Origin of the sequence: Microbispora sp. CA-135349, assembly GCF_050947365.1 — a bacterium.
In the GTDB taxonomy this organism is placed as follows: domain Bacteria; phylum Actinomycetota; class Actinomycetes; order Streptosporangiales; family Streptosporangiaceae; genus Microbispora.
Genome location: NZ_CP192001.1, coordinates 6,164,632 through 6,610,000, shown reverse-complemented (window position 1 = coordinate 6,610,000; position 445,369 = coordinate 6,164,632). Strand labels below are relative to the sequence as shown.

The 445,369-nt window shown below is 71.2% G+C and carries 399 protein-coding genes, 4 tRNA genes, 2 rRNA genes, 8 pseudogenes and 1 riboswitch (2 of these 414 running past the window's edge); of the genes and pseudogenes, 210 read left to right on the top strand and 203 right to left on the bottom strand.

Annotated elements, in window-relative coordinates; all coding sequences use genetic code 11:
- The 23 genes from ACQPZZ_RS30330 to ACQPZZ_RS30220 all read left to right on the top strand — a co-directional run.
- A 23S ribosomal RNA gene (locus ACQPZZ_RS30330) occupies positions 1-534 on the top strand; it begins 2,570 nt to the left of the window's first position.
- Between the two features lie 76 nt (positions 535-610).
- Positions 611-727 (top strand): 5S ribosomal RNA (gene rrf / locus ACQPZZ_RS30325).
- A 167-nt stretch (positions 728-894) separates the two neighbouring features.
- The gene (locus tag ACQPZZ_RS30320) at positions 895-2,178 is read left to right on the top strand and encodes a bifunctional folylpolyglutamate synthase/dihydrofolate synthase (RefSeq protein ID WP_432934604.1); all 1,284 of its coding nucleotides are present in this window, start codon (positions 895-897) and stop codon (positions 2,176-2,178) included.
- Positions 2,175-2,525 (top strand): DUF4233 domain-containing protein, encoded by a 351-nt coding sequence (locus ACQPZZ_RS30315; RefSeq protein WP_363643385.1) that lies wholly within the window; start codon positions 2,175-2,177, stop codon positions 2,523-2,525. The genes ACQPZZ_RS30320 and ACQPZZ_RS30315 overlap by 4 nt, the downstream gene beginning before the upstream one ends.
- Positions 2,526-2,536: 11 nt before the next feature.
- On the top strand, positions 2,537-4,048 hold the full coding sequence (locus ACQPZZ_RS30310) for a hypothetical protein (protein ID WP_432924675.1): 1,512 nt from the start codon (positions 2,537-2,539) through the stop codon (positions 4,046-4,048).
- Between the two features lie 297 nt (positions 4,049-4,345).
- Positions 4,346-4,756: a nucleoside-diphosphate kinase gene (ndk, locus tag ACQPZZ_RS30305; RefSeq protein WP_030505860.1), complete on the top strand. Its 411-nt coding sequence runs from the start codon at positions 4,346-4,348 to the stop codon at positions 4,754-4,756.
- A gap of 219 nt (positions 4,757-4,975) precedes the next feature.
- Positions 4,976-6,007 (top strand): rod shape-determining protein, encoded by a 1,032-nt coding sequence (locus ACQPZZ_RS30300; protein WP_076434349.1) that lies wholly within the window; start codon positions 4,976-4,978, stop codon positions 6,005-6,007.
- A gap of 8 nt (positions 6,008-6,015) precedes the next feature.
- A complete protein-coding gene (locus ACQPZZ_RS30295) occupies positions 6,016-7,284 on the top strand; it encodes a rod shape-determining protein MreC (protein ID WP_363643379.1) in 1,269 nt (422 codons plus the stop codon).
- Between the two features lie 3 nt (positions 7,285-7,287).
- On the top strand, positions 7,288-7,806 hold the full coding sequence (gene mreD, locus ACQPZZ_RS30290; RefSeq protein WP_363643377.1) for a rod shape-determining protein MreD: 519 nt from the start codon (positions 7,288-7,290) through the stop codon (positions 7,804-7,806).
- Positions 7,803-9,860, top strand: a complete 2,058-nt coding sequence (gene mrdA, locus ACQPZZ_RS30285; protein ID WP_432924672.1) for a penicillin-binding protein 2 — start codon at positions 7,803-7,805, stop codon at positions 9,858-9,860. Before mreD ends, mrdA begins: the two co-directional genes overlap by 4 nt.
- Before the next feature lie 12 nt (positions 9,861-9,872).
- On the top strand, positions 9,873-11,045 hold the full coding sequence (gene rodA, locus ACQPZZ_RS30280; RefSeq protein ID WP_363643373.1) for a rod shape-determining protein RodA: 1,173 nt from the start codon (positions 9,873-9,875) through the stop codon (positions 11,043-11,045).
- 126 nt (positions 11,046-11,171) lie between these two features.
- Positions 11,172-11,420 (top strand): hypothetical protein, encoded by a 249-nt coding sequence (locus ACQPZZ_RS30275; RefSeq protein WP_432924670.1) that lies wholly within the window; start codon positions 11,172-11,174, stop codon positions 11,418-11,420.
- A 54-nt stretch (positions 11,421-11,474) separates the two neighbouring features.
- Positions 11,475-12,935, top strand: a complete 1,461-nt coding sequence (locus ACQPZZ_RS30270; RefSeq protein WP_432924668.1) for a hypothetical protein — start codon at positions 11,475-11,477, stop codon at positions 12,933-12,935.
- Complete coding sequence (locus tag ACQPZZ_RS30265; RefSeq protein WP_432924666.1) at positions 12,932-13,813, top strand: phosphotransferase enzyme family protein; 882 nt, start codon at positions 12,932-12,934, stop codon at positions 13,811-13,813. Before ACQPZZ_RS30270 ends, ACQPZZ_RS30265 begins: the two co-directional genes overlap by 4 nt.
- A gap of 49 nt (positions 13,814-13,862) precedes the next feature.
- A complete protein-coding gene (locus ACQPZZ_RS30260) occupies positions 13,863-15,785 on the top strand; it encodes a TIGR03960 family B12-binding radical SAM protein (protein WP_432924664.1) in 1,923 nt (640 codons plus the stop codon).
- A 95-nt stretch (positions 15,786-15,880) separates the two neighbouring features.
- Positions 15,881-16,612 (top strand): TIGR03936 family radical SAM-associated protein, encoded by a 732-nt coding sequence (locus ACQPZZ_RS30255; protein ID WP_432924662.1) that lies wholly within the window; start codon positions 15,881-15,883, stop codon positions 16,610-16,612.
- Between the two features lie 808 nt (positions 16,613-17,420).
- The gene (locus ACQPZZ_RS30250) at positions 17,421-19,685 is read left to right on the top strand and encodes an Rne/Rng family ribonuclease (RefSeq protein ID WP_432934602.1); all 2,265 of its coding nucleotides are present in this window, start codon (positions 17,421-17,423) and stop codon (positions 19,683-19,685) included.
- A gap of 188 nt (positions 19,686-19,873) precedes the next feature.
- Positions 19,874-20,188, top strand: coding sequence for a 50S ribosomal protein L21 (gene rplU, locus ACQPZZ_RS30245; protein ID WP_030505848.1), 315 nt, complete (start codon positions 19,874-19,876; stop codon positions 20,186-20,188).
- A 45-nt stretch (positions 20,189-20,233) separates the two neighbouring features.
- Complete coding sequence (rpmA, locus tag ACQPZZ_RS30240; RefSeq protein ID WP_030505847.1) at positions 20,234-20,491, top strand: 50S ribosomal protein L27; 258 nt, start codon at positions 20,234-20,236, stop codon at positions 20,489-20,491.
- 94 nt (positions 20,492-20,585) lie between these two features.
- Entirely contained in the window at positions 20,586-21,935 is a 1,350-nt protein-coding gene (gene obgE, locus ACQPZZ_RS30235; RefSeq protein ID WP_432924660.1) for a GTPase ObgE, read from the top strand.
- Between the two features lie 25 nt (positions 21,936-21,960).
- Positions 21,961-23,109: a glutamate 5-kinase gene (gene proB / locus ACQPZZ_RS30230; RefSeq protein ID WP_432924658.1), complete on the top strand. Its 1,149-nt coding sequence runs from the start codon at positions 21,961-21,963 to the stop codon at positions 23,107-23,109.
- Positions 23,102-24,358, top strand: coding sequence for a glutamate-5-semialdehyde dehydrogenase (locus ACQPZZ_RS30225; RefSeq protein WP_432924656.1), 1,257 nt, complete (start codon positions 23,102-23,104; stop codon positions 24,356-24,358). The genes proB and ACQPZZ_RS30225 overlap by 8 nt, the downstream gene beginning before the upstream one ends.
- 148 nt (positions 24,359-24,506) lie before the next feature.
- Positions 24,507-26,087: a serine/threonine-protein kinase gene (locus ACQPZZ_RS30220; protein ID WP_432924654.1), complete on the top strand. Its 1,581-nt coding sequence runs from the start codon at positions 24,507-24,509 to the stop codon at positions 26,085-26,087.
- A 112-nt stretch (positions 26,088-26,199) separates the two neighbouring features.
- Here ACQPZZ_RS30220 and ACQPZZ_RS30215 read toward each other — a convergent pair whose 3' ends face one another.
- Positions 26,200-27,210 (bottom strand): M48 family metallopeptidase, encoded by a 1,011-nt coding sequence (locus ACQPZZ_RS30215; protein ID WP_432924652.1) that lies wholly within the window; start codon positions 27,208-27,210, stop codon positions 26,200-26,202.
- 113 nt (positions 27,211-27,323) lie between these two features.
- On the opposite strand from ACQPZZ_RS30215, the gene nadD reads away from it, so the two are divergent.
- Positions 27,324-27,935: a nicotinate-nucleotide adenylyltransferase gene (gene nadD / locus ACQPZZ_RS30210; protein ID WP_432924650.1), complete on the top strand. Its 612-nt coding sequence runs from the start codon at positions 27,324-27,326 to the stop codon at positions 27,933-27,935.
- Here the strand turns inward: nadD and ACQPZZ_RS30205 are convergent.
- The gene (locus tag ACQPZZ_RS30205; RefSeq protein WP_432924648.1) at positions 27,898-29,115 is read right to left on the bottom strand and encodes an MFS transporter; all 1,218 of its coding nucleotides are present in this window, start codon (positions 29,113-29,115) and stop codon (positions 27,898-27,900) included. The two genes, nadD and ACQPZZ_RS30205, sit on opposite strands and share 38 nt — an antisense overlap.
- Before the next feature lie 71 nt (positions 29,116-29,186).
- On the opposite strand from ACQPZZ_RS30205, the gene ACQPZZ_RS30200 reads away from it, so the two are divergent.
- From ACQPZZ_RS30200 to ACQPZZ_RS30185, 4 genes are all read left to right on the top strand, one after another.
- The gene (locus tag ACQPZZ_RS30200) at positions 29,187-29,708 is read left to right on the top strand and encodes an ArsR/SmtB family transcription factor (RefSeq protein WP_363643346.1); all 522 of its coding nucleotides are present in this window, start codon (positions 29,187-29,189) and stop codon (positions 29,706-29,708) included.
- 131 nt (positions 29,709-29,839) lie between these two features.
- Entirely contained in the window at positions 29,840-30,244 is a 405-nt protein-coding gene (gene rsfS / locus ACQPZZ_RS30195) for a ribosome silencing factor (protein ID WP_432924645.1), read from the top strand.
- Between the two features lie 25 nt (positions 30,245-30,269).
- Positions 30,270-30,905 carry a histidine phosphatase family protein gene (locus ACQPZZ_RS30190; protein ID WP_357221380.1) on the top strand — a complete coding sequence of 212 codons (636 nt, stop codon included), beginning with the start codon at positions 30,270-30,272 and terminating at the stop codon, positions 30,903-30,905.
- Positions 30,906-30,995: 90 nt separating this feature from the next.
- A tRNA-Ala gene (locus tag ACQPZZ_RS30185) sits at positions 30,996-31,068 on the top strand.
- Positions 31,069-31,439: 371 nt separating this feature from the next.
- Here the strand turns inward: ACQPZZ_RS30185 and ACQPZZ_RS30180 are convergent.
- Positions 31,440-32,825 (bottom strand): Dyp-type peroxidase, encoded by a 1,386-nt coding sequence (locus tag ACQPZZ_RS30180; protein ID WP_432924643.1) that lies wholly within the window; start codon positions 32,823-32,825, stop codon positions 31,440-31,442.
- A gap of 184 nt (positions 32,826-33,009) precedes the next feature.
- On the opposite strand from ACQPZZ_RS30180, the gene ACQPZZ_RS30175 reads away from it, so the two are divergent.
- The 6 genes from ACQPZZ_RS30175 (at position 33,010) to ACQPZZ_RS30150 (ending at position 38,178) form a co-directional block, all read left to right on the top strand.
- Positions 33,010-34,104, top strand: a complete 1,095-nt coding sequence (locus ACQPZZ_RS30175; RefSeq protein WP_432924641.1) for a carboxylate-amine ligase — start codon at positions 33,010-33,012, stop codon at positions 34,102-34,104.
- Positions 34,105-34,201: 97 nt separating this feature from the next.
- Positions 34,202-34,555, top strand: a complete 354-nt coding sequence (locus ACQPZZ_RS30170) for a hypothetical protein (protein ID WP_432924639.1) — start codon at positions 34,202-34,204, stop codon at positions 34,553-34,555.
- Positions 34,552-34,938, top strand: a complete 387-nt coding sequence (locus ACQPZZ_RS30165) for a hypothetical protein (RefSeq protein WP_432924637.1) — start codon at positions 34,552-34,554, stop codon at positions 34,936-34,938. Before ACQPZZ_RS30170 ends, ACQPZZ_RS30165 begins: the two co-directional genes overlap by 4 nt.
- A gap of 170 nt (positions 34,939-35,108) precedes the next feature.
- Positions 35,109-36,491, top strand: a complete 1,383-nt coding sequence (locus ACQPZZ_RS30160; protein WP_432924635.1) for a CynX/NimT family MFS transporter — start codon at positions 35,109-35,111, stop codon at positions 36,489-36,491.
- 73 nt (positions 36,492-36,564) lie between these two features.
- Positions 36,565-37,227: an SRPBCC family protein gene (locus tag ACQPZZ_RS30155; protein WP_432924633.1), complete on the top strand. Its 663-nt coding sequence runs from the start codon at positions 36,565-36,567 to the stop codon at positions 37,225-37,227.
- Positions 37,228-37,377: 150 nt separating this feature from the next.
- Positions 37,378-38,178, top strand: a complete 801-nt coding sequence (locus tag ACQPZZ_RS30150) for a dienelactone hydrolase family protein (protein WP_432934600.1) — start codon at positions 37,378-37,380, stop codon at positions 38,176-38,178.
- A 669-nt stretch (positions 38,179-38,847) separates the two neighbouring features.
- Here the strand turns inward: ACQPZZ_RS30150 and ACQPZZ_RS30145 are convergent.
- Positions 38,848-39,555: pseudogene (locus tag ACQPZZ_RS30145) on the bottom strand (LamG domain-containing protein); the annotation flags it as partial.
- A 572-nt stretch (positions 39,556-40,127) separates the two neighbouring features.
- On the opposite strand from ACQPZZ_RS30145, the pseudogene ACQPZZ_RS30140 reads away from it, so the two are divergent.
- The 18 genes and pseudogenes from ACQPZZ_RS30140 to ACQPZZ_RS30055 form a co-directional block, all read left to right on the top strand.
- A pseudogene (locus tag ACQPZZ_RS30140) lies at positions 40,128-40,784 on the top strand (AfsR/SARP family transcriptional regulator); the annotation flags it as partial.
- A 42-nt stretch (positions 40,785-40,826) separates the two neighbouring features.
- On the top strand, positions 40,827-42,926 hold the full coding sequence (locus ACQPZZ_RS30135; protein WP_432934598.1) for a tetratricopeptide repeat protein: 2,100 nt from the start codon (positions 40,827-40,829) through the stop codon (positions 42,924-42,926).
- 96 nt (positions 42,927-43,022) lie between these two features.
- Positions 43,023-43,166 (top strand): hypothetical protein, encoded by a 144-nt coding sequence (locus ACQPZZ_RS30130; protein ID WP_432924631.1) that lies wholly within the window; start codon positions 43,023-43,025, stop codon positions 43,164-43,166.
- Positions 43,167-43,323: 157 nt separating this feature from the next.
- A complete protein-coding gene (locus tag ACQPZZ_RS30125; protein ID WP_432924629.1) occupies positions 43,324-44,214 on the top strand; it encodes a DMT family transporter in 891 nt (296 codons plus the stop codon).
- 152 nt (positions 44,215-44,366) lie between these two features.
- Positions 44,367-45,401: a LacI family DNA-binding transcriptional regulator gene (locus tag ACQPZZ_RS30120; RefSeq protein ID WP_432924627.1), complete on the top strand. Its 1,035-nt coding sequence runs from the start codon at positions 44,367-44,369 to the stop codon at positions 45,399-45,401.
- Positions 45,402-45,748: 347 nt separating this feature from the next.
- On the top strand, positions 45,749-46,738 hold the full coding sequence (locus tag ACQPZZ_RS30115) for a LacI family DNA-binding transcriptional regulator (protein ID WP_363643398.1): 990 nt from the start codon (positions 45,749-45,751) through the stop codon (positions 46,736-46,738).
- A 76-nt stretch (positions 46,739-46,814) separates the two neighbouring features.
- Positions 46,815-47,807 (top strand): ABC transporter substrate-binding protein, encoded by a 993-nt coding sequence (locus tag ACQPZZ_RS30110; RefSeq protein WP_432924625.1) that lies wholly within the window; start codon positions 46,815-46,817, stop codon positions 47,805-47,807.
- Positions 47,808-48,058: 251 nt separating this feature from the next.
- Positions 48,059-49,570, top strand: coding sequence for a sugar ABC transporter ATP-binding protein (locus ACQPZZ_RS30105; RefSeq protein WP_432924623.1), 1,512 nt, complete (start codon positions 48,059-48,061; stop codon positions 49,568-49,570).
- Positions 49,567-50,619 carry an ABC transporter permease gene (locus ACQPZZ_RS30100; protein ID WP_432924621.1) on the top strand — a complete coding sequence of 351 codons (1,053 nt, stop codon included), beginning with the start codon at positions 49,567-49,569 and terminating at the stop codon, positions 50,617-50,619. The genes ACQPZZ_RS30105 and ACQPZZ_RS30100 overlap by 4 nt, the downstream gene beginning before the upstream one ends.
- On the top strand, positions 50,616-51,617 hold the full coding sequence (gene yjfF / locus ACQPZZ_RS30095) for a galactofuranose ABC transporter, permease protein YjfF (protein ID WP_432924619.1): 1,002 nt from the start codon (positions 50,616-50,618) through the stop codon (positions 51,615-51,617). Before ACQPZZ_RS30100 ends, yjfF begins: the two co-directional genes overlap by 4 nt.
- A 79-nt stretch (positions 51,618-51,696) precedes the next feature.
- Positions 51,697-52,815, top strand: a complete 1,119-nt coding sequence (chvE, locus tag ACQPZZ_RS30090; protein WP_432924617.1) for a multiple monosaccharide ABC transporter substrate-binding protein — start codon at positions 51,697-51,699, stop codon at positions 52,813-52,815.
- 50 nt (positions 52,816-52,865) lie between these two features.
- A complete protein-coding gene (gene mmsA, locus ACQPZZ_RS30085) occupies positions 52,866-54,395 on the top strand; it encodes a multiple monosaccharide ABC transporter ATP-binding protein (RefSeq protein WP_432924616.1) in 1,530 nt (509 codons plus the stop codon).
- A gap of 5 nt (positions 54,396-54,400) precedes the next feature.
- Complete coding sequence (mmsB, locus tag ACQPZZ_RS30080; RefSeq protein WP_432924614.1) at positions 54,401-55,660, top strand: multiple monosaccharide ABC transporter permease; 1,260 nt, start codon at positions 54,401-54,403, stop codon at positions 55,658-55,660.
- Between the two features lie 106 nt (positions 55,661-55,766).
- On the top strand, positions 55,767-57,416 hold the full coding sequence (araB, locus tag ACQPZZ_RS30075; RefSeq protein ID WP_432924612.1) for a ribulokinase: 1,650 nt from the start codon (positions 55,767-55,769) through the stop codon (positions 57,414-57,416).
- Positions 57,413-58,072 carry an L-ribulose-5-phosphate 4-epimerase gene (locus ACQPZZ_RS30070; RefSeq protein ID WP_432924610.1) on the top strand — a complete coding sequence of 220 codons (660 nt, stop codon included), beginning with the start codon at positions 57,413-57,415 and terminating at the stop codon, positions 58,070-58,072. Before araB ends, ACQPZZ_RS30070 begins: the two co-directional genes overlap by 4 nt.
- The gene (gene araA, locus ACQPZZ_RS30065) at positions 58,069-59,550 is read left to right on the top strand and encodes an L-arabinose isomerase (RefSeq protein ID WP_363643308.1); all 1,482 of its coding nucleotides are present in this window, start codon (positions 58,069-58,071) and stop codon (positions 59,548-59,550) included. Before ACQPZZ_RS30070 ends, araA begins: the two co-directional genes overlap by 4 nt.
- 17 nt (positions 59,551-59,567) lie before the next feature.
- Entirely contained in the window at positions 59,568-59,720 is a 153-nt protein-coding gene (locus tag ACQPZZ_RS30060) for a hypothetical protein (protein ID WP_363643306.1), read from the top strand.
- A gap of 58 nt (positions 59,721-59,778) precedes the next feature.
- Positions 59,779-59,851, top strand: a tRNA-Ala gene (locus tag ACQPZZ_RS30055).
- Positions 59,852-59,914: 63 nt separating this feature from the next.
- Here the strand turns inward: ACQPZZ_RS30055 and ACQPZZ_RS30050 are convergent.
- The gene (locus ACQPZZ_RS30050) at positions 59,915-60,226 is read right to left on the bottom strand and encodes an AzlD domain-containing protein (protein WP_432924608.1); all 312 of its coding nucleotides are present in this window, start codon (positions 60,224-60,226) and stop codon (positions 59,915-59,917) included.
- On the bottom strand, positions 60,223-60,930 hold the full coding sequence (locus ACQPZZ_RS30045; RefSeq protein ID WP_432924606.1) for an AzlC family ABC transporter permease: 708 nt from the start codon (positions 60,928-60,930) through the stop codon (positions 60,223-60,225). The genes ACQPZZ_RS30050 and ACQPZZ_RS30045 overlap by 4 nt, the downstream gene beginning before the upstream one ends.
- Positions 60,931-60,998: 68 nt before the next feature.
- On the opposite strand from ACQPZZ_RS30045, the gene ACQPZZ_RS30040 reads away from it, so the two are divergent.
- From ACQPZZ_RS30040 to ACQPZZ_RS30020, 5 genes are all read left to right on the top strand, one after another.
- A complete protein-coding gene (locus ACQPZZ_RS30040; protein WP_432924604.1) occupies positions 60,999-61,562 on the top strand; it encodes a helix-turn-helix domain-containing protein in 564 nt (187 codons plus the stop codon).
- A gap of 160 nt (positions 61,563-61,722) precedes the next feature.
- Positions 61,723-62,388 carry a class I SAM-dependent methyltransferase gene (locus tag ACQPZZ_RS30035; protein ID WP_432924602.1) on the top strand — a complete coding sequence of 222 codons (666 nt, stop codon included), beginning with the start codon at positions 61,723-61,725 and terminating at the stop codon, positions 62,386-62,388.
- Between the two features lie 42 nt (positions 62,389-62,430).
- Positions 62,431-63,867 (top strand): SpoIIE family protein phosphatase, encoded by a 1,437-nt coding sequence (locus tag ACQPZZ_RS30030; RefSeq protein ID WP_432924600.1) that lies wholly within the window; start codon positions 62,431-62,433, stop codon positions 63,865-63,867.
- A gap of 117 nt (positions 63,868-63,984) precedes the next feature.
- Positions 63,985-64,060, top strand: a tRNA-Ala gene (locus ACQPZZ_RS30025).
- A 56-nt stretch (positions 64,061-64,116) separates the two neighbouring features.
- Positions 64,117-64,644, top strand: a complete 528-nt coding sequence (locus ACQPZZ_RS30020; protein WP_432924598.1) for a nucleotidyltransferase domain-containing protein — start codon at positions 64,117-64,119, stop codon at positions 64,642-64,644.
- On the opposite strand, the gene ACQPZZ_RS30015 is transcribed toward ACQPZZ_RS30020, so the two are convergent.
- Positions 64,606-65,307 carry an HAD family hydrolase gene (locus tag ACQPZZ_RS30015; RefSeq protein WP_432924596.1) on the bottom strand — a complete coding sequence of 234 codons (702 nt, stop codon included), beginning with the start codon at positions 65,305-65,307 and terminating at the stop codon, positions 64,606-64,608. The two genes, ACQPZZ_RS30020 and ACQPZZ_RS30015, sit on opposite strands and share 39 nt — an antisense overlap.
- A 51-nt stretch (positions 65,308-65,358) precedes the next feature.
- On the opposite strand from ACQPZZ_RS30015, the gene ACQPZZ_RS30010 reads away from it, so the two are divergent.
- Positions 65,359-65,565: a DUF6203 family protein gene (locus ACQPZZ_RS30010; protein ID WP_363643290.1), complete on the top strand. Its 207-nt coding sequence runs from the start codon at positions 65,359-65,361 to the stop codon at positions 65,563-65,565.
- A 23-nt stretch (positions 65,566-65,588) separates the two neighbouring features.
- Here ACQPZZ_RS30010 and ACQPZZ_RS30005 read toward each other — a convergent pair whose 3' ends face one another.
- Positions 65,589-66,563 (bottom strand): GlxA family transcriptional regulator, encoded by a 975-nt coding sequence (locus ACQPZZ_RS30005; RefSeq protein ID WP_432924593.1) that lies wholly within the window; start codon positions 66,561-66,563, stop codon positions 65,589-65,591.
- Positions 66,564-66,634: 71 nt separating this feature from the next.
- Here ACQPZZ_RS30005 and ACQPZZ_RS30000 point away from each other — a divergent pair, with 71 nt between their 5' ends.
- From ACQPZZ_RS30000 to ACQPZZ_RS29990, 3 genes are read left to right on the top strand one after another with little or no spacing between them, the layout of a single operon-like run.
- A complete protein-coding gene (locus ACQPZZ_RS30000; protein WP_432924591.1) occupies positions 66,635-67,894 on the top strand; it encodes an MFS transporter in 1,260 nt (419 codons plus the stop codon).
- On the top strand, positions 67,891-68,550 hold the full coding sequence (locus ACQPZZ_RS29995; protein ID WP_432924589.1) for a peptidyl-tRNA hydrolase: 660 nt from the start codon (positions 67,891-67,893) through the stop codon (positions 68,548-68,550). Before ACQPZZ_RS30000 ends, ACQPZZ_RS29995 begins: the two co-directional genes overlap by 4 nt.
- Positions 68,551-68,596: 46 nt before the next feature.
- The gene (locus ACQPZZ_RS29990) at positions 68,597-69,586 is read left to right on the top strand and encodes a hypothetical protein (RefSeq protein WP_432924587.1); all 990 of its coding nucleotides are present in this window, start codon (positions 68,597-68,599) and stop codon (positions 69,584-69,586) included.
- Here the strand turns inward: ACQPZZ_RS29990 and ACQPZZ_RS29985 are convergent.
- Entirely contained in the window at positions 69,583-70,479 is an 897-nt protein-coding gene (locus tag ACQPZZ_RS29985) for a CPBP family intramembrane glutamic endopeptidase (RefSeq protein ID WP_432924585.1), read from the bottom strand. The genes ACQPZZ_RS29990 and ACQPZZ_RS29985 overlap by 4 nt on opposite strands.
- Positions 70,480-70,624: 145 nt before the next feature.
- Here ACQPZZ_RS29985 and ACQPZZ_RS29980 point away from each other — a divergent pair, with 145 nt between their 5' ends.
- On the top strand, positions 70,625-72,598 hold the full coding sequence (locus ACQPZZ_RS29980; protein WP_432924583.1) for a sensor histidine kinase: 1,974 nt from the start codon (positions 70,625-70,627) through the stop codon (positions 72,596-72,598).
- A 41-nt stretch (positions 72,599-72,639) separates the two neighbouring features.
- Complete coding sequence (locus tag ACQPZZ_RS29975; protein ID WP_432934596.1) at positions 72,640-73,299, top strand: response regulator; 660 nt, start codon at positions 72,640-72,642, stop codon at positions 73,297-73,299.
- Between the two features lie 20 nt (positions 73,300-73,319).
- Here ACQPZZ_RS29975 and ACQPZZ_RS29970 read toward each other — a convergent pair whose 3' ends face one another.
- Positions 73,320-75,158, bottom strand: coding sequence for a CASTOR/POLLUX-related putative ion channel (locus tag ACQPZZ_RS29970; protein ID WP_432934594.1), 1,839 nt, complete (start codon positions 75,156-75,158; stop codon positions 73,320-73,322).
- Positions 75,159-75,251: 93 nt separating this feature from the next.
- Between ACQPZZ_RS29970 and ACQPZZ_RS29965 the strand changes: the two genes are divergently transcribed.
- Together ACQPZZ_RS29965 and ACQPZZ_RS29960 are read left to right on the top strand one after the other, a co-directional pair.
- On the top strand, positions 75,252-75,842 hold the full coding sequence (locus ACQPZZ_RS29965) for a Maf family protein (RefSeq protein ID WP_432924581.1): 591 nt from the start codon (positions 75,252-75,254) through the stop codon (positions 75,840-75,842).
- A 10-nt stretch (positions 75,843-75,852) separates the two neighbouring features.
- Positions 75,853-76,677 carry an EI24 domain-containing protein gene (locus tag ACQPZZ_RS29960; RefSeq protein ID WP_432924579.1) on the top strand — a complete coding sequence of 275 codons (825 nt, stop codon included), beginning with the start codon at positions 75,853-75,855 and terminating at the stop codon, positions 76,675-76,677.
- Here the strand turns inward: ACQPZZ_RS29960 and ACQPZZ_RS29955 are convergent.
- Complete coding sequence (locus ACQPZZ_RS29955) at positions 76,650-78,242, bottom strand: ABC-F family ATP-binding cassette domain-containing protein (protein WP_432924577.1); 1,593 nt, start codon at positions 78,240-78,242, stop codon at positions 76,650-76,652. The two genes, ACQPZZ_RS29960 and ACQPZZ_RS29955, sit on opposite strands and share 28 nt — an antisense overlap.
- 235 nt (positions 78,243-78,477) lie before the next feature.
- On the opposite strand from ACQPZZ_RS29955, the gene ACQPZZ_RS29950 reads away from it, so the two are divergent.
- Positions 78,478-79,695 carry a DUF4192 domain-containing protein gene (locus ACQPZZ_RS29950; protein ID WP_432924575.1) on the top strand — a complete coding sequence of 406 codons (1,218 nt, stop codon included), beginning with the start codon at positions 78,478-78,480 and terminating at the stop codon, positions 79,693-79,695.
- On the opposite strand, the gene ACQPZZ_RS29945 is transcribed toward ACQPZZ_RS29950, so the two are convergent.
- Positions 79,674-80,024 (bottom strand): hypothetical protein, encoded by a 351-nt coding sequence (locus tag ACQPZZ_RS29945; RefSeq protein WP_432924573.1) that lies wholly within the window; start codon positions 80,022-80,024, stop codon positions 79,674-79,676. The genes ACQPZZ_RS29950 and ACQPZZ_RS29945 overlap by 22 nt on opposite strands.
- A gap of 200 nt (positions 80,025-80,224) precedes the next feature.
- Here ACQPZZ_RS29945 and ACQPZZ_RS29940 point away from each other — a divergent pair, with 200 nt between their 5' ends.
- The gene (locus ACQPZZ_RS29940; RefSeq protein WP_432924571.1) at positions 80,225-80,767 is read left to right on the top strand and encodes a DUF1707 and DUF4870 domain-containing protein; all 543 of its coding nucleotides are present in this window, start codon (positions 80,225-80,227) and stop codon (positions 80,765-80,767) included.
- A 111-nt stretch (positions 80,768-80,878) separates the two neighbouring features.
- Here the strand turns inward: ACQPZZ_RS29940 and ACQPZZ_RS29935 are convergent, their stop codons facing one another.
- The 5 genes from ACQPZZ_RS29935 to ACQPZZ_RS29915 all read right to left on the bottom strand — a co-directional run bounded on the left by ACQPZZ_RS29935 (position 80,879) and on the right by ACQPZZ_RS29915 (position 87,010).
- A complete protein-coding gene (locus ACQPZZ_RS29935; RefSeq protein ID WP_432924569.1) occupies positions 80,879-82,405 on the bottom strand; it encodes an ATP-dependent DNA ligase in 1,527 nt (508 codons plus the stop codon).
- A 49-nt stretch (positions 82,406-82,454) separates the two neighbouring features.
- Complete coding sequence (locus ACQPZZ_RS29930) at positions 82,455-83,945, bottom strand: glycosyltransferase family 39 protein (protein ID WP_432924567.1); 1,491 nt, start codon at positions 83,943-83,945, stop codon at positions 82,455-82,457.
- Between the two features lie 177 nt (positions 83,946-84,122).
- Positions 84,123-84,497, bottom strand: coding sequence for an FKBP-type peptidyl-prolyl cis-trans isomerase (locus tag ACQPZZ_RS29925; protein WP_363643263.1), 375 nt, complete (start codon positions 84,495-84,497; stop codon positions 84,123-84,125).
- A 246-nt stretch (positions 84,498-84,743) separates the two neighbouring features.
- A complete protein-coding gene (locus tag ACQPZZ_RS29920; protein WP_432924565.1) occupies positions 84,744-85,520 on the bottom strand; it encodes a general stress protein in 777 nt (258 codons plus the stop codon).
- A 50-nt stretch (positions 85,521-85,570) separates the two neighbouring features.
- Complete coding sequence (locus ACQPZZ_RS29915) at positions 85,571-87,010, bottom strand: GuaB1 family IMP dehydrogenase-related protein (protein WP_432924563.1); 1,440 nt, start codon at positions 87,008-87,010, stop codon at positions 85,571-85,573.
- A gap of 103 nt (positions 87,011-87,113) precedes the next feature.
- On the opposite strand from ACQPZZ_RS29915, the gene ACQPZZ_RS29910 reads away from it, so the two are divergent.
- Positions 87,114-87,623, top strand: coding sequence for a GyrI-like domain-containing protein (locus ACQPZZ_RS29910; RefSeq protein WP_432924561.1), 510 nt, complete (start codon positions 87,114-87,116; stop codon positions 87,621-87,623).
- Here ACQPZZ_RS29910 and ACQPZZ_RS29905 read toward each other — a convergent pair.
- The 6 genes from ACQPZZ_RS29905 to ACQPZZ_RS29880 form a co-directional block, all read right to left on the bottom strand.
- Positions 87,605-88,186, bottom strand: coding sequence for a hypothetical protein (locus ACQPZZ_RS29905; protein ID WP_432924560.1), 582 nt, complete (start codon positions 88,184-88,186; stop codon positions 87,605-87,607). The genes ACQPZZ_RS29910 and ACQPZZ_RS29905 overlap by 19 nt on opposite strands.
- Positions 88,183-88,416: a helix-turn-helix transcriptional regulator gene (locus tag ACQPZZ_RS29900; protein ID WP_432924558.1), complete on the bottom strand. Its 234-nt coding sequence runs from the start codon at positions 88,414-88,416 to the stop codon at positions 88,183-88,185. Before ACQPZZ_RS29900 ends, ACQPZZ_RS29905 begins: the two co-directional genes overlap by 4 nt.
- Positions 88,417-88,467: 51 nt before the next feature.
- Positions 88,468-89,259: an ABC transporter permease gene (locus tag ACQPZZ_RS29895; RefSeq protein WP_432924556.1), complete on the bottom strand. Its 792-nt coding sequence runs from the start codon at positions 89,257-89,259 to the stop codon at positions 88,468-88,470.
- The gene (locus tag ACQPZZ_RS29890) at positions 89,256-90,116 is read right to left on the bottom strand and encodes an ABC transporter ATP-binding protein (RefSeq protein ID WP_432924554.1); all 861 of its coding nucleotides are present in this window, start codon (positions 90,114-90,116) and stop codon (positions 89,256-89,258) included. Before ACQPZZ_RS29890 ends, ACQPZZ_RS29895 begins: the two co-directional genes overlap by 4 nt.
- A gap of 96 nt (positions 90,117-90,212) precedes the next feature.
- Positions 90,213-90,860: a nitroreductase family protein gene (locus tag ACQPZZ_RS29885; RefSeq protein WP_432924552.1), complete on the bottom strand. Its 648-nt coding sequence runs from the start codon at positions 90,858-90,860 to the stop codon at positions 90,213-90,215.
- Positions 90,861-90,933: 73 nt separating this feature from the next.
- Positions 90,934-92,052 carry a CaiB/BaiF CoA transferase family protein gene (locus ACQPZZ_RS29880; RefSeq protein WP_432924550.1) on the bottom strand — a complete coding sequence of 373 codons (1,119 nt, stop codon included), beginning with the start codon at positions 92,050-92,052 and terminating at the stop codon, positions 90,934-90,936.
- Positions 92,053-92,190: 138 nt separating this feature from the next.
- On the opposite strand from ACQPZZ_RS29880, the gene ACQPZZ_RS29875 reads away from it, so the two are divergent.
- The 4 genes from ACQPZZ_RS29875 (at position 92,191) to ACQPZZ_RS29860 (ending at position 96,563) form a co-directional block, all read left to right on the top strand.
- Complete coding sequence (locus ACQPZZ_RS29875) at positions 92,191-93,036, top strand: metalloregulator ArsR/SmtB family transcription factor (RefSeq protein ID WP_432924548.1); 846 nt, start codon at positions 92,191-92,193, stop codon at positions 93,034-93,036.
- Positions 93,033-93,632 carry a dihydrofolate reductase family protein gene (locus ACQPZZ_RS29870; protein WP_432924546.1) on the top strand — a complete coding sequence of 200 codons (600 nt, stop codon included), beginning with the start codon at positions 93,033-93,035 and terminating at the stop codon, positions 93,630-93,632. Before ACQPZZ_RS29875 ends, ACQPZZ_RS29870 begins: the two co-directional genes overlap by 4 nt.
- 278 nt (positions 93,633-93,910) lie before the next feature.
- The gene (locus tag ACQPZZ_RS29865) at positions 93,911-95,281 is read left to right on the top strand and encodes an FAD-binding oxidoreductase (RefSeq protein WP_432924544.1); all 1,371 of its coding nucleotides are present in this window, start codon (positions 93,911-93,913) and stop codon (positions 95,279-95,281) included.
- A gap of 25 nt (positions 95,282-95,306) precedes the next feature.
- On the top strand, positions 95,307-96,563 hold the full coding sequence (locus ACQPZZ_RS29860; RefSeq protein WP_363643239.1) for a class I SAM-dependent methyltransferase: 1,257 nt from the start codon (positions 95,307-95,309) through the stop codon (positions 96,561-96,563).
- Between the two features lie 6 nt (positions 96,564-96,569).
- On the opposite strand, the gene ACQPZZ_RS29855 is transcribed toward ACQPZZ_RS29860, so the two are convergent.
- Positions 96,570-98,096 (bottom strand): long-chain-fatty-acid--CoA ligase, encoded by a 1,527-nt coding sequence (locus ACQPZZ_RS29855; protein ID WP_432924542.1) that lies wholly within the window; start codon positions 98,094-98,096, stop codon positions 96,570-96,572.
- A 150-nt stretch (positions 98,097-98,246) separates the two neighbouring features.
- Here ACQPZZ_RS29855 and ACQPZZ_RS29850 point away from each other — a divergent pair, with 150 nt between their 5' ends.
- The 3 genes from ACQPZZ_RS29850 to ACQPZZ_RS29840 all read left to right on the top strand — a co-directional run bounded on the left by ACQPZZ_RS29850 (position 98,247) and on the right by ACQPZZ_RS29840 (position 101,609).
- Positions 98,247-99,566 carry a cytochrome P450 gene (locus tag ACQPZZ_RS29850; protein ID WP_432924540.1) on the top strand — a complete coding sequence of 440 codons (1,320 nt, stop codon included), beginning with the start codon at positions 98,247-98,249 and terminating at the stop codon, positions 99,564-99,566.
- Positions 99,567-99,641: 75 nt separating this feature from the next.
- The gene (locus ACQPZZ_RS29845; RefSeq protein ID WP_432924538.1) at positions 99,642-100,298 is read left to right on the top strand and encodes an RNA-guided endonuclease InsQ/TnpB family protein; all 657 of its coding nucleotides are present in this window, start codon (positions 99,642-99,644) and stop codon (positions 100,296-100,298) included.
- A 24-nt stretch (positions 100,299-100,322) separates the two neighbouring features.
- On the top strand, positions 100,323-101,609 hold the full coding sequence (locus ACQPZZ_RS29840) for a cytochrome P450 (protein ID WP_432924536.1): 1,287 nt from the start codon (positions 100,323-100,325) through the stop codon (positions 101,607-101,609).
- Positions 101,610-101,619: 10 nt separating this feature from the next.
- Here ACQPZZ_RS29840 and ACQPZZ_RS29835 read toward each other — a convergent pair whose 3' ends face one another.
- A complete protein-coding gene (locus ACQPZZ_RS29835; protein WP_432924534.1) occupies positions 101,620-102,246 on the bottom strand; it encodes a helix-turn-helix transcriptional regulator in 627 nt (208 codons plus the stop codon).
- A gap of 187 nt (positions 102,247-102,433) precedes the next feature.
- Between ACQPZZ_RS29835 and ACQPZZ_RS29830 the strand changes: the two genes are divergently transcribed.
- Positions 102,434-103,102, top strand: coding sequence for a hypothetical protein (locus ACQPZZ_RS29830; RefSeq protein ID WP_432924532.1), 669 nt, complete (start codon positions 102,434-102,436; stop codon positions 103,100-103,102).
- A 73-nt stretch (positions 103,103-103,175) separates the two neighbouring features.
- On the opposite strand, the gene ACQPZZ_RS29825 is transcribed toward ACQPZZ_RS29830, so the two are convergent.
- A complete protein-coding gene (locus ACQPZZ_RS29825; protein ID WP_432924530.1) occupies positions 103,176-104,858 on the bottom strand; it encodes a hypothetical protein in 1,683 nt (560 codons plus the stop codon).
- 311 nt (positions 104,859-105,169) lie between these two features.
- Here ACQPZZ_RS29825 and leuS point away from each other — a divergent pair, with 311 nt between their 5' ends.
- The 3 genes from leuS (at position 105,170) to ACQPZZ_RS29810 (ending at position 112,686) form a co-directional block, all read left to right on the top strand.
- On the top strand, positions 105,170-107,632 hold the full coding sequence (gene leuS, locus ACQPZZ_RS29820; protein ID WP_363643223.1) for a leucine--tRNA ligase: 2,463 nt from the start codon (positions 105,170-105,172) through the stop codon (positions 107,630-107,632).
- 43 nt (positions 107,633-107,675) lie between these two features.
- Positions 107,676-110,846: a S41 family peptidase gene (locus ACQPZZ_RS29815; RefSeq protein ID WP_432924527.1), complete on the top strand. Its 3,171-nt coding sequence runs from the start codon at positions 107,676-107,678 to the stop codon at positions 110,844-110,846.
- A 184-nt stretch (positions 110,847-111,030) separates the two neighbouring features.
- Complete coding sequence (locus ACQPZZ_RS29810; RefSeq protein ID WP_432924525.1) at positions 111,031-112,686, top strand: cellulase family glycosylhydrolase; 1,656 nt, start codon at positions 111,031-111,033, stop codon at positions 112,684-112,686.
- A gap of 33 nt (positions 112,687-112,719) precedes the next feature.
- Here the strand turns inward: ACQPZZ_RS29810 and ACQPZZ_RS29805 are convergent, their stop codons facing one another.
- Together ACQPZZ_RS29805 and lexA are read right to left on the bottom strand one after the other, a co-directional pair.
- Entirely contained in the window at positions 112,720-113,829 is a 1,110-nt protein-coding gene (locus ACQPZZ_RS29805) for a MalY/PatB family protein (RefSeq protein WP_432924523.1), read from the bottom strand.
- Between the two features lie 86 nt (positions 113,830-113,915).
- Positions 113,916-114,632, bottom strand: coding sequence for a transcriptional repressor LexA (gene lexA, locus ACQPZZ_RS29800; protein WP_363643396.1), 717 nt, complete (start codon positions 114,630-114,632; stop codon positions 113,916-113,918).
- A gap of 431 nt (positions 114,633-115,063) precedes the next feature.
- Here lexA and nrdR point away from each other — a divergent pair, with 431 nt between their 5' ends.
- The 3 genes from nrdR (at position 115,064) to ACQPZZ_RS29785 (ending at position 119,679) form a co-directional block, all read left to right on the top strand.
- Positions 115,064-115,528 carry a transcriptional regulator NrdR gene (nrdR, locus tag ACQPZZ_RS29795; RefSeq protein WP_363643215.1) on the top strand — a complete coding sequence of 155 codons (465 nt, stop codon included), beginning with the start codon at positions 115,064-115,066 and terminating at the stop codon, positions 115,526-115,528.
- A 120-nt stretch (positions 115,529-115,648) separates the two neighbouring features.
- Positions 115,649-118,585 carry a vitamin B12-dependent ribonucleotide reductase gene (locus ACQPZZ_RS29790; protein ID WP_432924521.1) on the top strand — a complete coding sequence of 979 codons (2,937 nt, stop codon included), beginning with the start codon at positions 115,649-115,651 and terminating at the stop codon, positions 118,583-118,585.
- A 323-nt stretch (positions 118,586-118,908) separates the two neighbouring features.
- The gene (locus tag ACQPZZ_RS29785) at positions 118,909-119,679 is read left to right on the top strand and encodes an SDR family NAD(P)-dependent oxidoreductase (protein WP_432924519.1); all 771 of its coding nucleotides are present in this window, start codon (positions 118,909-118,911) and stop codon (positions 119,677-119,679) included.
- A gap of 182 nt (positions 119,680-119,861) precedes the next feature.
- Here the strand turns inward: ACQPZZ_RS29785 and ACQPZZ_RS29780 are convergent, their stop codons facing one another.
- Entirely contained in the window at positions 119,862-120,668 is an 807-nt protein-coding gene (locus tag ACQPZZ_RS29780; RefSeq protein WP_432924517.1) for an alpha/beta fold hydrolase, read from the bottom strand.
- Between the two features lie 11 nt (positions 120,669-120,679).
- Positions 120,680-122,191, bottom strand: a complete 1,512-nt coding sequence (locus ACQPZZ_RS29775; RefSeq protein ID WP_432924515.1) for an MFS transporter — start codon at positions 122,189-122,191, stop codon at positions 120,680-120,682.
- Positions 122,192-122,317: 126 nt separating this feature from the next.
- Here ACQPZZ_RS29775 and ACQPZZ_RS29770 point away from each other — a divergent pair, with 126 nt between their 5' ends.
- From ACQPZZ_RS29770 to ACQPZZ_RS29760, 3 genes are all read left to right on the top strand, one after another.
- Positions 122,318-122,779: a MarR family winged helix-turn-helix transcriptional regulator gene (locus tag ACQPZZ_RS29770; protein ID WP_432924513.1), complete on the top strand. Its 462-nt coding sequence runs from the start codon at positions 122,318-122,320 to the stop codon at positions 122,777-122,779.
- 28 nt (positions 122,780-122,807) lie between these two features.
- Entirely contained in the window at positions 122,808-123,434 is a 627-nt protein-coding gene (locus ACQPZZ_RS29765) for an NADPH-dependent F420 reductase (protein ID WP_432924511.1), read from the top strand.
- A gap of 154 nt (positions 123,435-123,588) precedes the next feature.
- Positions 123,589-125,028, top strand: coding sequence for a DUF3352 domain-containing protein (locus tag ACQPZZ_RS29760; protein ID WP_432924509.1), 1,440 nt, complete (start codon positions 123,589-123,591; stop codon positions 125,026-125,028).
- A gap of 39 nt (positions 125,029-125,067) precedes the next feature.
- Here ACQPZZ_RS29760 and ACQPZZ_RS29755 read toward each other — a convergent pair whose 3' ends face one another.
- Together ACQPZZ_RS29755 and ACQPZZ_RS29750 are read right to left on the bottom strand one after the other, a co-directional pair.
- Positions 125,068-125,502, bottom strand: a complete 435-nt coding sequence (locus ACQPZZ_RS29755; RefSeq protein WP_363643199.1) for a YbjN domain-containing protein — start codon at positions 125,500-125,502, stop codon at positions 125,068-125,070.
- 152 nt (positions 125,503-125,654) lie between these two features.
- On the bottom strand, positions 125,655-126,221 hold the full coding sequence (locus ACQPZZ_RS29750; RefSeq protein ID WP_432924507.1) for a TetR/AcrR family transcriptional regulator: 567 nt from the start codon (positions 126,219-126,221) through the stop codon (positions 125,655-125,657).
- A 74-nt stretch (positions 126,222-126,295) separates the two neighbouring features.
- Here ACQPZZ_RS29750 and ACQPZZ_RS29745 point away from each other — a divergent pair, with 74 nt between their 5' ends.
- The gene (locus ACQPZZ_RS29745) at positions 126,296-127,015 is read left to right on the top strand and encodes an SDR family oxidoreductase (protein ID WP_432924505.1); all 720 of its coding nucleotides are present in this window, start codon (positions 126,296-126,298) and stop codon (positions 127,013-127,015) included.
- A gap of 149 nt (positions 127,016-127,164) precedes the next feature.
- On the opposite strand, the gene ACQPZZ_RS29740 is transcribed toward ACQPZZ_RS29745, so the two are convergent.
- The 5 genes from ACQPZZ_RS29740 to ACQPZZ_RS29720 form a co-directional block, all read right to left on the bottom strand.
- Complete coding sequence (locus tag ACQPZZ_RS29740; protein ID WP_432924503.1) at positions 127,165-127,803, bottom strand: pyridoxamine 5'-phosphate oxidase family protein; 639 nt, start codon at positions 127,801-127,803, stop codon at positions 127,165-127,167.
- Positions 127,804-127,884: 81 nt separating this feature from the next.
- Positions 127,885-128,070, bottom strand: coding sequence for a hypothetical protein (locus tag ACQPZZ_RS29735; RefSeq protein WP_432924502.1), 186 nt, complete (start codon positions 128,068-128,070; stop codon positions 127,885-127,887).
- Positions 128,071-128,341: 271 nt separating this feature from the next.
- Positions 128,342-128,791, bottom strand: coding sequence for a carboxymuconolactone decarboxylase family protein (locus tag ACQPZZ_RS29730; protein ID WP_363643189.1), 450 nt, complete (start codon positions 128,789-128,791; stop codon positions 128,342-128,344).
- Complete coding sequence (gene sigJ / locus ACQPZZ_RS29725; protein WP_432924500.1) at positions 128,788-129,777, bottom strand: RNA polymerase sigma factor SigJ; 990 nt, start codon at positions 129,775-129,777, stop codon at positions 128,788-128,790. Before sigJ ends, ACQPZZ_RS29730 begins: the two co-directional genes overlap by 4 nt.
- Before the next feature lie 4 nt (positions 129,778-129,781).
- Positions 129,782-131,251, bottom strand: a complete 1,470-nt coding sequence (locus tag ACQPZZ_RS29720; protein WP_432924498.1) for an MFS transporter — start codon at positions 131,249-131,251, stop codon at positions 129,782-129,784.
- Between the two features lie 106 nt (positions 131,252-131,357).
- Here ACQPZZ_RS29720 and ACQPZZ_RS29715 point away from each other — a divergent pair, with 106 nt between their 5' ends.
- Positions 131,358-131,852, top strand: coding sequence for a winged helix-turn-helix transcriptional regulator (locus ACQPZZ_RS29715; protein ID WP_432924496.1), 495 nt, complete (start codon positions 131,358-131,360; stop codon positions 131,850-131,852).
- A gap of 60 nt (positions 131,853-131,912) precedes the next feature.
- Here the strand turns inward: ACQPZZ_RS29715 and ACQPZZ_RS29710 are convergent, their stop codons facing one another.
- Genes ACQPZZ_RS29710 through ACQPZZ_RS29695 form a run of 4 tightly spaced genes read right to left on the bottom strand, consistent with a single transcriptional unit; the run spans position 131,913 to position 136,074 of the window.
- On the bottom strand, positions 131,913-132,914 hold the full coding sequence (locus ACQPZZ_RS29710; RefSeq protein ID WP_432924494.1) for a LacI family DNA-binding transcriptional regulator: 1,002 nt from the start codon (positions 132,912-132,914) through the stop codon (positions 131,913-131,915).
- A gap of 44 nt (positions 132,915-132,958) precedes the next feature.
- On the bottom strand, positions 132,959-133,840 hold the full coding sequence (locus ACQPZZ_RS29705; protein ID WP_432924492.1) for a carbohydrate ABC transporter permease: 882 nt from the start codon (positions 133,838-133,840) through the stop codon (positions 132,959-132,961).
- Positions 133,840-134,727: a carbohydrate ABC transporter permease gene (locus ACQPZZ_RS29700; RefSeq protein WP_432934591.1), complete on the bottom strand. Its 888-nt coding sequence runs from the start codon at positions 134,725-134,727 to the stop codon at positions 133,840-133,842. Before ACQPZZ_RS29700 ends, ACQPZZ_RS29705 begins: the two co-directional genes overlap by 1 nt.
- A gap of 30 nt (positions 134,728-134,757) precedes the next feature.
- Entirely contained in the window at positions 134,758-136,074 is a 1,317-nt protein-coding gene (locus ACQPZZ_RS29695; RefSeq protein WP_432924491.1) for an ABC transporter substrate-binding protein, read from the bottom strand.
- A 206-nt stretch (positions 136,075-136,280) separates the two neighbouring features.
- Here ACQPZZ_RS29695 and ACQPZZ_RS29690 point away from each other — a divergent pair, with 206 nt between their 5' ends.
- The gene (locus ACQPZZ_RS29690) at positions 136,281-138,296 is read left to right on the top strand and encodes a beta-galactosidase (protein ID WP_432924489.1); all 2,016 of its coding nucleotides are present in this window, start codon (positions 136,281-136,283) and stop codon (positions 138,294-138,296) included.
- Positions 138,297-138,405: 109 nt separating this feature from the next.
- On the top strand, positions 138,406-139,497 hold the full coding sequence (locus ACQPZZ_RS29685; RefSeq protein WP_432924487.1) for a glycoside hydrolase family 53 protein: 1,092 nt from the start codon (positions 138,406-138,408) through the stop codon (positions 139,495-139,497).
- A 208-nt stretch (positions 139,498-139,705) separates the two neighbouring features.
- On the opposite strand, the gene ACQPZZ_RS29680 is transcribed toward ACQPZZ_RS29685, so the two are convergent.
- From ACQPZZ_RS29680 to ACQPZZ_RS29670, 3 genes are all read right to left on the bottom strand, one after another.
- On the bottom strand, positions 139,706-139,945 hold the full coding sequence (locus ACQPZZ_RS29680) for a hypothetical protein (protein ID WP_432924485.1): 240 nt from the start codon (positions 139,943-139,945) through the stop codon (positions 139,706-139,708).
- 4 nt (positions 139,946-139,949) lie between these two features.
- On the bottom strand, positions 139,950-140,804 hold the full coding sequence (locus ACQPZZ_RS29675; protein WP_432924483.1) for a hypothetical protein: 855 nt from the start codon (positions 140,802-140,804) through the stop codon (positions 139,950-139,952).
- Positions 140,805-140,883: 79 nt separating this feature from the next.
- Positions 140,884-141,120 (bottom strand): hypothetical protein, encoded by a 237-nt coding sequence (locus ACQPZZ_RS29670; RefSeq protein ID WP_432924482.1) that lies wholly within the window; start codon positions 141,118-141,120, stop codon positions 140,884-140,886.
- Positions 141,121-141,296: 176 nt separating this feature from the next.
- Between ACQPZZ_RS29670 and ACQPZZ_RS29665 the strand changes: the two genes are divergently transcribed.
- The 5 genes from ACQPZZ_RS29665 (at position 141,297) to ACQPZZ_RS29645 (ending at position 149,685) form a co-directional block, all read left to right on the top strand.
- A complete protein-coding gene (locus ACQPZZ_RS29665) occupies positions 141,297-143,561 on the top strand; it encodes a TIM-barrel domain-containing protein (protein ID WP_363643165.1) in 2,265 nt (754 codons plus the stop codon).
- Positions 143,562-143,584: 23 nt separating this feature from the next.
- Positions 143,585-144,904, top strand: a complete 1,320-nt coding sequence (locus ACQPZZ_RS29660; RefSeq protein WP_432924481.1) for an ABC transporter substrate-binding protein — start codon at positions 143,585-143,587, stop codon at positions 144,902-144,904.
- Positions 144,905-144,974: 70 nt separating this feature from the next.
- Positions 144,975-145,877, top strand: a complete 903-nt coding sequence (locus tag ACQPZZ_RS29655) for a carbohydrate ABC transporter permease (protein WP_432924479.1) — start codon at positions 144,975-144,977, stop codon at positions 145,875-145,877.
- The gene (locus ACQPZZ_RS29650; RefSeq protein ID WP_432924477.1) at positions 145,874-146,713 is read left to right on the top strand and encodes a carbohydrate ABC transporter permease; all 840 of its coding nucleotides are present in this window, start codon (positions 145,874-145,876) and stop codon (positions 146,711-146,713) included. Before ACQPZZ_RS29655 ends, ACQPZZ_RS29650 begins: the two co-directional genes overlap by 4 nt.
- A 41-nt stretch (positions 146,714-146,754) precedes the next feature.
- Positions 146,755-149,685, top strand: coding sequence for a glycoside hydrolase family 3 C-terminal domain-containing protein (locus ACQPZZ_RS29645; protein ID WP_432924475.1), 2,931 nt, complete (start codon positions 146,755-146,757; stop codon positions 149,683-149,685).
- Between the two features lie 84 nt (positions 149,686-149,769).
- Here ACQPZZ_RS29645 and ACQPZZ_RS29640 read toward each other — a convergent pair whose 3' ends face one another.
- Entirely contained in the window at positions 149,770-153,399 is a 3,630-nt protein-coding gene (locus ACQPZZ_RS29640) for a hypothetical protein (protein WP_432924473.1), read from the bottom strand.
- A gap of 306 nt (positions 153,400-153,705) precedes the next feature.
- On the opposite strand from ACQPZZ_RS29640, the gene ACQPZZ_RS29635 reads away from it, so the two are divergent.
- Together ACQPZZ_RS29635 and ACQPZZ_RS29630 are read left to right on the top strand one after the other, a co-directional pair.
- Positions 153,706-154,023: a hypothetical protein gene (locus ACQPZZ_RS29635; RefSeq protein WP_432924471.1), complete on the top strand. Its 318-nt coding sequence runs from the start codon at positions 153,706-153,708 to the stop codon at positions 154,021-154,023.
- Between the two features lie 310 nt (positions 154,024-154,333).
- Positions 154,334-154,621 (top strand): carbohydrate-binding protein, encoded by a 288-nt coding sequence (locus ACQPZZ_RS29630; RefSeq protein WP_432924469.1) that lies wholly within the window; start codon positions 154,334-154,336, stop codon positions 154,619-154,621.
- 60 nt (positions 154,622-154,681) lie between these two features.
- Here the strand turns inward: ACQPZZ_RS29630 and ACQPZZ_RS29625 are convergent, their stop codons facing one another.
- A complete protein-coding gene (locus ACQPZZ_RS29625; RefSeq protein WP_432924467.1) occupies positions 154,682-155,005 on the bottom strand; it encodes a DUF1330 domain-containing protein in 324 nt (107 codons plus the stop codon).
- 289 nt (positions 155,006-155,294) lie between these two features.
- On the opposite strand from ACQPZZ_RS29625, the gene ACQPZZ_RS29620 reads away from it, so the two are divergent.
- The 9 genes from ACQPZZ_RS29620 to ACQPZZ_RS29580 all read left to right on the top strand — a co-directional run bounded on the left by ACQPZZ_RS29620 (position 155,295) and on the right by ACQPZZ_RS29580 (position 168,973).
- Positions 155,295-156,806: a serine/threonine-protein kinase gene (locus ACQPZZ_RS29620; RefSeq protein WP_432924465.1), complete on the top strand. Its 1,512-nt coding sequence runs from the start codon at positions 155,295-155,297 to the stop codon at positions 156,804-156,806.
- Positions 156,807-156,808: 2 nt separating this feature from the next.
- Positions 156,809-158,191 (top strand): serine/threonine-protein kinase, encoded by a 1,383-nt coding sequence (locus ACQPZZ_RS29615; protein WP_432924463.1) that lies wholly within the window; start codon positions 156,809-156,811, stop codon positions 158,189-158,191.
- Between the two features lie 658 nt (positions 158,192-158,849).
- The gene (locus ACQPZZ_RS29610) at positions 158,850-160,412 is read left to right on the top strand and encodes a hypothetical protein (RefSeq protein WP_432924462.1); all 1,563 of its coding nucleotides are present in this window, start codon (positions 158,850-158,852) and stop codon (positions 160,410-160,412) included.
- Positions 160,413-160,477: 65 nt separating this feature from the next.
- Positions 160,478-160,732, top strand: a complete 255-nt coding sequence (locus ACQPZZ_RS29605) for a hypothetical protein (RefSeq protein WP_363643141.1) — start codon at positions 160,478-160,480, stop codon at positions 160,730-160,732.
- A gap of 482 nt (positions 160,733-161,214) precedes the next feature.
- Positions 161,215-162,426, top strand: a complete 1,212-nt coding sequence (locus ACQPZZ_RS29600; protein ID WP_432924460.1) for an ROK family protein — start codon at positions 161,215-161,217, stop codon at positions 162,424-162,426.
- Between the two features lie 196 nt (positions 162,427-162,622).
- Positions 162,623-163,549 (top strand): TolB family protein, encoded by a 927-nt coding sequence (locus ACQPZZ_RS29595; protein WP_432924458.1) that lies wholly within the window; start codon positions 162,623-162,625, stop codon positions 163,547-163,549.
- 314 nt (positions 163,550-163,863) lie between these two features.
- Positions 163,864-166,695, top strand: a complete 2,832-nt coding sequence (locus ACQPZZ_RS29590; RefSeq protein WP_432924456.1) for a glycoside hydrolase family 3 C-terminal domain-containing protein — start codon at positions 163,864-163,866, stop codon at positions 166,693-166,695.
- Positions 166,692-167,693: a LacI family DNA-binding transcriptional regulator gene (locus ACQPZZ_RS29585; RefSeq protein ID WP_432924454.1), complete on the top strand. Its 1,002-nt coding sequence runs from the start codon at positions 166,692-166,694 to the stop codon at positions 167,691-167,693. Before ACQPZZ_RS29590 ends, ACQPZZ_RS29585 begins: the two co-directional genes overlap by 4 nt.
- On the top strand, positions 167,690-168,973 hold the full coding sequence (locus tag ACQPZZ_RS29580) for a GH1 family beta-glucosidase (protein ID WP_432924452.1): 1,284 nt from the start codon (positions 167,690-167,692) through the stop codon (positions 168,971-168,973). The genes ACQPZZ_RS29585 and ACQPZZ_RS29580 overlap by 4 nt, the downstream gene beginning before the upstream one ends.
- 264 nt (positions 168,974-169,237) lie before the next feature.
- Here the strand turns inward: ACQPZZ_RS29580 and ACQPZZ_RS29575 are convergent, their stop codons facing one another.
- Positions 169,238-170,236, bottom strand: coding sequence for an isopenicillin N synthase family dioxygenase (locus ACQPZZ_RS29575; protein ID WP_432924450.1), 999 nt, complete (start codon positions 170,234-170,236; stop codon positions 169,238-169,240).
- Positions 170,237-170,418: 182 nt separating this feature from the next.
- Between ACQPZZ_RS29575 and ACQPZZ_RS29570 the strand changes: the two genes are divergently transcribed.
- Positions 170,419-171,843 (top strand): sensor histidine kinase, encoded by a 1,425-nt coding sequence (locus ACQPZZ_RS29570; RefSeq protein WP_432924448.1) that lies wholly within the window; start codon positions 170,419-170,421, stop codon positions 171,841-171,843.
- 36 nt (positions 171,844-171,879) lie between these two features.
- On the opposite strand, the gene ACQPZZ_RS29565 is transcribed toward ACQPZZ_RS29570, so the two are convergent.
- Complete coding sequence (locus tag ACQPZZ_RS29565; RefSeq protein ID WP_432924446.1) at positions 171,880-172,698, bottom strand: DoxX family membrane protein; 819 nt, start codon at positions 172,696-172,698, stop codon at positions 171,880-171,882.
- A 77-nt stretch (positions 172,699-172,775) separates the two neighbouring features.
- Positions 172,776-174,365, bottom strand: coding sequence for an MFS transporter (locus ACQPZZ_RS29560; protein ID WP_432924444.1), 1,590 nt, complete (start codon positions 174,363-174,365; stop codon positions 172,776-172,778).
- Positions 174,366-174,602: 237 nt separating this feature from the next.
- Here ACQPZZ_RS29560 and ACQPZZ_RS29555 point away from each other — a divergent pair, with 237 nt between their 5' ends.
- Both ACQPZZ_RS29555 and ACQPZZ_RS29550 read left to right on the top strand, forming a co-directional pair.
- Positions 174,603-176,951, top strand: coding sequence for an AAA family ATPase (locus ACQPZZ_RS29555; protein ID WP_432924442.1), 2,349 nt, complete (start codon positions 174,603-174,605; stop codon positions 176,949-176,951).
- 100 nt (positions 176,952-177,051) lie between these two features.
- Positions 177,052-178,755 carry an ABC transporter family substrate-binding protein gene (locus tag ACQPZZ_RS29550; RefSeq protein ID WP_432924440.1) on the top strand — a complete coding sequence of 568 codons (1,704 nt, stop codon included), beginning with the start codon at positions 177,052-177,054 and terminating at the stop codon, positions 178,753-178,755.
- A 15-nt stretch (positions 178,756-178,770) separates the two neighbouring features.
- On the opposite strand, the gene ACQPZZ_RS29545 is transcribed toward ACQPZZ_RS29550, so the two are convergent.
- A complete protein-coding gene (locus ACQPZZ_RS29545; RefSeq protein WP_432934589.1) occupies positions 178,771-180,273 on the bottom strand; it encodes a hypothetical protein in 1,503 nt (500 codons plus the stop codon).
- Between the two features lie 202 nt (positions 180,274-180,475).
- The gene (locus ACQPZZ_RS29540; RefSeq protein WP_363643118.1) at positions 180,476-180,730 is read right to left on the bottom strand and encodes a hypothetical protein; all 255 of its coding nucleotides are present in this window, start codon (positions 180,728-180,730) and stop codon (positions 180,476-180,478) included.
- Between the two features lie 133 nt (positions 180,731-180,863).
- Between ACQPZZ_RS29540 and ACQPZZ_RS29535 the strand changes: the two genes are divergently transcribed.
- From ACQPZZ_RS29535 to ACQPZZ_RS29520, 4 genes are all read left to right on the top strand, one after another.
- The gene (locus ACQPZZ_RS29535) at positions 180,864-181,430 is read left to right on the top strand and encodes an HhH-GPD-type base excision DNA repair protein (RefSeq protein WP_432924438.1); all 567 of its coding nucleotides are present in this window, start codon (positions 180,864-180,866) and stop codon (positions 181,428-181,430) included.
- Positions 181,431-181,607: 177 nt separating this feature from the next.
- Positions 181,608-183,689, top strand: coding sequence for a SpoIIE family protein phosphatase (locus ACQPZZ_RS29530; RefSeq protein WP_363643115.1), 2,082 nt, complete (start codon positions 181,608-181,610; stop codon positions 183,687-183,689).
- Between the two features lie 218 nt (positions 183,690-183,907).
- Entirely contained in the window at positions 183,908-185,581 is a 1,674-nt protein-coding gene (locus tag ACQPZZ_RS29525) for an RNA polymerase sigma factor (protein ID WP_432924436.1), read from the top strand.
- Between the two features lie 116 nt (positions 185,582-185,697).
- Positions 185,698-186,663 carry a hypothetical protein gene (locus ACQPZZ_RS29520; protein ID WP_432924434.1) on the top strand — a complete coding sequence of 322 codons (966 nt, stop codon included), beginning with the start codon at positions 185,698-185,700 and terminating at the stop codon, positions 186,661-186,663.
- A gap of 66 nt (positions 186,664-186,729) precedes the next feature.
- Here ACQPZZ_RS29520 and ACQPZZ_RS29515 read toward each other — a convergent pair whose 3' ends face one another.
- Both ACQPZZ_RS29515 and aceE (ACQPZZ_RS29510) read right to left on the bottom strand, forming a co-directional pair.
- A complete protein-coding gene (locus tag ACQPZZ_RS29515; RefSeq protein ID WP_432924432.1) occupies positions 186,730-187,479 on the bottom strand; it encodes a YaaA family protein in 750 nt (249 codons plus the stop codon).
- 79 nt (positions 187,480-187,558) lie between these two features.
- A complete protein-coding gene (gene aceE / locus ACQPZZ_RS29510; RefSeq protein WP_432924430.1) occupies positions 187,559-190,015 on the bottom strand; it encodes a pyruvate dehydrogenase (acetyl-transferring), homodimeric type in 2,457 nt (818 codons plus the stop codon).
- Between the two features lie 64 nt (positions 190,016-190,079).
- On the opposite strand from aceE (ACQPZZ_RS29510), the gene ACQPZZ_RS29505 reads away from it, so the two are divergent.
- Positions 190,080-190,721, top strand: coding sequence for a GntR family transcriptional regulator (locus ACQPZZ_RS29505; protein WP_432924428.1), 642 nt, complete (start codon positions 190,080-190,082; stop codon positions 190,719-190,721).
- Here the strand turns inward: ACQPZZ_RS29505 and ACQPZZ_RS29500 are convergent.
- From ACQPZZ_RS29500 to ACQPZZ_RS29490, 3 genes are read right to left on the bottom strand one after another with little or no spacing between them, the layout of a single operon-like run.
- Positions 190,718-191,638 carry a carbohydrate ABC transporter permease gene (locus ACQPZZ_RS29500; RefSeq protein ID WP_432924426.1) on the bottom strand — a complete coding sequence of 307 codons (921 nt, stop codon included), beginning with the start codon at positions 191,636-191,638 and terminating at the stop codon, positions 190,718-190,720. The two genes, ACQPZZ_RS29505 and ACQPZZ_RS29500, sit on opposite strands and share 4 nt — an antisense overlap.
- Positions 191,635-192,567 carry a carbohydrate ABC transporter permease gene (locus ACQPZZ_RS29495; RefSeq protein WP_432924424.1) on the bottom strand — a complete coding sequence of 311 codons (933 nt, stop codon included), beginning with the start codon at positions 192,565-192,567 and terminating at the stop codon, positions 191,635-191,637. The genes ACQPZZ_RS29500 and ACQPZZ_RS29495 overlap by 4 nt, the downstream gene beginning before the upstream one ends.
- Before the next feature lies 1 nt (position 192,568).
- Complete coding sequence (locus tag ACQPZZ_RS29490; protein ID WP_432924422.1) at positions 192,569-193,432, bottom strand: extracellular solute-binding protein; 864 nt, start codon at positions 193,430-193,432, stop codon at positions 192,569-192,571.
- 97 nt (positions 193,433-193,529) lie between these two features.
- Between ACQPZZ_RS29490 and ACQPZZ_RS29485 the strand changes: the two genes are divergently transcribed.
- Positions 193,530-194,261 (top strand): GNAT family N-acetyltransferase, encoded by a 732-nt coding sequence (locus ACQPZZ_RS29485; protein ID WP_432924420.1) that lies wholly within the window; start codon positions 193,530-193,532, stop codon positions 194,259-194,261.
- Positions 194,262-194,365: 104 nt separating this feature from the next.
- Here ACQPZZ_RS29485 and ACQPZZ_RS29480 read toward each other — a convergent pair whose 3' ends face one another.
- Positions 194,366-194,596, bottom strand: a complete 231-nt coding sequence (locus ACQPZZ_RS29480) for a DUF7455 domain-containing protein (RefSeq protein ID WP_432924418.1) — start codon at positions 194,594-194,596, stop codon at positions 194,366-194,368.
- A 246-nt stretch (positions 194,597-194,842) separates the two neighbouring features.
- Between ACQPZZ_RS29480 and ACQPZZ_RS29475 the strand changes: the two genes are divergently transcribed.
- On the top strand, positions 194,843-196,915 hold the full coding sequence (locus ACQPZZ_RS29475; RefSeq protein WP_363643095.1) for a DNA gyrase/topoisomerase IV subunit B: 2,073 nt from the start codon (positions 194,843-194,845) through the stop codon (positions 196,913-196,915).
- A 38-nt stretch (positions 196,916-196,953) separates the two neighbouring features.
- On the opposite strand, the gene ACQPZZ_RS29470 is transcribed toward ACQPZZ_RS29475, so the two are convergent.
- The 5 genes and pseudogenes from ACQPZZ_RS29470 to ACQPZZ_RS29450 form a co-directional block, all read right to left on the bottom strand.
- Positions 196,954-197,250, bottom strand: a complete 297-nt coding sequence (locus tag ACQPZZ_RS29470; protein WP_432924416.1) for a hypothetical protein — start codon at positions 197,248-197,250, stop codon at positions 196,954-196,956.
- 210 nt (positions 197,251-197,460) lie between these two features.
- The gene (locus ACQPZZ_RS29465; RefSeq protein WP_432924414.1) at positions 197,461-197,955 is read right to left on the bottom strand and encodes a beta-class carbonic anhydrase; all 495 of its coding nucleotides are present in this window, start codon (positions 197,953-197,955) and stop codon (positions 197,461-197,463) included.
- Between the two features lie 113 nt (positions 197,956-198,068).
- Complete coding sequence (locus ACQPZZ_RS29460; RefSeq protein WP_432924412.1) at positions 198,069-198,389, bottom strand: hypothetical protein; 321 nt, start codon at positions 198,387-198,389, stop codon at positions 198,069-198,071.
- A 16-nt stretch (positions 198,390-198,405) separates the two neighbouring features.
- The gene (locus ACQPZZ_RS29455) at positions 198,406-199,416 is read right to left on the bottom strand and encodes an SPFH domain-containing protein (protein WP_432924410.1); all 1,011 of its coding nucleotides are present in this window, start codon (positions 199,414-199,416) and stop codon (positions 198,406-198,408) included.
- A 173-nt stretch (positions 199,417-199,589) separates the two neighbouring features.
- Positions 199,590-199,967 (bottom strand): annotated as a pseudogene (locus ACQPZZ_RS29450) (SDR family NAD(P)-dependent oxidoreductase); the annotation flags it as partial.
- Here ACQPZZ_RS29450 and ACQPZZ_RS29445 point away from each other — a divergent pair.
- Positions 199,966-200,478 (top strand): TetR/AcrR family transcriptional regulator, encoded by a 513-nt coding sequence (locus ACQPZZ_RS29445; protein ID WP_432924408.1) that lies wholly within the window; start codon positions 199,966-199,968, stop codon positions 200,476-200,478. The pseudogene ACQPZZ_RS29450 and the gene ACQPZZ_RS29445 sit on opposite strands and share 2 nt — an antisense overlap.
- A gap of 181 nt (positions 200,479-200,659) precedes the next feature.
- On the opposite strand, the gene ACQPZZ_RS29440 is transcribed toward ACQPZZ_RS29445, so the two are convergent.
- Positions 200,660-201,160: a beta-class carbonic anhydrase gene (locus ACQPZZ_RS29440; RefSeq protein WP_363643086.1), complete on the bottom strand. Its 501-nt coding sequence runs from the start codon at positions 201,158-201,160 to the stop codon at positions 200,660-200,662.
- Positions 201,161-201,297: 137 nt separating this feature from the next.
- Here ACQPZZ_RS29440 and ACQPZZ_RS29435 point away from each other — a divergent pair, with 137 nt between their 5' ends.
- Positions 201,298-201,672 carry a VOC family protein gene (locus ACQPZZ_RS29435; protein ID WP_363643084.1) on the top strand — a complete coding sequence of 125 codons (375 nt, stop codon included), beginning with the start codon at positions 201,298-201,300 and terminating at the stop codon, positions 201,670-201,672.
- A gap of 4 nt (positions 201,673-201,676) precedes the next feature.
- Here ACQPZZ_RS29435 and ACQPZZ_RS29430 read toward each other — a convergent pair whose 3' ends face one another.
- Positions 201,677-201,958, bottom strand: coding sequence for a hypothetical protein (locus ACQPZZ_RS29430; protein ID WP_432924406.1), 282 nt, complete (start codon positions 201,956-201,958; stop codon positions 201,677-201,679).
- A gap of 2 nt (positions 201,959-201,960) precedes the next feature.
- Complete coding sequence (locus ACQPZZ_RS29425) at positions 201,961-202,521, bottom strand: hypothetical protein (RefSeq protein WP_432924404.1); 561 nt, start codon at positions 202,519-202,521, stop codon at positions 201,961-201,963.
- A gap of 273 nt (positions 202,522-202,794) precedes the next feature.
- On the opposite strand from ACQPZZ_RS29425, the gene ACQPZZ_RS29420 reads away from it, so the two are divergent.
- Complete coding sequence (locus ACQPZZ_RS29420) at positions 202,795-203,763, top strand: GlxA family transcriptional regulator (RefSeq protein WP_432924402.1); 969 nt, start codon at positions 202,795-202,797, stop codon at positions 203,761-203,763.
- Between the two features lie 51 nt (positions 203,764-203,814).
- Here ACQPZZ_RS29420 and ACQPZZ_RS29415 read toward each other — a convergent pair whose 3' ends face one another.
- Positions 203,815-206,343, bottom strand: coding sequence for a DNA gyrase/topoisomerase IV subunit A (locus ACQPZZ_RS29415; RefSeq protein ID WP_432924400.1), 2,529 nt, complete (start codon positions 206,341-206,343; stop codon positions 203,815-203,817).
- A 225-nt stretch (positions 206,344-206,568) separates the two neighbouring features.
- Positions 206,569-207,153 carry a GNAT family N-acetyltransferase gene (locus ACQPZZ_RS29410; RefSeq protein ID WP_432924398.1) on the bottom strand — a complete coding sequence of 195 codons (585 nt, stop codon included), beginning with the start codon at positions 207,151-207,153 and terminating at the stop codon, positions 206,569-206,571.
- Positions 207,154-207,316: 163 nt separating this feature from the next.
- On the opposite strand from ACQPZZ_RS29410, the gene ACQPZZ_RS29405 reads away from it, so the two are divergent.
- Positions 207,317-209,929 (top strand): Hsp70 family protein, encoded by a 2,613-nt coding sequence (locus ACQPZZ_RS29405; protein ID WP_432924396.1) that lies wholly within the window; start codon positions 207,317-207,319, stop codon positions 209,927-209,929.
- On the opposite strand, the gene ACQPZZ_RS29400 is transcribed toward ACQPZZ_RS29405, so the two are convergent.
- From ACQPZZ_RS29400 to ACQPZZ_RS29390, 3 genes are read right to left on the bottom strand one after another with little or no spacing between them, the layout of a single operon-like run.
- The gene (locus ACQPZZ_RS29400; RefSeq protein ID WP_432924394.1) at positions 209,913-211,781 is read right to left on the bottom strand and encodes a dynamin family protein; all 1,869 of its coding nucleotides are present in this window, start codon (positions 211,779-211,781) and stop codon (positions 209,913-209,915) included. The two genes, ACQPZZ_RS29405 and ACQPZZ_RS29400, sit on opposite strands and share 17 nt — an antisense overlap.
- Positions 211,765-213,612: a dynamin family protein gene (locus tag ACQPZZ_RS29395; protein ID WP_432924392.1), complete on the bottom strand. Its 1,848-nt coding sequence runs from the start codon at positions 213,610-213,612 to the stop codon at positions 211,765-211,767. Before ACQPZZ_RS29395 ends, ACQPZZ_RS29400 begins: the two co-directional genes overlap by 17 nt.
- Positions 213,609-213,974 (bottom strand): hypothetical protein, encoded by a 366-nt coding sequence (locus ACQPZZ_RS29390; RefSeq protein ID WP_432924390.1) that lies wholly within the window; start codon positions 213,972-213,974, stop codon positions 213,609-213,611. Before ACQPZZ_RS29390 ends, ACQPZZ_RS29395 begins: the two co-directional genes overlap by 4 nt.
- 81 nt (positions 213,975-214,055) lie before the next feature.
- Here ACQPZZ_RS29390 and ACQPZZ_RS29385 point away from each other — a divergent pair, with 81 nt between their 5' ends.
- Positions 214,056-214,610, top strand: coding sequence for an RNA polymerase sigma factor (locus tag ACQPZZ_RS29385; RefSeq protein WP_432924388.1), 555 nt, complete (start codon positions 214,056-214,058; stop codon positions 214,608-214,610).
- A gap of 7 nt (positions 214,611-214,617) precedes the next feature.
- On the opposite strand, the gene grpE is transcribed toward ACQPZZ_RS29385, so the two are convergent.
- On the bottom strand, positions 214,618-215,613 hold the full coding sequence (gene grpE / locus ACQPZZ_RS29380) for a nucleotide exchange factor GrpE (RefSeq protein ID WP_432924386.1): 996 nt from the start codon (positions 215,611-215,613) through the stop codon (positions 214,618-214,620).
- A 195-nt stretch (positions 215,614-215,808) separates the two neighbouring features.
- Positions 215,809-216,129 carry a hypothetical protein gene (locus ACQPZZ_RS29375; protein ID WP_432924384.1) on the bottom strand — a complete coding sequence of 107 codons (321 nt, stop codon included), beginning with the start codon at positions 216,127-216,129 and terminating at the stop codon, positions 215,809-215,811.
- 290 nt (positions 216,130-216,419) lie between these two features.
- On the opposite strand from ACQPZZ_RS29375, the gene ACQPZZ_RS29370 reads away from it, so the two are divergent.
- Together ACQPZZ_RS29370 and ACQPZZ_RS29365 are read left to right on the top strand one after the other, a co-directional pair.
- Complete coding sequence (locus ACQPZZ_RS29370; protein WP_432924382.1) at positions 216,420-218,531, top strand: RecQ family ATP-dependent DNA helicase; 2,112 nt, start codon at positions 216,420-216,422, stop codon at positions 218,529-218,531.
- Positions 218,532-218,712: 181 nt separating this feature from the next.
- Positions 218,713-219,291 (top strand): hypothetical protein, encoded by a 579-nt coding sequence (locus ACQPZZ_RS29365; RefSeq protein WP_432924380.1) that lies wholly within the window; start codon positions 218,713-218,715, stop codon positions 219,289-219,291.
- Between the two features lie 73 nt (positions 219,292-219,364).
- Here ACQPZZ_RS29365 and ACQPZZ_RS29360 read toward each other — a convergent pair whose 3' ends face one another.
- Positions 219,365-220,258, bottom strand: coding sequence for a carbohydrate kinase family protein (locus tag ACQPZZ_RS29360; protein WP_432924378.1), 894 nt, complete (start codon positions 220,256-220,258; stop codon positions 219,365-219,367).
- 278 nt (positions 220,259-220,536) lie between these two features.
- On the opposite strand from ACQPZZ_RS29360, the gene ACQPZZ_RS29355 reads away from it, so the two are divergent.
- The 7 genes from ACQPZZ_RS29355 to ACQPZZ_RS29325 all read left to right on the top strand — a co-directional run bounded on the left by ACQPZZ_RS29355 (position 220,537) and on the right by ACQPZZ_RS29325 (position 228,632).
- A complete protein-coding gene (locus ACQPZZ_RS29355) occupies positions 220,537-223,161 on the top strand; it encodes a GNAT family N-acetyltransferase (protein ID WP_432924376.1) in 2,625 nt (874 codons plus the stop codon).
- A 138-nt stretch (positions 223,162-223,299) separates the two neighbouring features.
- Complete coding sequence (locus ACQPZZ_RS29350; protein WP_432924374.1) at positions 223,300-223,890, top strand: DUF5998 family protein; 591 nt, start codon at positions 223,300-223,302, stop codon at positions 223,888-223,890.
- Between the two features lie 82 nt (positions 223,891-223,972).
- The gene (locus ACQPZZ_RS29345) at positions 223,973-225,157 is read left to right on the top strand and encodes an alkaline phosphatase family protein (RefSeq protein ID WP_432924372.1); all 1,185 of its coding nucleotides are present in this window, start codon (positions 223,973-223,975) and stop codon (positions 225,155-225,157) included.
- A 112-nt stretch (positions 225,158-225,269) separates the two neighbouring features.
- A complete protein-coding gene (locus ACQPZZ_RS29340; protein WP_432924370.1) occupies positions 225,270-225,710 on the top strand; it encodes a MarR family winged helix-turn-helix transcriptional regulator in 441 nt (146 codons plus the stop codon).
- A 13-nt stretch (positions 225,711-225,723) separates the two neighbouring features.
- The gene (locus tag ACQPZZ_RS29335; protein WP_432924368.1) at positions 225,724-227,118 is read left to right on the top strand and encodes an MFS transporter; all 1,395 of its coding nucleotides are present in this window, start codon (positions 225,724-225,726) and stop codon (positions 227,116-227,118) included.
- A 40-nt stretch (positions 227,119-227,158) separates the two neighbouring features.
- Positions 227,159-227,746, top strand: coding sequence for a hydrolase (locus tag ACQPZZ_RS29330; RefSeq protein ID WP_432924366.1), 588 nt, complete (start codon positions 227,159-227,161; stop codon positions 227,744-227,746).
- A 73-nt stretch (positions 227,747-227,819) separates the two neighbouring features.
- The gene (locus tag ACQPZZ_RS29325) at positions 227,820-228,632 is read left to right on the top strand and encodes a sulfurtransferase (protein WP_432924364.1); all 813 of its coding nucleotides are present in this window, start codon (positions 227,820-227,822) and stop codon (positions 228,630-228,632) included.
- Between the two features lie 29 nt (positions 228,633-228,661).
- Here ACQPZZ_RS29325 and ACQPZZ_RS29320 read toward each other — a convergent pair whose 3' ends face one another.
- The 4 genes from ACQPZZ_RS29320 to ACQPZZ_RS29305 form a co-directional block, all read right to left on the bottom strand.
- Positions 228,662-231,475, bottom strand: coding sequence for a CHAT domain-containing protein (locus tag ACQPZZ_RS29320; RefSeq protein ID WP_432924362.1), 2,814 nt, complete (start codon positions 231,473-231,475; stop codon positions 228,662-228,664).
- 107 nt (positions 231,476-231,582) lie between these two features.
- Positions 231,583-232,041, bottom strand: coding sequence for a hypothetical protein (locus ACQPZZ_RS29315; protein WP_432924360.1), 459 nt, complete (start codon positions 232,039-232,041; stop codon positions 231,583-231,585).
- A complete protein-coding gene (locus ACQPZZ_RS29310; protein ID WP_432924358.1) occupies positions 232,038-232,562 on the bottom strand; it encodes an RNA polymerase sigma factor in 525 nt (174 codons plus the stop codon). Before ACQPZZ_RS29310 ends, ACQPZZ_RS29315 begins: the two co-directional genes overlap by 4 nt.
- 45 nt (positions 232,563-232,607) lie before the next feature.
- Positions 232,608-233,627, bottom strand: coding sequence for a S8 family peptidase (locus ACQPZZ_RS29305; protein ID WP_432924356.1), 1,020 nt, complete (start codon positions 233,625-233,627; stop codon positions 232,608-232,610).
- A gap of 192 nt (positions 233,628-233,819) precedes the next feature.
- On the opposite strand from ACQPZZ_RS29305, the gene ACQPZZ_RS29300 reads away from it, so the two are divergent.
- Entirely contained in the window at positions 233,820-234,317 is a 498-nt protein-coding gene (locus ACQPZZ_RS29300; protein ID WP_179155579.1) for a DUF3145 domain-containing protein, read from the top strand.
- A 39-nt stretch (positions 234,318-234,356) separates the two neighbouring features.
- Here ACQPZZ_RS29300 and ACQPZZ_RS29295 read toward each other — a convergent pair whose 3' ends face one another.
- The 12 genes from ACQPZZ_RS29295 to ACQPZZ_RS29240 form a co-directional block, all read right to left on the bottom strand.
- Positions 234,357-235,310 (bottom strand): oxidoreductase, encoded by a 954-nt coding sequence (locus ACQPZZ_RS29295; RefSeq protein WP_432924354.1) that lies wholly within the window; start codon positions 235,308-235,310, stop codon positions 234,357-234,359.
- The gene (locus ACQPZZ_RS29290) at positions 235,307-235,804 is read right to left on the bottom strand and encodes a hypothetical protein (protein WP_432924352.1); all 498 of its coding nucleotides are present in this window, start codon (positions 235,802-235,804) and stop codon (positions 235,307-235,309) included. The genes ACQPZZ_RS29295 and ACQPZZ_RS29290 overlap by 4 nt, the downstream gene beginning before the upstream one ends.
- A 130-nt stretch (positions 235,805-235,934) precedes the next feature.
- On the bottom strand, positions 235,935-237,356 hold the full coding sequence (locus ACQPZZ_RS29285) for an acyl-CoA carboxylase subunit beta (protein ID WP_363643032.1): 1,422 nt from the start codon (positions 237,354-237,356) through the stop codon (positions 235,935-235,937).
- Positions 237,357-237,370: 14 nt separating this feature from the next.
- Positions 237,371-238,603 (bottom strand): beta-ketoacyl-ACP synthase II, encoded by a 1,233-nt coding sequence (gene fabF / locus ACQPZZ_RS29280; RefSeq protein ID WP_432924350.1) that lies wholly within the window; start codon positions 238,601-238,603, stop codon positions 237,371-237,373.
- A gap of 106 nt (positions 238,604-238,709) precedes the next feature.
- Positions 238,710-238,949, bottom strand: coding sequence for an acyl carrier protein (locus ACQPZZ_RS29275; RefSeq protein ID WP_363643028.1), 240 nt, complete (start codon positions 238,947-238,949; stop codon positions 238,710-238,712).
- Positions 238,950-239,028: 79 nt separating this feature from the next.
- Positions 239,029-239,985 (bottom strand): beta-ketoacyl-ACP synthase III, encoded by a 957-nt coding sequence (locus ACQPZZ_RS29270; RefSeq protein ID WP_432924347.1) that lies wholly within the window; start codon positions 239,983-239,985, stop codon positions 239,029-239,031.
- On the bottom strand, positions 239,982-240,878 hold the full coding sequence (locus ACQPZZ_RS29265) for an ACP S-malonyltransferase (protein ID WP_432924345.1): 897 nt from the start codon (positions 240,876-240,878) through the stop codon (positions 239,982-239,984). The genes ACQPZZ_RS29270 and ACQPZZ_RS29265 overlap by 4 nt, the downstream gene beginning before the upstream one ends.
- Before the next feature lie 117 nt (positions 240,879-240,995).
- Entirely contained in the window at positions 240,996-242,216 is a 1,221-nt protein-coding gene (locus ACQPZZ_RS29260; protein ID WP_432934587.1) for a PucR family transcriptional regulator, read from the bottom strand.
- A gap of 178 nt (positions 242,217-242,394) precedes the next feature.
- Complete coding sequence (locus ACQPZZ_RS29255; protein ID WP_432924343.1) at positions 242,395-243,999, bottom strand: DUF2079 domain-containing protein; 1,605 nt, start codon at positions 243,997-243,999, stop codon at positions 242,395-242,397.
- A 154-nt stretch (positions 244,000-244,153) separates the two neighbouring features.
- Positions 244,154-244,627, bottom strand: a complete 474-nt coding sequence (locus tag ACQPZZ_RS29250) for a DUF350 domain-containing protein (protein ID WP_363643021.1) — start codon at positions 244,625-244,627, stop codon at positions 244,154-244,156.
- A gap of 11 nt (positions 244,628-244,638) precedes the next feature.
- Entirely contained in the window at positions 244,639-245,802 is a 1,164-nt protein-coding gene (locus ACQPZZ_RS29245; RefSeq protein WP_432924340.1) for a glutathionylspermidine synthase family protein, read from the bottom strand.
- Between the two features lie 13 nt (positions 245,803-245,815).
- Positions 245,816-246,181: a hypothetical protein gene (locus ACQPZZ_RS29240; RefSeq protein WP_432924338.1), complete on the bottom strand. Its 366-nt coding sequence runs from the start codon at positions 246,179-246,181 to the stop codon at positions 245,816-245,818.
- 228 nt (positions 246,182-246,409) lie between these two features.
- Here ACQPZZ_RS29240 and ACQPZZ_RS29235 point away from each other — a divergent pair, with 228 nt between their 5' ends.
- The 4 genes from ACQPZZ_RS29235 (at position 246,410) to ACQPZZ_RS29220 (ending at position 249,511) form a co-directional block, all read left to right on the top strand.
- On the top strand, positions 246,410-247,435 hold the full coding sequence (locus tag ACQPZZ_RS29235) for a PHP domain-containing protein (protein WP_432924336.1): 1,026 nt from the start codon (positions 246,410-246,412) through the stop codon (positions 247,433-247,435).
- A 69-nt stretch (positions 247,436-247,504) separates the two neighbouring features.
- Positions 247,505-247,963: a helix-turn-helix transcriptional regulator gene (locus tag ACQPZZ_RS29230; RefSeq protein ID WP_432924334.1), complete on the top strand. Its 459-nt coding sequence runs from the start codon at positions 247,505-247,507 to the stop codon at positions 247,961-247,963.
- A gap of 166 nt (positions 247,964-248,129) precedes the next feature.
- Positions 248,130-248,843, top strand: coding sequence for a helix-turn-helix transcriptional regulator (locus ACQPZZ_RS29225; protein ID WP_432924332.1), 714 nt, complete (start codon positions 248,130-248,132; stop codon positions 248,841-248,843).
- A 272-nt stretch (positions 248,844-249,115) separates the two neighbouring features.
- Positions 249,116-249,511, top strand: a complete 396-nt coding sequence (locus ACQPZZ_RS29220) for a VOC family protein (protein ID WP_432924330.1) — start codon at positions 249,116-249,118, stop codon at positions 249,509-249,511.
- A gap of 353 nt (positions 249,512-249,864) precedes the next feature.
- Here the strand turns inward: ACQPZZ_RS29220 and ACQPZZ_RS29215 are convergent, their stop codons facing one another.
- From ACQPZZ_RS29215 to ACQPZZ_RS29190, 6 genes are all read right to left on the bottom strand, one after another.
- Positions 249,865-250,437 carry a hypothetical protein gene (locus ACQPZZ_RS29215; RefSeq protein WP_432924328.1) on the bottom strand — a complete coding sequence of 191 codons (573 nt, stop codon included), beginning with the start codon at positions 250,435-250,437 and terminating at the stop codon, positions 249,865-249,867.
- Positions 250,434-251,117, bottom strand: coding sequence for a hypothetical protein (locus ACQPZZ_RS29210; protein ID WP_432924326.1), 684 nt, complete (start codon positions 251,115-251,117; stop codon positions 250,434-250,436). The genes ACQPZZ_RS29215 and ACQPZZ_RS29210 overlap by 4 nt, the downstream gene beginning before the upstream one ends.
- 93 nt (positions 251,118-251,210) lie before the next feature.
- Positions 251,211-252,239: a COG1470 family protein gene (locus tag ACQPZZ_RS29205; protein ID WP_432924324.1), complete on the bottom strand. Its 1,029-nt coding sequence runs from the start codon at positions 252,237-252,239 to the stop codon at positions 251,211-251,213.
- A gap of 98 nt (positions 252,240-252,337) precedes the next feature.
- Positions 252,338-252,973: a hypothetical protein gene (locus ACQPZZ_RS29200; RefSeq protein ID WP_432924322.1), complete on the bottom strand. Its 636-nt coding sequence runs from the start codon at positions 252,971-252,973 to the stop codon at positions 252,338-252,340.
- A gap of 144 nt (positions 252,974-253,117) precedes the next feature.
- Positions 253,118-258,340, bottom strand: coding sequence for a ThuA domain-containing protein (locus ACQPZZ_RS29195; RefSeq protein ID WP_432924320.1), 5,223 nt, complete (start codon positions 258,338-258,340; stop codon positions 253,118-253,120).
- Positions 258,341-258,548: 208 nt separating this feature from the next.
- Positions 258,549-259,829, bottom strand: coding sequence for an ROK family transcriptional regulator (locus ACQPZZ_RS29190; protein ID WP_363648182.1), 1,281 nt, complete (start codon positions 259,827-259,829; stop codon positions 258,549-258,551).
- A 242-nt stretch (positions 259,830-260,071) separates the two neighbouring features.
- On the opposite strand from ACQPZZ_RS29190, the gene ACQPZZ_RS29185 reads away from it, so the two are divergent.
- From ACQPZZ_RS29185 to ACQPZZ_RS29160, 6 genes are all read left to right on the top strand, one after another.
- Entirely contained in the window at positions 260,072-261,373 is a 1,302-nt protein-coding gene (locus ACQPZZ_RS29185) for an ROK family protein (protein ID WP_432924318.1), read from the top strand.
- Positions 261,374-261,790: 417 nt separating this feature from the next.
- Positions 261,791-263,335, top strand: coding sequence for a sugar ABC transporter ATP-binding protein (locus ACQPZZ_RS29180; protein ID WP_432924316.1), 1,545 nt, complete (start codon positions 261,791-261,793; stop codon positions 263,333-263,335).
- Positions 263,328-264,347, top strand: a complete 1,020-nt coding sequence (locus ACQPZZ_RS29175) for an ABC transporter permease (protein WP_432924314.1) — start codon at positions 263,328-263,330, stop codon at positions 264,345-264,347. The genes ACQPZZ_RS29180 and ACQPZZ_RS29175 overlap by 8 nt, the downstream gene beginning before the upstream one ends.
- 40 nt (positions 264,348-264,387) lie before the next feature.
- A complete protein-coding gene (locus ACQPZZ_RS29170; protein ID WP_432924312.1) occupies positions 264,388-265,449 on the top strand; it encodes an ABC transporter substrate-binding protein in 1,062 nt (353 codons plus the stop codon).
- Positions 265,446-266,618 (top strand): Gfo/Idh/MocA family protein, encoded by a 1,173-nt coding sequence (locus ACQPZZ_RS29165; RefSeq protein ID WP_432924310.1) that lies wholly within the window; start codon positions 265,446-265,448, stop codon positions 266,616-266,618. Before ACQPZZ_RS29170 ends, ACQPZZ_RS29165 begins: the two co-directional genes overlap by 4 nt.
- The gene (locus ACQPZZ_RS29160; RefSeq protein WP_432924308.1) at positions 266,615-267,625 is read left to right on the top strand and encodes a sugar phosphate isomerase/epimerase family protein; all 1,011 of its coding nucleotides are present in this window, start codon (positions 266,615-266,617) and stop codon (positions 267,623-267,625) included. Before ACQPZZ_RS29165 ends, ACQPZZ_RS29160 begins: the two co-directional genes overlap by 4 nt.
- Positions 267,626-267,837: 212 nt before the next feature.
- On the opposite strand, the gene ACQPZZ_RS29155 is transcribed toward ACQPZZ_RS29160, so the two are convergent.
- Both ACQPZZ_RS29155 and aceE (ACQPZZ_RS29150) read right to left on the bottom strand, forming a co-directional pair.
- A complete protein-coding gene (locus tag ACQPZZ_RS29155) occupies positions 267,838-269,694 on the bottom strand; it encodes a trypsin-like peptidase domain-containing protein (protein ID WP_432924306.1) in 1,857 nt (618 codons plus the stop codon).
- Between the two features lie 220 nt (positions 269,695-269,914).
- On the bottom strand, positions 269,915-272,668 hold the full coding sequence (gene aceE / locus ACQPZZ_RS29150; RefSeq protein WP_432924305.1) for a pyruvate dehydrogenase (acetyl-transferring), homodimeric type: 2,754 nt from the start codon (positions 272,666-272,668) through the stop codon (positions 269,915-269,917).
- A 585-nt stretch (positions 272,669-273,253) separates the two neighbouring features.
- Here aceE (ACQPZZ_RS29150) and ACQPZZ_RS29145 point away from each other — a divergent pair.
- The 7 genes from ACQPZZ_RS29145 to ACQPZZ_RS29115 all read left to right on the top strand — a co-directional run bounded on the left by ACQPZZ_RS29145 (position 273,254) and on the right by ACQPZZ_RS29115 (position 276,403).
- Positions 273,254-273,448 carry a DUF1918 domain-containing protein gene (locus tag ACQPZZ_RS29145; RefSeq protein WP_432924303.1) on the top strand — a complete coding sequence of 65 codons (195 nt, stop codon included), beginning with the start codon at positions 273,254-273,256 and terminating at the stop codon, positions 273,446-273,448.
- Positions 273,449-273,512: 64 nt separating this feature from the next.
- Positions 273,513-273,866 carry a YjbQ family protein gene (locus ACQPZZ_RS29140; protein WP_432934585.1) on the top strand — a complete coding sequence of 118 codons (354 nt, stop codon included), beginning with the start codon at positions 273,513-273,515 and terminating at the stop codon, positions 273,864-273,866.
- A gap of 141 nt (positions 273,867-274,007) precedes the next feature.
- Positions 274,008-274,436 (top strand): DUF3052 domain-containing protein, encoded by a 429-nt coding sequence (locus ACQPZZ_RS29135; RefSeq protein ID WP_030505660.1) that lies wholly within the window; start codon positions 274,008-274,010, stop codon positions 274,434-274,436.
- Between the two features lie 73 nt (positions 274,437-274,509).
- Positions 274,510-274,965, top strand: a complete 456-nt coding sequence (locus ACQPZZ_RS29130; protein ID WP_432924301.1) for a peroxiredoxin — start codon at positions 274,510-274,512, stop codon at positions 274,963-274,965.
- 140 nt (positions 274,966-275,105) lie between these two features.
- Positions 275,106-275,363 carry a hypothetical protein gene (locus ACQPZZ_RS29125; protein ID WP_432924299.1) on the top strand — a complete coding sequence of 86 codons (258 nt, stop codon included), beginning with the start codon at positions 275,106-275,108 and terminating at the stop codon, positions 275,361-275,363.
- Positions 275,360-276,316 (top strand): ROK family protein, encoded by a 957-nt coding sequence (locus ACQPZZ_RS29120; RefSeq protein ID WP_432924297.1) that lies wholly within the window; start codon positions 275,360-275,362, stop codon positions 276,314-276,316. The genes ACQPZZ_RS29125 and ACQPZZ_RS29120 overlap by 4 nt, the downstream gene beginning before the upstream one ends.
- 15 nt (positions 276,317-276,331) lie before the next feature.
- Positions 276,332-276,403, top strand: a tRNA-Val gene (locus ACQPZZ_RS29115).
- 59 nt (positions 276,404-276,462) lie between these two features.
- Here the strand turns inward: ACQPZZ_RS29115 and ACQPZZ_RS29110 are convergent.
- The 16 genes from ACQPZZ_RS29110 to ACQPZZ_RS29035 form a co-directional block, all read right to left on the bottom strand.
- The gene (locus ACQPZZ_RS29110) at positions 276,463-277,632 is read right to left on the bottom strand and encodes a tyrosine-type recombinase/integrase (RefSeq protein ID WP_432924295.1); all 1,170 of its coding nucleotides are present in this window, start codon (positions 277,630-277,632) and stop codon (positions 276,463-276,465) included.
- A gap of 173 nt (positions 277,633-277,805) precedes the next feature.
- A complete protein-coding gene (locus tag ACQPZZ_RS29105; protein WP_432924293.1) occupies positions 277,806-279,656 on the bottom strand; it encodes an ATP-binding protein in 1,851 nt (616 codons plus the stop codon).
- Positions 279,653-280,546 carry a bifunctional DNA primase/polymerase gene (locus ACQPZZ_RS29100; RefSeq protein ID WP_432924291.1) on the bottom strand — a complete coding sequence of 298 codons (894 nt, stop codon included), beginning with the start codon at positions 280,544-280,546 and terminating at the stop codon, positions 279,653-279,655. The genes ACQPZZ_RS29105 and ACQPZZ_RS29100 overlap by 4 nt, the downstream gene beginning before the upstream one ends.
- 117 nt (positions 280,547-280,663) lie before the next feature.
- Positions 280,664-281,053, bottom strand: a complete 390-nt coding sequence (locus ACQPZZ_RS29095; RefSeq protein ID WP_432924289.1) for a RapZ C-terminal domain-containing protein — start codon at positions 281,051-281,053, stop codon at positions 280,664-280,666.
- A 218-nt stretch (positions 281,054-281,271) separates the two neighbouring features.
- Entirely contained in the window at positions 281,272-282,957 is a 1,686-nt protein-coding gene (locus ACQPZZ_RS29090; protein ID WP_432924287.1) for a hypothetical protein, read from the bottom strand.
- Between the two features lie 15 nt (positions 282,958-282,972).
- Positions 282,973-283,431 (bottom strand): hypothetical protein, encoded by a 459-nt coding sequence (locus ACQPZZ_RS29085; protein WP_432924285.1) that lies wholly within the window; start codon positions 283,429-283,431, stop codon positions 282,973-282,975.
- Between the two features lie 117 nt (positions 283,432-283,548).
- Positions 283,549-285,300 (bottom strand): hypothetical protein, encoded by a 1,752-nt coding sequence (locus ACQPZZ_RS29080; RefSeq protein WP_432924284.1) that lies wholly within the window; start codon positions 285,298-285,300, stop codon positions 283,549-283,551.
- A 6-nt stretch (positions 285,301-285,306) separates the two neighbouring features.
- Positions 285,307-285,528 (bottom strand): hypothetical protein, encoded by a 222-nt coding sequence (locus tag ACQPZZ_RS29075; protein ID WP_432924282.1) that lies wholly within the window; start codon positions 285,526-285,528, stop codon positions 285,307-285,309.
- Entirely contained in the window at positions 285,525-285,839 is a 315-nt protein-coding gene (locus ACQPZZ_RS29070) for a hypothetical protein (protein ID WP_432924280.1), read from the bottom strand. Before ACQPZZ_RS29070 ends, ACQPZZ_RS29075 begins: the two co-directional genes overlap by 4 nt.
- A 1-nt stretch (position 285,840) precedes the next feature.
- Entirely contained in the window at positions 285,841-286,836 is a 996-nt protein-coding gene (locus ACQPZZ_RS29065) for a hypothetical protein (protein WP_432924278.1), read from the bottom strand.
- Entirely contained in the window at positions 286,836-287,087 is a 252-nt protein-coding gene (locus ACQPZZ_RS29060; RefSeq protein ID WP_432924276.1) for a hypothetical protein, read from the bottom strand. Before ACQPZZ_RS29060 ends, ACQPZZ_RS29065 begins: the two co-directional genes overlap by 1 nt.
- Positions 287,084-287,548 (bottom strand): hypothetical protein, encoded by a 465-nt coding sequence (locus ACQPZZ_RS29055; protein WP_432924275.1) that lies wholly within the window; start codon positions 287,546-287,548, stop codon positions 287,084-287,086. The genes ACQPZZ_RS29060 and ACQPZZ_RS29055 overlap by 4 nt, the downstream gene beginning before the upstream one ends.
- Positions 287,545-287,769 (bottom strand): helix-turn-helix domain-containing protein, encoded by a 225-nt coding sequence (locus ACQPZZ_RS29050; RefSeq protein ID WP_208800279.1) that lies wholly within the window; start codon positions 287,767-287,769, stop codon positions 287,545-287,547. The genes ACQPZZ_RS29055 and ACQPZZ_RS29050 overlap by 4 nt, the downstream gene beginning before the upstream one ends.
- A 159-nt stretch (positions 287,770-287,928) precedes the next feature.
- Positions 287,929-288,066, bottom strand: a complete 138-nt coding sequence (locus ACQPZZ_RS29045) for a hypothetical protein (RefSeq protein WP_432924273.1) — start codon at positions 288,064-288,066, stop codon at positions 287,929-287,931.
- A complete protein-coding gene (locus tag ACQPZZ_RS29040; protein ID WP_432924271.1) occupies positions 288,063-288,218 on the bottom strand; it encodes a hypothetical protein in 156 nt (51 codons plus the stop codon). Before ACQPZZ_RS29040 ends, ACQPZZ_RS29045 begins: the two co-directional genes overlap by 4 nt.
- Positions 288,215-288,379, bottom strand: coding sequence for a hypothetical protein (locus tag ACQPZZ_RS29035; protein WP_432924269.1), 165 nt, complete (start codon positions 288,377-288,379; stop codon positions 288,215-288,217). The genes ACQPZZ_RS29040 and ACQPZZ_RS29035 overlap by 4 nt, the downstream gene beginning before the upstream one ends.
- Positions 288,380-288,663: 284 nt before the next feature.
- Here ACQPZZ_RS29035 and ACQPZZ_RS29030 point away from each other — a divergent pair, with 284 nt between their 5' ends.
- Positions 288,664-289,203 (top strand): GntR family transcriptional regulator, encoded by a 540-nt coding sequence (locus ACQPZZ_RS29030; protein ID WP_432924267.1) that lies wholly within the window; start codon positions 288,664-288,666, stop codon positions 289,201-289,203.
- Between the two features lie 19 nt (positions 289,204-289,222).
- Positions 289,223-289,942 carry a GntR family transcriptional regulator gene (locus tag ACQPZZ_RS29025; RefSeq protein ID WP_432924265.1) on the top strand — a complete coding sequence of 240 codons (720 nt, stop codon included), beginning with the start codon at positions 289,223-289,225 and terminating at the stop codon, positions 289,940-289,942.
- Between the two features lie 281 nt (positions 289,943-290,223).
- Here ACQPZZ_RS29025 and ACQPZZ_RS29020 read toward each other — a convergent pair whose 3' ends face one another.
- The 3 genes from ACQPZZ_RS29020 to ACQPZZ_RS29010 all read right to left on the bottom strand — a co-directional run bounded on the left by ACQPZZ_RS29020 (position 290,224) and on the right by ACQPZZ_RS29010 (position 292,040).
- Positions 290,224-290,739, bottom strand: coding sequence for a hypothetical protein (locus ACQPZZ_RS29020; protein WP_432924264.1), 516 nt, complete (start codon positions 290,737-290,739; stop codon positions 290,224-290,226).
- A gap of 946 nt (positions 290,740-291,685) precedes the next feature.
- Complete coding sequence (locus ACQPZZ_RS29015; protein WP_432924263.1) at positions 291,686-291,916, bottom strand: IS66 family transposase zinc-finger binding domain-containing protein; 231 nt, start codon at positions 291,914-291,916, stop codon at positions 291,686-291,688.
- Complete coding sequence (locus ACQPZZ_RS29010) at positions 291,855-292,040, bottom strand: DUF6444 domain-containing protein (protein WP_432924262.1); 186 nt, start codon at positions 292,038-292,040, stop codon at positions 291,855-291,857. Before ACQPZZ_RS29010 ends, ACQPZZ_RS29015 begins: the two co-directional genes overlap by 62 nt.
- Before the next feature lie 153 nt (positions 292,041-292,193).
- On the opposite strand from ACQPZZ_RS29010, the gene ACQPZZ_RS29005 reads away from it, so the two are divergent.
- The gene (locus ACQPZZ_RS29005) at positions 292,194-292,406 is read left to right on the top strand and encodes a hypothetical protein (RefSeq protein WP_432924260.1); all 213 of its coding nucleotides are present in this window, start codon (positions 292,194-292,196) and stop codon (positions 292,404-292,406) included.
- Here ACQPZZ_RS29005 and ACQPZZ_RS29000 read toward each other — a convergent pair.
- Positions 292,392-293,045, bottom strand: coding sequence for a DUF6082 family protein (locus ACQPZZ_RS29000; protein WP_432924258.1), 654 nt, complete (start codon positions 293,043-293,045; stop codon positions 292,392-292,394). The genes ACQPZZ_RS29005 and ACQPZZ_RS29000 overlap by 15 nt on opposite strands.
- Before the next feature lie 440 nt (positions 293,046-293,485).
- Here ACQPZZ_RS29000 and ACQPZZ_RS28995 point away from each other — a divergent pair, with 440 nt between their 5' ends.
- Together ACQPZZ_RS28995 and ACQPZZ_RS28990 are read left to right on the top strand one after the other, a co-directional pair.
- Entirely contained in the window at positions 293,486-293,689 is a 204-nt protein-coding gene (locus tag ACQPZZ_RS28995) for a hypothetical protein (RefSeq protein WP_169979876.1), read from the top strand.
- A gap of 1 nt (position 293,690) precedes the next feature.
- The gene (locus ACQPZZ_RS28990; RefSeq protein WP_432924256.1) at positions 293,691-294,104 is read left to right on the top strand and encodes a type II toxin-antitoxin system VapC family toxin; all 414 of its coding nucleotides are present in this window, start codon (positions 293,691-293,693) and stop codon (positions 294,102-294,104) included.
- A 315-nt stretch (positions 294,105-294,419) separates the two neighbouring features.
- Here the strand turns inward: ACQPZZ_RS28990 and ACQPZZ_RS28985 are convergent, their stop codons facing one another.
- The 5 genes and pseudogenes from ACQPZZ_RS28985 to ACQPZZ_RS28965 all read right to left on the bottom strand — a co-directional run bounded on the left by ACQPZZ_RS28985 (position 294,420) and on the right by ACQPZZ_RS28965 (position 297,590).
- On the bottom strand, positions 294,420-294,749 hold the full coding sequence (locus ACQPZZ_RS28985) for a helix-turn-helix domain-containing protein (protein ID WP_142618018.1): 330 nt from the start codon (positions 294,747-294,749) through the stop codon (positions 294,420-294,422).
- A pseudogene (locus ACQPZZ_RS28980) lies at positions 294,733-294,939 on the bottom strand (type II toxin-antitoxin system RelE/ParE family toxin); the annotation flags it as partial. The pseudogene ACQPZZ_RS28980 and the gene ACQPZZ_RS28985, both read right to left, overlap by 17 nt.
- Positions 294,845-295,264, bottom strand: coding sequence for a helix-turn-helix domain-containing protein (locus ACQPZZ_RS28975; RefSeq protein ID WP_432924254.1), 420 nt, complete (start codon positions 295,262-295,264; stop codon positions 294,845-294,847). The pseudogene ACQPZZ_RS28980 and the gene ACQPZZ_RS28975, both read right to left, overlap by 95 nt.
- Before the next feature lie 103 nt (positions 295,265-295,367).
- Positions 295,368-296,819 carry a hypothetical protein gene (locus tag ACQPZZ_RS28970; RefSeq protein ID WP_432924252.1) on the bottom strand — a complete coding sequence of 484 codons (1,452 nt, stop codon included), beginning with the start codon at positions 296,817-296,819 and terminating at the stop codon, positions 295,368-295,370.
- A 414-nt stretch (positions 296,820-297,233) separates the two neighbouring features.
- Positions 297,234-297,590, bottom strand: a complete 357-nt coding sequence (locus tag ACQPZZ_RS28965) for a tyrosine-type recombinase/integrase (protein WP_432924250.1) — start codon at positions 297,588-297,590, stop codon at positions 297,234-297,236.
- 1,138 nt (positions 297,591-298,728) lie between these two features.
- Here ACQPZZ_RS28965 and ACQPZZ_RS28960 point away from each other — a divergent pair.
- Positions 298,729-299,073: a DUF6247 family protein gene (locus ACQPZZ_RS28960; protein WP_432924248.1), complete on the top strand. Its 345-nt coding sequence runs from the start codon at positions 298,729-298,731 to the stop codon at positions 299,071-299,073.
- 382 nt (positions 299,074-299,455) lie between these two features.
- On the opposite strand, the gene ACQPZZ_RS28955 is transcribed toward ACQPZZ_RS28960, so the two are convergent.
- Entirely contained in the window at positions 299,456-300,127 is a 672-nt protein-coding gene (locus tag ACQPZZ_RS28955; RefSeq protein ID WP_432924246.1) for a response regulator, read from the bottom strand.
- Complete coding sequence (locus tag ACQPZZ_RS28950; RefSeq protein WP_432924244.1) at positions 300,124-301,299, bottom strand: sensor histidine kinase; 1,176 nt, start codon at positions 301,297-301,299, stop codon at positions 300,124-300,126. Before ACQPZZ_RS28950 ends, ACQPZZ_RS28955 begins: the two co-directional genes overlap by 4 nt.
- 187 nt (positions 301,300-301,486) lie before the next feature.
- Between ACQPZZ_RS28950 and ACQPZZ_RS28945 the strand changes: the two genes are divergently transcribed.
- From ACQPZZ_RS28945 to ACQPZZ_RS28935, 3 genes are all read left to right on the top strand, one after another.
- The gene (locus ACQPZZ_RS28945; protein ID WP_432924242.1) at positions 301,487-303,043 is read left to right on the top strand and encodes an alpha/beta hydrolase; all 1,557 of its coding nucleotides are present in this window, start codon (positions 301,487-301,489) and stop codon (positions 303,041-303,043) included.
- A 390-nt stretch (positions 303,044-303,433) separates the two neighbouring features.
- Positions 303,434-304,378 carry an RNA polymerase sigma-70 factor gene (locus ACQPZZ_RS28940; protein WP_432924240.1) on the top strand — a complete coding sequence of 315 codons (945 nt, stop codon included), beginning with the start codon at positions 303,434-303,436 and terminating at the stop codon, positions 304,376-304,378.
- Positions 304,379-304,458: 80 nt separating this feature from the next.
- A complete protein-coding gene (locus ACQPZZ_RS28935; protein WP_432924238.1) occupies positions 304,459-305,640 on the top strand; it encodes an NAD(P)/FAD-dependent oxidoreductase in 1,182 nt (393 codons plus the stop codon).
- A gap of 104 nt (positions 305,641-305,744) precedes the next feature.
- Here the strand turns inward: ACQPZZ_RS28935 and ACQPZZ_RS28930 are convergent, their stop codons facing one another.
- The 3 genes from ACQPZZ_RS28930 to ACQPZZ_RS28920 all read right to left on the bottom strand — a co-directional run bounded on the left by ACQPZZ_RS28930 (position 305,745) and on the right by ACQPZZ_RS28920 (position 308,443).
- Positions 305,745-306,671 carry a TolB family protein gene (locus ACQPZZ_RS28930; protein WP_432924236.1) on the bottom strand — a complete coding sequence of 309 codons (927 nt, stop codon included), beginning with the start codon at positions 306,669-306,671 and terminating at the stop codon, positions 305,745-305,747.
- 528 nt (positions 306,672-307,199) lie between these two features.
- The gene (locus tag ACQPZZ_RS28925) at positions 307,200-307,562 is read right to left on the bottom strand and encodes a hypothetical protein (protein ID WP_432924234.1); all 363 of its coding nucleotides are present in this window, start codon (positions 307,560-307,562) and stop codon (positions 307,200-307,202) included.
- 152 nt (positions 307,563-307,714) lie between these two features.
- Positions 307,715-308,443: a LysR family substrate-binding domain-containing protein gene (locus tag ACQPZZ_RS28920; RefSeq protein WP_432924232.1), complete on the bottom strand. Its 729-nt coding sequence runs from the start codon at positions 308,441-308,443 to the stop codon at positions 307,715-307,717.
- 55 nt (positions 308,444-308,498) lie between these two features.
- Between ACQPZZ_RS28920 and ACQPZZ_RS28915 the strand changes: the two genes are divergently transcribed.
- A complete protein-coding gene (locus ACQPZZ_RS28915) occupies positions 308,499-308,879 on the top strand; it encodes a DUF5997 family protein (RefSeq protein ID WP_432924230.1) in 381 nt (126 codons plus the stop codon).
- A 28-nt stretch (positions 308,880-308,907) separates the two neighbouring features.
- Here the strand turns inward: ACQPZZ_RS28915 and ACQPZZ_RS28910 are convergent, their stop codons facing one another.
- Positions 308,908-309,567 carry a response regulator gene (locus ACQPZZ_RS28910; protein ID WP_432924228.1) on the bottom strand — a complete coding sequence of 220 codons (660 nt, stop codon included), beginning with the start codon at positions 309,565-309,567 and terminating at the stop codon, positions 308,908-308,910.
- A complete protein-coding gene (locus ACQPZZ_RS28905; RefSeq protein WP_432934583.1) occupies positions 309,564-310,787 on the bottom strand; it encodes a sensor histidine kinase in 1,224 nt (407 codons plus the stop codon). The genes ACQPZZ_RS28910 and ACQPZZ_RS28905 overlap by 4 nt, the downstream gene beginning before the upstream one ends.
- A gap of 201 nt (positions 310,788-310,988) precedes the next feature.
- Here ACQPZZ_RS28905 and ACQPZZ_RS28900 point away from each other — a divergent pair, with 201 nt between their 5' ends.
- Positions 310,989-311,633 carry a hypothetical protein gene (locus ACQPZZ_RS28900; RefSeq protein ID WP_432924226.1) on the top strand — a complete coding sequence of 215 codons (645 nt, stop codon included), beginning with the start codon at positions 310,989-310,991 and terminating at the stop codon, positions 311,631-311,633.
- On the opposite strand, the gene rph is transcribed toward ACQPZZ_RS28900, so the two are convergent.
- From rph to ACQPZZ_RS28875, 5 genes are all read right to left on the bottom strand, one after another.
- Positions 311,597-314,203 (bottom strand): rifamycin-inactivating phosphotransferase, encoded by a 2,607-nt coding sequence (gene rph / locus ACQPZZ_RS28895; RefSeq protein ID WP_432934581.1) that lies wholly within the window; start codon positions 314,201-314,203, stop codon positions 311,597-311,599. The two genes, ACQPZZ_RS28900 and rph, sit on opposite strands and share 37 nt — an antisense overlap.
- Before the next feature lie 190 nt (positions 314,204-314,393).
- A complete protein-coding gene (locus ACQPZZ_RS28890) occupies positions 314,394-315,722 on the bottom strand; it encodes an FAS1-like dehydratase domain-containing protein (protein WP_432924224.1) in 1,329 nt (442 codons plus the stop codon).
- The gene (locus tag ACQPZZ_RS28885) at positions 315,722-316,945 is read right to left on the bottom strand and encodes an FAS1-like dehydratase domain-containing protein (protein ID WP_432924222.1); all 1,224 of its coding nucleotides are present in this window, start codon (positions 316,943-316,945) and stop codon (positions 315,722-315,724) included. The genes ACQPZZ_RS28890 and ACQPZZ_RS28885 overlap by 1 nt, the downstream gene beginning before the upstream one ends.
- Positions 316,938-318,293, bottom strand: a complete 1,356-nt coding sequence (locus ACQPZZ_RS28880) for an AMP-binding protein (protein WP_432924220.1) — start codon at positions 318,291-318,293, stop codon at positions 316,938-316,940. The genes ACQPZZ_RS28885 and ACQPZZ_RS28880 overlap by 8 nt, the downstream gene beginning before the upstream one ends.
- Positions 318,290-318,562: an acyl carrier protein gene (locus ACQPZZ_RS28875; protein WP_363646686.1), complete on the bottom strand. Its 273-nt coding sequence runs from the start codon at positions 318,560-318,562 to the stop codon at positions 318,290-318,292. The genes ACQPZZ_RS28880 and ACQPZZ_RS28875 overlap by 4 nt, the downstream gene beginning before the upstream one ends.
- Positions 318,563-318,999: 437 nt before the next feature.
- Between ACQPZZ_RS28875 and ACQPZZ_RS28870 the strand changes: the two genes are divergently transcribed.
- Complete coding sequence (locus tag ACQPZZ_RS28870; RefSeq protein WP_432924218.1) at positions 319,000-320,268, top strand: MFS transporter; 1,269 nt, start codon at positions 319,000-319,002, stop codon at positions 320,266-320,268.
- A 52-nt stretch (positions 320,269-320,320) separates the two neighbouring features.
- Here ACQPZZ_RS28870 and ACQPZZ_RS28865 read toward each other — a convergent pair whose 3' ends face one another.
- From ACQPZZ_RS28865 to ACQPZZ_RS28855, 3 genes are all read right to left on the bottom strand, one after another.
- Positions 320,321-321,187 (bottom strand): hypothetical protein, encoded by an 867-nt coding sequence (locus ACQPZZ_RS28865; RefSeq protein WP_432924216.1) that lies wholly within the window; start codon positions 321,185-321,187, stop codon positions 320,321-320,323.
- 154 nt (positions 321,188-321,341) lie between these two features.
- Positions 321,342-322,100, bottom strand: a complete 759-nt coding sequence (locus tag ACQPZZ_RS28860) for an SDR family NAD(P)-dependent oxidoreductase (RefSeq protein WP_432924214.1) — start codon at positions 322,098-322,100, stop codon at positions 321,342-321,344.
- Entirely contained in the window at positions 322,090-322,506 is a 417-nt protein-coding gene (locus tag ACQPZZ_RS28855) for an ester cyclase (RefSeq protein ID WP_432924212.1), read from the bottom strand. The genes ACQPZZ_RS28860 and ACQPZZ_RS28855 overlap by 11 nt, the downstream gene beginning before the upstream one ends.
- Positions 322,507-322,577: 71 nt before the next feature.
- On the opposite strand from ACQPZZ_RS28855, the gene ACQPZZ_RS28850 reads away from it, so the two are divergent.
- Positions 322,578-323,489, top strand: a complete 912-nt coding sequence (locus ACQPZZ_RS28850; protein ID WP_432924210.1) for a LysR family transcriptional regulator — start codon at positions 322,578-322,580, stop codon at positions 323,487-323,489.
- Positions 323,490-323,509: 20 nt separating this feature from the next.
- On the opposite strand, the gene ACQPZZ_RS28845 is transcribed toward ACQPZZ_RS28850, so the two are convergent.
- The 3 genes from ACQPZZ_RS28845 to ACQPZZ_RS28835 are packed head-to-tail and all read right to left on the bottom strand — an operon-like array spanning position 323,510 to position 325,176.
- Positions 323,510-323,881 carry a hypothetical protein gene (locus tag ACQPZZ_RS28845; RefSeq protein ID WP_432924208.1) on the bottom strand — a complete coding sequence of 124 codons (372 nt, stop codon included), beginning with the start codon at positions 323,879-323,881 and terminating at the stop codon, positions 323,510-323,512.
- Complete coding sequence (locus ACQPZZ_RS28840; protein ID WP_432924206.1) at positions 323,878-324,186, bottom strand: hypothetical protein; 309 nt, start codon at positions 324,184-324,186, stop codon at positions 323,878-323,880. The genes ACQPZZ_RS28845 and ACQPZZ_RS28840 overlap by 4 nt, the downstream gene beginning before the upstream one ends.
- Before the next feature lie 33 nt (positions 324,187-324,219).
- Positions 324,220-325,176 (bottom strand): TIGR03885 family FMN-dependent LLM class oxidoreductase, encoded by a 957-nt coding sequence (locus tag ACQPZZ_RS28835; RefSeq protein WP_432924204.1) that lies wholly within the window; start codon positions 325,174-325,176, stop codon positions 324,220-324,222.
- A 280-nt stretch (positions 325,177-325,456) separates the two neighbouring features.
- Here ACQPZZ_RS28835 and ACQPZZ_RS28830 point away from each other — a divergent pair, with 280 nt between their 5' ends.
- From ACQPZZ_RS28830 to ACQPZZ_RS28820, 3 genes are all read left to right on the top strand, one after another.
- Positions 325,457-325,729 carry a hypothetical protein gene (locus tag ACQPZZ_RS28830; RefSeq protein ID WP_432924202.1) on the top strand — a complete coding sequence of 91 codons (273 nt, stop codon included), beginning with the start codon at positions 325,457-325,459 and terminating at the stop codon, positions 325,727-325,729.
- 195 nt (positions 325,730-325,924) lie between these two features.
- On the top strand, positions 325,925-327,004 hold the full coding sequence (locus ACQPZZ_RS28825; RefSeq protein ID WP_432924200.1) for a tetratricopeptide repeat protein: 1,080 nt from the start codon (positions 325,925-325,927) through the stop codon (positions 327,002-327,004).
- Positions 327,005-327,037: 33 nt separating this feature from the next.
- Positions 327,038-328,204, top strand: coding sequence for a SagB family peptide dehydrogenase (locus tag ACQPZZ_RS28820; RefSeq protein ID WP_432924198.1), 1,167 nt, complete (start codon positions 327,038-327,040; stop codon positions 328,202-328,204).
- A gap of 19 nt (positions 328,205-328,223) precedes the next feature.
- Here ACQPZZ_RS28820 and pntB read toward each other — a convergent pair whose 3' ends face one another.
- Entirely contained in the window at positions 328,224-329,630 is a 1,407-nt protein-coding gene (gene pntB, locus ACQPZZ_RS28815; protein WP_432924196.1) for a Re/Si-specific NAD(P)(+) transhydrogenase subunit beta, read from the bottom strand.
- A gap of 2 nt (positions 329,631-329,632) precedes the next feature.
- A complete protein-coding gene (locus tag ACQPZZ_RS28810; RefSeq protein WP_432924194.1) occupies positions 329,633-331,186 on the bottom strand; it encodes a Re/Si-specific NAD(P)(+) transhydrogenase subunit alpha in 1,554 nt (517 codons plus the stop codon).
- Positions 331,187-331,945: 759 nt separating this feature from the next.
- Here ACQPZZ_RS28810 and ACQPZZ_RS28805 point away from each other — a divergent pair.
- The gene (locus ACQPZZ_RS28805; RefSeq protein WP_432924192.1) at positions 331,946-333,169 is read left to right on the top strand and encodes a mannosyltransferase family protein; all 1,224 of its coding nucleotides are present in this window, start codon (positions 331,946-331,948) and stop codon (positions 333,167-333,169) included.
- Positions 333,170-333,262: 93 nt separating this feature from the next.
- Positions 333,263-333,991: an SAM-dependent methyltransferase gene (locus tag ACQPZZ_RS28800; RefSeq protein ID WP_432924190.1), complete on the top strand. Its 729-nt coding sequence runs from the start codon at positions 333,263-333,265 to the stop codon at positions 333,989-333,991.
- Between the two features lie 58 nt (positions 333,992-334,049).
- On the opposite strand, the gene ACQPZZ_RS28795 is transcribed toward ACQPZZ_RS28800, so the two are convergent.
- Genes ACQPZZ_RS28795 through ACQPZZ_RS28785 form a run of 3 tightly spaced genes read right to left on the bottom strand, consistent with a single transcriptional unit; the run spans position 334,050 to position 336,491 of the window.
- Positions 334,050-335,615 carry a serine/threonine-protein kinase gene (locus ACQPZZ_RS28795; RefSeq protein ID WP_432924189.1) on the bottom strand — a complete coding sequence of 522 codons (1,566 nt, stop codon included), beginning with the start codon at positions 335,613-335,615 and terminating at the stop codon, positions 334,050-334,052.
- 55 nt (positions 335,616-335,670) lie between these two features.
- Positions 335,671-336,015: a hypothetical protein gene (locus tag ACQPZZ_RS28790; RefSeq protein ID WP_432924187.1), complete on the bottom strand. Its 345-nt coding sequence runs from the start codon at positions 336,013-336,015 to the stop codon at positions 335,671-335,673.
- Positions 336,016-336,020: 5 nt separating this feature from the next.
- Positions 336,021-336,491 (bottom strand): hypothetical protein, encoded by a 471-nt coding sequence (locus ACQPZZ_RS28785; RefSeq protein WP_432924185.1) that lies wholly within the window; start codon positions 336,489-336,491, stop codon positions 336,021-336,023.
- A 287-nt stretch (positions 336,492-336,778) separates the two neighbouring features.
- A riboswitch (SAM riboswitch) is annotated at positions 336,779-336,896 on the bottom strand.
- A gap of 109 nt (positions 336,897-337,005) precedes the next feature.
- Here ACQPZZ_RS28785 and ACQPZZ_RS28780 point away from each other — a divergent pair.
- Both ACQPZZ_RS28780 and ACQPZZ_RS28775 read left to right on the top strand, forming a co-directional pair.
- Positions 337,006-337,617, top strand: a complete 612-nt coding sequence (locus ACQPZZ_RS28780) for an FMN-binding negative transcriptional regulator (protein WP_432924183.1) — start codon at positions 337,006-337,008, stop codon at positions 337,615-337,617.
- Positions 337,618-337,721: 104 nt separating this feature from the next.
- Positions 337,722-338,816: a winged helix DNA-binding domain-containing protein gene (locus tag ACQPZZ_RS28775; RefSeq protein WP_432924181.1), complete on the top strand. Its 1,095-nt coding sequence runs from the start codon at positions 337,722-337,724 to the stop codon at positions 338,814-338,816.
- 56 nt (positions 338,817-338,872) lie between these two features.
- Here the strand turns inward: ACQPZZ_RS28775 and ACQPZZ_RS28770 are convergent, their stop codons facing one another.
- On the bottom strand, positions 338,873-339,730 hold the full coding sequence (locus ACQPZZ_RS28770; RefSeq protein WP_432924179.1) for an ABC transporter permease: 858 nt from the start codon (positions 339,728-339,730) through the stop codon (positions 338,873-338,875).
- A complete protein-coding gene (locus ACQPZZ_RS28765; RefSeq protein WP_432924177.1) occupies positions 339,727-340,497 on the bottom strand; it encodes an ABC transporter ATP-binding protein in 771 nt (256 codons plus the stop codon). The genes ACQPZZ_RS28770 and ACQPZZ_RS28765 overlap by 4 nt, the downstream gene beginning before the upstream one ends.
- 163 nt (positions 340,498-340,660) lie before the next feature.
- On the opposite strand from ACQPZZ_RS28765, the gene ACQPZZ_RS28760 reads away from it, so the two are divergent.
- Positions 340,661-341,839 carry a sensor histidine kinase gene (locus ACQPZZ_RS28760; protein ID WP_432924175.1) on the top strand — a complete coding sequence of 393 codons (1,179 nt, stop codon included), beginning with the start codon at positions 340,661-340,663 and terminating at the stop codon, positions 341,837-341,839.
- Positions 341,814-342,461, top strand: coding sequence for a response regulator (locus ACQPZZ_RS28755; protein WP_432924173.1), 648 nt, complete (start codon positions 341,814-341,816; stop codon positions 342,459-342,461). Before ACQPZZ_RS28760 ends, ACQPZZ_RS28755 begins: the two co-directional genes overlap by 26 nt.
- Before the next feature lie 68 nt (positions 342,462-342,529).
- On the opposite strand, the gene ACQPZZ_RS28750 is transcribed toward ACQPZZ_RS28755, so the two are convergent.
- The 3 genes from ACQPZZ_RS28750 to ACQPZZ_RS28740 all read right to left on the bottom strand — a co-directional run bounded on the left by ACQPZZ_RS28750 (position 342,530) and on the right by ACQPZZ_RS28740 (position 345,492).
- Complete coding sequence (locus ACQPZZ_RS28750) at positions 342,530-343,513, bottom strand: aldo/keto reductase (protein ID WP_432924171.1); 984 nt, start codon at positions 343,511-343,513, stop codon at positions 342,530-342,532.
- Positions 343,514-343,538: 25 nt separating this feature from the next.
- On the bottom strand, positions 343,539-344,567 hold the full coding sequence (locus ACQPZZ_RS28745) for an NAD-dependent epimerase/dehydratase family protein (RefSeq protein WP_432924169.1): 1,029 nt from the start codon (positions 344,565-344,567) through the stop codon (positions 343,539-343,541).
- Positions 344,568-344,649: 82 nt separating this feature from the next.
- Positions 344,650-345,492 (bottom strand): alpha/beta fold hydrolase, encoded by an 843-nt coding sequence (locus ACQPZZ_RS28740; RefSeq protein WP_432924167.1) that lies wholly within the window; start codon positions 345,490-345,492, stop codon positions 344,650-344,652.
- A gap of 82 nt (positions 345,493-345,574) precedes the next feature.
- Between ACQPZZ_RS28740 and ACQPZZ_RS28735 the strand changes: the two genes are divergently transcribed.
- The gene (locus ACQPZZ_RS28735; RefSeq protein ID WP_432924165.1) at positions 345,575-346,036 is read left to right on the top strand and encodes a MarR family transcriptional regulator; all 462 of its coding nucleotides are present in this window, start codon (positions 345,575-345,577) and stop codon (positions 346,034-346,036) included.
- Positions 346,037-346,068: 32 nt separating this feature from the next.
- On the opposite strand, the gene ACQPZZ_RS28730 is transcribed toward ACQPZZ_RS28735, so the two are convergent.
- The 7 genes from ACQPZZ_RS28730 to ACQPZZ_RS28700 form a co-directional block, all read right to left on the bottom strand.
- A complete protein-coding gene (locus ACQPZZ_RS28730) occupies positions 346,069-346,584 on the bottom strand; it encodes a LysE family translocator (RefSeq protein ID WP_432924163.1) in 516 nt (171 codons plus the stop codon).
- A 56-nt stretch (positions 346,585-346,640) separates the two neighbouring features.
- Complete coding sequence (locus tag ACQPZZ_RS28725; protein ID WP_432924161.1) at positions 346,641-347,891, bottom strand: RNA polymerase sigma factor; 1,251 nt, start codon at positions 347,889-347,891, stop codon at positions 346,641-346,643.
- Positions 347,888-348,286, bottom strand: coding sequence for a YciI family protein (locus ACQPZZ_RS28720; protein WP_432924159.1), 399 nt, complete (start codon positions 348,284-348,286; stop codon positions 347,888-347,890). The genes ACQPZZ_RS28725 and ACQPZZ_RS28720 overlap by 4 nt, the downstream gene beginning before the upstream one ends.
- 134 nt (positions 348,287-348,420) lie before the next feature.
- Positions 348,421-349,704, bottom strand: a complete 1,284-nt coding sequence (locus ACQPZZ_RS28715) for an endo-1,4-beta-xylanase (RefSeq protein WP_432924157.1) — start codon at positions 349,702-349,704, stop codon at positions 348,421-348,423.
- A 159-nt stretch (positions 349,705-349,863) separates the two neighbouring features.
- On the bottom strand, positions 349,864-350,496 hold the full coding sequence (locus ACQPZZ_RS28710) for a maleylpyruvate isomerase family mycothiol-dependent enzyme (RefSeq protein WP_432924155.1): 633 nt from the start codon (positions 350,494-350,496) through the stop codon (positions 349,864-349,866).
- Positions 350,497-350,567: 71 nt separating this feature from the next.
- Entirely contained in the window at positions 350,568-351,815 is a 1,248-nt protein-coding gene (locus ACQPZZ_RS28705; RefSeq protein ID WP_432924154.1) for an RNA polymerase sigma factor, read from the bottom strand.
- Positions 351,812-352,135 carry a YciI family protein gene (locus tag ACQPZZ_RS28700; RefSeq protein WP_432924152.1) on the bottom strand — a complete coding sequence of 108 codons (324 nt, stop codon included), beginning with the start codon at positions 352,133-352,135 and terminating at the stop codon, positions 351,812-351,814. The genes ACQPZZ_RS28705 and ACQPZZ_RS28700 overlap by 4 nt, the downstream gene beginning before the upstream one ends.
- Positions 352,136-352,274: 139 nt before the next feature.
- Between ACQPZZ_RS28700 and ACQPZZ_RS28695 the strand changes: the two genes are divergently transcribed.
- Positions 352,275-353,045, top strand: a complete 771-nt coding sequence (locus ACQPZZ_RS28695; protein ID WP_432924150.1) for a sporulation protein — start codon at positions 352,275-352,277, stop codon at positions 353,043-353,045.
- Positions 353,046-353,126: 81 nt separating this feature from the next.
- Positions 353,127-354,686: an ABC transporter substrate-binding protein gene (locus tag ACQPZZ_RS28690; protein ID WP_432924148.1), complete on the top strand. Its 1,560-nt coding sequence runs from the start codon at positions 353,127-353,129 to the stop codon at positions 354,684-354,686.
- A gap of 44 nt (positions 354,687-354,730) precedes the next feature.
- On the opposite strand, the gene ACQPZZ_RS28685 is transcribed toward ACQPZZ_RS28690, so the two are convergent.
- On the bottom strand, positions 354,731-355,738 hold the full coding sequence (locus ACQPZZ_RS28685) for a cation diffusion facilitator family transporter (protein ID WP_432924146.1): 1,008 nt from the start codon (positions 355,736-355,738) through the stop codon (positions 354,731-354,733).
- A gap of 36 nt (positions 355,739-355,774) precedes the next feature.
- Between ACQPZZ_RS28685 and ACQPZZ_RS28680 the strand changes: the two genes are divergently transcribed.
- Positions 355,775-355,936, top strand: a complete 162-nt coding sequence (locus tag ACQPZZ_RS28680; protein ID WP_432924144.1) for a hypothetical protein — start codon at positions 355,775-355,777, stop codon at positions 355,934-355,936.
- Positions 355,937-355,964: 28 nt separating this feature from the next.
- On the opposite strand, the gene ACQPZZ_RS28675 is transcribed toward ACQPZZ_RS28680, so the two are convergent.
- Together ACQPZZ_RS28675 and ACQPZZ_RS28670 are read right to left on the bottom strand one after the other, a co-directional pair.
- Positions 355,965-359,624 carry an ATP-binding protein gene (locus ACQPZZ_RS28675; protein WP_432924142.1) on the bottom strand — a complete coding sequence of 1,220 codons (3,660 nt, stop codon included), beginning with the start codon at positions 359,622-359,624 and terminating at the stop codon, positions 355,965-355,967.
- On the bottom strand, positions 359,624-360,334 hold the full coding sequence (locus ACQPZZ_RS28670; protein WP_432924140.1) for a GNAT family N-acetyltransferase: 711 nt from the start codon (positions 360,332-360,334) through the stop codon (positions 359,624-359,626). Before ACQPZZ_RS28670 ends, ACQPZZ_RS28675 begins: the two co-directional genes overlap by 1 nt.
- A 168-nt stretch (positions 360,335-360,502) precedes the next feature.
- Here ACQPZZ_RS28670 and ACQPZZ_RS28665 point away from each other — a divergent pair, with 168 nt between their 5' ends.
- A complete protein-coding gene (locus ACQPZZ_RS28665; RefSeq protein ID WP_432924138.1) occupies positions 360,503-361,879 on the top strand; it encodes an FAD-binding oxidoreductase in 1,377 nt (458 codons plus the stop codon).
- Between the two features lie 10 nt (positions 361,880-361,889).
- Positions 361,890-362,621: a DUF429 domain-containing protein gene (locus tag ACQPZZ_RS28660; protein WP_363646728.1), complete on the top strand. Its 732-nt coding sequence runs from the start codon at positions 361,890-361,892 to the stop codon at positions 362,619-362,621.
- A gap of 61 nt (positions 362,622-362,682) precedes the next feature.
- On the opposite strand, the gene ACQPZZ_RS28655 is transcribed toward ACQPZZ_RS28660, so the two are convergent.
- From ACQPZZ_RS28655 to ACQPZZ_RS28645, 3 genes are read right to left on the bottom strand one after another with little or no spacing between them, the layout of a single operon-like run.
- Positions 362,683-363,138, bottom strand: coding sequence for an SRPBCC family protein (locus tag ACQPZZ_RS28655; RefSeq protein ID WP_432924136.1), 456 nt, complete (start codon positions 363,136-363,138; stop codon positions 362,683-362,685).
- Between the two features lie 45 nt (positions 363,139-363,183).
- Positions 363,184-363,939 (bottom strand): SRPBCC family protein, encoded by a 756-nt coding sequence (locus ACQPZZ_RS28650; protein WP_432924134.1) that lies wholly within the window; start codon positions 363,937-363,939, stop codon positions 363,184-363,186.
- Complete coding sequence (locus ACQPZZ_RS28645) at positions 363,939-364,550, bottom strand: ArsR/SmtB family transcription factor (RefSeq protein ID WP_363646731.1); 612 nt, start codon at positions 364,548-364,550, stop codon at positions 363,939-363,941. Before ACQPZZ_RS28645 ends, ACQPZZ_RS28650 begins: the two co-directional genes overlap by 1 nt.
- Before the next feature lie 217 nt (positions 364,551-364,767).
- Between ACQPZZ_RS28645 and ACQPZZ_RS28640 the strand changes: the two genes are divergently transcribed.
- Complete coding sequence (locus tag ACQPZZ_RS28640) at positions 364,768-365,409, top strand: hypothetical protein (protein WP_432924131.1); 642 nt, start codon at positions 364,768-364,770, stop codon at positions 365,407-365,409.
- Between the two features lie 22 nt (positions 365,410-365,431).
- Complete coding sequence (locus tag ACQPZZ_RS28635) at positions 365,432-365,716, top strand: hypothetical protein (RefSeq protein WP_363646733.1); 285 nt, start codon at positions 365,432-365,434, stop codon at positions 365,714-365,716.
- A 175-nt stretch (positions 365,717-365,891) separates the two neighbouring features.
- Here ACQPZZ_RS28635 and ACQPZZ_RS28630 read toward each other — a convergent pair whose 3' ends face one another.
- Positions 365,892-367,094 (bottom strand): RNA-guided endonuclease InsQ/TnpB family protein, encoded by a 1,203-nt coding sequence (locus ACQPZZ_RS28630; RefSeq protein ID WP_432924129.1) that lies wholly within the window; start codon positions 367,092-367,094, stop codon positions 365,892-365,894.
- A 155-nt stretch (positions 367,095-367,249) separates the two neighbouring features.
- Between ACQPZZ_RS28630 and ACQPZZ_RS28625 the strand changes: the two genes are divergently transcribed.
- Entirely contained in the window at positions 367,250-369,397 is a 2,148-nt protein-coding gene (locus ACQPZZ_RS28625) for a S8 family serine peptidase (protein ID WP_432924127.1), read from the top strand.
- A gap of 110 nt (positions 369,398-369,507) precedes the next feature.
- Here the strand turns inward: ACQPZZ_RS28625 and ACQPZZ_RS28620 are convergent, their stop codons facing one another.
- On the bottom strand, positions 369,508-369,777 hold the full coding sequence (locus ACQPZZ_RS28620; protein WP_139580661.1) for a DUF1876 domain-containing protein: 270 nt from the start codon (positions 369,775-369,777) through the stop codon (positions 369,508-369,510).
- Positions 369,778-369,917: 140 nt separating this feature from the next.
- Between ACQPZZ_RS28620 and ACQPZZ_RS28615 the strand changes: the two genes are divergently transcribed.
- The gene (locus ACQPZZ_RS28615; RefSeq protein ID WP_432924125.1) at positions 369,918-370,778 is read left to right on the top strand and encodes a universal stress protein; all 861 of its coding nucleotides are present in this window, start codon (positions 369,918-369,920) and stop codon (positions 370,776-370,778) included.
- 55 nt (positions 370,779-370,833) lie between these two features.
- On the opposite strand, the gene ACQPZZ_RS28610 is transcribed toward ACQPZZ_RS28615, so the two are convergent.
- Complete coding sequence (locus ACQPZZ_RS28610; RefSeq protein WP_432924123.1) at positions 370,834-371,268, bottom strand: Hsp20/alpha crystallin family protein; 435 nt, start codon at positions 371,266-371,268, stop codon at positions 370,834-370,836.
- Positions 371,269-371,377: 109 nt separating this feature from the next.
- Here ACQPZZ_RS28610 and ACQPZZ_RS28605 point away from each other — a divergent pair, with 109 nt between their 5' ends.
- The 4 genes from ACQPZZ_RS28605 to ACQPZZ_RS28590 all read left to right on the top strand — a co-directional run bounded on the left by ACQPZZ_RS28605 (position 371,378) and on the right by ACQPZZ_RS28590 (position 372,980).
- The gene (locus tag ACQPZZ_RS28605; RefSeq protein ID WP_432924121.1) at positions 371,378-371,548 is read left to right on the top strand and encodes a hypothetical protein; all 171 of its coding nucleotides are present in this window, start codon (positions 371,378-371,380) and stop codon (positions 371,546-371,548) included.
- The gene (locus ACQPZZ_RS28600) at positions 371,545-371,745 is read left to right on the top strand and encodes a hypothetical protein (RefSeq protein ID WP_432924119.1); all 201 of its coding nucleotides are present in this window, start codon (positions 371,545-371,547) and stop codon (positions 371,743-371,745) included. The genes ACQPZZ_RS28605 and ACQPZZ_RS28600 overlap by 4 nt, the downstream gene beginning before the upstream one ends.
- A gap of 31 nt (positions 371,746-371,776) precedes the next feature.
- Entirely contained in the window at positions 371,777-372,175 is a 399-nt protein-coding gene (locus tag ACQPZZ_RS28595; protein ID WP_432924117.1) for a cupin domain-containing protein, read from the top strand.
- 103 nt (positions 372,176-372,278) lie between these two features.
- Positions 372,279-372,980: an HAD family hydrolase gene (locus ACQPZZ_RS28590; protein ID WP_432924115.1), complete on the top strand. Its 702-nt coding sequence runs from the start codon at positions 372,279-372,281 to the stop codon at positions 372,978-372,980.
- A 6-nt stretch (positions 372,981-372,986) separates the two neighbouring features.
- On the opposite strand, the gene ACQPZZ_RS28585 is transcribed toward ACQPZZ_RS28590, so the two are convergent.
- Positions 372,987-373,529, bottom strand: coding sequence for a hypothetical protein (locus ACQPZZ_RS28585; RefSeq protein ID WP_432924113.1), 543 nt, complete (start codon positions 373,527-373,529; stop codon positions 372,987-372,989).
- Between the two features lie 11 nt (positions 373,530-373,540).
- A complete protein-coding gene (locus ACQPZZ_RS28580; RefSeq protein ID WP_432924111.1) occupies positions 373,541-374,107 on the bottom strand; it encodes a TetR/AcrR family transcriptional regulator in 567 nt (188 codons plus the stop codon).
- A gap of 103 nt (positions 374,108-374,210) precedes the next feature.
- Here ACQPZZ_RS28580 and ACQPZZ_RS28575 point away from each other — a divergent pair, with 103 nt between their 5' ends.
- Positions 374,211-375,137: an NmrA family NAD(P)-binding protein gene (locus tag ACQPZZ_RS28575; protein ID WP_432924109.1), complete on the top strand. Its 927-nt coding sequence runs from the start codon at positions 374,211-374,213 to the stop codon at positions 375,135-375,137.
- A gap of 92 nt (positions 375,138-375,229) precedes the next feature.
- Here ACQPZZ_RS28575 and ACQPZZ_RS28570 read toward each other — a convergent pair whose 3' ends face one another.
- Positions 375,230-375,520, bottom strand: coding sequence for a hypothetical protein (locus ACQPZZ_RS28570; RefSeq protein ID WP_363646743.1), 291 nt, complete (start codon positions 375,518-375,520; stop codon positions 375,230-375,232).
- Positions 375,521-375,673: 153 nt separating this feature from the next.
- On the opposite strand from ACQPZZ_RS28570, the gene ppgK reads away from it, so the two are divergent.
- The 3 genes from ppgK to hrpA all read left to right on the top strand — a co-directional run bounded on the left by ppgK (position 375,674) and on the right by hrpA (position 381,106).
- The gene (gene ppgK / locus ACQPZZ_RS28565; protein WP_432924106.1) at positions 375,674-376,408 is read left to right on the top strand and encodes a polyphosphate--glucose phosphotransferase; all 735 of its coding nucleotides are present in this window, start codon (positions 375,674-375,676) and stop codon (positions 376,406-376,408) included.
- Between the two features lie 180 nt (positions 376,409-376,588).
- On the top strand, positions 376,589-377,095 hold the full coding sequence (locus ACQPZZ_RS28560) for a winged helix-turn-helix domain-containing protein (protein ID WP_363646745.1): 507 nt from the start codon (positions 376,589-376,591) through the stop codon (positions 377,093-377,095).
- Positions 377,096-377,179: 84 nt separating this feature from the next.
- Positions 377,180-381,106 carry an ATP-dependent RNA helicase HrpA gene (hrpA, locus tag ACQPZZ_RS28555; RefSeq protein WP_432924104.1) on the top strand — a complete coding sequence of 1,309 codons (3,927 nt, stop codon included), beginning with the start codon at positions 377,180-377,182 and terminating at the stop codon, positions 381,104-381,106.
- Positions 381,107-381,137: 31 nt separating this feature from the next.
- Here the strand turns inward: hrpA and ACQPZZ_RS28550 are convergent, their stop codons facing one another.
- A complete protein-coding gene (locus tag ACQPZZ_RS28550; protein ID WP_432924102.1) occupies positions 381,138-382,670 on the bottom strand; it encodes a gamma-glutamyltransferase family protein in 1,533 nt (510 codons plus the stop codon).
- 65 nt (positions 382,671-382,735) lie between these two features.
- Here ACQPZZ_RS28550 and ACQPZZ_RS28545 point away from each other — a divergent pair.
- The 3 genes and pseudogenes from ACQPZZ_RS28545 to ACQPZZ_RS28535 all read left to right on the top strand — a co-directional run.
- Positions 382,736-383,365, top strand: a pseudogene (locus ACQPZZ_RS28545) (HAD family hydrolase); the annotation flags it as partial.
- A pseudogene (locus ACQPZZ_RS28540) lies at positions 383,290-383,491 on the top strand (hypothetical protein); the annotation flags it as partial. The pseudogenes ACQPZZ_RS28545 and ACQPZZ_RS28540, both read left to right, overlap by 76 nt.
- 129 nt (positions 383,492-383,620) lie before the next feature.
- A complete protein-coding gene (locus tag ACQPZZ_RS28535) occupies positions 383,621-384,205 on the top strand; it encodes a hypothetical protein (protein WP_432924100.1) in 585 nt (194 codons plus the stop codon).
- On the opposite strand, the gene ACQPZZ_RS28530 is transcribed toward ACQPZZ_RS28535, so the two are convergent.
- Entirely contained in the window at positions 384,096-384,440 is a 345-nt protein-coding gene (locus ACQPZZ_RS28530) for a hypothetical protein (protein WP_432924099.1), read from the bottom strand. The two genes, ACQPZZ_RS28535 and ACQPZZ_RS28530, sit on opposite strands and share 110 nt — an antisense overlap.
- A 164-nt stretch (positions 384,441-384,604) precedes the next feature.
- On the opposite strand from ACQPZZ_RS28530, the gene ACQPZZ_RS28525 reads away from it, so the two are divergent.
- A complete protein-coding gene (locus tag ACQPZZ_RS28525; RefSeq protein ID WP_432924097.1) occupies positions 384,605-385,573 on the top strand; it encodes a hypothetical protein in 969 nt (322 codons plus the stop codon).
- Here the strand turns inward: ACQPZZ_RS28525 and ACQPZZ_RS28520 are convergent.
- Both ACQPZZ_RS28520 and ACQPZZ_RS28515 read right to left on the bottom strand, forming a co-directional pair.
- Positions 385,555-385,767, bottom strand: coding sequence for a hypothetical protein (locus tag ACQPZZ_RS28520; RefSeq protein ID WP_432924095.1), 213 nt, complete (start codon positions 385,765-385,767; stop codon positions 385,555-385,557). The two genes, ACQPZZ_RS28525 and ACQPZZ_RS28520, sit on opposite strands and share 19 nt — an antisense overlap.
- A gap of 628 nt (positions 385,768-386,395) precedes the next feature.
- The gene (locus ACQPZZ_RS28515; RefSeq protein WP_432924093.1) at positions 386,396-386,851 is read right to left on the bottom strand and encodes a MarR family winged helix-turn-helix transcriptional regulator; all 456 of its coding nucleotides are present in this window, start codon (positions 386,849-386,851) and stop codon (positions 386,396-386,398) included.
- Positions 386,852-386,900: 49 nt separating this feature from the next.
- Between ACQPZZ_RS28515 and ACQPZZ_RS28510 the strand changes: the two genes are divergently transcribed.
- On the top strand, positions 386,901-388,016 hold the full coding sequence (locus ACQPZZ_RS28510; RefSeq protein WP_432924091.1) for a serine hydrolase domain-containing protein: 1,116 nt from the start codon (positions 386,901-386,903) through the stop codon (positions 388,014-388,016).
- Between the two features lie 90 nt (positions 388,017-388,106).
- Here ACQPZZ_RS28510 and ACQPZZ_RS28505 read toward each other — a convergent pair whose 3' ends face one another.
- The 3 genes from ACQPZZ_RS28505 to ACQPZZ_RS28495 all read right to left on the bottom strand — a co-directional run bounded on the left by ACQPZZ_RS28505 (position 388,107) and on the right by ACQPZZ_RS28495 (position 391,531).
- Entirely contained in the window at positions 388,107-388,679 is a 573-nt protein-coding gene (locus ACQPZZ_RS28505; protein WP_363646754.1) for a hemerythrin domain-containing protein, read from the bottom strand.
- Between the two features lie 72 nt (positions 388,680-388,751).
- The gene (locus ACQPZZ_RS28500; RefSeq protein ID WP_432924088.1) at positions 388,752-390,191 is read right to left on the bottom strand and encodes a serine/threonine-protein kinase; all 1,440 of its coding nucleotides are present in this window, start codon (positions 390,189-390,191) and stop codon (positions 388,752-388,754) included.
- Positions 390,192-390,226: 35 nt separating this feature from the next.
- Positions 390,227-391,531 (bottom strand): SGNH/GDSL hydrolase family protein, encoded by a 1,305-nt coding sequence (locus tag ACQPZZ_RS28495; protein WP_432924086.1) that lies wholly within the window; start codon positions 391,529-391,531, stop codon positions 390,227-390,229.
- A gap of 191 nt (positions 391,532-391,722) precedes the next feature.
- On the opposite strand from ACQPZZ_RS28495, the gene ACQPZZ_RS28490 reads away from it, so the two are divergent.
- Positions 391,723-392,520 carry a tyrosine-protein phosphatase gene (locus ACQPZZ_RS28490; RefSeq protein WP_432924084.1) on the top strand — a complete coding sequence of 266 codons (798 nt, stop codon included), beginning with the start codon at positions 391,723-391,725 and terminating at the stop codon, positions 392,518-392,520.
- Positions 392,521-392,645: 125 nt separating this feature from the next.
- Here the strand turns inward: ACQPZZ_RS28490 and ACQPZZ_RS28485 are convergent.
- Positions 392,646-393,347: pseudogene (locus tag ACQPZZ_RS28485) on the bottom strand (SDR family NAD(P)-dependent oxidoreductase); the annotation flags it as partial.
- Here ACQPZZ_RS28485 and ACQPZZ_RS28480 point away from each other — a divergent pair.
- Complete coding sequence (locus ACQPZZ_RS28480; protein WP_432924082.1) at positions 393,346-393,876, top strand: TetR/AcrR family transcriptional regulator; 531 nt, start codon at positions 393,346-393,348, stop codon at positions 393,874-393,876. The pseudogene ACQPZZ_RS28485 and the gene ACQPZZ_RS28480 sit on opposite strands and share 2 nt — an antisense overlap.
- A gap of 2 nt (positions 393,877-393,878) precedes the next feature.
- Here the strand turns inward: ACQPZZ_RS28480 and ACQPZZ_RS28475 are convergent, their stop codons facing one another.
- Positions 393,879-394,943: a Gfo/Idh/MocA family oxidoreductase gene (locus ACQPZZ_RS28475; RefSeq protein ID WP_432924080.1), complete on the bottom strand. Its 1,065-nt coding sequence runs from the start codon at positions 394,941-394,943 to the stop codon at positions 393,879-393,881.
- A 22-nt stretch (positions 394,944-394,965) separates the two neighbouring features.
- Positions 394,966-395,871: a proteasome assembly chaperone family protein gene (locus ACQPZZ_RS28470; protein ID WP_432924078.1), complete on the bottom strand. Its 906-nt coding sequence runs from the start codon at positions 395,869-395,871 to the stop codon at positions 394,966-394,968.
- 105 nt (positions 395,872-395,976) lie between these two features.
- On the opposite strand from ACQPZZ_RS28470, the gene ACQPZZ_RS28465 reads away from it, so the two are divergent.
- Together ACQPZZ_RS28465 and ACQPZZ_RS28460 are read left to right on the top strand one after the other, a co-directional pair.
- Complete coding sequence (locus ACQPZZ_RS28465; RefSeq protein ID WP_432924076.1) at positions 395,977-396,369, top strand: ankyrin repeat domain-containing protein; 393 nt, start codon at positions 395,977-395,979, stop codon at positions 396,367-396,369.
- 84 nt (positions 396,370-396,453) lie between these two features.
- A complete protein-coding gene (locus tag ACQPZZ_RS28460) occupies positions 396,454-397,419 on the top strand; it encodes a 4-epi-cubebol synthase (protein WP_432924074.1) in 966 nt (321 codons plus the stop codon).
- Between the two features lie 10 nt (positions 397,420-397,429).
- On the opposite strand, the gene ACQPZZ_RS28455 is transcribed toward ACQPZZ_RS28460, so the two are convergent.
- Entirely contained in the window at positions 397,430-399,538 is a 2,109-nt protein-coding gene (locus tag ACQPZZ_RS28455) for an ATP-binding protein (RefSeq protein ID WP_432924072.1), read from the bottom strand.
- Between the two features lie 157 nt (positions 399,539-399,695).
- On the opposite strand from ACQPZZ_RS28455, the gene ACQPZZ_RS28450 reads away from it, so the two are divergent.
- A complete protein-coding gene (locus ACQPZZ_RS28450; RefSeq protein ID WP_357049574.1) occupies positions 399,696-399,863 on the top strand; it encodes a hypothetical protein in 168 nt (55 codons plus the stop codon).
- Here the strand turns inward: ACQPZZ_RS28450 and ACQPZZ_RS28445 are convergent.
- Genes ACQPZZ_RS28445 through ACQPZZ_RS28435 form a run of 3 tightly spaced genes read right to left on the bottom strand, consistent with a single transcriptional unit; the run spans position 399,860 to position 401,587 of the window.
- On the bottom strand, positions 399,860-400,345 hold the full coding sequence (locus ACQPZZ_RS28445; protein ID WP_432924070.1) for an ATP-binding protein: 486 nt from the start codon (positions 400,343-400,345) through the stop codon (positions 399,860-399,862). The genes ACQPZZ_RS28450 and ACQPZZ_RS28445 overlap by 4 nt on opposite strands.
- 4 nt (positions 400,346-400,349) lie before the next feature.
- The gene (locus ACQPZZ_RS28440; RefSeq protein ID WP_432924068.1) at positions 400,350-400,532 is read right to left on the bottom strand and encodes a DUF5999 family protein; all 183 of its coding nucleotides are present in this window, start codon (positions 400,530-400,532) and stop codon (positions 400,350-400,352) included.
- Between the two features lie 20 nt (positions 400,533-400,552).
- Positions 400,553-401,587: an alpha/beta fold hydrolase gene (locus ACQPZZ_RS28435; protein WP_432924066.1), complete on the bottom strand. Its 1,035-nt coding sequence runs from the start codon at positions 401,585-401,587 to the stop codon at positions 400,553-400,555.
- Between the two features lie 187 nt (positions 401,588-401,774).
- Here ACQPZZ_RS28435 and ACQPZZ_RS28430 point away from each other — a divergent pair, with 187 nt between their 5' ends.
- Complete coding sequence (locus tag ACQPZZ_RS28430) at positions 401,775-402,146, top strand: response regulator transcription factor (RefSeq protein WP_432924064.1); 372 nt, start codon at positions 401,775-401,777, stop codon at positions 402,144-402,146.
- A 31-nt stretch (positions 402,147-402,177) separates the two neighbouring features.
- On the opposite strand, the gene ACQPZZ_RS28425 is transcribed toward ACQPZZ_RS28430, so the two are convergent.
- Positions 402,178-402,837, bottom strand: a complete 660-nt coding sequence (locus tag ACQPZZ_RS28425) for a response regulator transcription factor (protein WP_432924062.1) — start codon at positions 402,835-402,837, stop codon at positions 402,178-402,180.
- Positions 402,838-402,973: 136 nt separating this feature from the next.
- Between ACQPZZ_RS28425 and ACQPZZ_RS28420 the strand changes: the two genes are divergently transcribed.
- Positions 402,974-404,860 carry a GAF domain-containing sensor histidine kinase gene (locus ACQPZZ_RS28420; protein ID WP_432924060.1) on the top strand — a complete coding sequence of 629 codons (1,887 nt, stop codon included), beginning with the start codon at positions 402,974-402,976 and terminating at the stop codon, positions 404,858-404,860.
- A gap of 18 nt (positions 404,861-404,878) precedes the next feature.
- Here the strand turns inward: ACQPZZ_RS28420 and ACQPZZ_RS28415 are convergent, their stop codons facing one another.
- From ACQPZZ_RS28415 to ACQPZZ_RS28400, 4 genes and pseudogenes are all read right to left on the bottom strand, one after another.
- Positions 404,879-405,367: a sensor histidine kinase gene (locus tag ACQPZZ_RS28415; RefSeq protein ID WP_432934579.1), complete on the bottom strand. Its 489-nt coding sequence runs from the start codon at positions 405,365-405,367 to the stop codon at positions 404,879-404,881.
- Positions 405,368-405,700 (bottom strand): annotated as a pseudogene (locus ACQPZZ_RS28410) (sensor histidine kinase); the annotation flags it as partial.
- Positions 405,701-406,202: 502 nt separating this feature from the next.
- The gene (locus ACQPZZ_RS28405; protein WP_432924058.1) at positions 406,203-407,096 is read right to left on the bottom strand and encodes an ABC transporter permease; all 894 of its coding nucleotides are present in this window, start codon (positions 407,094-407,096) and stop codon (positions 406,203-406,205) included.
- Positions 407,093-409,699 carry an alpha/beta fold hydrolase gene (locus ACQPZZ_RS28400; RefSeq protein WP_432924056.1) on the bottom strand — a complete coding sequence of 869 codons (2,607 nt, stop codon included), beginning with the start codon at positions 409,697-409,699 and terminating at the stop codon, positions 407,093-407,095. Before ACQPZZ_RS28400 ends, ACQPZZ_RS28405 begins: the two co-directional genes overlap by 4 nt.
- Positions 409,700-409,863: 164 nt before the next feature.
- On the opposite strand from ACQPZZ_RS28400, the gene ACQPZZ_RS28395 reads away from it, so the two are divergent.
- Positions 409,864-411,144 carry a hypothetical protein gene (locus tag ACQPZZ_RS28395; RefSeq protein ID WP_432924054.1) on the top strand — a complete coding sequence of 427 codons (1,281 nt, stop codon included), beginning with the start codon at positions 409,864-409,866 and terminating at the stop codon, positions 411,142-411,144.
- Between the two features lie 122 nt (positions 411,145-411,266).
- On the opposite strand, the gene ACQPZZ_RS28390 is transcribed toward ACQPZZ_RS28395, so the two are convergent.
- The 3 genes from ACQPZZ_RS28390 to ACQPZZ_RS28380 all read right to left on the bottom strand — a co-directional run bounded on the left by ACQPZZ_RS28390 (position 411,267) and on the right by ACQPZZ_RS28380 (position 415,719).
- Complete coding sequence (locus ACQPZZ_RS28390) at positions 411,267-412,313, bottom strand: copper resistance D family protein (RefSeq protein ID WP_432924052.1); 1,047 nt, start codon at positions 412,311-412,313, stop codon at positions 411,267-411,269.
- A complete protein-coding gene (locus ACQPZZ_RS28385; RefSeq protein WP_432924050.1) occupies positions 412,310-413,125 on the bottom strand; it encodes a copper resistance CopC family protein in 816 nt (271 codons plus the stop codon). The genes ACQPZZ_RS28390 and ACQPZZ_RS28385 overlap by 4 nt, the downstream gene beginning before the upstream one ends.
- 143 nt (positions 413,126-413,268) lie before the next feature.
- Entirely contained in the window at positions 413,269-415,719 is a 2,451-nt protein-coding gene (locus tag ACQPZZ_RS28380; RefSeq protein WP_432924048.1) for a DUF222 domain-containing protein, read from the bottom strand.
- Between the two features lie 614 nt (positions 415,720-416,333).
- On the opposite strand from ACQPZZ_RS28380, the gene ACQPZZ_RS28375 reads away from it, so the two are divergent.
- Positions 416,334-417,560 (top strand): MFS transporter, encoded by a 1,227-nt coding sequence (locus ACQPZZ_RS28375; RefSeq protein WP_432924046.1) that lies wholly within the window; start codon positions 416,334-416,336, stop codon positions 417,558-417,560.
- A 199-nt stretch (positions 417,561-417,759) separates the two neighbouring features.
- Here ACQPZZ_RS28375 and ACQPZZ_RS28370 read toward each other — a convergent pair whose 3' ends face one another.
- Both ACQPZZ_RS28370 and ACQPZZ_RS28365 read right to left on the bottom strand, forming a co-directional pair.
- The gene (locus ACQPZZ_RS28370) at positions 417,760-419,736 is read right to left on the bottom strand and encodes an alpha/beta fold hydrolase (protein WP_432924044.1); all 1,977 of its coding nucleotides are present in this window, start codon (positions 419,734-419,736) and stop codon (positions 417,760-417,762) included.
- A 254-nt stretch (positions 419,737-419,990) separates the two neighbouring features.
- Positions 419,991-421,001: a LacI family DNA-binding transcriptional regulator gene (locus tag ACQPZZ_RS28365; RefSeq protein WP_363638414.1), complete on the bottom strand. Its 1,011-nt coding sequence runs from the start codon at positions 420,999-421,001 to the stop codon at positions 419,991-419,993.
- 248 nt (positions 421,002-421,249) lie between these two features.
- Between ACQPZZ_RS28365 and ACQPZZ_RS28360 the strand changes: the two genes are divergently transcribed.
- The 3 genes from ACQPZZ_RS28360 (at position 421,250) to ACQPZZ_RS28350 (ending at position 427,432) form a co-directional block, all read left to right on the top strand.
- Complete coding sequence (locus ACQPZZ_RS28360) at positions 421,250-422,638, top strand: glycoside hydrolase family 5 protein (protein ID WP_432924042.1); 1,389 nt, start codon at positions 421,250-421,252, stop codon at positions 422,636-422,638.
- A 21-nt stretch (positions 422,639-422,659) separates the two neighbouring features.
- A complete protein-coding gene (locus ACQPZZ_RS28355) occupies positions 422,660-425,692 on the top strand; it encodes an endo-1,4-beta-xylanase (protein WP_432924040.1) in 3,033 nt (1,010 codons plus the stop codon).
- Positions 425,693-425,863: 171 nt separating this feature from the next.
- Entirely contained in the window at positions 425,864-427,432 is a 1,569-nt protein-coding gene (locus tag ACQPZZ_RS28350) for a glycoside hydrolase family 43 protein (protein ID WP_432924038.1), read from the top strand.
- Between the two features lie 24 nt (positions 427,433-427,456).
- Here ACQPZZ_RS28350 and ACQPZZ_RS28345 read toward each other — a convergent pair whose 3' ends face one another.
- On the bottom strand, positions 427,457-428,248 hold the full coding sequence (locus ACQPZZ_RS28345) for an SDR family NAD(P)-dependent oxidoreductase (protein ID WP_432924035.1): 792 nt from the start codon (positions 428,246-428,248) through the stop codon (positions 427,457-427,459).
- Positions 428,249-428,514: 266 nt separating this feature from the next.
- On the opposite strand from ACQPZZ_RS28345, the gene ACQPZZ_RS28340 reads away from it, so the two are divergent.
- Positions 428,515-429,729, top strand: coding sequence for an NAD(P)/FAD-dependent oxidoreductase (locus ACQPZZ_RS28340; protein ID WP_432924033.1), 1,215 nt, complete (start codon positions 428,515-428,517; stop codon positions 429,727-429,729).
- On the opposite strand, the gene ACQPZZ_RS28335 is transcribed toward ACQPZZ_RS28340, so the two are convergent.
- From ACQPZZ_RS28335 to ACQPZZ_RS28315, 5 genes are read right to left on the bottom strand one after another with little or no spacing between them, the layout of a single operon-like run.
- Positions 429,692-430,672 carry a hypothetical protein gene (locus ACQPZZ_RS28335; RefSeq protein ID WP_432924031.1) on the bottom strand — a complete coding sequence of 327 codons (981 nt, stop codon included), beginning with the start codon at positions 430,670-430,672 and terminating at the stop codon, positions 429,692-429,694. The two genes, ACQPZZ_RS28340 and ACQPZZ_RS28335, sit on opposite strands and share 38 nt — an antisense overlap.
- Before the next feature lie 2 nt (positions 430,673-430,674).
- The gene (locus ACQPZZ_RS28330; protein WP_432924029.1) at positions 430,675-431,601 is read right to left on the bottom strand and encodes an SCO2521 family protein; all 927 of its coding nucleotides are present in this window, start codon (positions 431,599-431,601) and stop codon (positions 430,675-430,677) included.
- Between the two features lie 26 nt (positions 431,602-431,627).
- Positions 431,628-432,584, bottom strand: a complete 957-nt coding sequence (locus tag ACQPZZ_RS28325) for an SCO2522 family protein (RefSeq protein ID WP_363638430.1) — start codon at positions 432,582-432,584, stop codon at positions 431,628-431,630.
- Complete coding sequence (locus ACQPZZ_RS28320) at positions 432,581-433,495, bottom strand: SCO2523 family variant P-loop protein (RefSeq protein WP_432924027.1); 915 nt, start codon at positions 433,493-433,495, stop codon at positions 432,581-432,583. The genes ACQPZZ_RS28325 and ACQPZZ_RS28320 overlap by 4 nt, the downstream gene beginning before the upstream one ends.
- A gap of 1 nt (position 433,496) precedes the next feature.
- On the bottom strand, positions 433,497-435,332 hold the full coding sequence (locus tag ACQPZZ_RS28315) for an SCO2524 family protein (protein WP_432924025.1): 1,836 nt from the start codon (positions 435,330-435,332) through the stop codon (positions 433,497-433,499).
- A gap of 302 nt (positions 435,333-435,634) precedes the next feature.
- Here ACQPZZ_RS28315 and ACQPZZ_RS28310 point away from each other — a divergent pair, with 302 nt between their 5' ends.
- Both ACQPZZ_RS28310 and ACQPZZ_RS28305 read left to right on the top strand, forming a co-directional pair.
- Positions 435,635-436,687 (top strand): 2-hydroxyacid dehydrogenase, encoded by a 1,053-nt coding sequence (locus tag ACQPZZ_RS28310; RefSeq protein ID WP_432924023.1) that lies wholly within the window; start codon positions 435,635-435,637, stop codon positions 436,685-436,687.
- A 105-nt stretch (positions 436,688-436,792) separates the two neighbouring features.
- Positions 436,793-438,448 (top strand): 5-guanidino-2-oxopentanoate decarboxylase, encoded by a 1,656-nt coding sequence (locus ACQPZZ_RS28305; protein ID WP_432924021.1) that lies wholly within the window; start codon positions 436,793-436,795, stop codon positions 438,446-438,448.
- An 8-nt stretch (positions 438,449-438,456) separates the two neighbouring features.
- Here the strand turns inward: ACQPZZ_RS28305 and ACQPZZ_RS28300 are convergent, their stop codons facing one another.
- The 4 genes from ACQPZZ_RS28300 to ACQPZZ_RS28285 form a co-directional block, all read right to left on the bottom strand.
- Complete coding sequence (locus ACQPZZ_RS28300) at positions 438,457-439,782, bottom strand: HAMP domain-containing sensor histidine kinase (protein ID WP_432924019.1); 1,326 nt, start codon at positions 439,780-439,782, stop codon at positions 438,457-438,459.
- A 132-nt stretch (positions 439,783-439,914) separates the two neighbouring features.
- Positions 439,915-440,754: a GNAT family N-acetyltransferase gene (locus ACQPZZ_RS28295; RefSeq protein ID WP_432924017.1), complete on the bottom strand. Its 840-nt coding sequence runs from the start codon at positions 440,752-440,754 to the stop codon at positions 439,915-439,917.
- A complete protein-coding gene (locus ACQPZZ_RS28290) occupies positions 440,751-441,941 on the bottom strand; it encodes a M20/M25/M40 family metallo-hydrolase (protein ID WP_432924015.1) in 1,191 nt (396 codons plus the stop codon). The genes ACQPZZ_RS28295 and ACQPZZ_RS28290 overlap by 4 nt, the downstream gene beginning before the upstream one ends.
- A gap of 2 nt (positions 441,942-441,943) precedes the next feature.
- Entirely contained in the window at positions 441,944-443,002 is a 1,059-nt protein-coding gene (locus tag ACQPZZ_RS28285) for a dipeptidase (RefSeq protein ID WP_432924013.1), read from the bottom strand.
- An 85-nt stretch (positions 443,003-443,087) separates the two neighbouring features.
- Between ACQPZZ_RS28285 and ACQPZZ_RS28280 the strand changes: the two genes are divergently transcribed.
- The 3 genes in view from ACQPZZ_RS28280 to ACQPZZ_RS28270 are tightly spaced (at most 10 nt apart) and all read left to right on the top strand, a layout consistent with a single transcriptional unit that may run on beyond the window.
- Positions 443,088-443,939 carry a Nif3-like dinuclear metal center hexameric protein gene (locus tag ACQPZZ_RS28280; RefSeq protein WP_432924011.1) on the top strand — a complete coding sequence of 284 codons (852 nt, stop codon included), beginning with the start codon at positions 443,088-443,090 and terminating at the stop codon, positions 443,937-443,939.
- A gap of 10 nt (positions 443,940-443,949) precedes the next feature.
- Positions 443,950-444,690: a zinc ribbon domain-containing protein gene (locus ACQPZZ_RS28275; protein ID WP_432924009.1), complete on the top strand. Its 741-nt coding sequence runs from the start codon at positions 443,950-443,952 to the stop codon at positions 444,688-444,690.
- A protein-coding gene (locus ACQPZZ_RS28270) for a bifunctional RNase H/acid phosphatase (RefSeq protein ID WP_432924007.1) crosses the window boundary here: on the top strand, positions 444,687-445,369 show its 5' portion. 607 nt of this gene lie beyond the right edge of the window; the window shows 683 of its 1,290 coding nt (coding positions 1-683); its start codon is at positions 444,687-444,689; the stop codon falls past the right edge of the window. The genes ACQPZZ_RS28275 and ACQPZZ_RS28270 overlap by 4 nt, the downstream gene beginning before the upstream one ends.

The window sequence follows — 445,369 nt, the reverse complement described above, 5'->3', positions numbered from 1 at the left end:
AGCAGGAGCGAAAGCTGGGACTAGTGATCCGGCATCGGCGTGTGGAAGCGGTGTCGCTCAACGGCTAAAAGGTACCCCGGGGATAACAGGCTGATCTTCCCCAAGAGTCCATATCGACGGGATGGTTTGGCACCTCGATGTCGGCTCGTCGCATCCTGGGGCTGGAGTAGGTCCCAAGGGTTGGGCTGTTCGCCCATTAAAGCGGTACGCGAGCTGGGTTTAGAACGTCGCGAGACAGTTCGGTCCCTATCCGCTGCGCGCGCAGGAGACTTGCGAGGGGCTGTCCCTAGTACGAGAGGACCGGGACGGACGAACCTCTGGTGTGCCAGTTGTTCCGCCAGGAGCACGGCTGGTTGGCTACGTTCGGTAGGGATAACCGCTGAAAGCATCTAAGCGGGAAGCTCGCCTCAAGATGAGGTCTCCCACCACGAGAGTGGGTAAGGCCCCCTAGAGATGATGGGGTTGATAGGCCGGAAGTGGAAGCGCAGTAATGTGTGGAGCTGACCGGTACTAATAGGCCGAGGACTTGACCATATTATGCTCGCGTTCACTATGTGATCTCAGAGACAGCAGCCGCTTGTAGTTGAGTTGGTTGTGTGTTTCATGGGGTTACGGCGGTTATAGCGGCAGGGAAACACCCGGTTACATTCCGAACCCGGAAGTTAAGCCTGTCAGCGCCGATGGTACTGCACCGGGGACGGTGTGGGAGAGTAGGACGCCGCCGGACAATTTTGTGGAAGGGCCATCCCGTTTGGGATGGCCCTTCTTTTTTTCCCTCACCCGCCCGCCGCTCTTGTGGTTATCTCGCGGTTTGGGCCACCGCCTCGTGAGGGGGTGGGCATGGGGTCCCGTACGCTGAGGGTCGTGGAATATCGAGCCGTCGAGCAAGCGATCATGGCGCGAGGAGTGGAGTGGGATTTCAGCCCCACCCTTGACCGGATCACCGCGCTGATGGAGATCCTCGGCGATCCCCAGAACTCGTACAAGGTCGTTCATATCGCGGGCACCAACGGGAAGACGAGCACCGCGCGGATGGTCGAGGCTTTGCTGCGCGAGCGCAACCTGCGGGTGGGCCGGTACACGAGCCCGCATCTGCAGTCGATGCGCGAGCGTATCTCGATCGACGGCGAGCCCTTGTCGGAGGAGCGGTTCGCCGAGGTGTACCAGGACATCGCGCCCTACCTCGAGATGATCGACGCCAAGACCGGCAAGCTGAGCTTCTTCGAGGTGCTGACGGCGATGGCGTTCGCCGCGTTCGCCGACGCTCCGGTGGACGTCGCCGTGGTCGAGACCGGTATGGGCGGCACCTGGGACGCGACGAACGTCGCCGATGGGACGGTCGCTGTCATCACGCCCATCTCGCTCGATCACACGGACTATCTCGGTCCGGACATCGCGACGATCGCCGGAGAGAAGGCCGGCATCATCAAGCCGAAGGCGACGGTCATGCTGGCGCAGCAGGCGCTGCCCGCAGCAGAGGTGCTGATGCGGCGGGCGGCCGAGGTCGGTGCGGTGGTCGCCCGTGAGGGACTGGAGTTCGGCGTGCTGCATCGCGAGCTCGCCATGGGCGGCCAGGTGCTCCAACTCAGGGGCTTGAAAGGCGTTTACGAGGACGTGTTCCTGCCGTTGTACGGTGCGCACCAGGCGGGCAACGCCGCGGGCGCCCTGGCCGCCGTCGAGGCGCTCACGGCCGGCGACGACCCGCTGGCGGAGGAGGTCGTTCGGCAGGCGTTCGCCCAGGTGACGAGCCCGGGACGGCTGGAGATAGTGCGGCGCGGCCCGACCGTTCTGGTCGACGCGGCCCATAATCCCGCGGGCATGGAGGCGACGGTCGAGGCTCTGACCGAGGCGTTCGGGTTCACCCGGCTCGTCGCCGTGGTGGCCGTGATGGCGGACAAGGACGTGGACACGATCTTGGACCTGCTGGAACCGGTGGCCGAGGAGATCGTCGTCACCCGCAACTCCTCCGCGCGTTCGCTGAGCCCGGACGACCTCGCGGCCCGAGCGGAAGCCGTCTTCGGCCCGGAACGCGTCCACGTCGAAGACCGGCTCGACGACGCCATCGACACGGGCGTGGCGCTGGCCGATCAGGGCGACGAGTTCGGCTCCGGCGTCCTCATCACCGGTTCGGTCGTGACCGCGGGCGACGCGCGCGTTCTCCTCAAGGCCGCACGATGAGCAGCGGCGTGTTCGAGGTGACCCCCGGCATGCGCCGGCTCTGCGCGACCGTTCTCGGGATGCAGGCGATCGTCGTCGCGCTCATCATCCCGGTCGCGATCACCATCAACAACGTGTCCACGCCGCTCGCGCTGACCGTCGGGCTCGGGCTGGCCGTCCTGTGCGTGGTGGTCGCCGGCATGCTGAAACGCCCGTCCGCGTACATCGCGGGCACGGTTCTTGAAGTGCTGACAATCGCCACAGGCTTCCTGGTTCCGGTCATGTTCTTCCTCGGGGTGATCTTCGCTGCCCTGTGGATAACAGCCATCTTCGTCGCTCGCCGTGTCGAAGGGACGACGAAGCGCTAAAGTCGGCAACCATGGCCGTCCCTCCCGTACCGCAGGCTCGGGCCGCCGTGCCGGTCCGTGCCGTGCGCGTCCCTCTGCTGGTCGACGTCGTCATCGGGCTGCTCACCCTGGTGGCCCTTCCTCTGGCGCTCGTCGCCATCCCGAACACGATCTCCGTCGTGGCGGCGCTGCTGCCGCCGGGCGTGTCGCAGGTCGACATGATCCGCGCGCACGGCCTGGCGCTGCCCGCCATGCTGGTGACCGTGCCGCTCGCCGCGGTCGCGGTACGCAGGTTCCGCGCCGCGCCGATCCTCGTTGCGGGGCTCACGCTGCTCGCGCTCGCCGACGTCGCCGGAGGGTACACCGACACCGTCGCGCTCGTCGGCGTGCTGCGCGTGCTCCACGGGATCGGCGCCGGCATGCTCGTGCCGGCCACGCTGGTCGCGGCCGCGGAGCGTCCCCGGCACCGGGTGCTGCTGCCCATCTGGGCGGGTGCGCTCGCCGCCTCGCTGCTGTCGGCCCAGGCACTCGCCCTGTGGGCGATCCGTGACGTGACCTCCTGGCAGGTCACCCTCCAGCCGTACCCGCTGCTCACGGGGGTGGCGCTGGCCCTCGCCGCGGCGTATCTGGTGCTCTGGATGGTCGCCGGCGACGGCGGGGCGCGGGCGGACGGGGAGATCCTGCCCGCGGGCCGGCCGACATCCGCCGAGCGCGGGCGGCTCGCGCTGGCCATCTTGCCCGCCGCCGCCATCGCGGTGCTGGGCGTCGGGATCACCTTCGACTGGCCGCCGCCCCTGGTCGTCATCGCCGCGGCTGCCGTGGTGGTGGCGATGCTGGCCCTCGCGGCGCTCGGCACGTTCGAGGGGCCTGGCGGCCGCACACTCGCCTTCGTCAACGTCGCGGTCGGGCTGGTGGTGCTGCCGACGGCCGCGCAGATGACCTACATCGAACTCGGCGGCCCGCTGGGCGGTCCCGGTCTGAAGGGCCTGTGGGTGCCGTTCCTGATCGCGGCGCTGGCCGCCCTCGTGGGCGCCGTACTCGCCGGACGGACGCCCGAGACGTTCGCGGCCCGGATGACGGCCCTAGGTCTCGCGGCCGTCGTGGCCGGGCTGGCCGCGATCAGGCTGCTGGTTCCCGCCCCGTCCGGCACGCCGCTGGTGGTGCCGTTCGTCCTGCTGGCCGCGGGGGCGGCGGTGGCGCTGGTCGGCGCCTTCCGTACGGCGGGCCTCGGGTCGGCGATGCTGGGCCTGTCGCTGTGCTTCCCCTCGGTTCTCGCGGGCTTCCTGCTCGGCACCGGCATTCAGGTGAACCGGCTGCGCGATGCCGCCGAGACCGCGCGTGGCAACGGGAACGCCCTGGTCGAGGGGTTCATCGACGCTCTTCACACGTGGGCGCTGATCGGTGGTTTCGTCGTGGTGGGTGTGATCGTGCTCTCCTCCGTCCTGGCCCGGCGGGCCGCCGCGTCGGTCGACGCTCAGGTGGTGATCCCCGCGCCGACGCCGTCGCCGGAGGAGGACGACGGCGTCCCCGGCGGCGTGGGCTGACATAATCCCGCGAGCGTCCCGCGACACCGCCCCTGCGGGCATGCCGTGGGCATTCCGCCGACTTTCCGCGACACCGTCGCCAAGGCCGTCCACCGGCACCGTCCGCCGGCACCGTCCCGCGGCTTCGGACTCGTCCGATCGGAGCGGCGTTCCCGGACCGGTAAGCTGCCGTTGCGTACGGAGCTTCCCCGCCGAAGCTCCCCAGATGCTCGACGGGTGCGCCCGCGACCTGCCGGGGCACCATACGGCGAGCACGACGCCACGTGAGCCTCATCAACGACCTTAGGAGAAGAGACCGTGTCCGAGCGTACGCTTGTCCTGATCAAGCCCGACGGGGTCCGTCGCGGCCTCATCGGGGACGTCATCGGCCGCATCGAGCGCAAGGGCCTCAAGATCGTGGCGATGGACCTGCGCACGCTCGACGCCGAGACGGCCAAGGCCCACTACGCCGAGCACTCCGAGCGCCCGTTCTTCGGCGAGCTGGTGGAGTTCATCACCGGCGGCCCGCTGGTCGCGATGGTGCTCGAGGGCCCCCGGGCCGTCGAGGCGTTCCGCGCCCTGGCCGGTCTGACCGACCCGGTGAAGTCCGCGCCCGGCACCATCCGCGGCGACCACGCGCTGGAGATCGGCGAGAACGTGGTCCACGGCTCCGATTCGCCGGAGTCCGCCGCCCGGGAAATCAAGATTTTCTTTCCGGACCGTTTCTAGCCTTTGCCACACGAGAGGCCCCGGTTTAAACCGGGGCCTCTCGTGTTTTTCCAGGTGGTGACCGAGCTTAGGCAGGGGAAGGGCGGTTTTTCCGGGGGCTTGAGAGCTCGATGTGCCCAGTGATGAGCACCGACCGTTACGATTCCAATGCAATGCGTCATCCCGCACACCCGCTGAACCCGGTAACCGCTAACCACCTGAAGGAAGGCTTCCTTCCGCATGGGCAGCAAGCTGACATTCCTGGGCCGTGACATGGCTGTCGACCTTGGCACGGCGAACACTCTCGTCTACGTCCGAGGGCGCGGCATCGTCCTGAACGAGCCGTCCGTCGTCGCCATCAACGTCACGACAGGAAAGATCGTGGCAGTTGGGATAGAAGCGAAGCGGATGATCGGGCGGACGCCCGGAAACATCGTCGCGATCCGTCCTCTGAGGGACGGTGTCATCGCGGATTTCGATGTGACCGAGCGAATGCTGCGGTACTTCATCCAGAAGATCCACAAACGCCGGCACTTCGTGCGTCCGCGCATCATCGTGGCCGTGCCCAGTGGCATCACCGCGGTGGAGCAACGCGCGGTGAAGGAGGCGGGCTACCAGGCCGGGGCCCGCCGTGTGTACATCATCGAGGAACCGATGGCGGCGGCGATCGGAGCCGGCCTTCCGGTTCACGAGCCGACCGGGAACATGGTCGTCGACATCGGCGGCGGCACCACCGAGGTGGCCATCATCTCGATGGGCGGCATCGTGACCAGCCAGTCGATTCGCGTCGGGGGAGACGAACTCGACCAGGCGGTCATCGCCTTCGCCAAGAAGGAGTACTCCCTGATGCTGGGCGAGCGCACCGCGGAGGAGGTGAAGATCGCCGTCGGGTCCGCCTGCGTCACCGGTGAGGACTTCCACGCCGAGGTGCGCGGCCGCGACCTGGTCAGCGGCCTCCCGAAGACGGTCGTCATCAGCGCCGAGGAGATCCGCCGGTCCATCGCCGAGCCGGTCAACGCGATCGTGGACGCGGTGAAGTCGACGCTGGACAAGTGCCCGCCCGAGCTCTCGGGTGACCTCATGGACCGGGGTATCGCCGTGACCGGTGGCGGCGCCCTGTTGCGCGGCATGGTCGACCGGCTCCGCGAGGAGACCGGCATGCCGGTCCACCTGGCCGAGAACGCGCTCGACTCGGTCGCGCTCGGCTCCGGGCGGTGCGTGGAGGACTTTGAAGCCCTCCAGCAGGTGCTCGTGCCGGAGCCCCGCAACTAAGGAGCGTCATGAGAGACACCCGCCGCGCCCGTCTCATACTCGGACTTCTCCTCGCCGTGGCCTTGATCCTCATCACCGTGGATCGCCGGGCCGGGAACGACCACGTCCTCGGCCCGGTGCGCGACTTCGCGGGCGCCGTGTTCGGGAGGGTCGAGCGCGTCGGCGCCGCCGTCACCCGTCCGATCACCGGATTCGTCGGCATGCTGCGCGATGCGCCCTCCGCTCAGCGTGCCGTCGCGGACCTGCGCAAGGAGAACGCGCGGCTGCGGGACGAGGTGTCGGCGCAGCGGCTCGACAAGGCGCGGGCCGAGAAGCTGGACCGCATGCTCGGGCTGGCGGGGCTCGGCCGCTACCGCGTCGTCCCGGCCCAGGTGGTCGCGCGGCGTACGGTGGCCGGTTTCGAGGACACGGTCGAGATCGACGCCGGCACCGGCGACGGGCTCAGGCCCGACATGACGGTGCTGAGCGACGCGGGGCTGGTCGGCCGCATCGTCCAGGCCGGTCCGGACAGCTCGACGGTGGCGCTGCTGACCGACCCGGCTCTTTCGGCGGGGGCCAGGCTGGAGGGCGGCAACGAGCTCGGCGTCGTGAGCGGCCTGGGCGAGGCGGGCGGGGGCGGCAACCTCGTCAGGTTCCGCCTGCTCGACTCCACCGTACCGATCGGCGTGGGCCGCCGGATCGTCTCGTTCGGTTCGCAGCGGAGCAAGCCGTACGTGCCGGGTGTCCCGATCGGTGTGGTCGAGCGGGTGGACAACACCCCGGGCGATGTGACCAGGACGGCCTACGCGCGGCCCTTCACCGACTTCTCCTCGCTGGACGTCGTCGGCGTGGTGGTCGCGGCGCCGAAGCGCGATCCGCGTGACGCGGTGCTGCCGCCGGTGCCGAAGCCGCCGAAGCCGCGACCCGAGGAGCCGCGGCGCGGCGACGGGAGCCGTGGGCAGGCGGGCGCCTCGCTGGAGGCCGAGTGGGGGCTCGGCGACCGGGGCCACGACGATCGGGGCCACGGCGCGGGCGACGAGTCGAGGGCCGCGACCGAACGGCAGGCGCGCGAGGGCCGGCCCGAGGCCGCTCGGGAGCGGCGCGGCCGGCACGGCACACAGGCCGTGGACGGAGAGCAGCGCGCCCACGAGCGGTACGCCCAGGAGCCCGAGCGGTACGCCCAAGAGCCCGAGCGGTACGCCCAGGAGCAGGAGCAGTACGCCGCAGACGAGCCGCGCGATGCGCCTCGGCAGCACGACGGCGCCGCGGCGGACGATGGCCGCGGCGGGAGGAACTGAACGATGGCCCGCAACCTCATCGCCGCGCTGCTGCTCTTCGTCGCTCTGGTGCTCCAGGTCAGCGTGGTAAATCGGCTGCTGTTCTCCTGGGCGCCCGACCTGGTGCTCCTGACGGTCGCCGCGCTCGCGACCAGGCGCGGGCCCGTGCCCGGCGCGGTGATCGGTTTCTGCGGGGGGCTGGCCTACGACCTGCTGCCGCCCTCCAACCACACGCTGGGCCAGTACGCACTGGTCCTGTGCGCGCTCGGCTACGCGGCCGGACGCGTGGGAGAGCGCGTGCCGCTGCCCGCGGTGGCGGCGTGCGCGGTGGTCGCGCCCGGCATGCTGGCCGGTCTGGGCGCGCTGATCGGCGCTCCGGGGATCACCTGGCCGGTGCTGGCCACGGCATGGCCCCGGGCCGCGATCTGCAATCTCGTGGCCGCTCCGCTCGTGCTCCGGGCGGTCAAGGTCGTGCACGGCGGCCACCGGAGGAGCACGGGCCGTGGCGAGCTCGTGCCGAACTGGAGACGGGGGACGGCATGACACGTTTGCGCGGGCGCCTGCTCGTCCTGCAGGTGCTGGTCATCGCCATGATCGTGGTGCTCGTCGTCCGGCTGTGGCAGGTCCAGGTGGTGCAGGGGTCGCGGTTCGTCACGGTCGCGACGGAGACGCGCACCCGAGAAGTGCGGGTCCCCGCTCTGCGGGGGGCGATCCTCGACTCCTCCGGCCGCCCGCTCGTGCGCAACCGCACGACGCTGGTGGTCTCGGTGGACCGCGGCCGTTTGGAGCGGATGCCGGACGGCGGCGACGCGGTCCTGCGCCGGCTGTCCGCCGTGCTGAAAGTGCCGCTGTCGAAGCTGAAGCAGGAGATCCGGGCATGCGGTCCCGGCATCAGCCGCCCGTGCTGGCCCGGCTCGCCGTACACGCCGATCCCGGTCGCCACCAACGTCAACCCGCGCGCGGCGCTGCAGATCCTGGAACGCCAGGAGGACTTCCCCGGCGTCACGGCCGACATCCAGGCGATCCGCGACTATCCCAGCGGCAAGGACGCCGCGCAGCTGCTCGGTTATCTGCAGCCGGTGACGCAGAGCGAGCTGGAGAAGCGGGAGGGGCTCAAGGCCAACTACTCGGGCGTCGACCTCACCGGCCGCGACGGCCTGGAGCGGACCTACGACTCCGCACTGCGCGGCACGCCCGGCCTGCGCAACGTCCAGGTGGACCGGATGGGCAAGGTGATCACGGTCAACCAGCAGTCCGACCCGGTGCCCGGCGACATCCTGGTGACCAGCATCGACGCCAACGTGCAGCGCGTCGTCGAGAAGTCGCTCGACCAGGCCATGCAGGAGGTGCCCAACTCCGACGGCGCCGCCGGCGTGGTGCTCGACGTGAAGACCGGCCGCGTGATCGCGATGGCCAGTCGGCCGACGTACGACCCCAGAGTCTGGACGGGCGGCATCGCCGAGAAGGACTACCGCCGACTGCTGTCGGACAAGTCGGGCAAGCCGCTGGTGTCGCGGGCGATCGCCGGCGAGTACGCCCCGGGTTCGACCTTCAAGATCAGCTCAGCGTCCGCGATGGTCGCCGACGGCGAGCCCCTGCACGGCACCTATCAGTGCCCGAGTTCCTACAACGTGGAAGGCCGGTCCTACCCGAACGCGGGCGGCATGAGCCTGGGCGCGATCTCGCTCCACGAGGCGCTGGTGAAGTCGTGCGACACCGTGTTCTACAAGGCCGGATACGAGGAGTGGCTGCGCGACGGCGGCAAGACGCCCAAGGCCAAGGTCAAGGAGCCGATGCCGAACATGGCCAAGGCGTACGGCTTCGGCAAGCGCACCGGCATCGACCTGCCGGGCGAGTCCGCGGGCCGCATTCCGACCCGGGCGTGGAAGCTCGACCTGTACAACTCCACCAAGTCGGAGATGTGCAAGCGGGCCAAGATCGGCTACCCGGAGATGAAGGACCAGAGCCGGGCCGCGTTCGCCAAGCGGCTGGCCAACGAGAACTGCCTGGAGGGCATGATCTTCCACGCCTACGAGGCGGTCAACCTCTCCATCGGCCAGGGAGACGTCCTGGTCACGCCCCTCCAGCTCGCCCGGGCGTACGCGGCGCTGCTCGGCGACGGCAACGTGCGCAGCCCGCGTGTCGGCTGGGCGCTGATGCGCCCGGACGGCACCCTTAAGCAGGAGATCCCGGTCCCGATCGTGGGGCACCTGCCGGTCAACGACGAGACCCGCACCTACATCCGTAAGGCGCTCAGCGAGGTGCCCTCGGACGGCACGGCGGCGGGCGCGTTCCGCGGGTTCCCGCTGAACATCGTCAAGATCGGCGGCAAGACCGGTACGGCGGAGGTCTACGGCAAGGAGGACACGTCGTGGTTCGCGTCCTTCGCGCCCGCGGACAATCCGCGGCTGGTCACCGTGGTCATGGTGGCGCAGGGCGGCTTCGGCGCCTCGACCGCCGCGCCCGCCGTGCGGCGCATCTGGGAAGGGATCTTCGGGCTCGGCAAGGGGGACAACGGCAAGCCGATCAAGCCGGCGCTTCCGGACGGCAAACCGGTGACGCGGCTGCCGGCCATCAGCCGCGACAACACGCAGTGAGGCGGGCCTGCCATGACTGAGGCCATCGGGGTACGGCGGAGGTCGTTCGCGAGCCGCGTCGTCGGCCGGGGATCGGTCTTCTGGCGGATGGACTGGCTGCTGTTCGGAGCGGTTGCCGCGCTCAGCGTGATCGGCACGCTGCTGGTGTGGTCGGCCACCCGGACGTGGTCGTCGATCGAGCCGACGGGCATGGCCAAGAAGCATGTGCTCAACCTGCTCATCGGCCTGGCCCTCTACAGCGCGGTCGCGGTGACCGACTATCGCTGGCTGCGTACGTACGCACCGGTCCTGTACGGCATCGCCGTCGTCGGGCTGATCCTGGTGATCAGCCCGATGGGCTCGACGGTCAACGGCCACCACTCGTGGATTCTGCTGGGCGGGGGCTTCGCCCTGCAGCCCGCCGAGCTGATGAAACCGGCGCTGGTGGTCATGCTGGCCCGGCTGCTGGTCCCGACGTCGGAGAAGGGGAAGGTCAAGGACCGCCCGAGGGCCGCCGGTCTCGCGCTGTCCCTCGCGGCGGCGGGCGGCGCGGCGGCGCTGGTCATGCTGGAACCCGACCTCGGCACCACGATGGTGCTGATGGCGACGACCGGCGCCGTCGTCGTCCTCGCCGGGATACGCAAGCGCTGGGTCGTGGCAGGGGTGCTGCTCGCGGCCCTCGTGGCGGTGGCGGTGTGGTCGCTGGGCCTGCTCAAGCCGTACCAGGTGGCCCGGTTCACCGCGCTCATCGACCCGTCGAGCGACCCTCGCGGCGTGGGCTACAACAGCACGCAGGCGCTGGTGGCGATCGGATCGGGCGAGGTGTTCGGCAAGGGCCTGTTCCACGGCGGCCAGACCACGGGACGGTTCGTGCCCGAGCAGCACACCGACTTCATCTTCACCGTCGCGGGCGAGGAGCTCGGCTTCGTCGGAACGGTCACCGTGGTGGCCCTGCTCGGCGTGGTGCTGCTGCGCGGTGCGCGAATCGCCCGGATGTGCGGCGACCGGTTCAGTGCGCTCGTCTCCGGCGGCATCGTCGCGTGGCTGGCCTTCCAGACACTCGTCAACGTCGGCATGACCATCGGCATCATGCCGATCACCGGAGTGCCGCTGCCGTTCGTCTCCTACGGCGGCACCGCGACGTTCGCGAACATGACGGCGGTGGCCATTCTGCAGGCGATCCATCTCAGGTCACGGCCCGTGTGACCCGGTGCCCTATGAGAGCCGTCCGCAGGGTGGCGGCTCGCGGCTCTCACTGGCATCCGCACCGTGCGTCGAACACCATGGGAACGAAACAGGTTCGGGGGTTGAACGAACCATTACGGAGGAGCGGTGACTCCGGACGACGAGACGCGGGAGCGCCAGCGCGCCCTTGACCTGCTGCGCAGGGCCTTCCCCGACTACCGGATCGTGTACGGCGGCGGACGATGGGCCGCCGCGGCCGCGGGCGACCCGCCGACGGTGTGGTTCGCCGAGACGCCGGCCAGCCTGTGCGGGCAGCTCTTCACGGCCCAGTTGCGCCGTGGCGGGACGGTCGTTCCTCTCCGGCCGGAGGAGAGTGACTCCCAGTGTTCGAGGTGACCGATTCGTGACATGGACGACGTTAGCGTGCGGGTGTCACCACTGGGAGAGCCGATGACGACACCCTCACGCGGGGGGGATCGATCCCCCATCCAGATCGCCGGCGGCATCCGCGAGCGCACTCTCGCCGCTCTCGGGGAGCCGCCGACGACCGCGGTCTTCCATCAGATCGCCGAGGAGATCCATCTCTGTTGCCCGCGGCTGACCCGTTTCAAGTGCCTGCGCCTGGCGTACGGGTGGACGGTCGAGGAGGCGATCGAGCGCTTCCACGCGATGTGCGACCGCGAGCAGGTCAAGCGCAGAGGCCTGAGCGAGAGGTCGTGGCGGGAGTGGGAGGCCGGGGCCCGGCCCGACCGGGACTACACCGACCTGCTGTGCCGCCTGTTCGAGACGGGCCCGGTGCAGCTCGGGTTCGCCCGGGACTACACGCCCCCGGAGATGCGCCGCCCCGAGGCGTGGCGGCGCCCCTCCACGCCCGACCTCATCAGCACCGCCGCGCAGGAGGCGAGCGAGCACGCCGAGCGGGTCGAGGCGAGCGAGATCGGCGACAGCACGCTGGAGCGGCTGCGCACGCAGGTGATCTGGCTGTCCCGGCGGTACGTCTGGGAGGCGCCGCTGCCGCTGTTCGTCGAGATGCGGGCGCTGCAGGAGCAGACCCGCCGGGCCCTGGAGCGGCGCGTCCACCCGGGCCAGGCCGGTGAGCTGTACTTCCTGGCGGGGACGCTGTGCGGGCTGATGGCCAACGCGAGCATGGACATGGGCCGGCGCGTGCCCGCCGACACCCTCGCCCGCGCGGCGTGGACGTACGGCAGGATCGCCGGCCACCGGTCGCTCATGGGCTGGGCCCGCGGCATGCAGGCGTCGGTCGCGCTGTGGGACCGCCGGTACGAGGACGCGGCGGGCTATGCCGAGGACGGCCTCACCCAACTGCCGCGGGGTCAGGGCGGCGCGCGGCTGCACATGCTGCGCGCGCGGGCGGGGGCGATGCTCGGCTGGACCCGCGAGGCCGAGGACGACCTGCTCAAGGCGGCGGACGCCCGGGAGTCGGGCGCGGGCGACGAACTGCACGACGGCTTCGCCGGGGAGTTCTCCTTCCGGCCCGCCAAGCACGCCTACTACACGGCGGTCACGCACCTGCACCTCGGCCAGCCCGTCCGGGCGATCGAGCAGGCCCGCACCGCGCTCGGCCTGTACGAGCGGGAGGACCGGCAGAACCGGTCGTACGGCTGCGAGGCGATGGCCGGCGCCCACCTCGCGGTCGCGCACCTGATGGAGGACGATCCCGGCGGGGCCGAGCAGGCACTGACCCCACTGCTCGCCCTGCCGCCCGAGCGCAGGATCGACAGCCTCGCCGAGACCCTCCAGTCCACCCGGGCCATGGTGCGGGGGGAGCTCGCCGAGCGGCTCGAGTCGTTCTGCGCGACCGGCCTGCCCCAGTCGGCCGCCCGGGCGCTGCCCGAGACCCTGCCGGGGACACCGTCCGAGGCGCCGCGCAGCGAGGGAGGGACGCGATGAGTGTCTCCACCGTCGCCGGCACCCCGCCCGCGCTCGCCGAGGCGTGCCGCCAGGCGGGGCTCAGCGCCGACGGCGCCCGGCTGCTGCGCAGTTTCGCCAACACGGTGTACCACCTGCCGGGGGAGGGGGTCGTCGTCCGCCTCGCGGAGGCGGGCACTCCCGGCAAGTACGACCGCCTTGTCACCTCGCTCAAGGTCACCCGCTGGCTGCACGAGCAGGGTTTTCCCGTCACGCTGCCGCTCGACGTGCGCCAGCCGCTGGCCGTCGAGGGCTGCCTGGCGACCTTCTGGCACTACGAGGACGGCGCGGACGACGGCGATCCGGTCCCGCTCGGCCTGCTGCTGCGGTGGCTGCACTCCCTGCCGCCGGTTCCGTTCGCGCTGCCGACCTACGATCCCTTCGGTCGCGTGCGGCGGGCCGTACGTGCCAGTCTCGTGCTGGACGGCGAGGAGCGGGAGTGGCTGCTGGGCCGGTGCGCGGCGCTGGAGGAGGCGTACTACGAGCGGGTCGAGTTCGCCCTGCCGTACGGGCTGATCCACGGGGACGCGCACCGGGGCAACCTGATCCGCACCGCGGACCGGATCCTGCTGTGCGACTGGGACTCGGCCGGCGCCGGGCCGCGCGAGATCGACCTGGTGCCCACTTTGCAGGGCGCCAGGTTCGGCCTGGCGGACGCGCAGCGCGACGGCTTCGCCCAGGCGTACGGGTGCGACATAAGGGACTGGCCGGGCTACCCGGTGCTGCGCGACATCAGGGAGCTGCAGACGCTGACGGCCGTGCTGCGCATCGGGCACCGGGACACCGTGGCGCACGCCGAACTGCGCCATCGCCTGGCCTCGCTGCGCGCGGGCGACGACCGGATCTGGCGCCCCTTCTGACGCCGGGAGATCCGCAGGGGACACTCGCGGGAGCCGATACCCTGGAAGCATGTCTGTCGAGTCGTTGTTTCCCCGCCTGGAGCCGCTGCTGCCCAAGGTGCAGAAGCCGATCCAGTACGTCGGGGGCGAGCTGAACTCGACGGTCAAGGACTGGGACGAGGCGACCGTCCGGTGGGCTCTGATGTACCCGGACGCCTACGAGGTCGGCCTGCCCAACCAGGGGGTGCAGATCCTCTACGAGATCCTCAACGAGCTGCCCGAGACGCTGGCGGAGCGCACCTACGCGGTGTGGCCCGATCTCGAGGCGCTCATGCGGTCCGAGGGCGTCCCGCAGTTCACCGTGGACGGCCACCGGCCGGTTCGCGCGTTCGACGTCCTCGGGGTGTCGTTCGCCACCGAACTCGGCTACACGAACCTCCTCACCGCGCTCGACCTGGCGGGGATCCCGCTGGAGGCGGCGGACCGCACCGAAGAGGACCCGATCGTGCTGGCGGGCGGTCACGCCGCGTTCAACCCGGAGCCGATCGCCGACTTCCTCGACGCCGCGGTGCTCGGCGACGGCGAGCAGATCGCCATCGCGATTTCCGAGGTGCTGCGCGAGTGGAAGGCCGAGGGGTCGCCCGGCGGCCGCGACGAGCTGCTGATGCGTCTCGCCTCCACCGGCGGGGTGTACGTCCCGAAGTTCTATGACGTCGAGTACCACCCGGACGGCCGCATCATGCGCGTCGTCCCCAACCGCGACGGCGTGCCGACGCGCGTGTTCAAGCACACGGTCATGGACCTCGACGAGTGGCCGTATCCGAAGAAACCGCTGGTCCCGCTCGCCGAGACCGTGCACGAGCGGTTCAGCGTCGAGATCTTCCGGGGCTGCACCCGGGGCTGCCGCTTCTGCCAGGCGGGGATGATCACCCGTCCGGTCCGGGAGCGGTCGATCACCACGATCGGCGACATGGTCGAGGCGGGGATCAAGGAGTCCGGCTTCAACGAGGTCGGGCTGCTCTCGCTGTCCAGCGCGGACCACTCCGAGATCGCCGATGTGACCAGGGGTCTCGCCGACCGCTACGAGGGCAGCCAGGTCGGCCTGTCCCTGCCGTCCACCAGGGTCGACGCGTTCAACATCGACCTGGCGAACGAGTTGTCCCGCAACGGCCGTCGTTCCGGGCTCACGTTCGCGCCGGAGGGCGGATCCGAGCGGATGCGCAAGGTGATCAACAAGATGGTCACCGAGGAGGACCTGATCCGCACGGTCACCACCGCCTACTCCAACGGCTGGCGGCAGGTGAAGCTCTACTTCATGTGCGGGCTGCCGACGGAGGAGGACGAGGACGTCCTCGGCATCGCCGACCTGGCCAAGAAGGTCATCAAGGCGGGCCGTGACGCGACGGGTTCGCGTGACATCCGCTGCACGGTCTCCATCGGCGGGTTCGTGCCCAAGCCGCACACCCCGTTCCAGTGGGCCGCCCAGTGCGACCACGAGACGGTGGACCGCCGGCTGCGCGCGCTGCGCGACGCCCTGCGCTCCGACAAGGAGTACGGCAGGGCGATCGGCTACCGCTACCACGACGGCAAGCCGTCGATCGTGGAGGGGCTGCTGTCGCGTGGCGACCGCCGGGTGGGCCGGGTCATCCGCGCCGTCTGGGAGGACGGCGGCCGGTTCGACGGCTGGAGCGAGCACTTCTCGTTCGAGCGGTGGATGGCGGCGGCGGACCGCGCCCTGGCCGGCGAGCCGGTGGACGTGGACTGGTACACGACCCGTGAGCGGGACGAGCACGAGGTGCTCCCCTGGGACCACCTCGACGCCGGTCTCGACCGCGAGTGGCTGTGGCAGGACTGGCAGGACGCGCTCAACACGGTCGAGGTCGAGGACTGCCGCTGGACGCCCTGCTACGACTGCGGTGTCTGCCCCACGATGGGGACGGAGATCCAGATCGGCCCCACGGGCAGGAAACTTCTGCCACTCACCGTGATCTGACGCTCACGGCCTATCCTGAGACAACGATCGACCGACACCGGAAGGACGACGGAACTCTGAAACCCGTTCCCGACGGGCCCGCGCCCGAACCGACGGTGCAGCGCCTGCGTGTGCGCTACGCCAAGCGGGGCCGCCTGCGTTTCACCAGCCACCGTGACATCTCCCGCGCCGTCGAACGGGCGGTGCGGCGAGCCGGCATCCCGGTGGCCTACAGCGCCGGCTTCAGCCCCCACCCGAAGATCTCCTATGCCGGCGCCGCCCCCACCGGAGTGGCGAGCGAGGCCGAGTACCTCGAGATCGGGGTGAACCGGCCATGTGACCCGCGGCGGGTTCGCGACGACCTCGACGCCTCGTTGCCGCCGGGACTGGACGTGCTCGATGTGGTGGAGGCGCGGGACGGGAACCTGGCCGACCGGCTGGAGGGCTCGTCGTGGGAGCTGCGGCTCCCCGGGGCCGATCCGGGCGAGGCGGAGCGGGCGGTGAAGGAGTTCCTGGCGGCCGACCAGGTGGAGGTCGAACGCCTGACCAAGAAGGGAATGCGGCGGTTCGACGCCCGCCAGGCGGTGCGTTCGCTCGCCGTGCTCGACGGTCCGGGAATTACGGCAGGTCAGGAGACCGTTCAACCGTGTGTCATACTTCGTATGGTTGTTCGGCACGAAACACCTGCCGTCCGGCCCGATGACGTGCTCATGGGTTTGCGTCTCGTGGCAGGCTTCGCGCCGCCGTCACCCCCAGCGGTGACCAGGCTGGCGCAGGGGCCGCTCGACGCGATGACCGGTGAGCCCGCCGACCCGTTCGCTTTCGACCGGGCAGGCGGAGACCGATAAGACTTGCCGCCGAGGCGCCGACAGGAAGCCCGGCGGACCGCGAGAGACGAGAGCCTCCGCGCGGCGCGGAGACGTGCCCGGAGGCTGACGGGAGAGCGCCCGCATGCTCGACAACGAGCCCACTGACGGGGCTGTGAGCCTTGACGGTGATACGACAACGGAAGAACGCGGCCAGGCCGGGGGAGACGCTGCTTCCTCCGGTCCCTCCGGCGTGCGCAAGACGCCGCGCCGCCGGGCGGCGAGCCGCCCGGCCGGGCCTCCGCCCGAGCCGGACGACCTGCCGCCGCCGGTGACCACGGTGGCCGCGGCCAGCATGCCGAAGGTTGCCGAAGGCACTGCGCCGAAGGTCGCCGAAAGCACGGCGCCGCAGGCCGCGGAGACCACCGCGCCGGAGGTGGCCGAGGCCACGGCGTCGGCCGCGCCGCCCGCGCAGGCCGAGCCGGTGACACAGGAGGAGCCGGTCGCGAAGGAACGGCCCAAGCGGGTCACCCGCCGCCGTACCAAGACCGCCGAGCCGGCCGTCCTCGAGACGCCGGCCGTCCTCGAGACGCCGGCCGTTCCCGAGACGTCGGCCGTTCCCGAGACAGCGCCGGCGGAGGCCGCCCTCGTGGAGACGGCGACGACCGGGGACGACGAGCCGGCCGCGCCCACCCGGCGACGCCGCACCCGCAAGAGGACCGACGAGAGCGAGCCGTCGCCCCAGCAGCCTGAGCAGGCAGAGGAGGCGGTGCAGGCCGAGGAGTCCCCGGCCCCCCGGCGCCGTCGCCGGGCCCGCGCGGAAGAGCCGGCGCCGGAACGATCCAGGGCGATGAGCGCCGCGGAGGCCGAGGTCGCCGCCGCGCTGCGCCTCAACCTCCCCGATGAGGAGCCGCTCGACGACGAGCCGCTCGACATCGAGGACATCGACATCGAAGACGACGACGCCGAGGAGGACGGCGGGCGGCCGGACGTGGTGGCCGATCCCTTCGGGCTGTCGGCTCGGCCGGCGTCCGTGCCCTCGGTGACCTTCCAGGCGCCGTCGGCGTTGTTCCAGCCGCTCTTCCAGGCCCCCGACCCGTTCGCGGTGCCCGCGCCGCGGCCCGCGTCAACGGCCGAGCCGGTGTCCGCCGACGAGGAGGAGCCGGAGGAGCCCGGGGAGACGACCGAGTCCGGCGAGGACGAGTCCGAGGCGGATGGCGGCGGCCGCAGGCGGCGGCGCCGCCGCGGCGGGCGCGGACGCGGCGCCCGTGCCAGGGACACCGAGGACGGCGAGGACGGCGAGGAGCCCGAAGGCGAGGGCGAGGAGCCGCAGTCCGCGTCGGCCGAGGAGGAGGACCGCGAGCAGGCGGAAGACGACGCCGAGGGCCAGACCGGCACCCGGCGCCGCCGGCGCCGTCGCCGCCGGGGCACCGAGGAGGCCGAGCTGGCCCCCGACGACCCGCCGAACACCGTCGTCCGCATCCGGGCGCCCCGCGCCACCAGGTCCACCTCGGTGGACGAGGTCCAGGGCGTACGGGGATCGACCCGGCTGGAGGCGAAGAAGCAGCGCCGCCGCGAGGGCCGCGAGCTGGGCCGCCGCCGTCCCCCGATCATCACGGAGTCGGAGTTCCTGGCCCGGCGCGAGTCGGTCGAGCGGATCATGGTGGTGCGCCGCCAGGGCGGCCGCACCCAGATCGCGGTGCTCGAGGACGGTATCCTCGTCGAGCACTACGTCGACAGGGAGTCCAGCCAGTCGTACGTCGGCAACGTCTATCTCGGCAAGGTCCAGAACGTGCTGCCCTCGATGGAGGCGGCGTTCGTGGACATCGGCAAGGGTCGCAACGCCGTGCTGTACGCCGGCGAGGTGAACTTCGACACCGCGGGGCTGGAGGGCCAGCCCAAGCGGATCGAGGCGGCGCTGAAGTCCGGGCAGTCGGTGCTCGTCCAGGTCACCAAGGACCCGATCGGCCACAAGGGCGCCAGGCTGACCTCCCAGATCAGCCTCCCCGGCCGCTACCTGGTCTATGTGCCGGACGGCTCGATGACCGGCATCAGCCGCAAGCTCCCCGACAAGGAGCGGGCGCGCCTGAAGCAGATTCTGCGCAAGGTCATGCCGGAGAACGCGGGCGTCATCGTGCGCACGGCCGCGGAGGGCGCCTCGGAGGAGGAGCTCAGCCGCGACGTCGCCCGGCTGTCGGCGCAGTGGGAGAACATCCAGCGCAAGGCCAAGTCGGCCAGCCCGCCGGAACTGCTGTCAGGCGAGCCCGACCTGACCGTCCGGGTGGTCCGCGACGTCTTCAACGAGGACTTCAGCTCCCTGGTCGTCGAGGGCGACGAGGCGTGGACGACCGTGGACGAGTACGTCCGCTACGTCGCCCCGCACCTCGCCGAGCGGCTGACGAAGTGGGAGGAGGAGACCGACGCCTTCTCCGCCTACCGCATCGACGAGCAGATCGCCAAGGCGATGGAGCGCAAGGTGTGGCTGCCGTCCGGCGGCTCCCTGGTGATCGACCGGACCGAGGCGATGACGGTCGTCGACGTCAACACCGGCAAGTTCACCGGGCAGGGCGGCAACCTCGAGGAGACCGTCACCCGCAACAACCTGGAGGCGGCCGAGGAGATCGTCCGCCAGCTCAGGCTGCGGGACATCGGCGGCATCATCGTGATCGACTTCATCGACATGGTTCTGGAGAGCAACCGCGACCTGGTGCTCCGGCGGCTGCTGGAGTGCCTGGCGCGGGACCGGACCAAGCACCAGGTGGCGGAGGTCACCTCGCTGGGTCTGGTGCAGATGACCCGTAAGCGGGTCGGCCAGGGCCTCCTGGAGGCGTTCTCCACGCCGTGTGACTGCTGTCACGGGCGCGGGATCATCGTCTCGACCGAGCCGGTCGAGGCGAAGCCCGAGCCGCGTGGCACGCAGGGCAAGATGGCCATCGAGAAGTCGGTGGCCGAGAAGCTGGCGGCGAGCGAGAGCTCGGTCGCCGCAGCGTCGGGTTCGGCGCGCGAGAGCGTCACGGACGCCATCGACGCCGATCCCAACGGCTCCGACGAGGGCGAGAGCTCCGCGTCGTCTTCCCGGGGACGGCGACGTTCCCGCAGGAAGACGGCGGAGTAACGACTTCGTCATCCGGCGGTCCGCTCGGTTCGACCTGGGTACCGGATATCCGGTACCCTAGGCAATCGGTGCGCCCGGTGTCGGCGTGCCTGGCTTCGCGCGCCTGCCCGGATCGCCGGTCGTGTTATCGACAGCAGCTGGATGCGGGGCGCGGCATCTCAGCATTTAGCCAGTAGAAGGGTTCCGCGGTGTACGCGATCGTTCGTTGCGGCGGCAGGCAGCAGAAGGTCTCCGTCGGGGACGTCCTCGAGGTGGACAAGGTCGCCGGCGAGGTTGGCTCCTCGGTGTCGCTGCCGGCGGTGCTCGTCGTCAACGACGGCGATGTCACCACCGACGCAGCCACGCTTTCCCGGTTCCAGGTGACCGCCGAGATCCTCGGCGAGACCAAGGGCCCGAAGATCCGGATTCTGAAGTACAAGAACAAGACCGGATACAAGAAGCGCCAGGGTCACCGTCAGCGGTACACCCAGGTCAAGGTCACCGGCATCAACCCCGGACAGTAGTTTCCCGGGGGACGACCCCCGCTTACCCCCGAAAGGGAGTGAACCATGGCACACAAGAAGGGCGCCTCGTCCACCCGGAACGGCCGTGACTCGAACGCTCAGCGCCTCGGTGTGAAGCGTTTCGGCGGTCAGCTGGTGAACGCGGGCGAGATCATCGTCCGTCAGCGCGGCACGCACTTCCACCCCGGCGACAACGTCGGCCGTGGTGGCGACGACACGCTGTTCGCCCTGGCCACGGGCCGGGTGCAGTTCGGCACCAAGCGCGGTCGCCGCGCGGTGAGCATCGTCCCGGCCGCGGAGTAGATCCGCCCCGGACATTCACAAGCAGCGCGATGAGGCGGATCGAGCATTCGGTCCGCCTCATCGCTTTTTCCATAGCAGTAAGGGGGAGCGGCTGATGGCCGACTTCGTGGACCACGTCGTCCTGCACATCAAGGCGGGTGACGGGGGCAACGGCTGCGCCTCCATCCACCGGGAGAAGTTCAAGCCGCTCGGCGGGCCCGACGGCGGCAACGGCGGACGCGGCGGCGACGTCATCCTGGAGGTGGATCCCAACACCGCCACCCTGCTGGAGTACCACCACCGGCCGCACCGCCGGGCGGGCAACGGCAAGCAGGGCATGGGCTCGAACCGGGACGGCGCCAACGGCGAGGACATCGTCCTTCCGGTGCCCAACGGCACGGTCGTGAAGGACGCCGGGACCGGCGAGGTGCTGGTCGACCTGGTCGGCGCCGGCACCCGGTACGTCGCCGCGCAGGGCGGCTTCGGCGGCCTCGGCAACGCCGCGCTCGCCAACGCCAAGCGCAAGGCCCCGGGGTTCGCGCTGCTGGGCGAGCCGGGCGACGAGGCCGAGATCGTGCTCGAACTCAAGACCGTCGCCGACGTGGCGCTGGTCGGGTTCCCCAACGCGGGCAAGTCGTCGCTGATCGCGGCGCTGTCCGCGGCCCGGCCCAAGATCGCCGACTATCCGTTCACGACGCTCATTCCGAACCTCGGCGTGGTCACGGCGGGCGAGACGGTCTTCACGGTCGCCGACGTGCCGGGGCTCATCCCGGGGGCGTCCGAGGGCCGGGGTCTCGGTCACGAGTTCCTGCGGCACGTCGAGCGCTGCTCGACGATCGTGCACGTGCTCGACTGCGCGACGATCGAACCGGGGCGCGACCCGATGACCGACTTCGAGGTGATCGAGGCCGAGCTGGCGGCGTACGGCTCGCTGCAGGACCGGCCGCGGCTGGTCGCGCTGAACAAGGTGGACGTCCCGGACGGCCGGGACCTGGCCGACATCGTCACGCCCATGCTGGAGGAGCGCGGCCTGCGCGTCTTCGAGATCTCCGCCGCCAGCCACGAGGGCCTCAAGCCGCTGGCGTACGCGATGGCGGAGATGGTGGCGGCGGCCCGGGCGCAGGCCCCGGTCGAGGAGCCCACGCGGCTGGTCATCCGGCCCAGGCAACTCGGCGAGACCGGGTTCGCGGTGCGGCGCCTCGACGAGAACCGCTTCCAGGTGACCGGTGAGAAGCCCGAGCGGTGGATCCGCCAGACCGACTTCTCCAACGACGAGGCCGTCGGCTATCTGGCCGACCGCCTCGAACGGCTCGGCGTCGAGGGAGAGCTGATCAAGGCCGGTGCGACGGCCGGCGCCGAGGTGATCATCGGTCCGATGGAGGGCGGCTACGTCTTCGACTGGCAGCCGTCGCAGGCCACGGAGGCGACCATGGGCCCGCGTGGCACCGACGCGAGGCTCGGCTGATCGGAGGGCCGGAGTGGGAGATGGCGTGACGGGCAGGGAGCGGATCCGAGAGGCCGCGAAGCTGGTGGTCAAGGTGGGGTCGTCGTCGCTGACCACCCCCCAGGGCATGATCGACGTCGACCGGGTGGACGCGCTGGTGGACGTGCTGGCCGCCCGGCGCAGGGCGGGCACGCAGATCGTGCTCGTGTCGTCCGGCGCCATCGCCGCGGGGCTCGGCCCGCTCGGGCTGCGCGCCCGGCCCAAGGACCTGGCCACCCAGCAGGCGGCCGCCTCGGTGGGGCAGGGGGTGCTGATAGCGCGGTACACCTCGTCGTTCGCCAGGTACGGCCTGCGCGTGGGACAGGTGCTGCTGACGGCCGACGACATGATGCGCCGGTCGCACCACCGCAATGCCCGGCGGGCGCTGGCCCGCCTGCTGGAGCTCGGCATCATGCCCGTCGTCAACGAGAACGACACCGTGGCCACCGACGAGATCCGCTTCGGTGACAACGACAGACTGGCGGCGTTGGTGGCCCACCTGATCCACGCCGACGGGCTGGTGCTCCTGTCGGACGTCGACGCGTTGTACGACGGCGATCCCCGCAAGGACGGCGCCACCCGCATCGCCGAGGTCCGCGGGCCGGAGGACCTGGATGACGTCGAGCTGGGCACCTCGGGACGCGTGGGCACCGGCGGCATGATCACCAAGGTGGAGGCGGCCCGCATCGCGACCGGAGCGGGCGTCCCGGTGGTGCTCACGGCGGCGGCCCACGCGGCCCAGGCACTCGCCGGGGCCGACATCGGCACCTGCTTCCACCCGGGCGGCCGCCACCCCGGCACCCGCCTGCTGTGGCTCGCCCACGCGACGACCGGCAGGGGCCGCCTCTATCTGGACGCGGGCGCCGTCGAGGCCGTCGTACGGCGGCGCAAGTCGCTGCTTCCCGCGGGCGTGGTGAAGGTCGAGGGCGACTTCGCGGCGGGCGACCCGGTGGACGTGTGCGCGCCGACCGGCGACAGGATCGCCCGCGGCCTGGTGAACTACGACGCGGGAGAGATTCCCGAGCTGCTCGGCCGCTCCACCCGGGAGCTGGCGAGAACACTCGGCCCGGAGTATCGGCGTGAGCTGATCCACCGGGACGACATGGTCATACTGGAGCCCACCACCACACGTGACGGAGCACGAGGCAATGTCTGAGGCAGAGGAATTCCTGAAGGTCGCCCACGCCGCGAGGGACGCCGCGACGGTGCTCGCGCCGATGCCGCGCGCGCCGAAGGACGCGGCGCTGCGGGCCGTGGCCGGCGCCCTGGAGGAGGCCGCGGACGAGATCGTCGCGGCCAACGCGGTGGACGTGGAGCGCGCCAGGGAGAACGGCACCTCCGAGGCGATGATCGACCGGCTGCGGCTCGACGCCGGCCGGATCGCCACGATCGCGGAGGCGGTCCGCCAGGTGGCCGACCTGCCCGACCCGGTCGGCGAGGTCGTGCGCGGCGGCACGCTGCCCAACGGCCTGGAGCTGCGTCAGGTGCGGGTGCCTCTCGGCGTCATCGGCATCATCTACGAGGGCAGGCCCAACGTCACCGTGGACGCGGCCGCGCTGTGCCTCAAGAGCGGCAACGGCGTGCTGTTGCGCGGGTCGTCCAGCGCGTACTCCTCCAACACGGCGCTGGTGCGGATCATGCAGCGGGCGCTGGCGGCGACCGAGGTGCCGGCGGACGCCGTGCAGCTCGTGCCCGGCCAGACCCGCGAGTCGGTCAAGCACCTGATGCGTGCCCGGGGCCTGGTCGACGTGCTGATCCCGCGCGGCGGCGCCTCGCTCATTAACAGCGTGGTCGAGGAGTCGACCGTGCCGGTCATCGAGACCGGGGTGGGCAACTGCCACGTGTACGTGGACGCCGACGCCGACATCGACACCGCTCTGAAGATCCTGGTGAACGCCAAGGCGCAGCGGCCCTCGGTGTGCAACGCGGCCGAGACGGTCCTCGTGCACGCCGCCATCGCCGGCGAGTTCGTCCCGAAGGCGCTGACGGCGCTGAAGGACGCGGGCGTGACCGTCCACGGGGACGAGCGGGTGCGGGCCTACGGCGCCGACGTCGTGCCCGCCACCGAGGAGGACTTCACGAGCGAGTACCTCTCGCTCGACATCGCCGCCGCGGTGGTCGACTCGCTGGACGACGCGGTCGCGCACATCCGCAGGTACGGCTCGGCCCATACCGACGCCATCGTGACCCGTTCCCAGCAGGCCGCCCGCAGGTTCGTGGCGACGGTGGACTCGGCGGCGGTCGCGGTGAACGCCTCGACCCGCTTCACCGACGGCGGGGAGTTCGGCTTCGGGGCGGAGATCGGCATTTCCACCCAGAAGCTGCACGCCCGCGGCCCGATGGGGCTGCCGGAGCTGACCTCCACCAAGTGGATCTACACGGGCGAGGGGCACGTACGAGGGTGACCGTCGGACGCGGGTGAGCACGGGGGTGAGGACGGGACGCGGGCCGAGGCCCGCGTCCACCCGACTCGTATGCGCTCCGACTTGTTCGCGGTCCGAACGGCGCGCCTCCACCGATTCCGGCGGCGGGACCGCTATGGTTGGCGCTCCTATGGCTGGACGTCTCGGGCGGGTCGGCCCCTACGCGCTGATGGAGCGGCTGGGCCGGGGTGGCATGGGTGAGGTGTACCTCGCCGTCGGCCGCCGGGGCGACCGCGTCGCCGTGAAGATGCTGCGCGACCCCATCGAGAACGACGCCGACGCCCGATTACGGCTCGAACGCGAGGTCCGGGCGCTGCGCCGGGTCGAGAATCCCTACGTGGCCCAGGTGCTCGACGCCGACCTGTCCGGCGACCGGCCGTACCTCGTGATGGAGTACGTCGAGGGGGAGAACCTCCTCGACGCCGTACGGCGCGGCGGGCCGCTGCCGGAGCATCGGCTCATCGCGCTGGCGCACGGCCTCGCGGCGGCGCTGGCGATCATCCACGCGGGCGGGATCGTGCACCGCGACGTCAAGCCGGCCAACGTCCTGCTGGGCGCGGACGGGCCGGTGCTGATCGACTTCGGTATCGCCCAGGTGCTCGACGCGACGCGGGTCACGATGACCGGCGCGTTCCTCGGCACGCCGGGCTACTGCGCCCCGGAGGTGTTCTCGGACGAGACGGTGGGAGAGCCGGCCGACGTCCACGGCTGGGCCGCCACCGTGGCGTTCGCCGCCACCGGACGGCCGACCTTCGGGCGAGGTACGGCGGAGTCGCAGATGTACGCCGTGCTGAACGGCAAGGCCGATCTCGTGGGAGTCCCCGCGGCCCTGCTGCCGCTGGTGCGGGCGGCGCTGCACCGCGACCCGGCCCGCCGTCCCACCGCCGCCGTGCTGGCCGACCGTCTGTCCCGGCTCGCCCGGGTCAGCGAGACGTCCACGACCGACCGCGGCGCTGATCGGGCCGGAGCGGAGCCGGCCGCCCGCGGCCGCGCCGCCGAGGCGGTCGCGCGGGTCCGCGCGCAGGCGCCCGCGCGTACGGCGACGGGGAGGACCGGGGAGCCGGCGATGAAGGAACAGGCCCGGCCCACCGGTGGCCGTGCCAACCGCCGCACCCGGACGGGCGAGAGCCGTACGGCGCCGGCGGCCCTCGCGGCGGCGGGAGGCGGCACGCACGCGCCCGAGGGGGCGCTCGGCATCCCCACCGGGAACGCCGCCCTGGTCCTGGTCGCGCTGCTGGCCGTCCCGTGCGTGGTGACGTCGGTGGTCTACCCGCTCGCGACCTTCGCGATCACGGCGGCCTTCGCCGTGGTCACCAGGGCCGTGTGGACCAGCCACTGGCTGGTGCGAGGCCGCAAACCCGGCCGTGCCCGCGCCTTCCTGCGCGCGCTGATGTTCCCCCTCACGCTGGCGGGTTCGCTGTTGTCGGCCGTCGCGTGGCCGGGGCTGCCCGCCGCGGCGGCGGCGTTCGCGGCCCTGTGGGTGGGCTCAGGGGCGCGGCTGGAGCCGGAGTGGTGGTCTCAGGCGGTGCCCGTCACCATCGCCGGCGTCGCGTTCGGCGTGGTCAGCGGCGCGATCATCGGCCGGGAGATCGAACGCGCGGGCGCGGCCATTCCCGGCCTGCGTCGGGAGGGACTGCGCGCGCTCGCCGTCCTGGGCGGCTTCGTCGCGCTCTGCGCGGCGGCCGTGCGCGCCGTGGCCTTCTTCTTCTGACGATCGTCGCTGGTCGTGACCTCGTCCGACGGTCGCGGGCAGCCCGCCGCGGCGCACGTGTGCATCGTCCGGACGGGCCCACCCCTGCCTGCTGTGCCCCGATGCCCCGAGGTCAGTTCTCGCGGCGGGCGAAGCGGTTGAAGATGCGCTCGCCGGCGTTGACCGCGCCCTCGGCGACATCGCGCAGCACGCCGATGAACGGATCCTGCGACTGGGCCCACGACTCGCGGTAGGAGTTGGCCGCCGCCTTGATCTCGTCGGTGATCTTCGCGTTGGCGTCGTCCTCCCGCCGCGGGTAGTCGCCGGCGATGATCCGGTCGTACTCTCCGCCGCGGCGCCACCGGTCGAGTTCGGCGACCCGGGTCACCGCGAACGGGTGGGTCGTGCCGAGCAGGTTGAGGACCTTCAGCAGGCCGTCCCGCACGTCGCCCGCCGTGTCGTACTCCCTGGCCTGGTCGAGGAACGCCTCGATGTTCATCTCGTGCAGGCGTGAGCCTCCGGCGAGCTTCATGAGCGCCCGCAGCGCGGCGTCGGGGTCCTGCCCGGCGAGCAGACCGCCGCGGTCGGCGGACATCTCCGCCTTGCGCTGCCATTCCTCCAGCGCGGCGACGATGACCCGCAGGCCGATGTAGCCGAGCGGGATCCAGGCCACCCGGGTGGCCAGGCGGGTCAGGATCTCGAGCATCGTGCCGTAGACCGCGTGGCCCGACAGGATGTGCGAGGTCTCGTGGCCGATGACGAAGCGCAGCTCCTCGTCGTCCATCAGGTCGAGCAGTCCCGTCGAGACGATGATGAACGGCTCGTCGAAACCGATCGCCATCGCGTACGCCTTCGGGTCCTGCTGCACGTAGATCTCCGGGATCCGGTGCAGGTCGAGGATGTAGGCGGTGTCGCGGCCCATGTCGTGCAGGGCGCGGAACTGGGTGTCGGTCGTGCGCACCGCGGAGGCGAGGAACATCAGCCGGAGCCGGCGCTCGCTGAACAGGCCGGACGTGCGCTTGAGCACCGCGTCGAATCCGGAGAGCGAACGCATCGCGACCAGTGCGGAACGGTCGGCGGGGTGTTCGTAGGCTCGCGAGCTGATGCCGGGCAGCTGCACGCGATTGCGATCGGGAGTGGTCATGTTCCGCATGCTATGTCTCACGGGCCGGACGCGCGCGGGACGCGGTGAGGAGCCAGGGCCGTCCGCAGGGGCCGGTTTCCGGTGTGGTCCGATAGGCGCGTTATCGTCCGTCCATGCGAAACGGGACGGCTATCCGGCGTTTGGGAGTGATGGGCGGGACCTTCGACCCGATCCACCACGGCCACCTGGTGGCGGCCAGCGAGGTGGCCCATCACTTCGATCTGGACGAGGTGGTGTTCGTCCCCACCGGCCGGCCCTGGCAGAAGGCGGAGCAGACCGTGTCCTCGACCGAGGACCGGTATTTGATGACGGTGATCGCCACCGCCTCGAATCCCCGCTTCTCGGTCAGCCGGGTGGACATCGACCGGCCCGGCCCGACGTACACCATCGACACGCTGCGGGACATCGCCTCGACGTACGGCCCGGAGGTGGAGCTGTACTTCATCACCGGCGCCGACGCGCTCGCGCAGATCCTGAGCTGGCGTGACGCCGACGAGCTGTTCACCATCGCGCACTTCGTCGGCTGCACCCGGCCCGGCCACACGCTCAAGGACCCCGGCCTGCCCGCGGGCAAGGTCAGCCTGGTCGAGATCCCCGCCCTGGCGATCTCGTCGTCGGAGTGCCGCGACCGGGTGGCCGCCGGGGAGCCCATCTGGTACCTGGTCCCCGACGGCATCGTGCAGTACATCAACAAGCGCCACCTGTACCGCGATCCGGAGTCCTGACGGCCCGTCGCCGGTCCCGCAGGCCGTACGCCGCGGCGAGCGCGCCGGCGAGCGCCGCCGCGTACAGCACCGGACGGTGGGAGGTCAGGGCGAGGAGTCCCGCGCCGAGGGCCATCCCGACGGCCGTCGGCACGAACAGCAGGCTGTTGGTGGTCGCGGACACCGTGGCGAGCAGGTCGCGGGGTGTGATCCGCTGTACGGCGGTGAATGCGGCGACCAGCACCCAGGGCAGGCCAAGCCCCGACAGCAGGCTCGCCGCCGCCACGACGGGCTCCGAGGGGGTGGCGCGCAGGGCCACTGAGACGGCGAACAGGAGCCCTCCGGCGGCGGGCAGCCGCGACTCCCCGGCCCGGCGCAGCACCGGCCCCGCGATCAGGCCGCCGAGGACCGTGCCGCCGCCCTGGATCGCGGACAGCACACCGGTGAAGCCCGGCTCCCGGTGCAGACCGTGGTCGACCACGGCGAAGACGGCCGCGCCGTTGACGCCGGAGACCAGCATCAGCACCGCGCCGGACGGCACGAGGCGGCGCAGGAACGGGTCGCCGAACAGGAAGCGCGCCCCGTCCGCCGTCCGGGCCGCCCACCCGCGCGCCGCGGAGGCGCGCGACCCGGCCGTGCGCGGCAGGCGCAGTGAAGCGAGCAGCCAGGCGCAGGCCGCGAAGGTGGCCGCGTCGAGCGCGACCACCGCGTCGCCGCCCGCGACGGTGAACAACCCGGCGCCGAGCAGGGGCGCGGCGAGACGCGTGCCCTCCGACGCGCTCATGCGCAGGCCGTTGACCTCGGCCAGCAACGCCTCCGGGACGGCCGCGGGCAGGACGGCCGCCTCGGCCGCGTCGAGCAGGACGAAGCTCACGCCGTAGAGCACCAGCACCGCGAACAGCAGCCAGACTTGCGCGGGGGAGCGGACCAGGAAGAGCAGGCACAGCACCGCGCCCATCACGACGTTGGTCCAGATGAGCACGGGCCTGGCGCCGAGGACGTCGACCAGCGCGCCGAGCGCGGGCCCGGCCGCCGTCGGCGCCCAGAAGCAGAACGCGGTGAGACCGGCGAGGCTGTCCGACCCGGTCAGCGACTTCATCCAGATGCCCGCGACCAGGGACATGGCCATGGTGCCGAAACCGGAGACGACGACGGCGCTCAGATAACGGCGGGCGTTGCGGTCGGCGAGAGCGGCTTTCACGACGATCGATGATCGCCGCCAGCAACCCCCAAGTCAATGCTTGGGGGTTGCGATGGTGTTTACTTTCCGCCATGGCGGAGTCGGATCCCAGGCTCAGGGCGCTCGCGCATCCGGTGCGGCTGCGCATGCTCTCGCTTATGTGGGGCGAGCCCATGTCGGCAGCCGAGTTGTCCCGCGAGCTGGGCATCTCGCACGCCCTCGCGAGCCACCACCTGCGCTGCCTGGACGACGCGGGGCTGGCCGAACTCGCCGACGTACGGGTCCGGCGCGGCGGCCGGGAGCGCCGCTACCGGGCGGCGGGAGGCACCCCGCTGACCGAACAGCGGGACGATTTCCCGCTGCTCGCCGAGGCGCTGGCGGGGTCGCTGCGCGAGCGGGCCGGGCGGCGGCGCGCGGGTGAGGAGGGGGTGACGGCCGACGCGGAGCTGTGGGTCGAGCCCGAGCTGTGGCACGACGTCCGCCGCAGGATCCTCGCCGCGGTCGTCGACCTGCACGACGGTGCGGCGGCCCCGCACACGCCGGGCACCATCCGGGTCGGCGCCACCGTCGCGGCCTTTCCTCTGATGGAATCGACGGGCCCCGGAGGACGTTGAATCCCTGATCCCGGGCATAACTCCGGTATCGCCGAGGTGTGCCGGTAGGGTCTCTGCGGGAAAGCCGGTTGTACGGGGGACCCGGACTGTGCACCCTGGAAGAGCCCGTCAACGGAGGACAGAACCGAATCGTGACAGCATCCGAGAGATCGATCCAGCTCGTGCGGGTGGCGGCCGAGGCCGCCGCCGAGAAGCTGGCCGACGACATCATCGCCTACGACGTGAGCGACCAGCTCGTCATCACCGACGCCTTCCTTCTCTGCTCCGCGTCCAACGACCGGCAGGTCCGCGCGGTCGTCGACGAGATCGAGGAGCGCCTGCGCGTCGAAGCCGACGCGAAGCCCGTACGCCGTGAGGGTGAGCGGGAGGGCCGCTGGGTCCTGCTCGACTACCTCGACATCGTCGTGCACGTGCAGCACGAGGAGGACCGCAACTTCTACGCGCTGGAGCGCCTGTGGAAGGACTGCCCGTCCATCGAGCTGCCGGAGAGCGTCAAACAGGCAGCCGCGCAGCGCGGGCACGGAGCGGCCCGGTGACGAACGCCATCATCGGGGCGGCGCGATGAGCCGTCGCGTCGTCTGCCTGCGGCACGGGCAGACACTGTGGAACGTCGAGAAGCGCTTCCAGGGGCACACCGACATCGCATTGGACGAGACCGGCATCGCGCAGGCGGCCCGGGCGGCCTCCCTGCTCGCGGCGCTGCGACCGACCATGCTCGTCTCCTCGGACCTGCGGCGTGCGTACGACACCGCCTCGGCCCTCGGCCGGCTCACCGGGCTCGACGTCGCCGTGGACAAGGACCTGCGCGAGCGCGGCGGCGGCGAGTGGGAGGGCCTGACCCGCGACGAGATCAGGGCGGGCTGGCCGGTCGAGTACGAGGCGTGGGAGGCTCCGGGCGGCGAGGACGTGGCGCACGTCGCCGACCGCGTGGCCGACGCGGTCGGGCGCTGGGCATCGCGCCTCGACGAGGGCGGCCTGCTGGTCGTCGCCTCGCACGGCGCGGCGCTGCGGCTCGGTATCTGCAGGCTGCTGGGGCTGCCGCAGGAGCTGTGGTCGGCGCTCGGCAGCCTGGGCAACTGCTCATGGTCGGTGCTGGAGGAGGGCCGCCGCGGCTGGCGCCTGCTGGAGCACAACGCGGGCACGCTGCCTGAGCCGATCAGCAGCGACGACAGCCCGGCCGCCACCGCCGACGGCTGAGCGCCTGCGGCCGGTGACGATTAGGTAAACGGATGGGCATACCTATATGCTCTCCGAGCGCCGCGCCGGGAGCACCCGGAGCGGTGGCAAGGGGCTATAGCGCAGCTGGTAGCGCACCTCCATGGCATGGAGGGGGTCTGGGGTTCGAGTCCCCATAGCTCCACCCATCACAGAGCGCCACGGACGTGGACATCCTCCACCACCTCGGCCGCTCCCGCGCCTGACGGCTCGCGCGACTCCCGGCAGACCATCGAGGTGAGCTGGGCCGGCCGCCGATGGCAACCCGCTGTTGCCGACCTCCCGACAACTGTGCCGGGCGATGTCCCTCCCGCCTCGCCGGCCCGACCCGGTGCAGCAGCTCGCGCACCGGATCGGGCCGCAGCCGGGCCGGCCTGCTGGGCGGGATGACGTTCTGCCAGGCGGTCAGCGACGGCACGAGTTGAACGCCTGGAAGTCGCCATAGGTCCTGGACACCTCTTCGAGGACGACGGCATGATCGCTCATGGTTCCGAATCTGCCTCGCCCACGGCGGGGTCAGAGGTTCTTGAGGTAGGCGAGCGACGGCATGAAGAAGTATTCGCCGCCCTTCATCGTCACCGTCTGGGGGACCTGGCGCTGCGGCGCGCTGAGTTTCGTGCTGCCCCACGCCTTCGGATAGCGCACCTTGACATCCCGCTTGCCCTGGCCGATCACCGGGTCGTGGCCGGTGCCGTCGGCGGGGAAGCCGGCGTTGTCGGCCCAGCTCTGCTGGGTGAACTCGAACTGGCTCTGCAGGCTGGAGTTGAACGCCATGAACAGCAGGCCCACCCCGCCGGTCGGCCGGGTGCGCGGGGGAGCGTCGTCCCACGGCCGGTCGGTGCGGGCGCCGTACGTCTGGCCGCGACGGGCCATCATGACGCCGAGCGTGCGCTCCAGCCCGCCGTCACGTGAGTCGCGCGGGTTGGCCTTACGGATGTGCGCGCTCACCGGGCACTTGGACCCGGGGTCGTCGCGATAGCTGAAGTCGTTCTGCACCGGGTGGCCCTCGGAGCTCGGCTTGCCGTGCAGCCGCAGCGGGGTGCCGTTGCGGAACCGGCCCACCAGCATCGCGCCCGCGAGCGGCCGGTCGTCTCCCTCGAGGCCGAGCGCGTCGGCGAGGGCCTCCTCGGCCTCGCGGAACGCGCGGACGTTCTGCTCCAGCTTGCGCAGGACGAGGTAGCTGCCGAAGTGCCGGCTCGGGTGCGGGGCGAGCGGGTCGGCGACGAGCACGTGACCGAGCGGGAAGAACGGGTTCCAGTTGGTGCCGGACTCGGCGGCCACCTGGTCGGCGAGGAACAGCGGCTGGCTGCGGCCGTCCACGTAGCCGAAGTGCTCGATGCCCCGCCCCTGGGCGTCGCGCAGGCCCTCGCCCTTCTCCTCACCGACGATCTTCGCGGTCTTCGGCAGCAACGCGAGGACGCGCTTGCGGGTGGTGGCGACCGGCTCGGGTGTGGCGTCCCCGATCAGCACGATCGCGTGGATCTCCTCCTGGTAGTGCTTCTCCCAGGCGTCGACCGCCGGGTCGCTGAGCGTGTCCTTACGCCGCCTCATCCCGGATTTGAACGCGTTGTCGGTGAATTTCGTTGTGGATTCGCCTAATTTGAGATAGCCGAATTTGCTGATGCCGACGCCGACGTACGGCGTGCCCGGCTTCTTCGTGCGGGTGAAGTCACGGACCTCCTCCAGGTGCTTCCTGGCCGATTTCACGAGCGGCGCGAGGGAGCGCAGGAAGCGCCTGCCGTCCGGGCCGTCGCCGAAGTGCACGAGCAGCAGGGACATGCTTTCCCGCACGTGTGCCTGCAGGATGTTCGGCTGCAGATTGTCGAGCATGGCCTTGGTGTCGGCGTCGAGTTTCGTCGAATCCCACGCGAGCGGTTTGGTGTTGGACAGGTTGACCGGCATGTCGATTTCCTTCCCCGTAGTGGAAATATCGGGCCCCCACCGATGAGAGTCATCATCCACGGAAAAGGTTCGGATGTACCGGGAACTCGGCGGCGTCTCCTGCCCCGACGCCGCCCTCCGGCACCGATCCATGCGTGATCGGCCAGGTCAGGCCTAATTCTCACTACCGGGGTAGTGATCGGTCATGACGAAGAGACGGCCTGTCGGCGTTGAAGAGGAGTTCCTTGTCGTCGATCTCGAGACCCGGCGGCTGACGCCGCTGGCGGAGTCGATGCTGGAGCGGCTGCCGGACGAGGGGTTCGCGGCCGAGCTGCAGCGGTCGGTGGTGGAGACCAACAGCACCCCGATGGAGGACCTGGGCGACGTGCGGGCCGAGATCGTGCGGCTGCGCCAGGCGCTCGTGTCGGCCGGCGAGCCGCTGGGGGTCGGGGTGATCGCCTCCGGCACGACCCCGATCACCGGCATCGAGGGCTACACGTTCACGCCGGGGGAGCGCTACGAGTACCTGTCGGAGTCCTACCGGTTCCTCGCACAGGAGCAGCTCATCTGCGGGGCGCAGGTGCACGTGGAGATCGACGACAGGGATGTGGCGGTGCTCGCCGCCCAGCGCGTGGAGGCCTGGCTTCCCCCGCTGCTCGCGCTCAGCGCCAGCTCGCCGTACTGGATGGACGAGGACAGCGGGTACGCCAGCAGCCGGGCGCTGACCTGGCAGCGGTGGCCGACGGCCGGGCCGCTCGGCCCGTTCGCCGACGCGGCCGAGTACGACAGGACGGCCGATGACCTGGTGGCCTCCGGCGTCATCGAGGACCGGGGCATGGTCTATTTCGACCTGCGGCTCAGCGCCCACGTGCCGACGGTGGAGATGCGCATCTGCGACTCCTGCCCGCTCGCGGACGACGTGGTGCTGCTCGCCGGGCTCTTCCGCGCCCTCATGACGAGGGAGATGGAGGCCGTGGAGCGGGGCGAGCCGCCGACCGGCGAGCAGCGCCTGGCGCTGCTGCGGGCGGCCAACTGGCGGGCGGCCCGTGACGGGCTGGAGGGCGACCTGCTGTCACCGGTGACAAGCCGGCCCGAATCGGCTCCGCGGCTCATCACCCGGATGCTGGAGGAGCTGCGGCCGACCCTGGAGGAGCTCGGCGACTGGGAGATCGTCTCGGAGCTCGCCGACGCGGCGCTGCGCCGGGGCAGCTCCGCCTCCCGTCAGCGGGGGGCGCACGCGGTCAACGGGAAGCCGGAGGACGCTGTCGACCTGCTGCTCGCCGAGACCCGGCAGCGCTAGAAGCGGGCTGGAAGTGAGCTGGCAGGGCGTGCGACGGGGCGGGCACGTGGGCCGATAGCCTACTGGCCATGTCTGCGATCCCCGCCCCGAGCGCGGCATGAACGGCGCGTACTCCGGCTGGCTGATCGGCGCCGCCCTGCTGCTGGCACTGGCCGCTGTCGTCACCGCCGTGCGGGACCGGCCGATGGGGCCGGTGCTGCTGGCCGGGCTGGGACTGCTGGAGCTCGCGGTGCTCGCGCAGGCGGGGTTCGCGCTCGCCGGGCTCGGCCACGTGGTGGAGAAGGCGACCTTCATCGGCTATCTGGCGGGCACCGCGGTGATCCCGCCCGCCGCCATGTGGTGGGGCCGGGCGGAGCGTACGCGCTGGGGCCCGGGGGTCATCGCCGTGGCCGCCTTCACCGTGGCCGTCATGACCGGGCGGCTGCTGCAGATCTGGAACGCGGGCGCATGAGCGCCCCTTCCGCCACCGGGCCGGGACGCGTGCTCGTGGCCGTGTACGGCGTCTTCGCGCTGGCCGCGACCTCCCGCGCCGCCGTGCAGATCGCCACGAAATTCGCCGAGGCGCCGTTGGCGTACGCGCTGTCGGCGTTCGCCGCAGTGGTCTACATCGTGCTCACGGTGGCGCTGGCCCGGGGCGCACGGCGTGTCGCGGTCGCCGCCTGCCTGGTCGAGCTGGCCGGGGTGCTGGTCGTCGGCACGCTGAGCCTGGCCGACCCCGCCGCGTTCCCGCACGCAACCGTGTGGTCGGGGTACGGCAGCGGATACGGCTACGTGCCGCTCGTGCTGCCCGTCGTCGGCCTGCTGTGGCTTCTGCGCGGCGTCCGCCGTTCGTAAGGGCTTCTCGAGAAGCGAGGGAACAAATGAGAGCAGAGAGGGCTTTGGTATGGTGCCAATCGTAGGATGACTGGATGAGAGGAGATGTTGCGGCGATGAGTGCCGTCGTGACGCGGAGGGGCGTGCTGCGAGCGCGGTGGACAGCGCGGTGGACAGCACAGGGCGGATCGATGGCGTGGTTGATCGCCGGGGGCATCGCCCTCACCGCGTTGAACCTGCGCACCGCGGTGACCAGTGTGGGAACCGTCCTCGACCAGGTGAGCTCGGGCCTCGGCATGTCGGGGGCCATGACGGGGCTCCTCACCACGTTGCCGGTGATGAGCTTCGCCCTGTTCGGCGCGCTGACGCCGGCCATGTCCCGCAGGATGGGGGAGCACAGGCTGCTGCTGGCCGCGATCGTCCTGCTGGCGGCCGGACAGGCCGTGCGCTCCCTCGTCGGCTCGGCCGTGCCGTTCATGGCGGCCAGCACGGTCGCACTGGCGGGCGGCGCGGTCGGCAACGTCGTCATCCCCGCACTGATCAAGAGGCACTTCCCGCGGCGTGCGGGTGCGATGACCACCGTCTATTCGACGGCCCTCGCGGCCGGGACGATGGTCGCCGCCGCCGCGACCGTTCCCGTGCAGCAGGCCGCAGGAGGGAACTGGCACGTGGCACTCGGGGTGTGGGCGGCTCTGGCCGCCGTGGCCGCGATTCCGTGGCTCGCGCTCAGGCGCGGTGAGCCGGAGCGGCGCAGCACTCCCGCGAGGCCCCGTACCGACGGCCTCCTGCGTAGCCGGCTCGCGTGGGCCGTGGCCGGATACTTCGGCTCGCAGTCCCTCATCGCCTACGTGATGTTCGGCTGGCTGCCACTGCTGCTGCGGGACAACGGCTACACCGCCGGCCAGGCCGGCCTCGTCCTCGCCGTGTTCACCGGGCTCGGCATCCCCGTCTCCATGGCGGTGCCCGCGCTCGCCACCCGGCCGTCCGGTCAGCGCCCGCTGGTGGTCGCCTTCGCCGTCCTGTACGCGGCCGGCTTCGCGGGCCTGCTCACCGGACAGGCGCTGTGGGCGTGGTCGATCCTCGTGGCCGTCGGCGGGGGCACGTTCCCGCTCGCACTGGCGATGCTGGCCATGCGGACCCGCACGGCGGCGGGAACCGCCGCGCTGTCCGCCTTCGGGCAGAGCGCCGGATACCTCATCGCGGGCGCGGGACCGATCACGTTCGGCCTGCTCCACCAGGTGAGCGGCGGATGGGTGCTGCCGTTCGGCCTGTTGTTCGCCGCGCTCGCCGTGCAGGTGGCCACCGGCTGGTACGCCGCGGCCGACCGGACCCTGGAGGACGAGACTCCGAAGGACGCGGACGCCGCGGCGTCCGCACCCGGCGGGCGGCGCGACGACCACGTCTCGCGGGGTGTGCGCGACCTCGTGGTGGGACGGGTGCGCCGGTCGGCCGAGAAGGCCCGGCGTGCGCGGTCGGGCGACGGCACCACCGCGGCCCGGCCGCGCCTGGCCCGCCCGGCCGGCCGGCGCGGTGCGAGCCGGGGGGACGAGCGCCGCAGGCCGGCCTCCCGCTGACGTCGCGCGCCCGGGTTTACCTCCCCCTCTCAGGGCAGGCGTAGTGCAGGAACCCACGAGAGAAGGAGGAGGCATGAGCTCGATCGAACAGTCCGTCGACGTGAATGTCCCGATCCGCACCGCCTACAACCAGTGGACGCAGTTCGAGAGCTTCCCTGAGTTCATGGAGGGCGTGGAGTCGGTCAAGCAGATCGGCGACACGCGCACCGACTGGGTCGTCGAGATCGCGGGCGTCCGCCGTGAGTTCGAGGCGGAGATCACCGAGCAGCACCCGGACGAGCGGGTGGCCTGGCGCTCGGTGGACACGCCGCGGCAGGCGGGCGTCGTGACCTTCCACCGGATCGACGACAACACGACTCGCGTCACCCTGCAGATGGAGTACGACCCCGAGGGCTTCCTGGAGAAGGCGGCGGACGCCCTGCAGATCGTCCGCATGCGGGTAAAGGGCGACCTGGAGCGTTTCAAAACGTTCATCGAGTCGCGGGGCGGCGAGACCGGCGCCTGGCGCGGTGAGGTTCCCGGCCCGCACCAGCAGGGCGGCACGGGGACCGGCGGGTCCGGCACGGGGTATGACATCGGCGAGCCGATGCCGCCCCAGACCGTGAACCCCGGGTATCCGCGCGAGACGCCGCTGCCGCCGCCCGGCACCGGCCCGATCCCGCCCGCTCCCGGCACGGGTCCCGTCCCCGGCACCGGCCCGCTGCCGCCGCGTGACACGCCCGGCCCGGTCATCTGACCCGAAGTGGCGCCCGAGCGAACCCGTCTCCCGATTGTCTGGGAGACGGGTTTGTTATATTTGTGAGATCGGAAATTTATTTTGCCCTGATATGATGGGAAAACCGTATTGTAGCCTCACGGGCGTACCCGATTGAATTCCGCGAAAGGGATGTCGCCCGTGTGTTACGAGCCCGATTCCGTGCCGCCCGTCCACGGTTCTCCGATCACGACCGTCACGTCGGAACGCCTCGTGCTGACCTCGGCGGACGGGGCGAACTTCGCCGCTCACCTGTCCCGCCCCGGCCGGGCGTCCGGTCCTGCGGTGCTCGTCCTGCCGGACAACCGGGGACTGTCGGGTTTCTATGAGCGCCTCACCGAACGGCTCGCCGAGCAGGGGTACACCGCACTCGCCATCGACTATTTCGGGCGTACGGCCGGGACCGATCCACGGCCCGACGACTTCCCCTTCATGGAGCACCTGGGCAGGGCGCACAAGGACGGGCTGTTCGCCGACATCGCCGCCGGCGCCGCACATCTGCGAGGCGAGGGATGCGAGGAGATCGTCTCGCTCGGCTTCTGCTTCGGCGGCAGGCTGGCCTTCATGGCGGCCAGGCCCGGCTTCGGGCTCGCCGGCACCATCGGCCTGTACGGATACCCGGACGTGCTGTTCGGCAACCCCGGCCCTACCCAGATGGCGGGCGAACTGTGCGGGCCGATCCTGGGACTGTTCGGCGGCGCGGACGAGGGCATCTCCCCCGAGGTGGTGAGTGCGTTCGGCGAGGCGCTGGAAGGCGCGGGAGTGGCGCACGAGTTCGTCACCTATCCGGGAGCGCCGCACAGCTTCTTCGAGCTGGGCCGCCCGGAACTGGCCGAGGCCTGCGCCGACGCCTGGGTGCGCATCCTCGCCTTCTTGAGGCGGACAGCCCGAGGCGACCTGACCTCGCCTCGGGCTGTCACGATCCAAGACTAAGCCTTCCGGCTCCGGCGGTGCGCACCGGCACCCCCGAAAGTGCCTGAATGGTGATGCGGTGAGCGGCCGGGGGACTCTGCGGCGCCCTCCGATGAGCCGGGCACGGCGGCGTGAGGCGGACGGTGGCGAGGGCCACAGCCCGGCGGGCTGGGTGTGGGGGGTGGGACTGGGTGTGGGTGTGGGGGTGGGCGTGGGCGTCGGGCCGGGGTCCTGCGGGCCGGTGGCGCAGGCCGTCATCTGCCACTTGTAGGTCGTGCCGGGCCGCACGGTGTCACGCGGGATCTGCAGGGACGCGCGTTCTCCGCCGTTCACGGTGCGCGCGCCGAGCGGCGACGTGCCGACCGGGGCGCCCGCCTGATCGTAGAGGTAGTACTTCGCCGTCACCTCCCATCCGGATGGCCGGTTAACCAGGCCGGACAGAATCGGCTGAGCGGGGTCGGCCATGCCGGTCTCCGTGCCGGTGGGCGACATCGGGGCATCGGAGGTGATGCGGTAGGCCGGGCTCTCGTTGCAGGAGGGCGGGGTGACACCGCTCCGGCATGCCTTGACCACGAACTTGAAGCTGGCCGGGTTCTCCAGCGCGAACACCTTGTCCAGCGCGTGGCCGGAGGGGATGGCGTTGTGGGTGGTGGTGCCGGGCACGCCGACGAGGGCCCGGATGTCCTCGGCGCTCAGGGCCCGCTGGTAGACGTGCACATCGTCCACCGCGCCGTCGAGCCTGCCCGCCAGGGCGCGCGCCCGGCCGATCTCGAAGGCGCCCCGCGCGTTCCAGGTGGGGGTGTGGTCGCGTTCGCCGGCCAGCACCCCGTCGACGTACAGCCGGATCTTGCCGGCTGACTGGTCGTACTGGACGGTCAGATGCGTCCATTCATTGATCTTCGCGAGGTCCTTGGACTGCACGACGGTCTCGTAGATGCGGTCCGCACGATCCTCCTGGATCATGGAGAGCAGCCGGCGCTGGTCGTACTCGGGTGCCGAGGAGATCTGGTACGACAGCGTGAAACCGGGCTGGTTGACCCCCATCTGCGACAGAACCGTCTGCGCGGTGGCGCTGTTGTCAAGTCGCACCCAGGCCGCGGCGGTGAAGCTCTGGTTGGTGTTGACGACCGGCCGGGATGTGGTGGCGTACGCGCCGCCGGAGAACTTGACCGCCTGGCCGAGCTGGCCCTGGATCCGGGCGTAGGGCCCGGTCAGCGTGGCGGCTTCGACGGCTACCGGCTTCTTCTGCTTCCTCGCCTCCTCGATCGCGGCGCGCAGCGACGCGTCCGGGTCCTCGGGGCGCGGGAAGGCGGTCGTGGAGGGAGCCGCCGGTGGGGGAGCCGGGTCGGGCTCGGCCCGGGCGGGAAGGTCGTACGCGGCCAGGAGTGACGCCGTCACGGTCAGCGTCGTGACGAAAGCGACTGGGCCGTGCCTGCGCCTTCCGCGGGCCACCGAATTCGATGCGTTCACTGATCACCTTCATTCGTGTTCGAAGTGGAAGAACCGCATGGCGATATGGCGAAGACGATCTGGAGAGGCAGGGGAGCGGAAACTGCGTATACGGCCTGGTCGACGGGCCGCGGGGTGGCCTCGGTCGTGGGCGGTACCTTGCGGCCCATATTCCGGTGATTTAAAACGTGCGCATTACTGCGAGTATTATGAACAAGCTTTCGATGCCGACAAGCCCATTTTCTTGCGAACCACCTTGAATCGCAGATAGGAGCCATTTCCTGGGCGGAAGCGGTTCACGCGCGTGCGGCACGGATCCGGCCTGCGGTCACGCATCGTGCCGACCGGTTCGTGTCACACGCGGGCGGCGCCGCTCGGTTGGTCGAACGGAACGGTCAGGTGCCGGGGAAGTCCGGCCTCTCGGCGGGGACCCGACGGCCTCGGGCATCACCTATTGCGCGACCCCTTGAATCGGCACCTCGGGTCCGTTAAACAGGTAAACCGGCTGACGGGGGTGGGTCATGTCGGTGGAGTTCCGGCTTCTGGGTCACTTCGAGGTTCTTCTCGACGGTCGGCATGTCGAAATCGGGCACGCGCGTCAGCGTTGTGTGCTCGCGACACTTCTGGTCGAGGCCGGGAGATGCGTAGCCGTGGACGAGTTGCTGGACCGCGTGTGGGCAGGAAGTCCGCCCCTTCGCGGTCGTGAGACGCTCTACAGCTATCTGTCCCGGCTGCGAAAGGCTCTGCCTGCCGCGGCCGGAGCCCGGATCGCGCGTCATGCCGGGGGATATGCCCTCGAGGTCGATCCACTGACGGTTGACGCGCACCGCTTTCGGCAATGGGTGGAGCGAGCACGAACAGCGGACGACGCGGCGGCTCAGAAATTGCTCGAGAAAGCGCTCGGCCTGTGGCGGGGAGCTGCCTTCGCCGGTCTCGACACGCCCTGGCTGAACGCTCAGCGGGAACGGCTGGAGCGGCAGCGGCAGACCGCCGAATCGGATCTCTTCGACCTGTGGTTGCGCGCGGGCCGGCATATCGAACTGGTCGAGACCCTGACGGCGCGTACGACTCGGCACCCTCTCGACGAGCGCCTGGCCGGCCAGTTGATGCTCGCCCTGTACCGCAGCGGACGTCAGGCGGATGCTCTCCGGTGTTACCGGCGGATCCGGCGACGTCTGGTCGAGGAACTCGGCACGGAACCGGGCCCGACGTTGCAGGCGTTGCATCGGCAGATACTCGCCGGGGATGAGGTGGTCGCCGCACCGCCTCCTGCCGCCCGCCCGGGCGGCGATGCGGCGCCCCCCGTTCCACGCCAGCTTCCGCCGCCTCCCCCGCGTTTCACCGGTCGTACGGCGGAGCTCGCGCGGCTCACCGCGGCGGCCGAGGCGGAAACCGGCATGGCGGTGTTCACGATCGGCGGGTACGGCGGCGTAGGCAAGACGTCGCTGGCTCTGCACTGGGCGCACGAGAACATCGACCGCTATCCCGACGGGCAGCTGTTCGTGAACATGCGGGGTTTTGATCCCGTCCAACCACCGCTCTCGCCGCTCGTCGCCGTGACCGGCTTTCTGGAGGCCCTCGGCGTCGCGGCGGAACACATGCCGGTGGACGCCGGCGCGCGGGTCGGGCTGTACCGCAGCCTGGTGGCCGGCCGGCGGATGCTGATCGTCCTCGACAACGTGCGCGACGTCTCCCAGGCCGATCCCCTGCTCCCGGGAAGCCGCACCTGCGCCGTGGTCCTGACCAGCCGCCGGCATCTGGTGGGCATCGCGGCCAATCACGGTGCCGTCCCCGTCAATCTCGACGCTCTGGACGAAGCCGACGCGCGTCGGTTGCTGACCCGTCATCTGGGTGCCGGCCGGCTGGAGGCCGAGCCCGAGGCGGTCGCCGACATGCTGGCCCACTGCGCGGGCATGCCCCTGGCCCTGGCCATCCTCGCTGCCCGCGCCGCCCTCGCCCCGCAGTTGCCGCTCGCCGCGCTGGCCGCCGAACTCGAGGACGCCACGGCCCGGCTGGAGATGCTGGACACCGAGGATGGGACCGCGAGCGTGCGCGGAGCGTTCGCCACCTCCTTCCAGGCCCTCACCGCCGAGGCCGCCGAGATGCTCGCGCTGACGGCCCTGGCGCCCGGACCCGACTTCGGTGTCGAGGCCGCCGCCGCCCTGACCGCGCTGCCCGTGGCCCAGGCCCGCGGCCTCCTCAGGAGGCTGGAGGAGTCGTTCCTGATCCACCGGCACGTCGCGGGCCGCTGGCGGATGCACGACCTGGTCCGTCTCCACGTCGCCGAGCACGCGCGAGCGGAGATCCCCGTATCCGAGCGGGAAGCCGCGCTGCGGCGACTGGTGGGCTTCTACCTGCGCCGCGCCTACGACGGCGAGCGGTGCCTGGCCCCGCACCGTCCCCCGATCGAGTCCGTCTCTCCGGCGTGGGACGGCGCACAGGTCCCCGCGCTCGACCACGACTCGGCGTGGCGGTGGTTCGGCGAGGAGCACCCCTGCCTGCTCGCCGCTCAGCATCTCGCGGCCGAGCGAGGCTGGGACGACCTGGTGTGGCAGATGGCGTGGAGCCTGGACACCTTCCACTTCCGACGTGGCGGCCTCTATCATCAGGTCGCCGTCTGGACGGCGGGACTGGAGGCCGCCCGCCGGCTCGGCGACTCCGCGGCGCAGATGATGGCCCACCGCATTCTGGGGCACGCGTACGGCCGGATGGATCGGCCGGACGACGCCCTGGAGCACTTCCATCAGGCGCTCGCCCTCGCCGAGAAGGCCCGCGACCTGGATGCCCAGGCGTACGTTCACCAGGGCCTGGCGTTGCTCTGGGCAGGGCAGGAGAAGCATCGCAGGGCCCTGGAGCACGCCACCCACGCGTTACGTCACTACGAGGTGCTCGGCGATCCGCTGAAGACAGCCGACGCGCTGAACGACGTGGGCTGGTACGCGGCCCATGACGGGCGGTTCGACGAGGCGCGCGCCCATTGTGAGGCCGCCCTGGCGATCTTCGGTCTGCACGAGCACCATGACGGCGTGGCCAACACCCTCGACAGCCTTGGCTACATCGCCCATCGGACCGGCGAGCACGGCAAGGCCCTGCACTACTACGAGCAGGCACTCGCGATCGTCCGTCGGAACCGCAACGTTCTCGACGAGGCCGGCATGTTGGAGCACCTGGGCGACGCCCATGCGGCCCTCGGCGACCGGCGGCAGGCCATGATTGCGTGGAGCCAGGCATATGAGGGCTATCGAACCCAGAAGCGATACCAGGACGCCGAGCGCCTCCGGCAGCGGCTGGCACCGCCGGCCGCCCGCCACGGTGGGTGACGCCAGGACGCAACCGCGCCGGAATGCATCGCCAGCCTGCCCGCGCTCAACCCCAGGTGGATCACCAGGGGGATCGACCGTCTGCGGTCCCAGTCGGTGGACGGCAGGGAGGTTCCCGAGCCGCTGGTCGGCGACTGGACCGCCCACTCCGGCTACGAGATCGGCAAGCGGCTCGCCCGCGAGCCCGACGTGACGGTGATCTTCGTGGCCGACGACCACATCGCAACGGTGATGCGGTGAGCCGCTGGGCGCGTTACGGTGCCTGCGTGACATTGATCGTCTCTCCGCCGCCCGCCCGCTAGCGGGCGGCGTCCTCCGGTGAGCCGGGCCCGGGCGGCCCGGCCGGTGGTTCCTGCCCGCGTACGGGAATCGGGCCCACCTCACTGGAGAGACGTCGATGAATCACGCTCCAGCCCTGTCCGTACGGCAGGGCCTTGTCTACGTGTCCACCGCCGCGGTCGCCTGGGGAACCGGGGGACCGGCGGGGGCGATGCTGCACGGCGCGGGACAGCTGAGTCCCGTCGCCGTGTCGTTCTGGCGCTTCGCCTGCGGCGCGGTCCTCCTGCTCGCCGTCGCCCGCAGCCGCCCCTCCTGGCGGGCGGTGTTGCTCGTCGGCCCCGCGATGGCGGTCTGCCAGGCCGCCTACTTCGCGGCGATCGCCCAGGCCGGGGTCGCGGTCGCCACGATGATCACGATGGGCGCGACCCCGCTCCTGGTGGCGGCCGGTGGCCGGGTCTTCCTGGGCGAACCGCTGCGCCGCACCGGCCTCGGGTGCGCCGCGCTCGCCGTCTGCGGCCTCGCCATGCTCGTGGGAGGGGCGGACGCGGTCACCCCGGCCGGCGCCGGCTACTCGCTGCTGTCGGCGGCGGCCTACTCCCTCGTCACCCTCACGACCCGCCGGATGCCCGCCGAGGGCGTAGCCGTGTGGGGGTTCGCCGGGGGCGCGGCCTGTCTGCTCCCGCTCGCGGCCGCCGGAGGGCTCCTGCCCGCCGGGCACGCCGTGACCAACGTGCTGCTGCTCGGCTACCTGGCGGCCGTGCCGACGGCCCTCGCGTACGGGCTGTTCTTCGCGGGGCTGCGCGTCGTGGGCGGCACCACCGCGTCGGTCCTGTCCCTGATCGAACCGCTCGTCGCCGCCGTCATCGGCGTCGTGCTGCTCGGGGAGCGCGTGTCCGCCGTACAGGCTGGTGGCGCGGTCGTGCTCTTGTGCGCCCTCGCCTGGCTCGCCCGCGGTGAGCTGCGCGGCGAACCGGCGGGAGCGTCACAGCAGGGCGAAGCGAGCTGTTAGCGATACCATCTTCAGGGCGGTGGGCATACGCGATCACCAGGCGGAACGTTCCCCTCACGGCTCGTGACGCACGGGTGATCACGTCGGTATTGACAGTGCTCGCTGTTATCGCAATCACTCAGGCACCTGACGAACGAGCGGGGACGCGGCGGATGACTAAGGTCCGGCCTGGAGAGAGCCCGGCCGAACGCCCCAGGGCGGCGGTCATGGAGGACGTCGCGGAGCTGGCAGGAGTGTCGGCGATGACGGTGTCGAGAGTGCTGAACGCTCCGGAGAAGGTGCGCCCGGAGACCCGGGCGCGCGTGCTCGCGGCGGTTCGCGAGCTCGACTACCGGCCCAATTCCGCGGCGCGGGTCCTGGTGACCGGCCGCTCGGGTGTGCTGGGGGTCGTCTGCTTCGACACCACCCTGTACGGCCCGGCCTCCACGTTGTTCGGCATCGAGCAGGCGGCCAGGGACAGCGACTACCTGGTCAGCATCGCCAGTCTGCCCGCGCTCAACCGCAGCTGGATCACCAGGGGAATCGACCGTCTGCGGTCCCAGTCGGTGGACGGCGTCATCGTCGTCGCGCCGCACGAGTCGGCCGCCGAGGGGCTGCGGAACCTTCCCCCGGGCCTCCCGGTGGTCGACGTCGGCGGGGGATCGGACCTGCCGGTGCCGGTGGCGGCGGTGGACCAGTACGCCGGCGCCGCCCGCGCCACCCGTCACCTGCTCAGTCTCGGCCACCGCACCGTCTGGCACCTGTCGGGCCCGCCCAACTGGATCGACTCGAGCGGCCGGGTGGCCGGCTGGCGGTCGGTGCTGGAGGCGGAGGGCAGGCAGGTGCCCGAGCCGCTGGTCGGCGACTGGACCGCCCACTCCGGCTACGAGATCGGCAAGCGGCTCGCCCGCGAGTCCGAGGTGACGGCGGTCTTCGTGGCCAACGACCACATGGCGATGGGTGTGCTGCGGGCCCTGCGGGAGGCGGGCCGGCGGGTTCCCGAGGACGTGAGCGTCGTCGGGTTCGACGACGTCCCGGAGGCGGCCTACTTCTGGCCGCCCCTGACCACCGTGCGGCAGAACTTCGGCGAGGTCGGCCGTCAGGCGTTCCAGCTCCTGCTGGACCGCATCGCCGGAGTGGAAGGCGAGGGCAGGCGCATGGTGGAGCCCGAACTCGTGGTGAGGGAGAGCACCGGCGTCAGCCGCTGAAAGGCTTCCGCCCGGCCCGCGCGAGCCGGGCGGAAAACCGTGCCGCTCAACAGGGCTGCCTGCAGGCCGGTGACCAGTCCGTTCTGCCCCATAGCGGGCGCTCCTCCGGATTCCGATGAAGCCGACGTCGCCGGGTGATCACAAAGTGAGCGTTAACAAGCTGGATTCGGCCACCAGTTAAAGACTCCATGGCATGTCCGTCAATAGGACGTTACCGCGATGTTTCGGCGTAACCGGACCGTGACCGGTCACCACCTTGACGGGAGGTCGTGTTAACGCTCACAGTCTTTCCCAAGCACTTGAGAGGAGCGCCAGTGGGACCCAACGTCGACCGCCGCCCGCCCGTCATGGCCGACGTGGCCAGGCTGGCCGGGGTGTCGCATCAGACGGTCTCGCGGGTGCTCAACGACCATCCGAACGTCCGCGCAGAGACCCGCACCCGGGTCATGCGGGCCATCGACCAGCTCGGTTACCGCCGCAACCTCGTCGCCCGGGCCCTGGTCACCAAGCACTCGCGCACGCTGGGCGTGGTCAGCTTCGACACGACGCTGTACGGCCCGGCGAGCACGGTATACGGAATCGAGCAGGCCGCGAGGGACGCGGGCTACTTCGTGAGCATCGTGAGCCTGCGAACCATCGACAGAGCCGGCGTGAACGACGCGATCGGCTACCTCGCCGAGCAGGGTGTCGACGGCATCGTCGTCGTCGCCCCGCAGCGCTCGGCGGCCCGGGCGCTCGACGATCTGCCGGCGGGCATGCCCGCGGTGGCCGTCGAGGGCTGGCATCAGGGCGAGGTCTCCGTGGTGAGCGTCGATCAGGTCGAAGGCGCCAGGATGGCGACGTCGCACCTGCTCGACCTCGGGCACGAGACCGTCTGGCATGTCAGTGGCCCGGCGGACTGGCTGGAAGCCGAGGGCCGGATCGAGGGCTGGCGTGAGGTGCTGACCGCCGCGGGGCGGCCCGTGCCCGGCGCGCTGACCGGTGATTGGAGCCCGCGATCGGGTTATCAGGCCGGCAAGCAGCTCGCGGCCATGATCGGTGACGTCACCGCGGTGTTCGTCGCCAACGACCAGATGGCGCTCGGCCTCCTGCGCGCGTTCACGGAGGAGGGGGTGAAAGTCCCCGAGCAGATCAGCATCGTGGGCTTCGATGACATCCCTGAGTCGGAGTTCTTCTCCCCGCCGCTCACCACAATCAGACAGGACTTCGGGGCCGTCGGCAGGCGCAGCATCGACGTGCTGCTTCGGCAGATCGAGTCGGGCGAGGCGTTGCCCCATGAGCGTCTCGTCGTGCCTCCCCGGTTCGTACTCCGGGGAAGCACAGCCGCCGCGCGCTAGCCGCACGGAGTTAACAAATAATCAGCGCGGCGCCAAATTGGGTGTTAGCGCTAACAGCAATGAAAGGATCCCCACAGTGTTGAAGAGGATCTCGGCACTGGTCCTGGCCGGCGCCACGGCCCTGACGATGGCCGGTTGCAGCAGCAGCGACGACACTTCGGCGTCGGCCGGAGGCTCGTCCGGTGGCGACGACAAGATCGTGATGGGCTTCGCCCAGGTCGGCGCGGAAAGTGGCTGGCGCACCGCCAACACCAAGGACATCCAGGAGTCGGCCAAGACGGCCGGCATCGAGCTCAAGTTCTCCGACGCCCAGCAGAAGCAGGAGAACCAGATCAAGGCCATCCGGTCCTACATCCAGCAGAAGGTCGACGTGATCGCCTTCTCGCCGGTGGTGGAGTCGGGCTGGGACACCGTCCTCAAGGAGGCCCAGAACGCGAAGATCCCGGTCATCCTCACCGACCGGGCCGTGGACTCCAAGGACACCAGCCTGTACAAGACCTTCCTCGGCTCGGACTTCGTCGAGGAGGGCAAGAAGGCCGGCCAGTGGCTGGTCGACCAGTACAAGGACAGCAAGGACGAGGTGAACATCGTCCAGCTGGAGGGCACCACCGGCTCCGCGCCCGCCAACGACCGCAAGTCCGGTTTCCAGGAGGTCATCTCCGCGGATCCGAAGTTCAAGGTCATCGCTTCGCAGAGCGGCGACTTCACCCGTGCCAAGGGCAAGGAGGTCATGGAGGCCTTCCTGAAGTCCAACCCCAAGATCGACGTGCTGTACGCGCACAACGACGACATGGGCCTCGGCGCCATCGAGGCGATCGAGGGCGCGGGCAAGGTGCCCGGCAAGGACATCAAGATCATCACGGTCGACGCCGTGCACGACGGCATGCAGGCCCTCGCGGACGGCAAGATCAACTACATCGTCGAGTGCTCTCCGCTGCTCGGCACCCAGTTGATGGACCTCGCCAAGAAGGTCGTCAAGGGTGAGCAGGTGCCCCAGCGCGTGGTGACCGAGGAGACCACCTTCACCCAGGAGCAGGCCAAGGAGGCCCTGCCCAACCGCAAGTACTGATCGGTTCCGGGCCGCTCCCCGCGCGGGGAGCGGCCCGCCCCGATGGTGAGCGGGAAACACCGAGTGAGCCTGAGGGGCGCGCCGCCGGTCTGGACAGTCTGATCGAGCGGCCCGATGGTGAGCGGGAAACACCGAGTGAGCCTGAGGGGCGCGCCGCCGGTCTGGACAGTCCGATCGAGCGGCCCGATGGTGAGCGGGAAACACTGAGCGCTCCGATGACGAGCGGGAAACACGGATGGAAGGGGCGCCGCATGGCCGCACCCGCGCCGATCCTGCGGATGAGCGGGATCGGCAAGCAGTTCCCCGGCGTGAAGGCACTGGACGGCGTCGACTTCCGGTTGCTTCCGGGCGAGGTCCACGCGCTGATGGGCGAGAACGGCGCCGGCAAGTCCACCTTGATCAAGGTGCTGACCGGTGTCTACGACATCGACGCCGGCGAGATCGAGTTGGAGGGCCGGCAGGTCGCCTTCTCCAGCCCCCTCGCCGCACAGCAGGCGGGAATCAGCACCGTCTACCAGGAGGTCAACCTCTGCGCGAACCTGTCGGTAGCGGAGAACATCTTCATCGGCCGTGAGCCCCGCCGGTTCGGCCGCATCCAGTGGAAGGCGATGCGCCGCCGGGCGGCGGAGATCCTCGCCAGGCTCGACCTCGACCTCGACGTGTCGGCGCCCCTGTCGTCGTACTCGCTGGCCATCCAGCAGATGGTCGCGATCGCGCGGGCCGTCGACATCGACGCGAAGGTGCTCATCCTCGACGAGCCCACCTCCAGCCTCGACGCGGGCGAGGTCGCGCAGCTTTTCCGGGTGATGCGCAGGCTCAAGGAGCAGGGCATCGCGATCCTGTTCGTCTCGCACTTCCTGGACCAGATCTATGAGATCTCCGACCGGATGACGGTCCTGCGCAACGGCACGCTCGTGGGGGAGTACCTCACCAGCGAGCTGAGCCAGGTCGAGCTGATCGGCAAGATGATCGGCCGGGAGCTGGCCGACCTGGAGAAGCTGGAAGAGCGCCCGCCCGCCCGCGAGGGCGCCCCGCTGGTGGAGGCCGAGCAACTGGGCCGCACCGGAGCCATCCAGCCGTTCACGCTCACCATCCACGAGGGCGAGGTCGTCGGCCTGGCCGGGCTGCTCGGCTCGGGCCGCACGGAGATCGCCCGGCTGCTGTTCGGAGCCGACCACGCCGGCACCGGTTCGCTGAAGATCGATGGCGAGCAGGTCAACCTGCGCACGCCCCGCGCCGCGGTCTCCCGGAAGCTGGCCTTCTGCTCGGAGAACCGGCGGGCGGAGGGACTGATCCCCGACCTGACGGTCCGGGAGAACCTCATCCTCGCCCTGCAGGCCACCCGCGGCTGGACCCGGCCGATCCCGCGACGCAAGCAGGACGAGCTGGTCGACAAGTACATCGCCGCGCTGAACATCCGCCCGGCCAACCCCGACCAGCTGATCAGAAACCTCAGCGGCGGCAACCAGCAGAAGGTGCTGCTGGCCCGCTGGCTCATCTTGGAGCCCCGTCTGCTCATCCTCGACGAGCCCACCCGCGGCATCGACGTCGGCGCCAAGGCCGAGATCCAGCGCCTCGTCGCCGAGCTGTCGGACGGCGGGATGGCTGTGCTGTTCATCTCCGCCGAGCTGGAGGAGGTGCTGCGGCTCAGCCACAAGGTCGGCGTGCTGCGCGACCGCCAGCTGGTCGCCGAGCTGGACAACGACGAGGGCCTGACCACCGACGCTTTGACGGAGACGATCGCGAGCGGAGCCCGATCATGAGCAGGATCCTGAAGCACCGCCTGTTCTGGCCCCTGGTCATCCTGGTCGCGCTCCTGGCGCTGAACCTCTTCTTCACGGACAACTTCTTCAGGATCCAGATGAAGGAGGGGCACCTCTACGGCAGCCTCATCGACATCGTCCGGTTCGGCGCGCCGCTGATCCTGGTGTCGCTCGGCATGACGCTGGTCATCGCCACCAGTGGCATCGACCTGTCGGTCGGCTCGGTCGTGGCGATCGCCGGCGCGCTGGCCTGCCTGCGCATCAGCGAGCTCGACCTGGACGACCAGAACTCCGTAAGCGGCGTCCTCGGGGCCGTGGGCCTCGCGCTCGTGCTGTCGGTGATTCTCGGCGCGTGGAACGGCTTCCTGGTCGCCGGCATCGGCATCCAGCCGATCATCGCGACGCTCATCCTGATGGTCGCCGGGCGTGGCCTGGCCCAGCTCATCACCGACGGCCAGATCACCACGGTGAACAGCTCGCCGTACAAGCTGATCGGCGGCGGCTACTGGCTGACGTTGCCGTTCGGGATCATCATCGTGGCGGTCGTGCTCGCGCTCACCGCGTTCCTCACCCGGCGCCTGGCGCTCGGCCTGCTCATCGAGTCGGTCGGCGGCAACGCCGAGGCGAGCCGCCTGGCCGGCATCAGCGCCCGCGGCGTGCTCATCATGGTGTACGCGTTCTGCGGGCTGTGCGCCGGCATCGCCGGGCTGATGATCAGCTCGAACGTCTCCAGCGCCGACGGCAACAACGCCGGTCTGTGGATCGAGCTGGACGCGATCCTCGCCGTCGTCATCGGAGGCACCCCGCTGTCCGGCGGCCGGTTCTCCCTGAGCGGCACCGTGCTCGGCGCCCTGATCATCCAGACGCTGACCACCACGATCTACTCGATCGGCGTCCCGCCGGAGACCACGCTGCTGTTCAAGGCGCTCGTGGTGACCATCGTCTGCCTGATCCAGTCCCCGGCCTTCCGCGCGAAGGTCTTCCACCGCCGCAGGCGCCCGATCGAGGCGCGTCCGGCGACTGAAGAGAAGGTGAGGGTCTCGGCATGACGAGCATCACCGGCCTGCGGGGCCTGAGCCGTCGTACGGTCCCACCGAAGTACATTCCGGTCCTGGTGACCGCGGGCCTGTTCGTGGCGATGTTCGTGGCGGGCGGCATCCGCTACGAGAACTTCGCGACCGGGCAGATCATCCTCAACGTCTTCATCGACAACGCCTTCCTGCTGGTCGTCGCGGTCGGCATGACGTTCGTGATCCTCACCGGCGGCATCGACCTGTCGGTCGGTTCGGTGGTCGCGCTCGCCACGATGCTGAGCGCCAGCCTGCTGAGGGACGGCTGGCCGGCGTACGCCGTCATGGTCCTGGTGCTGGTGATCGGCGCGGTGCTGGGCCTGGCCATGGGCGCCATCATCCACTACTTCGAGATCCAGCCGTTCATCGTCACGCTGGCCGGGATGTTCCTCGCCCGCGGCCTGTGCTACACCATCAGCACCGAGTCGATCCCGATCGACAACCCGACGTTCACCGACATCGCCCAGTCGCGGATCAGCCTCGGCGGAGACCTGTCGGTCTCCCCGAGCGCGGTGATCGCGGTGGTGGTCGTGCTGATCGCGGCGTACGTGCTGCACTACACCCGGCTCGGCCGCAACGTCTACGCGACCGGCGGAAGCGAGCAGTCGGCCCTGCTCATGGGTCTGCCGGTGGCCCGTACGAAGATCGCGGTCTATACGATCAGCGGGTTCTGCTCGGCCCTCGGCGGTCTGCTGTTCGCCTTCTACTCGCTGTCGGGCTATGGGCTGAGCGCCGTGGGCATGGAGCTGGACGCGATTGCCGCGGTCGTCATCGGCGGTACGCTGCTGACCGGCGGGAGCGGCTTCCTGTTCGGCACCGTGCTCGGCGTGCTCGTTCTGGGGCTGATCCAAACGATCATCAGCTTCGAGGGCACGCTCAGTTCGTGGTGGACCAGGATCTTCATTGGTCTGCTGCTCTTCGTCTTTATCCTCCTCCAGCGCGTGTTCTCGAGTGGATCACGTCGCCGAACTCCTTGATCTGAGGAAAAATCCCCATCCCTTCTACCGTCCGTGGGCGCGTCCAGCTCTGCGGCGAGCCCCAACCAAGGAGATGCACATGAGGTTGGTACGAATCGGAGGCGTGGTGTCCGTCATCGCGCTCGCCGCGACCATGACGGCCTGCGGCTCCAGCGAGAAGACGGTGGACACCGAGGCGTCCGCGTCCTCAGCGGCGGGGAACGCCGGAGCCCTGATCGGCGTCACCATGCCCACCAAGTCGTCGGAGCGCTGGATCCACGACGGCGACAACGTCAAGCAGCAGCTCGAGGCCCTCGGCTACAAGGTGGACCTCCAGTACGCCGAGAACGACATCCCCACCCAGGTCAACCAGATCGAGAACCAGATCACCAAGGGCGCCAAGCTCCTGATCATCGCCTCGATCGACGGCACCGCGCTCACCTCGCAGCTGCAGGAGGCCGCGGACAACAAGATCCCGGTCATCGCCTACGACCGGCTCATCCGCAACAGCCCGAACGTCGACTACTACGCCACCTTCGACAACGCCAAGGTCGGTGTGCAGCAGGCGACCTCGCTGCTGAAGGGCCTCGGCGTCGACAGCGGCAAGAAGGGCCCGTTCAACGTCGAGCTGTTCGGCGGCTCGCCCGACGACAACAACGCCACCTTCTTCTGGAACGGCGCGATGTCGGTGCTCCAGCCGAAGATCGACGATGGCACGCTGAAGGTCAAGAGCGGCCAGACCGACTTCAAGCAGGCCGCCATCCTGCGGTGGGACCCCGCCACGGCGCAAAAGCGCATGGAGGACATCCTCACCAAGACCTACACCGGTGACGCCAAGGTCGACGGCGTGCTCTCGCCGTACGACGGGCTGTCCATCGGCATCCTGTCGGCGCTCAAGAGCTCCGGCTACGGCACCAGCGGTCAGCCGTACCCGGTCGTGACCGGGCAGGACGCCGAGCTGGCGTCGGTCAAGTCGATCATCGCGGGCGAGCAGTATTCCACGATCTTCAAGGACACCCGCAACCTCGCGCAGCAGACCGTGAAGATGGCCGACGCGGTGCTGAAGGGCCAGAAGCCCGAAGTGAACAACACCACGGACTACAACAACGGCAACAAGGTCGTTCCGTCGTACCTGCTGGACCCGGTGATCGTCGACAAGGACAACTACAAGGACGTCCTGATCGGCAGCAACTACTACACCGAGGACCAGCTCAAGTAGGGATCAGGGCCCGGGGAGAGGTCCCCGGGCCCTCCCTGAGCGGGGGGCACATGACCGAGCACATCTTGCGGATGAGCGGGATCACCAAGACATTCCCCGGAGTGAAGGCGCTGCAGGACGTCAACCTGGCGGTCCGGCGGGGTGAGATCCACGCGATCTGCGGCGAGAACGGCGCCGGCAAGTCGACGCTGATGAAGGTGCTGTCCGGGGTCTATCCCCATGGCCAGTACGACGGCGAAATCACTTTCGAGGGCAGGCGCTGCGAGTTCGGCGGCATCCGCGACAGCGAGCGCGCGGGGATCGTCATCATCCACCAGGAGCTGGCGCTGTGCCCGCAGTTGTCGATCGCCGAGAACATCTACCTCGGCAACGAGCGGGCCACACGCGGCGTCATCGACTGGAACCGCACCAACTACGAAGCCGGCGAGCTGCTGAAGCGGGTCGGCCTGCGGGAGAACCCGACGACCACGGTCTCGGACATCGGCGTGGGCAAGCAGCAGCTCGTGGAGATCGCCAAGGCGCTGTCGAAGGAGGTCAAGCTCCTCATCCTCGACGAGCCGACCGCGGCGCTCAACGACGAGGACTCGTCCCACCTGCTCGACCTGCTGCGCGGGCTCAGGGACGAGGGCATCACCTGCGTGATCATCTCACACAAGCTCAACGAGGTGACCGCGATCGCCGACTCCGTCACGATCCTGCGTGACGGGCGCACGATCGAGACGCTGGACATGGCCTCCGACAGCGTGACCGAGGACCGCATCATCTCCGGGATGGTCGGCCGCGCCCTCGACAACCGCTTCCCGCCGCGTACTCCGGCGATCGGGGAGGAGGCGTTCCGCATCGAGGACTGGACGGTCTACAGCCCCAGCCAGCCCGGCAGGAAGGTGGTCGACGGGGCCTCGCTCATGCTGCGCCGTGGTGAGATCGTGGGCCTGGCCGGGCTGATGGGCGCCGGCCGCACCGAGCTGGCGATGAGCGTGTTCGGGCGGACGTACGGGGTGCACATCTCCGGAAGGATCTTCAAGGGCGGCGAGCAGATCGAGATCCGCACCGTGCAGGACGCGATCAGGCACGGCGTCGCCTACGCCACCGAGGACCGCAAGAGGTACGGCCTCAACCTCATCGAGGACATCAAGCGCAACATCAGCGCGGCCTGGCTCAAGGGACTGTCCAGGCGCGGCTGGGTGAACGAGTACGAGGAATACCGCGTCGCCCAGCAGTTCCGCGGGAGCATGAACATCAAGGCACCCGGCGTGGACAGCGTCGTCGGCAAACTGAGCGGCGGCAACCAGCAGAAGGTCGTGCTCTCCAAGTGGATCCTCACCGAGCCGGACGTGCTGATCCTCGACGAGCCGACCCGGGGCATCGACGTCGGCGCCAAGTACGAGATATACGTGATCATCAACCGCCTGGCGGAGCAGGGCAAGGCCGTGCTGGTGATCTCGTCCGAGCTGCCCGAGTTGCTTGGCCTCTGCGACCGCATCTACACGCTCTCGGAGGGGCGCGTCACCGGTGAGGTGCCGCGCGAGGAGGCCACGCAGGAACGCCTCATGTATCTCATGACCAAGGGACAGGAGTAGCTCGCATGAGCAGCATCACGCCCGCCGACGTGGAGGTCGGCGCCAAGGGCGGCGGGGGAGCGCCGGGGCGGCCGGGCCGGGTGTCGCTCGGCGGGCTGTCGCTCAACCTGCGCTCCAGCGGCATCTACATCGCCTTCGCACTGATCATCGTGTTGTTCTCGGTGCTGACCGACGGCGCACTGCTGCAGCCGCAGAACATCTCCAACATCATCGTCCAGAATTCCTACATCCTGATCCTCGCGATCGGGATGATCCTCGTCATCATCGCGGGGCACATCGACCTGTCGGTCGGCTCGGTGGTCGCGGTCACCGGCGCGCTGGCCGCGGTGCTCATGGTGAACATGGGCGTGCCCTGGCCGGCCGCCCTGCTGATCACGATCGTGGCCGGCGCGGTGATCGGGGCCTGGCAGGGGTACTGGATCGCGTACTTCGGCATCCCCGCGTTCATCGTCACGCTGGCCGGCATGCTGCTGTTCCGGGCGCTGACCCTCACCGTCCTGGGCAACCAGGGCATCGGCCCGTTCCCCGACCAGGTCCGCACGCTGGCCAACGGCTTCACCGACGGCTGGCTGGGCAACGTCGGCCTCGGCCCGCTCGGGGGCGCCGACCTGTTCAGCCTGCTGATCGGAATCGTCGCGATCGCCGGCATGGTCCTCGCGCAGTGGCGCACCCGGAGCGCCCGCAAGGGCTACGGCCAGGCGGTCGACCCGCTGGCGATGTTCGCGCTGAAGATGGCGGCCGGAGCCGCGCTGATCCTCTTCCTCGTCGTGCAGCTCGCCCGCTTCAAGAACCTGCCGTGGGTGCTCGTGCTGCTGGCGGTGCTCGTGCTGGCGTACTCGCTGATGGCCAACCGCACGGTGTTCGGGCGGCAGATCTACGCGATCGGCGGAAACCTGCACGCGGCCGTGATGTCGGGCGTCAAGGTCAAGTCGGTGGTCTTCTGGATCTTCGTCAACATGGGGGTGCTGTCCGCGATCGCCGGCGTCATCTTCGCCGGCCGGCTCAACCAGGCGGGCCCCACCGCGGGCAACAGCTTCGAGCTGGACGCGATCGCCGCGGCCTTCATCGGCGGCGCGGCCGTGCAGGGCGGCGTGGGCAAGGTGGTCGGCGCGATCACCGGTGGCCTGATCATGGCGGTGATCAACAACGGCATGTCGCTGATCGGCTCGCCCAGCGAGCGGGTCATGCTCGTCAAGGGTGCGGTGCTGCTCGCCGCGGTGGCGTTCGACGTGTGGACCAAGCGCAGGGCCGGCACCGCGCGCTGATGGCCGCAGACATCGACAGGAAACCGCTTTCGGGCTGCCGGCCGTGTCGCCGGCCGGCGGCCCCCACCCCGGGCGTGGCCGGCGCCGAAGCCTCAGGAGGTTGAGTGTGAACGTTAACAGTGACCGTTACGTGGTCGGTGTGGATTACGGCACGTTGTCCGGCCGCGCGGTGGTGGTGCGCGTGAGCGACGGCGCGGAGCTGGCCAGCGCTGTGCACGAGTACGCCCACCGGGTGATCGAGGACGCGCTGCCGGGCTCCGGCGTCCGCCTCGGACCGGACTGGGCCCTGCAGTCGCCGGCGGACTGGATCGACGTGCTGCGGCACGCGGTGCCCAAGGCGCTGGCCGCCGCGCAGGTCCCGGCCGAGCAGGTGATCGGCATCGGCACGGACTTCACGGCCTGCACGATCCTGCCCGCCACCGCCGACGGCCACCCGCTGTGCGAGGAGTTCCCCGAGCGGCCGCACGCCTGGCCGAAGCTCTGGAAACACCACGCGGCCCAGCCGCACGCCGACCGCATCAACGCGCTGGCCGCCGAGCGCGGCGAGGCGTGGCTGCCGCGGTACGGCGGCAAGATCTCCTCCGAGTGGGCCTTCGCGAAGGGCCTGCAGCTGCTGGAGGAGGACCCGGAGATGTACGACCGGGCCGACCGCTGGATCGAGGCCGCCGACTGGATCATCTGGCAGCTCACCGGTGTGGAGACCCGCAACGTCTGCACCGCCGGGTACAAGGCCGTTTACCAGGACGGCGCCTATCCGTCCGAGGACTTCCTGGCCGCGCTCAACCCCGCCTTCTCCGGTTTCACCCGGAAACTCGGCCAGGAGCTCGCTCCGCTCGGCGGCCTCGCCGGCCGGCTGACCGCGCGGGCCGCCGAGTGGACGGGGCTGCCCGAGGGCATCGCGGTCGCGGTCGGCAACGTCGACGCGCACGTCACCGCGGCGGCGGCCGACGCCGTGCGGCCGGGCCAGATGGTCGCCATCATGGGCACCTCCACCTGCCACGTCATGTGCTCCGACCAGCTCGCCGAGGTCCCCGGCATGTGCGGCGTCGTGCGCGACGGCATCGTGCCCGGACTGTGGGGCTACGAGGCGGGCCAGTCCGCCGTCGGCGACATCTTCGGCTGGTTCGTGGACAACGCCGTGCCCGCCTCCTACGCCGAGCGGGCGGCGGAGCAGGGCGTCGGGCTGCACGAGTACCTCACCTCGCTCGCCGCCGGGCAGAAGGTCGGGCAGCACGGGCTGGTCGCCCTCGACTGGCACGGCGGCAACCGCTCGGTCCTGGTCGACCACACCCTGTCCGGCGTGATCGTCGGGCAGACGCTCGCCACCCGGCCCGAGGACGTCTACCGGGCGCTCATCGAGGCCACCGCGTTCGGCGCCAGGACGATCGTGGAGACGTTCGAGGCGGCCGGCGTGCCGGTGGAGGAGTTCGTGGTCGCCGGCGGCCTGCTCAAGAACAACTTCCTCATGCAGATCTACGCCGACGTGCTGCGCCGCCCGCTGTCGGTGATCGGCTCCGACCAGGGGCCGGCCCTCGGCTCGGCGATCCACGCGGCCGTCGCCGCGGGCGCCTACCCCGACATCACCGCCGCCGCGGCGGCCATGGGCAAGCGCGACGCCGCCGCCTACGTGCCCGACGCCGAGCGGGCCGACGCCTACGACCGGCTGTACGCCGAGTATCGCAAGCTGCACGACCACTTCGCGGACGGCGGGATGCTCCACCGGCTCCGCGCGATCAGGAACGAGGCCAGCGCATGATCGAGGAACTTCGCAGGGAAGTCTGCCGGCTCCATGCCGAACTGGTGCGATACAACCTCGTCGCCTGGACGGCCGGCAACGTGTCGGGCCGGGTGCCGGGCGAGGACCTGTTCGTCATCAAGCCCAGCGGGGTGTCGTACGACGACCTGACCCCCGAATCGATCGTGGTCTGCGACCTCGACGGCAACCTGGTCGAGGGCGACCTGTCCCCGTCCAGCGACACGGCCGCGCACGCCTACGTCTACCGCCACATGCCGGAGGTCAACGGGGTCGTGCACACCCATTCCACGTACGCCTCGGCGTGGGCGGCCCGCGGTGAGGCGATCCCGTGCGTGCTCACCGCGATGGCCGACGAGTTCGGCGGTGAGATCCCCCTCGGGCCGTTCGCGCTCATCGGCAACGACGACATCGGCAAGGGGATCGTCGCGACCTTGACGGGACACCGTTCTCGTGCGGTGCTGATGCAGAACCACGGAGTGTTCACGATCGGCGAGTCCCCCAAAGCGGCGGTGAAAGCCGCCGTGATGTGTGAGGACGTCGCCCGCACCGTGCACGTCTCCCGGCAGCTCGGTGAGCCCCTGCCGATCGCGCAGGGCGACATCGACCGCTTGTACGACCGCTACCAGAACGTCTATGGACAGAGGAGTCACCTGTGAAGCTATGGTTCCTGACCGGAAGCCAGGGTCTGTACGGCGAGGACACGCTGAGGCAGGTGGCCGAGCAGTCCCAGCGCATCGCCGAGCAGCTGGGCGAGGCGCTGCCGTTCGAGCTCGAGTGGCGGCCCGTGCTCACCGACGCGGCGGCCATCCGCCGCGTGTGCCTGGAGGCCAACGGTGACGACGAGTGCATCGGCCTGATCGCGTGGATGCACACGTTCTCCCCGGCCAAGATGTGGATCGCCGGGCTGGACGCGCTGCGCAAGCCGTTGCTGCACCTGCACACGCAGGCCAACGTGGAGCTGCCGTGGAGCTCCATCGACATGGACTTCATGAACCTCAACCAGGCCGCCCACGGCGACCGTGAGTTCGGCTACATCCAGACGCGCCTCGGCGTGCCGCGCAAGACCGTCGCCGGGCACGTGAGCGACCCGGCGGTGGCGGGGCGTATCGCCACCTGGGCGCGGGCGGCGGCGGGCCGGGCGGAGGTCGGCTCGCTGCGCCTGGCCCGTTTCGGCGACAACATGCGCGACGTCGCGGTGACCGAGGGCGACAAGGTCGAGGCGCAGCTCCGGTTCGGGGTGTCGGTGAACACCTACGGCGTCAACGAGCTGGCCGAGGCCGTGGACGCCGCCTCCGACGCGGACGTGTCCGCGCTCGTCAAGGAGTACGACGACCTCTACCGGATGGCCCCCGAGCTGCGCGTCGGCGGCGAGCGGCACGAGTCGCTGCGTTACTCGGCCCGCATCGAGCTGGGCCTGCGGCACTTCCTGGAGGGCGGGGGCTTCAAGGCGTTCACCACCAACTTCGAGGACCTGGGCGGGCTGCGCCAGCTTCCCGGCCTGGCCGTGCAGCGGCTGATGGCCGACGGCTACGGCTTCGGCGGCGAGGGCGACTGGAAGACCTCGGTGCTGCTGCGCACGCTCAAGGTCATGGCGTCGGGCCTGCCCGGCGGCACCTCGTTCATGGAGGACTACACCTACCACCTCACCCCGGGCGAGGAGCTCATCCTCGGCGCGCACATGCTGGAGGTCTGCCCGACGATCGCGTCGGACACCCCGTCGTGCGAGATCCACCCGCTGAGCATCGGCGGGCGGGAGGACCCGGTGCGGCTGGTGTTCGACGCCGCCCCCGGCCCCGCCGTGGTGGTCGGCCTGTCGGACATGGGCGAGCGGTTCCGCCTGGTGGCCAACGAGATCGACGTGGTCTCGCCGCCCGAGCCGCTGCCCGCCCTGCCGGTCGCCCGGGCCGTGTGGCGCCCCCGGCCCGACCTGCGTACCTCGGCCGAGTCGTGGATCACGGCGGGCGCCCCGCACCACACCGTGCTCTCCTCGGCCGTCGGGTCCGAGGAACTGGCCGACTTCGCCGACATGCTCGGCGTCGAGCTGGTCGTCATCGACGAGGCCACCACCTCCCGTCAGTTCGCCAAGGAGCTGCGGTGGAACCAGGCCTACTATCGGCTCGCGCAGGGATTTTGACGGTAAGGACGTTCGTGATGGGCGGCCTGGCCGCCCTCACGCCCGGAGCGGAGGCACTCGTCCCGTCCGCCGCCTCGGCGGCCGGCGAGGGCCTCGCGCTCCGGTCCAAGCTCGATGGGACCTCAGGCGGGATCGCCGCCCGGATCCGCGATCACCCCGCCGTTGTGTGACATCGGCTCGTCCGGTTACCGTCCCCGCGCGGACTCCTATACACTGACTGCGTCGCAAGGGGCTATAGCGCAGCTGGTAGCGCACTTCCATGGCATGGAAGGGGTCTGGGGTTCGAGTCCCCATAGCTCCACAACACCTTCAGGGCGGTCGATCGACCGCCCTGCTTCATTTTCAGGGGCGGCATCTCCGCTGGTCAGGGCAGGCCGAGGAGGCGGAGGACCGCCGTGGTGGCGGCGGCCAGGACGACGATCAAGGGGAACGGCGCTTTCCGCAGCGTGAGGATCCCGGCGACGAGCACCCCGGCGGGCCTGGCCCATCCGGCGAAGCCGTGCCCCTCGGTGAGGGCCGAGGTGGCCACCAAGGCGACGAGCAGCACGGTCGCCGCGACGGACAGCAGGTGGCGCAGGCGGCCGGGCAGCCTGAGCCGGTGGCGCAGCGCCGGCCCGGCCAGCCTGAAGGCGTAGGTTCCCGCGGCCAGCGCGAGTACGGCGATCAGGGGCATCATGAGACCCCCGGCCCGGCCGCCGCGGGCGTCCGTGCGGCGAGCACGAGACCGGTCAGGGCGAGCAGCACCGGCAGGCCGGCGGGCAGGAACGGCGTGGCCGTCACCGCGACGGCCGCCCCGGCGACGGAAGCCCGGCGCAGGGCGGCGTTCCGGAGGTTCCGTACGGTGAGCGAGGGCAGCACGAGGGCGAGCAGCACCGCGGGGAAGGCCGCGTCCAGCCCGAGGGCGGCGGTGTCGCCGATGCCGCGCCCGGCCAGCGCGCCGAGCACGACGGCCGCGTTCCAGCTGACGAACAGACCGAGCCCGCAGGCCCAGAACGCGGCGTGACGGCGGCGGGGATCGCCGTCGCGCAGCACGAAGGCCACCGCCTCGTCCGTCATCAGATGCGCGCCGGTGAGGCGGGTCCGCCACCGGTCGCCGAGGACGTCGCCGACCGCGAAGCCGAACGGCAGCAGGCGCGCGTTCAGCACCAGACCGGCCGCGACGGCGGCGATCGGGGCGCCACCGGACAGCACCACGCCGATCGCGGCGAACTGAGCGCCTCCGGCGAACACCAGCAGGGACATGACGACCGGCACCCACGCGGGCAGGCCGCCGGACACGGCGATCGCGCCGAACGCGGCGCCCACCATGGCGTCGGCGAGGCAGACCAGGGTGATGTCGCGGAGCGTGCCGCGATCGAGTGTTCGCCATAGCGAATGCATGTCCAGTAGAGTGAACAACAGAATTGGTGTTCGTCAAGTCGAACAATCGGAAGTCTGGAGCGAACCACGTGGCTGAGAGGCCGTCCTTCGACCTGATCGCGCTGATCGCCGCGTCGATCCGCAGGGAGCGCGAGCGCGCCGGCCTGTCGCTGACCGAGCTGGCCAGGCGCGCGGGCATCGCCAAGTCCACGCTCTCCCAGCTGGAGTCGGGCGCCGGCAATCCGAGCGTGGAGACCCTGTGGGCGCTCGGGGCGGCGCTCGGCGTGCCGTTCAGTCACCTGGTGGACCCTCCGCGGCCGGCCGTACGGGTGATCAGGGCGGGGGAGGGGCCCGTGACCTACTCCGAGCAGGCCGACTACGGCGTCACGCTGCTCGCCTCCTGCCCGCCGGGCGCCCGGCGGGACGTCTATCGCATTTCGGCCCAGCCGGGCCCGCCACGCAGCTCGGACCCGCACCGGGCCGGGACGACGGAGCACCTCGTGATCGGAACCGGGCGGGCGCTGGCCGGGCCCGCGGAGGGGCCCGTCGAGCTCGGGCCGGGCGACTACATCGCCTATCCCGGCGACGCCCCCCACGTCTTCGAGGCCCTCGAGCCCGACACCACCGCGGTCATCGTCATGGAGCACATCTAGACCTCGGCCTAATGGGGGACCGGCGCATCTAGTTGACAACGATCTTTGACACTATTTTCGGGCCAAAATCCCAATTGGCGGGGCAACGTCTTGACTTGTTCCGGCGCTGCCCCCTATCTAGAAGGAGGCAAAGACGGCTGATCACCAACGGCGGCAAATCATGACAATCGAATCAGGACCGGACAATCCGCGTCAGGAGTACCGCGCCATCCAGGCTGAGGCGTTCAACCGCATCGGCGGTCGGTACGACGAGGCCTTCCCGCACAAGGAAGGCCAGCTGGCCGCAGGTGAATGGCTGATCAAACAACTCAAGCCGGGCGCGCGTGTGCTCGACGTCGGCTGTGGCACCGGTGCTCCCACGGCCCAGCAGTTCGCCGAGGCGGGCTGCGAGGTGACCGGCATCGACATCTCCCCGGTCATGCTCGACCTGGCGAGGAAGAACGTGCCGACCGGGACGTTCCTCGAACGCGACGTGCTCGACCTCGACGACTCGCTCGGCGTGTTCGACGCCGTGACCGCGTTCTTCAGCCTGCTCATGTTGCCGCGGGCCGAGATCGAGCGGGCGCTCCGCAGGATTCACGCGGTGCTCGCCCCCGGCGGCCTGTTCTCGCTGAGCATGGTGGAAATCGACCTCGACGACGTGCCTTTCCAGTTTCTCGGCGCACCGGTTCGCGTTACCGGATATCTGCGCGACGAGTTGCGGGAGATCATCGAAGCCGCCGGTTTCGGTGTGCTGTCGGAAAATCACCTTTCGTACGCGCCGGCGACCACCCAGGCGCCACCGGAAATCCAGCTCTTCGTCAACTGCCGGCGTGACCAATTCTGAGCGGCCACACCCGTGTCGGGAGACGGGGAACCGTCCTGCGTGTTGAGCCACGTCAGTGGAATCGTCCGGGCCATCGGCGAGAGCCGGAGCCCGGAGGAGGCGACGAGGCTCCTCTGCGAGGCGCTGGTGCCGAGGCTGGCCGACGCCGCCGCGGTCTACGTGGATGGCGCCGCCTGGCATCGGGTCGATCCCCACGGGCGGCTGCCACCGTGCTGGGCCGGCGACGGGATCCGTGAGGCGGCCCTGCTCGACGGGCGCCTGCTCGCCGTGCCCCTGCGGGCGTACGGCAAGGCCGTCGGCTGCGCGCTGCTGGCGCGCGGCCCCGGGCGGTCGCCCTTCGGCGAGGCCCATGTGCTCGCCGCGGGGCAGTTCGCGGTGCCCGCCGCGCTCACGCTCTTCCACGGGCGGCGGGACCGCCGGCAGGACGAGACCCTGGAGACCCTCCAGCGTGGGATGCGGCCGGGAGACCCGCCCGAGTTGCCCGGGCTGGAGATCGCCTACCGCTACGAACCCGTGGCCGAGCGGGTGGGCGGCGACTGGTACGACGTCATCCCGTTGCCGGGCAGCAGGGTGGCTCTGGTCGTCGGCGACGTGATGGGACACGGGCTGGCCGCCGCGGCCGTGATGGGCCAGCTCCGCACGGCCGTGCAGACCCTCGCCTCGCTCGACCTGCCGGCCGAGCAGGTGCTCCACTCGCTCGACGAGATGGCCCAGCGGCTGGCCGCGCAGACGCTCACCACCTGCGTCTACTGCGTGTACGACCCGGTGCTGCGCAGGTGCACGATCGCGAGCGCCGGCCACCTGCCGCCGATCCTGCTGGGAGCGGACGGGAAGGCGGAGCTGCTGTCGCCGCCCCGATGCCCGCCGATCGGGCTGGGCCGCACGCCGTTCGAGACGATGGAGATCGCGGCGGAGGACGGCAGCATGCTCGTCCTCTACACCGACGGGCTCGTGGAGGAGCGCGGGCAGGACATCGGGCAGAGCGTGGAGTCGCTGCGCCTCGGGCTCGCGAACGGAGCCTCGATCGAGGAGCTGAGCGACGACGTGCTGTCCGCCACCCGGGACGACGACGTCACCGTGCTCGCCATCCGGTTCCGCGGCATCCCCAGCGAGCACGTCGCCCAGTGGCTGCTGGAGCCCCAGCCGACGACGCCGGGGCGCGTACGCGGCCTGGTCCGCCGGACGCTCGACTCGTGGGGACTCACGTCGATGATCCCGGTCGCCGAGCTGCTCGCCGGGGAGCTCGTCACCAACGCCGTGCGGCACACCCAGCGGCCCATCACCATCAGGCTGCTGCGCACCGACCACCTGCTCTGCGAGGTCAGCGACGACGACCACCGGCTGCCGGTGGTGCGCGAGCCCGGACCGCTCGACGAGGACGGCAGAGGGCTCTACCTGGTCAGCCAGCTCGCCGAGCACTGGGGGACCAGCCGGGTCGCCGGAGGCAAGACCGTCTGGTTCTCGCTGGCGATCCCCTGACGCCCGAACGCCCTGCGGTGTGCCGACGGGGGTTGTGATCTCCTCCGCTTCTGTCGGTTACGCCCACGCCGCCGAAGTCCTATACACTGGCTGAGCATCGCCCAGGCGGTGTGGCAAGGGGCTATAGCGCAGCTGGTAGCGCACTTCCATGGCATGGAAGGGGTCTGGGGTTCGAATCCCCATAGCTCCACCATGGTTGGATCATCCAAAGAGCCGTCCTCCGTCCGGAGGGCGGCTCTCGGCGTTCCGATGGACGCGGCAACGGTCTCCGGCATCTACCGTCATCTCGCCGGCAACGGCGTGAGAATCTGGATCGACGGCGGCTGGTGCGTCGACGCCCTCCTCGGCGAGCAGACGAGAGAGCACCCGGACCTCGACGTGGCGCTCGACCGCAAGGACGAAGAGCGGTTCATCGAACACATGAAGGGTCTCGGATACACGAAGAGACGCGACGACAACGACAGCGCCTGGAACTACGTCGTGACCGATGAACGGGGCCGCGGTATCGACGTGCACGTCTTCGAATACGACGAGTCGGGCAGGAACGTCTACGGGATCGTGTATCCCTACGGCTCACTCACCGGCCACGGCATGATCGACGGCCATGCCGTGGACTGCGTCGCCCCGGAGTGGATGTTCGCCTTCAAAACGGCGTACCCCCCTGCCGAGAAGGACCTCGAAGACGTCCACGCGCTGAGTGAGACCTTCGGTTTCGCGATACCGCCGACCCACCGGCGGTCAGCGGGCCGCGGCGAGTCGCAGGACGAGCCCACGTAGGTCCGCCACAGCCACGGGCGGCTCTTCCTCGTGCGTCCATTCCAGGTGGTCGCGATTGATCCAGACGGTGTCCAATCCGGCCCTGCGAGCGGCGATCACGTCCTCGATGGGATCGTCGCCCACGTGCAGGACGTCGCGGGCGTCGAGCCGCATCCGATCCAGCATGAAGCGGTAGATCGTCGGGTCCGGTTTGTGAAGTCCGCACTCGGCGGCGACCACCACCGTCTCGAAGACGCCGTCCAGGCCCACGCGGTGGGGGTGGGTGTTGCCGTTGGTGACGAGCGCGAGGCGATAGCGCGATTTCAGATCATTCAGACTGTCCAGTGCGTCGTCGTAGGCGCGCAACCGCTCCCACCGGGCGCGCATGTAGACGTCGTACACATCGCGGGCCAGCGCGGGATCGGCGTGTCCGCAGTGCGTCAGGGCCGCCTCGAAGGACGCCAGCCGGATCTTCTCCATGCTCCGACCGCGATAGGCGTCGAGGCGGGCGATCGAGTCACGCACCTCACGCAGCCAGTTCGCGGTTATCGGCCCCTCGGGCCCGCTGACTCCAGACGCGCGGAGAAGCCGAGCTGCATCCTCGAGTGCGCGGCTCATCGCGGCCTCGAAGTTCCACAACGTTCCGTCCCCGTCGAAGGACAGAGCCTGATAGGTCCTGTTCACCGAAGCCTCCGGGACACATGGCCGCACTCGCGCCGGGTAGGGGCGAGTGTCATGAAGAGGATCCTGCAACTCGTCGTCACCCGCTGGCTGGCGCGCACGCCGATCGGGATGGTCCTGCTCGGTATCGGCTGGTTCTTCATGCGCAAGCGGCGGGCCCGCAAACAGCAGCCCGTGAACACACCGGCGCTCCGCGAGCCCGGACGCCGGTCGGGCAACCCGTACGCCTGGCGCGGCCCTTCCGCCGGCAACCGCCGCTGACTCCGGCCAGTGGTCGGCACCGATCAGCCGAGCGCGGCGGGAGTGCGGAACGTCTGCCGGTAGGCCAGGGGAGAGACCCCGACGGCGGCGTGGAGGTGCTGGCGGAGTGAGACCGCGCTGCCGAACCCGGCCTTCCCGGCGATCGCGTCGACCGGTAGGTCGGTGGTCTCCAGCAGGTGCCGGGCGTGCGCGATCCGCTGCGCGGCGAGCCACCTCGCCGGGCTGAGGCCGGTCTCCTCGCGGAACCTGCGGGTGAACGTCCGCACGCTCATGCGGGCGTGCGCGGCCAGGGCGGCCAGGTTGACCGGCTCCTCCAGGTGCTCGAGCATCCACGCCCGGGTGGGCGCTGTGGTCGTCCCGGCGGGGTCGGGCAGCGGCCGCTCGATGAACTGGGCCTGGCCGCCCTCGCGGAACGGCGGGGTGACGCATCGGCGGGCGGTGCGGTTGGCCACCTCGCTGCCGTGGTCGCGCCGGATGACGTGCAGGCACAGGTCGATGCCCGCCGCCACCCCCGCCGAGGTCAGCACGTCGCCGTCGTCGATGAACAGCACGTCGGGATCGAGCCGTACGCGGGGGAACAGCCTGCGGAACTCGGCGGCGTTGCGCCAGTGGGTCGTGGCGGGACGCCCGTCCAGCAGGCCGGCGGCGGCCAGCACGAAGGCTCCGGTGCAGATCGAGATGAGCCGGGCACGCCCGGCGGCGTCCCACAGGGCCGCGCGCACCTCGTCGTCGAGCGTGCCGTCCTCCAGCGGCGGACCGCTGTGGATGCCCGGCACCACCACCGTGTCCGCCGTCGCGAGCACGCTCAGATCGTGGTCGGGGACCACGCCGTAGCCCGCACGGCTCCGCACCGGGCGGCCCCCTGGGGTGCAGGTGACCACTTCGTACAGCGGGCCGCGGTCGCGGGCGGCCCAGAACACCTGACCCGGGATACCCAGGTCGAGGGTGGCGAAGTCGTCCAGGGCCAGGACGGCGACGCGGTGCACGGCGGAATCCATGGCCCGATTCTTTCACATGTTGACCTCCCGGCCACTGTCTCCGAAGGCGGACCAATGGGAGGATGCTCGCCATGAAGTCGCTGCATCGTGCGTGGATCGTCGCCGCCGTCGCCTTGGTCGCGATCATCGGGGCGGCCGGGTTCCGCGCCACGCCGGGCGTGATGATCACGCCGCTGGAGGACGAGTTCGGCTGGACGAGGGGCACCATCTCGCTCGCGGTCTCGGTGAACCTCATGCTCTACGGGCTGTGCGCGCCGTTCGCGGCGGCGCTCATGGACCGGTTCGGCATGCGCCGCGTCGTCGCCTGCGCCCTGCTGCTGGTGGCGGTGGGCAGCGGCCTCACCGTGTACATGACCGCGAGCTGGCAGCTCGTCGCGCTCTGGGGCGTCCTGGTCGGGCTCGGCACCGGCTCGATGGCGCTCGTCTTCGCCGCCACGCTGACCGACCGCTGGTTCGTACGGCACCGCGGCCTGGTCACCGGTGTGCTGACGGCGGGCGGCGCGACGGGACAGCTCGTCTTCCTGCCGGTGCTCGCGCACCTGGCCGAGACACAGGGCTGGCGGTGGGCCTCGGTCACGGTGGCGGCGGCCGCGCTCGCCGTCGTCCCGCTCGTGTGGTTCCTGATTCGCGACACCCCCGAGGAGATCGGCCTGACCGCGCTGGGCGCGACCGAGCCGGTCGTGCGCACGCCGGCCAGGGGCGCCGCCGCGCGGGCCGTCCGCGTGCTGCGGGACGCCGCCCGGACCCGGCGCTTCTGGTATCTCGCGGTCGGCTTCGCCATCTGCGGCGCGAGCACGAACGGCCTGGTCGGCACCCACTTCATCCCGGCCGCCCACGACCACGGCATGCCGGAGACCACGGCCGCCTCGCTGCTCGCCGTGATCGGGGTCTTCGACATCGCCGGCACCGTCTTTTCCGGCTGGCTGAGCGACCGGGTGGACTCGCGGATCCTGCTCGTCGTCTACTACGCGCTGCGCGGGCTGTCGCTGCTGATCCTGCCGCGGCTGTTCGCCGCCACGGCCGAGCCGAGCATGCTCGTCTTCATCGTCTTCTACGGCCTCGACTGGGTGGCCACCGTGCCGCCGACCGTCGCGTTGTGCCGCAAGATCTTCGGTGCTGACGGCTCGGTGGTGTTCGGGTGGGTCTTCGCCTCTCACCAGGTCGGCGCGGCAGTCGTCGCCACCGTGGCCGGGGTCACCCGCGACCACCTGGGAAACTACAACTTGGCGTGGTACGGCGCGGGCGCGCTGTGCCTGCTGGCAGCGGTCATGTCGTCCCGTATCGTCACGCGTGTCCGGGACCGCCGGGAAGCTGGGATCCTTGTCGGGTGACCGAACGCGTTCTTCCCCTGGTCGTGCGCATCGAGCGGGCCGCGCCGCCGCGACGCACCGACGCGCTGGAGGCGGCCGCGACGGCCGTGGTGCGCCTGCTCGACAGCGCGGAGAACGGTGAGTGGCCGCAGGAGGTCGCGGAGTGGCAGGACGGCCGGATCAGGAAGGTCGTCAGGCGGGCCCGCGGCGCGGAGTGGCGGCGGGCGCTCGCCCTGCCCGGCATCACCGTCACGGTGGGTACGGCCGAGGTGCGGGTGCATCCTCCCGTGCCGCTCGACGACTGGCCGCGCGACCTCGCCCGGTTGCAGGTGTCGGGCACGGAGCTGTCCGATGACGTGACCCCGCCGGAGGCGGGTCCCGGTGACGTGGTGCTCTGGATCAACCCCCGTCTGCAGATGACGGCGGGCAAGGCGATGGCCCAGGCGGGCCACGGCGCCCAGTTCGCCTGGTGGGGCGCGGGCGAGGCGGACCGGGCGGCCTGGCGCGAGAGCGGCTTCGCCGTACGGGTCAGGACGGCCGGCCCGGCTCGGTGGGAGGCACTGGGCGCGAGCGGGCTTCCGGTGGTCAGGGACGCGGGGTTCACCGAGATCGAACCGGGCTCCGCGACGGTCGTGGCCGACGCGCCCTGGCTGCGGGCGGGCGTTCCCGAAGTGTGATGGGGAAGGCACCCGAAATACCGGGATATGCCGTACGCTCCCGATCGTGTCACGTGGGGACTATGGGACGAAGGCCGTCCCCTCTTACATAGCGGCCGAGGCCGAGACCACTCCGCTCCCGAAGATCACGGTCCCTGAGCCGGCGCCGCCGGCGAGCTCTCCCAAGAGGCTCGGGGACCTGCCGATGCGGGTGGTCTACCGGGTGCTCGCGGTCGCGGCGGGGGTCGTCGTCCTGGGGGCGGGCGCGACCGCCGTGCTGGTGAGCCGGGACGGCTCCGCCGGCACGATCACCGCGCCACGTCACACCACCGCGGCCGGCCTGCCCTCGGCCGTGACGGCCTCGTCCGTGTCGAGCGCCGCCGCGCCGGCCGCGGGCGCCGCGGCCACGCCCGGTCTCAGCCCCCTGTCCAGTCCCGCCGCGAGTCCGGAGGCCAGTTCGACGGCCGGTTCGACGGCCGGCCCGGACACCGTGGATCCCGCGCTGGCGGCGGCCCTGAACGATCCCCGCGTGCCCGCCCTGCCCAAGGGAGACCGGCGGCTTCGCCGCCTGCCCGGCCGGGCGGCGAAGCCCCACGGCCTGATCAAGGACCGCCGATCCGGGGTCGCCCTGCCCCGCTTCAAGGCGTGGGCGCTCGCCACGCCCGCGCCGTTCGCCTCCCGCCAGCTGCTGCCCAAGGTGAAGGGCGCGTCGTACCGGGGGATGCTGGTCTCCTGCCCCGTGCCGACTCCGGAGCAGGAGACGCTGCGCGACACCGCGTTGCTGGCCGCCCGGTGGACCCTGAACCACCACCCCTCGGGGGCGACGATCACCTGGACGGCGTCCCAGCCCATCAAGGCGGGCAAGCGGAAGGGCTGGCTGCTGGGCTACACCGTGCATTACACGCTCAAGGGCAGGAAGCGGGTCTCCGCGGCGGCGCTGGCCCTCGTGGACGTGCCGGAGAAGAAGCCCGCCGTCGTGTTCGTCACGATCCCCGACGGCCAGAAGAAGCGCTGGCGCGACATCAACACGGTGATGTCGTCCGTCAAGGCGCTCTAGCAGGAGCGCGGGCGCCGCCACAGGCGGTTGGTCAGGAGCACGGCCACCGCCAGCCCGGCGGTGGTGAGGGCGCCGCCCTCGCCGACCATCCAGGCCGACCTGTCGTGCGCCGACGTCATCGCCTCGGCCACGAAGTACAGCGACGCGTTCATCGTGGCGTGGAGCACCAGGACCGGCCAGATGCTCCGCGTGCGCAGGCGCAGCCACACGAGCGGGAAGGCCAGCGTGACCGTCTGGAGCGTGAACATCAGCAGCGCGTACGGCACCGGCACGCCCTCCTCCACCGCCCCCGGCACGAACAGCATCAGGGGATAGTGGAACGAGGCCCAGGCCAGGCCGAGGATCACCGCCGTCGCGGCCGGGCTCCTGCGCGCGCCGAGCCTCGTGACGAGCAGGGAACTCCAGCCGAGCTGCTCGCCGAGCGCCAGGACGACGAACGGCGCCACACCGGGAACGAGGCCGAGGACCACGCCGAGCGCCGGATTCAGCCCGATGGACGCGGCGAGGTTGCCCGGATCGAAGCGGGCGGCGCCGGTCAGCCAGGCGGTGCCGTACGCGAGGCCGGTGCCGAGGACGGGCACGGCCCACGCGGCGGCGATCGTGCGCCAGGGCACCCGGTGGAAACCCCAGTCCACGGCGTGGACACCGCCACCGGCCAGGCACGCGACGAGCGCGGCGAGCGCGGGCATGAACGCCTGGCTGTAGACGGCGATCTGGGTGCCGATCGGGGCGTCGCCGATCCGGTTGAGATCGGCGCCCTGTGAGACGGCGAGGGCCACGACGGGCAGCACGAGGGCGGCCAGGGTGACGCCGTATACGGCGAGCCGCGGCCTGCGGACGGTAGCGGGTGTGGTGGCCTCGATGGGGATGGCGGTTGACGTGTTCGTTCGCATGGGCCGATTCCAGCGCCCCGGCGGTCCCGTCCGCCTGAGGGCCGGGTCCCGTTCCCGTCCCGACACCGAGGCCCAAGGGGGTCCCGGATGGGACGGGACCCTGGTCCCATTCCCGTCGAGGTGAGGAATGTCCAATGATGTCCTGATGCGAAGTGGTGCGAGGCCCCGATGGCTCTGGGCAATCCCCGTCCTGTGCGGGACGGCCGTCGTCGCCGGCATCGCGCTCACCACGGCCGTGCCCGTGCCCGACAGCACCTATCTGGTGCTCGACGCGGTCGTCGGCATGACCTACCCCGCGGTCGGCGTGCTGATCCTGTCGCGATGGCCGCGGCACCCCATCGGGTGGCTGTTCTGCCTGAGTGGCGCGGGGCTCGCACTCCAGGCGCTGTCCGGGGGATACGCCGCGTACGCCCAGTCGTACAGGCTGCCGGGCGCCCTGCTCGCCGCATGGGTGACCAACTGGGTGTTCTTCACCGGTTTCGGGCCGCTCCTGCTGCTGCCGCTACTGCTTCCCGACGGACGGCTGCCGTCGCCACGATGGCGGCCGGTGCTGGCCACGGCCGTCGCCGCGATGGCGGTGCTCCAGGTCATGCTCATGCTCCGCGATCGCGTCTGGGTCTGGGGACACGACGTGCCCAGCTCTTTCGGGTTCGTTCCCACGGATCCCGTCGCGGAGGCCGCCTTCGGCGTGGTGGTGACCGGGCTGGCCATGTCGGGGGTCGCGGCGCTGGCCACCCGGGTCACGCGCTCGGACAACAGGCGCCGCCTCCTGCCGGTGTTCGCGGCCGTCGTCGCGGTGGGGCTCTCGGTCGTCGCCGACAACCTGCTGCCGCCCGACCCGCCGGTGGGGGTGTGGCTGCAGGCCGCGGCACTGCCGCTGTTCCTCGCGGCCACGGCGGTCTCGATCTTCCGCTACCGGTTGTTCGAGATCGAGGTGCTGATCCGGCGCACCGTCGTGTACGCGCTGGTCACGGTCGTGCTGCTGGGGGCCTACCTGGTCACCGTGGCCACGATCGGCACGCTTCTGCGAACCGGGAGCGGACTGCTCGAACCGCTCGCCGCCACCGCCGTCGTCGCGGTGGCGTTCGCGCCCGCACGCGACGCCGCGCAGCGGGCCGTCGGCCGTCTGCTGTTCGGCAACCGGGGCGACCCGGCCGCCGCGCTGTCCCTGCTCGGCCAGCGCCTGGAGTCGTCGGCCGACCCGACGCGGCTGCTCGACCGCGCGGCGGAGACTGTGGCGCACACGCTGCGGCTGCCCGCGGTCGCCGTGCTCGCCGCCGACGGCACACCGGTCTGCGTCGAGGGCGGTGTCCCCGTCGACGGCGTACGGCTCGCGCTCGTGGTGGGCGGACACGTGGAGGGGGAACTGCGCGCGGCCCCCCGTTCGCCGGGTGAGGCCCTGTCGGCTGCCGACCTGGCCGTGCTCGACGACCTCGCCCGCCAGCTCGCGGTCGCCCTTGCCGCCGTGCGTCTCGCCAGGGAGGTGCAGACGTCGCGGGAGCGGCTGGTCATCGCCAGGGAGGAGGAACGGCGCAGGCTCCGCCGTGACCTCCACGACGGTCTCGGGCCCGGCCTGGCCGCCATCGGCGTACGGCTCGAAGTGATAGAGGCCACCGCCGCGGACATGTCGCCGGCCATGCGGTCGTCGCTGTCGGAGGTTGGGCAGCTCGTCCAGGGCCTCGTCGGCGACGTGCGGAGGATCGTCCACGACCTGCGTCCGCCGGCGCTGGACGAGCTCGGGCTGGCCGGCGCCCTGGAGGACCTGGCCCTGGACACGGAGGAGGCGGTGGAGGCCGGCCCGGTCGTCACGGTCCGGGTGCCGGAGCCGCTGCCCGAGCTGCCCGCCGCGGTCGAGGTGGCGGCCTACCGCATCGCTCAGGAGGCCCTGGCCAACGCCCTGCGTCACGCGCGGGCCCGGACCATCGAGATCGTCGCCAGAATCGAGCGGGACGGACTGGTCCTGCGCGTCCGCGACGACGGCCGGGGACTGCCCGACCCGCTCGTCGAGGGCGTGGGATCGGGCAGCATGAGAGAGCGCGCCGCGGAACTCGGCGGCGTGTTGCGCAGGACGTCCGCCTCCGGGGCGGGCACGACGGTGGAGGCGGTGCTGCCGCTGTGATCGACCCCACGGCCGACGCCCAGGCCGACCACACGGCCGACCTGACGGCCGATTCCGAGGCGGCCGCGCCGGTGCGAGTCCTGCTGGTGGACGACCACCCGCTGCTGCGGCACGGCCTGCGGGCGCTGCTCGAACAGGTCGGCGGCGCCCAGGTGGTGGGCGAGGCGGGAGACGGCGACGAGGCCGTCGCCCTCGCCCTGTCGCTGCGGCCCGACGTGGTCGTGATGGACCTGGTGATGCCGGGCACCTCGGGGATCGAGGCCACCCGCCGGCTGATCGACCGCGATCCCGCTCTCGGCGTGCTCGTGCTGACGATGAGCGAGGACGACGCGTCGGTGTTCGCCGCGCTGCGGGCGGGCGCGCGGGGCTACGTCCTCAAGGGCACGGGCGGGGCGGAGTTCATCGCCGCCGTCCGGGCCGTCGCCCGGGGCGAGGCCGTGTACGGCCCCGCGGTGGCCCGGCGCATCCGCAGGTTCCTGGCGCCGGGCCCGGACGTCACGCCGTTCCCCGAGCTGACCGCCAGGGAGCGGGAGATCCTCGACCTGCTCGCGTCCGGCAAGTCGAACGCGGAGATCGCCCGCGCCCTGTTTCTCAGCCAGAAGACCGTGAAGAACCACCTGACGTCCGTCTTCGCCAAGCTCCAGGTGGCCGACCGGGCGCAGGCGGTGGTGCGCGCCCGCCGCGCCGGCCTCGGCGAGTGAGCGGTGGGGACGACCCGGGCTCAGCGTTCGGCCAGGACGATCACGGAATCGCCGGGAGCGAACGTCAGCGGCCGTGACCGGTCCGGGTTGAGCACGACGCCGTAGTGGGGCGGCTCCCCGACCTCGGCCGCCACGCGATATCCGATCGCGGTCTCGCCCCGGCGCAGGGCCGACTCCACGATCGTCTGGAAGGCGACGGGCCCGCCCGTCGTCACGTAGTTCTCCATCGGCCGCGGGTAGGCCTCCGCGCCGGCGGAGTCGAACAGCTGCCCGAAGACCTCGGCGAGGTGCGCGTTCTCGGCGAGCTGCGCGAGCAGCAGGCCGATGACGGTGTCGCTGATCACGATGTCGTCGGCCTCGGTGACCTCGGCGAGCGAGCGGTTGTTCTCGTCGTGCATCTCGCTCACGATCGAGTACGTCTCACCGAGGGTCGCCTGCATGTCCCGCAGTTGCAGCAGCGTCATCAGCGTGCGGGTGTCGGCGTGGCGCGGGTCGAACCGGTCGTCGGAGAGCACGATGACGTGCTGGTAGACGCCGACGCCGAGGGACTCCAGGGCGTGCCTGTCGGTGCCGTCGCAATCCTTTACGTTCACCGTCAGGTTGCGCAGGTCCGTCAGGCCGCGGCCGGCGCCGGGGTGGTCGCCCGCGACGTCGAGGACCGACCCGGGGGTCACGTATCCGTCCAGGTGACGGATGATCCGCGCGGCCCGGTCGTTCCAGCCGAGCATGAGCGTCCGCTCGGGAGCCGGCTCGCGGACGGGCGTGCTGACGATGTGCCGTTCGTCGGCGGGCGCCGTGCCGCTCGCCGCCCGGATGAGCGAGTCGTCCTGGGCGAGCACGACGAGCTCGTCGGGCGCCCCGATCACCGTGTCCGGCGGCGGGTTGAGCGTCACGCCCTTGGGCGTGCGCAGGCCGAGAACGGCCGCGGTCGCGTACGCGCCGAGGGCCTCGGCGTACGACCTGCCGGCGAGGGCGGGGTCGCGGCGCAGGTAGATCTCGTTGCCGTCGAAGTTCAGCAGGTCCATGCAGATGACGGACATGCCGGACTGGCGGGACGACTGCACGATCAGCCGGGCGGCGATGTCGTCGCTGTCGACCAGGTGGACGCCGGGCCCGCCGGCCAGCCGGGCCGCCGGCATGGTGCGCGAGGACGCGATGGCGGCGACCACGGGAGGATGGTCGCCGGGCCGCTTCGCCAGCGCGAGCAGGGTCTTGATGACCTGCGCGTCCGGGTCGTCCTGCTCGGGGGACAGCACCACCACCGTGCGCGCCGTGTTCAGGCTCATCAGGGCGAGATCGGCCGGCTCGGTGGGGCTGCCGGTGCGGCACACCAGGCGCGTTCCGCCGGTGTCGCCGACCCGGGCCCGGATGGCGTCCTCCATGGCCGGTTTGTCCCTGTCGGCCAGGATGGCGATGACCGACCCGCGCTGGCTGGCCTGCGCCTTCACCAGTTCGGAGACGATGGTGAAGAGCTGCTCCGACCAGCCGAGTATGACGGTGTGGCCGCTCTCGATGACGCGTGAACGGCCCTTGCGCAGCTCCTCGATCTTGCTGCGCAGCCCGGTGGAGAGCACACCCACGAGGATGCTGACGATGAAGATGCCGCCGAGGGACGCGCCCAGCATGATGGCGAGGAAGGGCGCGGTTCCGGCGTCCCCGGAGATCTTGCCGGGGCTGAGCGCGTGCATGAGCGACAGCCACAGGACCCCCGGCCAGCCGTCGTGCCTGAGCGCCTCACCGGGGGTGAGCCAGATGGTGAGGACGCTCACCACCACGACCAGGGCCAGGGACACCAGGGCCAGCCAGCCGATCAGGGCGGTCGTGCCCTTGGCCATGGTGTTGTCGAACCAGTAGCTCATCCGCTCCTTGACGCTGTGATTTGACACATATGTCCTCTCGTTGCAAAGTCTTGACGACGAAGAGGCATCGTAGAAGCGACTAGGCTTCGATGTGTGACGGATCTGATACTCGCCTCCGCCTCATCCGCTCGGCTCGGAGTGCTGAGATCGGCCGGGCTCGATCCGAAGGTGATCGTCAGCGGCGTCGACGAGGACGCGATAACGGCCGGCACCCCCGAGGAGCTCTGCCTGAAACTGGCGGTGGCCAAGGCCGTCGCGGTGTCGCGGACGCTCGGCAACGGCATCGTCATCGGCTGCGACTCGGTGCTCGAACTCGACGGCGTCGCGTACGGCAAGCCCGGGACGCCAGAGGAGGCGGTGCGCCGCTGGCACATGATGCGGGGCAGGACCGGCCGGCTGCTGACCGGGCACTGCGTCAAGGACGTGGCCGGGAGCGGCATGGAGTCCGAGGTCGCCGCCACCGTGGTGCGGTTCGGCACGCCGACGGACGAGGAGATCGAGGCGTACGCCGCCAGCGGCGAGCCGCTGCACGTGGCGGGGGCGTTCACGCTCGACGGCCTGGGCGGCTGGTTCGTGGAGGGCATCGAGGGCGACCACGGCAACGTGCTCGGCATCTCGCTGCCCCTGCTTCGCCGCCTTTTCACTCGGCTGGGCATGGTGTCGGTGACGCGGCTTTGGCGCTAGCCTGCCCGCCATGAGTGGCATCGGACGGCCCGCCGGACGGCGCGGCGTCGGCGGTTTCGCCGAGGGAGTCGGGTTCTGTTTCCGGGGTCTCGGGTGGGTCGCCCGCAATCCCCGCTGGTGGTTGTTCGGGCTGATTCCGGCCCTGATCGCGCTGGTCCTCTACGCCGTGGCGCTGGTCTGGCTGGGCACGCACGCGACGGACGTGGCGGCCTGGGCGACGCCGTTCGCGGACGACTGGGGCTGGCGCGACGCGTTCCGCACGCTGGTCGGCGTGATGATCTTCGTGGTGGGTCTCGCGCTCTCCGTGCTGACGTTCACCGCCGTCACGCTCGTGATCGGCGACCCGTTCTACGAGAAGCTGTCGGAGAAGGTCGAGGAGGACCTCGGCGGGTTCCCCCGCGGCGGTGACCTGCCTTTCTGGGGGTCTCTGCTCCGGTCGATCCGCGACAGTCTCGTCACGCTCTGGTATGTCCTGCTGTTCACGATTCCGCTGTTCGTGCTCGGCTTCGTGCCGGTCGTCGGGCAGACCGTGGTGCCGGTGGTGGGGGCGCTCGTCTCCGGGTTCTTCCTCACGGTCGAACTGACCGCCCTGGCGATGGAACGCCGGGGCCTGCGGCGAAAGGAGCGCTTCGCCCTGCTCCGATCGAACATGTCCGTCTCGCTCGGGTTCGGCGTGCCGCTCTTCCTCGCGTTCGCGGTGCCGCTCGTCAGCGTCGTCGTGATGCCCGGCGCGGTCGCCGGCGCCGCCATGCTCGTCCGCATGCGTCTGGCGCCGGCGACCGTCCCGGGCAATCAGGCACCGGAAGGTCAGGCCAGGGACACGAGACCGGCGTAACCGGGGTTCCACATGTCCTCGACGCCGTCCGGCAGCAGCAGGACGCGGTCGGGGCGCAGGGCCTCCACTGCCTTCTCGTCGTGGGTGACCATCACGACGGCGCCCTGGTAGGAGGCGACCGCCGCCAGCACCTCGTCCCGTGACGCCGGGTCGAGGTTGTTGGTGGGCTCGTCCAGCAGCAGCACGTTGGCCTGCGAGCTGACCAGGGTGGCCAGGGCCAGGCGGGTCTTCTCGCCGCCCGACAGCACGCCCGCGGGCTTGCCCGCGTCGTCGCCGCCGAACAGGAACGATCCGAGGATCCGGCGCACCTCGCCGTCGCCCAGCTGCGGCGCGGCGGCGGCGAGGTTCTGGGCGACGGTGCGCGCGGGGTCGAGCGTGTCGTGCTCCTGCGCGAAGTAGCCCAGCCGCAGGCCGGGCCCGTGCACCACGCGGCCCGAGTCGGGGCGTTCCCGCCCGGCCAGGATCCGCAGCAGCGTGGTCTTGCCCGCGCCGTTCAGCCCGAGCACGACGAGCCGGCTGCCCCGGTCCACGGCCAGGTCCACGCCGGTGAGCACACGCAGGTCGCCGTACGCCTTGGTCAGGCTGATCGCGCCGAGCGGGTTGCGGCCGCAGGGGGCGGGCTCGGGCAGCCGGATGCGGGCGACCTTCTCGGCGCGGCGGGCCGGCTCCACCGCGGCCAGCATGCGGTCGGCCCTGCGCGCCATCTCCTTGGCCCGTACGGCGGTCGACTTGCCGGCGCGCATCCTGTCGGCCTGGGCGTGCAGCGCCGCGGCCTTGCGTTCGGCGACCGCCCGCTGCCGGGCGCGCCCTCGCTCGACGGCGTCGCGGTCGGACAGATAGGTGCGCCAGCCGGTGTTGTGCACCTCCAGCGCGGCGCGGTCGGCGTCGAGGTGCCAGATCCGGTTCACGGTGTCGTCGAGCAGCGTGGTGTCGTGGCTGATCAGGACCAGCCCGCCGCCGCGGCTCGCGAGGAACGAGCGGAGCCAGGCGATCGAGTCGGCGTCCAGATGGTTGGTGGGTTCGTCGAGCAGCAGCGTGCCCTGCCCGGCGAACAGGATGCGGGCGAGCTCCACCCGGCGGCGCTGCCCGCCGGACAGCGTGCCGACCGCCTGGGTCATGACCCGGTCGGGCATGCCGAGCCCGGCGGCGATGCGGGCGGCCTCGGCCTGTGCCGCGTACCCGCCGCGGGCCTCGAAGTCGGCCTCGGCCCGGACGTACCGCCGCATCGCCCGCTCCTGCAGGGCGGGGTCGGCCATGGCCGCCTCGGCGGCGCGCAGCGCGCGCTCGGCCTCGTCCAGGCCCCGGGCCGACAGTATGCGGCCGGCGACGGTGAGGGACGGATCGGCGGCCGCGGGATCCTGCGGGAGATAGCCGACCGGGCCGGTCCGGGTGATGGTGCCCGCGGCCGGTGGCAGTTCGCCGGCCAGGGTCTTCAACAGGGTCGTCTTGCCCGCGCCGTTGCGGCCGACCAGGCCGACTCGGTCGCCGGGGGCGACGTGGGCGGTGACGTCCGACAGCAGGAGACGGGCGCCGACGCGCACGTCGACACCGCGAAGGGTGATCATTGGTTTACGCTCCGGAGAAGCTCAAGGACACACGGGTGGCGCGAAGGCGGGTGTCCGAGCTAGGAAATCCGGGGCAGAGACATGGCGCCGAGTGTAGGCCGCGGGCCCTGTCCGGTGCCAGCGGTTTTCCGGCTGCCGGGCTGTCCGGGCGTGCGCGTTGTCCACAGGGGGACGGCTGTCCCCAGAACGCGCTTCGGCCGTCGTGGGGCGCGGCCGTCCGGCGAGGCTTGCGGCCATGACGATCCCGAAGCTCGTGCTCTCCTCGCCGGCGGACATCCTCGCCGCCGTGCCCTACCTCGTCGGGTTCCACCCCTCTGACAGCCTCGTCGTGACCGGCTTCGCCGGCCCGCAGGTGCGGCTGACGACGCGCTGGGACCTGCCGGCCGCCTCCGGGGACCTCGACCGGCTGGTCCCGCTGATGCGCCGCGAGTCGGTGACCGCCGTCTTCGTCGTGGGGTACGGTTCCGGCGCCGTGGTGACCCCCGCCGTGGACACGGTGACCCGGCTGCTGCGTGCCGCGGGCATCAGGGTGACCGAGAGCCTGCGGGCCGAAGGCGGCCGCTACTGGTCCTACTCCTGCGACAGCGCGACCTGCTGTCCCGCGGAGGGCACGCCGTACGACACCGAGCGCAGCCACGTCTCCGCCGAGGCCGTGATGCACGGGCTGGTCGCCCTGCCCGACAGGGGCAGCCTGCGGCGCTCGGTCCAGCGCTGCGACGGGGCGGCGATGCGGCAGGTCACCCTCCGTGTCATGGCGGGCCTGCGGGCGGTGCACGAGCCCGGGGGACCGGTCACCGATGAACTGGCCGCCGATGAATTGGCCGCCGACGAACCGGCCACCGAACCGGCCGCCGACGAACTGGCCGCGCGGTTCGTGGCCGAGGGGCTGGCGCGGGTGCGCGGAGCCATCGGGCTGTACGACTCGGGAGGCCGGCTGGACGACGACGCGGCGGCCCGGCTCGGGCTCGACCTCGCCGTGGTCAGGGTGCGGGACGAGGCGTGGGCGTTGATCGACGATCGTGACGCGCACGTCGCGCTGTGGCGCGACCTCACCCGCCGGCTGGAGCCGGGACACGTCGCGCCCGCGGCCTCGCTGCTCGCGGCCGCGGCCTGGCACCGGGGGGAGTGCGCGCTCGCGGGGATGGCGCTGGAGCGGGCGCTCGCCTCCGACCCCGGTTATTCGATGGCGCTCCTTCTCCGGCAGGCCCTGGCGCACATGATGTCCCCCGCCATGCTCCGCGACCGCATGCCGACACCCGAGGAGCTCGACGACGAGATGGGTCCTCCCCGTGCGGCGTGGCTCGCGCCGCTGCGCGCGCTGCTGGCCCGGGACCTGACCGGCCCGGCATCGGCGCCGACCGGGACCCGGATCGCGCGCGCGAAGCCGGAGGCGGTGCCGCGCGGGCGGGGAGGATCAGGCGTGGGCGGCCGTCAGACCGGGCCGCCGTCCTGAGCCTGACGGCGGCGCTCGTTGTAGGCCCGCATCCGGGCGGGGTACCCGGTGAGCTGCACGTCGTACACGGGAAGGGCGAGATCCCTGGCGACCTTGGCGATCACGGCGGGAGATCCGACGCGGCGGCGGGTCCACTCTCCGTCGTGAGCCACGGCCACCGCGGTGGTGTCGGTCGCGAAGGTCTCGGGCTCGACGTAGAACTCGACTCCACGCCGGGTCTTGGCGAACTCGATGAGGGCCTCGACGTCGGCGTCGGTCGCCTCGCGGTCGAACTTGGCCACGCGGGCACCCCGGCGCCGCCGGAGCCCATAGCGATCTCGCCATCTCATAGTGCTTGTATACATCGCCGTGGATCACGATGGAGTTAAGGGATTGGTCTCGGGGCGATGTCGGGGATGTCCCTGATGCCGTCGGGTGCGTACGCGGCACAAGATGGAGGCAGACTCGAAGAGAGCCGAGCAGTCGATCGACGGAAGGCGATGCTGTGATGCCCGCAGCGGTGACACCACAGTGGCAGGGCCGGGCCCCGATGCCACACCCCAATTTGCGCGTCACCAATCAGGACCGTGAACAGGTTGTCGAGCACGTCAAAGCGGCCTACGCCGAGGGCAGGCTCGACAAGCACGAGATGGACGAGCGGCTGCACCTGGCGATGACCGCGCGCACCCACGCCGATCTCGTGCCCATCATGAACGACCTGTACGGGACCCGCCCGGCGTACGTCCCCCGGCCACCCTCGTCGTACCGCTCCGCGGCCCCGGACGGGGGAGACCGGGTCGGAGGTGCGGCCTCGCACCTGTTCGCACTGCTGGGGTTGTTCATCATCGGCCCGCTGCTGATGATGGTCACCGCGGGACGGACGTCCCCCTACATAAGGAAGCACGCGGTGGAGTCGCTCAACTTCCACCTCACGATGCTGGGGGCGACGGTGCTCCTGCCGTTCACCGTCGTCGGGGTCGTCCTGCTGCCGGTCATCTGGGTCGTCGGACTGGTCCTGTGCGTCGTCGGCGGGGTGTCGGCGCTCGCCGGCACCGAGTTCCGCTACCCGCTGACCATCCGCCTCGTGAAGTGACGGCGTGTGACGTGATTCCGGCGGCCCGGAAAGTGGCCGGATGGCGACCGGAGGCGGCGGGGCGAACGGGGCGTCTGGCGGCGTGAGAGCGGATCAGGGCATGGAGGCGGGTCAGGGCATGAGGGCGCGGACCGCGGCCACCGTGTCGGCCTCCTCGGGACGCTTGTCGGGCCGGTAGCGCAGAACCCGGGCGAACCGCAGTGCCATGCCGCCGGGATAACGACTCGACCGCTGCACGCCGTCGAAGGCGATCTCCACGACCAGCGCGGGCTTGAGCGTGACGACGTAGTCGTCCGCCGGCCCCTCCGCAAGCCGCAGGAACTGCTCGGTCTGCCAGGTCAGCAGTTCGTCGGTGAGGCCCTTGAACGTCTTGCCGAGCATCACGAAACCGCCGGTCTCGGGGTCGTAGGCGCCGAGATGCAGGTTGGACAGCCAGCCCCGGCGCCGTCCGCTGCCCCACTCGGCGGCCAGCACGACCAGGTCGAGCGTGTGCCGCGGCTTCACCTTGATCCAGCCCGCTCCCCGCCGGCCCGCCGCGTACGGCGTGCGCAGCGACTTCACCACGACGCCCTCGTGGCCCCGCCGTACGGCGTCGCCGAAGAAGGCCTCGGCCTCCTCGGCATCCGCCGTGACGAGCCGCGGCGTGATCAGCTCGGCCGGGACGGCGGCCTCCAGCGCGGCATGCCGCTCCTCGTCGGTGAGGTCGAGCAGGTCGGCGCCGCCGACGCGCAGGGCGTCGAAGAAGAAGGCGGTCAGCGGCACGGTCGCGCGCAGCGACGCGACGTCGGTCCTGCTGGCCACCCGGCCCGAGGTGACCTGGAACGGCTCGGGGCGGCCGTCCGGACGCAGCGCGATGACCTCGCCGTCGAGCACGAGATCGGTCCCCGGCAGGCCGAGCACGACCTCGACCAGCTCGGGGACCTGCGCGGTGATGTCGTCGAGTGTCCGCGTGAAGACGGCGACCCGGTCGCCCGACCGGTGGGCCTGGACCCGTACGCCGTCGAGTTTCCACTCCACGGCCGCGGGGGCGCCGGCCTTCTCCAGAGCGGCGGTCACGCTGGGCGCGCTCTGCGCGAGCATCGGCGCCACCGCCCGCCCGACCTCCAGATGGAACGCCTTCAGCTCCGCGACGCCGCCGCGCAGCGCGGCCGCGCCGACGGCGGGCAGCGAACCGCGCAGGGTCAGGGCCCGGCGCACCTCGGCCGCGGGCACGTCCGCGGCCATGGCGATCGCCTCGATCATCACGCCGTTGAGCGCCCCCTGGCGCAGCTCGCCCGTCAGCAGCCGGTGCAGGAACGACTGCTCCTGCCGAGTGAGGGCGCCGAACAGCTCGCCGAGCAGCTCACGGCGCGCGGCCTGCGATCCGGTGCCGGATCGGGACTTGATGCGTTCGAGCAGCGCATCGACCTGGGTCAGGGTCGCCGTGGCGACCTGGCGCGGATCGGGGAGGTCGGACAGGCTCCGCCAGCCCACCCCGATCTGGCGCTGCGGCAGCTCACCGGACAGGTACGCGACGGCGATCTCGGCCTCGTCCGGTCCCACCCTGCCGAGCGACTCGGCGAGATGTCTGATCTTGGCGAGCCGCGCCGAGTCCGCGGCGACCGCCGCGGACGTCCTGGCAAGGTCGATCAGCAACACACCGTAATCCTGCCTCACCACAGCGGCAGGTGCCCAGGCCGGGGGTCGGCTAGCTGTAGTGGCGGGCGCTCGGCCACAGCTCGCGCCAGGGCCGGACGGGGTCGCGGCAGACCGTGATCGGCACGCCCTGTTCCTCACCCGGCATCCCGCTCAGCCTGCCCGCCGGGGTGCAGCGGGCGAAGACGGTGCGGAGGCCGGCGGGCGGGTAGCCGACGGCCACGACCACCCGCGTCCCCTCCGGGGGCGGTCCCCACCACCACAGCTCGTTGTGGCCGCTGTAGACCGCGGGCAGCCCGAACTCGCCCGCCCAGCGGCGCAGCGCGCCGGCCTCGCCGTAGTTCCCCGCGAGCAGCACCGCACCGGCGCGCTCGCCGGCGGGCAGGCCGTCCACCACCCGGGCCGTCTGCGCCGCCACGTCGCGCATGCCCACCGACTCACGGGCCACCTCGTTGATCGCGGCGACCGGCGTTCCCGCGAGCGACGCGGCCGGGACGACCGGCAGTGCCACGACCACCGCGACCACGGCGTCGATCGCCAGCGCCGCGACGAGCGTCTTCCGCCACCGCCATCCGGCCGCCGTGACACAGCCGGCCGCGAACAGGTAGAGCAGGAACGCGCCGGTGTAGTCGGGGCGGCCCCCCGCGTACAGAATCAGGGCGCAGGCGACGGGATAGGCGACGGCGAGGGAGCGGACCCGCCGGTTCCGCCACAGCCGCAGCCAGCCGGCCACGCACAGCACCGCCTGCGCGGGCCCGAGCAGCACGATCTGCAGCGGGACGAAGGCGGCCCGGTTGTCCGCGCCCTCGTCGATCCGCAACGCCTCGGCCATCTGGAACTGCGGCCAGTCGTGCGTGGCCTGATAGATCAGGTTGGGCGAGGCGACGGCCAGGGCCAGGAGGACGCCGGCCCACAGTCGCCCGTCCCGCAGGACCTCGCGCGGACCGGCCACGAGAACGCCCAGGCCGACGCCGCCCAGCAGCACCACGATCAGATCCCGGTTGTACGCGGCGATCCCGCACAGCGCGCCCGCCCAGAGCCAGTAGCGCCCGTCCCCTCGCAGCAGCACCCGGAGCAGGCACAGCGTGACCGCGCTCCACAGCACGAGGTCGGGGGTGAGGGTCAGCAGAGCGTGCCCGGCCAGGAGAGGCAGCACGGAGGTCGCGGTCCCGGCCGCGGCGAGGATCTGGGCCGTACGGCCGCCGCCCAGCTCGCGGGCCAGCAGGGCGACGAGCACGACCAGGACCCCGGTGCACAGGGCGGGGACGATCCGCAGGGCGACGACCGTGTCTCCGAAGATCGTCGTGGACAACCGGGCGATCATCGGCGTCAGCGGCGGCGTGTCGAAGTATCCGAGCCGCGGCCGTTCGCCCAGCATGCGGAAGTACAGCTCGTCGCGGTGGTACCCGTACCACGGGCTGACCGCGAGCAGCACGGCCACGGTGGCGACCGCGACCGCGAGCACGGCCCGGGGCGGTCCGGTGAGCGGTGTTCCGGCCCGGACCGCCGGACCGCCGGTGGCTGTGACGTCGGCTCCGGTCACGCCGGCCTCCCGGAAGCCGGCGTTCGCAAGGGGCCGTCCTGCGGACGGCCATGCGTGAGGCGGCCGTGCGTGAGGCCGCGGTTCGGGGGGGTATCGTCCACGCGGCCATCATCCTCAACGCGCCCCGGCTCCACTATCCCCTGTGCGGAGCACGGCGGGCGCCTCACCGGTGCCCGGTCAGCCCACCCCAAGCAGGTCGACGACGAAGATGAGGGTCTCGCCGGGCTTGATGAGGGGGCCCGCGCCGCGGTTGCCGTACCCGAGGTGCGGGGGGATCGTCAGACGGCGCCGTCCGCCGACCTTCATGCCGGCCACGCCGCGGTCCCAGCCGGCGATGACCCGGCCACCGCCGAGCGGGAACTGGAACGGCTGGCCGCGGTTCCAGGAGGCGTCGAACTCCTCACCCGTGGAGAACGTCACCCCCACGTAGTGGACGGTCACGTTCTGCCCGGGCTTGGCCTCCGGCCCGTCCCCCTCGATGAGATCGACGATCTCCAGGTCCGCGGGCGGCGCGCCTTCGGGAAAGTCGATCTCGGGCTTCTCCAGTGCCACGTGGGCCTCCTGCTCGTACGTGCCGATGCTCTGCTCGCCGAAATGCTCTGTGCCGGCTTGGCTCTCCGTGCCGGAGCGGCGTTCGCATGCTGCGCGTCTCCTGCGTGCGGCGCGTTTCCCGCGTGCCCAGAGTTTCGGGAGTGCCGGAAGTTCCGGCCGGCTGACGACTCTACCGGTGACGGCCGACACGACGACGCCTTCCCCGCGCGGCGGGGAAGGCGTCGGAACTCCTGTGGCCGACGAGGATTACCCGCGACGGCCCCTCGACAGGCCCGCCCGGTCGTCGTCGCGCGCCTCCTCGGCGCGCTCCCGCGCGAGCCGTGCCTCCTCCGCGCGGGCTTCCTCCGCACGGACCTCCTCCGCACGGACCTCCTCCGCACGGACCTCCTCCGCGAGGGACCCGGTCTCCGGGAAAGCGGGGGCCTGCGGCGCGGTGTCACCCGCCGTGACCGGCGCCGTCGTGACGGGACCGGCCGACGGCGGACGCGTCACGACGACGGTGTCGGCCGGCTGCACGCCGCCCTGCAGCAGCGCCTGGGCCTGGTCGAGCATGGGAGAGGCCACCAGCACGTCGTAGCGTCCGGCGACGATCGAGCTCCTGGACGAGAAGTCGCGCGTCCCGCCGGTGAAGGCGTGGCTGGTGAAGCCGAAGGCGGCGCCGGCGATGGCGCCCCAGAGGATCGACCACAGCACCAGTCCGAAGAACGGGGTCGTGGCCGAGGTGAACAGCCCGAGGAACAGGCCGACGATGAGCCCGAACACCGCGCCGGTGACAAGGCCGGACAGCGCCGCCCTGCCGTTGGTGAGCCGTCCGGTGACGGTCTCCTCGAGACGCAGGTCGCTGCCGACGATCGCGGTGTTCTCCACCGGGAACCCTGCGTCGGACAGGGTGTCGACGGCGCGCTGCGCCGCCGTGTAGTTGTCGTAACTGACCAGCAGCCGTCTGTCGGCCGCCGGACTGACCGGCTCTCCGGCCGGGGAGTACTGCATGATCGCCTCCGCGGGGTAGTGCGGTCGGTACACGAACGCACTACCCCGACGGAGCCCGATATTCCTGCACGGAATAGAAGGAGTCACCAGCTCTGGTGCAGTGGCATGCCCTCGCTGTAGCCGGAGGAGCTCTGCACGCCGATCACGGCCCGCTCGTGGAACTCCTCCAGCGTCGCGGCGCCGGCGTACGTGCAGGAGGAACGGAGACCGGCCACGATGGCGTCGATCTGGTCCTCGACGCTGGGCCGCGCCGGGTCGAGGTACATCCGCGAGGTCGAGATGCCCTCCTCGAACAGCGCCTTACGGGCCCGCTCGAAGGGCGAGTCCTCGGCGGTGCGCAGCCGTACGGCACGGGCCGAGGCCATGCCGAAGTTCTCCTTGTACTTGCGCCCGTCGGCGGCCGTGCGGGTGTCGCCCGGCGACTCGTACGTGCCGGCGAACCACGAGCCGATCATGACGTTCGAGGCGCCCGCGGCGAGCGCCAGCGCGACGTCGCGGGGATGGCGCACGCCGCCGTCGGCCCACACGTGCCGGCCGAGGCGGCGGGCCTCGGCCGCGCACTCCAGCACGGCGGAGAACTGCGGCCGTCCCACGCCGGTCATCATGCGGGTCGTGCACATGGCGCCCGGGCCCACGCCGACCTTCACGATGTCGGCGCCGGCCTCGACGAGGTCGCGTACGCCCTCCGCGGTGACGACGTTGCCCGCCGCGACCGGCACGGAGGGCCCCAGGGCGCGTACGGCACGCAGCGCCGAGATCATCTTCTCCTGGTGGCCGTGGGCCGTGTCGACGACGAGCACGTCGACCCCGGCGTCGAGCAGTTCCTTGGACTTGGCGGCCACGTCGCCGTTCACCCCGACCGCCGCCGCGACGCGCAGCCGGTTCCGGGCGTCGACGGCGGGCTGGTAGAGGGTGGAGCGCAGGGCGCCGGTGCGGGTGAGGATGCCGACCAGACGGCCGTCCCCGTCCACCACGGGGGCCAGCCGGTGGCGGCCCTCGTGCAGCGCCTCGAACGCGGCCTGCGGATCGACGCCCTGCGGCAGCGTCTGCGGCGAGGCGGTCATGACCTGGGAGAGCTGCGTGAACATGTCGACGCCGTGGCAGTCGGCCTCGGTCACCACCCCGACCGGGCGGTTGTCCCAGTCCACGACGATGACCGCGCCGTGCGCCCGCTTGGGCAGCAGGGTGAGCGCCTCGCCCACGGTGTCGTGGGGGGTGAGGGTGATGGGCGTGTCGTGGACGAGGTCGCGGTTCTTCACCCACTCGACGACCTCGGTGACCACGTCGATCGGGATGTCCTGGGGAATGACGGCGATGCCGCCGCGCCGGGCGACGGTCTCGGCCATGCGACGGCCCGCGACGGCCGTCATGTTGGCGACGACGACGGGGATCGTGGTGCCGGTGCCGTCCACGGCGGACAGGTCCACGGCGAGGCGCGAACCGACCGAGGAACGAGACGGCACCATGAAGACATCGCTGTACGTGAGATCGTAGGGCGGCAGTACATCATTGAGGAATCGCACGTTTGTCCAGCCTATGTTGTGAGGGGTCGTCTCCGGCATTCCCGGCCGCCGCCGGAGCAGGCCCGCGCACGGGATACATTGACCTCGCCTGGAAGGAGAGCATGTGATCATCGTTGACCGTCCGGAGACGCTCGTCGTCGGTTACGCCGTACGGACGACCAACGCGGCGGAGGCGGACCCGGCCCGCGCCCAGTTGCGGGGTCTGTGGGCCCGCGCCGGAGCGCCGGGAGCCTTCGCGCACGTGCCCGGCCGGATCGACGAGAATCTGTACGCCGTGCTGACCGACTACGAGAGCGACCACAACGGCGCCTACACCCAGATCGTCGGCGTGGCCGTGCGCACGGCGGCGCGGCTGCCCGAGGGCATGGTCGCCGTACGGGTGCCGGGCGTGCCCGCTCTGCTGTTCGAGGCGCGGGGACCGATGCCGGGAGCGCTCCTCGACACCTGGCAGCAGGTGTGGAGGCACACCGAGTCGGGCGCCACCCCGGCCCGTGCCTTCACCACCGACCTGGAGATCCACCATCCCGGGGGCGTCGACCTCTTCGTGGCCACGCTGCCGTCGTTCGGCGAGCCCTCCGGGCCGCCGGTGCAGGCTCAGGCGACGCCGGCCTGACCGTCGCTCTGCTCGCCGTCCTCGTCGTCGTCCTGGTCGTCGTCCGGCGGCGGGTCGGGCAGCCGCCATCCGGCGACCAGCAGCGGCAGCAGGAAGTGCGTCCACAACAGCGCGAAGACGCCGAGGAACACGGCCGCGCCGGGGATCTGGGGCTTCTCCCCCTCGTCCCAGGTCGCGACCACGACGAACACCGCCAGGGCGCCCAGGACGAGCCGCATCACCCTGTTCGCGTACGTGTGCGCGCGGAACCTCTCGGCGGCCTGCCGCTCGTCGAGGCGGCTTTCCGGCAGCGAGGCGAGCCCGCGGGTGGCGCTGTTCAGCGCGGTCACGACCGGGATGTAGATCGCCGCCATGACCACCAGCAGCACGAGGTTGACCCGGACGGCGGTGTCGCTCGGGGCGATCGCCCACGAGACCGCGGCGTCCGCCCACAGCAGCAGCACGCTGGCCGCGCCCGCCACCACCAGCAGGCGGCGCCGCCGCCGGGTGCGGTGCAGCGCCACGAGGCGTTCCTCTTCCATCGCCCGGGCGATGTGGCCGTCCAGGCGTTCGCGCAGGCTCATGACGCGCTCCCCAGCTTGGGGAACGGCTTGAGGGAGAAGACGACCTCCACCGGCACCTCGAAGAACTCGGCGATCCGCAGGGCCAGGTGGAGGCTGGGGCTGTACTCGCCGCGCTCCAGGTAGCCCACCGTCTGGTAGTGCACCCCGAGCGCGGTGGCCAGATCCCGGCGCGAGACGCCGCGGTCGGCCCTCAGCACCGCGATGCGGTTGAACACCGGCTCCTCGGCCACGTCTCACCTCCGCCGGCTCTTCGCCGACCGTCACCAGCCCCGCGAGTCCGCTCATCTTCCGCGGACCCGGCGCAGCAACCAGGGGGCTAGAACCATACCGCCGACGGCCCACGCCCCCAGAACGGCCGCCGCCCGGCCGAGCGGCCAGCTGTGCCCGATCTCGGCCGCGAGGACGGAGTCGGGCAGGAACGCCGCGCGCAGTCCGACGCCCTGCCAGTAGAGCGGGAAGACCTGGGCGATGCCGCGCACCAGGCCGGGCATCATCTCCAGCGGGAACATCACCCCGGAGACGAGCATCAGGAGCATCGCCGGCAGGCCGAGCATGGCCGCGGCCGCCTTCGGCCCGGACACCAGGCTGCCGATGACCGCGCCCAGCGGCACGACGGCCAGCGTGCCGAGCACCAGGACCCAGGCGAGAGTGAACCACCGCCCGGGCGTCGACGGCACGGAAACCCCGGCGAGCGGCACGGCCACCAGCAGGACGAGCGCGGCGTTGAGCGCGATCGTCAGCAGCGTCGTGACGGCCCGCCCGGTCAGGTAGACCCGGATGCCTCCCGGCAGCGTCCGGGCCCGCATCAGCGTGCCCTCCTCGCGGTCCGCGGCGATCAGCATGGGCAGCCCCATCAGCCCGGTCGAGAACACCGCGAACGCCAGGAACCCCGGCGTCATGAACGCCGCCATGGACACGGGCGTGCCGGACACGTTGTTGCCGCCGATGAACAGGACGAGCACCACGTAGGTGCCGACGGTCCCGATGAGGGCGTTCAGCAGCTCCTTGCGGTCGCTCCAGAGGTTGAGCTGCTCGGTCCAGCCCCGCCGCAGCCCCAGGATCGTCGAGCTCATCGCGTCCCTCCCACCGTCGCGGTCTCGCGTGTCTCCTCGATGAGATCCAGGTAGCTCTCCTCCAGGGTCGGCCGCCTGATCTCCAGCCCGGGGACCGGGCCGCCGTACCGCCGATGCAGGTCCCAGGCCACGCCGGAGGGGTCGGCGGTCTCCAGCTCGCCGTCCGCCCAGCGCACCAGCGACGGCGCCTGCACGGCGCGGGCCAGCTCGGCCGGGCTGCCGCAGGTGACCACCCGCCCGGCCACGAGTACGGCGATCCGCCCGGACAACCGCTCGGCCTCGGCCAGGTCGTGCGTGGTGAGCAGTACGGTCAGCCCCTCCTCGCCGGCCAGCCGCTCGATCAGCAGGTGGAACTCCCGCCGGGCCTCGGGGTCGAACCCGGTCGTGGGCTCGTCGAGGAACAGCACCTCGGGACGGCCGACGATGCCGAGGGCGACGTCCAGCCTGCGGCGCTGGCCCCCGGACAGCACCCCCGCCCGGTTGCGCGCCGCCTCGGTCAGGCCGAGAGCGGCGAGCAGCTCGTCGACGTCGCGCGGCTTCTCGTAGTGCGCCGCGACGTGCGCGAGCAGGTCGCGCACCCGCCAGCGGGGGTGGTCACGCCATGACTGCATCACCACGCCGAGCCGCGCCCGCCAGGCGTCCCCGGCCCGCACCGGGTTCTCGCCGAGCACCTCGGCCTCGCCCGTCCAGGCCGTACGGAACCCTTCCAGGATCTCGACCAGGGTGGTCTTGCCGGCGCCGTTGGGCCCCAGCAGCGTGAACACCTCGCCCCTGCGCAGGTCGAGGTCGACCCCGTTCAGGACCTGAACGGGCCCGTACGCCATGCGGAGTCCGCGTACGCGGATCACGTCATGCATGCGCCCTCCAATGAAGTGGCAGTGCTCTCGAATGTAGTAGGTGTACTACATTCGAGACAAGAGCTGCTTCATCGGAGGGCGGTCAGCGTGATCGACTCAGGGCGTCCAGAGGGGTTCGTGGATCTCGAAGCCGACCGGCTCACCCCACTGGTTGCGGTAGGCGACCTCGTGGGCGGGCCGACGCGGGGCCACCCCCCAGCGGCCGGTCGGATAGCCGAAGGTGACCATGCACGCCACCTGCCAGCCCTTGTCCTCGGGCACGCCGAGGATCCGCATCGTCTCGGCGCCGTGGAACAGTCCCAGCACGGACGTCAGCGCGCTGCCCACCCCGAAGGCGCGGGCGGCGAGCTGGGCGCTCCACACCGAGGGGTAGATGGAGCCGCCGCCGGCATCGTTGCGGGTGAACGCGAACATCAGCAGGGGATAGGCCTCGAAGTTGTCGGCCAGGTGCTGGGCCGACCGCAGCACGTTCAGCGTGCGGGCGTCGCCGGTCGCCTCGGCCCGCTCGCGCATCGGCTTGTAGTGCCCTTCGAACAGCCTGCCGAGCGCGTCCCGGTACAGCGGCCCCAGCTGGGACTTCACCTCGGGGTCGTCCACCAGCAGGAATCGCCAGCCCTGGGTGTTGCCGGCGCTGGGTGCGCGGACCGCGGCGTCCAGGATGCGTTCCTGGACCTCCAGTGGGATGGGGTCGGGCTTGACCCGCCGCATGGCGCGGGTCGTGTAGAGGGCCTCGAAAAGGTCCATGTGGGGAATCTCCTCGGTCGTCTCGGGGGAAGGGGGAGCCGGGGGTCGGGGCGGCACGGTCAGGCCAGCACGGTCAGGCCAGCACGCCGGCGGCACGCAGGGCCTTCGCCTCGTCGCCGGGCAGGCCCCAGGCACTCAGGTCGTGCAGCCGGGTGGCCGGAGACAGGGCGGCGCGCGGCACGCCGGCCAGGCGGGGCGCGGGCGCGGCCTGCGGCAGCCCGCCGACCTCCACGAACGTGCCGCGCGCCCGGTTGTGCGGATGCCGGACGGCCTCGCGCGGGTCGAGCACGGGGGACACACAGGCGTCGGAGCCCTCGAAGACCGCCTCCCATTCGGCCCGGGTGCGCGCCCGGAACGCCTCGGTGAGCCGCTCCCTGATGGCCGGCCAGTTCGCGGGGTCGTCGCGGCCGGGCATGTCGTCGAGGCCCATCCGGGTGAGCATCTCCGCCCAGAACTGCGGCTCCAGCGCGCCCACGGCGAGGAAGCCGCCGTCGGCCGTCTCGTACGTGTCGTACATGGGGGCGCCGGTGTCGAGGAGGTTGGTGCCGCGCGGGCCCCAGTGGCCGGAGTGCACCCCGCCGTAGAACATCGAGAACAGCAGCGCCGCGCCGTCGACCATCGCGGCGTCCACCACGCGGCCGCGTCCGGTGCGCTCCCGCTCCAGCAGGGCCAGCAGCACGCCGTACGCCAGCATGAGACCGCCACCGGCGAAGTCGCCGAGGATGTTGATCGGCGGGGTGGGCTTGCCGCCCTCGCGGCCCAGCATCGACAGCACCCCGGCGATCGCGATGTAGTCGATGTCGTGCCCGGCGGTGGAGGCGAGCGGGCCGTCCTGGCCCCAGCCGGTCATGCGGCCGTAGACCAGCCGCTCGTTCACCGCGTGCAGGTCGGCGGGGCCGATGCCGAGCCGCTCCGCGACCCCGGGACGGAACACCTCGATCACCACGTCGGCCCGCCCGGCCAGCCGCTTGAAGGCGGCGACGCCCTCGGGCGACTTCAGGTCGAGGCCGATCGTGCGCTTGCCGCGATCCATCACCTCACGGCGCGGGGCGTCGCTCACGGCCTGCACCCGGTCGACCCGCAGCACCTCGGCGCCGTGGTCGGCGAGCATCATCCCGGCGAACGGCCCGGGGGCGAGACCGGCCAGCTCCAGCACCCGGATCCCCGCCAGCGGTCCCCGCGGCTCGTCCATCGCACCCTCCTCACATCGGGCATCACTTCACGCGACAAGTAGAACATGTTTCTGGAGGCGTGCCGGAACGGCTTGTGTCGACGGCGGGGATCAATATTCCTTGACACGAATATTCTCTGTGGAGAATACTTTCGCCTCGTGGACGTACTCCTCGCCGCGCTGGCCGACCCGGCCCGATGGCGGCTCGTGACTCTGCTGGCCGAGCGCCCCCGGCCGGTCGGCGTCCTGGCCCGGCTCGCCGAGGCGCGCCAGCCGCAGACGACCAAGCACCTGCAGACCCTCGAACGCGCCGGCATCGTCACCTCCCGGCGCACCGGTCAGCGCCGCATCTACGCGCTCCGGTCCGAGCCCCTTCGGGAGCTCGCGGACGCGCTCAGCCGGCTCGCCGACACCGCTGACGAGGCCGGCGGCCCGCGGGAGACTTACGATCGCTACGGGCTCAGCCTCCACGCGGAGCGGCTCGCCGCGCAGGAGCCGGGATGGGCCGACGGCCGCTCGTTCGGGTTCCACCGGTCGCTGGAGGGGCGGCCCGAGCTGGTCTGGCACCATCTGACCGACGCCTCGCTGCTCGCCCATTGGTGGACGCCCGACGATCTGCGCGTCTCCGAGCTCGTGTTCGAGGCGCGACCGGGCGGGCGGATCGCTCATGAATACCGCGATGTCGAGGACATAGACGGTTCCGGCCACATCGCCGGGCGCGCGGAGGGGGTCGTCGGCGAGGTGCGCCCTTACGAGCACCTCGCCTACCGGCTCTCTCCGCTGCTTCCCGAGGGCGGGCGGGCCTTCACCGCCCACCTCGACCTCGACCTCAGGCCCACCGGCACCGGCACGGACCTCGACGTCCGCTTCCGCATCACCGACAGCACCGTCGACTCCGCGGACTTCATCGCGGGGATCGAGATCGGCTTCGGCCAGAGCCTCGACAAGCTCGCGGCGACCCTTGCCGCGAAGGCACACGACACCGATACAAGGAGCACGAAATGACCGACTCGACCGGCCGCAGGGTGACCGCGAACCTGAGTCTCACCCTCGACGGGCGTTACCACGGTCCCGGCGGACCCGGCGATTTCGCTGCGTTCGCTCCCTACGTGATCACCGAGGTCGCGCGAAACCACATGAACCGCATCTGGGAGGGCGCGACGACGGCGGTGCTCGGCCGGATCAACGCCGAGGGATTCATGGGGTACTGGTCATCGGTCGCCGACGACGAGAACGCCGACCCTCGTGACCGCGGATACGCCAAGTGGCTGGTCGACACGGAGAAGGTGGTCTTCTCGACCACCTTGACCGAGGCGCCGTGGGAGCGCACCCGTGTGGTGAACGCCCCCGCTGCCGATGTCGTCAAGGACCTCAAGGCCACCGGCGTAGGCGACATCCTCGTCAACAGCAGCGCCGGCGTCATCAAGCCGCTCCTGTCGGCGGACCTGCTCGATCGGCTGTACCTCATGATTCTCCCTGAGATCGCCGGAGGCGGGCGCCGCCTGTTCGACGACGGCCTGCCTGCGACGAAGTGGACGCTCACCCGCCAGGAGACCGGCGAGCTGGGCGAGATCGCCCTGGTCTACGACCGAGTCCGCTGAGCGGGCCGCCCGGCGCCCGGCCGGCGCCACCCCGAGCCGAGTGGACGTGTCCATGGGATGATCGACACGCCGCCGTCCGTCCAGGGTCATGACGGTTTCCACAGTTACGGCAGGGGCGGCGGAGGCGATGAAAAGAGGGAGGATACGATCTACGCCGACGCAGCGACGCGCGATCACCGGATAGTTTTCGCGGGCGTAACGTGTCTACTCTGGTCTGCGTTCCCCTCTGGGGATAGCGTGCCAAGAAGGCGATCTCTACGATCCATGGGGGTGGTGTCATGCCAGAGCGCACGGCCAGTATGACCGCCCATAAAAAGGCCGTCGAGCAGATCAGGGACTCCTACTCGGCCATTCCGGAGGACGCCGCTCCCCGGCTGGCCAAGCCCACGACGAACCTGTTCCGCTTCCGCGCGCCGGCCAAGACGGCCACGCTGTCCGCCCGCGATCTGGACCAGGTCATCCACGTCGACCCGGTGACCATGACGGCCGAGGTCCAGGGCATGACGACGTACGAGAACCTGGTGGACGCCACGCTTCCGTACGGGCTCATGCCCTACGTCGTGCCGCAGCTCAAGACGATCACGCTGGGCGGTGCGGTCACCGGCCTCGGCATCGAGTCGACGAGCTTCAAGGACGGCCTGCCGCACGAGTCGGTCGAGGAGCTGGAGATCCTCACCGGCGACGGGCGGATCCTGGTGGCCCGGCCGGACAACGAACACGCGGACCTGTTCCGCGCGTTCCCCAACTCCTACGGCACGCTCGGCTACGCCCTGCGCATCCGGATCAAGCTGGCCCGGGTGAAGCCGTACGTCAAGCTGACGCACATCCGCTTCAGCGACGCCGACAAGTGCATGCTCGCCATGCAGGAGCTCTGCGAGAGCCGCGAACACGACGGCGAGCAGATCGACTTCGTCGACGGCACGTTCTTCGGCCCGGACGAGCTGTACATCACGGTGGGCTCGTTCTCCGACCGGGCACCCTACACGTCCGACTACACCGGCATGCGGATCTACTACCAGTCGATCCGCAGCCGTGTCCGCGACTGGCTGACCGTGCGCGACTACCTGTGGCGCTGGGACACCGACTGGTTCTGGTGCTCGCGCGCCTTCGGTGTGCAGCAGCCGCTGGTCCGCTCGCTCCTGCCGCGCCGCTACCTGCGGTCGGACGTCTACCGCAAGCTCGTCGGCCTCGACCAGAGGTACGGCGTGACCGCCAGGATCGACCGCTGGCGCAACAACCCGGTGCACGAGTCGGTCATCCAGGACGTCGAGGTGCCCGTCGAGCGCGGCGCCGAGTTCCTGGAGGTCTTCCACGACCAGGTCGGCATGACCCCGGTGTGGATGTGCCCGCTCAAGGCGAGCGGCGAGTGGTCGCTCTACCCCCTGGAGCCGGGCCGTCTCTACGTGAACTTCGGCTTCTGGGGCATGGTGCCCCTGCCACGCGGTCAGTACGACGGGTACCACAACCGGTTGATCGAGCGAGCCGTTCACTCGCTCGACGGCCACAAGTCGCTGTACTCCACCTCGTTCTACGAGCGTGAGGAGTTCTGGCGGCTCTACAACGGGGACGCCTACTGGCCGGTCAAACGCGCTTACGACCCGGGCGGCCGGCTGCTGGACCTCTATGACAAGTGCGTCAGAGGCCGGTAGGCGTCGAAACGTCGGGAGAGGTGCAATGACTCTTGCGAAGATCTTCGAGAAGATCGTCGGTCCTGACGCGGGCGTCGAGTTCGTCGCCTACGACGGCAGCAAGGCCGGAACGTCGGGGGCGGACGTCCGCATCGAGGTGAAGTCGCCGGTGGCGGTGGCCTACCTCGCGCAGGCGCCGGGAGAGCTCGGCCTCGCCCGCGCGTACATCACCGGGCACATCGATGTGCACGGGGACATGTACACCCTGCTCGACCGGATGTGGTCGCTGACGCTCAACGACCTGCCGCTCAGCGAGAAGGTCGCCGCGGTCCGCTCGCTCGGGATCAAGCCGCTGCTGATGCGTGTGCCGCCGCCGCCGCAGGAGGCGCGGCAGAGCACGCTGGCCAAGCTGGGCAGCCGGCATGCCAAGCAGCGCGACGCCGAGGTGATCCACCACCACTACGACGTCTCCAACCGCTTCTACGAGTGGGTGCTCGGCCCCTCCATGGCGTACACCTGCGCGGTCTTCCCGCGGCCGGACGCGACGCTGGAGGAGGCGCAGTACACGAAGTTCGACCTGGTCGCCAAGAAGCTCGACCTCAAGCCGGGCATGCGGCTGCTCGACGTCGGCTGCGGCTGGGGCGGCATGGTCATGCACGCGGCCAAGGAGTACGGCGTGAAGGGCCTCGGCGTCACGCTGTCGCGCCAGCAGGCCGAGTGGGCGCAGAAGGCCATCGCGGAGGCCGGGCTGTCGGAGCTCGCCGAGGTCCGCTACATGGACTACCGCGACGTCGCGGAGACCGGGTTCGACCGGGTCAGCTCGATCGGCCTCACCGAGCACATCGGCAAGGACAACCTGCCGTCGTACTTCTCCTTCCTGTACGGCAAGCTCAAGCCGGGCGGGCGCCTGCTCAACCACTGCATCACCCGCCCGACCAGCACGGAGAAGACCCTCAACAAGGGCGGCTTCATCAACCGCTACGTCTTCCCCGACGGCGAGCTGGAGTCGGTGGGCTACCTGATCCGCCAGATGGAGGACACCGGTTTCGAGGTCCGCCACGAGGAGAACCTGCGCGAGCACTACGCGCTGACGCTGCGCGAGTGGTGCAAGAACCTCGACGACCACTGGGACGAGGCGGTCGAGGAGGTCGGCCAGGGCACCGCGCGGGTCTGGCGGCTCTACATGGCCGGCTGCGTCGTCGGCTTCGAGCGCAACAAGGTGCAGCTCCACCAGGTGCTCGGCGTCCGGCTCGACGAGGGACAGTCGCACGTTCCGCTGCGCCCGTCCCTCGACTGGCCGTGAGCGGCCCTACCGCAGCTCGCGCTTGAGGATCTTGCCGGTGGCGGTCATCGGCAGGGACTCGCGGAACTCCACGATCCGCGGGTACTTGTAGGCCGCCATCGTCTCCCGGCACCACGCCACCAGTTCCTCCTCGGTGGTCGTGGCGCCGGGCTTGCGGATGACGTACGCCTTGACCTCCTCGCCGTGGGAGTCGTGGGGCACCCCGACGACCGCGGCGAGCGAGACCGCCGGGTGGGTCATGAGGACCTCCTCGATCTCCCGGGGATACACGTTGAACCCACCCCGGATGATCATGTCCTTGGCCCGGTCGACGATGAAGTAGTAGCCGTCCTCGTCCCGCCGGGCCATGTCACCGGTGCGGAACCAGCCGTCCTTCATCACCTCGGCGGTGGCCTCGGGCCGGTTGTAGTAGCCCTTCATGATGTTGTGGCCACGGACGGCGATCTCGCCGATGTCGTCGGCCGTGTTCCAGACGGCGTCCACCAGCTTCATCTCGACGCCCCAGATCGGCGTGCCGATCGAGCCGGCCTTCGCGGGCCTGCCCGGCTGGTTGAACGAGGCCACGGGCGAGGTTTCCGACAGGCCGTAGCCCTCCAGGATGTCCACGCCGAACGTCGCGCTGAAGTCCTTGAGCACCTCGACCGGCAGCGCCGAGCCACCGGAGACCGCCGTGACCAGCGAGGACGGCACCTCGGCAGCCCCGGCGTGCACGGCGGTGAGCATGGCCCAGTACATCGTCGGCACTCCCGCGAACAACGTGACCTGCTCGCGCTTCATCAGCGCGAGGGCCTCGGCGGGCTCGAAGCGCGGCAGCAGCACGAGCGCGCCGCTGCGCCGGAACCCGGCGTTCATCAGCACCGTCTGGCCGAAGGAGTGGAACAGCGGCAGTGCGACGAGATAGGTGTTGTCCGCCTGCCGGGGGAACATCTCGTCGCTGACGACGGCGTTCATGACCATGTTCTGGTGGGTGAGCTCGGCGCCCTTCGGCTGGCCGGTGGTGCCGCTGGTGTAGAGGATCACCGCCGTGTCGTCGGCGGAGGTCTGCACGGTCTCGAACTCGCCGGACACCCCGTCGAGGGCCGCCCACAGCGTCTCGCCGAGCTCGGACTCGGTGGCGAACGGCGTGGCCGGCAGCACGATGAAGTGCTCCGCGCGCTCGGCCTCGGCGAAGCCGGCCCTGCCCCGCTCGCCGAGCGGCAGCTCGGGCGTGCCCTCGAAGCAGAAGAAGGCCTTGGCGTCGGAGTCGTTCAGGTGGTAGGCGATCTCCCGCGACTGCAGCAGCACGTTCAGCGGGACGACGGTCGCGCCCGCCTTGAGGATTCCGTAGTAGACGAACGGGAAGTACGGCAGGTTGGGGCAGGCCAGCGCCACCTTGTCCCCCCTGCCGACGCCGCGCGCGACGAGCAGGTTGGCGATCTGGTTGGCGATGGTGTTCACGAGCGAGTACGGCAGGCGCATGTCGCCGAAGACGACCGCGGTGGCGTCGGGCTTCTCCCGTGCGCTGTCATCCAGCACGACGGCCAGGTTGAGCATCTGCCGCTCCCTCTTCCATTGGACCGATCAGGTCCATACCAACCGGTAGGTACCTCAGCGTAACGGCTGGGGCGGCGGATGTTGAGGGTGCGGTGACAAGGGCGTTCCCGACTCTTGACGATGCGGTGCCCCCGCACGAGAGTGGGCGGCATGGACACGGCTGTCGACCTGTCCCACATCCCGTTCTGGGGGCTGCCCCAGGCCGAGCGGCACGAGGCGTTCCGCCGCCTGCGCGCGCTCGACCGCCCCGTCTTCTTCCGTGAGAACAAGATCCCCTTCATCGGCCACGGCCCGGGCTACTACGCGCTGGTGCGGCACGCCGACGTGACCGAGGCGAGCCGGAACGCCGCGGTTTTCAGCAGCGAGCCGACGGCCAACAGCATCAACGACATGCCGCGCTGGCTGGCCGTCTACTTCGGCTCGATGATCAACATGGACGATCCCCGGCACGCCCGCCTGCGGCGGATCGTCTCGCGGGCGTTCACCCCGCGGATCCTGGCGAAGATGGAGGAGGACCTGGCCCGGGCCGCCCGGGAGATCGTCGACCGGGCTGTGCGGGAAGGGCCCGGCGACTTCGTCACCCAGATCGCCGCCCGATTACCCGTACGGGTGATCTGCGACATGATGGGCATCCCGGCGGAACATCACGACCGGGTGCTGCGCCGTACGAACACGGTCCTGGCCAACGCCGACTCCGAGTATTCGGGCGTCAGCGTCGACCCGTCCAGTCCGGACGGCTCCTTCGGCCGCTGGAGCACCGCCCGCGGGCTGGCGGCGCTGCTGCGAGCCGGGCACGACCTGAACACGCTGGCCCGCCGCCTGGCCGGAGAGCGCCGCCGGCGGCCCACCGGTGACCTGACCAGCATGCTCGTGCACGGTGAGGAGCGCCTCACCGCCCAGGAGCTCGGCTCGTTCTTCATCCTGCTCGTCGTCGCCGGGAGCGAGACCACGCGCAACGCCGTCGCGCACGGGCTCAAACTGCTCACCGACCACCCCGACCAGCGCGCGCTGCTGCTGGAGGACTTCGACGGGCGCGTCGCGGGCGCCGTCGAGGAGATCGTCCGCTACTGCACCCCCGTCATCCAGTTCCGGCGCACCGTAACGCGTGATCACACGATGAACGGCCAGGACTACCGTGCGGGCGACAAGGTTCTGCTGTTCTACAACTCCGCGAACCGGGATGAGGCCGTCTTCTCTGATCCCGACGTCTTCGACATCACCCGGAGTCCCAACCCGCACGTCGGCTTCGGCGGCCCCGGTCCCCACTACTGCCTGGGCGCCCACCTCGCCCGCCGGGAGATCACGGTGATGTTCCGGGAGCTGTTCGACCGCATGCCCGCCATCCGCTCCGTGGGCGAGCCGTCGTACCTGCTGTCCAACTTCATCAACGGCGTCAAGCACATGAGCTACCGGATTCGTCCGCAGTGCTCCGGCCTTCAGGCCGGGGGTGAAGCGGACTGTCCCGCGTAGCGGGGCAGGGAAAGCCGGTTCGCCGTCAGGCGGATCGGCGTCTTAGCGGATCAGACGGGACGGTTGTGGTGCTCGGTGTACTGGCGCAGGACGCTGATCGGTGCGCCGCCCACGCTCCCGGCGAACCGCCTGGTGGTGGCCCGCCAGCACGCGAAGGTCACTGACGCGCGCCGACAGTTCCACCACCAGCTGTCCACGCAGATCATCCGTGAGAACCAAACGGTGATCGTGGAAGACCTGGCCGTGGCGGGGCCGGCGCGCACCCGGTTGGCCAAGAGCGTGCATGACGCGGGCTGGTCGCAGTTCGTGACCATGCTGGAATACAAGGCCGTGCTGTACGGGCGGTTCTTCCACCGGATCGACCGGTGGTTTCCCTCCTCCAAGCGGTGCTCACAGTGCGGGACCGTCCAACAGTCCATGCCGCTGAACGTCCGGGAGTGGACCTGCCCCTGCGGGGCGGTCCACGACCGGGACGTCAACGCGGCGAAGAACATCCTGGCCGCTGGACGGGCGGACAGGCTCAACGCCTGTGGAGCGCGGGTAAGACCAGGCCCCGGCCTGGCACAGCGCGAGAAGCAGGAAGCATCAGAGGTGCCGCATGATGCGGCACGGGCTGAATCCCCGGCCTTCAGGCCGGGGAGCGCGTCAATGAGCGCCGTGGCGGGCCCACCGCCGGGCCCACTGCCGATGAGCCCGTCACTGTGGCAGACTGACGGCCGAATGTGGTTCTAGTCACTCGGAAGGGCCGGCCTCTTCATGACGACACCGCCGACGGAGCCCGTGGGGCGTACGCCCATCACCTCGGCCGCGGACATCGACCTCAACGACTGGAACTTCTGGGGCCTCCCGGACGAGGATCGCGAGCGCGCGTTCCGGCTGCTGCGCGACCTGGACACGCCCGCCTTCTTCCCCGAGCCGGAGTTCACCTTCGCGGGCACTCCCCAGGGCCCGGGCTACCACGCGCTCGTCCGGCACGCCGACATCCTGGAGGCCAGCCGCAACCCGGAGGTCTTCTGCTCGGGCGACGGCGGGGCCACCAACATCCCGGACCTCCCGGCGGAGTTCGCCGAGTATTTCGGCTCGATGATCAACATGGACGACCCGCGGCACGCGCGCCTGCGGCGGATCGTCTCGCGCGCCTTCACGCCACGGATGATCAAGCAGTTCGAGTCCGACGTGGACGCCGCCGCCTCGCGCATCGTGGACGAGCTGCTGGAGACCGGCCCCGGCTGCGACTTCGTCACCGAGGTGGCCGCGAAGCTGCCTTTGAAGATCATCTGCGACATGATGGGCATCCCGGCGAAGGACTACCAGTTCGTCTTCGACCGCTCGAACATCGTCCTCGGCGCCACCGACCCGGAGTACGTCAGCGACCGTGAGGACATCGCGCACGCGCTGCTCACCGCGGGGATGGAGCTGCAGCAACTCGTGCAGGACCTGGCCGCGCTGCGGATGGACACGCCGACCGACGACCTCACCTCGTCGCTGGTCAACGCCAACATCGACGGGGAGCAACTGACCGCCCAGGAGCTCGGTTCGTTCTTCATCCTGCTCGTCGTGGCCGGCAACGAGACCACCCGCAACGCCATCTCGCACGGCCTGCGCCTCCTCACGCTCAACCCGGATCAGCGACGGCTGTGGCTGGAGGACTTCGAGGGCCGGGCGCCGCGCGCGATCGAAGAGATCGTCCGGCTGGCCGCGCCGGTCAACTACATGCGCCGCAAGGTCACCCGCGACCACGAGATGAACGGCAACCTCTACCGCGAGGGCGAGAAGGTCCTGCTGTACTACTGGGCGGCCAACCGCGACGAGCGGGTCTTCGACGACCCGCTGCGCTTCGACATCCTGCGCGACCCCAATCCGCACGTCGGCTTCGGCGGCCCGGGTCCGCACTTCTGCCTGGGCGCCCATCTGGCCCGCCGGGAGATCACCGCGATGTTCCGCGAGCTGCTGCGGCGGGTCCCGCAGATCGAGGCGGGCGAGCCGGAGCGCCTGCTGTCCAGCTTCATCAACGGCATCAAGCACATGACCTGCGAGTTCTGAACCGGCCGGATCAAGGACAACGAGGCTTGAGGTAGGCGGGGTCGACCCACCCGCTCCTCCCGTCCGTCGTGGACACGTGCCGGTAGCGGCCGGCGTCGTCGCCACCGCCCGCGTCGGTCAGGGCGAGGCCGTGCGGGAGCTGCACGAGCGGCTCCCCGTAGCGGTCGCGCAGCCACAGGTCCCGCGCGGCCACCTCGTACCGGCCGCAGCCGGCGTCCGCCTGCGAGGCGGAGGGGGAGGCCGCGGCGTCGCCGCTCGTCAGCACGGTGCGGACCTGGAGCACGAGCGCGAGTGCGATCACCGACGCTCCGACGCCGAAGGCGGCGGCCCACGGCACCCGCGGTCCGGTGCGGCGCCGCCGTCCTGTCTCGCCGGCGGACGTAAGGGCCGCTGCGGTCTCCAGGTCGATTCCTGGTGCGGGATCGTTCGCCGGCTCCATGCCGGAGGCCGGTGCGAGGACCCGGCGGATGACCGCCAATTCCTCCGTTTTAAACGCGCGGCGGCCCATTTCGCACCGTGAGAGCGTCGGTGTCGACATTCGCACTCCTTGTCGGCTGACCTCCTTCGCGAGCTCCCGCTGCGTCATGCCCGCCGCCTCCCGTGCTCGCCGGACCTCGTCGCCCGCTGTCTCCTCCACGTGTTTTCACCCCTGCTGTTTCCGGTTTCACGCGCACGTTTCCGCTGGTGGGCGCGTTTTCTGGATTTCATCGATTTCAGCAGTGAAAATACCTGTCGCAGCTGATCGTGACGTACATAATCGCATCGGTCCGGTTCCTTGCGGGCTAATGACCCGCATTCCGTCACGCCATACGAAAGGCTTCCACGTGAGACCTGCTTTCGCAGTCAAGACTCCGGTGACGCTCGCGCTGGCGGCGGTGATCTGCGTGCCCACCGCGGCGAACGCCGCCACGAGCGCCAGGAGCGATGCGCGAGCCGTCGCCCGCACGGCGACGGCGGCGCAGACGAAGCTGTTCGTCCGCTACGCCGCCGCCACCACCTGCACGGTCTATCTCAACTACCCCAAGCCCGGAGTCGTCGCGAACACGACCTTCACCATCCCCGCCGGGCGCCACCTCATCTGGCGGTACAACGTTGACGGCGAATGGGCCCTCGTCTCGGATCCCGGACGTGCCCACGACGCCTTCCCCTGGTGGGGCTTCACCCGGCGTGACTGCATCGGCCGCTCGGTCCCGCAGCTGGACTATCCGGCGGGCCAGCCGGCGCCGGACAGGGTTCAGGAGGGCCGGAGCAACGTCTCGCCGTCGGGATGGCGCCCCGTCGGCTTCACCCTGCCCCCGGCACGCATCGTCGAGCAGCGCAGGCTTGTGACTCGCAACGCCACCCTGCGCGACGAGGCCAACTTCGTCATCGGCAACGTTCTGCCGGGCTGGCACGTCCACGTCAGCGACAAGAGCCGGTCGCAGGGCCACTGGGTCTACGTGTTCGTGCCCAACGCCCAGCGGTGGGGATACATGGAAGCGGCGGCCCTGTAAGGGGCTGGGAGCGCATCCGCCGAGCCGGTGCGCGGGTCCGCCCGCGCACCGGCGTCGCGTCGCCGGTTCCCTCTCAGCGGATCGGCTTGATCGACCGGAAGACCGTGTTGATGTCGGCGAGCAGATCGCTCTTCGGCTGAGGCACGGCCATGTAGACGATCGTGGGCAGGTCGGCGCCGGTGTTCACGGCCGCGATCACGACCGTGGTGCTCGCGCCGCCGGCCGTCACCTTGTATGCGGTCAGCAGACCGGTCAGGCCGTTGCGGGCCAGGCGCTGCTGGGCGGTCCTGGTGGCCTTGTTGTCCTTGGGGAACTGGGTCTGCCGCGCCCGGTACATCACCGCGTTGACGACAGGGCCCAGGTTGTCGGGCGTGGTGTACTTCGCGGCCAGCGACGGGGCCAGTGTGCCCGACATCACCAGGGCGAACTCGCTCTTGCCGTCCGCGGTCGTACCGGCCTGCACGTACTGCCTGCTGGTGAAGCCGTACGTCGCCTTGATCTGGGCCGGGTTCGCGTCCGCCTGCCAGGGGCCGCCGAGCTTGGGCAGCGTGATCCGGCCGGCGGCGTCGGTGAGCACGCCGTTCACGGGGGAGGCCGTGCCCTTGTAGACGGGCAGCCGTGTGGCCTGCGCCTGAGGCTTGGCCGTGACGCCGGGCTTGGCGGGGGAGGGCTTCGCGGACGTCGCCGCCTCGGCCGTGTCGCCGGAGCTGAGCGGCCCGGCGGCGAACGCCCACACGAGCACCCCGACGAGCGCGGCGACGGCCGAGGCCACCAGTGCGTACAGCCAGACCGGCCGGCCGGGCTCCTCCTCGTACTCGTCGATGGCCTGATAGTTCTCCCCGAACACCGTGTTCCACAGCTCCTGCTGCCGGTGCGCGGGAGGCGTCTTCGGCCCGCTGATCTGTCCCGCCGTCACGAACGGCCGATACGGATCCTCCGGCTGAGAAGGCGGTGGCGGCGCCGTGGAGGCGGGCGGGGCGGACTCGGCGTACGAGCGAACCGAGGGGGTGAACGGCGACGAGGGCTGTGAGCGGTCCTGGCCGCCCGGGAACGTGACCCCGTGCGGGCCGGGCTGTCCCTGGTTCGGGCCGTGGCTCTGGCCGTGGCTCTGGTTCTGGCTCTGATCGGGGCCGGCGGGGCCCGGCCTGCCGTACACCGGGGCGGGGCCGCCGAAGGGCGCGGGGCCGCCGCTCTGCGCGGGGCCGCCGAAACTCTCCCTGCTCCCGAAACCCTGCCGGCCGCCGAAACTCCCAGGCCCGCCGAAGCCCTCTGCGCCGCCGAAGTTCTCTGTGCCACCGAAATTCTCCGGGCCACCGAAATTCTCCGGGCCACCGAACTTCTCCGGCCCGCCGGAGGAAGGAGCGGAGCCGGGCCGGTCGGGCTCGCCGAAGGCGGGGGCGGGCTGCCGCGCGGCCGCGCCGGGCAGTGGACCCGCCATGGTCGCGGTGGCGTCCGCGGGCTGCTGCGGCGCCCCCTCGACGAAGGAGCGCACGGTGGGGGTGAACGAGGAGGGCGGAGGCATCTCGGGCCAGGCCGGCGGGATCTCCGGCCACGCCGGTTCCCGCTGGTGTTCGCTGCGGTCCGTGGGCACGGCACCTCCCGAGATCATGCCCGAATTGGGGGTGCCTGGCATGATCTCATGCGAGCCGGGGGCTGCCGCAGCGAAACCACGGAATGCCTCGCGGAACTGCTCGCCCGTGGGGTCGGTGGGCGGGTCCTGCATCGGGAGATCCGCGGGCGGGAATGAGTTGGCCACGGCAGCACAGTAGGGGAATGGACATAAGAGCCCACAACGGATCTATCACCATCGGATATCGCACTCTGACAGGCGAGGTCAGCCTGGCAGGGGCACACGAGCGAACGGTGACGCACTTGCCGTCTGCGCTACGCTTGACAGGCGTGCCGCCACCCTGCTGCGCGGGCAGTCGCGTCACGAACGGGACGCGATAGCGCGGGCTGCCCCTCCCTTCCGGGCCACAGGCGGGCCAGGAGCGGGGTGCGGCGGGGGTGATGCCCCGGGCGGGCGCCTTCATTTGTGTGATTCCAGCCGCCTGGCGAGGAGTGGAAGTGGACGAGCCGGTGTACGACCCGCAGGCGCTGCAGGCCAAGTGGCTGCCGCGGTGGGAGGAGCTGAACCCCTTCGCGGCGGTCGAGGACCTCGCGGACACCAGGCCGCGCAAGTACATGCTCGACATGTTCCCCTACCCCTCGGGCGACCTCCACATGGGGCACGGCGAGGTCTTCGCGATCGGCGACGTCATCGCGCGCTACTGGTTCCAGAAGGGCTACAACGTCCTGCACCCCATCGGGTGGGACTCCTTCGGCCTGCCCGCGGAGAACGCGGCCATCAAGCGCAACGCCCACCCCGCCGAGTGGACGTACAAGAACATCGACACCCAGGCGAACTCGTTCAAGCGGTACGCCATCGCCTTCGACTGGTCGCGGCGCCTGCACACCAGCGACCCGGAGTACTTCCACTGGAACCAGTGGCTGTTCACCCGCTTCTACGAGCGGGGCCTGGCCTACCGCAAGGGCGGCCTGGTCAACTGGTGCCCGCAGGACCAGACCGTGCTCGCCAACGAGCAGGTCGTGGCGGGCAAGTGCGAGCGCTGCGGCGCCGACGTCGTCCGCCGCGAGCTGACGCAGTGGTACTTCAAGATCACTGACTACGCCGACCGGCTGCTCGACGACATGGCGCAGATCGAGGGCGGCTGGCCCGAGCGGATTCTCACCATGCAGCGCAACTGGATCGGCCGCTCCACCGGAGCCGACGTCCGGTTCCGCATCGAGGGCCGCGACGAGCCGGTCACCGTCTACACCACCCGCCCCGACACGCTGTACGGCGCGACGTTCTTCGTCGTGGCGGCCGACGCGCCGCTGGCGGAGGAGATCGTCGCCCCCGGGCAGGCGGAGGCGCTGGCCGCCTACCGCGCCGAGGTCGCCAAGCTCTCCGACATCGAGCGGCTGTCCACCGAGAAGGAGAAGACCGGCGTCTTCCTCGGCACGTACGCGATCAACCCGGTCAACGGGGAGCGCATCCCGGTCTGGGCGGCCGACTACGTGCTGTCCGACTACGGTCATGGCGCGATCATGGCGGTGCCCGCGCACGACCAGCGCGACCTCGACTTCGCGCGGAAGTTCGGCCTGCCGGTGAAGGTCGTCGTCCACACCGGCCTGGCCGACCCGGGCGAGACCGGCGTCGCCACCCCCGGCGAGGGCACGCTGGTCAACTCCGGTCCGCTGGACGGGCTGACCAAGACCGAGGCGATCCAGAAGATCATCGAGGTGCTGGAGGAGCGGGGCACCGGCAAGGCCGCGGTGAACTACCGCCTGCGCGACTGGCTGCTGTCGCGGCAGCGGTTCTGGGGCACCCCGATCCCGATCATCCACTGCATGGACTGCGGCGAGGTCCCGGTGCCGGACGACCAGCTCCCGGTCACGCTGCCCGACCTGCGCGGCGCGGCCCTGCAGCCGAAGGGCGTCTCGCCGCTGGCCGGTGCCACGGACTGGGTCAACGTCTCCTGCCCCAAGTGCGGCGGGCCCGCCCAGCGGGACACCGACACGATGGACACGTTCGTCGACTCGTCGTGGTACTTCCTGCGTTACTGCGACCCGCACTACACCGACGGGCCGTTCGACGTCGAGAAGGTCCGCACGTGGGGCCCGATCGACCAGTACATCGGAGGCCAGGAGCACGCGGTGCTCCACCTGCTGTACACGCGGTTCTTCACCAAGGTCCTGCACGACATGGGCATGCTGGACTTCACCGAGCCGTTCCTGCGCCTGCTCAACCAGGGCCAGGTCATCAACCAGGGCAAGGCGATGTCGAAGTCCCTCGGCAACGGTGTGGACCTCGGCCAGCAGATCGACAACTACGGCGTGGACGCCGTCCGGCTCACGATGATTTTCGCCGGGCCGCCGGAGGACGACATCGACTGGGCCGACGTCTCGCCGGCCGCGTCGCAGAAGTTCCTCGCCCGCGCGTTCCGCGTGATGGCCGAGGCCGGCGCGGCGTCCGCCCCGGGGATCGACTTCTCCGGCGGTGACGTCGAGCTGCGCAAGGTCACCCACCGGACCATCGACGAGGTGACCAAGCTCGTCGAGGGCTACCGGTTCAACGTCGCGGTGGCCCGCATGATGGAGCTGACCTCGGCCGCCCGCCGGGCGATCGACGCCGGTCCCGGTGCGGCCGACCCGGCCGTCCGCGAGGCCGCCGAGACCTTGGCGATCATGCTCTCGCTGGTCGCGCCGTACGCCGCGGAGGAGGGCTGGGAACGGCTCGGGCACGCGCCGTCGGTCGCGAAGGCCGGCTGGCCCGTGGCCGACCCGGCGCTGCTGGTCCAGGAGTCGGTCACGGCCGTGGTGCAGGTGGCGGGCAAGCTCCGCGACCGGCTGGAGGTCTCCCCGGACATCTCCGAGGCCGACCTGCAGGCACTGGCCCTGGCATCGGACAAGGTCCGGCCCTATCTGGACGGCGAGCCGCGCAAGGTGATCGTGCGCGCGCCCAAGCTCGTCAACATCGTCCCCTAACGGGTGACCCCGGCTCCGCCGTCGTTCGGCATAGGGTGCGCATGTGGCGAATGGTGCGTACCTGAGATTCCCCCACCTGAACGGTGACCTCCTCGCCTTCGTGGCGGACGACGACGTCTGGCTGGCGCCCACGGGCGGCGGCAGGGCCTGGCGGTTCACGGCCGACCGGGTGCCGGTCTCCCACCCCCGGTTCTCTCCCGACGGCACACGCGTCGCGTGGACGAGCACCCGCGAGGGCGATCCCGAGGTGTTCGCCGCCGATCTGGACGGCGGGGAGGGCGAGCGGCTCACGCACTGGGGCAACGGCATGACGGGCGTGCGCGGCTGGACCGAGGACGGGAACGTGCTGGCCGTCACCGCCGCGGGCCACGGCTCGCGCTCCCGGCAGTGGGCGCACGCGGTCCCGCTGGACGGCGGCCCGGCGGCGGCCCTGCCGTACGGCAGGGTCAGCGAGGCCGCGGTCAGCGGACCCAGGGTGGCGACGGTCTCCGCGGTATGGCGCGAGCCGTCGCAGTGGAAGCGATACCGCGGCGGCACCGCGGCCAAGATCTGGGTGGACGCCACGGGCGACGGCGAGTTCACCCGTCTGTTCGCCGACAACCCCGCGCAGCACTGGTCGGTCATGTGGGTGGGGGAGCGACTGGCCTTCCTCGCGGACACCGACGGCGACGGCAACCTCTACTCCTGCCTGCCCGACGGCTCGGACCTGCGGCAGCACACCGCACACCGCGGCTTCTACGCACGTCATGCCGCGTCCGACGGCTCCCGCGTCGTCTACAGCTTCGGCGGCGACCTGTGGCTGCTGGAGAGCCTGGACGCCGAGCCGTACAAGCTGGACATCACGGTGAGCGGGCCGCGCCCGGCCAGAGCCAGGCGGCCGGCGCCCAACAGGGTCGGCGGCTTCGCGCCCGACCGCACCGGGCGGGCCAGCGTGGTCGAGATCCGCGGCACCGCCCACTGGCTGACCCACCGCGACGGCCCCGCGGGCGTGCTGCGCGCCGAGCCCGGCGTCCGGGTACGGCTGCCGCGGCCCCTCGACAACGTCGGCCGGGCCGTCTGGGTGTCGGACGCCTCGGGCGAGGACGCGCTGGAGATCGGCACGCCCGGAGGTGACATCCGCACGCTCGCCGCGGGTCAACTCGGCAGGGTGCTCGACCTCGCCGCCGCGCCGGACGGCGAGCACGTCGCGGTCGCCACCCACGACGGGCGGTTGCTGGTGGTCGACCTCGAGTCCGGGAACGTCCGCGAGGTGGACCGCACCACCCACGGCGACGTGCAGCACCTGACGTTCTCGCCGGACTCGGCCTGGCTCGCGTGGGCGCATGCCTATCAGCCCTGGCGCTGCCACATCAAGCTGGCCCGCGTGGACGGCAGCACCGTGATCGAGGCGACCCCGCCGCGTTTCAACGACTACAGCCCGACCTTCACCAAGGACGGCAAGCACCTGGCCTTCCTGTCGGACCGCACGTTCGATCCGGTCTACGACAGGCACGTCTTCGACCTGTCCTTCCCCGCCAGTTGCCGGCCGTACCTGGTGCCGCTCAAGGCCACCACGCCCTCGCCGTTCGATCCCTCGCTCGCCGGCCGCGGCTTCAACGGAGAGGACGAGGCCGGCTCCGGAGCCAAGAACGGGAAGAACGACGCCAAGAACGACGGCACGCCCGGCCCGCCGCCGGTGACCGAGGTGGACGCCGACGGGCTGGCGGCGCGGATCGTGCCCGTGCCGGTGCCCGCCGGCACCTACTCAACCCTGCGTGCCGCCAAGGACGGCCTGCTGTGGCTTCGTCACCCGCTCACGGGCGAGCTCGGCGACGGCAGCGAGTCCGGCGAGCCGGTCCTCGAACGCTACGACCTGGTCAGGCGCAAGGTCGGCGAGCTGGACGGGGAGTTCGAATTCTTCGAGGTGAGCGGCGACGGCACGCGCCTGGTGGCCGTCGGCGGGAACGGCCTGCATACGCGCTCCACCGGGGAGGACGACGAGATCGTCACCATCGACCTGGAGCGGGTGTCCGTGACCGTCGACCCGGTCGCCGAGTGGCGGCAGGCCTACAACGAGGCCGGGCGGCTGATGCGCGACCACTTCTGGCGGGCCGACATGAACGGCGTGGACTGGCCGGAGACGCTCGCCCGCTACGCCCCCCTCGTGGAGCGGTTGGGCGCCTACTCCGAGCTGATCGACCTGCTCTGGGAGGTCCAGGGTGAGCTGGCCACCTCCCACGCCTACGCGCGGCCGAACGGCGCCGGCCGGGATCCCAAGCGGCGCCAGGGCCTGCTCGGCGCGGATCTCGCCCGGGACGAGAGCGGGGTGTGGCGCGTCAGCCGCATCCTGCCCGGGGAGTCCTCCGACCACGAGGCCCGCTCGCCGCTGCTCGCCCCCGGCGTCGCCGTCCGGGAGGGCGACGCGATCGTCTCCGTGGGCGGGCGCCCGGTCGACCCGGTCCGCGGGCCGCTGGCGCTGCTGTCCGGTACGGCGGAGCGGCCCGTGGAGCTGACCGTCCAGCCCGGCTCCGGAGGCGAGACCCGCCGGGTCGTCGTCACACCCGTCGCCGACGAGACGCGCCTGCGGTACCACGACTGGGTGACCGGACGGCGGGCGTTCGTGCGTGAGGCGTCGGGCGGGCGGCTCGGCTACCTGCACGTGCCGGACATGATGTCCACCGGATGGGCGCAGTTCCACCGGGATCTGCGCGCCGAGATGGACTTCGACGGGCTCGTCGTGGACGTGCGCGACAACGGCGGCGGCCATGTCTCCGAGCTGGTGCTGGAGAAGCTGCAGCGGCGGGTGACCGGGTGGTCGCTGGCCCGTGGGTACGAGCCGCAGCGCTACCCGGAGGACTCGCCCCGCGGGCCCGTCGTGGCCGTCACCGACGAGTTCGCCGGGTCGGACGGGGACATCGTCAGCGCCGGGATCAAGAACCGCGGCATCGGACCGCTCGTGGGCACGCGGACCTGGGGCGGCGTGATCGGCATCGACTCGCGGTACTCCCTGGTGGACGGGACCGTCGTCACCCAGCCGCGGTACTCGTTCTGGCTGGAGGGCGAGGGGTGGGGCGTCGAGAACCACGGCGTCGACCCGGACGTCGAGGTCGTCATGACCCCGCAGGACCTGGTCGCCGGGCGGGATCCGCAGCTGGCGCGGGCGGTGGAGCTGGCCCTGGCGGCGCTGGAGGAGCGGCCTGCGGCGACTCCGCCGGAGGTGCCGCCGCTGCGGTGACCCCGGGAACGTTGACGATCGGCCAGCCTACCGGACAAAATTACGCTCGAGCCACAAACAAGTCATAGAGAAGTAGGCGTGCGGTCAGGGCATGCCGCGACCACCACCGCTCCGGCGGTGGTCTGGGGTGCGCGCCTGACCGTATGGCTCACCGTCGGCGTGCGCCCCGCGTGGGAGGCACGTCTTGTACAGACGAATTCTCGGCGGGCTGGCGACCGCCGCCGCGATGGCGGCGACCGTTCTCGTCGTCACCGGTACGCCGGCGAACGCCGCCGGCACGGGCACCGGCTACCTGCACACCAGCGGGAACAAGATCGTCGACAGCACCGGCGCCACGGTCCGGCTGACCGGCATCAACTGGTTCGGCATGGAGACCGACAACAAGACCTTCCACGGGCTGTGGGCGAACAACCCGTGGAAGAGCCAGCTCGACCTCATGGCGAACCTGGGCTACAACACCATCCGGGTGCCGTTCTCCGACGACGCGCTGAAGCCGGGCGCCCAGGCGACCAGTGTCAACACCTACTCCAACCCCGACCTGATCGGCCTGTCGCCGCTGCAGATCCTCGACAAGATCGTGGACTACGCGGGCCAGAAGGGCATGCGCATCATCCTCGACCGGCACCGGCCGACCAGCGCGGGCCAGACGGCGCTCTGGTACACCTCCGGCGTCCCCGAGTCGACCTGGATCAACAACTGGAAATCGCTGGCCCAGCACTACGCCGGCAACACCACCGTCATCGGCGCCGACCTGCACAACGAGCCGCACGCGGACGGCACCAACCCGAACGCGACCGGCTCCTGCTGGGGCTGCGGCGACGAGTCGCGTGACTGGCGCCTGGCGGCCGAGCGGGCGGGCAACGCGATCCTGTCCGTGCAGCCCAACTGGCTGATCTTCGTGGAGGGCGTGAGCTGCCCGAGCGGCGGCCTGTCCAACGTCTGGGACAACGACACCAGCAACGACGAGGACTGCGGCTGGTGGGGCGGCAACCTCACCAAGGCCGGCCAGTTCCCCGTGCGGCTCAACGTGGCCAACCGGCTCGTCTACTCGCCGCACGAGTACGCCACGTCGGTCTTCCACCAGAACTGGTTCGACGACCCGAACTACCCGGCCAACATGCCGGCCATCTGGGACAAGTACTGGGGCTACCTGTACAAGCAGAACATCGCGCCGATCATGGTCGGCGAGTTCGGCACCACGCTGGCCAGCAACATCGACAAGGTCTGGCTCCAGGAACTCATGAAGTACATGGGCACCGGAGTGAACGGCATGTCGTTCACCTACTGGTCGTGGAACCCCAACTCGGGTGACACGGGCGGCATCCTGAAGGACGACTGGGCCACGGTCGACCAGGCCAAGCAGAGCATCATCTCGCCGTACCTCATCCCGCCGGTGGGCGGCAACCCGCCGGTGTCGCCCTCGCCGCAGGTCTCGCCGAGCGTCTCGCCGTCCGCGTCTCCCTCGGCGTCTCCCTCCGCGTCCCCCTCGGTGTCGCCTCCGGTGTCTCCGTCGGCGTCGCCGTCGTCTCCGGGTGGCAAGACCTGCACCGCCACGTACAAGGTCGCCAACCAGTACCCCGGCGGCTTCCAGGGTGAGGTCACGGTGAAGGCCGGTTCCTCGGCCATCTCGGGCTGGACCGTGAACTGGGCCTTCCCGAACGGCCAGAGCGTCAGCCAGCTCTGGAACGGCACGCTCAGCGCGAGCGGTTCCAACGTCACCGTGACGAACCTGTCCTACAACGGCGCCCTGGGCGCCGGGGCTTCGACGACGTTCGGATTCAACGGCAGCTGGTCGGGCAGCAACGGCGTTCCCTCGCCGGTGAGCTGCACCGCTAGCTGAACAGTGAGCCGAACGGCGAGCTGATCGGGCGCGTCACGACAGTGCGGCGGCGATCCTGGACAGGATCTCCTCCAGGATCGCCGCCGAGGTCGCGAAGTTGAGGCGGGCGAAGGTGTCGCCGCCTCCGTAGTTGGGGCCCGGGTTGAGCTTGACCCGGGCCTCCCGCTCGAGGAAGGCCGCCGCGTCGGGCACGCCGAAGTCGAGCCACGCGAGATAGGTGGCTTCCGGCATGCGGTATCCGACGGACGGGAGCCGCTCGGCGATGCGCCTGCGGTTGCGGTCCAGGATCGCCAGCACCTCCTCCAGCCACGCGTCGCCGTGCCGCCAGGCGGCCACCGTGGCCTCCACCCCGAGGACGCTGGGCGCGCCGTAGATGTGGGCGGGCTGGCGGCCCAGCGCGTCCCTGGCGTCCCTCGCGCCGATGTGGGCCACCGAGCAGTGCAGGCCGCCCATGTTGAAGGCCTTGCTGGCGGAGGTCAGCGTGACCGTGCGCTCGGGAAGGATCGTGGCGAACGGGATGTGCCGGGCCGGAGCGTACGTCAGGTCGGCGTGGATCTCGTCGGAGATCACCAGCGTGCCGTACTGGTCGGCGTACGCGGCGACGGCGTCGAGCTCCGCACGGGTGAACGAGCGGCCGGAGGGGTTCTGCGGATTCACCAGCAGGAGCACCCGGACGGGCTCGCCGGGGACCTCGAACCTGCCGTCGGCCGTCAGCGGCATCGGCACCAGGCGGCGGCCCATCCCGGTGATCGTGACGAGGAAGGGATCGTAGGCCGGCACGTGCAGCGCCACCGCGTCGCCGGGTTCGGTCATGACGTGCAGCAGCACCTGGAGGGCCTGGTTGAGGTCCGTGTAGGACCGCACGTGTGCCGGGTCGGCCCGCCAGCCGTACCGCGCCTCCATGCGCTCGGCGAACGCCTCCGCCAGAGGGCCGGCGGTCGGCTGGTCCAGCCATGCGGGATAGCCGAGATCCGTGGCGGCGCGTCGCGCGATGGCCTCGGTCACCGCCCCGGGCACGGGGAAGTCCATGTCGGCGACCCAGGCGGGAATGACGCCGGCCTCGGCGTGCGCCCATTTGATTCCGTCGCGGGTGCGGGCCGCATCCAGGGACAGCGCATCCAGGGACAGCGAATCGAATCTCATTCGACTCACCCTAATTGTCGCTTAGTGACCGCCGGAAAGGCGGCGTCGCGCCCCGCGGCGCGTCGAATCGCGGGGCGCCGGTGCTGCTACAGCTTCCGCAGAACGGCCGTGACCTTGCCGAGCACGGTCGCCTCGTCGCCGGGGATCGGCTCGTAGTTGGGGTTGTGCGGCACCAGCCACACGTGCCCGTCCTTGCGCTTGAAGGTCTTCACGGTGGCCTCGCCGTCGATCATCGCGGCCACGATGTCGCCGTTGTCGGCGACCGGCTGCTGCCGCACCACGACCCAGTCGCCGTCGGCGATGGCGGCCTCGATCATGGAGTCGCCGGAGACCTGGAGCAGGAACAGCGTGCCCTCGCCCACCAGCTGCTTGGGCAGCGCGAAAACGTCCTCGATGCTCTGCTCGGCGAGGATGGGACCACCGGCGGCGATGCGGCCGACCAGCGGCACGTACGCGGCCGTGGGCCGGGTGAACCCGGCCTCCTCCTCGGGGGTGGCGTCCGGATCGACCCACAGCACCGGCTCTCCCGGCAGCCGGACCTCCAGTGCCCTGGGGCGGTGCGGGTCGCGCCGGAGGTAACCCTTACGCTGGAGCGCCGTGAGCTGGTGCGACACGCTGGAGGTGCTCGTCAGCTGGACCGCTTCCCCGATCTCCCGCATGGACGGCGGGTAGCCGCGCTGCTGGACCGAGTCGCGGATCACCTCGAGGATCTTCCGCTGCCTCGGGGTGAGGCCAAGCGAGTCGCGCCTGCGAACCGCGAGGTCGCTGACGCCATCCGCTTGCTCACTTCGGTCACTCACGATGCCACCTCTCAATCCGTGTTCCCCATGTCGCACAGAGCGACCGTACCGCGATTCAAGATCACCGTCAAACAATTGTTCGATATCCAGCGAAATCACCGATCTCGCCGTTCATCTCATCGTACGGGAGTTCGATCGATCCCGTGTTCGATTCAGCCGATCTTCTGTGGCGTCTGTACGCCCAGGTCAGACGCCGTGCATAAAACGGCGGGGAATGGTGCGTAAAGGGCCTATTGCGCGACGCGTGGGGCAGGTGGTGCGGCGGTGACGGGAGCGGCGACACGCGCACCGAGCAGGCACTTCCCGGCCCAGGGCCGGTTCGACTTGCGTTCAAGGTCGGGCACTTCTACGGTTGGACCACAACATCTAGTAGTCACAGCGGTGTAAGTTCACCACACCTTGTGTTCGGGATGTGCGTTCAGGGAGGCGATGAAATGCACTGTCCGTTCTGTCGCCATCCCGACACCCGGGTCGTGGACAGCCGCGCGGCCGAGGACGGGGCGGCGATCCGCCGCAGGCGCACCTGCCCCGAATGCGGGCGCAGGTTCACCACCCAGGAGACCGTGCTGCTGATGGTGAGCAAGCGGAGCGGGGTCACCGAGCCGTTCTCCCGGGAGAAGGTCATCGCCGGCGTACGGCGGGCCTGTCAGGGGCGCCCGGTCGGCGAGGACTCCCTCGCCCAGCTCGGGCAGCGGGTCGAGGAGAGCATCCGGGGCACCGGTGCGGCCGAGATCGCCTCCCATGAGGTGGGCCTGGCCATCCTGGGGCCGCTCCGCGACCTCGACGAGGTGGCGTACCTGCGCTTCGCGTCGGTCTACCGGGGCTTCGAGACGCTGGCCGACTTCGAGGCGGAGATCGAGCGGCTCCGCGCGGCTCACGGCCCTGAGGCCGAGGAGTAGGCGCATTCCGGGGGACCGGGACGAGGCGGACGGCGGCGCGCGACGGCGCGGCGTGACGATGAGGTTGTAACGAGCGTGGTCCGAAAGAGGGGCTCCACCGGGCCCTGGGAGGGGGAAGTCATGACGGAGACCGTGAGCGGCACCGTATCGGGTGCGGGGGGCCGGGCCGGCAAGCGCCCGCGCAAGGGTCTGAAGATGAAGCGCGTCTTCACCACCCCGGGTGTCCACCCGTACGACGAGGTCCGCTGGGAGCGGCGCGACGTCGTGATGACGAACTGGCGGGACGGCTCGGTCAACTTCGAGCAGCACGGCGTGGAGTTCCCGGACTTCTGGTCGGTCAACGCCGCCAACATCGTCACCACCAAGTACTTCCGCGGGGCGGTGGGCACCCCGCAGCGCGAGTCGAGCCTCAAGCAGCTCGTCGACCGGGTCGTGGGCGTCTACACCAGGACCGGCCTCGAGAACGGCTACTTCGCGTCCGAGGAGGACGCGGAGATCTTCGACCACGAGCTCAAGCACGCGCTGATCCACCAGATCTTCAGCTTCAACTCGCCGGTGTGGTTCAACGTCGGCACCCGCTCGCCCCAGCAGGTGAGCGCCTGCTTCATCCTGGCCGTGGACGACACCATGGAGTCGATCCTCGACTGGTACAAGGAAGAGGGCGTCATCTTCAAGGGCGGCTCCGGCTCCGGGGTCAACCTCTCCCGCATCCGCTCGTCCAAGGAACTGCTGTCCAGCGGCGGCACGGCCAGCGGCCCGGTCTCCTTCATGCGCGGCGCCGACGCCTCCGCCGGCACCATCAAGTCGGGCGGCGCCACCCGCAGGGCGGCCAAGATGGTCGTCCTCGACGTGGACCACCCCGACATCGAGGAGTTCATCGAGACCAAGGCGCGCGAGGAGGACAAGATCCGCGCGCTGCGCGACGCCGGGTTCGACATGGACCTCGGCGGCAAGGACATCGTGTCCGTCCAGTACCAGAACGCCAACAACTCGGTGCGCGTCTCCGACGAGTTCATGCGGTCCGTCGAGGCCGGCGGGCAGTTCGGCCTGCGGGCCCGGCTGACCGGCGAGGTCATCGAGGAGGTCGAGGCCCGCTCGCTGTTCCGCAAGATGGCCCAGGCCGCCTGGGAGTGCGCCGACCCCGGCGTGCAGTACGACGACACGATCAACGACTGGCACACCTGCCCCGAGACCGGGCGCATCACGGCCAGCAACCCCTGCTCGGAGTACGTCCACCTGGACAACTCCTCGTGCAACCTCGCGTCGATCAACCTGCTGAAGTTCCTGCGCGACGACGACAGCTTCGACGTCGCGAACTTCGTCAAGGTCACCGAGCTGATCATCACCGCGATGGACATCTCGATCACCTTCGCCGACTTCCCGACGCAGAAGATCGCCGAGACCACCCGGGCGTACCGCCAGCTCGGCATCGGCTACGCCAACCTGGGCGCGCTGCTGATGGCGACCGGCCACGCGTACGACTCCGACGGCGGCCGGGCCATCGCGGCCGGGATCACCTCGCTGATGACCGCCGTGTCCTACCGCCGCTCGGCCGAGATGGCCGGGATCGTCGGCCCGTACGACGGCTACCAGCGCAACGCCGAGCCGCACAAGCGGGTCATGCGCAAGCACGCCGCGGCCAACGACGACCTGCGCACGCTCGACGACATGGACAAGGCGCTGCACGCCGAGGCCACCCGGGAGTGGCAGGAGTGCCTGCGGCTCGGCGAGAAGAACGGCTACCGCAACGCCCAGGCGTCGCTGCTCGCCCCGACCGGCACCATCGGCCTGATGATGGACTGCGACACCACCGGCATCGAGCCCGACCTCGCGCTGGTGAAGTTCAAGAAGCTCGTCGGCGGCGGCTCGATGCAGATCGTCAACCAGACGATCCCGCGGGCGCTGCGCCGGCTCGGCTACCTCGAGGAGCAGGTCGAGGCCATCGTCGAGTACATCGCCGAGCACGGTCACGTCGTGGACGCCCCCGGCCTGCGGCCGGAGCACTACGAGGTGTTCGACTGCGCGATGGGCGAGCGGGCCATCGCCCCGATGGGCCACGTCCGGATGATGGCGGCCGTCCAGCCGTTCCTGTCCGGCGCGATCTCCAAGACCGTGAACCTGCCCGAGTCGGCCACGGTGGACGACATCGAGCAGGTCTACCTGGAGGGCTGGAAGCTCGGCCTCAAGGCCCTTGCCGTCTACCGCGACAACTGCAAGGTCGGCCAGCCGCTGTCGATCGCCAAGAAGACCTCCGAGGAGGCGCCCGCGCAGGCCGAGGAGAAGGAGCCGGTCGTCCAGGTCGTGGAGGTCGCACGGCCGACCCGGCGGCGGATGCCGAACCAGCGGCCGAGCATCACCACCCGCTTCACGGTGGGCGGCGCCAAGGGCTACATGACCGCCTCGTCCTACCCCGACGACGGCCTGGGCGAGGTCTTCCTCAAGATGTCCAAGCAGGGCAGCACGCTCGCGGGTGTGATGGACGCCTTCTCCGTGGCGATCTCGATCGGTCTCCAGTACGGCGTGCCGCTCGACACCTACGTGCAGAAGTTCGTCAACATGCGGTTCGAGCCGGCGGGCATGACCGACGACCCCGACGTCCGGATGGCGCAGTCCGTGATGGACTACATCTTCCGGCGGCTCGCGCTCGACTACCTGCCGTACGAGGACCGCGCGGCGCTCGGCATCTTCTCCGCCTCCGAGCGGGCCGCGCAGCAGCGCGGTGAGGACCCGGCCGCGCTCCAGGACGTCGACACCGCCGCACTGGCGCAGTCTGCGCCGATCGAAGGCGGGCAGGCCGCGCCGATCGAAAGCGGGCAGGCCGCGCCCGTCGAGAAGGCGCAGGCCGGGCCCGTCGAGTCCAAGCCCGCCGAGGGGCCGTCCGGCGGTCAGTCCGCGCCGGTCGCGGTGCCCGAGCCGCGCCGGGTCGGCGCCTCCCTGGAAAGCCACCAGGGCCGTACGGCGGACGCGCCGCTGTGCATGACCTGCGGCACCAAGATGCGTCCTGCCGGCAGCTGCTACGTCTGCGAGGGCTGCGGCAGCACCAGCGGCTGCAGCTGACCCACGACCCCGTGAGCGCAGGGGGCCGGCGAGTGCGCCGGCCCCCTGCGCCTTTTCTCAGGCCGCCGTCGTCACGCGGGCGATCCGCCGACGACGGAATGCCCTCGTTCTGAGCAGATTGAATTCCGGCGCAGCGGCTTCAACGGCTGCCCCAAACGATGGACGTATCTCTCCGGTGAGAAAGGAAACTACTTCCCGGGGGCCGACCGAAGAAGACCGGCGCATGCATATCGGAGCCTCCCGGCCCTGCGCAAACTGTGGGGGATACCTACGACGGCGGACAGCCGTGAAACGCGCCACCGACCTGCTCCGGAAGGTGAATTATGGACATTCGCGGTAAGACGGTGCTCGTCGCCGGCGCCACCTCCGGGCTCGGTTTGGGAGTCGCACGACATTTCTCCGCTCGGGGCGCGAACGTCGTCATCGTCGGCCGGCGCGGCGTGCTCGCCGCCCAGATCGCTGACGATCTCGGCGAGAACGCCCTCGGGATCGGCGCCGACGTCGGCGACACCGAGGCGGTCGCCGCCGTCGTGGCCGCCACCTTGGACAGGTTCGGAACGATCGACATCAACGTCAACACCGCCGGCATCCTCGCCCCCGTCATCCTCGTCACCGACACGGGCCGGCCCAGCGATGCGACCGTGCTGGCCCGGCTCGTGAGCACCAATCTCATCGGCACCTTCAACGTCATGAGCCACGCGGCGGCCGTGATGCTGGGCAACGCCCCCGACGAGGACGGCGAGCGGGGCGTCATCATCAACACCTCCTCCGTCGCCGCCCGCGAGGCAACCACCGGATTGGTCGGATACGCCGCGACGAAGGCCGCCATCGAGGGCATGACCCTGCCGGCCGCCCGCGAGTTCGCCGGGCGGGGAATACGCGTCAACACCATCGTCCCCGGGGGTTTCGACACCCCCATGGTCGACGACTATGCCGGCAAGGACACGAAGGCGGAGGGGATCAATCAGTTCCTCAATCCTCGCCGGCTCGGGACCCCGGACGAATTCGCGGCGTTCGCCGCTCACATCGTCGAGAACAGATATTTCAACGCCGCCAATTGCAGGATCGACGCGGGTTATCGCATGCCCCTGTGACAACGGCGTACTCTCCGCCGCGTCCGCCCGGGTGTCTCCGGCGCCTTGCGCGCTCACGGATGGGGCGTACTTCCCGATCAGGGGCCGGTGGACTCTCGGCCGCCTGTCCCCCGGGAGATGGAGACGCGCTTGTCCGGTTGCGTCAGCCGGTGAGCTCCCGGCCGGGTGCCCCATCGCGGATCTCAGATCGTCGCGGCCATGCGGTCAAGATGCCCGGTGATGACCGCCGTGAACGCGGCGGGGTCCTCGAACGGCAGGCCGTGGCCGCCGGGCACGGTCACGAGGTCCGCGTGCGGGATCAGCCGGGCGAGCTCGCGCTGGTGGTGCGGCGGCACGATCCGGTCGCCGGCGCTGGAGACGATCAGTGTCGGGGCGGTCACGCGGGGCAGCAGATCCGTGATGTCGACGGAGATGTCGGCCAGAGCCTGTCTGGTGAACCCCTCCTCGGCGCCGTCGAGAGAGGCAGTGAACGCGGCAGCGGCCTGCTCGAAGTCCTCCGGCGAGCGGGCGCGCAGCGTCGCGTCGCCCATCGCGGTCACCTGGAGCAGCCGGGCCAGCAGTTCCCTGTCGGTGCGCACCAGGCGGATCCACAGGTCCATCTGGAAGGCCATCCAGGGGTCGGTCCTGGCCCAGCCGGCGTGCGCGGTCAGCGACAGCACCTGCTCCGGCCTGGTGCCGGCCGCCGCCAGGGCCACGACGGCGCCGAGCGAGTGCCCGGCGAGGTGGAACCGCTCCAGGCCGGCGTGCTCGGCCGCACCGAGCACCTGGGCGACCAGGTCCTCCACCGTGATCGGGCCGCCTCCGTCGACGGTGGCGCCGGAACCGGACAGGTCGGGGGCGACAACGGTGAAGCGATCGGCGACGGCCTCGATGAGCGGGGCCCAGTTGGTCTCGCCGGTGGCGCCGGTGCCGTGGACGAGCACGAGGCCGGGCCCGGTGCCGGTGACGAGGTAGTTGACGGTCGCGGAGCCGACGGTGACGACGGGCATGATCGTTCCTTTCAGGTGCTGATCCGCGCGGGTTCGCGGACGGACATCAGGAGACCGACGGCGAGCGCGCCGGCCAGGGACAGGAGGGTCAGCAGCCACAGGGCGGTGTGCAGGGCGTCCGCGTAGCCGGCGCTCGCCAGGCGGGTGAACTCCAGCCGCCCCGCTCCCGGCGGAACGGCGCCCGCGATGTCGCCCTGCAGCAGGCGGGAGGTCGCGCGGGCCGCCCGCGCCGCGCCGTACCGGCCGGTCAGGCTCGCGCGGGTCAGCGCGGACAGCACGGCGCCGAGCACGGCGATGGCGACGACCTCGCCGGTGATGCGGGCCGTGTTGAACAGGCCGGCGGCCATGCCGGCCCGCGCGGGCTCGACGGAGGAGACCGCCGCCCCGTCGACCACGGCCAGTGACACGCCGAAACCCGTCCCGATCAGCAGCAGCGGCCCCGCGAGCCGCGCCGGGCCCGATCCGGCGGGCACCGCCGCCAGCAGGCCGGTCCCGGCCGCGACCAGCAGCAGCGTGACCACCAGCAGTACGCGCTGTGTCAGACGGCGGGCCAGGAGTCCGGTCACGGGCGGCATGACCAGTGCCGGCCCGGTCAGCAGCATCAGCGTCAGCCCCGCCTGCCGGGCCGAGTAGCCGGAGGTGGCCATGAGGTACGGCGGGAGCACGATCGTCAGCGCGACGAAGCCGAAGGCCAGCAGGAACGGCATGGACGCGATCGCCGCGAACCGGGGGTGGGCCAGCAGCGACAGGTCCACCAGCGGCGCGGGGTGCCGCCGTTCGGCCACGGCGAAGGCCCCCGACAGGACGACGCAGGCGGCGAAGGCGGCCCACACCGTGGGGTGAGCCCATCCCAGCGCGGGCCCCTCGATCACGCCGAAGGTGAAGGCGGCCAGTGCGAGGGTGAAGGTGGCCGCGCCGCCCCAGTCCATGGGGCCGTCCGGGGCGGCACGCGACTCACCCAGCACCACGCTCAGCGGCAGCACCGGCAGCAGTGCGATCCCGGCCGCCGCGAACAGGCTGCGCCAGCCGACGGCGCCGACCAGCGTTCCGGCGATGACGGGGCCGAAGGCGAGTCCCAGGCCGACCGTGGTGCCGAACCACGCGAACGCCCTGCTCCTGCCGGGGCCCGCGGGATAGGCCTGCGCGAGCAGCGCGGTGCCGCCGGTGGAGGCCGCTGCGGCGCCCGCGCCCGCGAGGGCCCGCGCCGTGATCAGCACACCGATGTCCGGGGCGGCGGCGGCCAGGAGCATCGACGCCGTGAACACGCCGGTGCCAAGGACGAACATCCTGCGCCGGCCGATCCGGTCGGCCAGCGCCCCGGTGCTCGCCATGAACGCGGCGAAGGTGAGGAAGAAGGCGTTGACCACCCACTGCGTGGCGTCCAGCCCGGCGTGCAGGTCCGCGCCGATGTCGCCGAGAGCCTCGGCGGCGCCCGTGGCGGTGACCGGGACGAGCAGCACCGCGGCGCAGATCACGGCGAGGGACGGCGCCCGCCGGCGCGGGCCGGAGGATTCCGCAGACATCACTACCATCCATAGCTTGATGAATATAAGAGCCTTGATGGTTGTCAGAGCATGGATGAACAGGGGGCACCTGTCAAACCGGTGGTAGGGTCCGCATGTCAGAGCCCTGATGCCCCGGGAGCGTGCATGGGATCCGAGGAGGCGAGGATCGCCGAGGCGGTGGCGTGGCGGCCCGGCAACGCCATCAAGCGCGCCGAGCAGGCGCTGATCGCGGAGAAAAGCCGTGTGCTGCGGCCGTTCGGGCTGACCGTCCCCCAGTACGCGGCGATGTACGCGCTGTCGCTCGCGCCCGGCGTCTCGGGGGCCAAACTGGCACGGTTCTGCTCGGTCACCCCGCAGAGCATGACGACCGTGCTCAAGACGCTGGAATCGCGTGGGCTGGTGGAGCGGCGTCCCTCCAGCGATCACGCCCAGGTGCTCGTGACCCGACTCACGCGGGCGGGGCAGGCGCTGCTGCGCAAGGCCGACGCCGCCGCCGTGGCGGTGGAGCGCAGACTGGTCGAGGCGTTCACGCCCGACGAGGCCGACCGGCTGCGGGACCTCCTCGAACGGGCCGTCGTCGTCCTGGAGACGCCGGCGGGGGAATGACACCGGCGGCGGCCGTGTTGCCGCAGCCATGGTCATCGGATTCATCGGCAGCGGGAAGATCGGCGGCACCCTCGCGAAGCTGGCGGTCGACGCCGGGCACTCGGTGGTGCTGAGCAACTCCCGCGGGCCCCAGACGCTCTCCGAACTCGTGGCCCGGCTGGGCCCGAACGCACGCGCCGCCACCGTCGCCGAGGTCGCGGAGGCGGGCGACATCGTGGTCGTCTCGATCCCCTTCGGGCGGTACCGCGAGGTGCCGGTCGCGCCGCTGGACGGCAAGATCGTGATCGACACGAACAACTACTACTTCGAGCGGGACGGTCGCTTCCCCGAGATCGACACGGGCGAGACCACCGACAGCGAAGTCCTCGCCGCGCATTTGCCGGGGTCGCGGGTCGTCAAGGCGTTCAACTCAATCAACTGGGTCCACCTCGCCGAGCAGGGGCAGCCCGGCGGCACGGAGAACCGGCGGGCGCTGCCCATCGCGGGCGACGACCCCGAGGCCAAGAAGACGGTCGCCGAGCTGATCGACTCCTTCGGCTTCGACGTGGTCGACGCGGGCCCACTTGCGGAGGGGCGGCGCTTCCAGCGGGACAAGCCCGCCTACGGCCCCCGCCTCACCGCGGCCGAGCTGCGCGACGCCCTCGCGCGGGGCTGACGGCTCAGGCCTGGGCGACCGTCTGGCGGGTGCCGGTCTCTCCGGAGCGGCGGATCGCGCCGAGCACGCGCGGCTCGGCCGTCAATCTCGAACACCCTCGTGTGCGCGCGGGACGTGATTGACAGAAAGATCGGGGTAACAAGAGACGCTTGTGGTGGAGCCAGACATTCAGCGGCCGGAGCGCCGGCGTCGCCGGTGGCCGCGGTTCGTGCTGATCGCGGTGGTGGCGTCCGCGGCCGTCGCGGCGGGCGTGTACGCGACCGCCCTGTTGAGCGGCGCCGGCACCCAGCCGCAGGATGTGCTTCCCGCCGGGGCGTTGGGTTATGTCCGCGTCGACTTCGACCCGGCGGCGAGCCAGAAGATGGCGTTTCTGCGCGTGGCCGGCAAGTTCGCCGCGGCGAAGAGGCAAGGCGGTGATCCCCGTGCGGCGCTGCTGAAGGCGCTCGGCGCCGACGCCAGGGGCGTCGATTTCGATCGGGACGTGATGCCGTGGCTCGGCGACCGGATGGGCATGGCCTTACTGCCGTCGAACGGGACAACGGAACCGAGTCGCGTCCTCGCGATCCAGGTGACCGACGAGGCGGCGGCGCGTACCGGAATCGGCAAGGTGGGAAAACCGTGGGCGAAGGGCATCGCCTTTCTTGACGACTACGCGATCGTCGCGGAGACCCAGCCGCAGGCCGAGGCCGCGGTCGCCCAGGCGAGGAAGCGGCCGTTGACCGAGGACGACGCTTTCAAAGCGGACATGGCCGCACTCGGCGAGCCGGGCGTTCTTTCCTTCTGGGGATACGCGGGGAAACTGATGCGGAGCGTGGCCGAGCCGGCCACTTCGGGCGCCGGTGCGGCCTACGCCGTCAAAGCGTTCGACGACAGCCGTGTCGCGGGCGCCCTCCGGTTCACCGGTGACCACGCGGAGATCACCGGGCTCACCCGCGGCATTCCGGGGTCCCCCATGCGACCCGGGCCGGTGCACATCGAGGAACTCCCTGCCTCGACCGCGCTCGCGGTCTCCTTCTCCGGTCTGGACGAGGTCGTGACGGGGGCCTGGCCCGACGCCCGCGCGGTCCTCGACCGGCAGGACCCGGCCGGCCCCGATCGCAGGCTCGTCGCCGAACTGCGCCGGTACGGCATCGATCTTCCCGACGATCTGGTGGCGCTGGTCGGCGGGAACCTCACGTTCGCCATGGAATACGACCGGCGCGGCGGAGTGCGGGCCGGGATCGTCAAGCGGAGTTACTCGCCCAAGGCGGAGGAGGTGCGGCTGGAGCTTCGGCGTCTGTACGCCGACCGCGGGATACCGTTCGGCAGCGGCCACGTCGATGACGGCATCGTTCTCGCCAGTTCCCAGGAGTACTCCAACAAGCTCGGACAGCGACGCGGGCTCGCGAAGGACCCCGCCTTCCAGGAAGCACTGCCCGGCCTCGCTACCGCCACCTACGCCTGTTATCTCGATCTGGACCGCCTGGAGAAGCGGTATCTGCCGTACGTCGATCAGAGCATCCGGCGTGACGTGGCCCGGTTCCGCGCGATCGGCCTCAGCGGCAGGACCGGCGAGCAGGGGGGTACCTTCACCGTCCGCCTTCTGCTGAACTGACCCGCCTCGGGGGACGACCTGCGACCGCCGCCGGCCTGATCAGTCGGTCTCGAAGGCGAGCCGGTCGGTGAGCCAGCGGTAGAACTTGATCGAGAACCTCACCCAGTGAGCCACCATCGTGGTCAGGTGCTCCCTGGTCACGCCGGCCCCGATGTAGACCTGTGAGTCGCCGACGAGACGGATGTCGCCGTTGTCCTGGGTGAACGTGTACACCTTGGGCCACATCGTGTCGGCGTTCCACTCGTTGAGCGCCGTGAGCAGCATCGGTTTGTCGTCCACCGAGTGCGGCCTGTCATAGAAGGTGCGTACGGTGAAGAGATCTCCTTCCTTGCCGAAAAGGAAGAAGATCGTGAGGTGGGCGGTGGAGATCGCCAGGTCGCCCTCTGTGTCTATGGTGTGCTCGATGTCCAGCTCGTCCAGGATCTCCTCGAGGAGCTCACGGTCCGGCCGCACGACCGCTGGGGATGGCGTCACGGTCCCATCCTGCCGCATGGGCTCGGTTCTGAAGTGGCGAACGTGACAGGGGAGCTCGCCGAGGAGTGTGTCGAGCACCGAGCCCGCCTGTTCGGGCTCGCCTACCGGCCGCTCGGCTCCGCGGCCGAACAGAGGACGCCGCTGGAGCCGCGTCAGCCCGGAAGGTCACCGTGGGGTCCCGGGCTCGCGGCGATCCCGGCCACGAGCGCCGTGATGTCCCCCGCCAGGGCGGCGTCGAGCGGGGCGTGCCGGTTGAGCAGCCGATACCACATGACCCCGAAGATCATGTCGACCAGCAGGTCCAGTTCGATGCCGGGGGGTGGCGGCATCCGCTCCAGCACCCCCCGCAGGGCCGTGCGCCGCGGGCCGATCAGCCGCTCCCGCAGCCGGTCGCCGAGGGCGGGGTCGCTCTGGGCCTCCGCCATGAGGCCGGCCACGACCCTGCCGATCACACCGTCCGCCAGCGCGAAGGTGTCGCTCAGGAACGTCCGCAGGTCGGTCTCCGACGGCGCCCTGGCACTCGTGACGAGGTCCGTCATCGCCTCCAGCAACAGGTCGCCCTTGGTGTCCCACCACCGGTAGAGGGTCTGCCTGCCGACCCCCGCCTCCTCGGCGATGCCCTTCAACGTCACGTTCGGATATCCGTCGCGCTCGCACAGCCGTAGCGCGGCTCGGAGTATCGCCCGGCGCGCCTCTTCGCTGCGTGGCCTGCCCACCATGCCGCCAATTTACAGGACACCGTGTCTCGTTTTATAGTTACGAGGCAAGATGTCTCGTATTGGAGAGGGTAGCGATGACCGAACGAGTGGTGATCGTCGGAGGGACGAGCGGCATCGGCCTGGCAGCCGCCGTACGGCTGGCCGCATCGGGCCGCGAGGTCGTCGTCACCGGCCGTACGCCGGAACGGCTGGAGCGGGCGGTGAAGGAGATCGGCGAGCGGGGCTCGGGCGCGGTGGCCGACGCCCGCGATCCGGAGGCGATGCGCGATCTGTTCGCCGGGCTCGGCCGGGTGGACCACGTCGTGATCAACGTGTCCGGCCGGAAGGGGGCCGGGCCGTTCCGTTCGCTCTCGCCGGACGAACTGCGCCGCGCGCTGGACGACAAGCTGGTCGCCCAGGTGGTCGCCGCCCAGGCGGCGCTCCCGGTGCTGCGGCGGGACGGGTCGTTGACGTTCGTCGCGGCGGCCAGCGCGAACAGCGCGATGGCCGAGGTGGCCGGGCTGGCGGCGGTCAACGGCGCCATCCAGTCGATGATCCCCGGCCTGGCGGTGGAGCTCGCCCCGGTCCGGGTCAACGCGGTGTCGCCCGGCGTGATCGACACCGAGTGGTGGGACTGGCTGGGGGACGACCGGCAGGGTGCGCTCGACGCGTTCGCCTCCGCCACCACGGTGGGCCGGGTCGGCGCCCCCGCCGACGTGGCGAACGCCATCGCGTACCTGATCGAGACGGGCTACGCGACGGGCACCGTGCTGACCGTCGACGGTGGTGTCCGCCTCAAGCCGCGCCCCGCATGAGAACGGTGCCCATCCGTGTTCGGACGGGCCGCCGGGAGAGGCGGGGGCCGGTGCGGCGGGCGTGGCCGGGACGGGTGGGGTGGAGACCTCCGTCGCCGAGGCGGGCCGGTCGGCGGGGCTCTTGGCCGGTGACGACGGGACCGCCTCGGTCAGTGGGACGTGCCGGTGCGGGCGAGGATGTGCGGCGGGACGGGGTGAGCGGCGGCCTGCGGGTCGGTGAGGGGGGCCTGCCACGACGGGGTGAGCGGCAGGACGCCGGCCCACACGTCGTGGGGGTCGCCGGCGTCGTCCGGGTAGCCCTCGCGCACCTTGACCGACGCCTCGTCGAGCGGGACCGCGAGGATCGTCGTCGCGGCGAGTTCCTTGCGGTTCGGCTGCCGGGCGTAGTCCCACTGGCCGGGGGTGACGTGCTCGGTCAGGCACCGCAGGGCGGCGAGCTTCTCGTCTTCCTCCAGCGCGCGCGGCACGCCGTAGATCATCGCGCTGCGGTAGTTCACGCCGTGTTCGAAGACCGACCGGGCCAGCACGAGACCGTCGACATGGGTGATCGTCACGCAGACCGTCGTGTTCCGGGTCAGGCTGCGGCTCGCCACCGAGCCGTGCACGTACAGGTGGTCGTCGTCGAAGCCGTACACCGTCGGCACCACCATCGGGTCGCCGTCCACGACCACGCCGAGGTGGCAGACGAATCCGGCCCGGAGCACCTCGAACAGCGCCTCCCGGTCGGTGCGGCCCTGCTCCCGCAGCCGACGGTGCCGGGTCCGCTCGGTTGCGGACAGATCACTCATAAGGCGACATCTAATCAGAAAAGGACCCGCCCGGCGGAATGCCGAGCGGGCCGTTGCGCGGATCGTCGTGGAAGGACCGGCTCAGGCGGCGGACGTGGGCCCGGACGTCCTCGGGAACCGGATGACGTTCCCGCCCGTATAGGCCCTGAGGTCGACGATCTTCCTGTCCTTCCCGTCCCACCTGGCCCTGCGGCGCAGCGCGGTCCTGATGTCCCGCACCTTGGCGAGCGATGGGACCTTGGCGAGCGACGGCACCACCGTGACCATGTTCGTTACCCCCCGACCGTGATGGTTCCGTGATCTGTTCGGTATAGATATCGGAAACTCGGTAAAACGGGCGTAAAGCCACCCGTGCCGCGGGAGCCTCTGAGAGCACGGTCAGTACGGAAGCGGCCGGCCGGAGGGGGTGCGCAGGTCGAGATCGGCGGGACGGCGGATGCGGCGCGGCTTGCGGATCACGGTGCGTCTCATGGCGCTCCTCCTTCCATGACGTACGCAGACTATTCGCCCCGCGTGCCGCAGTCCTCCCGATTTCCACTCAGACGGAGCCGGGGGCCTTCCGGCTCACGACGCAGATCCGGTTCCAGGCGTTGATCTGCGCGATGGCGACGACCAGCGCGGCCAGCTGCTCCTGGGAGTAGTGCTTCGCGGCCTCCGCCCAGATCTCGTCGGGCACGGGGTCGGGGCGGTCGGCGAGCCGGGTCGCGGCCTCGGCCAGCGCGAGCGCCGCCCGCTCGGCGTCGCTGTAGAACGGCGCCTCCCGCCAGCCGGCCACCGCCCACAGCCGCTCGTCGCTCTCGCCGGCCTTCTTCGCGTCCCGGTGGTGCATGTCCAGGCAGAAGGCGCAGCCGTTGATCTGGCTCGCCCGGATCTTGACCAGCTCCAATGTCGCGTGCGGCACGTCGCAGGCGTGCAGGAAGCGTTCGACCCCCCGCATCGCCGCGTACGCCTCGGGGGCCAGCTCGTGGACATCGATCCTCGCGGTCATCGTCGGTTCCTCGTCTCGTCGGCCCGCGTCACGCGGGCGAGCTTCTCCGGGTTCAAGACCATGTCGACGGCGGTGATCCGGCCGTGCGCGATGGCGAGCCCCATCACGGTCACCAGCCGCCCGTCCCGGTAGCGCAGCAGCCCCGGCCAGCCGTTCACCGCGGCCGGGACCAGTTCGTGCGAGCCGAACCTGCGGATGCCGAACAGCAGCCTGGCCACCTTGGCCGCGCCGAGGACGGGCCGCCTCGCGGCGCGCACCCGGCCGCCGCCGTCGCTGCGCAGGACGACGTCCGGGTCGAGCAGCGCGAGCAGCGCGTCCAAGTCGTCGCCGAGGCAGGCCCGGGCGAAGGCGCGCACCACCCGCCGGTGCTCGGAGGGGTCCACGTCGAACCGGGGAGCGCGGGACGCGATGTGCGCCCGCGCCCGGGCGGCGAGCTGCCGGCAGGCAGCCGGGCTGCGTCCGACCGCCTCGCCCACCTCGGTGAACGTCAGGCCGAACACGTCGTGCAGCACGAACGCGGTCCGCTCGGCCGGGCTGAGGGACTCCAGCACGACGAGCATGGCCATGCTCATCGACTCGTCCAGGGTCACCCGCTCGGCCGGGTCGGGCGCGGCCCGAACCGGCCCGTTCGCCAGAGGCCCGTTCACGAGGGGCCCGGTCACGAGGGGCCCGGTCACGAGAGGCTCGGGCAGCCACGGTCCCACGTACTCCTCCCTGCGGTGCCGCGCCGAGCGCAGCACGTCGAGAGCCAGCCGGGAGACCGTGACCACGAGCCAGCCGGTCACGTCCCTGATCTCGTCGCCGTCGCCGGCGTCCTTGACGGATCGCAGCCGCAGCCAGGCGTCCTGCACGACGTCCTCGGCCTCGTCGAGGCTGCCGAGCAGGCCGTACGCGACGCCGAGCAGCCGGGGCCGCATGGCCTGGAACTCGGCGTCCAGCACGGCCGTGCCGTCGTCATGGTCGTTCACATACTGAGGACGAGACACCCCCTCAGTGTGTGACATCGCTCCGCAGCGGCTGCGCCCGCGGGGTGTCCTGAGCCGGTGCCGAGGCCATGCCTGAGGCGCGGAGGCCGAACGCGACGACGACCGCGCCGAGCGCCGCCGCCGCCACGGGGACGACCAGCGCGGTCCGCAGCGCGTCCGGCCCCGGCCCGGCCGCGACGCTGACGGCGGTGACGGCCGACAGCCCGAGCGCCGTGCCGAACTGCATCGCCGTGTAGAGCAGGCCGCCCGCCAGGCCGTGCTCGTCCTCGTCGACGCCCTCCGTCGCGGCCATGGTCAGCGGGCCGTACGCCAGCGAGAAGGACAGGCCGAGCAGGAGCAGCGCCGGAAGCATGGCGGCGTAGGTCCAGTCCATCCCCACGGGCAGGAAGAGCGCGTACGCGACCGCCGCGAGGACGATGCCGCAGAACAGCACCCGGGCGTTGCCGAAGCGGCTCACCAGGCGCGGCGTCAGCGTCGGCGCGAGCACCGTGTCGATCCCGATCACCAGCATGGCCAGGCCGGTCTGCATCGTGTTCCAGCCGCGCCACTCCTGGAGATACAGGGTGATCAGGAACTGGAACCCCGCGAACGCGAACAGGAACAGCAGTGCCGCCGCGTTCACCCGCACCAGCGGGGCGTTGCGCAGGATGCCCAGCCGCACCAGGGGCGACGGCGAGCGGCGCTCGATCGCGGCGAACAGCCCCAGCAGCGCCAGCCCCGCGGCGAGCGTGCCCGCGGTCAGGCCGGGACCCTCGCCGGGGTGCTCCAACCGGACCATCCCATACACGAGGAGCAGCATGGCCCCCGTGACGGTGAACGCCCCCGCCAGGTCGAAGCCGCCCGGTGCCGATGAGGGTGAGGGACGCTCGCCACTCGGGTCGCGGACGAGGACCAGCGCCGTCGCCAGGATCAGCACAGAAAGGATGACCGGCGCGAAGAACACCCACCGCCAGCCGAACGCGGCGAGCACGCCGCCGGCGACCAGGCCGAGTGAGAACCCGCCCGCCGCCGTGCCCGCGTACACGCCGAGCGCCTTGGTGCGCATCGGTCCCTCCGGGAAGTTGGACGTGACCAGCGCCAGCCCGGCGGGTGCCATGAACGCGGACGCGACCCCTGTGACGAACCGCGCGGCCAGCAGCATCCAGCCCTGAGTGGCGAGCCCGCCGAGCCCGGAGAAGACAAGGAAGACGGCCAGCCACAGCAGGAACATCCGCCGGTGGCCCAGCAGGTCGGCGGCTCGCCCGCCGAGCAGCATGAACCCGCCGTAGCCGAGCACGTAGGCGCTGACCACGCCGCTGAGCATCCCGGTGGACAGGCCCAGGTCGGCCCGGATCGACGGGAGCGCCACGTTCAGCATCGCCACGTCGATCCCCTCCAGGAAGATCGCGCCGCACAACACCAGCAGCACGCCCCACGCGCGTCCCGTCATGCGGGCGGGGTGCCGGGCGGTGATTCCGCCCACGGGATTGGACATCGGAGTCCGGCTCCATCTCGTCGGGGAACCGGCCCCGGGGTGGTTCCCCGAGTGCTCGCCGGTTCCCTCTTGTAACCGACTGCATCATCGGGCACCATCAGTGACCATGGAAGACGGCACTCCTCAGTCCCTTGGTTACTGCGCGAATACCGGCGTCGACGACGACGTCCTCCAATGGGACCAGCGCGCGGACTGCGAGGTGCGGCAGATCCTCGACCGCATCGCCGACAAGTGGTCGCTCCTGGTGATCGCGCTGCTCGACAAGCGGAGCCTGCGCTTCACCGAGCTGCGCCGCGCGATCGACGGGGTCAGCCAGCGGATGCTGGCCCGCACACTGCGGCATCTCGAACGCGACGGGCTGGTGAGCCGGACCGTGCACCCGACCGTCCCGCCGCGCGTGGACTACGCGCTGACGCCGATGGGCGCGACCCTGCACGCCACCATCCGCGCCCTGGTCGTCTGGACCGAGGAGCACCAGAACGCCATCGCCGCGGCCCGCGCCGCGTACGACCGGCGCGTGGCCGCCGAGCAGGAGGCCGCCGAGCGCGAAGAGGCCGAACGCCGGGCCGTCGCCCGCGCGGCCCTGCCGATCAGGGGCTGACCGCCGGCGGAGGCGCCAGAACCGGGGCGAGCACGGGCCGGCCGGGGAGGCGACGCGATCTCAGGCCGACTCCCTCACGATGAGGCGGGTGGGCAGGATCACCGGGTCCACCGGGCCGCCTCCGTCGACGAGCGCGAGCAGCAGCCGTACGGTCTCCTCCGCGACCTCGGCGAGTGGCTGGCGGATCGTGGTGAGCGGGGGATGGGTGGTGGCGGCGACCGACGAGTCGTCGAAGCCGCCCACGGCCACGTCGTCGGGCACGCGGCGGCCGGCCGCGCGCAGCGTGGACAGCGCGCCGGCCGCCATGAGGTCGGAGGCCACGAAGACCGCGTCGAGGTCGGGGGTGCGCTCGAGCAGCCGCGCCATCGCGCTCTCGCCGCTGAGCTGGGTCCAGTCGCCGTGTTCGATGAGCTTTCTTGAGGCCTTCCTGCCGAGCACGTCGGCGAAGCCCTCAAGGCGCTGGATGCCGCCGGGGGTGTCCATCGGGCCGGTGATCGTGGCGATCTTCCTGCGGCCCTGCTCGACGAGGTAGCGGGTCATCTGCCGGGCGCCCTCGCGGTCGTCGGCCGCCGCGTAGGGGATGACGTTCTCCTTCCCGATGACGGCGCCGCAGGCGACGGCCGGGATGCGCATCGACTCCAGCTCGTCCACGAGGGGGTCGCCCGCGTGCGTGGACATCAGCAGCACGCCGTCGGCGTGGCCGCCGCGCACGTAGCGCACCACGCGCTCGCGGTCGCCGTCGTCCCCGGCCAGCATGATGACCAGGGAGACGTCCCGCTCGCCGAGCCGCCGGATCGCCGTGCGGATCGTGGTGCTGTAGTTGGGGTCCTCGAAGACCTTCTCGTGCGGCTCCGACAGCACCATCACCACCGACCCGGTCCGCTGGGTGACCAGGCTGCGGGCGTTGCGGTTGACGATGTAGCCGGTCTCGGCGATGGCCCGCCGGACGGCGGCGTGGGCGGCGGGGCTCACGTATCGGTCGTCGTTGAGCACCCGGGAGACCGTGCCCCGGGAGACGCCCGCCGCCGCGGCGACGTCGTGGATGGTCGGACGCTTCGCCATGGTCGTATTGTCCCCCCGCCGAGCTGCGTGTTCCCCCGCGCTCATCAGCTTTTCACGGCCCCGCCGGACAGGTCCGTACGCCAGTGGCGCTGCATCGTGAGGAACAGCGCGACCAGCGGGATGAGCGACAGCATCGTCCCCGTGATGATCAGGTTGTACAGCGACGGCTGGTTGGCGCCCGCGGCGAGCAGCGTGTAGAGGCCGACCGTCAGCGGGAACCTGCGGTCGTCGCCCAGCATGATGAACGGCAGCAGGAAGTTGTTCCAGATCGCGACGAACTGGAACAGGAAGATCGTCACCATGCCCGGCGTCAGCAGCGGCAGCGCCACCTGGCGGAACAGCCGCCACTCGCCCGCGCCGTCCAGCCGGCCCGCCTCCAGCAGCGAGCCGGGGACCGCCGCCTGTGCGTAGATCCTGGCCAGATAGATGCTGTACGGGTGCAGGATCTGGGGCAGCAGCACCGACCAGTACGTGTCGGCCAGGCCGGCCTTGGAAAACAGCAGATACTGCGGGATCGCCAGCACGACCGACGGCACCAGGATGCCGCCGATGAGCAGGTTGAAGATCAGGCCGCGGCCGGGGAAGGAGTATTTCGCCAGGGCGTACCCCGAGATCGTGGACACCGCGGTCGACAGCACCGCGCCGCCCCCGGCGTACAGGACGGTGTTGAGCAGCCAGAGCCAGAAGACGCCGTCGCGGTAGGCGAACAGGTCGGCCAGGTTGGACAGCAGGCCGGTGCCGGGCGCGAAGGTCGATGTGGAGAACAGCTCGGCCTTCGACTTGGTGGCCGCGACCACCACCCAGCTCACCGGAAACAGGGTGTAGATCGCGCCCAGCACGAGCACGCCGGTCGGCACGATCCCCAGCGGGCGCCGCGGCGAGGGGCGGGCGTGCCCGCGGGTTCGCGGCAGTGTGGTGGCGGCCATCAGCCCTCCCCGAACGCGTGGTTCTTCACGACCCGCAGGAAGCCGAACGACAGCACGAGGGAGATCCCGGCGATCACCATGGACGTCGCGGCGGCCGAATACAGGTCGCCGGTGACGAACGCGTCGCGGTACACCTTCATCAGCGGGCTCCAGGTCGAGCTGATCGTGTTCGTCAGCGGCCGCAGGGTGGTCGGTTCCGTGAACACCTGGACGGTCGCGATGACGGAGAACACCGTGGTCAGGATTATCGACGGCACGAGAATCGGGATCTTGATGCGCAGCGCGATGCCCAGCTCGCTCGCGCCGTCGATCCTGGCCGCCTCGTAGTACTCCCGCGGCACGGCCCGCAGGTTCGTGTAGAGCACCAGCATGTTGAAGCCGGTGCCGCCCCAGACCGCCACGTTCGTCATCGAGAACGTCACCAGGCCGGCGCTCAGGAACGGGTGCTCGCCGAACGGGCTGAGGCTGGGCAGGTAGAGGAAGCCCCACATCAGCGTCGCCGCCACGCCCGGCACGGCGTACGGCAGGAAGATCGAGATCCGGGTGAGGCGGGCGAGCCGCACGTGCGCGGCGTCGAGCATGAGCGCGAACACGAGGGCGAGCCCCAGCATCAGCACGAGCACGAGCGCGCCGTATCCGAGGACGCGCAGCCAGCCGGCCCACAGTTCGCCGTCGCCGACGGCGGCGGTGTAGTTGGCGAGCCCGGCGAAGACCTCCGTGCGGGCCCCCTTGCCGAGGCCCAGGCCGGAGACCTTGGTGCGCCGCAGGCTCAGGTAGATCGTGTAGCCGATGGGCAGGGCCATGAAGAGCGCGAACAGCGCCATCGCCGGGGCGAGGAACAGGTAGGGCACGGCGCTCGCGCGGGCGCCCTTCTTCGGGGATCGCATCGTCACCGGTCCCTGCTCACTGGGCCCTGCTCATTGGGCCAGGGTGAAGCCGGACTTCCGCATGTCGGCGACGGTGGCGTCCTGCATGCTCCGGACGGCCGCGGCGAAGTCGGACTTGGCGGCGACGGCCTTGTCGAAGGCGTCCCTGTAGGCGTTGTAGGTCACGTTGACGTCGGGGCCGAAGGTGAAGCCGCGGGCGGTGGCGCCGATGTCGGCCGCCTGCTTCCAGAAGTCGGGCTGGTTGGAGAAGTAGCCGGGAGCGCCGGTCATCAACGCGGCGCCCTTGGCGGAGGCCGGGTAGACCGCGCCCTCCTCGATCAGCAGCCCGAGCGCCTGCGGGTCGGTGTTCAGCCAGGTGGCGAACTGCGCGGCGGCCGCCTTGTTGGCCGACTTGGCCGCGACGGCGGTGGAGGAGCCGCCCCAGAAGCCGCTGTGGTTCTCACCCGCGTTCCACTGCGGCAGCGGGGCGACGGCCCACTTGCCCGCGGCCTTCGGCGCGTTGCTCGACAGCACGCCAGGGCCCCACACGGCGGACGGCCAGGTGAGCAGCTTGCCGTCGTTGAGCGCCTTGTTCCACTCGGGGGTGAAGTAGGGCATGCCGTCGATGACGCCCTCCTTCACCAGGCCGCCCCAGTAGGCGGCGACCTTCTCGGTGGCCTGGTCGTTCACCGCGACCTTCCACGCGTCGCCGCTGATCGACCACCACTGCGCGCCCGCCTGCTGGGAGAGGCCGGCGAACCAGCCCGGGTCCTTGCTGGAGAACGTGCCGAGGAAGACCTTGGGGTCCTTCCTGTGCACCGTGCGGGCGGCCTCGGCGTACTCGTCCCAGGTCTTCGGCACCTCGATGCCGTACTTCTCGAACAGGTCCTCGCGGTAGTAGAGCATCATCGGCCCGCTGTCCTGGGGGACCGCGTAGACGGCGTCGGTGCCGAGGGTCACCAGCCCCCAGACGCCCTCGCCGAACTCGGCCTTGGCCTGCGCGGTCTCCGTCTTGAGGTCGGCCACCGCGTCGGCGGCGACGAAGGACGGCAGCATCTGATACTCGGCCTGAACCAGGTCGGGCGGGTTGCCCGCCTTGGCGGCGGTGAGGAACTTGGCCGCGGCGTCGTCGCCCCCCGCCTGCTTGCTGACCGTGACCTGGATGTCGGGGTGGGCCTGGTTCCACACCGCGACGATCTTGTCCATGTTCGGGACCCAGGTCCAGTAGGTCAGCTTCACCGGGCCGGCCGGCGCCGCGCCCTGGCTCGCGGCCTCGGCGGACGGCTCGTCGGAGCCGCCCGAGCAGGCCGACGAGAGCGCGGCGGTGAGAATCGCGACCGCCGCCACTGCTAACCGGTTCACGCGCATGTGTGCCTCCAGGCGGGGTGGGAGAGGGGAGTGAGAGGCGGAGCATCTGGGAGCGTTCACAGACTGAGATGTCCCTCCGGTGCTGTCAATGGCCGTTACGCGGTTGTTAGGGGGCCTTCCTGATCAGCGTGAATCGGTCCTACCTTCTCGGCGACGCGGTTGTGCGTTACTGTGCACGTTCACAGAAGGAGTATCGAGGGGGAGACGTGCCCGGATATCCCGTCCTGCCCGAGGGCCTCGCGTACGGCGGGGACTACAACCCCGAGCAGTGGCCGGAGGAGGTGTGGCGGGAGGACGTCCGCCTGATGCGCGAGGCCGGGGTGAACCTGGTCACCGTCGGCGTCTTCAACTGGGGACTGATCGAGCCGCGGGAGGGCGAGTACGACTTCTCCCGGCTGGACCGGATCCTCGACCTGCTCCACTCGGCCGGGGTGCACGCCGATCTCGCCACCCCCACCTCCTCGCCGCCCATGTGGTTCCGCCGCGGCTATCCCGGCAGCCGCCTGGTGGACAGGGAGGGCCACGTGCTCGGCGGCGGCTCCCGGCACAGCTTCTGTCCGAGCTCGCCCGACTACGCCGCGGCGTCCGAGCGGATCGTCGCCGCCCTGGCCGCGCGGTACGCCGGCCATCCCGCCCTGGCCATGTGGCACGTGCACAACGAGTATGGCTGGGCCAACGCCCACTGCTACTGCCCGGCGTCGGCCGAGGCGTTCCGCGCCTGGCTGCGGGACACGTACGGGGACGTGGGCGCGCTCAACGCCGCCTGGGGCACCACCTTCTGGGGGCTGACCTACGGCTCGTTCGAGGAGGTCGAACCGCCCGTCGCCGCGCCCGTGGGTGTGCTCACCGGGCTCCAGCTCGACTTCATGCGGTTCTCGGTCGACGCGCACATCGCCTGCTTCCGCAGGGAGCGCGAGACGATCCGCCGGTTCAGCGACCTGCCGGTCACGACCAACTTCATGATCCCCAACTGCAAGCCCATGGACTACTGGCGCTGGGCGCCGGAGGTCGACGTGGTGGCCAACGACCACTACCTCGACTCGGCCCGCGCCGACCCGCACATCGAGCTCGCGATGGCCGCCGACCTCACCCGGTCGGTGGCCGGGGGCCGCCCCTGGATGCTGATGGAACACTCCACGGGCGCGGTCAACTGGCAGCCGCGCAACCTGGCCAAACGGCCGGGGGAGATGCGCCGCAACACCCTCGCCCACGTGGCGCGCGGCTCCGACTCGGCGATGTTCTTCCAGTGGCGCGCCTCCCGCTATGGCGCGGAGAAGTTCCACTCGGCGATGGTGCCGCACGCCGGTACCGACTCCCGGATCTGGCGCGACGTGGTCGCGCTCGGCGCGGACCTGCGCAGGCTCGCCGGGGTCAGGGGCGCGCGGGTGACGGCCGACGTCGCCCTGGTGTGGGACTGGGAGTCCTACTGGGCGCTCGAACTCGAGTGGCGGCCCTCGGCCGACCTGCGCTTCCGGGAACGGATCGAGGCCTACTACGAGGCGTTGTGGCGCGAGCACGTCACCGTCGACTTCGTCCACCCGTCGGCCGACCTGTCGCCGTACCGGCTGGTCGTCGCCCCCAGTTCCTACCTGCTCGGCGAGGCGCCGGCGAAGAACCTGCACCGCTACGTGGAGGCGGGCGGGCATCTGCTCGTGTCGTACTTCTCCGGCATCGTGGACGAGAACGACACCATCCACCCGGGGCCGTACCCCGGGGCGCTGCGCGAGGTGCTCGGCGTGGCCGTCGAGGAGTTCCACCCGCTCCGCGAGCGCGAGACGGTCGTGTTGGGGCCGTCGGAGTCATCCGGGTCCTCCGGGTCGTGCGGAACCGGAGCGGTTGGCCGGATCTGGTCCGAGCGCGTACGGCTCGCGGGGGCGCGGGCCGTACGCGAGTTCGCCGACGGCCCCGACGCCGGGCACCCCGCCGTCACGCGGCACGACCTGGGCGCGGGCACCGCGTGGTACGTGTCCACGGCCTTGGACGCCGAGCCCGGCCTGCGTACGCTCCTCACGGAGGTTCTCGACCACGCGGGCGTCGACCGGCCGCGCGGCCTCCCCGACACGCTGGAACTCGTACGGCGGGGTGACCACTTGTTCCTCATCAACCACGCGGACGCGCCGGTGACCGTGCCCGGGGTGACCGGCACGGGAGTGCTCGACGGCGCCGCGTACGACGGTCCGGCGACGGTGCCGGCCGGAGGCGTCGTGGTCGTCCGCACATGAGCTCCCCCGGCGCCGCACCTGACCGGTGGCGCCGGGGGTATCGGGGCTCGGGTTCGGGGGGCTCGGGGTTCGGGGGCGTCCATCAGATCCTCTCCTGACCGGAGGAACCATGAGAAAGATCCTGGCGGCGCTGGTCCTGTGCGCCGCCGCGGTGCTCCCCGCCGCGCAACCGGCGCACGCCGCCGGCACACTGACCATGCTCGGAGCCGACGTCTCCTCCGTGCAGCGCTCCCTCGACCTGGGCGCGAGGTACTACGACGCGAGCAGCAACCAGAGGGACCCGCTCGACATCCTCAAGGGCGTCGGCGTCAACTATGTCCGCCTGCGGATCTGGAACAACCCGGCCAGCGGCTACAACAACAAGGCCAAGGTGCTTCAGTACGCCAGGACGGTCAAGGCCAAGGGCCTGAAGCTGCTGGTCGACTTCCACTACTCGGACACCTGGGCGGATCCCGGCAAGCAGTACAAGCCCGCCGCCTGGGCGAGCCACGGAATCGGCCAGTTGCAGACCGACGTCTACAACTACACCTACGACGTGTGCTCCAGCCTCAAGGCACAGGGCACCACCCCCGACAGCGTGCAGATCGGCAACGAGATCAACGTCGGCATGCTGTGGAACGACGGCAAGGTCGTCAACAACGACTTCACGAACCTGAGCCTGCTGCTCAAGGCCGGCTACAACGCGACCAAGGCATGCAACTCCGGCACCCAGGTGATCATCCATACCGCGGACGCCGACAGCGACGCCCACGCCCGCTGGTTCTACGACGGCATCAGGGCCAAGGGCGTGCCCTGGGACATCACCGGCCTGTCGTACTACTGCATGTGGCACGGCACGCTGTCCAACCTGTCCAGCGTGATCTCGGACGTGCGGTCCCGCTACGGCAAGCCGGTCGTCATCGCAGAGACGGCCTACCCGTTCACGCCCGACAACGCCGACTGGGAGGGCAACTCGGTCACGTCGGGCTGCCCGGGGTACGGCCTGACCTGGCAGGGGCAGGGCGCCGAGTTCGCGGCGGTGCAGAGCACGGCCCGCAACGCGGGCGCCGTCGGCGTCTTCTACTGGGAGCCGACCTGGTACGCCGTGCCCGGCAACGGCTGGGACCCGGCGAACATCAACGGCACCGGTGACGGCTGGGACAACATGGCCGTCTTCGACTGGACCGGTCACATCAACCCGAACGTCAGGTGGACTCCGTAACCGACTGAAATCGAGCGGGCCGCCCGGGGGTGCGAATACCCCGGGCGGCCCCGCTCTTGACCTCGGCGCCGGACGCTGCGCCGGCCGGACGCTGCGCTGGAAGGAACCTCCGGTCCTCGCGAAGCCCGCTCCGCTTGGCCTTCGCTCCGGTCCTCGCTCCCTTCCGCTCCGCTCTCTTGACTTCTCTGAACGTTGGTGGGGCAGGGTTTCAGGCGAACAGGTCGTCGGCCGATTTGACCTTGGGGGCCTTATGTAGCCACGCGCCCAATTGGTCGAGGCTTTCGCATCGGTGGATCCGTTCCGCCGCGTCGTCGGATAACTCCACGCCGCGCATCTTCGGCACCCTGACGATTCCCGCCCTCAGCGTCGCCTCCGCCCGCCCCAGGGCGCGACCTGCTTCGATCCAGTGAGGGAAATATTTCTCACCGAGGTAGTCGAAGTCCTGCATGGTCTTACTCATCGAACAACTCGTCGGCCGAGGTGACGACGGCGGCCTTACGGACCCAGGCCTCCAGTTGGTTCGTGTCCTCACACCGCTGGATCCGTTCGCGCGCGTCGTCGGAGATCTCCAGGCCACGGGCGTCGAGCATGATGAGAAGCGCCTCCGCGCGGCCCTGGTCCTTCCAGTGGGAGAAGTACTTGTCACCGAGGTAGTCGAAGTCCTGAATGGTGGTCACCATCTCCTCCAGACGTTTGACTGTCACAGGCCGTAGCGAACTGATCACGTAGTTCAAATATACTCTGGCGCGATCCTGATCCAGTGTCGCCAGTCCCGCCAGCATCGCCTCCAGCACCGGCTCGTCGTCGGCCTCATCCGGATGCGCCACGGTCGAGAGCACGGCGAGTTCCGGGCTGGCGCGGGCCTGGTCAGGGTCGGTGATCAGGGGGATGCGACCGGGGTCGATCGCCAGTGGTGTGATGGTGCCGCTTGGGCCCAGGTGGATCGTCCTCTCGCACCATCGGGCCGTCGACCGGTCCGGGCAGATGACCAGCAGCGCGGTGTCGCACTTGTGCTGGGACCGCAACGTCGTGACGTAGACCGGCCAGCTGAACCGCTTGCCGGCGTCCCGGCCCTGCTGGACCTCCACGATGACGGCCATCAGTGCCGCTCCGGTCTCGTCTCGCAGCACCACGACCGAGTCGGCGCGGAACTCGATCGGCGAGGGCTGGGTGCTGTCGGCCGACTCCACACGCGCGGCGGCGAAGGGCGGCAGCTCAATCCTCTTCGCGCAGCGCAGCAGCTCGACCGCCGTCTCCGGCCGGTTGCGGATGAGTTCGAGTGGCATCTCGTGATCAATACCGGGCATGACCGAGACGTTACTGATTGTCGTCAGTCGATTGCGCACAGTTCGCAGAAATGGCGGCGATTGACGGCTATTGAAGCCCTCAGGGCTCGGGGATGGCTTCCCACTCGCGGCAGGGGCTGAGTGCGTGGTGTTGGTAGATGACGCCGACCGCGGGGCGGGACCAGCCGAGCGCGACCGTGTCGCGGTCCGTGTACGGAACCGTCTCGCCGAGGTCGGCGGCGGTGACCGGCTGGCCTCCGGGGCCGCAGACGCACTCGGGGTTGCCCTCGTGGTCGATCACGTCGTCGAGCGGCATCACATGCACGAACCTGTCCATCTCACCTACCTTGTCGGGGGATTGCGGTCACATTACCTCAAACAGGCATTAATTGGAATAATTTGGACAAATCCGGAGCCATCTCGAACCATTGACCTTTGTTGGGATGGACGGCAAACTAACTCCACAATCGCCGGATGAGCCCATGGAGTGCCGCAATGCCGTACCGTCCCCCCTTGATCGCGCGCGAGTTCTTCGTGGCGGATCCTCCCGAGCTTCCGGTGCGCGAGCCGGGCGAGGAGGGCCTGTCCGCGCTGACCAGCGCGGAGGTGGTGGCCTCCGACGGCCGGGGCGTGACGCTCAAGGGCTCCACCTCGGCGGAGGAGACGCTCGTCGTGCAGATCACGGTCGCGGGCGAGGGGGTGATCCGGGTGCGCCTGTCGGAGGACCCCGACGCGCGCACCCGGTCCGCGCGCGCGATCTCGATGGTCACTCCCGGCGAGTACGGCGCCGCCGTCGTAGAGGCGAGCCACAGCCGCGTGGTGGTCGACGCGGGATCGCTGCGGGCCGAGGTGCGGCTGCACCCGTGGAACATGCGCTTCACCGACCGGGCCGGCCGGACGCTGGTGGAGCAGGACCCGGGCCATCCCGACATCAGCGGCCGGCTGCGCACGCTGCCGTTCGGCCGCTCGGCCGCCGACGGCGCCCCCGTCGCCTACCACGACACGTTCGTGGCGCCGGCCGACGAGGCGTTCGGCGGCTTCGGCGAGTCGTTCACGCCCCTCGACAAGCGCGGCCAGCGCCCGCTCATGTGGAACTTCGACGCGTTCGGCGCCGAGTCGCAGCGCGCGTACAAGAACGTGCCCTTCTACCTGTCCAGCCGGGGGTACGGCATCTGCGTCGACAGCGGCACGCCGGTCGAGTTCGACATGTGCCAGTCCACGCACAGCGCCGTGCAGATCATCGTTCCCGACGACCTCATCGACTACTACGTGATCGCGGGACCGACCCCGGCCGAGGTCCTGGACCGGTTCGACGGGCTGACCTGCCGGCCGCAGCTGCCGCCGAAGTGGGCGTTCGGCACCTGGATCTCCTCGGGCTTCTTCCGCGACAGCCAGGAGCGCGTGCTGGAGCGCGCCAGGAAGATCAGGGAGCGGGGCATCCCCTGCGACGTGCTCCACCTCGACTGCTACTGGCAGGCGGACGGGCACTGGTCCGACCTCCAGTGGGACCCGGAGACGTTCCCCGACCCGGTGGGCATGCTCGCCACGCTCAAGGAGCAGGGCTTCGAGGTCTGCCTCTGGATGAACTCCTACATCTCGCACCTCAGCCCGGCCTTCGCCGAGGCGTCGGAGAAGGGCTACTTCCTCAAGCGGCCGGACGGTGAGACGTACGTCGCCGACACCTGGCACGGCTCCTACCCGGCCTGCGGCATCGTCGACTTCACCAATCCCGAGGCCGTCGAGTGGTTCAAGGGACTGCTGCGCGACCGCCTGCGCGAGGGCGTGGCGGCGTTCAAGACCGACTTCGCCGAGGGCGTCCCCGCCGACGCCGTGGCCTTCAACGGCATGACCGGCACCGAGCTGCACAACGTCTACACGCTGCTGTTCAACGACATCGTCGCGGACGTGACCCGCGAGGTGAACGGGCACGGCCTGGTCTGGGCCCGCTCGTCCTACCTCGGCGGCCAGCGCCACTCCGCCCAATGGAGCGGCGACGTCGACACCACCTACTCCGCGATGGGCAGTACGATCCGCGGTGGCCTCTCGCACGGCCTGTCCGGCGTCCCCTACTGGAGCCACGACGCGGGCGGATTCACCGGCACGCCCAGCCCGGACCTCTACATCCGCTGGTCGCAGTTCGCCGCGCTGTCCCCGCTCGTACGGTTCCACGGCACGACCACCCGGGAGCCCTGGGAGTTCCCGCCGCACGCCGAGCAGGCCGCCATCGCGGCCCTGCGGCTGCGCTACCGGCTCATGCCGTACATCTATTCGGCGGCCGTCACCGCGGCCGACACGGGCGCGCCGATGCTGCGCGCGTTGTGCGTCGACTACCCGGACGACCCGGTGGCGTGGCAGGCGGACCTGGAGTACCTTCTCGGCACCGATCTGCTCGTCGCCCCGATGACCTCCGCCGACGGCACCCGGAAGGTCTACCTGCCCTCGGGGGTGTGGGTGGACTACTGGACCGGTGAGGCCGTCGACGGCGGGCGTTACGTCACGGTGTCGCCGCCGCTCGACCAGATCCCTCTGTTCGCACGGCACGGCTCGCTGATCCCGGTCACCGAGCCGGGCGACACGGTGACCGACGACCCCCGGGTCTCGCTGCTCGCCTTCGGCCTGCCGGAGCGCGAGAGCCGTACGACGATCAGGGACCTGGACGGGGTCACGACGGTCACGGCGGTGCGGGACGGCGACAGCCTGGTCGTCACCGCCGCGGGCCCCAAGCAGATCGACGGCGTCGAGTTCGTCGGCCCCGGCGCCCCGGTCGTCCTCAAATAGACGAAACCCCCTGGAGAAAGACCATGTTCAGATTAGGCAGGAGCGCGGCGGTGGCGGCGCTGGCCGCCGCCGCGCTCGCGCTCGGCGCGTGCGGCGGTTCCTCCGACGAGTCCAAGGGCGGCAGCGGCGGCGGCGCCGCGGAGAGCAAGACGCTCACCCTCTGGCACTACGAGACCGGCAACAGCGCCATGGGCACCGCCTGGGCGCAGGCCATCAAGGATTTCGAGGCCGGCCACCCCGGCGTCAAGGTGAAGTTCGAGGAGAAGGGCTTCGAGCAGATCCAGAAGACGGCGTCCATGGTCCTCAACTCCGACGAGGCGCCCGACATCATGGAGTACAACAAGGGCAACGCGACGGCCGGTCAGCTGTCCAAGCAGGGCCTGCTCACCGACCTGACGGAGGAGGCGACCAAGCGCGGCTGGGACAAGCTGCTCAGCCCGTCGCTGCAGACCACCGCGAAGTATGACGAGCGCGGCATCATGGGCTCGGGCAAGTGGTTCGGCGTGCCGAACTACGGCGAATACGTGATGGTCTACTACAACAAGGACATGTTCGAGAAGGCGGGCGTCAAGGTGCCCACCACCTTCGACGAGTTCACCGCAGCGCTCGACGCGTTCGCGAAGAAGGGCACCACGCCGATCGCGATGGCGGGCGCCGAGTATCCCGCCCAGCAGCTCTTCTACCTGCTCGCTCTGAACAAGGCCAACCGGGCCTGGATCGACTCCTTCGAGCTCTACAAGGGCAAGGTCGACTTCCACGGCCCCGAGTTCACCTACGCCGCGCAGACGATCTCCGACTGGGTGAAGAAGGGCTACATCGGCAAGGACTCGGCCGGCATGAAGGCCGAGGACATGGGCGTGGCCTTCATCGGCGGCAAGTACCCGATCATGGTGTCGGGCAGCTGGTGGTTCGGCCGGCTGGCCGAGGAGATCAAGGGCTTCAAATGGGGCTCGTTCCTGTGGCCCGGCCAGTTCGCCCCGGGGTCCAGCGGCAACATCTGGGTGGTGCCGGAGAAGTCCGAGAACAAGGACCTCGCCTACGACTTCATCGACATCACGATGAAGAAGGAGATCCAGAACCTGCTCGGCAACTCGGGCGGCGTCCCGGTCGCGGCCGACCCCGCGGCGATCACCGACGCGCAGAACAAGGAGCTCATCGAGAACTTCAACAAGCTCTCGACGCAGGACGGCCTGGCCTTCTACCCCGACTGGCCGGCCCCCGGCTACTACGACGTGCTCGTCGCCGGTGTCCAGGAACTGATCAACGGCAGCAAGAAGCCGGAGGAGGTCCTGGACGAGATCGCCGAGCCGTACAACGACAACCTGGCAGACATCGCCGAGTAACCTCCCCCGACCCCGGCGGCGGGGCTGCCTGACCGGTCCCCGCCGCCGGACCTTCCCGAAAGGTCTGCACATGGCACCACCCGGCGCGGGCGTGGCCCGCCCGCGCGGAAGGGGCGGCTACTGGCTCTACCTGGTTCCGAGCCTGGTGCTGTTCCTCGCGATCATCGTCGTCCCGTTCCTGATGAACATCGCGACGAGCTTCACCCGCTGGTCCGGCGTCGGCACCCCCAAGTGGATCGGGCTCGACAACTACACCAAGCTGTTCAAGGACGAGCGTTTCTGGGCGTCCTTCGAGCACAACGTCGCACTGATCGTCGCGATGGCCGTGGTGCCGACGATCATCGGCCTGGTGCTCGCCGCCGCGCTGTTCGACTACATCGCCAAGCGGTTCGGCGGGCGCACGGCCTCGGCCCTGCGCGCGGCGTTCTACCTGCCGCAGGTGCTGCCGGTCGCGGTGGCCGGCGTGGTCTGGGGGTGGATGCTCCACCCGTCGTACGGCGCGGTGAACCAGATCTTCGGGCTGAAGGTCAACTGGCTGGGCGACCCCGACATCGCGCTGGCGACGGTCATGGCGATCATGGTGTGGTTCCAGCTCGGCTACCCGGTCGTCATCTTCATGGCCGGGCTCCAGCGGGTCGATCCCTCGCTGTACGAGGCGGCCGAGATCGACGGCGCCTCGTGGTCGCGCAGGTTCTGGCACATCACGGTCCCGCAGATCCGGCCGGAGATCTTCGTGGTGCTGCTGACCTGCACGATCGCGGCGCTGAAGGTGTTCGGTCCGATCTTCGTGCTCACCAGGGGAGGGCCCGGTTCCGCGACCATGGTGCCGTCGTACTTCTCCTATCTGAACTTCTTCCAGAAGGTCAACGTCGGATACGGCTCGGCGATCGCGACCGTGCTCGCCCTGATCATCGTCGTGGTGACCTTCCTCTTCCTGCGCGTGCAGGAGCGTGACCAGGAGGGCGGCTCGTGAACGCCGATCGCACCTTCCGCCAGCCGGGACGGTGGGCCGTGCTCGCGGCGCTGGTCGTGCTCGCGGTCGTGATGCTCTTCCCCTTCGTCATCGTCACGCTCAACGCGTTCAAGTCCCCGGCCGAATACTCCTCCGGCGGCCCGCTGAGCCTGCCCCACGGGCTCTATCTGGACGGGATCGTCGCCTTCTGGGATCGCGTCGACTTCGGCCTCAAGCTCTGGAACAGCCTCCTGATCAGCGGCGTCGTCGCGGTCGCCGCGGTGGTGCTGTCGGTGCTCAACGCGTACGCGCTGGGCATCGGCAAGGTCCGCGGGCGGCTGTGGATCCTGGTGCTGTTCCTGGTCGCCAACACGCTGCCGCAGGAGGCGCTGGTCTACCCGCTCTACTACCTGTCCAAGGAGGTGGGGCTGTACGACTCGAAGCTCGCCGTCATCCTGATCTTCACCGTGATCCAGGCGGCCTTCGGGACCTACCTGCTCTCGTCGGTGCTCGGGCAGTTTCCCCGGGGGATCCTGGAGGCGGCCGAGATCGACGGCGCGAGCAGGTGGCGGATGCTGTGGGGCATCGTCGTGCCGATCAGCCGCCCGACCCTCTCGGTGCTGCTCATCTTCTTCTTCATCTGGACGTGGAACGAGTTCTTCCTGCCGATGGTGTTCCTCATCGCCAACGACAACCAGACCGTGCCGGTCGCCCTGGGCGTCCTACAGGGCGAGAAGATGATGGACGCCACCATGTCCAGCGCGTCCGCGCTGCTTGGCGTCATCCCCGCCGTGGCCTTCTTCCTGATCTTCCAGCGCACGCTGACCCGTGGCATCACGGTCGGCGCGATCAAGTAACACCCCCCAAGTAACGCGTCACTACCTGACCTGGAGGCGCAATGTCCCATCGCCGTTCGGCGATGCTGTCCGCGTCGGCCGCCCTGGCTCTGGCACTGAGCCTGGGCGCCGGCCCCGCGAGGGCGGCCGACGACTATCCGTTCCGCGACCCCTCGCTGCCGCTCGCCCAGCGCATCGACGACCTGCTCGGCCGGCTCACGCTGGACGAGAAGGTGGCGATGCTGCACCAGTACTCCCCGGCGATCGACCGCCTCGGCATCGGCTTGTTCAAGACGGGCACCGAGGCCCTGCACGGCGTGGCCTGGTCCACCGACTACGACAACGGCGGCGCGGTCGTCACGGCCAAGGGCACCGTCTTCCCGCAGGCCGTCGGCCTGGCCAGCACCTGGGACACCGCCCTGATCAAGCGGGTCGGCTCCGCCGTCGGCGACGAGGCCCGCGGCTTCCACGCCGAGAACCCCAGGGTGTGGGGGCTCAACCTCTGGGCGCCCGTGGTCAACCTGCTGCGCGACCCCCGCTGGGGCCGCAACGAGGAGGGCTACTCGGAGGACCCGCTGCTGACCGGCGCCATCTCCACGGCGTACGGCTCGGGCATGGAGGGCGACGACCCCGACCATCTGAAGACGGCGCCCACGCTGAAGCACTACCTGGCCAACAACAACGAGGCCGGCCGCGACACCACCTCCTCGGAACTGCCGCCGCGGGTCAAGCACGAGTACGACGAGGCGGCCTTCAAACCGGCGATCGAGGCCGACGCGGCGACCGGCGTGATGGCGTCGTACAACCTCGTCAACGGCCGGCCCAACACGGTCAGCCCGGACCTGAACGACGTGGTGCGCTCCTGGACGAAGCGGACGCTGTTCAACGTCTCCGACGCCTGGGCGCCGAACAACCTCGTGCAGACCGAGAAGTATCACGCCACCCAGGCCGAGGCCGACGCCGCGCTCATCAAGGCGGGCCTCGACAGCATGACGGTGGACGACACCAACGGGGCCCCGACGGTCGCGGCCGTCAAGGAGGCGCTGTCGAAGGGGCTGCTCAGCGAATCGGACGTCGACAACGCGGTCGGGCACCAGCTCGCCATCCGCTTCCGGCTCGGCGAGTTCGACCCCGACGGCGGGCCGTACGCGAAGATCACCAAGGACGTGGTCAACAGCCCGGCGAACCAGAAGCTGGCCCGCGAGACCGCGGCCGAGGCGATGGTGCTGCTGAAGAACTCCGGCGGGGCGCTGCCGCTGAAGCCCGGCAAGAAGGTCGCCGTGGTCGGCCCGCTGGCCAACGTGCTCTACACCGACTGGTATTCGGGCAGTCTGCCGTACAAGGTGACCCCGCTCGACGGGATCAAGGAGCGGGCGGCGTCGGTGACCTCCTCGGAGGGCGTCGACCGCATCGCGCTGAAGGACGTCGCCACCGGCAGGTACATCAGCGCCCCCGCGGCCGGCGGCGACCTGAAGGAGAGCGCGACATCGGCCGGGGCCACCGAGCAGTTCGACGCGTTCGACTGGGGCCAGGGCGTGCTGACGCTGCGCAGCGTCGCCAACGGCAAGTACGTCAGCCGGGCCAACTGGTCCACGCTGGCCAACACCGCCGACCAGCCGTCCGGCTGGTTCGTGCAGGAGCAGTTCAAACTGGAGCAGCAGTCCGACGGGTCGTACCTGCTGCGGTACGCCGGCTACGAGACGACCGAGAGCTGGTTCGGGTCGGACCCGTACGTCAAGGCGGCGGCCGACGGCACGCTGAGCCTGACCTCCGCCGACCAGGCGACCCACTACGCCAAGGAGGTCGTCTCCAGCGGCGTCGACGACGCGGCGGCCAAGGCCAAGGCCGCCGACGTGGCGGTCGTCGTGGTCGGCAGCATGCCGTTCATCAACGGCCGCGAGGCCCACGACCGCACCGACATGAACCTCGCCGAGAGGCAGGAGGCGCTGGTCAAGGCCGTGAAGGCGGCCAACCCGAACACGGTGGTCGTGCTGGAGAACAGCTACCCGACCACGATCACCTGGGAGCAGGACAACGTCCCGGCGATCCTGTGGACCACCCACGCGGGCGCCGAGACCGGGCACGCCCTCGCCGATGTGCTGTACGGCGACGTCAACCCCGCGGGCCGGCTCACTCAGACGTGGTATCGGTCGGCGGACGAGCTGCCGGGGATCCTCGACTACGACATCGTCAAGAAGGACCGGACGTACCTGTACTACAAGGGCAAGCCGCTCTACCCGTTCGGATACGGCCTGTCGTACACGTCGTTCTCCTACCAGGGCCTCAAGGCGGTGCCGAAGGGCGACGGCTACGAGGTGTCGGTCAAGGTGACCAACACCGGCTCCCGGGCCGGTGACGAGGTGGTCCAGCTGTACACCCACCAGCACGAGTCGCGGGTGAAGCAGCCGGTCAAGCAGCTCCGCGCGTTCCAGCGGGTGTCGCTGGCGCCGGGCCGGACGGCGACGGTCGCCTTCACCGTCAACAAGAGCGACCTCGCGCTGTGGGACGTCACCAGGAACACGTGGACCGTCGAGAACGCGACCCACGACGTGCTTGTCGGGTCGTCCTCGGCGACCATCCGCCAGCGGGCGACGATCAACGTGAAGGGTGAGCACATCCCGCACCGCGACCTGTCGAAGACCACCCGGGCGACCGACTTCGACGACTACTCCGGCATCCACCTGGTCGACGAGACCAAGGTGCGCGGCGACGCGGTGGCGGGCGCGACCGGCGGCTGGATCGCGTTCAAGGACGTCCGGCTCCGCAAGCCCCGCACGGTGACGGCCGGGGTGGCCTCCACGGGCGGCGGGACCATCGAGGTGCGTCTCGGCTCGCCGACCGGCACCAAGGTGGCCGCGATCCCGGTCGCCGCGACCGGCGGGGTCTACACCTGGGCCACCGCGACCGCCCCGGTCTCCGGCGCGAACGGCGTGAAGGACGTCTACCTGGTCTTCACCGGTGACGTCCGGATCAAGGACCTCGCCCTGAGCTGAGGCCCCCGCCCTACGACGAGGACGCCCCGTGGCGCGAGCACCCTCGCGCCACGGGGCGTACCCATGAGCGGCCGGTGTGCCCCGTTACAGGGGCAGCCGGAGCTGGAACTTGTTGGACATGGACGTCTCGTTCTGCTGCCAGATGTTCACGGGCACCAAATACCACTCATAGACGTCTCCCCTGTCACCGGGATAGGCGTCGAGCGGGCCGATGGTCCTGGGCGGCCCGAAGCTCCAGTCCCAGGGCCACTTGCGCTTCGCCTTCTCGGTGACGTTGTACTCGTAGATCTTGTAGCCCACGTCGGGGCCGACGGCGTTCCAGTTCAGCTCCACCCAGCCCCACGCGGTGTTCACGATCTTGCCGGTGAGTCCGGTGGGCGCCGGGATGTAGGGGCATCCCGCGTGGTCCTTCTGCCTGTCGGCGTCGCTCTGGTAGTCCCAAGAGTTGTAGTAGCCGTTGTCCGCCGCCACGGTGGCGGCCTTGGTGACGATCTTCGGGCCGGAGTCCGCGGCCGCGGCCGGCGCGGCCGGCGCGGCCGGTTGCCCCGTGGGCGGCGGCGGGATCCTGACGCCCCGGCCCGCGCGTACGTCGTCCGCCGGACCGTTGGACAGCGCCTCGGCCCCGGACGTGCCCGCCTGCGTCCGAGGTGCGACGGGCGCCCGGGCTGCGGTGGGGTCGAACGAGGCCGTGGGCACGTCGACGAACCTGGCGCGGTAGATCTTGGGCACGTAGTCGATCTCGGGGCGGCAGCCGATGTTGACGCCCGTCGAGTTGACGTTGTACGAGATCACCACGCTGTCGCCGCTCGTCGACAGGCCCTTGTGGACGTGCAGGTCGTAGATCAGCTTGAACTCCGGTGCCTGGCCCACGTTCTCCGGCGGGGTGTAGAGGGTGACCCTGGAGGTGGAGAAGCCCCACCGGGTGGTGGAGGGATAGGCCACCATGGCGTGGGTGGTCGGATCGAGGGTCACGAGCCAGTACCGGCCGTTCAGGGTGATCACGCTGTACATCGGGTCGGTGTAGGCGGAGCTGAGCGGCACGGCCTGGGCCTGGCCCGTGGCGCCGCCGTCGCTGGTCCACTGCCCGCTTCCCTTGTAGAAGCGCCACGCGTTGAAGTCCGTGAGCTGGGCCTTCGGTACGCGGGCGAGGAAGGGCTTCTTGCGATTGCTGGAGTCGACCACCGCCCAGCCGTAGATGTAGGTCTTCCCGTCGGGGTCGTCGACCACGGAACTGCCCCAGATGATCGGGTTGTTGGACCCGTAGTAGCTGTGTTTGGGCAGGTCGACCGGTACGACGTTCACGACGCTTGAGCTGTCCAGCCTGCTGACGGGGATGATCGCCATGCTGGAGTTGAGGAACTCCAGGTTGCGGCCCTTCAGGTAGAACCAGACGACGTTGTCGCCGAGGACCTTGCCGGTGGCGCTCCAGTAGTACTCGCCCGCGGGGTCGTTGCCGGTCGTTGTCGACCGCACCGGGCTGTAGGCGTAGCGATCGGCGGCGTTGGGGATCGACGTGTCCCGCTCGCGGCAGGTGTTGCCGCCCGTGACGGTCCGCAGGCTCGCCGTCGCGGGATTCGCGCCGTCCTGCACCACGATGGAGTTGCGCAGGATGCTCTTGTCGAAGGTCGGGCGCAGCGCCCCGTCCCCGAGGTAGGTGTCGGAGAAGAACCACGCGCGCCGCCCGCTGGGCAGCAGCACCGACTGGGTGCCGTCGGCCCCGCTCCAGTTCGCGCACATGGTGTCGTAGCCGGTGCGGTCGGCGTGACGGGCCCACATGGCGTTCAGGGCGGTGTCGGGACCGGCAGGGGTGGTGACGATGCCGGACGTCAGCGAGGCCGTCCACATGACGGGTTGCAGCTGGGCGATCGTCACCGCCGCGTTCTCGGACAGGTCCGTGCGGGTCACGATGAGGGTGGCCACCTCACCGCCCTTGATCGGTACGGACAGGTCGTGTTCCGCGGGATCGTCGTTGCCCTTCGCGTCGGCGCGGTCCCAGCGCAGCGGATTCCTGCTCGTCAGGTTGTCCCACACCACCAGCAGGTAGTGGAACTCGGCGGCGGAGTCGGTTCCGTGCTGGTCCGGGGCGTTCACGTGGACCTTGAGCTGGCCCTGCCCGGTGCCGCCCGGAGTGAAGTCGTAGTACTGGGTGCCGCCGGGCCGCAGCCACAGGTCGGTGTTGAGCGGGCTGAAACTGGCCGACGACCCCCAGACCATGGACTTCTCGGAGGCCCGTGCCGGACGGGAGCCATAGCCCGCCCTGCCCAGAATGCCCTGCCAGGCCAAGTACGCGTCGTCGTCCTGGTACCCGTCGTCGGCGCCCACGAATTCCGAGAGAGCCGAGGACGGCGACGTCAGCCGGTAGTTCGCCACTGCGAAGCCGAGGAGCTCGGTCGAGGGATCCCGGCCGTAGCCCCGCAGGACGTTCGAGATCGCGGTGATCGGATACCGGTCGGCCATCTCCTGCCAGGTGCGCAGCACGAAATTGAAGTCGGTGCGTTCGATCAGGTATTGGGCGAGGACGAAGGCGCCGTACTGCCGGCTTCCCCCGAGGCCGTCATTCGCGTTCACCGCGTCCTGGGGTTTGCCGAGGAAAGCGGTGACGTTTCGCGCATACTGTCTCGACCCGGCGTCCGTCGGGCCCGTCTGCTCGTACACCTGGTGCGTGGCCCACTCCGCGGTGGCCTCCATCCACCAGTTGATCTCGTGTACCGCGGCGATGAAGTGCCAGTTCGACATGTAGTGGTACTGGAACGCGTGGAAGAGCTCGTGGCGCGGCAGGTACGTGTACCAATCGGAGGTGCCGGCGCTGGCCCCGGGATCGTGGGACATCAAGATGATCGGGTGGTCGTTGAACATGTCACCGGTCTGAAAGGTGACCCCGGGATTGTCGAAGGTGTCCACCCCGACGTACACGTCGATCACCGAGCCGGTCACCTGGTAACCCCAGTTCCGGTATTTCTGGAACGCGGTGATCAAGGAGGCACTCATCGTGTTCGCGGCATCGGGGATCTTGTCGCCGTCCTGGTCGACGGCGGGCAGGCCGGGCAGCGCGACCCATATGCTCTCGCCCTTCACCTGCTGCCAGTATCCGCTGACTCCCTGGATGTTGTAGTGCACCTGAATCGGCGGGGTCGTGGAAATGGTATGACGGCAGTCGAATCTGTAATCCAGCCATGAATAGTCGGCGTCGCATTCGCCCCACGCGAGGGCCGCCTGGGAGGCGCCGGCGGTCGCCGTCGGCGGCGTGACGGTCCCCTCCAGACGCTCCTTCACCCACGTGCGTGTCTCGGGCGAGGCTTTGTCGGCGAGGGAGAGCGCGTATCCCAAGGCGAGGCCGGCTGATTCCGGGAGCTTCTTGTCCGGCTTCAGCTCTTCAGGGAGTTCGTCGGGCCGGGAGAGTCGTTGCAGCGAGTAACGGAGGTAGTCGTCCACCGAGAGCTTGCCCTTGGCCCAGGCCGCCGAAATCTTGTCATCGGGTCCGAAATCTGGTCGCTTGTTCTTTCCGGATGGCTCGCGTTTCGGCGGCGTACTGTCCACCCGGTGGTATGGCAGTTCGCCGGTGGGCGGAGTTTCGGTCGCCGCCGGTGCGGCGGGCTCCGGAGAGGGAGTGGTCGCGTTCGCCGCGGGGACGAAACACCCCGTGAGCGCGACACTGATTGCGAGCGCGATGGCCGCGATGCGCCCGACGAGGTGTTTGTGGGGGGGTAGTGACACAACCCATCCTTCGTACGAGCCGACAAAACGGACTGATGCTAACAATCGGAATGATCGTAATGAAAGATCTTGTCGGTGTTCGAACCGCATCCGGTCAGACACCAGCCGATATCCGGCCGACGGTAATTACCATCGCGTAGCACCTCCGAGTGGCCTCTTTCGGATGCGGGCCGTCGTGCCCTGTGGCGAAGCCTTTTCATGTCCTAAACTGGCTTCCGGGAATTCTCGCGACGCGGTGGAGCGGTGCTCGTCCGGAGTCGCTGCCTCGCCGGCAGGGGCCCGGCGGGGATGGGAGAGTGAGCGGCGATGGGCGCGCGGAGAACGGCGGTCGCTCTGTCGCTCGCGAGCGTCGTGCTGGCTGCCGCGACTGCCTGCCAGCCCCGGGAGAGTCGTTATCTGCACATCGAAAACCGGCTGCCGGAGCCGGTGTCCGTGCGGTGGATACATGAGAAGGACCGCAGCATCGATGTCGGTCCGGGTGAGGAGTTCGACCTCCGGGTGGGCGATCCTGGCTGCTTCATGATGCCGGACGAGGACGTGCTCGTCGCGACCACGCGGAGCGGCAGGACGATCACCTTCGGCCCTTCCGCCTGCATGGGCAAGAGGTGGACCATCGCCGGATAAGCCGGCCCGGCACGATCACGCGGCTGAGGGGTTCGCCGATCGCGGGGACGGTGCGGAAACGGTCGGGTGAAGGATCACGCTTTCGCTATTCTCCCCGATATGGCCGAATCGCTGGGGGGGACGCTGGCCTCGCGCTACCACCTGCTGCGCCCGCTGGGCTCGGGTGGCATGGGCACGGTGTGGCTCGCCAGGGACTCCGTGCTCGATCGCGAGGTGGCGATCAAGGAACTACGCCTCCCGGAGGGGCTCGGCGAGCGCGAGCGGGCCGAACTCATCGCCAGGGTCATGCGCGAGGCCGAGGTCACCGCCCGTGTCCGGCACCCCGGGCGCGACTGGCGGCTGGATCGCGTTCAAGGACGTCCGGCTCCGCAAGCCCCGCACGGTGACGGCCGGGGTGGCCTCCACGGGCGGCGGGTCCGTCGAGGTGCGTCTCGGCTCGCCGACCGGCGCCAGGGTGGCCAGGATCCCGGTCGCCGCGACCGGCGGGGTCTACACCTGGGCCACCGCGACCGCCCCGGTGTCCGGCGCGAACGGCGTGAAGGACGTCTATCTGGTCTTCACCGGTGACGTCCGGATCAAGGATCTCGCCCTGAGCTGAGGCTCCGCCGAGAACAACGGACGCCCCGCGCGCACGCGCGGGGCGTTCCCCGTCGCGGGGTCAGCCCGCCAGCACGTCCGTCGCCTTGTGGTCTTCGTCCACGCCCTCGATGAGCACGGCGTCTCCGGAGGAGTTGCGGGTGCGCAGCGGGAGGATCTCCTGGTAGGCGGGCGACCGGTACCACGCCCTCGCCCTGCCGAGGTCGGGGAACTCGATGACGATGAGCGTCTGCTTCCAGGTGCCTTCCAGCACCTCGGGCTCGCCGCCGTGGATGATGAAGCGGCCGCCGAACGGCTCCAGCGTGGCGTCGATGCGCCGCAGGTACTCCACGATGTCATCGCCCAGGTTGACGTCGCGGAGCTGGGCGATGGCGTAGGCGGTCATGGGTCCCTCCAATGCTCGGGTGCGGAGCGCCGGTGTGGTGCGTCCTCGCGTGTCTTGAGCATCCCGCGGAGGGGTCGCGAAGACGATGACGCGTGAGGTAATCGGTTCGCCGTGTAGCCAGGACTACACGCCCACTCCCTGCCGGCTCTCGTCCTGCGTGTCCACATACGACGAGGTCCGCTTGTCGGGGGGCACGGAGATCCGTCCCGGACGGCTCGTGCCACCACGGTCACAGCGACGGTGACGAAACGGTCGGGCGAAGGATCACGCTTTCGCTATTCTCCCCGATATGGCCGAATCGCTGGGGGGGACGCTGGCCTCGCGCTACCACCTGCTGCGCCCGCTGGGCTCGGGTGGCATGGGCACGGTGTGGCTCGCCAGGGACTCCGTGCTCGATCGCGAGGTGGCGATCAAGGAACTACGCCTCCCGGAGGGGCTCGGCGAGCGCGAGCGGGCCGAACTCATCGCCAGGGTCATGCGCGAGGCCGAGGTCACCGCCCGTGTCCGGCATCCCGGGATCGTCGCCCTCCATGACGTGCTCCTGCAGGACGGCAGGCCCTGGATCGTCATGGAACTGCTCCACGGGCACGACCTCTCCCGGCAGATCGCGGCGTACGGGCCGATGCCGTACCGGCAGGTGGCCGACCTCGGCGCCCGTGTGCTCGACGCGCTGTCGGCCACGCACGCGCAGGGCGTGCAGCACCGGGACGTCAAACCGGGCAACGTCTTCCTGTCCGCCGACGGCCGGGTAGTCCTCACGGACTTCGGCATCGCCCGCCCGGCCGGCCAGGCGTCGATCACCGAGGCCGGGCTGCTGGTCGGTTCACCGGGATTCATCGCGCCGGAACGGCTCGCGGGGGAGTCCGGCGGTCCGGCCGCCGACCTGTGGTCGCTCGCCGCCACCCTCTACACGGCCGCCGAGGGCGTCGCCCCCTACCAGGGCTCGCACTCCGAAGTGATCCGGGCGACCCTCACCCAGGCTCCCCGCCCGCCGGTGCTCGCGGGGCCGCTCGGCCCGGTGCTGACGTGGATGATGGCGCGCGATCCGGCCGGCCGCCCGGACGCGGCGACCGCGGTCGGGCTGCTGCGGCAGATCGCCGACGGCGCCGTCCCGCATGTCGGCCCTCGCCCCGGCATCACCGTCGAGCCGCCGCGGCGGCGCACCGTCTGGTGGCGGGTCGCCGCGGGGGCGGCCGTCGTGGCGGCCGCCGTCGCCCTGGTCATCGTCCTGCGGCCCGGCTCCGACGGCCCGGCCGTCGCCCGGCCTGCGGGCGTCTCACCGACCTTCACCCGCGCCGTGGACCTGTGCCGGTCGTTGTCCGCCGCCCAGGTGCGGGGGCTTCTGGGCGCCCCGGCGCAGGCCCGGCCGGGGAAGACGAGCTGCCAGTGGACCGTCACGGGCTCCGGCGTCGAGCTGAGCGCCGAGACAGACTCCGACACCCCCGAGCCGTGGGGACTCGACACCGCCGCGGCGCGCACGCTCATGGAAGGGCTGCACAGGCAGTACGCCTCGGGACCGCGCGACGTGAGCTGGCTCTGGTACGAGATCGGCCTCGACCAGAGGACCCAGGCCATCGAGACGGCCGGACGGGAGACGCCGGGCGTGGCCGATGAGGCGTTCGCCGTCGACCTCACCACGCCGGAGGGCAGGGCACAGGCCGCCTACGTGTACTTCAGGCTCGGCGACCTCGTCGTCCGGCTGCGGTACGCCGACCTCGACACGACGTCCCCTGCCGCCCTGCGCGAGCGGGCGGTCGCGGCGGCGGCGTCGGCGGCCGAGGGCCTGAGGGGGCTGGTCTAGCCGTGGACCTGCTCGCCGGACGGTACCGGCTCGCCGAGCCGCTCGGTGAGGGCGGCGGCGGCACGGTCTGGCGCGCCCACGACGAGTTGCTGCGCCGCGAGGTGGCGATCAAGCAGATGCACGTCCCGCCCGGGCTGGACGATCGGCAGCGCGCCGACTTCCTCGGCAGGGCAGTCGAGGAGGCCCGGGCGGCCGGGCGGCTCACCCACCCGTCCATCGTGACGATCCACGACGTGGTCGGGCACGCGGGGCAGCCGTGGATCGTCATGGACCTGGTGCCGGGCCGCTCCCTCGACAAGATCATCCGTGAGGACGGGCCGCTTCCCTCCGAGCGGGTGGCCGAGATCGGGCTGGCGGTGCTCGACGCGCTGGAGACGGCCCACGCCCGGGGCATCCTGCATCGCGATGTGAAACCGGCCAACGTCCTCATCGGGCCGGACGGCCGCGCCCTGCTCACCGACTTCGGGATCGCCGCGCCGCTCGGCGGCGCCGGGAACTCCTGGCAGAGCTCGGCGGGATCGCCCAGCTACATGGCCCCGGAACGGTTCCGCGACGAGCCGGACGGCCCGCCCTCCGACCTGTGGTCGCTCGGGGCCACGCTCTACACCGCCGTCGAGGGGGAGCCTCCCTTCCAGCGCAGCATGGCAGCCGCGCTCGTCGCCGCCGTCCTGCTGCACGACCCCCGGCCGATGACGCGGGCCTCGCGGGTGCTCGCGTGGATCGTGCTCGCGCTGCTCGACAAGGACCCGGCGCGCCGTCCGCCGCCCGAGGTTGTACGGCAGGCTCTGCGGGCCGCCGCCGCGCCGCCCGCGCCCGCTTCCACCGCGCGGCCCGCCGGCAGGTGGAGGTTGGCCGCCGTGGCCGGTCTGGTGACCGTCGTCGGCCTGGCGGCGGGCCTGGGCGCCTGGTTCCTCGTGTCCGGGCGGCAGGACGGTTCCGCGCGGTTCGCCGCGGTCCCGGACGCCTGCCGCAGCCTGACCACGGCGCAGATCCGCGACCTCCTCGGCGCCGCGCCCCGCGCGGAACCCGCCACCGAGGGGCGATGCGCGTGGAACGAGCACACCACCGGCCGTGAGGGGGCGATCACGGTCGCCTACCGGCTGCCGGCCGGCGGGGACGGCGAGGCGGCGGCCTCCCGCGACCTCGCGGCGGAGCGGGCCGCCCGGGCCGCCGCATCGCGCGACCGGCCCGGCATCGCCGACGAGGCCTTCACCTGCGACTCCTCCGACCCCGCCACCGGGACCACCGGGGCCACGGTCTGGTTCCGCCTCAGCAATCTCATCGTCGAGGTCGCCTATCGGCGTGCCGGTGACCCCTCGGTCACCCCGGCCGACCGGCGCACCGCCGAGCGCGCCGCCGAACTCGTCGGCATCGGGCTCGGGTGACCTCCCGACCGTAGGAGACGATATGACCAGCGGTGACGACGCCTCCATCGAGCCCGGCGGGTCCCCTCCCCAGGACCCCCGGCAGCAGGGCACGCCGCCGTACCCGCCGCAGGGCCCACCGCGGGATCAGGATCGTCCGGGTGTTCCGCCCTACCCGGCGCCGTACGGCCCGCCGCCCGGCGCCCGGCAGGGCCCCCAGCCCGGATCCCCGTACGGCCCGCAGGCAGGTCAGCCGCTCCAGCCGGGTGCTTATCCCGGCCCTCAGCCGGGTCAGCCGCTCCAGCCGGGTGCTTATCCCGGCCCTCAGCCGGGTCAGCCACCTCAGCCGGGCGCTTATCCCGGTCCTCAGCCGGGTCAGCCACCTCAGCCGGGCGCTTATCCCGGTCCTCAGCCGGGTCAGCCACCTCAGCCCGGTGCTTATCCCGGTCCTCAGCCAGGTCAGTCACCTCAGCCGGGCGCGTATCCGGGCGCCGCACCCGGGGGTCAGCCCGCCCCGCGGGCTCATTCCGGTCAGAATCCCGGCGGCCAGCCTCAGCCTGGCCAGCCTTGGCCCGGTGAGCAGCCTGGTGCGTATCCGGGGGTGCCCGCCGGTCAAAGGTGGCCGCAGGCGACGCCTGCGGCCGGGCCGCCGCCGCATTCGAATCCCTATCCCTATCCGATGCCCGGCGGGCAGGCCGCCCCGCCGCCCGGCCCACAGGCACAGCCGGGCCCCTACTCCGGCCCCTACTCCGAGTCGTACTCCGGGCCCTATTCGGGCCCGAACCCCGGGCCGGGCGGTCAGGGCGGTCAGCAGGGGCAGGGCTGGCAGGCGCCGACGCCGCCCCCGCCCGAACTGTGGCAGATGCCGACCCAGCCCTCCGCGCCGGCGCGGAGGGGGTGGGTGCTGCCGGTGGCGGCGGTCGTGGCCGTGCTGGTGATAGCCGGCGGCACGTTCGCGTTCATGTCGGTGCGCCAGACAGGGTCGACGCCCCGTGCGGCGGGTTCGACGGCGGCGGTGCCGGCCAAGAAGTCGGCGTCGGCCGCGCCCGAGACGGCGAACGCCGACGTGTGCGCCATGCTCGACCCCGACGAGGCCGAGCGCCTCGTGCCGCAGGCGACGATCAATTCCTCGACGAACGACAACCGCGGCGACAGCCTCGTCAGCTACGTCCGCTACACGTGCTCCTGGTCCAACCGGAACATCTCCTACAAGGACGTCGTCCGCAGCCGTGGGATCACCTTGAACGTCTCGAAGTACGAGGCGCTCGGGACGACCACGGCCCAGGAGGCGGCGAAGATCCAGTACAAGGGTGAGCTCAGCCAGTACAAGTACGGCGCGACCCACTCGGACAAGGAGCACTACTACTCGGTGCCCAAGGAGTTCCCGGGCATCGGGGAGGAGTCGGTCGCGCGCTACCAGTGGACCCGGGAGGGGAAGCAGTACTGGTACTCCTTCGGGGAGGGAGCCGGCCGCGTCGGCGACGTCGTCTTCCAGGTCAAGTTCGAGGCGAGCCAGAAGAAGAAGGAGGCGGACCTCCTCTCGACCGAGACCACCCAGTCGATCACCGAGGAGAACGCCCTTCGCGAGATGAAGGGCCTGCTCACGCAGGTCGCGAAGTCGGTGACCGCATGGCGGGCCGGGCAGCCGCTGCCTTACCACGCGCGTCCCAAGCCGAGCCCCACGCCGTCGCCCTCGCCCACCCGGATCCCGCTGCCGCAGTCGTGCCTGAGTCTCAAGGCGCTGGCGGCCACCCTGGTGCCGCAGACCGAGGGCGTGGCCGTGCGGAACAGGGAAGGCAACTCGACCGTCACCCAGTGCCAGTGGTGGAACGACAAGCTGCCGCTCGAAGGGGGCAAGGTCCGGTGGCGCAACCTGCGCGTCGCCGTCCACTCCTTCTGGGACGCCCAATCCGCCCGCTACTACCTCATCGACCAGCGCTCGAAGTCCAAGTTCACGGCGAGCAGCCGGATCGGCGGCATCAGGTGGGGCAAGCTCGAGAAGCTGACCGGCATCGGGCAGGACGCGTTCGGCCAGGCGATCAGCCAGCGCACCGACACGGCCCAGTCCAACCGGTATGAGATCTACGCGCTCGACGGCAAGAACGTCGTGTGGGTGCTGATGGGGGGAAGCGACCGTCCGGAGAACACGCCGATCAACGCGTCCGACTCGGTGCTCATGAACGCAAAGGAGGCCGAAGCCGGGGCGAAGTCCGTGGCTGAAGCGCTGCTTGACGCCCTGTGAGCCGGTGTTCGCACAGGTTTGCGCGGGTATTTCCCCCCTCGACCGCGAGTCGACGGGGGGAAACCATGGCTACCTGTGAAGTCTGCGGCAACGATTACGACATGGCCTTCGAGGTGCACACTCAGGGGGTGGTGCACGTCTTCGACAGCTTCGAGTGCGCGATCAGCAGGATGGCGCCGGTGTGCGAGCACTGTGGGTGCCGCATCGTGGGCCACGGCTCCGAATACGACGGCCGCTGGTTCTGCTGCGCGCACTGCGCCCGGGAGTCGGGTGCGACCAGAATTGTCGACAGAGAGGTCACGGGTGCCGTGGCCCGTTAGAGGTACGGATCACCTTGACGATCGTGGGGGCCTTCGAGCGGGACGCACACCCGCGAGAGGGCCCTCATGTCGTATGGCCACGCGTCCGCCGTACCGGCCTGCGGCCGGGACTGAAAGGATCGGCGCTCTGCGTGCCTTCGCCGTCGCTCGTGCGGCATCCACCGTCCGGGACCGCCGCCGGTGACCGGGCGTGACCCCACCGCCCGCCCCGCCCCGCCCCGCGCCGCACCGGCCCCGCCCGGGCGCCCGCCCCTGGATTCGCATGACGCTCCACGGTAGGCTTTAGTTAGTTCCATAGCCAAACAAACGTCGGAGGGGCGAGTGCCACCAGGTTACCCGGGAGGCGCTGGGGCCGGTGGCCGGTGCCGAGCCGGGCGCGGAGCGGCCCGCGCGTCCGTGCGTGCCGCCATCCCGGACGCCGTTGCCGTGTCAAATTGCTCGCAATTGCGGCATGATGAGCCCAAGCGGGAACGGGGCGAACAGTGATCACATCGCACAACGGTCCACAGCCGGCCGACTTCACCGACGTGCGCGCGACCAACCTCGCCGTCGTGCTGCGGTTCGTGCGGGAGAACGCGCCCTGCTCACGCGCCGACATCGCCGCCACCACGGGCCTCAACAAGGCCACCGTGTCCAGTCTGGTCGCCGACCTCATCGACCGCCGCCTGCTGCGCGAGACCGGGCTGACCGAGCATCGCGTCGGCCGGCCCGCCACCATGCTCGTCCTCGACGGCTCGCCGTACGCCGCGATCGGCATCGAGGTCAACGTCGACTACATCACGGCGGTCGCCGTGGACCTCAAGGGCGAGGAGCTGCTGAACTGGCGGCGCTCCTTCCCCGGCGGGACCTCGGGCGCGGGCCAGGCGGTCGCCGCCATGGCGGCGCTCGCCCGGCGGGTCGTCAGCCGGATGACCAAGGAGGCCCGCCAGGTGCTGGGCCTGACCGTGGCCGTGCCGGGACTGGTGGACGTCAACGGCATCGTCCGGGTCGCGCTCAACCTGGGCTGGCGCGACGCCGACCTGGCGGGCGACCTCACCAAGGCGCTGCGGGACCCCGGCTTTCCCGTGCTCGTGGACAACGACGCCAACCTCGCCGCACTGGCCGAGCACCGGTTCGGGCCGCACCGCAACGCCGCCAACCTCGTCTACGTGACCGGTGAGGTCGGCGTGGGCGCGGGCATCGTCATGGACGGCAGGCTAAGGCGGGGCGGGCAGGGCTACAGCGGGGAGATCGGCCACATCGAGGTCGACCCCGCCGGTCCCACCTGCAGGTGCGGCCGGCGCGGCTGCCTCGAGTCCGTCGCCGGGATCGGCGCGATCCTCGCCCGCACGGCGCCCGACGCCTCGCCGTCCGAGCTCGAACTCGAGATCGACGATGTCGTACGGCGCGCCCGCAACGGCGAGCGGGACATCCTCGAACTGCTGGAGAACGTGGGACGCCATCTCGGCAGGGGAATGGCCGCGGTGGCCAACATGCTCAACCCCGAGGTCGTGATCCTCGGCGGCTACTACGTGCCCCTGGCGCCCTGGCTCGTGGCGTGCGCGGAGGAGGAGCTGTACGGCAGGGTGCTCGCCCCCGGCGGGGGAGGCTGCCGGCTGGAGGTGTCCACGCTCGGGTACGGCGCCGCCGCGCTCGGGGCCGCCGCGCGGGTGCTCGACTCGGTCGACTCCGGCCGCCTGCCGGCGCAGCGCTGACCGTCCCCTTCCGCCGCCGGCGATCGCCGCCGCCTCCTCGGGCCCTGCCCGTCCCCTGCCCGACGCCCACCGTCGCAGGGCGACCCATGCGCCCGGTGCACCCTTTCCCGCGGCAGGCGTACCGATGTCGCGCGGCGGCGAACCAGGCCGGGGTTCGAGGCGTCGAACAATGGCATCCTCAACGAATTGGGACATCATGAAGACACGCCTGTTCTCCGCCGCCGCGCTCTCCGTCGTGCTCACCGCCGCACTGGCCCCCGCACTGGCCGCCCCCGCGGCCAACGCCGCTCCGGCCGGCGTCTCCGCCGCGCCCAAGCCCCTCACCGGGGTCGCGGTCTACCTGTCGTACGGCAAGGGTTTTCCGATCAGCCGGTACGAGCCGGGAAAGGGCTTCACGAAGCTGGGCGCCATGCCGATGACGGGCCAGTTCTCCGCGTCCCCCGACGGCAGGAAGATCGCCTGGATCGCCGGCAACGGGTATGTGCGGGTCGGTGACGGCCGCACGGTCACGACCGCGGCCAAGGGCGCCGCGGCCGGAGGCCCGTGCAGCACCCCGGTCTGGTCGCCCGACTCCAAGCAGGTCGCGTACGTCGGGAAGGGCGGCTCCGACGCCGGGACCGTCTCGGTCGTCGGCGCGGACGGCAGGGGCCGCAGGAAGGCGGGCACGACCCTTGGGGTCTGCCACCTGGCGTGGTCGGCGGACGGCCGCTACCTCGCGGGCTACGCCGGGACGACCGAGGGCGTCTACCGCCTCGACGTGAGGACCGGCAAGGCGGTCAAGGCCAAGGGCGTCGACCTCGCCAACCACGTGCAGAGCCTCTCGCCCGACGGCACGAAGGTCGTCGTGGCGCCGCTGTCCAGGAACGCGGACGCGGGCGACGGCTCCTGGCCGAGCGGCTTCCGCCCGGCCGTGGTCGACGTCACCACCGGCAGGAAGGTCGCCATCCCGGTGAAGGGCTCGCTCATCGGCGCCTTCTACCTGCGGGACGGCCGCCTGGTCGTCCGGGTCGCCGGACGCGGCGCCAACACCCTGGTCGTGCTCGACGGGCACGGCCGGCAGGTGCAGCGCCTGACCGAGCCCGCCGCGGCCAGGCAGCAGGCGCTGCTGCAGATCGTCGGCTGACCCGAGCCTCAACGGGAAGGGCGGGCGCGGACCGGCCGGGACTCCCGGCCCCGCGCCCGCTTTCGCGTATGACGGGAGCGGACGCCGGTGTGAGCCGAGGGGAAACCGGCGCGGCGGAGGTCTTGACCTCAGCCGAGGATGAGGGCAATCTTCCGGATAAGCCCGGATTTACACGCCGGAAACGTGCGGTAACCCCTTCGAAGCGCTTCGACAGCGGCGCTTCCCCGACGGAACATGCGGATCCTCGCGACGCCCTGTGGGCGCGTTTTTCGGCAGGTCATCGAAGCGCTTCGACGCGAAGGGTAAGTCTCCAGATGAACGAACCGGCCCAAGACCCGGCATTCCGGAACCCCGCGCTGTCTCCCGCCGAACGGGTGGACGACCTGCTCGGCAGGCTCACACTCGACGAGAAGATCGGCCTGCTGCACCAGTACCAGGCGCCCGTGGAACGGCTCGGCCTGCGGCCCTTCCGCACCGGCACCGAGGCCCTGCACGGCCTGGCCTGGCACGGCCCGGCCACCGTGTTCCCCCAGGCCATCGGGCTGGCCAGCACCTGGAACCCTGACCTGGTCCGCCGGGTGGGGGAGGCGACCGGCGACGAGGTCGTGGCCTTCCACCACAAGGATCCACAGAGCGTGGGCCGCAACGTCTGGGCGCCGGTGGTCAATCCGCTGCGCGACCCGCGCTGGGGCCGCAACGAGGAGGGCTACTCGGAGGACCCCTGGCTGACCGGGGTGATGGGCACGGCCTACGCTGGCGGCCTGCGCGGCGGCCACTCCGTGCTGAAGACGGCGCCCACGCTGAAGCACTTCCTCGGCTACAACAACGAGACCGACCGGTGTGTGACCTCCAGCGGCCTGCCGCCGCGGGTGCTGCACGAATACGAGCTCAAGGCGTTCCGCCCGGCCGTCGAGTCGGGGGCCGCGGTGGCCGTGATGCCGTCGTACAACCTCGTCAACGGGCGACCGGCCCACCTGTCGCCGCTGATCGCCAGTCACCTGCGCGCGTGGGCGCCCGACGACATCCTCGTGGTGAGCGACGCGTACGCACCGGGGAACCTCGCGGGGATGCAGGGCTACCACAAGGACCTGCCCGAGGCGTACGCGCACGCGATCAAGGCCGGGCTGGACAGCTTCACCCAGGACGACGCCGACACCGCCACCACCCTGGGCCACATCAGGACGGCGCTCGGCCGGGGCCTGCTGACCGAGGCCGACATCGACGCCGCCGCCCGGCACGCGCTGTCGATCCGGGTGCGGCTCGGCGAGTTCGACCCCGCCACGCCGTACGACGACATCACCCAGGACGTCGTCAACAGGCCCGAGCACCAGCGGCTCGCGCGGGAGGCGGCCCGCCAGTCGATCACTCTGCTGAAGAACGACGGCCTGCTCCCGCTGACCGCCCCGCGGACGGTCGCGGTGATCGGCCCGCTCGCCGACGCGTTGTTCGAGGACTGGTACAGCGGCACGCTGCCCTACCAGGTGACGGCCCTGACGGGGCTCGCCGAGCGGTGCGAGACCGTCTACCACGAGGGCGTCGACCGGGTGGCGCTGCGCACCGAGGGCGGCTACGTCGGCGCGTCCGCCGACCCCGCGGGCGGGCCGCTCCACGTGGGCGGCGAGCGGTCCTGCTTCGACGTGTTCGACTGGGGCGGCGGGGCGTTCGCGTTCCGGTCCTGCGCCAACGGGCGGCACGTGGCGGCGGGCGAGGACGGCGTACTGGTCAACGACCAGCCCGGGCCGAGCGGCTGGGAGGTGCGCCAGACCTTCCGGATCGAGGAGCGGCCCCGGGGCGTCGTGCTGCGCAACATCTCCTCCGGCAGGTACGTCACCGTGGCCGACGGCGTCGTACGCACGACCGACGACCCCGACGCCGCGTCCGTGCTGTCCGTCGAACTGGTCGAGAGCGGCGCGGCCCGCGCGGCGGAGGCGGCGGCCCAGGCCGACGTGGCGATCGTCGTGCTCGGCGACCACCCGCTGGTGAACGGCCGCGAGACCGAGGACCGGACGACGCTGGCGCTGCCCGAACGGCAGGAGGCCCTGCTCAAGGCGGTCCACGCGGCCAACCCCGCCACGGTGCTGGTGGTCTCCAGCGGCTACCCGTTCGCGGTGACCTGGGCGCAGGAGCACCTGCCCGCGATCGTCTGGTCGGCCCACGGAGGGCAGGAGTACGGCCACGCGCTCGCCGCCGTGCTGCTGGGCGACGACGACCCGGGCGGCCGCCTCACCCAGACGTGGTACCGCTCGGCCGCCGAGCTGCCCGACCTGCTCGACTACGACATCGTCGCCTCCGACGCCACCTATCTCTACTACCGCGGCCGTCCGCTCTACCCGTTCGGGCACGGCCTGAGCTACACCCGCTTCGCGTACTCCGATCTCGAGCTGTCGTCGGCCGACCTCGCCGAGGGCGACACGCTGACCGTCCGGGTGACCGTGACGAACGCGGGCGAGCACGTGGGGGAGGAGGTCGTGCAGGTATACACCCACCAGCGGCGCTCCCGGGTCAAGCAGCCGCTGCGGCAGCTGCGCGGCTTCGTCAAGGTGCGGCTCGCGCCGGGCGAGAGCCGCACGGTGTCGGTGGACGTGCCGGTCGCCGACCTGGCCTTCTGGGACGTGACGCGCGGCCGGTTCGTGGTCGAGGACGCCGCGCACAAGGTGCAGGTGGGCGCCTCGTCGGGCGACATCCGGCTGTGCGCGCCGTTCCGGGTGCGGGGCGAGCGCATCCCGCCGCGTGATCTGACCTCGGGGCCACTGGACGCGGCCGACCACGACGAGTACGACGGTGTGGTGCTGTGCGACGCCGCGCTCGACTCCGGCGACGCGGTCCGCTCCTCGTCGCCCGGATCGTGGATCGCGTTCCGCGACTGTGATTTCGGCGAAGGACACTCCGCCGACGGGGGCCTGTCGGCGTGCGTGCTCGCGGTGTCGAGTGACGAGGGCGGGGTGGTCACGTTACGGCTCGACGACCCCCTGAACGGCGAGGTCGCCGGCGCGGTCAGCGTCCCGCCCACGGTGAGCAGGCACGATTTCGTCGAGGTGAGCACCCCTCTGGCGGGAGCCGCCGGAGTGCGCGATCTTTATGTGGTGTACGAGAGCGAGGGGGTCACGGTGAGCGGGCTGGGTTTCCTTATGGGGCTGCGCCCGTGAGGACCGTGACGATCGCCGATGTCGCCAAGCACGCGGGGGTCGCCGTCTCCACGGTCTCCTACGTGCTGAGCGGCAAGCGGGCGATCTCGGCGACCACCCGGCAGCGGGTCCTGGACAGCGTGCGGGTCCTCGGTTACCACCCCAACGCGGGCGCCCGCGCCCTGGCGAGCAAGCGCGCGAAGGTCATCGCACTGGTGCTGCCGCTGCGGGCCGGCATGAACCTGCCGGTCCTCATGCAGTTCGCGACCTCGGTCGTCACCACGGCCCGCCAGTACGACCACGACGTGCTGCTCATGACGGCCGACGAAGGGGCGGACGGGCTGCACCGGGTGGCGGCCAGCGCGCTGGTCGACGGGCTGTTGCTGATGGACGTGGAGATCCACGACCCCCGGGTGCCGCTGCTGCGCAAGCTCGCCGAGCCGAGCGTGCTGATCGGTTTCCCGGCCGACCCCGAAGGGCTGACCTGCGTCGACCTCGACTTCGCCCGGGCCGGGGCGCTGTGCGCCGATCACCTGGCCGATCTCGGGCATCGCGAGATCGCGCTGCTCGGCGCGCCGCGCGTGGTCTACGAGCGCGGCACGGGCTTCGCCGAGCGGACGATGGCGGGCTTCGTCGAGGCGGCCGGGCGGCACGGCCTGGAGGCCGACGCGCGGCCCTGCGAGGAGTCGTTCGACGAGGTGCACGCCGCCGTGAAGCTGCTGCTCGACGAGCGGCCGCGGCTGTCCGGGCTCGTCGTGCACAACGAGGCGGCCGCCGGCCATGTGCTGGGGGCGTTGCGGATCCTCGGCAGGCGGGTGCCCGAGGACGTCTCGGTGGTGGCGATCTGCCCGGACGACATCGCCGAACGGGCCAGCCCCGCGCTGACCTCCGTGCTCATTCCCGCCGAGGACGTCGGCAGGCAGGCGGTCCGGCTGCTCATGGCGAAGCTGGAGGGCCAGGCCGTCCCCGAGTCGACGCTCCTCGAACCCCGGCTGACGATTCGCGAAAGTTCACGATGATCTCATTTCCCGACGGCTTCCTGTGGGGCGCCGCGACCGCGTCGTACCAGATCGAGGGAGCGGTCCACGCCGACGGCCGTGTCCCGTCGATTTGGGACACCTTCTCCCACACTCCCGGCATGGTCGCCGACGGCCACACCGGTGACGTCGCCTGCGACCACTACAACCGCTATCTCGAGGACGTCGAGATCATGGCGTGGCTGGGGCTGAAGGCGTACCGGTTCTCGGTGGCCTGGCCGCGCCTCGCCGACCTGAGCTTCTACGACCGGCTCGTCGACGCCCTGCTCGACAGGGGGATCACGCCCGTCGCGACGCTCTACCACTGGGACCTGCCGCAGACGCTGCAGGACGAGGGCGGCTGGGCCAACCGCGACACCGCCTACCGGTTCGCCGACTACGCCGCCGCCGTGCACAAGCGCCTCGGCGATCGCGTCGCCACCTGGACGACGCTCAACGAGCCCTGGGTGTCGGCGTTCGTGGGGTACGCCTCGGGCCGGCACGCGCCCGGCGTGACCGACCCGGCCGCCGCGTTCGCCGCCGCCCACCACCTGATGCTCGCGCACGGCCTCGGCGTGCAGGCGCTGCGGGCGGGAGGCGCGGAGTCGGTCTCGCTGACGCTGAACCTGACGCCGATCCTCGGCGACGCCGAGCCGGCCCGCCTGATCGACGGGCTGGCGAACCGGCTCTTCCTCGACCCCGTGCTGCGCGGGGAGTACCCCGCCGACGTCCTCGCCCACCTGGAACGTTTCACCGAGGTCGACCTGGACGACCTGCCCACCATCGCGCAGCCGATCGACGTGCTCGGCGTCAACTACTACACGGTCAACCGGGTCGTCGCCGACCCCTCGTCGGAGGGGCATGCGGAGTATCCCGGCAGCGAGGGCATCGCCTGGGAGGACCCGCACGGCGAGGTCACCGAGATGGACTGGGAGATCAACCCGGCCGGTCTCGAGGACCTGCTCGTACGGCTGTCGCGCGACTATCCCGGCACGCCTTTGATGATCACGGAGAACGGCGCCGCCGTCCCCGACGGGGTGGCCGACCCCGGCCGCATCGCCTACCTCGACGCCCACTTCCGGGCCGCCCGGTCGGCCATGGACCGCGGCGCCGACCTGCGCGGCTACTTCGTGTGGTCGCTCATGGACAACTTCGAGTGGGCCCGGGGCTACCACAAGCGGTTCGGGCTCGTCCGCGTCGACTACGACACGCTGGAGCGCACACCGCGCGACAGCGCCCGGTGGTATCGCGAGGTGATCGCCCGGGGCGGCCTGGCGGACTGAGCGGACTGAGCGGACTGAGGGGCCACGCCCCCACAGGACGTTCTCCAGGCAGATCAACGCGACCAGCAGGACGACCGGCGCGCCGAGGTGGGCGGCCGACGACCACAGGCCGATCGGAACGGTCGCCGCGGCCGGCAGCGCCGCGGCGACCCGTACGACGGGCCGTCCCATCCCGAGCACCCGGCGGAACCACAGGCCGCCGAGCAGGGCCGAGCAGGGCCGCGACGATCGGCGCCGCCCCCGGGTGGCCGTCGGTCGCCCAGGTCAGCTCTCGCCCGGTGTGGGCGGCAGGACCCGCTCGCCGAGCCGTGGGAAGACCTTGGCGACCTTCGCGAGCAGGTAGTCGCCGTACGTCCCGGTGAAGGCCCGCAGGTCCAGACCGTCCCAGCGGGCGCGGCCCCCGTCGCGGGCGGGCAGCGAGGGCAGCGGCGGCACCTCGCAGTCCCAGCCGGGGTCGAAGAAGAAGGGGAACGACAGCCTGCTCCGGCCCGTGTCGTTGCGCACGCGATGCGGGGTCGACCGGTAGAGGCCGCCGGTCAGCTTGTCGAGCATGTCGCCGATGTTGCAGACCAGCGTGCCCGGGATGGGCGGCGCCTCGATCCAGCCGCGTGCGGTGTGCACCTGGAGGCCCGGATGGTCGTCCTGGAGCAGCAGCGTCAGCAGGCCGTAGTCGGTGTGCTCGCCGACCCCCCACTCGTCCGGCCCGGCGTACGCCGGGGGCGGATAGTGGAAGATGCGGAACAGGGTCGTGGGTGTGGCCGTGTAGCCGGCGGCGAAGTAGTCCTCGTCGAGACCCAGGCTCAGCGCCACGCCCCGCATGACCGCCTGTCCCACCCGCGTGAGGGCGTCCATGTAGGCCAGCACGGCGGGGCGCAGTTCGGGCACCTCCTCGGGAAAGAGGTTGCGCCCGTGCAGCGGCCGATGGTCGTGGTCGAGTTCGGCGCCGAAGTAGACGCCCTCCTTCAGATCGGGCCGGCCGGAGGTGAGCTCGCCGCCGACCGGGAAGTATCCGCGCCAGGCCCGTCCGCCCCGGTCCATGGAGATGCGCGCCTTGTGTTCCTGCGGCAATCGGAAGAAGCGGGCGGCGGCCTGCCGGAGCCGGACGATCAGATCCCCGGGAACTCCGTGACCGCTGAGGTAGAAGAAGCCGCTGTCCAGACAGGCGGCCTCGATCCGGCGCGCGACCTCGGCACGTTCCCGGTCCGTCCCGGGGCCGGTGAGGGCGGCCACGTCGATTACCGGCAGTGCTCCGGTGGCGTTCATACCCCCATATCCCACCACCCGGGAGGGTCGTCCGGAAGGCTTCTTTACCCGCTTGCCGATCGTGTTGCGTGCGCGAGTATTTTGGCCCAACATGCCCAGCACGTCCATTTTGTTCCGTTACCGACCAATAACGACATTAAGGGTAAATTTCTTAGGCGTGGTCAGTAGGACCGCGCTCGTAAGTGGGCGATCACGTGGGTTTCGGGGATCAATGGTCGATCAGGAGTCGCATCGCGCTGTTCACCGGCACGGTGGTCGCCCTGCTGTGCGTGGGATTCTCGATCGTCCTGGTGTGGGCGCTGCACATGACAGCCGACGACAGCCTCATGCGCGAGGTGACGGCGGCGAACGGGCGGGTCGCCTACCTCGTGGACCACGGAGAGACGGGGAGCGCGCTGCCCGCCGACCCCTTCGGGCGGGACAGGCCGACCCAGGTGGTGGATCCACAGGGCCGGGTGCGTGCGGCGACGCCGGACATGGCCGGAAAGCCGGCCATGGCGTCCTTCCGTCCCCGGCCGCCGCAGCGCAGGGCCTCGCGGGAGGTCTGCGACGGCGTCTTCGCCGCGCACGGGTGTCACATCGTGGTCGCGCAGCAGGTCTACCGTGACGGCGGGGACTGGACCATCTACAGCGCCGCTCCGGTCCAGGCGATCCGCGTGCCGACGCCCCTGCTGGCGGGGCTGGCCGCGGGATCGGCGCTCATCACGGCCGCCGTCGCCTACGGCACCCGGCGCAGCGTCAAGCGGGCGCTCATACCGGTGCGGGCCATCCGGGCCGAGCTCGACGAGATCAACGCCTCGGACCTCGGGCGGCGGGTGCCGGTCCCGGAGGCCAAGGGGGAGATCCACGACCTCGCGCAGAGCGTCAACTACACGCTGGACCGGCTGGAGGAGACGCTCGAACAGCAACGGCGCTTCACCTCGGACGCGTCCCACGAGCTGCGCAGCCCGATCACCGCGATCCGCGCCCAGGTGGAGGACGCGCTGCTCGCCCCGCAGGAGTCCGACCTGCGGGAGGTGGGGCAGGCCGTGCTGAAGAGCCTCGAACGGCTCCAGGCGATCGCCGCCGACCTGCTGACGCTGGCCCGCCTCGACGTGGGCGCGCCCTGCGAGCGCGAGCCGCTGGACCTCGGCCGGCTCGTGGCCACGCAACTCGACACCCGCCGCGCGGTCAGGAAGGTCGTGCCTCGCCTGGCTTCCGGCGTGGTCGTCCGGGGAGACAGAATCCGGCTGGGCCGCCTGGTCACCAACCTGCTCGACAACGCCGAGAGGCACGCCGCCAGCACCGTACGGCTGGAGGTGCGGCGCGAGGTCCCGCCCGACGGCGACCCCCGTTTCCGTTCCGGCGTGGCCGTGCTGGAGGTGCTCGACGACGGTGCGGGCATCGCGCGGAACCAGCGTGAGCTCGTCTTCCAGCGGTTCACCCGGCTCGACACCGCCCGCAGCAGGAACGCCGGGGGCGCGGGCCTGGGCCTGCCCATCGCCCGGCAGATCGCCGAGAGCCACGGCGGCAGCCTGACGATCACCGACAGTCCGCGCGGCGCCTGTTTCCTTCTGCGCCTGCCGCTGTCCGGAAGCCCTGACCTCGCTGACCCGCCCGGCACGTAACCGCCCGGGGTCGCCCCGGCGCGGCGCGGTTCCGGTTCAACGGGCAGGGGGCGCCTCCGTCCGGCTGTCCGCGGTCGTGTCGTCATCCCGTCTCGTACGCCGCTGGCGGGGCGCGGCCTTGCGTACCGTCGTGGTCTCGGCCTCCCCGCCGGGCCGGTTCCCCGCCGTCGCGGCGGCGGAGCCCGTACCCGCTTCGGATCCGGCCGCCGCGGGCGGCCCCGCGGACCCGGGCGAATCCCCGGACGGGGCGGGCGCGGGCCGCTCCTTGGAGGAGGGCGTGGAGCCGGAGGGAGCGGCGGACCGGGCCGGTGACCCGCCCGCGCCGGGCTCGCCGGGCCGCGGCGGGCGTAGCGCCGCGATGACCGCGTCGGCCTCGGCGTCGGCCCGGGCGTCGGCCCGGGCGTCGGGGTCGGCGAAGGCGGCGGCGAACTCCCCGGCCGCCTCGGCGTCGCGCCGTTTGATGACCACCATGTGGTCGGCCGAGATCCGGCCGGCGCCGGTCACGGCCAGCAGCACGGAGGCGGCCCCGAGGGCCACGATCAGTTCGATGTCGCCGCCGGTGAGCGGCAGGCCGGTGTCGCCGGCCGTGAGCACGAACACCGCGAGGGCCTCGGCGAACAGCAGCAGCCCGACGACCGGTACGGCGAGTCCCGCGATCAGCAGCGTGCCGCCCACGAGTTCGGTCAGCATGGTCACCGGCGCCCACACGTGGGGCAGCGGGGCCTGCAGCGCGGTGAACTGGTCCGCGGTGGCGTTGAGACCGGCTTCGAGCTTCTGCCAGCCGTTGGCGAAGAAGATGCCGCCGACGCCCATGCGGGCGGCCAGCGTGGCCAAGTCGTGCAGGGTTCTCTTCACGGCGTTCTCATCCTGGGGTGGGGGGTGACTTGCCCGGAGACTTTCCCGCCTGCGCCGCCCTCATGCGCCCGGCCGGCTCAGGTCCGTACGCCGCCGGGCTCCTCGGCGTCGTCGCAGGACGTGGGGGGAAGGCGGCGGGGGAGCAACAGGGCCACGGCCAGCGCGGTGAGCGCGAGCAGCGCCACGCTGACGACGATGGTGGAGTGCAGCGCGGTGACGAAGGCCGCGCGGGCGGCGCCCAGCAGCGCGGCCCCGGTCGCGCCGGTCTCGTCGGCCACGTGCGCGGCCGCGGCCAGGGACTCCCGCGCCTGTGCCATGAGCCCGGCCGGGATTCCGGGAACCGTCCCGAGAGACGGGGCGTACACGATCGTGGTGATCGTGCCGAGGACGGCGATGCCGAGGCCCGCCCCGAGCTCGTAGGCCGTCTCCTCGATCGCGGCCGCGCCGCCGCCCCGCGACTCGGGCGCCGAAGCCATGATCGTGTCCGACGCCGCGAGCAGGGCGACCTCGACGCCGAAGCCGATCCCCACGAAACAGACGGACAGCATCACCGGGTGCTGCTCGGTGCCCCACGTCAGCACCGGAGTGAGGGACAGCGCGGTGAGGGCGAGCCCGCCGCCGACCGTCCCGCGCAGCCCGACGCGCCCCAGCACGTACGCGGCGGTCAGGCCGCCCGCGATGGCCGAGACCATGAGCGGCAGCATCCGCACGGCGGCCTCCAGCGGCGACAGCCCCAGCACGAGCTGGAGATACTGCGCCAGCATCAGCTCCAGCCCGACCAGCGCGAAGATGGCCAGCAACACGCAGCCGACGCCGGTCGCGAAGCCGCGCTGGGCGAACAGCCCGATGTCGAGCAGGGGGAAGGCCAGCCGCCGCTGCCGCCGGACGAACCAGACGAGCAGCGCGACGCCGGCCAGGAGAACGGCGAGCGAGGGCCCGCGGCCAAGGACGTGCCCCGACCCCGCCTCCTTCAGCCCGCACGCGACGGCCAGGATGCCGAGGGTGGACAGCACCGCGCTCAGCGCGTCCCACGGATGGTCCGCACGCCGCGGCGAGGCCGGCAGGATCCGTACGGCGAGCGGCAACGCGACCAGCAGCAGCGGCACGTTGATGAGGAAGACCGCGCCCCACCACAGGTGCTCGACGATGACCCCGCCGATCAGCGGCCCGACGGCCGCGCCCGCGGCGGCGACGGCGCTCCACACGCCGAGCGCGATCGCCCGCTCGCGCCGGTCGGTGAAGACCTGCCGGATGATCGAGAGCGTCGCCGGCATGATCATGGCGCCGCCGACGCCGAGGAAGGCCCGCGAGACGATGAGCGCGAGCGGGGTCCCGGCGAACGCGGCCGACAGCGAGGCGAGGCCGAACACCACGTAGCCGCCCAGCACGAAGGGCCGCCTGCCGTACCGGTCGCCCAGCGTGCCGAATGTGATCAGCAGCGGAGCGACGACCAGCGAGTAGACGTCGATGATCCACAGGAGCTGCACGGACGACGGCTCCAGGGCCGCGGTGAGCGCCGGGACGGCGATGTGCAGCACGGTGGCGTCGACCGCGATCAGGAGCAGGCTGAAACACAGGAGCACGAGCACCGACCACCGGCTTGCACGATGCTCGCGCAGGGCGCCCGCGCCCCGGACGGTGGCGGACTCGACGGAAACCATGATCATAGAACCGCTCAGTGCTCCCGTCCGAAAACTCCGGCCCGCTGGAACATGCGTGGCAGCTTAGGCCATGAGAAGCGGATCTCTCAGCCCTTCCGGTGATGTCGGGAACATATCGCCGGATTCGTATCTCCCCAGGTGATCAACCGGAGAACGGCGGCGTGTGTCGTGCACCGCGCCGCATGGGTCCACCCATTCCGCGCGCGCGTGCGGTATAACCGGGGTCGAAGCGGGGAGGCGTCGATGCGGGACTCCGACAGGGCACGGGCGGCGAGCCTCTTAAGCCGGACTGCGGCACGTGATCTGTTCGAACAGGTGCGTTTCCGCTATTTCCAACTTCCGCCATTCGCGCGGCGCGCGCTGTTCGTGGTGCTGCTGGTCGCCACCATGGGAGCGGCCGCGGCGCTCAACTGGTCGCTGGCGCCCACGTTCATCTACACGTTCCTGGCGCTGTCCTTCCTCGCGCTGGCGCTCAGCTATCCGCGCGCCGCCGCGACCGTGCTCGTGCTCGCCGGATGGGGTCTGCTGCTGCCGCTGTTCATGGGCGTGTTCGGCGTGCAGTCGATCGCGCCCGGCCTGCTGATGCTGCTGGGCGCGCTCACCGGTGGCGCGGCCCACCTGATCCGGTGGGTCCCGCCGTGGCTGACGACGCTCATGTCCCTCGCGCCCGCCGGGGTCGTCGCGCTGTCCCTGTCGCCGCTGTCGCCGTCCGCGGCCCTCTGGGGCGCGTACGGCGTGGCCGCCGCGATGCTCCTCTACCGCCTGGTGCTGGCCCGCAGGGTGCGCGGCGAGGCGGAGCGGTCGGCGGCGGGCGCCGAGGCCCAGGTGCAGGAGCGTGGGCGGGCCGGCGGCCACCAGCCCGCCGCGGCCGGGGCGGGCGCTCCGCCGCCCATCACGGTCGAGCAGGCGCTCGCGGAGCTCGAGTCCATGATCGGTCTCGAGCCGGTCAAGGAGCAGGTGCGCGCCATCGCGGCGTCGATCGAGGCCGCCCGGCTGCGCAAAGAGGCGGGCTACGCCAACGAGCGGCCGATGCGCCATTTCGTGTTCGTCGGGCCTCCCGGCACCGGCAAGACCAGCGTCGCCCGGTCGCTCGCCAAGATCTTCTACGCGTTCGGGCTGCTGGAGACGCCGTTCGTGGTCGAGGCGCAGCGGGCCGACCTCGTGGGGGAGTACCTGGGGGCGACGGCGATCAAGACCAACGAGCTGATCGACCGCGCGCTCGGCGGCGTCCTGTTCGTCGACGAGGCATACAGCCTCATCAACTCGGGCGACGGCCAGCCCGACCGGTTCGGCGCGGAGGCCGTGCAGACGCTGCTCAAGCGGGCCGAGGACGACCGCGACCGGCTCATCGTCATCCTGGCGGGCTACGAGCGGGAGATGAACGACTTCCTCGCGTCCAATCCGGGGCTGTCGAGCCGCTTCGTGACCCGCGTGCGCTTCCCCAGCTACAGCCCGGCCGAACTTCTGGAGATCACCGAGGCGCTGCAGCAGCGCCGGGGAGACCGGCTCGCGCCCGAGGCCCGTCCCGTGCTGCGGCGGCTGTTCGAGGACGTGGACCGCCGCGGGCTCGTCGACGACCTCGGCAACGCCCGCTTCGCCCGCAGCCTCGCCGAGGCCGCCGCGCAGGCCCGCGACGTGCGCGTGGTGAGCGCGGGAGGGGCGCCCCGCGGCGAGGACCTGGTCACCACCAACGCCGACGACGTGACCAAGGCGTTCAACGAGATCACCGCCAGATACCGCGGCTACCAGGTCACGCCGACCCTGGACGACGCGCTCGCGGACCTCGACAGGATGGCCGGCCTCGAACCGGTCAAGCGGCAGGTCCACGCGATCACCGCTCAGCTCAAGGTGGCCAGGATGCGCCAGGAGCAGGGCCTGCCGGTCCCGTCGCAGATGCGGCATTTCGTGTTCGTCGGTCCTCCCGGCACCGGCAAGACGACCGTCGCGCGTATTCTCGGCCGGATCTTCTCCGCGCTGGGCCTGCTGGCGCGGCCCGACGTGGTCGAGGCGTCGCGGGCCGACCTCGTCGGCCAGCACCTCGGCGCGACCGCGATCAAGACCAACGAGCTGGTCGACCGGGCGCTCGGCGGCGTGCTGTTCATCGACGAGGCCTACGGCCTGGTCAACACCGGCTACTCAGGGGGCGACGCCTTCGGGGCCGAGGCGGTGCAGACGTTGCTGAAGCGCGCCGAGGACGACCGCGATCGCGTCGTCGTCATCCTGGCCGGCTACGAGCGCGAGATGGACGCGTTCCTGGCGACCAACCCCGGCCTGGCCTCCCGGTTCAACCAGCGCGTGTCGTTCCCCTCCTACTCGCCGGTGGAGCTGACCGAGATCGCGGAGCTGCTGGCCGCCGGGAGCGGCGACAGGTTCGACGCCTCCGCCGCGCGCGACCTCGCCGACGTCTTCGAATGGGTCTGCCGGGAGAGGCTCATCGACGGCCTGGGCAACGGCCGCTTCGCGCGCTCACTGTACGAGCGGGCCGCGCTGCGGCGCGACGTCCGCCTCGCCGAGCAGGGGTCGGCGAACGCCGCCGAGCTGACGACGATCACCAGCGAGGACGTCCGCAGCGCGGTAGACGAGTTGTCCTGATCTCGTAGGGAGACTCCGGACGCGTGTCCCGATGGCCGCCGGCCGTCACTTCCTGCTACTAATCGACTGCGTATGGTAGCCGGAGGGATCGGAGAAGCACGTGAGAGCACGATGGCCGGTTGCCCTGGCCGCACTGGCCGCTCTGTGGGCCGCCGGCGCCTGCGGCGTGCAGCGGGGGCCGGGCGAACCGGACAGCGGGCTCGCCCCCTCCCCGGTCAAGGCGTACGACATCAACCCGCTGCCGCGGGACAAGGTCAAGGACGGCGGCACGCTCCGGTGGGGGCTCACCGACTTCCCCGCGCAGTGGAACCGCAACCACGTCAACGGCGACACCACCGCCGTCAAGGCGGTGACGGACGCGCTGATGCCGCGCACGTTCCGGTCGGACGAGCGGGGGCGGCTGACCATCGACACCGACTACGTGACCAACGCGAGGATCACCGCGACCTCTCCCCGGCAGGTCATCACCTACTCCATCAACCCCAAGGCGAAGTGGTCGGACGGCAGGCCGATCACCTGGACGGACTTCGCCGCCCAGTGGAAGGCCATGAGCGGCCGCGACCGGGACTACCGGGTCGACTCGACCATCGCGTACGAGAACATCCAGAGCGTGGCCCGGGGAGCGAGCGACCGCGAGGTGGTGGTCACCCTCGCCCAGCCGTTCAACGAGTGGCAGTCCCTGTTCACGCCGCTGTATCCGAGCACCACCAACGCGACCGCGGCGGCGTTCAACGCCGACTGGATCAACCGCATCCCGGTGACCGCGGGGCCGTTCCGGGTGGAGCGTCTCGACGCCAAGGGCAGGACGGTCACGCTCACGCGCGACCCCGCCTGGTGGGGCAGCCGGGCCAAGCTGGACGGCATCGTGTTCCGGACCGTGCGTCCCGACCAGATGGTCCACGCCTTCACCAAGGGGGACGTGGACGTCTTCGAGGTGGGCCCGTCCCCCGACGACTACGCGCGGGTCAGGGAGGCGTGGGACGCCGTGATCCGGCAGGCCGCGGGCACCCAGTACCGGCAGTTCACCTTCAACGGGGAGAGCCCGGTCCTGGCCGACGTGCGCGTGCGCGAGGCCGTCGCGGCGGCGCTCGACCGCCGCGGTCTCATGCAGGTGGACCTGAAGGGCCTCGGCTGGCCGGCCGTCACGCTGGACAACCACTTCCTCATGAACAGCCAGTACGGCTACCACGCCAACGCCGGGGAGATCGGCGCGTACGACCCGGGGCGGGCCGGGCGGCTGCTCGACCAGGCGGGCTGGAAGATGTCGGGCAAGACCCGCGTGAAGAACGGCAAACCGCTCACGCTGCGCTTCGTCGTCCCCGACGGGATCGTCATGAGCGGGGTCGAGGCCGACGTGGCCCGGCAGATGCTCCAGCGGGTCGGCATCCGGGTCGAGGTGCGCAAGGTGTCCTTCGACGACTTCTTCGGCAAGCACCTCATCCCCGGCGACTTCGACATCACCGCCTTCGCCTACCCGAGCACGCCCTACCCGGTGTCGAGCGTCTTCGACGTCTACGCGAACGGCGAGAGCGGCGGCCGGGGCGACGACGTCGAGTGGTACTCCAACCTCGGGCGCAGCGGGAGCAAGCAGATCGACGACGCCATGTACCGCGCCGGCAGCACGCTCGACGCGGCCAAGGTGCCCGGCCTGCTGAACGAGGCCGACCGGCTCGTCTGGGACAAGGTCAACGTGCTGCCGCTCTACCAGTGCCCACAGGGCGTGGCCGTGCGGTCCGCGCTGGCCAACATCGGGGCCAGCGGGTTCTTCGACCTCAGGTACGAGGACATCGGCTTCGCCTCGTGAACGGCGGTCGTGGCGTCAGGCGGGAGGCTCGTCGGGGATGTCGGCGATGTCATCCAGGGCGGCGGCCAGCTCGTCCGGATGGTCGCCGATCCGCTCGGCGATCTCGATGAGGACGTGCAGCACGTCGTGCCGGTCGTGCCCGAGGTCGAGGAGGCGCTGGGCGGCCTCCCACAGCTGCGGCGGGTCGCCGACCCATAACCGGCCCGCGATCTCCTCGTGCCAGGCGAGATGCTCCTCCAGGTCCGTACGGCCCAGCTCGTCGGCGTGGTCGATCTCCAGCAGGATGCGCCGGTCGGCCTCGTCCGCGGGGTTCAGCAGGTCGAGGTCGGTCGAGCCGCGCATGCCCTGCAGCAGGGGAAACGCGAACGCGCGCCGGGCCAGCGCGGACAGGTCGCCGTCGGGCAGCAGCCGTTCCACGAGGGAGCGGTCCAGCCCGAAGGCGGCGGGGTCCCGGTAGGCCTCGGTGAACCGGGCCGTCGCCTCCCAGACCGCGTCGAGCGTGGCCCGCACGCCCTCTTCCGGCAGCCCGATCCTGGGGCCGGCGAACCGCACCCACGCCGACAGCACGTGCGGCATCGCGTCCTGCTCCGCCGGAGTGAGCAGGACCTTACGCGGCAGCCAGTCGAGCAGGAACGTCTCACACTTGGTCGGGCTCACCCGCATCGGCCGGCCGAAGTCCCGGTCGCAGCCGTAGTCGATGATGTGGTCGGCGCAGCGGGAGGCGGCCGAGGGGTCCGACAGGTTCTCCGCCGCGTCCGAGGCGAGGAACTCGGCCGCGAGCATCGCCCGGCGGTCGCGGCTGTAGGGGGCCTCGGTGTGCGCGGGGGCGGGCCGCATCCGCCCGGGCGGCAGCGCCTTGACGCGGGCCCGCGCGAACGCGTGATAGGCGCTGTAGCTGTCGCTCACGAGCTTCGGGCCCGTGCGGCTGTGCGCGGCGGCCCGGGTGGCCTTCATCGCGAACTCCAGCAGCGCGCGCGCCTGCTGCGGCTCCAGCTCCTCGAACCGCAGCAGCGCGTTGCCGGCCGCCTCCAGCCTGGCCTGCTCAAGCAGCTTGTCGACATGTGACGACACCCAGGCGTCGCGGGCCATGCCGCCCATGTTGTAGTCGACGACCACGACCAGCGCGTGGCTGTCCTCGCCGTTGTAGGCGAACGTGCACACAACGGTGTCCTGGTCGCCGTACACGTCCCTGGAGACGTAGCAGCCGGTCGGTTTGACGGCGCCGACGCGGTCCGCCCAGCGGGGCCGGGCGACGTCGGACTCCATCAACGCGAGCGCCGCTCCCTCGGCCTTGGCCGCCTGCCGGGCGGTGCCGAGGTAGGCGACGGATATGAGCAGGGTGAGCGCGGCCGGCGTGCCGGCCTTGGCCGCGTAGTCCACCAGGCCCTCGCCGAGGATCTGCTCGACGTCACCGCCGCGCAGTCGTCTGCCCCACCAGGCGCCGAGCATGTCGGAGACCATGAGCTCCGCGTCCAGCGGGCTGCGCACGGCGAGCAACTCCCTGGCCGCCAGCAGCATCTCCGCGAACACGTCGTCCGGCGGCCGGGTCTCCCGGGGGTCACGTCGGCGCCGGCGACTCACGAGATCTCGCTCCGCTCGCTCACGGTCACCACCTTCTCGCATTCCCGCCGTGAAGGGCATCAGGAACACGGGCCGGTGACTTCCCCGTTATCTGCCGCTCCAGCCTACGGCGGCGGAGGCGGAGGCGTCGTACGCCGCCTCACCTCCGGGAAGGCGGCGCCGAGTTGACCATACCCAGGAGGTGCTCCCTGGCGACCCGTTCGACGATCTCCGGGGTGACGTCGAGCCCCAGATGCTCGCCGCAGGCCCAGGTGTCGGCGACGCAGCGGGCGACTGCGGACAGGGGGACGGTCAGGAATTCCGCGGCCAGCCGGTCGGTCACGAGTTCCACCGGTTCACGGAGGCTCTGCTCCGGTGTCGGGCCGCCACTGATTCGTGCTGCGAGTATGGGCATGGACTGCATTCCTCGCTGAATGGGGACCTGCCGCCCCTTATTCCACCTCTTTCCCCGGCGGTGTCAACCCTTGGACGGTCACCTCCTCCGGCAGGTCACCTCCTTACCTGCCGCCGCGTGGGAAGCTTGGCCCATGCGTATCCGGCTCGCCCAGGATCCCGAGGCCGACGAGCTGCTCGGCCGCAGCCCCCTCGCACTGCTCGTCGGCATGCTGCTCGACCAGCAGGTGCCACTGGAGCGGGCCTTCGCGGGGCCCCGCGCGATCGCGAACCGGCTCGGCCGCGACCTGGACGCGCGTGAGATCGCCTCCTATGATCCTGACCAGTTCGCGGCCCTGCTCGCGGCGACGCCCGCCGTTCACCGCTATCCCAAGGCGATGGCGGCCCGCGTCCAGGCGCTCGCGACCTATCTCGTCGAGCACTACGATGGCTCGGCCGAGAAGGTATGGGAGGATGTCCGCGACGGTGCCGAACTGCTGCGCCGGCTGCTGGCCCTCCCCGGGTTCGGCCGGCAGAAGGCCCAGATCTTCCTGGCCCTGCTGGGTAAGCAGTGCGGTGTGCGCCCGGACGGCTGGCGTGAGGCTGCCGGGCCGTACGGCGAGGAGGGGGTGCACCGGTCGGTGGCCGACGTCGTGGACGCCGAGAGCCTGCAACTGGTTCGCGCGACCAAGCAGGAAGCGAAGCGGGCGGCCAAAAAGTAGGCCGGATCTTCCTGCGCGGGGCGCCGGTCTTTTGACAGGATGCGTTGACCGCATGGTGGGCGGGGCTTCCGTCCGCGTATGCCGATCGCCCATGATGTAGGGCAGATCTGCGCTACCAATCACAGTTATGGAGATGTGCCTCGTGGGAGACGCTGGCACGCGACGGAGGTGCCGACCATGAGCGCCGAAACCTCCGTGCCCCGGCCCCGGGAGCCCGGTTTGGACATATCAGACTCCGACCTCTTCAGAGGCCTGATGTCGGAGGCGCCGTTTGCCTTCGCGTTTTTTGGCCCGAATGGGTGTTTTGTCAGGGTCAACTCCACCTTTACCGAGCTGACCGGCCATCCTGTCGAGTTGCATCTTGACCGCCAGCCTGCCGAGCTGTTGCCGGCCGACCTGACCACCCTGATCGAGGCGGCGCTGCGCCGGGTCGCCGACGAGGCGCTGCCGGTCACCGACCAGCGCATCAGGACCCGCGCCGAGAACGGCGACACCCGCCACTGGACGATGTCGTTCTTCCCGCTCCACGGCGACGACGGCGTCATCGGGACCGCGCTCTTCGGGGTGGACGTGACCCAGCGGCAGTCGAACGAGGAGCTGCTGGAGCGCAGCGAGGAACGCTACCGCTCGCTGGTGGAGTCGCAGCAGCAGCTCGTCTGGATCAGCTCGCCCAGCGGCACGGTGGTCGAGGACGCGCCCCAGTGGCGGGCCATCACCGGCCAGGGCCTGGAGGAGTACCTCGCGCACGGCTGGCTGGACGCGGTGCACCCCGACGACCGTCCGGGCACCGAGGAGGCGTGGCGCGAGGCGCTGCGCGGCCGGACGATGTTCGAGTGGAGCTACCGGGTGCGCACCCGGGCCAGCGGCTACCGGCACTTCGAGGTCCGGGCCGTGCCGATCATCAGGCACGGCCGCGTCGTGGAGTGGGTCGGAGCGAACACCGACGTCACGCCGCAGCGCGAGGCGGAGGAGATGCGCGGCCGCCTCACCGACCAGCTCGGCGCCGCCGCGCTGCGCACCGCCCGCCTGCAGGGCGCGACCGCCCAGCTCGCCGAGGCGCTCACCGTCGAGCAGGTGGTGCAGGTCATCATCGACGTCGGCCGCACGGCCCTCGCCGCCGACCACTCCTCCGTCGCCCTGCTCGACCAGGACCGGGGCACGCTGGATCTGATCAGCAGCGGCGGCATCCCGGACGCCCCGGGCGGGGAGATCGACCTCGCGCAGCCCAACGTGATGACGATGGCGGTCAACAGCCGGCGCCCGCTCTTCGCCGAGTCGCCCGACAGCCTGCGCGCCCAGCTCGTGGACGCCGGCGCCGACGAGGCGCGGATCTCCGAGTTCCTCGCGCAGACGGACGAGCGGGCCTGGGTGGGCCTGCCGCTGCTCGCGGCCGGGCGGGCGCTCGGCGCGTTGCGGTTCTCGTTCACGCGCACGCAGAAGATCTCGCAGGAGGACGGCGTCTTCCTGGAGGCGCTGGCCGGGCAGTGCGCCCTCGCGGTCGAGCGGGCCACGCTGTTCGAGCGCGAGCACAAGACGGCCGAGACGTTGCAGCGCAGCCTGCTGCCGGACCGCCTGCCGGTGGTGCGGGGGCTGATGCTGGCCCACCGCTTCCGCTCCGGCTCGCGCCACGTGCAGGTGGGCGGCGACTGGTACGACGCGTTCGTCCTGCAGGACGGCCGGGTGGCGGCCGTGGTGGGCGACGTCATGGGCAAGGGCGTCAAGGCCGCCGCCGGCATGGGCCGGATCCGCAACGCCATGCGGGCGCTCGCGCTGAACAACCCGCCCCCGGCGGCGGTGCTCACCGGGCTGGACCGCGTCTTCGAGGCGACCGAGGAGGAGGAGCAGGTCACCACCCTGGCGTACATGGTCGTCGAGCCCGGGACCGGGGAGGGCACGCTGGCCCTGGCCGGTCATCCGCCACCGCTGCTGGTCTCGCCGCAGGGTGTCGGGCTGCTGCACGAGACCGAGCCGGGCACTCCGCTCGGCTGGGCCACGAGCCGCAAGCAGTTCAGGTTCTGTGTGCCGCCGGGTCACACCGCCGTCCTGTACTCGGATGGTCTGGTGGAGAACCGCAAGCGTGGGCTGGACGCCGGGCTCAGGGAGCTTTCGTCCGTCGTGGCCGAAGCGCCCCCGGAGGTCCTGAACAGTCCGAATATGCTGCTCGATTTCCTGGTGGACCACATGCTGTCCGGGTATGAACAGGACGATGACGTAACGGTACTCGCGGTCCACGTTCCACCGGCCACGAAGAGTGACTGAATGAAACAGTCATAACGGTTGCAACCGGGTATCAGTGACCTCCTTCCGTACGCACTAGTGTCTCGGTCGGCCTAGGGTGGAGGAGCAACCGGCGGGACGCGGCCGTATCACGTGCCGTGGCGTGCCACAATGGCATGTCGCGGTCCGCGCGACCTCACCACCGGAAAAGAAGAAGCACCTGGGTCCATTCTCGCCATGCGTTCGTTCGAGAGGTGTTCGTGTCGCCTGCAAGTTCGACTCGCTCGAAGCCGTCGGAGCTGAACGAGCCAGTGATTCAGCAGCTCCTCGAGCGTGGGCGCTCGCAGGGTTTCCTCGAGTCCGAGGATGTCCGCAAGGCCTTCGAGGAAGCGGACATCCCGATGTCGCAAGCCGCTGGATTCCTGCGCAGCCTCAGCAAGGAGGGTGTGACCGTCGTGGTGACGGCCGCCGACTCCGCGGCTCCCAAGCGTTCTCGAGGTCAAGCCAAGCGCCGCACCACCGCGCCCGTCAAGAAGACCACCACCAAATCCGCAGCGGCCAAGGAGTCGCAGCCGGAGACCGTGACCGCCGTGGTGACCGACTCCGCGCCGGCCGCCAAGCCGGCGGCGAAGAAGCCCGCTCCGGCCAAGCCCGCTGCCGCCAAGGCTCCGGCCAAGCCCGCTCCGCCCAAGAAGGCCGCGCCTGCCAAGCCGGAGGCTCCCACCACGGGGCCCGAGGCCAAGGCGCCCAAGGCCGACTCGAAGCCGAAGTCCGCCGAACTCGCCGAGGACGACGAGGACATCGACCTCGAGGGTGACGTCGAGATCGAGGACTTCGACATCGAGGTCGAGGACGTCGAGATCGACGCCGAGGCGGAGACCGAAGAATCCGACGGCGACGCCGAGGCGGAGACCGAGGGCGAAGAGCCCAAGGCCGAGGCGCTCGCCCAGTCCGAGGACGAGGTGCTGATCCTCACCGACGACGACGATGACGCGCCCGTCGCCCAGGTGGCGGCGGCCGGCGCCACCGCCGACCCGGTGAAGGACTACCTCAAGCAGATCGGCAAGGTGCCGCTCCTCAACGCCGAGCAGGAGGTCGAGCTCGCCAAGCGGATCGAGGCCGGCCTGTTCGCCGAGGAGCAGCTCGCCCAGGAGACCGACGGCCTGCCCGTCGACGTCCGCGCCGAGCTGGAGTGGATCGCCGAGGACGGCCACCGTGCCAAGAACCACCTGCTGGAGGCCAACCTCCGTCTGGTGGTCTCGCTGGCCAAGCGGTACACCGGCCGCGGCATGCTGTTCCTGGACCTGATCCAGGAGGGCAACCTGGGCCTGATCCGTGCGGTCGAGAAGTTCGACTACACCAAGGGCTACAAGTTCTCCACGTACGCCACGTGGTGGATCCGGCAGGCGATCACCCGGGCCATGGCCGACCAGGCGCGGACCATCCGCATCCCGGTCCACATGGTCGAGGTGATCAACAAGCTGGCCCGCGTCCAGCGGCAGATGCTGCAGGACCTCGGCCGCGAGCCCACGCCGGAGGAGCTGGCGCGCGAGCTGGACATGACGCCCGAGAAGGTCATCGAGGTGCAGAAGTACGGCCGTGAGCCGATCTCCCTGCACACTCCGCTCGGTGAGGAGGGCGACAGCGAGTTCGGCGACCTCATCGAGGACTCCGAGGCGATCGTCCCGGCCGACGCCGTCAGCTTCACGCTGCTGCAGGAGCAGCTGCACTCCGTTCTCGACACGTTGTCGGAGCGGGAGGCGGGCGTGGTGTCGATGCGGTTCGGCCTCACCGACGGGCAGCCGAAGACCCTCGACGAGATCGGGAAGGTCTACGGCGTGACCCGCGAGCGGATCCGCCAGATCGAGTCCAAGACCATGTCGAAGCTGCGCCACCCCTCCAGGTCCCAGGTGCTGCGCGACTACCTGGACTGACGTACGGGTCCATCGTCCCCCGGCCACGCACCACGGCCGCGGGGACGATGACGTTTACACCCCCGTAACCTCGTGGTAGCGCTGCGGGCACGTTGACGCTCCTAGGCTCGCGCCTCATGGGAGTGATCGAAGTGGATCGGGCGCGTGCTCGGGGGCCACGAGTGATCCCGGACCGCCCCTGGGCGGACACCATGCTCGACGAGGCGGTCGAGGCCGCCCGCCGAGGCGACCTCAGACCGGGGGCGGCCGTCCTCGCGGACAGCAGGGGCGACCCGGAGATCCGATCGCTGCGGACGGAGGCGCTGTCACGCGCCGTCGTGGGGGCGAGCCGGGCGATCGAAGCGCTGCTCGCCCGCGACCAGGGCAATCCCGACCTGTGGCTGTGGCTCGGCCGGGCGCGCCTGGAGGAGGCATGGGAGCTGCGGCCCGACGTACGGGCCAGAGCGGTGCAGGCGGACCGGCTGCGGGTCTACCAGAGGGCGATGGAACAGGCCAGGCAGCCGCTGCTGACGGCGGCGACGCTCGCGCCGGGCGACCCGGTGCCCTGGGAGTGCCTGATGTGGCTGGCCATCGGGCTTGACCGGCCACGGGCCGACAAGGACGCGGTCTGGTACGAGTGCTCGCGCCGATGGCCGACGCTGTATTCGGGGGCGCTGGCCCGCCTGATCACGCTGTCTCCCGGCTGGGGCGGCACCGCGCAGGAGATGCTCGGCTTCGCCCGCTCGGCCGCCGCGCACGCCCCGGAGGGCAGCCCGCTCCCGGCGCTCGTGCCGCTGGCCCACTTCGAGATCGTCGCCGCCGACCGTATGCCGATGTCCCGTGGCGGCTGGTTCTCCTTCGAGGCCCAACGCGAGATCGTCTCGGCCGCCGGCCACTGGGCCGAGCGGCGCCTCGGCGGGGCGCACCCGCGCGCGATCGAGGCGCACAACGTCTTCGGCGCCGCCTTCTACCTGTCGGATCTGCGGCGTCCGGCGCGCGGGCATCTCGCCAGGACGGGCGGCCGCTTCAGCCGGTTGCCCTGGTCGCACCTCGGCGATCCGGGGCAGCAGTACCGCCGGGCCTGCGCCCGGCTCAATGTCTGAAACCGGTGGCCGTCGGAGCCGGGACGGTCCGGAGCGCGAGGTGCTCGCGGGTTTCGGACGCGGGATTCAGTCGTCCACGATCACGTCGAGGGTCCACGGCCGTCCCCGCCCGGCGGGCGCCGTCAGTTCCACCCGATGCCCGAGGCCGGTCAGCAGGCCGGCGAGGTCCGCGGCCGTGCGGGGCCGGTCGGGGGTCTCGACGAGCGAGCGGGCCACCATGCCCCGGGTGGCCTTCGCCATGTGGCTGACGACGGTCCGCTTCCCGGCCGCCTCCCTCAGCACCCGTACGGCCACGCCGCGCTCGCCGGGCTGCCAGGCGGCGGCGTACGTCGCGGACCGCATGTCCACCACGAGACCCTTCGTCGTGTCGAGCACCGCGGTGACGGACGGCCGCCAGAACGCGGCGAGGCCGCCCATCGGCGGCAGCCGTACGCCCATGGACAGCCGGTAGGGCGGCACGCGGTCGGACGGCCGCAGCAGGCCCCACAGCGCCGAGAACACGACGATCCTCCGGTCGGCCCGCCTCCGGGCCTCGGGGGAGAGGGTGGCCAGGCCCAGGTTGTCGTACAGCACGCCGGTGTAGAGGGCGGCGACGGGCAGCGTGCGCGCCGTGGGCAGCGCCAGGTTGCGCTCGATCTCGCCGGCCTGCCCGTCCGACAGGCCGAGCACGTCGCGCGCCTCGGACGTGTGGCAGAGCGACATGAGGGCGTCGAGGACCTTCTCACGCGGGGAGGCGAGTTCGGGGAAGCTGAGCCGGCGCACGGCGGAGGTGCCCCGGTCGGCCTTCCCTTCCGACGGCGGAAGCAGGATGAGCACGGTTCCGCAGCCTACTGTGCCCCTACCGGAGAGGCCCCGACCGGGGAGTTTCCCCGATCGGGGCGCCGCGGCCCGGCGCTCACTCCCGGCCGGTCTCCACCGCCTTGAGCACGGCCTCCGCGATCGAGCGCGGATCCACGCCGAAATGCCTGCGGACCGCCTCTCGGGTGCCCGACAGCCCGAACCCGTCGGTGCCGAGCGAGGTCCACGGCCGGTCGATCCACGGGCTGATCTGGTCCGGCACCGCGCGCATCCAGTCGCTGACCGCGACCACCGGACCCGTCGTCCCGGCCAGGGCCTGCCGGATGTACGGCACGCCCGTCGCGGTCAAGGCGTCGCGGCGCAGCTCGCTCCAGGAGGTGACCGACCACACGTCGACGCCGAGGCCGTACTCCTCCCGGAGCAGCCGCTGCGCCTCCAGCGCCCAGTGGATCGCGGTGCCGCTGGCCAGCAGGTGGGCCTGGCCGCCACCGTCGGAGTACCGGTAGATTCCCCGCAGGATGCCCTCCTCGACGCCCTCGGGCATGGCGGGCTGCGGCATCGGCTCGTTGTAGACGGTCAGGTAGTAGAACACGTCCTCCCCGCCGGGGCCGTACATGCGCCGCAGGCCCTCACGCACGATCGTCCCCACCTCGTAGGCGAAGGCGGGATCGTAGGCCAGGCACGCCGGGTTGGCGGAGGCGAGGAGCTGCGAGTGACCGTCCGCGTGCTGCAGGCCCTCCCCGGTCATCGTGGTCCGGCCCGCGGTGGCGCCGACGAGGAACCCCCGGCCGAGCTGGTCGGCCAGCGCCCACATCTGGTCGCCGGTGCGCTGCCAGCCGAACATCGAGTAGAAGATGTAGAAGGGGATCATTACTTCGCCGTGGGTGGCGTAGCTGGAGGCCGCGGCCGTGAACGACGCCATCGACCCGGCCTCGGTGATGCCCTCCAGCAGGATCTGCCCGTCGGACGCCTCCTTGTACGCCAGCAGCAGGTCCCGGTCGACGGACTCGTAGCGCTGGCCCAGGGGCGAGTAGATCTTGGCGGTGGGGAACAGCGACTCCATGCCGAACGTCCGGGCCTCGTCGGGCACGATCGGCACCCATCGGCGTCCGGTCTCCGGCTCCTTCATCAGGTCCTTGACCAGGCGGACGAAGGCCATCGTCGTCGCCACCGGCTGCTTCGAGCCCTTCTCCAGGGCCCGGAACGGCGCCTCGCCCGGGGCCGGCAGCGGGTGGTGGGAGACCGTGCGGCGGGGGACGGGCCCGCCCAGCTCGCGGCGCCGCTCGGCGGCGTACCGCGCCTCCGGCGAGTCCGGCCCGGGATGCAGGTACGGCGGCAGGTCGCCGTCGAGCGCCTCGTCCGGCACCGGCAGGCCGAGCCGGTCGCGCAGCGCGCGGAACTCGTCCTGGGTGAGCTTCTTCATCTGGTGGTTGGCGTTGCGGGCCTCGATCCCCGCACCGAGGGTCCAGCCCTTCACGGTCTGCACGAGGATCACCGTGGGCGCGCCGCGGTTGTCCAGGGCCCGGCGGTAGGCGGCGTAGACCTTCTGCGGCTCGTGGCCCGCTCGGGAATGGCCCACGATCCGCCGCAGGTCGTCGTCCGAGTGGGGCACGTCCAGCCCCTGGAACAGCCGCTCCCTGATGTAGGCGCCCGTCGAGGCGGCGAACGTCTGGAACTGCCCGTCCGGCACCTCGCCCAGCCGGGCCACCAGCTCGTCCGAGCCGAGCAGGCCGTCCCACTCCCGGCCCCACAGCGCCTTGACGACGTGCCAGCCCGCGCCCCTGAAGACGCTCTCGAGCTCCTGCACGATGCGGGTGTTGCCCCGCACCGGCCCGTCGAGCCGCTGCAGGTTGCAGTTGATCACGAACGTGAGGTTGTCGAGCCCCTCGCGGGCGGCCAGGGTGAGGGCGGCCGTGGACTCGGGCTCGTCCATCTCGCCGTCGCCGAGGAAGGCCCATACGTGGCTGTGCGAGGTGTCCTTGATGCCGCGGTTGTGCAGGTAGCGGTTGAACCTGGCCTGGTAGACCGCGTTGAGCGGGCCGAGGCCCATGGAGACGGTGGGGAACTGCCAGAAGTCCGGCATGGACCGCGGATGGGGGTACGACGGCAGCCCGCCCTCGGGCTCGCGCCTGAACAGGTCGAGCTGGGCTTCGCTCAGCCTGCCCTCGAGGAAGGCCCGGGCGTAGACGCCCGGGGAGGCGTGGCCCTGGAAGTAGACCTGGTCGCGGCCGGCGTGGAAGAAGTGGTTGAAGCCCACCTCGTACAGCCAGGCGGCCGAGGCGTAGGTCGCCAGGTGGCCGCCGAGCCCCAGCCGGCTCCCTCTGGTGATCATCGCCGCGGCGTTCCACCGGTCGTACGCGGCGATGCGCGCCTCCAGCTCCAGGTCACCCGGGTAGACGGGCTCCTCCGAGGTCGGCACGGTGTTGATGTAGCGGGTGGTCGTGGCCAGCCGCTTCAGCAGGTAGTCGACCCGTTCGGGGCCGGCTGCGCGGCGGACCGCCTCGAGGGATTCAAGCCATTCGGCGGTCTCCTGCGGATCCAGGTCTTCGTCCATGGATTCATTAAACACCCTATGATCGATCATCGGATGTATGCCCGTGCGGCCCTATCATCGGGTCGTGGAACACGTCGTGCGGTCGCCGCTTCGCGACCAGATCCGGCAGACCGTGCTCGACGGCCTGGCCGACGGCCGGTGGAAGCCCGGCGACCGCCTCGTCGAGCGGCGGATGGCGGCCGAGCTCGGGGTCAGCCAGGCCCCGGTGCGTGAGGCGCTGCGCGAACTGGAGGCGCTCAGGCTCATCGAGTCCGCGCCCAACCGAGGCGCGCGGGTCCGCAGGCTCACCAGGAGCGACCTCCGCGAGGTGTACCAGGTGCGGGCGGGCCTGGAGGAGACGGCCGTCCGGCTGGGCAGGCCGCGCGTGGAGGCGTTGCGTGCGCACGTCAGTCGCCTGCATGAGGCGGCTGCCACCGGTTCCCTGCGCGATCAGGTGCGGCACGGCGTCGCCTTCCACCGGGAGATCGTGAAAGCCTCGGGCAACGAGGTGCTGCTTGCGGTGTGGGAGTCGCTCGGCATCGAGGTGTGGACCCACCTGTCGATCCGCCTGTTCCGGATGTGCCCGCACGAGAACGCCGCCGACCACGAGCCCCTCGTGGAGGCGTTCGAGCGAAACGACCCCGAGGTGGGCGTCCTGCTGCGGGAGCACGTGCTCGGCTACGCCCCGACAGAGCCGGACACGGCCGAGCCCGGGGGAACGGGCTAGCCCTTCTGGCCGGTCGTGGCGATGCCGTGGACGAAGTAGCGCTGGCCGGCGAAGAAGACGACGACGAGCGGCAGCGTGGTGATCACGCTCGCGGCCAGGACGATCTCCCACTTGGGGTCGCCGCCCTGGTAGAACTGGTCCACCACGGCCTTGAGCCCGCGTGGCAGCGTGAACAGCGCGGGATCCTGCAGGTAGATCAGCGGCTTCAACAGGTCGAACCAGCTCGCCTTGAGCTCGAAGATGAACGCGATGATCAGGGCCGGGCGGCCGAGGGGCAGCGCGATCCGCCAGAACAGGTCGAGGTAGGACGCGCCGTCCACCCTGGCCGCCTCGAACACGTAGCGCGGGATGCCGAGGAAGAACTGGCGCAGCAGGAAGATGTAGAACGCCGACCCGAACAGGTTGCCCGCCCACAGCGGCACCTGCGTGCCGGTCAGGCCGACGGAGTTCCAGATCAGGTACGTCGGCACGAGCGTGACGGCCGCGGGGAGCATCATCGTGGCGAGCACGCTGCCGAACAGCACGCCGCGCCCGGGGAAGCGGAAGTAGGCGAACCCGAAGGCGACGAACGCGCTCGACACGGTCACGGTGAGGGCCGCCGTGACCCCCACGACGACCGTGTTGAACAGCCAGGCCGGCATCGGCGCGGCGTCCCACACGTTCGCGTAGTTCTCCGGGGCGAACGGGTGCGGCCAGGGCAGGAACGGGTCGGCGAACGTCCGGTCGCGCGGCTTGAGCGAGGCCACGACCAGCCACACGAACGGGTAGAGGAACACCGCCGCGGCGGCCGAGAGCATGATGAGGAAGAACGCCCTGCGGGTGCCCGCCGTGCCCGGGCGGTCGTCGCGCGCGGCCTCCCGCGCCCGCTCCGCCACGCCGGCGCCCCCCGGCGGCGTACGGCCCGCCGCCGCGGTCATCGCGTCCCTCCCGGAGGCCCGGCCTCGTAGTAGACGAAGCGTTTGCCGACCTGGACCTGCACGATCGTGATGACGCCGATGATCGCGAACAGCAGCCAGGCGAGCGCCGACGCGTAGCCCATGTGCAGGAACTGGAAACCCTGCTGGAAGAGATAGACGACGTAGAACAGGGCCGAGTCCCCGTAGGAGTGCTGGGCGGTCTGGTTGCCGAAGAACATCGTGTAGACCTGGTCGAACATCTGCAGCGCCGCGATCGTGTTGACGATCAGCACGAAGAACAGCGCGGAGCTGATCATCGGGAGTGTGACCGACCGGAACCGCTGCCAGGGGCCGGCGCCGTCGATCATCGCGGCCTCGTACAGGTCGCGCGGCACGTTGCGCAGCGCCGCGAACAAGATGATCGTGGTCGAACCGAGGTTCCACAGCGACATGAGCACGATGCCGGGCTTGACCCACGCGGGGTCGGTCGTCCACTGCGGCCCGCTCGCGCCGAAGAGCCCGAGGAACTGGTTGACCAGCCCCGCCTGGCCGTTCAGCAGGAACAGGAACAGCACGCCCACCGCGACGTACGGCGTCATGGACGGCAGGTAGAACGCCGTGCGGAAGAATCCGGCGGCCCGGCCGGTGACGCGGTTGAGCATGAGCGCCAGCACCAGTGAGATCACCAGCGCCAGCGGCACGTGCAGGACCGTGTAGAAGGCCGTGTTGCCGATCGCCCTGGCGACCTTCGGGTCCTCCAGCATCGCGGCGTAGTTGCCGAGGCCGGCGAACTTCGGCGTGGAGATCAGGTCGTAGTCGGTCAGCGAGAGCACGAGGCTCGCGACCATGGGCCCGGCCTGGAACACCACCAGGCCGATCAGCCACGGCAGCAGGAACACGTAGGCCCAGCGGGCCTCGTGGCGGGCCAGTCCGGAAAGCGGGCGGGCCACGTCAGCCCGCCGCGGCCCGGAGGGCCTTGGCGGCCCCGATCTGGTCCTCGGCGATCGGGTTCTTCTCGCCGAAGTAGTCGAAGGTGTCGGTGAACGCCTTGAGCTTGGTCCAGCCGCCCTGGTCGTCGAGCAGTCCGTTGGCGTAGTCGAGCGCCTCCGCGACCTTCGGATCGTCGAGACGGGAGGTCTTCCCGTCCGCGGACAGCAGGTCGGCCCCGTTGGCCTTGGCCCACAGGGGGAGGAACTCCGGCAGCTTGGGATAGAAGCCGAAACGCTCGATCCTGCCGCCGGAGACCTTGTTCATCTTTCCGGCCAGGGCGGCCAGGGCGTCCCAGTCGGAGGTGTCGATGCTCGCCGGGTCCACCCCGGCGTCCTTGGCGGCCTTGTCGTTCACCAGCAGGATGATCGAGGTGTAGAACTCCGGCACGCCGTACCACCTGCCGTTCAGCTTCACCTGCTGCTGTGCGGCGGGGTAGAAGTCGGACATCGCAATGCCCTCCTTGGCCACGCAGTCGTCCAACGGCTGGATCGCGCCTCTGGCGGCGTACGTGCCGATCAGCTGGCGGTCCAGGTAGACGACGTCCGGCGGGTTGCCGCTCGCCACCGCCGACAGGAACGCCTGCTCGTCGAACTGGCCCTGGTTGACGGTGAGCCTCACCTCGGGATGGGCCCTTTTGAAGGCGTCCGCCCGGGTTGTGGCGATCTCGTCGGGGAAGCCGAAGCCCATGGTGGTCAGGGCGGAACCACCGCCCGCCGACGCGCCGCCCGCGGCTCCCACGCCGCCGCACGCGGACAGGGGCAACACCGCTGCCAGGGCTCCTGCGGGCACGACCATGCCGGTACGGTTCCTGCGCGAGGGGGACACCGCCGCTCCTTTGAGGGGGTCCGAGGAATCGAAGGCACCCACTGCCCGGGACGCAAGATCCAAACCCGAGCAGTGCAGGTCAACTAGGCTGCGGCGGGTGAGTGAGAGAATCGCACAGTTCGACCTGCTGGTGGATGAGGCATGGCCGGCGCCGGGGCGGGCCGAGGACGGCGGCTGGGTCTACCGGCACGCGGGCGGCGTGACGAAACGGGCCAACTCGGTGCTGCCGCTGGGAGAGTGCGCGGACCTGCCGGAGGCGGTCGACCGGGCCGAGCGCTTCTACGCGGGCATCGGACAGCCCTGCGTGTTCTCGGTCGGCATGGGCGCGACGCCGGGACTCGACGACGAACTCGGCCGCCGGGGCTACCGGCTCGCGGATCCCACTTTGGTGATGACCAGGCCGCTCACCGGCGATGAGCCTGCCGCCGATGCGGCGGTGGAGGACAGGCCGTCGCAACGGTGGCTGCGCACCTGGTGGAGCGTGGACGGCGGGCGTCACGCGGACACCGGAGAGGTTCCGGCGCGGGTGTGGGGCGAGCGGATCCTCGCCGGGGTGCCCGCGGGGTACGTCCTCCGTGAGGAGGGCGCCGTGGGAAGAGGCGTGCCGCAGGGACGGTGGCTGGGGATCTACTGCATGGCGGTCGAGCCGCACGCCAGACGGCGCGGTCTTGGTGCGGCCGTCCTGCGCACCCTGCTCGCCTGGGGACGGCGGGGCGGCGCCGACAGCGCGTACCTGGTGGTGACAGAGGCCAACGCCGGCGCCCGCGCACTCTACGAGCGGGAGGGCTTCACCGTCGCCGGCCGCTATCACTACCGTGTGCGGCCCTGACGGCGCCACCGCCGGGGAGGCGGCGCGCCGGCTCGGGCCGGTTCTCTATGGCGGCGGCGTGCGGAGCGGACATCGTCGTCCGGCTCCGGCACGCCGCCAAAGGGTCAGCGCTCGCTGTCAGGGGCGGTCGCGGGGGATTCACTGAGTCGGGCCGACTCGTCCTGGATCTCAGCACCTTTGTCGCGCAGCACAGTCACGTGCTGACGCCCGTGGTGGGCGCAGAACAGCAACTCCCCACCCACGGGCAGGGTCGCGCGGATGTAGGCCTGAGCACCGCACCGGTCACACCGGTCCAGGGCCGTCAGCGGCTTGATGGGGGCGAGAGCTCCAGTCACGTATCGCCTTTCGGGTCGCCCCACGATCGTGGGGACGTTGGCGTCAGTCACTTGGGACAACATCTAACCGGATGAGGGCCTTCCCAATCATGCTGCGACTACGCCCAGAGCAGAATGATCCGGAAAGTGACCGGGATCACATCGAAAGTGCCGGTCATCATGCTGCGCCTGGCAAGCTTGTACGCGTAGAAACATGAGTGACGTTAAGCTGCGTACGCGTGTTCGATTGATAAGTAGGAGCTGGGTGTGACTGCGGTTCGCGCGGAGACGGGATACACCGCCCGTCACCTCTCTGTGCTCGAAGGCCTGGAGGCCGTCCGCAAGCGCCCGGGCATGTACATCGGCTCCACGGATACGCGTGGCCTCATGCACTGCCTGTGGGAGATCGTGGACAACGCGGTCGACGAGGCGCTCGCGGGCTACTGCACGCGGATCGAGGTCGAGCTGCACGCGGACGGCTCGATCGAGGTGCGCGACAACGGGCGCGGCATCCCCGTCGACATCGAGCCCAAGAGCGGCCTGGCCGGAGTCGAGCTCGTCTACACGAAGCTCCACGCGGGCGGCAAGTTCGGCGGCGGCTCCTACGGCGCATCGGGTGGCCTGCACGGCGTCGGCGCCTCGGTGGTCAACGCGCTGTCCTCCCGGGTCGACGTGGAGGTCGACCGCGACGGCAAGGTCCACCAGATCAGCTTCCGCCGGGGCGTGCCCGGCGTGTTCGACGGCGAAGGACCGGGCGCCAAGTTCCGCAAGAAGTCGGGCCTGCGCGACGGCGGCCCGGCCCCGCGCGACCTCACCGGCACCCGCGTGCGTTTCTGGGCCGACCGGCAGATCTTCCTGCCCGAGGCGGAGGTCTCGCTCGACGAGATCCACGTGCGGCTGCGCCAGACGGCCTTCCTGGTGCCGGGACTCACGCTCGTGGTGCGCGACGTCCGCGGCGAGGAGCCGGTCGAGGAGACGTTCCGCTTCGACGGCGGCATCGGCGAGTTCACCGAGTTCCTGTCCCGTGACGAGGCCGTGTGCGAGGTGCTGCGGCTGCAGGGTGAGGGCCACTTCCACGAGACGGTCCCCGTGCTCGACGAGCAGGGCCACATGACGCCGACGGAGATCGAGCGTGAGCTCACGGTCGACGTCGCGGTCCGCTGGGGGAAGGGCTACGAGACGACCGTACGCTCCTTCGTGAACGTGATCGCCACGCCGAAGGGCGGCACCCACGTCGCCGGCTTCGAGCGGGCGCTGGTCCGCACGGTCAACGAGCAGCTCAGGGAGACCCGGCTGCTGAAGAACGGCGACGAGCCGGTGACCAAGGAGGACATCCTCGAAGGGCTCACCGCGGTGGTCACCGTGCGGGTTCCCGAGCCGCAGTTCGAGGGGCAGACCAAGGAGGTGCTCGGCACCTCGGCGGCCAGCCGTATCGTCGCCCACGTGGTCAGCCGGGAGCTCAAGGCGCTGTTCGCCAATCCCAAGCGGGCGCAGAAGCAGCAGCTGCGCGCGGTGCTCGAGAAGATCGTCGCCGCCGCCAAGGCCCGCATCGCCGCCCGCGAGCACCGCGACAACCAGCGGCGCAAGTCCGCCCTGGAGAACTCGGCGCTGCCCGCCAAGCTGGTCGACTGCCGCAGCGACGACGTCGACCGCAGCGAGCTGTTCATCGTGGAGGGCGACTCCGCGCTGGGCACGGCCAAGCTCGCCCGCGACTCGGAGTTCCAGGCGCTGCTGCCGATCCGGGGCAAGATCCTGAACGTGCAGAAGGCGTCGGTCGCCGACATGCTCAAGAACGCCGAATGCGCCGCGATCATCCAGGTGGTGGGCGCCGGGTCCGGCCGCTCCTTCGACATCGAGGCGGCCCGCTACGGCAAGATCATCTTAATGGCCGACGCGGACGTGGACGGCGCGCACATCCGCTGCCTGCTGCTCACGCTCCTCCATCGCTACATGAAGCCGATGGTCGAGGCCGGACGGGTGTTCGCCGCCGTGCCGCCGCTGCACCGCATCGAGGTCACCAACCCCGGGCGTGGCAAGGACAAGTACATCTACACCTACAGCGACGCCGAGCTGCACAAGGTCCTGCGCGACCTGGAGCGGCGCGGTAAGCGCTGGAAGGACCCCGTGCAGCGTTACAAGGGCCTCGGCGAGATGGACGCCGACCAGCTCGCCGAGACGACCATGGACCCCCGTCACCGTGTCCTGCGCCGCGTCAAGATCGAGGACGTGGAGGAGGCCGAGCACATCTTCAGCCTCCTCATGGGCAGCGACGTCGGCCCGCGCCGCGAGTTCATCATCGGCAGCGCCGCCGAGGTGGACCGCGACCACATCGACGCCTGACCGGTGCCCCGGGCGGGCGCCGGCTCACCGTCGTGAGCTCAGCAGTCCTGGCCGGAGAGGAAGTCGATGACCTCCGGGTGGAAGTTCACCGTCCGGCAGGCGTAGGTCCCGGACGGGATGGCGACCGTCCCGCCGCCGACGGTGCCGGTGGTGCTCGGCCCCGTGCAGCCGCTTGCGAGGATGACGTAGCCGACTATGTCGGATAGAAAGTTCCGGCTGCCGCTCGTGCAGGTGTAGGTGGCGGCACCCTGCGCCGCGGCGGGAGCGGCGGTGACGGCGCTCGCCAGGACGACTGCGGCGCAGATCGTGGACACGCGCGTGACCAGAGCCTTCATGGGGGCGTCCTTCCGGGGGGATGCGCGGACGCATGCCTTCCTACCCGGACAACCCTGGCCCGATCTGGCGGGCGGCGTCCGGAAGCGGCCAGTTTCCGAACGCGGCCAGCCGAATGTGATCAGTCGAAATGTGATCAGTCGAATGCGGCCGGTATCCGAACGCCGCCGGGGGTGGCCCGGGCTGCGCGAGGTATGACGGCGGGGGCCCGGTCAGGGCTTGACCTCGCGCAGGCGTCCGGTCTCGACCTCGTAGACGAAGCCCCGCACCGAGTCCTTGTGCGGGATGAACGGGTCGGCCTTGATGCGGTTGAGCGACTGGACGACGTCCGCGTCGAGATCGGAGAAGGCCTCGGCGGCCCAGTCGGGCTTGATCCCGACCTCCGTTTCGATGTCCCGGCGGAAGCCGTCGTCGGTGAAGGTCAGCATCCCGCAGTCGGTGTGGTGGATGAGGATGATCTCCCGGGTGCCGAGCAGGCGCTGGCTGATCGCCAGGCTGCGCCGCTCGTCGGCGGTCACCACGCCGCCGGCGTTGCGGATCACGTGAGCGTCGCCCTCGTTCAGCCCGAGCAGGCCGTACACGTTCAGCCGGGCGTCCATGCAGGCGAGGACGGCCACACCGCGCGCCGGAGGCAGCGGCAGGTGCCCCTTGTCGAAGGCCGCGGCGTATCGCTCGGCGTTCGCGAGGAGATCGTCGGTGACGCTCATGTGGTGCCCTTTCGGATCGCGGGAATCGCTGGCCCCACTGTTGCCGGTTATTCCTACCAAGTCAATAGGTAAGTGACCGTCCGTGAAAGAGAGATTCCCGATGGTCACCGGGCTCAGCCGGACTCGATCTCCAGCGTGCTGACCCGGTTGCGGGCCTCGAGCATGCCCTCACGGTAGAGATCGTCCCAGTTGGGATCGTCGTCCCGGATGGCCCTGACCGTCTGCCGGGTCACCTCCACCGGCCCGTTGCGGCCGGGGGCGACCTTCCGTACGACGATCAGGGTCCAGCCGTTCTCCATGACCGTGTCGGCCTCCCAGCGGGCCCCGCCCGTGGTTCGCCCGGACGCCGGCTTCGCGCCGCGTGCGAGTGTCACGAGCAGATACACGAGCACGGCGATGACGATGAGCGTCATCGGAAGGGCGAGCAGGCGCATCGGGGTTCCCGGCTCCCTACTTGGTGGGCAGAGCGACGCCTCCAGTATTGCCCGGCGCGTAGACCGTGATGCCCTGGGGCAGAGCCTTGAGCTTCTCGATCTCCGCACAGGTGGGGCACCTGTTGTAGCCGTCCTGCCGGGCCTTGTTGGCATCCGCCTCGGCGCGCGCCTGGGCGACCTTCGCCTGCGCCTCGGTGACCTTCGCGAACGCGGCCTGCGCCTGGTTGACCGCCTCCTGCACCTCGGTGGGCAGGGTCACCCGGGAGAGGTTGAAGTGGATGCCGGTGAGGTAGTCGGCGCCGAGGGTCGACTTGAGGTCCTCGGCCAGGCTCGTGTTCACCGCCTCCTGGATCTTGGCGATGTTGCCGTTGTTGCCCTGCTGCGGCGCGCCCGCGTTCTGCTGGCCGCCGCTGTTGTTCTGCACGAGGGCGCAGGAGGAGACCAGCTCCGCGCAGCGGAAGTTGTTGATCTGGGCGCGCAGGTCGTTGTCGATCACCGGCCGGATGATCTGGTCGAGGAAGGCGGACCAGCCGTCGTCGCCCTCGTAGGGATAGTAGGTCTTGCCGCCGGTGTCGCGGAACTTGCGCGTGCCGAACTTGTCGTCGAACGACTTCAGCGTCGCGTGGTCGAGGTTGAGGCCGAAGTACAGCGTGCCTTCGATGCCCATGTTGACGCCGTCGCTGCTCGGCACGTTCACCACGTCGACGCCGGCCCTCTCGCCGTGGCCGGCGTTCGAGGTGATCGTGTAATACCGCTGCTGGGCCGGGTAACGGTGGATCTGCGACCACCAGCCGATCCAGGTGACTCCCGAACCGGGGTCGATGACCTGGCGGACCTTGTTGTCGTCGAGCGGGCCGCCGTCGCGGACGACCGCCACCTCGCCGCCGCTGGTGCGCTCGAACCCGCTGAACGCGCCGATGAGGGCCGGCGCCCCGGCGACGATGAGCACGAGGATCGCCACGATGGCGATGCCCCGGTAGGACCGGCGCGACGTGCCGCCGGAGGTAGCGGGGGAAGAGCGGGGCATACGGGCTCCTTGTGGGGGCGCGGAACCGGTGGCGGTACCGGGAAAAAAATCACATGTCGTCGGCAGGACAACGTAGCAGCCCGGCGCCCCGGTTCCTGGCCGGCGGCCGCGACGACGTCAGCGAAGAACGCCGTCTCCACCGGTCCGGGCGTCACGGCGAGCACCTTCACGCCGCTGCCGCGCAGTTCGCTCCACAGCGCGAGGCTGAAGTTGAGCACGAAGGTCTTCGACGAGCCGTAGGTGGCGAAATACGGGGTGATGCTGAAGCCGGCCGTGGATCCTACGTTGATCACCCCGCCGGCGCCCCGCGCGAGCATCCCGGGCACGAACGCGTGGGTCAGTCCCACCAGCGCGACGACGTTGACCATGAGCTCCTGGTGCTCGCGTTCAGGGGCGATCCGGGCGAAGTGGCCGGCCGTGCCGAAGCCCGCGTTGTTCACGAGCAGGTCCACGGTGAGTTCGCGGGCGGCGACCTCCTCGGCGACCCGGGTGGCCGCGTCGGGGGCGGACAGGTCCTGGACGAGCACCTCGGCCCGCACGCCACGCAGCATGCGAGCGATCATGACGGCGGCGGAAGAGGTGCTGAGCGGTAACCCGCTGGCCACGATGGAGCAGGTCGCCGAGGCGGCGGGCGTGGCCAGGGCGACCGTGCACCGCAGGTTCGCCAGCCGTGAGGCGCTGATCGAGGCCATGGAGGTGGCCGCGTGGCGGGAGATCCAGGAGGCGGTGCTCGCCGCGCGTCCGCACACCGCTCCTGCACTGGTGGCGCTGCACCGGGCCACCGCCACCATCGTGCAGATCAAGCTCGGCTGGCGATTCACGCTCGCCCACGAGTTGCCGCTCAGCGAGGAGGCCCAGGCCGTGCAGGCCGAGGTGATGGAGGCGTGCGAGGCGGTCTTCGTCAAGCTGCTGGGCCCCGACGCCGACATCGTGTGGGCCAGGCAGGTCTACCTCGCGCTGCTGGGGGAGGCCGCGCACGCCGCGCCCTCCGGCTCCGATCCCGACGCGCTGGCCACGAAGGTGATCGACACCCTCATGCATGGCGTCTTGGGTCGTACCTGACGGTCCTGGCGGTTGCCCGGCGACGGCATCGCCGGGCGAGCGTCGCCGAAGGCGATCCGCTGCCGCGAGCGCCCCGCACGGCGGGGCCGCGACCGCCGGCCGGGGGACGGAGACCCCGGAGAAGGCGCCCCGCCCGTCCCGTACGGCAGGCCCGGAGCCCGCCGTACGGGACGGAAGGGAATCAGAGTTCGACGGCCTGGAGCCGTCCCGTATGCACGTCGTACAGCGCGCCGCCCACGACGAGGTCGCCGGGGAGATAGGGGCTGGACTTGATGCGGGTGATGTCGTGCAGCAGTGCGGCCCGCTGGTCGGGGACCGTCTGGAACTCCAGGCTGCGGGTGTCGACGCCGTACTCCGCGGCGATGAGGTTGTGGACGTCCTCGTCGGTGGACTTGGACATCCGGCAGTCGGTGTGCGGCATCACCAGCACGCGGTCGACGCCGAGCAGGTAGACGGCGAGGACGAGCGTGCGCAGGACGTCGTCGGTCACCCGGGCGCCGGCGTTGCGCAGAATCTTCGCGTCGCCGGCGGTCAGACCGAGCAGGCCGAGGGGGTCGATGCGGGAGTCCATGCACGTCACCACGGCGAGCCCACGTGCGGCCCGGCCGCTCAGGCCGGAGTGAGTGAACGAGGTCGCGTACTTCTCGTTGGCGGCAAGCAGATCGTCGAAGGCACCGGTCATGTCAGAGATGTTGCCCGATGCGCTTTCGCCGGCCACCGCGGGGGGTGGTTTTCCTTCTATCCCGGGGGAGTGGCTTCCGGTAAGACACCAGTATAAGGTTTTTGCTGGTGTTGTACTCGAAGAGAGAGAGGTCACCTGTGAGCGGTGTCGCGCGCATGCACTCGGTCGTGCTCGACTGCCCGGAGCCGAAGGTCCTCGCGGACTTCTACGCCGGGCTGCTCGGCTGGAAGGTCGCCCACGAGGAGGAGGACTGGATCACCCTCGCCGGGGACGACCAGACCCGCCTCGCCTTCCAGCGGGTCGCCGAGTTCGTGCCCCCGGTCTGGCCGTCCGCCGAGCATCCGCAGCAGTTTCACCTCGACCTGGTCGTGGACGACATGGCCGAGGCGGAGAAACAGGCGCTCGCCCTGGGCGCCGTCAAGCATGAGCACCAGCCCGGCGAGGGAATCGGCTGGGCGGTCTTCCTCGACCCCGTGGGCCACCCGTTCTGCCTGTGCGTCTCGTCGGGCTGACCCCTCAGCCGGGCGCGTCGGAGGCGGCCTTCTCCCGTGGCGTACGCGCCAGGCGCCGCAGGACGAGAAGGCCGCCGATCCCCGGCAGCCAGGCCAGGACCTTGCCGGCGAGGTCGCCGTCGCGGGCGGCGGCCACGACGACCACCAGGTACGCGCAGCCGTGCAGGGGGCCGGCGAGCGAGGAGACGGGCGCCAGGTGCACGGTGGACAGATTGGCCAGGAGGACGGCCAGGGATCCCAGTTCGACGGCGGAGGCGACGCGCAGCGCGGAATGAGGGCGCGACATGGTCAGACTCCCGTGGTCGAGCCGGGGCGGACGATCATCAGGACCGTGACGGCGGCCCACAGCACGTTGAAGACGCCGGTCAGCATGGCCAGTCGCGCCACCCCGCGATCGCCGGCCGGCGCCGGGTCCCCGGCGGTGAGCCGGGCGAGGACGGCGTCCTGACGCGGCAGGACCGCAAGGGCCAGGATCGCGGCCGCCGCGGCGGTGAGCAGGATGGACGCGATCACCCACGCGTCGCGCAGCACGCCGAGGCCGCTCGCCGTGGCGAACCCGAACACCGGTACGGCCAGGCCCGCGACGGCGTAGACACGGCAGACGCGGTGCAGAACGCGGAGCGCGGGCAGACCGCCGATCCGCGTGTCCTGCTCCGCCGTGCCCCGGCCGGTCGCGCTCCGCTCCGCCGTGTCCATGTCCGTCGAGCCCCGGTCCGTCGAGCCCCGGTCCGTCGAGCCCCGGTCCGTCGAGCGACGTGCGGCGGCGGGGAACATGCTCGCGGCCACGGCGACCGGGCCGATCGCGAGGATCGCGGCGAGGACGTGCACGGCAAGGAAGAGCTTGGTCATCGTGCGCGGTCTCCGATCGGCGGGCGGCGGGCGCGGACGGGAGCCGGGACCGCGTCCGGCGGATCGAACCCGTCGAACAGCACGAACTGGGCCGGCATCGGCATGTCTCCTTGTCGTCGGCGATGCGATCACCAACCGTAGGAGCACCTCTCGGCCTGAACCCAGCGGCGAGAACGACAAAGACCAACGGATTCTCGCCAACGGCCGTGGCCTGGGCGTTCACGGATACGCCCTGGAACCACCACTGGCGGGATCCCGTCTATGGTGGCGATCGTGCACATCGTGGCGATCCTCGCACTGGACCATGTCGTGCCGTTCGACCTGGCGACCCCCATCGAGGTGTTCGGGCGTGCCCGCCTGCCGGACGGCCGCGGGCCGTATCGGGTGCGGGTGTGCGGACCCGGCCCCGAAGTGGGGACCGAGGCGTTCGCGCTGCGCGTGCCGTACGGCGTGGACGCGCTGGCGGAGGCCGACACGGTCATCGTCCCCGGCTGCTCGGAGCGGGCCGGGCCGCCCCCGCCCGAGGTGCTGGAGGCGCTGCGCGACGCGGCCGCGCGGGGCACCCGCCTCGCCTCGATCTGCGCGGGCGCGTTCACGCTCGCGGCGGCCGGGCTGCTCGACGGCCTGCGGGCGACCACGCACTGGGCGGCGGCGCCCGCGCTGGCCCGGCGGTTCCCGCTGGTGGACGTGCGGCCGGACGTGCTGTACGTCGACAACGGGCAGGTGCTCACCTCGGCGGGCGCCGCGGCCGGGCTCGACCTGTGCCTGCACATGATCCGGCGCGACCACGGCTCGGCCGTCGCGGCCGACGCCGCCCGCCTGTCGGTGATGCCGCTGGAGCGGGAGGGCGGGCAGGCCCAGTTCATCGTGCACGAGCACCCGCCGGTGCCGGCCGGTTCACTGCTGGAGCCGGTGCTCGCGTGGATCGAGGACAACCTCGGTCGCGACCTCACCCTGCGGGAGATGGCGGCCCGCTGCGGGATGAGCGAGCGGACGTTCGGCAGGCGCTTCCGGCAGCAGACCGGCACCACCCCGCTGCAGTGGCTGCTGCGCGCCCGGGTCAGGCGGGCGCAGTACCTGCTGGAGAACACCGACCACGGCGTGGAGCGCATCGCCGCTCAGGCAGGCTTCGGCTCGCCCACCGCGTTCAGGGAGCGGTTCAAGCGCGTCGTGGGGACGACGCCGCAGGCGTACCGCTCCTCGTTCTCCACCGCGTTCAACCGCGGCCCCGCCGCCACCTGAACGGCGCCGCGACGCCCCGGCGGGGCACGCCTGCCGGGGCCGGGGAGCGCGTCAGGAAAGCGGCTCTTCGCCGCCGGTGTCACCCGTGGTGGCCATGCCGCCCTCCGTCGCGGCGGACTCCTCGCCGCCGTCCGCTCCCAGCGCGCCGCCGATCGCGGCGATGGCGTGCACGAGGCGCACGCCCGAGCCGTCGCGGCGGCCCAGTTCCTCCGGCAGCGGCACCGGCTTGCCGGTCGAGGAGACGGCCTTGACCGGCGCCGGGCCGGCGTAGGCGAGCAGCAGGACGTCCTCGCCCTTCAGGAAACGCTGGGCGCGCACGCCGCCGGTCGCCCGTCCCTTCGGCGGGAAGTCGGCGTAGTCGGAGACCTTGCCCGCGCCCATCTGCGTGCCGGGCAGGGCGGTGGAGGAGCCGGCGACGGTCACCACGCGCGCCTCCCGCGCGGGATCGACCACGCCGAAGAAGACGACCTTGGCGTCGCCGTCGAGGCGCACCCCGGCCATGCCTCCCGCCGGGCGTCCCTGCGGCCGTACGACGGAGGCGGGGAAGCGCAGGAGCTGCGCGTCGCTGGTGATGAAGACAAGGTCGTGGTCGGCGGAGGTCAGCTCGACGGCGCCGACCACCACGTCGCCGTCCCGCAGCCCGATCACCTCGAACTCGTCGCGGTTGATCGGATATTCGGGCACGACCCGCTTGACCACGCCCTGGGCGGTGCCGAGGGCGAGGCCCGGCCCGTCGGGGTCGAGCGAGCCCAGGCCGACGACCTTCTCGCCGGGTTCGAGCGAGACGTACTCCGACACCGGATGTCCGCCGGCCAGCGTGGGCGGGTTGGCCGAGGGCGGCAGCGCGGGCAGGTCGATCACCGAGACCCGGATCATGCGGCCCTGGGACGTCACCACGCCCACCTCGCCGCGTACGGTCGAGCGGACCACCGACACGAGCACGTCGTGCGCCGCGCGCTCGCCCTCGCCGGAGATCGGCGTGGCGTCGGTCGTACGGGCGAGCAGGCCGGTGGACGACATCAGCACCAGGCAGGGGTCGTCGGGCACCTCCAGCGGCACGACGGCGGCCCTGGCGGCATCCGACGACTCCAGCAGGACCGTGCGGCGCGGCGTGCCGTAGGTCTTGGACACCTCGGCCAGCTCGGACGACACGACCTTGCGCAGCCGGTCCTGCGAGCCGAGGATCTCGTTCAGCTCGGCGATGTCGGCCTGGAGCTGCTCCTTCTCCCGGTCGAGCTCCAGCTTGTCGTAGCGGGTGAGGCGGCGCAGCGGGGTGTCGAGGATGTAGTTCGCCTGGATCTCGCTCAGCCCGAAGGTCTCCATGAGCCGCGCGCGGGCCTGGGCGGAGTCGTCGGACCCGCGGATCACCTGGATGACCTGGTCGATGTTGAGCAGCGCGATGATGAGGCCGTCGACGAGGTGCAGCCGTTCCTCGCGCTTGCGCAGCCGGAACGCCGAGCGCCTGCGCACCACGTCGAGCCGGTGGTTCACGTAGACCGACAGCAGCTCACGCAGGCCGAGCGTGCGCGGCTGGCCGTCGACGAGGGCGACGTTGTTGATGCCGAAGCTCTCCTCCATCGGCGTCAGCCGGTAGAGCTCCTCCAGGACGGCCTCCGGGTTGAAGCCGTTCTTGACCTCGATGACCAGGCGCAGGCCCTTGTGCCGGTCGGTCAGGTCCTTGAGGTCGGAGATGCCGTTGAGCTTCTTCGCGTTCACCAGCTCTTTGATCTTGGCGATGACCCGCTCGGGGCCGACGTTGAACGGCAGTTCGGTCACGACGATGCCCTTGCGGCGCGGGGTGACCTGCTCGATCGTCGCCTTGGCCCGCATCTTGAAGGTGCCGCGGCCGGTCTCGTAGGCGTCCCTGATGCCGTTCAGGCCGATGATCGTGCCGCCGGTCGGCAGGTCGGGGCCGGGGACGAAGCGCATGAGCTCGTCGAGCGTCGCGTCCGGCTTCCTGATCAGGTAGCGGGCCGCCGCGACGACCTCGCCGAGGTTGTGCGGGGCCATGTTGGTGGCCATGCCGACCGCGATGCCCGAGGCGCCGTTGACCAGCAGGTTGGGGAACGCCGACGGCAGGACCGACGGCTCGGTCTCCTGGCCGTCGTAGTTGGGCTTGAAGTCGACGGTGTCCTCGTCGATCGACTGCACCATGAGCATGGCGGCCGGGGCGAGGCGGGCCTCGGTGTACCGCATTGCCGCAGGGGCGTCGTCGGGGGAGCCGAAGTTTCCGTGCCCGTCCACCAGCGGCAGGCGCATCGAGAACGGCTGCGCGAGCCGCACGAGCGCGTCGTAGATCGCCGAGTCGCCGTGCGGGTGGAGCTTGCCCATCACGTCGCCGACCACGCGGGAGGACTTGACGTGCCCGCGGTCCGGGCGCAGGCCCATCTCGCTCATCGCGTAGAGGATGCGCCGCTGGACGGGCTTGAGCCCGTCGCGCGCGTCGGGCAGCGCGCGCTGGTAGATCACCGAGTAGGCGTACTCAAGGTAACTCGCCCGCATCTCGGCGGACACGTCGATGTCGACGATCCGCTCCTCGAAGTCCTCGTCCGGCGGGGGTGTCGTCGTGCGTCGGGCCATGTCGTGGTTTCCTGCGTGTCGAGGAGCCGGGCCCCGGCCCATCGGGACCGGGGAAGGTCAACGTCGGTGGTGCGTCTCGAACATTCTGCCGAGAGTTCACCCTGTTCGCGACTCACCACCATACTGCGGGGCCCGCGCCGGCCGTTCCGGCTTCCCCTATGGGACCGCCGCCGCGGGCCCGGGAACGGCTTCGCCCGCCGCCCCGGTCGTACGGGCCGGGGGCGGTCAGTCGCGGGGGCCGGCGCCGGGCCACGGGCCGGGCGTCTCGCCCTCGTCCTCGTCACCCGGCACGTTGAGCTTCTCGTCGTAGACACGGAAGCCCCTGGCCTTGTAGTTCGCCAGCGCGGCCGGTCCGTCGAGCGAGCAGGTGTGCACCCAGACCCGTCGCGTGGGCCGCAGGCCGGGCCGTCGCTCGGCCATGTCCCAGGCGCGGGCCGTGCCCTCGCCGAGCAGCCAGCCGCCGAGGCCCTGGCCGATCGCGTACGGCAGCAGCCCGAAATAGGCGATCTCGACCTCGCCCTCGCGGGCGTCCAGTTCCACGTACCCCGCGGGCGTGCCGCGCACCCAGGCCACCCACGTCTCGACGCCCGGCCGGTCGAGACATTCCTTCCACTGCTTCCAGGTCCACCCCAGACGCTCCGTCCACTGCCAGTCGCCGCCCACGGCGGTGTAGAGGAAGCGGCTGAACTCGGGGCTGGGGACCTCGGCGCGGACGATCTGCACGGACATCGCAGGGGGCCGTCCCGGCCGCAGATCGGCGGGGCTGGTCTGTTCGAGATACCAGGTGGTCACGTCCATAACGGCATTCATCCAACCATCCCCGGCAGTCCGCTCGCCTGCAACGGTCCGTTCCGGGGGCCCGAGGAATTCCGTCACGTCGCTTTCCCTCCTTTCCGGTCCGGCTTCACTTCGGCAACGTCTGTTGTCCGGCAGACCGATTTCCGCCACTATCGCAGCGGAAAGGAGCTGCTCGATGGCGCGCTGGTCCCTGGGTGTGGATCTGGGTACGAGTTTCTCCGCGGGGGCCACGGCGGCCGACGGCAGGGTGGACGTGCTCGAAGTCGGCGGCGAGCGGCGCCTCCCCTCGACCGTGCTGCTGAACGAGCAGGGAGTGCTGGTCGCGGGCCGCGTGGCCCACCGGGCGCTGATGCGGTATCCGGAGCGCGCGGAGCGCAACCCGAAGCGGTACGTCGGCCGGTCCACGATGCTGCTGGGCGCGGTCCCCGTCGACGTCAAGGACGCGCTGGCGGCCCTGCTGGAGCTGTTCGTCGCGGAGGGACGGACCCGCTTCGACGGCGCCGCACCCTCGGTGGTCGTCCTCACCTGCCCGGTGGCGTGGCGGGAGGACCGCCGTGCCGTGCTGAGCGCCGTCGGGCATGCCGTGGTGCCCCGGGCCCGGGTCGTCATCGTGGAGGAGCCCGTCGCCTCCGCCCTGCACTACGCCTCGATGCACGGGGTGAGCGGGGGCGGCAACGTCGCCGTCTACGACCTCGGCGGCGGCACGTTCGACACGGCGGTGCTGGCGGCCAAGGGCGGCGACTTCGACGTGATCGGCGAGCCCGGCGGCGACGACATGATCGGCGGCGAGGTGTTCGACGAGCGCGTCTACGCGTTCCTCGGCGGTCAGCTGGAACGGTCCGCCGCCGAGTGGTGGACAGAGGTCAGCACCAACCCGGACCGGAAGTACCGCGCCGCCGCCGCCGACCTGCTCGACGAGGCGCGGCTGGCGAAGGAGACGCTGTCGGCGTACGAGACCGCGAGCCAGTACGTGGGCGGCGCCGACGTGGACGTCGAGATCTCCCGGGCCGACCTCCACGCGCTGGTGGGGCCGGACATCGTGCGCACGGCCGACATCCTCGACGAGACCATCGTGCGGGCGAAGATCGACAAGCGGCGGCTCTCGGGCATCTTCCTGACGGGCGGCGCGAGCCGGATGCCTCTCGTGCACGAGACCCTGCGCGCCAGGCACGGAGGCCTGGTGCGCACCTACGACGACCCCAAGATCGTGGTGGCGCTCGGGGCGGCGCGGCTGGCCTGGAGCGTGCAGGAACGGGAGCATGGGGCCCAAACCCGGCCCGGTCCCATGACAGGTCCGCATCCGTCTCCGCATCCCGGCCCCGCTCTCGCTCCCGTGACGGGTCCGCATCCGCTTCCGTATCCCGGCCCCGCTCTCGCTCCCGTGACGGGTCCGCATCCGTCGCCCGTACCGGGGCCCGTTCTCCCTCCTGTGACGGGTCCGCATCCGTCGCCTGTGCCGAATCCCGTGACAGGCCCGGCGCCCGCGTTCGTGCCCCGCCCCGCTCCCGCGCGGGCCGCCGGACCGCTCACGCCGCTGCTGGACGACGTGTTGTCCGTCCAGGTGACCCCCAGCGGCGCGTACGCCCTTTGCGCGGGCAACGTCCTTCGACGGCTGGACCCGTCGACCTGGCGCGTGGACCGTGAGCTGGCCTTCGGCATGGTCGCCGACTGGTCGGCCACGGAGGAGGGGCTGCTGCTGGCGGAGCTCGGTCCCGCCGGCCGCCCCGGTTCCGCCGCCCCCCTGCTCCGTACGCTCACCCCCGAGCTGACCGTCCGGTCCACCACTCCGCTGCCCGGGGCGGCCGCCGTGCGCACCCTCGCCAGGGGCGCGGTCGGCTGGGCCTTCCACCGTACGGCGGCTCCCGTCGGCGACTCGCACGGGCTGCCGTGGGGGGAGACGGGCAGCCTCGGCGTGGTGGAGGTCGGGCTGAGCGGCTCACTCGCGGGAGAAACGGCCAAGGCGCCCCTCGGTCCGTCCGCGCAGTGGTTCGTCAACGAGAACAACGGCCTCCGCCGCCTGCACGACCAGGACACCCCGACAGGAGGAGAGCCGGCGCTCGCGGTGGGATCGCCCGGCTGCGTGGTGGTGCTGGGCCAGTACCGCGGCACGACCGGGCTCCACCAAAACGCCCAGCAGGCGTTCGACCCCTGGCAGGTGCTGTGCCTGATCGATCCGGGAGGCGGGATACGGCGCGTCGACCGGCGCCCGCCGAATCGGTCGCACCCGCCGAATTGGTTGCACCAGGCGGTCCTGCACCAGTCGATGTGGTTCGTCTCGACGACGGCGGGACTGGAGATCGACGTGGCGCCCGGCCCGCCGCGCGTGGTGATGCGCCGCTCGCGCAGCGGCGCCCTGCGCTGGTTCCCGGCCGGGCAGGAGATCTACGCGGTGGGCATGGACGGCGTCCTGCCGTCCCGGGGGTGGTCGGTGTCGCACTGTGACCGCGACACCGGGGAACTGCGCGTGCTGCGCCACGAGCCGTCGGCGGCCCTGCTCGGCCACCTCACCTCACGTGAGCGCTCCGAACGGCCCCGGGTGGTCGCCGACGGCGACGGGCTCTGGATAGGGGTGACCGGCGACCAGGCGAACTCCCGGATCCTGCGGGTCACCCCGGGCGGGGTGACCGAGGCGCTCTGCGAGCGCGGCTGGATCGAGCCGGTCGGGGCGGTGCCGTCCGGGCTGCTGGTGCTGCATCACCCCGAGACCGTCCCGGTGCCCGGCACCGGCGCGTACGGACCGGGCACACTCTGCCTGCTCACACACTGCCTGCTCACGCCAGGGCGTTGACCGCCGACCCGATCTCCCCCCGCAGCGCGAGCGCCCGCTCGGTCAGCTCCCCGGCCCGGGCCAGCCGGTCGGCGGCCCGCCGCCGGGCCTGGCCGCGATCGGCCGCCGACCGCCCGGCCGGGGCCCGCAGCTCGGCCCTGCGCGCCTCCAGTTCCTTGCGCTGCCCGGCGAGCGCGATGTCCGCGGTCTCCTCGACGGCCACCCGCCAGCTCGCCACCTCCCGTTCGAGGGCGAGGGTGATCTCGCCGGCCGCCTGGGTGAACTGCTCGCTCACCAGCCTGCGCAGCGCCGCCTGGTTGCGGTGCACCTGCTCCCACTCGCGCCGGCGGCTCATCACGGCCGCCGCGATCGCCGGGCCGATGAGGAACCCGATGGGGTTGAGGTGGGCGAGCGCCATCCCGATGGTGACCGCCATCGTGGCGGCGGGCACACCCTCGCGCAGCAGGTCGAGCTTCGCCGACTCGCCCGGCTCGCTCTGCAGCTCGTGCGACCACACCGCGGGCATCGACAGCTTCGCGAGGTCCATCTCCATCGGCTCAAGGCCGAGAGCGGCGAGGAACTCGTTGAGCGCCCGGCCGACGAGGCGGGACACCTCGGCGACGATGTCGTCCCAGGCCGCCCGGATCGACTGCTCGACGCTCTCGGGCAACTGCGCGAGATACCGCTCGAGCGCCGCCCGCGTGCCGAGCTCGGAGATCGCCTGCTCGTACGGCTGCCGCACCCGCGCCAGCCGGGCGCGCACGATCGCGCTCACCTCACGCCCCAGGAACTGGTTGCCCACTGCGTGGCGGCGCCGGTCGCGCATCGTCCGGGTGAGCTCCTCCAGGGCCTTGTCCACCTCGGCCAGCCGCCGTGCCGTCTCGGCGCCGTCCTCCGACGCGCTCGCCACGTCGTCCTCGGCCACCGCCGCCAGGGACGACAGGACCGATACGCAGGCCGACACCACCGTGGCGCTGCGGGTCAGCTCCCGCCCGCCCGCGCACGCCCGGATGTAGTCCTCCAGCGGGCCCATGCCGCTGCGCTCCTGGAGCTTCGCGGCCCGGTCCTCCCGGCCCAGTGAGCGCTGCGCGGCCGCCGCCTCGGCCAGCTTCGCGCTGACCGGCAGCCACGGCGCCTCCAGCAGCGGGGCGAGCGCCGCCGCGGCGCCGGGCGAGGACCGCCCCGCGTCGGCGACGAAGGTCGCCAGCCTGCGCCGGTTCTCCTCCAGCAGCGCCTGTGCGTTCGCCGAGTCCTCCACCTTCGTCAGCACGAAGGCGACCGCCTGCACCCGCTCCATCGCCTCGGCGAGAAACTCCAGCTCGTGCCGGAGCACGGGCTGATCTTGGGCGCTCAGCGCGAACAGCAGCGCGTCGGCCCGCTGGAGGATCGCGACCGTCGCCTGACGGTGGCCGAGGGTGAGACTGTCGACGCCGGGGGTGTCGAGCAGGCGCACGCCGTCGAGCATCGGATGGTCCATCGTCACGTCCACGCCGAGGACGTCCCTGCGCTTGGCCGGGTCGCCCGTCGTGGACGCGTAGTCGGCGATCTGCTCGGGGTCGATCACGACGTCCCCGTCGTTCCTGTGCACGGTGGCCGACAGGACCGGCCCCCGCCGCAGGGTGAGGTGGCAGTTGGTGGCGACGTCGGCGTCCACCGGGAGCAGGCCGGGCCGGCCCACCAGCGCGTTGATCAGCCGGCTCTTACCGCGCTTTTGCGCCCCGGCCACCACGATCGTGGTCTCGGTCTCCTTCCACCTCGCCGCGACCTCCACGAGGGTCTGCGACAGGTCCGCGCGGCCGCACTGCTTGGCGAACGCGTTCACCTCGTTGGCCAGGCGAAGCACCTGCTGGACGAGGTCAGTGGTGACCGGCATGCGGGGAGTCTCCTTGCGCGATGTGGCGTGCGTGCACGGCGATGAGGGCGAAGGCGTCGCACACGCTCTGCGCCGCCCGCCGATCCAGTACGGAGGTCAGGAGCTGGCCGAGCGAGCGGAACCGGCCGCTGAGCGCCGCGGCGAGCGCCGCGACGTCCGCCGGCGCGGCCGCCGGGCCCGCCCCCACCAGGGCCGTGGGGCCGCCGCCGGAGAGCAGCCGCCGCAGTGCCTCCTTGTCGGCGGCGGGGACCAGCGGGGACGCCAGGAGCCTGCCGACGGCGTCCCCCGGAACGTCCACCGGAACGTCCACCGGGGAGATGCCGTGAACGTCCGCCCCCGGCCCTGCGGTGGCCGGGGGAGCCGGCACCGCGAGGTCCTCGAGCACCCGCAGCACGTCACGCGCCCGCTGACCGCCCACCCGGCCCCGGTCGATCATCGCCTGCGCGCGCCAGCGCTCCGTGGCCGCCCGGGCCGCCTCGGCCACGTCGCGGGCGGGCGTCCCCGGCGGCAGGCCGAGTTGCCCGGCGGGGTCGTCCGTACGGGCCATGCGGAACAGCTCGGCCTGCATGTCGCCGGGCAGCACCAGCTGTCCCCGGCCCACGGCCTCCACCGCGGCGAAGATCCGCAGACCGCTCAGCCCGGCGGCGATGGGCCGGGTCTCGTCGAGTTCGGCGGCGAGCACGTCGAGCGCGGCCCGGTCGGCCCCGGTGGCGTCCTCGAGCGCCAGCCGTCGCAGCTGGGTGATGGCCGTCAGGGCCTTGAGCTGCTCGGCACGCCGCGCGAAGTGGGCCAGACCGGCCGCGACCGTGCCCGCGCTCGCCGCGGACCCGAAGCCCGACATCTCCAGCAAGGTGCGCCGCAGCGCCTCCTCGCCCTCCCTGACCGCGGCGACCGCCACGCGCAGGCCGTACCGGTGCAGCCGCGCGACGAGCCGCCGCGTCATCTCCGCCGGGATCGGCGACTCGGGCGGCCCGGGGATGTCGTCGAGGTCGAGCAGCAGGAAGTCGAGGTCGTCGTCGTCCAGACCGGCGAGCGCGGTGAGGGCCTCCAGCTCCTCGGGCCCGAGGGCGGGAGTGCGGGCCGTCTCGGCCAGCAGCCCGATCACCGGGACCACGTCGAACACCGACGTGCGCAGGTCCTCGTACGCGCGCGCGGCGAGCCTCCGCGCGGTGGGCCAGGGGTCCTCCTCGTCGCCCCGCCGGTCGATCTGGGTCAGTACGGCGAGGGTGTTCACGCAGGACATGCCACACGCGTCGGTGAGCGAGCGGAACTCGGCGAGAGTGGCGTCGTCGAACCTCTGGACGTAGCGGAGCACGTAGATCAGTGCCTGCGCGCGGTCGTCGTCCCCGTCGGTGCCGAACAGCATGCGCCGGGCCGCCTGCTCGTTCTCGGCGGTGACCGTGTTCATGCCGGGCGTGTCGATCACCGTGATGGCGCGCAGGGTGTCGAGGGCGAGCCGTACGCGCAGCCGCCGCACCCGCTCGGGAGGCACTCCGAGATCGGGCGGCATCCGATGGCCGGGCAGCAGCCGGGTGACCACCACCCGGCCGTCCTCGCACTCGGCCTCCACACGGCCGTCGTCGTCGCCGTACTCGTACTGCGTGACCAGTCGCGTGCACTCACCCGCGTCGACGGGGGCGACGGGCAGCCCGAGCAGGGCGTTCACCAGGGTGGACTTGCCGCTGCTCACCGCCCCGGCGACCGCGATCTTCAGCGGCGCGCCGAGCCGGTCGCGGATCTGCCCGACACGCCGCCGCAGCGCGGGATCGGTCAGCCTGGCGGCGGTGGCGTCGCACAGCGCGGTGAGCCGCTCGCCGGGGCCGGGGCTCATGCCGCCCCGCCGCGATCGCCGGGCTCCGCGTGGTCGCCCGCGTCGCTCGCGACGTCGCGCTCCGGGTCGATCACATGGTCGATCGCGGGGTCCATCGCACGGCCGGGCGCAGCGCCGGAGGCCGGGTCGTCGGGCGGGCCGTGGGGCGGGCCGTGCCTCGGATCGCCCGCGAGGGCCTGCTCCAGGCCGGGGCGGGGGAGCATCGACGGCTCCGAATCGTCGGCGCTCACCGTCACGTCGAGCATGTCCCGGCTCTCCTGGGGGGTGGGAGACGGCAGCGAGCCGTACAGGAGGTCATGGAAGCAGACGACGTCGTCGTTATCGGCGGCGTCGAAATGTCCATTGTTACGTTCCAATATCATGCCGCCTCAGCCCATTTCGGTGAAAGCCCCGGCATGGTCTCATCGTCGCAGATCGTAATCAGCACGGAGGGTGCGCGGCGCATGCCTTCTCCTCTTGTCAGCGACGACGAGGGCACACTCCTCGCGGCGGCACGGGCCGGGGACGTCCAGGCGTTCGGTGTTCTCTGGACGACCGTCGAACGGCGGGCCTTCGGCTTGTGCTTCCACCTCACCGGCAACCGGGCGGACGCGCTGGACGCGTTACAGGACACGCAGATAGCGGTGTGGAGGGGGCTGACCGGGTTCCAGGGCAGAGCGCCGTTCGCCGCCTGGGTGCTGGCCATCGCACGCAACGCCTCTTTGGCCCTAGTGCGCGGCAGGTCCTCCCAGGAGGATCCGCTGGTCCCCCACACGGACGAGCGGACGGCACGAGAGGCGGCCTTCGACGAGACGGTGGCCGGCCTCGTGGACCTGCGCAGGGCCCTGGGCGCCTTGCCTCCGTCGCACAGGGAGGCCCTGCTGCTGTGGGCGGGCGGGCTGACGTACGGGCAGACCGCCGCGGTGCTGGAGGTTCCGGTGAACACGGTCAAGGTCTGGATCTTCCGGGCCCGCGCGAGCCTGCGGGACCTGGTGGGAACGCCGGAACCGGCGGGGTGAGCCGGTCTCATCGGGGCGGGTCGGCCAGCCGATAGACCACGACGCGGGGCACCCGGAGGACCCGGTCGCCGTCCACGTAGCCGCAGCGGGTGGTCTCCGCGACGAGATCGTGCATGGCGGGATCCGTGGTGGGTGTCACCCTGACGGACTCGTGGACGCGTCCGTCGAAGCGACGGCCGACGGCGCGCACCTCCCGCACGCCCACCGTGTGGAGCGCGTCGTGCAACCGTTCGCCCAGGCCGGGGAACCGCGCCGACAGCTGGTCCCGGTGCCGGATGCAGGCCTGGACGAGCGCGTCGCGATCAGGCGGGCCGTCCGCGAGCAGCCGCTCGATCTGCTCGCTGACGGCCCGGCTCGCGCCGCTGCCCGCGACGTACTCGAGTGCCCGTATCAGGGCTTGCTGCGCGCCGGCCTGAGAACTCGCCGCTCGTGACGATCCGGTCGGCGCCGGTGCGAACTCCTGGTCTGGGTCCGGGTGGGCGTCGGCGGATTCCGGCGGCGGAGTGAAGGCCGGTGGCGCTGCGGTGGCGGCGTCGTACGACCGGGGACTCCCCGCGCCGGGCGGGGACGTGCCGGGCTGAAGTGTGCCGGATTGCGATGGGCCGGGCCGGGACGTGGCGGGCTGGGACGCGGCGGGCTGGAGCGGGCCGGCATGTGATGGGCCGGGATGCGAGTGGCCGGGGTGGGGCCGGGCGTGCTTGACGGACCACAGCACCACCAGCGCGGCCACCGCGATCACGGCGAGCAGGAGGAGGACCGCTCCGCCCCACCAGAGCACCTGTTCCCCGCCGATGTGGTGCAGCCACCCGGTCAGCCCGCCGGTCGCGCCGGTGTCCGGCGGGGCGGATTCGCCCGCGTCCCGCGCCGGACGGGTGAGTGGCGCGGGCCGCTCCGGCCCGGGGGTGGCGCAGGCCGTGACCCCCGTAAGGCAGGCGAGGACCGGTGCCGCGGAGAGCGCGGCGGCGACGCGCCGGCGCAGGGGCGCGGATCTTGGCGGCTGCATGGACGTTCCTTCCGGCCTGGTGCAGTCGTGTTCGCTGAGGCCGAGGCGTGCGCTGAGGCCGAGGCATGCGCTGAGGCCGAGGCGTGCATCGTCACGCCGGACGGGGGAGGCCCGCACACGCGGTGCGCCGTGCCGGGCCTCCGCATCCCGGGACGGGGCGGTTTCCGCCCCGTGCCCTTTCCGCAGGTGTCTGTGCTACGCCGTGGCGTTGGGGAACAGGTCGCCGTCGCTGCCCACCGTGTAGCTGGTCACCGTGACGTCGTTGACGCCGTCGTTGTCGGTGTCGAAAAGCTCCTGGTCGGCCACGCCGTCGCCGTCGGCGTCGATGTACTCGGTGTTGGCGATCCCGTCACCGTCGGTGTCGTAGCGCTCCACGTCCGCGACTCCGTCGAGGTCGGTGTCGGTGAACTGCGCGTCGGTCACGCCGTCACCGTCGATGTCGACGAGTTCCGTCTCGTAGACGCCGTCGCCGTCGGTGTCGATCCAGTCGCTTCCGGCGTCGCCGAAGGTCTCCATTGCCGTCTCCATGTGGTGCGTCGGAAGGTGTCTCGCCCCGCGAGGACGAGGGGACGGCCGCTCGCCGTCGTCCGCGCCTTCGCGGGGCCGCAGTGGTAGATGCGGACGCCCGGCGGATTGTTACAGCGGGAACGGGGAATTCCGGGCAGCCGTATGGCCGAGGGGATGGGCGCCGCCGCGTGCGCGCGGGATCCCTCGCGTGCCGATGCCTTCACGGTGGGCCCGTCCCCGGTCCACGGGTCGACCGGCCGAGGCCGCGAACGTCGGCGTGACCTGATACGAATGACGGGATGAGTGAAGAAGAGGAGACGTTGCGGGATGAGGCCGAGGCCCGGCTGCGGGCGCTCGCCGGCGATCACGCGCGGCTGCGCGACGACCAGTGGGCCGCCATCAAGGCCCTGGTGATGGACCGCAGGCGGGCCCTCGTGGTGCAGCGCACCGGCTGGGGAAAGTCGGCGGTCTACTTCATCGCGACCGCGCTGCTGCGCGAGCTGGGCGAGGGGCCCACGGTCATCGTCTCCCCGCTCCTGGCGCTGATGCGCAACCAGATCGCCGCGGCCGAGCGGGCCGGCATCCACGCCGAGACGATCAACTCGGCCAACCCCGAAGAGTGGGAGAAGGTCTACGGCCAGGTCGCCGAGGGCGCCGTCGACGTGCTGCTGGTCAGTCCCGAGCGGCTGAACAACCCCGACTTCCGCGACAACGTGCTGCCCGAGCTGGCCGGCAGCGCGGGGCTCCTGGTGATCGACGAGGCCCACTGCATCTCCGACTGGGGCCACGATTTCCGGCCCGACTACCGCAGGCTCCGCACCTTGCTGGCCGAGCTGCCGCCGGGCATCCCCGTGCTGGCGACGACGGCCACGGCGAACGCCCGGGTCACCCGCGACGTCGCCGAGCAGCTCGCCGTCACCCAGGAATGGGACGAGCTGCCCGGCGGCGAGGTGTTCGTCCTGCGCGGCCCGCTTGAGCGCGAGAGCCTACACCTGAGCGTCGTACGGCTGGGCGGAGCGGACCAGCGGCTCGCATGGCTGGCCAGGACCCTGCACGAGCTGCCGGGCTCCGGCATCGTCTACACGCTGACCGTCGCCGCGGCCCAGGAGATCGCCGCGTACCTGCGCGAGCAGGGCCACACGGTCGCGGCGTACACCGGGCAGACGGAGCCGGCCGACCGGCTGGCGGCCGAGGAGGACCTGCTCGGCAACCGGGTCAAGGCGCTGGTGGCGACCTCGGCGTTGGGCATGGGCTTCGACAAGCCCGACCTGGGGTTCGTGATCCATGTGGGCGCGCCCGCCTCGCCCGTGGCGTACTACCAGCAGGTGGGCCGGGCCGGACGCCGTGTGGAGCGGGCCGAGGTCGTCCTGCTGCCCGGCCCCGAGGACCGGGAGATCTGGGCCTACTTCGCCTCGCTCGCCTTCCCGCCGGAGGGCGTGGTCAGGGCGACGCTGGAGGCGCTGTCGGAGGGGGGCGTGCTGTCCACCGCCGCACTCGAGACGAGGGTCGACCTCAGCCGGAGCCGGCTGGAGATGATGCTCAAGGTGCTCGACGTGGACGGCGCCGTACGCCGGGTCAAGGGCGGCTGGGAGGCCACCGGCGAGCCGTGGAGCTACGACGCCGAGCGCTACGCCCGGGTCGCCGCCGAGCGCCGGGCGGAGCAGGAGGCGATGCTCGGATACATCGCGACGACCGAGTGCCGGGAGCAGTACCTGCGCCGCCATCTCGACGACGAGTCGGCGACGCCGTGCGGCCGGTGTGACAACTGCACCGGTGCCCACCGTGCCGCCGAGGTGCCGGAGGAGGCCGTCCAAGCCGCCCGGCAGCGGCTGGCACGCCCGGGTGTCGAGATCGATCCACGTCGCCAGTGGCCCACCGGCCTGCCGGATCTGAAGGGGCGGATCAAGCCGGAGCTGTGCGCCGAGCCAGGCCGCGCGCTCGGCCGCCTGACCGACATCGGCTGGGGCACCCGGCTGCGCGAGCTGTTCGCGGCCGGCGACGGGCCGGTCCCCGACGACGTGTTCGCGGCCGTGGTCGAGGTGCTGAAGTCGTGGGGGTGGGAGCGGCGCCCGGTCGCGGTCGTCGCGGTGCCGTCGGCCACGCACCCGGTGCTGGTGGGCACGCTCACCGAGCGGCTCGCCCGGGTGGGCCGCCTGGAACACCTGGGGGCGCTCGGCTATCGGGCCGGAGCCCCGGCGGCCAGGCACAACAGCGCGCAGCGGGTGACGGCCATCCGGGCGACGCTGGCGACGCCGCGCGACGTCGCGGCGCGGATCGCCGCCGTGGACGGGCCGGTGCTCCTCGTGGACGACCGCGTGGACACGGGCTGGACGATGGCCCTGGCCGCCGCCCAGGTCCGTCACGCCGGGGCCCCCGCCGTGCTGCCCCTGGTCCTGGCCGTCACGAACTGACCGCCTCTCACCCGGCCCCGGCCGTCACCGGCTGACCGCCTCCGGCCTCCCGTCTGCGCCCCGGCCCCGCCCCTGACAGGTGGGGTGGTGAGAGCCGAGGCCGGGCTCGGGGACGGGCCGGGGTGAGGTCAGGGTGATCACCCCATCCCCGGGGACCGGGCTGATCGCCAAACTTGTCGCCATGAGATCACTTGTTGCGGCTCCGGTCCTGTTCGGCGCGTACGGCGTCGCACGCGTTCTCGACGGACTCGACGGCAGTCGGGGGCCCGGCCTGGCCTGGGCTGTCGGGCATCTGTGCTTCCTGGCCGGTCTGGCCCTTTTTGTGCCGATCTTTGGGCGGCTCCGTAGCGTGGCCGGCGGTGGTGCGACGGCCACCGCGGGCTATGTGATCGGCCTCGTCGGCGCGCTCGCGCTGACCGCGCAGTTCACGATCGACGTCGTGGTCGGCTTCCTGTCCGCCGACCACGACGCGATGAGCCCGCGCTTCGACGCCGTCAAGGCGATCCCGGGCGTCGAGCCCGTCGTGTACGGCGTGGTGCCGCTGCTGTTCTACGTCGGCCTGCTGATGCTGGTGGCCCAGCTCGCGCTGCAGCGGCGGGTGCCGTGGTGGAGCCCGGTGCTGGTGCTGGTGCAGGCGGTGGTCCCGCTGGCCACCAAGGATCTGATTCCGGTGGGTGCGGTGCTGCTCCTGGTGGCCTTCGCGCCGCTGATGCGCGCACGTCCCGTGCGGCCGGGCGCACTCGCCCAAGGAGCGCTCTGACTCACGACGCCCCGCCGGTCACGCCCGTGATCCCCGGGGGAACGCGGGCGTCCGGCGTTCCAGGCGTACGCGATCAGAGGCGGGGACGGGCGCCGAGGTTGGAGATGCACTTGGCGGCGAGGGCGTTGCCCGCCGCCAGCGCCTCGGCGGACGGCTTGCCGTCCAGCCAGACGGGCAGGAACCCGGCGGTGAAGGCGTCACCGGCACCGGTGCCGTCCACCACGCGGTCGACGACCTCGGCGGGAGACCGGACAGGCTCCGGACGATTGTTGGAGAACCAGAGCGAGCCCTCGGCGTTCAGCTTGATCACGACCTGCGGGAACCAGGCGGTCAGCACCTTGGCCGCCGAGGCGGGATCGTCCCTGCCGGTGAGCACCTTGGCCTGGTCGCCGTTGGCGAACAGCAGCTTGGCTCCGTCGGTCCACTCCAGGAACGGCTCGGCGCCGGTCCGCTCCAGCGGGGCGGCGGATGCGCAGTCCACGGAGATCGACATGCCGGCCCGGCGGGCCATGTCGAGCGCGGCGAGGCCGGCGTCGCGCGACCCCTCGTTGATCAGCGTGTAGCCCGACACGTGCAGGTGACCGCCGGCGGTGAACAGGTCGCGCGGCAGGTCCTCGGGGGACAGCGCGGCGTTGGCGCCGGGGTCGGACAGCATGGTCCGCTCGCCCTTGTGGGTGACGAGCACGACACAGGTTCCGGTCGGCCGCTCGGGATCCATGACGAGCCGGGCGTCCACGCCGTACCCCATGAGCTCCATGTCGCGGTTGCGGCCGGTGATGTCGGCGCCGCGGCGTCCGATGAAGGCGACCTCGGAGCCCTCCACGGCGAGCCAGGAGGCGATGTTGGCGCCGGAGCCGCCACCGTGCATGGTCACGACGGCCGGGGTGTCGCTCGCCCTGGCAAGAGGGAACTTCGCGCGGGCGACCGCGTCCGTCATGAGATCGCCCACCACGACGACCCGCGTCATGATGTCACCACCTTGCCAACTGCTTGTGGAGGTGAGCCATGCCCTAGGAGGGGCGGCGTCCTCTCCGTGCTGTGAGGCTGACGTCCAGAAACCTAACAGCTTCCAGGGGCGTCGTGGGGTGGAGAGCGGTCAGACGGGCGCAGTCGATGCACAAGCGTTGCCCAACTTGCCGCGTCTGGGCTGGTAGATCCTCTATAAGCGCGTCCAAAAAGAGGGTCAGGTCAGTCGTAAGAAATCTCTCAATACAGGCCAAGCCGGACACCGCTAGCCTCGATTGCGTGCACCCTCAGTACCCCGCCCACTGGGAGGCGGACGTCGTGCTGTCCGACGGCGGCACCGCGCACGTCCGCCCGATCAGGCCGGACGACGCCGACATGCTGCGTTCGTTCTACTCGCGCCTGTCCGCGGAGTCCATCTACTTCCGGTACTTCGGGCCGCGGCCGCGGCTGACCGACAAGGACGTGGTCTGGTTCACGAACGTCGACTACGACAACCGGGTCGCCCTCATCGCCACGATCGGCACGGAGATGGTCGCGGTCGTACGGTACGACCGGGTGCGGCCGCGCGACCACGCCGAGGTGGCCTTCCTGGTGGAGGACGCCCACCAGGGCAGGGGCGTGGCCTCGGTGCTGATGGAGCACCTGCGGGCCGCCGCGCGCGAGCGCGGGATCAAGACGTTCATCGCGGACGTGCTGCCGGGCAACCACCGGATGATGGGCCTGTTCCGCCAGGCCGGCTACACGGCGCAGAGCCAGTTCGAGGACGGTGTCGTGCGCATGACGCTCGACCTGTCCAGCACCGAGACCGCGCTGGAGGTCAGGCTCGCCCGCGAGCACCGCGCCGAGGCGCGCTCGATCGCCCGCCTGCTGACGCCGGAGTCGGTCGCGGTCATCGGCGCGAGCCGCGAACCAGGCGGAATCGGTCAGACTGTCCTGCGCAACCTGCTCGCCGCCGACTTCACCGGCCCCGTCTACCCCGTCCACCGGCACGTACGGGCCGTGGCCGGCGTGCGGGCCTACCGCAACGTGTCGGCGATCGACGGCGAGGTGGACCTGGCCGTGCTGGCCGTCCCCGCGGAGGGCGTGCTCGAACTGGTCGAGGAGTGCGCGGAGAAGGGCGTGAAGGGCCTGGTCGTGGTCTCCTCCGGGTTCGGGGAGACCGGGCCCGAGGGCCTCGCCCGCCAGGAGGAGCTGGTCCGCATCGCCCGGGCGTACGGCATGCGGGTGGTGGGCCCCAACTGCCTGGGCATCGCCAACACCGACCCCGCCGTACGGCTCAACGCGACGCTCGCGGCGACCCTGCCGGGGCGGGGGAGGGTCGGGTTCTTCAGCCAGTCGGGCGCGCTCGGCACCGCCCTGCTGCAGCGGGTGGCGCAGCGCGGCATGGGCATCTCGACGTTCGTCTCGGCCGGGAACCGCGCCGACGTGTCCGGCAACGACCTCCTCCAATACTGGGAGGAGGACCCGGCGACCGACGTGATCCTGCTCTACCTGGAGTCCATCGGGAACCCGCGCAAGTTCACCCGGCTGGCCCGGCGGATCTCCCGGTCCAAGCCGATCGTCGTGGTCAAGTCGCGTGGCGTCCCCGGCGGGCACCGCGCGCCCGTGCTCGCGCTGCCCGACACCGCGCTGAGTTCGCTGTTCGCCCAGGCGGGGGTCATCCGCGTGGACGACCTGGTCCAGCTCTTCGACGTCGCCCAGCTCCTGGCGCACCAGCCGCTGCCGGCCGGGCCGCGGGTGGGCGTGGTCGGCAACTCCGACGCGCTCACGCTGCTGGCGGAGGAGGCGTGCGCCGGCGCCGGCCTGGAGCCGAGCCCGCCGGTGAACCTCGGCGCCCGTGCCGGCGCCGCCGAGTTCGCCGACGCGCTGCGGAGCGTCCTGCCCGAGGTGGACGCCGCCGTCGCCATCTACATGCCGCCGGTTCCCGGCGACTGCCGCGAGGTGGCCGAGGCGCTGCTGGAGGTCGCGCGGGAGTCGGGCAAGCCGGTGCTCGCCACTTTCGAGGGGCAGCTCGGCATGCCGTCCGAGCTCCGCGTCCCGGGCGGGCCCGGCGACGAGTCCCCCGGCCCGGGGTCGATCCCGTCGTACCCCGCCCCGGAGGAGGCGGTCCGCGCGCTGGCCCACGTGGTGCGGTACGCCCGCTGGCGCCAGCAGCCGCCGGGCACGATCCCGTCCGTGGAGGGGATCGACACGGCGGCGGCACGGGAGATCGTCGCCGCCGCGCTGCTCGACGGCGAGGAGCGGGAGATCGACGCGACCGCGCTGCTGGCCTGCTACGGCATCGAGGTGTGGCCGTCGCACGTGGCCGCGGACGCCGACGAGGCCGTCGCCGTCGCCGAGCGGATCGGCTGGCCCGTGGTGGTCAAGTCGGCCGATCCGGAGGACGCCCGCCGCGCCGGCACCGTGCGCATCGGTCTCACCGAGCCGGCCGGGGTCCGGCAGGCGTACGCGGACCTCGCCGCCCTGCTCGGACCGAAGACGCCGCTCGCGGTGCAGCGCATGGCGCCGCAGCCCTCGGTGCCGACCGTCGTCGGCGTGATCCAGGACCGCTCCTTCGGCGGGGTCGTCACGTTCGGACTCGGCGAGGTCACCGCCCGGCTGCTCGGCGACCAGGCCCACCGCCTCGCGCCGCTCACCGCCGAGGACGCGGCGGAGCTGGTGCGGTCGGTGCGCGCCGCGCCGCTGCTGTTCGGCGAGTACGGCTACCAGGCGGTGGCCGTCGAGGCGCTGGAGGAACTGCTGGTGCGGGCGGGACTGCTGGCCGACGCCCTGCCCGAGGTCGCCAGGATGGACCTCGACCAGGTCCTGGTGGGTGCCTCGGGAGTGGCCGTGCTGGGCGCGCGGGCCGTGCTGCGGCCGGTCACCGCGCTGCGTCCCGACGTCGGGCCCCGCCGGCTGAGCTGAGCGGCGCCGTCCGAGCTGATCGGTGCCCCCTGAAGTGATCGGTGCCGTCTGAAGTGATCGGGCCGCCGCCGCGATGCGGGCGAAAACCGGGCCGACCGGGGTGTGAAAGAGGTGTCCCTTACAGGGCAGGATGGACCCATGAGGGAAACCCGAGTCTCCGCCGCGGGCTTGCGCGAGGCCATAGATCGCAGCGGCTACTACCCGGATCTGGTGGCCGACGCCGTCGACTCCGCGCTCGGCAACGAGGCGGTCACGGCGTACGTCGTGCATCACGAGGCCACGTTCGACCCGGCGATGGAGGTGCGCAGGCACGTCACGGTCCTGGTCCTTTCGCCCACCCGGCTGCTGGTCTGCCACACCGACGAGCACCCGCCCGCCGAGGGCATGCCCGCGTCGCACGCCTCCACCACCACCGAGGCGGTGAGGCTCAGTCGCATCCAGTCGGTCGCCGTGACCAGGGTCGTGCCCGACCCCGCGGCGTACGTGCCCGGCGTCCCCCCGACGGAGGTCACCCTGACGATCGGATGGGGCGCGATCTCCCACGTCGATCTCGAACCGGCGACCTGCGGCGACGAGAACTGCGAGGCCGATCACGGCTACACCGGCGCGATCACGGCCGACGACCTGTCCCTGCGGGTCAGCGAGGCGGCCGACGGCCCCGAGGCCGTCACGCACGTGCTGGCGTTCGCCAAGGCGCTGTCGGAGGCCACCGCCAAGGCGGCGAGCTAGACCGTGTCCCGTGGTCCCGTGGATCTCGTGAAGATCCGCGGGAAACTCCCCGACCGTCCCCCTCGACCCGCCGGGAGGTGACGTGATCGACCCCCGGCCCCCTGCGACGTCCGCCGTGACGCCCCCGGGGACGCCCTCAGGGGCGCTCCCGGGGGAGTCGGTGCCGTACGTGCCCGCGTACGGCACCGCGTCGCTGGCCGATCTGCCGGGCTCCCTGCTCGCCTCCCTCGGGCTTCCGACCGGCAACACGCTGGCGCTGGAGCCGGCCCCGCGGGTGTGCCTGTTCCTCGTGGACGGGCTCGGGGCCGAGCTCCTGGCCGCCCATCCCGGCGCCGCGCCGTTCCTGTCGGCCCACCTGCGGGGGACGCTCACGGCGGGCTTCCCCTCCTCGACCCCGATCAGCCTGGCCACCCTGGGCACCGGCGCCCCTCCCGGGGAGCACGGCATGGTCGGCATCCAGATGGCCGTCCCTGGGGAGGGGCGGCTGTTCAACTGCCTGCGCTGGACGGCCCCCGGCCTGTCGATCGACCCGGACGTGTGGCAGCCCGCGCCGACCGTCTACGAGCGCATGGCGGCGGCGGGGATCGAACCCGTCTACGTGGCGCCCGCCGCGTTCGACGGCACAGGTCTGACCCGCGCCGTCTACCGGGGCATGCGCCACCGGGCGGCCGAGAGCCCCGGCGAGCGCGTCGAGGCCGTACGGCAGGCGCTGCGCGAGACCACGTTCGTGACCGTCTACTACGGCGGGGTCGACAGCGTGGGGCACTTCAGCGGGTGGGGCGGCGGCGAATGGGTCGAGCAGGTCGCCGTCGTGGACCGTATGGCCGAGCGCATCGCGGAAACACTGCCGCCGGGTGCGGTCCTGTACGTCACGGCCGACCACGGCATGGTCAACGCCTTCGACAAGGTCGACGTGGACCGCGACCCCGGCCTGCGGGAGGGTGTGCTCATGCTGGGCGGCGACGCCCGCGCCCGCCACGTCTACACCCCTCCGGGAGCCGCCGCGGACGTGCTGGACACCTGGCGGGAGGTCCTGCGCGGGCGTGCCTGGGTGGTCACCCGCGAGGAGGCCGTCTCCGCGGGCTGGTTCGGCCGGCGGGTCCGCCGCGAGTGGCTCGGCCGCATCGGCGACGTGGTGGCCGTGCCGTACGGCGACTGCGTGATCGTGGCCTCGGCCGAGGATCCGGTGGAGTCGTCCATGATCGGCTACCACGGCTCGCTGACTCCCGCCGAGCAGAACGTCCCGCTTGTGGAGATTCGTCGCTGACGCTCGCGCGGATCCAGGTGATGCCCGCCGCTGATCTCCATGTCCTCTGATCGGCAGTTTGGACTGCTCAGTTTGAGGTGTACAGTCCAAACTGCCTTTTTGGGGGTGTGTCATGAGTGATGCCGCTTCTGAGGCGGCGGAGCAGGCGGCCGGCGACGCCTGGGTGGCGGTCAGCCGGCTCGTCCGCAGGCTGAGAGAGCTGGACACGGAGGGAGACCTCAGCTCCGGCCAGGTCTCCGTGCTCGCGCGGCTGGCCAAGCACGGCCCGGCGTCGGCCAGTGAGCTGGCCGCGGCCGAGCGGGTCAGGCCGCAGTCCATGGCGGTGATCGTCCAGGCGCTCGAACGGGCCGGGCTGGTGGAACGCCACCGCGATCCCGAGGACGGCCGGCGCCGGCTCGTCACGCTGACCGAGCTGGGGCGTGAGCGCCGTCTGGACGACCGGAGGGCGCGTGAGGCGTGGCTGGCGCGGGCGCTGCGGGAACACTGCACCGAAGCGCAGCTGCGCACGATCATCGAGGCGATGGCGCTGCTGGACGCCGTGGCCCAGTCATGATCGGGGTCCGGGCATGACGCGGGTTCCGGCCGCCTCCCGTGCCGGGCGCCGATCGGACGCCGGCGGCTTCGACCGCCGGCTGATCGCCCCGATGATCCTGGGCTCGATCCTCAACCCGATCAACTCCTCGATGCTGGCGGTGGCGCTCGTGCCGATCGGCCGCTGGTTCCACGCCTCGCCCGCGCACACCGCGTGGCTGGTGACGGGGCTGTACCTGGCCACCGCGGTCGGGCAGCCGGTGATCGGACGGCTGGTGGACACCTTCGGCCCGCGGCCGCTGTACCTGGCCGGCACGGCGCTCGTCGGCGGCGCCGGGCTGCTGGGCGTGCTTGCCCCCAGCCTGGGCGTCCTGATCGTGTCCCGGGTCCTGCTCGGGATCGGCACCTCCGCCGCCTACCCCGCCTCGATGTTCCTGCTGCGGGCCGAGGCCGACCGCACCGGCATGCGAAGTCCCAGCGGGATCCTGGCGGCACTGTCGATCTCCAACCAGGTCATCGCGGTCATCGGGCCGACCCTGGGCGGTCTGCTCATCGGCGCGGGCGGCTGGCATCTCATCTTCGCCGTCAACGTGCCGCTCTCGGCAGCCTGCCTCGTCCTCGGCGCGCGGCGGCTGCCCCGCCGCGTCACGACCTCCTCCGGGGCCGCCGGCGGTGGACTGGACGTGATCGGCATGGCGCTGTTCGCCGGCACGCTCACGGCGTTCATGACGTTCCTGATGAACCCGTCGTGGGGGCTCTGGTGGCTGCCGGTGGTCGTCGCGATCGCCGGGACCTGCTTCGCCGTACGGGAACTGCGGGCGGCGCAGCCGTTCCTCGACCTGCGGGTGCTGGGCGGCAACCTGCCGTTGCTGGCCACGTACGGCAGGCAGTGGCTGGCCTACACGACCTCCTACGCATTCATGTACGGGTTCCCCCAGTGGCTGCAGGACGGCCGGTCGCTCACCCCCTCGGCCGCCGGGCTGCTGCTCCTGCCCATGTCGGCGATGGGCATCGCCGTGACCGCCCTCACCGGCCGCCGCGCCGAGGTGCGCGGCAAGCTCGCCGGGGGCGCCGCGGCGCAGATCGGCGCGTGCGCCGCGCTGCTGACGGCCGGCTCCGGCAGCCCGATGTGGCTGCTGGCGCCGATCGGCGCGTTCGTCGGCATCGCGCAGGGCCTCACCGGGCTGGCCAACCAGAACGCGTTGTACGCGCAGGCCGACCCGGCCCGCATGGGCTCCTCCGCCGGGCTGCTGCGCACGTTCGGATATCTCGGCGCGCTGAGCGCCTCGGCCGCCGACGCGGCGTTCTACCGGCACGGCGCCACCACGCCCGGGCTGCACGGCCTGAGCCTGCTCCTGCTGGGCGTCTCGGTCCTGTTGCTGCTCGGCACTCTCGTCGACCGGTCGCTGCGCCGCGTCGGCCGCACCTGACCACTCCTGCCCGCACATCGACAGACAAAGGGAGATCCCCATGCCCGTCACCACGCTCGACCCCAGGACCGCGCTCGTCGTCATCGACCTGCAGAAGGGCGTGCTGGCCGCCCCCGGCAGCCCGTACTCCGCGGCGGACGTGCTCGCCCGGACGGTCCGGCTCGCCGAGGCCTTCCGCGCGCGCGACCTGCCGGTCGTCCTCGTCCGCGTCACCGCCGCGGCCGACGGCTCGGACGCCGTCCCGGGACGCACCGACCTGTCGCGCCCCGGGCGCGCCTGGCCCGACGGCTGGGACGAGATCGCCGACGACCTGGCCGGACATCCGCGCGACATCGTCGTCACCAAGCGCAACTGGTCGGCCTTCTACGGCACCGACCTGGACCTGCACCTGCGCCGGCGGGGCGTCACCCAGATCGTGCTGACCGGAGTGGCCACGAGCATCGGCGTCGAGTCCACCGCCCGCGCCGCCCACGAGCACGGTTATCACGTCACGCTGGCGACGGACGCCATGACCGACCTCGACCCCGAGGCGCACCGCCACAGCGTCGAGAAGATCTTCCCGCGCCTCGGCGAGACCGGCACCACCGCCGACATCCTCGACCTGCTCGCCGCGTTCGCGGCGTCCTGAGGCGCGTGAAGCCCGGCGGCTTGGCACAATGGCTGCGGCACCGTCCGACAGGATCCGAAGGCGAGGGGATGGCATGAGCCCGCTGATCACTCCCGAGGAGCTCGCCGCGATCGGCGACGCCGCGATCCTGGACGTCCGCTGGCGGCTGGGCGGACCGCCCGGTGTCGAGGCGTACCGCGAGGGCCACATCCCCGGCGCGGTCTTCTGCGACCTCAACGCCGATCTCGCGGCTCCGGCCGGGGCCGCGGGACGGCATCCGCTGCCCGCGCCGGAGGCGTTCCAGGAGGCGATGCGCCGCCTGGGCGTGTCCGAGGGCCGGCCGGTGGTCGTCTACGACGAGGCCGACTCGACGGCGGCGGCGAGGGCGTGGTGGACGCTGCGCTATTTCGGCCACGGCGACGTGCGCGTGCTCGACGGCGGGCTGCGGGCCTGGACCCGGGCCGGGCTCCCGGTGACCAAGGAGGAGGGGCACGTCCCGCCGGGCGACTTCACCGCGCGGCCGGGCGGGATGCCCGTGCTCGACGCCGATGAGGCCGCCGCGCTGGCGGCCGACGGCGTGCTGCTCGACGCCAGGGCGGCCGAGCGCTACCGGGGTGAGGTGGAGCCGATCGACCCGGTCGCCGGCCACATCCCGAGCGCGGTCAGCGCCCCGACCACTGAGAACGTCGAGCCCGGCGGGCGGTTCCACGCCAGGGAGTTCCTCCGCGAGCGCTTCAACAGCCTCGGGGCGGTCGAGGGCGTGCCCGTCGGCGCATACTGCGGGTCGGGGGTCACGGCCGCTCACGAGGTGCTCGCGCTGGAGATCGCCGGGCTGCCGGCCGCCCTGTACGTCGGGTCGTGGTCCAACTGGGTCGCCGACCCCGCCAGGCCCGTCGCGACCGGCTGACCCCGCCGCTTCGCCCGGGAAGTACATCGTCAGCCCGCGGCAAAGGGCGTGTCGCCGGCGCCGAAGCAGACGAAGCCCGGCACGGCCGTCTTCGCGGACGCCCGGGCCAGCGCGTCGGCGGGGGAGCGGCCCTCGGCCAGCAGCGTGTGGAAGAGCGTCATGAGCGCCAGTGCCTCCTCGTCGCGCACCGGCAGCACACCGGCCACCACGCACGCGGTGTCCCCGTTGCGGGCGGCGCTGTCGAGGAAGGCCCCGGCGAGGCCCAGCGCCGCGCCGTCCACCGGGGCGTGGGCCATGCCGGCGTCACAGGCCGACAGCACGACGAGGCGGGGGATCCGCCGCGCGGTCAGCAGGTCGTAAGCCATGAGCGGCGCGTCGTCGAGCGTGATCCGCGACAGCATGGGCCCGCGCGGGCTGAACATCCCGTGGGCGGCGACGTGGAGCACGTCGGCCCGCTCCAGCGCGCGGAGCACCTCCGCCCTGGTGGCGCGAACGCGCCGCGCCCGCCTGTGCGCGGCGGCGACCATGTCGGCCTCGGCCGCGGCGTGATCGAGCCCCGGTCCGGCGAGCGACAGCACCAGAGGTGCGCCGGCCGGGCCCGGACGCGGGGCGAGCCACGCGGCGGCGTCGGCCGCCACCGACACCGGCCTGCCGTGCAGCGACGGAAGCAGCGGCCAGGGCAGCGTGCACAGCGCTCCGGTGGGCACGATCGTCACCGGCCCGCCGGCCGGGCATCCCGCTGATTCGAGGGTTCCGGGGCCGGACAGGAGAACGCGGTCGAGCGCGGACAGCTCGCGGGCGACCCCCTCGTCCGCCGGGCCGGAAAGGCCGTCCGTGTCGTGCGGGGTGTCGTCGCGACGGGTGTCGCGCAGCGCCCGGCGGCGCAGGCCGTACCTGATCCGCACGGTCGCCTCCACCGCCGCCTGGTAGGAGCCGAGCCTCCGCAGCGCGCAGCCCCCGGGACCGGCCGCGACGGCGAACAGGTCGTCGCCGCGCCGCACCAGCTCCACCAGGAGCCCGGACCCGGCGGGCAGGGCGCCGGGCAGAGTTCCGGGCGGGCGACAGGGCGCGGGATCGGGGAGGCGGAACGAGGCGGCCCCGGCGCCGCGCACGACCGCCCGCCATCGCTCGGCCCATTCGAGCACCGTTCGCGCGTCGCCCGTCCGCCGGGCCCGGTCGACGGCGACCTCCAGCCCGAACACGGCGAGATCCTCGGCCGGCCGCGCCGCGTGCACCCGCAGCTCCGCGTCCCGCGCCACGTCGCGGTCGCGGGAACCGGCCGAGTCGCGGGAACCGGTTGAGTCGCGGGAACCGGTTGAGTCGCGGGGCCCGGCGTCGCCGCCCGGAATGTGCACGGTCTCGATGCCCCGTGCCGCGGCCGCCAGGGCCCGGTCGAGGTCCCCGTCCAGGCGGTGCCGCATCGCCGTCGCGTGCCAGCGTACGAGCGGACGGGTGGCGGTGGCGGCGACGCGGTCGAGCTGCGGGCGGGCGTGCGTGATCGCGCCCAGGCGTACGGCCGCCGCCGCGGCGGTGAGCCGCAGCGCCGCCGACGCGCCGGGCCAGCCGCACGCCGCCAGGTCGTCGGCGCACGTGATCAAGGCGGTGACGAGGTCGTCGGCCGCCGTCGGGTCGTGCGTGCCGGTGGGCGGGCCCTCGGCCTCCGCCGTCTCCTGCCCGAGAATGACCGGAGCCTCGGCCGCCGGGTCGAATGCGTGCACGGGCGGGGGTGCGGCGCGTGCGGCCGCCGGGTCGAATGCGTGCACGGGCGGGGGTGCGGCGCGTGCGGCCGGCGGGTCGCATGCGTGCGGGGGCAGGGGTGCGGGGGCCTCCGCGAGGCGGGCTCGCAGGACGACCTCCCTGGCCAGGGGCAGCCAGGCCGTCCTGCCCTGCGCGTCCAGCTCCGCGAGCGCCGTGCGCGCCGTCGTCTCGGCAAGCGGGGCGTCCCCGGCGAGGAGCGCGGCCTGGGCGAGCAGCAGCCGCGCGCCGGGGACCGCCGCCTGCGCCCCGGCCGCCACCAGTTCGGGAACGGCCTGCTCGAGCAGCGTGCGCGCCTCTCCGGGGAGCCGCGCGGCCACCAGCGCCTCGGCGAAGTCCGTGCGCATCGCGGCGAGCCGTTCCGGGAAGCCGAACAACGTGGTCTCGGCCGCGCGGTAGCGCGCGAAGGCGGCGGCGATGTCACCGCGCCGGGCGGCCACGAACGGCAGGTTGCCCTCCGCCAGCATCGCGACGTGGTCCAGGCCCGCCGATCTCGCGACCCGGGCGCACTCCGCCAGGTCGGCCTCGGCCTCCTCGTACCGCTCAAGGTAGGTGTGGGCGAGGCCGCGGTTCAGCAGCCCGCCCGCCCGGAAGCGGGGATCGTCGTCCAGCAGGCCGACCGCCCGGTCGCAGTGCCGTACGGCCTCCTCGTGCCGTCCCAGCAGGATCAGGGCGACCGACCGCTGCACACCGAGCCTGGCCAGGTCGGTTCCCGCGAGATCCCGCTCGGCGAGATCGGCGAGGCGCAGCCCGCCCTCCGGGTCGCCGAGCTGGGCCCGGACCGTGACGAGCGACATCCGGGCCTGCGCCACCCGGAGCGGAAAGCTCCGCCCCGCCGCGATCGCCTCCTCCAGCCGTTCCCGGGCGAGCTCCAGGTCGCCCAGCTCGCGGGCCGCCAGCGCCGCCGCGCGCAGCGCCACCGACGCCGCCTCGCCGTACGCGCCCGCGGGCCCCGGCCGCCCGGCCGGGTCAAGTACGGCTCTCGCCTCCACGAGGGCCAGCCGGGGGTCGGTCGCGGAGAGCCGCACGGCGGCCTCGGCCCGGTCGAGCAGGCACACGCCCAGCGGAGATTCCGGAGCAGTCCGCACCACATCGGCGGCCGGGTCCGGCGAGGGGCCGGGCTCCGATCCCGGGCGAGCCCTATCGGGCGGGCCGGGGCGCTCGCCGGGGGCCGGATGAGGTGTGCCCTGCCGCGTCATGGGCGTACGTGGACCCAGCGGGTGAAGACGGGCGGGTGTCCGGGCCGGTGGCAGACCACGCTGACCCACCCGGGCGGCAGGCCGGCCACCGCGAAGTGACCGCTGGCCGAGGGGGCCCGGACCTTGCCGATGTGGGGGGTGCGCACCTCGATCCGGGCGTCCGGCCCGGGGGCGGGGGACACCTGTCCGGCCACCTCCATGCGTTCGCCGACGACGGCCGTCTCGATGTCGATGACCAGGCCGCCCGCGCTGAAGCGGCGGACGCCGGTATGCGCCGTCCCGGTGTCGGGGCGGGAACGGGCCCCCGGCGGCACGGTGACGTCGACCGGCCCGGCCGGCACGCCTCCCGGCACGCGCAGGCCGAAGACCGCCCGGGCGGCGGCCGACACGCCCTCCGGCACCGGATCGGCGCCCGCCCCCATGCGCAGGGCCGCCAGCAGGTATTCCTCCCTCATCGGACCTCCTCCTCCACGAGAGCGCGCAGGCGGGCCATGCAGCGGGCCCTGGTGGGGCCGATGCTGCCGACCGGCAGGTCGAGCCGGACCGCTATCTGGGCGTACCGCGCCTCGGGGTGGAGCACGTAGAGGCGGATGAGCGACCGGCACGGCTCGCCGAGCAGGTCGAGCCTGCGCCACACCCGCCTGCCGAAGTCGGCGTCCACGACCGCGGCCGTCGGATCGGGCAGCGCGGTGTCCGGCAGGTCGAGGTCCGCGACGATCTCCCCGCGCGCCCTGCGGCCGACCCGCGCGGCCTCGTGCCGCGTCGTGGTGACGAGCCACGCGCCGATCCGTTCGGGGTCGCGGATGGCGTCCGCGTTCTCCACGAGCCGCAGCCAGGCGCCCTGCACGGCGTCGGCCGCGTCGGCGGTGCTCAGCCCGAACGCCCGGGCGACCGCCCACATCCTGCCGTCGAACCGGGCGACCAGGTCCTCCCAGGTGGCCTGGTCGATGATGGTGAAGGAGTCGTCTGCCGGCATATGTCGCTCTGTGTGCTCGTTGAGAAGCTCATTGTGACAGGAACCTTACCGATCTCCGCTGTTCACGACCACCCCGAGATCCGCCACCCGCCGGCCGGCGCCGAGCAGGCGTCGTACGGCCCGGTCGGGCGGGACGTCCCGGCACAGGCGGGCGAGAGCGCCGGTGACCACGGCGGCGGCGAACGACGTGCCGCTCCACGTCGCGTAGCCGCGGAAGTCTCCGTGGTCCAGAAAGCTGCTGGTCAGGGCGACGCCCGGAGCCCAGACGTCCACCCACGGGCCGTACGCGGAAAAATCGGCCCTGGCGTCTCCGTCGAGTGCGCCGACGGCGACGACTCCGGACATCGCCGCGGGCCAGAAGGGACGCGGCGACGCGGTGTTGCCCGCGCACGCGACGACGGCGGGAAAACCGGTCAGCGCCTCGGCCAGCCCGAGGGGCGGCGCGTCGTCGAAGGTGTGGCCGCCGAAGGAGAGGTTGACCACGTCGGCGCGCTCACCGCGCAGCACGGCGAGCGCGCGCAGCAGCGCCGCCTCGTCGCACACGCCCTCGCTGTCGAGGAGGCGCAGGGCGCGCAGCCGGACCCCGGGCGCGTGCCGCAGGATCAGTCCGGCGACGAAGGTCCCGTGCCCGGCCTGCCGGTCGCGCACACCGTCGCCGTCCGCGTCGGGCGTCTCGGCGATGTCATCGCTGTACCACCGCGTCAGCCACGGATGCGGCGCCAGTCCGGTGTCGACGACCGCCACGGTGACGTCGCACGGCTCACCCGGCTCGTACGGCGGCGCCGCCGCGGGCGCGGGCGGCCCGCCGGGCCCGCCGAAGAACAGCGGCTGGCCCGTCAGTACGTGGTTGGGGGAGGCCGGATGGCCGCGGTCGCGGAGGGTGGCCGTCAGATCGATCACGTCGGTGCCCGGCGGCAGCCGTACGCGGTGGACGTGACCGGCGCCGGGAAGCGGTTCGGCGGCCAGGGCCCAGCGGGCGACGGCGGCGGGGGAGGAGGTCAGGAGTTCGTCCGGCCGGATGAGAACGGGCCGTCCTGGGAGGGGTTCGACGAGCCGGCTGCGCATGGGGAGGCCTTTCCGTGATGGTTACGGAACGCGTCCTTCCCGATTCGGTTGGTCGCCAAGCACCAATCGGTATGACCCCCCTCTGGTGCCGGGCTGCGACGGACGGTAGTCTCTCCTACAGTCATCTAACCGTGATCATCCCAAGTATGAGGCCGTTGGGGAAGGCGCACCTCATGCGAATTGGGAGGTCCGGTGGCTGCTGCTCGTGGCGTCCTGTACGTCCACTCGGCTCAGCCTGCGCTGTGCCCGCACATCGAGTGGGCCGTCGCAGGCGTTCTTGGCGTGCCCGTCGACCTGACGTGGACCGCCCAGCCCGCCGCGCCCGGGACCCTGCGGGCCCAGGCCGAGTGGGAGGGGCGTCCCGGCACGGCGGCGGCGATCACGTCATCGCTCATGGGCTGGCAGCGCATCCGCTTCGAGATAACCGAGGACGCCTCGCCGGGCGTCGACGGCTCCCGGCACGCCTACACGCCGACGCTGGGCGCTTTCACGGCGGTCGTCGGCGCGAACGGCGACATCCTGATCCCCGAGGACCGGCTACGCAACGTCATGCTCATGGCGGCGCAGGGCCGGGTGGTCCTGGAGGAGGAACTCGACCGCCTGCTCGGCAAGCAGTGGGACGAGGAGCTGGAGTCGTTCCGGTACGCGGGTGAGGGAGCGCCAGTCCGGTGGCTGCACGCGGCCGTCTGATGCACCGGGGCCGTCTGACGCTCCCGGGCCGGTGACGCCTCAGGCGAGCGTGTCCAGCAGCGCGATGTCCTCGGGGGACAGGCGCAGCCGGGCCGCGGCCATGTTCTCCTCCAGGTGCGCGAGCGAGGAGGTGCCGGGAATGGCCAGGCTTACCGGAGAGCGGCCGAGCAGCCAGGCGAGCGCCACCTGGGCGCGGGTCGCGCCGTACCGGCCGGCGACCTCGTCGAGCACGGCCAGCCGCTCGGCCGAGGGGGCCATACCGAGCGGGGCCTGCGACAGATCCAGTCCGGGGCGGAGCATGCCGGCGGCGAGCGAGAAGTAGGCGGTGAACGCGATGCCGTCCGCTTCGCACGCGGCCAGGACGTCCGCGCCCGACCGGTCGAACAGGTGGAACCGGTTCTGCACCGCCGCCACGGGCGCGATCGCGCGCGCCTCGGCCAGTTGCCCCGTCGTCACGCCGCTGAGCCCGAGCGCCCGGATCAGCCCGCGTCCGTGCAGCTCGGCCAGCGCCCCGAAGGACTCGGCGAAGGGCACCTCGCCGGGAAACAGCAGTCCGTCGCCGCCCACCCGCAGGTAGACGAGGTCGAGCCGGGCCAGGCCGAGCCGGGCCAGGTTCTCCTCGACCTGCTCGCGCAGCCGCTCGGGCTCCGCGGCGGCCTCGAACCCGTGCCACTCGTCGCGGACCACGCCGACCTTGGTGGCGATGACCAGGTCGTCCGGATAGGGGTGCAGAGCCTGCCTGATCAGGTCGTTGGCGACGTGCGGGCCGTAGAAGTCGCTGGTGTCGATGTGGGTGACGCCCAGTTCCACGGCCCGCCGCAGCACGGCGAGAGCGGTGGCGTGGTCGCGCGGCGGGCCCCACACGCCCGGCCCCGGCAGCTGCATCGCGCCGTACCCCAGCCGCCGGACGGCGAGGCCGTCCGCGAGCCGCAGGACGTCGCCGGTGAAATCGGTGGAACCCCTGGCGCCCGTGGGACCGGTGGAAGTGGTCATTCGAGCCTCCTCGTGACGGCCGCGGCCTGGTGGCCGCGGCTGCGGGAGAGGCGGGCCTGGATCGACGCGGTGGTGACGGCGCCCTCGGGATCGCGGTCGAGCTTGTGCCGGCGCACCAGGTCGTGCACGCCCTGGCGGGTGATGCCGAGCATCGCCGCGGCGACCGAGACCGGCACCGCCGTCGCGGCCGGGTGCCCCGCGCGCCGGGCGACGGCCCGGCCCAGCGGCGTGGTCCACCACGCGGCGGGCGGGTCGAACGGCGCGTCGCCGGGATACAGCGCGCTCACCAGCCGGATCGCGAGGAAGGCGGCCGCGCGGTCGTCCTCCCCGCACAGCACGTCCGCCCAGGCCCGGCTCTTCACCGCCAGGAGCTCGCGCAGCCGCGTGTCCTCGCCGGACAGCTCTCCGGGCTCGAAGAGGATCTCCAGCGCGTCGAGCACCCTGCCGCCGACGACCCGGTACAGGTCATCGGCCAGTTCGTGGCGCTCGTCCATGCCCGCCTCCTCCTACTTGACGACAAGCATCAAGTGCTTGTCGTCCAGCGTCAAGTATTTGGATGTCCGCTCCGGGGGAACGCGAAAGCGCCGGCCCCCGGGTGCGGGGACCGGCGCTTCCTGAGCGTCGTCAGAGCGGGATGTTGCCGTGGGCGCCGCGGGCCGGGGTGGCCTGGGCGAGCACCCGGGCGATCGCACCGCGCGTCTTGGCCGGCTCGATCACCTCGTCGATCACGCCGAGGTCGAGGGCGCGCTGGAGGCCGCCCGCCGTCTTCTCGTGCTCCTCGGCCAGCCGGGCCTCGAGCGCGGAGCGCTCCTCCTCGGGAGCGGCGGCGAGCTCGCGCCGCTTGAGGATGCGCACCGCCGCGACCGCGCCCATGACCGCCACCTCGATGTTCGGCCAGGCGAACACGCGGGTCGCGCCGAGCGAGCGGGAGTTCATCGCGATGTACGCCCCGCCGTACGCCTTACGGGTGATCAGTGTGACGCGGGGCACGGACGCCTCGGCGAACGCGTGCAGCAGCTTCGCGCCGCGCCGTACGATTCCGTCGTGCTCCTGGCCGACTCCGGGGAGGTAGCCGGGCACGTCCACGAGCACCACCAGCGGCACTCCGAAGGCATCGCACATCCGGACGAACCGGGCGGCCTTCTCCGCCGAGGTGGAGTCGAGGCAGCCGCCGAGCCGCATGGGGTTGTTGGCGATGACGCCGACCGTGCGGCCGCCGAGCCGGCCCAGGGTGGTGACGATGTTCGGCGCCCACTTGGGGTGCAGCTCCACACCGGGCTCGTCGAGCAGCCCGTTGACGAGCGGGCGCACGTCGTAGGCGCGGCGGGGGTTGTCGGGGAGCAGGCTGCCGAAGTCGACCTCGTCCACCTCGCCGCGCACCCGGCCCTGGTGACCGAGCAGGCACGCGAGCTGACGGGCCCGCAGCATCGCCTCGGGCTCGTCCTTGGTGACGACGTGGACGACGCCGCTGCGCTTGCTGTGCGGCTCCGGCCCGCCGAGCGAGGCCATGTCGGTCTCCTCGCCGGTCACGCTGCGCACGACGTCCGGCCCGGTGACGAAGATGCGGCCGTTGTCGGCGAGGATCACGATGTCGGTCAGGGCGGGGCCGTACGCACCGCCGCCGGCCACCGGGCCGACCACGACGGAGATCTGGGGGACCAGGCCCGACGCCTTGGTCATGGCGGTGAACACCCGGCCCACGGCGTGCAGCGACTCCACACCCTCGGCCAGGCGGGCGCCGCCGGAGTGCCAGAGGCCGATGATCGGCACCCGTTCGCGCACGGCCACGTCGTAGGCGTGGACGATGTGCTCGCAGCCCTCCGCGCCCATCGCGCCGCCCTGGAGGCGGGCGTCGCTGCAGAACGCCACGACGGGCACACCCTCGACGCGCCCGGCCACCGCACGCACGCCGCTCTTGTCCTCGGGGGTGATCGGCCGGATCGAGCCCTCGTCCAGCAGGTGGCCGAGGCGCACCAAGGGGTCACGATTGTCGACGGCGGCCGCTTCGGCGGCGTCGGCCACCGTCCTGCTGTCCAGCACTGTCATTCGAGACTCCCTTGTCAAAACGTCGTGAAGGCCACGGCGACGTTGTGTCCGCCGAACCCGAAGGAGTTGTTGATCGCGGCGAGCTGGTCGCCCTCGAGCTTGCGGGGTTCGCCGCGCACGAGGTCGACCTCGATGCCGTCGGCCGGGTCGTCCAGGTTCGCGATGGCCGGCACGATCCGCTCGTGCAGGGCGAGAATGGTGAAGATCGACTCGATGCCGCCGGCGCCGCCGAGGAGGTGACCGGTCATCGACTTGGTGGCGGTGACGATCGCGTGGCCGCCGATGGCCTCCTTGATCGCACGGGCCTCGATCTCGTCGCCGAGCGGGGTCGACGTGGCGTGGGCGTTGACGTGGACGACGTCCGACGGGTCGAGGTCCGCGTTCCTGAGGGCCCGGAGCATGGCCTCCTTGCCGCCCTTGCCGTCCGGGTCGATCCCGGTGATGTGGAAGGCGTCGCTGGTGTAACCGGCTCCGGCGGCCACGGCGTAGATGCGGGCGCCGCGAGCCAGGGCGTGCTCCTCCGACTCCAGCACCACGATGCCCGAGCCCTCGCCGAGCACGAAGCCGTCGCGGCCCTTGTCGAACGGGCGGGAGGCGCGCTCGGGCTCGTCGTTGCGGGTCGACATGGCGCGCGCCGCGGCGAACGACGCCACGTTCAGACCGTGGATCGCCGCCTCGGTGCCGCCGGCGACCACGATGTCGGCCCGGCCGGAGCGGATCATGTCGATGCCGTAGCCGATGGACTCGGCGCCGGTGGCGCAGGCGCTGACCGTGGCGTGCGCACCGGCCTTGGCGCCCAGTTCGATGCTGATCCAACCGGCCGAGCCGTTGGGCATGAGCATGGGCACGGTGAACGGCGACAGCCGGTTCCAGCCCTTCTCCCGGTAGAGGTCGTAGGCGGACAGGATCGTTCCGATGCCGCCGATGCCGCTGCCGACCACGACGCCCAGCCGCTCCCCGTCCACCTCGGGGGCGCCCGCGTCCTGCCAGGCCTGCCTGGCGGCGATCAGGGCGAACTGCTCGGCCCGGTCGAGCCTCCTGGCCTCGGGCCGGGGAAGCACCTCGCCGGGATCGACGGCCGCCACGCCGGCGAACTTCACCGGCACGGTGTCGACCCAGTCCTCGGTGAGCGTGCGGATGCCCGACCGCCCCTCGAGGAGCGCCGACCAGGTCGATGCGACGTCTCCACCGAGGGGCGTCGTCGCGCCGAGCCCGGTGACTACGACACGTACCCGGTCCTTACTCACTTGTCTGCACTCCTCTTGCTAGCGGGGCGTGAAAGGGGGCCGGACGCGCCCTGTCGCCTCGCCGGAGACGGGGCGGGCACGTCCGTGCGCCGTCGTACGGCGAAGGTCAGGCCTGGATGAAGCTGATGACGTCCTTGACGGTCTTCAGGTTCTTGAGCTGGTCGTCGGGGATCTCGACGCCGAACTCGTCCTGGGCCGCGACGGCGATCTCGACCATGGAGAGCGAGTCGATGTCCAGGTCGTCCACGAAGCTCTTCTCCGGGGTGACCTCGTCGGCCGGGATCCCGGTGATCTCGTTGATGATCTTGCCGAGGCCCGCGAGGATCTCCTGCTCGGTCAGTGCCATGTCGCGACTACTCCTTGGGTTTACTGTCTTCAGGGTTTTCTGGGTTGCCCCAGTTCTGTACGGCAGGCCGTACAAGTCCTCAGGGGATCTCGATCACCTGGGAGGCGTAGGTGAGGCCGGCGCCGAAGCCCAGCAGCAGGGCCAGGTCACCCGACTGGACCTCGCCGCGCTCGATCATGCGGGACAGCGCGAGCGGGATCGACGCGGCGGAGGTGTTGCCGGCGAGCACGATGTCCCTGGCGACGACGGCCTTGTCGGCGCCCAGCTTGCGCGCGATCGCCTCGACGATGCGCAGGTTCGCCTGGTGGGGGACGAACGCGTCCAGGTCGGCGGGGTCCACGCCCGCACGCTCGCAGGCGAGCTTGGCCACCGGGTGAAGCGCGGTGGTGGCCCAGCGGAACACCGTCTGGCCCTCCTGGTAGAGGAAGGACCGGCGGTCCTTGACCATGATCGCCTCGGCCTTGTCGCCGGCGCTGCCCCAGGCCACCGGGCCGATGCCCGGCCGGTCGGAGGGGCCCACGACCGCGGCGCCCGCGCCGTCGGCGAAGATGACGGCGGTCGACCGGTCGTCGCGGTCCACCCACTGGGTGAGCTTCTCGCTGCCGACGACCAGCACGTTGGTCGCCGACCCCGACCGTACCGCGTCGGACGCGGCGGCCAGCGCGTAGCAGAACCCGGCGCAGGCGGCGTTGAGGTCGTAGGCGCCGGGGGCCGTGATGCCGAGCCGGTGCGCGACGCGGCCGGCCGCGTTGGGGATGGGAGCCTCGATCGTGCAGGTCGCCACGATCACGAGGTCGATGTCGTCGCTCGACAGGCCGCTTGCCGCGAGGGCCTTGCCGCCCGCCTGCACCGCGAGGTCGATCTCCGACTCCTCCGGGCCCGCCACACGCCGTTCCTTGATGCCGACGCGGCTTTGGATCCACTCGTCGCTGGTGTCGAGCCGGGCGGCCAAATCGTCGTTGGTCACGACCTGGGCGGGCTGGTAGCCGCCGAAGGCGAGCACCCTCGCCGCGGGGGCGCCTTGACCGAGCCTCACTTCAGTACCTCCCGGGCGGTGTCCAGGTCAGCAGGGGTCTTGAGCGCCACGGTCTTCACCCCGGGCAGGGCCCGCCGGGCCAGGCCCGTCAGCGTGCCGCCGGGTAGCAGCTCGATCATGGTGGTGACGCCGCGCTCGGCCATCGTCGCCATGCAGGCGTCCCACCGGACCGGGTTGGCCACCTGGTTCACCAGCCGGTTCAGGAACTCGCCTCCTCCGGCGACGGCCGCGCCGTCGGAGTTCGACAGCAGCGTGACCGACGGCTCCGCGGGGGTGAGGGCCGCGGCCTCGGCACGCAGGTGATCCACGGCGGGGGCCATGTGGACGGTGTGGAAGGCTCCGGCGACCGCCAGGGGGCGCACCCGCGCCTTCTCCGGCGGCTCGGCCGCGAAGGCCTCCAGCTGCTCCCGCGTGCCGCCCGCGACGATCTGGCCGGCGCCGTTGATGTTGGCGGGGGTCAGGCCGTGCTTGGCGATCGCGGCCAGGACGTCCTCCTCCGCGCCGCCGAGCACCGCGCTCATGCCGGTCTCGGTGACGGCGGCGGCCTTGGCCATGGCCCGGCCGCGCTCGCGCACCAGCGCGAGGGCCTGCTCGGAGGTCAGCACCCCGGCGATGGCGGCGGCGGCGAACTCGCCCACGCTGTGCCCGGCGACCAGGTCCGGCCGGATCCCGAGTGTCTCGAACGACGCCAGGGCGGCCGCCACCAGGAGGGGCTGGGCCACGGCCGTGTCGCGGATCTCGTCGCCGCCGGCGGTCGTCCCGTACGCCACGAGGTCGAGCTCCACGATCTCGGACCATACGGAGATCCGCTCGCGGAACTCGGGGATCTCGAGCCACGGACTGAGGAATCCTGGGGTCTGGGCGCCTTGGCCCGGAGCGACGATGACGAGCACGTACTCAACCCTGCCCTGTAGAGGTTCACCACACCGATGGAGATCCGAACGAACTTTGTGGGCGCCGCGTTGTGGGGTACCTACAGTTTCGGTGTCGAGGGGATTAAGGCACCCGGCTCAGGTTACGGACAGGCGCCCGAGTATGAGGCCCACCTGGAGGGTGAATGCGGACCGTCCCTCCGTGGGCTGGTACCCGGTCAGTTCCGTGATCTTACGAAGACGGTACCGCACGGTGTTGGGGTGGACGAACAGCAGCCGGGCGGTCGCCTCCAGGGAGGTCCCCTGCTCCAGGTATGTCGCGAGCGTGTCGAGCAGCGGGGTTCCGGCGAGCGGCTTGTAGACGTTCTCCACCAGCTGGGCCCGGGCGTCCTCGTCGCCGTCCAGCGCGCGTTCGGCCAGCAGGTCCTCGGCGAGCACCGGGCGCGGGGCGTCGGGCCATCCGGCGGCGGCACGCAGGCCCGCGATGGCCGCGCGGGCCGACCTGGCCGCCGCGTGCAGGTCGGGCACCTCCGGCCCGATCACGACGGGCCCGGGGCCGAAGCGCGCCACCACGCCGCGCGCGGCGTCCTTGACGCCGTCCGCGCCGCCCACGATCACGATGAGCCGGTCGCCCTGCACCCCGGCGAGCAGCTCGTGACCGAGGCGCCGTCCCTTGTCGCGCAGCCCGTCGATGACGCTCTGCGGGTCCTCGTCGGGGGCGTACCCGGCGAAGACCACGACCGGCGCGGAGGTCCAGCCGAGCGCTGCGGCCCACGAGTGCAGCCCGTCGTCGACCTGGCCGCGCACCAGCGCGTCCACGATGAGCGCCTCCAGCCGCGCGTCCCACGAGCCGCGCGCCTCGGCCTCCCTGGCGTACACCTGGGCGGCGGCGAAGGCGACGTCGCGCGTGTAGCGCAGCATCGCGTGCCGCAGCAGCTCCGCGCCGCCGGGTGCGGCCAGCTCCTCGACCTGGGCCTCGACGACCTCGACGACGATGCGGACGAGATCGACCGTCTGCTGGAGCGACACGCTGCGCTTGAGCTCGCGCGGCGCCGTGCCGAAGAACTCGATGCTCGGCGTCGGCCGTCCCTCGCCCGCGTGGCCGAACCACTCCACGAACGCCGCGATGCCGGCCTGGGCCACGAGGCCCACCCACGACCTGTCCTCCGCCGACAGCGCGCGGTACCAGGCCAGCCGCTCCTCCATCCGGGCCATGGCGGCCGTCCCCAGGCTGCCCATGGCCCGGTCGAGGCGTCGTGCCGTGTCCTCCCGGATCCTGTCGTCCTCATGGGCCCTGTCCGTTTCCCTGGCCCTGTCGTTTTCCCGGGCACCGCCGTCCTCATGGGCCCTGTCGCTCATCGGCACTCCGTCTCCGGCCACCCGGACGACATCGTCGCCTCGCCCGTTCGCACGCATCTGCCCGCCGTTCCACGCGCCCCGCTCGCTCACGCCTACTAGCGTGCCAGGTCATCCCTGTGCACGCGCCGTACGGGGGCACGAGCGGTGTCGCCGCAGGTCGCGGCGGCGGTCCGCGGTGTCAGGCGCCGATGCGGTGCAGGACGACGATGTCGTCCCGGTCGAGGCGCAGCTCGTAGCCCTCGGTCAGGTAGCTGTCGATCAGGCCGCGCAGGTCGTTGTTGATCGAGGCCACGATCCAGGGCGTGCCCCGCTTCTGGTAATCCCACCACAGCACCGTCGTCCGGCCGGACAGCCGCGCGCCGAAGTCGTCGCTCGCCTCCACCACCACGCCGTCGGGAACCATGCTCATGGCCTGCTCCCGGGCCGCCGTACGCGGATCCGGGTGGTAGAAGTCCGGATTCATCAGGTTGTCGAACGGCCGGTAGGGGACCGTGGTGACCGCGACCGCGAAGACCGCGGCGGCGTAGGCCAGCCGCAGGCCGTGTCCCGGGCGCGGCACCCCGCGCCGCTCCAGCCACCGGATGAGCCGCGCCGCGCCGTCCACCCCGGCCATCAGCACGATCACGATCACGAACGCGTCGTAGTGCCAGCCGGTCGACCACCAGTTGTCCGAGTCGGCCAGCAGCCGCTCCAGAATCAGCGGCAACGCCGCCAGAACGAGGGGGGACAGCAGGCACAGGAACAGCGACGGCCACAGCAGCAGGCCCCAGGTGTCCCACTTCGGGTGGGCGTCGAAGAGCATGGCCACGAATTCGTGCGGCCGCGTGACGGCGCTCCACAGCATCTGCGGCAGGTCCTCGCCGAGCTTGGAGTAGCGCGTGTAGTAGGCCGGGTTGCCGCCCGCGAGGGGGATCAGGAACTTGCGCACCACCTCGAACACCGTCACACCGGCGAAGGCCAGCCCGGCGCCGAGCCGGCGCTGTCCGGTGAAGAACAGCCAGGCGCCGAGGCCCACCACCATGAGGCCCAGGTCCTCCTTGGTGAGCAGCAGGCCGAGCACCGCGAGCAGCCCGGGCAGGCGCCGCCCGGCGTGCAGCCGCTCGACGGCGATCGCGGTCAGCAGCGGCACGAAGGCCACCTCGTGGAACTCCACGGCCGTCGCCTGCGCGATCGGCCAGGAGATCGCGTACGCGACGGAGACGAGGTAGGCGTGCGGGGTGCCGAGCACGCGCCGGGTGAACATCCACACGAACGGAATGGCCAGGGCGAACAGCACCGCCTGTGCCACGAGCAACGTCTCGGGTCCGTCGTGGAGCCAGTAGAAGGGCGCCAGCACGGCCAGGATCGGCGAGAAGTGATCGGCCAGCTGGATGTAGTCCATGCCGAGGTTGCCGGTGACTCCACGCAGCGGCACCGTGGGCGCGGAGAAGCGCGAGTAGCCGCGCACCGCCTGGTCGAAGATGACCAGATCGTAGGTGCTCAGCTGGAAGTGGGCGAACCTGAGCAGGGAAAGGGTCCAGTTGAGGGCCGCCGACAACGCGCACAGCACGGACAGCGCGATCAGGTGACGGCGGGACCTCAAGAACCGCACGGCGGGGCGCCGCGGCTCCGCCTCCCGTTCCCGGTCGTCCGCGCCGTCCGGCCGTTCCTCCGGTTCGACCGCGGTCGTGCCCGACTCCCGTTCCTGGTCGTCCGGGCCGTCCGGCCGTTCCTCCGGTTCGACGGCGGTCGTGGCGCGTGACTCTTCCGACGGTTGCCCTGACGTCGCGGTCCCCGTGATCACGAGGAGGAGAGTAGGCCCTCAGGACAGGAACGGTCTATACGGGCGTCTCCCCTGAAACCGCTCCACGGGTGCCCCGCCGCTCCCACCTGGGGCTTCCGCCGCGTGCCGATGAATGTTTCACCGGCACGGGCGGGGTCCGTACGGGTTATACGGGTCAGATGACAGCGACGGCCGTGATGAGCCCGATGAAGAAGTGCGTCACGCCGAGGAGGACGGCGGCGGGCTGCAGTGTGGCCTCCCGGACGAGCTCACGCACCGAGATGCCGGCGACCTTGTCGAAGGCGACCATGCCGAGCGTCTGCACGGCGATGCCCACCAGGCCGAACGCGAGCGTCGCGAGCAGCCCTTCGCGCAGCGCGCCGCCGGACGACCAGATGGAGGCCGCGACGACGAGTCCGACGCCGGCGACGCTGGAGGCGGCCAGCACCGTGGCGTTGGGATTGCGGTCCGTACGGATGATCTTGCTGAGCCGGCCGGGGATGGCCAGATCCACGACGTAGAACCCGGCGACGAGCAGCAGCACGCCGAGGATGGCGTACGCGAGGATCGCCAGGGCGCCGTGCCCGAGCACGTCGGCGAGCGAGGTGCTCCCCGCGTCGGTCGGCAGGAGGGGCGCTGGAGTGGGCATGAGGTTCGCTTTCAGCCGTGGATGCGGTGGGGGACGAAAGAGGATGTGTCGTCGGTGACGAGGCCGGAGGTCTCCCGGATGCCGAGCCCGGCCGACTCGTCGTCGACCACCCACGCCCCGAGAACCGGACGCCAGCCGCCGAAGTCCGGCAGCGGCGCGAACTCCTGGTAGACGAAGCCCTCCGTGCCGTACCCGCCCTCGGTCTCCACCTCGACGCCCGGTGCGGCGATCCGCATCGAGGCGCCCTCGCGGCCGAGCAGCGGCTTGCGCACGTAGCCGGGACCGCCGTCCAGCTCGCGGGGGCCGTCGAGGTAGGCGGGCAGCAGGTTCGGGTGGCCGGGATACAGCTCCCACAGGATCGCCAGCAGGGCCTTGTTGGACAGCAGCATCTTCCACAGCGGCTCGATCCACGTCATCGAGACCTGCTGCGCGAGCGCGTGCGGCCCGAACGGTTCGGCGACGATCCATTCCCAGGGGTACAGCTTGCACAGCGTGCGGACGACCCGGTGCTCCATGTCGACGAACCGGCGGTTGAGCGCGTCCCAGCCGACGTCCTCCATCGCGATCGCCGCCGTGACCAGCCCGGCCTGCCGCGCGGTCTCCTGGAGATAGCCGATGGTCATCGCCTCCTCGCCCGTCTCGTCGGCGCTGGTCCACGCGAAGTGGGCCGGGCCCGTCTGCAGGGCGAGGGACTTCCAGCGGTCGATCAGGCGCTCGTGGATCGAGTTCCACTGGTCGTCGTCGGGATACACGTCCTTCAGCCAGAACCACTGCACGACCGAGCTCTCGACCAGGCTGGTCGGGGTGTCGGCGTTGTACTCCAGCAGCTTGGCCGGTCCCGTGCCGTCGTAGCGCAGGTCGAACCGGCCGAAGACGTGCGGGTCGCGCCGCCGCCACGACTCCGCGACGGCCGCGCGGCAGTGCGGGGGGATGCCGAGGTCGGCGAACCGGTCGAAGGCCACGATGTGGTCGGCCGCGGCCAGGCACATCCGGTGCAGCTCCTCGACCTGCTCCTCCAGTGCGAGGACCTCGTCCATGGTGAACACGTAGTGGACGCTCTCGTCCCAGTAGGGCCGGGTGAGGCCCTCGGGGTGGGCGGAGCGGTGGAACGCGAGTCCCTGCGACTCGATGAGGCCGGCCCAGTTCTCCCTGGGCGCCGAGGTCAGCTTGCGCACGTGCCGGCCCCGCTCAGCTTCCGCCGCCGAAGTGGAAGCCGAAGCCGCCCCGCTGCACGACCCGCCCGGTCCGGGTCGTGATGTGCGCGTCGGCCGGTCGTACGGTCGTGCCGTTGTAGACCCGGCCGCCGTTGCGGGCGCCGCCGTAGTACCAGCGGTAGGCGCCGTGCGAGCCGGAGTAGTGGCTGTGGCCGTTGCCGTCGCCGTCGTCGTCGCAGTAGTCGTCGTCCACGACCAGGTAGGACCCGTCCAGGTTCTGCGTCGAGGTGTCCACGCAGTCCGCGCCGACCTCCTCGTAGTCGTCCTGGGCCGCGCAGAAACCGACGAGCAGGACCGACAGGACGCCCAGGGTGCCGAGCTTGATCGCGGTGGAGGACATGGAACCGCCGGAGGGCGGAGACGGTGAACCGGACGCACCGACGTCCCTCGCCATCGGATGAGGAGGCAGAGGGGAGGCGCCGGGTACGTGCGGTGGGACGGTCATCGCGCTCCTGCTGTCGAGATCGGCACACATTATCGTCTCGTTGGACGAACGGGACACAGCGGTGCGCGGTTCCTGATAAGTCCGTTATCTCCGGTCCGTCCAGGGCTCCGTACGGTGGGTAACGTGCCGGATGTGGACCCCGTCGAGGCACTCAGGCGGATCGCCTTCCTGCTGGAACGGGCCGGCGAGCCGACCTACCGCGTGCGCGCCTTCCGCGGCGCCGCCGCCGCGATCCAGGACCTGCCCCGGGAGGAGCTGGTACGGCTCGCGCGCACCGGCGGCCTGACGGACATGAGGGGCATCGGCAAGGTCACGGCCCTGGTCGTCACCGAGGCGCTGGACGGCGCCGTGCCGACCTACCTGCGGCGGCTCGAGGACACCGAGGACGTCGACCTGGACGAGGCGGCGAAGGCGCTGCGGTCGGCGCTGCGCGGCGACCTCCACAGCCACTCCGACTGGTCGGACGGCGGGTCGCCCATCGAGGAGATGGCGGGCGCCGCCCGCTCGCTCGGGCACGAGTACCTGGCGCTGACCGACCACTCGCCCCGGCTGACCGTCGCGCACGGCCTGTCCGCCGACCGGTTGCGGCGGCAGCTCGACGTGGTCGCCGAGCTCAACGAGCGGTACGCGGCGGACGGCGGGCCGCCGTTCCGCGTCCTGACCGGCATCGAGGTGGACATCACCACCGACGGCTCACTCGACCAGGAGGCGGAGCTGCTCGAACGGCTCGATGTCGTGGTGGCGAGCGTCCACTCGCTGCTGCGCATGGACGCGGCGGACATGACGCGCCGGATGGTCGCGGCCGTGGCCGATCCTCACGTGGACGTCCTCGGGCACTGCACCGGCCGGGTCGTACGCGGACGGGGGCGGCCGGAGTCGCGCTTCGACGCCGAGATCGTCTTCGAGGCGTGCCGGAGGTTCGGGGTCGCGGTGGAGATCAATTCGAGGCCCGACCGGCTCGACCCGCCCAAGCGCCTGATGCGGCTGGCGTACGAGATGGGGTGCGAGTTCGCGATCGACTCCGACGCTCACGCGCCCGGTCAGCTCGACTGGCAGCGGTTCGGGTGCGAGCGGGCGGCCCTGTGCGGGATACCGCCGGAGCGCATCCGCAACGCCCGCCCCTGGGGGACTGCTCCGGACTTGGGGTGATAGTCCTGTGGCGTCCGGGTGAGGGGTGTCGGACGGGTTTCGCCGCACTGATCGACGTAGCGTCGAATCATGAAACGCCGCGACGCGCTGGTGAAGGAGCTGAAAACCGCCGGATGCCTGTCGGCCCGCGAGCTCGCCTCGCGTCTCGGGGTCAGCAGGAGCACGATCGTGCGCGACGTGGCGAAGCTCCGGGAGGCCGGTGTCCCGATCCGGCTCGACCAGGGCGGCTACGCGCTCGCGGGCCCCGAGACGGTGAAGCGCGCCATCGACGAGGCGCTGCGCGGGCGGCACGTGCTGCGCCTGGAGTACGCCGGCAGCAAGGGCGTGCCCACCGTCAGGGACGTCGAGCCGAGCATCTGCCTCGGCGGGCGGGGCGGGCACTGGTATCTGGTCGCCTGGTGCCGGCTGCGGGACAACGTGCGCGTCTTCCGGCTCGACCGGATCTCCCGGGCCGAGGTCACCGGCGAGCGCTTCCCCGAGCCGGGCCGCGACCGCCTGGCCGAGCTCGCCGAGGCCGTCGGCGGCTGATCCGGCCGTCCGTTCGCGCGCCGGGAGCCGGGGAGGCGTGTGCGGGAGCCGCGGGAGGCCCACGCGGGACGCCTGTGTGCGGCGATGACCGCCTTCACCTGCGACGGCGCGAGGCAGTCGAACGTGTCAGCGAGAAATGTCGGTGGGGTGGCCTACTCTCTGCGGCGTGAACCGTACCGACCGGCTCTACGCGATCGTCGAGGACCTGCGGGCGATCTCCCCGCGCTGCCGGTCCGCGCGTGAACTCGCCCTGCGCTTCGAGGTGAGCTCGCGGACCATCGAGCGGGACATCTCCGCGCTGCAGCAGGCCGGCGTGCCCATCTACGCGGAGGTCGGGCGCAGGGGAGGCTACGCCCTCGACAAGAGCATGTCGCTGCCCCCGCTCAACTTCACCCCCGCCGAGGCCGTGGCCGTGGCGATCGCCCTCAGCCGCACAGAGCAGCAGCCCTTCGCCGACGAGGCGCGCAGCGCACTGCGCAAGCTCGTCGCCGCGATGCCCAGCCCCGAGGGCGAGCGGGCCCGGCAACTGGCCGCACGCGTGCAGATCCTCACCGAGGACGAGCCGGAGCTCCGATACACCGGATCGGTCGGCCGGGTGATCGAGGAGGCCCTGCTCAAGGGCGTCGTTCTGCGCATCCGGTACGGCGACGCACAGGGTGTGCCGACGACCAGGGAGGTGGAGCCCGGCGCGTTCGTCGGCGGGCGGAGCGGATGGTGGTACCTGGTGGCCTGGTGCCGGCTCCGAGACGCCGTCCGCGTCTTCCGGCTCGACCGGATCACCGAGGCCGCCCTCACCGAGGAGCCCGTGCCCGGCCGGCCCCTGGAGGCGTTCGACGCCGAGGTTCCCGACATGATCGCCCGGACTCCCGCACTCGACTGATCGCGGATCCGAAAACATGTTCGTGAAAATCTGAAAACACCGACAGGAGGGTGTCGCCGAAGGGCGGGAGGCTCTACTCGCGTGACAACGGGCCGGCCACGGCCCGCTCAGCGCCTTCCCCGCTCGCCACGCCGCCCGCAGCACCCGCGCGAAAGGCAGCACCCGTGTGAAAGGGCGGCGCCCGTGTGAAAAGGCGGCGCCCGTGTGAAAAGGCGGCGCCCGCGCACGAAGAGACGAGCGGCCAGAGAGAACTAGACAGAAAGAGACCGACGATGACCACTCCCGTCGCCCCCGCCGTCAACACGGTCGCCTGGTTCGAGATCGCCGGCGACGACCCCGAGGGCGTCCAGCGGTTCTACGGCGACCTGTTCGGCTGGCGGTTCCGGACCGACGAGGACTCGGCCGCCGTGGGCATGGACTACCGGGTCATCAGCTACGACGGTGACGACGAGATGCGTGGCGGGGTGCTGGGCACCGGTGGCGGCATGCCCGGCCACGCCATCTTCACCGTCATGGTCCGGGACGTGACCGAGACCTGCCGGAAGGTGGAGGCCCTGGGCGGAAAGGTGCTCAGCGAGGTGGTGGGCCACGAGGGCGGCCCCGACTTCGCCTACCTGCACGACACCTCCGGCAACCTCTTCGGCGTCTTCGCTCCGGCCGGTTCCTGACCGGCCGGGCCGCGCCACCGGTCCCGGCCGGTGAGTGACACTCGAATGAGCCAACCTCTGATCTTCGCGACGGCCGGTTCCTGACCGGCCGGAGCGCACCCAGGCCGTCCGGACGCCCGCCGGGATCCTCCCGTGCTTCCCCTGCGGCGCCTTTCCCCCCGGGTCCCTTCCCCTCCGGGCCGTCAGGGCGTCCGGACGGCCCCTTCCCCGTCCCCGGCAACACGAAGGAGGGCCGGTCGGTGTGACCGGCCCTCCTTCGACGTCCGTCGTGCTCCGGCGGAGTCGGCGATCCCCGCCGTGCGCACGCCGCCCGGCTCCGGCCGGCGGTCGTGGCCGGCCGGAGCGCACCGCTTTCAGCGCCGGGTGTACAGGTTCCTGCGCCGGGCGACGACGACCAGAGCCGCGACGGCGATGACCGCCACGAGAGCGATGATGCCGATCTTGAGCGCCATCCCCGAATCGTCGGTGTCCTGCGCGGCCCGGTCAGCCAGCTGCCCGGTCGCGGCCGCCTTCGAGGGGTCAAGCGTGGTGTTCGCGTTCTGCGGGACGACCTTGACCGCACCGGCCTTCACCGTCACCGTCTTGCTCGCCTTGGAGGGCTCGGCCGCCTTCACGGTGACCTTCCACTCGCCGCTCGGCAGCGGCTCCGCGGCGTGGTAGAGGTTCTGGCCCTCGGGCGCCGACTTCAGCGGCACCGGCCCGAAGGTGCGGCCGTCGGCGGAGGTCGCGACCAGCGTCGCGTCGAGGATCTCCGTGACGGGACGCCCGTCCTTCTTGTGGGTCACCAAAACGTTGACGTTGTGGTCGCCGTCCCCGGTCACCTCCAGCTTGATCGGCCCGCTGTCGGCGGAGGCCGCCGGGGCGCCGAGCATCAGCGCGAGCCCGGCCACCAGGGCGGCGAGGACGTATTTCAGTGCCTTGGTCACGATTCGTGACTCCCCTCAGGTTCGGTGTCGGGGGTAAGCGCCCCGTCGCCCGGCGTTGTCGGCAGGAACACGTGCTGGTGTCCGTAGCCCGCGTCGACGTTCACGGCGTCGAGGGCGGTGGCTCCGACCGACCAGGTGAAGAGCGCGTCGGCGCGCTGCCGTACGGCCAGGTCCATGGCGGTGGTGCGGGCCGGTCCGGTGAGTTCCCGCGCGGCCGCGTAGGTGTCGACGGTGGTGGCGATCTGCCGTACGGCGGAGGCGAGGTTCGATCGCGCCACGTTGGTGGCGGTCTCGCCGGACGGCGGGTCGGCGAAGCCGTCGACGGCCGCGGTGGACGCCTTCCGCCACTCCTCGACATCGGCGTCGGTCACCACGGCGGGCCCCGCGGTGCCGTCGGCGGGCAAGGCCCGGCCCAGTCCTTCGAGCACGGGGACGAGCCGGTCGCGCGAGGTGCGCGCCAGCTCCGTCAGGGTCTTGATCTGCGTCTTGTCGCGGAGGGCGGATTCGGCGCGGATCTGGTTGGCGATCTGCTCGACGGACGTCGGCCGGGTCACCGCGAAGACCAGGCCGCCGGCGACGAGCGCGCCGATCACGAACGCGGCCACGAGGCCGAGCGCCCGGCCCCGGGCCGGACGCCGGACCGGCGTCGGTTGCCTGGGTGGTCGGTTGATGGTCGCCACCTCCTGAGGGGCGGATGGTGCTGATCGGGTGGAAGAGGGGGTGCGCCCTGACACGCGTCGCGGGGGAGTCGATCCGCCCGCGCGCTCAGGTGCTCACGCCCCGAGGGGTGTGCCCCGGCCGTTGAGGATGAGCAGTTTCTCGATGCGCTTGCGGCGCCGGGAAGCGGTGATCCGGATGGCGAGGAAGGCGAGGATGAGCAGGGCGAGGAGAGCGAGCTGGGGCCAGGGGAGGGCCCAGACCGAGGTGTCGATCGAGACCCGTTCGGCGGTGACGCCGGGGAGCGGCTGGCCCGCGGGCGCGGGGATCGCCATGACGGTGGTGTCGATCACTCCCATCGGCCAGGCGCCGCTCACCCGTGCGGTGAAGGTGCGCTTGCCGCCGGGCATGATCTCTCTGGCCTTGGCGTCGGAGGTGTCGTTCCAGTCGCTTTCGCCCGCGATGGTGGAGGTCAGGATCCGGGAGTCGGGGGCCAGGCGGACGTTGCCGGCGTTGGCGAGGGTGTAGGTCACCTCGACCGATCCCGGCGCGAAGGGGTTCCACGACCAGGTGTAGGCGGCGTGCACGTCGCTCACGGCGACCTTGGCCGCATAAGCGCCGCTCACCCGGATGTTGAGGCGGACGCCGACCCGGTTTTGCACCCGCACCTGGCCCGAGACGGTGTCGACCGACGCGGTCACGCCGGCGGGGTGATCGCCCGGCGTCGCGTTCTGCGGGATCGCGACCTTCACGGGAACGACCGCGGTGGCGCCGGCGGCGATGGTCACCTTGTCGGGAATCTCGATCCAGGAGCCGCCGTCGACCGGCTTGGCGTCCGAGGGCCGCATGTCGAAGTAGCCCTTGGCGGTCAGGTAGCCGTCGTTGGCGTCGATCGCGAAGTCGACCGGCTCGGTGGAGCGGTTGATCACGGCGATGTGCTCGGTGGTCTGCTGTCCGCCGGCGAGCTCGATGTCGATGACGCGGCGGCCGTCGGGGCCGTTCGCGTCGGCGGGCACGACCGACCAGGTGACGTCGGCGCTGGAGGGGGCGGCGAGGGCGACCAAGGCGACCAGCACGGTCGCGCCGAGGGCCTGAAGTAGGGCGAACAGGACGAGGGCGCCCCGCCAGCGGCTCTTGGTCAACAACGGTCTCTCCTGTCTCGTCGATGAACGTCCGGGCCGTGTGCGCAACCGCCCACACGGCCCGGACGCCCACAGTAGGCGACGGCGTCCTGCCCTCGGGTTCAGGACTGGTTGAACAGCGAAAGGGTCAAGGTGGAGTGGTACTCGCCGGCGGCGACGTCGACGGGGGTGCGCAGGGCGAGGTCGGCGTTCACCTTCGAGGTGCCGATCTCGTCGGAGGAGTTGGCGGTCGAGACCAGCAGCTCCTGGCCCTTCAGGCCCACCTCGGGGGCGCCGGTGCCGTCGGAGACGACACTGGAGACCGGCTCACCGGCCGACACCGCGCCGGTGGAGGAGTCGCTCAGCAGGCGCGGCTTCCACCCCAGGTATTCCGGGCCGATGGTCTTGGCCGGGTCGTCGGAGGCGACGAACTGGCTGGACTGGCCCACGACCGCCCAGAACTCACCGGCGGGGATCTCCTCGGGGTTGCGGGTGTCGGTCACCGTGACCGTCGGCAGGGTGCCGACGAACTGGCGGGCGGCGGCGTCGGAACCGTTCTCCTGCAGGGACACCCCGTTGTTGTCGGCGACCGTCATCGACAGCTGGCCGGGGGTGGTGGTGGGGGTGATGTTCACCGACACGTCGATGCCGCTGTTGGGGTTGTCGTCGGCCAGCGCCGGACTCGTCATGGCGGCGCCGACGAGCGTGACGCCAAGCACCGACGCGGCGAGCACCTGCGTGGTCCTGTTGATTCTCATGTGATCATTCGCTCCGTTTATGAGGGGCGGGGCCGGCCGGCTGTTCGGCCGGCCGGCCCCGGGTCGTGCTATGGCGATGTCCTCGTCGTGGGGACCGTGGTCACCGCCGGTGCGGTCAGCGGCAGCTGACCGCGGTTACACGGCTCAGCCGCAGCTGGCCGCGGTGTAGGCCGCGTCGTAGGACGAGGTGACCTGCTTGCCGCCGATCGTCGCGGTGCCGGTCACGGTGACCTTGCCGGCGTCGATCTGGGCGGTCCGGGTGTTGAAGGACTGGTAGGCCTGCTTGCCCGGAGCAACGTCGGCCACGGTCTTCTTGCCGAACGGGGTGTTCAGCTCGATCGTCGCCGGCACGTCGCCGTTGTTGACCGCCGTCACGGCGAGGTACACCGAGCTGCCGATGCAGCGCGGCGCGGCCGTCACGGTCAGCTTGACCTGCTGCGCGGGAGCCGCGGAGATCGTCAGCGAGAGCGTCTTGATCTCCTCGGTGTTCCCGGCCTTGTCGGTCGAGCGGTAGCGCAGCTCGTGCTTCCCGTCGCCCGAGACGGTCACCGGAGCGGTGTAGGCCGTCCAGTCGCCGCCGTCCAGCGAGTACTCGGTCTTGGCGACCCCGCTGCCGTTGGCCTCGTCGGCCGCCTTCAGCGTGACCGTGACCGGGCCGGTGAACGAGCCGCCATCCGGCTGCGCCGGGTCGGTCGTCGCCGTCGTCACCGGAGCGGTCTTGTCCTCGCTACCCGCCTTGACCAGCTTGAAGTAGTCGAACTTGACCGTCTTGGACGCGCCCTGGTTGGTGCCGATGGTGTAGACACCGACCTTCGACGCGTTCGCCACGGCGCTGTTCTTCACCGCGGTGACCGTGCCGTTGGTGGCCAGGTCGGTCCAGGTGGTGCCGTCGGAGGAGTAGGAGCCGGTGAAGCTGTCTCCCACCTTCTTCAGGCGCAGCCACCACACGCCGGTGGTGCGGTTGTTGACCTGCGGCTGCGGGTTCTGCACGGTGCCGCCGACCTCGCTGCGCAGCTCGATCGTCCTGGCCAGCGTCGCACCAGCGGCGTTGGTGGTCAGGAAGTCGAACTTCACGTAGTTGTCGTCGTCGCCGTAGACGATCAGGCCGCCCTGCTGGTACTGCTCGCTGAGGGCCGAACCGTCGACCTTGGTCTCCAGCGTCCAGTCACCGCTGGGCGCCTTCTGCAGGATGAAGTTCTTCGGGCCGCTGTTGCTGGTCCCGTAGATGTCACCCGTGGTGGTGTCGAGCTCCAGGTTGCCACCCGTCACACGCGCCGTCGTCGGGTCGGGACGAACGACGGAGTCCCAGCGGCAGTTGTCCAGCGAGGTGCCGTTGAAGTCGTCGTCCGGGTTCGGGCCGGTCGCCTTATCGTCCGGCGTGATGAAGAACCAGTCGAACGAGGCGTCCGTGACCGGGTGGTTGGCCCCGGCCAGCGAGATCAGGCCGATCTTCGGGTTGGTGATCCCGGCGAGCGGCTTGGTCTCCGACATCGCGGTGAAGTTGCTGCCGTCGGAGGAGTAGTGAGCGGTGATGTTGGTGCCGTCGCTGATGAACCGCACGTACACCGTGTCGGGGTAGCTGTCCCCGAGGTTGGCGGTGTTGCTCGCCGTGACCTCGTTGGGGGCGCCCTTGTCCTCACGGATGAACTGGAAGATGCGGCTGGCGTGGTTCGGCCCGGAGGTCGACCGGCCCTGCAGCACGATCTTGGCGTAGTTGTCGTCGTCGCCGTACAGGATCAGGCCCGCCTGCTGGTAGGCGTCGGTCGCCTTCAGCGTGAGCTTGGCCGTGGCCGTCCAGGCGCCCGAGGGAGCCGGCTGCACGACGATGTTCGGCGTGTTGTTGGTCGTCTGGTAGATGTCGGTGGTCGAGGTCGGGATGACCAGGTTGCCGCCGGTGACCTTCAGGTCCTGGTTCTCCCGGATGACCGACCAGCGGTTCCGGTCGAGCTGGTCGCCCAGGAAGTCGTCGCTACGGCCGGAGAAGCACACCGTGGCCGGCGCGTTCACCTTGATCGTGACCTTGGCGGTGGACGAGGAGCCCTTGGCGTCGGTCGCGGTCACCACGGCGGTGTAGTTGCCCGGAGCGTTGTAGGTGTAGCTGGCGTTCGCCGTCGTGGGCTGCGGAGCACCGTTCACTCCGAAGTCCCACTTGTAGGTGATCGCGTCACCCTCGGGGTCGGTGGCCGTCGACGTGAAGTCGACCTTCAGCGGAGCGATACCGGACACCGGCGTCGCCGTCGCGGTCACGACCGGACGCTCGTTCTCCGTGGCGCCCTTGCCGATGAAGTCGACCCAGTTGAAGTTGGCCAGGTAGGCGTCGTTGGCGGCGCTGGACGGCTTGCGGACCACGAAGTAGATCGGGCCGCTGGTCGTCGGAACGTTGTTCAGGTTGACCGTGACGTCCTTGAACGTGTTCCAGTCGCCGGTCGAGGTGATGTCCGCGGAGCCGACCAGAGTGCCGTTGTCGGGGTTGCCGACGCGGATCTGCACGGTGGCGCCGGGGCCGTTGGAGGAGGCCCGGAGCCGGATCGCGGAGATGTTGGTCAGGTTGACCGGGTCGTACGACCACCAGTCGCCGTCCTGCACGAACGCGACGTGCTGGGCGCCGCCCGCGGTGTCGGAGGTGTTCTCGGCCTGGACACCGGCGGCGTCCGTGCCGACCCCACCGGAAACCCGGCCGGTCTGGGTGAAGTGCTCGGCCTGCTTGCGCTTGGGCTGCAGGATGACCTGGCCGCGGCCGGTCAGCGACGGAGCGTCGCCGTTGCCCTTGTCGGCGTAGCTGGCCTCGATTACGTAGAACAGGTTGTCGGTCTCGCCGTGGCCGCCCAGCTGGGTCCGCAGGGTGCCCTCGCAGCCCTTGAGCTGGTCGAGCGGGTGGCCGTGGCTGTCATGGCCGAGGATGGCCTGGATCTGCACCTTGTCGCAGTCGATCGTGCCGTCCTCGGGGTCGGTGACGGTGACCTTGAACTTCACCTCGTCGCCGAAATCGAAGAACGCGCCGTTCGGCGGCACGTCCACCTTCACGGTGGGCCGGTTGTTGCCGGCGACGATGGCGACGGTGGCCGTCGCGGTCTCGCCCTCCGTGTTCTTGATGGTCAGGACCGCGCTGAACGCGCCGGCCTTGGTGTAGGTGAACGACGGGCTGGCCTCGGTGGAGTCGGTCTTGCCGTCACCGTCGAAGTCCCAGGCGTAGGTGAGCGCCTGGCCGTCCGGGTCGCGCGAGCCCTCGCTGGAGAACTGCACGGTCAGCGGGGCCGGGCCGTCGGTCTTGTCCGCCGAGGCGGCGGCGACCGGCAGCGGGTTGCCCTTGGTGTAGTTGATGCGGTAGATGCCCGAGTCGGCGTTGTCGCCGCCGAAGCCCGAACCCCACTCGATCAGGTACAGAGCGCCGTCCGGACCGAACTTCATGTCCATCGGCTTGAGGAACTTCAGCGTCGTCAGGATGCGGTTCATCTCGACGAGCTTGGTGCCGTCCTCGTTGAGCTGGAACGACCACATGGCGTTGTTGTTCCACTCACCGAACAGGGCCTTGCCGTCCCAGTACTCCGGCCACTTCACGTTCGACTTCAGGTTCGGGTCGAAGCGGTAGACCGGGCCGCCCATCGGCGCGCCGCCGCTGAGCTCGGGGAAGTTGTTGGCGTCCGCCTGGTAGTGGTACCAGACCGTGGCCGGGATCACCGGCGGCAGGTTGGTCAGGCCGGTGTTGTTCGGCGAGTCGTTGACCGGAGCCGAGCAGTTGAACGCCGACCCCGACTGCCGGGTGGCGAAGTTGTAGTCGATGAACGGGGTGTTGTTGCCGTTGCAGTACGGCCAGCCGTAGTTGCCCGCCTTGGTGATCAGGTTCCACTCGACCGTGTTCTGCGGACCGCGCGTCGCGCTGGCGGAGTTGGCGTCGGGGCCGTACTCACCCAGCATGATGTTGCCGGTCTTCGGGTCCAGACCGATCCGGAACGGGTTGCGGAAGCCCATGCCGTAGATCTCCGGCTTGGTCTTCGCGGTGCCCGGCGCGAACAGGTTGCCCGACGGGACGGTGTAGGTGCCGTCCGCCTCGGGGTGGATCCGCAGCAGCTTGCCGCTCAGGCTGTTGGTGTTGCCCGCGCTGCGCTGGGCGTCCCAGCTGGAACGGCCCGACTGCTCGTCGATCGGGGCGTACCCGTCGGAGGCGAAGGGGTTGGTGTTGTCGCCCGTGGCCAGCCAGAGGTTGCCGGTCTTGGGGTCGATCACCAGGCCGCCGCCGTGGTGGCAGCACTCGGCGCGCTGCACCGGAACGTCGAGGATCTTCTTCTCGCTGGACTTGTCCAGGGTGTCACCGGTGACCGTGAACCGGCTCAGCCGGTCGACGTTCTCCGACCCGTTGGGCGAGTAGTACAGGTAGATCCACTTGTTGGTGTCGAAGCCCGGGTCCAGCGCCATGCCGAGCAGACCGCTCTCGTTGGCGGTGAACACGTCCATGTGCGCGGCCGTGACCGTGCCGCCGGCGGGCTTGATGATCTTCACGTCGCCCAGGCGGTCGATGTAGAAGACCCGGCCGTCCTTGGCGACGTCCACCATCATCGGGTTCGACGTGTTGTCGTCGAGCGTGACCTTCTCGTAGCTGCCGCTGAGAGAGGCCGAGCAGTCGGCCTTCTCCGCGCCCGCGGCGGTCTTGATACCGCCGAGGAGCAGCTTCAGGAAGTTGGCCTCGCTGTAGTTCTCCTTCTGGTGACCCAGACCGGTGTACCACGAGCGGCCGCCGTCGTAGTCCTGACACCAGGTGTTCGGGTGGTCCGCCCCCATCGTGGCGCCGGTGTAGGACTTCTCGTCCATCGACGTCAGGACGTGGACCGTGCCACGCGGGTTCGTCTGGTAGTCGTACCACTCGTCGGTACGGGTCCAGGTGGTCGGCAGACCCTTGGTGGAAGGGTGCGCCGGGTCCTCGACCTTGACCGTGGCCTGCTGGATCGCCGGGTGCTGCTTGAAGTAGGCACCCACCAGCTTGCCGTACCAGGCCCAGTTGTATCCGCTGTCGGCGGCGGCGTGGACACCCACGTAGCCGCCGCCCTTCTGGATGTAACGCTGGAAGGCGTCCTTCTGGTCCTGCGTGCTCACCGGGTCACCGGTCGTGGACATGAAGACCACGGCCTGGTACTTCGCCAGGTTCGCGTCGGTGAACGCCGCGCTGTCCTCGGTCGTGTCGACCGCGAAGTTGTTCTCCTGGCCGAGCTTCTGCACGGCCGCGATGCCCTCGGGAATCGAGTCGTGCCGGAAGCCGGTCGTCTTGGAGAAGACCAGCACCTTGAAATCGGGCTCCGCGGCCGCAGTGGCGGCCTCGGCGCTCACCGGCGCCGAGAAGAGCGTGACGGTGGGAGCGAGGAGGGCAAAAGCCATCGTCGCCGCGGTCCGACGTCTCGGACGTCGTCCGCTGTTTGGCTGGGCCGCGTTGAGCGGCCAGGCCCACGTTCGAGAACGTGGTGTCATGGAAAACCCTTCCTGACCGGGGGGACGTCAGCAAGGCGCGCGCCGCCGCGCTGTTGCCACTTGGTTGTACGGATATTTGGGGTGCTGGAGGGTGCCGTCTCCAGGTCTGTGGGGGCCGTCAGTAAACTGCCGGCCTGGGTAATGAATCCATGATCGTGGTCGGGTCGTCGATGATCTGGTTCACCACCATGCTCGCGGCGCCGCGGGACGCGGCGCCGAAGCCGAGTGTGGACGCGACGAATCGGCACTGCGTGGCCGGGGCGGCCATCACGAGCCGCTGCAGCTGGTCCTGCGCGTGGGGCAGCAGCCACTCGGCCAGCGAGGCGAAGTAGCCTCCGATCACGATGACGCGGGGGTTGAACAGGTTGGCCACGATCGAGCCGCCGAGCCCGAGCCATTGGCCGACCTGTGCCACCGCCTGCATCATGCGCCGGTCGCCCGAGGCCAGCCCCCGGGCGATGTCGGCCACTCGCTCGCCGGGATCCGGAACCGGCATGCCGGGCAGTCCGTACGCCTGCTCGGGCATGGCCGCGCGCACGAGCGCGGCCAGCCCGACCTTGGTCTCCCAGCAGCCGATGCGGCCGCAGCCGCACTGGTCGCCGTTGGGGTCGACCCGCAGATGCCCGACCTCGCCGGAGAAGCCGTCCGCTCCGCGCAGCAGCTTGCCGCCGGAGATGATGCCGCCTCCCACGCCCACCTCGCCGGTGAGGTAGACGAGGTCGGGAGTGCCCGCGGCGACGCCGGAGGTGAACTCCGCCAACGCGGCGAGGTTGGCGTCGTTGTCCACCCGCACCGGGACACGCAGCGAGCCGAGCATCGCGGAAAGCTGTTCCGCCAGCGGCAGGTCCTGCCAGTAGAGGTTCGGCGCGAGCGTCACGACGCCGCGCGCCACGTCCACGAGGCCGGGGACGGCCACCACGATGCCCGCGGGGACGGCGCCGGCCCGCGCCATCGCCTTCACGGATTCCTTGGCCACGAGCCCGAGCCGGCGCACCGCGCTGTCCGGGCGGCTGCCCATCGTGTCGAAGACCACCCGGCGCTCGACCAGGACCCGGCCGCTGAGGTCGGTGCCGTGGACCGCGATGTAGTCGACGTTGATCTCCATGCCCAGGGCGCCGACGTGCGCGCCGTGCAACGCCACCGCCCGCCTGGGACGCCCGACGGCGCCCACGTGCTCGACGCCGAGCTCCCGCACCAGCCGCCGCTCGAGAAGCTCGGCCATGAGACTGGAGACGGTCGCCCGGTGCAGCCCGGTCGCGGTCGCGATGTCGGCGCGGGACAGCGACGCGTGGTCGCGCAGTTCGCGCAGCACCAACGCGAGGTTCGCCCGGCGCAGTGCGGCGGGACCCGCCGGCGGAGAGCCGCCTGAGGGACGGGTGAGGTGTGGCCCGTTGCTCACCTGCCTCACCTGCCCTTTGTTTGTCTCTGAGATCAATTAATCAGGGTTGTAACACGCGGATGTCCGGAAGTGCACCCCCGCGACGCGTAACGAGTTGGCATCGCTCGGTTCCGCCGCAGGTCAGCGCCAATTCGTGACCTGGTTATCGGAACGTTACGCAACATTCGTCCCGTATCCCCTTGTGCGTCACGTCCGTCACTGTCTTTAATTCGGCCAGCCATGCGAACTAATTGAGGAGAGGCGTGGACCACAGCAGGGCCGACGGCCGTACGACCGACTCGCCGAGTCGTGGTGCCTCCGCGGGTGTTCCCGCGGACCAGGCCACCGTGCGCCGTTCCAACCTTGCTCTGGTGCTGCGTCACGTCAATACGTACGGCCCGTGCTCCCGGTCCGCCGTCGCCGTCGCGACCGGGTTGAACAAGACCACCGTCACCAGCCTGGTGAGCGAACTGCAGGCGCGGGGACTGGTCAAGGAGACCGGGCCACAGCACGCCGGCTCCGTCGGCCGTCCGGGCGTCGCGCTCGTCCTGGACGGTTCACGGATCGGCGCCCTGGGCGTCGAGGTCAACGTCGACTACATCGCCGCCTTCGCCACCGACCTGGCCGGAAGGGTGCTCGCCGACCGGCGCATCGGCTTCGACGCCATGAGCTCCAGCCCGGAGCGCTCACTCGACGAGCTGGCCCGGATGATCGAAAGGACCGTCGCCGACCTCGACCAGCTCGGGGTCGCCGCGGCCGGGATCACCGTGGCCATTCCCGGCCTGATCGACACGACCACCGGCACCGTCGTCGTCGCCCCGAACCTCGGCTGGTGCGGGGTGGCGGTGGCCGAGCGGCTGTCCAAGGCGGACATCCGCGCGGACATCCCCATCGCCGTGGACAACGACGCCAACCTCGCCGCGCTGGCCGAGTTCACCTCGGGAGTGGCCGCGGGCACGCCCGACATGGTCTACCTCACCGGTGAGGTGGGCGTCGGCGGCGGCATCATCTCCGGCGGCCGGCTGCTGGGCGGCGCGGACGGGTTCGCCGGGGAGGTCGGCCACGTCATGGTCGACCCGTCCGGTGAGCGGTGCCGCTGCGGCCGGCTCGGCTGCTGGGAGACCAAGGTCGGACTGGCCGCGCTGGTGCGCATGGCCACGCCCGACCGCGCGTACGGCATGAGCCGGCAGGTCGTCCGCGACCCGGAGGAACGGCTGGCCGAGATCGAGCAGCGGCGGGCCGAAGGCGACCCCCGCGTCGACGCGGCCCTCGCGGAGGTGGGCCGGTGGCTCGGATTCGGAGCCGCCACGCTGGTCAACCTCTTCAACCCCAGGGTGATCGTGCTCGGCGGCTACTTCGCCAGGCTCGCCGACCGGCTCATCCCCGCGGCGCAGGAGGAACTGGTCCGCCTGAGCATCACCGGCGCCGCCGACCGCTGCCGGTTCGTCGCCTCCGACCTCGGCTTCGGCGCCGCCTCGCGCGGAGCGGCCGGCGTCGTCGTCGAACGGGCGCTGTCCGACCCCACGGCCATCGCGATCCGACATCCCAGCCATCGGGGCGCCTGAGGAACCCCGATGACCCATACGCCCCACTCGTGGTGGACCCGCGTGTCCGCCGCCCCGTCCCCGCGTACCGCTCACTCCGTCTGACCTTCCTTACTGTCCCCCGTCCACCAGACCTCCCGTCCGCCTGACCGCTGTGTCCTGGACCGCCGGCACCTCCCCGCCCATCCCGCGTGCCGCCGGCCATGGCACCCGCGGTCGGGCGGACGGGACACCACCGTGCTTGTTTCCCCCACAAGAACGTCCCGCCCGCCTGATCGGCTGTCCGAAACCGCGGCGACACCGTTGACGCCGACCTCGGTGCCACCGCGGTGGTGCCAACCCGGCGCCGTCAGGCGGGCGGGGCCACACGGCCGCACCCACAACCCCCAGGAGGCTTCTGTGCCGCGGTCATCATCCGACTCGGCGTCTCTCCTCGTGATGCGAGGGATCGTCAAGCAGTTCCCCGGCGTACGCGCGCTGGATGGCGTGGACCTTGAGGTCAAGGCCGGGGAGGTGCATTGCCTGCTCGGCCAGAACGGTGCCGGGAAGTCCACGTTGATCAAGATTTTGTCTGGTGCGCATGCGCCGGATGAGGGTGAGGTGTTGCTCGACGGCGCGCCGGTGCGGCTGGCTCCGCCGACCGCGGCGATGGGTCACGGGATCGCCACGATCTATCAGGAGTTGGACCTGGTGGATGGGCTGAGCGTGACGGAGAACATCTTCTTGGGCCATGAGATGGCGAGTTTCGGGTTTTCCCGGCGGGCTGAGGCTGATCGGGCGACGGGTGAGTTGCTCAAGCGGCTGGGGCATGGGGAGATCCGGCCGCGTACGGAGGTGGGCCGGTTGTCGCCGGCGCACAAGCAGATCGTGAGTATGGCCCGGGCGTTGTCGCATTCGGCGCGGTTGATCATCATGGATGAGCCGTCGGCGGCGCTGGCGCATGACGAGGTGGAGAACCTGTTCCGGGTGATCCGGGATCTGACCTCGCAGGGTGTGGCGGTGATTTACATCTCGCACCGGCTGGAGGAGATCCGGGAGATCGGTGACCGGGTGACGGTGTTGAAGGACGGGCGCACGGTCGCGGTGGGCCTTGCGGCCAAGGACACCCCGACGTCGCAGATCGTGGCGTTGATGACCGGGCGGAATGTGGAGTATGTGTTTCCGCCGCGGCCGGGCCGGGGTGCTCATGAGGGGCGCCGGGAGGTGCTGCGGGTGGAGAACCTGTCGGTGCCGGGCCGGGTGCGGGACGTCTCCTTCAGTATCCGGGCGGGGGAGATCCTGGGGTTGGCCGGGTTGGTCGGGTCGGGGCGTAGCGAGATCATCGAGGCGATCTACGGGGCGCGGCGCTGCGGTGGGAAGGTCGTGCTGGACGGGCAGACGGTGCGGCCGGGCAGTACGACGCGGGCGGTGCGGATGGGCATGGGCTTGGCGCCGGAGGAGCGTAAGGCGCAGGCGTTGCTGCTGGATCATCCGGTCGCGCAGAACATCACGCTGGCGAGCCTGAGCCGCTATACCCGGCCGCGGTGGCTGGGGTGGCTGGATCGCAAGACCGAGTTCGCCGAGGCCAAGCGGTTGTCGGAGGCGTTGGACATTCGTCCGCCGGATCCGCGCCGGGCGATTCGGACGTTGTCGGGTGGTAACCAGCAAAAGGCGGTGCTGGGGCGGTGGCTGGCCGAGGACCGCAAGTTGTTGTTGCTGGATGAGCCGACCCGCGGTGTGGATGTCGGGGCGCGGGCGGAGTTGTATGCGCTGGTGCGCAAGCTGGCCGATGACGGTATCGGGGTGCTGCTGGTGTCCAGTGAGGTGCCCGAGGTGCTGGGGCTGGCCGATCGTGTGCTGGTGATTCGTGAGGGCCGGGTCGTTCATGAGGCGCCGGCCGAGGACCTGGACGAGCATCGGGTGCTCGATTTGGTGATGGTCTCGCAGGAGGCCTCCGGGTCTGATGTTGCAAATCCCCCCTCCGAAGGAGCGTTGCATGACTGAGGTCGATCAGGCCGCGCCGGCCGGTCCGGCCGGATCGGGTGTGAAGGTGCCCGGTGCCGGTGGCCGGTTGGGGCGGCTGGGTGAGGTCCGGCATCTGGGTCTGGTCGCGGCGCTGGTGCTGCTGGCGATCGTGGGCTTGGTGACCCGGCCGGAGAATTTCGCCACGTCGTCGAATCTGGTCAGTATTTTGGCGCTGGCCTCGACCATCGGGGTGATCACGGTTGGTCAGACCTTCGTGATCATCGGTGGTGGTATCGATTTGTCGGTCGGGGCGTTGATGGCGCTGGCGTCGGTGTGGGCGACCACGCTGGCGACGCAGGCGTACGGGCCGGTCGTGATGATCGTGTGTGCGGTGCTGGTGGGCACCGGCGCGGGGTTGCTGAACGGCTTTTTGATCTCTTATGGGCGGATGGTTCCGTTCATCGCGACGCTGGCGATGATGGTGGCCGCCCGGGGTCTGGCGCAGCGGATGTCGAATCAGCGGACGCAGTTGGTGCAGCCGGACAATTCGCTGATCGTGGATCTGTCGACGACGCGGGTGCTGGGGCTGCCGCTGCTGGTGTACATCTTCGCGCTGGTGGTGCTGATCGGCTGGATCGTGCTGAACCGGACGACGTTCGGGCGGCGTACGTATGCGGTCGGGGGTAATCCGGAGGCGGCGCGTCTGGCCGGTATCGATGTGCGTAAGCACACGTTGATGTTGTACGCGTTGTCGGGTCTGTGCTGTGGGATCGCCGCGGTGTTGATCATGGCGCGGACCACGACGGGGTCCTCCACGCATGGTGATCTGTATGAGCTGGACGCGATCGCGGCGGTCATCATCGGCGGGACGTTGCTCAGCGGCGGCCGGGGCACGATCATGGGGTCGATCCTCGGTCTGCTGATCTTCACGGTCATCACCAACCTGTTCATCCTGAACGGCCTGAACACCGCCGACCAGTTGGTGGCCAAGGGCCTGATCATCGTCGTCGCCGTGCTCCTGCAGCGCCGCGGCCTCAAAACACATACCTGACCCCGAAATCGATCACCTGTACCCCCAAGGGAGAACTCATATGAGCAACAACCCCGGCCGCCGCGGCTTCCTTCTCGGCGGAGCCGTCATCGGGGCGGGCGCCCTCATCACCGCCTGCACCAGCAACGAGCCGGCCGCGCAGGCCAGCGCGTCGGCGGCCGCCCCGGCGGCCGCGGCCACGGGCGGCAACGACGCCCCGGGTGAGAAGGTCGTCATCGGCTTCTCGGCCCCGGCGGCCGACCACGGCTGGATCGCCGCGATCAGCAAGAACGCCGCGGACGCGGCCAAGCAGTACTCCGATGTGGAGCTGAAGGCGGTCGAGCCGACCAACGACATCAACCAGCAGATCTCCGCGGTGGAGTCGCTGATCCAGGCCAAGGTCAACGTGCTGGTGATCCTGCCCAACGACGGCCAGCAGCTGAACCAGGTCGCCCGGCAGGCCATGGACGCGGGCATCCCGGTGGTCAACGTCGACCGTGTCTTCCCCGACAAGCTGTCGTACCGGACCTGGATCGGCGGCGACAACTACGGCATGGGCGTGGCCGCGGGCCACTTCATCGGCAAGAGGCTGAAGGACAAGGGCGTGGCCGACCCGGTCATCCTGGAGATCCAGGGCATCGCCACGCTGCCGCTGACCCAGGACCGCAGCAAGGGCTTCGAGGACGCGCTGAAGACCTACGGGTTCAAGGTGACGGCGAAGCAGGACGCCAAGTTCACGGTGGAGTCGGGCACGCAGGTGGCCAGCAACCTGCTCCAGGCGCACAAGAAGATCGACGCGATCTGGAACCACGACGACGACCAGGGCATCGGCGTGATGGCCGCGATCAAGGAGGCCGGTCGCGACGAGTTCTTCATGGTCGGCGGTGCCGGTTCGGCCAACGCGATGCGTGACATCCAGGCCGACAACGGCGTGCTGAAGGCCACGGTCACCTACCCCGCGACCATGGCGGCCTCGGCGATCAGGATCGCCCGGCTCATCGCCCAGGGCAAGGGCATGAGCGACCTGCTGGAGCAGCAGGTGCCGCAGTCCATCACGCTGACCTCGGAGACCGTCAGCAAGGACAATGTGGACAAGTATCTGCCGTCCGGCTTCGAGTCGTGACGTCTGTCATCGGGATCGGCATGGTCGGGTACGCGTTCATGGGCCGTACCCACTCCCAGGCATGGCGCAGTGTGAACGCGTTCTTCGACCTGCCGATCAAACCCGCGATGGTGGCCGTGGCGGGCAGGTCCGCCGAGGCCACCGCGCAGGCCGCGGAGACGCTCGGCTGGGCGCACGCGGAGACCGACTGGAAGCGGCTCCTCGAGCGTGACGACGTGCAGGTGATCGACATCTGCACGCCGGGCGACAGCCACGCCGAGATCGCCATCGCGGCGCTGGAGGCGGGCAAGCACGTCATCTGCGAGAAGCCGCTGGCCAACACCGTGGCCGAGGCCGAGGCCATGGCCGCCGCCGCCCGCGCGGCGGCGGCGCGCGGGGTGCGCAGCATGGTCGCCTTCAACTACCGCCGCGTGCCCGCCATCGCGCTGGCCCGGCGGTTCGTCGAAGAGGGCAGGCTCGGGGAGATCCGGCACGTGCGGGCGCAGTACCTGCAGGACTGGATCGTCGACCCGGAGTTCCCGCTGGTCTGGCGGCTGCAGAAGGACAAGGCCGGGTCCGGGGCCCTCGGTGACATCGGCGCCCACATCATCGACACCGCACAGTTCATCGTCGGTGAACGGCTCGTCGGGGTCTCGGCGCTGACCGAGACCTTCGTCAAGGAGCGCCCCCTGGCCACCAACTCGGCCGGGCTCTCGGCCGGTGGCGGCACCGGGAGGGGCACGGTCACCGTCGACGACGCCGCGCTGTTCATCGGCCGGCTCAGCGGCGGCGGCCTGGCGTCGTTCGAGGCCACCCGGTTCGCCGGCGGCCGCAAGAACGCGCTGCGCATCGAGGTCAACGGCTCGCTGGGCAGCCTGTCCTTCGACTTCGAGGCGATGAACGAGCTGTGGTTCCACGACCACACCATCCCCAGCGGTGAGCACGGGTTCCGGCGGGTGCAGGTCACCGAGCCGGACCACCCGTACGCCGGGGCCTGGTGGCCGCCGGGTCACGGCCTCGGGTACGAGCACACCTTCACCCATGAGGTGAAGGACTTCATCGAGGCGGTGGCCGCCGGCACCGACCCCACACCGTCCTTCGAGGACGGGCTGCGGGTGCAGCGGGTGCTGGAGGCCGTCGAGCAGAGCGCGGCTGAGGGCAGCCGCTTCACGGATGTGGAGGATTCATGACCAGGCCCATCACGTTGTTCACGGGGCAGTGGGCGGACCTGCCGTTCGAGGAGGTCTGCCGGCTGGCCTCGGAATGGGGCTACGACGGCCTGGAGCTCGCCTGCTGGGGCGACCACTTCGAGGTCGACAAGGCGCTCGCGGACGACTCCTACATCGAACGCAAGAAGGAGACCCTGGCCAAGTACAACCTGGGGGTATGGACGATCTCCAACCACCTGGTCGGCCAGGCCGTGTGCGACCACCCCATCGACGAACGCCACAAGGGCATCCTGCCCGCCCGCATCTGGGGCGACGGCGAACCCGAAGGCGTCCGCCGGCGCGCCGCCGAGGAAATCAAGAACACCGCCCGCGCGGCCGCCAAACTCGGCGTCAAGACCGTCGTCGGATTCACCGGCTCCTCCATCTGGCACACCCTGGCGATGTTCCCGCCCGTGCCGCCGTCGATGATCGAAGCCGGCTACCAGGACTTCGCCGACCGCTTCAACCCCATCCTCGACGTCTTCGACGAGGTCGGCGTGCGCTTCGCCCACGAGGTGCACCCCAGCGAGATCGCCTACGACTACCACACCACCGTGCGGACCCTCGAGGCCATCGGCAACCGCCCCGCCTTCGGCCTCAACTGGGACCCCTCCCACATGGTGTGGCAGGGCCTTGACCCGGCGAACTTCATCCTCGACTTCGCCGACAAGATCTACCACGTCGACTGCAAGGACGCCCGGGTCGCCACCCCCGACGGCCGCCGCGGCCGCCTGGCCTCCCACCTGGCCTGGGCCGACCCCCGCCGCGGCTGGGACTTCGTGTCCACCGGCCGGGGCGACGTCCCCTGGGAGGAGTGCTTCCGCGCACTCAACCACATCGGCTACGACGGCCCGATCTCCATCGAGTGGGAGGACGCGGGCATGGACCGGCTGCACGGCGCACCCGAATCCCTCGCCTACATCCGCTCGCTCAACGCCATCACCCCGCCGGAGGCCGCCTTCGACGCCGCCTTCTCCTCCGAGAGCTGACCTCTCTCCCCAGCTCACGTGAGCCTTTCCGGCTCACGTGAGCCTTCCCAGCTCACGTGAGCCCAGCTCGCGTGAGGCCGGGAGTGTCCCGCGGGTTCCGCCGTAGCGGTCGCAGCGGGCACAAGAGTCGACAGACACGACAGGGCCGGGCGCTCCACCAGGAGCGCCCGGCCCGTGTGTTGCGGGAGGGTGCCACCCTCCCGCCCGATCCGTCACGCGTCCGGCGGGCGGTGCTGCAGCTGGCGGCGCAGTTCGGCGATCTCCCGCTCCAGGTCGGCGACGTCGGGCGCGCCGGAGTCGGCCGGGCCCTGGCCCGGTGCGGGCTGGGGCCGCTGGTGCCCGTAGGGCGTGGGACGCACGTACTGCGTCGCGCCGTCGGGCCGCTGAGGGTCGTAACCGTCGGCCGGCCGCGGGGAGTCGTAGCCGCCACGTGGAGCCTCGTAGCTCCCGGGCGTCCCCCGCCCGGGCCGGTGACCGTTCGCCGGCGGCAGGCTCTGCGGCTGCCAGCCCTGAGGCAGCACCTGGCCGTTCACCGGCTGCCGGTCATGGCCGCCGCCGACCTGCGCCGGGTAACCGCCGCTGCCGTTGACCCCGGGGTAGGGCCCGCCGTACACGGGTGAGGGCGACTGGCCCTGCGGCGAGGAGGGGCCCTTCTTGCGCCTGCGCATGAGGACCAGCAGGAGGAGACCGCCGCCGACCAGGATCAGGACGCCGGCGCCGATGGCGACCCACAGCCACACCGGCTGCGGGGTCTCGTCCTTGCCCGAGGAGATCGCCTGCTGGGAGTCGGTGATGTACTTCGCGACGTACGGGTGGCTCGGGAACAGCGCCTGCACCTCGCGGAACTTCGGCAGCGCGTCCTTGTAGTGCCGCTGGAAGAAGTCGTCGAGCGCCTCGTTGTACTTCGTCGTCGTGAGCGACGCGGAGGGCTTGACGTTCTTCTCGTTGAGCTTCTCCTTGATGATCGAGACCGGGAGCACGAAGCTCTCGTTCTCCGACGCCTCGCCGTTCTCGCTCACGGTGCCGGCGATCAGCATGCCCACGACCCTGCCCGCGCGGCTGAAGACGGGACCGCCGGAGTTGCCGTGGTAGGAGGGCGCCTGCGTCTGGATGTACGGCACGCCTTCCTGGGTGCTGCGCTTGGCGTTGTACGGCCCCTCGGTGAGCGCGGGGTCGAGCTTGGACTCGATGCTGAACCACGGGGTGTTGGTCACCAGGCCGGGGAAGCCGCTGATGTAGAGCGTGTCGCCGGTCTGCACGTCGGTGTCGTCGCCGAGCGGCACGGTCGGCAGGTTCAGCTGGCCGTTGACCTTGAGCAGCGCGAAGTCCTTGCCCGGGTAGCTCTCGCCGACCGACACCAGCTCGGCCGGGACCTCCTTGGCCGTCTTGTCGACGCCGCCGCCGGGCAGGCTCTGCAGGACCGACAGGCTCTTCTGGAGGCCGCGGATCTCCATGTGGGTGCTGTTGAAGGTGACGTAGATCTGCTGGACGAGTTCCAGCATCTCCTTGTCGGCCTCGAGGCCCCGCAGGCCGTTGATGATCTCCTTGGCGTCCTGCTTGTTGAACTTCTCCAGCGCCTGCTGCGCGAAGGTCTGCGACAGCTGCTCGTTGCTCATCTCGACGCAGTGCGCGCCGGTCACCATGTAGCCGTCGGGGGTCACCCACCAGCCCGTGCACATGCCGCCGACCTGGGCCTTGACGGTGCGCTCCGGGCCCACGGGCTGGAGGTAGCGGTCGACGTCGGCCGCCACGCGCTGGAACAGGAACTTGGCGATGCTCCGCTCGTCAGAGGCGATCTTGCCGGCGAGCACGGCCTGGGTGGCGTCGTTGGTCAGCTGGTCCCACGCGGCCTGCTTGACGTCGTTGCTCGGGACGACGACCTCGCCCGAGTAGGTGAGGCTGGTGAGCTGCACAGCCGGGTGGGTGCGAGCGGCCAGCCGGGTGCCGACGGGGACCTCGTCCCCGGTGTCCGCCGAAGCGGGGGCGGCCACGGCGAGCAGGGCGAGGGCCGCCATCGCGGCCATCCCCCCGGTCAGCCTGCCGAAGTATTTCCTGAGATTTCCATCCACGGCAGCAAGCGTGATGGAACGGTCTTGTTTCTTGCTTGGAGGTGGCTTGGGATCGGCCGGTACCGCAGTGCAAGACCCCTTCGCGAGCCGCTCACGTGCGGCGGAACGCGGCGGTGAGCGCCCGGCGGTCAGGGCCTGGTGGTTGTGCGGGCCCGGTGATGACTGCGCGGAAAACGACGGCGGCCCCCGCCGGAGCGGGGGCCGCCGGACGATCCACGGATCAGACGCCCATCGACTGGGTGTCGTTGGTCTCCGGGGTCTGCTGGGCCGACACCTCGGTCACCCCGTTCTTGAGGTGATACCGGGCGACGGCCTCCTGCAGCGTCTCCGCCTTGACCTCGCCGCGCCGCGCGAGCTGGGTCAGCACCGCCAGCGTGATCGAGGCCGCGTCCACGTGGAAGTGGCGGCGCAGCGCCGATCGCGTGTCGGACAGGCCGAAGCCGTCGGTGCCGAGCGAGCTCCAGTCACCGGGCACCCACTGGGCGATCTGGTCCGGCACGGCGCGCATGTAGTCGCTGACGCCCACGAACGGCCCGGGCACGCCCGACAGCTTGCTGGTCACGTACGGCACGCGCTGCTCGGCGTCGGGGTTGAGCAGGTTGTGCTCCTCGACGGCGAGGGCGTCCCTGCGCAGCTCACTCCAGGAGGTGGCCGACCAGACCGAGGCGGACACGCCCCAGTCCTCCGCCAGCATGCGCTGCGCCTCCAGCGCCCACGGGCCGGCCACGCCGGACACCAGGATGTTCGCCTTCGGCCCGTCGCCGGTCCCCGGGGCGTACAGGTAGAGGCCCTTGAGGACGCCCTCCACGTCCACGTTCTCCGGCTCGACCGGCTGCGGGTAGGGCTCGTTGTAGACGGTCAGGTAGTAGAAGACGTCTTCGGGGTGCTCCCCGTACATCCTCCGCAGGCCGTCCTTGACGATGTGCGCGATCTCGAACGCCCAGGCCGGGTCGTACGCCACGGCGGCCGGGTTGGTCGAGGCGATCAGCGGGGTGTGGCCGTCCTCGTGCTGGAGGCCCTCGCCGTTCAGCGTGGTGCGGCCGGCCGTCGCGCCGAGCAGGAAGCCCCGGCCCATCTGGTCGCCGAGCTGCCACATCTGGTCGGCGGTCCGCTGGAACCCGAACATCGAGTAGAAGATGTAGACCGGGATCATGTGCTCGCCGTGCGTGGCGTACGACGTGCCCGCCGCGAGGACCGAGCCCATCGAGCCGGCCTCGCTGATGCCCTCGTGCAGGATCTGACCCTCGGTCGACTCCTTGTACGACAGCAGCAGCTCGCGGTCGACCGCCTCGTACGTCTGCCCGTGAGGCGAGTAGATCTTGGCGGTCGGGAACATCGCGTCCACACCGAACGTGCGGGCCTCGTCCGGGATGATCGGCACGAACCGGGCGCCGATCTCCTTGTCCCGCATGAGGTCCTTGAGCAGGCGGACGAACGCCATGGTCGTGGCGACGTTCTGCTTGCCCGAGCCCTTGCGCAGGCCGGAGTAGACGGGGTCGCCGGGGAGCTTGAGCGGCTTGGCGCGTACTACCCGCTTGGGCAGGTAACCGCCGAGCGCCGCCCGGCGCTCCTTCATGTAGGCGATCTCGTCGTTGTCCTCGCCCGGGTGGAAGTACGGCGGGAGGTCGGCCTCGAGGTCCTTGTCCGGGATGGGCAGGTAGAGCCGGTCGCGGAACTCCTTGAGCTCGGCCTTGCTCATCTTCTTCATCTGGTGCGTGGCGTTGCGCGCCTCGAAGTCCTTGCCGAGCGTCCAGCCCTTGATGGTCTGGGCCAGGATGACGGTCGGCTGGCCGACGTGCTCGCGGGCCGCCTTGAACGCGGCGTACACCTTGCGGTAGTCGTGGCCGCCGCGCGACAGCTTGCGGATGTCGTCGTCCGACATGTGCTCGACCATCTTGCGCAGGCGCGGGTCGCCGCCGAAGAAGTTCTCCCGGATGTACGCGCCCGACTCGACCGAGTAGGTCTGGAACTGGCCGTCGGGCGTGGTGTTCATCTGGTTGACCAGCACGCCGTCGACGTCGGCCGCGAGCAGCGGGTCCCAGTCACGGCCCCAGACAACCTTGATCACGTTCCAGCCGGCGCCGCGGAAGTACGACTCCAGCTCCTGAATGATCTTGCCGTTGCCGCGTACGGGGCCGTCGAGCCGCTGCAGGTTGCAGTTGATCACGAAGGTGAGGTTGTCGAGCTCCTCGCGGGCCGCGACGCCGATCGCGCCGAGCGACTCGGGCTCGTCCATCTCGCCGTCGCCGAGGAAGCACCAGACGTGACTGCGGCTGGTGTCCTTGATCTTCCGGCTGAGCAGGTAGCGGTTGAACCGGGCCTGGTAGATGGCGCCGATCGGGCCGAGGCCCATCGACACCGTGGGGAACTCCCAGAAGTCCGGCATCAGCCGCGGGTGCGGGTAGGACGGCAGGCCCTTGATCCCGTGGGACAGCTCCTGGCGGAACGCGTCGAGCTGGGGCGCGTCGAGGCGGCCCTCCAGGAAGGCGCGGGCGTAGATGCCGGGGGCCGCGTGCCCCTGGATGAAGATCTGGTCGCCCGACTCCCCGTGGTCCTTGCCGCGGAAGAAGTGGTTGAAGCCCACCTCGTACAGCGAGGCCGCGGACGCGTAGGTGGCGATGTGGCCGCCGACGTTGGTCCGCGCGTTGGCACGGGTCACCATCACCGCCGCGTTCCAGCGGATGTAGGCCCGGATGCGGCGCTCGACGTACTCGTCGCCGGGGAACCAGGGCTCGCGCTCCGGGGGAATGGTGTTGATGTAATCCGTGCTGCGCAGGCCGGGCACGCCGACCTGGTGTTCACGGGCACGCTCGAGCAGTCGGAGCATCAGGTAACGGGCCCGGGTGCGGCCCTCGGTCTTGATGACGTTGTCGAGCGATTCGAGCCATTCGTTGGTCTCGCTCGGATCGACATCAGGCAACTGGCTGGGTAGGCCGTCACTGATGATCGAAAAACGCTGGCGTCCGGAAGCCACTGGGTCTCGCCTTCCGAGAATGGACTTTGTCTCGTCGGATCTGTTACGTCTGTGTTGCCTGCTGCGATGCGGTCAGCGCTCGATCGCGGCGTTGCGGTCGTCTTCCATCCTGTCTCGTCCCACCGGAAAGTGCATCTCTACTGCCCGGTAACCGAACCGTCGCCGCTGGCCGCGGTGCTGGTCTTGGCCTAGACCACCGATGGTAGGACGATTTTTACCCACCATCCATTCCCGGTTGTGGCCGGGGGCGTCCCAAGGCCGCCGGAATGGCATCGTGCCTGGTCGCAGGCCCCGTACCCGGTCTCGCCCGGCCTCACGCGGGAGATCGGGGGAAAGTCGCCACGCCGCCGCGAGAGACGCCTCCGGGAGTCGTCCCGAATCGTCTCCGGAAGTGTCCGCCCCGCGTGTCGTCATGTCCCCGGCGTGCGCGCGGGCCTGCGCGCACGCGGGATCGCCCCCGTGGGAGCGACGTTCCGGCAGCGTAACGTTTTGGTATGGGTTGTCCCTCCCTCTGTGGAGAGGGGGGTTTCTCCTCTTTCCAGGTGGCGATAGCCGTACCAGGCTCTGGAGAGAGGGGGGTTCGAGATGCACGCAGCGGTAGGGGACCGGCTGGTGGTGCACGGCGCGGTAGTGGGCGACCACGAGAAGCACGGTGTCATCGTCGAGGTCCGCGGTCCCGGGGGTGGCCCGCCGTTCCTGGTGAGGTACGAGGACGGGCGCGAGGCGCTCGTCTTCCCAGGCCCGGACGCCGTCGTCCTCCCAGCTCAGCGCGAATCGTAATATCGCGGATGTGAAATCGACGGTGATCGAGGTACGGACCGGCGCACGCGAGCGCGTGCACGACATGACGAAGGAGTGCGCCGATTTCGCGCGCGAGTGCGGGGGAGACGGGCTCCTGCACGTCTTCGTCCCGCACGCGACGGCGGGCGTGGCGCTGCTGGAGCTCGGCTCCGGCAGCGACGACGACCTGCTCGCCGCGCTGGGCGACCTGCTGCCGGCGGACGACCGGTGGCGGCATGCGCACGGCTCCCGTGGGCACGGGAGGTCGCATGTCATGCCCGCCTTCATCCCGCCGTACGCCACCGTTCCCGTCCTCGCGGGCAGGCTGGCGCTGGGGACCTGGCAGTCGGTCGCCCTGATCGACCTCAACGTCGACAACCCCGACAGGCGTGTTCGTTTGTCGTTTTTGACCGATTAAGAGATAACGGTGCGGGTCACCCGCCGTGGCGACCGTTGACGACGAAGGGTCGCAGCGTGTGGACTGTGCCGAAGCATGGCTCTCAACGAGCCGGGACAACGCAGAAACCGGGCGGGGTCACCCCAAGCAGGAGGGATAAACGTGAGCGCGACCGCGGGTCAGGCGCAGGACGAGCGCGGCCTGGCCGAACGACTCGGCCTCAAAGCCGGTCAGGTGGTGCAGGAGGTCGGCTGGGACGAGGACTGCGACGAGGCGCTGCGCCAGTCCATCGAGGAGCTGACCGGCAACGAGCTGGTGGACGAGGACTACGAGGACGTCGTCGACGTGGTGCTGCTCTGGTGGCGTGACGGCGACGGTGATCTCTTCGACGCGCTGAGCGACGCGATGACCGCACTCGCCGACGGAGGCCAGATCTGGCTGCTGACCCCCAAGGCGGGTCGCGAGGGCCACGTGGAGCCGAGCGACATCGGTGAGGACGCGGCGACCGCCGGGCTGTCGCAGACGAGCAGCGTGAGCGCCGCCAGGGACTGGTCGGGCACGAGGCTCGTCGCCCCGAAGGCCCGCCGCTGATTATTGCCCTGCCGTACGGCCAGGGGACGCCGTACGGCAGGATGATGGGCGGACACCTGGGGAGGGACTGCTCATGGCGATAGAGGTCGGGCAGCGTGCTCCGGATTTCGCGCTCAAGGACCAGCACGGCGTCCCCGTGCGCATGTCCGGCCTGCGGGGCAGGACGGTCATGCTCGTCTTCTATCCCCTGTCCTTCAGCCCCGTCTGCCACGGTGAGCTCGCGGCGATCCGCGACGAGCTCGCCGGAGCCCTGCCTCCGCACGTCCAGCTGCTGGCGGTGTCGGTCGACTCGATGTTCAGTCAGCGCGCCTGGGCCGATCAGGAGGGCTTCACGTTTCCCCTCTTGTCGGATTTCTGGCCCCATGGTGAGGTCGCCCGGGCGTACGGTGTCTTCGATGAGGACAGGGGACTCGCGCTCCGGGGCACGTTCATCATCGATGGCGAAGGCGTCGTGCGCTGGAAGGTCGTCAACCCGATAGGTTCCGCACGCGACCTCGACGAGTACCGCAAGGCGCTCGCGGAAATCTGATCGTTTCATTGCCCGCCCCCGGGCACTGACATATTCGATTCCGACTCCGACTCGCCCCATTGGAGGCCACGATGCCCTGCTACAGGTGCGGGGCCCGGCAGACCGACCCCGTCCGCGGCGCCAGTCCATGGAAGCGCGCCGTGCGTGACGAGACGCAGGTCCTCGTCTGCCCGGACTGCCAGCGTGTGCACGACCTCGATCTCGACACATGCGCCTCGTGCGGCTCGATCGCCCTGATCTGCCGCCTGGGAGAGATCGAGTGCCGCTCCTGCGGCGAGGTGCGGCTCGCCCGCGACGGTGAGCCGCTCGTCACGGCCGGCCCGGCGGGTTCCGCTCGGATGCCCGGCCTCGCCGCGGAGGTGGAGGCCGCCCTCGACCGCGTTCTCGGGCGCTCGTGACGTACGTCGTCGCGCTGGACGTGGGAGGCACCTCCATGAAGGGCGGCCTCGTCACCCGCGACGGCGAGGTCACCGTGCTCGCCGGGCGCCCCACGGGCCGCGAGTCGGGCGCTGACGCGGTGGTGGAGGCCGTGCGCGCCTACGCCGGCGAGATCGCCGACCTCGGCCGCTCCCGGTACGGCGACGAGCCCGCCGGGGTGGGCCTGGCCGTCCCGGGCATCGTCACCGCGTCCACCGCCGTCTATTCGGCCAACATCGGCTGGCGCGACGTGCCGGCCGAGGCGTTCACGCCCCCCGGCGTCCCCGCGCGGCTCGGCCACGACGTCCGCACGGGCGGCCTGGCCGAGAGCGTCTTCGGCGCGGGCCGCGACGTCGCCGACTTCCTCTTCCTGCCCATCGGCACCGGCATCGCGGGAGCGGTGGTGCTCCGCGGCGAGCCGTACGGCGGCGCGCACGGCTGGGGCGGTGAGATCGGGCACGCGTCCGTCTGGCCTGCGGGGGAGAAATGCGCCTGCGGGCAGACCGGCTGCCTGGAGACCTACGCCTCCGCCTCGGCCGTGGCCCGCCGCTTCACTGCGCGCTCCGGCCGTACGGCGACCGCGAAGGAGGTCGTCGAGCTCGCGGTCGCGGGAGATCGGCTCGCCGCCGAGGTGTTCGGCGAGGCGATCGAGGCCCTCGCCATCGCCCTCGCGTCGTACGTGCTCGTGCTCGACCCGGCTCTGATCGTCATCGGCGGCGGCCTGGCGGAGGCCGGTGCGGCCCTGTTCGACCCGCTGCGGGAACGGCTGGCCGGCCGCCTCGCCTTCCGGGAGCCGCCGCCCGTACGCCCTGCCGCCCTGGGTCCCCGGGCGGGCATGCTCGGGGCCGCTCTCCTCGGCTGGCAGGCCGCGGGAGATCACGACGCGGGCGCGGACTGGTCGCTCGATGTGCTGAGAGGCGGTTCGGTGTCGTAAGGTGTAGTCCGGTCCGGGCGGTTAGCTCAGCGGTAGAGCACTCGCCTTACAAGCGAGGGGTCACTGGTTCGAACCCAGTACCGCCCACCTGCGAAAACGGCCCGTCCCCAAGATCGGAGACGGGGCCCGCTTGTCAAACTGCTTGACTAAGGCTCCCGCTCGGCAAGCGGGAAGATGGCGTCCATCGCGGTTGCACCCTCCTGGATCACGGGTCTGATCTGGTGACGGTAGACGGTCTCCGTGACCACCGTGCTGGAGTGCCCCACCAGGCGCGAGATGTCTTCGAGCGCGATGTCGTGGTCGGAGAGCAGCGATACGAAGCTGTGCCGCAGCTCCCTGGGCGCCCACTCCTTCCCCGTCAGGCCGGCGCTGTCGAGCACCTTCCGGAAGTCGCGGCGCATGTTGTGCGCCGACACGGGCGAGCCGCTCTCGGTCGAGAACACCAGCTCGCGCTCGTCGTCCTGAGCCGACTTCAGCGCCTTCAGCGCCTCAACGCAGCGCTTGGGCAGGGCCAGGCTGCGACGGGACTTCGGAGTCTTGGTGTCGCCCTTCTTTCTCACGGAACGCCAGACGTAGAGGGCGAACTCACTGTGATCCCATCCCGCCTCGGTGACCGGGCGCCAGGCCTTGGCCTTCTCGTCGTAAGCCGCCACGTGGCTCCATTTGATCGCCCTTACCTCCTCGGTACGTGCTCCCGAGAGGAGAGAGACGACGATGTACGCGCGTGTTCGAGGCCGTGCATTCTCTGCCGCCTTGAGTACGGATTCCGCCTGGGAAAGGGTAAGGGCCTTGGACGGGCGACCTTCACGGCCTTCCGGCACCTCGCACAGCTCGACGACGTTGCGCTTCACCTTGTCCCGGCGCATGGCGTTCTTGACAGAGCGGTTCAGGATGTTGTGGATCAGCTTCAGCGAGCGGGTCCCGAGTTCATCCTTCTTGCTCTGCAACCATCGGTCGATGTCCTCAACCGAAAGTTCGCGGAGCTTACGAGCGCCCAAGCAAGGGATGACGTGGGTTCGGACGTAGGTGCGGTACATCGCGACCGTCGAGGCATCACGCCCCTGAAGCCCGTTGTCCAGCCAGTAGTTCACCGCGTCGGCCACGGTGTAGTTGGTGGGAGCGATGGCAAGACCGTCTTCGTAATCGCGAAGGATCTCCTTGAGCTTGTCTTTGGCAGCCGTCTTTGTTTTACCGCTGCCGGTTTTGACGATGCGCTTTCCGGCAGGTGTGTAGCCGACGGTTACGGACGCAATCCAGCGGTTGCGTCGAGCGTCCCAGTGAAGGCCGCCGTCGCCATGGCTTCTACGTTTGGTCATTTGGGGTCCCTCCGGATTGTTGGTGAGGTGCGGTCCCGGCGCTGCTTGGTCGGTGAGGCCAGGGCCGCGCTGTGGATGGTGGGTCAGGGCAGACGTACTTCGGCGTGAACCGGGTGACGGTGCCGTGGGTTCGGTGAGGTGCCCGGCGGGGGAGCGTTGCCGTGCGCTGCGCGTCATGCGGGGTCGCTTTCGCACATCGGGTGGTGGGTCTGGCCCGGGGTGAGGATGGTCATGTCCTGGCCGCAGCCGGCGCAGGTGCCGATGAGCCGCTCGATGACGTCGAGCCGGGGGGTGGCGACATCAGAGAGAGGCTGCATTTCAGCACCCGGAGCGCCCGGAGCACCCGGTGATGGGTGTTTGGGCTGGTCAGAGGGTGTGCCGCTTGCGGGTGCTGGGCGATTCTCAGCACCCGGTGCAGCGCCCGGAGCGCCCGGAGCGGGTGCTGTGCGGGTGCTGCCGGGTGCTGTGCGGGTGCTGGCGTCGCCGGTAGCACCCGGACGTTCATGCTGGTCAGAGCTGGTTCCGGGTGCTGCGGGCGCTCCGGGTGCTGTAATGCGCCTACTCTCTGCTGCCGTCAGCCGGTAGAGGCGGGAGCGGTTGCCGTCCGGTTGCCTCTTGCTGTCGTCCAGGTCGATCCCGATGGTGCGCAGGGCGGGGGCGAGCCGCTTGAGCTGGCCGGCGGCACGGGTGCTGTCCTTGGGCCACTTCTTCGGCAGTTTGTCGGGCGTGTCGACCCGGTCCAGCAGTTCCTGGGCGGTGAGGGTGAGGCCTTCGGGTGGGGCCTTGTCGACCAGGTCGACGACGGCCTGGGCGAAGGGTTCGCCGTCGAGGACGTCGGCGACGGCGTTGCGGGCGCTGGTGCGGTAGGACTCCAGGGTGCGCCAGTCCTTGACGTGGTCGACGGCGGCCAGGACGCGGGCGAAGTCCGCCATGCGGGGCCGTTCGGTCAATGTCACATCCGGCAGGGCCTTCAAGACCGCGGCGAGCACGTCGAACAGGGAGGCGAGGATGGCGGCGTGGGCGTCGGCGAACGCGGCGTCCAGCTCGGCCTCTTCGCGGCGCTTGCTGTCGGGGATCAGCGACAGCTCGATGGTGAGCAGCCGCTCAGCCAGGTCACCGGCCAGGGCTCCGGCGTCGATGGTGGTCATGGCCAGGACTCGGCGGAACTCCAGGACCACGACGTCGTCATCGGAGTAGAGCGCGCGATCGATCATGCCGTCACCGGTCACTGCACGGCACAGGGCGTCCGACAGCCAGTCGGCGATGACCGAGACGTTGTCCAGGCACAGGCCCCAGGAGTTGAACGCCTGCACGCCCCAGGACTTCAGATCACGCGGTGCGGTGCGTTTGGGGGCGCCGGAGGGGTCGATGATGCCGATGATCATCTGGGCGGCCTTGGACTTGCCGGTGCCCTGCTCACCGCGGAAGGTCAGGATCGGGTGCGGCAGGTCGGGCAGGAACGCCGCGACCAGCCATCCCACCAGCAGCCGGAAGCCTTCCTCGCTGGTGTTGAGCAGGCCGCGCAGACGGGCCAGGCCGTCGCCGTCCCGTACGGGGTCCGGGAGCGGCTTCATGGCGCCGGAGCGCCGGAACAGCACCGGGGAACGGGGGACGCGGTCCCAGCCGTGCGGGCCGATGACGACGCACCGGCCGTCGGAGGTACCTAGGTCCACGACGATGCCGCCCTCATGCCGGGCGACCCGCAGGTGCGGCACGCGAGGGTCGGCGCTGGCGGCGATGCCTTCCAGCACCGTCATCGCATCGGCCAGGGCGGACTGGGAGGGGACGTTGCCGGTGTTGTCGTCGGTGAAGATCCGGGCGAGCTGGGAGCGAAGGCCGGCCTTTCCGCGCAGGGGCAGGGCGAGGTTGGGGCCGTTCTTGGCCACGGCGTAGGGGCGGCCGTCTTCGCTCATGAACAGCTCGAACCGCTCACGTGCGATCTTCACCAGCACGGAGGCCTGCGAGGGCCCCTTGTCGCTCTTGCTGACTCCGGCGGCGGCGACGATGTCCTCGGCTTGGCTCACCGGCGTCCCCTGCCGGCGGTGGTGCGGGCGCTGCCCAGGGTGGCGTGGGTTTCGCCGTCGCCCAGGCCGATGCGGCGGGCGGCCTCGGCGAGGGCGGCCCTGCCGCTCTCGGCCGGGAACAGGCCGCGGTCGGCGTGTTCGTACATGCGGACGGCGGCCCAGAACAGGCGGCTGTTGCGGTCGACGCCTTCGGTCGCCTCCAGCACGGTCGCCACCAGGGCGGTCAGCACCTTGTACGGCCGGCCGCCCTGGACGCTGCCGCGTCCTGCGCTCGCCGGGGTACCGAGGTCCCGGGCCGGGGGCGGGGCCGCCTGGAGGGCGTGGACGAGCCAGGCCGGGGCGGGCAGGAGCGGCGCGGCCGGGTCGAGTGGCTGGTAGAGCACGCCGGAGGCGTGCAGTGAGCCGGGGCCGACGACGTATCCGCCGTGTCCTTTGGCGCCGCGTACGTCGATGCCGCGTCCGGCCAGCGCTCCGGTGCCGTTGCCGAGCTCGATGCCGGGCGGCTGCCGGTAGTACCGGTGGCAGCCCTTGGCGGTGGTGACCGTGAACGTTTCCTGGAGGTCCTGGCCGATGCCGGCGGCGTACTCGGCCAGCGCGCCCGGCCGGTCCTCGTCGACCACCAGCAGCCCGGAGGCCTTGCAGGCGATGCCGACGTTGCGCGGCCCACAGGCGAAAACGGCGCGCAGCAGGGCGGGGTTGTCGGTGGCCTGGCGGGCCCACCGGCCGCAGGGATGCTTGCCGCGCTTGCCATCACAGGGACGCTCGGGGTGATGGGCGCCCGCGCATTCGGGGAGCGCGGGGTGGTCGACGGGGAACATGTGGAAGCGGTGGGTCTGCCACAGCCACCGCACCCAGTCCAGCGCATGGCTGGTGAGGTCAGTCCTCAGCATCGGTGGTGTTCTCCTTGGAGAAAGATCAGCGGACGTTGACGGCCGTGGCGGCACGACGGTCGGCGCACAGGCCCGCCTCAATCAGCCGGGCGGGCCCTTGGTGCGCTGAGCCAGCGGTCAGCGCGCAACGACGGGCTTGTCGAGGTCGCGGTGGGTCAGGTTCACCCGCATGCCTCGGCCGCGGAGCCGGGTGATGAGGAACTGGGCGAAGACGGGGGCGCGGTGGCGGCCGCCGGCGCACCCGAGGGCGACGGTCACGCCGTCGGCGGACGGGCCGGTCAGCAGCGCGGTCACGGCGTCCTTGGTCGCCTCCAGCAACTCCGGGATGCCGCGCGTGCCGAGCACGGTGGTGTGGACCGGCTCGTCGTGGGCGGTCATGTGCCGAAGCTCCGGGGAGATGTGCGGGTCGCGGAAGTGTGCGCGGAGGTCGATCGTCAGGTGCGCCGGGGGCGGTGCCGCGTGCAGGTAGCCGAACGAGACGATCTCGACGGTGGGCGGCTCGGTCATGGGTGGGGTGTCCTTTCGCGGAGGTGGGTTGTCCGGGTGTCCGGGGGCCGTAGGGATGGGGTCTGCCGGTGCCTGGAGGGCTTAGGAGGGGGTCTTTCTTCCCCCGGACACCCCGGACGGGTAGCCGTTTCTCCTGGTGAGCGGCTGTCCGGGGCGGATGTCCGGGGGTGGTGGGCGTCCGGGGCCGGATGTCCGGGCCGGACGTCCGGGTCAGGCGGTCAGGCGGCGGGCCACTTGGCGACCTCGTCGGGCACCTCGAGCTCGCCTGAGCAGACGCGCTCGGCGGCGGCCTGGAGGTCGGCCAGGGCGTAGCCGCGGGCCTCGGTCCCGCCGCGGATGAACGCCCGGGGGAGGGTCGTCACGCCGAGGGGGCGCAGCAGCGCGGCCAGGGCCAGGGCGTCGGCGGCGCCGAGGGCCTCGGCGAGGGCCGCCGAATGCATCCGGTCGTCGCCGGCGGCCTCGTAGGCGGCGAGCGCGCGACGCAGCACCTCGGGCAGCGGCCTGGCGGGGGCCGGGGCCGCGGGGACGGCGGGCACCTGCTCGGCACGCACCACTTCCGGCCGGCGCTGGCGGGGCAGCAGGTCGGGCCAGTCGGCCGCGCGTGTCATCGACGGCGCGGCGGGGGGCTTGACCAGGTCGCGCAGGTCGGGCCAGGCGGAGGCGTCCGGGCCGCACGGCACGCTGGCCAGACGCGGCCGGACCGGCGCCACCGGTGCCGGGGTGACGTACCGGGCGGGTGGCTCCTCCTGGTGCTCGCCGTCGAGGTCGGTGAACGCGGCGCGCATCCGGTCGTACCGGGTGGCGTACACCTGGCCGGCGACCTGCCGGGCGGCCGCATCCAGCTCGGGCCGGGTGCGGGCGACGGCGTGAGCGGCGTCGACCACGTCCCCCGGCTGCATGAAGTAGCCGCGGAACGGGCGGGGGGCGGCCTGCCCGTCCTGGACGAATCCGCAGCCGGGGCCAGGCAGGTCGGCCAGGGACAGGCCGCGGCGGCTCCATCCGAAGAGGAAACTCAGCTCCTCCTCATCGGTGACGTACATGCCGACCCTGACGGCCGACTGCTTCTTGACGTTGGCGCTGATCATGTCCTGCGTCGCGCGCAGGCTGGAGAACACCACGTTGACGGCCTCGTTCCGGCCGATGCGCTGGATCTCCTCCAGCGCTTCCCGCAGCTCGCGGGTGTCCCGGTTGGTGGGCGAGAGCGATTCCGCGCCTTCGTCCACGATGACCACGATCTCGGGAAGCTCCGGAGAGACCGGCATCAGCGAAGAGTTAGCCCGGATCTTGAGTGCCCGTGTCGACTTCTTCCGATCCTTGGCGATGGCCCGGGCGGTCTCGGCCAGCTCCAGAGCCTCATCGGGGGTGGCGGCCGCCCAGTCCACCGCCGGGCGCGGCGAGTCGCCTTCCAGCCACGGATGCAGCCACGCCTGCGACATGCCGCCGCCGTTGAGGTCGATATGCCACACGATCGCGTCCCGGCACAGGCCGATCCCGGCGGTCAGCGCGTGCAACGTCGTGGTCTTCCCCGACCCCTTCTGACCGGTGACCAGGGCGGAGGACTCCCGCAGCAGCACCGCGGCCGTGCTGCCGTCCCGGTACTCGCCCAGGGCGACCGGGTCCAGGATCGAGCGGGCCCGGTAGTCGGCCGGGTAGTCGATGTTCTGCGTCAGCCGGTTGACCGTGGCCACGCGCAGCACGACCGCGCCGCGGTGCGCGCCGGGGGAGATCTCCACCCCGCAGCCCATGGGCAGGCGGGCGTCGACGGCCAGGGCGTCGGCGGCGGCCGCGAGGTGGGCGCGGGTCGATCCGGCGCCGGGCAGGTCGGCGTGGATGTCGTAGCCGGTCCGGGTCGGCCACTCGCGGACGTCGGTCACGCTCACCCGGACGCGGCAGACCCGCTGCACGCGGCGCTCCCACTCCTAGCCGATGCGGGCGGTGCGGCCGAGCACCAGCGCCCGGCCGGTCCCCGCCTGGCCCGTACGGCGGGGCACGGCCCGGCCGAGCGGGGACAGCAGCCCGGCGGTCAGCGCGCCGATCCCGAGCGCGGCCCAGGCGCCCTGGTTCCACAGACCGGCCGCGAGGGTGTACATCAACCACGACCCGGCGCCGAGCCAGCAGCCGAGCCGGTACAGCAGAGCGGCGGGCGGGTGGGCCAGGTGATGGGAGCGGATCACGGTGGCCACCGCGCCGGCGGCCGTGACCGCGCCACCCCACACCGGGGAGACCGTGGCCAGATCTCCGGCGACCGCGGCGGCGGCCAGGGCGAGAGCGCCCTGCGCGGTGCCCGACACCGGGCCGCGCGGCGCCAGCGACCAGTCAGCCCGACGCGCCTCCGCCTTGCCAGGCGTCTTGCGGGCGCTTGCCTTCGTGGTGGCCATCACCATCTCCAGTTCGTCAACGTCACAGATCAAAGGGCTCAGGTCGGGTCGGTTCCGCCCGGCGCCCCGACCGGCCAGGGCCGGGGCGCCGTACGCAGCCCACCCGGGGCGGCGGGGTCAGACGTTCCAGGCGGCTTCGTTGGTGCGCGGCGCTTCCTCGCGCTTGAGGTCTTCGGCGTGCAGCCGGCGGAACAGCGCGCTGATCTCCTGGGCCTTTTCCACGAGCCGGGCGTGGTCCATGTAGAACTCGGCCATGGCCTCCACGACCATCGGGTGGATCGGGTAGTCGCCCTGCATGCGCTCGGTGTAGGTCCTCACCGACATGCCGACGTTGGCCGGGACCTCCGGCAGCTGGTCGAGCTCGCGGGCGACCTGCCACATGTCGGCCGGGGCATGCGCCGCGGCGGCGGCGTTCATCTCGGCCGCGATAGCGGCCAGCGGGAATGCGGACATGGTGCGTGACCTCCTGGTGTACGGGGTTGATGTGGAGTGCGGGCGGCGGTGCCGGGATCCGGCGTCCGCCGTGGTCTTCGTGGTGGCCGGGTCGTCCGGCGGGTCGAACGCCCCGAGGTCGCGGTAGAACCGGATGCGGTGGCCGCACGGGCACGTCACGACGCGCTCGTCCTCATCGGCGGTGAGCGTGACCGTGTGCGTGCGGCCGCAGCGGGGGCACGTGGCGGTCGTCGGCTCGTCGATGGCCTCGCTACGCCCGGTCGCCTCGTCGGCCGGCGTCTCCTGCGAGGTCGCCTCGCTGGCGGTGCTGGTCTCCTCGGCGCTCTCGGTCTCCGCCGCCTTGGCCTTGCGGGCCTTACGGCGACGCCACGCCCCGGCCAGGACCGCGACCAGAGCCACCACCGGCCCCGTCAGCGGCCCGTGCCAGCCCAAGATGGCGGCGGCCCGGCGGCGCCGGGCGCGGAAGGAGGCGTCTTTGCCGGTCGTGGCAGCCCGGTAGGCGGTGCTCACGCGGCGGCCGGTCGCCCGGTCGGCCCAGACCGCCGCCTTACGCGCACCGGCAGCCGTGGCCCGCATGGTGGCCCGGGCCGCGCGCCCGGCACGGCCGCCGGTCTTGTCGTTGACCCAGGTCCCGGCGCGGCGGGCGCCACGCCCGGTGGCCAGGGTGGCGCGGCCGATGCCGCGGCCGGTGGCTTCCACTGTCCGGCTGGTCGCCTCGCCGACTCGGCCGACGCTACGGCCGGTGGCGCCCGCGAAGCGGCCGAACGCGCGAGCGCCTCGGCGGACCGGCCCGGCCGAGCCGTGTGCGGCATCGGCGCTGCCGGCGGCCTTGCGGCCACGCTTGCTGCCTGAGGTCGACGTGCCTGCCGAGCCCTGCCCGGCAGCCGTACGCCCTGTGCTCGCCTTGCCCAGCAGCCCGGACGAGCGGCCCGCCGCCCGGGAACCGGAGCCGCCGCCGAACAGACCGCCCGTGCTGCCCGCGCTCTTACGGGCTTTCCCGCCGCCGAACAGGCTGCCGCCCGAGCTCGTGCCGAGCGAGCGCGAGGTGGTGGTCCGGCTCCGGTCCGAGCCGAGCCCCCAGCCCGTCCCGTTGCTGCGGCCGTTGTTGCGGCGGTGACGCACGTACGCCACCACCCCGCTGCCGGCCGCCACACCACCGGCGACCAGGCCCGGGACTCCGGTGAGCTGGTACAGCAGCCCCAGCAGGATCGTCCCGGTGGTGGCACCCCCGGCGGCCAGGTGACCGGCCGGGATCCCCGACGGGCCCTCGCCGTCGTCGTCCTGGTGCTCGTCGTGCGCCGCGGCGTCGTCCTGGTCGACGTTGGCCGGGATGTCGACCGGGGGCGCCTCAGCAGCGGGGGCGGGGGCGCCGAGGTCGACGTCGGCGGGCTGCGTCTCTTTCGTCGTGTCGGTCATCGCAAATCACCTGCGCTTGCGGGGGGTGGTGGCCGGGCCCGCGAGGGTGCGGGCGGCGGCGTGGATCGCGCGCAGCGCCGACAGCCCGGCCACCAGGCCGGACAGCCACGCCACCGCGAGGTCGGGAAGGCTGGTGAACGACAGGCCCCACCAGGTCAGGGCCGACAACAGGCCGGTGCCGATCAGGGTGCCGACGACGCTCTCGGAGCGCGTAGCGGGGCGGCTCACGAGGTCACCCCCGCGGCGTCGGTCTCGAACAAGACGGTCTGGTGCTCACACAGCTCGCACGGCTCCCACGCGCGGCGGTCGTGCCGCTTGGGGTCGCGGCACTGCTGCTGCTCGGGCACCAGCGGCAACGCGGTCAGGTGCCGGTCCAGGTCCACCCGGGCCAGGCCGCGCACCTGGTACTGCTCACCGGCCCGGCCGCAGGTGCACACCAGCCGATAGGTCGCGCCGAACTCATTGGCCCCGCGCGTGATGGCCGGGCGGTGCCGCACCACAGCGGCGGCGGCGGTGGAGGTCTTCTTCGGGCGGGCCATCTCAGGCACCCCCGCCCAAGGCGCGCTTGACCTTGCTCGCGGTGTCGGTGCCGACCCCGAGCGCGGCGCGGATCTTCTGCACGCCCGGGTCCGCCGGCAGTTCCCCCGCCGCGATCATCTCCCGCACCCGGACGGTCAGCACCTCGATCCGGTCCGGGGCGTACCGGCTGTACTCCCCGAGCACCGCCGCAAGGGCGTTTTCCCTGATACTCCCGCCAGTACGGGCCGGTACGGGCAGGGCCGCCAGCACCGACCACAGCGTCGGCAGGAGCCAGATCGCGGTCACCGCGCCGAGCGGCCCCAGCGCGTGAACGATCAGCGGCAGCAGGTCGAACCCGCTCCATCGGAGGGCGGGCCAGCAGTTGAGCACGAGCGTCAGCCCAAGCAGCAGCCCTTCCGCGCGCAGCAGCCGCTTGCCCTCCGGACTCGATCGGTCGACCCGGCGCCCGCGCATCGCGGCGTAGGCCTGCACCACCACGGCCGCCAGCAGCGGCAGCGACAGGATCGGCTCCACCCCGTAGGCGGCCCACCAGCCGATCGACCCGTCGACCAGGGCGAGGCCCTTGGCGACCGAGGCCTGCACGCCGATGGAGGACACCCCGAGCGCGATGACGGCCGCCGACATGGCCATGACCGAGGTGATCCGGCGGACCCTCGCGTCGGACCACGCCAGCGCGGTCGGGTCCTGGCTCAGCGCATACAGCCGGGCCGCCTCGGCCACCTTCCGCCGGCGCTTACCGACCTTCGCGGTGTCGACCAGCAGCGGCGTCTCGTCTTCCTGCAGCTCGACCAGTCGGTGCGCCTCGGCCACCCGGGCGCGCATCGCCTTGACCCGCTTGGTCTCCCCCTCGCCCTCCTCCTCCGGCTCCTGGTCCGGTACGACCGGAGCGAGGTGCGCGGGCGGTGCGACGTCGGCCAGGTGCCGCTCGATGTCGGCCAGGCCGCGGGCGACCTCCTCCGGCGTCGGGTCCGGCGACGGAATCGCGGCACCGTTCATCAGGACACCTCCGCACCGGCGGCGTGGGCGGCGGCCTCGCGCAGACGGGCGGCGGCCTCGGTCGCCAGCTCGGCCAGCCGGTCCATCGCGGCGGCCTCAGCGGCCAGGTCGCTGCCGGCGGACCCCAGGGCGAACCAGACATGCCGACTGGAGACGGTGAGGAACGACACCTGCCGCTCGGCGTTGAACTCGAGGCTCATCTCCTCGGCGCGCGGCCTGTAGATGGCCACGCTCGTGTGGATCTCGCTCACCGGGACACCTCCGGGTCGTTCCTCGTGGCCTCGGCGGCGGCCTGCGCCTCGTGCCAGGCCTGCTCGCGCTCGTCGATGCGCTGACGGGCCTCGTCCATGGCCCGCAGGCGGGCCGTGACCGCGTCCAGGCCCTTGCCGCGCAGTTCCTTGACGCGCTCGTGGTAGATCTCCAGGTCGCTCGCACCGGGCCCGTGGGCCGAGGGCTCGACCTCGGCGGAGGTCAGCTGGATCTGCTCGGCGGCCCACGCCGGAGCCGGGCCATGGACGGAGGTCAGCGCGTTGCCCAGCGCCACCCACACCGCCCACGCCTCGTCCGTGGTCAGCGGCACACGGCCGTTACCCACGCAGAGGTAAGCCGGGTATGCGCCGCCGATACGCACCGTGATCCGGGCGGTGCCGGACTTGTTGTGCGGGGCGGGGGCACTGACGGAGAAGTACCGGGGGAGGCTGGGGTCGGTCACTGGCCGGCCTCCTGGGCCTCGCGCGCCAGGGCCGCGGTGTACTCGCGGATGGCGGAGGCGGGGATGAGCCGGGCCCGGCCCTGGCGGACCGAGCGCAGCCGGCCGGACCGGATGAGCTCGTAGACGGTGCTACGGCCCAGGCTGAGGAGCCTCATCGCGTCCGGGACGCGGTAGTGCTGGATGTCCTCGGTGGTGTTGGTAACGACGAACGCGGTCGCCATGATGGGTGATACCTCCATTGGTGGGGGCGCGGCCCCGACGCTGCTTTGGTCGGTGAGGTCGGGGCCGCTTTTCTCGACGTGGGGCAGAGCAGGCGCTCCAGGGGGATCGCCCCGGCCGGTCAGGCAGGGCCGATCCCTCGCGCGCCAGGCCCGCCGCGGCTACCGCCGCGACGGCTTGGCCGAGGCCCGGACCGGCTTCGGCGCCGGGACCTTGGGCGGCTTCGGCGGCGTGGACTGCTGCGCCTCCGCCTGTGCGATCAGGTCCTGGGCGTAGCCCTGCACGTCCCGGCGCGTCACCGCTTGCCTCCGGTGTGGTCGTGCTTGATCGGGGCCGAGCTGACCGCGCCGCAGCTGCAGCCGTAGACCGGCCGCACCGGCCCCGCGTTCGCGCCGGCGGGCCACTGACCGTGGCCCGACTGCTTGGCCGTCTTGCCGCTGTCGCCGCTCACCGGGAAACCTGACCCGCCTGCTGGGCCTTGTCCGCCTGCTGCTTGTCGTACTCGTCCCGCACGTTCCGGCCCGGGTCGCTACCCGGCCAGCCCGAGGGGCGCTCACCGTCCGGCCAGCCCGCGTGCTTCGGAATGTGGTGGACCACCGTCTGCCGTGCCATCCTGGACACTCCTTGTTTGACGACGTGGGGCGGCGTCTCGCCAGATGGACGCCCCACGTCAAGGGACAGGGGTTGTTTGATCAGGCCCTGGCGGGGTGCCACCCGCCAGGGCCTTTCTTGTGTCCGCCGAAGTCCACCGGCGTACGGCTCAGACCTTACTGCCTTCCATGAAAGCTAGCAAGGTTGTCCAGGGTTATCGGTGCACAAGGTCCGGCTCAGAACGCCTTACTGCCCTCCGAGTAAGGTGAAGAAGTGGGTAACCCTGGGGGACTGCAGGAGGCAGCGTGCCGGAGCAGAAGTGGGCGAGCGTGTCGACGCCGTACATCCAGCCGCACACCGCTGGGCAGGCGGACGCATGGGCGGAGGAGGCAGCCCTGCATGGCCGTACAGGGATACATCGGCTTAGCGAGGTAGAGGAGCAGCCGGCACCGAAGGATGTCGCGGAGCGCCTTCAGCTCACCCCTGGTGAGCCGGTTGTCGTCCGACGCCGGATTGTGCTCCTGGACGAACGGCCCGTAGAGCTGGCGGACTCCTATTACCCCGCGGTGATCGCCCGGGGCACCCAGCTTGCCGAGCCGCGCAAGATAGCTGGCGGTGCCGTCACGCTACTGGCTGAACTCGGTTACGAGCCTCGACATGCGGAGGAGGACGTATACGCCCGGCCGGCGTCAGTGGACGAGCGGCAGGCCCTCGGCCTCAACGAGCACGGCTGGGTTCTGGTGTTGACCCGCACACTCCGAGCGGACAACGGCAAGCCGATCGAGGTCAGCGTGATGAAGATGAACCCCCAGGGCCGCTACCTGCGGTATGAGACAACCCTGTGATCAGAGAGGAAACCGGGCCGTGGCGCGAAAGTCGGACGATCGACCCCCGCAACTGAAGATTGCCGCCGACCTTCGGGCGAAGATCATGTCGGGGGAACTTGAGCCGGGCCAGAAGCTTCCCTCTACCGCGGAACTGGCAGAGACGTACGGCACCGCCCCGGCCACCGCGCACAACGCAACCAAGCTCCTTCAAGCAGAGGGGTTTGCTTACGGCCAGGCTGGCAAAGGCGTCTTCGTTCGCGACCGGCGCCCGTTCGTCGTCCGGACCGCCGCCTACTTCGACCCAGCCGAGCGTGGTGTCACCTACCGGCTGCTCGACGTCGCGGAGGTCGACGCGCCCAAGGCCGTTGCGGCCGAGTTGGGGGAGAAGCGGGCCCTACTGCGACACCGGTTGATGCTGCGCGACGAGGAACCCGTTGAGGTGTCGTGGTCGTACTACCCGCACAGCCTTGTCGCTGGAACCGCGCTTAGTCGCCGAGGGCGTATCCGAGGGGGCGCGCCGGCTGTGCTCGCCGAACTCGGCCACCCGGAGCGTGAGTTCACTGACAGCGTCTCCGTACGGCCGCCCACCATCGAAGAGGCCGAACTCTTGGAACTTCCCGAGGGCATCCCAGTGATCCGGCAGTTCCGCGTCGTCTACTCCGACGAAGCGCGCCCGGTCGAGGCGTCCATCCTCATCAAGGGTGGCCACCTCTATGAGTTGAAGTACCAACAGCGAATCCCCGGCGAGGGCTCCTGACACTATTCCCACAGCCCTCTTATCCCACCGGACGTAGGCGTGCGCGTTCTAGCAGCTCAGCGGCTCTGGGGCAGAGATATATGATGCTTTGCAAGATGCGGATTGGTCGCCAGCCCGCATGACGTGTGGTCCCCACATGGTCCCTGTCTTGTCGACCTGGTCGGGCGTCTGCTTGTAACGCCGCGATGAGAGGTGGACCCAGCAGTATGAATGATTACAAATGAACCGTGGCGAGAACCTAATTCGGCCCGAAGTCATACCTCTGTATGTGAATCCTTGGATTATGGCCATATCGCGATGTCTTGCCTCCCGAACCCTCCCGATACGCCGAGGCTCTCCCGCGCTCGCTGATGGAAGTTATTCAAGGCTTGAACCCAATCCTTTACGCGATCTCCCAATTCCTCCTCACTGAGGGCTTCGCCTACTTCGACGGGACGCACCACACTCCAGAGTGCGCTATTGAGTTGGTGGGCCGCATTGATTACTTCTGCATCTCCCAACAGGATAACCATTTCGAATAGTTCCGAGCGATGCTGCTCGGCTACTCGAAGGGTCTCTAGGTATACGCCGAGCTCCTTGCCGTCGTCGATCCTCCGTTCCATGACAGCTCGCCCCGAGCGCATGGACGCCTTAACAGCCGTTACATAAGAGCCGTAGGCTTCGAGTCTTCGCTGGTCCCAACGTGTTCGTAATTCCCTAGCGAATCGAGCGTTTTCTGATAATCGTGAAAAAACATAAGAAGCTACCGCCCCCGTAATCACTGCGCCGATGGTCACCAGCTGACCAATCAACTCCATGAAATCCGCCCGCCTATCGCAACACATGAGTGCCCCAATCAAAAAGCAGGGAACACTCTCCGTCAAGTCGTCAAGTTGATAGGCCGCCCAGATAGCCCACTGACTCGGCGTAGCTCTACTCGAGACATCGCCACCCCACACCCCCTCGAGCGGGTGCTCGCAACAGGGCCTGAGACGGGATCACCGATGGCCCGCCAACAACCGGTAACATGCATCCGCGTGAGCCCGCCCGGCGCGGCACTGGTGGCTGTTTCAGCTCAGCCCGCCGCCCATGAGCAGAGCTGTACTGTCGGGCGGCGGCCCGCCTCGACTCGTCCGCGCCAGCCGTCCGGCGGTGCTTTTAGCCGGCCGCCGGGAGCGCCAGCGGGAGGCGGCGGCGTTGCCGTGACGGCGGCGCGTGCGGCCCGGCTTCGGGCCGCCTTGAAAGCGTAAGGAAGGTGCGCCCGGGCTGCATACGGTCTCCTTCACTCCGATGGGTTCGCCCATGCCCTATGACCGGCGCTGAATCGCGCCGTGAGGCTTCCTCTATAAGAGCTCCACACCCCGCGTGGGCGGACCGTAGCCTGGCTGGCCTCAGCGAGTGCTCTGCTTGACAAACTGCGTGACGACACCTGCGGACGCCATCGGACGCCCGTGAACGTAGGCGGTCGACTCTTGCAGGTCGCGCGCGAAGGCGGGCCTGAATACGATCACGCAGGAGTTGGCTTACAAGCGAGGGGTCACTGGTTCGAACCCAGTACCGCCCACCTGCGAAAAGAGCCCCGTCTCCCATCAGGGAAAACGGGGCTCGTGCCATTAACGTGCCATTAGCGAACGCAATCGATCTTGTTTAGTGACCACTCGCCTCGGTCGGCAGGACTGTGCGATCTTGCCGTTCATGACGTCGGCGATCTTGTGGTCTGCTTCCGCCGTGCGGTGCTGGTAGATCATCGCGGCGCGCACGCTGTCATGGCCCATGCGTGCCATCAGGTCGCGGAGGGAAGCGCCGGCAGGCGGGACAGGGCACCTTCACCATCCGGTACTCGCTGACCTGGAGTTTCACCGGCGGAGTGTCGAACACCTGCACCCGCTCAGCCACCTGTCCCCTCAGATCGGCCAGTGCTTGGCCGCAGCCGTCACACGCGGCCGGGGCGACGATGGGTGACCTGGTGGGGCTCCGCGCGCCAGGCCAACGCATGGCCCTCGTGCCTGGCCTGACCGCCCCGCGGCTGGGGCGAGCGTTTCTTCGGTTTGCTGGCCCGCTTGGCTCGGGCTGCCGGTCCATCCGAACCGGGCGGCATAGAGGAGTTGGAGGAGTCCATTGCCACGCGCCGTTATGACCCGGCACGACGCGGAGCCAGTCGACGAGCAGACTCGACCTGTGGGCGCCCGTACGACGGGCGCTTTACGGCCTCGAAGGTCCGCCCTTAGAGGCGCCAACCCGAGAAGGACTGGGCGCAGCTCTGGAAGCGTCAATGCCGCTGTGGAAGCAGGATCGCTATTCGCAAATCGCGGCCACGTTGCCGGTGATGCTTCGGGACGCCGATGCGCTGGTGGAGGCGGACCTGTCGGCGCGCCACGTACGAGGCAGACTGCTGCACCTCGTCGGCTGGCTGATGACCCAGACCCGGGCAGCACGAGTCGTCAGGAAGGGCACTTTCGGCAGGCTGAAATCACCGCAGCCGTGAAGTTCGGTTATGCAGCAGATGCTCGGTAACGGCCCCGGCCGCGATCAGGGCTGCCGCTCCTAAGGCGATTCCGAAAAGTCGTGCGCGATCAGGCGAAACAAGAGTTCCTGATGCCGGAGTGCTTGCCGGGGCATCTGCTGAAATGGCTGCTGGTCCAGCATCAATAGCTTTGCGGTACTCGTCATCTACGATCTGCACGAACCGCCGTTGCCTACCTCTTGCCTCTCGCTGTCGGATAAGACGTGCAACTTCCCAGTAGCGTCGACCCGCTTCGCCCTGAAACAAGGCAGAAGCCTGGTACTGTAATTCGCTATCGAATATAGTCCCGAGATCGAAATTGATAGACCAAAATGACATCACTAAGTTGATGTATAGGTGTTGTCGTATGTGATCCTGGGTGAACTCTGGTAGAGACGTGGCCCATGCTCTTTGATAGACGGGATCATCTATGGCCATTCGTAACAGTTCCATATGATTGGCGCGGTGCCCCTCCATCCGTGCAATATGCATCTCGCGGGCCTGCATGATCAGAGACCCCACAACGCCGAGTAAGGCCAGCGCAGTCAATAGAGCTGCTGCCGCGTCGTATGTCTGCCCAACTTCAGCGAGCAGGGGCCAGGAAGTGTCCAAACTTGCCATGCGTTGCAAGAGTAAGGGTGAAAGTGTAACCAGGCCTAAAAGAAGAGCGGCCGTCATGAGCACCAAGGCCCAGATGCCAATCTTTCGTGCCCATCCGTGCCTATTTCGACGCCGCGACTCGTGTGATTGTTTGGAGCGGTCATCTATCCGCTCGGCTTTGTTTGCCATATTTCGCCTCTGTCGTGTTACGGTTGATTGTATGTCGATGTAACAATGCATCCATCGAGAGGCGATGGCAAGCAACATCACATCAGAGGCTGTAGGGGAGGGAGCCGTACCAGTGAACTGGGGCTCCTGTTACGACACTTCGCCTCTCATGCGACTGCTGGCCCCGGTCAAGCTGTCCAGCTAAGCCGCTCTCGCGGTCCTCAACGATCTTTTTGGGACGGGCTACGCCCAGTACTCCTGCCTTTGTCATGCCTCACACCTAGACTGGGGACATGAGCGCCATGCGTGAGGAGCTGCACTATCTCGTGGACCAGTTGCCGGAGTCGGAGCTACGCCCGGCTTTGGAGTTGATTCGCGGCCGTCTGGACGAGCCTGCCCCAGCGGAGCGTGACCTTCCGTTCTTCGCGTCGTTCGAGGCTGAGCCGGACCTCGCCGAACGCCATGAGGAGATCCTGCGCTCCGAGATGGGCCGCTGACGTGCTCCTGTGTGACACCGGCGTCCTTCTCGCTGTCGGCAACGCCAAGGACAAGCACCACCAGGCCTGTCTCAAGCTGCTCCGCCAGGCGGAGGGACCGCTGCTTGTGCCGTCCCCGGTCATGGGAGAAGTCGGCTATCTCCTGGAGTCGCGTGTCGGCCCGTATGCCGAGGTCACGTTCCTGAAGTCGTTCGGTGGCAGCGGCTTCCATGTAGCCGAGTTGGAGGACGAAGACCTCCCTCGCATGGCGGAACTCGTCGAGAGGTACGTCGATCTTCCTCTCGGACTGGTGGACGCCGCCGTTATCGCGATCGCCGAGCGCCTGGGGCTGAGGGAGGTCGCGACAGTCGACCAGCGGCACTTCCGAATCGTGCGCCCACGCCACGTCGAGGCCTTCACACTGCTGCCCGGCTGATCACGCGCCACGTCTGGGTGACTGTCTGGGTGACAATCACCTAGACGAGCCCGGACGGTGGTGGACGACCTTGGACCATGCGCCCAGGTCAGGGCGGGTGTTGGTGCTGGTCCCGCCCCTTCCTGGGTTGACTCACAAGCGAGGGGTCACTGGTTCGAACCCAGTACCGCCCACCAGCGTGAAGAGCCCCGCATTCCGTCAGGGAAAGCGGGGCTCGTGCCGTTGAATCAACGTGCCACTGCCCTTGTATCAGTGCGGAATCTCGGAGCCGTGGGAGGGAGTGGCGCATCTTCGTATGCTTGTGGGGGTGCCGGCTCAGGCGACCTTGACGGAATGAGAGCCGACGCTGATCGTCACCTGAAGGTGTCCTCCCAGGGCGTTCGCGTAGGCGCGAAGGGTTTCTATTTCCATAACCTCAGGATCGCCGTTCTCGATTTGTGAGACACGGGATTGCGAAATGCCCAGGGCGGCGGCAATATCGGCCTGAGTCTTCCCTAGTGCCTTACGCAGTTCCTTCAGATGATGTCCGGCCACGTACGCATCCAGCTCAGCATCGGCTGCGGCCTGCCGGGCAGGATCGGCCAACTCCGGATGGCGGCGGTGCGCCTCCGCCTTGACTTCGCGCCAGCTACGAGCAGGGCTCATCTCGATCTTCCTTCGCCTTGTCTGCGCGGTATTGGGCGTAGCGTTGCTTGGCCAGAGGGATTGCCTCGTGGTACCAGCGCGACCATCGTCCCGCCTTATCTCCGGCTACCAGAAGGATGGCTTCCCTGTCCGGGTCGAAAACGAACACGATCCGGATCTCTGAGCGGCCTCGGGAGCCGGGGCGCAACTCCATCCAGCGCGGAGCCCAGTCCTTCTCGGGTTGGCGCTTCTGCAGGAGAACCATCGAGTCCGTACAGTGCTCGCCGTACCGGCCTCCACTTGTCGAACGTTTTCTCGTCGGCTGGCTCCGCATTGTGCCGGATCATCAGCGAGGTTGTTGGCACCTTGAGGGCCACCGCTATCTTGCGCAGCGTTTCGAGTCGCACGTCCCTCCGGGCGTCCTGCTCAAGCTTGCGGATTAGCGAGGCGGACACGCCGGCAAGGTCGGCGAGGCCCTGCTGAGTCAGGCCTCGGCGCTTCCGGACGCTGCGGATGTGTTCGCCTACGGTGGCCACGCATCCATGCTGAAGACGGCACGCTCAAGCGTCGCGCGATCTCGAATCCTGCCCCTGTGAACAGGGGGAGGAGGGCGCGAGAGCGTCTCAGCCCGCTGGCGCGTCAAGGCCGGGCTTGTCTCCCGTGAACATCGAGGGCGTCGTGGCCGAGGACCAGAGACTCCACGTTCGGCGTCTCCCTGGCTGTTCGTAAACCCAGAGGGCCGTCGAAGGCATCGGTTCGCAGCCGGAAGCGGCTCACGCCGCCGACCTCGAAAGCCCGCAACCGCCATGGCCGATCCGCGAAGTCCTTTTCAGTGAGCGGGTGGGCTAGGACTACGACGGCGGAGGAGCCCTGCAATGTCCCGTGACGGTTGTGTGCGGCCGTGTACTTGGCGAGCCGGAGCTCGCCCTCAGAGGGCAGGTCGAGATCTGACGCCGTGACGAGGCGCGAGTGCTCCGCCTGTGGTGTGGTCATTCCTTCGATCCATGCTTTGGTGGCGTCCGGGAGTTGCTCCTCGCGGAGGATACGACGCAGTTCATCGGCGAACCAGGGCTCAAGGGCGGAGCCACCCTTCTTGATCCAGGTCTCGACCAGGTTATGGAATGCCTTCTCGCGGCGGTCACCTCGGCGGGCGCCTGCGGCCAGGATGTCGGTACCCGCGCCGACGAGTGCGTTGGTGAGTAGCCGGACGGGGATCCGATCGGCGAAGTGGGCGTAGCGGACCATGCGGATCTCCAGCATCACACTGTGCACAGTCCTGGCGGCGACCAGGACCGCGCCCTCTGGCCGTGGCCGCCGTCGCTCAGGTGTGCGGCGGGTTTGTTCCTGACGAGGTGGGGTCCGCTGGTCGGCGGCCCGGCCGGCGGTGGAAAGATGCCAGGCCGGGTCGTCGGGGTACACAGTGCCGGTGGTGGCGCGCAACCTTCCGCTCGCGCCGACGCCGATGACTATCTCCGCTGGCCGGCAATGCAGGGCGATTCTCAGCCGGTCGTTGGAGTCGAAGTGCACGTCGGTGACATCCTCCAGCCGCAGGTTCAACTCAGGTGGATCTGCCGCCTGTAGGCCACCGTCGTAGCGGCGCGGGGCGGCCAGGACGAGTGACCCGGTCAGTCGTGTGCCGACACGTTCGATCAGTAGGGTGCGGACCTCGGCGGCGGCAAAGTCGTAGTCGGTTCCAAGCTCGAGCGCAGCCTCGGCGGTCAGCGGTATGAACGGGGGACTTACCTGCCCTCGGTAGTCCCTGGTGTGGAGAGGCTTCGCTACCGGTGGCGGCAGTAACCGCTCCAGTGAGTGCCCCGCCGCCTCGGCTTGCTCGATCATCCAGCTCCGCTGCTCCGGTCCGAGATCAGCCATCCAGTCGAGGGCAGCGCGGGCACGCCGTTCCCGCCCAATGGAGGTGAAGGCGGTCGCGGCATGGAACAGAGGGAAGGTGTTGTTGTCCCACACGTCGGCGACCCCGTAGATCGCTTGCCGGTCGTACGTCCGCGCGTCTGCTGACGCCTCCGCCATCTGTAGAAGCGACCTGTCCAGCAACGAGCCCAGGGCGCCCAGCGCCGTCCCACTTCTGATCATCTCAGCGAGATATCACGATCGAGGTTCACCGTGCAGCTGTACCTGTGGAGGGCTGGTGCGGCATGGTCTATGGCACGGAGAAGATCACCACCAACGACGACCCTCGGAGCACTATCCGCGCATGGGGATGCGTTGACGCCGCCTCGCGGCTGATCGCAGGCCTGGTCGTCCTGGGTGACTATCCGGGTGACAATCGCCATGGACGAGCCCGGACGGCGGTGGACAACAGTGGACCGTACGCCCAGGTCAGGGCGGGTTCCGGTGCTGGTCCCGCCCATTCCCGGGTTGACTTGCAAGCGAGGGGTCACTGGTTCGCACCCAGTACCGCCCACCAGCGAAAAGAGCCCCGTCTCCCGCCAGGGAAAACGGGGCTCGTGCCAGCAACGTGCCATTAGCGAACGCAATCGATCTTGTTTAGTGACCACTCGCCTTGGTCGGTGGGACCTGTGCGATCTTGCCGTTCATGACGTCGGCGATCTTGTGGTCTGCTTCCGCCGTGCGATGCTGGTAGATCATCGCGGCGCGCACGCTGTCATGGCCCATGCGTGCCATCAGGTCGCGGAGGGAAGCGCCGGCACTGGCCGCGATCGTGTTCCCGGTGTGGCGAAGATGGTGGAAGTGGAGCCCGGGGACGCCGAGCTTCTTGGTCGTCTCACTCCAATTGGCGGCCCGCCGGAAGTCACTGCGCCGCAGGATCCCGCCGTTCGCCCCGGTGAAGACGAGCGCTGTCGGTTCTGGCTCGGTGAACTGGTCAAGGGCGGCGCTGCGCACCGCCTCGCGGCCCTACGCCTGCTCGGCGGCCGGGCATGCGGCCTGGGGCCGGTCCCGGACGCCGGCAGCTAGGGCCGCCCCGGCAGACAGTCGGTGCCCTGTAGTCCCAGGGCTCCTATGGGATTGGACACACGATGTCGGCGGTAGCAGTGAGTGTTCGTGGAACCGTGATCCGGATGACACGCGGACACATCGCGCTCATCGGTTGGACTTCGTACTCTCCCGAAGCAAGCTTGACGGCGTAGTTCCCATCAGCATCTGCGGAAATCTGTGTCACTCGCCTGCCCCTGATGGAGAACGTCAGGTTGACCTTGGCCAGCGGGGTTCTGATGCCAGGCGGCGGACCCCCGGCTACGTAGGCCGTACCGGACATCCTGGTATCCGGCTGAGAGCCCCCAGTCGAGCCATAGCCGCTGCAAGCTGCAGAGGTAAGTAACAGAGCAACCATCAAAAACGTGCTGGTCTTCTTCATCTCACCTAACCATGTATCAAGCTCGCATTCGGAGGTCCGGGACTTCGTACTTCACTCCTGGGCGCGGACAGCAAGGTGACCAAACACGGGATAAGCCGCTGATCAGCGCATCTGGGCTAGCTGATGCGATCAACGGGAACCGGCATTCCTTCCATGGCCTCCAGCACCGCACGCATCCCCAGGGGACGGCTGAGTCGTACGGTTACCTGTCTGCGATATCCCTCGGCCGTGCAGGCGCGTCCGGCTTCCTCTCGACACCGTAATCATGGTCGGCGTCCCCTGGTAACAACAGACTGGGAGCGTGAGTGTCATGCGTGAGGAAGTGCAGCACCGGAGGAATCGGTTGCCGTCCGCTACGGAGCAGGTTCGAGAGCGACTTACCGAGTCCGCCCCGGCGGAGCGTCACCTCCCCTTCATTGCGTCGTTCGAGGCGGAGCCGGACCTTGCCGAGAGGAATGAAGAGATCCTGTGCTCGGACATGGGGTGCTGAAACGGCCCCTACGACACTGATCTTCATCTCGATCTTCGCCAGGCAGTGGGGCGCTCGTGCCGCCCTAGTAGTCGGAGAGTCACCTCCTGGACCTGCACGTCGGTCCGCGTGCGATCACTTCCTCAAGTCCTGTGTTTGCCTGGGCCGCATCGAGTGCCTGTACGTACACTGACGGCATGAGCGCGCAGCCGCAGGAGTTCACCCCCGAAGGTCCTCTTCCGGAGAAGAATCTGCGTGCCATCCGTAGAGCGTTGGTCGTGCCCCAGGACCGAGAGGGGTTCGACGCAGGTCTTGATGTCGTCCTGGCTGAGGTCCGCGCCAGTTTGGACCTCGGTCGGTTGAGCGAGTTCATCCACACCTGGTGGTTGATCGCGTGCGACTCCGTGAAAGATCCGCAGGGCCGCAGAGACGTCTATGAGCGAGCCACCCGTGTCCAGGAACTGGCTGACGCTGGCAGGCCGATCCCCCGCGGCGACAAGCCATGGCGCCAGCTGCTGGCGGAGCGCGGGGTCGAGCGGTAGGTGTACTCGATTGCCGAGCCCGATCCTGTCGCCCAAGAACAGATCGCGGCCCTGCCGGACGATGCCTTGCGGTATCTGGCCGGGGTACTGGACCTGATTGAGCTTGAGCCCTGGGCCGGTGGACCACAGTCGCCAAGCAAGCCCGACGGCAACATGCCTCGGCGTAGTGAGCACTCGCCTTGGTCGGTAGGACCTGTGCGATCTTGCCGTTCATGACGTCGGTGATCTTGTGGTCCGCCTCCGCCGTGCGGTGCTGCTAGATCATCGCGGCGCGCGCGCTGTCATGTCCCATCCGTGCCATCAGGTCGCGGAGGGAAGCGCCGGCACTGTGCCCGATCAGTGGGGATGTCGCTCGTCCGGCTCGGAACAGCGCTTGCCGGTTTCAGCGGTCGTCGTCGGCGAAGCCTGTGCGGTAGGCGAAGACCACGGCTTGGACGCGGTCGCGTAGGTCCAGTTTGGTGAGGATCCGGGAGACGTAGGTTCGGACGGTCTCGAAACTGATCACCAGTTCCGCGGCTATCTCGGCGTTGGAGAGGCCACGGGCGATCAGCCGCAGTACCTCGCGTTCGCGGGGAGCCAGGACGGCCAGCGGATCCTCGTCGGGGGTGGGGACGGCAGGGCGGAGGCGGTCGGCGAAGCGACCTATCAGGGTACGGGTCACGGTGGGGGACAGCAGGGACTCTCCGCGGGCGACGGTGCGGACGCCGTTCACCAGATCCAGTAGAGGGGCGTCCTTCAGAAGGAAGCCGCTGGCTCCGGCACGCAGGGCTTCGTAGACGTACTTGTCCACGTTGAACGTGGTCACCACCAGTACCTTCGGCGGCGCCACGACACCGGGGCCGGCGATGCGCCTCGTCGCCTCGATGCCGTCCATCAGCGGCATGTGGATGTCCATGACCACCACGTCGGGCTTCAGGCTGGTGACCGCCTCGACTGCGGCCGGGCCGTCGGCGGCCACGCCGACCACCGCCATGTCCGGCTGCGCGTCGAACGCCGTCACGTAGCCGGTACGGACGACCTCCTGGTCCTCGCAGATCACGACACGGATGGTCATTTGGTACCGCCTACGGGGATCGACGCGGAGACTCGGAAACCGCCGTCCGGTTGCTCGCCTGCGGACAGCTCGCCGCCCAGCGCGCCTATCCGGTCGCGCAGTCCGGCCAGGCCGCGGCCGCCTGAGAGGCTGCTTCTCGCGCCGACGGAGACCGCGGCGGCGGCGTTCGTCACCTCGACCTCCACGCGGTCCTCCCGGTAGCCGATGCGAACGGTGGTGGGGCGGCCTTCGGCGTACTTGACGGCGTTCGTCAGGCCCTCCTGCACCAGGCGGTACACGGCCAGCCCCACGCCGACCGGGAGCGGGGGCTGGTCGCCGTTCTCCACCAGTTCGATCGGCTGGCCGCCGCTTCGGGTCTGTTCGACCAGGTCTCGCACGCTGCCCACGACGGGCGCGGCCGACTCCCCGGTCGCCTCCAGCACGTCCAGCAGATACCGCAGTTCGGCCAGGGCCCGGCGGCCGGCGCCGCCGATCGTGGACAGTGCCGCGGCCACGCGCTCCGGCGACGTGGCCACGAACTGCGTGGCGTCGGCCTGCACGACGATGGCGGTGACGTGGTGGGTCACCACGTCGTGCAGCTCCCGCGCGATGCGCGCCCGCTCTGCGGCGGCCGCGGCCTCGGTGGCGAGCTGCCGTCGCTCGGCCTCCTGGAGCCGCTGCCCGCGTACGAAGGCGCCGCCCAGCCAGCACGCGGCGAAAAGCAGGTAGAACACCAGGAACTCGCTCTGCAGAACCGGTGAGCCGAGCAGGACCATGGCCACGCACAGCACGACGTACGCGGCCGATGCCACGACGGCGATGACGAACCGGAACCGCTCCTGGTGCGCGCCCACCGAGTACAGCGCGATGTACACCGTCACGGTGCCGAACTGCATCGGGTAGCCGAGCGTCTCGTGAATCACGAAAGCCGTGCCGTTGATCGCCAGACACGCGGCGGGCCATCGGGTACGCACGGCCAGAGGCACCGTCTGGGCCAGGATCAGGACGATCTGGAACGGGTCGGCCGGGCGTCCTGACAGGTTGCCGAACTGGACGCTCATGATCGACAAGGCCGGCACGAACGCCAGCCCGGTGGACACGACGGCCAGCCACCGGTCCCACACCGTGGCGTCGTAGACGCGCCACACCTCCCGCAACCTCCGCGAGCGGTCGCTGACCCAGGTCCCCGACATGGCTCAGAGCCTAGCGATCTCTGATCCCCGAGTTGCCGCGCTTGTCCCTCATGTGAGCTACACGGAATGTCCGCAACGCAGTGATTCGGGACAGCGCCCTCCACTCCTAGCTTTCTCATCAGCGGCCGACAACCACGGTCAACCGCGAAGCAGATCGCGGCACATCGGTAATTCGGAGGACAGCACCATGGGAAACACCATCCGCGTACGCGTCGTCGTGGCCGGCGCCCTGACCGCGGTCGCGGGAGCGGGGGCGGTGATCGGCGGGCAGCCGGCCGGCGCCGAGGCCGTGGCGACCGCCGGTCACGTCCAGACTTCGATCAAGTGGGGTGAGTGCCCGGAACTCGCGCCGGGCGCCAAACGGGACCCCAGGCAAACCTGCGGCACGGTCAAGGTGCCTCTGGACTACCGCCGCCCCGGCGGAGAGACCATCACCGTCGCGGTCTCCAGGATCGCCACCGCCAAGCACGGCAAGAAGCGCGGCGACCTGCTGTTCAACCCGGGTGGTCCGGGACTGCAGGGCCTGGACATGCCCGGCCAGATGGCACTCACGCTCCCGAAGGGGGTGCTGGACTCCTACGACCTGATCGGGTTCGACGCGCGCGGCGTCGGCCACAGCACCCCGATGAGCTGCGGTCTGTCCGGCGACAGCCTTCTCACCATCTTCCCGTACCCTGGCGCCGGCGGCTCGATCAAGGGCAACGTCACCACCGCGCGCGCCGTCGCCCGGCAGTGCGCCACGATCGGTGACAAGCTCCGCTTCTTCAACAGCGCGAACACAGCGCGCGACATGGATCGCATCCGCCAGGCGCTCGGGGCGCGGAAGATCTCCTACTGGGGTCAGTCCTTCGGGACCTACCTCGGCGCGGTCTACGCCTCGCTGTTCCCCCGCAACACCGACCGGATGGTGCTGGAGGGCAACGTCGACCCGGGCAAGGTGTGGGCGAAGATGCTGAACACCTGGAACCAGGGCATGGACGACCGGTTCCCGGACGCCGCCCGCGTGGCCGCGGCGGACGACGCCGACCTCGGGCTGGGCGGCACCGCCGGCGAGGTCACCGACACCTTCCTCGCGCTGGCCGACCGCCTCGACCGGAAGCCGGCCATGATGCCGGGCACACAGGTGGCCATCAGCGGTGCGCTGCTGCGCGGCGTCACGTACCAGATGTTGCAGCGCAACGAGATGCTCGCCCCGCTCACCCACTTCTGGAAGGCGGCGGCCGACCTGTCCGCCGGCAAGGCCCCGGCGGACGCGGACGTCGCCGTGCTCCGGCAGATCCTCGCCGACACCCCGCCTGTGAAGGGCGTGCCGGCGGACAACCAGGCCACCATGGTCCTGGCCATGCTCTGCGGGGACACCAGCTGGTCGCGAGAGGTGGACTCCTACGCCGACGCCACCGCGGCCGCCCGCGCGAAGTACCCGCTGAGCGCGGGCATGCCCAACAACATCCTGCCGTGCGCGTTCTGGTCGCAGAAGCCGATCGAGCCGGTGGTCAAGGTCACCTCGCACGGTTCGCGTAACATCCTGATCCTGCAGAACCGCCGCGACAACGCCACACCGTGGGCCGCGGGCCGGGGAATGCGCAGGGCCCTGGGTGACCGCGCCGGCTTCCTCGGTGTCGAGCACGGCGGCCACTTCGTCTACGGCACCGGCTCGACCTGCGCCGACAAGGCCACCGTCGCGTTTCTGATCAAGGGAACCCTGCCGGCCAAGGGCGTCTCCTGCGACGGCCCCCGGCCCTGACCGTCATGCCGTCAGCGTGCCATTAGGGCAGCTCGGAGGCGGTCGGCGGGGAAGCGGTCCCCCAGGTCGGCCCGCAGGCCAGCGTATCGCCGAGAGTAATCAAAGCGAGGGGTCGCTGGTTCGAACCCAGTACCGCCCACCAGCGTGAAGAGCCCCGCCTTCCTACAGAGGAAAGCGGGGCTGGCGCCATTGAATCGACCTGCCACCCTCTTGACTCGCCGCTACGTACGCATCCAGCTCAGCGTCGGCTGCAGCCTGCGGGCAGGATCGGTCGGCTCCGGATGTCTCAAGGGGACGAGCCTCCAGCGAAGCCGGAGCGCTTCACACGGCGCCCGGATCACGATGGACGCGGTGTGGACGCGACCTGCGCGTGTGACCGATCATGGGACGATGTCGATCCGCACGCATGAGGCCGATTTGTTCGAGAGATCCAGGGGCCGTTTGGAGGCGATCGCCTACCGGCTGCTGGGATCGGCCGGTGACGCGGAGGACGCCGTGCAGGATACGTACCTGCGCTGGCATGCGGCCGACCGGGAACGGATCGAGACACCCGAAGCGTGGCTGACGAAGGTGCTCACCAATATCTGCCTCAACCAGCTCACCTCGGCGCGGGCCAGGCGGGAGACCTACGTGGGGCAGTGGCTTCCTGAGCCGGTGCTGGACGGGGATCGGATGCTCGGTCCCGCCGACACCTTCGAGCAGCGTGAGTCGGTCTCCATGGCGATGCTCACCCTGATGGAGCGGCTGTCCCCCAACGAGCGCGTCGTGTACGTGCTGCGCGAGGCGTTCGGGTACGCGCACCGCGAGATAGCGGAGATTCTGGACCTCACCGAGTCGAACTGCCAGCAGATCTACCGGCGTGCCAGGCAGCATCTGGCTGTCGAACGATCCCGCACGGAGATCGATGCGGTCGCCGCGCGGAAGATCGTCGAGGAGTTTCTCGCCGCGGCCCTCAGCGGCGACACCGAGCCACTGATCCGGCTGCTCGCCGACGACGCGGTCAGCGTGGCCGACGGTGGCGGTAAGGTCGTCGCTCGCAGGACACCGATCATCGGAGCGATGGGCATCGCCCAGTACCTGCGTGGCATGTTCCAGCGGAGCGACTCCAAACGAGCCCTCGTCGGCGGCGATCCCGTTTTCTACGCCGTCGTCGTCAACGGCGGTCCTGCCGTGCTGGTCGAGGTCGGCGAGCAGATCATCGGCGTGGTCTGCCTCGACGCGACCCCCGACGGCCTCGCCTCGATCCACATCCAGGTCAACCCCGACAAACTTCAGCGCATCGCGCGCCAGTGGGCGGCCGCTGGACCTCATCGCCCGCTCCCGACAAGTTGGTGACCTACATCACATGTAGTCCCCGTCAGGGATCGCGCGCCTGTCCGGTTCAGGAGGTGCAAGCAACCAGATAGGAGCGAGCCATGAAGCACCGCATCGTCGTCCTGGGAGCCGGGTACGCCGGAGCCAACGCCGCCGGTCGCCTCGCCAAGCGGCTGCACCGCGACGACGTCGAGATCACCCTGGTCAACGGCGACCCGGAGTTCGTCGAGCGGGTGCGCATGCACCAGCTCGCGAGCGGGCAGGATCTGCGGCCTCGCCCGCTGCGCGACCTCTTCGAGGGCACCGGCGTACAGGTCAGGACCGCGCGGGTCACCGCTGTCGATGTGGAAGGCAAGACCGTCGATCTCGAGGGTGAGACCCTCGCCTATGACACCCTCGTGTACGCCCTGGGCAGCGCCATCGCCGATTACGGCGTCCCCGGTGTCGCAGAGCACGCCTACAACGTGGCCGGGAAGCAGGCCGCTCTCCGGCTGCGGGCGCGCCTGAGCGAGCTGAAGCCCGGTGGGACCGTGCTGATCGTGGGCGGCGGGCTGACCGGCATCGAGGCGGCCACCGAGATCGCCGAAGCCCACCCGGACCTCGAGGTCGCGATCGCCGCCCGCGGCCGCGTCGGCGGCTGGCTCAGCGACAAGGCCCAGCGCCACCTGCGCGGCGCCTTCGACCGGCTCGGCATCACGGTCCACGACCATGCCGACATCACGCGCGTCGAAGCGGACGGCGCGGTGACCGGTGCAAACAGCGAGATCCGGGCCCAGGTGACCGTGTGGACCGCGGGGTTCACCGTGCACCCGATCGCGGCCGCCACCACCCTTGAGGTGTCCGACACGGGCCGGATCATCGTCGACGCCGGCATGCGCTCGGTCTCGCACCCCGATGTGTACGCCGTCGGCGACGCCGCGCTCGCCGAAGGGGCGGGTGGCAAGGCGCTGCGGATGTCCTGCGCCTCGGCGAACCCGATGGCGTGGCTGGCAGCCGACGTCATCGCCGCGCGCTTGACCGGTCGCAAGGTTCCCGAGACCACGATCGGCTACTCCGTCCAGTGCATCAGCCTCGGACGCCGCGATGGAATCATCCAGCGCGTGACCCCCGACGATCAGGTCACCTCCACCGTCTTCACGGGCCGGACCGCCGCCCGCATCAAGGAGATGATCTGCGCTAGCGCGGCCTGGAGCGTCTCCCACCCGACCATGCTGATGCCGAGCCGCCGCCGCCACCTCGCGGTCACCGGCGCAGTGGAGTCCCGACCCCTCACGCGGTCATGACGAAGAGCGTTGCCGGGCGGGCGCGGTTGCCCGCTCGCCCGCCCGCTGCGTACGACCGAGCTGCTTGGCGACCGCGCCGCCCGGTAACTCTCGTATCCGGGTCATCACCAGGCGACGTCCGGGGAGTCGCCCTCGCCGGAGTGCTCATCGGCCTTGATCGGCATCGACGTGGTCGAACCATCCACGAGATCGACTCGAAAGACCCGCCATCGGTGCGCGAAGAGCAGGTATCGGCCGGTTCCATCAAGGCTGAAACGGAGGGTCATCGACGCGTCGGCCGGCAACGTCAACCGCGCGAGGACCCGCGGTTCCCCTCCGCCGTCGACCGGGATGCGCATTACGGCATGACCGGCCGAGTAGATCAGGGCACTGCCATCGGGGGTGTAGGCCACAGCCTCCAGGAGCGGCAGGTCGTCGCCCGGTTTGACAAGGCGGGTGGCGGTCAGCAGATCGGATCCCTGTGAGCCGAGGTCGAGGACGCCGATGCCCCAGCCGCCGACCACCAGTGCGATCCGCCGGCCGTCTGGGGCCCAGGCCAGGCCGGTCACCACGGGCGCTTGCGAGCTCCAGTCGTGGCGCCGGCCGGTGGCGAGATCGACAACGGAGACCTTCACTCCGCCCGGGATGGAGACGGCGTAGGCCAGTCTGGTGGCGTCCGGACTCAGGGCGATGACGTATCCAGCGCCCAGCGCGTCGCTCTGGAGGCCGGGGACGGGTATCGGATCGCTCGGCGATCCGTCCTCAGCGAGGTGGACGCGGAAGAATCGGAGGGGAGAGTCCGGCCCGGTCCATCCGGACAGTACGAAGGTGCGGTTGTCGGGTGCCGCGGCCAGAACCTGCCAGGAGGAGCGCACTCCTGGAGGCAGCGGGATGGCGGCCAGGAACGCGCCGGTCGTGGCGTCGTGCACGGCGGGCCGTACCGGAGTGAAGATCGCCGTCTTGGATTCACCGGGAAAGCGTGCGAGTGGAGCCCTCGCGGTGACGAAGAATCGTGGAGGACCGGCCACCGGCAGGGGCGAAGAGGTCGCCATCGGTGCTGCCAAGGAGGTCGCCATGGGCAGCGGCGTGGGGACGGCTGCGGGGCCTGACGACTGCGCGATTGTGGCGGGCAGAGATGGCCACGCCGTCGGTGGGGACATCGCGGCAGCCGTAGAGGACGCCCAGCCCTGGAGTGAGACCCGCTCGTAGGTGTGATCCCCGCCGTCGTCGCCGCAGGCGCCCGCTAGCGCCAGCACGAGTAAAGCCGCCGTGGTGACGCTTGTGCGTGACAACATGCGTAGATCATCTTGTGGCGCCGGATACGGCGTCAAGGTCCAGGAATCGCATATAGAGCGGGTGAAGCATTGCGATCTGACATCCGGCGTTGTCCAGTCCCATAAGGTGCTTGACGTTTCTGTCCCGGGACATTTCGACTGCTGATCGGGAAATATGATGGACGATTCCCGAAGGTCGCCATGGCCTGGCAGCCGCCCGCCGCGCACCCGCCGCGCCGTACCGAGGCACTGCGCCCGTCGCGACGATCACGTGCCTGGTCTGTAGTGGCGGGGGTGCAACAGTGATTATGGAATGGCCGGGCTTTCATTCACGTCGGGGTTCGTCCGCACGCCGATGCACCCGAAGGTGGTGTGGGAACGTCCGGCCTGGAACTCGGCCTTGCGCAGGAGGTCCTCGATCAATTGGGTGCGGTGGACGACCTCGGCGAGCCGGGCCCCCGGGTCCGGGTCGCCGGTTTTGTCGTGCAAGGCATATCTGGTCGGCAGTGATTTGACTTCGGTACGCACATGGGCGGCTACGGCTACGGCGGCCTCGACGATCTCGCGTAGGAGCTTTCCCGCTTCATGTAGTTCGGAGGGGTTCAGCTCGCGCCCTTCCCGAACGGCCCGAACGAACTCGTCGAAACGCGCCAAGTCTTCTGTCTCCATCGTTGCCTCCCGTATTTCTCGAATCGACAGCCGACTTACAGCTGCTAACGCAATCCGAGTTCGGCATCGGCTGCGGCCTGCCGGGCAGGATCGGCCGGGGCGGCCGGGGCGGCCGGTTCACCGCCGGGTCCGAACAACAGGTTCGGGGGGAATCACCGAGGCCGATGGCCCTTCCTCTTACGGCCGGCCGGTACGGCCCGGCGGCCGGAGCCGTTCTGCGCGGGTTTCTGTGCCTGCCGCCGTGCCGGTTTCTCCGCGGGGGAGGCGGGAGTACGGCCCCGTGAGCTGTTCACCGTCCGGCCACGGACGATGCCGATGAAATCCTCCACCAGATCAGTGGTCGCGTCCGTGGGCCAGGCCAGCGCGACCTGAGACTGCGGCGCGTCCGGCACCGGCCGGTAGGTGAGATCCCTGCGGTGGTGGAGGCGTGCCAGGGACTGCGGAACCAGGAGAAGCCCGGTGCCGGCCGCCACCAGCTCGACCGCGTGCGCCGTTGTGGCCGGGCGGGTGAACGCGGGCAGCCCGGGCCGGGCCGTCCATTCGATGGTGTCGTCCAGAGGATGGAACACCTCGTCGTCGGCGAGGTCGGCGACGGTCACCTCGTCGACGGCGGCCACCGCGTGGTCCTTGGGCACCACGACCACCGTGGTCTCCACGTAGAGAGGAATCACGCTGAGCCCGTCCCGGTCGACCGGCAGCCTGACGAAGCCCGCGTCGGCACCGCCGTTTCGCAGGAGTTCCACCACCTCGGCGGCGGGAACCGCGATCAGGGTAACCGGCACGCCGGGTATCCGCTCGGTCCAGATGTTGACCCATTTCGCGGGTGTGACGCCCGGCACGTACGCCAGCCGGAACGCCCTGCCGGTCTCCCCATCACTCACTTCCTCAGGGTACCGATGTCAGGGGAACACGTTTCGGTTGACTATTCTTGGCAGCATGCCCTCGTCCAAACCGAAGACCACCCAGACGATGAAGCCCGCGACCGCGGCCAAGAAGCTGGGTGTCCTCCTCTCGGCCACTCCCGCCGAGTTCCAGGCGGGTGTCGTCTCCAGGGACGAGCTGAACGAGTTGCAGGCGACGCCGCCCGTGTGGCTCGCCGACCTGCGCCGCAACGGCCCGCACCCCAAGCAGGTCATCGCCGCCAAGCTCAGGATCTCCATCTCCGGCCTCATCAGAGGCGGGATCACCGGACCGCTCACCACCGCTGAGATCGAGGCGCTGAAAGCGGAGAATCCGGAGTGGCTGGAGCGCGAGCGGTCCATCCAGGCCGAGGTTCGCAAAGAAGCACTCCGCCTCAAGCAGCGCGCAGACGGCTGAGATCCCGCACGTCTCCGCCCGGCCGTGGTCAGTGGCCGGGGTGGACGAGGCCGCATTCGTAGGCGAAGACCACGGCCTGGACCCGGTCGCGGAGACCCAGCTTGGCGAGGATGCGGGTGACGTGGGTTTTCACCGTCGGCCCGCTGAGGAAGAGCTCCGCGGCGATCTCCGCGTTGGAGCGGCCTCGGGCGATGAGCCTCAGCACTTCGAGTTCGCGCGGGGTCAGCGTCTCGAGCCCGGCCGGGCGGTCGGAGCCCGGCCGCGGGCGGCGGACGTAGTCCTCGATCATCCGCCGGGTGATCTCCGGTGCCAATAGTGCCTCGCCCGCGGCGACCGTACGGACGGCCCCGGCCAGCTCGCGCGGCGGCGCGCTCTTGAGCAGGAAGCCGCTCGCCCCGGCCCGCAGCGCCTGGTAAACGTACTCATCCTCGTCGAATGTCGTGAGCATGAGGACGCGCGCCCGGCAGGCGCCGCCGTTCAGCAGGTGGCGTGTCGCCTCGATGCCGTCCAGGCGCGGCATGCGGATGTCCATGAGGATGACGTCGGGCCGCAGCACCGACCCCCGCTCGACGGCCTCGAGGCCGTCGACCGCCTCGCCGACCACCTCGATGTCGTCCTGACCCTCGAGAATCGAGCGGAAACCGCCGCGTACGAGGGCTTGGTCGTCGGCGAGCAGGACCCTGATCATCGCTGGCCCGCCTCCAGCGGCAACCGCGCCGTCACGGTGAAGCCGCCGCCGGGCGTGCCCGCCGTCTCGAGCGAGCCACCGTAGAGCCCGACCCGTTCACGCATCCCGATCAGGCCGTGCCCGACGCGGCCGGTGTCGGCTTCGCCCGCTCCGCCTGTTCGCCCGGTGTCGCGGACGCTCACCCGTACGGACCGGTCGTCGTAGTGCAATTTGACATACGCGCTGGTCGGAGCGGCGTGTTTCAGCACGTTGGTGAGCGCCTCCTGCACGATCCGGTAGACGGTCAGGTCCACGCCGGGTGGGAGCGGGCGGCCCGGACCCTCCACGGTGAGCTCGACCGGCAGGCCGATCGCGGCCATGTGGCCGACCAGTTCGGCCAGGTCGGCCGTGCCCGGCTGCGGCTTGAGCGCGAGCTGGGCGCGTTCCCCGCGCAGCAGGCCGAGCATGCGCCCGAGCTCGCCGACGGCCTGCCGTCCGGTTTCCTGGATGGCGCGCAGCGGTGCTCGCGCCTTCTGCGGGTCGCGGTCGAGCAGGTCCTCGGCGGCGCCCGCCTGGACCACCATGACGCTGACGCAGTGGGCCACGATGTCGTGCAGCTCGCGCGCGATGCGGGCGCGCTCGTCGGCGAGTGCGACCCGGATCGCCTCCTCGCGCTCGGCCTCAAGCCGCCGGGCCCGGGCGCGGTCGTCGGAGTGGCTGCGGGCGCGGGCACGCAGCACCCGGCCGGCGACGAAGCACACCGCCAGCGGCACCGCGACGAACGGGATGTTGCCGACGGTGCCGGACTCCGGGTTGCGCAGGAACACGACGACCAGGCCGGCGCAGACGGCCGCCACGCCGATGAAGGCCCGCGCCGCCTCACTGTGCCGGGCCACCGAGTAGGCGGCCACCAGGATGGGCAGGAGATCGCCCCACAGCGTGACCGTCAGCGGCGTCGCCAGCATCGGCACGGCGATCGCGACCGCGAGGATCACGGCAGTGGCGAGCGGCGCCACCCGGCGCAACGCCAGGGTCGAGGTCGCCACCAGCGTGCTGGCGACCACGGCCGGCATCGGGCCGTACGGCGTCGAGTTGTCGAGATGGAACGCGAGGTCGGCCTGGGCGAAGCCGGTGATCGCAAGGGCGAGCAGCACGTCGGGGAGCAGCCCGGCCGGTCTGTGCCGCAGCCACGCACGCGCCGGCGACTCCACCCGGGCCCGGGCCGGGTTCGTCACGTCCATCACACCCGCAAGTTACCCGCGGGCGCGCTCGCGTGGCGTCATCCGCAGGTCGCATTTCCGGCGCCGCGGTTCGCGACCGAGGGATGAACCGGTGCCGACCGCGGCACGACGACGCCGCGGGCACGCGGGGCCGACGCTGAGGACGCGCCGCCGACGGACGGCATCGCACAGCGCCCGGCGCTGCGAATCATGGAGGAGACCATGACCATGACCGTGAACGTGAGACGCCTCGCCGGATGGGCGCTCATCGTCGGCACGATCGTCGCGGCGGTCGGCTACCTCGCCGCCAACCTGCTCGCGCCGGGCAGCGGCGAGGAGGTGTTCCGCTACCGGAACTGGCCGCTGTTCGAGGGGATCGCGCTGGCCGGGGACGTCGTCATCGCGCTGGGGCTGCCGGTGATCCTGACCTTCGCCGGGCGTGCGCCGAAGCTGCACATCGTCGGCTACGCCGGGGTATTCGCCGCGCTGGTGATGCTCAACGTCGGGGAAGGCACCACCGAGGCGTTCGTCAAGCCGTATCTGGCCGGCCACGGCGGCATCCCCGCACAGGAACCGCCGGGCTTCGCGATCTTCGAGGGTGTCGCGCTCCTGGCGCTGGTCGCCGGCTCGATCTGCCTCGGCATCGCTGTGCTGAAAGCGCGGACGCTGCCGTGGTGGATCGGGGTCGCGTTGATCGTCTCGTGCATCCTCGGCGCTCTCGGGCTGCCCGGGGCCTGGTTCCTGGTGCCCGACGGCGTCTTCCTCGCGGCGCTGTTCGCCGTCGGCGTCTTCGCCGTGCGGGGGCGGCCGGACCGTACCCCCGCGACGGTTCAGGCGAGGATCTCTACGTACCCGTCGGTGCCGTGAACGCGGATCCGCTGCCCGTCCCGGATCAGCCGGGTGGCCCGCTCCACACCCACGACGGCCGGCAGGCCGTACTCCCGCGCGATCACCGCCCCGTGGGTCATGAGGCCGCCCACCTCCGTCACCAGTCCGGCGACGGCGACGAACAGCGGGGTCCAGCTGGGGTCGGTGTAGGCGGTGACCAGGATGTCGCCCGCCTCGAGGTCGGCCTGAGCCATGTCCGTGATGACACGGGCACGACCCTCGACGGTCCCGGCCGAGACCGGGAGCCCCACCAGCGCGCCGGCCGGGGCGTCGTCACGCCGATACCGGCCGGTGATGGTCTCGCCGTCCGACGTGAGGACCCGGGGCGGTGTGAGCGCCTCGTACGACCGGAACGCCTCCCGCCTTTCCAGGATGAGTGCGGCGTCCACGTCGTTGGTGCGCACGACCTCGTGCAACTCCTCGAAGCGGAGGAAGAAGATGTCGTCCGTCTCGCGCAGGACGCCGGACCGGACGAGGCGATCGGCTTCCCGCAGCAACGCCTGCTTGTAGGCGAAGTAGCGGCTGACCATGCCGTACTTGGGGTACTCCCGGTATCCGGCGAAGGTGCGGACGCGGTCGATCATCCGCTTGGTCTCCTCGGCCTTCCGCTCCCCGTCGGGGAGGGCGCGCAACCGCGTCAGCAGCTCCTGCTCTTTCCGCCGCGACTCCTGGAGTCCTTGCTCGAAGCGTCGCCTGCCGGCGCCCGGCTCGAAGTTCCTGATGTTGCCGAGGATGCTGGGAACGAGCGTGGCGGGGTGCTCGCTCCAGCGCGTTCTGGTGATGTCGATCTCGCCCGCGCACCGCATGCCGTACTTGTCGAGATAGCCCCGGATGGCGTCACGTGTGTCCCGCCCGCCGGGCAGCGCGGCCAGCTCGTCCAGGAAGCCGTCACCGTCGCGGCCTTCGTCCACGACGCGCTGCAAGAACGCCACGACGTCCGCGTGCGGCCGGATCGTGTCCGCGACGTCGAGGAGCGCCAGCCCCATCTCCGATGTGACGTTGTGAGGGACGGACTGCGTGAGGGCGTCGGCCGCGTTCTTCTCGCCCAGCCACGTTTCGAGGTGGTCGTTGAGCCACCAGGCCGCCTCCATCCCCGCCATGATCACTTGGGTGCTCCGCGGGTCGAACAGGATGCGCTTCAGCTCCGCGATGTCGGCCAGGATGAAGTCGAGCAACGCCGGCCCGGACAGGTCCTGGATCTCGCGCCGCAGGGTGGCGACGGACGCCTCACTGCGCCGGATCAGCTGCGTGACGACGGCCGGATCGGTCTCGATCGGTGCGGGGGCGTCACCCGCGGGCGCGGGGCCGGATTTCTCGCCGGATTCCTCGTCCGGAAGTGAGCGGAGGAAGTCGCCGCGGTCGACGACGGTCTGCAGCGCGTCCCGGATCAGCGGGTCGGATTTCCCCAGGGTTCCGATCATGTACGCGCGACCCGCGGCGGTCGCCAGGATGGGGGCCACGTCGACGAACAGCCGTCCGCCCGCCTCGTGCATCGGCCGGGGGGTCGTCAGCTGCCACAGGGACAGTCCCAGCGGCTTCATCGCGTCGGTCATCATCTGCTGGTGACCGACGGAGACGTAGAGGTGGTTCTCCTGGTCATCGGTGTGGGGGACGGGGAACAGCGTGGTGATCGGCCGGCTCTGCACGATGTGGAACTCGTCGCCGGCCAGGCACCACTCGATGTCCTGGGGCCGGCCGAAGTGCGCTTCGATCCGCCGTCCCAGCCGCACCAGGCGCACGACCTGGGCGTCCGTCAGAGCCGGCCGCGTCTGCCGCTGCGGCTCGACCGGTGCGTCCTGGGTGCCGCCTCCCGGCGACGCCCGGACGAAGCGCGGTTTGGTGGCGACCGTCGCGGTGACGACCCGGTCGTCGCGCACCGTGTAGACGTCCCCGGAGAGCAGACCGGAGACGAGCGCCTCGCCGAGCCCCCACCCGGCTTCGACCGTGGCGACCTTCCGGTTCGAGGTCACGGGGTCCGCGGTGAACAGGATCCCGGCCGCGTCCGGGAACACCATCCGCTGCACGACCACGGCCATCCGCACCTTCCGGTGGTCGAAGCCGTTACGGCGCCGATAAATCACCGCCCGTTCGGTGAACAGCGAGGCCCAGCATCGCCGCACGTGCCGGAGGATCTCCGCCAGGCCCACGATGTTCAGGTACGAGTCCTGCTGGCCGGCGAAGGACGCGGTCGGCAGGTCCTCGGCCGTGGCACTGGAACGCACCGCGTAGGAGGCGTGCTCCCCGAGCCGGGCGACCGATTCGCCGATCGCCGCCGCGAGATCGCCGGGCATCGCGGCGCCTTCGACGGCGCGGCGGACATCCGCGCTCAGGGTGCGGATCGCCGCGCGGTCGTCCGGTTCCACCCGCGACAGCAGGTCAAGCTGAGCGTCGATCGACGGCACCTCGGCCACGACCCGCTGGAAGGCGTCCGTCGTGACGCAGAAACCGTCCGGCACACGGATGCCGTCGATGCGCGAGAGCTCGCCCAGGTGCACCCCCTTTCCGCCGACGTCCGCGACATTCGTCGAGTCGATCTGCTCGAAACCCATCACGTAGCGCAATCTGCTTGCTCCATCGCTCGTCGGGCCGGTTCGCAACGGGCAAGTATGAAGCACTTTTCGACGCCTCATGAGGCGCGCGGATCTGATATATGGTGAAAGTGGCGGGAAGTAGTGCGCGCCTCGCGTGCGGCCTGACCCGGCCTTCCCCGGCACCGCGATGTCATCGATTACGGCGGGCCTAGAACCATTCGGCGCGACGGTGCACGTCGAACGGCACGTACTCGGGAGGGCCGGCGTGGGGAACCGGCAGGACCGGCCGGCCCAGGGCCGCCGAGGGCAGGAACACGGTCGCGTATCCGAGGCAGTGGACCTCGTCACGCTGGTTGAGGCCGACGATCTCGACGGCCACCGCCGCGTATGACATGGCTCGTCCCGTCGCATCCGTCTTCTCCGCGATGTATTTGCGGATCACCTTCCCCGTGTAGATGGACGCGTCGCCGTAGAAGATCGGCCTGCGCATGGTGGTGTACATGCGGTGCACGAACGCGTTGTCGCCCGCCCAGTTGGTGAGCAGCCGGATCGGCGCCTGCGCGCGCTGGATGCCGAAGTCGAAGGGCAGCGGCTGGCACCGATAGGGCGCGAGATGCCGGTCCTCGTGCTCGTCGTAGGGGGTGTAGGGCCATCCGGTCACGGGATGGGTCCGGGCGAAGGCCGGGTTCCGGCGCGACCGCAGGTAGGCGGGCCGGAACGCACGCACGAGGCGCGTGCCGTCCAAGGCGGCCAGGAGCCCGTGGTCCACCGACTGATAGGTCAGCGCGTCGCGGATGCTGTACGGAGGCTGCACGATGTTCGGAAGTTCGTCGCCTTCGTCGACATCCTCCCAGAACAACACGCGAGCACCACGGCGTTGCTCCCTCTCGAGCGCCTCGCCGAGCTTGTCGATCTCGAAAGATGAGTAGCGGTGGGGCTCGAGGTCGTAGAGCATCCGCTCGCCCAGCCGTTCGACCGGCATCACGCGGGTCCCGCCCATCTGCTCCACCGGCAGATGAATGAGGCGCCCGTAGGCCTTGGCCTTCAGCGCGCCGCAGTTGGTCCAGTAGAAGTTCTCGGAATGATGGAAGATGACCTTCCCCTGCCGCCCGCGGGTGACGACGAGCTCGCGGGGGATCTTCGACGAGGTGAAACGCATTCCGGGACGCAGCACGTCGTAGAACTCCCACGCCACCCCCGACAGGAAGTTCGCCACGGGATATCCCTGCGGTCGCTGCGCGCCGTGGTCGGCCGGAAATCGGACGTGGATGAGGATGGTCGGAGGGGCGACCTGGCTGCCCAGCCAGGACCGTTCCCCATAGGCCGGATCGGTGTAGAGCGGGTTGTCGTCGCCGATGGCGTAGGCGTAACGCCGGATCAGGTCCTCTGTCAGGATCAGCGCGCCGGGCACGGCGACGGCGTCGGTGTTCACGGGCGGCGCGGGATGCGGCGGCGGGAGGTCTTCCGGGCTTTCCTTGTGAAGGAGTCGCCTGCTTCGTTCGATGAACTCCGTCAGGGCCTCGTCGAACGTCTGCATCAGTTCTCCAGCGGTACGTCACAGGTCAGTCCTCCGCGTACGGGGAGCCTGACCGGCTTTCCATGGTCCGGTAAGAACACGACGGCGTGCGCCTCCACAACGGACTCGCCGAGCTGGTTCCTGCCCGCCACCCGGAGGGTGACCGCGTGATAGCGGGTCCGCGCCTCGTCGGTCGCCGTGTATCGGTCGACGACGGTTCCGGTCAGCCGCAGGGCGTCGCCATAACGGAAGGGCTGCGTGATGCGCAGGCTCAGCTGCCGCAGGAACGCGTCGTCGCCCATCCAGTGCGTCACGTGCTGGCCGGCGAGTGTGAACAGCAGTCCTCCGGGCGCGCTGGGCCCGCAGGGGTCCGTGGCCGCCGAATCCAGCGAGGTCTCGGCCCTGTCCCAGACCGGCCACCCGGTGACCGGATTCGCCGTCCGCCGTCCCTTGAGCTCGGCCAGCCGCGCGTGGTGCAGGTTGCCGGCTCGCACCGGGCGGCCCTCGGCGAAGACCCACAGCTCGAGGTCGGCCAGCGTCAGCGGGCCCTTCAGCATGACCGGTGTCGCCTCCCCCACGGCGACGTCGCTCCACAAGCGCGGGACAGCGCCACGGGGGGGTTGTTCGGTGTCCAGCTCCCGCACCATCCGCTCGACGTCGGCCGGCTCGTATCGGTGGATCGAGCGGCGCGGGGACGACGAACCGTCCGCGTCGAGCGGGGCGATCTCGACCTCCGCCCAGCCGCGCGCGAACCCTACTCCGTTGCGCTGGTATTCGACGGTGGACAGGACGCGGGCCCGGGCGCGGCCGTCCGCGGCGGGGCACCGGCTGACATCGCTCACGCAGACGCGCCCGGCGAGGGCGTCACCCAGCCGGACGGTGTCGTCCCAGCTCAGGTGCAACGAGCGGAGCGTGCCGGTCAGCCGGTGCTCCGCCAGATCGAGCACCCCGGCCGAGGCGGGCGCGCGGACCGCCAGGACGAACGCCGGGGGCGCGAGCATCGTGTGGTGGACCGAGCCAGCGCCGTACTGCACGTCGAGGTAGAGCGGGTTGTCATCGCCCGACGCGTCGGCGAACCGGCTGACATTGATCCAGCTCGCCACGTCGACGCCCGGTTCGACGTCGGGGGCCACGCAGCCGATGACCCTTCCGCTCGACCGGATCAGCCGCTCGATCTCGTCGTGTTCCACAGTGCCGTCCTCCTCCACGCTGGAGGTACCGGCGCGGATACCGGTATCAGTCACGACCGGTGTCCAGTTCGTCCGCGAGCCTTCCATAGTCGATCTTGCCGGTGCCGGTCAGCGGAAGCCGGCCGATGTCGAGGACGCGGATGAAACGGGCCGGTATGCGGATGAGCTCGCCCGCGTGCCGCGACAGCTCATGCCTCGACGTCGCCGCGTCACCGCCCGCCCGCGCCAGGACCAGCCGCCCCGACAGCTCCAGCGCGGCCACCCGGCCATGTGACACCAACAGTATTTCCAGCTCGTCGAGGTTCACCCGCTGACCGCTCAGTTTCGCTATGCGGCGCTTACGGCCGACGATCGAGTAGAAACCCTCGTCGTCGACGTCGGCGAGGTCACCGGTCACGAGCCGGCCGTGATTGACGTCGCCGCAGGCGAGATCCGCGCGCCGTCGCGCGTACCCCAGCATGACGTTGGGTCCCTCATAGAGCAGTTCCCCGTCGGCGGCGAGCGACAGACGGCCCCGGGGAACCGGCACGCCCACGCGGTCCGGCTTGTCCAGCACCCGGTCGGGCGGTACGTAGGCGATCCGCGCGGTCGCCTCGGTCTGGCCGTACATCACGACGAGCCGTCCGCCCCGTTCGATCATGTGCCGTCCGAGGCGGAGCACCGTCCCGGGGTCCATCCGGCCGCCGGCCTGGGTCAGGGTCCGCAGGTCCGGCAGGGTCATGTCCTCGAAGCCGACCCGGGTGAGGATCGTGTAGGTGTAGGGCACACCGGCCAGGGAGGTGCACCCGGTGTCCCTCACGGCCTCCCAGAACCGCGGTCGCACGAGACCGGCGCCGGGGAACACCACGGACGCCCCGGCGAACAGGTGGGAGTTGAGGACGGAGAGCCCGTAGGAGTAGTGCAACGGAAGGGCCTGCACCGCCCGTTCGCCGCCGTCGATGCCGAGGATCCGCACGATCTGTGCGGCGTTGGCATCGATGTTCTGCCGGCTGAGTCTCACGTATTTCGGGCTGCCCGTGCTTCCCGACGTGCCGAGGAGGACCGCCAGCTCGTCGTCGATGGGCCCGTCCGATGTGTGCAGCCGTTCGCAACCGTCGCCGTCCAGCAGGAACTCGACCCGGTAGAGATCCAGGAGGCGGGCTATCACGTCCCTGCCGGCGGCGCCGTCGATCATCATGACCGCGTGGCCGGCCGCCATCGCGCCGAGATAGGAGATGGCCGACTGGGCGTCCGTACGACACAGGCAGGCCACGACGGACTTGCGCCGGCTGGGGATGGCCGCGGCCCGCCGCAGGACGTCGGCCGCGAGCTCGGCGTAGGTCCAGCTCCGATCGGCCCGCCTGTCCACGAGGGCGGTGCCGGACGGTGGCCGGTCCAGCCAGCTCAGAAGCGCGGGTCTCATGAGCCGGCGCGATTCTTCGCCCTCAGGACGGCGGCGGCGGAGGCGAAACTGTCGATCTCCAGCACGTCCTTCTCCTCGAGCGACACCCCGAAGGTTTGCTCAAGGGTGATGACGAGCGACATGTGGCCCAGCGAATCCCAGTGCCGATGCTGTCCGAAGACCAGCGTGGTCACGTCGGTTTCCGCCGGCAGATCCAGCCCTTCCTTGAAGGCCTCGGACAGCATCTGCTCGAAACCGGGCCCGTCTTGCGCGGAATTCAGCGACGACATTCCGGATCTCCGTAGTCCTGGCAGCCGAGGTGCCTGGTGCCTCGAGCCGCCCAAACGATGGATGGGTCCGTGCGGTATGGCCGATGGGAGTCTCGCCCCCGTGCGGCGCGAGATGCTGAGGTGATGCCCGCGTCGGGCACGTCGATCCGGGGGTTGGCGTTGCGGCATTGATTCTTGAACGAAGGAAGACGTTTCGCGCTCACCGGCACCCGGGGGACTCCGCCGGCGGGTCCCTTCTCCGTCCGCGAGGCATGAGTCGCACCGGGTCCGAGGGGAAGGATCCGCTCAGGCCGCCGAAATCAGCCGGTCGATCAGGCTGCGGCGGCAGAGAGCCGGTGATCGGGGGCCACACGGCCTCGCCCGGTGGCGAGCGGATGGCGTGAGGTCCGCGGGTGGAGTCGCCGGGGGCCCGGGGGAAGACCTGCTGAGGGAGAACCGTGGGCAGGGACGCGGCGGGGGAGCGGCCCCGGCCACTGTGGAGAAACCGGAACTTCACCGTTTTTCTCGGCGTACAGACCCTGTCCGTCGCGGGGGACTCCTTCTCCCTTCTGGCGATGCCGCTGCTGGTTCTCCGCGCGACGGGCTCCGTCGTCCAGATGGGCCTGCTGACCGGCCTGGCGGGGGCCGCGTCGATCCTCGCGGGGATCTTCGCCGGGGTGCTGGCCGACCGGGTGAACCGGCGGGCCCTGCTGATCGCCTGCGACGCCGTCCGGGCGCTCGTCTACGCGCTCGTCCCGCTCGCCTGGCTCCTGTCTCCGCAGATCTGGCTCCTCTACGTCGTCGTGCCGATCGGCGCCGCCCTCGGCATGGTCTTCCAGGTCGCATACGTCACCGTCGTGCCCGGCCTCGTCGCCGAGGGCCAGATCATGAAGGCCAACAGCCGTCTCTACGGGACGTACTCTCTCGCGAACATCACGGGACCCGTGCTGGCCGGTCTCGTCTCCGCGATGTACGGCCCGTCCGCGGCGATCGCGGCGGACGCGGGAAGCTTCGCCGTGTCCGCCGTCGGCCTGTGTTTCGTCCGCCCGCGGTCGCGGAGCGCCGTCGCCGGAGGGGAGGCGCCGCCGTCCGTGCCGCGAGCGGGCTGGGACGACGTCCTGGTGGGCGCGCGGTTCCTCTGGAGGCACCCGGCGCTGCGGTCGCTGACGGTCCTTCTGTCGCTTCTGACGTTTCTCACCCTGGGCCTGAACGACCTGATCATCTTCCATCTGAAGCACGATCTCGGGCAGCCCGACAGCGCGGCCGGTTACGTGCTGGCGTCCGCCGCGGTCGGGTCGATGGCCGCCGCCGTCTTCGCCGGCTTCGCCCGCGGACGCCTCGGATTCGGTGCCTGCTGGATCGGCTCGTACGCGCTGTGCGGTGTCGCCATCGCGCTCATCGGCCTGTCCGCGACCGTTCCCACGGTGGCGGTGACGGCGACCGTCCTCCTCTTCTGCAGGGGCACCGCGGGGATCTGCTCCATGTCGCTGAGGCAGGAGGTGACCCCGGATCGCCTGCTGGGACGTGTCACCTCGGCGTTCTGGACCATCCACGCCGCCCTCGGCCCGGTCGGCGCGGCCTTGCTGACCTGGGGGGCCGCCCGTTACGGCGTCGTGGTCGTGTGCCTGGCGGCGGGGATCACCTGCGTGGCGACCGCCCTGTGCGCGACCCTGACTCCCATCCGTCACCCGCGCCCGGAGCTCCTGCCCGCCGAGGCCGGGAAGTAGGCCGGGCGGGGAGCTCGGCTCGCTTGTACGGCAGGAGGAGGTGAGGAACGGCTCAGGTGTTCCCGGAATCCTCCGGGATGGGCGTGTTCTGCGACCGGATGTAGTCAAGCAGGTCGGCTTCGTCGATGACCTCGTCGGCCGGCGGGGCGGTGATGACGACCGGGCATCCCCAGCCGGTGTAGCGGGTGTCGCTCCGCTTGACCAGTGGATCCTTGCCCTGCCCCACGGTGTCGGCGGTGACCAGGCGCTTGAGCAGGCCGTCGCGGCCCGCCCAGAGCCGCCAGGTGATCTTTCCCTTGCTCTTGGCGCCGATCGGCCGCCCCGAGGTCCAGTCGACGACGGTGCCCTTCGCGAGCCTGCCCAGCTCCTTGCGGCTCATCGTGCCCTTGTAGAGGCGGCCGCCGGAGACCGGGGTGCTCGTCGAGCGCTTCAGCACGGCCTTCATCAGGGACGGATCGTAGACGTCGATCGGCTGGAGGCTGGCGTCCCGGGCCAGGTCCCGGCCCGTCTGCCCCCGGTGCCTGCTCGGGAACCGGATCCACTCCTTGCCGCCGGGAACCGGACCGGGATACCGGTCGGCCGCGTCGTACGCGTCCTTGCCGACGCGGACGACGCGGTAGGGGTCCGACTTCCCGGACGAGGTCCCCTTGATCGACCACCAGGTGAATCGCGCGGCCACCGGACCCGTGCGGCCGAGCTGCAGAACCCCGGTGACCCGGATTCCGTTCCCGGAGGCCTTCGACTTCCCGCCGTAGAAGAATCGGTCGGTCTCCGAGATGCGAACGCCGTGCTCGCTCCGGAACTGCCGCTGGAGCGCGCGTACGGGGTCGGGCGCACCTGCCTGTGCGGCGGCGGGACCCGCGCCCACCGGGACGGACGCGATCAGTACGGCGACCGCCAGGGCAACCCGTCGTTTCATGGGGGGATTTATCCTTTTTTTCGGCATTTCGAGCCATTCACCCGAACAGGTATGGCTCTGCCCACATGGTAATCGGAGGATCCCACTGCGGAATGGATTCGAACGGCGACCGTCTTCATCCCGCGCAGCTCCGGCCGGGAGCGGACGAGCACGGTCAGGCTCCCGTACGCGTCACGCCGCCGTCGACGTGCAGGATTTGGCCGGTGATGAAGTCGGCGTCGTCCGAGACCAGGAAGGCGAGGGCGTTGCCGAGGTCTTCCGGGACCGACCGGCGCTTGATGGTCTGCATGGCCGTCATCCGGGCGAACACCTCGTCGGCCGTCGGGCCGTTCGCGCGGGCGCGGCCCAGGAAGCCCTCGGTCGCCACCAGCCCGGGCGCGATCGCGTTCACCGTGATGCCGCTGTCGCCGAGCTCGTTGGCGAGCGCCCGGGTCAGCGCGTGGACGGTGCCCTTGCTGGTCATGTACGCGAGGTCGCGGTTCTGCGTCAGGGTGATGCCCGAGCCGGTGTTGACGATGCGTCCCCACCCCGCGGCGCGCATCCCGGGGGCGAACGCCTGGGCGAACAGCAGGATCGCCTCGACGTTGACCGCCTGCACCGCGCGCCACAGCTCGATCGTCACGTGGTCGAGGTCGGTGAAGGGGAAGATTGCGGCGTTGTTGACGAGGATGTCGCAGCGGCCGTACCGGTCGAGGACCGTGCCGGCCACGGCGTCGACCTGCGACGGCTCGCCGATGTCGCACACCAGCCCCAGCTTGTCGCCGCCGCCCTCCAGCTCCTTCACGCCGTCGGCCGGGTCGTCGATGTCGACGGCGACCACGTTCGCGCCGTCCGCGGCGAGCCGCCGGCAGTACGCGTACCCGATGCCCCGCGCCGCTCCGGTCACGACCGCCGTCTTTCCGTCAAGCGCCACGGGTGAACTCCAATCCGAGCTGGTGCGCGATCCCGAAGTAGTCCTCCAGGTGCCACGTCCGCACGATCCGGCCGCCGATCACCTGGTGGAAGTCCGACGCCCGGAACTCGACCTCGCGGCCCGTGCCCTCGACGCCGAGCAGCTCGCCGGCGTGTACGCCGCGGCCGACCGAGCGCACGGCCACCATGTCGCCGGACTCGACGACGTGCTCGATCGTGACGGTCAGGCCGGAGAACACGCCGCGAAGGTGATCGATGCTCTTCTTCCATCCGTCCGGGCCGGGCCCGGTCCGCATGGCGGGGACGGCCTCCCAGCCGGTGGCGAGAGCCTCGTCGACCAGCGTCGTGTCGCCGGTGGCGAGGGCCTCGTAGAAGCGCCGGACCGCGATCTCATTGGTAGTAGGCATGGATCTCACGGTAGGGACGCGCGTTGCCGCTGATCAAAGACCTGTTCCGGAACACGTAATACGATCTGGGCATGACGGATCTCGATCTCCGGCTGGTGCGTTACTTCACCACGGTCGCGTCACACCTGCACTACGGCCGCGCCGCGGCCGAGCTGCACATCGCGCAGCCGTCGCTGAGCCGGCAGATCAGCCGTCTCGAGGCCGAGGTAGGCGCGCGGCTCCTCGACCGTACGCGGCAGGGCACGCGGCTCACCGAAGCGGGTGAGGCCTTCCTGCCCCACGCACACGCCTTGCTGCGATCGTCGGAACAGGCCGCCGCCGTCGCCCGTGCCGCCGCACAGCCCACCCGGATCACCGTCGGCTACACCGCGGGCGTGATCGTCACCCCGGCGGTGCGGAACCTGCGGCACAAGCATCCCGACGCCGACGTACGCACGCTGCACCTGGAGTGGAACGAGCCGCGCGAGGCCCTGCTCGACCGGCGGGTCGACGCCGCGATCACCCGGCTGCCACTGCGAACCGACGACCTGCGCGTGACGATCCTCTACGACGAGCCGAAGATGCTGCTCGTGCCGGTCGGGCACCGGCTGGCCGGCAAGGAGTCGGTCACCCTCGACGAGATCGACGGCGAGCCGATTCCCCGCTTCCCCGATCCGGAGTTCGACGCGTACTGGCGCATCGACCCGCGGCCGGGAGGCCGCCCCGCGCCCGGCGGACCCCCTGTCGAGACCATCGAGGACAAGCTCGAATACATAGCGGCCGGGCAGGCGGTGGCCATCGTCCCGGCCGCCCTGCACGCGGCCGGCATCCGCCCCGACCTCACCGCGATCCCGCTGCACGGCGTCGAACCGGGTCACGTCGTCGTGGCGACCCGGGCCGCGGACCGCAGCCGGCTGGTGGCCGCGTTCCGCACGTCGGCACGCGACTGCCTGAGCGGTCAGGGCGTCACGGAATCACCGGCCGCCGAGGCCGGCTCGCGATGAGCCGCCCCTGTGCGCACCGGCTACACGCGAGGGGGCGCCGCGGGGAAGTCACGCAGGGAGCGGAAGGGACCGAGCAGCAGGACGGCGAGTGAGAGGAGCTGGACGACGGCCATCAGCCCCAGGGTCTCGCGCACACCGATCGCATCGCCCAGCACGCCGCCGAGCAGCCCGCCGAGGGGGATCGCGCCGTAGTTCAGCGCCGATGTGGTCGCGGTGGTCCGCCCGAACAGTTCCGCCGGGCAGTAGCGCTGACGGAAGGTGCCGGTCAGCACGTTCGACGCCACGACGCCGAGCCCGGTGCCGAAGCCCGCGGCGGCGAAGAGGACCAGTCCCGTGCGCCGGAAGTCGCGCGACCGCAGCGGCCCACCGTGTACGACCGGCGTCGTGGTCACGGCCGGCCCGGCACGGCGCGGACGGTCAGGAAGACGAGCGTGCGCTCCTGCCCGTCGTCGGGAATCTCCCGGTCGGCCAGCGTGGTGAACAAGGCCAGGAGGTGCTCTTCCAGTTCGGCGAGCTCTGCGACCGACAATCTCGCCCAGTGGTCACTGGTGAACGCCGCCCGGCGCCACGGTTCCGGGTAGCCCTCGCGCTCGGCGAACCACTGCCGTACGAGGGCGGTCTGCCGGTCCAGGACCAGTGATTCCGCCGCCGCGGCCGCGGGGTCGCCGGGGAAGTCCGACGCCGACCAGCTGAGCATCTCCGGCACCCTTCATGCCGGTCTCGCAACGATCTAGCGCAGCCGAGGCAGGACCTTGGCGCCGAAGGTCTCGATGAACGGCAGCAGGTCCTGGCCCACGTGGTGCAGGTAGACGCGGTCGAAACCGAGAGCCGCGTAGCCGCGCAGCCACTCGACGTGCCGGTCGAGGTCGGCGGAGACGTTGACCACGCGGCGCACCTGCTCGGCGGTCACGTGCTCGGAGATCACGTCGAAGTGCTCCACCAGTTCCAGGTCCCAGGAGACCGGCGGGCCGAAGACGTTGCTGCGCCACTGGTCGTGGGCGATCGCCTCCGCCTCCTCCTCGGTCGGCGCCCAGCTCAGGTGAACCTGGAGGCAGACCGGCCCGCGCCCGCCCGCGTCGCGGTACGCCGCGATCATCTGACGCAGGTGCTCTTCGGGGGCGTTGACCGTGACCAGGCCGTCCGCCCACTCCGCGCACCGGGCCGCCGTACCGGTGCTCACCGCCGCGCCGATCAACGGCGGCGGGGTGTCCGGGCGCGTCCACAGGCGGGCACGGTCCACGGTCACCAGGCCGTCATGCGTGACCGTCTTTCCGTCGAGCAGGTCGCGGATGACGTCCACGCACTCGCGCAGGCGCGCGTCGCGGACCTCCTTGCGCGGCCACTGCTCGCCGGTGATGTGCTCGTTGCTGTACTCGCCGCTGCCCAGCGCGGCCCAGAACCGGCCGGGGAACATCGCGCCGAGGGTCCCGATCGCCTGGGCGACGATCGCCGGGTGGTAGCGCTGCCCGGGCGCGTTCACGACGCCGAAGGTGAGGCCGGTGGCCTGCAGGGCGGCGCCGAGCCAGGACCAGGCGAAGGCCGACTCGCCCTGACGTTCGCTCCAGGGGGAGAAGTGGTCGGAGCACATTGCGCAGTCGAAGCCGGCGCGCTCGGCGGCGATCATCGCGGTGAGTAGGTCGGCGGGCGGGATCTGCTCGTGGGAGGCGTGGATTCCATACTCCGTCATGCGCCACGCGGCTACCCCGCGAGGCCGCGGCAAACCTCGGCGCCTGCTCGCCACCGCCGGATCGACGCCGTCTCCGGCGGCGGCCTCAATCGAATGGGTCAGAGGCGCATAACCAGTATTCCGGCTATTTCACCGAATAGTGGATATGTCGTGACGGTCGCGCCTCTTGGGATCGTACGTAAGTCAGAGCCTGAGCAGCGGGTGCTGCCATGGTGACCCTCGCTCCGGTGACGAGGTCGTATGACCGCCGGCACGGGAGCTCGCGAAAGGAGCGACACCAATGTCCCAGCGTAAGTCGGAGATATTCGAGGCGCACGAGGACGCGTACGCCAGGCTGGACGTCGGGCTGGACGCCGCGCTGACTGTCAACCACAACGAGAGCGCGGTGTTCGAGGCGCACGAGGACGCGTACGCCAGGCTGGACGTCGGGCTGGACGCCGCGCTGACTTTCAACCACAACGAGAGCGCGGTGTTCGAGATTCACGAGGACGCGTACGGCAAGCCGGACGCCGCGCTGACCTACAACCACAACGAGATCCTCATCGAGGCGTGAGACCGTGACGGGCCCGGAAGGCGCGCGTCCGCGTGCCGCTCCCGGCCTGTCGTGACGCGGTGCGCGTCCGCCTCCGGGCTCCGGCGAGCCTGGAGGACGAACGCCGCGACAACGGAATGCGGGGGCCCGGGGACACCGGGGGACACCGGGGGGCACAACCGCCCCCCGGTGTGGCGAGGCGGCTCGGAGGCGTCGGTGAGTGGCAGGGCGGATCCCGGCTCCGCCGCGGGGCAGTCGCCGGCGGAGGAACTGCTGCGGCAGGGCGTGCGGCGACGCGGCGAGAACGCCTTCACGGAGGCGGAGCGCGCCCTGCGGGCCGCCGCCGACCAGGCCCGGCGCGACGAGCAGGCCCGGCGCGACGAGCAGGCCCGGCGTGACGAGCAGGCCCGGCGTGACGAGCAGGTTCGGTGTGACGAGCAGGTTCGGCGTGACGATGGCCCGACGGTGGTGCGGGTCCGCGCCCAGATCGAGCTGGCGACCCTGTGGCGCATGCGCGGCGACTACCGCAGGGCCGGGCTGCTGTTCGCCCTGACTCTCCCCGTCGCGGAGCGGACCTTCGGCCCGCGATCGGCCGAGGTGGCCGCGCTCTGCAACGAGTGGGGCGTGCTGGGCAAGTACACGGGCCGCTTCCGGCAGGCCGAGGCCCTGTACCTGCGCGCCCTCGAGATCCTGGAGGAGACGCGCGGCCCCGAGCACGAGGACGTGGCCACGGTCTGTCACAACCTGGGCGGGCTCGCACACGCGCGCGGCGACCACGAGGCGGGCGAGCCGTGGGCCAGGCGCGCGACGCAGGTGCGGGCCCGGCTCCTCGGCGAGCGGCATCCGAGGGTGGCCGCGGACCTCGCCGCCTGGGCCGCGCTCGTGGACGGCTGCGGGCGCCCCGCCGAGGCCGAGGCGCTGCTCCGGAAGGCCCTTGCCGTCTCCGAGGCGGCGTACGGCCCGGAACACCACGACGTCGCCGCCGCGTTGCACAACCTCGCCGCCCTGGCGCACCGGCGGGGAGACCTCGATGAGGCGCGGGCCCGCTACGCGCGCGCACTGGCCGTCAAGGACGCGGTCCTCGGCCCGGGACATCCGGAGTCGGCCGTCACCCTGATCAATCTCGGCGCGCTGCACCGCGCCCGCCGCCGGCCCGATCAGGCCGAGGCCTGCTACGGACGGGCGATCGAGGCGCTACGGCGGGCCGCGCCGGACCATCCGCACCTGGAGGCGGCCCGCCGCGGCCTGGCGGCCGCCCGCGCCGAACTGCCGCCCGCGCCGAACCACCACCCGTGACGTGAAGCCGTCCGTGGACGTGGAGCCGCGCCGGTGGACCGCTTCGACCAGAGAAGAGACGCCATCGTGAACGTGCGCCTGTCCGCCTGCGGCGCCCTGCTCTGGGACGCCGGCCGGCTGGTCTGGGACGACTACCTCGACCATCGCCAGTTCGCCCTCGCCGACGGGGTCGAGCGGGTGCTGCGCTGGTTCACCGGTTTCCGCCCGCTCGACTCCGTACGGGAGATGGCCGACGATCCCGGCGAGGCCGCCCACTGGCACAAGGTCGCCACGGTCCTGGCGGACAACGACGTCCTGATCCATGAGGACGGGCCTCGCCATCGACGCGAACAGGCCGTCGAACAGGCTTGGCGGCCGTGGGGGCCCCTGGCCCGCGCCTACCACTTCTCCAGTCGTTCCCACGCGAGCACCGCCATGCGCACGGCCGAGCAGGACAACGAGGAACTCGAAGCCAAGGTCCTCACCGACCCGCCGCCACCGGCGTTCTGGTCCCTGCCCGCCGTCTCCCGCCACGCGCTGCCCGATCCCGATCCCCATGCCGATCCCGGTGTCTGGCGTCACCGCGACCTGATCGACGTGCTGCACCGGCGCCGCAGCCGCCGCTGCTTCGGCGGCGCGGCGCTGCCGCTGGACGTCGTCGCCGCCCTGCTCAAGACCGCCGCCGGACCTCTGCCGCGGGTCGACGGCCCCCTGACCCAGGCGGGTGTCACCCTCGACCCCGGCGGAGTGCTGACCGACTCCTGGCAGCGGGTGTTCAAGACCAGCCCGTCCGGCGGGGCCCGGCATCCCACCGAGGTCTACCTCTACGCCCGCGATGTCGAAGGCCTCGCCCCGGGCGCCTATCACTACGCCGCGGCCGACCACAGCCTCGAACACCTCGGCCGCCGACTCGACGACGAGCGGCTCGTGGCCGCGGTCGGCGACCAGGACTGGGTCGCCGGCGCCGGAGCGCTGATCTTCTACACCAGCGTGATCGCCCGCAACCAGTGGAAGTACACCTTTCCCCGTGTCTACAGGGCGCTGCTGATGGACGTCGGTCACCTCAGCCAGACCGTCTACCTGCTGGCCACCGCGGCCGGTCTGCACATCACGTTCACCGCGGCCCTCCGCGACGAACTCGTCGAAGAGCTCCTCGGGTGCGATCCCACCGGGCATCTGGTCATCGGCGCCTCCGTCATCGGCACCGCCCCCGCCCGCTGACCGGCACGGGGCGACGGCGTCAGAGGGCGGCGACGATCTCCTCGACGCGTTGCCTGGCGTCGCCGAAGAGCATGCTGGTGTTGTGGCGGAAGAACAGGGGATTCTGCACTCCGGCGTACCCCGTGGCCATCGACCGTTTGAAGACGACGACGTTGTCCGCCTCCCAGACGCGCAGGACGGGCATGCCCGCGATGGGGCTGTCCGGGTCCTCCACGGCCGCCGGGTTGACGGTGTCGTTGGCGCCGATGACGAGGACGACGGACGTGGTGGAGAAATCGTCGTTGATCTCGTCCATGTCGAGGACGATGTCGTACGGCACCTTGGCCTCGGCGAGCAGGACGTTCATGTGACCGGGCAGGCGGCCGGCGACGGGGTGGATGCCGAACCGCACCTCGACGCCGCGCTCCCGCAGTTTGCGGGTGAGCTCGGCGACCGGATACTGCGCCTGCGCGACCGCCATGCCGTATCCGGGGGTGATGACGACGGACTTGGCCTCCTTCAGCAGGCCGGCGGTGCCGGCGGCGGTGATCTCCGTGTGCTCGCCGTAGTCGCGGTCGCCGCCGGGGCCCGCCTCGATGCCGAACCCGCCGGCGATCACCGAGATGAACGAGCGGTTCATCGCCTGGCACATCACGTACGACAGGTAGGCGCCGGACGAGCCGACGAGGGCGCCGGTGACGATCAGCAGGTTGTTGTCGAGCAGGAACCCCGACGCCGCGGCCGCCCAGCCCGAGTAGCTGTTCAGCATGGAGACGACGACGGGCATGTCCCCGCCGCCGATGGAGGCGACCAGGTGCCAGCCGAGCAGCAGCGCCACGACCGTCAGCGCGATGAGGATCCCCAGGCTCGGGGAGGCCACGAAGAGCACGGTCAGGACCGCGAACGCCGCGAGCGCGCCGAGGTTCAGGACGTTCTTGCCCGGCAGCATCAGCGGCTTGGTGTCGATCCTGGCCGACAGCTTGAGGAACGCGACGACCGACCCGGTGAAGGTGAGCGCCCCGATGAACACGCCGATGGACACCTCGGCGTGGTGGATGCCCAGCAGCGAGCCGGGAAGCTCCGCCGCGGTCCCGCCGCCGGCCTCGACCTCCAGGAAGCCGTTCCACCCGACCAGGACCGCGGCGAGGCCGACGAAGCTGTGCAGGACGGCGATCAGTTCCGGCATGGCGGTCATCTCGACGATCCGGGCCCGCCAGAGCCCGATGGCGGCGCCGATCGCCATCGCGGCCGCGAGCAGGACCAGTGCGAGGACGTCGCCGCCGTCCGCGGCGAGGACGACCGTCGCGGCCAGTGCGATGGCCATGCCGCAGATCCCGAGTGTGACGCCGGATCGCGCGGTCTCGTGCCTGGACAGACCGGCGAGGCTGAGGATGAACAGGAGTGCGGCGACGATGTAGGCGGCCTGTGCGGCCGTGGCGAGGTTCACGGTCAGCTCCTCGTGAACATGCCGAGCATGCGCCGGGTCACGGCGAAGCCGCCGACGATGTTGACGCTGGCCAGCAGGATCGCGACGAACGACAGGACGGCGACGATCGTGCCGCCCTGGCCGATCTGGAGCAGCGCGCCGACGACGATGATTCCCGAGATGGCGTTCGTGATCGACATCAGCGGCGTGTGCAGCGCGTGGTGGACGTTGCCGATGACGTAGTAGCCGATCACGATCGACAGGACGAAGACGGTGACGTGCTCGATCAGCGCGTTCGGCGAGAACGCGGTCAGCAGGAACAACGCGGCGGCGGCGACGGTGACCAGATGGCGTCGCCGTCCGGGCGGCGGGGCGGGTGCCGGAGGCGGGCCGGAGGGGGCGGCGGAAGGGGCGGAGGGGGCGGCGGCGGGGGCCGCGCTCACCGGCACGGGCGGTGGCGGCCACGTCTTCTCGCCGTCGCGGACGACGGTCATCGCGCGCTGCACGACGTCGTCGAAGTCCAGCACCAGCCGCCCGTCCCCGCCCGGCGTGAGCAGCTTCATCAGGTTGACGAGATTGGTGCCGTAGAGCTGCGAGGCCTGGGCCGGCAACCGTCCCGCGAGGTCGGTGTAGCCGATGACGGTCACGCCGTTTCCGGTGACGACCGCCTCCCCTGGGCGGGTGCCTTCGACGTTCCCGCCCTGCGCGGCGGCCATGTCGACGATGACGCTGCCCGGACGCATCCGCGCCACATGCTCCGCCGTGAACAGCCGGGGGGCGGGCCGCCCGGGGATCAGGGCGGTGGTGATGACGATGTCCACGTCGGCGGCCTGCTCGGCGTACAGCTCGGCGGCACGGCGGTCGTAGTCCTCGGAGGTCGCCCTGGCGTACCCGTCCGCGCTCGACACCTGTGCGACCCCGACGTCGAGGAACTCCGCACCCAGCGAACGCACCTGCTCGGCGACCTCGGGGCGCGGGTCGGTCGCCCGGACGATCGCCCCGAGGCTGGTCGCCGTGGCGATGGCGGCCAGCCCGGCCACGCCCGCACCCGCCACCAGGACCTTGGCAGGCGGAACCTTCCCCGCCGCGGTCACTTGGCCCGTGAAGAGCCGCCCGAACGCGTGCGCCGCCTCGATGACGGCCCGGTAGCCGGCGATGTTCGCCATCGAGCTCAGCACGTCGAGCGCCTGCGCGCGGGAGACGCGCGGCACGGCGTCCATCGCCAGCACGGTGATCGGCCGCCGCGCGAGCGCCTCCACCAGGCCGGGGTCGGCCGCCGGGGCGATCAGGGAGACGAGCGTGGCGCCGTCGCGCAGCGCCGCGATCTCTTCCGCCGCCGGCGCGTTCACCTTCAGCACGACGTCGGCGTCCCATGTCTCCTCGCGGCCGGCGATCCGCGCCCCGGCCGCGGCGTACGCGTCGTCGGTGAAGCCCGACCGTCCGCCGGCGCCCGATTCGACGATCACCTCGTAGCCGAGCGAGACCAGCTGTGCGGCGGTGGCCGGGGTGGCCGCCACCCGGGTCTCGCCCGGCGCCGTTTCGGCGACCACGCCCAGGCGCTGCGCTGAGTGACTCATCACGATCCTTTCTGTCGGGCGGGCCGTCGGGGTGGGCGACCCTGCGTTCGCCGCCGGCCGCCGCTCACTCGTGGGTCGCGGTGGTACGGACCGGCGGCATGCCATGCGCCGCCGTCCGGGGGCGGTGAAAGGGATGGATGCGAATTGATGCGACGTGCGAGGAAATTGTCACGACTTCTCCGTGTATGGGGCAAGGTGTTCATCGGACGCAATCGGCATTCCCGGAGCCCGTTGTCGTGCTTTCCCCCGAGACGCAATGCTTCGCGCCCGGAAGCGGCCGTACGTCTTCCCCGCACCCCACCTGTGTCACATATCCCCGATTCGTCCGGATACGCCTGCCTTGTGAACAGGGCGGCCGCCCGCGCATATCGCACCGCCGCCGAAAACGGCGGCACCGGTACGACGGCGACCGGGCGCCCGCACTCGGCACCGCATTGCCCGGTTCTCCCGGTTTTCCGCTGTAACTTTCATTCGAGGCGCCGGCCACCCCGGCTCCTGGAGGCGAATATCCCGAGGTCATCGGCTGCTCGCAGTCCGGGGGAAGCGAGGGCGGCCGGGTAAGCCCGGCTCGGCCTGGCGCGGCGCCTCGATCGCTTGACATGATTTCCGATCATGGACGCCGCCGCCGCTCGCCCGTGTACGGCCTCGGTCGCACAAGGCGGCGGCCGGGCATCGCGGCGGTCCGGGGGACGGATTCCGCTTCGGGGAGCGGGGGGACGTACCGCGCGGCGAGCGCCGGCAGGTGCGAGAGGAGGGCACGTGACGGCTTTCGTCCAGGAAGCTGAGCACGACCCGGAGCGTGGGGAGCGGGCCGGGCAGGACGGGGAGGCTCCCGCGCCCGCGACGCCCCCGGCCGGCAGGGCAGCCGCCGAACCGCTGCGGCGCAGCGCCACCGTCCGGGACGCCCTGCTGCTGTGGGCGGGCACGAGGGCGGGCATGGTCCTCGTGGCGGTCTACGGCGCACTGATCGTGTCCGGCCAGAGCAAGGCACCGCTGCTGGAGCGGTGGAAACACTGGGATGTCGACCTGTTCCGGAAGATCGCGGAGTTCGGGTACGACGGCGATCCGAACCTGGAGCCCGATCCCGGGCTGCCGGCGTTCTTTCCCGGCATGCCGCTGGCGCTGCGGCTGGTCCACCTGGTGGTCGACGACTGGACGCTGGCCGGTCTGATCATCTCGTTCGTGGCCGGCGCCGTGGCCATGGTGGCGCTGGCCCGGCTCGCCGATTTCGAGGGACCCGCCGGGGCGGGACGCTGGGCCGTCCTGGCGCTGCTGCTGTGCCCCCCGGCCGTGTTCCTGTTCGCCGGTTACTCCGAGGCGCTCTTCCTCGCCTTCGCGGTGCCCGCCTGGCTCGCCGCCCGGCGCCGGGCCTGGCCGCTGGCCTGCGCTCTGGCCGCCGGGGCGTCCTGCGTGCGGATCACCGGCCTGTTCCTGGCCGTGGCACTGATCGTCGAGTTCGTCGTCAGCCGCATCCGGAGGGACGGCTGGGCGGGCTGGTGGCGGGCGGCCTGGCTGGTGCTGCCGTTCGCGCCGATCCTCACGTACGCCGCCTACCAGTACTCCCGTACGGGTGACTGGCTGGCGTGGAACAACGCGCAGCAGACCGGATGGGGGCGGAAACCGGTCTGGCCCTGGGAGGCGTTCCGCACCACGTGGGACTCGACCGGCGGCGACGGCGGGTTCGCGCCGATGTTCCGTCTCGAGATCGCGGCGGCGATCGTGGGGGTGCTGCTGCTCGTCTGGCTGCTCGTCACCCGCCGCTGGGCCGAGTTCGTCTACGTCGGGCTGCAGCTGGGCGCGCTGGTCACCTCCACGTTCTACATGTCGATCCCCAGGTCGGCGCTGCTGTGGTGGCCGCTGTGGGTGCTCATCGGCCGGGCGGGCGCCCGGCAACGGTGGGTGATCATCCTCTACGCCGCGGTGATCGGGCCGCTCATGGTGCCGATGACGATGTCCTTCATGAACAGCTCCTGGACCGGCTGAGCCGCCACGGCGTATGCGATCGCGCGCCGGAGGGCGTCGCGGTGCCCGGATAAGCACCTGCGGGCGCTTTGTCCTCCCTGGAAGGATGAGGAGGTGGATCGACACCTGCTCAGCGCCATCGCCCATCGTGATCACCCGATCGCCGCGCCCATCTCGGAGGCCAACCTCGATCGGCTGCTGCGCCGCGCGGCGCTGCCGGAGGACGCCCGCATCCTCGACCTGGGATGCGGGCAGGGCGAGTGGTCGCTCCGGGCGCTCGAACTCCACCCGTCCGCGCGGGCCGACGGCGTCGACATCTCGCGGCACGCCGTGACCGCCGCGAACGAGGCGGCCGTCAGGCGAGGCCTGGCGGACCGGCTGACGCTCCACGCGATGCCGGCCGACGCCTTCACGGCCGCCCGGCCGTACGACCTGGCGCTGTGCGTCGGCTCGACGCACGCCCTCGGCGGGCTGACGGAGACGATGGAGGCTCTCATCCGGTTCGTACGGCCCGGTGGTCTCGCGCTCGTCGGGGAGGGCTACTGGGAACGCCCTCCCGCTCCCGAGGCCGCCGAAGCGATCGGCGATTACCCGGATCTCGCGGGCACGGTGGAGGCCGCCGAGTCCAAGGGATGGCTGACCGTCTACGCCCATGTGAGCGACCCGGCGGAGTGGGACGAGTACGAGTGGTCGTGGACCGGCACGCTGGCGCGCTGGGCCGCGGACAACCCCGGGCCCGACGGCGACCACGCCCTGGCCGTGATGAGGGAGCATCGCGACATGTGGCTCGGCGGCTACCGGAGTGCTCTCGGGTTCGTCACCCTGCTCCTCCGGCGCGTATGACCTCGTGCCGGACGTCTTGGCCAGTCACGGCGGCCTCGGCGGGCGGCAGGGCCGGCGCCTATCGGGTGATCGCGAGCATGAGCTGGGCGGCGGTCGGCCGGGTCCCGGGGTCCTTGCTGAAACAGGCGGCCGCCGGATGCCGGAGAGGCTCGGGCAGGACCGACACGTCCGGGTGGTGACCGAGGATGCGATGGGAGATCACGTAGACGGACGGGCCGTCGAACGCGAGGCGTCCGGTCGCCGCGAAATACATGGTGGAGGCCCAGCTGAACACGTCGGACGGCGGGCCGGCACGCTGTCCGGACACCTGCTCCGGCGACATGTACGGCGGCGTCCCCTTGGCGCCCCCCGCCGTCAGCGTCAGGTGGTCGAGGGCCCTGGCCACACCGAAGTCGATCACACGTGGGCCGTCGGGACCGAGCAGGATGTTGGCGGGTTTGAAGTCCCTGTGGACGATGCCCATGGCGTGGATTCCCCGCAGGGCGGCGGCGGTCGCGATCGCCAGACGGATCAGGCCGTCCCCGTCCATGGGCCGTCCCCGGCGGACGTACGTCTCCAACGACGGGCCGGGGACGTACTCGCTGACGATGTAGGCGGCGTCGCCGGCGACGCCCACGTCGATGACGGGTGCGGTGGCGAACGGCGGGACGCGCCGCGCCGCCGCGACCTCGCGCAGGAAGCTCTCATGTTCCGCGGCCGTTCCGACGGAAGCGTGCAGCACCTTGATCGCGACCCTTTCGCCCGTGGGCGTGAGGCCGAGGTGCACGACCCCCTGCCCGCCGCCGCCGAGCCGCTGCACCAGCCGGTACGGTCCGATGAAGGGGGCGGGGGCGGCCGGGGGCGGGGCCGGCGGTGGGGGCGGGCCGGCCGCAAGAGTCGGGACCGGGCCCCGGACGGGAGCCGGTCGTCGCGTGAACACCGCCTGCCGCAGGACGAAGGCGTGGAAGGTGCCGCCCCACCACGAGCTCAGCGACCAGGACCAGTAGTACAGCTGCGCGCGCCAGTCCGTGTCCGGCAGGGACATGACCGGGTCGCCGACGATGATGAGGGCCGCGAACAGCACGAGGTATCCGGCTGCCGCCGCTGCCTGCACGCGGCTGCGCAGGCGGACCGCCGCGGAGCCCACCACCAGGAAGGTGGCGAACCCGAGCGTGAGCAGCGGAACGAGAGCCCAGAGGTAACTCAGCGGAACCGCGATCCCCTTGGGCCCGGCCACGACCTGACGCCCGTCGCCCGCGGTGGCGCCGGCCGGGCCCTCCTCCCCGGGCAGGGCCCGGGGAGGGAAGACCCGCTTGTGTATGACGAAAGCGTGCACGGTGCCGCCCGCGCAGACGCCGAGGACCCAGACCCACAGCGCCAGCTGGTTGCGCCAGTCGTCCTGCGGGAAGTTCCGCACCCCGGCGGTCGAGACGAGGAACACGAGCACGGCCAGGTGACCGCCTGCGACGACGGCCGTGGCCCGGCTCTTCGTCCGGTACGCCGCGAAGCCGAGGACCAGCCAGCTGAGCAGGCCCAACGAGACGGCCGGGACGACGGCCCACACGAAACTGAGCGCGTCCGTCAGCGGATGACGGACGTGCGTGGGGGAGGCAGGGCCGCCTCGTCTGTCGCTCCCTGCGGACATGAAGTGCATCTTAGAGATCGCGGCAGGCAGATGATCTGCCGTCTCGCGCTCCGGGTCAGCCCGCGGGGGTGCGGCCCTCGTACGGCCACTTCCGCGTGGGCGGCTCGGCCATGTGGGTGAACAGCTCCACCGCGGAGCGCTGCAGGAGCGCGACGGCCGGTTCGAGCGCGGCGCGGGCGCGGGCCCGCATGACGTGGTCCCGTTCCTCGCGGCCGGCAGCGTTCCGCCGCTCGGCCGGGGTGCAGCCGGAAACGGTGCCGCCGGAAACGGTGCGGCCGGAAACGGTGCCGCCGGAAGCGGCGCCGTCGGGCCGCTCCGGCTTCGCGCCGCCGGGGTGCGGTCCCGTCCCGGCCTGCCTGATCGCCGCCAGCGCCACCCGCATGGCGGCGTTGCGGGCCACCCGGGTCACCGTACGGAGTCCGGGTCGGCGGATTCCACGTGCCGCCACGGGCTCGTGCCGCTCTCCGCGTGGCCGGCCGCGGCTGCGGCGAGGCTGAAGAGCCGGAAGCCCTCGGCCCTGCAGGGCGCGCCGAGCCCTACCCGGGTGCCCACCTCCTTGGCGATCTCCACCATCCGCCCCCGGCCTTCGGCGTCGCGAAGGGGTGCGAGACCGCGAAGCCGTGACGCGTCATCCCCGAGCTCCGCGGCCCGCAACCAGACCGGGAGACAGGTGCGGGCCAGCCAGTCCTGCGCCATCAGGACGCGGTCCTCGTTCCTGCCGTCGTCGGCCGTTCCCGTCAGCCGGGAGAGCAGAGGGAGGAGCTGCCGGCACAGTTCGTCGGGGAAGGCGGCGTCGATCCGGTCCGCGGCGTCGATCAGGAAGGGAGAGACCCGGAGGGCCCTGGCGGTGCGGAAGAACTGCAGGTCGTCAAGCATGAATCGTCCTCGGGGAATTCGGAGAAGCCGGGGTGCGAGGCCTCGCGGCCGTCGTTCGGCTGCACTGGACGGGTGAGGACGCGTCTGACCACGCCACCGGCCCGCGAGCGCCCGGGCCGCACGGGGCGTCCCGGGGCGTCCCGGGGCGTCCCGGGGCGTCCCGGAGCGTCCGGAGCGTCCGGGGCGTCCGGGCGTGCGGGGGCGCCGTCGGGTCGCGGCTGCGGCGTTCCGGCATGCGGGCAACGCGATTCCTCGGTCGTTCGGGGATCCCATGCCGGAGGGTGGGAGATCCGCGCTTGCCCCTGCCGGGCCGGCAGCGGCCAGGTCTTCCCTGGAGGGCACCTTGCGCGGATGTGCGAGGTTGCCAGCCGACGATCGTCCAGGGGCGCGATCGGCCTCGTGACCCGGCCCTGATGCTGGCACATCGTTGAGGACTTGTCCATCCTGTGAAGATGTTGTGTATTGCACACACGGCCAAGGAGGCAGGCAGGGTGCCTGTGCGTACAGTGAGGGTGTGCTGATTCATCCCTGGGACTCCGCCGACGACGAGGAGGCGCTGGCGTTCGTCCGCGCGAACGAGTTCGGCCACCTCATCGCGTCCGGGCGCGACCGCGACGTGCCGGTGGTCGTGCCGACGCAGTTCCTCCTCGCGGACGCGTCCACGATCCTGCTGCACCTCGCCCGGCCGAACCCGGTCTGGGGGGCGGTCGAGGAGAACCCGGCCGTGGTCATGGCCGTGGCCGGCGACTGGGCGTACGTCGAGGGGGCGTGGAAGGCGCTGCCCGGCACGGACGAGGACCCCCGGCTCGGCGTTCCCACGACCTACTACGCCGCCGTCCAGCTGATCTGTCACGCGGAGATCGTCGACGACCCCGACGGGAAGCTCGGCATCCTGCGCGCCCAGCTCGCCCGGCTGGACCACGGTCTCGCCGACCCCGCGGAGCACCACCGGCGCCTGCCGGGCATCCGCGGTCTCCGGCTGACGATCCAGAAGATCAACGGCAAGTTCAAGTATGGCGGGAACGTGGACGAGGCCCACCGCCGGTACGTCGCGGAGCGCCTCGAGGAGCGTGGCGGCCCCGGCGACCGCGCCGCCCGCGACCACCTCCTGCACCGGCTCGGCTGACGTCCGCCTGGTCGCGTCCGCGGGTTCCCGGGGTTCGTCCGCCGGCCCACGCGCATCCCGGCGGTCGCGCGCGACTTGTCGTACCCGGCGTGTAGAAGTGTGGCGTGGTTGCTGAGACGACCTGGGCGCAGGTGCTCGCCTGGAGACTGAGACGGCAGTTCGTCGAGCCCGCTGGCGGTGGCGACGCGGTGGCGATCGCCCGGCGGCTGTGCGGGGTGCAGGCGCAGGTCGCCTCGTCGGCGGCGCTGGCCGTCGCCGTACGGCACGCGAACCCGCGCCCTGAGGAGATCGAGGACGCTCTGTGGCGTGACCGCACGCTGGTCAAGACCTGGACGATGCGCGGCACGCTCCACCTCCTCCCGGCGGACGAGTTTCCCGCGTACCGCGCCGCTCTCGGGTCGCTCAGATTCTGGGAGAAGGCGTCCTGGCAGCGCGGCCACGGGGTGTCCGCCCGGGAGATCGAGGCCGTCGTGGACGCCGTGCCGCGCGCGTTGTCCGGCCGCGTGCTGACCCGGGAGGAACTGGTCGAGGCGGTCATCGCGACGACCGGAGACGCCCACGTGAGAGAAGCCCTCACGTCCGGCTGGGGCGCGCTGCTCAAACCGCTCAGCTTCCTCGGCGAGCTGTGTTACGGCCCGCCGCGCGACGGCAGGGTCACCTTCGCCAGGCCCGCCGACTGGCTGCCGGGCGGCCGGGGAGAGGCGCTTTCACCGGAGGAAGGGGGCGTGCGGGTGCTCCGCGCGTTCCTCGGTGCCCACGGCCCGGCCACCCCCCGGATGTTCGACGCGTGGCTGTTCCGGGGTGCCACGCCGAAGACCGCCCTGCGCGGCTGGTTCGGGGAGCTGGAGCGTGAGCTCGCGCGGGTCGAGGTGGAGGGCGTGCCCGCCGTGCTGCCGGCGGAGCTTCTGGACGATCTGCTGGCCTGCCCGGCGTCGGAGGACGTGCATCTGTTGCCCGGCTTCGACCAGTTCATCCTGGGTGCGCCGCGCGACCTGGAGCCGCTCCTGCCCAAGGCCGTGCGGCCCAAGGTGAGCCGGACCGCCGGATGGATCTCACCCGTGGTGATCCACCAGGGCAGGGTGGCGGGCGTGTGGGAGCCCAAGGAGGGGCGTCCGGTCGTCGAGCTGTTCGAACCGGTGCCGGAGCGCCTCCTGGCCGCCGAGACCGACCGCGTGGCAGCGCTCCTCGGCCGGCTCTGAAGGCCGGTTGCGAAGGCCGGTTGCGAAGGTCGGCTCCGAAGGCCCGCTCCGCGGGGTCAGGTCACCTCCTTGCGGAGCACGCGGACCAGGCCGGCGGCCATGGGAAGGACGATCCAGAAGGCGGCCGACGCCGCGAGCCGGGTGCCCTCGCTCCAGGTCACAGCGCCGCTCACCAAGGGAGCGGACGTGGTGTTGAGGTCGAGCCACTCGGCGAGGGCCTCGCCGGCCGGGCCGAGTCTGCCGACGACGGCCCACAGGACGGGAGTCGACAAGAAGATCACGATCGCGGCGGGCGCGTTGAGGAACAGCGTGCCGAGGGCGAGGCCCGCGGCGGCCGACAGGACGTTGACCCCGGTCCACCCGAGCAGCCCCAGCGGCCGGACCTCCCAGACGGCGGGCATGTCGCGCACCGCGGCCGTGACGGCCGTGGCCGGCACCGCGACCAGCATGGCGAACAGTGAGAGCACCACCGCCACGAGCAGGGGCGGCAGGCATTTGGCCGCGAGGACGCGATGCCGGCGCGGCTCGAGCACGAAGGTGGTCAGCGCCGTTCGATGCGACCACTCGCCGGTCACCGTGAGGATGCCGAGCACCGGGAGCAGGGTGCCGAGGGCGACCGCGGCGGTGCCTGCCAGGGTCTGCAGCTTCGGCCCGGCGACGGCGCCGCGCGCCACGACGGACGCGACCACCAGCCCGACCATGATCAGAGCGATGATCGTGCCGCTGCGGGTGTCGACGAGTTTGCGGGCTTCGACGACAAGCAGTCTGTGGAACGGGATCGGCGTGTCGGCGGTCATGGTTTCGGGGGTCACAGGTTCGGGGGTCACAGTTTCGGGGGTCATGGCGTCGTCCTTCGTGGCGGGGCTCGGTCCGGCCTCCGTGATGTCGTCCGGGTGGTGCACGGCGCGGCTCACGCGTCCCTCCCCGGGCCGGCGCCACGGCTCGCCTCGACGCCCGGGCCCGTGTGGGAGCCCGGGCTCCGGTCGGCGTGCGCGGTCAGCGCGAGGAAGGTCTGTTCGAGGCCGCCGTTCCGGCTCAGCTCGCCGACCGTGCCCTGGGCGAGCACACGCCCACGGCCGATCATCACGATGCGGTCCGCCACCTGCTCCACCTCGTGCAACAGGTGAGAGCTGAGCAGCACGGCGCATCCGGCGTCGGCGAGGTCGCGCAGCAGCCGGCGCATCCAGTGGATGCCCTGGGGATCGAGGCCGTTGGCGGGCTCGTCCAGGACGAGCACCTCGGGAGCGCCGAGCAGGGCGTGTGCGATGCCGAGCCGTTGCCGCATCCCGAGCGAGTAGCCGCGGATCGTCCGCCGGCTCTCCCGCTCGGTCAGCCCCACCAGGTCGAGCACCTCGCCGACCCGCGCCCGCGGCAGTCCGAGAGTCATCGCACCGAGAGTCAGGACCTCCCTGCCGGTGCGGCCCGGATGCTGGGCCCCCGCGTCGAGCAGGGCGCCGATCCGCAGGCCCGGGCGGGCGAGCTCGGCGTACGGCAGGCCGAGCACGGTCGCAGAACCGGAGGAGGCACGGGCGAGCCCCAGCAGGATGCGCAGGGCGGTCGACTTGCCGGCGCCGTTGGGCCCGAGGAAGCCGGTGACGCTCCCGGCCCCGACGGTGAAGGTCACGTCGTCGAGCGCCTTCACCTTTCCGTAGATCTTGCTGACGTCTTTGAACTCGATCACGCTGTTCAGTCCACCGCGAGCGCGGGTGACACCGCATCGGACCGGGGTCCGCCGCGATGCGACGTGCGGCCGCACCTTCCGCCAGGGAGCGATACTTACGGCTGTCCACAGGTCGACCCAGGTCGCTAAAACCTGTTCGCGGTGGTCCCTAAGCTGTGGGGCTGTGCACGGCCGACCGGACTACCAGCCGCCCCTGGACGCGGGGGGCGTCGCGCTGCGCTATCTGTGCGCCGCGGTGCCGATGCTGTTCCACGGCGTGGTGCTGGCCTGGCTTGTCCTGCACGACGGCGACCGCCTCCCGCAGGCGCTGACCGACATGGGGATCGGCCTGATCGGGCTGGTCCTTGTCCGGTGGCGGCGCCGGTGGCCGTGGCAGATCGCCCTGGCGACCGCCCTGCTGACCACGTTCTCGTCCACGGCGAGCGGTCCCGCGTATGTCGCGTACGTGTCCCTGGTGACCCATCGCCGGTGGAGCCGGATCGTCCCGGTCGCGGTCGTGTCCCTGGCGTGCCTGCTGGTCGGCGGGGCTTTGGACGGCATAGACCAGGCCACGGTCGTCTCCTCGGTGACGGGGCTGGCGATTCTCGGCGGGCTGACCGTGTTCGGCCTCTACCTCCGGGGACGCCGCGACCTGGAGCTGTCCCTGCGCGAGCGGGCGCGGGCCGCCGAGCGTGAGCAGCGGCAGCGGGTCGACCAGGCACGGCTGGCGGAACGGGTGAAGATCGCCCAGGAGATGCACGACGTGCTCGCGCACCGGATCTCCCTGCTGGCGATGCTGGCCGGCGGCCTGGCCTACCGGACGGACCTCGGCCCCGAGCAGACCCGCGAGACCGCGCTGGCCATCCAGGAGAACGCGCACCAGTCGCTCAACGAGCTGCGCGCGGTGCTGCGCACGCTCCGCGACGACGGCGCCGTGGAGGCGCCGCAGCCCAACCTGGCCCATCTGGACGCGTTGTTCGGAGAGGTCCGCGCGGCCGGTCAGCGGGTCGAGGTGGACGACAGCATCGACGGCCGGGAGTCGCTGCCCGCGCAGACGGGCCGGCACGCGTACCGGATCGTGCAGGAGGCACTGACGAACGCGCGCAAGCACGCGCCGGGCGCCCGGGTCACCGCCGAGCTTCGCGGACGGCCGGGAGAGGGACTGCGGATCCGGGTGGCCAACCCCGCGCGTCCCGGCTCAGCGCCCGGCCCCGGGGGAAGGCTGGGTCTGGTGGGCCTGGCGGAGCGGACGAAAATGGCCGGTGGCACCCTCAGCCATACGATCGAGGACGGGCGGTTCGTCCTCGATGTCCGATTGCCATGGGAGGCTGTGGAGCGTGACCCGGCTGGTGATAGTGGATGACGACGCGATGGTGCGGACCGGGCTGCGCCTCATCCTCGGCGGCGAACCCGACTTCGACCTCGTCGGCGAGGCCGAGGACGGGCTGCGCGCCATGGACGTCGTCCGCGACCTGCGCCCCGACGTGGTGCTGCTGGACATCCGGATGCCCGACCAGGACGGTCTGATCACCACCGAGCTGCTGCGGGCGCAGCCCGGCCCGCCGCGGATCCTCGTGCTCACCACGTTCGACGCCGACGACATGGTGCTGCGGGCCCTGCGGCTCGGCGCCGACGGCTTCCTGCTGAAGGACACCCCGCCGCCCCGGATGATCGAGGCGGTCCGCGCCGTGGCGAAGGGCGAGCCCGTGCTGTCGCCGAGCGTCGCCCGGCAGGTGATCGCCGCGGCGACCGGCGGGTCAGGACCGGCCCGCCCGCGGGCGCGCGAGAAGCTGAACCGGCTCACCGAGCGCGAACTCGAGGTCGCGGTCGAGGTGGCGCGGGGCAGGTCGAACGCCGAGATCGCCGAAGGTCTCCACATGAGCGTCGCGACCGTGAAGGCGAACATCACCAGGATCTTCGCCAAGCTCGGCACCGACAACCGCGTCCAGGTGGCGATGAAGGTGCGCGACGCCGGTCTCCTCTGAGCCCCCGGAGAGCCGAGCCCCCGGAGAGCCGAGCACCCGGGAAGCCGGGCGCCCGGGAAGCCGGACGGTCAGTCCAGCCAGGCGGCGGGGGAGGGCAGGTGCCGGTCGAGTTCGTCCCACAGACCCGGCGGAATCGGGGCGGCGGCGAGGCGCAGCGTCTCCTCGAGTCGCCCGGGTTCGGAGACGCCGACGATGGTGGACGCCACCCGGGGGTCACGCAGCGAGAACTGCAGCGCGGCGGCGGCGAGGGGCACGCCGTGCGCGTCGCAGACCCGCCGCATGGCGCGGGCGGCGTTCCGGACGGACTCCCCGGTGTCCCGGTAGGCGTAGCGGGGCTGGGCGTCGGGTCCCTTGACCAGCATTCCGCCGCCGTACGGCGCGCCGTTGACGAAGGCGACGCCGCGATCGGCGGCCTCGTCGAGCAGCGGGCCGGCTTCGCGGTTCAGCAGCGTCCAGCGGTTGTGGCTGATCACGGCGTCGAACACGCCGGTCGACACGTACCTGCGCAACAGGCCGACCGGGCCGCCCGCGATGCCGATATGGCCGGCCATGCCGGCGTCCCGCAGCGCGACCAGCGCCTCCACCGCCCCGCCGGGGCGCATGGCCTCCTCGAATGTGATGTGGAATTCCGGGTCGTGCAGATACAACAGCGGCACGTGGCCGACCCCGAGCCGTTCCAGGCTCTCCTCGGCCGAACGGCGCACGCGCTCGCCGGAGAAGTCGCCGGTGTCCGGGTCCGCGTCGACCTTGGTGGCCAGGACGAACCCGGCGGGGACGCCGCCGCGGTGGCGGACCACCGCGCCGATGCGCCGTTCCGCGCTGCCGCCGCCGTAGTTGTTCGAGGTGTCGAGGAAGTTGAACGGCCCGTCGAACACGGCCTCCACGGTGGCCCGCGCGCGCTCCTCGCCGACCTCGTATCCGTACAGTCCCGGCATGCTCGCCAGGGGACTGGTGCCGACGCAGATCGGCGTCACCGAAAGGCCGGTGCGCCCGAACGGCCGGCGCAGCGCCGGGTCGGGGACGGTCAGGTCGTCACGGGGGTCGAGGGGCATCGGGCTGTCCTTCCGTCGCGGGCCCTCAGCGGCGGGCCGGGGCCGACTGTGCCACGGCCGCCGACGCGAGGCGGTGTCCTTCGGCCAGCCGGGCCAGCACCGCGTCGGTCCCGGCGTCGGGCCGGGTCTCCTCCGGGTGGGCCGACCGCCGGGCGTGCAGCCGCCCGGCCCCTTCCGCCCAGGTGACGACCGGCCGGAACGACGGGACGAACCGCCTGATTTTCGTGGTGTCGAACAGCGCGGTGTGCTGGAGGTCGCCGACGATCAGATCGGACCAGAACCAGTCCGGCGCGATGCGCGGCAGGAACTCCGCGGGCAGGTGGAGGAGCCTGGCCGTCGCGCCGGCCGTCCGCGCCACGACCTCGTAGATCTCGTTCCAGGTCAGCGCCTCGTCCGAGGTGATGTGGAAGTCCTCGCCGATCGCCTGCCAGGCGCCGATGAGGCCCACCAGGCCGCCGGCGAAGTCGTCCGCGTGCGTCAGCGTCCACAGGCTGGTGCCGTCGCCGGGCACCACGATCTCGTCGCCGCGCGCGATCCGGTCCCAGGCCGTCCATTCGCCGGGCAGCGGCGGATGCGCGTCGTCGTAGGTGTGCGAGGGACGCACGATCGTGGCGGGGAAGTCGCGCTCCTCGTACGCGCGGCGCAGGACGTCCTCGGCCGCGATCTTGTCCCTGGCGTACGCCAGGTAGGGGTTGCGCCGGGTGGTCGACTCCGTGAACGGCGCTCGCCGCACCGGCTTGTGGTAGACGGAGGCGCTGCTGATGTAGACGTACTGCCCGATGCGGCCGTCCAGCAGGTCCACCCTCGTCGCGGCGTCCTCGGCGGTGTAGCCGAGGAAGTCGACGACGCAGTCGTAGGTCGTCCCGGCCAGGGCCCGGCGCAGCGCGTCGGGGTCCCGCACGTCGGCGGTGAGCGTGGTGACCCCGCCGGGCAGGGGGCGGCGCCGGGCGGTGTGGCCCCGGTTGAGCACGTGGACGTCGAGCCCCCGCCGCACCGACTCGGCCACGCAGGCCGAACTGATCGTTCCGGTGCCGCCGATGTAGAGGACCTTCACGCGGCGGCTCCGAATTCTTCCCAGGAAACTTTCGACAGATCGACGAAAATTGTCGATCGCGGCAGCAACTTAGAGCGCGACGTCATCCCACGTCAAGCACGCCGACGGGCCGGGCCAGGAGTTCGCGGACGCGCGCGGCGTACCCGACAGGGTGGGTCGTGCTGCCGTTGTGCCCGCCGGGGAACTCCCGGGCCTCGGCGCCGACAAGCGCGGCGAGCTCCTGCGCGCACCGATAGTCGAAGACGTGCCGGGGCGTGGTGCGCCCGAAGGCCGGGATGACGCGGACCGGTGTGTCCCGGAGCGCACCGACGTCGAGGGTGTCACGGACGACCGCGGTGAAGTCGTTGCGGATGAAGAAGTCGAAACCGGCCCGGCGCCGGTCGTCGAGGGGGTGCGGGGTCAGCCCGGGCTCGGTGTCCTGGCCGACGGGGTCGATGCCCAGCACCTCCGCGATCTTCGCGAACGCGTCGGGGAGGCCGCGCTCACGGTAGAGGCGCTGCAGCTCCTCCAGTTCACGTACGTGATGAGCGCGTTCGGCGGCGGGGAGGAGGCCGGGGGCGACCGGCTCATGCGCGATCAGGGTGTCGAGCTGCTCCGGGTGCTCGACGGCCAGGTGCAGCCCGATGACCGCGCCGAAGCTGCATCCGAGCATGCTCGCCGGCCGGTCGGTCACGGCGGTGAGCAGGCGGTGGACGTCGTCGACATGGTCGGCCATGGTCGCGCCGCGGCCGGGGTCGTCCAGTGCGCTGCGGGACAGGCCGCGGCGGTCGTAGGTGATGACGGTGTGGTCGGCGGCGAGATGGCGGACCAGGTCGGCGGTGCGGTCCGCGTCCCCCTCCCCGCTCTGCCCGATGAGGAGTGCGGGACCGGTGCCACACACCTCGTAATAGATCGTGGCGCCGGCCGTGCGAAGCATGCCGTTCATGGGGTCGTCCTTTCGGGCGGTGGGGATGCTCCGACCATAATCCATCAAATCTGATGAATCAAGACTGATGTATTGTGGAGTGGTGAACGGAGTCGACCTCTTCCTGCTCGGCAGGACTCTCATGAAGATCGGCGAAGAGGCCATGCCGGTCGAGGGCATCGCCCCGTCGAGAACGACGCAGGCCGCCAGCGTCCGGACCGTGCTGGTGGTCGTCGCCGACCTGCGTGCTCACCCGGAGACCTCCGTGGGGGAGATCGCGACGCGGACGGGCCTGCCGCAGAGCGCGGTGTCGGGCGCCGTCGCCCGGCTGAAGGAGGCCGGGGCGGTCGTGACGGCCCCCGATCCGGCCGACCGGCGCAGGGTCGTGATCAGGCGGGCGCCCGGGGAGCCCCCGCGGGTGGAGGCCGCACGGGCGGCCGGCGTCGAGGGGCCGCTCGCGGCGGCTCTGGGCACCGACGATCCGGCGCGGATCGCCGAGGTCGTCGCCGCGCTCGAGTTCCTCGCGCGCAGTCTCGCGCCGGGATCGGTTCCCCGCCGTGCCTGACGCCGGGCTCTCCGGCTCTAATCCGGCCGGCTCTAATCCGGGGAGGTCACCAGCCGGACGGCCAGGGCGGCGAAGACGGAGCCGCTGACGACGTTCAGGCCGCGGGCGAACCGGCGACTGCGCCGCAGCAGCGCCGCGAGCCGTCCCGCGAGGGCGCCGACCGTGGCGTCGACGCCGAGACCGAGCAGCACCAGGGTCAGCCCGAGGACCAGGAACTGGACGGTGACATGACCCAGGGCCGGGTTCACGAACTGCGGCAGGTAGGCGATGTTGAACAGGATCACCGTGGGATTGAGCAGATTCGTGACCATGCCCTGCCAGAAGGCGCGCAGCCGGCGCGGGTCGGGGCCGGTCGGCGGGCCGTCGTCGCCGTCGGGGGCGCCGCGGTCGCGGAAGGCCTTCACCGCGAGATACGCGAGATAGGCGGCGCCCGCCCACCGCAGCACGTGGTACAGCACAGGCAGATGCGCGAACAGCGCGGACAGCCCCGACATCGCTGCCAGGGCGTGCACCAGGGCGCCGCAGGCCACGCCCACGGCGGCCAGCACGCCGGTGGCCGGGCCGCCGCAGCGGCGCGCCCGCGTGATTCACGTGCTGAGACGGCTCACAGGCGGGCGGCGAGGCGGGCCGCGCGCATGACGAGGTAGTCGCGCTCGGGGACGGCGGCCGTACGGCTCGCCGCCGCGCGGTAGTCCTCGACGGCCGCCGTGATGTCGCCGGCCATCTCCAGCAGGTGCGCGCGCGCCGTGTGCAGGCGATGGTGCCCCGCCAGCGGGCCGTCGGCCAGCGGTTCGAGCAGGGCCAGCCCGGCGGCGGGGCCGTGCACCATGGCGGCGGCGACGGCGCGGTTGAGGGAGACCATCGGGTTGGGCGTCATGCGCTCCAGCAGGCCGTACAACGCGAGGATCTGCGGCCAGTCGGTCTCCTCGGCCGTCGCCGCCTCGTCGTGCACGGCGGCGATCGCCGCCTGGACCTGGTACGGCCCGGCGGCGCCCCGGCGCAGGGCGGCGGTGAGCAGCGCGGTGCCCTCGGCGATCGCCTCTCGGTCCCACAGGGAGCGGTCCTGCTCCGCCAGCGGGACGGGGACGCCGCCGGGGCCGGTCCTGGCGGGCCGCCGGGCGTCGGTCAGCAGCATCAGCGCGAGCAGTCCGGCCGCCTCGCAATCGCCGGGAAGCAGGCGGTGCAGCGTCCTGGCCAGCCGGATCGCCTCGCGGGACAGCTCGACGCGGTGCAGGCCCGGGCCGCCGCTGGCGGCGTAGCCCTCGTTGAAGATCAGATAGAGCACGTGCAGCACGGAGGCGAGCCGCGCGCGGCGCTCCTGCGGCTCCGGCAGGCGGAACGGCACCCCCGACGCCCTGATGCGCTGCTTGGCCCGGCTGATCCGCTGCGCCATCGTCGCCTCGGGCACCATGAAGGCCTTGCCGATCTCGGCCGTGGTCAGCCCGCCGACGGCGCGCAGGGTCAGGGCGATGGCGGACGCCGGCGTCAGCGCGGGGTGACAGCTCAGGAACAGCATGACGAGCGTGTCGTCCCCGTCCGTCTCGTGCGCCCGGTCGGCCGCCGGGGAGGTCGAGTGGTCGGCGGGAGCCCGCGCGGCCACCAGTTCCTCGCGACGGCGGCGCGCCTGCTCACCACGCACCTGCTCGATCATCCGCCGGGAGGCGACCTGGACCAGCCAGCCCTTCGGGTTGTCCGGCACGCCCTCGGCGGGCCACTGGGCGAGGGCGTCGAGCAGCGCCTCCTGGACCGCGTCCTCGGCGGCGCCGAAGTCGCCGAACCTGCGGGTGAGCACGCCGACGACCTGCGGCGCCAGCGGGCGCAGCAAGTCGTCGACGTGCGGCTGCGAGATGTTCACAGTTCCTGCGGCGGGCCGGCCATCACCTGCCGCACCTCGATCGGCATGTTGAGCGGCTCGCCGTTCAGGCCGGGCGCCGCCGAGATGTGGCCCGCCAGCTCGTACGCCCGCTCCGGCCCCTCGCAGTCGACGATCCAGTAGCCGACCAGGAACTCCTTGGTCTCGGGGAACGGGCCGTCGGTGACGACGGGGACGCCGCCCTCGCCGGCCCGCACGATCCGCGCCTGGTCGGGCATCGCCAGCCCCTGCGCGTCCACGAACTCGCCGGCCTCGACGAGCCCTCGGTCGACCTCGTGCATGAACTCGATGTGCGCCTTGACATCCTCCGCCGACCAGGTGTCCATGGAGGCGATGCCGCTCTGCGGGCCGAACTGCATCAGCAGCATGTATTTCATGTCTCGCTCCTCCTGCCGCCCGCCCCTCGTGGGCGCGCTCACCCCTGGGTAGAAGCCGGCTCCCCGATTCTCGACATCTTCCACGAAGAACTCTCGAAAAATCTTCCGCGGCCGGAGGCGAACGTCACAGGGACTCAGAGGGACACGGACACCTGGGCGTCTCCCGGCTCGTCCAGGGCGAACGTGACCGTCCGGCCACCGGCGGTGATCTCGTACTCGCCGAGGAAGCCGTCGAAGCGGACACGGCCGTCGTCGTCGGTGACCATCGTCGTCGGCGGCAGCCACCACTCGCCCTTGACGAGCGAGCGCAGCGCGTCGTACGACGGCTTGGGGGTGCCGTCGGCGCGGACGAAACCGCCCGGCGCACCGAGCCAGCCGCCGTCCGACAGGCCCCAGTACGTCGTCGCCTCCACGGCCGAGTGGGACAACAGGGTCTTGTAGTGGCGCACGATCTCGTCGGCCTGGCGGGCCTCGCCCTCGGGGGTGCTCGGCCACTCGGGGATCTGGTAGTCGTTCAGGTCGACGATCTCCTCCGGCATGATGTGGCCGGAGACGATGGTCGTCTCGGTGAAGTGGATGGGCAGGCCGTACCGCGCGAAGCGGTCGATCGTGGCGAGCGTCTTCTCCTCGCCCCAGTAGCCCTGGTGCATGTGGCTCTGCAGGCCGAGCACGTCGATCTTTATGCCCGCCTCCAGCACGCCCTCGATCAGGCACTCGTACGCCGCGGACATGTCGAAGTCGTTGAGCAGCAGCGTGGCGTGGGGGTTGGCCTCGCGCGCCGCGTCGAAGACCATCCGCACCATCGGGATCCGGCCCATCTCCCGGCAGATGCGGGTGATCCCGTTGTCGTACTTGTCGAAGATCGGCATGATCACGACCTCGTTGATGACGTCCCACATGTCGATGACGCCGGCGAAGTCGGTCATGTCCCGCTGGATCCGCTCCACCTGGGCCTTGGCGATCTCGGCGTTCGACAGGTCCATCAGCCAGTCGGCGGTCACCGTGTGCCAGGCGAGCGGGTGCCCCTTGACCGGGACGCCCCGGTCGGCGAACCACCGGGCCGTGGTGAGCAGCCGCTCGGTGTCCGGGCGGCCCCGGACCGGCTCGAACTGCCCCCAGTAGAAGGGCAGGGTGGCGAAGTTGAACAGGTCGAACCACAGGTCGGCGACCTCCTGCGACCCGGCCGCGGGGGATTCGCCCAGCGACCGCCGCTCGCCGGAGCCCGCCGCGGTCTCGCCGTTGGCCAGCGGGATGAAGTCGAACCCGATGCAGCCGAACAGGAACTTGTGCCCGCGCTGCGCGACGACGACCTCCTGACCGGCGAGCGGCGCTCCGTCCGCGGTCACGGTGAGCGTGGCGCCGGCGGTGCGGTGCTTCCTGATCAGCGGGTCGGGATCGAAACCGGAGCGGGACGGCATGTAAGGGCCTCCAGGGAGTGCTCAGGGCGGAGGAAACCTCTCCGGGAGCCTCGTCGCTCCGAACCGGAGAGGTCGATGATCTCGAGCACGGTAACGCTCATGACGCCCGGAAGTACACAGACCTGCCCATCTTTGCGATCAGCGGCCGCAGCGGCGCGGTCAGCGGACGAAGTGGGTGAAGCGTGCGGCGGGCTCGCCGCGCAGCCGTCCCTCCGGCAGCCGGCGGCCGCACAGGACCAGCACCAGGTCCTGCGCGGCGCCCGACAACGGGGCGCCCGTCCCGAGCGACCAGTCGACGTCGTCGGCGCGCAGCGCGACGCCGTCCAGGTCGACGCCGAAATACCTCCGGCTCCGGGGCGACCGCGCGTTGTCGAGCAGGACGCGCAGCCGGTCGGCGGGGATCCGCCGGTCGATCCCGAGCGCGACGGTGACGTCCATGCCGTGGATCACGTCGTGGGACAGCGCGCCCGCGTAGCCGCCGCCCGGAGGCCGCCAGGGATGCTCGGCGTTGTCCCGCAGGCAGGCGGTCAGTTCACGGGGGCCGAGCGCCGCCGCGTCCTCGCGCGCGAGCCGGTCGGCCAGCCGGTCGAAGTTCCCCCGGGCCCTGACGAGACCGGCAAGCACGCTCAGCCCGGAATGCCGGTACGGCATCGTCATGTGCGCCACCACCTCCCGCACCCGCCACCCCGCGCACAGCGACGGCGCGTCCCACGACCGCGGCGGCAGTTCGCTCAGCAGGTCCGCCAGTTCGCGGCGTTCCGCCGCGATCCGCTGCCGCATCTCCGTTTCCATGGGTCGTCGCCCTTCCCTTCGTGTCGTACGTGTTCGTCCCTCCGACGAACGGGCACGGCCCATACGGACACCTATTCGAGGGCGGACAGGCGGCGGGCGAGGTAGCGGCGCTCGGCGTCGGTGGCGGCCAGGCCGGCCGCCTCCCGGTAGGCCTCGGCCGCCTCGGCCGTACGGCCCAGCCGGCGCAGCAGGTCGGCGCGGGCGGCGGGCAGCAGGTGGTAGCCGGCCAGGGCGCCCGTCTCGCGCAGTGTCTCCCGCAGGGCGTCGACCAGCGCCAGGCCCGCGGCCGGGCCGCGCGCCATGCCCACCGCCACCGCGCGGTTCAGCTCGACGACGGGCGACGGGACCAGCCGCGCGAGCCGCGCGTACAGGACGGCGATCTGCGCCCAGTCGGTGTCCTCGGGGCGGGCGGCGGTGGCGTGACAGGCGGCGATGGCGGCCTGAACCTGGTAGGGGCCGGGCCGCCCACGCCGCAGCGCGGCGTCCAGCAGGGCCACGCCCTCGGCGATCTGGCCGGCGTCCCACCGGCCGCGGTCCTGGTCCTCCAGCACCACCAGGTCGCCGGCCTCGTCCAGCCGCGCGGCGCGGCGCGCGTGGTGCAGCAGCATCAGCGCGAGCAGGCCCGCCGCCTCGGGCTCGTCCGGCATCAGCCACACCAGCACCCGGGCCAGGCGGATCGCCTCGGCCGCGAGGTCGTGCCGTACGAGGTCGTCGCCGGCCGTCGCCGAGTAGCCCTCGTTGAACAGCAGATACAGCACCGCGAGCACGGCCGGGAGGCGCTCGGGCAGCAGGTGCGCCGGCGGCACGCGATAGGGGATGGCCGCGTTCCGGATCTTCTGCTTGGCCCGGGTCAGCCGCTTGGTCATCGTCTGCTCGCCGACCAGGAACGCCCGCGCGATCTCGGCCGTGGTGAGCCCGGCGAGGGTACGCAGGGTCAGCGCCACCCTGGCCTCCAGTGCGAGCGCCGGATGGCAGCAGGTGAAGATGAGCCGCAACCGGTCGTCCGGCACGCCCGGCTCGTCGGCGGCGTCGCCGCCCTGGGCCGCGAGCACGTCCGCCACCTCCCGGAGTTTGGCCGCGCCGGTGGCCTCACGGCGCAGCCGGTCCACGGCCCGGTTGCGCGCGGCGGTGGTCAGCCACGCGCCGGGGCGGCGCGGCACGCCGTCGCGCCGCCAGGTCCGCAGGGCCTGCGCGAAGGCGTCCTGCGCGCACTCCTCGGCCAGGTCCCAGTCGCCGGTCCAGCGGATGAGCGTGGCCACGACCTGCCCCCACTCCTCGCGGAAGGCCCGGTCGACGGCGGCCTCGACCGGCGGCGTCATAGATCTGTGAGCGGCCGGATCTCGATCGTGCCGTACGCCGCGGCGGGATGGGCGGCGGCGATCTCGACGGCCTCGTCCAGGTCGGCGCACTCGATCAGGCAGAATCCGCCGAGCTGCTCCTTGGTCTCGGCGAACGGCCCGTCCGACAGCAGCACCTCGCCCTCTCGCACCCGCAGCGTCGTGGCGTCGCCCGGCGGGCGCAGCCCGGCGCCTCCCCGGAGCACGCCGCGCTCCGCCATCGTCTCCGACCAGCCGCCGCACCCGTCGCCGGCGTGCTCCGCCGCCGACTCGTCGCCGCAGATGAGCAGCACGTACTTCATGGGTCCTCCTCGGGCCGACAACCCATCATGGACGTACGACGAACGGGACGAGCCGGAAAGGACACCTCTGTACGGGGAACCGGGCGGCGGGGACGGGTCGTTGGCAGCGGTGAACGGTCCGCGACCAAGGGAGTGATCGGTGTTCCGCAAGCTGATGGCCGCGTTGGGAGCCGGCGTCGAGGTCGACACGGTGCTACGTGACCCGCACGTGCGCCCGGGAGAGACCCTGCACGGCGAGGTCCGTTTCAGGGGCGGGTCGTCCGATCACCGGGTGGACGGGATCACCGTCGACTTCACCGCAGTCGTGGAGGTCGAGCGCGGCGACCAGGAACACCACGCGACCTACGGCTTCCTGCGGGCGCCGGTCTCCGGGCCCTTCGACCTGCGCGCGGGGGAGGCCCGCGCCCTGCCGTTCGCGATCCCGGTGCCGTGGGAGACCCCGGTCAGTGCGGTCGGCGGGCGCCCGCTGCCGGGCATGCGGCTGGGCGTGGCCACCGAGCTGGCGCTCGCGGGCGCGCTCGACAAGGGCGACCTCGACCCGCTGTACGTCAATCCCCTGCCGGCCCAGGACCACCTGCTGGGGGCGCTCGTCCACATGGGCTTCCACTTCAAGCGGGCCGACCTTGAGCGCGGCACGCTCCGGGGCTCGACCATGCCGTTCTACCAGGAGATCGAGTATCACGCCGGTGGAGATTGGCGGCGCCACTTCAGCGAGCTGGAGCTGACCTTCGTCGCGGGGCCGCACTCGATGGACGTGATCCTGGAGGCCGACAAGCGGGGCGGCTTCCTCACCTCCAGCCACGACGTCTACAACCGCTTCCGCGTCGGGTACGGCGACCACCCCGGCAGGGTGGAGCAGGCGCTGCGCGACGGCCTGGCCTCCATGGCCCGGCACCGCGGCTGGTTTTGACGCTTACCAGAAAAATCCTGACTCACTCCGGACCCGGCCACTAGGCTGATCATCCCTTTTCGGGTCCGGAGGTGAAAACAGGTGGTCCCCCGCTCCGCCATGGCGGTCCTTCCCCTCGTCTGCTGCCTGCTGGCGGTTCCCGCGCAGGCGCAGGCGCGGGCCGAGGCCGGTGCCGCCGTCACGGTGTCCACCTGCGCGCCGTACTACACGCTCACCCTGGGCTGGGCCGGCGAGTGCGGCGGCGACGTGCTCGACGCGCTGTTCACCGGCCTCGTCGAGTACGCCCCCGGAACCTCGCGTATGACGTACGCGATGGCGAAGTCGATCGGCACGAAGGACAACCGCCGGTTCACCGTCAGGCTGCGCGAGGGCTGGAGATTCCACGACGGCACCGAGGTGAAGGCGCACAACTTCGTGGACGCCTGGAACCAGACCGCCGCCGCGGGCAAGTCCGCCAACGCGTTCCTGTTCGAGGACATCAAGGGGTACGGCTCCCGCGTGATGTCCGGGCTCAAGGTCGTGGACGACCGCACGTTCACCATCGAGCTGAAGCGGCCGCTCGGGCCGTTCACGCAGAAGCTGGGCCACGTCGCCTTCTCGCCGCTGCCCGACTCCGCGCTGAAGAGCCCCGCGTCGTTCCAGCGCAAGCCGGTCGGCAACGGGCCGTTCAAGGTGGTCAAGTGGGCGCCCGGCTCCGAGACGGTGCTGGAGCGGTACGACGGGTACGCGGGGTCGTCCAAGGCGCGGGTCGGCAAGCTCACCTACCGGACGTACCAGGACGACAACGTCGCCTACGCGGACCTGGTCGTCGGCCGTCTCGATGCCATGTTCCAGGTGCCGGCCGCCGCCGCGCTCCGTGCCGCCAAGGACCTCAAGGGCCGGGTGATCCACTCGGTGACCGGCAACGTCCAGGAGATCGGCATTCCGCTCCGGCTGGGCACGAACGCCGACTTCCGCAAGGCGGTCTCGATGGCGATCGACCGCAAGACGATCGCCCGTGAGGTCTTCCGCGGAGGGCGGGTGCCGGCCGGCTCGTTCGTCCCGCCCACGGCCGAGGGGGCGAAGTCCGGCGCCTGCGGCGCGTTCTGCCGCTACGACCCCGCCCGCGCGCGCACCTACCTCGCCCGGGCCAAGGCGAAGGGGTTCCGCACGCCCGCGAGCATCCCGCTCTACTATGCCGCCGACAGCGGGTCCGCCGACTGGGTGAAGGCGGTCGCCGCGAGCGTCGGCAAGGTCTTCAAGGGCGCGGTGACGATCGTCCCCACGACGGTGAAGACCTTCGACGCGTTTCAGCGGATGACCTCGAACGGCACCGTCAAGGGGATGTTCCGGATGGGCTGGCAGCTCGACTTCCCGCACATCCAGAACGTGCTCGCCCCGCAGTTCGCCTCCGGCGGGGTGTACAACTACGGGCTGTACCGCAACCCCCGGTTCGACGCGCTGCTGCGCGCCGCCGACGGACAGGTGTCGCGGGCCAAGGCGATCGCGCTCTACCGCGAGGCGGAGTCGCTGCTGGTCCGGGACATGCCGGCCATTCCGTTGTGGTTCTACCAAGCCGAGGCCGGCTATTCGAGCAAGATCGCGGCGCCCGCGCTGACGCCGTTCGGCTGGCTCGACCCGGCCTCGGTGCGGCCCGCCTGACGTCTTCGGCCCGGACGTCTCCACCTGCGCGTAGGACGCCGGTCTCAGCCGGGGCGGTACGCGGGGCGGTGGTCGTGCCGGTGGTCGCCGAGGACGGCGTGGTGGTCCACACCGTCGTGAGGCAGCGGGTCGGCGTGCACGATGGCGGCCGTCAGCCGGGGGATGGCGTGGATCAGGTTGTGCTCGGCCTCGGCCGCGACCCGGTGAGCCTCCACCACCGTGGCCGAGGGATCGACGACGACCTCGCACTCGGCCCTGAGGCGGTGGCCGATCCAGCGCAGCCGCACCTGGCCCAGGCCGAGCACGCCCGGCGTGCCCCACAGGGTCGCCTCGGCGCGGTCCACGAGAGCCGGGTCCACGGCGTCCATCAGCCGCCGGTACACCTCCCGCGCCGCCTGCCGCAGCACGGTCAGGATCGCGACCGTGATGAGCAGGCCGACGACGGGGTCGGCCCAGGTCCAGCCGAGCGCGGCCCCGCCTGCGCCGGCCAGCACGGCCAGCGAGGTGAAACCGTCGGTGCGTGCGTGCAGTCCGTCGGCGACGAGGGCCGCCGAGCCGATCTCACGCCCGACCCGGATGCGGTGGCGGGCGACCAGCTCGTTCCCGGCGAATCCCGCCAGCGCCGCCGCCGCGACCGCCCCCAGGTGCGTGACCTCCCGCGGCTCCAGGAGCCGTCCGATCGCGGCGTACGCCGCGGCGATCGAGGAGGCGGCGATCGTCAGGACGATGACCACGCCGGCCAGGTCCTCGGCCCGTCCGTAGCCGTAGGTGTAGCGGCGGGTGGGCGGACGGCGGCCGAGCAGGAACGCCAACCCGAGCGGCACGGCGGTCAGGGCGTCGGCCGCGTTGTGCAGGGTGTCGCCAAGCAACGCGACCGACCCCGACAGGGCCACCACCGCCGCCTGCACCAGCGTGGTCGCGCCGAGGCCGGCCAGCGACACCCACAGCGCGCGCATGCCCCGGGCGGACGACTCCATCACGGGATCGATCTTGTCGGCGGCCTCGTGCGAGTGCGGGCGCAGCAGGTGCGCCACCCGCGCGCGAAGCGTCACGGTGCCGTCTCCGCGGCCGTCCCCATGCCCGTGCCCATGACCATGCCCGTGCCCATGCCCGTGCCCATGTCCGTGCCCATGTCCGTGCCCGGCCTGTTCCTGGCTCATGGCATCCACGATGCACCGGAAAAGCCGCCGCAGCATCTCGACAAGAGCGCGTGCGGCGCAGGTGCGAACGCCCCGCACCTGCCCCTGTGACGGAACACCGCCCGCGGATGTTCCGGAGTCAGGCCCGCGCGTCGCCGCTGGGGCCGGCCCGCCCCGCCGGCTCACGGACATCCCGCAGAAGGGCCTCGCTGCGGCTCACGAGATGAGGCAGGCCGAGCCGCCGGTGGGCGTCGCGCGCGGCCTCCGCGTGCGCCACAGCGGCGGGTACGTCGCCGATCCGGTGCAGGAGCCCGGCGACCACGTCGTGGAGCGTCCCCCACGACAGGCATCCGGTGCCCATCGTCATCAGCTGCCCCGCGATCGGCCGCAGCTCGGCGAGCAGCTCGCCGGGATCGGGCCGGCCGAGCTCGGCGGCGACCAGGGCCCACTGCCAGGCGACGAACTGCCACGTCCAGTCGCGTGGCCGTACGGCGCCCCAGCGGTCGATCAGGCGATGGGCCAGCTCGTGGTCGCCCGCCTTCAGCGCGGCGAGGACGGCCGTGGGCCGCGCGATCATGTTGGAGTCGTCGGCCGCGGCCTCGACCAGCTCCGTCAGCAGCGGGCTGGGCCGTCCCTGGCACCAGTCGGCGTAGAACGCGTAGATCAGCTTGAGGACGTCCGGCCCCCACAGGCTGGTGCGGCGGTAACTGCCGGTGCCGAGGGCCGCCTGCCGGTCCATCTCCGCCCAGTCGCCCGCCAGCATCGCCCGTCCGGCCGCGGCGTACGCGACCTGCGTCTCGATCTCCGGCATCCGCACTTCCGCGGTGAGCCGCAGGCAGCGGGCCAGCTCCGCGTCGTAGTCGGCGAGCATGCCCGCTTTCAGGAACTTGGGCATGCGGTGCAGGCGGGCGACGATCTCGGTGGCCCTGGGCAGGCCGGGGAGTCCCAGCATCTCCTCGGCCGCCCGGTAACGCTCCTCCTCGTGCTCGGGCGTCCAGGCCGCGATGACGAAGTTGTTCAGCGTGCGGGCCAGCAGCAGGGGGTCGCCGGTGCGCCGGGCCAGTTCCACGGCTTCCAGGGCGTGGCGGCGGCCCTCCTCGCGCCGGTCGCCGTAGTACAGCTCGACACCGAGCGTGCCGAGCAGCTCCGCGCGGGTGCGAACGGCGTCCGGGCCGAGCCGGGAGAGCCGGTCCTCCAGCACGGTCACCATGCGCTGGTCCACCACGCCGTACGAGCGCCAGTTCCACAGGGTGACGCCGCCGAAGACGGTGGCCGCCTCGATGACGGCGGCGTCGTCGCCGATGCCGGTCGCGAGCGTCACGGCCTCGTCCAGGGCGCCGCGCGCGCCCTCCACGTCGCCCGTCACCCGCCGGGCCTTGCCGAGACCGATCAGCAGGGCGCAGCGGGTGGCCGCCGGTCCGGCGGCGCAGGCGTCGAGGGCCTGCTCCCAGTGCAGGACGGCCTCGTCGTAGGCGAGCCTGGCCGTGGCCTGCTCGGCCGCCTCCACGGCGTACGAGACCGCCTTGTCCGCGTAGCCGACCCGCGCGGCCAGCCCGAAGTGGTGGGCGAGCGCGGGCAGCCGGGAGCCGGGCTCGCCCCGTCGAAGGCTCTCGATGGCCTCGCCCACCCGGCCGTGGAGCTGCGCCCGCTGTCTGCGGCTCAGGCCGGAATACAACGCCTCCTGCACCAGCGCGTGGGAGAAGCGGTAGTCCCAGCCGCCGTCCACCTCGACCAGCAGTCCGGTGGCGACGGCCGGTTCGAGCAGCATCATCACCCGGGCGCCGCCGACCCCGGTCGCGGTCTCCAGCACGTCGGCGTCCACGTCCCTGCCGATCACGGCGGCGGCCCGCAGCAGGGTCTGGGAGTCCTCCGGCAGCCGTGACACCCGCTGGTTGATCACGTCGCGCACGCCGTCGGGCACGGCGAGCGCGAGCACGTCCGCCGTGCCCACGCGGCCGTCGGCGTGGGTGCTGGTCAACAGGCGCAGCAGCTCGCCCAGGAAGAACGGGTTGCCGCCGGTCCTGTCGCGCAGCGCGGCGGCGAGCTCGGGCCCGGGGCCGGCCCATCCCGCCTCGCGCAGGTAGTCGGCGATCTGCTCCGGGGTGAGCGGGGCGACGGTCATCCGTTCGGTGCCGCGCTGGCGGGTCAGCTCGCCGAGCGCCTCGGTCAGCGACTGCCTGGCGACCACGGGCTCCGGCCGTACGGTGGCGAGCACCAGCAGCGGGACACGGTGCAGGTCGGCGCCGAGGAAGGTGAGCAGCTTCAGCGAGGCGGCGTCGGCCCAGTGCAGGTCCTCCACCACGATCAGGACCGGAGCGGTGGAGGCCCGCCGCGTCAGCGCCCGTGCCACGCTGTCGTGCAGCAGGAACCGGGCGGTGTCGGGGTCGGCGGTGTCCGTGTGGTCGCCGTCCGAGAGGCGGTGAGCGAGCCGGGCGAGAGCGCCGTCCTCCCCGGCGCTGCCGGTCGCCGGAGCCGGGTCCGTCACCGGAGCTCGGCCGGGTCCGAGAGCCTGATCCGGTTCCGCTGCCGGGTGATGCGCGGCCCGGTCCGTCTCCAGCGCGTTGAGCGCCTGGATCCAGGGCCAGAACGCGGGGGCGCCGCTGCCCTCGACGCACCTGCTCCAGGCCACCGCGGCTCCGCGCTCGGCCGCCATGCTCGCGGCGGCCTCGGCGAGGCGGGTCTTGCCGATGCCGGACTCGCCGCTCACCAGGAACACCCCGCCGGCGCCGCGGCGCAGGTCGTCGAGCCGTCCGGCGATCCGGCGCAGGTGCGGCTCGCGTCCGACCAGGCCCCGCCCCAGCGGGCCCTGTCCCAGCGAGCCCTGTTCCGGTAGCCCTCGCACGGCCGCGTCGCCGGTGCTCTCGTCATCGGCGTTCCCGCCTGCCCGGCCGCCCTCCGTGGGAGCCCCCTCATGCCCCGTGCCCGGCTCCGGCGGCACGGCGATCACAGGGGTCCACGCGGCCGCCAGAGACTCGTCCTGGGCGAGGATGGCCTGCTCCAGCCGCCGCAGTTCGGGGCTCGGGTCGAGGCCCAGTTCGTCGCCGAGCAGTGTGCGGCAGCGCTGGTAGGCGGCCAGGGCCTCGGCCTGCCTGCGCTCCCGGTAGAGGGCCCGCATGAGCAGCGCCCACAGGCCCTCGCGGTAGGGGTCCTGTTCGAGCAGGCGCTCGACCTCGACCGTCACCTCGGCCGCCCGTCCCAGCGCGAGCAACGCCTCGGCGCGGACGGTCAGCGCGGCCAGACGGGTCTCGTTCAGGCGGGCGACGGTGGACCGGGCGAACGGCTCGTCGGCCAGGTCGGCCAGCGGTTCGCCCCGCCACAGCGCCAGCGCGGGGCCCAGAACGCGCTCGGTCTCCTCGGGGCGGCCCGCGGCCAGGGCGGCGCGCGCGGTCTCGGCCGCCCGGCCGAACCGCTCCGCGTCGACCTGATCCGGCTCGATGTCCAGCAGGTAGCCGGGCTCCCGCGTACGCAGGACCCGGGCCGGGGAGCGCGGACTGCGCCGGGGTTCGAGCGTCCTGCGCAGGTGTGAGATGTACGCCTGGAGCGTTCCCGTGGCGCTGGAGGGCGGCTCGTCCCGCCAGAGCCGGTCGATGAGCTGGTCGAGCGGCACGACGTGGGGCGCGTTCAGCAGCAGGAGCGCCAGCACGGCGCGCTGCTTGCGGGGCCCGAGATCGAGGATCGTGCCGGTGCCGTCGGCGACCTCCAGCGTGCCGAGGAGGCGGAAGTCCAGGGTGGGACCCCGACGGACGTCCAGGCCCTGGCGCGGCGCGGCCGACTGCGCGCCGTCGATGCCCGTACGCATCACAACTCCCGAACGAGCCAGGCGGCCCAGGGCCGGATTTCTGGCTCATCATACGCGTATGTCCGCTCCTTCCCGCGAGGGAAAACGCGGTCACTTCCGTCGGTGAAGCCGGCGCTTCTCAGCAGGGCGGGCACACCCCCGTCCCCGGGGCGGGGGAGGAACCACACGACGCGTACGCCGTCCGCGCGCAGCTCCATGAGCAGGTCGTCGAGCAGGCGGCGGCCGAGCCCCCGGCCGCGGTGGGGGACGGCCACGGCGAGCGCGTGCAGCAGGGCCCACCGCGCGTGCACCGGCGCTCCGGTCTCCCGTGATGCCCCGGTCTCTCGTGATGCCCCGGTCTCCAGCAGCGCGGCGGCGAGCGGGGCGGCGGCGGCCGGACGGGCGATGTCGGTCAGCACGTAGAGGCGGCACCGGGCGGCCGGCGCCTCGCGCAGGGCGTGTTCCAGCGCCGGGCCGATGATCCGGGCTCCCGGTGCGCCGGCATGCGCAGGCACCTCGCGCAGCAGCAGCGTGCCGGGCGGCGCGGCGTCCCGCGCGGGGCCGATCGGGGCGTCCTCCGGGGGGCGGGGCCGGGCAGGCGGCTTGGTGTCCGGTTGGACCCCCGGCTGGGCCTCCGGCCGGGCGCCGCAGGCCGCGGCGTCGCGCGGAGGATCGGCCCGGCCCGGCTGCCCTGCGTACGGCGGCTGGCGCTTCTTCGACGGCGGCGACATCGTCCCAGCGTGCGGGGACTGTCTTGGACACCCCTAGGACGTCTCTAGGAGTCCTTTCGAACATCCCGCGGGCTCCGGCCCGACAGGCGCAAGCGAACACCAAGACCCCGATGCGACAACTGTCTCCGTCACAGACGACGACATCCGACATCCGAAGGACGGACGGACATGCACAGCATCATCGAAGACGCGCTGCGGGGACAGGTCGCGGGCGGGGTCCTGGTAGCGGGGCAGGACGGGTTCGAGGAGGAGGCCGCCGGGTTCAACCTCGCCGTGCGCCACCGGCCCGCCGTGATCGTCGCGGCGCGGGACGCCTCGGACGTCGCCGCGGCCGTACGGCTCGCCGCCGCGCACGGGCTGCCCGTGGCCGTGCAGTCGACCGGCCACGGCGCCGTGCAGGCGGCCGACGGCGCCGTGCTGATCAGCACCCGCGCCATGCGGGAGGTCGTGGTGGACGCCGCGGCCCGCACCGCCACCGTCGCGGCCGGCTGCACGTGGGGCGACGTCATCGCCGCCGCGGCGCCGTACGGCCTGGCTCCGCTGTGCGGCTCGGCGACCGGCGTCGGCGTGGTCGGCTTCACGCTCGGCGGCGGCATCGGGCCGATCGCGCGGACCTTCGGGTTCGCGGCCGACCACGTGCGGGAGCTCACCGTCGTCACCGGGGACGGCGTGGTCCGCACCGCCGACGCGGTCAGCGAGCCCGACCTGTTCTGGGCGCTGCGCGGCGGCAAGGCCGGATTCGGCGTCGTCACCTCGATCACGGTGGACCTGCTCCCGCTCACCGGCCTGTACGGCGGCGGCCTGTTCTACGCGGCCGAGGACGCCGGGCGGGTCCTGCACGCCTACCGGAGCTGGACCGGCACGCTACCGGAGACCGTCACCACCTCGGTCGCGCTGCTGCGCCTGCCCCCGCTGCCCGAGCTGCCGCCGCAGCTCAGCGGCAAATTCGTGGTCCACCTGCGGGTGGCCCACGTGGGGGAGGGGCAGGAGGCCGAGGCGCTGCTGGCCCCCATGCGGGCCGTGGCCGAGCCGGTGCTCGACGCCGTCGGGCCCCTGCCGTACGCGGCGATCGACTCCATCCACCAGGACCCGACCCACCCCATGCCGGTCGCCGAACGGGGCGGGCTGCTGCGCGAGCTGACCGCCGAGACCGTCGACGCGCTGCTCGCGGTCGCCGGCCCGGCCGCGCCGGTTCCGCTGGCCGTGGTCGAGCTGCGCCAGCTCGGCGGCGCGCTCGCCCGCCGGCCCAAGGAGCCGAACGCCGTGGGCGGGCGCGACGCCGCCTTCACGCTGCTGGCCATCGGCGCACCGGTGCCCGAGTTGATGGACACGGCCGTCCCCGCCGCCGTACAGGCCGTGATCGAGGCACTCGCGCCCTGGTCGACCGGCGGCGCGCTGATCAACTTCCAGGGCGGCGCCCTGGCTCCCGAGCAGATCTCCCGGGCCTGGCCGGAGGAGACGCTGCGGCGGCTCGCGAAGCTGCGCGATGTCTACGACCCGGCGAACCTGTTCCGTTTCGGCCACGTCGTCCCCCGCCAGGGCTGAGCATGGCCTCATGAACGATGCCCGTGTGCTCGGTGTCGACGCGTGCGGGGCGGGCTGGGTCGGGGTGGTCCCGCCCGCCGGTCCCCGGGACGGAGGGACGGCGCGCGCCTACTTCGCGACCCGCGTCGCGGACCTGGTCGCCCGGGCGGACGCGGACGGCGAGGTCGCCGTCGTGGCCGTGGACATGCCGATCGGCCTGCCCGACGGCGGCCCCGGCGGTCTTCGGGGCCGGGGCCGCCGCCGGGCCGACGTCCTGGCGCGCGCGGAGCTCGGCCCCCGGTGGCGGTCGGTGTTCATGACCCCGGTGCGCGCCGCGCTCGAGGCGGACGACTACGCCTCGGCCGTGGCCGTCAACCGCCGCCTGGCCGGCGAGGGCGTTTCCCGCCAGGCGTACGGGCTCAGAAGGAAACTGCTGGAGGTGGAGCGCTGGACGCGGGAGTCGGGCAGGCGCGTCGTGGAGGTCCACCCCGAGCTGAGCTTCGCCCGGCTCGCCGGGGCGCCGCTCCCGCATCCGAAGACGACGTGGGCGGGCGCCGAGCGGCGGCGTGAACTGCTGGCGGCGGCGGGTGTCGTGCTCGCCGGCGACCTCGGCGGGGCCGGGGCGGTGGCGGGCGTGGACGACGTGCTCGACGCGGGCGCCGCCGCCTGGTCGGCCCTGCGGGTGGTGTCCGGGGAGGCGCGGCCCCTGCCCGATCCTCCCGAGGTCTTCTCCGACGGCATCCCCTGCGCCATCTGGGCCTGACCAAGACAGGCATGGGGCCGTACGCCGCGTCCCGGGGGATGCGGCGTACGGCGAGGGAAGCTCAGGCGAGGTGCTCGGCGAGCCGGTCGAAGAACTGGAGCCAGCCCGCCTTCGCGGCCTCGGCGTGCGCCTCGTCGGTGTTGTAGCCCTCCTGCGTGAAGCGCATCTCCGTACGGTCCCCGAGGCCGGTGAGCGTGACGGTCGCGACCGAGGCCACGGCGCCCTCCTGGTTGCCCGGGTCGCCGGTGGTGAACACCAGGCGCTCGGGCGCCGCGATCTCCCGGTAGACCCCGCCGAGAGGGGCCTTCGCGCCCTCCGGCGACACGAGGCACGCGTTCCACTCGCCGCCGGGACGCAGGTCCATGGTGATCAGCGAGACCGGGGTGGTGAAGCCGTGCGGGCCGAACCACCGGCTGAAGCGCTCGGGCTCGGTCCACGCCGCGAAGACGGCCTCACGGGGGGCGTCCAGGACGCGGGTGATGGTGTATTCGAGGTCGGGGGTGTTCGTCATCGTCATGCCCATCGTGGTCGGGGGTTCGGACGTACGTCTTCGCGGGGAGGGTCAGGAGAAGAGCCGGGACAGCCAGGACTGCCAGGCGGCCTCGGTGCGCTCCTGGCCGGCGCCCTCGGCGAAGACGTGGTGCCCGAGGACCACCACGTTCCCGCGCTCCGGCCCGGAGTGGATGAACCCGTAGAGCCCGTCGGCGGTCCGCACGCCGAGGAAGTCCGGCAGGCGCGCGTAGTCGACGACACCGTCCTCCTCCGGCAGCCCGTCCACCGCGATCCGAACGGGGTCGCCCTCGCGGACCGTATCGGCGAGGCCCAGCGCGCCCTTGATCGCCGTCCACGCCTCGCCGCGCTCCGGCGCGTGGGGATGGACGGCGCCGACGACCGTGACGGGCCGCCCGCGGAAGTGCGTCAGATACTGGGCGAGCTTGTGCAGGTACAGGTCCCATCCCGCGACCATCGCCTCGTACTCGGTCTCCCAGTCGTCGCCCAGGAAACCGTGCTGCACCAGCCGTAGGACCGTGCTGCCGTGGTCGCGTCCCTCGATGAGGTACTCGAACGCCATGAACGTGCCGTCGGGGTTGTCGTCGCCGCGGTACGCGAGCCGCTTGCCGGGCTCGTACGCGGTCACGGTGGAGCTCTCGCTGTTGCCGAACACGGTGAACCGGCCGCGGCCGCCCTCGACGGGCTCGATCTCGGTGCGCCCCATGAACCAGGAGTCCACGCCCGGGCCGGTCGCGATGGCCTCCCAGACCTGCTCGGGGGTCGCGTCCAGCTCGATTTCCTTGCGCAGCTCGAATTCGTGGGCCATCAGGTCTCCTCGTCGGATTGGGGGGAAGCCGTCCGGGGGACGGCGGGGTGGACGGCGACGACCAGGCGGTGCTCGCGCCCGCCTTCGGCCGAATCGTCGTGGTATTTGCTCACGAGCGCGGTCACGACGGCCGACAGTTCCTCGGCGAACGCGGCCCGGTCGGCGGCCGAGGCGAAGCGCACCCTGCCGTCGATGGCGAACGTCGCGAGCTTCCTGCGCGCCTGTGCCGCTCCGACGATCAGCGTTCCCACGTCGCGTACGAGCTGGGCGGCGAGCGCCAGCAGCCACCGTGCGGACAGCCGGTCGGGCGAGCGCGACGGATCGGGCGCGACCGACGCCAGCGCGGCGGGGGAGATCACGAACGACGCCGCCGACGCCCGCATGACCCGCTCGTTGACGTTGCCCTTACGGCGCTCCTCGACCAGCTCCACGAGGCCGTGCCGCTCCAGCGTCTTGAGGTGGTAGTTCACCTTCTGCCTCGGCAGCCCCACCTTGGCCGCCAGCATGGTCGCCGAGTTGGGCTCCGCCAGCTCGGCGAGCAACCGCGCCCGTATCGGATCCAGGGAGGCCTCCGCCGCCGCCGGATCCTCGATCACCGCCACGTCCTTCATGCCTCAAGGATGGCCTCCGAAAAACAATTTTGTCAAGACAAGCAGAGATGTCGGATGGGTATCGCACTTTGCCGGCGCGTGGTCCCCCGTGTCGCCGCGCTTGAGTGCCAAGTCCGCCTTATCCACTCATTACGCCTATAACGTTGTGCGATCAATCCGTCACGCGATGTAATCACATCGGCGATGGGCCGGACCTACTGGCTCCGAAGGAGTGAATATGACGTTCACAGCTATGAACCCCACGTCCATGGCGACCATGCTGGGGTACGGCGCTCAGCACCAGATCTCGCCCCTGCAGCATCTCGGTCAGCAGATCCCGGCGATGCAGCAGCAGGTGTCGCCGCTGGCGATGATCCAGCAGGAGGAGCAGATCCTCCCGCAGGAGCACCTGGTGAGCCCGGTGACCTTCTGGACCAAGGTCGCGCGGCACAGCGTGCGTTACGGCGCTCACGCGGCCCGCCAGATGCTGGAGGGGGTGCTCTACCAGCACCAGGTCAGGGAGCAGATCCAGCAGCAGGTTCAGCAGCAGGTTCTTCCGCCGCAGGTTCTGCAGGCCCTGCAGGCCATCCAGGCCCAGGCCCAGCAGATCCCGCAGGCCTACGGCCAGCCGTACGCCACCCAGGCGTACGCGCAGCACCCCGGCCAGCAGGCCCTGCAGCTCGGCATCCAGCCCGTCATGCCCCAGCACGTGCAGGCGGCGTACGGGCAGGCGGCGTACGGGCAGCAGGTCCCGCTGACCGCGCAGCCGCTGTCGCAGGCCTATGGCCAGTCGTATGGCCAGTCGTATGGCCAGCCGTACGGCCAGCTGCACCAGCAGGCCGGGCAGCAGGTCCCGGTGCCGGCCGGTGCCGTTCTCTGATCGGAGGAACACCGTGGAATCGATGGGTCCCGGGATGGGTGCGGTGACGCCCCCGGTCGTGGGGGTCGCTACGGGGCATCCGGCGCCGATCGCGCCTCTGCAGGCGCACTGCGCCGTGACGCTCCAGCGGCTGTACGGCTGGCTGCAGGCGTCACTCCCGCAGGCGCCCCAGGTCGCGGGGATCATCCCGCTGCTGGTGCAGGCGGTACAGCTGTACCGGACCGGGCGGTACGACGCGTGCCTGGCGCAGATCCAGTTCGCGCTCGGCGTCGTCAACCCCGGGCGGCCCGCGGTTCCACTGCTGTGACGTGATCATCTCGGTGGCCCGGACCGGTCGGCGGCCGGTCCGGGCCCCCGCCGTCCCGAGACCGGCGAATTGTGATGACAGAGCCCGAACCGCCTGCCGCGCCGCGACCGGGCGCGGCCGGCCACACCAGCCTGAGCTGGGGAGAGTCGGAGACGTTTTTGACTTGCTCCCTCGTTCAACGACCGGGAGTTCCCACCCTCGCGGGTGAGGTTTCCTGCTTCCTAGCCGACCGCCGAAGGGAGGACCCTTGCGGACTCACGTCAGCTCCACAGGCGGACACCGCTCGACCAGCGGCCAGGATGTTCGTGGCGGCGTTGACGTCCCGGTCGTGCCGGGTGCCGCAGCCCGGGCACGTCCAGTGCCGGGTGGAAAGCGACAGCGTGGCGAGCAGGTGCCCGCACGCGTTGCACGTCTTCGAGCTGGGGAACCAGCGGTCGATCACGACCAGGTGCCGCCCGGCACGCGCGGTCTTGTACTCCAGTTGGCGGTGGAACTCGCCCCACCCGCAATCGGAGATCGCCCGCGCCAGGCAGCGGTTGCGGACCATGCCGCGCACGTTCAGGTCCTCGATCGCGATCAGGTCGTGGTCGCGGACCAGTCGGGTGCTGGTGCGGTGCAGGAAGTCGGCGCGGGCGTCGCGGACCTTGGTGTGGGCGCGGGCGACCTTCGCCCTGGCCTTGGCCCGGTTGTTCGACCCACGCTGTTTGCGGGCCATACGCCGCTGGTAGCGGGCCAGGTTGCGGGCCTTGCGTTCCAGATGCTTCACGTTGGCGATCTTTTCCCCCGTCGAGTAGACCGCGAAGTCCTTCACCCCCAGGTCGACGCCGACCGCGCTGCCGGTCGGGGGAGCGTGCTCGGGCTCGTCCGAGGATCCGATCGCAAGCGAGGCGTACCAGCGGCCGTCGGGGTCGCGGGAGATCGTCACCCTGGTCGGGTCCAGGACGGCCAGATCGATTTCCGGCCAGGACCACACGAACTGCAGCGGGCTGCCCATCTTCGCCAGCCACAGCTGCCCGTTGTCCCAGCGGAACGCCGAGCGTGTGTAGGTGGCCGACTGGCGGCCGTGGCGGGAATTGAATCGCGGGTATTTGGCGCGTCCGGCGAAGAAGTTCGCGAACGCCATGTGCTGGCGCCGCAAAGCTTGCTGCAGGGGGACGCTGGAAACCTCGTACAGGAAGTCGTGGCCGCCGTCGCGTTTCAGCTGGCTCAGATACCGGTCGCTCTGTGCATAAGAGGTCGTCACGCCCTCGGCGCGATAGCGGGCGCGCCGCCAGGCCAGGACCGTGTTCCAGACCAGGCGCACGCAGCCGAACGTGCGGTTCAGCATCGCAGCTTGTCCGGGGGTGGGGTAGACGCGCACCTTGAACGCCGTACGCATGTTCGGATCGTAATTGCCCTTTGCTCGCTTGGTCAGCGAAAGGAGAAAGTCATGAACGCTTGGCGCTCTGGGCTGCCCCAGCTTCGCCGGGCCGCCCCTTGTGGGGTCCATATTCCTCCCGGCATTGAGGGACCGATTTTCCTCCGGAGGCTTCGGTGACCAGTAACGACAAGCCCAAGGACGGAAGCGAGGAGCCGCGCCCGGCGTCCCCGCGGGGGCGGCAGGCGTCCCGCCAGGCGCCGCAGCCGGTGCAGCCCCGGCCGCGGCGCTACATGGTGGCCGCGCTGCCCCAGCCGCATCCGGCCCCGCCGGCTCTCGACGGCGACACGGTGCGCAGGCTGCTGGAGGACGACCCCGAGGTGCGCGTGCTGCGCCGGTTGCGGGGAGCGGCGAGGAACCCGGGAGCTCAGGCGCCCGGGTTTCCGGCCGTGGTCGTGGCGGAGATGACCGCCGAGCACGTCGAGGCGCTGCGGCGGCAGTATCCGCAGCTCTACTTCGAGCGCGACCGGCTGCTCACCTACAGCGACGTGCCGCAGCCGCCGCGCAGGCGGCGGCCCGCCCCGGCGGTGGTGCCGCCGGGCGTGGAGAGCACGTTCGCCTTCCTGGTCAGGGACGCGGACGGCACACCGCTGCCCGGCGCGAGCGTCCTGGTGACCGGACACGGCTGGCCCGCGCAGACATCCACCGGGGCCGACGGGCGCGCGGTGGTCACGATGGTGGGGGAGACCCCCGACTCGATCACCGCGGTGGCGGTCCGGCCGCGCTCCGGCTACTGGAGCGTCCACATCGACCGCCCGGCCCTGTCCACGACCCGGGACAACCTGATCGAGCCGACGCGCCTGTCGGAGACCTTCGCCGGTTTCCCCGGCAAGCAGGTCTTCGGCTGGGGCCAGCAGGCGATGAACCTCGACCGCCTGCCGCCCACGCTGCGCGGCGCGGGGGTCAGGATCGCCATCATCGACTCCGGTGCCGACGTGCGGCACCCCGACCTGCGTGACCGCGTACGCGCCGGCGTCGACCTCGTCGACGGCGAGCCCGACGGCTGGTCCGTCGACGCCGCCTATCACGGATCCCACTGCGCGGCCGTGGTGTCGGGCGCGGACGACGGCCGCGGCGTCGTCGGCTTCGCCGTCGAGGCGGAGGTGCACGTCTGCAAGATCTTCCCGGGCGGGCGGTTCAGCGACCTCATCGAGGCGCTCGACTACTGCGTCGAGCAGCGGGTCGACGTCGTCAACCTGAGCCTGGCGAGCAGGCACCACTCCCCGCTCGTCGCCGCGAAGATCGAGCAGGCGCGCGAGGCGGGGGTGGCCTGCGTGGTGGCCGCCGGCAACGACGGGGGACCGGTCGGCTTCCCCGGCACCCTTCCCGGCGTGCTGACGGTCGCGGCCGTGGGCAAGGCCGACGCGTTCCCGCCCGGCACCGCGCACGAGGCCGAGATCCACGGGCCCATGACCGGCGACGGCTACTTCTCGCCGCGCTTCACCTGCCACGGCCCCGAGATCGACGTGTGCGCCCCCGGCGTGGCCGTCCTGTCGGCCGTGCCACCGGACGGGTACGCCGCGCTCGACGGCACCTCCATGGCCGCGCCGCACGTGGCCGGTCTCGCGGCCCTGGTGCTCGCCCACCACGGCGACTTCCAGGGCCCCTACGGCGCCAGGGACGCGCGGCGGGTCGACCACCTCTTCCACATCATCAAGTCGAGTTGCGTCCCGCTGAACCTCGGCGACCTCCACCGCAGCGGCGCGGGCATGCCGAACGCGCTGCGCGCCCTCGCGCCGGCCCTCGCGCAGATCACTCCCGAGCCGGTGGAGGCGGACGCGCTGCTCGGCGAGCTCACCGCCGAGATGACCGGCGCAGGACTGCTCGCGTCGAGTGCCTGGGGGACGGGCGGCTCCGGCCAGACGGGGCCGGGGGCGCAGCCGGGCACGGCGCCCCAGGCGGCGTACGGCACGGGCACCACGGCCAACGGACCGGTGCGCGGAGGTCTCGTCACCGGCGGCCCGCGCGGGCATGCCACGACGAGTGGCGGCGGCGTCCCGCCGGCCGAACAGGGCGGAGCGCCCGGGGGCGCGGGGACACGGCCCAAGCGAGGGGGATCGGCCGCCGCCCGGCCGTACTCCACGGGGCCCGCGGGCGGAGACCGGGCGCCCGGCGACGTCCCGGCCGGCCCCCGCACGGCGAACGGCACGCCCGCGGCCGGGACGGGCCCGGCCGCGCGCGAGCAGGCCGCGATGGCCTGGCTGACGGAGGAGATGCGGGCTGCGGGACTCCTCGGCGAGGACCCGGCCGACCCGGCGGAATGAGGCGGGCGGAATGAGGCCCGGAGGAATCAGGCCCGGAGGAATGAAAGACGTGCAGCCGGAGGCCCGGGAGCTCATGGCGGAGAGCCCCGGGCCCCGGCTCCTCGACGGTCTCAGTACGACTCGTAGGCGGGACCGGCGAGCTGGGCCACGTCCTCCGCGCCGTCCCCGATGAGCTTCGCCCCCAGGTCGGCGAGGGCCCGTCCGGCCGCCAGTTCGTCGCCGATCTCCGGCACGGGCCGGTCGGACGGGTTGCGGCGGGCTCGGCCGACGCTTTCGTGGCGTCGTCCCGCGGGCGTGTACAGCACGGCGGTCGCGGTGGTGACGTCGTCGTTGTCGTCCTCGTTCACGAAGATTTCGACGGTCCAGCGCTTGGATTCCATGTTGGACCACCTCCAGGATTCCAGCATCCCTCCCGGCCGCGCGACCCCGGCACCGGCCCCGGCACGAGCCCCGGCACGAGCCCCGGCACGAGCCCCGGCACGAGCCCCGGCACGAGGCGCGGGCCAGAGAAGGAGCGTCCATGTCCGGCCCGATCATCGTCGGCACCGACGGTTCGCCCGCCGCGACGGCCGCCGTGCGGTGGGCCGCGGACGACGCCGCCCGCCGCGGCTGCCCGCTGCGCTTCGTCTCCGTCGTGGATCACTGGGCGTACGGCATCCCGAAGTTCCCCGCCTCCGGCGGCGACCCGCTCACCGCGCACGCCGAGCGCGCGCTGTCCGCCGCGGAGGCGGTGGCGCGCGAGCGGCAGCCGGACGTGAGGATCAGTACGGAGATCATCGAGGGCATTCCCTCCCGGATCCTGCGGGACAAGGCCAAGGAGGCCGCCGAGATCGTGCTCGGCAGCAGGGGGCTCGGCGGCTTCGCCGGCATCGTCGTCGGCTCGGTCAGCACCCACGTCGCCGGTCACGCCCCCTGCCCGGTCGTCGTCGTACGGCCCGGCTGGAGCGGCGGCAGGCAGGAGATCGCGGTGGGTGTGGACGACTCGCCCGAATGCGAGCCCGCTCTGGCGTACGCCTTCGAGCAGGCCAGGGCGCACGGTGACGGGCTGAGGGCCGTGCACGCCTGGCAGTCGCCCGCCCATCCGCTCGCACCGGAGATCGCCTACAACGTGGAGGAGATGCGCGAGGCCGGTCAGCGCGTGACGCGGGAGAAGCCGGCGGAACTCCGGAGGCGGTATCCCGAGGTGCCGGTGCGCGAGGAGATCGTCTACGGGCACCCGGTCGACGCGCTCGTCCGGGCCTCGCGCGGGGCCGGCCTGCTCGTGGTCGGCTCCCACGGCCGGGGCGTGCTCGGCTCGGCGATGCTCGGCTCGGTCAGCAGGGGCGTGCTGCACCACGCCGAGTGCCCGGTCGCCGTCGTACGGTCCCCTTCGGCGCCTTGAGCCGCACGCACTCGGGCCCGCCCGCGTGCTGCGGACGGGCCCGGCGCGGGCCGCTTCAGCGCTGCTGCTCCCCGGCGGCCGGCTTCTCGATCGGGATTCGCCTGCGCTCCTCCCGTTCCTCGGCGAGCCGCACGCTCACCTCGAGGATTCCCTTGTCATAGGTGGCCCTCACGTCGTTCTCGTCCACGTTCGGCGGCAGCACGATCGACCGGGTGAAGGCTCCGTACCGGAACTCGCTGCGGTGCGCCTGCCGCTCCTCGTGGCGCCGTTCGGCGTGGATGGTCAGCACGCCGCTCGACACGCTGATCTCCACGTCCTTGTCCGGGTCGATTCCGGGCAGTTCGGCGCGCAGCACGTACCGGCCGTCCTTGACGTAGTCCTCGAGCCGCATCTGCTGCCCGGCCATCGGCCGCAGCGCCGCCATCGGCGCCTCCAGGAGGTCGAACAGGTCGGGCATGAGACCTCTTTCCCGCCGCATCGGAACGCTCATGTCTGTCACCTCCGTCCGGCAGACCTCATCATGAGAGAAGTACCCGGCATAAATCGGACAAATCACCACATCCGAGCCGCTGACGGGTTCGTGATGCAGGATGGTGATCATGCTGCCAGAACGGCTCTACCACGGCACCGGCCCCGGCCCGATCACTCCGGACGGGTGCGCGGTCGACTACTACGCGACGCTCACGCCCGGCGGCGAACCCGAGATCGTCCACCGGGCGTTCCTGCGGACCTGCCGCCGCCACGTCGCGCCGGACGGGTGGTCCGGATGACGAACGTGAGCAGGCCCGAGCCGGATCTGCTCGACGCGACGATGGAGTACGTGGTGGGAGACCGCCGGTGGACGCACACGTTCGTCAGCAGGCGCCGCACCGACGACCGGTTCGCGGAGTTGCTGCGCGAGGCCGGGCTCACGATGGAGGGCTTCCTCGGCGGCGATCGGAGATGGGTGCGGGCGGTGCCGGCATGACGCCGCCGGCCCGCGGCGAAGGGAGTGCCACATGAGGTTCGTACGCGAAGAAGAGATCAAGGCCACCCGGCCGGGACCGGACAGGTTCACCGACGGCGTGTGGGAGGCGGAGGCGCTGAAGGAGGTGCAGCCGGACGGCCTGCGCGCCCAGCGTTTCTCCTACGACCCGCAGGCCCGCTCGGGCTGGCACACCCACGACGGGGAGCAGGCGCTGTACGTGCTGTCGGGACGCGGGGTGGTGACGCGCTGGGGGGAGAGCGAGGGCACCCTCATCGGGCCGGGCGACTGGGTCCACGTGCAGCCGGGTGAGAAGCACTGGCACGGCGCCGTCGCCGACGACACGCTGGTGCACATCGCCGTCACGGCCAACGGCAAGACGCACTGGCACGGGCCGGTGACCGACGAGGAGTACCGCGCCGGCCTGGGCTGAGCGGCGGCCGGGCGGCTTCGGCCGCCATCGGGGCGGTGCCGAACGGCCCGAAAGTCCCGGCGGGAGGTGTTTCGACGGGCGCCGGCCGGTGAGAACAGCCCGGATGAACGCGCGATTCGACTACCCGGAGCCGCCCGCCCCGGCCTTCCTCTTCGATCTCGACGGCACGTTGATCGACAGCGTCTACCAGCACGTCATCGCCTGGCGCACCGCCCTTCGCGGGGTCGGCATCGACCTGTCGGTGTGGCGCATCCACCGCAGGATCGGCATGAGCGGCGGCCTGCTCGTCAACGCGCTGCTGCGGGAGACCGGCGTCTCGCTGAGCGACGAGCAGATCGAGGACCTGCAGCAGGCGCACGCCGAGGCGTACCTGGAGCAGATCGACTCGGTGCGCCCGCTGCCGGGCGCGATCGAGCTGCTGAAACGGCTGTCCGGCAACGACGTCCGCTGGGCGATCGCGACCAGCAGCCGTGCCGACACCGCCCGGCACGCGCTGGACATGCTCGGGCTGCCGCCCGATGTGCCGCTCGTCCATCGCGACCAGGTGCGCCGGGCCAAACCGGACCCGGACCTGTTCCTCGCGGGCGCCGCGCTGCTGGACGTCGAGCCGAGGTTCACCATGGCCGTAGGCGACAGTGTGTGGGATCTGCTGGCCGCACGGCGTGCGGACGCGCTGGGCGTCGGGCTGCTGTCCGGCGGCTACGGCAGGGACGAGCTGGAGCGCGCCGGCGCCTACCGCGTGTACGCCGATCCCGCGGAGCTGCTGACGCGGCTCGACGAGGTCGGCGTACGGATCGGTTCCTGACGCGGCTCAGCCGGTGACGATGACGAGGCCGGCGCGGGAACGCACGTCGTGGCGGGCGTAGAAGCGCTGCTCCTGCTCGGCCCAGCGCCGCCAGTGGGGCGCGTACAGCTCGCCGTCGCGGGCGAGCGCCCGCGCCCTGCGGACCTCCTCACCGGCCTCCAGCCACACCAGCCCGCTGAGGTACGGCCCCGCCTCGCGGGCGCCGCAGCCCACGCCCTCGATCACGACGGCGTCCGCTCCGGGCACCTCGTGCCATTCGGCGTACCGGCCCCGCGTCCAGTCGTAGCGCCGCCAGCGTGCCCGGTTTCCGCGGCCCAGGGGACGCAGCACCCATTCCAGCAGGGCGTCCACCCCTGCCTGCAGGCCGTCCCAGCCGTCGTACAGGTCGTCCATGCGGACGACCGGCGCGGTGAGCGTCGCGGCCACGGCGGCGGCCAGCGTCGACTTGCCCGCGCCCGAGCGTCCCTCGACGGCCAGCACGCGGGTGCCGGGCGCGCGGGCGGGCCGCGTACGCAGCCAGCGTGCGACGGCGGCGGCATCGGGGGTCACGCGGGCCGAGCCTAATGCCGGGGGCTGACTCCCGCTATGGACAGGCCGAGCAGCCGCTGTGCGTCGGCGGCGGGGTCCGGGTGGTGTTCCATGGCCAGGGCGATGCCGGTGATCAGGGCGAGCAGGTCGCCGATGGTCACGCCCGGGGCCAGCGCGCCGTCGTCCGCGGCGCGGCGCACCAGCGGGCCGCCCGCCTCGGTGAGCTGCGCCGAGCAACAGTGCTCGTGCACCACGTCGGGGTCGTCCGCCCGGTCCCGGGTCAGCGCGGTGGCCAGCCCCCGGATGGTCGCGGCGTCCGCGAGGACGGCGCTCAGCCATTCCAGCAGCGCGGCCCGGGTGTCGGCCCTGCCGGTCAGGTCGCGGGCGTGGGCGCACAGGGTCTCGACCCGTTCGCGGAAGACCGCCTCAAGCAGTGCGTGGCGGCTGGGAAAGTGCCGGCGGAGGGTGGCGGATCCGACTCCCGCGGTGCGGGCGATCTGCTCCATGGACGCGTCGGGGCCGTCCACGGCGATCGCCTCCTTGGCCACGGCGAGCAGGCGCGCGTAGTTGCGCCGGGCGTCCGCACGCTGGACGGGCATGGTGTCACCTCATCGATTGCTAAGTGGCGGGGCCCGCCGTATTGTACCGAAGCATAAACGGCGGGCCCCGCCGTTTCTCGTGCGCTCGCCACAGGAGGGCCTCATGGCAATCGATTCCGCACCCGTTCTGGTCACGGGCGCCACCGGACAGCAGGGGGGTGCCACCGCCCGTGCCCTGCTGGCGAACGGCGTGCCCGTCCGGGCACTGGTCCGCGACCCCGCGACGGAACGAGCGAGGGCGGTCGAAGCGCTCGGCGCCGAGCTGGTCACCGGCGACCTCCTCGACCGTGACTCCGTGATCAGGGCCGCGCGAGGAGCCCGGGCCGTCTTCTCGGTGCAGATGCCGGCGTTGCGGGAAGGCGCCTTCGACTTCGAGGGCGAGCTGGTCCAGGCCGTCAACCTTGTCGAAGGCGCGCTGGCCGCAGGCGTTCCGCAGCTCGTGCACACGTCCGCCTCTGGAGCGGGTCGGCACAGCGAGGCGCCCGGCTGGGCCGAAGGCCGCTGGGCGTCGCTGGAGCCGGTCCTCGGCGCCAAGGCCGCCGCCCAGGATCGCGTGCGTGAGGCGGGCTTCACGCACTGGACGATCATCAAGCCGGGCTTCTTCATGGAGAACTTCCTCCCGTCCGCGGCGTACCTGCTGCCCCGCGGCGTCGAGGGGGGCATCGTGACCGTGCTGAAGCCCGGCACCCGGCTCTCCCTCGTCGCGGTTCGCGACATCGGCGCCGCGGCCGCCGCGGCCTTCGCGGAGCCGGGGCGGTTCCACGGCGTAGAACTGGAACTGGCCAGTGACCACCTGACGATGAGAGAGATCGCCGCGGTCCTCTCCCGGGCTCTGGGCACCGAGCTGACCGCGCCCGACATGACCGTGGAGGAGGCGGTCGCCGCGGGGATGCCGGGCTACGGCGCCGCTGTACACGAATTCATCGACGTGGTCGGTCAGCCCGCCCGTCCGGAGTACGCGCGGGCCCTCGGCATCCCGCTCACGAGCTTCGAGGACTGGGCGCACGGACACATGCGGGCCGCGGCCTGACACTTCCCGGGAACGGCCGGGGGCGTCGGAGCGGCCCGGAGGGGTCCGTCCGATCCCTCCGGGCCGCTGCTGGAAGCCCTTGCCCGCCTCCGCTACACGCCGGCGCGGGTGGGGCGGCGGATATCGCTGCTCTGCTCCTGCCACTCGGGGGTCTCCCGCCCCTTCTCCTCGGCCATCTCCTCCATGCGCAGGGCGATCCCCGTCGCGAAGAAGGTCGGCGCCCACTCGCCGACGAACAGCGCCCAGCGGTCGGCGCGTTCGATGCCGGCCTGCTCGTACTTGTTCGAGATGATCCACGAGACGATCGACATGCCGATCGACGCCAGAGCGGCGCTGTACATCACGTTGGAGCGCAGCCCCATTTTGTGGAGTGTGCTGATCATGCGTGTCCCCCTTGTGGTGATTTGCCCCGATTCGGGGCGTACCCGGCCTGTCCTCCCGTAACCCGGCCGACCGCACGATGCCGTGCGATACTCGCGACCGCGCATGAGGCGGGGGCGGCCGGGTAGCCGACCAGCCGGACCGGGAGGAAAGTCATGGAAGTCTTGGGCATCGACATCGGTGGTTCCGGGATCAAGGGCGCCACGGTGGACACGGCAACCGGCGCGCTCACCCGGGAGCGCCTGCGCATCCCGACGCCGCGGCCCGCCGCGCCGGGGGCCGTCGCCCAGGCCGTACGCGAGATCGCGGAGCGCTTCTCCTGGACCGGTCCGATGGGCGTCACCTTCCCCGGGGTGGTCCTCGACGGAGTCGTCAGGACGGCGGCCAACGTCGACAAGTCGTGGATCGGGGTGAAGGGCGCCGACCTGTTCGGCGAGCGGACGGTCGTGCTGAACGACGCGGACGCGGCCGGCGTCGCCGAGATGACCTTCGGGGCCGGCCGGGGCCGGAAGGGGGTCGTGCTCATGCTGACCTTCGGCACCGGGATCGGCAGCGCGCTCTTCGCGGACGGTGTGCTGGTGCCCAACACCGAGTTCGGCCACATCGAGATCCGCGGCAAGGAGGCCGAGCACCGCGCCTCCGACCGGGTGCGCGAGGAGGAGGACCTGGGCTGGGACAAGTGGGCCCGGCGCGTGGAGGAGTACCTCAGGCACATGCGCGACCTGCTGTCGCCCACGCTGATCGTCGTCGGCGGTGGCGTGAGCAAGAAGGCCGGCAAGTTCCTGCCGTACATCGACCTCGGGGACACCCCGGTGGTGCCCGCCGTGCTCCGGAACGAGGCCGGGATCATCGGCGCGGCGATGGCGGCGGGGGCCGCGCACCTTGCGTGAGTGATAGATCTCCCTTATTCCTACCTGGACAGCGGGTAATTTCGCTGTCATGATGATCCCATGAGTTCCTCGGGGGGGTTGACCCAGCGCCGGCACATCGATCTGCTGCGCGTCTGCGCCGCCGCCTGTTGACGACCGCGGTCACCGCCGTCCGGTACGCCACGAGGCAAGGGAGAGGGCATGTCCCACCAGAACGTGATCGACTTTGTGGAGCGCAGGCGCGAACAGGGCCATGAGCCCCCCGATCTGGGACAGGGCTCCGTGCTCGGCGTGCTGCCGGTGCCGGAGACAGGCGCCGTGCTGATGATCGTGGGCTACCTGGTGCCCGCAGGGCACGCGGCGGACGCGCCGGAGGCGCCGCCCGCCGCCCTGCAGAGGCGGGCGGCCCCCGGCGAGGAGGACGAGCTGGTCCTGGACCGGGCCGCGCGGGTGGCCCGCGCGGGCGGCGAGGAGATCGAGCTGACCTTCCGGGAGTTCGAGCTGCTCGACTATCTCAGCTCGGCGCCCGGCCGGGTCTACAACCGCCGTCAGCTCATGGCGGCGGTGTGGGACCGATACGACGACGAGGGCGGCCGTACGGTCGACGTGCACATTCTGCGGCTGCGCCGCAAGCTGGGCCGCCACGCGGGCAGGATCGTCACCGTCCGCAACGTGGGCTACAAGTACCAGCCGGCACGCCGCCCCTGACACCGCCCCCGACGCCGCCCGGAAAGGGCCGCAGGAAAACCGCTGGCAGATCGGCGGGGGGCGTTGCCTATCCTTGAGCATGGAATGAACACGCTCGCCGATCTCCAGGCCCGCCTCCCCGACCTGATGCTGCGCGACCAGCGCAGGCTGCGCCGCCGTCTCGACGGCCTGCGCCGGGTCCGCGACCGCGCCGCCCGCCAGTCCGTCGTCCAGGAGATCGCGGGGGACGTGGAGGCCGCGGAACGCCGCGTGGCCGCGCGCCGCGCGGCCGTCCCGGTCCTCAGCTACCCTCCCGAGCTGCCGGTCAGCCGGCACAAGGACGACCTGCTCGACGCCATCAGGGACCACCAGGTCGTGATCGTGGCCGGCGAGACCGGCTCGGGCAAGACCACCCAGATCCCCAAGATCTGCCTGGAGCTCGGGCGGGGGGTGCACGGGCTCGTCGGCCACACCCAGCCGCGCCGCATCGCCGCCCGCACGGTGGCCGAGCGCATCGCCGAGGAGCTGTCGATCGAGCCGGGGGAGGCGGTCGGCTACAAGGTCCGCTTCACCGACCACTCCAGCGACGGCACCCTGGTCAAGCTGATGACCGACGGCATCCTGCTCGCCGAGATGCAGACCGACCCGCTGCTGCTGCAGTACGACACGCTGATCATCGACGAGGCGCACGAGCGCAGCCTCAACATCGACTTCATCCTCGGTTATCTCAAGCAGCTCCTCCCCAAACGGCCCGACCTCAAGGTGATCATCACCTCGGCGACCATCGACCCCGAGCGGTTCGCCCGGCACTTCGCCGGCCCGGACGGGAAGCCGGCGCCCGTGATCGAGGTGTCCGGCCGGACCTACCCCGTGGAGGTGCGCTACCGCCCGGTCGGCGAGGACGACGACCAGACCCAGGCCATCGTCGACGCCGTCGACGAGCTGTGCGCCGAGGGGCCGGGCGACATCCTGGTCTTCCTCAGCGGCGAGCGGGAGATCCGCGACACCGCCGACGCGCTCAAGGGCCGTCGCGAGGAGGTCCTCCCGTTGTACGCGCGGCTGTCGGCCGCCGAACAGCACCGGGTCTTCCAGTCTCATCGGGGCCGGCGGATCGTGCTGGCCACCAACGTCGCCGAGACCTCGCTGACCGTGCCGGGCATCAAGTACGTGATCGATCCGGGCACCGCGCGGATCTCCCGGTACAGCCACCGGCTGAAGGTCCAGCGGCTGCCGATCGAGCCGATCTCCCAGGCGTCGGCCAACCAGCGCAAGGGCCGCTGCGGCCGTACGTCGGACGGCGTGTGCATCCGGCTCTACTCCGAGGAGGACTTCCTCTCCCGGCCGGAGTTCACCGACCCCGAGATCCTCCGTACGAACCTGGCGAGCGTCATCCTGCAGATGACCTCGCTGGGCCTGGGCGACATCGCGGCGTTCCCGTTCGTGGAGCCGCCGGACAGCCGCCAGGTCAGGGACGGCGTCAATCTGCTGCTCGAGCTCGGCGCCCTCGCGGACAAGAGCGCGGGCAGGGAGGCCGGGAAGGGCGCGCAGCTCACGCCGCTCGGGCGCAAGCTGGCCCAGCTCCCGGTGGACCCCCGCCTCGCCCGGATGGTGCTCGAAGCCGACAAGAACGGCTGCGCGCGCGAGGTGATGATCATCGCCGCCGCGCTGTCCATCCAGGACCCGCGCGAGCGGCCGGCCGACAAGCAGCAGGCGGCCGACGAGAAGCACCGCCGCTTCGCCGACAAGGAGTCGGACTTCCTGACCTACCTCAACCTCTGGAACTACCTGCGTGACAAGCAGAAGGAGCTGTCGTCCAGCGCGTTCCGGCGGCTGTGCAAGGCGGAGTTCCTCAACTACCTGCGCGTGCGGGAATGGCAGGACATCGACAGCCAGCTCCGCCAGGTGGCCAGGACGCTGAACGTCGTGCCCAACAGCGTGCCCGCCGACCCCCAGCGCGTCCACCAGTCGCTGCTGGCCGGCCTGCTGTCGCACATCGGCCTCAAGGACGTCGTCGACAAGCGCAGGCAGGACGGCCCGCGCCGGCCGCTCACCGAGTACGTCGGCGCCCGCAACGCCCGCTTCGCGATCTTCCCCGGCTCGGCCCTGGCCAAGGCGCAGCCGCAGTGGGTGATGTCGGCCGAGCTGGTGGAGACCTCCCGGCTGTGGGCCCGGGTCAACGCCAAGATCGAGCCCGGCTGGATCGAGCCCCTCGCGCAGCATCTCGTCAAGCGCACCTACAGCGAGCCGCACTGGGAGAAGGACCAGGCCGCCGTCGTCGCGCTGGAGAAGGTCACGTTGTACGGCGTGCCGATCGTGACCGAGCGGAAGGTCAACTACGGCCGCATCGACCCCGAGCTGAGCCGGGAGCTGTTCATCCGGCACGCGCTGGTCGAGGGCGACTGGCGCACCCACCACAAGTTCTTCCACGAGAACCGCAAGCTGCTCGAAGAGGTCGAGCGGCTGGAGGAGAAGGCCCGCCGCCGCGACATCCTCGTGGACGACGAGACGCTGTTCGACTTCTACGACCAGCGGATCCCGGCCGACGTGGTCTCGGGCAGGCACTTCGACAGCTGGTGGAAGAAGGCGTCGCGGGAGACGTCCGACCTGCTGACGTTCTCACCGGAGATGCTGGTCAACGACAGCGCCGGGGTCAGCGCGCGCGACTACCCCGACGCCTGGCGGCAGAACGGCCAGCGGATGCGGCTGACCTACCGCTTCGAGCCCGGCGCGGCGGAGACGGGGGAGGCGGACGGCGTGACCGTCCACATCCCGCTGGCGGTGCTCAACCAGGTCGACCCGACCGGCTTCGACTGGCAGATCCCCGGCCTGCGCGAAGACCTCGTCACCGCGCTCATCCGGTCGCTGCCGAAGAACCTGCGTCGCAACTTCGTGCCCGCCCCCAACTACGCCAAGGCCGTGCTGGAACGCGTACGGCCTGGGGGCGAGCCGATCCTCGACGCGCTGGAGCGCGAGCTGCGGGCGCTGACCGGGGTGGAGGTGCCGCGCGACGCGTGGGCCCTCGACCAGCTCCCCGCCCACCTGCGGATCACCTACCGGGTGATCGACGACCGCAAGCGCACGGTGGGCGAGGACAAGGACCTGGAGGCGCTCAAGCGGCGGCTCGCGCCGAAGCTGCGCGCGACGCTGTCGAGGGCCGCCGACGACCTCGAACGCGACGGCCTGCACGGCTGGACGATCGGCACGCTGCCCAAGGTGTTCGAGCAGGGCAGGGTGCGGGCGTACCCCGCCCTGGTGGACCAGGGCACGAGCGTCGCGGTCCGGATGTTCGAGACCGAGCGCGAGCGTGACCGGGCCATGTGGGCGGGCACCAGGAGATTGCTGCTGCTCAACGTGGTCAACCCGGCCAAGGCCATCCTGCGGACCCTGACCACCGCGCAGAAGCTCGCCCTCAGCCGCAGTCCCCACGGCGGGGCCGCCGCCCTGTTCGACGACTGCACGGCGTGCGCCGCCGACGCGCTCATGGCGCAGGCGGGCGGGCCCGTCTGGGACGAGGCGGGGTTCGAGCGGCTGCGCGACCACGTGCGCGCCTCGCTGTTCGAGACGACCGAGGAGGTCGTCTCGCGCGTGGAGCGCGTCCTGGCGGCCTGGCACGCCGTGCAGAACCGGCTCGGCGCGCTGGGTGGCGGCGTGGCCGATCTCAGGGCCGACATCGCCGACCAGCTCGACGGGCTGGTGCACGACGGGTTCGTCACCGAGACGGGCTACGACCGGCTGCCCGACGTGCACCGCTATCTGCGGGCCGTCGAGCGCCGGCTCGACAAGCTGCCCGACGATCCCCGCCGGGACCGCGAGTGGATGCACCGCGTGCACGACGTCGAGGACGAGTACCGCGATCTGCTCGACCGGCTGAAGCCCGCCGAGCGGGACGCCAAGGCCGTGCGGGACATCCGGTGGATGATCGAGGAGCTGCGGGTGAGCTTCTTCGCCCAGCAGCTCGGCACCCCCACCCCCGTCTCGGAGAAGCGCATCCGCAAGGCCATGGACACCCTCCCCACCGCCCTCCCCGCGTGATCACGGAGGAGGGGTGTGGGTAGGAGTGGGGTCAGCGGCCCAGTGCGGCGCCGATGAGCGCGCGGGGGTCGGCCGCTCCGGCGAGCACGCCCGACGGCAGCACGTCGATCAGGTGGGCGTGGCCGAAGAGGGTGCCGTACTCCACCGATTCGACGGCGTGCCCGCGCTCGCGCAGGCCGTCCGCCCACGGCGCGCCCTCCTCCACCGCGACCACGGTGTCGGAGTGCCAGGTGTCGAAGCCGGAGCCGCCGGTGGCGAGCGCCCACCGGGATGCGGCGATCACCTCGCCGGGCGTCTGGCTGTGCGCGAGCAGGCGGGTGACCAGCTGCAGCAGGATCTGCGGCTGCGCGTCGGCGCCCATCGTGCCGAGGACCGTGCGCAGCGTGCCGTCCGGCCGGGTGACCAGCGCCGGGCACAGCGTGTGGGGCGGCCGGCGGCGTGGGCCGTACTCCGCGGGGTGACCGGGCGTGAGCGAGAAGCCGATGCCGCGGTTGTGCAGGTTGATCCCGGTGTTCGGCTCGAAGACCAGGCTGCCGAAGCCCGACGCGTTCGACTGGATGAGCGAGACGCCCATGCCGTCCCCGTCGATCACGCACAGGTACGTCGTGTCGCCCTGCGCGCTGGGGGCGTCGGGCACGGGGGAGCGCCGCTCGGGGTCGATCAGCGCCCGGCGGGCGGCGGCCGTGCCGAGCGGCGCGACGGCCGTCTCGTGGAGGACGTCGAGCCGGTCGTGCCCGGCCGCCCTGGCCGACTCCACGAGCAGGTGGGCCCAGCGCGCATCGGCCGGATCGCCCGGCTCGCCCAGCCCGGCGAGGATCTCCAGAGCCAGCAGCAGCAGGTATCCCTGGGAGTTCGGCGGGACGGTCCAGATCCGGTGCCCGAACACCTCGGCGCTCAGGGGCTCCACCCAGTCGGCGTTCGGCTGTGCCAGGTCCTCCTCGGCGTACTCGCCGCCGCCCAGCTTCAGCAGGCCCTCGCCGAACTCGCCCTGGTAGAACGCGGCCCGGCCGCCCTCGCCGAGGGCGGTGAGGGCCCTGGCGACGCCGGGACGCCGGACCACGTCGCCGGCGCGCCGCATGGCGGCGAAGTCGCCGGCGCCCGCGAGATTTCCGAGGAAGTCGCCCGCGGGACCCAGCAGCGGCGAGGCGGGAAAGCCCTCGGCGGCGTGGCGGATCGCCGGGGCGAGCAGGTCGGGGAGAGGCAGACGGGCGTAGCGTTCGTGCAGCGCGAGCCACCCGTCGGCGCAGCCGGGCACCGTGGCCGAGCGGATGTCGAACGCCGCGGGCACCCGGTCGTGGCCCTCCGCCCGCAGGCGGTCGGGGTCGGCGCCCGAGCCCGCCCGGCCCGAGGCGTTGAGCGCGGTGACGTTCCCGTCATGGACGAGAGCGAACAGGTCGCCGCCGAGACCGCACATGTGCGGCGCCGTGACCGCCAGCACGGCGTTGGCGGCGATGGCCGCGTCCACCGCGTTGCCACCTCTGTCGAGCATCGCGACGCCCGCCGCGGAGGCCAGATGGTCGATGGTGCACACCATGCCATTCAGGGCATACCGAGTCTCGCTCACGTTCGGGATCGTATGACAGGCCAATAGGCTGTGGCTGCCGTAAGCAGGACGAAGGTGAGGAATTCATGATCCGGGCACTCGTGTTCGACGTGGGGGAGACGCTCATCGACGAGACCCGGATCTGGTCCCGGTGGGCCGACCGGCTGGGCGTGCCGCGTCTCACCTTCATGGGCGTCCTCGGCGGCATGGCCGCCCTCGATCGCGGCCACCAGGAGGCGTTCGAGCTGATCAGGCCGGGCATCGACCTCGACGCCGAGATCGGGGCGTGGCGGCGGGACGACCCGGACGGGCTGCGCGAGAACTTCGACGCCGCCGACCTCTACCCGGACGTGCGGCCCGCCCTCACGGCCATGCGGGAGGCCGGGTACGACCTGGTCGTCGCCGGCAACCAGCCGCCCCAGGCGTACGACGCGCTGGTCGCGATGGACCTGCCGGTCGACGGGATCCACACCTCGGCCGGCTGGGGGGTGGAGAAGCCCGACCCCGGGTTCTTCGCCAAGGTCGCGGCCGTCTGCGGCCATGAACCGGGGGAGATCCTCTACGTCGGCGACCGCCTCGACAACGACGTCCTGCCCGCCGCGCGCGCCGGGATGCGGACCGCCCTGCTGCGCCGGGGGCCCTGGGGCTACCTGCACGCCGAGCGTCCGGACGCCGCCCTGGCGGACCTCGTCGCCGGCGGCCTCGCCGACCTCGTCCGCCTGGTCCCCACCCTCGGCTGACCGCCTGGCGCTGCTCGGCAAGGCATCTTGTTCTACGGCTCGGGCATGACGTGCTGGCGGCGGCTGGCCGAGTGGAACGCCTCCGGGGTGTGGCAGCGGCTGCGTGTGTGACCGCTCGCTTTTGCGACATTGTGAATTTGTGCGGGAGCGGAACGTTGCGGCTGAGGCCATTCGTGAGCGGCTGGCGGATCCGTTCTGGCCGAACTCACCGCCCCACCCGGCAGGGAGTACGTGCACTACTTCCAGAAGAACGCCGGTCAGATCCTGCGGATCCCGGCCGACGGCGAGCACCCGCCCGACCCTCCGGCCGATCCGGCCCGCACGTTCTGCCGGATGGAGTTCACCATCGGAGTCGGCACGTACGGGCTCCGGAACGACTCCCTGGAGATCATCAGGCTCGGCGACCTCGTGTTCCTCTTCGAGGAGCGCCCCGCGTACGCCCCACCCCGCCCCTACCATCAGGGCAACACCAGTGACCAGCCCGATGCCGAGTACACCTGGCGAGCCCACCTGGCTGGCTGCGCCACCGCCGCCGACCTGGCCAACGGCTTCACCATCGAGCACATCAACTACGCCGACGACTGCTGCACCGACAACTGGAGCCTGCGGTCTCTGCGCATCCGGGACCTTGACACGGGACGCATCCTGCTCGACCACGCCGCGCCCCCGGGCAGGATCTGCACCTCTGAGGCCCCGCTGGGGACGGTCACCCCGTGGCCATGGCGTGCTGGCCGGTTCCCAGCCCGTTGCGGCCTTCGTCGAGCCGCCAGCGGCGCAGCGGCCAGAGCGTGCTTCTGGAGTAGTCGATCGTGCTGACCTCCTGGAGGGTCTGTTCGAGCGCGTTGCGGCCGATGGCCGGGCCGAGCTGTTCCCTGCGCTGGTCCCATGCGACGTAGTCAGGGATGCCGATGGACGAGTAGGCGTAGTTCATCACCGACAGATAGTTCGGCTTGTAGTTCACGTGGTCGTGACCGCCATGCGCGAGTCCCAGGGCATGTCCGAGCTCGTGGACGAAGGACGCGCTCTGCACCCGTACCGGCGGATTCTGCATGGTGCCGAGGGTGACCACGAAGCCCCATTTCGTGCAGCAACTCCCGCTCTTGTTGGTGTCGTCCGCCCGGTAGCCCCACAGGTTGTAACGGAATAGGCCCCTGCGCCGTGGGAAGGTGCCCGTAGGGGCAGAAGTCCTGCGGGCCGCGCGGGGCGTTGGCGAACATGGCACTCACGACCTCAGGACAGTGGAGCACCGGGCGCCTCGACCCGGCCACCGCCAACCGGCGCGCCACGGTAGTGCACACCGGCACGGGCACCTACGACGTGCGCCTGCCCGGGGTGGCGTCGCCCGGCGGGATCGCGCACGTCACCCCGTACCGGACCGCCTACCGGGGCCGCACCTGCGGCGTCACCGGATACGCGCCTGATGGGCCCGACCAGCTGGTCCAGGTGCGCTGCATCAACGAGAACGGCGCTCCGGCCGACTGGTGGTTCACGGTCTTCTTCGCCGAGTTCGGCCCCGGCACAACCCCCTATGCCACGATCCGGTACGACGACACGGCCGGCGGCGTCCACACGCTGAACCCCGTCCTCAACACGGGCACGGTGAACTCCGGCGGCGGCGTCAATCGTGTCGTCCGCGAGTCCGTAGGCCGCTACCAGGTAACCCTCGACGGCCGGGCGTTCGCCGACGGGACCGGGTACGTCCAGGTCACGCCCTACGGGAACGGCGCCCCCGCCCGGTGCAACCCGGCGGCCACCCGGCCTGGGGACGATCGCCTGGAGATCACCGTCGGCTGTCATGCGATCAGCGGCGGCGCTCCCGCCGACTCGCCCTGGCTGCTGTCGTACACCAAAGGCGCGGGACTCCACCGGGACGTCACCACACCGGCCGCGTATGTCACCGTGACCGGCGACGTGGACCCCGCCCGTTCCTACAGCAGCACTGGCGAGACCCCCGCCCTCACCCGGCTCGGCACCGGCAACTACCGGCTGACCTGGGAGAACCTAGGAAAGATCGGGGACAGTATCCAGGTGACCTCCACCGGCACGGGCGGCGGGTACTGCCATCTGGGCAACGTCAACTCCTACGCCGCCGCACCCCGGGTGACGGTCGACGTCTGGTGCCACACCGCCGCGGGAACCCCCGGTGACAGCTCGTTCGCCCTGGCCTATCTCCGCATTCCCTGACCGGCCCATCGGGCGACCCGGAGGAGCAACCCGCCTGGCCGTTCGTTCTCCCGTTCGGCCAGAGCCGCCAGCACCCGCTGCGCGGCCAGGTCGGCGATCTCGCGCCGGTGGGCTTCCTCCTCGGCCCGCCGCTCCTGCTCGCGCCGCCGTTCGGACCGTCGTGCCAGGGCCAGGTCACCCGCCCACGCCAGCACCGACAGCGCGGCCCCACCGATCAGGCCGGCCCAGAACAGCGAGCGGCTCGCCGTCTTCTCGGCCGGGACGTCGGTGAAGGTGCCGTAGGGACCGGGCTCGGGGCCCGGCGTGTTGGCGCGCAGATGCTCGCGTACCCATCGCAGGCCGGGGCCCCGTAGTCGGGAGAGAGCGCCTCGGGTTTGAGCTGGTCTTCAGCGTCCTGGTCGGTCCGGTCGAAGGAGCCCTCGTACACGACCTCGTAGTCCCAGTCCGTCCCGAACCAGGTCGGGCTCACCCGGGGCATTCGCACGACGGTGCTGGACCCGCTCCGGGCTACCATCGGATCGGCCACCGTGAAACTGGCCCCTCCCACGGCCCGGTATTTCCCGGCTGATAAAGCCGGGGGGCAGAGCTCGGTTTCTCGCGGCGGCGACGGGCGGTCGACGGAGTGGTAGACCCGCATCGGAACGCACCGCGACGCCGGGATGGCGGGCCGGGCCGGTTCGTCCGGGTCGAACGTAGCCAGGACCTCGACTGCCAGGCTTGATCCGTCGGACACGCGCAGCGTGATCTCGACGTCGTGGGCCGGTCCGAAGATGATCACTCCCACCGTTGCGATCCACGCCGGTCGTTCGGAACCAAGGTCGTTCACTGTGGTCGCAGGCGGCGGGCGAGGAGTTCGCGCAGCGCGCCGGTCTCCTCGCCGAGGTGATTGAGCGACACCAGGAACTCCTCCGGCCGGTCGAGGAGGCCGAGCATCCGGGCGGACACGGCCGCGCGCGCGGCGCGGCCCGCCTCGATCGCGGCCCTGCCGTACGGCGTGAGCTCGATCATCCGTGCCCGCTGGTCGCCGGGGTCGGTCCGGCGTGCCACGTAACCGATGCGCTCCATCTCGGCCGCCGCCTTCGAGGCCCCCTGGGGGGTCATGCCGAGCAGCCCGGCCAGGTCGGAGACCCGTACGGGACCGGTGAGCAGGTGCTGGAACACGTATCCGTGCACGGTGCGCACCCGGTCGTGCCCGGCGGCGGCCATCCGGGCGCGCACCTCGGCGTCGCAGGCCGCGGCGAGGGCCGTGAACAGCAGGGTCAGGTCGCTTGACACCACCCCGGAATGCTCAAATACTCAACCTTGGTTTCGCAACTTGAGTTGAATAATGTGGAGGGTTCTTATGTGGTGCGATCCGGCCTTCACGCCCGTCGCCGACGCGTTCAGGGAGACCGGCGGCGGACGCGGCGGCGCCGCCCTCGCCGTGTACGCGGGCGGGCGCGTGGTCGTGGACCTCTGGCAGGGCACGGCCGACGCGGACGGCGTACGGCCCTGGCGGCGGGACACGGTCGTCAACGTCTTTTCGGCGTCCAAGGGGGTGCTGGCGACGCTCGCGCACCTGTACGTCCAGCGCGGGCTGCTCGACCTGGACGCCCCGGTGGCCCGCTACTGGCCCGGCTTCACCACCGCGACCACCGTCGCCGACCTGCTCGCGCACCGGTCCGGGCTGCCCGCCGTACGCCGGGAGCTGCCGCCGGGCTCCCTGTTCGACTGGGACGCGATGACCGCGGCGCTGGCGGCCGAGAGCCCGTGGTGGACGCCGGGGGAGCGGCACGGGTACCACGCGGTGACCTTCGGCTGGCTCGTCGGCGAGGTGCTGCGCCGGGTGGGCGGGCGGCCGGTGCGCGACCTGGTCCGCGACGAGCTGGGCATCACCGGCCTGTCGATCGGCCTGCCCGCCTCCGAGGCGGCCCGCGCGGCCCACCTCGCGCCGCCGGAGGCCGGGCCGGACGTCCCGTCGTCCACGCTGACGAGCGCCATGGCCGACCCCGAGTCGATCACGATGAAGGCCTTCTGCAACCCCGCCGAGCAGCTCACTCCCGGTCTGGCCAACACCGCGCGCTGGCGGGCCGCCGAGATCCCCGCGTCCAACGGGCACGCCACCGCCAGGGCCCTCGCCACGCTGTACGGCCGGCTCGGGTCGGGAGCGATCCTCCACCAGGAGGCGCTCGACCGGGCCGTCGCACCCAGGAGCGAGGGACACGACGAGGTCCTGCTGGCCCAGACCAGGTTCGCGCTCGGATACATGCTGCCCTGCGAGATCCGGCCGTACGCGCCGAACCCGCGGGCCTTCGGGCACAGCGGCTCGGGCGGGGCGCTCGCCTTCGCCGACCCGGACGCCGGCGTCGCCCTGGCCTACACCCCGAGCCGCCTCATCGTCAGCGCGGCCGGCCCGGACCCGAGGTGGAGGCCCATGGTCGAGGCGCTGTACTCCTGTCTCTGACAATCCGCTCGCGGTGCCGCCCGCGGCCGGGCGAGGACGGTGCGCCGACCGGCCGTCCGCCGGGCGTACGGGCGACGCCGCGACGTCCGCTCAGCCCCGTTCCTGCTTCTTCCGCTTGACGGCGGTGACGAGCTCGTCCTTGCTCAACCCCGACGCGCCCTCGACGCCCAGCTGCTTGGCCTGGTGCAACAGCTCGTCCTTGGTCCGCGAGCGCGGCTTGATCGGGGCGGCCAGCACCTCCGCCTTCCGCTTGCTGAAGGCCTTGCCGAGCTGGACCCGCTCCTCGAAGGGGACGGCCTTCTCCAGGACCGGGAGGATGTCGTTCTCCTCCTCCTCGACGTGGTGCGTCACCGCCCCGATCAGCTCCTGAAGGAGCGTCTCGAACGCGGGGCTCTCGGGGTCGGTCTCCAGGAGCTGGGAGATCATCTCCTCGGCCTCGTGGTGCTCCTCCGTGCCGTGGTGGACCTCCTCCTTCTCCTCCGGCTGCCGCTTGGCGAGCACGGGGTAGACCTCGTCCTCCTCGCCCTCGCTGTGGGCGATGAACTTCGCCGCCAGCTCCGCGAGCAGCGCCGGGCGGTTCTCCGGCATCTTCTGGAGCCGCTCGAACAGCGACTCCACGTCGCGGTGATCTTCCTTGATCAGGCTGATGACGTCGATTGCCATGGGTTCCTCCTGTGCGTGGGACGCGCTCGCACTACCCGGCGCCGCGGCGATCACACCGATCACGGCGACGAGCTAGGAGTCCCTGGTGAGAGTTCCCTCGTAGGCGATTAGTCCGAGGTCGTCGGTGTGACGGTAGGCGAGGGCGTCGCCCTTGCGGGTGAGCACGACGTCGCCCGGGACACAGCCAGGGACGTCCTCCAGCCGGAAGATCAGCGCGGATGGGGACGCCGCGGTCAGCCGCAGCGTGCCCTTGCAGGAGTTCGCCGGCTGCCTCCACTCGCCGGACTTCCCGCCGCGCCGCAACGCGATCTCGATGTCGTACTCGCTCGTGAGGAGGCCGGCGGTGGGCGCGATGTGGCCCCGCCACTCGCCCGCGAACGCGTGCGGGATGCCCGCCCGTTCGGCGGCGGTCGTGGGATCGGCCCCGTCCGTGTCACCGGACGCGGCGCCGGTGGCACCGCCGGCCGGCGTCGGGTCGGCTTCCGCCGCGTCCGTGCTCTCGGCGGAGGCGGTCGCGAGGGGCGTCGGGGAGGCGCCGCCGGGCGTCGCGACCAGCCGCGGGACCAGCAGCGCCGCGGTGATCCCGAGGGCTGCCACGGCCGCGCCGGCCCCGGCCAGGACCCGGGCGGGGGATCTCCTGCGGCCGCCTCCGGGAACGGTCTGCGCCCAATCCGAAGGATCGTACGGCGGCGCGGGCGCCGGCATGGGCGCCGGCATGGGCGCGGTGCCGACCAGTTCCAGCAGCAGGTCACGGGCGGCCGGACGGGCGGCGGAGTCCTTCGCGAGGCAGCGTTCGACCAGCGCGCGCAGAGGCGGGGGCACCGGCGTCAGGTCGGGGGAGGTCGTCATGATCCGGTGCAGCACGGCGGCGACGTTGCCGGCGCCGAACGCCGCCCGGCCGCTGGCGGCGAAGACGATCGTCGCGCCCCACGCGAACACGTCGGAGGCGGGCGTGGCCGGATGCCCCGCGATCTGCTCGGGCGCCAGGTAGGCCGGGGTGCCCACCAGACCTGCGGTGATCGTCTCGCTCTCGCCCTGGCGGGCGATGCCGAAGTCGACGACTCGGGGACCGTCCGGCCCCAGCAGCACGTTGCCCGGCTTGAAGTCGCGGTGCACGATGCCCGCGGCGTGGATCGCGGCCAGCGCGGTCGCGGTCCCCACCGCGAGCCGCTCCAGTTCGCCGCCACGCAGCGGCCCCGAGGCGGCCACCCGCTGCTGGAGCGAGGGGCCGTCGACGAACTCGCTCACGACGTACGGCTCGCGGCCGTCCAACACCGCCGTGATCACCCTGGCCGTGCAGAAGGGGGCGACGCCGCGCAGGACGTCGAGCTCGCGGGTCAGCCGTGCCCGGACGGCGGGGTCGAGCCCGGTCTTGATCACCTTCACCGCGACAGGTGCGCCCTCGGGCGCGTGGCCCAGGTAGACGACGCCCTGGCCGCCCTCGCCGAGCCGTCCGCCGATACGGAACCCGCCGAGCGTGCGCGGGTCATCTGGCTCAAGGGGGGCGACCATGGCCAAACAGTAGCGATCCCGCTGCCGATCGGGGATCAGAGCATGCGCAGGTTCACCGCGTCGGCGAGCGCGCGCCGCCCGGCGTCGCTCAGGTGCAGGTGATCGCCGGAGTCGTACGAGAGGGCGAGCTGCTCGGGGAACTCGGGGTCGCGCACGGCCCGGTCGAAGTCGAGGACGCCGTCGAACGCCCGGCTCGTGCGGATCCAGGTGTTCAGCCGCTGCCTGATCTCCTCGCGCTCCGGCGTCCAGGTGCTCCAGCCGTAGAACGGCGTGAGCGTGGCCACCAGCACCTTGACCTTGCGGGCGTGCGCCTCGCGGATCAGCCGCTTGTAGCCGTAGGCGAGCGGCTTGATCGAGGTGTACTCGCCCCGGGCGATGTCGTTGATGCCCTCGTAGACCACCACGGTGCGCACCCCCGGCTGGGACAGCGCGTCGCGGTAGAACCGGCTGAGACCGCTCGGCCCGACGTTGGGGTGCAGCAGCCGGTTTCCGGCGATGCCGGCGTTGAGCACCCCCATCCGCCGCGACGGCGACTGGTCGGCGAGGCGCTGCCGCAGGTAGTCGGTCCAGCGGCGGTTGGCGTCGACGGCCTGACCGGCGCCGTCGGTGATCGAATCGCCGAACGCGACCACCGAGCCGACCGTGGCCGCGCCCGCCTCGACCGCGACCCGGTCGAGGAAGTACCACTGCGTGCTGGTGTAGGTGAAGCCCTCGCCGCTCTCCTCCGCCGCGTGGTCCCCCGGGTCCGACAGGTAGGTGGTGCTGTAGGCGCGTTCGTGCCCGGTGACGCCCCTGACGGTGCCGGGCAGGTGGAAACTGACGACCAGCGCGGAGCCGCCGGCGATCCGGCCCGGGATCGGGTCGCTCCAGACGGCCTGGCCCGGCGGCACCTTCACCGAGGTGCGCGTGCGGAAGGTCACCGGCCGGTTGGTGCCGGTCAGGATCTCGGCGCCGTACGCCTGGACGCCCACGTGAACGCTCGCGAACGTCACCGGCGCCGTCCCGAAGACGTTGGACAGGCGCAGGCGCATGCCGGTGCCGCCGATGCTGGCGCGCACGACCATCCGCACGGTCTGCCCGCCGAGGGCCGCCGTGATCCGGTCGGCCGAGGTGGTCCAGGAACCGACAAGGCGTCGCCGTACGGGCGCCTCGTTGCGGGGCCGTTGGCTGCCGGCCTCCGCTCCGCCGGCGGCGGAGGACGGGTGAGGCCGGGGGGCGGTCGCGGTGCTCGCGGCCGTGAGGGACTCCGCGTGGACCGGCGTCGTGGGGAGCGCGGCGGTCGCGCCGCCGACGGCGAGGGCGAGAGCGGCCATGGTCAACCGGTGAGCCGGCCGTGCCATCCGGGTCCTCCATTGGGTGTGCTGCCTGGGGCGGGGTCCGTGGCGACGGCGCTCCCGATCGCTGCGCCGGAACCGGTGATCGAGAAGCGCCCGCGACGCCATACATTACGGCTGTTTGGCGAACACCGGGGAAGAACTTGACCGTCAGGCGTCACAGTTGCGTGGCTGCCGGGACGGATAGGCTCGATGTGATGAATGCACACGAGCGTTGGATCGTTCTGGAAGGCGCGGCGAACGTACGGGACCTCGGCGGTCTGCCCACCGCTGACGGCGGGACCACGGTGCCCGGGCGGATCCTGCGGGCCGACAACCTGCAGGGCCTGACCGAGGGGGACGTGGCGCTGCTGGTGGGCGACCTCAAGCTGCGGCACGTGGTGGACCTGCGGTCGGAGACCGAGGTACGCCTGGAGGGGCCCGGGCCCCTGACCCTCCTGCCGGAGGTCGGCATCCACCACCACAGCCTGTTCGCGGAGGGCGGGCGCCTCACCGACGTCGAGGCCGACACCATCGACGACAGGGCGCTGCCGTGGCAGGGCGAGCGGGACGAGGCGGACCTGGCCGAACTCCGCGTGACCGGCTACTACTACGGATACCTGCGCGACCGGCCCGACTCCGTGGTGGCCGCCCTGCGGGTGCTCGCCCGTGACGACGGCGCGGCCGTGGTCCACTGCGCGGCGGGCAAGGACCGCACCGGAGTCGTCAGCGCGCTGGCGCTCGCCGTCGCGGGCGCCACCCGGGAGGCGATCATCGAGGACTACGTCGCCACCGGCCAACGGCTGGAGGGCATCCTCGCCCGGTTGCGCGCCAGCCGCACCTATCGCGAGGACCTCGACTCCAAGCCTGCCGACAGCCACCTGCCGCGGCCCGAATACATGGGCCAGTTCCTGACGACGCTGGACGTCCGGTTCGGCGGTCCCCTCGGCTGGCTGCGCACCCACGGGTGGACCGACGCGGACACCGAGGCCCTGCGCGGCCGCCTGCGCGACTGACATCCGGCCCCGGCAACGGGCCGGCCGGGATCAGGTGAGTGTCTCGCCGCCGTCGACGGTGATACCTGGCCGGTGAGGTGGTTGTTGGCCATGAGGAAGACAGCCGCGGCGGCGGCCTCCTCGGCGGTGCCGAACCGGCCGAGGGGGACGGTCGATCCGGCGGCGGCGACCGCGTCGTCGGAGTCCAGCCCCGGCAGTGAGCGCAGGAGCGGGGTGTCGATCCGGCCGTAGCGGACGGTGTTCACGCGCACCCGCGCGGGGGCGAGTTCCACGGCGAGGGCCTTGGTGAGGGTCTCCACGGCGCCGCCGAGCGACAGCGGGACGGTCATTCCCGGATAGGGGCGGACCACGAGGATCCCCGAGCTGAACGTGAGCGAGCCTCCCGCGGGAAGCCGCGTCGCCGCCGCGCGGGCGACGGCGAAGACCGTCTGAAGGGGGCCGGAACCGAGGGTCGTGCGGATGTCGTCGGCCGACAGCCCGGTCAGGGGGCCGGCGCCGCTGACGCCGCCGGCGGTGACGTACACATGGTCGACGTGACCCGCCCGGTCGAAGGCCTCGGCGAGGGTCTGCTCGTCTCCGCCGTCGCCGGGAACGCCGACCACGGCGTCGTCGGGATCCTCGGCCGGGCCTGCGCCTCGCACCCGGGAGACGGCGGCCTTCAGCCGGTCGGGATCGCGGCCGACCAGCACGACGCGGGCGCCGACCGAACGCAGCAGGACGCCCGCCGCCAGCCCGATGCCCGAGCTTCCGCCGATGACGACGGCGGTCGTGCCCGAGAGAGCGGTCGGCAGCGGCGAACGAACGGGGATGGGAACCGTGGTGCTCATGAGAGCGCAGGCCATCTACCTGTACTACGGGAGCCAGGAGAAGCTGTTCGCCGCCGTCTTGCGGGCGAAGCTGGAGGAGGTCCCCGTCGCCATCTCCATCGATCCCGACGCGGTGGCCGAGTCGGTCGGGCAGATCTTCGACTGGTACCGGGAGCACCCGGAGCTGATCAGGCTGCTGCTGTGGGAGGCGCTGGAGGCGGGCGACGCACCCGATGAGGGCGAGCCGAAGCGCCGTGACGCGTTCCGCGAGAAGGCCCACCAGCTCGTGGACGGAGGCGTGGCGCACCACGTTCCCGAGGACGTACGAGTCCGCGCCGCCCAGGACCTGCTGTTCACCGTCATGGGACTGATCGCCTGGAACTTCGCGGTGCCCCGGATGTGCCGCCTCGCTCTGGACGAGGAGACCGACCAGGCCGCCCTGGACCGCCGCCGCGAGACCGTGATCGAGGTCGCGCGCCGACTCGCCGCCGCCCAGGGCGTCTCCGCCCCGGGCGCCTCCGTAACGGGCTCCCGGAGCGACACGACCTGACGCTATTCCTGCCGCTCGGAAAGGGTGACCACCTGGCCGAGGGCGGCCGAGAGAGCGGCGGCCTCCAGGACGGCGATGGTTTCCACGGCACCGTCCGGCTCGACCGGGGGCGGCGCGCCGTCCCGCAGGCAGGCCACGACGCCCTCGTAGAACCGCTGGTACGCCCCGGGCTCCGTGCGAACCGGGCGGGCGTCGCCCTCGGCGCCGAGCGTGCCCCAGCGCTCGGAGGGCTCCACGCCCCAGCCGGCGGCGTCCGGGCCCCCGCCCGCCCGCAGGCGTTCCTCCTGCGGGTCCAGCCCCCACTTGACGTACGACGCGCGGGAGCCCAGCACCCGGAACCTCGGGCCGAGGTTCGCGGCCACCGCGCTCATCCACAGGTGCGAGCGGGTGCCGTTCCGGTGGGTCAGCGCGACGAACGCGTCGTCGTCGTTGCGCACCCCGGCCCGCCTGACGTCGGTCTCCGCGTACACCCGAGAGACCGGGCCGAACAACCGCAGGGCCTGGTCCACCAGGTGGCTGCCGAGGTCGTAGAGGGTGCCGCCGATCTCCTCCGGGCCGCCCGACTCGCGCCAGCCGCCCTTGGGCACCGGCCGCCACCGTTCGAACCGCGACTCGAACCGGTGGACCTCGCCCAGCTCGGGCAGCAGGCGGCGCAGGGTCAGGAAGTCGCCGTCCCAGCGCCTGTTCTGGAAGACCGTCAGCATCAGCCCACGGTCACGCGCCAGCCGTACGAGGTCGCGGGCCTCCTGCGCGGTGCCGGCCAGCGGCTTGTCGACGACCACGGGGAGACCGGCGTCGAGCGCCTCGGCCGCCAGGGACACGTGGGTGCGGTTCGGCGTCGCGATCACCACGAGATCGCAGCGGTCCCACAGGGCGTCCGCGGACGCCACAACGTCCGCGCCGGGGTGCTCGGCGCGGACGCGGTCCGCCTTGGCGGGGTCGCGGGTGACGACGGCGGCGAGGCGCAGTCCCGGCGTGGCGGCGATCAACGGCGCGTGGAAGAAGGATCCGGCCGGGCCGAAACCGGCCAATCCGACGCGGATCCCGGGGAGATCTGAGGGCGGCATGAGGGGCGGGATGTCCTTCGGCTCAGGTGTCGCGGTCGTCCCGTTCGGCGAGGAACGCCTCGAACTGGGCGGCGAGCTCGTCACCCGTGGGCATCTGCGCATCCTCGGCCAGCAGGCTCTCCCGTTCGGCGCCCGACTGGAACGCGTCGTACTGCTGCTCCAGGCCGCGGATCGCGCCGGCCAGCTCGTCGGAGGCCGCGATCTGCTCCTCGATCTCGGTGTTGGTCTTGTCGGCCGCGTCCCGGAGAGCGTCCGTGGGGAACACCAGCCCGGTGCCGCGGGTGACGGCCTCCAGCGCCGTCACCGCGGCCTGCGGATACTCGGCCTGGGCGAGATAGTGGGGCACGTGGATCGCGTAGCCGAGCGCGTCGTGGCCCTTCGCGCCGAGCCGGAACTCGACGAGCGCGGCGAGGCTCCCCGGCACGCGGACCTTGCCGAAGGGACTGGTCTGCCCGTGGACGAGGTCGGGCCGGCTGGCGTGCGCCGTCAGGCCGAGCGGCCGGGTGTGCGGGACGCCCATCGGGATCCCGTGCACGGTCACGAGCTTGCCGATGTTGAGCCGGGTCACCAGCATGCCGACGGCCTCGGTGAACAGCTCCCACTCCCGGTCGGGCTCCGGGCCGCTCATGATGAGAAACGGCGTGCCGGTGACGTCCTTGGCCAGGTAGACGGCCAGCTCAGGAGTGTCGTAATCGCTCCAGTGATCGGCGTCGAAGGTCATCACCGGGCGGCGTGACCGGTAATCGAGCAGCCGGTCCACGTCGAAGTGCGCGATGACCCGGTGCTCCAGTTCGGCGAGGAGGTGCCCCAGGGCCAGCCGCCCGGTGGCACCGGCGTCGACGAACCCCTCGAAGTGGTAGAGCAGCACCGGATCGGTCAGCTCGGGCAGGTCCCCGTCGAGCCGATAGAGATCCGTGGGGTCGGACACGTGTCCCAGCCTTTCTCACGAAGTCTTTACCTACTGAACCTACGGGACCCCCGGTCGATTCCGCGTTTGAATCCCGGGAGGTAGCGGCGACCCTACCGTTGGACAATGGAGAACATGGAGCCGGACCCGGAGCTGGAGGAGTTCGCCACCAGGGTCTTCGACCTCGCGAGGTCGGGGCGGACCGAGGCGCTGTGCGCCTACGTCGACGCGGGCGTGCCCGTGAACCTGCACAACCAGAAGGGCGACACCCTGCTCATGCTGGCGGCCTACCACGGGCACGCCGACACCGTACGCGCCCTGGGCGAGCGGGGCGCGGACCCGGACCTCGCGAACGACCGCGGGCAGACACCGCTGGCCGGCGCGGTCTTCAAGAAGGAGCCCGAGGTCGTGCGGGCGTTGCTGGAGCTGGGAGCCGATCGCTACGCCGGGACGCCGTCGGCGGTCGACACCGCCCGCCTGTTCGCGGACCCGGAGATCGTCAGCCTCCTGGAGGGCTGATCCGGCTGAGCCGATCCGACTGACTGGTGTGTCCTTAATTGAGGAGATCTGGCATCGTTCACCCGGTGGGACCATGCTGGGCGGATGGCTACTGCGAAAGCGGATTCCCTCAGTGGGCGCCCCCTCCGCCTTCCCTCGCTCACCTGCCCCTTCCCGAGTGCGGTGAACCCGCACGTCGAGGTGGTGAACCGGGACACGCTGGCCTGGCTGGCCGCGTCCGGCATGATCGCCGGCGAGGACCAGCTCGACCGTTACCGGCTCGCTCGCTACGGATGGCTCGGCGCCCGGACCTACCCGTACGCCTCCCGGGAGCTGTGCCAGCTCGTCACGGACTGGTGCGTGTGGCTGTTCGCGTTCGACGACGCCTACTGCGAGTCGGACCGGCGGGCGGCCGAGATCGCCCGGGCCCTGCCCCAGCTCTACGGCGTCGTCGAGGAGAACGCCGAACCGGTCGACAACGTCTTCGCCCGTGCGCTGCTCGACATCAGGACGAGGATCGCCGCCCACGCCACCGCCGACCAGATCGACCGCTGGTGCGCGACGACCAAGGACTACCTGTTCGCGCAGGTGTGGGAGGCCGCCAACCGCGAGGACGACGTCGTTCCGACTATCGACGACTACATCTTCATGCGCCGCAGGACCGGCGCGATGCTCACCGTCTTCGCGCTGATCGACGTGGCCGCCGAGATTCCCCTCACTGCGGACGAGTGGCGCCACCCGGTCGTGCACGAGATGACCGAGCACGCCAACGACGTGGTCGTCTGGGACAACGATCTCATCTCGTACGCCAAGGAGCGGGGGGAGGCCAACATCCGCAACAACCTCGTCAGCGTGCTGGTCGGGCACACCGGCTGCACGGTCCAGGAGGCGATGGACCGCATCGGCGCGATGCGCGACGAGGCGGTCGCCGCGATGGCGGCGCTCACCCCGGCCACCGAGGCGCTCGGCTCGCCCGCCGTCGACGCGTACGTGGACGGCCTGAAGTACTGGATCAGCGGCAGCGTGGACTACTCGCTGACCAGCTCCCGGTACGTCGGCGCCTGGCAGTGACTGCGCCCGGTCAGTCCGGGGAGAAGTCGTCGAGATCGTCCAGCGCGTACTCGACGAGGTCACCCAGGCTGAACCGGGCCCCGACGGCGTACGCCTCGTCGTAGGCGGCGTCGCCGACCAGCTTCTTGCACTCCTTGACGCACTGCTCGTGCTCGGTCGTGAAGAACGGCGACCCGAACTGGGGCAGCCCGAACGTCCGCCAGTTGGCCTGGGCCGCCCCGAGGAGGGTCGCCGTCCGTTCCGGCTCACCGGCCTCGAGGCTCAGCGTCGCGAGGTTGTCCACGCACAGCACGATGCCGAGCACGTCGTGGAAGTGCCGCTTGATCCGCAACGCCTCCTTGCACGCCACCAGCGCCTCGTCGCGCCGGCCTATGGCCCGGTGCACCAGGGAGGTCGCGTACCAGGCGTAGGAGCGCAGCCACAGCTCGCCGCGTTCCTGGCAGACCTGCAGGCAGTCCACGAGCAGGGTCTCCGCCTCCGCGAACTCGCCCTGTGAGAGCAGCACCATGGACAGCTCGACGATCGCCGGGAGCAGGCCCGGGTTCAGCTCCCGGCCGCCCCGGTGGAACTCGATCGCGACGCCGAGCAGCGCCGTCGCCTTCTTCGCGTCGCCCTGCAGCATGGCCGCGGTGCCCTGCATCTTGGTCGCGAGCAGCACCGCGCCCGAGTCGCCCACCCGCACCGCGTCGGTGCTGCACTGCTCGGCCGCGGCCAGCGCGCCCGCCATGTCGCCCTGGGCGCTGCGGATGTAGGCCAGCACCCACAGGGCCTTGCAGCGTTCCTTGCTCGGCGAGGGGCTGGCCTTGAGCGCCCGCTCCAGGTAGACCACGCCCTCGCGGGCGAATCCGCAGGCGACCCACAGGAACCACAGGGCCGACAGCAGTTCCAGGCCGACGCGCTCCTCGCCCGGTGTCGACAGGCAGTAGTCGAGGGCGACGCGGATGTTGTCGTGCTCCTGGCGCAACCGGGTGTACCAGTGGACCTGACGCGGTCCCGACCACGAGTGCTCGCTGCGCTCGGCCAGCTGGAGGTAGTAGTCGCGGTGGCGGCGCCGCAGGTTCTGCGTCTCGCCGAGCTTGTCGAGCCACTCGCCGCCGTACTGCCGCAGCGTGTCGATCAGCCGATACCGCTGGCCGGCCGGAGTGGTGAAGCTGAGCAGTACCGACTTGTCGACCAGGCCGCCGATCACGTCGAGGATACGCTCGGCGGGCAGGACCTCACCGGCGCAGACGTTCCGGGCGGCGTCCAGCTCGAAGTCGCCGGCGAACACCGACAGCCGTGCCCACAGCAGCCGCTCGGCCGGTTCGCACAGCTCGTGGCTCCACCCGATCGCCGCGCGCAGCGTCTGGTGCCGTGGCAGCGCCGTACGGCTGGCCCCGGCGAGCAGGCTGAACCGGTCGGCGAGCAGCGCGAGGATCTGCTCGACCGACAGTGTGCGCAGCCGTACGGCGGCCAGTTCGATGGCCAGCGGGATCCCGTCGAGGCGGCGGCACAGCTCGGCGACGGCCGTGATGTTGTCCTCGTCGACCACGAAGTCGGGCACGACGGAGGAGGCCCGCGCGCCGAACAGCTCGACGGCCTCGTTGGTGAACGGGTTCTCCGAGGGACTGTCGCCGGGCACCGACAGCGGTGGCACGGCGGCCGTGTACTCGCCCGGGGCGTTGAGGGAACGCCGGCTCGTCGCGAGGATGCGCAGGTGCGGCGCCGTGCTGAGCAGTTCCTGCGTGAGGTGGGCGCACGCGTCGACCAGGTGCTCACAGGTGTCCAGGATGAGCAGGAGCTCCCGGTCGGCCAGCCACTCGGCGAGGGTGTCCGACCCCTCGCGCGGCGACTGGTCGGCGATGCCGAGCGCGGCGGTGATGGTGTGGTAGACCATTGCGGGGTCCTGCAGCCGGGCCAGGTCGACATACCAGACGCCGTCCCTGAACTGGCGCCGCACCTGATGCGCGAGACGCAGCGCCGTGCGCGACTTGCCGACCCCGCCGATGCCCGTCACGGTGATCAGCCGGTGCTCCTGCAGCTTCTGTCTCAGCGACGCGAGCAGCCGCGTCCGCCCGACGAAGCTGGTGAGCTCCACGGGCAGGTTGCCCTCTTGCCGCCATCCTGATGGCGTTGCCATGCCGCCTCACGGGGGGGTTCGTCCGGCGTGCTCCCTGCTCCCGCATCGTACCTTTGCGTGCGGTTGGCTGTCCGGTGGTACCGGCGTGACGTTTGACCGGTGGGAGGCGCCGGCTCGCCGGATCACGGCTATGGGCGGAGCCAGTAGCATTGTGCGCGTGAGTGTGCAGCATCCGGATGACATGCGTCCGGTGGACCTCTTCGACGAGGGGCTGCCGGTGCTGCCTGACCAGACGAGCGACGACACCGACCTCGGGTGGGGCGAATGGCGCTCCGACTCCGACGTCTCCCGACTGCTGGAGGAACGCCCCCCTCACTGGGATTAGCGGTTCGCCGAGAGCTCGAACCACACCGCCTTGCCCCTGCGTGTCGGGCGCACGCCCCAGGAGCGGGACAGCGAGTCGACGATCAGCAGACCCCTGCCGCCCTCTTCGTCGTCCCGTGACATGCCGCGCGCCCGGACGGGGACCCGAACCTCGTCCTCGACCTCGCATCGCAGGACGCGGCCGGTCGTGCGGTGGGTCGTGTCGTCGCCGGTGTCGTCGCGCAGCAGGAGGGTGAGGACCGGTTCTCCCCGCCCGTGCCGCAGCACGTTGGCGACCAGTTCGCTGACGAGGAGTTCGGCCACCTCCGTCACCTCCGGGTCCTGGCCGCAGCTCCATTCCGTCAGAGCGGCGCGGACGAGCCGCCGTGCGCGGCACGTCGAGGCGGGGTCGGCGGGAAGCGTCCAGGAGGAACGGCGGAGACCTGTCACGACGTCGTCCGGCGGCCGGGCCGGGGGCACGAGCGAGATCATCGTTCCGCCCACGCGGTCACGCGGCCCGTGCACAGCAGGCCCGGTGCGCGGGGAGGCTCCGGCCGTCGGGGAGCAGCTCGCCGGTGTCGTCGAACACCACGACGCCGTTGCACAAGCAGTCCCCACCCCTGCTCGGGGTTGGAACGCCACCAGACGGGCGGCGTCGTGATCGGGCGGGTACGGCGGGGTGTGCGGGCACATGCGGATCACCTCGATCCTTCAGCGGGTGGCGGACAGTTCGCGGAGAGCCGGCTCGGGCCGGGTGACCCGGCGCAGCAGACGGCCGAGTGCGCTGTTGACGCTGCCGGGCCGTTCGAGCATCAGGCTGTGGCCGGTCTCCGGGAGAACGACGAGCCGCGCCGAGGGCAGGGCCGCCGCGATCGCCTCGCTGTGCGCGACAGGCGTGACGAGGTCGGCGCCGCCGACCATGACCAGCGTGGGGATGTCGCGCAGTGCCCCGAGCGCCGCGAACCCGTTGTGCGCCATCAGGGCCGGGTAGAAGTCCCTGAACACCTGCGCAGGGGCGGAGCAGATGACCCGGGCGGCGGCATCCCGCACGCTCGCCGGCACGTCCGAGGTGAAGGAGTAGCGCCGGACCAGCAGGTGCACGATCTCCTCGACGGCGCGCCCGCGGCGGGCCGGGTCGTCGCCGAGCAGCCTGAGCAGTCCGGGCAGGAGCGGGCGCAGCAGCCGCGCGCCGTACGCCGGGAGGCCCAGCGTGATCTGGGACAGCCCGCCGGCGGACGTCGACAGCAGCGCCACCCCCGCGATCCTGGGGCCGAACATCTCCGGGTGCGCCCGCGCCAGCGCCATGATCGCGATGCCGCCCATCGAGTGTCCCACCAGGACCACGGGCCCCACCGGGACGACCTCGTCGAGGATCCGGTGCAGGTCCCGGCCGAGCTGCGCGATCGTGGCCGACCCCGCGGCGCCCCGGCCCGACCGGTTGTGGCCGCGCTGGTCGTACATCACCAGTCGGGCCCGGCCGGCCAGGGCCGTGCGCTGGTCCTGCCAGCAGTCCAGGCACATTGACAGGCCGTGGCAGAACACCATGGTCACCTCGGCGTCCTCGGGGCCGTCCACCACGACGTACAGCTCGACGCCGTCGTCGGCGACGACGACGCGGGACGTGCCCGCGCCCCGCTCGGGGCCGGGGCCGGACGCGGCGGATTCGCCGGACCGGCGGGGCCTCGGCACCATCGCGCCCAGGCCGGTCATTCCGTCGGTCCACGTCTCGTGCCGGTCGGTCGGCATCGCCGCCTCCTTCGGGAAACCCGGGCGAGCTCCCCGCTTCGCGGTCGCCCGTTGACACTTCTTACGATCCCTTTTGGATGGCGTGGCGTCTGCGCTGGCAGCCCCCATCTCGCGGGCGTGTCCGCGGCACCGCGGGATTGCGGCTAGCTGCAATGACTCCGACGCGCCCCGATGCCACTGTGGAGATGTGCCCCTGCGGTGTCTCATCGTCGACGACAGCGATCACTTCAAGGAGGCCGCCCGCCTGCTGCTGGAGGCGGACGGCGTCGCCGTCGTGGGCGCGGTGTCCACCACGGCCGAGGCTCTCCGGTGCTTCGACGAACTGCGGCCGGATATCGTGCTGGTCGACATCGACCTGGGCGAGGAGAACGGCTTCGACCTGGTCCTGCGGCTCTATGAGGTCGCGGGGGACCGCCCGCCGCGAATCATCCTGATCTCCACGTACGACGAGCAGGACTTCGCCGAGATGATCGCCACCAGCCCGGCCCTCGCCTTCCTGTCCAAGCCGAGCCTCTCGGGCCGGGCCATTGACGAGATCCTTCGCAGGGCGGGCGCCTGACGGTCCGGTTCCGGGCCGGGCTCGTACGGCCTCAGCGGGCGTCGAGGAAGGCGAGCACCGCGAGCACGCGGCGGTGGTCGTCCTCCGTCTCCGGCAGCCGCATCCTCGACATGATGCTGCGCACGTGCTTTTCGACCGTGCCCTCCGTGATCCAGAGCTTGTGCGCGATCCCCGCATTGGAGCGGCCCTCCGCCATCAGGGCGAGCACCTCCCGCTCACGCTGGGTGAGCTGCTCCAGCGGATCGTGCCGGCGGCGGGCGTTGATCAGCTCGGCCACGAGGCTGGGATCGACGACGGAGCCGCCGTGGGCGATGCGTTCGAGCGTCTCGACGAAGTCGGACACCGCGGTCACCCGGCTCTTGAGCAGGTAGCCGACCCGGTGACCGGCGGCGAGCAACTCCATCGCCTGGTCGACCTCGACGTGCGCCGACAGCAGCAGGATGCCCACCTCGGGGAACTCCGCGCGGATGACCTTGGCCGCCTCGACGCCTTCCGTGGTGTGTCGCGGCGGCATCCGGATGTCGACGACCGCGAGGTCCGGGCGGCGCTCCCGTACGAGGGCGAGCAGCTCGGACGCGTTCCCCGCCTGCCCGGCGATCTCGAAACCCGATCGTTCCAGCAGACTCGCGAGCCCCTCGCGCAGCAGCACGTCGTCGTCCGCCAGGGCCACTCGCGTCGGTGTCTCGTCCACCGTTTCGCCGCCTTCCGCGCGTGCCGGACACGCCCGGGCGGGGGCCGCACCTCGATCGCGTCACCGACCGGGGCAGCCGCACCGAGCACGGCCGATCAGCGTCGACGTGGTGCGAACAGCCGCGTAACGTGGGCTTATGTGCGCGCGATTGCTGTCGTCGCTGCTCCGCGTGACGCGTCCGCCCCTCCTGGTGGGCGTCATCGCCGGTGTCGTATGCGTGACGGCGGAGACTTTTCTGACCTTCCTGCTGGCGCGGGTGGCCCCCTCGAACGCCCTGGCCGTAGTCTATCTGGTCGGCGTTCTCGTGGTTTCGTACCTGTGGGGCCTGCCGCTCGGCATCCTGACCGCGCTGGCCAGCGGCTTCGCCTACGACTTCTTCCTGGTCACCCCCGTCAACCGGGTCACCCTTCTCAGCAGCTGGTCGTGGGTGCCACTGCTGGTCTTCCTGGTCGTCGCGCTGCTGGTCAGCGCCGCCGCCGCACTGATGCGGGCGCTGCTCATCGAGGCCGAGGAGCGCAGGCGCGAAGCCGACCTCGACGCCGGCACCGCCCGTCTCCTCCTGCGCGCCGAGCATCTGCGCGCGGCGCTGCCGGTCGTGGCCAGGCGCCTGGCGGAGGGGCTCGGCCTGCCGTACCTGACCATCGAACTCGGACCGGTCGGCAAGGACCCGCGCCACACCGCGCTCCCGCTGACCGACGAAAGTGTCAGGCTCGGCACGCTCGTCGCGCCCGCGGACCTGCCCGCGGCGACGCTGCGCCGCCTGCGGGAACGCGTAGTGCCCTCCCTGGAGGCGGTGCTGGTGGCGGCGCGTGATCGTGAGGCCATCGGGAACGCCCTCGCGGCGAGCAGGGACGAGCTGGCCAGGGTGGCGGAGGAGCAGGCCGCCCTGCGGCGGGTCGCGACGCTGGTCGCGCGCGGGGTACGCCCGACGGAGATCTTCGAGGCCGTCGCCCGCGAGATGGGGCCGATCGTGAACGCGGACCACACGGCGATCGAACGATACGAGCCCGATCGGACGGTCGTCCTGCTGAGCTCGTGGAGCGCGTCGGCCGGCGGCTTCCCGCTGCCCGTGGGCTCGCGCCGGCCGCTCAACGAGAACGGTCTGTCCGCTCTCGTCCTGCGGACGGGACGGCCGGGCAGGATGGCGGCCGAAGAGGGGGCGGCCGGAGAGCTGGACGCGTGGGCCAGGAACGAGGAGATCGTCTCCGCGGTGGCCAGCCCGATCGTCGTCGAGGCGCGCCTGTGGGGCGTGATGGTCGCCTTCTTCAGCCGTCTTGAGCCGCAGCCGGACGGCGTTGAGGAACGCATGCGGGACTTCACCGGACTCGTCGCCACCGCGATTTCCAACGCCCAGGCCCGCGACGAGCTCGCCGCCTCGCGCGCCCGGGTGGTCGCGGCCTCGGACGAGACCCGGCACCGGATCGAACGCGACCTGCATGACGGGGCACAGCAGCGCCTGGTCTCCCTGGGGCTGCAACTGCGCATGGCGGAGGCCGCCGTGCCGCCCGACCTGGCGAAGCTCAAGGAACAGCTGGTCCATACGTCCGAGGGCCTGACGATGGTGCTGGAGGACCTGCGGGAGCTGTCGCGCGGCATCCATCCGGCGATCCTGTCCAAAGGAGGACTCGGGCCGGCCCTGAAGATGCTCGCGCGGCGCTCGGCCGTACCCGTCGACCTGCGGGTGCGGGTCGAGGGGCGTCTCCCGGAGCGGGTCGAGGTGGCGGTCTACTACATGGTCTCGGAGTCGCTGACGAACGTGGCCAAGCACGCGCGCGCCTCGCTGGTGTGCGTCGAGGTCGACGGGGTGAGCGAGGCGGCGAGAGTCGCGATCCGCGACGACGGGGTAGGAGGCGCGGACCCCGGCAAGGGCTCCGGGCTGATCGGTCTCATCGACCGTGTCCAGGCGCTCGGCGGCACGATCGAGGTCACCAGCCCGGCCGGCCATGGCACCGCGGTGACGGCCGTCATCCCGGTCGGCAACGCCGATAGGATGGACGCGTCCTCACCGCCGGTGGCGCGCTGAGGGCCACGAGGGCGCCGGTCAGGGCGGGTTGCCGGGCGAGTGCCGGGCGAGTGGCAGGCGGACGACGAAGCGGGCGCCACCCTCCGCCGCATCCTCCACACCGATGGTTCCGCCGTGCGTTCGCACGATCTCCCGTGCGATGGTGAGGCCGAGGCCGGGACCGCCCTGGCTGCGACTGCGGGACTCGTCCAGCCGGGTGAACGGCTCGAAGACCCTCTCACGATCGGTTTCGGCGATGCCGCCTCCGTCGTCGGAGACCGCGAGCTCCGCGTGGACGCCTTCCTGGCGCACCTCCACCAGCACCCTGCTTCTGGCGTGGCGCTGGGCGTTGTCCAGAAGATTGCCCAGCAGGCGGTGGATCTCGTGCTCGACGGCGTGGACCGCCACCCCCGGGACGAGCCGGAGCAGCACCGGCTTCCGGGTCGCCCGGCTGGAGATCTCCGCCCGTACCAGCTCCGTCAGGTCCGCCCGTCCTTTCCCGCGGGGCGGCTTCGTTCCCGCCTTCACCAGTTCCAGCAGATCGGAGACGATCGCCTGGAGACGGTCCACGTCTCGCAGCGTGTGGTCGACGAGCTCGGCGAGGTCGGTCTCGCCGGGGTGCAGCCGGGCCTCCTCCAACTGCGTCCGCAGCCCGGTGAGAGGCGTCAGCAACTCGTGGGAGGCGTCGGCCAGGAAACGGCGCTGCCTGTCGGCCGTCCGGTCCAGTCGTCTCCTGGCGTCGGTGAGCCGCCTCAGCACGCTCTCGGCGGCGTCCGCGGGTAGGGCGATCTCGTCCTCGTCGTGAGGAGCGGGGACGCGGGCGTCCGAATCGCGGGCGGGTGAGTGGTCGCGGTGGTACATGACGGTCGTCACAACCGTGCCGTGCCTGTTATGGCTGTCACCGAGCCGTTGTATGGGCCGGAGGACGACAATATGGCCTCCGGCGCCGTGCGGCGCGACCGGCTGTGCCGGGACAATGCCGTCTGGTGGCGCCGGGTGCGCAGGGTGGGGCACGGCATCGTACAACGGTGCCGGGCGGGCGACGCGGGCGGGCCCGGCCGCGTCACCCGGCGCGGCGCGGTTCCCATCGGTTCCAGGACAGTTCTCGGCACCTGGTCACCTCCGGCTAGGGGTCACGTGCTGTGGCAGTGGCGGTCTCGCGCGTCCGCCCGGCCGTGGCGACCTCGATCACGGCCAGGAACGGTGGACGCGAGGGGCGCCGATCCACGTTCGGATCGGCTCCAAACCACCATGCTCCGCCGGCATCCACCCGTCTGCGCTGGCAGCCCCCATACCGGCCCCACCGCCAGCCATCCCATGGCATTCCGGCTAGCTGGAATGCCGTGGCCTCGCCGAGGTCACGTCAGGAGACGACATCCCGGCGCCGGAAGCGGCGGAAGGCCAGGGCGATGAGGATCACCGAGTAGGTGACGGAGACCGCCACGCCCTTCACCATGCCGCTGTAGTCGGGCTCCGGCGCGAGCGCGTCGAGCCAGGCGGTGTTCCAGAACGTGGGCAGGAACTCGCGCAGCGAGCCCAGCGCCTCGACCGCCTGCAGGATGCTGCTGACGATCACCAGACCGACCGCGCCGCCGACGGCGCCGAGCGGGGAGTCGGTGCCGACCGACAACAGGAAGGCGACCGCGGCGACCACCAGCTGGCTGACCAGGGCATAGCCGATGACGACGGCGAACTTGGGCAGCACGTCCGCAGCGGGGATGACCTCGCCCGTCCCCGGCACGGTGATGTCGTTCCACCCGAAGGCCAGCGTGCCGGCGAGCAGGGCCATCAGCGGGAGCACGGTCACCGCGGCGGCCGAGTACGTCAGCGCCACCACCAGCTTCTGACGCAGCAGCCGGTCGCGGGGAACCGGTGCCGCCAGCAGGTAGCGCAGCGACGACCAGCTCGCCTCGCTCGCCACCGTGTCGCCGCAGAACAGCGCCACGGCGACGACCAGCAGGAAGCTGGCCGAGACCGACAGGGCGAAGGCCGCGAAGTTCAGCCCGCCCGCCGTGGCCAGATCCGACAGCCGCAGGCTGCCCTGGCCGCGCCCGGCCGGGCCGAACTGGAACGCCACCACGAGCACCCACGGCAGGGCGAGCAGCACGCCGAACATCGCCAGGGTCCGGCGCCGCCGCAACTGCCGCACGAATTCCACCCGCAGCGGCAGTGTGCGCCCCGGCGCGTATCCGGGCGCCCGGCCGCTCGGGGGAACGTGCCCGGTCAGGTCCGGGGCCGGTCGCTTCGCCGGGCTCAACGGCTCTCTCCGATCAGGTCGAGGAACACGTCCTCCAGACGGGGCCCGCCGCCGTTGACGGCCGTCGCGGTGCCGAGCAGGTCCTTCACCGGCCCGGCCGACACCAGCCGTCCCCGGTGCATGACGACGACGTGGGTGCAGGCCTGCTCGACCTCGGCGAGCATGTGGCTGGAGACGATGACCGTGCGCCCGCGCTCGGCGTACGCCCTGAGCACCCGGCGCATCTCGGCGATCTGCGGCGGGTCGAGGCCGTTCGTCGGCTCGTCGAGCACGAGCAGGTCGGGGAGGCCGAGCATGGCCTGCGCGATGGCCAGGCGCTGGCGCATGCCCTGGGAGTAGGTGCGCACCGCGCGGTCCAGGGCCGCGCCGAGCCCGGCTATCTCCAGGGCCTCCTCCATGTGGGCGTCCTGCGGCGGTCGTCCCGTGGCCTGCCAGTACAGCTCCAGGTTGGCCCGCCCGGACAGATGCGGCAGGAACCCCGGCCCCTCGACGAACGACCCCAGCCGGGACAGCACGGGAGCCCCCGGCCGCACGCGCGTGCCGAAGATCCGGATCTCGCCCTCGTCGGGGTGGATGAGACCCATGAGCATGCGCATCGTGGTGGTCTTGCCCGCGCCGTTCGGCCCGAGCAGACCGAGCACCTGGCCCTTCTCGACACGGAACGACAGGCCGTCGACCGCCTTCTCGCCGTTGCGGTAGCGCTTGCCCAGCCCGCTGATCACCAAGGGCACCTCGGCGGACTCGGCGTCCGGGGCCGCGTCGTCGCCCGCGTGGGTGCCGCGCCTGGCCCTGCCGGTCAGCAGGAGCACGGCCGCGACCACGATCGCGGCGAGCGGCATGGCCCACGTCCACCACGCGGGGCCGGCGGCGGGCGTCCGCAGCGCCGCGTCCCCGGGCAGCTCCAGCGCGGGGGACTCCAGTGCGACCCGGTAGACGGCGGGGGCGGCGGGCGTCGCGTACCCGAGGTCGGTGGTGGACACCACCAGCCGCATCCGGTGCCCGGCGTCGAAGCGCCTGTCGATGGCCGGGAGAGTCACGGTGACCGGAGTGCCCGCCTCGCTGGCGGTGACCCGCAGGGGTGAGACCAGGCCCGACGGGAGCACGGGGAGGGATCCTCCGGAGACGTCGTAGACCTTGGCGAACAGTGTGGCCTCGCCCGTGCCGTACACCCTGATCGTGACGGCCGGGCTGCCCGTCACCTGCGTGGGCCTGGTCAGCGGGGCCGACTCGAAGACGGCCGCCTGACCGGGCATGTCCAGCGCGATCGACGCGCCGCCGCCGTTGCCGCCCAGCAGCCCGCCGAGGCCCGGGACCGCCGAGATCGACGACGGCGACCCGCCCGCCGGGTTGGCGATCGGCTGCTGGGGGCCGTCGAGGGTGATCGTGGTGCGCTCCCCGCCCGCCAGGCCCGGGTAGCGGCCCGCGGTCGCGTGCAGGAGCACCGGGCGGCGCGTGCCCGGGTCGCGCCCGCCGTCCCTGGTCACGGTGAACGCCGCCGGGCCGCCGTCGCCGGTGGATGAGCCCGACCCCTTGAGGTAGCGGTCGAACCAGCCGGTCGTACGGTCGGACAGCCAGTCGGCCTCGCCGTCACCGCCGTCGTGGCCGCCGTTGAACCAGGCCACCTCGACCGGCGCGCCGGTGGCGGCGATCGCTCGGGCGTTGGCGTCGGCGTGCGAGAGCGGGAACAGTGAGTCGCGCTGGCCCTGGATCAGCAGCGTGGGCACCTTGATCCGGCCGGGCACCGAGACCGGGCTCGACCGCCGGAGGAGATCGACCGCCTCCTGGCCGGCCCGGCCGGTCTCGGCCACCTTCTGGTAAATCTCGCAGATCTGCGGCAGGAACCGCCCGCACCGCACCTGCTCGGGTTCGGGAGTCAGCCCGGTCCCCTGGCCGGTGAGACCGGCGATGCCGCCCGTACCGAGGCCGCCCGCGCCGAGGCCGCCGTCCGGAGCCAGCCGGTCGGCGGCGGAGCTGAAGAAGATGCCCGCCCACATCTTCTTGAAGACGCCGTTGAGCGGACCCTTGCCGGAGGCGTCGGGGAAGAGCGCGTCGGCGAGGTCGTACCAGGTGATCTGGGGGACGATCGCGTCGACCCGGCTGTCGTAGGCCGCGGCCATCAGCGCTATAGCCCCGCCGTACGAGCCGCCGGCGATGCCGACGCGCGGGTCGCCCGGGGCGTCGAGACGCACCTCGGGCCGCCCGGCCAGCCAGTCGATCAGCCCCCGCACGTCCTTGACCTCGTAGTCGGGGGAGTTGAGCGCGATCTGCCCCGTCGAGCGGCCGAACCCGCGGGCGGACCAGGTCAGCACGGCGTAGCCCTGCCCCGCGAGCCGTCCCGCCTGCTCGCGCACGCTCTCCTTGCTGCCGCCGAAACCGTGCGCGAGCAGCACCGCCGGAGCCCTCCCGCCGGAGGCCGGGGGATAGAAGGTGGCGTCGAGATCGACGTGCTGGTCGTCCGCCGGTCCGTCCACGACGGGAATGACCAGGTCGCGGCCCTGCACGGTGGTGCCGGAGGGCCACAGTGCCCATGTCACGCCCGCGGCGGTCAGGATGACCAGCGTGACCACGATCGCGAGGGCACGCCGCCCACCCGGAAACGTCATGTCGCGATGCTACTCGTCACTCCTGAGAGACCGCTGAGGAGCCCGTCGCGCCTGTGGATAACCGCCGTGACGACGACGTGACCCGATCGTAGGTACGAATCGTGATAATGCATCGGGGTAATCCCTGATTGCGCCCCACCATAGGGAACGGCATCATTTCGCGCGTGAATGGAACGCCGCTCAAGCAGATCCCCGCTCGCGCGATCGAGTGGGCTCTTCCGTACTGGACCCGGGGGGAGGCGGGCAGGCGGACGCCGGAGGACCTTTTCCGGGTGCTCTACCTGGGCTGGCTCGCGGCGTTCGGGCTCAAGGTGCTCGGGTCGAGCTGGGACGTGTCGTGGCACTTCAAGTGGCTGCGCGACGACCTGGCTCCGCCGCACCTGCTCAACACGGTCGGCACGGTGATCGCGGTGGCGCTGACCATCGTGCACTGGTACACCGGCTACGGGGTGGACCGGACGTCCTCCCGCCTCATCCTGTGGGGCACCGGGGTCTTTCTCATCGCGATCCCGCTCGACCTGATCAACCACCGCGTCAACGGGCTCGACATCACCGCGTGGAGCCCGTCGCACGCGTTGCTGTACATCGGCACCGCGCTGATGCTCGCCGGAGTGATCCGCGGCTGGTATGTCGGTTCGGGCCGGTACGCCGGGATCTCCGGCAGGCGGCGTGCGCTGGTGCTGGGCGGCCTGTTCGCGTTCTTCCTGGAGAACGCGCACTTCCCCGAGCTGCAGCAGGAGTACGGCGTGCTGGAGCTGGCCTCCTGGGACCGCGGGCAGCCGTACGCCGAGCCGACGCTGCTCGAATTCGCGGCCAACCAGATGGGCCGGGCCGTCGACCGCGCGATGGTGCTCAAGTTCTCGCTGCCGATCCCCGACGTCGTCTATGCCGTGTACGCGGGGGTCCTGGGCGTCGCGATCCTGGTCTTCGCCCGCGTCATGGTCGGCCGCCGTCTCACCGCCACCGCGATCGCGGGGGTCTATGTGGCCTACCGGTGCCTGATCTGGCCGCTGCTTGTCGGGGGCGGCTTCCCGCCGTCGGCGATCCCGTTCTTCTTCCTGCTCGCCGGGCTCGGCGTCGACCTGGCCTTCCTGGTGCCGGTCCGCTATCTGCGGCCGCTCGCCGGCGCGGTGCTCGCCACCGCCGGGGTGTACGGAGGGCTGCTCGTGCAGGACCGGGTGCTGGAAGCCCCGCCGTACGCGCCGGAGGTCTGGCCGGCGGCGCTCGCCGCCCTGGTCGTGGTGTGGTACGCGGTGGAGTGGTTCGCCGGTCGCCGGGGCCTGACGGCCGCCGCCGCGGAGGACAGGATCGCCGCGGAAACGACGATCACGGCTGGGTCCGCCCCGTCGCGCGAGGTCGCGCCCGAGACGACGCCCGAGACGACGCCCGAGACGACGTCAGTGGAGACGCCCGCGCCCGCCGCCGTGTCCGAGCCCAGGGCCTGATCGTCCACGCCCGAGCTCACACGCCTTTTTCGAGCCGCTCCCGCGCCGGGGGCGGCTCTCGGCGTCTCAGGACAGGACGCGGGGCGGGTACGGGGACAGGACGAGCAGGTCAGGGCAGCGGGTCAGGCTACCGGGGTCTTGGTCAGCGCGACCGCGACGCCGTACGCGAGGCCCATCACCGTCAGCTCCAGAGCCGCCCAGGCGGCGAACGCCGTCGGGGTCCGGCGCGTGACCGCGGGCAGCAGCCGCCAGCGGATGTTGGCCCCGAGCAGTGCGATCACCCCGGTGAACACCGCCTTGGCGACCACGAGCCGGCCGTACCCCGTCGTGAACAGCGACGCGGGGAAGCTCTCGCCGGGCGTGAGCAGAAGCTCCACCAGACCGTTGAAGAGCCCCGACAGTCCCACGACGATCAGCGCGTACGTCGCCAGCCGGGAGAACCGGGGCAGGGTGCGGGCGAGCAGGTCGCGATGGCGCGGCAACAGCACGGCGAGCGCGACCAGGCCGCCCACCCATGCGCAGGCGCCGATGACGTGCAACTCCATCGAGACCATGCTGAGGTCGTGCCAGTACCAGTTCGAGGCGTGCCCGGTGACCGGGAGCGGCAGCAGCCCGAACCCGGCGACGAGCACCCGCAGCTCGGCCGGCACCTTCTCGCCGAACCGCACCGCGAGCATGCCCACAGCCGCGCTGGCCAGGGCGCACGACGCGCTCACAATCATGCCCTGGCCCGCGCCGATGCCGTCGACGTACGCCGCCACGTCGGGGAACGCGCCCGGGGTGATCTCGGCGGCGCTGAGGACGGCCGACACGAGCGCCGCCGCGCACCAGACCAGCGAGAACAGCACGGCCCAGTGACGGGCCCTGGCGGCGACCGGCTCGGTCCGGTCCGGGTCGTCGAAGCCGAGGAGCTTGGGGAGCAGGCTGAGTCCGACGGTCGCGGTGGCGGCCAGGTCGAGCACGAGCCGGACGACCGGCAGCCCGTACTCCACGATCGTGCCCGGCATGGGGAGTCCCGGCACCGTTCCGGGCAGGGTGAGCCAGGTCGCGATCACGACCGCGAGGACGCCGCCGGCGGCCAGCCCCGCCGCCGGGACCCGGGCGCGGGCGTGCTCGGCAGCCGAGGCGGACCGGCCCGTCGGAATATGACGTTCCGAGGTCGTGGTCACGCCGTTCCCTCCGTCTTCGCGCCGCCGGTCTTCGCGCCGGCCGGTTCTGTTCCGGCCGGTTCTGTTCCGGCCGGAGAGGCCGTCCGCGCCGTCACCGCCGCCGGATGAGCCTGGACCGTCCCGTCGCGCATGCGCCGGTCGTGGCGTGCGAGCACCCGCGTACACAGCGCCAGCAGGGCGGCGGTGACGGCAAGCAGCCCCCACACCCAGCTTCCGCCGCCCTGGCTGATCGTCGCTGTGCCGGTCGTCGTCGTGCCGGTCGTCGTTGTGCCGGGGACCGCCGCGCCGGGCGCCGGGGTGGCAGTCGGCGCACTGACCGCCCCGGGCGTCGCCCCCCCGCCGGTCACGCTGAACGTCACGGTGCCGGTGACCGGATGGCCGTCGTTGGACACGATGCGGTAGCCGATGGCGTAAGCGCCCGCGGGGGTGCCCGTCCGTACGCCGACGGAGACGTTCCTGCCGTCCACCCTGATCTCGCCCTGCTCGTAATGAGCGGCGTCCGGCCCGGTGACGGCGATCCTCGCGAAGTCGCGGCGCACGGCCTGATCGAAGGTGAGCGTGACGGAGGCGGGCATCGCGCCGAGGACCGCGCCGTCCTTGGGATCGCTGGCGACGAGCACGTCGTGCGCCTGCGCGGGCGTCGCGGCCAGCATCACCGTGAGCAGGGCCAGTAGCGGTGCGGCGAGCACCCACAGACGGCCACGCGTCGAGACGCCGCGCACGGCCGCCGTTGACGGGGCGGTCCGCCCCGTCGTTCGCCGAACCGCGCGCGTGGTCGGGGCGTCGTTGCACATCCGGACGACCTGGTCCACCTGCCTTGCCTTCCTTTCACCGGGCGCCGACCCAGCCATGGTCCCATTGATCGCGGCCCCCGCATGCCGTGGCCTTCGCTCGCGAGCATGCCGCTGGTCACGGCCCCTCGCCGCCCCGCCCTCACCGGGCCCATGTCCGGAGTTCATCCGGTGCGCCGGGCTCGGGTGGGTTGATGGTAGGTGAAGGTCCAGCGGTCTTTGCCGGTTGTGTGGCGGGTGTAGCGCTCGGGGTGCTGGTAGCGGTCGCGGTTGTGGAACTGGCAGGCCGGGCCGAGCAGCTTCAGGTCCGTGAGCCCGCCGGTGCTCCAGTTGTCGGCGTGGTCGATCTGACACATGGTCGCGGGTAGTGGGCAGCCGTCGATCCAGCAGGTGGCGTAGCGGGCGAAGATCGCCCGTCGCTGGGCCGGGGTGGCCAGTCTGACTTTTCGGCCCATGTCGAGGACCTGTCCGTCGGCGTTCATGACCAGGCGTACCAGGGTGGAGGTGCGGGCCAGGCGGTGCACGCCGGAGACGGGCAGCACCTGCCCGGTGGCCAGAAGCAACCCCGGGGCCCTGCCCAGCAACGCCCCCACCAAGGCCCCCGGCCATGTTCCCGGCCATGTTCCCGGCCCTGTCATCGGGTCTGCCCCTGGATCTGCTCCCGGCCCTTGCCCCGAATTTGCCCCCGGCTCTGTCGCCGGGTCTGGACCCAGCCCTGTCACCGGGGCTGACCCCTGCTTTGGATCCGGCCCTGCGGGCGGCGTCTGCGACGCTCCTTCCGGTAGTCCCGGTGGTGTCCCCGGCGGCTCGCTCGACGAGCGTCGTGCCCCACCACCGCACCCGCACGCGCTCTCGCCGTGCCCCCGGCGCCCGTGGCCGTGGTCCTCACAACCGTGGTCCTCACAACCGTGGTCCTCACGGCCATGGTTGTCACAACCGTGGTCCTCGCACGTGCCCAGGCCATGCCGGCGCTGCCCGCCGCGCACATCGCCATGGGCCTCAGGCGTGCCCAGCCCATGCCGGGATTCCCCCGCGGGCCGAGGCCCGGCGTGGGCGTGACGGGCAGAGGTGCCCCCGGAAGAAGGATCCGGCGGTCGACACTCATCCCAGCGTGACCTACCCGACCGTGACCCGCTCTGCTGTGGCTCGCTCGACCGCGCCTTCTCCGACCGCGTCCCCTCCGACCGCGTCCCCTCCGGCCGCGTCCCCTCGGGCTGTGTCCCTTCCTGCTGCCTGCTTTCCGGCTCGTTGCCCTCCGGCTGCGCGTATTCGGCCGCGTCACCGAGTCCAGCGGCACCGGCACCCGGAGCGACCGCGTCCGTTCCTTCGGCCTCGCCGGACGCAGAGCACACCGCCTCCTCGGCGGGCTCGATGAGCCCGGCGGGTCCCACGGACTCGACTGGCTTGATGAGCTCGGGGGCGGCCGACTCGGGGGCGGCGAGCTCGGGCTCTGCACGCTCGGGGGCGGCGGGCTCGGTAGTCTCCGTGCGATCGCAAAGGTCATCACCCCGGCCGTCAGCGTCAACGACGTCAACGCCACCCGCATCATCCGCGTCACTCACGTCATCCGAGCCATCCGCGCCAGCGGCGTCGCTGATGCCGGTGTCCTCGGTGTCCTCGTGGTTCTCGGTCGCCTCGGTGTCGGTGGTGTCGGCGGCGTCCCCGGGGTGGTTGGCGTCGTCGTCCTGGTCGCTCTGGTCGGGGACGGTGTCGGGGGCGGGGCCGGTGTCGTTGGCCGGGTTGGGGACGGTGGCGCCAGCGTCCTCGGGGTGGTTGGCGTCGTCGTCCTGGTCGCCCTGGTCGCCCTGGTCGTGGACGGTGTCGGGGACGGGATCGTCGACCGGGTCAGGGGCGGTGTCGGTGGCGGGGTCGGTGACCGGGTCGGTGGGGAGGGACTCGGCGTTGACCAGTACCAGAAGCTCAGCGACGATCTTCTGCTCCAGCAACGCGATCAACGCATCGGCCTGACGTACCCGCAGCGGCCGGTCATCACCCTCCGCCCGGGGCCGGGCATAGGCGTCCAGCAACGCCCGCAACCGGGCGGCCGCCTCACGCGGCAGATAAAACTCCCCCTCCAGCCCGCCACCTCTGCCGGGGCGGACCCGCAGAAACCGCCGCCCGTAATCGGCCCGCTCATCACGCTCGTCCCCATCAGGGTCCAGCACCGCCCGCAGATACCGGCCCGCCCTGGCCACCTCCGCCGGCCCCGCCCGGCCCGCCAACTCCAACAAAATCGGCTCAGCCAGCCCCACCTGCTCACCGGTCAGATGCTCGGTGGCCATACAGACGGCCTCCACCACCCCCGCCGACAGCTCCCCGCCCGCAAACGCCTCCCGCACCCGCGGCAACCGCGCCAACTGCACGCCCAACGTCAGCAGCCGGCCCGCCCCCGCCACACTCAACCCACCCGCGGTACGCAACCAACTGCGGGTCGAGGCATGCCCATGCTGCCTGGCCTGCCCCGCCCGATGCACCCGCCCCACCCGATCCGCCAACGCCGAGGTAATCCGATCGCGGGCGAACATCAAGTCCTCGGCCTCGGCCAGGCAGATGCCGGCATCGTCCGCAACCGGCGCCAGCGCCAACGCCTGCGCCGACTCCCGCAACGAGGCCACCAACACCCACGACGAACGGACCCCCGACGAACGGCCCCGGCCCCGACCCGCACCACCATCCGCACTGTTTGCACTGTGACCATCGGCGCCGCCCGTAGCGCAACCACCGCCACCGCCGGCACCGCCGCTACCAGCGGCACCAGCGGTGCTACCGGCCGCGGCGTCATCGGTGGCAGCACCGGCACCGCAGGCCTCCCCGTCGTTGCCGGCGGGGCCGCTGCCACTGCAATTCGAGACCCCTTCGTTCCTGACCCCACAGCCGCAGGTGCAGGGACCTTTGGACGCCCACAAGGGCGAATGGGCGGTCAGCCGAGCCCACCAATCGCCGTCGACGTCATTCAGGCGACGGGGATGGACAGGATCACATTCGAACAAATCCATCACGCCCCCAATCATCCCGAACGCTTGTACGAATTTTTTCATGGCCTTGTTGCTCCCAACAATCGCACAGCTCGAATTGTTGGAGTTACAGGTGACGGCTGCGAAGCGTGCCGTGGTGATCGGTTCCGGTGATGTGCCGGGCGGCGTACGCGTTCTCCTGATTGAGTGTGGATGGTTCGAATCCGGCACTCGGAGCGGTGTATCCGTTGCGACCACTCGGTGAAGGAGAGCTGATGACCCCCCAGCCGACCGTAGGTGAGTCCGAGCGGGGTGAGGCGCCGATCCGGCGCTCGCAGTGGTTGACGATCATCGTCGTCTATGTGGCCGGGGTCGTGGCGGCGATGAGCTACGGCAAGTTCTCCTCGGTCGGTCCGGCGGTGGCCGATCAGCTCGGGCTGTCGTTGTCGCAACTGGGCTGGGTGATCTCGGCGGTGGTCGGCGTGGGAGCCGTGGCCGGGCTGCCCGCCGGATATCTGGTCCGCCGGTTCGGCGCGGGCAGATCGCTGATCGCCGCCCTGGCGCTGATGGTGGTGGCGAGCGCGCTGAGCGCGGCCGCGGGGAGCTTCGCCTGGTTGCTGGCCGCCCGCTTCGCCGAAGGTGCCGGCTATCTCGTGGTCTCCATCGCCTGTCCTGCGCTGATTCTCCATCTCGCGGAGGAGCGCGACCGGGGGGTCGCTCTGTCCATCTGGGCGACGTTCGTCCCGGTCGGCATCGGCGTGAGCACTCTCGCAGGCGGCGCCGCCGGCGCGGCCCTCGGCTGGCGCGGCTGGGTGCTGCTGATCGCGGGGCTGACGCTGCTGACAGCGGTGGCCGTCCGGGTGCGGCTGCCGCGGACGCCCGCCACCGCCGCGGTCGCCGGGCCGGTGCCCGGCGCGCGGGCGCTGGCGTGGCCGGCTCTGCTCACCGCGTCCTTCTGCCTGATGGTGCTGGTGACGATGCCGGTGGTCGTGCTGCTGCCCACGCTGCTGATCGACAGGCACGGCAGCTCCGCCGGCGCCGCCGGGGCTCTGACCTCGGCGATCTCGTTCGTCGGCGTCCTCGGTGGGGTGTCGGTGGGAGTCCTGCTGCGGCGGGGTGTGCCGCTCGCCGTGCTCGCCGCGTCGGGGTTGCTGGTCGTGCCGGGGGCCTGGCTCGCTTACGGCTCCGACGGTTCCCTGGCCGCCGCGGCGGTCGGCGCGGGCGTCGTCTCCTTGGAGAACGGGCTGCTGGGCGCCTTCGTCTTCGCCGCTCTTCCCCTCGTGCTGGAGCGTCTCGACCATGCCGATGTGGGCAACGGCATGGTGGCCCAGATGGGCAGCGTGGGCGCGCTTCTCGGCCCCCCGCTGTTCGGTCTCGTCGCGGGTGCGTCCGATTTCGCGGCCGTCGTGCCGCTCATCGTCGCCGGCATGCTGGCCTCGGTCGGGGGGCTGCTGCCGGTCACCCGGAACGTCGCCCGCCGCGCCCGGAGCGCGGGCAGTTGAGCGCGGGCAGTTGAGCGGGGCATCGGCCCCGGGCCGCACCGGTGTCACCGGTCCGGCGCGGCCCGGAGGCCACGCCGTACGTCCTGGCGGGTCGCCGTCGGACATCCGCGCGTGGCGGTGGTTGATCGGAAGGTAGGCCTCTTTGGGCTGCCTCGTCAACGCTTTCTGATAGGAAACTTTCCTTTTACTTCTCGCTCGATCAGGCCAGCAGCCAGCCGTACAGCCAGGCGATGAGCGCCAGCCCGGTCAGGGCGGGGATGATCCGCGCGGCGGCGGCGTTCAGCCGGAACGCCTCCACGATCGACAAGCCGGTGGAGACGAGGGCGAGCAGGCCGTACCACGCCAGGGCGTGCGGCACTCCGATCGCCAGCACGGTCCAGTCTTCGACGGCCGACAGGCTGAGCGCCGCAAGCCCGCACATCACGACGCCGGCCAGGCCCGCGAGCGCGCTCAGCCCGCCGCCGCGCCTGCGCACCAGGGAGACCAGCCCCGCGAGGAGCTGGACGACCGACACGAGCAGGAAGGCCGCGGGAACCGCCAGCGGGACCGGCGACCGGGACAGCCGGTAGACCGAAGAGGTGAGCGCGAGGTCGCCCGGCCGCACGATCCGGTGCGGCGCGGCGCCGGCGGCGCACACACGCCCGGTCGCGGACGGGTCGTCGAGGAACGCGGCGATCGTCCGGCGGCCGCAGGCGCTCGACAGGAAGACGGCGTGCCCGACTCCGGCGAACTCGGCGAACCGCGCGCCCGGCACCGGCGACACCGCCTGATGTGCGGCCTCCGGCGGGGTGGTGGGGTCGTATCCCCCGCCCAGGACCAGGATCGGCGGGACGTCCCGGCCCGCCGCCGCGCCGCCGGAAGCGCCCGCGTCGTCGGGGCCGCCGGACGCGCCCGCGTCGGCCGTGCCTCCGGTGTCCGTGGTGCCGCCGGCGGTTCCGGCCGCGTTCGCCGAGGTGGCGGCGCTGAGCAGGTCGGCTTCGGCCCGCGCCGCCGGCAGGCCCCAGGCGTCGCAGACCGCCGCGTCGACGACCCCGGTGAACAGCCGGGGTCCCCGCGAGCCGGGGAAGGAGTTGTACGGCACCTGGTCCTGGCACTGGACGGCGTAGTACAGGCCCCACTCGTGCGAGGTCAGCCCGTCGCCGGCCGCGTCGACCAGGGGCTGCAGCAGTTCGGTGCGCCCGGAGGCCAGCCCGTCCACGAGGGCCGGCACGATCGGGATCACGTCGGTCTCGTGCAGCGCCTCACCGAGGATCGTCGCCACGTCGTCCCCGTTGAGCCGCACGGTCAGCCGCTCGCGGGTGAGCGGGTCCCGGGTGTCGTACGCCACGGGGTGGGCGTTGAGCGCGGCCACCATGGCGTCGAACCGGGCGCCGATCCCCAGCTTGGTCATCGTCGACGAGAGCGCCGCGGACGCCTCGTCGTACCAACGGGCGCGTGGGGGAAGCAGGGAGTCCAGCACGACCCCCCGGGTGCCCTCCGGGTCGCGCGCCGCCGCCAGCAGCATCGGCCGGGTGGAGTAGCTGACGCCGAACAGGTACCAGCGCGGGTAGCCGAGCGCCATCCGCAGATCCACGACGTCGGCCGCGATCTCGGCGGTCCGGTAGCCGCGCAGGTCGACGTGCTCTGCCTCCAGGCGCGACTGGCAGGCGAGCGCCTGCCGGGTGACCGTGGCGGTCTCGGCCGCCGCGGGCCCGGGCGTGCGCAGGGTGTCCACGACGCCGCGGACGATCTCGGGGCAGCTCAGCCTGGGCTCGGAGTAGCGCCCGCCCCGCTGTTCGAGGACGACCACGTCGCGGCCGGGGAACATCTGCGTGAGGAATCCGGTGAGCTGCAGCGAGGCCGATGCCGGGCCGCCGCTCATGTAGACGACCGGGTCGGCCGCCTGCCCGCCGGCCTGTTCCGTGTCATCGCCCGAGGCGTTTCCGGATGCGCGGTGCACCGCGTAGCCGACCTTGACGGTCCTGCTGTTGGGAACGTCACGCCGCTCGGGGACGAGGAGATAGCCGCAGGTCGTGCCGGACGGCACGGCGACCGGGCAGGGGTGCTCCTCGACGGACGGCGTCGCCGACGCCCGTGCGGACAGCTCGCCGCGCGTGCCCGGTCTCTCGCTCGCCGCCGACGCGTGAACCGCCGACGCGTGAACCGCCGACGCGTGAACCGCCGATTCGTACGCCACGGGCCGGACCGTCCCGGCCCCTTCGCGGACCGGCGCCGCGAGGGCCGCCGACCCGGTACCTCCCAGGAGCACGAGCGCCGCGGCGAATGCCGTGACGGCTGCTCCACCCCAACTCCGCAACCGTCAGCCCCGTCCCGCGAACCCGGCGATATCCGCAGAAACCTTAGCGTGTCCGTCGGCCATCCCGCCCCCATTCGTCCAACCGTCCCCATTTTGGACGATCATGAGCTCGGGCGCGGGCACGACCGAAGGGGTCAGCGGGGCCGGGCGGTGCTCTCCCGGATCACCAGGTCGGTGGACAGCTCGACGCGACGGGCCTCGGTGTTCTCGCCCCGGCCTATCGCCAGCACCATGCGCGCGGCCAGCGCGGCCATCTCCTCCAGGGGCTGGCGCACGGTGGTCAGCGGCGGCCACGCGGACCGGGACAGCGGCAGGTCGTCGAAGCCGACCACGCTGAGATCCTCGGGCACCCGCAGGCCCCGCTGCCGGGCCGCCTCGAACACGCCGAACGCCTGCATGTCGCTGCCGGCGAAGATGGCGGTCGGGGGGTTGTCCAGCGAGAGCAGCGCGTGACCGGCGTCGTGGCCCGAGTTGACCAGGAAGTCGCCGTATCGGATGAGCTCGGGGTCGATGGACACCCCGGCGGTCTCCAGCGCGGCCCGGTAGCCGTCGATCCTGGCCCGGCTGCACAGCATGTCCGGCGGGCCGCCGATCATGCCGATCCGGGCGTGGCCGAGGTCGAGGAGGTGGCGCGTGGCCGCCAGGCCGCCGTGCCAGTTGGTCGCGCCGACCGAGGCCACCCCCGGCGGCGGCTCGCCCTCGGGGTCGACGACGACGAACGGGATCGAGCGGGCGCTGAGCTGGCCCTGCTGCCGTACCGACAGCCGGGAGCTGACGATGATCACGCCGTCGGTGCGCCGCGCCGCGATGCGCTCCAGCCAGTCACGGCCGGGGCCGGCGTGGGTGTGCAGGACGGAGATCACCACGCTCGCGGCGGCCTCGTGCGCGGCCTGCTCGGCCCCGCGCACCAGCTCCATGGCCCACGGGCTCTCGATCTCGGCGAACACCAGGTCCAGTAAACCGACCGGGCCGTCGCCCTGACCCGTCCGGCGCTGGTACCCGTGCTTCTGCAGGAGGCGCTCCACCCGCTGACGGGTCTCCGGCGCCACCTCGGGACGGCCGTTGATCACCTTGGACACGGTCGGAACGGAGACTCCGGCCTCCTCCGCTATCTGGGCGATGGTCACCCGCCTCTTCACTGGCATGAAACAGATCGTAGCCGAAAGTTTCGGCGTACCCGAACCGGTTCCTGCCTGATGAGACGCGGGACCGCGGTGATCAAGCCGGGAGCGCCCTTGACGCTTGACCTTAGCTTTACTTATTCTCCCGACCACGAAACATTCGGATAGTAGCCGAAACTTTCAGCACGACTACCGGCAGCGGGTAGCGGAGGAGGAGGCGGGAGTCGTCGCCCTCCGGTCACGCCGCGGGTTTCGAGGATTGAGGAGAATCGATGACGCTGCTGCGCGTGTCCGGATCCCGGCTGGTGGACGAGACGGGCGGCACGGTCCGGCTCCGGGGCGTCGGCCTCGGCGGCTGGCTCAACATGGAGAACTTCATCACCGGTTACCCCGCCAACGAGTCCTCCATGCGCGCCGCGGTGCGGGAGGTGCTCGGAGAGGACCGCTACGAGCTGTTCTTCGACCGCTTCCTGAACTCGTTCTTCGCCGAGGCCGACGCCGACCTGCTGCGGGACATGGGCGTCAACTGCGTACGGATCCCGGTGAACTACCACCACTTCGAGGCGGACGACCGCCCCATGGAGATCATTGAGCACGGCTTCCGCCACCTCGACCGGGTGATCGGGATGCTCGGCGAGCGCGGCATCTACAGCGTCATCGACCTGCACGCGCTGCCGGGGGCGCAGAACCAGCACTGGCACTCCGACAATCCCACCCACGTCGCCTCCTTCTGGCAGCACCGGCACTTCCAGGACCGGGCGGTTCACCTGTGGGAGGCGATGGCCGACCGCTACAAGGACAACCCGTGGGTGGCGGGCTACAACCCGGTCAACGAGCCGGGCGACTCCAGCGGCCAGGTGGTCGGGCCGTTCTACGACCGCCTGGTCAAGGCGTTGCGCGCGGTCGACCCCGCCCACGTCCTGTTCCTCGACGGAAACACCTACTCGACCGACTTCTCGGTCTTCCGCGAGGTCTACGAGAACACCGTGTTCGTCTGCCACGACTACGCGCTGGCCGGCTTCGCCCACGGAGGGCCGTACCCGGGATACACGCGCGGTGAGTGGTGCGACCGCGACGAGCTGGAGCGCGCCTTCGACCGCCGCACCGCGTTCCAGCGCGAGACCGGCACGCCGATCTGGGTCGGCGAGTTCGGGCCCGTCTACGCCGGCGACCCCTCCGTGGACGAGCAGCGCTACCAGATCCTGCGCGACCAGCTGGAGATCTTCGACGCCCACGAGGCCGGCTGGTCGCTCTGGACGTACAAGGACGTCGGGCTGCAGGGCCTGGTCTGCGCCGGCGGGTCGTACATGGAGCGGTTCGGGCCGTTCATCGAGAAGAAGAAGCGCCTCGGCGCCGACCGGTGGGGCTCGACCATGGAGGAGACGGCGGGCGAGCTGGCACCGCTGCACCGGCTGATCGACACCGAGTTCCCGTCCTGGGATCCTTACCCGTGGGGCGCCCGCTACCAGACCGACGACCTCATCCGGCACATCCTCATCGCCCAGGCTCTGCTTCCCGAGTACGCCGATCTGTTCCGCGGGCTGGACGACGGCGAGCTGCTCGCGCTCGCCGACTCCTTCGCCCTGAGCGACTGCATCCGGCGTGAACCACTGATCAGGCTTCTCACCGACAACCTGGCCGACAACCTGGCCGCGCACTAGCGCGGCACGAGGAGACCCCCGATGCGCAGCCTCCGATCCCGCGCGGCCGCGGCCGTGCTGCGTCTGTTCGCAGCCCGGCCCGCTGCCGCGGCCGTGCTGTGTGCGTTCATGGGACTGCCGGCGGTCGTGGCGAGTGCGGCTCCCGCCGGCGCCGCGGCCGTGCAGGTCGCGAAGTACGACTTCGAAGACGGCACCGCCCAGGGATGGGGGCCCAGAGGCGACGGGGTCGAGGTCGGCGCGACCTCGGACGCCGCGCACTCGGGGTCGCGCTCGCTGCTCACCTCCGGCCGCACCGCCACCTGGCACGGGGCGTCCATCAGCCCGCCCTTCGAGAAGGGCGTCACCTACCAGGTGACCGCGTACGCGCGGATGGTGAGCGGGGAGCCGTCGAGCACGATCGCCCTGACGATGCAGCGCACCCCCGACGGCGGAGACACCACCTACGAGCGGGTGGCCGCCGCCACCGTGACCGACGCCGGCTGGGTCGAGCTGTCGGGCACCTACTCCTTCGGCGCCGACTCCACCGGCCTGCAGCTCTACGCCGAGAGCTCCGAGGCCACCGGGAAGTACTACATCGACGACATCGTCATCACCTCCGACACCGACCCCTCGCGCTCGGGGCTCAGCACCGACTTCGAGACCGGCACGGCGCAGGGCTGGTCGCCGCGCGCCTCGGCGTCCCTGACGCCGAGCACGGAGGCCGCGCACGGCGGCACCCGCAGCCTCGCGGTGACGAACCGGTCGGCCACCTGGGACGGCCCGGCGATCAGCGTGCTGGGCAAGATGGCGAAGGGGTCGAAGTACACCCTGTCGGCCTGGGTGCGGCTCGGGCCGGACACGACCGCGGGCGACCTCGGCCTGTCGATCGAGCGCAGGACGAACGGCACGCCCAGCTACGAGCGGGTGGCCGCGCCGAAGGCGGTCCCGGCGGGGCAGTGGGTGCAGCTCACCGGCACCTACACGCTCGCCCACGACGTGGACTTCCTCAGCGTCTACGTGGAGTCCGGCGACGGCACGTTCCCCTTCTACCTGGACGACTTCACGCTGACGTACGTCGAGCCCAAGCCGATCCAGACCGGCATCCCCTCGCTGAAGGACGAGGTGCCGTTCACCCTGGGGGCGGCGATCTCCCGCGCGCAGACGCTCGGCGAGCACGGCGACCTGCTGCTCAAGCACTTCGGCGGGATCACGCCGGGCAACGACCTCAAGTGGGACGCGACCGAGCCGCGCGAGGGCGAGTTCGGCTTCGCCGAGGGCGACTACCTGGTGAACTACGCCGTCCAGCACGGCCTCACGTTCCGCGGGCACACCCTCGCCTGGCACAGCCAGACGCCCGACTGGGTGTTCAAGGACGGCGACCGCGACCTCACCTCCTCCGCGCAGGACAGGGCGCTGCTGCTGAAGCGGCTGGAAAACCACGTCAAGACCCTGGTCGGCCGCTACAAGGGCAAGATCGCGGTGTGGGACGTGGTCAACGAGGTTATCGACGAGAACCAGCCCGACGGCCTGCGCCGGTCGAAGTGGTTCCAGATCACCGGCCTCGACTTCATCCGCACGGCCTTCCGCGTCGCGCACGAGACCGACCCGGCCGCCAAGCTGTTCATCAACGACTACAACACCGAGTTCCCGCGCAAGCGGCAGGCGTTGTACGACCTGGTGAAGAAGCTGAAGGCCGAGGGCGTGCCGATCGACGGCGTCGGCCACCAGCTCCACCTCAACATCGAGCAGCCGCCCGCCTCCGAGGTCGAGGCCACCATCGAGAGATTCGCCACGCTCAAGCTGGACCAGCAGGTCACCGAGCTGGACGTGAGCGTCTATCCCGACTTCGTCTCCACCTACGACGAGGTGCCGGCCGAGGTGCTCGCCGAGCAGGGCTACCGCTACAAGGAGCTGTTCGACGTCTTCCGCAGGCACAGGGCGCAGCTCAGCTCGGTCACCGTGTGGGGCCTGGCCGACGACGACACGTGGCTGTCGACCTTCCCGATCACCCGGCTGAACGCGCCGCTGCCGTTCGACGACGAGCTCCAGGCCAAGCCGGCGTACTGGGGGATCGCGGACCCGGCGAAGCTGCCGCCGCTGGTGCGCGGGCTGGAGGCTCCCGCCGCGACGCCGAAGGTGGACGGAAAGCGCGATCTCGAATGGGATCTGCTGCCCGACGTCCCCGTCGCCCGCGTGGGCCAGGTGTCGGCCGGGTTCCAGGCCCGCTCGTCGGCCACGTGGCTGTACGTCCTGGCCGAGGCGCGCGACCCGAGCGACGACCGGGGCGACCGGGTCACGTTCACCGTGGACGGCACGCCGTACGCCGTCCGGCGCGACGGGGGCCACCCGCGCGGCGTCGACGCGGCTGTGAAGAAGACGGCCGGCGGCTACCGGGTGGAGGCGCGGCTGCCGATCGGGACCGACGTCGCCGTTGCGGTCACGGACGCCTCCGGCGGCTCGCAAACCTCCTGGACCGGAAAGGTCACGGCCACGCCCGCGGTGAAGCTGACCACCGCGCCCCGCCGGGAGCCGGTGGTCGACGGGATCGCCGACCCGGCCTGGGCGGCGGCGCCGGAGATCCGCACCGCGACGTGGCTCCAGGGCACGTCCGGGGCGACCGCCCGGGTCCGGGCCCTGTGGAGCGGCGGGACGCTGTACCTGCTGGCGAAGGTCGCCGACCCCACGCTCAGCGAGCAGCCGGCCAACCCGTGGGAGCAGGACTCCGTCGAGTTCTTCGTGAACCCCGGCAACGGCAAGACCAGGGGATACGGCGACGACGACGGTCAATACCGGATCAGCTTCTCCGGCAGGACCAGCGTCGGGGGTCCGCTCGACCCCGCCGGCATCGAGGGCAACCTGAAGGCCGCCGCCAAGACCGTCTCCGGCGGCTATGTGATCGAGGCGGCCGTGAAGCTGCCTACGATCACGCCGGCGGACGGCACGCTGCTCGGCTTCGACGTCCAGGTCAACGACGCCACGGGCGCCGCCCGGACGAGCGCGGTGACCTGGAGCGACGCCACCGGGCAGGGATATCGGGACACCAGTCACTGGGGCGTGCTCCAGCTCCGCCGCTGAGCCCCGCCGCTGAGCCCCGCCGCTGAGCTCCGGCACCGGACCCGGCGCGGGTCCCGGTTCAGGGCCTGGCGCAGGGAGGCCCCGCGCCGGAAGGCACCGGCGCCGCGTCCGTGCCGGTCGGCCCGGTTCCCTCGGGGGGAACCGGGCCCGTCACGTTTGGGAAGGAAACGAATGATCGACGGAATCGACGGGTGGGAGTACCGCAATCCGGTCATCCCCGGATTCCACCCCGATCCATCGGTGTGCCGGGTGGGCGAGGACTACTACCTGGTGACCTCCAGCTTCGAGTGGTTCCCCGGGGTGCCCGTCTTCCACAGCCGGGATCTGGTCAACTGGCGGCAGCTCGGGCACGTGCTCGACCGCCCGTCCCAGCTCGACCTGGACGGCATGCGGCCGTCGGGCGGTGTCTACGCCGCCACCATCCGCCACCACGACGGCGTCTTCTACGTCGTCACCACGCTGGTGGACGGGCGGGGCAACTTCATCGTCACCGCGACCGACCCCGCGGGCCCCTGGAGCGAGCCCATATGGCTGCCCGGCACCCGCGGCATCGACCCCTCGCTGCTGTTCGACGACGACGGCCGGGTCTGGCTCACCGGCACCAGGGAGAAGGACCCGGGCCGCTACCCCGGCGACAACGAGATCTACCTCGTGGAGCTCGACCCGGTCACGCTGGAGCAGCGTGGCGAGGAGCGGGTCGTCTGGGAGGCCGCCCAGCGGGGCGCCGTGTGGTCGGAGGGCCCGCACCTGTACAAGATCGGCGGCAGGTACTACCTGCTGACCTCGGAGGGCGGCACGTCGTACGACCACGCGGTCGTGGTCGCCCGGGCCGATCACGTCACCGGGCCCTACGAGCCGAACCCGCGCAACCCGATCCTCACCCACCGGCATCTCGGTCACGGCCATCCCATCGCCTGCACGGGCCACGCCGACCTGGTGGAGACCCAGGACGGCGAGTGGTGGACGGTGCTGCTCGCCACCCGGCCGTACGGCGCCCCCGGCGACTCGGGCACCGGCAACCTGAGAGGCGACAACCTGGGCAGGGAGACCTTCCTCACCCGGGTCACCTGGGAGGACGGCTGGCCGGTCGCCGCGCAGGTCGCGCCCGTGGCACAGGGGCCGGCGCTGCCCGAGCACCGCTGGCCCGCCGTCCCCGCCTGCGACCACTTCGACACCGACCGGCTCTCGCCCGTCTGGAACCACCTGCGCACCCCGCGCACGCCGTACTGGAGTCTGGGCGACAGCCGGCTGCGGCTGCGGCTGCGGCCGGAGACGCTGGCCCAGCGGGTCAACCCGAGCCTGGTCGCCCGCAGGCAGCAGCACATGGACTTCGCCGTCCACGCCGCGCTCGACTTCACCCCCGCGGCCGGCGAGTGCGCCGGGCTCGCGCTGGTGCAGAACGACGACCACCACGTGCTGCTCGTGCGGACCGCGCGCGGTCTCGAACTCGTCCGCAGGAGGGCGGGCTGGGACGACCTGCTCGCCTCCGTACGGGTGCCGGGCCACAGGCGGTTGTACCTCGGGGTTGAGGCGCGCGGGCAGGCCTACCAGGCCAGGTACGCCGTGACGCCGGGGGAGTGGGCCGATCTCGGCGACCCGGTGGACGGCAGGATCCTCAGCACCGCCGTGGCCGGCGGCTTCACCGGCGCCTATGTCGGCATGTACGCCAGCTCCAACGGCCGCCCGAGCTCCAACGTCGCCGCGTTCGACTGGTTCGAGTACCTGCCGCTCGGCCCGTGACCGGGTGGGGACTCCGGCGGGGAGTCAGCGCATGATGCGGCGGAAGGCGGAGCCGGCCGCCCTCACCGCCAGGGCGGGCGACAGCCGTACGGCCCGCCAGGTGGCGCGGGCGGACGCGGGCGCGACGATGAGCGCCTGGTTCCTGGCCACGCCGCGCAGCACGTCGCGGGCGAGCGACTCCACGGGATACAGGCGGCCCTGGGCCCGCACGGCCGTCGTGCGGGCGCGCAGGCCGATCTCGGTCTGCGGCAGCCCGGGATTGGCGTTGTCCAGCAGCGGGGTGTCGATGAACCCGGGACACACGGCGCTGACCCGCACGCCGTGCACCGCCGCCTCGGCGCGCAGCGCGAGCGACAGCCCGACGACGGCGTGCTTGGTCGCCGTGTACGGCAGCATCATGGGCGCGGGGGTCAGCCCGGCCAGCGACGCGGTGTTGACGATGTGCCCATAGCCCTGCTCGATCATGAGCGGATACGCCGCGTGCACCCCGTGGACGACCCCGCGCAGGTTCACGTCGATCGTCCGGTTCCAGTGGTCGAGCGTGAACTCCTCGGCCCGGCCGCCCACCGCGATGCCGGCGTTGTTGAACAGGAAGTCGAGCCGGCCGTGCGCGGCGGCCACCCCGGTGATCAGCTCTCGTACGGCCTCCGCGTCGGACACGTCGCACACGACGCCCGCGCAGCCGAGCTCCTCGGCGGCGTCCTCGGCCCAGCGGACGTCGGCGATCGTGACGTGGACGCCGCGCCGTACGAGCTCGGCGGCGACGGCCCGCCCGATCCCCGACGCCCCGCCCGTGACGACGGCGGTCTTCCTCACGCGCTGCTCCTCCTGACCGGGTTCATCATGCCCGGATCGGCGCAAAGCTCTCTCGTTCCGGCCATCGAGTCGCGATCCGCGCGGCCGTCGCCACAATTGTACGGATCATTCAATAGCTCGCGAGCGGGCGCGGCGCGACTCGGCGGAATTCCCGGCTCGCAAGATTGCCGCGCGGTACAGTTCGGCGAGGTCACCCGTCTGTGGCCTTCTTGAACGGCCCTCCCTCGCCTACTGTCGAAGCGAGGGGACGGCGAATTGGAGCCCGTGTGCCTGAGACCTGCGACGTCGTGATCATCGGTGGTGGCGTGATCGGCTGCGCGATCGCGCACCGGCTGGCCGCGCGGGGCACGAGCGTGGTGCTCGTGGACGCCGGGCAGCGTCTCGGGCTCGGCGCCTCCGACGGCGCCATGGGCGGCATCCTGACCCAGACGGAGCCTTCCTGCCTCGGCCCGCTCAGCAGCGTCATCAAGCGCAGCCGCGACATCTACCCGGACTGGCTGCAGGACATCCGCGACGCCTCCGGCGTCGAGGTCCCGGTGCTGGACGGCGGCGACATCCAGGTCGCGCTGGACGAGGCCGAGATGGAGCGCCTGGAGACCAAGGTGCTGCCGCAGTGGAAGAACTCGCCGTTCGCCGTCGAGCGGCTGACGGCGGCGGACGCGAGAAGTCTCGAACCGCTGCTGAGTGAGCGCGTCGTCGGCGGGTTCCTGCTGCCGGAGGAGCTCGCGCTCGACCCGCGGGTGCTCATGGCCGCCCTGACGACGGCCGTGCTGTCCGGGCGTACCCCGATCCGGGTGCTGAGCGCGGTGCGCGCCACCGGTCTGCGGACCGGGACCGGCGGGGTCGAGGTGGACCTCCACGACGGCCGCAGGGTGTCCGCGGACAAGGCCGTCGTCGCGGCCGGCCACCTCAGCGGGGTCTTCCTGCCCCGCCACCACGCCCACCTGTTCCCGATCAAGGGCGTGGCGTTCGACGTGCGTCCTCCCGGGGCCGGCACCTACCCGCTGCGCCACCACATCTTCGCGGAGATCAGGCAGGACGGCCGGGAGTACTTCCCCTATCTCGTCCCGCGGCACGACGGCAGGGTGGCCGTCGGCGTCACCTACGAGGAGAACGTGGGAGACGTGACCGTGACCGCCGCGGCGATCGAGGAGATCCGGCGGGGGGTCGCCGCGCTCATGCCCAGGGCGGCCACCTGGCCGATCGGCCGCCGCTGGGCCGGACTGCGGCCGGGCAGCGCCGACCACATGCCGATCCTCGGCCCGGTGGACGACCACGGCAGGGTCGTGGCGGCCACCGGGCACAGCGGCCTCGGTATCACGCTCGCCCCCGTCACGGCCGAGCTGGTGGCGGCCCTGGTCGGCGGGACCGCCGGCGCCAGGGAAAGGGAACTGCTCGCGGTCTGCCGGCCCGACCGCCCCTTCCCGCCCGCGCCGCTCCCGGCTACGCCGCCGGTGTCGCCGCCTCCCACAGTTCGGTGAACCGCTCGACCCGCTCCCGCACCCTCTCCTGATCCTGTACGAGGATCGTGCTGTGGATCACCGGCGCGATGCCGTCGCCGACCTGCGGGGCCGGATTGGACTCGTAGTAGACGACCCCGTCGAACAGGATGAAGTCGGACAGCGAGCCGCGCAACAGGGGCGGCGCGTCGGCGAGCAGGAGCGTGCGCACCTCGATCCCGACCGTGGTCTGCCACTTCCACACCCGGCGGAACGCCTCGGAGTCGAGCCGCTCGGAGCGATCCACCACGAACACCCGGCGCACCCGCGCCCCGCGCTGGACGAGATCGCGCTGGAGCTTGACGTAGCGCTGCCCGAGATCGGTGTGCCAGAAACCGGCGCCGAACTCCGTGTCGCGGGCGTCCACGCTGGTCAGGCTGATCGCGTCGAGGCTGACCCGGGTGTTGCGCGCGAGCGCGAGCAGCCAGTCGCGGTCCTCGCCCTCGTACAGCGCGTACCTGCCGTCGGACAGCTCGCCGAGGAACTTCGCCATCCGGGTGACCTCGTGGTGCACCAGGCTCTTGACGAGGTCGGGCATGTCGTCGCGGATCTTGGCGGCGTTCTGCACCAGCTCGGCCACGCCCCTGGTCTCGAGCGCGGACATCTCCACGACGCCGAACAGTTTGCTCGCCTCGTTGATCTTGGCGAAGCTGTCGGCCACCAGGTCGTGGGTCTTCGTGTGCTGCCTGCGCTGCTCCTGCAGCACGGTCTCGAGCTGGTCGTCCACGTCCGTGAGGAACTGCACGACGAAGACGATGCCGCTGATGAACGTCGCGAGCAGCAGGCTCCACAGGTCCTCGTTCGGTCCGTGGATGAGCGCGTTGCTCACGAGGTAGCTCACTCCGCCCACGAGCACCGTCACGAGGACCTTGCGCACGATCCTCGGGACGAGCGACGGGGGAGGCTCGGGTGCTGCTCCGGTCACGGTCATCTCCGTCCGGCTTCGGCGGTCGCGCTGAGCAGGGCCAGGGTGTTCATCGCGATCTGGTCGCGGACCCGGTCGACCAGGGAGTGCCACTGCCGGGTGAACCCCGGCCGCCGCTCCAGGCTGTCCCAGAACGGCGTCAGCCACTCCTCGACCCGGGCGGCGGGCATCCACAGGTGCAGCAGGTGGTCGATGGCGGGCGCCAGGCGGGCCACGCCCTGGGCCTCCGGCGTCGCCCCGATCCGCGCCCGCTCGACGATGACCAGCAGCGACGTCAGCAGCCAGTCGTGCGTCGCCAGGTCCTCGCACAGGTCGACCACGGCGGAGGTGAACGGGCCGGGGTGCGTCAGGCGCAGCGTCCGCTCCTGCTCGGTGTGCAGGGTGAAGCGGATCGACGGCTCGCCGGTCTCGGCCACCCACCGCAGGGTCGTACGCGGGATCTTGAAGGGGGCCCGCCGGTCGAGCAGCGGGGAGGCCTGCACGAGGTCGAGGAAGCGCCCGCTGACGGCCCCCAGATCGAGGCAGCCGGGCGCGGGGTCGCCGGTGAACCCTTCGGCGAGGTCGGCCGCCTTCGCCTTTCCCAGGACCTCCACGACCCCCGGCCGGGCCAGGTAGTGCGACCAGGGCAGCCTGCGGTCGGCCTCCGAGCGCACCACCCGGGCGTACGACGATCCCTGAGCCACCCGGCCCCCGGTCACCGCACAGCGGGACACGACGGTGCCGACACCCCTGATGCGGGAACGGGACGCGGTGGGCAGCGCGCAGTCCACCCCGGTCAGCCGCTCCGGCGACAGCGCGTGGAGGATGGGACGGCGGGAGACGCGCACGGTCTCCCCAGCCATGAGCCCGAGCACCCGGCGGCACGTCGACTCGGAGATCTCCCCGGAGTCCTGCAGCAGCCCGGTGTGGACTTCCCCGATCACCAGCATCGGGCCGCCCTCATATTCGAAACCCCTCAGACGAAGACGTAGGAGATGCGGTCGACGAGCTCCTCTTCGAGCCGGATGCCCTCGCTCTCGCTCCGGGTGGCGACCTGCCGCAGGACCTCGTCGTCCACCGCGACCTGGCTCAGGATCGTCCGTACGGCCAGCTCGACGGGCAGGAACCGGGGGGAGAGGACGGAAAGTGTGGTGTACGCGCTGAACGGGGCGGCCTGGGGGTTGAGCCGGACGACCGCGGGCAGCCCGTCCCAGTCGCGGGGCCAGCCGCCGTCCAGGGCCACCGGCGGAAGCGGCACCCGGCCGTCGCTGCGCAGCAGCCCCAGCCGCAGGAGCTGCCAGACGGCCGCGAGGAAGGGGCACGACCAGGTGCGCCGCGCTTCCTTCTCGTCCCACAGCTCGACGTCCACGAAGATCGAGTGGCCCCGCTTGGCGTTCTGCGCGGGCGGCTCCCACGGCCGGGTCTTGCCCATCGCCTGCAGCGGCGCCGTGCGGGGCGAGCGGGAGCCGTTGCACAGCCAGCCCGTCTCCTTCACCGGCGGGCGCGAGCCGTCGGTCTCCGGCGGCGGGTCGTCGACGATCCGGTCCTCCACCAGCCGGGCCAGCTCGACGCCGCGTGATTGCGCACAGGCGGACTCGCGGGCCAGGTAGTCGATGGTCAGGTCGTGCTCGGCCGCCGCGTCGAGGACCATCGGCACCAGCTCGGCCGGAGTGCTGAACCGGCTGAAGTAGTCGTCCACGAGAAAGCAGGTGCTCACCCGGGCCCGCCCCCCGGGCACCCGCTCACGCCATAAGGAGCGGACCGTGGCGAGCCACGGCGCGACCCTGCGGAACTGCTCGCGCAGCCGGGCCGGGCCCGCCTCGAAGTCCTCCATGTAGAGGTGCCCGAGCTCGACGGACACGTGGGAGAGGGGGACGGAGGCGATCCTGCGCTCGGCCGCCACCTCGCCGAACGTCGCGCGCACCCGCGTCACAAGCCCTCCCAGGCGCTGTCGTCGACGATCTTCTTGGCGAGCTCGTCGAACGCGGCGGCGGTCTCCGCGTTGGCGATCTTGCTGGCGAGCACGTCCTCGTCGGTGATGAGCTGCTCGCGCCACTGGAGGACCGGGTCCAGCGGGATCTTGCCGAGCATGGCCGTACGGCCGACGCCGTGGCGGCCGGCCAGCTCGCGCAGCTCGCTGTCGCACGCGCTCAGCCAGGCCCGCTGCTCGTCGCGCAGCCCGACGAGCTCCGACGCGTCCGGTTCGAGCACGGCCGTGCGCACGAAACGGATGCGGTCGCGCAGGTCCTCCGGGTCGTGGCCGAACCTGGTGCCGACGTCGAGCAGCCCGTCGGCGCCGGTGACGAGCCCGTCGGCCGCGATGATGTGCTGGCGCGTCCAGCGGTGGAAGACCAGCCAGCGGAACGGGATCGCGGGCATCCGCACCGTCGCCGCCAGGACCAGCTCCGCGGTGAACGACCGGCCGGCGCTGACGTCGACCACGCACAGGTCGAACTCCTCGTCCAGCCGTCCGAGCAGCTGGACGCAGCGGCCGACGACCTCGTCGGTGAGGGCCGACAGCTCGCCGCCGCCCTCGCTGCCCGGCAGCAGCACGAGCCGCCCCGCGCCCGGTGGGCGGGTGCGCAGCCCCTCGCGGTCGGACTCGGTCCACACGTCCACCCGCCGCGGCTGCGGGCACTCGCCCCGCAGGTAGTCGTGCAGGCCGTTCTCCCGGGTGCCGCGGGCCACCGCGCTGACGCTGAAGATGGCTCCCGCGGTCGGCGAGCCGAAGTCGAAGTCCAGGTAGCAGACGTCGTTGCCCTGCAGGGCGTGCCGGTAGACGATGTTGGTGCCGGTGACCGAGCGCCCGGTCCCCCCTTTGTCCGAGATCGCGAAGACGAGCAACTCAGATCGCCTCCGACGCGCTGTCGCGGGCGGCGGCCAGCCGTTCGAGGTCGAGCAGCGCGTCGTTGATCAGCGCCTGAGCGGTCGCGGGGCGGTCGCTGACGATAGCCCTGGCCCGCTGCAGCGAGGCCTGGATCGTGCGGAGCTTCGGCTGGATCGTCTGCCCGGCCACCAGCGGCCGGGTGACCAGCTCCTGGTCCAGCAGGTGCTCGGCCTCCCCGAGCATCTGGTGGGCCAGCTCGACGAGCTGGGGGCTGCGCAGCGGCGGCTCCCCGCTGGACGTCGCGGCGGAGACGAGGAACTCGACGACCCGCTCGCTGAAATACCAGGACGGTTCCTCGTCGCGCACCTGGATGTCGGTGAAGACGTTGCCGGGCTGGTCCCACAGGCCGGCGGCCGGGCCGTCCGTGTGGCGGCGCAGCAGGATGTGCCGCCAGATCTGGTCGGCGAGGGCGACCAGCCGCTCGCGCATCCGCGTGTTCTGCGCGATGGACGCGGCCCAGATGGTCCGTTTGAGCAGCGTGATGGCGAAGTCGGAGACGACCCAGACCAGGTGGGGGCCGAGCGTGTCGCTGCCGTGCAGGTTGATCGGAACGCCGGGGGAGTGCATGAGCACGGGCGGGTCGCCCGGCACCGCCCTGCGGATGATCCTGGCGCGGATGGCCAGCTCCTCGAGCACGGCGGCGACCCGGCCGAGGTCCACGTCGGCCGCCCGGTTGTTGACCAGGCTCTGCACCACCATGGCGGTGACGCCGAGGCTGTAGTAGTCCGACTCCTTCTCGTCGACCGTCCTCCAGGGGATGTCCTCCAGCGGCCAGGTGCCCCGTCCGTACGTCGCGATGGTGCGCCAGTAGGACTGGGTGAGGTCCCAGCGGCGCTGGATGGCCTGGGCGAGGGTGATCTGGTCGTCGTTGAGCAGGCTCAGGACGCGGGTGCGGGAGGTGAACAGGTCGGCGATGCCGACGAGGGCGTTGACGGTGAAGTACAGGAACGGCGTGTCGGCGGCCACGCCCTTGGGCTGGGGCCCGATGTCGAGCGGGGTGACGATGTCGGGGGCGTCCTTCACGATGCCCCACGTCCAGCCGCACTCGAACAGCAGGTTCTCGTTGTCCAGGTCGACCTGGCTGCCCGAGCCGATCGTCAGGTCGCGCAGGCCGGCCCGTACCGGCCGCAGCTCGCGCCGCAGGTCGTCGAGCACGCGGCGGGTGGGCGCGCCGGTCTGGTTCACGGTGCGCAGCAGCGCGCGGCCCGGCGTGGAGCCGGGGTCGAACGCGTTGACGGTGAAGCTGCGCAGCAGGCCCGCCATCGCGGCCGACAGCCGTTTGCTGGCCAGGTCCTCCAGTTCGCGGATCTCGCTGCGGATGGACTGGCGCCGCACGCTCTGCCGGAAGACCTTCAGGAAGCCGAGTGTGCCGAGCGCGAGCGTGACCGACATCGAGAAGGAGTCGACCACGTCGAGCTGGAGCTGCTCGGGGGTGACCTTCGCCTCGTCGTCCAGGGGCCGGAAGTAGCTGCCTCCGGAGAACACCGGGCGGCCGTCGTCGGCGGTGTACGTGCGCAGGTACTGCCCGATGACCTTGAGCAGCAGCTTGGGGATCTCCACCGAGTCGCCGAGGACGGACAGCGCGGCCAGCACGTCGTCGGCCGTCTCGTTCGGCGTGTCGAGGCGGAAGCCCGGCAGCTCGGAGGCCGGATACATGAAACACAGGAGCTGCTCGGCGTCGGAGATGGAGTTGGACCCGTCCCGGCCGCCCCAGGTCCAGACGCCCTGCCGGTAGGAGGCGCGCGCGGCTGCGTCCCACAACTCCAGGAGCTGCTGTCGCGGCTGAAGTTTCATCTGGCCCCTCTCTGCGCTGCGCCGTCTTTGCCCGCCCTCTCCGTACTGCCGCGCGGAGAAATGGACGTTCGTGTGGCCGGGCGGGGCCGAGGCCGGGGTCCCCAGACCCTCCCCAGGGGTTTCCTTTTCACGTCGGGTGGAGACGTAAGCACCACAACCCTTATACCATTGGATTCCTGCTCCGTCGCCTAGGCCGTCCGTGGTTTTTCTGCACCGTCTGGTTCTTGTGATTGGAGAGATACCCCAGAGAAAAACAGACATATATGTCCTAAGTCTGAGAGATATTTGAAATGTCCCAAACCGTGGCTCCAAGGGATATAACGGACTGTCGTCCCGCGCAGCCGCGGCCGGCGGCCGGAGCGGCCTGCAAAGGCGGGACTGTTCTGGTCACGGGGGCGGGCATCGACACGGCGCTGCTGGAGCCGCTCGCCCGGCAGGGGCTCACGGTACGACGGCCTCCGTCGATGCTGGACGAGGACAAGCTGATCCGCGAGCTGCGGGGCGCGGTCGCCTACCTGCACGGCGGTGAGGAGCGGGCGACGGCGTCGGCGCTCGAGGAGGCGCGGGAGACGCTGCGAGTGGTGGCCTTCCTCGGCGTGGGCTACGAGAACTTCGTCGACGTGGCGGCCGCCGACCGCCTGGGCATCGCCGTCACGAACACGCCGGGGGCGGCGACCGACGCGGTCGCGACGTTCACGGTCGCGCAGATCGTCAACGCCAGCCTGGGCATTCCCCGGCACCTGGGCGACCGGGTCCCCGGCTGGCACGGCTCGGAAGAACTCCCTCACGAGCTCGCCGCCCGCAGCGTCGGCATCATCGGGATGGGCGCGAACGGCCGGCGGATCGCGGAGATCCTGCGCCGGGGCTTCGGCGTCCGCGTGTCCTACTACAGCCGCACCCGCAGGCCCGACGCGGAGCGCGACCTCGGCATCTCCTACCTGCCCCTGCTCGACCTGGCCGCGGGCAGCGACATCCTCGTGGTCATGGTGCCGGAGACCGGCGAGACCAGGTCGATGATCGACTCGACGGTGATCGGCCGGATGCCGGAGGGCGCGATCCTCGTCAACACCGCCCGCCCGGCCATCGTCAGCCCGGGCGCCCTGTACGCCGGTCTGGAGAAGGGCCGCGTCGGCATGGCGGTCTTCGACGGCTTCTACGACCCGGAATGCGAAGAGGCCATCGAATTGCGGAGGGATTTCCCCGAGCGCCTTCTGATCACCGGGCACATCGCCTCCCACACCACCGAGGCGATGCACCGGATGGTGCGCCAGGCCGTGAAGTCCATCGGCAATGTGCTGACGTACGGATCGGACGAACACGAGGTGGGATCGCGTCCCCGGCCGCCTTTTCGATGACCGGATAAGAAAATCCGGCACGCGGAACGGTAGCGCGACGCGCGAAAAGGGGAAACCATTTGGGGAAACCCAAGAGAAACCCCTCCGCTCTCCGGGAAGTGATACGTGGACGGCCATGACCCGATCCCCCCGGCGGGGACGATCACGACGCCCACGGGGGCGCGCGCCCTGGTCGAGGCGCTGCGGCTGCACGGCGTCGACACGATCTTCGGCATTCCGGGCACCCACAACCTCGCGATCTACGAGGAGCTCGACCGGGCGGGCGTGCGGTGCGTGACGCCCCGGCACGAGCAGGGCGCGGGATACGCCGCCGACGGGTACGCCAGGGTAACCGGCAGGCCGGGCGTCGTCGTCACCACCACGGGCCCCGGCGTGGTCAACGCGGCCACGGCCCTCGGACAGGCGTACTCCGACTCCTCTCCGATCCTGCTCGTCTCTCCTGGCGTGCCGACCGGCCATCCTCGCGACGGCCGCGGCTACCTGCACGAGAGCAGGGACCAGTCGCGGGCGATCGACTCACTGTGCGCCTGGAGCCACCGCGTGACGACCGTGCGGGAGATCCCCGCCGCCGTCGCCCGCGCCTTCGGGCGCTTCGCCGAGGGACGCCCCCGCCCGGTCCACATCGAGATCCCCTTCGACCTGCTCGACCTGGAGGGGCAGGTCAAGATCGTCCCGCCGTACCGGATCACGCGCCGCGAGCCCGATCCACGGGCCCTCGACGCGGCGGCCGGGCTGCTGCGGGCGGCACGCCGCCCGGGTTTCGTGCTCGGCGGCGGCGCCCAGCGCCCGGGCCTGCGGAGCCCCGGCGGCGAGGCGCCGCCGGTGGGGCGTCTGGCGATGCGCCTGGCGGAACGGCTCGGCGCGCGGGTCGTGACCACGGTCAACGGCAAGGGCGCGGTGCCGGAGAGCCATCCGCTGGTGCTCGGCACCACGCTGCACCTGGCGGCCGTCCGCCGGTGGCTCGCCGCGTGCGACGTCGTGCTGGCCGTCGGCACCGAGCTGGGCCCGGCCGACCTGTGGGACGACGCCTTCGCCCTGTCCGGCCGCCTCGTGCGGATCGACATCGACCCGGGGCAGATGCACGGCGACCACGTGGCCGACGTGGCGATCGTCGCGGACGCGGAGCTCGCCGTGCGCGGGCTGGCCGAACGGCTCGACCGCCAGGGCGCCGTGCCGCGGCCGCGCCGGGAGCGGGATCCCGGGACGGGGCACAGGACGGAGCTCGAGGAGCTCACCCGCAGGTGGTCCGGCCAGCTCGCGGCGCTGCGCCGGGCCCTGCCGCCGGAGACCGTCGTGGTGGGCGACAACTCGATGTTCGTCTACCACGGGGCGCTCGTCGGCATGCCGATGGACCCGCCGGGGCGCTTCCTGTTCCCCACCGGGTTCGGCACGCTGGGCTTCGCGCTGCCGGCCGCCATCGGCGCCAAACTCGGGCGGCCCGACCTTCCCGTGGTGGCGCTGGCGGGCGACGGGGCGTTCCAGTTCAGCCTGCCGGAGCTGGCGACCGCGGTGCAGCTGGAGCTGGGCCTGCCGGTCGTCGTGTCCGTCAACGGCGGCTTCGGGGAGATCCGCGAGGAGATGCGGAAGCGGGGCATGCGGCCGGTCGCCGTGGACCTGCACGCGCCCGACTTCCCCGCCCTCGCCGCCGCGTACGGCGCGCGGGGCCGCGCCGTCAAGACGCCGGGGGAGCTGGAGGAGGCGGTCGCCGAGGCTCTGCGCGCCCCGGTGCCCACCGTGATCGCCGTGCCGGAGGGGGAATGACACGGTGGTCAGCGGGCCGGGGCGAGCGGGAGCCGCAGCACGAAGCGGGCGCCCCGCTCGCTGTCCTCGATGGTGAGCGTCCCTCCGTGCGCCTGGGCGATCTGGCGGGCGATGGACAGGCCGAGCCCGGTGCCCCCGGCGTCCTTCGACCGGGCGGCGTCGAGCCTGGTGAAGCGCTGGAAGACGACCTCCCGCTTGTCGGGCGGGATCCCGGCGCCGTCGTCGAGCACCTCCAGCACGCCCTTGCCGTCCTCGCGGCGCACGGTCACCGTGAGTGCGGAGACCGCGTGCCGCTCGCCGTTGTCGAGGAGGTTGTTGAGCAGGCGCGCCAGGGCCACGCGGTTGACGACGACGACCACACCGGGCGTCAGGTGCCGCACCAGATCCACTTTGCGTGGCCTGCGGTCGAGCTCACGGGCGGCGAGGCCGGCGAGGTCGGCCGGCTCGCGCCGGGGCGGCGCGCCGGCGTCGAGCCGGGCGAGCTGGAGCAGATCGGTCACGAGCGCCTGCAGGCGGTCGCAGCTGCCCAGCAGGGCGCGCGCGGTGGCCGGCCAGTCGGCGTCCTCGCTGTGCAGCAACGCCTCCTCGATCTCGGTCCGCATCGCCGTCAGAGGGCTGCGCAGGTCGTGGGAGGCGTCGGAGGCGAAGCGCCGCTGCCGCTCCACGGCGGTCTCCGCCCGGTCCAGGGTCTGGTTGGCGGTCTCGGCGAGCCGCCGTATCTCGTCGTGGTGCTTCGGCACCGGCACGCGCTGGCTCAGGTCGGTCGCGGTGATCCTGGCCAGCTTGCTCGTGATCGCCTCTACCGGGCCGAGCGCCCTGCGCACGGTCTGGTAGGTGCCGAGCGCGGTGAGCCCGACCAGCAGGAGCGAACCACCGAGGAGCGCCGCCAGCAGCGGGCCGCTGACGTAGAACGGCACGGTGTCGTCGGCGGCGTAGATCGTCCACAGACCACCGGTGTTGTGGAAGCGGAAGGCGACGACGGTTATGCACCGGCCCGGGAACGCCGGGGAGTCGCAGAGCTTCTTGCTCGTCTCCGGGCTTGTGAGCTCCGGCCGGAACGCGGCCATGCGCGGGCGGCCCGCGAGGCCGTCGCTGACGGAGACGATCCGGCCGCTGTGGTCGATCACCTGCACGCCGGCCAGGTCCTGTCCCAGGAGCACCGGGGGCAGCCGATCCCGTTTGGCCTGATAGGCGAGGCGTACGGCGGTGGTGGTGATCTCGTCGGTCTTGTACCTTTCGGCGGTGCCGTGCAGGACGCCGAGGACCAGCAGCACGGCGACGGTGCACAGGAGCGCCATCACCGCGCTCGCCAGCACCGTCAAGCGGATCCGCACCGAGGATCCCCGCCACCCGCTCATCTGATTCCCCCCGGTAATCAGATGATCAATAAGGCCTCATGGCCACGTCCGGTCCCTACCCATTCCGGCCGCGTACTCAGCGGCGGACGGGCGCGCCGTCGGCGGTGCTCATTCCGCGGCGGGGGAGGGCCGCTCCACGACGTAGCAGCCGCCGGCGAAGCCCGTCACGAGGCGGCCCTGCGCCATCAGCCCGCCCAGCACGTCGCGTACGGCGTGCCGCCAGGCCCTGGCCGTCTCCGGGGCGGCGCGGCGCAGGGTCTCCACGTCCGCCGGCACGGCGACGAGCACGGCCGCTCCGTCGGCGCGCAGGGCCACCGGCCGGCCGTCCCGGTCGGCGAGGGCGGCCACCGCGCCGTCCGCCCCGGCGGGCCGGTACGGCAGGCCGTCGCACGCCCGCGCCACCCGCGGGTCGTCCAGCCGCCACACCGCGAGAACGCGGTCGGACTCGTCGCCCGCGTTGACCGCGTCGCCCATCGGGCCGTAGAAGTCGGGCAGGTACTCCTCCGGCAGGGCGGCCAGCTTGGCCAGGTTGAAGTGGGCGTTGCGGCGCACCAGGGGATCGAAGGTCCAGGTGATCCGGCTCAGCCCCCGCTCCAGGGCCCAGGCCCGCTGGTGCAGCTTGAGCGCGAATCCGGCGCCGGGCCGCACGGCGCCGGTCACATGCGAGTGCAGCGCCCGGCCCGCGGGCGCGGCGAGGAAGGCGACGCCGGCGCCGACGAGCTCCGGGCCGTCGAACGCCCCGGCGACGTACCCGCCCGCGTGGGTCAGCGCCCGCATCAGCTCGGCGGTGATCGGCGGGTTCCACGGCTCCGGCCGCCAGATGCCGTGGAACAGCCGGACCACCCGTTCGAAGTCGGCGTTGGTGTCCAGCTCGGCGACACGAAGGCCGCGCAGCGCGGCGGCCCCGGCCGCCTGCTTCCGGGCGGCGAGGCGGTCCGCCGGGTTCACGCGCTCTCCCCGGCGGTCTGCCTCGTGCCGCGCGTCATCGCGTCCTGCGCCGCGTCTGCCGGGTCGGTCGCGTCGATCGGCCCTCCCGACAGCACGTACGCGGCCAGCGCCGCGACCAGGCGGGCGCGGACCGGCATCTCGGCGACCAGGACGTGCTCCCCGGCGGCGTGCGCGCCGCCCCCCACCGCGCCCAGGCCGTCGAGCGTCGGGCAGCCGACGCCCGCGGTGAAGTTGCCGTCCGAGCCGCCGCCGACCGCCGCCCCGCGCAGCGGCGCCATGCCCAGCTCGCGCGCGAGCCGTACGGCGACCTCGAAGAGCCCGGCGGAGGCGGCGGGGTCGAGGGGCGGGCGGTTCGGCCCGCCCCGCAGCTCCAGCCGCGCCCCCGGGGTGCGCGGCGTCAGCGCGCGCATCAGCTCGTCCACCCGCCGCTGCGCCGCCCGGTCCGGCACGCGGACGTCGACGGCCATCCGGCCCCGGGCCGGGACCGTGTTGGTGCTCGTCCCCGCGGTCAGCATGGTGGGCGTCACCGACGTCGCCCCCGTCCTGGACGACGACTCGACCTGGGCCGCGATGCCCGCGACGGCCAGCACCTGATGGGCCAGCTCGACGCCGGCGTTGACCCCCAGCTCGGGTTCGAGGCCGGCGTGGGCGGCCCGTCCGTGCACGATCAGCTCGTACCGCGAGATGCCCTTGCGAGCCGTCTTCAGCGCGCCGTCGTCCGCGCTCGCCTCCAGCACGAACGCGGCCTCGCACCGCGACGCGATCGACTCGATCAGCGGGCGGGAGGTCGGCGAGCCGAGCTCCTCGTCCCCGACGACGAGCACGGTCAGGCCCTCGGGGGACGGCAGCGAGGCGACCGCGTGGAAGAGCTGCACGAGACCGGCCTTCATGTCGAACACCCCAGGGCCCCGCGCCACCCCGTCCCGCACCGACCAGGGATGCTCGCGCAGGGTGCCGACCGGCCAGACGGTGTCGTGGTGGCCCAGCAGCAGGACCCGCGGCGCGCCGAACGACCAGCGCAGGTGGGTGACCCCGTCGATCACCACGGTCTCCGGCTCGGCGCCCAGCAGCCTGCGGCCCAGCGCTCCCACGACGCGGGCGCTGCGCGCCACCGCCTCGTGGTCGGTGGAGTACGACTCGCAGAGCACCAGCTCCTCGAGGTCGGCCAGCATGGCCTCCGGGTTCACCGTTACTGCCGTTCCCGCGCCGTACGGCCCAGCTCGGCGCGGAACAGGCGCATCACGTTGGCGCCCAGGATCTTCTGGATCTCCTCGTCGGTGAACCCCCGCTTGAGGAGCGCGTCGGTCACCAGCGGAAGGCCGCGCGGGCCCTCCAGCCCGGGAATGGCCGCGCTGGCGTCGATCCCGGAGTAGCTGAAGCCCTCGCAGCACGGCGGAGTGAGGTCCGCGAACACCTCGCGCACGAAGTCGGGGCCGAGACCCACGTGGTCGACGCCGGCGACGCCGGCGATGTGCTCGATGTGGTCCACGAGATGGTCGACCGTGGCCGAGCGGGCGTCCTCGGTGAGGAAGGCGGCGAGGAAGTTGACGCAGACGACGCCGCCGCCCGCGGCGACGCCCCTGAGCTGCTCGTCGGTGAGGTTCCTGTGATGGTCGCGCAGGGCGCGCGCGGAGGAGTGGGTCGCGATGACGGGCCGGGTCGCGATCTCCAGCACGTGCGCGACGCCCGTGGCGCCCAGGTGGGAGATGTCGAAGAGCATGCCGAGCCGCTCCATCTCGCGCAGCGCCTCGACGCCGTGGCTGGTGAGCCTGGAACCGGTGCCGTCCTGGCCGCTGCCGTCGGCGAGAGCCGTACGGCCCCAGTGGGCGATCGAGGCGACGCGGACCCCGAGGCGATGCAGGGTCGGGATCAGCTCGATGCTCTCGTCGATCCCCGGCATGCTCTCCAGGGCCAGCACCAGGGCGATCCTGCCGAGGGCGAGGGCCTCGTCGATCTGCTGCCCGTCGTGACACAGCGCCACCGCGTCGGGGTTGCCCTCGGCCAGCACGTGGGCGCACTCGATCATCCGCAGCGTCTGGCGCAGCGCGCCCTCCGGGCGGAACTGGCCGTCCACGAACACGGGCAGCACCTGCACGTCGACCCCGCCCTCGACGAGCTGGGGAAGCCACCGCTCGCGGAAGAACGAGGCCCACACCGCGGGCGGCCGGGCGGAGACGGCCATGAGCAGGTCGTTGTGGGTGTCGGCGACCACGGACCTGACGTGCAGGCTCTGCTGATCAACGGGCACGCTGGGGATCCTTCCTGGCGGTGGGGCGTCGAATGGGACGTTACTCTTCCCGGAACGTTCCGCCAGCAGGCTGTAGTGTGCGCGGGTGGAATCGATCTCCTGCACCCTCGCCGAGGTGGTCGAACGCCTGGAGGCGTTGTACGACCCCTCGTGGGCCGAGTCCTGGGACGCGGTGGGCCTCGTCTGCGGCGACCCGGAGCAGGCCGTACGGAGGATCCTGTTCGCGGTCGACCCGGTCGCCGTGGTCGTGGACGAGGCCCTCGGCTGGGGGGCCGACCTCGTGGTCACCCACCACCCGCTCTACCTGCGCGGCACCACGAGCGTCGCCGCCACCACCTTCAAGGGCCGGGTCGTGCACCGGCTCATCCGCGGCGGCGCCGCGCTGTACGCCGCGCACACCAACGCCGACGTCGCCGATCCCGGGGTCTCCGACGCGCTCGCGCGGGCCGTCGGCCTGACCGGGGACCTGCGGCCACTGCAGCCCTCCGCCGACGACCCGCGTCGCGGGCTCGGCCGCGTCGGCGACCTGCCCGCGCCGATGCCGCTGCGGGAGTTCGCCGCGCTGGCCGCCTCCGGCCTGCCCCGGACGGCCGGGCCGCCGCGGGTCGCGGGCGACCTCGACCGGGAGGTGCGGACCGTCGCCGTCTGCGGCGGCGCGGGCGACTCGCTGCTGAGGACGGCACGGGCCGCGGGCGTGGACGTCTTCCTGACGGCCGATCTGCGGCACCACCCGGCCAGCGAGCACCTGGAGGCCGGCGGGCCGGCGCTGGTCGACGCCTCCCACTGGGCCACCGAATGGCCGTGGCTCGCGGACGCCGCCCGGCGTCTGACGTCAGCGCTGGCGGCCAGGGGCATTACTGTTGAGGCGCGCGTCTCCGACGCCGTCACCGACGCCTGGACGGCGACGACCACCGACTTGGACCCCCGAGCATCTTGAGGGATTTGGGATGAAGGCCGCACCGGAAGCACAGAAGCGTCTGCTCGATCTCGCGGAGCTCGACACGAGTCTCGACCGGCTGCGGCACCGCCGCCGCAGCCTGCCCGAGCTCGCCGAGATCGACGAGCTGTCCAAGAGGCTGGCGAAGGTCTCCACGCAGATCATCGCCGCCGAGACCGAGGCCGGCGACCTCGCCCGTGACCAGGCCAAGGCCGAGTCGGACGTGGACGCCGTACGCGTCCGGGTCGACCGGGACCAAAAGCGCCTCGACTCCGGGCAGGTCTCCTCCCCGAAGGACCTGGCGAGCCTCCAGTCCGAGATCGTCTCGCTGCGGCGCAGGCAGTCGGATCTTGAGGAGGTCGTGCTGGAGATCATGGAGCGCCGGGAGGCGGCCGACGCGAGGGTCACCGCCGTCAAATCGGAACGCGACGAGGTGACCGGCACGCTGCGCGCCGCCGAGGACCGTCGCGACGCGGCGTTCGCCGAGATCGACAAGGAGATCGGAGAGCTGGTGGGCGGGCGGACCGCGATCACCGCCGACGTCCCGGCCGATCTGCTCGGGCTGTACGAGAAGATGCGCGAGCAGAGCGGCGTCGGCGCCGCCATGCTGCACGGCGGCCGGTGCCTCGGCTGCCGCACGAGCCTGTCGATCGCCGACCTCAACCGCATCCGGGCCGCCGCGCACGACGAGGTGGTCCGCTGCGAGGAGTGCCGCCGGATCCTGGTGCGTACGGCCGAGTCGGGTTTGTGACGGTCACCGTGGGTGCTACCGGGGGGTTCGTCGTCGAGGCCGACGGCGGGTCGCGGGGCAACCCCGGCCCGGCCGGGTACGGCGCGGTGGTCAAGGACGACGGCGGGCGAGTGCTCGCCGAGGCGGCCGAGTCGATCGGCACCGCGACCAACAACGTGGCCGAATACCGCGGCCTGATCGCCGGGCTCCGGGCGCTGCTCGCGCTCGGCGCCGAGGGCGGTCAGGTCGAGGTGCGGATGGACTCCAAGCTGGTCATCGAGCAGATGGCCGGCCGGTGGAAGGTCAAGCACGAGGGCCTGCGGCCGCTCGCCCTGGAGGCGGCGGGCCTGGCCCGGCGCTTCCGCGTCACCTGGACGTGGATTCCGCGCGAGCGCAACAGCCACGCCGACCGGCTCGCCAACGAGGCGATGGACGCCGCGGCGCGGGGGGAGACCTGGCAGGCGAGTGAGATCTCCTCCGCGCCGAAGGCGGCTCCGGCCGTCGAGCCCGGCGCCGAGCCGCCCAACACCGACGCGCCCTCGCTGTTCGACCTCCCCGACGGCGCTCAGGCTCCGGCCACGGGCGCGGAGGCCGCCGGCGCGACCGGGGCGCCCGGTGCGGTCGACGCGGCCGCCGACGCCGGCGCCTCCCACGACCGGCGCGGGCACGGATGGATGCCCCGGCCTTCGCGCGTCGCCAC

Bases quoted from the DNA above. Each gene is read 5' to 3' on its own strand.
- ACQPZZ_RS30320 (WP_432934604.1), top strand. From the start codon at position 895: ATGGCGCGAGGAGTGGAGTGGGATTTCAGCCCCACCCTTGACCGGATC.
- ACQPZZ_RS30315 (WP_363643385.1), top strand. From the start codon at position 2,175: ATGAGCAGCGGCGTGTTCGAGGTGACCCCCGGCATGCGCCGGCTCTGC.
- ACQPZZ_RS30310 (WP_432924675.1), top strand. From the start codon at position 2,537: ATGGCCGTCCCTCCCGTACCGCAGGCTCGGGCCGCCGTGCCGGTCCGT.
- ACQPZZ_RS30300 (WP_076434349.1), top strand. From the start codon at position 4,976: ATGGGCAGCAAGCTGACATTCCTGGGCCGTGACATGGCTGTCGACCTT.
- ACQPZZ_RS30295 (WP_363643379.1), top strand. From the start codon at position 6,016: ATGAGAGACACCCGCCGCGCCCGTCTCATACTCGGACTTCTCCTCGCC.
- mreD (WP_363643377.1), top strand. From the start codon at position 7,288: ATGGCCCGCAACCTCATCGCCGCGCTGCTGCTCTTCGTCGCTCTGGTG.
- mrdA (WP_432924672.1), top strand. From the start codon at position 7,803: ATGACACGTTTGCGCGGGCGCCTGCTCGTCCTGCAGGTGCTGGTCATC.
- rodA (WP_363643373.1), top strand. From the start codon at position 9,873: ATGACTGAGGCCATCGGGGTACGGCGGAGGTCGTTCGCGAGCCGCGTC.
- ACQPZZ_RS30270 (WP_432924668.1), top strand. From the start codon at position 11,475: ATGACGACACCCTCACGCGGGGGGGATCGATCCCCCATCCAGATCGCC.
- ACQPZZ_RS30265 (WP_432924666.1), top strand. From the start codon at position 12,932: ATGAGTGTCTCCACCGTCGCCGGCACCCCGCCCGCGCTCGCCGAGGCG.
- ACQPZZ_RS30260 (WP_432924664.1), top strand. From the start codon at position 13,863: ATGTCTGTCGAGTCGTTGTTTCCCCGCCTGGAGCCGCTGCTGCCCAAG.
- ACQPZZ_RS30250 (WP_432934602.1), top strand. From the start codon at position 17,421: ATGAGCGCCGCGGAGGCCGAGGTCGCCGCCGCGCTGCGCCTCAACCTC.
- rpmA (WP_030505847.1), top strand. From the start codon at position 20,234: ATGGCACACAAGAAGGGCGCCTCGTCCACCCGGAACGGCCGTGACTCG.
- obgE (WP_432924660.1), top strand. From the start codon at position 20,586: ATGGCCGACTTCGTGGACCACGTCGTCCTGCACATCAAGGCGGGTGAC.
- ACQPZZ_RS30225 (WP_432924656.1), top strand. From the start codon at position 23,102: ATGTCTGAGGCAGAGGAATTCCTGAAGGTCGCCCACGCCGCGAGGGAC.
- ACQPZZ_RS30220 (WP_432924654.1), top strand. From the start codon at position 24,507: ATGGCTGGACGTCTCGGGCGGGTCGGCCCCTACGCGCTGATGGAGCGG.
- ACQPZZ_RS30215 (WP_432924652.1), bottom strand. From the start codon at position 27,210: ATGACCACTCCCGATCGCAATCGCGTGCAGCTGCCCGGCATCAGCTCG.
- nadD (WP_432924650.1), top strand. From the start codon at position 27,324: ATGCGAAACGGGACGGCTATCCGGCGTTTGGGAGTGATGGGCGGGACC.
- ACQPZZ_RS30200 (WP_363643346.1), top strand. From the start codon at position 29,187: ATGGCGGAGTCGGATCCCAGGCTCAGGGCGCTCGCGCATCCGGTGCGG.
- ACQPZZ_RS30190 (WP_357221380.1), top strand. From the start codon at position 30,270: ATGAGCCGTCGCGTCGTCTGCCTGCGGCACGGGCAGACACTGTGGAAC.
- ACQPZZ_RS30180 (WP_432924643.1), bottom strand. From the start codon at position 32,825: ATGCCGGTCAACCTGTCCAACACCAAACCGCTCGCGTGGGATTCGACG.
- ACQPZZ_RS30175 (WP_432924641.1), top strand. From the start codon at position 33,010: ATGACGAAGAGACGGCCTGTCGGCGTTGAAGAGGAGTTCCTTGTCGTC.
- ACQPZZ_RS30170 (WP_432924639.1), top strand. From the start codon at position 34,202: ATGAACGGCGCGTACTCCGGCTGGCTGATCGGCGCCGCCCTGCTGCTG.
- ACQPZZ_RS30165 (WP_432924637.1), top strand. From the start codon at position 34,552: ATGAGCGCCCCTTCCGCCACCGGGCCGGGACGCGTGCTCGTGGCCGTG.
- ACQPZZ_RS30160 (WP_432924635.1), top strand. From the start codon at position 35,109: ATGGCGTGGTTGATCGCCGGGGGCATCGCCCTCACCGCGTTGAACCTG.
- ACQPZZ_RS30155 (WP_432924633.1), top strand. From the start codon at position 36,565: ATGAGCTCGATCGAACAGTCCGTCGACGTGAATGTCCCGATCCGCACC.
- ACQPZZ_RS30150 (WP_432934600.1), top strand. From the start codon at position 37,378: ATGTCGCCCGTGTGTTACGAGCCCGATTCCGTGCCGCCCGTCCACGGT.
- ACQPZZ_RS30125 (WP_432924629.1), top strand. From the start codon at position 43,324: ATGAATCACGCTCCAGCCCTGTCCGTACGGCAGGGCCTTGTCTACGTG.
- ACQPZZ_RS30120 (WP_432924627.1), top strand. From the start codon at position 44,367: ATGACTAAGGTCCGGCCTGGAGAGAGCCCGGCCGAACGCCCCAGGGCG.
- ACQPZZ_RS30115 (WP_363643398.1), top strand. From the start codon at position 45,749: ATGGCCGACGTGGCCAGGCTGGCCGGGGTGTCGCATCAGACGGTCTCG.
- ACQPZZ_RS30105 (WP_432924623.1), top strand. From the start codon at position 48,059: ATGGCCGCACCCGCGCCGATCCTGCGGATGAGCGGGATCGGCAAGCAG.
- ACQPZZ_RS30100 (WP_432924621.1), top strand. From the start codon at position 49,567: ATGAGCAGGATCCTGAAGCACCGCCTGTTCTGGCCCCTGGTCATCCTG.
- yjfF (WP_432924619.1), top strand. From the start codon at position 50,616: ATGACGAGCATCACCGGCCTGCGGGGCCTGAGCCGTCGTACGGTCCCA.
- chvE (WP_432924617.1), top strand. From the start codon at position 51,697: ATGAGGTTGGTACGAATCGGAGGCGTGGTGTCCGTCATCGCGCTCGCC.
- mmsA (WP_432924616.1), top strand. From the start codon at position 52,866: ATGACCGAGCACATCTTGCGGATGAGCGGGATCACCAAGACATTCCCC.
- mmsB (WP_432924614.1), top strand. From the start codon at position 54,401: ATGAGCAGCATCACGCCCGCCGACGTGGAGGTCGGCGCCAAGGGCGGC.
- ACQPZZ_RS30070 (WP_432924610.1), top strand. From the start codon at position 57,413: ATGATCGAGGAACTTCGCAGGGAAGTCTGCCGGCTCCATGCCGAACTG.
- ACQPZZ_RS30060 (WP_363643306.1), top strand. From the start codon at position 59,568: ATGGGCGGCCTGGCCGCCCTCACGCCCGGAGCGGAGGCACTCGTCCCG.
- ACQPZZ_RS30050 (WP_432924608.1), bottom strand. From the start codon at position 60,226: ATGATGCCCCTGATCGCCGTACTCGCGCTGGCCGCGGGAACCTACGCC.
- ACQPZZ_RS30045 (WP_432924606.1), bottom strand. From the start codon at position 60,930: ATGCATTCGCTATGGCGAACACTCGATCGCGGCACGCTCCGCGACATC.
- ACQPZZ_RS30035 (WP_432924602.1), top strand. From the start codon at position 61,723: ATGACAATCGAATCAGGACCGGACAATCCGCGTCAGGAGTACCGCGCC.
- ACQPZZ_RS30020 (WP_432924598.1), top strand. From the start codon at position 64,117: ATGGACGCGGCAACGGTCTCCGGCATCTACCGTCATCTCGCCGGCAAC.
- ACQPZZ_RS30010 (WP_363643290.1), top strand. From the start codon at position 65,359: ATGAAGAGGATCCTGCAACTCGTCGTCACCCGCTGGCTGGCGCGCACG.
- ACQPZZ_RS30005 (WP_432924593.1), bottom strand. From the start codon at position 66,563: ATGGATTCCGCCGTGCACCGCGTCGCCGTCCTGGCCCTGGACGACTTC.
- ACQPZZ_RS30000 (WP_432924591.1), top strand. From the start codon at position 66,635: ATGAAGTCGCTGCATCGTGCGTGGATCGTCGCCGCCGTCGCCTTGGTC.
- ACQPZZ_RS29985 (WP_432924585.1), bottom strand. From the start codon at position 70,479: ATGCGAACGAACACGTCAACCGCCATCCCCATCGAGGCCACCACACCC.
- ACQPZZ_RS29980 (WP_432924583.1), top strand. From the start codon at position 70,625: ATGCGAAGTGGTGCGAGGCCCCGATGGCTCTGGGCAATCCCCGTCCTG.
- ACQPZZ_RS29970 (WP_432934594.1), bottom strand. From the start codon at position 75,158: ATGAGCTACTGGTTCGACAACACCATGGCCAAGGGCACGACCGCCCTG.
- ACQPZZ_RS29960 (WP_432924579.1), top strand. From the start codon at position 75,853: ATGAGTGGCATCGGACGGCCCGCCGGACGGCGCGGCGTCGGCGGTTTC.
- ACQPZZ_RS29955 (WP_432924577.1), bottom strand. From the start codon at position 78,242: ATGATCACCCTTCGCGGTGTCGACGTGCGCGTCGGCGCCCGTCTCCTG.
- ACQPZZ_RS29950 (WP_432924575.1), top strand. From the start codon at position 78,478: ATGACGATCCCGAAGCTCGTGCTCTCCTCGCCGGCGGACATCCTCGCC.
- ACQPZZ_RS29945 (WP_432924573.1), bottom strand. From the start codon at position 80,024: ATGAGATGGCGAGATCGCTATGGGCTCCGGCGGCGCCGGGGTGCCCGC.
- ACQPZZ_RS29940 (WP_432924571.1), top strand. From the start codon at position 80,225: ATGCCACACCCCAATTTGCGCGTCACCAATCAGGACCGTGAACAGGTT.
- ACQPZZ_RS29905 (WP_432924560.1), bottom strand. From the start codon at position 88,186: ATGAGCCTGCGCGAACGCCTGGACGGCCACATCGCCCGGGCGATGGAA.
- ACQPZZ_RS29895 (WP_432924556.1), bottom strand. From the start codon at position 89,259: ATGAGCTCGACGATCCTGGGGCTGCGGCGGGGCTGGACCGAGCAGCTC.
- ACQPZZ_RS29890 (WP_432924554.1), bottom strand. From the start codon at position 90,116: ATGCATGACGTGATCCGCGTACGCGGACTCCGCATGGCGTACGGGCCC.
- ACQPZZ_RS29885 (WP_432924552.1), bottom strand. From the start codon at position 90,860: ATGGACCTTTTCGAGGCCCTCTACACGACCCGCGCCATGCGGCGGGTC.
- ACQPZZ_RS29880 (WP_432924550.1), bottom strand. From the start codon at position 92,052: ATGGACGAGCCGCGGGGACCGCTGGCGGGGATCCGGGTGCTGGAGCTG.
- ACQPZZ_RS29870 (WP_432924546.1), top strand. From the start codon at position 93,033: ATGACCGACTCGACCGGCCGCAGGGTGACCGCGAACCTGAGTCTCACC.
- ACQPZZ_RS29865 (WP_432924544.1), top strand. From the start codon at position 93,911: ATGCCAGAGCGCACGGCCAGTATGACCGCCCATAAAAAGGCCGTCGAG.
- ACQPZZ_RS29860 (WP_363643239.1), top strand. From the start codon at position 95,307: ATGACTCTTGCGAAGATCTTCGAGAAGATCGTCGGTCCTGACGCGGGC.
- ACQPZZ_RS29855 (WP_432924542.1), bottom strand. From the start codon at position 98,096: ATGCTCAACCTGGCCGTCGTGCTGGATGACAGCGCACGGGAGAAGCCC.
- ACQPZZ_RS29850 (WP_432924540.1), top strand. From the start codon at position 98,247: ATGGACACGGCTGTCGACCTGTCCCACATCCCGTTCTGGGGGCTGCCC.
- ACQPZZ_RS29840 (WP_432924536.1), top strand. From the start codon at position 100,323: ATGACGACACCGCCGACGGAGCCCGTGGGGCGTACGCCCATCACCTCG.
- ACQPZZ_RS29805 (WP_432924523.1), bottom strand. From the start codon at position 113,829: ATGAGATTCGATTCGCTGTCCCTGGATGCGCTGTCCCTGGATGCGGCC.
- nrdR (WP_363643215.1), top strand. From the start codon at position 115,064: ATGCACTGTCCGTTCTGTCGCCATCCCGACACCCGGGTCGTGGACAGC.
- ACQPZZ_RS29790 (WP_432924521.1), top strand. From the start codon at position 115,649: ATGACGGAGACCGTGAGCGGCACCGTATCGGGTGCGGGGGGCCGGGCC.
- ACQPZZ_RS29785 (WP_432924519.1), top strand. From the start codon at position 118,909: ATGGACATTCGCGGTAAGACGGTGCTCGTCGCCGGCGCCACCTCCGGG.
- ACQPZZ_RS29780 (WP_432924517.1), bottom strand. From the start codon at position 120,668: ATGCCCGTCGTCACCGTCGGCTCCGCGACCGTCAACTACCTCGTCACC.
- ACQPZZ_RS29775 (WP_432924515.1), bottom strand. From the start codon at position 122,191: ATGTCTGCGGAATCCTCCGGCCCGCGCCGGCGGGCGCCGTCCCTCGCC.
- ACQPZZ_RS29770 (WP_432924513.1), top strand. From the start codon at position 122,318: ATGGGATCCGAGGAGGCGAGGATCGCCGAGGCGGTGGCGTGGCGGCCC.
- ACQPZZ_RS29765 (WP_432924511.1), top strand. From the start codon at position 122,808: ATGGTCATCGGATTCATCGGCAGCGGGAAGATCGGCGGCACCCTCGCG.
- ACQPZZ_RS29750 (WP_432924507.1), bottom strand. From the start codon at position 126,221: ATGGTGGGCAGGCCACGCAGCGAAGAGGCGCGCCGGGCGATACTCCGA.
- ACQPZZ_RS29745 (WP_432924505.1), top strand. From the start codon at position 126,296: ATGACCGAACGAGTGGTGATCGTCGGAGGGACGAGCGGCATCGGCCTG.
- ACQPZZ_RS29740 (WP_432924503.1), bottom strand. From the start codon at position 127,803: ATGAGTGATCTGTCCGCAACCGAGCGGACCCGGCACCGTCGGCTGCGG.
- ACQPZZ_RS29735 (WP_432924502.1), bottom strand. From the start codon at position 128,070: ATGGTCACGGTGGTGCCGTCGCTCGCCAAGGTCCCATCGCTCGCCAAG.
- ACQPZZ_RS29730 (WP_363643189.1), bottom strand. From the start codon at position 128,791: ATGACCGCGAGGATCGATGTCCACGAGCTGGCCCCCGAGGCGTACGCG.
- ACQPZZ_RS29720 (WP_432924498.1), bottom strand. From the start codon at position 131,251: ATGTCCAATCCCGTGGGCGGAATCACCGCCCGGCACCCCGCCCGCATG.
- ACQPZZ_RS29715 (WP_432924496.1), top strand. From the start codon at position 131,358: ATGGAAGACGGCACTCCTCAGTCCCTTGGTTACTGCGCGAATACCGGC.
- ACQPZZ_RS29710 (WP_432924494.1), bottom strand. From the start codon at position 132,914: ATGGCGAAGCGTCCGACCATCCACGACGTCGCCGCGGCGGCGGGCGTC.
- ACQPZZ_RS29705 (WP_432924492.1), bottom strand. From the start codon at position 133,840: ATGGCCGCCACCACACTGCCGCGAACCCGCGGGCACGCCCGCCCCTCG.
- ACQPZZ_RS29700 (WP_432934591.1), bottom strand. From the start codon at position 134,727: ATGCGATCCCCGAAGAAGGGCGCCCGCGCGAGCGCCGTGCCCTACCTG.
- ACQPZZ_RS29695 (WP_432924491.1), bottom strand. From the start codon at position 136,074: ATGCGCGTGAACCGGTTAGCAGTGGCGGCGGTCGCGATTCTCACCGCC.
- ACQPZZ_RS29685 (WP_432924487.1), top strand. From the start codon at position 138,406: ATGAGAAAGATCCTGGCGGCGCTGGTCCTGTGCGCCGCCGCGGTGCTC.
- ACQPZZ_RS29680 (WP_432924485.1), bottom strand. From the start codon at position 139,945: ATGCAGGACTTCGACTACCTCGGTGAGAAATATTTCCCTCACTGGATC.
- ACQPZZ_RS29675 (WP_432924483.1), bottom strand. From the start codon at position 140,804: ATGCCCGGTATTGATCACGAGATGCCACTCGAACTCATCCGCAACCGG.
- ACQPZZ_RS29670 (WP_432924482.1), bottom strand. From the start codon at position 141,120: ATGGACAGGTTCGTGCATGTGATGCCGCTCGACGACGTGATCGACCAC.
- ACQPZZ_RS29660 (WP_432924481.1), top strand. From the start codon at position 143,585: ATGTTCAGATTAGGCAGGAGCGCGGCGGTGGCGGCGCTGGCCGCCGCC.
- ACQPZZ_RS29655 (WP_432924479.1), top strand. From the start codon at position 144,975: ATGGCACCACCCGGCGCGGGCGTGGCCCGCCCGCGCGGAAGGGGCGGC.
- ACQPZZ_RS29645 (WP_432924475.1), top strand. From the start codon at position 146,755: ATGTCCCATCGCCGTTCGGCGATGCTGTCCGCGTCGGCCGCCCTGGCT.
- ACQPZZ_RS29635 (WP_432924471.1), top strand. From the start codon at position 153,706: ATGGGCGCGCGGAGAACGGCGGTCGCTCTGTCGCTCGCGAGCGTCGTG.
- ACQPZZ_RS29625 (WP_432924467.1), bottom strand. From the start codon at position 155,005: ATGACCGCCTACGCCATCGCCCAGCTCCGCGACGTCAACCTGGGCGAT.
- ACQPZZ_RS29620 (WP_432924465.1), top strand. From the start codon at position 155,295: ATGGCCGAATCGCTGGGGGGGACGCTGGCCTCGCGCTACCACCTGCTG.
- ACQPZZ_RS29610 (WP_432924462.1), top strand. From the start codon at position 158,850: ATGCCCGGCGGGCAGGCCGCCCCGCCGCCCGGCCCACAGGCACAGCCG.
- ACQPZZ_RS29605 (WP_363643141.1), top strand. From the start codon at position 160,478: ATGGCTACCTGTGAAGTCTGCGGCAACGATTACGACATGGCCTTCGAG.
- ACQPZZ_RS29595 (WP_432924458.1), top strand. From the start codon at position 162,623: ATGAAGACACGCCTGTTCTCCGCCGCCGCGCTCTCCGTCGTGCTCACC.
- ACQPZZ_RS29590 (WP_432924456.1), top strand. From the start codon at position 163,864: ATGAACGAACCGGCCCAAGACCCGGCATTCCGGAACCCCGCGCTGTCT.
- ACQPZZ_RS29580 (WP_432924452.1), top strand. From the start codon at position 167,690: ATGATCTCATTTCCCGACGGCTTCCTGTGGGGCGCCGCGACCGCGTCG.
- ACQPZZ_RS29575 (WP_432924450.1), bottom strand. From the start codon at position 170,236: ATGAACGCCACCGGAGCACTGCCGGTAATCGACGTGGCCGCCCTCACC.
- ACQPZZ_RS29560 (WP_432924444.1), bottom strand. From the start codon at position 174,365: ATGATCATGGTTTCCGTCGAGTCCGCCACCGTCCGGGGCGCGGGCGCC.
- ACQPZZ_RS29555 (WP_432924442.1), top strand. From the start codon at position 174,603: ATGCGGGACTCCGACAGGGCACGGGCGGCGAGCCTCTTAAGCCGGACT.
- ACQPZZ_RS29545 (WP_432934589.1), bottom strand. From the start codon at position 180,273: ATGCTGCTGGCGGCCAGGGAGTTGCTCGCCGTGCGCAGCCCGCTGGAC.
- ACQPZZ_RS29540 (WP_363643118.1), bottom strand. From the start codon at position 180,730: ATGCCCATACTCGCAGCACGAATCAGTGGCGGCCCGACACCGGAGCAG.
- ACQPZZ_RS29535 (WP_432924438.1), top strand. From the start codon at position 180,864: ATGCGTATCCGGCTCGCCCAGGATCCCGAGGCCGACGAGCTGCTCGGC.
- ACQPZZ_RS29530 (WP_363643115.1), top strand. From the start codon at position 181,608: ATGAGCGCCGAAACCTCCGTGCCCCGGCCCCGGGAGCCCGGTTTGGAC.
- ACQPZZ_RS29520 (WP_432924434.1), top strand. From the start codon at position 185,698: ATGGGAGTGATCGAAGTGGATCGGGCGCGTGCTCGGGGGCCACGAGTG.
- aceE (WP_432924430.1), bottom strand. From the start codon at position 190,015: ATGGACGAAGACCTGGATCCGCAGGAGACCGCCGAATGGCTTGAATCC.
- ACQPZZ_RS29500 (WP_432924426.1), bottom strand. From the start codon at position 191,638: ATGACCGCGGCGGCGGGCCGTACGCCGCCGGGGGGCGCCGGCGTGGCG.
- ACQPZZ_RS29470 (WP_432924416.1), bottom strand. From the start codon at position 197,250: ATGAAGGCTCTGGTCACGCGCGTGTCCACGATCTGCGCCGCAGTCGTC.
- ACQPZZ_RS29465 (WP_432924414.1), bottom strand. From the start codon at position 197,955: ATGAGCGTCACCGACGATCTCCTCGCGAACGCCGAGCGATACGCCGCG.
- ACQPZZ_RS29460 (WP_432924412.1), bottom strand. From the start codon at position 198,389: ATGCGCCTGCTCGCCCTTCCGATGACGCTCATCGTCATCGCCGTGCTC.
- ACQPZZ_RS29455 (WP_432924410.1), bottom strand. From the start codon at position 199,416: ATGCCCCGCTCTTCCCCCGCTACCTCCGGCGGCACGTCGCGCCGGTCC.
- ACQPZZ_RS29445 (WP_432924408.1), top strand. From the start codon at position 199,966: ATGCGAGCGATCATGACGGCGGCGGAAGAGGTGCTGAGCGGTAACCCG.
- ACQPZZ_RS29440 (WP_363643086.1), bottom strand. From the start codon at position 201,160: ATGACCGGTGCCTTCGACGATCTGCTTGCCGCCAACGAGAAGTACGCG.
- ACQPZZ_RS29430 (WP_432924406.1), bottom strand. From the start codon at position 201,958: ATGTCGCGCCCTCATTCCGCGCTGCGCGTCGCCTCCGCCGTCGAACTG.
- ACQPZZ_RS29425 (WP_432924404.1), bottom strand. From the start codon at position 202,521: ATGACCAAGCTCTTCCTTGCCGTGCACGTCCTCGCCGCGATCCTCGCG.
- ACQPZZ_RS29415 (WP_432924400.1), bottom strand. From the start codon at position 206,343: ATGGCCCGACGCACGACGACACCCCCGCCGGACGAGGACTTCGAGGAG.
- ACQPZZ_RS29410 (WP_432924398.1), bottom strand. From the start codon at position 207,153: ATGAATGCCGTTATGGACGTGACCACCTGGTATCTCGAACAGACCAGC.
- ACQPZZ_RS29405 (WP_432924396.1), top strand. From the start codon at position 207,317: ATGGCGCGCTGGTCCCTGGGTGTGGATCTGGGTACGAGTTTCTCCGCG.
- ACQPZZ_RS29400 (WP_432924394.1), bottom strand. From the start codon at position 211,781: ATGCCGGTCACCACTGACCTCGTCCAGCAGGTGCTTCGCCTGGCCAAC.
- ACQPZZ_RS29395 (WP_432924392.1), bottom strand. From the start codon at position 213,612: ATGAGCCCCGGCCCCGGCGAGCGGCTCACCGCGCTGTGCGACGCCACC.
- ACQPZZ_RS29390 (WP_432924390.1), bottom strand. From the start codon at position 213,974: ATGATATTGGAACGTAACAATGGACATTTCGACGCCGCCGATAACGAC.
- ACQPZZ_RS29385 (WP_432924388.1), top strand. From the start codon at position 214,056: ATGCCTTCTCCTCTTGTCAGCGACGACGAGGGCACACTCCTCGCGGCG.
- grpE (WP_432924386.1), bottom strand. From the start codon at position 215,613: ATGCAGCCGCCAAGATCCGCGCCCCTGCGCCGGCGCGTCGCCGCCGCG.
- ACQPZZ_RS29375 (WP_432924384.1), bottom strand. From the start codon at position 216,129: ATGGAGACCTTCGGCGACGCCGGAAGCGACTGGATCGACACCGACGGC.
- ACQPZZ_RS29370 (WP_432924382.1), top strand. From the start codon at position 216,420: ATGAGTGAAGAAGAGGAGACGTTGCGGGATGAGGCCGAGGCCCGGCTG.
- ACQPZZ_RS29365 (WP_432924380.1), top strand. From the start codon at position 218,713: ATGAGATCACTTGTTGCGGCTCCGGTCCTGTTCGGCGCGTACGGCGTC.
- ACQPZZ_RS29360 (WP_432924378.1), bottom strand. From the start codon at position 220,258: ATGACGCGGGTCGTCGTGGTGGGCGATCTCATGACGGACGCGGTCGCC.
- ACQPZZ_RS29350 (WP_432924374.1), top strand. From the start codon at position 223,300: ATGAGGGAAACCCGAGTCTCCGCCGCGGGCTTGCGCGAGGCCATAGAT.
- ACQPZZ_RS29340 (WP_432924370.1), top strand. From the start codon at position 225,270: ATGAGTGATGCCGCTTCTGAGGCGGCGGAGCAGGCGGCCGGCGACGCC.
- ACQPZZ_RS29335 (WP_432924368.1), top strand. From the start codon at position 225,724: ATGACGCGGGTTCCGGCCGCCTCCCGTGCCGGGCGCCGATCGGACGCC.
- ACQPZZ_RS29330 (WP_432924366.1), top strand. From the start codon at position 227,159: ATGCCCGTCACCACGCTCGACCCCAGGACCGCGCTCGTCGTCATCGAC.
- ACQPZZ_RS29325 (WP_432924364.1), top strand. From the start codon at position 227,820: ATGAGCCCGCTGATCACTCCCGAGGAGCTCGCCGCGATCGGCGACGCC.
- ACQPZZ_RS29315 (WP_432924360.1), bottom strand. From the start codon at position 232,041: ATGAGGGAGGAATACCTGCTGGCGGCCCTGCGCATGGGGGCGGGCGCC.
- ACQPZZ_RS29310 (WP_432924358.1), bottom strand. From the start codon at position 232,562: ATGCCGGCAGACGACTCCTTCACCATCATCGACCAGGCCACCTGGGAG.
- ACQPZZ_RS29305 (WP_432924356.1), bottom strand. From the start codon at position 233,627: ATGCGCAGCCGGCTCGTCGAACCCCTCCCAGGACGGCCCGTTCTCATC.
- ACQPZZ_RS29295 (WP_432924354.1), bottom strand. From the start codon at position 235,310: ATGACCACTTCCACCGGTCCCACGGGCGCCAGGGGTTCCACCGATTTC.
- ACQPZZ_RS29290 (WP_432924352.1), bottom strand. From the start codon at position 235,804: ATGGACGAGCGCCACGAACTGGCCGATGACCTGTACCGGGTCGTCGGC.
- ACQPZZ_RS29285 (WP_363643032.1), bottom strand. From the start codon at position 237,356: ATGACAGTGCTGGACAGCAGGACGGTGGCCGACGCCGCCGAAGCGGCC.
- ACQPZZ_RS29275 (WP_363643028.1), bottom strand. From the start codon at position 238,949: ATGGCACTGACCGAGCAGGAGATCCTCGCGGGCCTCGGCAAGATCATC.
- ACQPZZ_RS29260 (WP_432934587.1), bottom strand. From the start codon at position 242,216: ATGAGCGACAGGGCCCATGAGGACGGCGGTGCCCGGGAAAACGACAGG.
- ACQPZZ_RS29250 (WP_363643021.1), bottom strand. From the start codon at position 244,627: ATGCCCACTCCAGCGCCCCTCCTGCCGACCGACGCGGGGAGCACCTCG.
- ACQPZZ_RS29240 (WP_432924338.1), bottom strand. From the start codon at position 246,181: ATGTCCTCCACCGCGATCAAGCTCGGCACCCTGGGCGTCCTGTCGGTC.
- ACQPZZ_RS29230 (WP_432924334.1), top strand. From the start codon at position 247,505: ATGAAACGCCGCGACGCGCTGGTGAAGGAGCTGAAAACCGCCGGATGC.
- ACQPZZ_RS29220 (WP_432924330.1), top strand. From the start codon at position 249,116: ATGACCACTCCCGTCGCCCCCGCCGTCAACACGGTCGCCTGGTTCGAG.
- ACQPZZ_RS29200 (WP_432924322.1), bottom strand. From the start codon at position 252,973: ATGAGAATCAACAGGACCACGCAGGTGCTCGCCGCGTCGGTGCTTGGC.
- ACQPZZ_RS29195 (WP_432924320.1), bottom strand. From the start codon at position 258,340: ATGGCTTTTGCCCTCCTCGCTCCCACCGTCACGCTCTTCTCGGCGCCG.
- ACQPZZ_RS29180 (WP_432924316.1), top strand. From the start codon at position 261,791: ATGCGAGGGATCGTCAAGCAGTTCCCCGGCGTACGCGCGCTGGATGGC.
- ACQPZZ_RS29175 (WP_432924314.1), top strand. From the start codon at position 263,328: ATGACTGAGGTCGATCAGGCCGCGCCGGCCGGTCCGGCCGGATCGGGT.
- ACQPZZ_RS29170 (WP_432924312.1), top strand. From the start codon at position 264,388: ATGAGCAACAACCCCGGCCGCCGCGGCTTCCTTCTCGGCGGAGCCGTC.
- ACQPZZ_RS29160 (WP_432924308.1), top strand. From the start codon at position 266,615: ATGACCAGGCCCATCACGTTGTTCACGGGGCAGTGGGCGGACCTGCCG.
- ACQPZZ_RS29145 (WP_432924303.1), top strand. From the start codon at position 273,254: ATGCACGCAGCGGTAGGGGACCGGCTGGTGGTGCACGGCGCGGTAGTG.
- ACQPZZ_RS29140 (WP_432934585.1), top strand. From the start codon at position 273,513: ATGACGAAGGAGTGCGCCGATTTCGCGCGCGAGTGCGGGGGAGACGGG.
- ACQPZZ_RS29130 (WP_432924301.1), top strand. From the start codon at position 274,510: ATGGCGATAGAGGTCGGGCAGCGTGCTCCGGATTTCGCGCTCAAGGAC.
- ACQPZZ_RS29110 (WP_432924295.1), bottom strand. From the start codon at position 277,632: ATGACCAAACGTAGAAGCCATGGCGACGGCGGCCTTCACTGGGACGCT.
- ACQPZZ_RS29100 (WP_432924291.1), bottom strand. From the start codon at position 280,546: ATGCTGAGGACTGACCTCACCAGCCATGCGCTGGACTGGGTGCGGTGG.
- ACQPZZ_RS29095 (WP_432924289.1), bottom strand. From the start codon at position 281,053: ATGACCGAGCCGCCCACCGTCGAGATCGTCTCGTTCGGCTACCTGCAC.
- ACQPZZ_RS29085 (WP_432924285.1), bottom strand. From the start codon at position 283,431: ATGGCCACCACGAAGGCAAGCGCCCGCAAGACGCCTGGCAAGGCGGAG.
- ACQPZZ_RS29080 (WP_432924284.1), bottom strand. From the start codon at position 285,300: ATGACCGACACGACGAAAGAGACGCAGCCCGCCGACGTCGACCTCGGC.
- ACQPZZ_RS29070 (WP_432924280.1), bottom strand. From the start codon at position 285,839: ATGGCCCGCCCGAAGAAGACCTCCACCGCCGCCGCCGCTGTGGTGCGG.
- ACQPZZ_RS29065 (WP_432924278.1), bottom strand. From the start codon at position 286,836: ATGAACGGTGCCGCGATTCCGTCGCCGGACCCGACGCCGGAGGAGGTC.
- ACQPZZ_RS29050 (WP_208800279.1), bottom strand. From the start codon at position 287,769: ATGGCGACCGCGTTCGTCGTTACCAACACCACCGAGGACATCCAGCAC.
- ACQPZZ_RS29035 (WP_432924269.1), bottom strand. From the start codon at position 288,379: ATGGCACGGCAGACGGTGGTCCACCACATTCCGAAGCACGCGGGCTGG.
- ACQPZZ_RS29020 (WP_432924264.1), bottom strand. From the start codon at position 290,739: ATGGAGTTGATTGGTCAGCTGGTGACCATCGGCGCAGTGATTACGGGG.
- ACQPZZ_RS29015 (WP_432924263.1), bottom strand. From the start codon at position 291,916: ATGCGTTGGCCTGGCGCGCGGAGCCCCACCAGGTCACCCATCGTCGCC.
- ACQPZZ_RS29010 (WP_432924262.1), bottom strand. From the start codon at position 292,040: ATGGACTCCTCCAACTCCTCTATGCCGCCCGGTTCGGATGGACCGGCA.
- ACQPZZ_RS29005 (WP_432924260.1), top strand. From the start codon at position 292,194: ATGCCGCTGTGGAAGCAGGATCGCTATTCGCAAATCGCGGCCACGTTG.
- ACQPZZ_RS29000 (WP_432924258.1), bottom strand. From the start codon at position 293,045: ATGGCAAGTTTGGACACTTCCTGGCCCCTGCTCGCTGAAGTTGGGCAG.
- ACQPZZ_RS28995 (WP_169979876.1), top strand. From the start codon at position 293,486: ATGAGCGCCATGCGTGAGGAGCTGCACTATCTCGTGGACCAGTTGCCG.
- ACQPZZ_RS28985 (WP_142618018.1), bottom strand. From the start codon at position 294,749: ATGAGCCCTGCTCGTAGCTGGCGCGAAGTCAAGGCGGAGGCGCACCGC.
- ACQPZZ_RS28970 (WP_432924252.1), bottom strand. From the start codon at position 296,819: ATGATCAGAAGTGGGACGGCGCTGGGCGCCCTGGGCTCGTTGCTGGAC.
- ACQPZZ_RS28960 (WP_432924248.1), top strand. From the start codon at position 298,729: ATGAGCGCGCAGCCGCAGGAGTTCACCCCCGAAGGTCCTCTTCCGGAG.
- ACQPZZ_RS28955 (WP_432924246.1), bottom strand. From the start codon at position 300,127: ATGACCATCCGTGTCGTGATCTGCGAGGACCAGGAGGTCGTCCGTACC.
- ACQPZZ_RS28950 (WP_432924244.1), bottom strand. From the start codon at position 301,299: ATGTCGGGGACCTGGGTCAGCGACCGCTCGCGGAGGTTGCGGGAGGTG.
- ACQPZZ_RS28945 (WP_432924242.1), top strand. From the start codon at position 301,487: ATGGGAAACACCATCCGCGTACGCGTCGTCGTGGCCGGCGCCCTGACC.
- ACQPZZ_RS28940 (WP_432924240.1), top strand. From the start codon at position 303,434: ATGTCGATCCGCACGCATGAGGCCGATTTGTTCGAGAGATCCAGGGGC.
- ACQPZZ_RS28935 (WP_432924238.1), top strand. From the start codon at position 304,459: ATGAAGCACCGCATCGTCGTCCTGGGAGCCGGGTACGCCGGAGCCAAC.
- ACQPZZ_RS28930 (WP_432924236.1), bottom strand. From the start codon at position 306,671: ATGGCGACCTCTTCGCCCCTGCCGGTGGCCGGTCCTCCACGATTCTTC.
- ACQPZZ_RS28925 (WP_432924234.1), bottom strand. From the start codon at position 307,562: ATGGAGACAGAAGACTTGGCGCGTTTCGACGAGTTCGTTCGGGCCGTT.
- ACQPZZ_RS28915 (WP_432924230.1), top strand. From the start codon at position 308,499: ATGCCCTCGTCCAAACCGAAGACCACCCAGACGATGAAGCCCGCGACC.
- ACQPZZ_RS28910 (WP_432924228.1), bottom strand. From the start codon at position 309,567: ATGATCAGGGTCCTGCTCGCCGACGACCAAGCCCTCGTACGCGGCGGT.
- ACQPZZ_RS28905 (WP_432934583.1), bottom strand. From the start codon at position 310,787: ATGGACGTGACGAACCCGGCCCGGGCCCGGGTGGAGTCGCCGGCGCGT.
- ACQPZZ_RS28900 (WP_432924226.1), top strand. From the start codon at position 310,989: ATGACCATGACCGTGAACGTGAGACGCCTCGCCGGATGGGCGCTCATC.
- rph (WP_432934581.1), bottom strand. From the start codon at position 314,203: ATGGGTTTCGAGCAGATCGACTCGACGAATGTCGCGGACGTCGGCGGA.
- ACQPZZ_RS28890 (WP_432924224.1), bottom strand. From the start codon at position 315,722: ATGCAGACGTTCGACGAGGCCCTGACGGAGTTCATCGAACGAAGCAGG.
- ACQPZZ_RS28880 (WP_432924220.1), bottom strand. From the start codon at position 318,293: ATGAGACCCGCGCTTCTGAGCTGGCTGGACCGGCCACCGTCCGGCACC.
- ACQPZZ_RS28875 (WP_363646686.1), bottom strand. From the start codon at position 318,562: ATGTCGTCGCTGAATTCCGCGCAAGACGGGCCCGGTTTCGAGCAGATG.
- ACQPZZ_RS28865 (WP_432924216.1), bottom strand. From the start codon at position 321,187: ATGAAACGACGGGTTGCCCTGGCGGTCGCCGTACTGATCGCGTCCGTC.
- ACQPZZ_RS28855 (WP_432924212.1), bottom strand. From the start codon at position 322,506: ATGCCTACTACCAATGAGATCGCGGTCCGGCGCTTCTACGAGGCCCTC.
- ACQPZZ_RS28850 (WP_432924210.1), top strand. From the start codon at position 322,578: ATGACGGATCTCGATCTCCGGCTGGTGCGTTACTTCACCACGGTCGCG.
- ACQPZZ_RS28840 (WP_432924206.1), bottom strand. From the start codon at position 324,186: ATGCTCAGCTGGTCGGCGTCGGACTTCCCCGGCGACCCCGCGGCCGCG.
- ACQPZZ_RS28835 (WP_432924204.1), bottom strand. From the start codon at position 325,176: ATGACGGAGTATGGAATCCACGCCTCCCACGAGCAGATCCCGCCCGCC.
- ACQPZZ_RS28830 (WP_432924202.1), top strand. From the start codon at position 325,457: ATGTCCCAGCGTAAGTCGGAGATATTCGAGGCGCACGAGGACGCGTAC.
- ACQPZZ_RS28810 (WP_432924194.1), bottom strand. From the start codon at position 331,186: ATGAGTCACTCAGCGCAGCGCCTGGGCGTGGTCGCCGAAACGGCGCCG.
- ACQPZZ_RS28795 (WP_432924189.1), bottom strand. From the start codon at position 335,615: ATGTCCGCAGGGAGCGACAGACGAGGCGGCCCTGCCTCCCCCACGCAC.
- ACQPZZ_RS28785 (WP_432924185.1), bottom strand. From the start codon at position 336,491: ATGCTTGACGACCTGCAGTTCTTCCGCACCGCCAGGGCCCTCCGGGTC.
- ACQPZZ_RS28750 (WP_432924171.1), bottom strand. From the start codon at position 343,513: ATGCCCCTCGACCCCCGTGACGACCTGACCGTCCCCGACCCGGCGCTG.
- ACQPZZ_RS28740 (WP_432924167.1), bottom strand. From the start codon at position 345,492: ATGAACGGCATGCTTCGCACGGCCGGCGCCACGATCTATTACGAGGTG.
- ACQPZZ_RS28720 (WP_432924159.1), bottom strand. From the start codon at position 348,286: ATGAAATACATGCTGCTGATGCAGTTCGGCCCGCAGAGCGGCATCGCC.
- ACQPZZ_RS28715 (WP_432924157.1), bottom strand. From the start codon at position 349,704: ATGCCGTCCCGCTCCGGTTTCGATCCCGACCCGCTGATCAGGAAGCAC.
- ACQPZZ_RS28710 (WP_432924155.1), bottom strand. From the start codon at position 350,496: ATGGAAACGGAGATGCGGCAGCGGATCGCGGCGGAACGCCGCGAACTG.
- ACQPZZ_RS28705 (WP_432924154.1), bottom strand. From the start codon at position 351,815: ATGACGCCGCCGGTCGAGGCCGCCGTCGACCGGGCCTTCCGCGAGGAG.
- ACQPZZ_RS28700 (WP_432924152.1), bottom strand. From the start codon at position 352,135: ATGAAGTACGTGCTGCTCATCTGCGGCGACGAGTCGGCGGCGGAGCAC.
- ACQPZZ_RS28680 (WP_432924144.1), top strand. From the start codon at position 355,775: ATGACCATGCCCGTGCCCATGCCCGTGCCCATGTCCGTGCCCATGTCC.
- ACQPZZ_RS28675 (WP_432924142.1), bottom strand. From the start codon at position 359,624: ATGCGTACGGGCATCGACGGCGCGCAGTCGGCCGCGCCGCGCCAGGGC.
- ACQPZZ_RS28670 (WP_432924140.1), bottom strand. From the start codon at position 360,334: ATGTCGCCGCCGTCGAAGAAGCGCCAGCCGCCGTACGCAGGGCAGCCG.
- ACQPZZ_RS28665 (WP_432924138.1), top strand. From the start codon at position 360,503: ATGCACAGCATCATCGAAGACGCGCTGCGGGGACAGGTCGCGGGCGGG.
- ACQPZZ_RS28660 (WP_363646728.1), top strand. From the start codon at position 361,890: ATGAACGATGCCCGTGTGCTCGGTGTCGACGCGTGCGGGGCGGGCTGG.
- ACQPZZ_RS28655 (WP_432924136.1), bottom strand. From the start codon at position 363,138: ATGACGATGACGAACACCCCCGACCTCGAATACACCATCACCCGCGTC.
- ACQPZZ_RS28650 (WP_432924134.1), bottom strand. From the start codon at position 363,939: ATGGCCCACGAATTCGAGCTGCGCAAGGAAATCGAGCTGGACGCGACC.
- ACQPZZ_RS28645 (WP_363646731.1), bottom strand. From the start codon at position 364,550: ATGAAGGACGTGGCGGTGATCGAGGATCCGGCGGCGGCGGAGGCCTCC.
- ACQPZZ_RS28640 (WP_432924131.1), top strand. From the start codon at position 364,768: ATGACGTTCACAGCTATGAACCCCACGTCCATGGCGACCATGCTGGGG.
- ACQPZZ_RS28635 (WP_363646733.1), top strand. From the start codon at position 365,432: ATGGGTCCCGGGATGGGTGCGGTGACGCCCCCGGTCGTGGGGGTCGCT.
- ACQPZZ_RS28630 (WP_432924129.1), bottom strand. From the start codon at position 367,094: ATGCGTACGGCGTTCAAGGTGCGCGTCTACCCCACCCCCGGACAAGCT.
- ACQPZZ_RS28620 (WP_139580661.1), bottom strand. From the start codon at position 369,777: ATGGAATCCAAGCGCTGGACCGTCGAAATCTTCGTGAACGAGGACGAC.
- ACQPZZ_RS28615 (WP_432924125.1), top strand. From the start codon at position 369,918: ATGTCCGGCCCGATCATCGTCGGCACCGACGGTTCGCCCGCCGCGACG.
- ACQPZZ_RS28610 (WP_432924123.1), bottom strand. From the start codon at position 371,268: ATGAGCGTTCCGATGCGGCGGGAAAGAGGTCTCATGCCCGACCTGTTC.
- ACQPZZ_RS28605 (WP_432924121.1), top strand. From the start codon at position 371,378: ATGCTGCCAGAACGGCTCTACCACGGCACCGGCCCCGGCCCGATCACT.
- ACQPZZ_RS28600 (WP_432924119.1), top strand. From the start codon at position 371,545: ATGACGAACGTGAGCAGGCCCGAGCCGGATCTGCTCGACGCGACGATG.
- ACQPZZ_RS28595 (WP_432924117.1), top strand. From the start codon at position 371,777: ATGAGGTTCGTACGCGAAGAAGAGATCAAGGCCACCCGGCCGGGACCG.
- ACQPZZ_RS28590 (WP_432924115.1), top strand. From the start codon at position 372,279: ATGAACGCGCGATTCGACTACCCGGAGCCGCCCGCCCCGGCCTTCCTC.
- ACQPZZ_RS28580 (WP_432924111.1), bottom strand. From the start codon at position 374,107: ATGCCCGTCCAGCGTGCGGACGCCCGGCGCAACTACGCGCGCCTGCTC.
- ACQPZZ_RS28575 (WP_432924109.1), top strand. From the start codon at position 374,211: ATGGCAATCGATTCCGCACCCGTTCTGGTCACGGGCGCCACCGGACAG.
- ACQPZZ_RS28570 (WP_363646743.1), bottom strand. From the start codon at position 375,520: ATGATCAGCACACTCCACAAAATGGGGCTGCGCTCCAACGTGATGTAC.
- ppgK (WP_432924106.1), top strand. From the start codon at position 375,674: ATGGAAGTCTTGGGCATCGACATCGGTGGTTCCGGGATCAAGGGCGCC.
- ACQPZZ_RS28560 (WP_363646745.1), top strand. From the start codon at position 376,589: ATGTCCCACCAGAACGTGATCGACTTTGTGGAGCGCAGGCGCGAACAG.
- hrpA (WP_432924104.1), top strand. From the start codon at position 377,180: ATGAACACGCTCGCCGATCTCCAGGCCCGCCTCCCCGACCTGATGCTG.
- ACQPZZ_RS28530 (WP_432924099.1), bottom strand. From the start codon at position 384,440: ATGCAGAATCCGCCGGTACGGGTGCAGAGCGCGTCCTTCGTCCACGAG.
- ACQPZZ_RS28525 (WP_432924097.1), top strand. From the start codon at position 384,605: ATGGCACTCACGACCTCAGGACAGTGGAGCACCGGGCGCCTCGACCCG.
- ACQPZZ_RS28510 (WP_432924091.1), top strand. From the start codon at position 386,901: ATGTGGAGGGTTCTTATGTGGTGCGATCCGGCCTTCACGCCCGTCGCC.
- ACQPZZ_RS28505 (WP_363646754.1), bottom strand. From the start codon at position 388,679: ATGGCAATCGACGTCATCAGCCTGATCAAGGAAGATCACCGCGACGTG.
- ACQPZZ_RS28500 (WP_432924088.1), bottom strand. From the start codon at position 390,191: ATGGTCGCCCCCCTTGAGCCAGATGACCCGCGCACGCTCGGCGGGTTC.
- ACQPZZ_RS28495 (WP_432924086.1), bottom strand. From the start codon at position 391,531: ATGGCACGGCCGGCTCACCGGTTGACCATGGCCGCTCTCGCCCTCGCC.
- ACQPZZ_RS28490 (WP_432924084.1), top strand. From the start codon at position 391,723: ATGAATGCACACGAGCGTTGGATCGTTCTGGAAGGCGCGGCGAACGTA.
- ACQPZZ_RS28480 (WP_432924082.1), top strand. From the start codon at position 393,346: ATGAGAGCGCAGGCCATCTACCTGTACTACGGGAGCCAGGAGAAGCTG.
- ACQPZZ_RS28475 (WP_432924080.1), bottom strand. From the start codon at position 394,943: ATGCCGCCCTCAGATCTCCCCGGGATCCGCGTCGGATTGGCCGGTTTC.
- ACQPZZ_RS28465 (WP_432924076.1), top strand. From the start codon at position 395,977: ATGGAGAACATGGAGCCGGACCCGGAGCTGGAGGAGTTCGCCACCAGG.
- ACQPZZ_RS28460 (WP_432924074.1), top strand. From the start codon at position 396,454: ATGGCTACTGCGAAAGCGGATTCCCTCAGTGGGCGCCCCCTCCGCCTT.
- ACQPZZ_RS28455 (WP_432924072.1), bottom strand. From the start codon at position 399,538: ATGGCAACGCCATCAGGATGGCGGCAAGAGGGCAACCTGCCCGTGGAG.
- ACQPZZ_RS28435 (WP_432924066.1), bottom strand. From the start codon at position 401,587: ATGCCGACCGACCGGCACGAGACGTGGACCGACGGAATGACCGGCCTG.
- ACQPZZ_RS28420 (WP_432924060.1), top strand. From the start codon at position 402,974: ATGTGCGCGCGATTGCTGTCGTCGCTGCTCCGCGTGACGCGTCCGCCC.
- ACQPZZ_RS28400 (WP_432924056.1), bottom strand. From the start codon at position 409,699: ATGACGTTTCCGGGTGGGCGGCGTGCCCTCGCGATCGTGGTCACGCTG.
- ACQPZZ_RS28375 (WP_432924046.1), top strand. From the start codon at position 416,334: ATGACCCCCCAGCCGACCGTAGGTGAGTCCGAGCGGGGTGAGGCGCCG.
- ACQPZZ_RS28365 (WP_363638414.1), bottom strand. From the start codon at position 421,001: ATGCCAGTGAAGAGGCGGGTGACCATCGCCCAGATAGCGGAGGAGGCC.
- ACQPZZ_RS28360 (WP_432924042.1), top strand. From the start codon at position 421,250: ATGACGCTGCTGCGCGTGTCCGGATCCCGGCTGGTGGACGAGACGGGC.
- ACQPZZ_RS28355 (WP_432924040.1), top strand. From the start codon at position 422,660: ATGCGCAGCCTCCGATCCCGCGCGGCCGCGGCCGTGCTGCGTCTGTTC.
- ACQPZZ_RS28350 (WP_432924038.1), top strand. From the start codon at position 425,864: ATGATCGACGGAATCGACGGGTGGGAGTACCGCAATCCGGTCATCCCC.
- ACQPZZ_RS28330 (WP_432924029.1), bottom strand. From the start codon at position 431,601: ATGCTGGTGATCGGGGAAGTCCACACCGGGCTGCTGCAGGACTCCGGG.
- ACQPZZ_RS28315 (WP_432924025.1), bottom strand. From the start codon at position 435,332: ATGAAACTTCAGCCGCGACAGCAGCTCCTGGAGTTGTGGGACGCAGCC.
- ACQPZZ_RS28275 (WP_432924009.1), top strand. From the start codon at position 443,950: ATGAAGGCCGCACCGGAAGCACAGAAGCGTCTGCTCGATCTCGCGGAG.